This is a genomic window from Sphingomonas sp. NFR04, from assembly GCF_900114095.1.
GTDB lineage: Bacteria > Pseudomonadota > Alphaproteobacteria > Sphingomonadales > Sphingomonadaceae > Sphingomonas.
In genome coordinates this window covers 1-447,131 of sequence record NZ_FORV01000002.1, presented here as the reverse complement: position 1 = coordinate 447,131, position 447,131 = coordinate 1, and the positions used below count along the sequence as shown (strand labels likewise).

Here is a 447,131-nt window from a genome sequence, read left to right as displayed (position 1 = left end):
GCACAAATGCAGGAATGCCTCGTTCTCGAGCTGGGCGACGGCATGGCCGATCGCCTCGAAATCATTGACGATCGTCCAGGTATCGGCGCCGAGGCGATCGGGGATCAGCGGCGGGCGGATGATCCAGGGATTGTTGGTGAGCTTGATCAGGTCGCCGTTGATCGGCGAGGCGACGGCGATCGCGGCGGCCTTGGGCACCGGGCGACCGAGCTTCTCGCCGAAGGCGCGCCAGGCGAGCTGCAGGCTGGGATGTTCGGCCACCTTCTGGGTGATCGGCTCGCTGAGCGAGACGACGCGGCCTTCCGCGACCTCCGCCACCGCAAAGCGCGCGTGGGTCCCCCCGATGTCGACGGCGACGACTTCCATCCGATTCCGATCCTCTCTCTGGTGCCCCTGTCAACGTTGCCAGTAGGCGGCCGTCCTTCTTCCCGTCCGCCGCGCGGATGTAAAGTCCGCGTGGCGACCCGGGTATGATTTACATGTGTTACAGGTTTACAGGCCCGCTTCGTGCAGCATCGCCGACGCGCCCTTTTCGGCTTCGTCGCAGTAGTGCCGCATCATCGCGAACAGCTCGCGACCGGTGCCGATCGCCGGCGGGGGCGGGGCGGCCTGTTCGCGCGCGTCCCACTCGTCCGCCGGGACCAGCGCCTCCAGCGTGCCGTTCTCGGCATCGAGGCGCAGCATGTCACCATCTCGCACCTTGCCGATCGGGCCACCGCCCAAAGCTTCGGGCGAGAGATGGATGGCCGCCGGCACCTTGCCGCTGGCGCCCGACATGCGCCCGTCGGTGACCAGCGCCACCTTGAAGCCGCGGTTCTGGAGAACGCCCAGCTGCGGGGTGAGCTTGTGCAGCTCGGGCATGCCGTTGGCGCGCGGCCCCTGGAAGCGGACCACGACGATCACGTCGCGCTCCAGCTCGCCGGCCTGGAAGGCGGCAAGCACTTCCGACTGGTCGGAGAAGACGCGGGCAGGGGCCTCGATGACCCAGCGCTCGCGCTCGACCGCCGACACCTTGATGCAGGCGCGGCCGATATTGCCCTTGAGGATGCGGAAGCCGCCCTCGGGGGAGAAGGCGGTCTCGACCGTGCGGACGATATTCTCGTCGTTGCTCTTCTCGCCATGCTCCGTCCAGACCAGCGCGTCGCTCTCGATATCGGGCTTGCGGCCATAGGCGGCCATGCCGTCCTTGGCGATGGTCAGCGCGTCGCCGTGCATCAGCCCGGCGCGGAGCAGTTCCTTGATGACGAAGGACGGGCCGCCGGCATCCTCGAACTGGTTCACGTCGGCCGAGCCGTTCGGATAGACGCGGGTCATCAGCGGCACCGCGCGCGAGAGGCGATCGAAATCCTCCCAGTCGATGGTGATGCCGGCCGCGCGCGCAAAGGCGGGGACGTGGATCAGATGGTTGGTCGAGCCGCCGGTGGCGAGCAGCACGATTGCGGCGTTCACGATCGCGCGCTCGTCGACGACATGGCCGATCGGGCGATAATCGTCGCCGTTCCAGCCGATCTCGGCGAGGCGGTGGACGGCGTGGCGGGTCAGCTCCTGGCGCAGCTTGGTGCCAGGATTGGCGAAGGCCGAGCCGGGGACGTGGAGGCCCATCGCCTCCATCATCATCTGGTTGGAGTTGGCGGTGCCGTAGAAGGTGCAGGTACCCTTGCCGTGATAGGCGGCGATTTCGGAATCGAGCAGCTCCTCGCGCGTCGCCTTGCCCTCGGCATAGCGCTCGCGGACCGCGGCCTTTTCCTTGTTGGCCAGGCCCGAGCGCATCGGGCCGCCGGGGATCAGCACCATCGGCAGGTGGCCGAAGCGCAGCGCGCCCATCAGCAGGCCCGGCACGATCTTGTCGCAGATGCCGAGCAGCGCTGCGCCCTCGAACACGCGGTGGCTGAGCGACACGGCGGTGGCCATCGCGATGGTGTCGCGGCTGAACAGCGAGAGCTCCATGCCCTGATAGCCCTGGGTCACGCCGTCGCACATCGCGGGCACGCCGCCCGCCACCTGGGCGGTGGCGCCGGCTTCCAGCGCCCAGACCTTCATCTGCTCGGGATAGCGATAATAGGGCGCATGGGCCGACAGCATGTCGTTGTACGACGTGACGATGCCGATATTCATGCAGGCACCGGCCTTGAGCGTGTCGCGCTGCTCCTCGGTGCCGGCATAGGCGTGGGCGAGGTTGGCGCAGCCCAGCTTCGGCCGGTCATTGCCCGATTCGCGCTCGCGGCGGATCAGGTCGAGATAGGCGGCGCGGCCGGCCTTGGACCGTTCGAGGATGCGATCGGTGACCGCCGCGATTTCGGCGTGCAGCGTTGCCATTTACAGGCTCCAGTGGATGTCGACGGGCAGTTCGGTTTCGGCGAGGACGCGGCCGATCGGGAGAGTCGAGCCGGCGCCTTCGGAAATGGCGCGCTCCAGCACGTCCTTCTTCTCCTGGCCGGTGATCGCGATCATCAATGCGCGCGCCGAGACGATCGCGGCGAGCGACAGCGACACACGCGGGACGGGCGCCTCGGGCGGCAGCGGATCGGGCATCACGCCCAGCGCCCGGCGCTCCTTGGGGCCGGTCAGCGCCTCGGCGAGGTCGGGGCCGGGGAAGATCGAGGCGGTGTGGCCGTCGGCGCCCATGCCGAGCAGGCACAGGTCGAGCGGCCAGTGGAAGTCCTGCAGGCGCGCATCGGCGGCGCGGCCGGCGGCCTTGTAGTCGTCGGCCTTCTCGCTGACGACCGGGATCACGCGGGCCCCGAGCGGCAGGAACACCTTGGCGAGGCCGGTGACGTTCGACATCGGATCGCCCATCGGCACGATGCGATCGTCCGTCGGGATGATCGTCACGCGCTTCCAGTCGAGCTTGGCGTTGCTCAGCTTGGCGTAAATCGGGCCCGGCGTGCGGCCGCCGGCAAGCGCGATGACCGCGGCGCCGCGCGCGTCGATCGCGCTTTCGATGATGAACTGCACGTCTCCGGCGAGCGCGTCGCCCATCTCGGCGGTGTCGTCATAGTCCCACCATTCGATTTCGGTCGTCATAGAAGCTCCTTGGGTTTCGGTGGGACCTGGTCAGCAGCGTGATAGCCGCGCGGGTCCGATATAGGGTGGGCTCCCGCAGATGCTCCCCTCCCGCTTGCGGGAGGGGCTGGGGGAGGGGATGGCCGGTGTACTAGGCCAGCCGTTGGGGTGAGAGCCGCCACGTCAATCCCTCCCCCGACCCCTCCCGCAAGCGGGAGGGGAGCGCAAGAGGCGAGGGTGCTCGTCCCAATCATTCGTGCCAGTGCACCCCGTCGCGCTCGGTCAGCGCGATCGAGAGCGAGGGGCCCCAGCTGCCCGAGGCATAGGGCTTGGGCTTGAGATCGTTGGCGTCCCAGCCGGCGCGGATCGCGTCGATCCATTCCCACTGTGCCTCCACTTCGTCGCGGCGGACGAACAGCGTGGGATCGCCTTCGATCAGGTCGAGCAGCAGCCGCTCATAGGCGATGCGGCGCGTGGTGCCGGCGAACTCGGCGTCGAGGCTGAGGTTGAGCGGCACTTCGCGCAGGCGATAGCCTTCGCGGTCGAGGCCCGGTTGCTTCGCCATCACCAGCAGCTGGACATATTCCTCCGGCTGCAGGCGGATCACCAGCGCGTTGGGCTGGAGCATGCCGCCGCGCTCGGCGAAGATCGAGTGCGGCACCGGCTTGAACTGGATGACGATTTCCGAGCGGCGCTCGGCGAGGCGCTTGCCGGTGCGCAGATAGAAGGGCACGCCCTGCCAGCGCCAATTGTCGACATGCGCCTTTATCGCCACGAAGGTCTCGGTGCGCGAGTCCTTGCCGAGATCGGTAGCGTAATCGCGGACGATCTGCCCCTTCACCGCGCCGCCGCCATATTGGCCGACCACGGTGAGGTTGGGCGCTTCGGCGGGCGTGATCTTGCGCAGCGAGCGGAGGACCTTGACCTTCTCGTCGCGGATCGACGTGCCGTCGAAGCGGGCAGGGGGCTCCATCGCGATCAGCGCGACGAGCTGAAGCATATGGTTCTGCACCATGTCGCGCAGCGCGCCGGTATCCTCGTAGAAGCCGGCGCGGCCTTCGAGGCCGACGGTTTCGGAAACGGTGATCTGCACGCTGTCGATGCCGCGCGCGTTCCACACCGGCTCGAACAGCGAGTTGCCGAAGCGCAGCGCCAGGATGTTCTGCACCGTCTCCTTGCCGAGATAATGGTCGATGCGGAAGGTGCGCTCCTCGGGGAAGGCCTCCGCGACGATGTCGTTGATCTCGCGGCTGGAGGCGAGGTCGCGGCCGAGCGGCTTTTCCAGGCTGATGCGGACATTCTCGCCGGCGAGGCCAGCCGATTCGAGGCCCTTGATCGTCGGCCCGAACAGCCAGGGCGCGGTCGACAGGAAGATGGCGAGGCCGCCCGAGATGTCGCCCAGCTTCTCCTTCAGCGCGCCATAGCCTTCGGTCTGCGAGGCATCGAGCGTCTGATAGTGCACACGCTGGAGGAAGCCGGCGACAGCGCTGTCGTCCTTCCGATCGGCGGGAAGGAACTGGTCGAGCGCCTTGGCGGCGAAGGCGCGATAGCCCTCATCGTCATATTCGGAGCGCGCAGTGCCGGTGATGGTGAGGCCATCGGGGAGGAGGCCATCGGCGTGCAGCGCGTAGAGCGAGGGGAGCAGCATGCGCTGCGCCAGGTCACCGGTGGCACCGAACAGAAGCAATTTGCCGACGGGCTGCTGCATCATTTCCCTCTCGATTGGTTCGCCCCGCGAGACACCAATGCGGCCGAAAGATCAAGCCGAAGGGGAGGAATAGGTATGCGAACAGAGATAAAATCCTCCCCGTACGGCGAGGGGACTGCCCGGCGCAGCCGCGTGGTGGAGGGGCCGCGCCGCGAGGCGCGGGACTCGCGATTCGGGCGAAAAACCGCCGCGTGCCGCGGCTGCCCCTCCACCATTCGCTGCGCGAATGGCCCCCCTCCCCGTGCCGGGAGGATCTTGAATTACAGCACCAGCCCGGCGGTCGGATCGAGTCCGGCCATGATGTTGAGGTTCTGCACCGCGGCACCCGCGGCGCCCTTGCCGAGATTGTCCAGCGTGGCGATCAGCCGCGCCTGGCGGGTCTCGTCATTGCCGAACACGCGGACCGAGAGGCGGTCGGTGCCGGCATTTTCCTCGATGCTCACCGTCGCCACGTCGGCGGGCAGCACCTGCACCACCGGCGAGTCGCGATAGGCGTCGCGCAGCACATTCTCCAGCGCCTCGACCGAGGGCTTGCGGGTGAAGGCGAACAGCGGCAGCGGCACCTCGACGATCATGCCGCGATAGGTGCGCGCCACCGAAGGCAGGAAGATCGGCGGATGCTCGATCCGCGCATGCTTCTGCATCTCGGGCACATGCTTGTGCGCGAGCGAGAGGCCATAAGGGCGGAAGGCGGTGTCGGTCGCCTCGGGGCCGTCGCCCTCGAACTCGGCGATCATCGCACGGCCGCCGCCCGAATAGCCCGAGACCGCGTTGACGCTCAGCGGATAGTCGTGGGGGATCAGCCCGGCGCGGATCAGCGGTCGGACCAGCGCGAGGAAGCCGGTCGGGTAGCAGCCCGGGTTGCTCACCCGCGCCGCCTCGGCGATCGCCGCGGCCTGGCCGGGTTCGAGCTCGGCGAAGCCATAGGTCCAGTCGGGCGCGGTGCGATAGGCGGTTGAGGCGTCGATCACCCGCGTGCGGTCATTCTCGATCATCGCCACCGCTTCGCGCGCCGCATCGTCGGGCAGGCAGAGGATGACGAAATCGGCGGCGTTGAGCGCCTGGGCGCGCTTCTTCGGATCCTTGCGGTCCTGGTCGTCGAGGACCATCACCTCGATCTCGGCGCGGCCGGCGAGGCGCTCGCGAATCTCGAGGCCGGTCGTCCCGGCCGCACCGTCGATGAAGACATGCGCGATCATTCGGTCTCCCCCAAGGCCGATGCGTCGATATAGCCTACCAACGCCGGGCCCGGGGCGACACCCCAGGCGTGGCTGCCGGCGATTTCGAGAACCTCGAATACGTCGCCCTTCTGGAGCATGGTCAGCGCCGGCTCGTCGCCCTTGGCCGAGGCGCGCAGCGGCGTCTCGAAATGGATCACGCGCGGCATCGGCGAGGCGTAATGCGGCGCGAAGACGCGGCCGGCGAGGCGGATATCGGCGATGTCGGGGCGGACGGCGTCCACCCGGGGATCGATCGCGGCCGAACGGCCGTCCAGCGCCAGACGCTTACGCGTCGGCGCGCTCTGGGACTGGCTCGCTGATGTTGTTGCCAGCGAGGAAATGCCCGAACTCTGCAAGAAACTCTGCCCCTTCCGCGGTACGCGCTACGAAGATGTTGCGCTTGTCGGTGTCGTCGCGCTGGCGGCGCAGATAGCCGAGCGTGCCCAGGCGATTCAAGGCGCGCGTGACCACCGGCTTCGAGACGTTGAGCGCCCGCGCCAGACCGCGCACCGTATGGGGGCCGGGGTCCAGATATACAAGCATCAGCAGCGCCATCTGCCGATTGGTGAGGTCGGGCTCTCCCGACCGCACATAATCGATCAGCGTATTCTTCCATCCCCACAGGGTCTGTTCGGACATAGCGTTCACAAGCATCACTCGTTCGTTTCAGGCCCGGCACGGCATCGAACCGAAGAAACAAACGCGCATTTTACAACTAGGTTTCAGTGCGCGGGCGAAATGTTGTGCGAAAAGCGCGATGAAAATGCCGATCTGCCATGGGCTTGCGCCTGAGGATTGGAGTCGGGGGCGGAACAGGCGGTTGATTGCGCCGAGCGGCTCGCCTATGTCGCGCCCTTCGCTAACGGGCACCGGATTTCATGTTCACCTTCCTCCTCGTCGTACAGTTCATCATCGCCGCCATGCTGGTGGGGGTGATCCTCGTTCAGAAGTCGGAGGGTGGCGGTCTCACCTCGGGCGGCAGCCCGGCCGGTCTCATGTCGGCGCGCGGCGCGGCCGATTTCCTGACGCGCATGACCGCGATCCTCGCGACCGCGTTCATCCTGATGAGCATTGTGCTCGCCTTCCTGGCGGCCACCCGGCACTCGACCAAGATCGACGCGGGCCTGCAGAAGGCGCCCGCCGCGGTCGCCCCGCTGACGGTCCCGACCGCCCCGGCGCCCACCGGCAACGACACGGCACCCACCGGCAACAGCGCGGTTCCGTTCAGCCAGTAAGCTTCCGTAGTTCGCCGCGCTTGCGGCGGATGAATCGTAAAAATTGCGCAACCGGCGGATTCGAACGCTTGCCGGTCTGCGCCCTTTGACGTTAGGCGTTTTCTCCCATGGCGCGGTACATCTTCATCACCGGCGGCGTGGTCTCCTCGCTCGGCAAGGGTCTCATGGCAGCGAGCCTCGCGGCGTTGCTCCAGGCCCGTGGCTATCGAGTCCGCATCCGCAAGTTCGATCCCTATCTCAACGTCGATCCCGGCACGATGTCGCCGCACCAGCATGGTGAGGTGTACGTCACCGACGACGGCGCGGAGACCGATCTCGACCTGGGGCATTACGAGCGCTTCACCGGCGTGACCGCGCGCCAGGCCGACAACGTCACCTCGGGTCGGATCTACAAGACGATCATCGAGCGCGAGCGCCGCGGCGACTATCTGGGTGCCACCGTCCAGGTCGTCCCGCACGTCACGGACGCGATCAAGGCGTTCGCCCAGGCGGAGACCGAGGATCTCGACTTCGTGCTTTGCGAAATCGGCGGCACGGTGGGCGACATCGAATCGCTGCCGTTCATCGAGGCGATTCGCCAGCTCCGCAACGATCTCGGCCGCGGCCAGACCGTCAGCATCCACGTCACGCTCGTTCCGTACATTGCGGCAGCGGGCGAGCTGAAGACCAAGCCGACCCAGCATAGCGTGCGCGAGCTCGCAGCCCTTGGCGTGCAGCCCGACGTGCTGGTCTGCCGCTCGGAGCGTCCGCTGCCGGCCGGCGAGCGCGCCAAGATCGCGCAGTTCTGCAACGTGCCGACTTCGGCCGTCATCCCCGCACTCGACGCCAAGAGCATCTATGCGGTGCCGCTGCAGTATCACGGCGAGGGCTTGGACGGCGAAGTGCTCAAGGCCTTTGGCATCGAGCCCGGCCCGTCGCCCGACCTCGCCCGCTGGAGCGGCATCGTCGAGCGGCTGCAGAACCCCGAGGGCGAAGTCACCATCGGCGTGGTCGGCAAATATATGGGCGTGCCGGATGCCTATAAGTCGCTCACCGAAGCGCTGGTCCATGGCGGCATCGCCAACCGGGTGAAGGTCAATATCCGCTGGCTCGACGCCGAATTGTTCGAGCAGGAAGAGGCCGAAGTCGCCGCGATGCTCGAGCCGATGCACGGCATCCTCGTCCCTGGCGGGTTCGGCGAGCGCGGCAGCGAAGGCAAGATCGCCGGCGTGCGTTTCGCCCGCGAGCGCAACGTGCCGTTCTTCGGCATCTGCCTCGGCATGCAGATGGCGTGCATCGAGGGCGTCCGCGCCCAGGGCACCGCCGATGCCTCGACCACCGAGTTCGGCCCGACGCAGGAGCCGGTGGTCGGCATGATCACCGAATGGATGACCGCCGACGGGCTGCAGAAGCGCGAGGAAGGCGGCGATCTGGGCGGTACGATGCGGCTCGGCGCCTATCCGGCGAAGCTCGGCGGCAACAGCGTCGTCGCGTCGATCTACGGCACCGATTCGATCAGCGAGCGCCACCGCCACCGCTATGAGGTGAACACCGCCTACAAGCCGGTGCTCGAAGAAGGCGGTCTGGTGTTCTCGGGCATGTCGCCCGACGGCACGCTGCCCGAGATCGTCGAGCGGCCGGACCATCCCTGGTTCGTCGGCGTGCAGTTCCACCCCGAGCTCAAGTCCAAGCCCTTCGATCCCCACCCGTTGTTCGCGGGCTTCATCGAAGCCGCCGTCAAGCACTCGCGGCTCGTCTAAGGGCGTGCTGCGACGGGCCTTCGTCGCCGGGCTGGCGCTGCTGGCGGTGTCCGCAGCGCCGGCACCGCCGCAGCCGTCGCGGGCCGTGCCCGGGCAGGTGCGCGTGCGGCTGGTGACCAGCATGGGCGCGATCACGCTGGCGCTGGATGCGAAGCGCGCGCCCAAGACGGTCGCCAACTTCCTCGCCTATGTCGATGACGGGCGGCTGGAGGGCACCGCTTTCTACCGCACCGCGCGGCGCAAGACCGAACCGACCAAGGGCTTCATCCAGGGCGGCGTCGGCACCGATGCGCGCCGGATGCTGGACCCGCTGCCGCTGGAGCCGACCAGCAAGACCGGGCTCAAGCACCTGAGCGGCACCATCTCGATGGCGCACGGGCCGAACCCCAATTCGGCCAACGGCAATTTCTCGATCATGGTCGGCGACAATCCCGGCCTCGATGCGCGCGGCGCGAACCTCGGCTTCGCGGCCTTCGGCCAAGTGATCAGCGGCATGGACGTGGTCCAGCGCATCCTCGCGCTGCCGAGCGGCGGCGGGCGCGACGTGATGAAGGGCCAGATGATCCTCAAGCCGGTGACGATCGTCCGCGCCGAGCGGCTGGACGGGGTGGCCAAGCCCACCGGGCGGGTGCGGCCGTGGCTGCTGGGGTTGAAGCCGGCGGGGTGAAGAGCCGGGAGGTCGACGGAAGACCTCCACTTCTCGATCCAGGCACGAGCCTGCTGCTGCACACAGGCCCGACAGCCCGCGTGCAGCGTCTCTCGATCATGCAGGCACGAGCGCGGACGAGTCCATCGCAGCAAGATCGGTGAGCAGATCGGGTCCGTCCGGGTGCCACCCCAGCCGCTCCTGCGTCCAGGAACTCGAAGCGATCATGTCGAGGTCGGCAAAGGGCGCCATCCAGCCAAAATAATGTGGGACATCGTCCTTCTCGATCGATCGGACCGGCAGGCCGATGCGCTCGCCGAGCGTCTCCACAATAGCGCGAGCTTCTACTCCCTCCTCGACAGAGGCGTGATATCTCGCGCCGGGTTCGCCCCTATCGAGCGCGAGGACGTAGAGCTTGGCCACATCGCTGACGTGCGCCGCAGCCCAGCGTGTGCGTCCCTCGCCAAGATATGCCAGCGACCCGGCACGCCGCGCCTCCGCGATCAACGGGGTGATCAGTCCTGCCCTGGTGGTGTCGTGCACCTGCGGGAGACGGATCGTGCGGGCGTCGATGCCTCTCGCGATCAGGGCCGCGGTGGCAAGTTCGGTCGCGATGCGCGGATTGCCGTGGAACGGGTTCAGGATGTCCTCGGTCGCCAGTCCGCCGTTCCGCGGCGAGCCGCTGCCCACGCCCGAGGTGATCAGGATCGGCTTGGTCGTACCCGCCAGTGTTTCCCCCATCGCTGCGATGTTGCGGGCATCCTTGCGGGTGTTTTCAACGAAAGCGTCGAAGTTGTGATCGAACGCGCAGTGGATGACCGCGTCGGCTGCCGCGACGCCGCTGGCGAGCGTTTCAGGTCGTTCCAGGTCGCCATGATGAACGTCGGCGCCGGCCGACCGCAACTGATCTGCGCCCGTTTCCGAGCGCGCGAGGCCGAGTACCTGGTGACCATGCGCGAGTAGCTCGGGAATGACATGAGCGCCGATGAAGCCGGTTGCGCCGGTGAGGAATACACGCATGGGAAATCTCCTTCTTGCCCATCGCGGTATCCGGCCCTTGTTGAACCTGTTAAAGTGGTGACGTTATCCTAGTATAATTCAAAACAGGATGTGCCGTGGCCAGCGATCCGCTCAATCCGCTTGGTACCTATCTGCGCGATCGCCGCACGCGTCTCGACCCGGCGGCTTTCGGATTTTCCAAAGGTCGACGGCGCACGCCGGGCTTGCGCCGCGAAGAGGTCGCGATCCGGGCTAATATCAGCCCTACCTGGTACACGTGGCTGGAGCAGGGGCGCGGCGGGGCGCCGTCCCCCGATGTACTGGATCGTATCGCCAAGGGGCTGATGCTCACCGAGTCCGAGCGGGAGCACATCTACATGCTGGGCTTGGGCCGGCCCCCGGAAGCAAGATACCAGCTTGTGGACGGTATCTCGCCGAGATTGCAGCGCGTGCTGGACGGCATGGTGCTCAGCCCGGCGATCGTGAAGACCGCGATGTGGGATGTCGTCGGCTGGAACCGAGCCGCGGCGGTGCTGCTCACGGACTATGCCAAGCTTCCGCGTGAGGGACGCAACATCCTGCGGCTGATGTTCGGCAGCGATCGCGTCCGCACGCGGAATGCGGATTTCGACAAGATGGCACGCTTCGTGGTCGGCGCCTTCCGCGCAGATGTGGCGCGCGCTGGGGCCATCTCCAGTGCCGAAGTCACGGACTTGGTCGCAGAGCTATCCCGCCTCAGCCCTGCGTTCGAGGCGCTCTGGCACGACAACGACGTGATCTCGCATGGGGAGGGTACCAAGCGCATCTATCATCCCGATGCAGGGCTGCTGGCGATGGATTTCTCGTCCTTCGCTGTTGAGGGAAGGCCGGAACTCGGCATGATCGTCTACAATCCCGCGTCGGTGGACGACGCGGAGCGGCTTTGTGCATTGTTGGACGAAGGGGAAGGCTGACCGTTCACGTGGCATCGCCCACGGTCATGCGCCACGTAGTCCATTCCGTCGGCGCTCCCAAAAGAAAAGGCGCCCGGGCCGAAGCCCGGGCGCCCCGTCGCGGCGCCTAAGGGAGGGGACGCCGCGCGCTCTCAGGTGCACTTACGCTGCGTTGGCCGTGCGATGGTCGATCGCGGCCGGCTCGCTGCCGGTACCCACCTGGATCTTCTTGGGCTTCATCGCCTCGGGCACTTCGCGCAGCAGCTCGATCGTCAGCAGGCCATCGGCCAGGTTCGCATTCTCCACCCGCACGAAATCGGCGAGTTCGAAGCGACGCTCGAAGCTGCGGTTGGCGATGCCCAGGTGCAGATAATTGCCCTGGTTGTTCTCATTCTCCCCGGCCTTCTTGCCGGCGACCAGCAGCAGGTTCTGCTGCGCGGTGATGTCGATCTCCTCGGGCTTGAAGCCGGCCACCGCGATGGTGATGCGATAGCGGTCTTCAGCAAGACGCTCGAGGTTGAAGGGGGGATAGTTTTCCGAATTCGCCTGGCGGGCGCTGGCTTCGAGCATGTCGAACAGCCGGTCGAACCCGATTGCCGAGCGACGGAAGGGAGTAAAGTCGAGCTGACGCATCTTCATATTCTCCTGTGAGCAATTTGAACGTCATGTGATTCGATGTCCGGCCAACTGCCGCGACACCGGTGCGAGGCCCGTTCGGCGCCTCGCCACGCTGATCTGGTGTTGCGGTTCGCGGATTCAAGAGGTGCTGCAATCCGGGCTAGGCGGCGCTAAACATCTCCTTCCTCGCTAAACCCCATCGATGCAGTGGAGATTGCGGCAACGATCTAGGGGAACATGATGAGCCTGCCGCTGATTCCGCTGCTGTTGCTGTCCACCGCGATGCCTGCCGCGCACGATCCCGACGTGCCGCCGCCCGTCGCCGAGGAGCCCCAGCACCAGGACGGCGACATCGTCGTGACCGCCCGGCGCCGCGAGGAGCGGGTGCAGGACGTGCCGGTCGCGATCTCGGTGCTGAGCGGCGCGGCGCTGGCCGAGGCTGGGGCGTTCAACGTGTCCCGCATCCAGCAGTCGCAGCCGGCGCTGCAATTCTATTCGAGCAACCCGCGCAACACCGCGATCAACATCCGCGGGCTCGGCGCGCCGTTCGGCCTCACCAATGACGGGATCGAGCAGGGCGTGGGCTTCTATGTCGACGGCGTCTATATCGGCCGGGTCGGCGCCTCGACCTTCGATTTCGTCGATGTCGAGCGCGTCGAGGTGCTGCGCGGGCCGCAGGGTACGCTGTACGGCAAGAACACCACGGCGGGTGCGATCAACATCACCACGCGCAAGCCGAGCTTCACGCCGGAGGTGCGCTATGAGGTGAGCGCCGGCAACTACAACTTCCTGCAGGTCAAGGGCTCGGCCTCGGCGCCGATCGCCGACGACAAGCTGGCGGTGCGCCTCTCGACCTCGGTGACCAAGCGGCAGGGCACGATCTACGACACCAGGTCGGACACCAACCTCCACCGGCTCGACAATTACGGCGTGCGCGGCCAGCTGCTGTGGCGCGCGGCGCCGAACCTGGACCTGACGCTGTCGGGTGACTTCAACCTGCAGAACCCGCTGTGCTGCGTGCAATATTATGTCCGCACCGGCGCGACGCAGCGGCCGCTCAACCGGCAATATGCCGCGCTGGCGGCGGCGTTCGGCTACAAGCCGCCGAGCACCGATCCGTTCGACCGCCGCACCGATCTCGATGCCGACATCAATTCGCGACAGGAGATCGGCGGCGCCTCGCTGGTCGCGAACTGGGACCTGGGGCCGGCGACGGTCACCTCGGTGAGCGCCTGGCGCTACTGGGACTGGCAGCCGGCCAATGACCGCGATTTCGTCGGGCTGCCGATCACCACCGTGTCGCAGAACCCGTCGCAGCAGAAGCAGGTGACGCAGGAGCTGCGCATCGCCTCCAACGGCAGGAACAGGCTCGACTATACCGCGGGCGTGTTCGTCTTCCACCAGACGATCGACACGCAGGGCTCGCAGGTGCAGGGCCCCGCGGCGAGCCGCTGGCTGCTCAACCCGACCAGCGCGGCGGCCAACAATCCCGCGACGCTCAACGGGCTCACCTCGAAAAACACGATCGGGTTCGACAACACCAGCTTCGCGGTGTTCGGCAAGCTCAACTGGGAAGTGGTGCCGAAGCTGCGCTTCCAGCCCGGCCTGCGGCTGAACTATGACAAGAAGACCGGATCGTACCTCGCGGTGGTCACCAACGGCGCGGGCAGCACCACGCTCACCGCCGACCAGCGCGGGGTGCTGGCACCGCAGAATTACTCCGCGCGGTTCAGCGACTGGAACGTCTCGGGCGACGCGACGCTCTCCTATGACTTCGCCCGCGACGTGCACGGCTATGCAACCTATGCGCGCAGCTTCAAATCGGGCGGCATCAACTTGTCCGGCCTGCCGCTCGATGCGAACAACAACCCGATCCTCGGCGCCGCCTCGGTCAAGCCGGAGAAGGTCAACCATTTCGAGCTGGGCCTGAAGACGCAGTTCCTCGATCGCCGCGCGACCCTCAATCTCGCCGGCTTCTGGACCGAAGTGAAGGATTACCAGGCGACCGTGACCAACGGCCAGCTGGGCGTGATCCGCGGCTATCTCGCCAATGCCGACAAGGTGCGGGTGCGCGGCGTCGAGTTCGACTCCAACTTCCAGCCGACCGACCGCTTCAAGCTCTACGTCAACGGTGCCTATACCGACGCCAAGTACGTCCGCTTCCGCGACGCGCCGTGTCCGCCCGAGCTCTCGGGCGGCACCACCGGCGCGACACCGAGCGCGCCCGGCACCCCCGGCGGCGTCAGCCCAGCCAATTGCGACATTTCCGGCCAGGTGCTGCCGGGCATCTCGAAATGGGCGCTGGGCTTCGGCGGCGAAGTGAACGTGCCGGTGCAGGAAGGGCAGGTCTATCTCGGCTATGACGGCAGCTGGCGCTCGCGCTTCTCGTCCAACCCGTCGCCTTCCGCCTATACCTGGATCGACGGCTATGCGCTGTCCAGCTTCCGGCTCGGCTATCGCAAGGGCAAGGTCAACGCCTTCGCCTGGGTGCGGAATGCCTTCGACAAGCGCTATTTCGAGCTGCTCTCGGTGCAGTCGGGCAATACTGGGCTGATCGTCGGCCAGCCGGGCGACCCGCGCACCTGGGGTTTCACGATCAGCGGTTCCTTCTGATCGTGACACGCACTGGCCTCCCGCCATGGCCGGGGGAGGTTAGCGGGCGGGGCAGGGCGACCTGCTCCGCCCGATACCTTTGGGCCGCTGGTGTTGAAGTGTGTCCTCGCTCCCATGCCCACGTCATCCCCGCGAAGGCGGGGATCCATTGATGGAGCCGGCGCGGCACGTGCCGCACCGTCCTGGCAAATGGATCCCCGCTTCCGCGGGGATGACGGCGTGTGGGGAGGCGAGGACAGCGGTGGGCATGGTCGCGAAAGCCGCCAGCACGGCAGGCGCGCAACAAGTCCGCGCGAAGATTGTACCGAGATGAAACAGGCTGCAGAGGCCCTGGAAAAGCAAACGCCCGGGCCGTTGCCGACCCGGGCGCCTGCGTGACGACTGCTCGTCAGCCCCCTTAGTAGGTTCCCGCTTCAAACACTTGCGATTGCTCGCCTGTGGAGCTGGGAACCTTCCCCGAACCGTGGCCTTTTTGCGCCTGCGCTTCGACGGTTTCTTGGTAGAAGCCTGGAGCGCCTTTGTCACCGGTCGACAGCTTGGCGTCATCAGATTGCGGCAAGCCTGTGTCGAATCGGCAACAGAACGCTTCCCACGCCGCGCAACCGGCCCTAGAGGATCCCCATGCTACTCTCGCGCTACGAGCGAATGATCGCCCGCCGCTATCTGCTGCCCGGGCGCAGCGAAGCGTTTATTGCCGTCGTCGCCGGCTTCAGCCTGGTCGCCGTGATGCTCGGCGTCGCCGCGCTGATCGTGGTGATGAGCGTTATGAACGGGTTTCGCGCCGAACTGTTCGACAAGATCTCCGGGCTCAACGGCCATGCCGTCGTCCAGGGCTATAACGGCCAGCTGCGCGACTGGCGCCGCATCGCCGACGAGGCACGGGCGATCCCCGGCGTCACCGCCGCTACCCCGCTGATCGAGCAGCCGCTGTTCGCCAGCTACAACGGGCGCGTCGAGTTCGCGCTGGTCCGCGGGCTCCGGCTGGAGGACATCCTCAACAACCCGACGCTGAAGGGGAAGGAGATCCTCGGCTCGTTCAAGAACCTCAAGCCGGGCAGCGAGCAGATCGCGATCGGATCGCGGCTGGCGGAATCGCTGGGCGCGTCGATCGGCAGCCAGATCTCGATCATCAATCCGCAGGGCTCCGCAACGCCCTTCGGCACCATGCCGCGCATCGTTCAGTATCGCATCGCCGCGATCTTCGAGGTCGGCGTGTATGATTACGACAAGGCCTATATCCTCATGCCGATGCAGGACGCGCAGACGCTGCTGCTGCTCGGCGATTCGGTGCAGATGATCCGCGTCGACACCAACAAGCCCGAGAAGATCGAGGAAGTGACCCGGCCGCTCGCCGACAAGGTCGCCAATATCGGCCAGATCACCGACTGGCGCCAGATGAACCGCGAGCTGTTCGAGGCGATCTCGCTCGACCGGACGGTGACCTTCACCGTGGTTTCGATCATCCTGGTGGTCGCCGCGTTCAACATCATCTCGTCGCTGATCATGCTGGTGCAGGCGAAGCGCCGCGACATCGCGGTGCTGCGGACGATGGGGGCGAGCAAGAGCGGGCTGATGCGCATCTTCGTCACCGTCGGCACCACGATCGGCGCGCTGGGCGTGCTGGCCGGCATGATCCTGGGCTTCCTGATCGTGAACTATCGTGAAGGCGTGGCAACCTTCATCGGGCTGGTGACCGGCCAGAAGGTGTGGGACCCGCAGATGCGCTTCCTGACCGAGTTGCCCGCCAAGACCGATCCGCTGCAGACCATCGCGATCTGCGCGATGGCGCTGCTCTTCACCTTCCTCGCCACCCTCTACCCTGCGTGGAAGGCGGCGAGCACCGATCCCGTCCAGGTGCTGCGCTATGAATGACCCGGTTCTCCAGACGCGCGACCTGCGCCGCAGCTTCGAGCAGGGCGGGGTGCGGATCGACGTGCTGCGCGGGGTCGACCTGGCGGTGCAGCCCGGCGAGATCGTCGCGCTGCTCGGGCCTTCGGGGTCGGGCAAGTCGACGCTGCTCCAAGCTGTGGGGTTGCTCGAGGGCGGGTTCGAAGGATCGATCCGCATCGGCGGCGAGGAGGCGGCCCAGCTGCCTGCCGGCGGGCGGACCGAGATGCGGCGCGACAAGCTCGCCTTCATCTACCAGTTCCACCATCTGCTCCCCGATTTCGACGCGACCGAGAATGTCGTGCTGCCGCAGCTGATCCGCGGCGCGACCTGCGCGGCGGCGCAGGCACGGGCGACCGAGCTGCTCACCCAGCTCGGGCTCGGCCACCGGCTGACCCACCGGCCCAACCAGCTGTCTGGCGGCGAGCAGCAGCGCGTTGCGGTCGCCCGCGCGCTCGCCAACCGGCCGCCGCTGGTGCTGGCGGACGAGCCGACCGGCAATCTGGACGAGGCGACCTCGGACCGCGTGTTCGGCGAGTTCCTCAACCTCGTCCGCAACGAGGGCTCGGCGGCCCTGGTCGCGACGCACAACGAACGGCTGGCGGCGCGGATGGACCGCGTCGTGCGGCTCCACGAAGGGCGCCTGGAGGAAATGGCATGAGCGAGGCGATCACGGACATTCCGGTGACGCTGCCGGACGGCACCACCAGCGACTTGTCCAAATTCACCGGCCAGGTGCTGCTGATCGTCAACACCGCGTCGAAGTGCGGGTTCACGCCGCAGTACAAGGAGCTGGAGCAGGTCTGGCGCGCCTATCGTGATCGCGGATTCTCGGTGCTGGCCTTCCCGTGCAACCAGTTCGGCGGACAGGAGCCGGGCAATGCTGAGGAAATCGCCAGCTTCTGCTCGCTCACCTATGACGTGACCTTCCCGATCTTCGCCAAGGTGGACGTCAACGGCAGCGAGGCAGCGCCTTTGTTCCAGGCGCTCAAGGCGCAGGCGCCGGGGCTGATGGGCACCCAGGCGATCAAGTGGAACTTCACCAAGTTTCTGGTGAACCGCGCGGGCGAGGTGGTGGCACGCTATGCCCCGACGACGGCGCCGAGCACGATCGGCGCGGATATCGAGGCGCTGCTCTAAGCTGCTTGCAAGGGAAAAAGCACGACCGGAGCGGGAGGTGTGTGGATGCTCCGGCCGCGTGCTTCGTTTACCATAGCTTCATTGTTGTGCAGGTGTAGATCGATCCGTTTCGGCGATAACCCTCGGTCGGGCGCAAAAGCTGTGGAGAAGCGCCGCATCGGGTTGGCAATTCGGGCACTCCGCTCCTAGGTTCGGGCATGGCGCATTCCGGTTTCGTCCCGCTTCGGGTTTTCTCCTGCTACACCATGCTTGAAGGGGCGATCGACCCCAAGGCGATCGCCAAGCACGCCAAGAACCACGGCTTCCCCGCCATCGCCGTCGCCGATCGCAACGGCCTCTATGCCGCAATGAGCTTTTCGGACGCCGCCAAGAAGGCCGGCGTCCAGCCGATCGTCGGCACGCTGCTGGCGGTAAAGCGCTCGAACCTCGCCGAAGGGCTCAACGTGCCGATCGACTGGCTGGCGCTCTATGCGCAGGACCAGACCGGCTATGAAAATCTCTGCCACCTCGTCTCGCAAGCGCATCTCGATCGCCCGATCGAGGAAGACGCGCATGTGCCCTTCGCCGCGCTGACCGGCCACACGGACGGGCTGATCTGCCTCACCGCCGGCGCTGAGGGCGCGCTCGCCCGGCTCTATGCCGAAGGGCAGGACAAGACTGCCGAGGCCTATGTCGCGCAGCTCGAGGCGCTGTTCCCCGAGCGGCTCTATGTCGAGATCGCCCGCCGCAACAACGATGTCGAGACGCGAGCCGAGGCCAAGCTGATCGACCTCGCCTATGCGCGCAACCTGCCGCTGGTCGGCACCAACCCCGCATGCTTCGCCGAGGCCGATTTCTACAGCGCGCATGACGCGATGCTGTGCATCGCCAACTCGACCTATCTCGAAACCGACGATCGCCCGCGCTCCTCGCCCGACGACTGGCTGAAGCCGGCCGAGACGATGAAGACCAGTTTCGCCGACCTGCCCGAGGCGATCGAGAACACCCTCGTCGTCGCCCAGCGCTGCGCCTATGCCGCGCCCAAGCGCAAGCCGATCCTGCCCAGCCTCGCCGGCGATCGCGAGGGCGAGGCCAAGATGCTGCGCGACCTCAGCTGGGCGGGGCTGAAGGACCGGCTCGATTTCGCCGGCATCACCGATCCCGCCGAAGTGGAGGTATATAACCAGCGCCTCCAGTTCGAGCTCGACATCATCATCCAGATGGGGTTCCCGGGCTACTTCCTGATCGTGGCCGACTTCATCCAATGGGCGAAGTCGAACGACATTCCGGTGGGGCCGGGGCGTGGTTCGGGCGCGGGCTCGGCCGTCGCCTGGGCGCTGACCATCACCGATCTCGATCCGCTCAAGCTCGGTCTGCTGTTCGAACGCTTCCTCAACCCGGAACGCGTCTCGATGCCCGACTTCGACATCGACTTCTGCGAAACCCGGCGCGGCGAAGTGATCCGCTACGTCCAGGAGAAATACGGCCGCGATCACGTCGCGCAGATCATCACCTTCGGGACGATGAAGGCGCGCGCGGTGATCAAGGACGTCGGCCGCGTGCTGCAGATGAGCTATGGCCAGGTCGATCGCCTCGCCAAGCAGATCCCCAACCATCCGACCGACCCCTGGACCCTGGAGCGGACGCTGAACGGGGTCAGCGAATTCCTCGCCGAATATAACGGCAATGAGGATGTGAAGCGCCTCGTCGACCTCTCCATGCGGATGGAGGGCCTGCCGCGCCACAGCTCGACCCACGCCGCCGGCGTGGTGATCGGCGACCGCCCGCTTGCCCAGCTGGTGCCGCTGTATCGCGATCCGCGCTCCGACATGCCGGTGACCCAGTTCGACATGAAGAATGTCGAAGGCGCGGGGTTGGTGAAGTTCGACTTTCTCGGCCTCAAGACGCTGTCGGTGCTCAAGAAGGCGGTGGTGCTGCTCGCCAAGCGTGGCATCGACGTCAATCTCGACCGGCTCGATTGGGACGACGAGGAAGTCTACGCGCTCCTCCAGCGCGGCGACACGGTGGGCGTGTTCCAGCTGGAATCCGAAGGCATGCGCCGCACGCTGACCGCGGTGCGGCCGACCAATTTCGGCGACATCGTCGCGCTCGTCTCGCTCTACCGCCCGGGCCCGATGGACAACATCCCGATGTTCGGCGCGCGCAAGGCCGGTCGCGAGCCGATCGTCTATCCGCACGACCTGCTCGAGCCGATCCTGGGCGAGACCTACGGGATCTTCGTCTACCAGGAACAGGTGATGCAGGCCGCGCAGATCCTCGCCGGCTATACGCTGGGCGGCGCGGACATGCTGCGGCGCGCGATGGGCAAGAAGGTCAAGGCGGAGATGGATGCGCAGCGCAGCATCTTCGTGAAGGGCTGCAAGGAGGTCAACGACATCCCGGCGGCCAAGGCGAACGAGCTGTTCGACTTGATCGACAAGTTCGCCGGCTATGGCTTCAACAAGTCGCACGCCGCTGCCTACGCCTTGCTCGCCTACCAGACGGCGTGGCTGAAGGCGCACCATCCGCACGAATTCTTCGCGGCTTCGATGGCCTATGACATCCACCAGACCGACAAGCTGGCGGTGTTCGCCGACGATATGCGCCGGCTCGGCATCGAGGCGACCTCGCCCGACATCAACGCCAGCGAGGCCGACTTCACCGTGCAGGCGCATGGCGAGGGGCTCGCGGTGCGCTATGCGCTCGGCGCGCTCAAGGGCGTGGGCGAGCGGGCGATGGAGCTGCTGGTCGAAGAGCGCGAGAAGAACGGCCGCTTCGCCAGCCTCGACGATTTCGCCAAGCGGGTCGATCCGCGCGTGCTCAACAAACGCCAGCTTGAAACGCTGGCCTCGGCGGGGGCGTTCGACAGCATCGAGCCCAATCGCGCGGGCGTGCATGCGGCGGCGGAGACGATCCTCGCGGTCGCCCAGCGCGACCATGCCACGCGGATGAGCGGGCAGGGCGGGCTGTTCGGCGATGCCGAGCCGGCGGGCGGCGGGATCACCGTGCCCAAGGACGCGGTCTGGTCGATGTCCGACAAGATCAACGCCGAGAAGGATGCCTTCGGCTATTATTTCTCGGCGCATCCGCTCGACCGCTACGAGCATCTGTTCCGCGGGCAGGGCGTGCGCGACATCGCGAGCCTGCCCGACATGCAGATCCCCGAAGGCGCGCGGGTCACGGCCCAGATCGCCGCGCTGATCGAGGATTGCCGCTACCGCACCTCGGCGCGCGGCAACCGCTATCTGATGGCGACGATCTCGGACCGCAGCGCGCAGATCCAGACCTCGTGCTTCGAGGAGCTGATCGCCAAGGACATGGAGGCCTGCGCCAACGGCACCGGCTGCGCGATCCTGACACTGGAGCTCGACAAGCGCGCCGGCGAGGACACCCCACGCGCGGCGGTGAAGCGGGTGCAGCCCTTCGACACGCTGGCGGGCACCACCCAGCTGATCCTGGAGATCCGTATCGAGGATCCGACGGTGCCGGCACAACTGGCAGCCTTGGTCGGCGAGCTGCGCGGCGGGGGCAGGGGCGAGATCCTGCTCCACGCGCCGATCGAGGGCGGCGAGGCGACGGTGATGCTCGGCCGCGGTTTCCGGCTCGATACCGAGCTGGCGGCGCGGATCGAGACGATGCCGGGCGTGCAGGCCGCCTCGCTGATCCCGGCGAGCATGAAGCTGCAGGCGGCCGCCTGAGCGCGATCGTGCCCGTTTCTCAACGTTCCCGGCCAAACCCTCTATAAGACAAGAGGATCGGAACGGGCGCGCCGTCTGCGGGGCGGCGCGCCTCGGGGGAAGTGCGTGTGGCCTATCATCTCTGCCTGGTGCAGCCCGAGGGCTATGCCCATAGCGGCGCGCTGCTCGAACTCGCGGAACTGGTGTTCCATGGCCTGAGCGACCTCGGCCATCCGGTGACGATCGCGCTCAACGAGATCCGCGAGCCCGGGCGCAACATCCTGGTTGGCGCGCACCTGCTCGATCACGGGGTGATCGACCGGCTGCCCGAAGGGACGATCCTGCTCAACAGCGAACAGTTGCAGGCCGAGGGCAGCGGCTGGACCGGCGTGATGCTCCACGCGGCGCGGCGCTTCGAGATCTGGGATTATAGCCCGCGCAATGTCGAGCGGCTGGCGCAGGTGGCGGGGGCGCATAGCCGGCTGCTGCCGATCGGCTATCACGCCGCGCTGGACCGGATCGCGCCCGCGGCGGAGCAGGATATCGACGTGCTGTTCTATGGCTCGATCAACCCGCGTCGTCGGGCGGTGCTGGACGGGCTGGCGGCGGCGGGGCTGCGTGTCGAGCATCTGTTCGGGGTCTATGGGCCCGAACGCGATGCTGTGGTCGCGCGGTCGAAGCTGGTGCTGAACGTGCATTATTATCCGACGCATATCTTCGAGATCGTCCGCGTCTTCTACCTGATGGCCAACGGCAAGGCGGTGGTGAGCGAAGTCGCGGCCGATACGGCGGTGGACCGGGTGTATCTGCCCGGCATAGCGGCCTGTCCGTACGAGGGGCTGGTCGAGCGCTGCATGGCGCTGGTCGCCGACGAGGATGCCCGTCGGTCCCTGGAAGCGGCGGCGCGGGCGGCGATCCGCAAGGTGCCGCAGGCCGAGCGGATGGCGGCGATGCTGGCGCTGCCGCTGGATGTCCGCCGCGCGGGGTGAGGGATTGCCCCCTCCACCATTCGCTGGCGCGAATGGTCCCCCTCCCCCGGAGCAAGCTCCGGTGGAGGAAACACTTTCACTTTGAGCAAAGCGTCTCCTCCACCGCGCAGCGGGGGAGGGGGACCGCGCCGTGCCAGCGGCGTGGTGGAGGGGGCATGTCGACGACTGAGTATGCTCCATGCCACCAGCAACAGGATGTAACGCCCACCCCTCTCGACTCCCGCCCATGAAGGCGTATCCTGCGCCCAAAACAGCCACGCAATGGAGAGGCATATGCTGGGCGGCATGCAGGATTTCGAGCTTCGGGTATCCACGCTGATCGACCACGCGGCACGGGAACACGGGCCCCGCGAGATCGTCACCCGCTGGGCGGACGGCAGTGAGACGCGCACCAGCTGGGCGGGCATCGCCCACGACGCGCGCCGGATGGCGCAGGCGCTGGAGCGGCTCGGCATCCGCAAGGGCGACCGCGTGGCGACGCTGGCGATGAACCACAGCCGCCACCTCGTCGCCTGGTACGGCGCGACCGGCATGGGGGCGTTGATCCACACGATCAATCCGCGGCTGTTCGACGACCAGCTCGCCTTTATCGGCAACCATGCCGAGGACCGGGTGCTGCTCTACGACCGGATGTTCGCGACCGTGGTCGAGCGGTTGAAGCCGCACTGGACGACGATCGAGCAGTATATCTGCTTCGACGATCTCGGCCCGGCCGGCTTCGAGGCGTGGATCGGCGCCGAGGACGGAAATTATGCCTGGGTGCAGGGCGACGAGCGCGAGCCGATGATGCTCTGCTATACCAGCGGTACGACCGGCAACCCCAAGGGCGTGGTCTATACCCATCGCTCCACCGTGATCCATGCGCTGACAGAATTGCAGCCGGCGGAGTTCGACCTCTCGACCCAGTCGGTCGCGATGCCCATCGTGCCGATGTTCCATGCGGTCGGCTGGGGGCTGCCCTGGGCGGCGCCGGCGGTGGGGGCGAAGATGGTCTTCTCCGCAGTCAACGACCCCAAGATCCTGTGCGAGCTGATGAACCGCGAGAAGGTCACCCATTCGGCGGGCGTGCCGACCGTGTGGTTCGCAATGTTCCAGCACATCGACGCGACCGGCGATGTGCCCAAGCACCTCAAGATCGTCACCATCGGCGGGTCGGCCGCGCCGCGCGCGATGATCGAGCGGCTGATGCGGATGGGCATGCGGGTCAACCATGCCTGGGGCATGACTGAGACCAGCCCGATCGGCACCATGGGCGCGCCCTCGCCCGACTGGGATGAACTCGGCTTCGAGGCGCAGGTCGACCAGGTCAGCAAGCAGGGCAAGGTGCCGTACGGCGTCGAGCTGCGGACGGTGGACGACGAGGGCAGGGTACTGCCCCGGGACGGCAAGAGCTCGGGTCGGCTGCAGGTGCGCGGGCCCTGGGTGATCGGGCAATATTATCGCGAGGAGAAGCCCGCGGTCGATGCCGACAACTGGTTCGACACCGGCGACGTCGCCGTGCTCCATCCGGACGGGGTGATGCAGATCACCGACCGGGCGAAGGACGTGATCAAGTCCGGCGGCGAGTGGATCAGTTCGGTCGAGCTGGAGAATTGCGCGGTGGGCTGCGCGGGCGTCGCCGAGGCGGCAGCGATCGGCGTCCACCATCCGCGCTGGGAGGAGCGACCGATCCTGCTGGTGGTCCGCAAACCCGGCAGCACGGTGAACGAGGCGGAGATCCTCGCGCACCTCGGTGCCCACGTCGCCAAATGGTGGCTGCCGGACGAGATCCACTTCGTCGACAGCCTGCCGCACACCGCCACCGGCAAGCTGCTCAAGCGGGAGATCCGCCAGCGCTACAAGGATTATTCGCTCCAGGCGGCGTGAGGACGACGCGGGTGTCCCGAACCCGGCGCAGGGAAGGCGCTCCCCGGGTCAGGAAATCCCCAGATCGCCTGGCCCGAACGCGTGGGGCAGCAGCTCGGACAGGCGATAGCTCGCCACCGCATCGCCCTCGGCGCCGCCGCAATGCACGGGCAGGTCGCGCTTGCCGAGCTGCGCGGCCTCGTTGATCACCTGCCGGCAGCGGCCGCAGGGGCTGACCGGCGCGGTGCCGGTGGGCACCCCGTCCGCGCCGATCGGCCCACCGATCACCGCGATCTCGGCCACGTCGCGCAGGCGCCCCTGGGCCGAGACGGTCGCCAGCGCTACCGTCTCGGCGCAGAGCGACAGGCCGTAGCTGGCATTCTCGAAATTGGCGCCGGTCACCACCGTGCCGTCGGTCAGCAGCACCGCGGCACCCACGCCGAAGTTCGAATAGGGCGCATGGGCATGGCGCGCGGCGGTGCGGGCGGCTGCGATCAGCGCGCGTACGTCGGTGGTCATGAAACTCATCCCTTGATGTGGAGCACGCAGATCAGCGTGAACAGCCGCCGCGCGGTATCGAAATCGACTTCGATCTTGCCCTCCAGCGCGGTGCGGAGCAGCTCGGCGCTGTCGTTGTGGATGCCGCGCCGGGCCATGTCGACCGTCTCGATCTGCGCGGGCGTCGCCGCGCGGATCGCCTGGTAATAGCTGTCGCAGATCGCGAAATAGTCGCGGATCGGCCGGCGGAAGCGGGCGAGACCGAGCACGATCGTCTCCAGCGGGGTGTCGTCCGCCCGGCGAATCGCCAGCGCGAGCCGGCCTTCCTCGACGCTGAGGTGAAGCTTGTACGGCCCGGCATAGCCATCGGCATGCGCGCGCTGGGGCGCGAAATGATTGTCCTCGAGCAGATCGTAGATCGCGATCCGCCGTTCCTGTTCGATATCGGCCGAGCGCCACAGGATGGTGCGCTCGTCGAGGGTCACGTCGATGATCCGCGGATCGGCCATAGGGCGCAGCTTTGGAAGCATTCCCCGTTTTCCACAAGCCGGTGCGGTTGCCGCGGAGCGCGCATTGGCCGATGAGGGAGGGATGGCACAGCCGATCCCCTTTCCCGCACCCGAGCCCCAAGAGGGCCTGAGTCTCCCGCAGAATGTCGAGGCCGAAGCAGCGTTGCTCGGCGCGATGATGATCGACAACCGAGTCGCGGAGGACGTGCTCCAGAAGCTGCGACCCGAACATTTCTTCGAGCCGCTGCACGGCCGCATCTACGAGCAGATCACCCTGCTGGTCGGCGACAACCGCCTCGCCACGCCGGTGACGCTGCGCCCGCTGTTCGCGCATGACGCGGCGATGAAGGAGCTGGGCGGCCCGGCCTATCTCGCCCAGCTGACCGGCAACCCGGCCAGCCTGATCGGGGCGCGCTCCTTCGCCGACCAGATCTACGATCTCGCCCAGCTGCGCGCGCTGGTCGACGTGGGCCGCGGCATGGTGGAGGGGGCGCTCGACACCAGCCAGGACATCAACCCCTCCAAGCAGATCGAGCAGGCCGAGCTCAAGCTCTACCAGGTCGCCGAACAGGGCGACACCGATGCGGGCGTGAAATCCTTCACCCGCGCCGCGACGCTGGCGGTGAAGCAGGCCGAAAAGGCGATGAACTCGGGCGGCGGCATCTCGGGCATCACCACGGGCCTGAGCGACCTCAACGCCTCGACCGGCGGCTTCAACCGATCGGACCTGCTGATCCTCGCCGGCCGACCGGGCATGGGCAAGACCTCGCTCGCCACCAACATCGCGTTCAATGCGGCCAAGCGCTACATGGACGATCTGGATGCGGGCATTGCCGAGGACAAGTCGATCGGCGCGCCGGTGGCCTTCTTCAGCCTCGAAATGTCGGCCGACCAGCTGGCGATGCGTATCCTGTCCGAGCAGGCCGAGGTCGTCTCGGAAAAGCTGCGTACCGGCCAGCTGAGCAATGCCGAGTTCCAGAAATTCGCGCGCGCCGCGGGCGATCTGGAGCGGCTGCCCTTGTTCATCGACGATACGCCGGGCCTCACCATCGCCGCGCTGCGCACCCGCGCGCGGCGGCTGAAGCGCCAGCACAAGATCGGCATGGTGATCGTCGACTATCTCCAGCTGCTCACCGGATCGGCCAAGGCCTCGGGCGACGGTCGCGTGCAGGAAATCTCGGAGATTTCGCGCGGCCTCAAGACACTGGCCAAGGAACTCCACGTCCCGGTGCTCGCGCTCTCCCAGCTGAGCCGCGCGGTGGAAAGCCGCGAGGACAAGCGCCCGCAGCTCTCCGACCTTCGCGAATCCGGCTCGATCGAGCAGGACGCCGATATCGTGCTGTTCGTGTATCGCGACGAATATTATCACGATTTCAAGGCACCGACCAAGGTGCCCGACGGCACCGAAACTGCCGAGGAGCGCATGGCCTATGAGGAATGGCAGGCCAAGCAGCTGGAAGTGGCCAACAAGGCGACGGTGATCATCGCCAAGCAGCGCCATGGTGCTACGGGCTCGGTGCACATGCGCTTCGACCGGCAGTTCACCAAGTTCAGCGATCTGGCGCCGGAGGGGTATTGAGGGTAGTCAGCAGTTCGTCGGAGCTGTTCTTGAAAGGGGCGGGTGTGAACAATGTGGAGCTGGCCGAACATCGGCTGCTGGTCAGCATGTTCATCGATTCACATCGCCCAGAGCGTCGATTTATGTCGCGACAGGACTTCCAGGCGGACTACAATACCACCGTTGACACGCGCCTTTTCAATAGCATCGTTACAGACCTGCGACGGCAGGGGCTCGTTAAAACGAGCCCAAACGCTGGCTCATATTTCGTACGGCTTCACAGTGACGCTTACAAGAGCGCGCTAAGTAGGATCCTGCTCGCGCTAAAGGCTGATGCTTTTGAGGTTGATTGGGATACCAAACGGATATTCACGGACGCTGAAGAGCTGGATCAGGACAGGTTGATACCGTGCCCGAATTTTTGGGTTCTTATGACATCCGAAAAGCGTGCAACGGCTGCGTCCGATCCGATCGCCACCTTGTCGCAAGTGGCTAGTAGAGACATCAACCACTTCTATGGGCCAGTCGCGGGCCCCGGGGTTAGCAATCAACCAGTGGAAAGCAATGAAAGCTGGTGGACGCGCTGGGGCACAATCTTCGGAGGATTGGGTGCGTTGCTCGCGGCTGTTGCGATTTTGGCTACTTGGTACTTCTGGCGCTATCCGCACCCGTAAATTAAACCATGACGGGCAACGGTGCGTGTTTGATCTCATCAAACACTCGTCCCCACAACCCGCCCGATACCCGCGGTCAAGGCCATCGCGAGCGCGCCCCAGAACACCACCCGCACCACCGGCTTGAGCGGCCTCGCCCCGCCGGTGATCGCGCCCAGCGCGCCGAGCAGGGCAAGGAACAGGATCGATCCCGCTGCTTCGCCCGCCGCCATCCAGCGCATCGGCAGCAGCGCGGCGAGCAGCAGCGGCAGAGCCGCGCCCGCCGTGAAGGTCGCCGCCGAGGTGAACGCGGCGACCACCGGCCGCGCGGTGGTCATTTCGGTGATGTGGAGTTCGTCGCGGGCATGGGCCTCCAGCGCGTCACGCGCCATCATCTGCTCGGCCGCCGCCTTGGCGGTCGCGGGATCGACGCCGCGGCCGACATAGATGGCGGTCAGCTCGGCCAGCTCGGCCTCGGGCGTGGTGGCGAGTTCCAGCCGCTCGCGGACGAGGTCGGCGCGTTCGGTATCGGATTGCGAGCTGACTGAGACATATTCGCCCGCCGCCATCGACATCGCGCCCGCCACCAGCCCCGCCACGCCCGCGACGAGCAGCGCCGGCCGCCCGGCCCCTGAGGCGGCGACGCCCAGGATCAGGCTGGCGGTGGAGACGATGCCGTCATTCGCCCCCAGCACCGCGGCGCGCAGCCAGCCGATCCGGGCGACGAGATGCTGTTCGCGGTGCGGGCGCATGGGGGTTCCTCCGGCAATGGTGGCGGGAGGATGGGGCGGAGCGCGCCGCGCGGCAATGGGGGGAGTTCCCATGGGCGGATCGCCGCACGCCGGCTGCAGGCTTCGCCCGGCCGGCAGGTGCCGGGATCCATTCGCCCCGTCGGCGCTCCGGCGCATCCGGGTCGGAGGCGAAGAGGCGTGTCAGCGGTTGCGCCTGCCGGTCCAACCCCGCTAAGGTTCGCGCTCCGTTCCCCTTTCGTCGAGCCGCATGTCGCACGCCCTGCACCTCTATACGATCCCGCCGCACCGGGCCTTTGCCGATGCGCTGGCGATCGGGCTGATCCGCCGCTTCGGCGCGGACCCGCTGCGGCTCGCGCGCGGCGTGGTGCTGCTGCCCAACAACCGCGCCAAGCGAGCGATGCAGGATGCTTTCGTGCGCGAGAGCGGCGGCGGGCTGCTGCTCCCCCGGCTCGTCGCGATCGGCGACCCCGAACTCGACGAGGCGGTGTTCGAGACGGTCGACGATGCCGAGCCGGTGCCGCCCGCGGTCGACCCGCTCCAGCGGCGCATGATCCTCGCCCGGCTGCTCCAGGGGCATGACGCCCGTCTGGACGCGGCGGAAGCGGTGCGGCTGGCGGGCGATCTCGGCACGACGCTGGACCAGCTGCTGGTCGAGGAAGTCTCGCCCCGACGGCTTCGCGACCTGGAGCTTGGCCCCGAGCTGTCGGCGCATTGGGAGCGCTCGCTCGCGCTGTTCGAGATCGTGCTGACCCGCTGGCCCGAGGAACTGGGCGCACTGGGGCGCGTCGATCTGCCCGAGCGGCGACGGCGGTTGCTCGATCGCGTGTCGGCGCGGTGGAAGGCCGCGGGGCCGTCAGGCTTCGTCTGCGCGGCGGGCATCACTACGGCAGCGCCGGCGATCGCGCGGCTGCTGCGGGTGGTGGCGGGATTGCCCGAGGGGATGGTGGTGCTTCCCGCGCTCGCCACCGCGATGGGCGACGACGAATGGGAGTCGCTCGGGCCGCACAAGCCGGACCCGATTAGCGGGCGGCGGCGCCGTGCGCTCGAGACACACCCGCAATTCCACCTCAAGCTGCTGCTCGACCGGATGGGCGTGGCGCGCGGCGAGTTCCAGCAATGGCGTGTCGCCAGCGAGCTCGATGCGCCGCCCGCGCGCAGCAAGGCGATCGCCTCGGCGATGCAGCCGCCCGAGCTGACCCATCGCTGGACCGACCTGCCTGCCGGCGAACGGCGGCTGGACGGGGTGCGTGCGCTCGAACTCGCGACTCCGGCCGAGGAGGCGCAGGCGATCGCGCTGGCGCTGCGCGAGGCGCTGGAGACGCCGGCGCGCACCGCGGCGCTGGTCACCCCCGATCGCGCGCTTGCGCGGCGGGTGGCGGCGCATTGCGCGCGCTGGAGTATCGCGGTGGACGATTCCGCCGGCCAGCCGCTGTCGCTCACCCCGCCGGGCACGCTGCTGCTGGCACTTGCCGATGCGGCGGCGCAGGCCTTTGCGCCGATGCCATTGCTGACCTTGCTCAAGCATCCCTTGGTGCAGCCGAACGATCGCGCCGCCTGGTTGGACGGCGCGCGGGCGCTCGATCTTGCGCTGCGCGGCCCGCGTCCGGCTCCGGGTCTCGCAGGGATCGACGGCCACCTTGCGGACCAGGGCGGCCGGGAAGGCGCGCTCCGACGAAACGCCGCGCGCTGGTGGGAGACGTCGCGACCGCTGCTGGCGCCGCTGGAGGCGGTGTTTGCGGCACGCGCGCAGCCGCTCGCCGGGCTGGTCGCCGCGCTCCGTGAGGCAGCGCAGGCACTGGGCGGTGACATGCTGTGGAGCCGCGAGGACGGTCGCGCCGCCGCGCTGCTGCTCGACGATCTGGAGCGGGAAGCGGCGCACGGCCCCGCGCTGGCCGAGCCGGACAGCCTCGCGCCGATGCTCCGCACGCTGATGGACGAAGTCGCTGTGCGGCCGCCGCAGGGCGGGCATCCGCGGCTGGCGATCCTCGGCCTGATCGAGGCGCGGCTGCACAGCGCCGATCTGATGATCCTCGGCGGTCTCAACGAGGGAATCTGGCCCGGCCTGCCTGCGCCCGATCCCTGGCTGGCGCCGCGCATCCGTGCCGAGCTGGGGCTGCCGGGGCTGGAGCGGCGGATCGGCGTCTCGGCGCATGATCTCGCGATCGGGCTGGGGGCGAAGGCGGTGCTGCTTACCCGCGCCCGCCGCGACGCCAGCGCGCCGACGATCGCCTCGCGCTTCTGGCTGCGGCTCGAGGCGCTGTCGGGCGGTCTGGAGCGGGCAGGGGACCTCGCCGCATGGATGGCGGCGATCGACGCGCCGGGGGCGTTCGCGCCGGTCGCGCGGCCGGAGCCGTCTCCGCCCGCCAAGGATCGTCCGAAGGTCATCTCGGTGACCGAAGTCGATCGGCTCAAGGCCGACCCTTATGCCTTCTACGCGCGGCGGATGCTGCGGCTGATGCCGCTCGATCCGGTCGATGCCGACCCGAGTGCGGCGTGGCGCGGTACCGCGGTGCACGACGTGCTGCAGCGGTGGTTCGAGGAGGATGATTGCCGCCCGGACCTGCTCCGCGACCGCGCCGAAGCGATGCTGGCCGACACCCGCACCCACCCGCTGATCCGCGCGCTGTGGCAGCCGCGGCTGATCGAGGCGATCGACTGGATCGCCGGGGAACTGGTCGAACAGGGGCTGAAGGGCCGCAAGGTGCTGGCGGTGGAGCGGGACGGGTCGATCGACTTCGCCGGCGTCACGCTGCGCGGCAAGTTCGACCGGGTCGACCGGCTGGAGGGCGGCGCGCTGGCGATTGTGGATTACAAGACCGGCCAGCCGCCGAGTACGCGCGCGGTGAAGGCGGGGTTCAGCCTGCAGCTGGGATTGCTGGGCCTGATCGCCGAGCGGGGCGGGTTCGAAGGGATCGAGGGCGCCGCGCGGGCCTTCGAATATTGGTCGCTGGCGCGCAATCCGAGGAGCGGCGGGTTCGGCTATGTCGACTCGCCGGTCGATCCGAAGAAGCGCGAGCCGGTGCCGGCAGAGGATTTCGTCAGCATCGCCGCCGAGCATTTCGCCGCGGCGGCCGGCGAGTGGCTGACCGGCGACCGTCCGTTCACCGCCAAGCTGGTGCCTGAATACGCCCCCTATGCCGAATATGATCAGCTGATGCGCCGGGATGAATGGTATGGACGTGAGTAGGTGGCCTTCTTCATTCCTCCCCGGCACGGGGAGGGGGACCGCGCGGCGTAGCCGCGGGGTGGAGGGGCCGCGCCGCCAGGCGCGGTTCGGGCTCCACTCGGAGGAACACCGCCGCGTACGCGGCGGCCCCTCCACCATTTGCGCCGCAAATGGTCCCCCTCCCCGTGCCGGGGAGGATTTTGGGATGCGCCACATATGAGCCGCAGCCCCGCCAAGCTCCACCCGCTGAAGGGCAACCAGAAGCGCGCCAGCGATCCCACGCGGCATATCTGGCTGTCCGCCTCGGCCGGAACCGGCAAGACGCAGGTGCTCGCCGCGCGCGTGTGGCGGCTGCTGCTCGCGGGCACCGATCCCTCGGCGATCCTGTGCCTCACCTTCACCAAGGCCGGTGCGGCCGAGATGTCGGAGCGGATCACCGGCCGGCTGGCCTATTGGGTGCGCGCCAGGGACGAGGAGCTTGCCGCCGATCTCGCGGCGCTAGGCGAGAGCATCGGCCCAGAGAGCCGTGCCGCCGCCCGCACGCTGTTCGCCAAGGTGCTCGATGCGCCCGGGGGCGGCATCCGCATCCAGACGATCCACAGCTTCTGCCAGTCGCTGCTCGCCGCCTTCCCGATCGAGGCGGGGCTGGTGCCCGGCTTCCGCCCGCTGGAGGCGCGCGAGGAAGCGGTGCTGGCCCGCGAGACGCTGGCAGAGATGCTGGTCGAGGCGCGGCGCGAGGGCCGGGAAGCGGTAATCGACGCGATCGGCGCGCTCAGCCTGCGGCTCGGAGAGGGCGGGGCGGAAGGATTCCTGCAGGAATGCGCGCGGGCTGGCGAGGCACTGGAGGATCTCCCCAGCGGCATCCAGCCCTGGCTGCGCCGCGCGTTCGATCTTCCCGCAGGCGACATCGCCGAGTCGGTGGCAGCGAGCTGCTGCGACGACGGGTTCGATGTGCAAACGCTACGCACTATCGCGTCGGCGAACGCGGCATGGGGCACGGCCCGCGGCTTGGAGCGCGCCGACGTCATCGCTGCGTGGCTGGCGCGGTCGCCGGAGGCACGGGCGGAGACGCTGGCCGATCTCCACCTCGTCTGGGCCACCGCCAAGGGCGATCCGCGCAGCTTCGCCAAGGGGCAGGCGCCGCAGGATCCCGACTATGCCGAGGCGGCGATGCGGCTGCACGGGCGCTGCGGCGACCTGCTCGCGATGCGGGTGCGCGCCGCCTATGTCGACCTGCTCGCGCGCGGGCTGGAAGCCGGCCGCGAGTACGCCCGCGCTTATACCACCGCCAAGCGCCGTCTGGGCGCGGTCGACTTCGACGATCTGATCGGCCGCACTATCGCCTTGCTCCGTCAGGAGGGCATGGGCGAGTGGGTGCGCTTCAAGCTCGACCAGGTGACCGAGCATGTGCTGATCGACGAGGCGCAGGACACCAATCCGCGGCAATGGGCGATCGTCTCGGCGATGGCCGACGAGTTCTTCGCGGGCGAAGGCGCGCGCGGCGATCGGCTGCGCACGTTGTTCACCGTGGGCGACTACAAGCAGGCGATCTTCGGCTTCCAGGGCACTGATCCGATCTTCTTCCAGGCGGCGTTCGAGCGGTTCAAGCGGCTGGCGAACGTCCGCCCGGACTATGAAGTGGAGGCGCGGGAGCTGGAATCGCTCTCGCTGACCCACAGCTTCCGCTCGACCCGTCCGGTGCTGGAGTTCGTCGACGCTGCGCTGGGCCTGCTGCCCGAACCCGGCATGGGCCCGATGAGCGACAGCGAGCCGCACGCCAGCGAAGTGCCTGGTCCCGGCACGGTGACTTTGTGGCCGCCGGTGATCGAAGGCGGCAGCGAGGCCGACGAGGAAGAGTGGATCGGCGACGCCACCCGCGCGCTCGCAGCCCGGATCGCCCGGCAGATCAAGGCCTGGGTGGGCAGCCTGCCGCTGTCCTCCAAGGGCCGGACGCTGGCGCCCGGCGACGTGATGGTGCTGGTCAAGCGGCGCGGCGAGCTTGCCTCGCTGATCGTCGCGCGGCTCTATGCCGAGGGTGTGCCGGTGGCGGGGGTCGACCGGCTGCGGTTGAACGCGCCGCTGGCGGTGCAGGACCTGCTTGCCGCGATCCGCTTTGCGCTCCAGCCCGAGGACGATCTGTCGCTGGCATCGCTGCTGGTTTCGCCGCTGATCGGCTGGACGCAGGAGGAACTGATGGCGGCGGCGGTGCGCGAGCGCGGTGGCCTCTGGCGCCACCTGCGCGAACGTCAGCCCGCCGAGAAGCTGGCACCGCTCTACGACCTGCTGCGCCGCGCCGATCTCGCCACGCCCTATCGCTTCCTCGAGGAAATCCTGTCCGGCCCGCTGCAGGGGCGGCGCAAGCTGCTGCTGCGGCTGGGCGAGGAGGCGCGCGATCCGATCGAGGAACTGCTCAACGCTGCGCTGACCTTCGAGACGCGTGCGACGCCGTCGCTCCAGCGCTTCCTCGACTGGTTCGATCGCGGCGATGTTGAGATCGTCCGGGACGCCGCCCAGCCGCAGCCGGCGGTGCGGGTGATGACCGCGCATGGCTCAAAGGGCCTGCAGGCGCCGCTGGTGATCCTGGCCGACGCCACGGTGGATCCGACCCGCAGCCCGCGCAGCACGCTCAAATGGACGCCCGACCAGGACCAGGAGAAGTTCCCGATCTTCCGCCCTCGCAGCGCCGAGCGCGACGGCGCGCTGGCCGAGGCGCTGGCCGAGGCGGACGCGCGCGAGCTGCAGGAGCATTGGCGGCTGTTCTACGTCGCCGCCACCCGCGCCGAGGAGCGGCTGGTAATCGCCGGTGCGCTCGGTCCCCAGGCCAAGGGCGAGCCGCCCAAGGCGAGCTGGTATGCCGCCAGCGTCGCGGCGCTCGATGCGCTGGGCGTGCCTGTCGACGAGGCGGGCGCACGCGAGTTTCACGGCGTGGTGCCGCAGGCGCCGGTGCGGCCGGTTGCGGCCTCGCCAATGGTGGAAGTGGCGCCCACGCCCAAGCCGCCCGGCTGGCTCCACACGCGCGCGCCGGAGGAGGCTCGGCCGCCGCGGCCGCTGGCACCCTCGTCGCTGGGCGACGACCGGGTCGCCGATCCGCCGCCGGGGCCCGCGATGCGCGCCGCCGCCGAGCGCGGGCGGCTGCTCCACGCGCTGTTCGAGCGCCTGCCGGGCGTTGCCCCGGATGCGCGGCGGCCGGCGGCCGATCGCTGGCTGGCGGGCGCGGGGGGACTCACCGATGCTGCCGAGCGCGCGGCGCTGATCGACGCGGCACTGGCCGTCACCGAGGACCCGCGCTTCGCCGAGCTGTTCGGGCGCGACGCGCTGGGCGAGGCACCGATCGCGGCGGTGGTGGCGGACGGGGTGGTCGTCTCCGGAACGGTCGACCGGCTGGTGGTGACGCCTGAGCGGGTGCGGGTCGTGGACTTCAAGACCGGCCGCCGCGCGCCTGCCTCGCTTGCGGATGTGCCGCCCTATCATCTGCGCCAGATGGCAGCCTATGTCGCCGCGCTGCGGGTGATCTTCCCCGATCGCGCGGTGGAGGCCGCGCTGCTGTATTCCGCCGGTCCGGTGCTCTACGCATTGCCCGAGGCCCTTCTCGCGGAGCACAAGCCCGGCTACGCGGGGTAGGAGCAAAGCTTGGGCCCATGCGCTTGAGCAGCGGGCCCGGCGACCATAGATAGCCGACCAACACGAAGTTCAGGAGATACCGACATGGCCACTGTGGCGACCACCGACGCCAATTTCGAAACCGACGTGCTGCAGGCGGACAAGCCCGTCCTCGTCGATTTCTGGGCCGAATGGTGCGGCCCCTGCCGCATGATCGCCCCGGCGCTCGAGGAGCTCGCCGAGGAGCTGTCGGAGCAGGTGCAGATCGTGAAGATCAACATCGACGACAATCCCGATGCACCGACCAAGTATGGCGTGCGCGGCATCCCGACGATGATCCTGTTCAAGAACGGCCAGCAGGCCGCCACCCAGGTCGGCGCGCTGCCCAAGAGCGCGATCAAGCAGTGGATCGAACGCGAGATCTGATCGCATATCGGGCGACCCTTCCGCCCCTTGCAGGGCGTAGGCACCCGGCTTTCAGGTAGCGGCGCCTCCAAAACCTTCGTCATCCCCGCCTTCGCGGGGATGACGTGGTGGCGGCCGATGCGATCGTATTCACGTTGACGCGCGCCTCAGCCCAAAGGCAATGCCTCAGCCGAACAGCAATTCGGTAGCGCGTCGGCCCAGCTCGGGCGTCGAAGCCGCGATCAGTCCGGTTCCCTTGCCGTCGACGCGATAGGGGGTGCCGTCCCAATGCGCGACATAGCCGCCCGCCTCGCCGAGGAAGACGACGCCGGGGGCATGGTCCCAGATCAGCGTCCGCCGGAACACCGCGACGTCGTTCTGCCCCAGTGCAAGCCGCGGATAATTCTCGGCCGCACAGCGCGGCATCGCCCAAAGCTCGAAATCCTGCTCGAAGCGCCGCATCCGCTCGGCGTGCTCGGCCTCGGACTGGGCGACCTTCGACACCGACGCGTGGGGGCGGGGGCTGTCACTCTGCCGGGCATGGACCTGGCTGCCATTGACGAACGCACCGCCGCCCAGTGCCGCGTGACACATCCGCTCCGCAACGGGATCGTAGATCCAGCCGGCCTGGATGACGCCCGCCTCGATCAGCGCGATCATGATGCCGAAGGGCGGTTCGCCCGCGGCGAAATTGCCGGTGCCGTCGATCGGATCGATCACCCAGGCTCGCGCCGCCATCGCCTGGTCGGCGAGCGCCGGGTTCGCCGCACAGGCTTCCTCGCCGATGATCACGGCGTCGGGGGCGATCGCGGCCAGGCCCTCGGTCAGCCGTTCCTCGGCCTCGCGATCGGCGATGGTGACCAGCTCGCCGGGGGTCTTCTCCAGCACCTCGTGCGCGGCGAGGTTGCGGAAGCGCGGCAGGACGACGGTCTCGGCGACGCGGCGGATCAGCGCGGAGACCGCGTCATGATGAGGATGCAAGCGGCTCAGCTCCGGTAATCGGCGTTGATCGAGATATAGCCATGGGTGAGGTCGCAGGTCCAAACCGTCGCGCGGCCTTCGCCCAGGCCGAGATCGACGCCGATCTCGATTTCCTGGCCCTTGAGATGCGCGGCGACCGGTGCCTCGTCATAGCCTTCGACGGCAAGACCGTCGCGCGCCACCTGGGTGGTGCCGAAGCGGATGGCCAGCTGGTCGCGCTCGGCAGGTTCGCCGGCCTTGCCGACTGCCATCACCACGCGCCCCCAATTGGCGTCCTCGCCGGCGATCGCGGTCTTCACCAGCGGCGAATTGGCGATCGACATGGCGATGCGGTGGGCGCTGCGGTCGCTCTCGGCGCCCTCGACGGTGATTTCGATCAGCTTCTGCGCGCCTTCGCCGTCGCGCACCACGAGCAGCGCCAGCTGGCGGCAGAGATCGGCGAGCGCGGCGCGGAAGGCGTCGGCGCCCGCATCCTCGTCGCTGGTCAGCGGCGTGTTGCCCGCCTTGCCGGTGGCGAAGGCGAGGACGGTGTCGCTGGTCGAGGTGTCGCCGTCCACCGTGATGCACGAGAAGCTGGCACCGTTGGCGTCGCGCAATGCATGCTGGAGGAATACCGGGTCCACCGCCGCATCGGTGAAGATGAAGCCGAGCATCGTCGCCATGTCCGGCGCGATCATGCCCGATCCCTTGATGATGCCGGCAAGCGTCACCGTGCGGCCGTCCACGACAGCGGTGGTCACCGCACCTTTGGCAAAGGTGTCGGTGGTCATGATCGTCGCGGCGGCGTCTTCCCAGCTGCAGACTTCGGCCGTGTAGGCGGCGTCGAGCCCGGCCTCGGCCTTGTCGATCGGCAGCGGCACGCCGATTACGCCGGTGGAGGCGACGAAGACGTCGGACGGATCGCAGCCGAGATGCTGGGCGGTGCGGGCGGCGATCGCCTCCACGGCGGCGCGGCCGCGATTGCCGGTGAAGGCATTCGAATTACCGGCGTTGACCACCAGCGCGCGTGCCTTGCCGAGTACCAGCGCCTTGCGGCACCACTCCACCTCGGGCGAGGGGCATTTGCTGCTGGTCAGCACGCCCGCGACGCTGGTGCCTTCGTCGAGCGTGACGAAGGTGAGGTCGCAGCGATCCCAGTTCTTGTACCGCGCCCGGGCGACGCGCGGGGTGACGCCGGCAATGCCGGGCAAGGCGGGAAAGGGCAGCGCGAGCGGGGAGGTGCTGGTGGACATGAAACCGCCTGTGGTTAGGGTGCGGCGCGTGCTTCGTGCATGGGGGGACAAAGATCAATGTTTTTGGTGATGGCGCTGCTGGCGGCGCAGGTGCAGGATGGCGTGAATCCGACGACTCCCGTGAAGCCGATGTCGAATCCGGGAAGCTGGGTAACAGAAAACGACTATCCTGCACTGGCGCTGCGGGAGGAGCATGAAGGAACCGTCGGCTTTCTCCTCCAGATTGATGCAAGCGGCATTCCCATCAGTTGCAGCATCGCGCGAACGTCCGGGTCCGAGGAGCTCGACGAGCGCACCTGCGCGATCTTGGTGCAACGAGCACGCTTCTCGCCGGCGCGCGACGCGAAGGGGAAGCCGATGGCGGCCAGCTATTCCAATAGGTTGTCGTGGGTTATACCGCGCAGTAGCGCGCTCCCAACAAACGCAGGTCCCACGCCTGCGACAACTGGTCCGTGGATGACCGATGATGACTACCCCGCTTCGGAAATGCGGCGGGGACACGTTGGCAGCCTGTCCTTCATCCTCGACGTAGCTGCGTCGGGTCTGCCGACTGCTTGCAAGGTGGCCATATCGTCCGGCTATCCCGTACTGGATCAAGCAGCGTGCACCATCTTGATGAAACGCGCGCGTTTCGCGCCGGCGCGCGGGCCTCAAGGGGAAGCGACACACGGATATTATCCAGGGAGGTTCAATTGGGCGCTCCCGGATCAGCCACAGGACAAGGCGATGCGCAGTCACTCTGCGGCGCCGAACATGATCGACCTAGTGGTGCCTTCTGTTCCGGATACCTACAAGCAGCCCGCTGAAGCAAAGGTGACGTTTGACCCGACCGGCAGAATGGATGCGTGCGAGGTGACCCGCACTAGCGGAGCCCAGTCCCTCGACTCATTTGCGTGCCAGCAATTACAGCGATTGGCCGTGCCCGGTGCGGGAGCGTCTAGCGCACCAGACAAGAAAGATGGGCTTTATACCATCTCATTCCGCACCGATGCGCCCGCCAAGCCCTAGCTTTTGATTAGACGAACCGTGCGTCGATCCCTATGTGTCGTGCGTTGCCGCCCGTCGGTTGCGACATCACCACCGTGTATCACAGGGTTTCGCTTGGAACTGCTGCTGCTTCTCACTGCGCTTTTCGCGAGCCTGACCGGCGTGTCGGGCGAGCGTGGGCTGCGTCCGATTCAGGGCGTGGCCGTGGTGCGCGTGGCCGAAGCGGCGCAGGCGGCAGTCACCCCGTCGCGCCATATCGTCGCGGCTGCGGCGGCGCTCCCGGCGCTGGTGCGGGTCGTCACGATCCCGGTGTTCCATCTGGCCGCCCCACCGCAGCCCGCGCTTCGCCTCGCCTTCGAGCAGCGGCGCGAATAGCCTTTCCGGCCCGCGCGTTCGGGCCCTTCTTCCTTTCGTCGCCGCGCCTTTGCGCGGTGCGCCCGCGATGGCTCCGCTTCGTCCAGCAGCCGTCGCGCATCCCATCCAAACAGGTCAGGAATTCGCATGTTCGGCGGTATTGCCAAGTCGCTTTTCGGTTCGTCCAACGATCGCTACGTCAAGTCGCTCAACCCGATCGTCCAGAAGATCGCCAGCTTCGAGCCGACGCTCCAGGCGATGAGCGACGACACGCTGGCCCAGCAAACCATCAAGTTCCGCGAGCAGCTGGCCAACGGCGCCAAGCTCGACGACCTGCTGCCCGAGGCCTTCGCCACGGTGCGCGAGGCGGCACGCCGCGTGATCGGCCAGCGCCACTATGACGTGCAGATGATCGGCGGCATCGTGCTCCACCGCGGCGAGATCGCCGAGATGCGCACCGGCGAAGGCAAGACGCTGGTGGCGACGCTCGCCACCTATCTCAACGCGCTGCCGGGCGACGGCGTCCATGTCATCACCGTCAACGACTATCTCGCCCGCCGCGACGCCGAGTGGATGGCGCAGGTCTATGGCTTCCTCGGCCTCACCACCGGCGTGATCGTGCCCAACCTCTCCGACCAGCAGCGCCGCGACGCGTACGCCTCGGACATCACCTACGGCACGAACAACGAGTTCGGCTTCGACTATCTGCGCGACAACATGAAGTATGATCGCGCGAGCATGGTGCAGCGCCCGTTCGCCTATGCGATCGTCGACGAGGTCGACTCGATCCTGATCGACGAGGCCCGCACCCCGCTGATCATCTCCGGCCCGACCGACGACCGGTCCGAGCTGTACATGAAGGTCGACGCGGTGGTGAAGCAGCTCGATGCTTCGACCTATGAGAAGGACGAGAAGCAGCGCACCATCGTGCTGACCGAGGAAGGCACCGAGACGGTCGAGCGGCTGCTCGAGGATGCCGGCGTGCTGGTCGGCGCCAATCTCTACGATTTCGAGAACACCCAGGTCGTCCACCACCTCAACCAGGCGCTCCGCGCGAACGTGATGTTCAAGCGCGACACCGATTACATCGTCAAGGACGGCAAGATCGTCATCATCGACGAGTTCACCGGCCGCATGATGGACGGCCGCCGCTGGTCGGACGGCCTGCACCAGGCGGTGGAAGCAAAGGAAGGCGTCAACATCGAGCCCGAGAACCAGACGCTCGCCTCGATCACCTTCCAGAACTATTTCCGCATGTACCCCAAGCTGGGCGGCATGACCGGCACCGCCTCGACCGAAGCGGCCGAGTTCTACGACATCTACAAGATGAACGTCGTCACCATCCCGACCAACCTGCCGGTGCAGCGCGTCGACGAGGAAGACACGTTCTACAAGTCGACCGAGGACAAGTTCGCCGGCATCGCCAAGACGATCAAGGCGCATGCCGAGCGCGGCCAGCCGGTGCTCGTCGGCACCGTATCGATCGAGAAGTCCGAACTGCTCTCCGAATTCCTCCACCGCGAGGGCGTGAAGCACGAGGTGCTCAACGCGCGCTTCCACGAGAGCGAGGCGCATATCGTGGCGCAGGCCGGTCGCCTGGGCATGGTCACCGTTTCGACCAACATGGCGGGTCGCGGCACCGACATCCAGCTGGGAGGCAATGTCGAGTTCCGCGTCGCTGATGAACTGCGCGACATGCCCGAGGGCCCCGAGCGCGACGCCGCGATCGAGCGGATCAAGGCCGAGGTCGCCGCCGAGAAGGAACAGGTGAAGGCTGCCGGCGGCCTGTTCGTGCTCGGCACCGAGCGCCACGAGAGCCGCCGCATCGACAACCAGCTGCGCGGCCGCTCGGGCCGCCAGGGCGACCCGGGCCTCAGCCGCTTCTACCTCAGCCTCGACGACGATCTGCTGCGCATCTTCGGCTCGAACACTTTGTTCTCGCGGATGATGCGCTCCAGCCTGGAGGACGGCGAGGCGATGCCGCCGTCGCGCTGGCTGAGCAAGGCGATCGAAACCGCCCAGCGCAAGGTCGAGGCGCGCAACTATGACGTCCGCAAGCAGGTCGTCGAATATGACGACGTGATGAACGATCAGCGTAAGGTCATCTACGAGCAGCGCGCCGACATCATGGATGCCGACACGGTCGGCCATGTCGTCGAGGACATGCGCCACGAGACGGTCAACGCGATCGTCGGCGAGGCCTGCCCGCCGAACAGCTATCCGGAGCAGTGGAACATTGCCGGATTGAAAGAGCGTATCGCCGACACACTCGACCTCGACCTGCCGGTCGACGATTGGGTGAAGGACGAGGAAGCGATCGATCCGGAGATCCTGGAGGAGCGCATCCGCGCGGCCGCCGACGCCGCGATCGCCGAGAAGGCGGCGGACCTGGAGCCGGAGACCTGGACTTCGATCGAGAAGTCGATTCTGCTCCAGAACCTGGACCATCACTGGAAGGAGCATCTCGCGATGCTCGACGCGTTGCGCCAGGTCGTCCACCTGCGCGCCTATGCGCAGAAGACGCCGATCAACGAATACAAGCACGAGGCGTTTTCGATGTTCCAGCGGATGCTCGACACGATCCGCGAGGACGTGACGCGCACCATGGCCTTCGCCCAGTTCCGCATGGCACCGCCGCCGGAGCTGCCCGAGCTGCCGGCCTTCTTGACCACGCACATCGATCCGCTGACCGGCTTGGACAATACCAACGACTGGGACGGCGGCTCGGCCGGGCTGGTCACCACGCGCCTGCCACCGCTCGGCATCCCGCAGCCGGCGGGCGACGATCACGGCACCGATCCGTCGCAGTGGGAGGGCGTGGTCAGCCGCAACGCGCCGTGCCCGTGCGGTTCGGGGCTGAAGTATAAGCACTGCCACGGGCAGGTGGCGTAAGGGTTGCCTGTTAAACCCTCTCCCCACCGGGGAGAGGGAGGGAGAGGGGCATTGCGAGGCGCTGCCTCGTGCGGTTGCTGCGCAACCGCTCACCCTCTCCAAGCTTCGCTAGGCGCTGACGCGCCAAGCTACGCTATCCTCCCCCTCAAGGGTGAGGACAAAGGACACAAAGAAAAGGGCGGCGCCGGTAGTCCCGGCGCCGCCCTTTCTGTTTCTCCGTGGCCCGCGATCAGCGGGTCTGCGGCATCTGGATCTTCGGGCCGAGCCGTTCCTTCACCTCGCGCGCGTCGAAGGCGCGGATGTTGTCGGCGGGCTTGGGGCCCTTGCCCATCACGATCTCGGCCATCGCCTCGTAGCGGTCGACGGTGCGGATATCGACGTTGCGGTCGAAGAAGGGATCGCCCCAGAAGGGATCCCAGCTGCGCCAGCCCCAGCGCGGGCTGTAATAGCGCCAGTACGGGTTCCAATAGCCCCAGGGGCCGCCAAAGCCCGCACCGCCGACACCCGGCGTCGCATAGGTCTGGGTCTTCTTCTCCGTGTCGCGATTGGCGAGCAGGAAATAGTCATAGCCGCTCTGCAGCGTCAGCTCGGCCGCGCGATAGAGCAGGTAGCGCTCCACCGTCTCGCGCGAGGTCAGGCTGTTGCCCGAAAAGCTCACCCGAAACCGATTGTCCTCGATCTGCTCGTCCGAATAGCCGTTGCGCACCGATCCGCTCGCCGAGGCGGGCTGGTAGGGCGTGGCGGTCATGCACGATGCGAGCGAGAGGCTGCCCGCGACCATCAGGCCGAGTGCTGCCAGCCGCCGGCCCTTCTGTGATGAAATTGGCATTGTTCCTCCGACACTTCCAAACAGTAAACGTCGCCGCATGCCCCTCGAACGCGCGAGCCGGCGAAACTCTCCCACGCGTTCACGCGATGAGGCGTGGCACAGGCGCGATTGACGGTTGCTGAACGATCGCTGTCAAGACAGCCGGTCGGGTACCTCGCGCGCATCCGCATCGAGACTGGTCTGCGGCGCCATCGCTTCCCACGGGAAGACGAACCAGTCCTTCTGCACCGCCCGGTCGATGGTCTCGGCGCAATATTCCACCCGCTGCGACGAGCGGACATTGTCGAGCAGCACGGCAAAGCGGACCTGTTCCGCCACCGCCCCTTCCGCCGCCAGCGCGGCGCGCAGCTCGCCGATGGTCTTGCCGCTGTCGTTGATGTCCTCGATGAACAGCAGCCGCTCGCCCTCGCGGGTCCGCTGGGCGAGCACCGCGACCAGCTCCTCGGCGAACTGGGTGATGCGGGTCGAATAGTCGATCGAGACGAGCGGCAGCCCGATGCGGTGCGACAGATACACCGCCGGCGTCAGCCCGCCGCGACCCACGCCGACCAGCAGGGTAGGGGACCAGTCCACCACCGCGCCCGCAATCGCATGCACGCCCCCGACGAGCTGGTCATGGGTGAAGTGGGTGAAGACGATGTCGCCCATCACGCCGCCTCCGCCACCCAGGCGTCGATCGCCGCGAGGTGCGTCGCCACCGCCTCGTCGGGCAGGAAGGAGCCGAGAAAGCTGTTGCGAGCTAGGGTGGCGAGCTGCTGCTTGCTGAGCGCCCGACCATAGGCGACGGCGCGGTAATTCTCGCCGACATAGCCGCCGAAATAGGCAGGGTCGTCCGAGTTCACCGTCGCGCGCAGGCCGAGTTCGAGCATCCGGTCGATCGGGTGCGCGTCGATCGTCTCGACATTGCACAATTTGACGTTGGACAGCGGGCAGACGGTGAGCGTCATGCTCGACCGCGCCAGCCGGGCGACAAGCATGGGGTCGTCGAGGCTGCGATTGCCATGGTCGAGCCGGTCGACCTGCAGCAGGTCCAGCGCCTCATGGACATAGGCGGCCGGGCCTTCCTCGCCGGCATGGGCGACGCGCTTCAGGCCCTTTTCGGCGGCAGCGGCGAACACGCGGGCAAACTTCGACGGCGGATGGCCGAGCTCGGACGAATCGAGGCCGACGCCGGCGATGCGGTCGAGCCAGGGTTCGGCCTCGGCCAGTGTCTTGAACGCATCTTCCTCGTCGAGATGGCGCAGGAAGCAGAGGATCAGCTGCGAGGTGATGCCGAAGCGTGTTTCGGCTTCCGCCATGCCCGTCAGTAGCCCCTCGACGACCGTGCACATAGCAATGCCGCGCGCGGTGTGGGTCTGCGGATCAAAGAAGATCTCGGCATGGCGGACGCCGTCTGCGGCGGAGCGCTCGAAATAGGCAAGCGCCAGATCGCGGAAATCGGCGTCGGTGCGCAGCACGTCGGCGCCGGCATAATAGATGTCGAGAAAGTCCTGCAGGTTCGAGAACTGATAGGCTGCGCGCACCGCTTCGACGCTGTCATAGGGGATCGCCACGCCGTTGCGCCGGGCGAATTCGAACATCTGCTCGGGCTCGAGGCTGCCTTCGATGTGGAGATGGAGTTCGGCCTTGGGCAGGCCGGTGATGAAAGCGTCCAAATTTTCCATCGCCCCAACATCGCAGCGGCACCGGCGAGTCGCAAGCGCAACGCCTGCGGGGAGACTTGCGTTTGCTGCACATGCCCTCGCGAGTGATCCGGAACTGGCAATATGATCCCGGGCACGGGTGGCTCGACATTACCTTCGTCAGCGGCCGGCGCTATCGCTATTTCGACGTGCCCGTCTCCATCGAGCAGGACCTCGCAGGCGCAGCATCGAAAGGCGCGACGTTCAACCGCGCGATCCGGAATCGGTATCGTTGCGAGCGGCTCGATCGCCTGGAAACATGCAGGTCCCGACGTCGCCGGCTCGACGCGCGCGACGAAAGCAACGGTTCGCCGCAGCGCGGTATCGGGAGCCGCGACACTGCAACCTGATGTCCATATCGGTGAGGCCGGAAGGCGCCGGACTCGAACCGCGTCGACCTTCCTCGTCTCACCTCGGAGGAACCCTCATGCTCCTGCTCATTGCTGCCGCCATCACCGTTGCGACACCCGCCCAACTGCAGTCGGCGGTGAAGACCGCGCGGGGCGGAGACGTCATCCTGTTGCAGCCCGGACACTATGGCGTGGTCGCGCTGAACGGCGCGCGCTATGATTCCACGGTCACCATCCGAAGCATGAACCCCGACCACCGGGCATTCTTCACGCGCATAACGATCAACAACGCGCGAAACCTTACCCTGTCGGGACTCGAGATTTCCTACGCACCCGCCCCCGGCGAGGGGAACGCGCAATCGATGGTTCGCGTCGAAAACGGATTCAACGTCACCCTCAACGGCCTCTATGTGCACGGGGTGATCGACGGCAACGTCGCCAAGGACGTCAATGGCGTCGTGGCCTATGACGTGGAAGGATTTCGCGTCACCAATTCGCGGTTCCTGGAGATCAATGCGGGGATCAAGACGGATCGTGGCGGAAATGTTCTGATCGAGAACAACGATATCGGCTTCATCGGCTCGGACGCGATCGAGATTCCCGGCTCGAACGGGGTGACCATCACCGGAAATACACTTCACGATTTCCGGACCAATCCGACGATCCACCCCGACGGCGTGCAGTGCTGGACCACGCGCGAGACCTCAGGCTGCAAGAATGTCCGGATCCTCCGCAACCAGATCATCGGCAGCCCGGGCCATGAGCCGCAAGGCGTGTTCTTCGGGGACGAGGATCATGTCGGCGGCTATGAGAATATCGAGATCAGCAACAATCGCTTCTACATGACCATGTGGCACGCGATTGCGCTCTATAGCGCCCCGAAGAACGTCGTCATCCGGTACAACCAGGTCATCGCGGGGCCGAACTTCACGCCCTGGATCCGCGTCGAAGCGCCGGCCACCGTCCAGGGCAATGTCGCGCCAGCCTATTATATCAACACCAATGACAGCGTGCTTCCGTCCGGAAATTACATTGGCGGGCTATTCCAGAAGTGAACCGATGTTCCCTGCAGGAGTGCGAACGGCGCCGGCCTACCGGCCATCCGTTGGGGATGCATAGGCGGTGCTGGGTTCGTCGTGAGACGTTATCCCGAGACTGTCCGTCACCATGAACTTCAAGAGCAGCGCTATCCCGAAGGCGGCAACGAAATACCACCCGGTCAGCGGATCAGCACTGTTCGGTTTCCCCATGCCCTTCATGCTTCCCCCCCATGTGTTCGCCCGCTGATACTGGGTTGGTGGCGCGAGCATAGCGCAACCTGCAGGTGGCTCGATCGCCAATTGATCCATTTTGGAAATAACTCGCGGAATGTTTGCGATCAAATCGTTTATTTCAGGACAAAATGATGGTGATCCCGTTTTGGGAAATCCGGGCAGCCGATGAAGATCGGCTGACCTGCACAGGGGGCGACAATGACAAGTTTGGGGGAACGGTTCGCCGCTAGGGCGACGACCGGGTTCGATTATGCGCGGCTCGTGCTCGCGCTAGCGGTGGTGCTTTGGCACACCTTTCCGGTGACGATGTCGACCGAGGCGCTGCTGCCGCATGTCCATGAACCGATCATGGTGCTCGTTCGCGTCATCCTGCCGATGTTCTTCGCGCTGAGCGGTTTCCTGGTTTCCTCCAGCCTGGAGCGTGCGCCGAACCTAGGCGTTTTTCTCTGGCATCGCGTGCTGCGCATCTTCCCCGCGCTGACGGTCGAGGTGCTGTTGTCTGCGCTGATCCTGGGGCCGCTGCTGACCACCGTGTCGCTGGCGACCTATTTCACGCACCGCGAATTCTTCCAATATCTGGTCAACATCCTCGGCTGGATCCACTTCCGCCTGCCGGGCGTGTTCCTCGACAACCCCGTCTCGGGCATCGTGAACAGCTCGCTGTGGACGGTACCGTCGGAACTGGAATGCTACATCACGATCAGCGTGCTCTTCCTGATCGGGTTTACCAAGCGGCCGAAGCTGCTCGCTGCCACCTATGTTCTTGCCGCCGCTGTGTTGACGTGGCGACAGGTGGCGACCGGGGCGCCGCTCTGGTTCAACGTCGACAAGTTCAACCTGACGCTCAGCTTCGTCGCCGGCATGCTCGTGTATCAATATCGCCACGCGTTGCGGGGTGGTTCCGCGGTAGCCTTCGCCGCCTTTGCCGTCGCGTGCCTGCTGCTGTACTTCCCGAACGCGCAATATGTCGCCAGCTTCCCGGCGGCCTATGCGGTCGCGGCATTCGGCTGCAATCGGATGTGGCGCCCGAAGCTGCTGTTCGGCGGCGACTATTCCTACGGGCTGTACCTCTATGCCTATCCGATCCAGCAGACGGTGGTGCACCTGATCGGGCCGGGCAAATTCTTCGAGACGCTCGGCTTGTCGCTGCTGGCGATGGTGTGCTTCGCGGTCTTTTCCTGGCACGCGATCGAAAAGCGCATCCTGGTGTTCAAGGATGCATTTCCGGGGATCGTCCGCTGGGTGCGGCGCCCGACGCTCGCGCGGCGCGTCAGCCCGGTGTGAGAGCGACCGAACGACGCATCGGGAGGGGCGAATGCCCTCCCGATGCGCGGTGTTCAGTGGCGTAGGGTCAGAACTTGAAGTTCGCGCCGGCGCTGAAGCTGCGGCCGACGAGCCCGGCATAGTGCCAGGCGTTCAGGTAGTTCGGATTGCTCGTATAGGCGCCCGATGCGAGCGGCGCGCGCGCATTGGTGAAGTTCTGCACGTTGACGAAGAAGCGGAACTGGTCGTTCACCTGCACCGCGGCGTTGAGGTCCGCGTAGATGAACGGACGGATGTAGCACTGGTAGCTCTTGTCGCCGCCCTTCACGATCGGCGCCTTGTTGTTGGCGCAGGAAAGGTCGATCGCACCGTTGACCGGCGTGATGGTGTCGGCTGCAACCTGCTTGATACGACCGACATAATAGGTGGTCGCGGTGAGCGAGACCTTGCCGAATTCGAGCGCGTTCTGCCAGTTGCCGCGGATGCGCGGCGTGCCGCCGCCCGACGACAGGTTGTACGGCCCGAGCGTACCCGCATATTTCTGCATCACGCCTTCGGGGGTGACGAGATCGAGACGGAGGACGCGGGTGACGTCGACGCGGCTGATCAGGCGCATGCGGTCGGCTAGGTGGAGGTCGACGCTCGCCTGCATGTCGAGGCCCGAGCTCACCTGGTAGTTGGCGTTGACGTACGGCACGTCGAGCACCAGCAGACGGGGCAGGGCGGTCGGGTTCACCGGGTCGACGCCGTCGACGACATTGCACTTGTAGCCCTGCCCGACGGCCGCGACGGCGGCGCAACCGGCGGCTGCGGTCGTCTGGGCGTAATAGGCGTCGATCGCCTTCGCCTGCAGCGGTCCGCTGACAATGAGGTTCGACTTGCGGATATTGTAGTAATCCACGGTCATGTTGAACCAGCGCGTCGGCTTGAGCATCGTGCCGATCGTGACGCTGCGCGAAACTTCGGGCAGGATGTCCGGATTGCCCTTGGAGCCAGCGCCGATGCTGTAGCTGCCCGAATAGGCAGCGTTGCCCGGATGGGCGTCGACGAAGCTCTGCGGCGGCGCGAACGTCGTGAAGCCGGAATAGCTGCTGGCGGGGTTGTATTCCGCGAAGGTCGGTGCGCGGAAGCCCTGCGAGTAGGTCGCACGGAACGAGACCTGCTCGATCGGGCTGAACTTCGCGCCGACCTTGGGCGAGAAGTGGCTATAGCCCTGCGAATAATGGTCGTAGCGACCTGACACGTTGAGATCGAACGTCCGCGTGAACGGCGCGTCGATTTCGAAGAACCCGGCGGTTACCGTCTGGCGGCCCTGCGCCGAGGAAGTGGTCAGGCCGTAATAGGCGAGGTCCGAATTCTGGTTGCGGTTCATCAGTGTTTCGCGGCGGATCTGGAAGCCGCCACCCACGTTGAGATCGCCACCGGCCAGCGGCAGCAGCGACTTCAGCAGCGAGCCGCCGATCGTCGCGACCGTCGAATAGGACGGTGTGGTGCGGTCCGGCGAGACCTGGTTGCGCACTGCCGCCGTGTTCAGCTCGGGATTGACGAAATTGTAGGCGCCGGTGTTGACCGCGTTCAGCAGGCCCTGGACGTTGACGAAGCCGTGCTGGGTGACGCTGAAATTGTCACGCGCATACACGCCGTTCAGGCGGAACTTGAAGCCGTTGCCCAGGTCGCCCGAGATGCCGGCCGAGGTGCGGAACACGTCGACATAGCGGAAGCTGCCGGCAGGGATGTCGCCGAACAGATAGTAGATGCGCGCCGCGCCGTTGCTGGGATCGCCCGCATAGGCGGCGGCATAGGGGTTGTTCGGGTTCAGCTTGCGGTCGGCGGCGGAGGCGCAGTTCACGCCGGATGCGCAGACATAGACCGGCAGCACGATGCCCGGGTTGCTCGAAGCAATCGATGCGGAGCCGCCGAAGGGCTGGGTGGCGCGGATGTTCGAAGGCGCGCCGGTGATCGTGACTTCGGAATGCGAGTAGCTGCCGGTGGCGAACGCCTCCCAGTTATCGGCCAGGCGCACGCTGAGGCGGCCGGTGGTCGAGTAGCGCTGCTGCTTCGGCTGGATGATCGAATATTCGTCCGCCAGGTTGTGCGCGCAGCCGGTGCCGCTTGCTTCCTTGGTGTTCACCGTGAAGGTGCCGAAGGGGCAAGCAGTGGGGTTGAGCAGCTGGTACCGGGTCGTGGGATCCCCGACCTGGCCGGACAGCGGATTGTTGAGGTCGCTCTGCGAGACGCGGGTCACCACCGCCTGCGGGTTCGACGTCGTCAGCGAATCGTCGTTGCGGTTGCGGTCGGTCAAGCCGCTAGGGCGCAGGTCGTTGGTGTTGAACGGATAGCCGCGCGAGTGGTTGGTGATGAACCCGTCATAGGTGTATTCACCGTTGATGTAGAAGTTCCAGCCCTTCTCGCGATAGTCGCCCACGCCGGCGGTCAGCGTCGCACGATAGCGCGAGCCGTCGCCCTTCTCGGTCGTGCCGGCCTGCACCGAGCCTTCGAGGCCCTTGAACTGCTTCTTGCTGATCAGGTTGACCACGCCGCCGATCGCGTCGGCGCCATAGGTGGAGGACGCGCCGTCCTTCAGCACTTCGATGCGGTCGACGATGCTGAACGGGATCGAGTTCAGGTCGACATAGGAATTGTGGCCGTCGTCGTTGAGCGGGAAGTTGGCCGAGCGGAGGCCATCGATCAGCACCACGGTCGACGACACGCCGAGACCGCGGAGCGAGACAGCGGCGCCGCCGGCCGAGAAGCCGTTCTTGAAGCCGGTCGAGATCGAGCCGGCACTGTCGGCCGAGACCGAGCGGATCGCATCCTGCGCCGTCGTGATGTTCGCGCGCTGCAGCGTTGCCGCGCTCAGCACGGTCACCGGCGAGATCGAGCTTGCGTTCGAATCACGGAACAGCGTGCCGGTGACGACGATCGGCGCCTGGTCGGCCGGAGGGCCCTGGTCCTGCGCGTCGGGCGCGGCGGGATCCTGCGATGCTTCCACCGCGCCGGTGGCAGCGTCTGCCACCTGCACGGGAGCCGCGGTCTGGGCATATGCCGGAGCGGCGATCGCGGTCAGCAGCGCGGCGGTCGAAATGCCATACCGCAGGTTCAGAAAACGCGCGGAATCCATCAAAATCATGAAGCTGTTCCCTTTTAGCGCAGCGACGACTTTCCGTCGTTTCCGCCCGAGCCAAGACCCGGTGCTGCGGGGCGCCCGCTATCATCGTCGAAGTTAAGGAGGCTTTAAAAAGTGGCTTGTTTCGCAGTGGCTTGACGGCGATTTCGATTGCATTGATGCTTGCCAGTTCAAGGCACTTGCGGCGATGTTGTGGCAGTAAATACTTCGTGAACTGGCTGGATGCTGCTGCCGACTTCAAGAACATGTCGACGATTGCCTGTCAGGCGAGCCGATGTTGGCGCCGTTCATGGCAAGACCATGGGGAATGCTCTGCTGGGTTGCTACTGTCGTAGGGGGCGGAAGCCTGGATCAGCCCCGCAGCCGGGCTTTCCGCCGACCAACGCGATGCTTGTTCGGATCGATGCCCAACGCTTGGCGCAGCTTGCGCGTCAGCGGATGTTGACCGTTCGTGCCGATCACGACTTTGCGCCGCGTCCGCGAGGCGTTGACGGCGTTTCCGATCGTTCTCCTCCGATCCGAAATTTGTTACTGCTCGGCATCAATCGAGGTCGCATAGCCTGATCGGCCGCACGCAGTCGCAGCCTCATCTGCAACAGCTTGTCGACCAAGCACATCCTCCATCATCACTTCTGCGTCGTGGCTCCCGCTGTCACGCGGAGGGCTCTCCGCCCATGCGCGCACCCTGTTAGCTTCGGGGTAACGATATCTGCACATCGTCGATTAGGTCGTGCGGTCTAGCTTCCAGAAAACTAAAGGTCTTTGGGAGGCTTGGCGACGTGTCAGCGGACAGGCGCTCTTGCAGAGTGCCCGACTCGGATGGGAGGGAGGGCTTGCCATGGCGGCGCTGAAGACGGTGCCCGCAGCGGAGGTCCGGCTGGGGATGTTCATCCACGGCTTCGAAGGCTCGTGGTGGGAGCATCCCTTCTGGCGGACGCGCTTCCTGCTCACCGACCTCGAGGATCTCCAGAAGCTCCGCGCGTTTCAAGGGGGCGTGATCATCGATGTCGCGCGATCCCAGGTCGCGGCGCCGGGCATCGATACTCCAGCCGCCGCGGTCGGCGGGGGAGAGGAAGCGGGCGCGACCGCGGCGTTGCCCGCGGCAACCGCGAAGCGCGCCATTCCCGAATCGCCCGCCGCCCGCTTCTCCACCGAGCAGGCCCAGGCTGCCGCGCTGGTCGCGGGCGCGCTCGATACCGTGCGCGGCACCTTCGAGGATGTCCGGCTGGGGCGGGCGATCGCGCATGAGAAGGTCGCCGCGCTGGTCGACGACATCGCCGGGCAGCTCGATCGCAACGCATCGGCGCTGCTGCGCGTGCTCCAGCTCAAGAGCAAGCACCAATATACCTATCTCCATTCGGTTGCCGTCTGCACCCTGATGGTCAACCTGGCACGACACCTTGCGATGGACGACGAGGCGGTGCGCACGCTGGGGCTTGCCGGGCTGCTGCACGATGTCGGCAAGGTCGCGATCCCCGATGCGGTGCTCGACAAGCCGGGCCGCCTCTCGCCCGAGGAATTTGCGCTGGTGCGTACCCATCCGGAGGAGGGCGTGGCGCTGCTGCGCGAGGATGGCGCGATGCCGGCGCTCGCGGTGGAGGTGTGCCTCCATCATCACGAGCGCTGGGACGGCAATGGCTATCCGCACGGGCTGAAGGCCGACGACATCAGCCTGCCGGCGCGGATGGGGGCGATCTGCGACGTCTATGACGCGCTGACCTCCCACCGTGCCTACAAGCGCGCCTGGCTCCCCGCGCGGGCGCTGGGCGCGATGTGGAGTTGGGACGGGCATTTCGATCGCGACCTGCTGTTCCAGTTCATGCGCAGCATCAACCTGTATCCGCCCGGCATGCTGGTGCGGCTCGCCTCGGACCGGCTGGCCCTGGTGCTGGACAATGGCGGCCGGGCGACACGGACGCGGTTGCTGGTCTTCCACTCCCTCGCCGAGGACAGCGCGCTCACCCCACGGTCACTGGTGCTGACCGGCGGGGCGGAGGAGGACAGGGTGATCGGCTTTATCCCCGCCGAGGAGGCGCCGAGCGCGATTCCGTCGCTGGACTTGTATCCGCCAGTCGCTGTAACAAATTAGGCATAATACCGGAACGGCACGCGATTCCGGATCGTCTATAACGAAGAACAGGAAGAGGGTCGCTTGAACGGAGTCGCCGTATAATGCGTGCATTACATGAATTGCCGCCGGAGCAGGTCGAAGGCCGGGGTGTCGATCCCGCCGCATCGGGCAGCCTGCTGATCATGGCGATGGGCAGTGTGCTGTTCTGGGCGAGCGTCGCCGTGTGGATCCTTCGCTGACAGGCCGCAACTTCGCCTTGGTGCCGTGACAGCTTTTCCGTTCCGGCACGGCGTTGCAGATGTGTCCCGCGACGCCATGTTGCTTCCGACGATGCCCTGTCTCTAGAAGCGGCATCGAAGATTCGTCGGAAAGCAGACCATGACCGCCACCCATTCTACCCGCATGTTGATCCTGGGCTCGGGCCCCGCCGGCCTCTCGGCTGCCATTTATGGCGCGCGCGCGGGCCTCGCCCCGATCGTCGTCCAGGGCATCCAGCCCGGCGGCCAGCTGATGACAACCACCGATGTCGAGAATTATCCCGGCTTCCGCGAGGTGATCCAGGGCCCCTGGCTGATGCAGGAGATGCAGGCCCAGGCCGAACATGTCGGCGCGCAGATGATGTGGGACACGATCGTCGAGGTCGATGTCAGCCAGCGCCCGTTCCGCATGGTCGGCGATGGCGGCACCGTCTACACCGGCGACACGCTGGTGATCGCCACCGGCGCGCAGGCGCGCTGGTTGGGCCTCGATTCGGAAGAGCTGCTCAAGGGCAAGGGCGTCAGCGCCTGCGCGACCTGCGACGGCTTCTTCTTCCGCGGCAAGAAGGTGGCAGTGATCGGCGGCGGCAACACCGCGGTCGAGGAAGCCCTGTACCTCACCAACCACAGCCATGACGTGACGCTGATCCACCGCCGCGACAGCCTGCGTGCCGAGAAGATCCTGCAGCAACGCCTGTTCGCCAACGAGCGGATCAACACGCTCTGGAACAAGGAAGTCGTCCGCTTCATCGGCGGCGGCCAGCCCGAGGGGCTGATCGGCATCGAGCTGAAGGACACGGTGACCGGCGCGCTGTCGACGCTCGAGGTCGATGGCGGCTTCGTCGCGATCGGCCACCACCCGGCGACCGAGCTGTTCCGCGGCCATATCGCGCTCGACGACGATGGCTATATCCAGGTCGAGAAGGGCACGACCAACACCAGCGTGCCCGGCGTGTTCGCCTGCGGCGACGTGATGGACAAGCATTACCGCCAGGCGATCACCGCCGCCGGCACCGGCTGCATGGCCGCGCTCGACGCCGAGCGCTTTCTTGCCGCAGCCGATTTCGAGACGGTGGCGCAGGCGGCGGAATAACGACAGGTCAGGGCGCTCGCTGCTCGGCGAGCGCCTCGATCACCCGCTCGTAGAGCCAAGCCTTGTCGGCAGTGCCGGCGAAGACGTGGCTGGCAGTATCGAACTGCTTGCGGCGGACACGGGTACTCGCGGCAGCGTAGGCCGGCTTGTGCAGGAATTCGGCAAAGTCCGCGGCAATCTTGTCGCGGGTGGCGAGCAGCACCGTCATCGGCACCTCCGCCGCAGTGAACGCCGCCGCGAGTTCGCCGGCCAGGCTGCGATGCGTTTCCGGTCGCCGAATGCCGACCCGGCCGATCATCTGCCGCATCCAGCCGCGCGCCGCTTCTTCCTCCTCGGGTTCTTCGGGCGGGGGCAGGGGGGCTATGACCACGGGGTTTGCGAGCAGCAGCGCGTCGATCCGTGCCTGGGCATGGAATAGCGCGAGCGCCGTCGCGCCGTCGCCATTGCCGAATGCGACCACACGGCGCAGCTTGGCCTCGCGCCGGAAGACGCTGGCCGCCGCGACAATTTCCGGCGCGCTTTCCAGAAAGCCCTGGTTGCTGCCCGCCGAATCGCCGACGCCGCGGCGATCGAAGCGGAACACCGGATAACCGGCCGCCGCGATGCGGTGCGCCAGCTGCGACATGCTGCGATGCGGCCCGCTGCGAATCTCGTTCCCGCCCGATACGATCAGTAGCCCGGTAGCGCCCGAGGCGCCGTCCAGCGTGCCGACCAGCATGTCCCCCAGGCAGGGAAAGCCGATCAGGCTTCGCACATGCGTATCCAGGCGGCGAGATCGTCGGCGAGCAGCGTGGCGAGCGCGATGTCGTTGTCCGGGGTGGGTTCGCGCCAGAGCGCGCGGCCCGCCACCAGGCGATCGGCTGGGCGGGTATCGCCTTCGAGCCGGAGCGTCCGCGCCGGCTCGACATGGCAGTCCGGCAGCTCGTCAAGGAAAGTGTCGGGCAGGCGGTGCCCGCCATAGCCGGGCGCGTCGCCCGTTCGGTGAATGCGGCGCAGCGCCCGCAGCAGCGCATCGCCGGGCTGCGGCGCGAAGTGCCAGCGGCGACGGATCACCACGCTGCCGTCGAGCAGCGCGCCGCTGCGAAGGGCCATGGAGTAGGCGCGGCCGCCAGCGGTGCGCGCCGCAGCGGCAAAGCCCGCGCGCAGATCCGAAATGGCGATGCGCTCGCTCGGGATCAGGCTCTCACCCGTCCCGGGAAGCTCGGGCAGGACGCCCGCGATGCCATGGTTCTCGGCGAGCGATCGCAGAATCGTCGCAGCGAACCCGCGCATCCGGTTCGCCTCTTCGAACAGCGGCAATGCCGCGATGACGACGGGGCCGCTGCCGGGACCGAAGCGCACCATCGCTTCACGGCCGCCTGCCCAGTCATAGGGTTCGATCACCCCAATACCTTTTGCGCGGCGAAGCGGGTAAGCGTGCCGAAGCTCTCCAGCATCTCGCCGTCCACCTCGTCGTCCTCGATCAGGATGCCCAGCCGGTCCTCGATCTCGGTCAGCACGCCGGCGACGGCGAGCGAATCCAGCTCGGGCAGGGCGCCGAACAGCGGCGTGGTCTCGTCGAACGCGGCGACGCGTTCGTCGCTCAACCCGAGCACGTCGCGCAGCACGCCGCGGACGGTGGTTTCGATGTCGAGCATGGCTTCAGGCCGCAATGGGATTCCCCTGCAAGAAATTTGCGCTTCCGTAAGGCTTGGCGGCGGCGCTGCCAAGACTATGGGTGGTGCATGATCGCGCTCGATCCTGCCCCGCATCTTATAGACGCGCTGCCGCTGCGCGGCGCGCCGGACGCCGTTGCTTTGGAGGACAAGGCCGGCACGCTGACCTATGCCGAACTGGAGGCGGCGGTGGGCGGCATGGCGCATGCGCTCGCCGCGCACGGCCTGCCCGCCGGCGAGCGGGTGGCGAGCTGGCTGCCCAAGACGCGCGCCGCCTGCCTGCTGCCGCTCGCCGTGCCGCGCGCCGGGCTGGTGCATGTGCCGATCAACCCGGCGCTCAAGCGCGCGCAGGTCGCGCACATCCTGACGGACAGTGGGGCGCGGCTGCTGGTAACGCAGCAGGCGCGGCTCGCAGCGCTGGCGCCGGGCGACGTGCCCGCCGACTGCCGAATCGTCACCGAGGAGGCGCTGGTCGGCACCGATCGACTGCCGCCCGCGAGCGGCGACCCCGATGCGCTGGCGGCGATCCTCTACACCTCGGGCTCGACCGGGCGGCCCAAGGGGGTGATGCTCAGCCATGCCAATCTGTGGCTCGGGGCGATCAGCGTCGCGCATTACCTGAAGCTCGCACCCGCGGATCGCGTGCTGGGGGTGCTGCCGCTCAGCTTCGACTATGGCCAGAACCAGCTTTTCTCCACCTGGGCGGCGGGAGCCCGCGTGGTGCCGCTCGACTATCTCACCGCGCGCGACGTGGTGAAGGCGGTGGCGCGCTTCGGCATCACCACGCTCGCCGGCGTGCCGCCGCTGTGGGTGCAGCTGCTCGAGGCGGAGTGGCCGGCGGAAACCGCGGCGATGCTCAAGCGGCTGACCAACTCGGGCGGCGCGCTCACGCTGCCACTGGTGCAGGGGCTGCGCGGCCGCTTTCCCGGTGCGGACCTCTACCCGATGTACGGCCTCACCGAGGCGTTCCGCTCGACCTATCTCGACCCGACACTGGTCGACGCGCACCCGGAATCGATCGGCCGCGCCATTCCCTTCGCCGAGATCCTAGTCGTCGACGCCGAGGGTCAGCGCGCCGCGCAGGGCGAACTCGTCCATGCCGGGCCGCTGGTCGCGAAGGGCTATTGGCGCGACCCCGAGCGGACGGCACTGCGCTTCCGTCCGGCGCCTAGCTTCGCCGAACATCAGGGCATGGCGGTCTGGTCCGGCGATACGGTGACGGAGGATGCCGAGGGCCTGCTCCGCTTCGTCGGCCGCGATGACGAGATGATCAAATCCTCCGGCAACCGCATCAGTCCCACGGAGATCGAGGAGGCAGTGGTCGCCGGCGGCGAAACCAGTGAGGCGGTGGCGTTCGGGGTCCCCGACCCGCGCCTGGGCCAGGCGATTCTGGTGGTCGCGCGCGGCGACGGCAGCCGCGAGGACGAACTGCGCGCGCGGTTGCGGCGGGAGCTGCCGAGCTTCCAGCAGCCGGCGCGCTATGTCTGGCGGGAAAGCCTGCCGCGCAACGCCAATGGCAAGCTCGACCGGTCCGGGCTGAAGACGGAGATCCTATGAACGCCAAGCCCACCGGGCCCATTCCGGCCGACTATGCCGCGCAGCCGGTGCTGCAGGTCGCAGGCCGCAGCGCGACCGACTGGGCGGCGGCAGGTACGCCGCTCTATCTGTACGACGCTAGCGCAATGCAGGCACGGATCGCGCGATTCCGGGCGGCGATGCCGTCGCGGGTTGCGCTGCATTATGCGATCAAGGCCAATCCCTTCCCGCCGCTGCTCGCCGCGATTGCGCCGCAGGTGAACGGGATCGACGTCGCCTCGGCGGGGGAGATGGACAAGGCGCTCGCGGTGATGGACGCCTCGGCGATCAGCTTCGCCGGGCCCGGCAAGCGCGACGCGGAGCTGGAAGCGGCGATCCGGGCCGGTGTGACGCTCAACCTGGAGTCCGACGGCGAGGCCGAACGCGCGCTGGCGATCGGCGACCGGCTCGGCATTGCGCCTCGCCTGGCGGTGCGCGTGAACCCCGACTTCGAGCTGCGCGGCTCCGGCATGAAGATGGGCGGTCGCGCTTCGCCCTTCGGGATCGACGCCGCGCGGGTGCCTGCGCTCGTCCGGCGGCTGCTGGACGCCGGTGCCGACTGGCGCGGCTTCCATATCTATGCCGGCTCGCAGGCTCTTTCGGCCGAGGCGGTGATCGAGACCCAGGCCGCCACCATCGGCCTCGCCGCGCGGCTGGCGGACGAGGCGGGCGTGCTGCCGCCGCTGGTGAATCTCGGCGGCGGCTTCGGCATCCCCTATTTTCCCGGCGACCTGCCGCTCGACGTCGAAGCGGTCGGCGCGGCGCTGGCGGGCGAGCTGGACCGGCTCGACACCCACTATGCGATCGAGCTCGGCCGCTGGCTGGTCGGCGAGGCGGGCATCTATCTGGCCCGGGTGATCGATCGCAAGGAGAGCCAGGGCGAGACCTTCCTCGTCGTCGACGGTGGGCTCCACCATCATCTCGCCGCGACCGGCAATTTCGGCACCGTCGTGCGCCGAAACTATCCCGTCGCCGTCGCGCACCGGATGCAGGATGCGCCCGAGGAAGTGGTGACCGTGGTCGGCCCGCTCTGCACCCCACTCGACCGGCTGGCGGACCGCGTCGCGCTGCCCCGCGCGGAAGTGGGCGACCTGATCGCGATCTTCGCCTCCGGGGCGTACGGCGCCAGCGCCAGCCCGCAGGCCTTTCTCGGTCACCCCCCGGTCCGCGAGGTTCTGGCAGGAGTCTGACGCCTAACGCTAAATTTACGCGTCCTGCGCCATAGCTCGCCGTCCGGCACGGGCGCGCGACATGCCGCCTCGCTGCCGCTTGGAGGCACGGCAATGGCGGTTTCGATCGGGATGAAGGCGGCGGCGACGCTGGCGCTGATGGCGCAGCTATCGGCGTGCGGCGGCGGCGGACCGCGTCCCGAGCTGCCGGCGGCGGGCTTCGTCGGTGCCAAGGAAGCGCCGAGCGACGAATATGTCATCGGCCCGCTCGACCAGCTCAACATCTTCGTCTGGCGCAATCCCGAGATCTCGACCAAGGTCCAGGTGCGCCCCGACGGCCGGATCACCACGCCGCTGATCAACGACATGCCGGCGGTGGGCAAGACCCCCGCGATGCTCGCCGACGACCTGAAGCTGGCGCTCAGCGAATATATCAAGGACCCGATCGTCTCGGTGATCGTCGAGAATTTCTCGGGCACCTTCAGCCAGCAGATCCGCGTCGTTGGCGCGACCGAGAAGCCGGCCTCGCTGCCCTACCGCGCCAACATGTCGATCCTCGATGCGATGATCGCGGTGGGCGGGCTCAACGAATTCGCCGCGGGCAACCGGGCGCGGCTGGTGCGCTACGATCCGCAGAGCGGCAAGCAGCAGGAGTTCAAGCTGCGTCTCGCCGATCTCCTGAAGAACGGCGACACCTCGGCCAATGTCCGGCTGGAGCCGGGCGACGTGATCATCATCCCGCAGAGCATGTTCTGATGGGAAGCCTGTTCGACGAGGTCCGCAGCGCCATCCACGCGGTGTGGATGCGCCGTACGCTGGCGCTGGCCATCGCCTGGGCGGTCTGCGTGGTCGGATGGATCGCGGTGTCACGCATCCCGGACAGCTATGAGTCCAAGGCGCGCGTGCTCGTCGAGCTGCGCCAGGTGCTGCCGAACGATGGCGGCGTCGCGGCGGCGGGCCAGCAGCAGGATATCGATCGCATCCGCCAGACGCTGACCAGTTCGGTGAATCTGGAGAAGGTCGTCCGTGGCACCGATCTGGCGAAGACCATCACCAAGCCGGCCGATCTCGTCGCGCGTATCGCGGGGCTGCAAAAGGCGATCAAGCTCACCGCCCAGCAGGACAATCTGTTCGAGATCGCAGTGACCGGCGCCGATCCGGCGATCTGCCGCCAGGTCGTGGAAAAGCTGATCGCGCTGTTCCGCGACAACAAGCTCGCGGACAGCCGTGACGAGAGCAGCCAGTCGCTCGCCTTTCTCGACCAGCAGCTCGCCGAGCGCCAGCAGGCGTTGCAGGTGGCGGAGGCGAAGCGCGCCGAGTTCCAGACACGCTTCCTCGGCAGCCTGCCGGGCACCGGCTCGCTCGACGACCGGATCGGCGCGGCGCAGCAGCAGCTTCAGCAGATCGAGAGCGATCTGGCAGCGGCGCAGAGCAGCCTCAGCGCGGTCAACGCGCAGATGGCGGGTACGCCGGCCAGCGTGGCGGGGCAGGGCGGCGGTCCGGTGGGAACGGGACCGGCACGCGCCCGTCTCGCGGACTTGCAGGCGCAGCTTTCGGACGCCCGTGCGCGCGGCTTTACCGAGGCGCATCCCGACGTGGTCGCGCTCAAGCGCCAGATTGCCGGCGCGCAGGCGGCTGCGGCGCGCGAGCCGAGCGGCGGCGGCGGCGGGGGCAGCTTCGCCAACCCGCTCTATCTCAGCCTGCGCGCGATGCAGGCGGACAAGGCCGCGCAGGTCGCAGCCCTCAGCCAGCGCCGCGCGCAGATCCAGGGCGATCTCGCCGCGCTCAGCGCCAAGCTCACCCAGGCGCCGCAGGCGGCGTCCGAACAGGGCCAGATCGACCGCGACTATCAGGTGCTCAAGGACCAGTATGCCAAGCTGCTCGCCGACCGCGAACAACTGCGGATCAGCAGCCAGGCGCAGAGCCAGACCGATGCGGTGAAGTTCAGCGTGATCGACCCGCCGACCCAGCCGCGCGCGCCCAGCTCGCCCAACCGGCCGATGCTGCTCACCGCGGTGCTGGTTGCGGGGCTCGGCGCCGGCGTGGCGGCGGCGTTCCTGCTGTCCAAGCTGCGCACGACCTTCGACACTGCGATCCGGCTTGAACGCGCCAGCGGCATGCCGGTGATCGGCTCGATCGGCGAGGTGGTCACCCCCCGTCAGCGCGCGCGGCGCCGCAAGCAGCTTCAGCATTTCCTCGGCGGTGCTGCGGGCTTGGGCGTCGCCTATGCCGCGATCCTGCTGGTCGGCATGCTCCACCATGGCGCGGGGGTCTGAGCGATGAACGAACATAGCCCGAAGCGCTTCACCGGCTCGCTGATCCAGCGCGCGATCGCGATGATGCCCGGTCTTCCGACGGAGGAGGGACCGGCAAAGCCGCAGGCGACGCTGCCCGCGCAGGAACGCCCGGTCGTGCCGATCGACCGCGCCCGGCTTGCCGCCGCCGGCATGCTCGTGCCGGGCGGCCCGATCACCCCGCTTGCCGAGGAATTCCGCATGGTGAAGCGGCAGCTGCTGCTCACCGCGCGCGGCGTCGCCGGCGTCGATGCCGATCGCGCGCGGATGATCCTGGTCTGCTCGGCCCAGCCCGACGAGGGCAAGACCTTCTGCGCGATCAACCTCGCGCTCTCGATGGCGGCGGAGAAGGACGTCGAGATCCTGCTGGTCGATGCCGATTTCGCCAAGCCCGACGTGTCCAAGCGGCTCGGGATGGGCGAGGGGCCGGGGCTGCTCGACGCACTCGACGGCCGGATCGATGTCGAGGCCTGCATCGTCGATACCGATGTGCCGCAGCTCGCGATCCTGCCCGCCGGCACCCGCAGCGTCAGCGATACCGAGCTGCTGGCGAGCGACGGCGCGCGGGCGATGCTCGATCGGCTGGCGGCGGCCAATCCGCGCCGCATCGTGATCTTCGACTCGCCGCCGGCGCTTGCCGCGTCGCCTGCCTCGGTACTCGCGCTGCACGTCGGCCAGACGATGATGGTGGTCCGCGCCGACCGTACCAGCGAGGAAGACCTGCGCGCCGCCGTCGCTGCGCTCGATGGCTGCGAGCATATCCAGCTCGTCCTCAACGCGGTGTCGTTCCAGCCTTCGGGCCGGCGCTTCGGCAGCTACTACGCGCAGGCGGGCCGGTGATTCGTGGCGCGATCGTGCTGGCCGTCTGCGCCGCCGCGATCGTGCCCGCGGCCGCCCAGCGCCGTGCGACCGTCAGGCCCTATATCGAAGTGAGCCAGGTCGCCACCGCCGAGCTCAATGGCGGCGAGACGCTGACCTATTCGCAGCTCGGCGCCGGGCTGGACGGCAGCATCCGCACCCGCCGCGTACAGGTGCAGGTGAGCTACCAGTATCAGCACCGCGTGGTCGAGAAGGGCAGCCTGCAGTCTGGCGACAGCCATAACGGCCTCGCCCAGGCGCGAATCGCAGCGGGCCGGGCGGTCACGCTGGAAGCAGGTGCCGTCGCTACCCGCACCCGTACCGATGCACGTGGCGACGCGCTGACCGGCAATGCCGCCAATGCCCGAAACCTGAGCCAGCTTTATTCGGGCTATGTCGGGCCGAAGCTCGACACCCATGCCGGGCCGCTGTTCGTGCAGGGGGCCTATCGCTTCGGCTTCACCAAGGTCGACGACGGCACCGCGACCGGCGTGGCGGCGACGCTGCCCCAGGTCGATCGGTTCGATCATTCCACCTCGCATGCGGTGAACGCCAGCATCGGCGCCAAGCCCGGCGCGGTGCTGCCGATCGGGCTGAGTGTCACCGGCGGCCTGGTGCGCGAAAATGCCAGCCAGCTGGACCAGCGCTTTGCCAGCAGCTCCGGCCGCGGCGACGCGATCGCGCCAATCAGCGGCACGGTCGCGCTGGTCGGCGGGGCGGGGTATGAGCGGATCACCGTCCGCCAGCGCGATCCGCTGCTGGGCGCGGACGGTCAGCCAGTCGTCGACGGGGCGGGGCGCTATGTCACCGATCCGGCATCGCCCGTGCGGCTCGCCTACGACTTCGACGGGATGTTCTGGGACGGCGGCGTGCTCTGGCGGCCGAGCCGGCGGACCGCGCTGGAAGTACGGATCGGCCGGCGCTACGGCGCGATCCGCTACACCGGCAGCTTCACCTTCCAGCGGAGCAGCGGCAGCGGCATCCAGGTCGCGGTGTACGACACCGTCGAGACCTATGGCCAGCAGGTCGGCGGCAGCCTCGCGGCGCTGCCGGTGGGCTTCGTCACCACCGCCGACCCGTTCGGTGTCCAGACCGGCGGCTGCATCTACGGGACGAGCGGCGCGGCTGCGGGGGGCTGCATCGCGGGGGCCTTCTCCTCGGCGGCAACGGCGGCTTATCGCGGCCGCGGGATGACCGCCAACGCGGTGTGGAGCCGGGGCACGACACGACTGGGCGTCGGCGGTGGTTTCGCCCGGCGCGACTTCCTCACCCCCGTCTCCGCGACCGCAACCGGCGGCAGCTGGGACGAGAGCTTCTACGCGCAGGCCTTTGCCGCGTTGGCCGCCGGGCGCGACGGGACGATCGGGCTCAACCTGCTCGCCAGCTATTATGACGGCGACATTCCCGGCAGCACCGCCGTGTTCGGCTGGGGCGCCAACACCGCTTACACCCGCCGCCTCGGCCGCCTCAGCCTCACCGCGACGGCGGGCCTCTACGGCTCGATGCGCGACGGGCCCGACCAGGCATCGGCACAGGCGCTGATCGGAGCGCGCTATGGTTTTTGAGAGACTGCACGCATGATGGACGATCATTACGGGCTGCGCGGCCGGCCGTTCCAGCTGACCCCCGATCCGCGCTTCTGGTTCGATACCGCCACGCACGGCAAGGCGATGGCCTATCTCGGCTATGGCCTAAGCCAGGGGGAGGGCTTCGTCGTGATCACCGGCGATCCGGGGGCGGGCAAGACCACGCTGCTCGGCCATCTGCTCGCCGAGCTGGACGGCGAGCGGCTGAACGTGATCAAGATCGTCTCCACCCATCTGCGCGCCGATGACATGCTGCGGCTGGTGGCGCAGGGGCTCGGTCTGCCCGGGGATGATCTGTCCAAGGCCGCGCTGCTGCTCGCCATCGAGCGTGGCCTGCACGAGGTCGCCCGCGCCGGGCGTCGCACGCTGCTGGTGGTGGACGAGGCGCAGGCGCTCCCGGGCGAGAGCCTGGACGAGCTGCGCATGCTCTCCAACTTCCAGGCGGGCGGCTATCCGCTGCTCCAGATCTTCCTGCTCGGCCAGCCCGAATTCCGGCTGGTGCTCCAGCAGCCCGCCTTCGAGCAGTTGCGCCAACGGGTGATCGCGATGCACCACCTCGCGCCGATGGAGGTGGAGGAAGTCGAGGCCTATCTGATGCACCGGCTGACCTTGGTCGGCTGGAGCGGCCGCCCGCGCTTCACCACGGATGCGCTGGCGGCGATGCACCGCTGGTCCGGCGGTATCCCCCGCCGGCTCAACCAGCTGGCGAGCCGGGTGCTGCTCTACGGCGCGGTCGAGCAGATCGAGAATTTTGGTGCACCCGACATTTCCGCCGTCATCGAGGATATCGAGCAGGAGGATGTGATCGAATCGGCCCCCGAGCCGGTGCCTGAAGCCGCGCCGGTGCGCGCAGGTCGCATCGCCGAACTGCGCGCGGTGCCGGAGGGCTCGGCCGAGACGCGGGCGCTGGAGCGCCGCGTTGCCGAGCTGGAGGCGCAGGTCGCCTCGCAATCGGACGCGCTGCGTCGGGTGCTGTCGCTGCTGGTCGACTGGGTGGAGAAGGACGATGGCCGCAGCGGCATCGATCTCGACGCCCTGCGTGGCAGTGCGGCCTGAGCCATGGGTATGCGCAACGGCCTCTCGGTCGATATCGAGGACTGGTTCCAGGTCGGCGCCTTCGAGACGACGATCGCGCGAGGCGACTGGGACGGGCTGGAGCGGCGTGTCGAGGCGAACACCGATCGTGTGCTGGCGCTTTTCGAAGCGGCGGGGGTACAGGGCACCTTCTTCACGCTCGGCTGGGTGGCGGAGCGCCATCCCAGGCTGATCCGCCGCATCGCCGAGGCGGGGCATGAGGTTGCCAGCCATGGCTGGGACCATGCCCGCGTCTTTACGCTGACGCCGGACCAGTTTCGCGCAGATCTCGCCCGCGCTCGCGCTGTGCTGGAAGATGCTGCGGGTGTGGCGGTGAACGGCTACCGCGCGCCGAGCTTCTCGATCGATCGACGCACGCCCTGGGCACACGCGGTGCTCGCCGAGGCAGGCTATTGCTATTCGTCGAGCATCGCCCCGATCGCGCACGACCATTATGGCTGGCCCGACGCGCCGCGCACGCCCTTTCGTCCACTGCCCGATGCACGGCTGATCGAGCTTCCCATCACGATCGCACGGGTGCTGGGCCGCGAGGTGACCGCGGGGGGCGGTTTCTTCCGGCTGCTGCCGCAACGGGTGACCGATCGCGCCGTTCGCGCTGCCAACGGGAGCGGTGCGGCAGCGATGTTCTATTTCCACCCCTGGGAGATCGACCCCGGCCAGCCGCGGGTCCGCGCCGCGCCGCTGAAGTCGCGGCTGCGGCACTACGCCCGGCTGGGCGCGATGGAGGGCAAGCTGCGAACGCTGCTCGCGTCGCACGACTGGGGCCGGGTGGATGCGATCGCAGCGCAGGCGGCGGAGCGACTGGCGTGACCCTGTCGGTCCGCACGGCCGATCTGCACGATGCAAGCGATCGCGATCGCCTCTCCGCCTGGGTCGATGCGCAGGCGGATGCCACGCCCTTCCATCTACCCGAGTGGAGCATGGCGGTGGCAAAGGGATGCCGCCAGCGCAGTCACTATCTGGTGGCGGAGGGCGCTGGCGGACGGATCGCCGGGGTGCTGCCGCTGACGGCGATTACCTCGCCGCTGTTCGGCCGGGCGCTGGTCTCGACCGGCTTCGGCGTCGGCGGCGGTATTCTCGCTGAGCAGGGCTATGCCGTTGCAGCACTGGGACAGGCAGCCTGGAACCTCGCCACGCGCCTGCGGTGCCCTAGCCTCGACCTGCGCGGCGGGCCCTGTCCGGGGGAAGACTGGGCGCGCGACGACACGACCTATCTGGGATTCGTCCGCCGGCTCGCCGCTGACGACGAGGCCGAATTGCTCGCCGTGCCGCGCAAGCAGCGCGCCGAATTGCGCAAGGCGCTCGCCCAGGATCTGACGGTGGAGGTGGGCGCGGATCGCGCCGCACGGCGCGCGCATTACGCCGTCTATGCGGAGAGCGTCCGCAATCTCGGCACGCCCGTCTTCCCGGCGGCGTTGTTCGCGGCGGTGCTGGAGGCGTTCGGGGCGGAGGCGGACATCCTCATTGTCCGGCACCAGCGCCGCGCGGTGGCGAGCGTGCTCAGCCTCTACTGGCGCGGCACTGTCTATCCGTACTGGGGCGGTGGGACCGAAGCGGCGCGGGGGCTGCGCGCCAACGATCGGATGTATTTCGCGCTGATGGCCCATGCCCGTGCGCGCGGCTGTTCGCGCTTCGACTTCGGGCGCTCCAAGGCCGGCACCGGTGCCGCGGCGTTCAAGAAGAATTGGGGCTTCGTGCCCGAGCCGCTCGTCTATTTCTCGCGCCATGCCGAGGGCGCGGCACCGCGCAGCATCAATCCGCTCGATCCGAAGTACCGGCTGCAGATCGCCGCGTGGAAGCGGCTGCCGCTCTGGGCTGCGAACCGTATCGGGCCCTTGCTGTCGCGCGGGCTCGGCTGATGGGCGACGTCCTGTTCCTCGCCCACCGCATTCCCTATCCCCCGGATCGCGGCGACAAGATCCGCGCCTATCACCTGCTGCGCCATCTCGCGCGGAACCACCGCGTCCACCTCGTCGCCTTCGCCGACGATCCGGAGGACCTGCGGCACCAGGACGGCCTGGCTGCTTATACGGCGACGCGCACGATCGCTTGGCGCGGGCCACCGACCATCTGGACGGGCGCACGTGCGCTGCTGCAGCGCCGGCCGGTGTCGCTGGTGGCCTTTGCCGATCCCGCCGTGCGCCGCGCGGTGGATGCGTTGCTCGCGGCCGAGCCGATCGAGACGATCTTCCTCTTCTCCAGCCAGATGGCGCAATATCTGCCGCCGGACCCCCAGCAGCGCGTGATCATGGACTTTGTCGACATGGATTCGGCCAAGTTCGCCGCTTATGCCAAGGGCGCGCGCAGGCCGATGGCCTGGGTGCACAAGCGCGAGGCGTCGCTGCTGCTCGCCCATGAGCGCCGCGTCGCTGGCCTAGCCGATGCCAGCCTGTTCGTGAGCGACGCCGAGGCGGCGCTGTTCCGGGAGCGCACCAGCGCCCCCTGCGTCCATGCGCTCGAGAACGGCATCGATACGGTGTTTTACGACCCCGCTACCCGCTTCGAGCCGCTCGGCGGGGAGGGGCCATTGCTCGTCTTCACCGGCCAGATGGATTACCGGCCGAACATCGAGGCGGTCACCTGGTTCGCCGACCGGGTGTTCTCGCGGGTTCGCCAGGCGCATCCCGAGGCGCGTTTCGCGATCGTCGGCCGTGCGCCGACACCGGCCGTCCAGGCGCTGGCAGAGCGACCGGGCGTCCTCGTCACCGGCACGGTCCCCGACGTGCGCGACTGGCTCGCCGCCGCAGCGTTGGTGGTAGCGCCGCTCCAGCTGGCCCGCGGCATCCAGAACAAGGTGCTGGAGGGCATGGCGATGGCGCGGGCGGTGGTCGCCTCGCCCGCCGCTGCCGAGGGGATCGATCATGCCGGCACGCTACAGGTCGCCGACAGCCCAGATGCGTTCGGCGACGCCGTGCTGCGCCTGCTGGACGACCCGGACAGCGCCACGGCACTCGGAGCCTCCGCCCGCGCGCGGGTGATCGAGCGCTACAGCTGGGACGCGCGACTGGCACCGCTGGACGCGCTGCTCGATGCTCCCGCACGTCCGCGGCCCCGCCGGGGTGGCGCGCGCGCCGATCGCTTGGTACCGCACCGCCACGATGCGGATCATGAACGGGAACGATAGGGGAAGCATGGGCAGTCGAGAGGGCATGCGCTGATGTGCGGCATCGCCGGCCTCTTCTATCCCGGCCTCCCCAAGCCGATCGACCCCGCCCGCATCGTCGCAATGAGCGACGCCCAGGCGCATCGCGGCCCCGATGGCTCGGGGGTGTGGTGCGTGGCGGGGGTGGGGCTCGGCCATCGCCGGCTGGCGATCATCGATCTCGAAGGCGGCGTGCAGCCGATGGCGCTGCCCGACCAGAGCCTCGCCGTCACCTTCAACGGCGAGATCTACAATTTTCGCGAGGTCCGCGCCGAGCTGGAGGCGCTGGGCGCCCGCTTCCTGACCGACAGCGACACCGAAGTGCTGCTCCATGGCTGGCGGGCGTGGGGGCCGGACCTGCTCGCCCGGCTGAACGGCATGTTCGCCTTCGCCCTGTACGACGCGACCACGCAAAGCCTATTTCTCGCCCGCGATCGCTTCGGGGTGAAGCCGCTCCATTATGCCGAACTCGCCGACGGCGCGATCGCCTTCGCGTCGGAGCTGAAGGGCCTGCTCGCGCATCCGCTGCTCCGGCGCGCTGCGGATTTTCGCGCAGTGGAAGACTATCTGGCGCTGGGCTATGTTCCGGATGACGCCTGCATCGTTGCGGGCGTGCAGAAGCTGCCGGCCGGGCATTTCCTCCTCCTCCAGCGCGGCCGACCGGCGCCGCAGCCGGTGCGCTGGTGGGATATCGACTTCACCCGGCGCGCCACCGGGCGCGCGCGGGACCTCAAGGCCGAGCTGATCGAGCGGATGCGCACCGCCGTCCGCTCGCGGATGATCGCCGACGTGCCGCTGGGCGCCTTCCTCTCGGGCGGCGTCGACAGCTCGGCCGTGGTCGCGCTGATGGCGGAGCGCAGCAAGTCCGCCGTGAAGACCTGTACGATCGGCTTCGACGAGGCGGGTCTCGACGAGACCGCCCATGCCGCCAAGGTGGCGGCGCGCTTCGCCACCAGCCACCGCACCCGCAGCGTCGGCGCCGAGGATTACGGCCTGATCGACACCCTAGTCGCCGCGTTCGACGAGCCGTTCGCCGACGCCTCTGCGCTGCCGACCTACCGCGTCTGCCAGCTCGCCCGCGAAAGCGTCACCGTCGCGCTGTCCGGCGACGGGGCGGACGAAGCGCTGGCCGGCTACCGCCGCCACCGCTTCTTCGCCGCCGAGGAGCGGGTGCGCGGCCTGCTGCCGGCGAACCTGCGGGCGCGGGTGTTCGGCCAACTCGGCGCGCTCTATCCCAAGGCCGATTGGGCGCCGCGGCCGTTTCGCGCCAAGACGACGCTGCTCGCGCTCGCCGAGGATGGGGCGGCGGCCTATGCCAAAGCCGTGGGTGTCACCACGCCCGGGCTGCGCGATCAGCTCTACGGCGATACCGCCCGTGCTGCGCTCGACGGCTACCGCGCCGAGACGCGCTATGTCGAGACGATGCGCAACGCGCCTGCGCGCGACGCGATCGACCGCGCCCAATATGCCGATATTCGCCACTGGCTGCCCGGCGACATCCTCACCAAGGTCGATCGCACCAGCATGGCCGTGGGGCTGGAGGCACGCGAGCCGCTGCTCGATCACCGGCTGGTCGAGTTCGAGGCGAGCCTGCCGCCCTCGCTCCGCATCCGGGGCGGGCAGGGCAAGTGGCTGATGAAGAAGGCGCTCGAGCCCTGGCTGCCGCGCGAGATCCTCTATCGGCCCAAGATGGGCTTTGTCACCCCGATCAGCGCGTGGTTTCGCCAGGCGCTGGCCGAGGAGGCGGCGGCGCTCGCCCGCTCGCCGCTGCTGCTCCAGAGCGGCTGGTTCGAGCCGCGCACGATCACCCGCCTCGCCGAAGACCACCGCGCCGGCCGCGCCGAGCATGGCCGCACGCTGTGGCAGCTGGTGATGCTGGAACGCAGTCTGGCGCGGCTGTTCGGGTAGGACCACAATCCTCCCCCGCCAGGGGGAGGTGGGCCGCGCAGCGGCTCGGAGGGGGAGGATGCCAGAACCTCTCGGTCGGCGTGGTTCCTCCCCCTCCGTCGCCCCCGGCGCCACCTCCCCCTTTGCGGGGGAGGATAGGGATCACTCCACTTCCGCCAGCGCCGCTTCCACCGCGCCCACATAGCTGCTGCCGAACAGGCGCAGGTGCACGAGCAGCGGCCACAGCCGGTAGATCGGCTGCCGTTCCTGCCATCCCGGCGCCAGCGCGAGCGCGTCGAAGAAGCGGGCGGGCGGCGCGTCGAACAGGGTGAGCATCGCGGCATCGACTTCGCGGTCGCCATGATAGCAGGCGGGGTCGATCAGCGCGGTCACCCGGCCAGCGGAGGTCAGGACATTGCCGCCCCAGAGGTCGCCGTGGAGCAGCGCGGGCGCGGGATGCTGCGGCAGCAGGTCCGGCAGGCGATCGGCCAGCCGGTCCAGCCGGCGAGCGAGCGATGCAGGCACGTGCGGCAGATGCGTCCTCAGCCGTCGCTCGGCCCAGAAGCTCGGCCAGTCCTTTGTCGTGCCGTTCGGAATGGCGACACGGCCGAAGGCGTAATCCACCGGCCAGCCATAGCCGCGGCCCGGCACCGCGTGGAGCGTTTGCAGCGCCGTGGCGAGACTGTCCCAACTGGTGCCGAGATGCCCGTCGTTCGGCATTTCCTCGATCAGCAGCAGGTCCTCCCCGACCGCGAGTACCGGCGGTGCCGGCGCCCCGCGCGTGGCGATCGCCACCAGCATATCGGCCTCTTCGGAAACCAGCGGCCCCTGCTTGGCGATCGCGCTGCCGCCATCGGCCAGCCGCAACCGGTGGACCGCGGAAAGATCGCCGCCGGAAAGCGCTGCCGCGCCCAAGACGGGCACTCCGAGCAGCGCGGCGGCACGATCGGCGAGGCTGGTCTGCATGCGGGCTCCGATCAGGTGAGATAGCGGTGGACGATCGCGACGAGTTCCTCGGCCGCCTGCACCTTGGGATCGTCCGGGGCGGCATCGGGTTCCAGCATGTGCTCGCGGATATGATCCTCGATCACCTCGGCGATGAAGCCGTCCAGCGCCCCGCGGCATGCGGTCGCCTGCTGCAACACGCGCGCGCATTCGGTGTCGGCCTCGACCGCCCGCTCGATCGCCTCGACCTGCCCGCGCAGTCTTTTCAATCGGTTGAGCAGCTTCTGCTTTTCGCGCGCGACATGGCTCATTTTCTGCCGTTCCGTTCTGCTTGCCTGATACCCCCCTAGGGTATACGGGCGCCCCCGTCGAGTCGGCGATCTCCGCCAAAATTCGGGGTACACGTCCATGATCCACGCCTTCCCCAAGTCGGCTGCCGCTGCGGCCGCGCTGTTCTTCCTGCTGCCGGTCGGAGCGCAGGCGCAGGACACGCGCGACCCGCAGACCTTCGCGGTGCATGGCCAGGCGACGATGGTGGTGCAGGGCGTGGGCGGCTTCACCGATCCCTATCGCGGGCCCAACAGCCTCGCGCCCAAGCAGGTGCGCGAGACGATCGACGTGACGCTCTATGCCGGCGTGCGACCCTGGTCGGGCGGCGAGCTGTGGGTGAACCCGGAGATCGACCAGGGCTTCGGCCTGTCCAACACGCTGGGCGTGGCGGGCTTCCCCAGCGCCGAGGCGTACAAGGTCGGCAAGGACGAGCCCTATCTGCGGCTCCAGCGCCTGTTCTTCCGCCAGACGATCGGGCTGGGCGGCGAGACGAGCGCGGTGGCGCCGGCGATGAACGTGCTGGGCGGCAGCCAGACCGCCAACCGGCTGGTGCTGACGCTCGGCAAGTTCGGCGTCGGCGATGTGTTCGACACCAATCGCTATGCGCATGATCCGCGCGGCGACTTCCTCAACTGGTCGGCAGTGGATACCGGCAGCTTCGATTATGCCGCCGATGCCTGGGGCTACTCCACCGGCGCGGCGGCAGAATGGTATCAGGGGGCGTGGACGCTGCGGGCCGGGCTGTTCAACCTTTCGAAGGTGCCCAATGGCGAGACGCTGGAACGCGACTTCCGCCAGTACCAGGTCGATGTCGAGGTCGAGCATCGCCACCTGCTCGGCAGCCAGCCCGGGGCGATCCGCGTCACTGCGTTCCGCAATCGCGGCCGCTCCGGGCGGTTCGACGATGCGCTGGCGCTAGGGGCGGTGCAGGGAGAGTCGGCGGATACGGCGCTGGTCCGCCAGCGCACCACCCGCATGGGCGTCGGGGTGAATGCGGAGCAGGCGGTGACGTCCACGCTGGGCCTGTTCGCTCGCGCGGGCTTGGCCGACGGATCGATCGAGCCCTATGACTTTACCGATATCGATCGCACCGCCCAGCTCGGCGCGTCGCTGAACGGCGTGGGCTGGGGGCGTGCGAACGACCGCATCGGCTTGGTCGGCATCGTCAACGGCATTTCGCGCGAGCATCAGCGCTATCTCGATGCGGGCGGGCTGGGCGTGCTGGTCGGCGACGGCAAGCTGCCGCACCCGGGCAGCGAGGCGATTGCGGAGGCCTATTATGACTGGCAGCCGCGCAAGGGCTTCGACGTGACGCTCGATTATCAGTTCGTCGCCAATCCGGGCTACAATCGCGATCGCGGGCCGGCCAATGTGTTCGCCGTGCGGTTCCACGGCGGGTTCTGAGGCGGGGTCAGAACACCGGCTGGTTGGCGTCGTCGTCGCTGGTCGGCGTGTGGATGCCGCACTCGGTCTTGTCCCAGCCGCGCCAGCGCCCGGCGCGGGGGTCTTCGCCCGGCTTGACCCTGCTCGTGCACGGCGCGCAGCCGATCGAGGGATAACCTTGCGCGACCAGCGGGTGCAGCGGCAGGTCGTGCGCGGTGAAATAGGTGTCGAGATCGGCCTTGGTCCAATCCGCCAGCGGATTGATCTTGAGCCGATCGCCGTCGAGCTCGAAGCGCGGCAGGGCGGCGCGGGTGCTCGCCTGGAACGCCTTGCGGCCGGTGATCGTCGCGTCGAAGCCCGCCAGGCCTGCTTCCAGCGGCAGCACCTTGCGGATCTCGCAGCAGCCATCGGGATCATAGGACCAGCGCAGTTCGGTGCCGTCGCGCTTGGCCAGCAGCTCGGGGTCGGGGCGCAGGTTGCGGAAGTCGGTCAGGCCCAGCCGCTCCACCAGCAGATCGCGATACGCTAAGGTCTCGGGAAAATGCTTGCCCGTGTCGAGGAACAGCACCGGCACCGCGCGATCGACGCTGGCGACGAGGTGCAGCAGCGCCGCCGATTCCGCGCCGAACGAGGAGACGATCGCCGTCTCGCCGGTCAGCTTCTCGGCGAGCACGGTGCGCAGCATCTCCAGCGTGGGGACGCCGAGGAAGCGGGTGTTGAGCCGCACCGCATCCGCCTCGGTGAAGCGCGGCGTCACGTCGATCCGGTCGATCTTGCGCGCAGGTTCAGCCATGGCGCAGTTTCCACACCGGCACGATGGTGTCGGCTGCCGTCTGATATCGGAAGTCGTAGCGGTTCAGCGCAGCTTCCAGCGTCGCCGCATCGATCGGCGCATCGGGGGCGAAGCTGTCGAAGCCGCAGCGACGCATCAGCGGGATCTGGTCGACCAGCACGTCGCCCTGCGCGCGCAGCTCGCCCTTGTACCCCGCCTCGCGCAGGATACGCGCGGTGGAGTAGCCGCGGCCATCGCGGAAGCTGGGGAAGCTCACCTCGATCAGCGCGATGCGATTGAGGTGCGGGAGCAGCGCGCGCGCGTCCTCGCCGGACTCGATCCGCACGGCCGTGGCGTTGGACTGGCCGAAGAAGCTGTCGAGCGTGACCGCCGGCTCGTCATGCGCTTCGTCGTCGCGGTAGCGCAGGAACTCAACCATAAATGGCCTCCTTGAACGGTGCCATGCCGATGCGGCGATAGGTATCGACGAAGCGCTCGCCGGGCGTGCGTTCGCGGACATAGACGTCGGTCGCGCGCTCGATCGCGTCGACCACGCCGTCCTCGCTGAAGCCGGGGCCGGTGATGTCGGCCAGGCTGACATCCTCCGCGCCCGAGCCGCCGAGCAGCAGCTGGTAGTTCTCGGTGCCTTTCCGGTCGACGCCGAGAATGCCGATATGGCCGGCATGATGGTGGCCGCAGGCATTGATGCAGCCCGAGATCTTGAGCTTGAGCTCACCCAGGTCGCGCTGACGCGCCGGATCGGCGAAGCGTTCGCTGATCTTCTGCGCGAGCGGGATCGAGCGGGCATTGGCGAGGCTGCAATAGTCGAGGCCTGGGCAAGCGATGATGTCGCTGATCAGGTCGAGATTGGCCTCGGCCAGACCCGCCTCGCGGAGTGCCGTCCAGACCGCGTGGAGATCGGCCTTCCTGACGTGGGGCAGCACAATATTCTGGGCATGGGTCACCCGCAGCTCGTCGAAACTATAGCGCTCGGCGAGATCGGCCATCAGGTCGATCTGGTCCGCCGAGGCGTCGCCGGGAATGCCGCCGATCGGCTTCAGGCTGATCGTGACCACGGCATAGCCGGGGGCCTTGTGGGCATGGACGTTCTGGTCGAGCCACACGGCGAAGTCCGGGTCGGTACGGTCCACCGTATCGGGCGCGTCGACCTCGAGCGCCGGAGGCGCGAAATAGGCGGCGATACGGTCGAACTCGGCCTGAGGCGGATCGATGCCGAGCGCCTTCACCGCCTGGAACTCCTCCTCGACCTGGCGGGCATATTCCTCGGCGCCGAGGGCATGGATCAGGATCTTGATCCGCGCCTTGTAGATGTTGTCGCGCCGGCCATGGCGATTGTAGACGCGCAGGCACGCCTCCAGATAGCTGACGAAGTCGGCAAAGGGCACGAAGTCCTTGATCAGCGACGCGATCATCGGGGTGCGACCCATGCCGCCGCCCGCATAGATTCGCGCGCCGAGCTCGCCTTCGTCGTTGCGGACGATCTGGATGCCGATATCGTGCAGCCGCATCGCCGCGCGGTCCTCGTCGGCCGCGATTACCGCGATCTTGAACTTGCGCGGGAGATAGCTGAACTCGGGGTGGAAGCTGCTCCACTGGCGGAGCAGTTCGGCCCAGGGGCGCGGATCGGTGATCTCGTCGGCGGCGGCACCGGCGAACTGGTCCGAGCTGATGTTGCGGATGCAGTTGCCGCTGGTCTGGATGGCGTGCATTTCCACCGTCGCCAGCTCGGCGAGGATGTCGGGCGCATCCTCCAGCTTGATCCAGTTGTACTGGAGGTTCTGGCGCGTGGTGAAATGGCCATAGCCACGATCGTACTTGCGGGCGATGTGCGCCAGCATGTGCATCTGCCGGCTGTCGAGCGTGCCATAGGGGACCGCCACGCGGAGCATGTACGCGTGGAGCTGGAGATAGAGCCCATTCATCAGCCGCAGCGGCTTGAACTGGTCCTCGGTCAGGTGACCGGCAAGGCGGCGCTGGACCTGGTCGCGGAATTCCTCGACGCGCGCGGCGACGATGGATGCGTCATATTCGTCGTACTTGTACATGGGCGGTCTCAGTCGATGCGCGCGGGAAGAATTTTCAGATCCTCCCCTGGAAGGGGAGGTGTCGCGAAGCGACGGAGGGGTGTGGACGCTGCGGCCGCGGTCCTTCGGATCGGGTGGGGACACCCCTCCGTCAGGCCTGCGGCCTGCCACCTCCCCTTCCAGGGGAGGATCTTGGGAGCGACCGCCCTCATATCACCCAGCTCCCCGCGGCCGGGTCGGCGGGCTTGAGGGTCAGGTCCGCGCGGACCGTGGGGCCGAGCGCGCGGATGCGGTCCTTGATGTGCGCGGGGCGGGGGCCTTCGGGCGTCGCTTCGGCGTCGATGACATAGGGCACGTTCACCCGGCGTGCGGCTTCCTCGGTCGCGGCGAGCACGTCGCCCCGGTCGCCGACATCGACGGCTTCGGCGATGTGGCGGGACCAGCCCTGGCCGGCCCACCAGACCACGTCGCCCGTCGAAAGATCGTTGCCTGTCAACAGCTTCATGCCTGATCCTCGCCCAGCGTCTCAGCCGTGCGCGCCCAGCGGGCGAGCTTGTCCTCGGCATCGGCCAGCAGCGTGACTTCGCCGACGACGATGATCGCGGGGCTCTGCACCTCCTCGCGCTCGACCATCGGGCCGAGATCGGCGAGCAAGGTGCGGATCGCGCGGTGGCCCTCCAGCGTGGCACGCTCGAGCACCGCCACCGGCATGTCCGGCGCAACACCGTCGGCCATCAGCTTGTCGGCGATCGCCGAGGCGGTGGCGACGCCCATATAGATCACCAGCGTGCGGCCTTTGCCGGCGAGGCCGGACCAGTCCTGGTCGGTCAGGCCCTTGCACTGGCCGGCCACGAAGCTGACCGCGCTCGACCAATCGCGATGGGTGAGCGGCAGCATTGCCTCGGCAGCGGCGCCCAGCGCGGCGGAGACGCCGGGGATCACTTCCACGGGCAGACCGGCTTCGCGCACGGCCTCCACTTCCTCGCCGCCACGGCCGAAGATGAACGGATCGCCGCCCTTCAGGCGGACCACGACGGCGCCGGTCTTCACATGCGCGACGATCAGCGCGTTGATCGATTCCTGCGGGAGCGTGTGCTTCGAGCGGCGCTTGGCGACCGAGATGCGGTGCGCCTGGGGTGCGAGATCGAGCACGCGATCATCGACAAGCCCATCATGGACCAGCACGTCGCAGATCTTCAGCGCCTCGACGGCGCGAACGGTAAGGAGGCCGGGGTCACCAGGACCTGCGCCGACGAGGATCACGCGGCCGCGCGAAAGAGGGTCGAGAAGCGATGCCATGGTGCCGCACATGGCCCGGTGGCCGCTGCGGGGCAATGGAGGATCGGTTTGGGGCGGCTAAGGGATTCTTTGCCGCCCGGGCCTCAGCCTTGGGCGCGCCAGTCGCCGGACTTGCCGCCGGTCTTGGTGAGCAGGCGGATGTCGCTGAGCACCATGCCCTTATCGAGCGCCTTGGCCATGTCGTACAGCGTGAGCAGGGTCACCGACACCGCGGTGAGCGCTTCCATCTCCACCCCGGTCTTGCCTTCGGTCGCCGCGGTGGCGGTCGCGGTCACGCCGGTCGCGTCGAGGTCGAGGTCGATCGCGACGCGGGTGAGGGGCAGGGGGTGGCAGAGCGGGATCAGCTCGGACGTCTTCTTCGCTGCCATGATGCCGGCGATGCGTGCCGTGGCAAGCACGTCGCCTTTCTTCACGCTGCCGTCGCGGATCGCCGCCGCAGCCTCTGCCGACATGGTGATGCGGCCGCGCGCCACCGCCTCGCGCGCGGTGACCGCCTTGCCACCGACATCGACCATGTGCGCCGCGCCGGTCTCGTCGAGATGGGTGAGCCCGCTCATCCGACCAGCGCCCGCGTCGCCGCTTCGACATCGGCCTGCCGCATCAGCGATTCGCCGATCAGGAAGCAGCGGATGTCGTGCGCGGCCATCGCGTCAAGATCGCCGCGGCTGTTGAGGCCGGATTCCGCGACGAAGGTGCAGTCCTTCGGCGCATGGCGGACGAGCTCATACGTCTTTTGCACATCGACCTCGAAGGTCTTGAGATTACGATTGTTTACCCCGATCAGCCGCGACTTGAGCTTGAGCGCGCGTTCCAGTTCCTCGGCATCGTGGACCTCGACCAAGGCGTCCATGTCCTGTTCGATCGCCGCCGCCTCGATCTCCGCCATCTGGCGGTCGTCGAGTGCCGAGACGATGATCAGGATCGCATCGGCGCCCATCGCGCGCGACTCCTCGACCTGCCACGGGTCGATCAGGAAGTCCTTGCGGATCACCGGCAGGTCGCAGGCGGCGCGGGCGGCGACCAGATAGTCCTCGTGCCCATGGAAATACTCCTGGTCGGTCAGCACCGACAGGCAGGCGGCGCCGCCGGCGGCATAGGCGCGGGCATGGGCGGGCGGATCGAAATCGGCGCGGATCAGGCCCTTGGACGGGCTGGCCTTCTTGATCTCTGCGATCAGGCCATAGCCGCCGGCTGCGGCACGCGCGTCGAGCGCCGCCTTGAAGCCGCGCGGTGCGGAGGGCGCCGGCCAGGCGCGCGGGCTCGCCTTGCGGGCGGCGACTTCGGTGCGCTTGGTGGCGATGATCGTGTCGAGAATGGTGCTCATGCGAAGGCGATCCAGCAGTCGAGAAGGGCGTTGGCAAGCCCGTTGTCGAGCATCTCGGCGGCTTCCTCCACCCCGTCCCGAAGGTCATCGGCGCGCCCCGCGACCATCAGCGCGGCGGCCGCGTTGAGCAGCACCGCGTCGCGATAGGCGCCGTGCTCGCCCTGGAGCAGGCGGCGCAAGGCAAGCGCGTTGTACTCGGGATCGCCCCCGCGGATGGCGGAAAGCGGATGGCGGGGCAGGCCGGCATCTTCGGGGGTGATCCGCGTGGGCAGCTTTGCGCGGCCGACATTGACGACGACGCTCGCCGCCTCGGTGGAAAGCTCATCGAGCGCATCTTCGCCCGAGACGATCGCCGCGGCCTCGACTCCAAGCTGCTCCAGCGCCTCGGCATAGACCGGCGCGTAATCCGGTCGTGCAATGCCAATCAACTGGTGGCGGACATGCGCCGGATTGGCGAGCGGTCCCATCAGGTTGAAGATCGTCCGGCGCGCGATCCGCCGCCGGATCGGCGCGATGCGGCCCAGCGAAGGGTGGTGGTGCTGGGCGAAGAGGAAAGCGATGCCAATTTCATTGAGGCTCTCCTCGGCCCGCGCCGCGGCGCGATCGAGGTTGAGCCCCAGCGCTTCCAGCGTATCGGCCGCGCCCGCCTTGGAGGAGGCGGCACGGTTGCCATGCTTCGCCACCGGGACACCGGCTGCGGCCACGACAAGGCTGACTGCAGTTGAGACGTTGAGCGTATGGTGCCCGTCGCCGCCGGTGCCGCACACGTCGATCGCCCCCTCGGGGGCCGTCACCGGGATCAGCCGGTTGCGCAGCGCGCGGGCGGCCTCGGCGATTTCGATGCTGGTCTCGCCGCGCACGGAGAGGGCGATGAGGAACGCCTCGATCTCCGCCTCGGGCGCGGTGCCGTCGAGAATGTCGGCGAACGCCTGCGCGGCGGTTTCGCGGGCGAGCGGGGAGGACGGATCGGGAAGCAGGCTGAGGCTGGTCACGCCGCCTCTATTCCGGGGCGCGGCCAGCCTGTCGAGCAAATCCTGCTTGGGGGGCTTAGTTGCTCTTCTTCGGCTTGGTGTACGGCACGAACTCGCCGAGCGAGACGAAGCCGCGCGGGAAATAGGAGTTGCGGTCGATCAGCCGCACCGTGTCGATGCTGCACAGCTGCGATCCAAAGGTGTTGGTGACCAGGATCGAATTGTCGTCGAGCTGCTCGGCACCGCCGCGCGGCTGGTTGACGTACAGCGTGTTGCCGAGGGTGTAGACGATCGCCTTGCCGTCGATGATCTGGCTGGAGCCCGCACGGTCGAGGCTGATGCAGTCCACCGGCTTGCCCGCGACTCGGCCATCGAGCAGCTTGGCGAGCTGCTGCTCCGGCGTATCGCGGTGGCGGGCGTTGGCGACGGGGGCCGCGAGCAGCGCGGCACCGGCGAGCATGGTGGCGAGGATCGGTTTCATGGCGTTTCTCCTAGCAGGGCTGCGATGAACCGAGGCTGAAGCAGGTCAGGCGGCGGCGGTCGCCTCGATGCCCGCCAGGCGCAGGAAGTTGGCAAGCATGGCGTGGCCGTGCTCGGTCGCGATACTCTCCGGGTGGAACTGCACGCTGTGGATGGGCAGCGACGCATGGCGGAAGCCCATCACCGAACCGTCCTCGGCGGTGGCGTTGACCACCAGGCTTTCCGGAATGTCGGTGACGATCAGCGAATGGTAGCGGGTGGCGGTGAAGGGCGAGGGCAGATCGGCGAACAGCCCGGTACCGTCATGGCGGACCGGCGAGGTCTTGCCGTGCATCAGCCCGCCGCGCACCACGCTGCCGCCGAAATGCTGGCCGATCGCCTGGTGCCCCAGGCACACACCGAGCAGCGGCTTGCCGAGATCGGCGCAGGCGGCGACGAGGTCCAGGCTGATCCCGGCCTCGTTGGGCGTGCACGGACCGGGCGAGATCAGGAAGCCCTGCGCATTGCTGGCGATCGCTTCGTTCGCGGTCAGCGCGTCGTTGCGCACCACCTGCACCTCCACGCCCAGTTCCATCAGATAATGGACGAGGTTCCAGGTGAAGCTGTCGTAATTGTCGAGGACGAGGATCATGCGCGCAGACCTAGGCGCTCGGGCGTCGATGCACAATCCGGCCTTGCGGGTGCCACAGTGCCGCGGCACCGCTGACGGGGCAGGGACGTTGTGTCGCCTCCCAGGAGTATCCCCATGCTTGCCCGTTTGATGCTTGCCACCGCCCTGCTTGCCGCACCGGCATTCGCCCAGACCCAGGACCAGACGACGCAGGACGGCCCGCCCAAGCGGGTGCGCAGCATCCTGCTCTATGGCCAGGAGAGCTGCCCCAAGCCGGCGAACCCCGACGAGATCGTCGTCTGCTCGAATGCGGGCGATTCGCCCTATCGCATCCCCAAGCGCTTCCGCGACCAGCCCAAGCAAGACGCGCCCTCGACCAGCTGGTCGCGCCGCATGGAGGTGGTGGAGGACTTCAACCGCGCCGGTCTTCCCAACAGCTGCTCGGCAGTGGGCACCGGCGGCCAGACCGGCTGCACGCGGCAGATGCTGCAGCAATGGTATCAGGACAAGCTGGACAAGGAAGCAAAGGCCTCGCGCGTTCCCTGATCGGGCCCTTCCCCGCTCTTAGCTAGCCGTCATCCCCGCGAAGGCGGGGATCCATGGGCGCTGATGCCGCGGTTCCCTCCCCCGGCGCACAGGGCAATGGATTCCCGCTTTCGCGGGAATGACGTTGATTTTGGGCGATGCCGTTGTAGCGGCCGCATTCGGCGGCTGCGGCTTCCTTACTGCCCGAAGCCCGCCTCGCTGGCCCGCGCGATCGCCTCGCGCGCGGCGGCGAACAGTGCGCCGGACTTGGCCTCGCATTCGCGCTGCTCATACTCCGGATTGGAGTCGGCGACGATGCCGGCGCCTGCCTGCACGTGCATCACCCCATCCTTCACCAGTGCGGTGCGGAGCACGATGCACGAGTCCATCGATCCATCGGGCGAGAAATAGCCGACGCCGCCCGCATAGGGGCCGCGCGTCTCCGCCTCCAGCTCGGCGATGATTTCGCAGGCGCGCACCTTGGGGGCGCCGCTCACCGTGCCCGCCGGGAAGCCCGCGAACAGCGCGTCGATCGCGTCGGCATCCTTGCGCAGCTTGCCCACCACATTGGACACGATGTGCATCACATGGCTGTAGAACTCGACGGTGTAGCTGTCCGTGACCTTCACGCTGCCGGGCGCAGCAGCGCGGCCGACATCGTTGCGGCCGAGATCGAGCAGCATCAGATGTTCGGCGCGTTCCTTGGGATCGGCGAGCAGTGAGGTGCGGTTCGCCTCGTCCTCGGCGGCGGTGCGGCCGCGCGGGCGGGTACCGGCGATCGGGCGGATGGTGATCTCGCCGTCACGCGCGCGGACCAGGATCTCCGGGCTCGATCCGGTGAGCGCGAAGCCCGGCAGGTCGAGATGGTAGAGAAAGGGCGAAGGGTTGATCCGCCGCAGCGCGCGGTAGAGCTCGAACGGCGGCAGCGGGAAGGGCGCGGTGAAGCGCTGGGCGAGGACCACCTGAAAGATGTCGCCCGCCGCGATATATTCCTTCGCGGCCGCGACCATCTCGCCATAGCGGCCTTCCGGCAGCACCGGCGTCGGCTGGATCGTCAGCGGATCGGCGCGGACCGGCGCGGGAAGGGGTGCGCTGGCGAGCTGCGCGGCGACCGCGTCGATGCGGTCAGCCGCGACATCCGGGTCGGCGCCCGGCCAGACCGGGGCGACGAAGAACAGCGTGTCCGCCAGCCGGTCGAACACCAGCAGCACGGTCGGCCGCACGAAGATCATGTCCGGCACGCCGACCGGGCTCTGCGGCGGGCGCGGCAGCTTCTCGACCAGCCCGACGGTCTCGTAGCTGAAATAGCCGACGAGGCAGGCGAGCGCGCGCGGCAGCTCGGCCGGCACGTCCATCCGGCAATCGGCGACAAGCGAGCGCAGCGCCGCCAGCGGATCATCCGACAGCGGCTCGAACGCGGCGCGGTCGGTGAGCCACTGCCGGTTGATCTCGGCCTCCGTCCCGGTAGCGCGGAACACCAGGTCCGGCGCCAAGCCGATCAGGCTGTGCCGGCCGCGGACCGATCCGCCCTCGACCGATTCGAGCAGGAAGTCGCCCCGGCCCGGCTCGATCAGCTTGAGCGCGGCGGCGACCGGCGTCTCGGTATCGGCGACCTGCTGGCGCCAGACCAGGGCAGGCCGGCCGGCGGCAAGCGCGGCGCGGGCGGCGTCGAGGCCCTGGATCACTGGCCGCTGGCGCCCGTGCGCTGCAGGTCGGCGCGGAGGCGGGCGATCGCCGCTTCGTTGCGACGGACCTTGAGCGCGCTCACCAGCGAGGCGGCGAACTGGCGCTCATATTCCTGCGCACCCACCTGGCCAAGCGCCTGGGTGATCGACTGGAGCATCTGCGGGCCCTGCGGATCGCCGGCCAGGTTCCCCGGCTGGATGGTGTCGACATAGACGACATAATAGCCGGCGCGGTTCGGCGCCTCGACCAGGCGCGCGGTCTTGGCGGGCATGTCGAACGCCATCTGGATAAAGTTCTCCTTGCCGCGAAGCTCGCTGCGCTTGAAGTCGAACGGCTTGGGCGGGGCGCCCTTGGTCGCACCGGCCTCCGCAAGCGCCTGTGCCATCGGCACGCCCTTTTGCAGCTTGGGCAGCATCGCCGTGGCGGCGGTGCGTGCCTTGGCGAGCGCCTGGTCGAGCATGTAGTCGGCCTTTACCTTGTCGGTGATCTGGGCGAGCGGGCGGGGCGCGGCGGGCACGATCTTCTCGAGCGACACCAGCGCGAAGCTGCCGTCCTGACCCACGGGGATCACCTGCGGCTCGTCGCCGGCCTGCTCGAAGCCGAAGCCTGCCTTCATCACTGCGGTAACGGTGGCATCGGGCTGGTAGGCGGCATTGTCCGGATCGGTGCCGTTGGCGATCAGCGCGGGGCTGCGGACCGCGGTCAGCTTGGCCTTGGCGACGGCTTCGTCGAAGGTCGCGCCGTCGCCGACTGCATCCTCGATCGCCTGGCGCGAATCGGCGAGCAGCGCGGCCAGCTTGCGCTTGGTCACTTCCTCGGTGAGCTCGGCCCTAACCTGGTCCAGCGTGCGTGCGGCGATCTTCTCGACCTTGCTCACGCGGTAGACGAACCAGGCGCCGCCGAGTTGGACGGGGCCCCGCATGGCGGTCGCCGGGGCGGTGAAGGCGGCGTCGGCGAAGGGTGCCGAAACCTGCTTGGCGAGCGTTGCCTTGTCGCTAGCGTCGATGGTGCGGGCCTCCAGACCGGCGGCCTTGGCGGCGGCGGTCAGGTCACCGCCCTTGGCAGCAGCCGCGACCTTGGCGGCGACCGACTGGCTGATCGCCTGGACCAGCTCGACGCCGCGCTTCTCGCTGGCGGCGTATTTGGCGGCGTCCTTCTTGTAGGCGGCGGCGATCTCGGCCTCGGTCGGCGTGGCCTGCGCCTTCAGCGCATCGGGCTGGGCGAGCGCGTAGCGGACGATGCGGCGCTCGGGCACCTGATAACGACTGCGGTTCTGGGCGTAATAGCCGGCGAGCGTGTTGGCGTCCGGAGCGGGACCGGGGTCCATTGCCAGCGACTGGACGAAGCCGACGATGCCGGTGCGGCGCTCGAGCAGCGTCGCGACATAGGGGGTCACCACGCCGGCGGGGGCGGGAGCGCGGAGCGCGACCGGACCGACCAGCCAGGCAGCGTAGCGCTGCGTGGTCATGCCCTCGCGGAACACCGCCGGGGTGAGCTGATTCTGCGCGAGCAGCTGCTCGAAGGTCTGCTGGCTGAACTTGCCGTCCATGCCCGCGAACTGCGGGTTGTTGGCAATGTCGGTGTCGATCAGCTTCTTGCCGACCGCCATGCCGTTCTGGTTCGCGAATGCCTCGATCGCGGCGGTGTTGACGGCATCGTTCAGCGCGGCCTCGAACCCGCCCTGCGCCAGCAGCTGCGCCATCGTGATCTTCTGGCCCTGCGCCTGCGCATTGCGGACATAGCGCTCCAGCCGATCGCGAACCTGCTGCTCGGTCACCTTCTCGCCGGCCACCGTGGCAAGCGCACCGCTGCTGCCGGTGATGCTTTGGCGCATGCCGGTCACGTCACTAGCCGCAAAGGCGATCGCGAGCAGGCCCAGGAAGATGAAGACGATGATCAGGCCGTAGCGCGACTTGGTGAAGTTCCGGAAGGCGTTGAGCATGGAGAGCCGTTCGTTCGAGGAATTTGGGCCCGCTTTAGGGCGGGTGTCGCGCGCCTTCAAGCTTGTGCCGCGCGGCGCAATCGGTATCGACTGTGCCGAAACATTCGGGGAGTGATGGATGCGCCGCAAGCTGGTCGCTGGAAACTGGAAGATGCACGGCATGCGCTCGCATTTGCGCGAGATCGACGCGATCGCTGCCGCGGCGCGGGCGCACCCCCAGGTCGATGCGCTGCTCTGCGTGCCGTACACCCTGATCGCGGCGGCCGCGGACATCGCCCCGGACTTCACGATCGGCGCGCAGGACGTGCACGAAAGTGACCAGGGGGCCCATACGGGCGACATCTCGGCACCGATGCTGGTGGAGGCGGGCGCCAAGGTAGTGATCGTCGGCCATTCCGAGCGCCGCGCCGATCATGCCGAGACGAGCCACCATACCTGGGCCAAGGCCGCTGCCGCGCGGCGTCACGGCCTCAACGTGATCCTCTGCTGCGGCGAGACTGAGGCGGAGCACGACGCCGGTCGCGCCGAGCGCATCGTCCAGTCGCAAATCGAGAAGTCGCTGCCCGACGGCGCCGCACCCGACTGGCTGACCATCGCCTATGAGCCGCGCTGGGCGATCGGCACCGGCAAGACGCCGACGCTCGACGAAATCGCGACGATGCACGCGATCCTTCGCGCCAAGCTTCGCGGCATGATCGGGCCTTCGGCCAACGACATGCGGATCCTCTACGGGGGGTCGGTGAGCGGGGCCAATGCGGCGTCCATCCTCGCCGTGGACGATGTCGACGGCGCGCTGGTCGGCGGTGCGAGCCTCACCGCCGCCAAGTTCGTGCCGATCATCGAGGCGGCAGCGCAAATAGCGACGGCGGATTAACCTGTTGTCGGGGGTCTGGCGCTACAAGGCCTCCATGCTGCCGCGGATTCACCTCGTACGTTCGGGAAGGACCAAGCTCGACCGAGCGATCCTGACCGAACAATATCGGGTGCTGGGGCAGCAGATCCCGCTGATGTACACGCTCGTCTTCCTGGACGCCGTGTTCCTCGGCTTCGCCTCCTATGGCTCGGTATCGACTCGGCTCAGCATCGTCGCGCCGATCCTGCTGGGGATCGCCGCCGCAACGCGCAGCCTGTTGTGGATGGCCCGACGCGGCGACGCCATTCCCAGCCTCCGCAAGATTCGCCGCTATCTGATCGGTACCATCATCGCGGGGGCGCTGCTCAGCCTGGCTTTCGGAGGCTGGGCGCTGATCCTGTATATGGAGGCGGATCTGGCGCGGCGCACCTGCATCGCGCTCTATATCTTCATCGGCGCGATCACCTGCTGCTATTGTCTGCAGACCTTCCCGGTCGCGGCCTGGCTGGTGATGGGCTTCGGTGCCTCGCCGGTCATCCTGTGCCTGATCGCCTCGGGCGACCGGTTCCTGATCGGGCTGGGGATCAACATCATCCTCGTCTCGGCGGTGGTCCTGCGGATGTTCGGGACGACCCATGCCGGTTTCGTCGACGTGCTCGCCTCGCGCGCAGAGATGGCAGCGGGCCAGCGCCGTGCCCGGCTGGCCGAGCAGCGCGCCCACCAGCTCGCCTATCACGATCCGCTGACCGGCCTCCCCAATCGCCGCGCGCTCACCGAGTATCTCCGCGGCGCCGAGCCGCACCGCTTTGGGCTGATGCTGGTCGATCTCGATCGCTTCAAGTCGATCAACGACGTGCATGGGCATCCGATCGGCGACCAGCTGCTGCGTGCCGTTGCCGGGCGGCTGAGCTGGGTGGTGGGCGAGGGCGGCCGCAGCTACCGGCTGGGCGGCGACGAGTTCGCGATCACGCTGCCGTTCGACGGCAACGATCTCGATCGGGTGCGAAGCGTGGCGCATGCGATCGTCCGCGAGGTGGCGCGGCCGTTCCTGATCGACGAGCGTATGCACCATATCGGCGCCAGCGTCGGCATCGCGCTCTATCCCGAGGATGCATCCGACGCGGACACGCTGATGCGCCGGGCCGATGTCGCGCTCTACCAGGCCAAGGAGGCAGGTCGCGGCTGCTACTGCGCCTTCGCGAGCCAGATGGACGCCGAGATCCGCCGCCGCTCGACGATCGAGGCGGAGATGCGCGACGGGCTGACCCAGGGGCTGTTCTACCCGCGCTACCAGCCGATCATCGACCTGCGCACCGGCCATGTCACCGGCTTCGAGCTGCTCGCCCGCTGGCGGCGCGAGGATTCCGAGATCGGGCCCGACCAGTTCATCCCAATTGCCGAGGAGTGCGGGCTGCTCAACACGCTGATGCTCGACCTGCTCGACCGCGCCTGTTCGGAGACGCGCGACTGGCCGGTGCCGGCAAGCATCGCGATCAACATCTCGCCCGGCCAGCTGCGCGACGACTGGCTGAGTCACAAGATCCTGTCGGTTCTCGCCCGCACCGGCTTCCCGCCGCAGCGGCTGACCGTGGAAATCACCGAGAACGCGCTGATCGTCGATGCCGAGAAGGCGCACCACGCGATCGAATCGCTGAAGAACCAGGGCGTGCAGCTGGCACTCGACGATTTCGGCACCGGCTATGCCTCGATCCAGCATCTGCGCATGCTGCCGTTCGACAAGATCAAGATCGACCGCTCCTTCGTCGATGCGCTGAGCGAAAGCACCGAGAAGCTGCGGATCGTTCGCGCCATCCTCGGCCTGGCGAGCACGCTGGAGCTGCCGGTGGTGGCCGAGGGGATCGAAACGCTGGAGACGGCGGAGATGCTGCGGGCGCTGGGTTGCGCACAGGGGCAGGGCTATCTGTTCGGCCGCCCGATGGACAAGGAAGAAGTCGAGCGCTGGCTCGCCGACGGCGCGATGCCGCCGGCGGCCGAAGCGCTTATCCGCCGTAGCGGTCCTTGAGCACCTTCCAGGTGGCGCGCAGGCTCACTGCCTCGGCGCCCTTGGGCCGACCAGGCTTGGCGCTGCCGTTCCAGCAGAAGATGTCGAAATGGGCCCATTGGGCCTTGGCCGGCACGAATTCCTTGAGGAATAGCGCCGCGGTGATCGCGCCGCCGAACGGACCCTCGGCCGCATTGACCATGTCCGCCACGTCGGACTTCAGCAGCTCCTTGTACGGATCGTAGAGCGGCATCCGCCAGATCGGATCCGATTCTTCCTCGCCGGCCGCGACGATTTCCGCCGCCAGCGTGTCGTCGTTCGAGAACAACGCCTGGAGGTCGGCGCCCAGCGCGACCCGGGCGGCGCCGGTCAGCGTCGCAAAGTCGAACACCAGCTCGGGGTTCTTTTCCTCGGCCTTGGTCAGCGCGTCGCCCAGGATCAGACGGCCCTCGGCGTCGGTGTTGCTGTTCTCGACGGTGATGCCCTTGCGCGAGATCATGACGTCGCCCGGGCGCGTCGCCTCGCCCGAGATCGAGTTCTCGACCGCCGGCACCAGCATGTGGAGCCGCACCGGCAGCTTGTTCTGCATCACCAGTTCGGCGAGTGCGAGGGCGTGGGCGGCACCGCCCATGTCCTTCTTCATCAGCCGCATGCCGGCGGCCGGCTTGATGTCGAGGCCGCCGCTGTCGAAGCAGACGCCCTTGCCGATGATCGCGATGCGCGGATGCTCCGGGTTACCCCATTCGAGCTCGATCAGCCGCGGCTCGCGGCCCTTGCCCGCTGCCTGGCCAACGGCGTGGAGCATGCCATAGCCCTGCTCGAGCTCGTCGCCCTTCACCACCGAGAAGGTGGCGCCATAGGTCTTGGCGAGCTCGGCGCCGGCATCTTCCAGGTCGGCGGGGCTCATGTCGTTGGCGCCGGTGTTGATCCGGTCGCGCAGCTTGAAGGTGACGGCAGCCATGCGCATCGCCTCTTCCATCTTCACCGGATCGGCAGTGAGCAGCACGCGCGGGCCTTGCAGCTTGGGGTCTGCCTTCTTGTAGCGGTCGAACTTGTACTGGGCGACGAGCCAGCCATAGATCGCCTTGCCGGGCTCGACACCTTCGACGCGGTAGCTGCCTTCGGGCAGCGTCTCGGCCAGCTTGGCGAGGCACCAGGGGGTGAGCTTCTCGGCATTGCCGACGACCGAGACGACCGACCAGTCCTCCGGCGCATCGCCGGGCAGGATCGCGCTGGAGTAAGCCGAGCCGCTGAGCTTCTGCGCGGCGGCGGCGGCGCGGTGGCGCGGGGGCTGCGCGGCGAGCCAGGTATCGAAGCCCTTGGCGTCGATCAGGTGGATGGTGCGAGCGGCCTGGCCGCGGTCGGGCTGTACGAGCGTGTTGAGATCCGTCATGTGCCTGATCTAGGACGCCGCGCGCCCCGCGCCTAGCCCGGACCCCCCTGGTTTTTTGGCCAGGGGGCGCCGCATCATTTCGCCGCGGGCAGCAAGCTCTTCCACCGCGCGTCGAGCCTGGCCTGCGCATGATCGCGCTTCACCTTCGCCACCAGCGAGATGCCGCGCAGCGTGACGCTGTGCCCGCCGAGGAACTTGCCCGAGATGGTATAGCCGACGTCGTACAGCGCCACGTCCTCGTGCGGATCGCCGTCGGCGAGGAACTGGGTGACGATCACCACCGGCAGCCGCTCGTCACCGCGGCTGTTGTCGGGCAGCCCGGCGGCCTCACGCGCCTTGACCAGCGCGTGTTCGAACCAGCCGCCGTCAATGCGCGGTTCGCCGGTGGTCTCGGCCGGCGAGACGCCGAGGGCGGTCGGGAAGAGGACCGTCTGGCTCTGCACCGATTGCTCGGGCGCAGCGGGCTTGAGCGCCAGCGTCTGCTTGCCGGCATCGGCGGCGACCAGCACCAGCTTCGCCACCTTTGCGGAGGCGCGCTGCTCGGTGGCCGCCTTCTCGGCCTTGGTCTCGCGGCGATCGTTCCAGTTGTTCCACAGCGTCAGGCCGGAGATCAGCACGGCGGCTACGCCCAGCACTTCGCCCAGCGTGATCCAGCGCCGCCGCACCTTGGCGGCTTCGGCGCGGTCCTTGGCACGGCTTTCGGCTTCGTCGCTCATCGCGGCATCACCAGGAACTGCTCGAACTTACCGTCGGTGCCGGGCTCGGCATAGGTCACGGCGATCAGCTGGCGACCCTGATAGCGGATTCGGTAGTTACGGTTGACGAAGCCCCCGCGCAGCCGCGCCTTGCCGATCGGCTCGAATGCGAGCGGCTCGCCGAGTGGCGCGAGGCTGGCGCGATAGTCGCCGAGTGCGGTGGCATCGAAGAAATAGTTCGCATCCTCGGTCATCAGGCTGCGATCGGGTGTGCCGGCGCGGAGCTGGTCGAACAGCTTCCTGGCCAGCGCGTCGCGCTGCTGGTCGAGAGTGAGTGCGGCGGCGGGATTGGCGACCGGCAGCAGCAGCTCGGTGATTCCCTGCGCGATGATGTCGTGCGCACCGCCGAAATCGGCGCTGACCAGCGAGACCACGGCGAACTTTTCTTCGGGGATCACGACATTGCTCGACAGGAAGCCCACCGCTTCGCCGCCGTGCGATACTTCCTTCTTGCCGCCATGCTCGCCCAGCGACACGCCAAGGCCGTAATGGGTGGGGGAACCGTCGGCGAGCTTCACCTCGGTTTCCTGCGCCGCCCAGTCCTCGGGGGTAAGCACCTGGCGGTCGATGCGGGCGATGTCCCACTTGGCAAGATCAGCGGCGCTCATCGCCAGCTCGCCGGCCGCCCAGAGCCAGCCGTCCGCCGCCGGCTTGGCCGGGCGCACGGGGCCCAGCGCATAGCGGTGCGTGCCCTGCGGGAAGCCCTTGCCGATCGCCTTGTCCTGGTCGATCGCCTGCATCGCCAGCGGCTTGAAGATCTTGGCCTGGAGATAGTCGAGCAGCTTCCTGCCCGAGGCCTTCTCGATGATCATGCCGGCGACGACATAGCCGGTGTTGGAATATTGCCACGCGGTGCCAGGGGCGAAGTCGAGCGGCTTCTTGGCCCAGCGATCGACGATCTGCTGCGGCGTCACCGCCGTCTCCATCGCCTTGAAGCTATAGTCCTGCGGCCAATAATCCTGCAGGCCGGCGGTGTGGCTGAGCAGCTGACGGATGGTGATCTTGTCGGCATCGGTGACGTCCGGCACCCATTTCGAGACCTTGTCGTCGAGGCTCAGCTTGCCCTCGTCCTCCAGCAGCAGGAGTGCCGCTGCGGTGAACTGCTTGGAGATCGACGCGATCTGGTATTTGGCGTTCGCGTCCGGCCCCTTGGCGATGCCGGGGCCCTGGTCGCCATAGGCCTTGGTGAAGACGATCTTGCCGTCGCGCACGATCGCGATCGAGGCGGAGGGCACGCCGCTGCTCTTCAGCGCATCGGCGACGATCGAGTCGACCTTGGCGGTCTGCTCCGCGGTGAGCTGCTGGGCGGCGGCGGGGGTGGCGATCAACAGGGTGGCGGCAAGGGCGGAACGGAACATCGGGCCTCCGGGAAATATGGCTGTGGCTTAGCGCTGCTCGCGTCCCCTGCCAACGGATCGTTGCAGCCCGATCTGCAGCGGCATAGGATCTTCGGCCGGGGGTTACATATGCGATTTTTTGTTACGTTCGTTCTGATCGTGCTGTCTGCCTGCAGCTATCAGCAGCTCTTTGACAAGCTGAGCACGCCTGCGGAACAGGCACAGGCGCTACACGCGGTGCGGGCGGTGCAAAGTGCGGATCTGCAATGGCTTCAGAGCGCCTCAGACCCGCGGCTGCGTACTCAGCTGGATGCCACGCTCGTCGGCAAAATGCAGGCGCTGGCAAAGGGCGATCCCGTCCTGGGCAACATCAACGTCCAGTGGCAGATAGTCGAAGGCCGGAAAACTACGCTGAAAAGATTCACTTATGAGCTCGGCAACGACGCTAAATGGGCTGTGTTCGAGGTCGTTCTGGAGACGGCCGGGCCGAGGCCTGTGATCGAAAGCGTGTTTGTGCAGCCGGTCGGCCAATCGCTTATCAGCGCCAATCGCTTCACGTTCAGGGACAAGGGTCCGATCCAGCTGCTTTGGTTGGCGCTCATCGCCGCGGCCGTGGCGACCAGCCTCGTCGCCTTCGTGCTCGCCCTGCGCACCAGGGGCCTGCGGTTCAAGTGGCTCTGGTGCGTCGGAGTGCTGTTCTCCTTCGGCATGTTCCAGCTGGACTGGACTACCGGCGCCTGGCGGACCCTGCCGGTGAGCTTCCTGCTGCTCGGCGGATCCGGGTTCCAGCAGGGACCGTTCACGCCCTGGATATTTAGTTTTGCAGTGCCGGTGATCGCAATCCTTTTTCTCGTGCTGCGGGCAACCGGCAGGCTGCCGATCAAACCCGCAGCCGATCAGCCCATCGGTACACCGTAGAGATCGTGTTCGTCCGCGTCCTCGATGAGGACCTTCACGATGTCGCCCTGTTCCAGATGGCCGGAGTCGCGCAGGAACACTTCGCCGTCGATCTCCGGCGCGTCGGCCTGGCTGCGGCCGGTGGCGCCGCCGTCCTCGTCGACCGCGTCGATGATCACGTCGAGCTTGCGGCCGATCTTGGCCTGGAGCTTGGCGGCGCTGATCGCGGCGGTCTTTTCCATGATCCGGGCGTAGCGCTCTTCCTTGACCGCTTCCGGCACCGCGCCGGGCAGGTCATTGGCCGAGGCACCCTCGACCGGCTCGAAGCGGAACGCGCCGACGCGGTCGAGCTGGGCTTCGTCGAGCCAGTCGAGGAGGTACTGGAAATCCTCCTCGGTCTCGCCGGGGAAGCCGACGACGAAGGTCGAGCGGATCGCGATGTCCGGGGCGATTTCGCGCCAGCCGCGCAGCCGCTCGAGCACCTTGGCCTCGTTGGCCGGACGCTTCATCGCGCGCAGCACGTTGGGCGCCGCGTGCTGGAACGGGATATCGAGATAGGGCAGCACCAGCCCCTCTGCCATCAGCGGGATCACCTGGTCGACATGCGGGTAGGGATAGACATAGTGCAGTCGCACCCAGGGCGCGATCTGGCCGAGCTCGCGGGCAAGATCGGTCATGTGCGGCACCACCTCGCGGCCCTTCCAGGCGCGCGGCTCCTTGCGGATGTCGATGCCGTACGCCGAGGTGTCCTGGCTGATGACCAGCAGTTCCTTGGTGCCGGCGGCGACCAGCTTTTCCGCCTCGCGCAGGATCGCGTCGGGCCGGCGGCTGACCAGGTCCCCGCGCAGCGACGGGATGATGCAGAAGCTGCAACGGTGGTTGCAGCCTTCCGAGATCTTCAGATAGCTATAGTGGCGCGGGGTGAGCTTGAGCCCGCTGTCCGGCACCAGGTTGACGAAGGGCGAGGGCGGCATCGGCGCCGCAGTGTGCACCGCGCCGACCACGTCCTCATATTGGTGCGCGCCGGTGACCGCGAGCACGTTGGGAAAGCGGGCACGGATGACCTCGGCCTCCTTGCCCATGCAGCCGGTGACGATCACCCGGCCGTTCTCCGCGATCGCCTCGCCGATCGCCTCGAGCGATTCTTCCTTGGCGCTGTCGAGGAACCCGCAGGTATTCACCAGCACGACGTCCGCGCCGGCATAGTCCGGCGACAGCGCATAGCCGTCCGAACGGAGCTTTGTCAGGATACGCTCGGAGTCGACCAGATTCTTGGGACAGCCGAGCGACACCATGCCCACCTTGGGGGCTTCTGGGAGTCGCGTTGCCATGATCGGGTGGGCACATAGGGAAGGACGGGCCGAATTGCTAGCCGCGGCGCCGTTCCCTGCGTGGAAGCGGAACGCGCAGGGTGCTCGCCGCCTGCCGTCGAAACGGCGAAGGCGCATGGCAAACGTTTCACTTTGCAACGTTGAATCGTCTCGCCAGCACAGTCGTGCTTCCATATGTGCGCTATATTGAAGGCAGATCGAGCCCGGACACTCGAGGGAATGCAGCAGCTGGAAATGGTTTTGCATGCCGGAACGCTGATTGCCGTGAATGCGCTGATCTCGCTGTTGTCGAGCCTCGCTTTCCTCTTGGCCTTTTCGATCCGACCGCGGTTCGTGCCACCCTATAGTCTGCTTGCCTGGTGTATCGCCTATTTGGCGTTCGCCGCCGGCTTTGGCGTGCTGATGCTGCCTGCCTTTGCGATTTCCCTGCCGCGTTTGGGCCTTTCCGGCAATCTTCTGATCGATCTGGGGGCCGCTCTTAATTTTGTGGCCGTGCATCTCTATTTGAAGCGGCCGCGGATCGAGTTGTGGATCCTGGGCCCGGCAATACTGCTTGCGACGATCGAAATCGCCTATGTCCTGTCGCATTTCGAGAACATGCGCGTGATGGTGGCGATGGGCTGTGCCGTTCGCGGAATCCTCACCGTCGGCGCGGCGATGGCCCTGTGGCAGTGCCTCGATGTGTCGCGCCGGCCGGTCGCACGGCTGGCAGGGGCCATCCACATGCTCTGGGCGCTGGTTCTGCTGGCCCGAATGCTCTGGTGGGTTTTCAACCCCGATGCCGACGGGGACGGGGATCCGACGACGACCTTCGGCCTGACCTCGCGGCTGGTTCTCACCTGCGCGATCACCCCGTGCTTTTTGTGGATGCTTACCCGCCAGCTCGATGCGGAGTTGCTACACTATGCGTCGCGCGACCCGCTGACGGGGCTCGTCAATCGACGCGTCATCTGGGAGCAGGGGATGGCGCGGGCAGCGCAGGCGACCCGGCAGCACCGCGCAATTGCGGCGCTCATGATCGACGTCGATCACTTCAAGAAGGTGAATGACGGCTGGGGTCACGCCTCCGGCGATGCGGTCCTGCGCGCGGTCGCTCGTGCGCTTGCGGAAACGGCATCGCCGGGGGATGTGGTCGGTCGGGTGGGCGGCGAGGAATTCCTGGTGCTGCCCGCGCATTCCGGCACGGCGGCGGCGCTTGCGGAGCGGCTGCGCGCGGCGGTGGCGGATCTGCAGATCGCGGTAGAGGGCGGCGCGGTGCTTCAGTGCACCATCAGCGTCGGCCATGCCGAGGCGCGGAACGGGGGCGGCGCATGGCAGCGACTGGTAAACGAGGCCGATCACGCATTATATGCGGCCAAGCAGGGCGGGCGGAACCGGGTCGTTTCGGTAGTGGTGCCCGCCTTGCAGGAAGCAGATGCGGGTGGCGCCGTCGCGCTGGCGTGAAGCCTGCGGCCTTTACGGATAAGCGCGCGTCGCCAATAGGTTTACCGCGATACCAGCATTCCCCGGGAGATTTCGTCATGACCGCGACCACCGCCGAGCCTGTCCAGCTGCCGACCCGCTCCGGGCTCGTCATCGACGTACGCACCGTGCGTCCTGACGACGAGGCGCTGCTTCGGGACTTTTTCGATCACGTCTCGAACGAGGACCGCCGCTTTCGCTTCTTCACCGCGGCCCCGCAGCTCCAGCCGCACCAGGCCAAGGCGCTGATCGAGGTGGATCACCACAAGACCGAGAGCTATCTGGCGTTCACCGCCGAGGGCGAACTGGTCGGTTCGGGCATGCTTGCCTGCGACGACGCGATGGAGACAGCCGAAGTCGCCATCTCGATCCGCGCCGACCGCAAGGGGCAGGGGGTGGGCTGGAGCCTGCTCAACTACATCACCGCCGAGGCAAAGGCGCGGGGCGTCAAGCGGCTGCAGTCGATCGAGAGCCGCGAGAACCACCTGGCGATCGAGCTGGAACGAGAGATGGGCTTTGTCGCGCGCGAGGTCGAGGGCGACCCGAGCGTGGTGCTGCTCGAAACGGTGTTCTGATCGGTCTTACAACGGGCAACGATAAGCCCGAGGCAACCAGACCTCGTCATTCCCGCGAAGGCGGGAATCCATTCGCCTGGACGCTCGGGGAAAGAACCTCCGGTTCAGCGCCCATGGATCCCCGCCTCCGCGGGGATGGCGGAGGTTTGAGCAAATGCGATTGCCTCCCCCTCTAAGGGGGGGATAGGCAGGATCACCGGAACGGCGGCTCGTTAAACGCGCGCAGCTTACGACTGTGCAGCTTGGCACCTTCGCGGCGGAGTTCCTCGCATGCCTCGATGCCGATCTTGAGATGCTCGGCGATCGCGCGCTCGTAGAAGCGGTTGGCCTGGCCCGGCAGCTTGAGCTCGCCGTGGAGCGGCTTGTCAGAGACGCAGAGCAGCGTCCCATAGGGCACGCGGAAGCGATAGCCCTGGGCCGCCAGCGTCGCCGACTCCATGTCCACGCCCACCGCGCGGCTCAGCGAGAAACGCAGCGCTGACTGAGAATAGCGCAGCTCCCAGTTGCGATCGTCGGTGGTGACGATCGTGCCGGTGCGCAGGCGCTGCTTGAGCTCGTCGCCCGATTGGCCCGAGACCGTCTCCGCCGCCCGTGCCAGCGCCTGCTGGACTTCGGCGATGGCGGGGATGGGGATTTCCGGCGGCAGCACGTCGTCCATGATGTGGTCGTCGCGCAGATAGGCATGGGCGAGCACATAGTCGCCGATCCGCTGGCTCGGGCGCAGGCCACCGCAATGGCCGATCATCAGCCACGCCTCGGGGCGAATGACCGCGAGGTGATCGGTGATCGTCTTCGCATTGGACGGGCCGACGCCGATATTGACCAAGGTGATCCCGGTGCCGCCCTCGGCCATCAGGTGATAGGCGGGCATCTGGTGCCGCCGCCACGCGCCGTCGCTGACCAGCCGGTCGGCGTCCGCCGCATCCTCGATCACGATCCCGCCCGCGCCCGATACGCCGGTGAAGCGGCTCTCCGGCCCCAGCTGCGCGCAGGCCCAGCGGACGAACTCGTCGACATAGCGGTGGTAATTGGTGAACAGGATATATTGCTGGAAATGCTCGACCGGTGTGCCGGTATAGTGCTTGAGCCGCGCCAGCGAGAAATCGGTGCGCAGCGCATCGAACAGCGCCAGCGGCCGCGTCTCGTCCTGGCTGATCCAGATGCCGTCGGCGATCTCGTCGCCGATATGCGACAGCTCGGTCGCCGGGAAATGCCGACCGAGCTCGGTTGCCGAGACGTCGTCCAGGCTCAGGATCGTGTTGGGATCGAGCACATAGGGGAAGGGGATTTCCTGCCGCCCGGTGACGGCGTGCACCTCGACGTCATAATCCTCGATCAGGAAGGTGAGCTGCTCGGTGAGATATTCGGCGAACATTGCCGGGCGCGTCACCGAGATGCGGTAGTCCCCCGCTTCGACCAGCCGGCCGAACGAGCGGCGCGGAATCGGCTTGTTGACGCCGCCGCGATAGGTGACGCGGAGCTCCGGATAGGCGAAGCTGCCGTCAGTCCGCGTCTCGGGATCGGGCGTGGTGCCGTCGGTGATGTAGCGGTTGAGCGCCTGCTGCAGTCGTTCGACCGAGGCGCGATAGAGCCGATCCAGGTCGGCGACGATATCGGAGGCTTGAGTCATCTTCCATCGCTAAGCGCGGAAGATGACTCTGGCAAGTCGGGGACGCGCGGGCCGCCAGGCTTCCGCCAATTGAAAGCCTTCGCCGAAGCCAAGGCCCGGCCCATGCTGGTGCGGGGGGCTGCTCCCCCCGCACGATGCTCATTTCCCCGCCACGATCGCCGCGCTCACCTCGCCCGCCTTCGCGTCGCGGAAGCGGGCGCAGGTGCGGATCGTCTCGATCGCGCGGTCGAGATTGAGCGTGCTGCCCTTGGTGGTCGGCCGCAGCTTGGCGTCGACCGCATCGGCCTGCGCGTTCGAGCAGAGCGCGCCGAACATCTGCGCCGCCCGGCCCGAGAACACGCCGCCGCCGCCGCCATTCTTCACGAACTCATCGAAATGCGCGATCATGAAGTCGCTGGCGAGGTCGCGGGTATAGGGCGACTTGAGGAAGCCGGCGACGGTGAACAGCCGCTTGCGGGCATCGACGCGGGGATCCTGGAAGTCGTTGAGGAACCAGCGGGCGATGTCCGGATTGTTCGACCCGGTCACGCCCTGGCCGAGCGCCTCGAACAGCGCGGGTTTGCCGACGCTCTGGGTGAGCAGCGTCTGCGCGAAGGGTACGCCGCGCTCGTTGAGCGCGATGCCCGCCGCGACGCCGCGCCATGCCGGGTCGAGCGCCTTGTCGTCCCCAGCGACGAACGCATCGAACGCCGTCATCAGCTTGGTGCGAAGGGCCGGATCATGGCCGGTGACCGCAACCAGACCCACCAGATCCTTGCGTAGCTCGCGCTGATCGGCCTCTTCCTTGTCATAGGCGCCGGTCGCGGGATCGAAGCCGATCTTGGTCAGCATCGGGCCGTACAGCTCGACGAACAGCTTGCGATAGGCGGGCAGCGCGTTCGCGGTGATCAGCCCGCGCTTCTCCAGGTCGCGCAGATTATGGGCATTTTGGAAGACGATCTTGGTGGAGGCGTGCTTCGCGGTGGCGCGGGTGAGCGCGATGGTGCGGGTCACCGGGCTGCGACCGGCGTAGAAACTGGCCCACGCGCTGTCGTCGACGGCGAGCACCTCGGCGGCGGGCAGGCTGGGGGTGGCGACGATCAGCGCGTCCCAATCGGCGGGATCGAGCTCGAAGCGATAATAGCCCCAGCCGCCCGCATTGGGCACCAGCGCGCCGCTACCCTTGGCCGAGAGGGTCATGCTCGGCTTATCGAGCAGGCTGCAGGCCTTGGTCTCGCCCTGACGAACGCACAGCGGCACGATCCACTGCTCGGCGGGCAGGTTGGCGCCGAAGAAGCCGTAGCGCGACTGGGTGGCGGTGAGCGTGGTTCCTTCGCGGTGCAGCGTCACCAGCGGCACGCCCTGCTGATCGACGAAGCTCTTCAGCGACGCCAGCACGCGCGGATCATGCGCGGCATCGGCCAGCGAGGCGAAGAACTGGTCGGTGCTGGCATTGCCATAGGCGTGGCGCTTCATGTGTAGCCGCACGCCCTCGCGGAAGGCTTCGTCGCCCATATAGGCGGCGATCATCGCGACGACCTGGCCGCCCTTGCCATAGGTGATCTGGTCGAACGCCGCGTCGATGTCGCCGTCATTAGGGATAGGCTGGTGGATCGGGCGGCCGGCGGCGAGCGCATCGAGATCCATCGCGTCGAAGCCTTCCTCGATCGCGTTCAATTCGATCTGCAGGCCCGGGCGCCATTCGTTGCCGATGCGATAGCCCATCCAGTTGGCGAAGCTCTCGTTGAGCCAGATGTCGTCCCACCACGCCGGCGTGACGAGGTCGCCGAACCACTGGTGCGCCAGCTCATGCGCGACCACCATGCCGAACGCCTGCTTGCGTTCGCTGCTATCCTTCTCGTCGAGGAAGATGATGCCGTCGCCATAGATGTCGGCGCCGGCATTCTCCATCGCGCCTGGCATGATCGGCGAGCCGATCTGGTCGAGCTTGGGGAAGGGGAAGGGCTGGCCGAAATAATTTTCGAGCAGCGAGACGATCTTGCCCGATTCGTCGCGTGCAAAGGCGAGCTGGCCGGCATTGGGCTTGGTACCGACGACGCCCAGCGGCATCGGGGTGCTGCGCTGGGGCGTCGGCGGGATCATCGTCGCGGCGGTGGCGAAGGGGCCGGTGACCAGCGCGACGAGATAGGTCGGCAGCGGCTTCGTCGGCGCAAACTGATGGCGGACCAGCGTGCCCGCCTTGCGGCTGCTCGCCTCGGGCGCGTTGCTGACCGCGGTGAAGCCGGGCTTGGTGGTGATCGATACGGTGAACGGCGTCTTGTAGCCGGGCTGGTCGAAGGACGGGAAGGCGGCGCGCGCCTCGATCGATTCGAACTGGGTCCAGCTGTACCAGGCGTCCTCGACCTTCACATGGTAGAGCCCCTGGGTGCCGGTGCCGAACGCGGCGTCATAGTCGAATACCAACGTCACGCGACCGGCGGGCAGCGTCTTGCCGAAGTCGAGCTCGGCGAGCCCGGTTGCGCTCTTCTGGGTGAAGGTGGCGGTAACCGACTTGCCGCCGCTGCGCGCGACCGCCTTGGCGACGTGCAGGTCGCGGCCATGCATCCAGATCGTCCGCGCGGGCGCCTTCAGGTCGATGTCGATCTCGGTGTGGCCGTTGAAGCGATCCTTCGCGGGCAGGATGGTGAAATCGAGGCGGTAGGCGATCGGCGTGGCGGCATCGGGCAACTTGCCGGTGGGCACGGCAGGGGTCTGGGCGAGAGCGGCGACGGGTAGCAGCAGGGCAGAGGAGGCGAAGAGAAGCGCGCGCATCGAGGTTCCTTGGTCGTGGTTAGCGCAAGCTTAGGGCAGCCTACTGCTTTGTCGCAATGGTACACCTGTACGTCTAAGCGCTTGCCCTGTCCCGCCAGCCAACTATGGTACCGCTATCAAGCATTTATGGAGAGGGTGTATGGCGAAGATGCTGCGCTGGGTCGCGGTCGGGTTGCTCGCGGCGGCGACGGCGCAGGCCTCGCCGGGTGATCGCTGGACGACCGCCTGGTGGAGCTCGCAGCTGGCGCTCGACTCCCAGAATGCTCTGCCCGCCACCGATCTAACCGATGCCACGCTGCGCCAGATCGTCCGGCTGCAGGGGCCTGCGACGCGGCTGCGCGTGCGCTTCACCAACCGCTTCGGCAGCGCGCCGCTGATCATCGATGGCGCGACCATCGCCCGCGCGGTGGACGTCGCGAGCCCGAAGATCGACGCTGCCACGCTGCGTCCGCTGCGCTTCGGCGGCGCGACGGCAGTGACGATCCCGGCGGGGGCCGATTACTGGAGCGACCCGGTAGAGCTCAAGGGCGCGGGCGGCACCGACCTCGCCATCTCGCTCTACGTCGCCACTCCGCCGGCGCAGCAGACCGGGCATCCGGGCTCGCGTGCGACCTCCTATCTCGTCCATGGCAACCACAGCGCCGATCCGGACCTGACGGGCGCCAAGACCGTCGATCACTGGTTCCAGATCGCCGGCATCGAGGCGGTGGCGCCCAGGGCGCGCGCGATCGTCGCGTTCGGGGATTCGATCACCGACGGCTACGGCGTGAAGCCCAACACCAATGCCCGCTGGACCGATGCGCTCCAGCGCCGGCTGCGCGCCGCACCGGGGATGGGCGAGGTGGCGGTGCTCAACGCAGGGATCGGCGGCAACCGGCTGCTCAACGACGGGCTGGGCCCGAACGCGCTGGCGCGTTTCGACCATGACGTGATCGGCCAGCCGGGCGTCACCCATCTGATCGTGCTGGAGGGCGTCAACGATCTCGGCACGCTCACCCGTGAGGCGCCGGTGCCGGCAGCCGCGCACACGGCGCTGGTCGGGCGGATGATCGACGCGTATCGCCAGATCGTCGTCCGCGCGCACGCCCGCGGCATCAAGGCGATCGGCGCGACGATCATGCCCTATGCGGGCTCGGGCTATTACCATCCCGATGCGCAGAACGAAGCCGATCGCCAGGCGGTCAACCGCTGGATCCGCACGCCGGGCAATTTCGACGCGGTGATCGATTTCGACGCAGCGGTGCGCGATCCCGCGGACCCCAAGCGGCTGCGCAAGGACTATGACAGCGGCGACGGGCTGCACCCTTCGGTGGCGGGCTATGCGGCGATGGCGGGGGCGGTGCCGCTGGCGCTGCTGCGCTAGAACAACTCGCCCTGTGGGCCGGCCGGCGGGCGGAACAGATCGGTGCGGAGCCGCATCCGCTCGCCGTCGAGGCCGTAGCGCTTCACCGCGCGGGCGAAGCGGGTGTGGAGCAACTCCGCCCAAGGCCCTTGGCCGCGCATGCGGGTGAAGAAGCCGGGATCATTGTCCTTGCCGCCGCGGATCGACTGGATCGTTGCCATCACCTTGGCCGCACGATCGGGGAAATGCGCGTCGAGCCAGGCGCGGAACAGCGGCGCGACTTCCCAGGGCAGCCGCACCGGCAGGAAGAAAGCGCCGCGCGCGCCCGCTTCCGCTGCGCGTTCGAGGATATGCTCCATCTCGTGATCGGTGACGTGCGGGATCACCGGCGACATCGAGACGAACACCGGGACACCGGCATCGGTGAGCGTCCGGATCGCCGCCAGGCGGCGTTCGGGATGCGGCGCGCGGGGCTCCACCGTCATCGCGATCTTGGGGTCGAGCGAGGTGACCGACAGCATCACCGCCGCCAGCCCCTGCGCCGCCATGGGGGCGAGCAGGTCGAGGTCCTTGACTACCCGGTTCGACTTGGTGGTGATCGTCACCGGATGGTGGCATTCGGCGAGCAGCTCGAGGCAGCCACGGGTGATCCGCCAGGTCGATTCAATCGGCTGATAGGGATCGGTATTGGTGCCGAAGGCGATCGGCTTGCAGACATAGCCGCGCTTGGCGAGCTCGGCGCGGAGCAGCGCGGGTGCGGTCGGCTTGGCGAACAATTTGCTCTCGAAATCCACGCCGGGAGAAAGGTCGAGATAGGCATGGCTCGGCCGGGCGAAGCAGTAGATGCAGCCATGCTCGCAGCCACGATAGGGGTTCACCGATTGCTCGAAGCTGATGTCGGGCGACTGGTTGCGGCTGATGATCGTGCGCGGGGTCTCGACCGTCACCGTCGTGCGCAGCGGCGGCGGGGCGCCGTCGATCGCTTCCTGCGCGTCGAGCCAATCGCCGTCCGCCTCGCGGGCGGGGAGGTTGAAGCGCGCGCTCGCCTCGTTGAACGTGGCGCCGCGGACGGGGCGACTCTTTGCCATTGCGCGATGCTAGGGTGCATGTAAGAACGAAGCAAGAACATTGAGGGGAATGGATGATGGCGCGACTGAATTATCTCGAACTGCCGGCGGGCGACGTGGGGGCGCTGAAGGGTTTCTATGGCGCGGTGTTCGACTGGCAGTTTACCGATTTCGGGCCGAGCTATGCGGCGACGATGAGTGGCGACACCGATGTCGGGATCGACGGCAATCCGCAGGGGCGCACGCAATTGCTGCCGGTGATCGCAGTCGGCGATCTCGAGGCGACGCTGGCGGCGGTGGAAGCGGCCGGCGGTGTCGTGACGGTGCCGATCTTCGCCTTTCCCGGTGGGCGGCGATTCCACTTCCGGGATCCGCAGGGGCATGAGGTGGCGGCGTGGGTGATGGAGGAGTGACGCCGCTTCCTGCCAGATCGGCTTGGCCATAGCAGTGCCCCTGCGGAAGCAGGGGCCCAGGGTCACAAGCGATGCCTTCTCCTACCCTGGGCCCCTGCTTTCGCAGGGGCACGGCAAGGGCAGGGGCACGGAAGCGCAGGGACGCGGGAGCCGTAGTGGCACGGCGGGAGCCGGGAGCCCTTACCGCTCCTGCAGCCGCCCCATCAGCTCGACGAAGTTGCAGGGCTTGTGGCGGATGTCGAGCTGGGTGGCGAGGATGCCGTCCCAAGCGTCGGTGACCGCGCCGGTCGAGCCCGGCAGGGCGAAGATATAGGTGCCGCGGGCGACCCCGGCGGTGGCGCGCGACTGGATCGTCGAGGTGCCGATCTTGGCGTAGCTCAGCCAGCGGAACAGTTCGCCGAAACCGGGGATTTCCTTGTCCCAAACCCGCGCCAGCGCCTCGGGCGTCACGTCCCGGCCGGTCACCCCGGTGCCGCCGGTGGCGAGGATCACCTCGACGCCCGGTGCTGCGATCCAGGCTTCGAACTGTGCCGCGATCGCATCGACATCGTCGCGCAGGATCATGCGGTCGGTGAGGAGATGGCCCGCCTCGGTCAGCCGCTCTACCAGCCGATCGCCCGAACGGTCCTCGGCGAGCGTGCGGGTGTCAGAGACGGTAAGAACGGCGATTCGGACGGGGCGGAAGGCGATGCTCTCGTCAATTGCCACGCGCAACCTCGCTCGGCAGCTTGGCCGCGCTGATCGTCACGCTGGCGCCGGTGGCCGGCAGCTGGAACTGCTGCTGGATCGGCGAGGGTTCCACCGGCTGCGGCGCCGGGAAGGTGAGCGTCGGCGCGCGCAGGGTCTTGAGCTTTACCGCCTTGGCGCCCGCCATGCCGGGGAAGCGCGGCCACATGCCGCCCGCCAGCGCGACGCGGCTGGGCGAGGGCTTGCCGTCGTGCAACTCGTACATCCAGTAGTTGCGCAGCACCGTCACGACATAACCACGCGTCTCCCAGTACGGGATGCTCTCGATGTAAAGCAGCGGGTCGCCGCCGTCGCGCGAGGCCTGGTTCCAGGCATCGACCGGGCTCGGGCCGGCATTATAGGCCGCGATCACCTTGGGCAGCAGGCCCTGCGTCTGCGGCATGTCACGCAACTGCTCGAGATAGGACTGGCCGATCTCCATGTTGACCGACGGCTTGGTCAGATCGCTCGCGGCATAGGTCACGCCGCGACGGCGGCCCACGTCGATCGCAGCGCCGGTCTTCACCTGCATCAGCCCCATCGCCCCGGCGGCGCTGCGCACCTCGGTGCGGAAGCTCGATTCCTGCAGCGTGTGCGCGAAGACCAGCGAGCGGTCGACGCGCCAGCCACCATCGGGCGACCAGTTCGGCACCGGATAGCGCGCCTCGACGATCGGCTTGGCGCCGGCGGGCCCGTTATGCGCAAGCCACAGCTCGGTCTGCGGCAGGCTCAGCTCGGCGGCGAGGCGGGTGAGCGCGCCGTGATCGTCGGGCGTGCAGAACTTGGCCTGGTGGCGCAGCACCTGGTCGGCGAGCGAGGTCTCGCCGATCTCGGCCAGCGCGGCGGCGACGCGGACGTTCGGCCGGCGCTCGAGCGCGGCCCAGTCCTTGCTGACCATCCGGTCGCCTTCGAGCCGCTGTTCCTCGAGGCCGAGGCTGGAGCGCGCGAGCAGGCCGTAGAAGGTCTCGCCATATTGGCTGGCGGCGCGCAGCTTGGCGGCGACGCGATCGGGGCGGCCGCATGCCATTTCGGCGCGCGAGCCCCAGAACAGCCCGGCGGCGCGCAGCTCGGTATCGCTGGCGCGGGTGGCAACGCGCTCGAAGGCGGCGGTGGCGCCGGCGCAATCCTGCTGGCGCCAGGCGGCGAGGCCATCGGCCCAATCGGCCTGCGCGGTCCATTCGCCCAGACCCTGCTCGGCCTTGGCGGCCATGCGGCGGGCATTGGCGTCGTCACCGGCGACATAATAGATCCAGGCGACCTTCTGCTGCCATTCGGTCAGCGCCTCGGGCGTCAGATCATTGGCGAAGCGCGCGACGACCGCCTCGGCGGCGGGGCCGTTGTCCGCCTTTACATAGGGGGACATCAGGATGGCGACTTCGGTCGCGGCATTGTCGCTGCGGATCGAGCGGGCGCGCTTGCGGATCGGCGCGCCGTCGAACCAGATCAGCCGCTGCGCGACCGGAAGGGTCGGCAGGTCGCTCACGCCACGCGTTTTGGCGAGGCGGACGAGCTGTTCGGCCTGGGGCAGTTCCGGCGCCTCGGTGATCAGCGCGACCAGCTGGTCGGCCTCGACGCGGGGCGAGCCCTTGGCGGTGTAGAGCTGGGCGCGGGCGATCGCATGGAGCGGGCCTGGCTTCATCGAATCGAGCTTGATCTGCGCATCCGCCCAGCGGCCGTCGCGGATCGCATCGAAGACGAAGCGGTAATCGGCGCGCTGATCGGCATCGAGCTGGGGCGGGATGCCGTCGCCCTTGTGCTTGGCGGCGGGGGTAGGGGCGTCCTCGTCGATGACCGCGGGGCTGGTGTCGTCGGGCAACGCGGCCAGGGCCGGCGTGGCGATCGGCGCCGTCATCAGCGTGGCGGCAAGCAGGATGCGCAAGGTCAAAGGCTCGGTCCCCGGCTCAGCAGCAACAGATGTTTCCAGGTTTCGCTCTTGGCGGCCGGGCGCTCGATCAGCGAACGCGGATGGTAGGTCGCCACCACCTGGGTATTGGCGTCGTAGCGGTTAACGTCGTGCGAACGAAGCTCGGGGGGCCAGGCTTCCGGCCCGAGAACGGCACGGGTCGCCGCATGGCCGAGCAGGAGGAGCTTCTGCGGCTTCACGAACGACAGGAAGTGGGTGGCGAGCTCGACCAGCTTCGGCGCGGCATCGGCCGGCACCTGACCGGTCATCGGCCGGGCAAAGCAGAGCGGCACCAGCTGCACCGACTCGCGCGCAAGCCCCACGGCTGCCAGCATCCGGTCGAGCAGCGCACCGGCCGGGCCGCTCCAGAGCGTTTCGCTGTCCTCGGGCTCGGGCATGTCGACGAAAATCGTCCAGGCAGGATTTTCGACGATCGCCGGGGCGATCAGCGGGCTGTGCCACCCGGCCTCGGGGGCCGCTTCGCCCGCTCGCCAGGCGAGGAATTCGGACAGAGTCTGCGGGAGCATGGGCGCCGGCGCCGCTACGGCAGGCTCGGGCTGCGGCTCGGCGCGAAGCGGGGCGGGCTTGGCGAACCAGTCGCGCACCTCGTTCTCGACCAGCACGTCGACGCCGGCGGAATCCCACCATTCGAGCGCGCTTGCGAGCGACTTGTGCCAGCTATTGTCTGGTTCTGCCCCCATACCCATTCTTTGAATCCCAGTTGACGGCGAGGTCAATCTGGCTTCATCGCCGGATAGACGGAACGTTGCGCGGGCGCGACGACAGGTGGCCGCGAGGGCCGTGTTAGTACGAAGGACTTAGGGGAACAAGGATGAGCGAACGGGAGTCGATGCCCTATGACGTCGTGATCGTCGGCGCGGGGCCTGCCGGTCTTTCCGCGGCGATCCGGCTCAAGCAGCTGGCGAACGAGGCCGGTGCCGAGCTCTCGGTATGCGTGCTGGAGAAGGGCTCCGAGGTCGGCGCGCACATCCTCTCGGGCGCTGTGGTCGATCCGAAGTCGCTCGACGAGCTGCTGCCGAGCTGGCGCGACGATGGCTGCCCGCTGGCGCGCACGCCGGTGACCGAGAACCATCATTGGGTGCTCAGCGAGACGGGCAAGTCCGCCTATCCGGAGTTCCTCACGCCGCCCTATCTGCACAACAAGGGCACCTACACCGGCAGCCTCGGCAATCTCTGCCGCTGGATGGCGGAGAAGGCCGGCGAGCTGGGCGTGGAGATCTTCCCCGGCTTCGCCGCCGCCGAAGTGCTGTACAACGAAGACGGCAGCGTGAAGGGCGTCGCCACCGGCGACATGGGTGTCGCCAAGGATGGCGAGCACAAGCCCGATTACCAGCCTGGGCTGGAGATCCACGCGAAATACACCTTCCTGTCCGAAGGCTGCCGCGGCCATCTTTCCAAGCAGATGATCCGCCAGTTCGCCCTCGACGCCGACAGCCAGCCCCAGGTCTATGGCATCGGCATCAAGGAGCTGTGGGACGTGGATCCCGCCAAGCATGTGCCGGGCCGCGTGATCCACACCCAGGGCTGGCCGCTGACCGACGGCGCCAATGGCGGCGGGTTCATCTACCACCAGGCCGACGGCCAGGTCGCGATCGGCTTCGTCGTGTGGCTGGGCTACAAGAACCCCTGGCTCTCGCCCTTCCAGGAAATGCAGCGCTGGAAGCTGCACCCGGAAATCGCCGAGTTGCTCAAGGGCGGCAAGCGCGTTTCCTACGGCGCCCGCGCAATCTCCGATGGCGGCTGGCAGGCGGTGCCCAAGCTGGTGGCTCCGGGCCTGGCGCTGATCGGCGACTCTGCCGGCTTCCTCAACGTGCCGCGGATCAAGGGCACGCACACCGCAATGAAGAGCGGGATGATGGCGGCCGAGGCGGCCTTCGCGGCGGTGCAGGCCGGGCGGAGCAGCGACGAGCTGACCGCCTATCCGGAAGCCTATGAGGCGAGCTGGGTCTACAAGGAGTTGCGCGGCGTCCGCAACGTCGTGCCGCTGGTCAAGAAGTTCGGCGACACCTGGGGCACCTTGCTTTCCGGCGTGGCGATGTGGAGCGAGCATCTCGGCCTGCGCTGGCCGGTGACGATGAAGCTCAAGCCCGACCATGAAGGGCTGCTGCGCGCGGACCAGGCGCCCAAGATCGACTATCCCAAGCCTGACGGCGTGCTCACCTTCGACCGGCTCTCCTCGGTGTTCGTCTCGAACACCAACCATGAGGAGGACCAGCCGGTCCATCTGACGCTGAAGGACAAGGATATTCCGATCGGGTACAATCTCCCGATGTACGCCGAGCCTGCGCAGCGTTATTGTCCTGCCGGTGTGTATGAGGTCGTAGGGGAAGGCGATGATCTGCGGTTCCAGATCAACGCGCAGAATTGCGTGCACTGCAAGACCTGCGACATCAAGGATCCCACCCAAAACATTAACTGGGTGGTGCCAGAAGGTGGCGGTGGCCCCAATTATCCGAACATGTAGCCTTGGTCTTGCGCTGCTGCTGGCGGGCCCGGCGGCGGCGCAGACCGCGGACCTGACCGACTATGTCCGCGCCCGTGCCGCCGATGCGGCGGGCGCGGCGGGAGTCGCCGCGCAAGGCTATGGTCGCGCACTGGCGGCGACCCCGGACGATCCGGTGATCGCGCTGCGCGCCTATCGCCAGGCGCTGATGGTGGGCGACATGGCACTTGCCAACCGTGCAGCGGCGGTGATGGAGAAGGCCGGCGTCGCGCCGCCCGACACGGCGCTGGTCGACATGGCCGTGGCGCTCGCCGCGGGCAACCAGACGGGCGCCGCCGATGCCGTCAAGCGGCTTAAGGGCACCCCGTTCGACTTCCTGATGCCGATCTTCACCGCCTGGCTCGCCCAGGCGCGCGGGCTGGACGGCGTCGCGGTGATCGACAGCCTCGACATGGGCGCGCTCGCCCGACGTTATGCCGCCCCACAGCGCGCGCTGATGCTGATGGCGCAGGGCAAGGACGACTCCGCTGCGCTGGGCGCGATTGCGACGCTGGCCGGCGACGGCGATGCCGATGCCCGCATCGATCTCGCTACCGTGCGCGGACGTGAGGGCGCGCGTTTCCTGCTCGAAGGTGGCGGCCCTGAGCTGGAGGCGGTCGCGCGCACGCTCGGCGCCCCGCAGCCGGTAACGATCGCCTATGCCCTGTCGCGCATGTTCCGTGCGATGGCGAGCGACCTCGGCGGCGACCGGATGGCGACGCTGACCATCGTGCTCGCCCGCTGTGCGCTGATCCTCGACCCTGCCGAGACCCGCGCGCGAATCCTGCTGGCCGAGGCGATCAACGGTGCAGGGGCCCCCGATCTCGCGCTGCAGACACTGGCGGCGATCCCCAAGGACAGCCCTTTCGCCCGCCGCGCCGCGGGGATACGCGTCGCCGTGCTGCGCGATGCTGGACACGCCGATGCCGCGCTTGCCGATGCCAAGGCGCTCGCCGAGGACCGTAGCGCAACCCCGCTGGAGGTGGAGCGCTATGCCCAGATCCTCACCGACACGGGGCGCCACGATGCCGCGGCGCGGGTCTATGCCGAGGCGCTGCGGCGCGGCGGCGAAGGCAGCGCCGATCTCCACCTCGATTACGGACTGGCATTGGAACAGGCCGGGCGCTGGGACCAGGCGCTGCCCGAGCTGCGCAAGGCCGCCGAACTCGCGCCGAACCGCGCCGAGATGCTGCGGACGCTGGGTACCGCGCTGATCTCCCATGGCGGCGACGGTGCCGAGGCGCTGCGCCTGCTGGAGCGCGCGCGGAAGATCGCGCCCGAGGACGCCGAAGTCGCCGATGCGCTCGGCTGGGCCTATGTCCGCCAGGGCGAGCTCGCGCGCGGCGCGGCGCTGCTCGAAGCGGCGGCGCGCAGCGATCCGGCGGGGACCGCCGCCAACGAGCATCTGGGCGACGCCTATTGGCGGCTCGGCCGGCAGTTCGAGGCGCGCTATGCCTGGCGGGCTGCGGCGATCCATGCGGCGCCTGCCGATGCCGAGCGGATCGCGCGCAAGCTGCGAGAGGGGCTGACGGCCGCCTCCTGATCGCGCTAGGGGCGGTGGCGATGCAAGACCTTCGCACCGTCACCGAGCCCGCGCGCGCCAAGCTCAACCTCGCGCTCCACGTCCGCCATCGCCGCGCCGATGGCTATCACGAACTGGAGACGCTGTTCGCCTTTGTCGAGCATGGCGATATCGTGCGCGTCACCCCGGCGGAAACCGATAGCTTCACGTTGATCGGTCCGTTCGCGGCCGTGCTGGCGGGCGAGGGGGACAATCTCGTCATGCGGGCGGCGGCACGGTTCCGAGCGGCGTTCGGCGGCGGTGCACATGCGATCGAGCTGGAGAAGCATTTGCCGGTGGCGTCGGGGATCGGCGGCGGCTCGGCGGACGCGGCGGCGACGCTTCGCGCTCTGGCCGCGCTGCACGGCGTGGATCTCGCCGATCCGAAGCTGTTCGCGATCGCCGATGCGCTGGGATCGGACGTGCCCGCCTGCCTGCTCGGCCGCACGGCGCTGGGCAGGGGGCGCGGCGAGCAGTTGGAGCCTCTGGAGGGGCTGGCAGGTACGCCGACGCTGCTGGTGAACCCCGGCGTGGGTGTCTCGACGGCGGCGGTGTTCAAGGCCTGGGACGGCATCGATCACGGCCCGATCGGCGAGGGCGACCTGCTCGCCGTAGCTCGGGCCGGGCGCAACGACCTCGAGCCACCCGCGCGCGCCATCGCGCCTGCGATCGACGCGGTGCTGGCGGCGCTCGCCGCGCAGCCGGGCGTGCTGCTCGCGCGGATGTCGGGCTCGGGCGCGACCTGCTTCGCGCTGTTCGAGTCCGACGCCGCGCGGGATGCCGCGGCGGCGGCCTTGCAGCGGCCCGAATGGTGGCTCGCCACGACCCGGCTTTGCTGAGCCGGTAAGCGAATCTTTACGGTTTCACGACAAGGGTGTCGGCGGCGGATCTGACGCGTTCGCGAACGTCTGCCCTTGGCCCGCGGGTGCGCTTCCCACTGGGAAGTCCCCCCGCGCGCCATCGCGTGACTTGGGCACGCGGATCGGGCACAGCCGCTCCATGATCGAAGTTCGTTGGGATGGGCCGATCGCCACGATCGCGCTCGCACGCGGATCGGCGCGCAATGCGGTGCCGATCGCCGGCTGGGAACAGCTCGCCGCCGCCACCACCGGCCTGAAAGCTGCCCGGGCCGTGATCCTCCGCTCGGATATGCCCGGCATCTTCTCGGCCGGCGCGGATATCGGCGAGTTTCCGCAGCTGCAAAATGATCCTGCCGCCCGCACCCGCTTCCGCCTCGCGATGCGCGCCGGGATCGAGGCGCTGGCAGCGCTCCCGATGCCGGTGCTCGCTGCAGTGGATGGCGGCTGCTTCGGCGCGGCTGTGGCGCTGGTTCTCGCCGCGGACGTGCGGCTTGCCGGGGACGGTGCCCAGTTCGCGGTGACGCCCGCACGCCTCGGGCTCGGCTATCCCCGCGAGGACGTCGCCCGACTGGCAGCACAGGTCGGGCAGGGGCGGGCGAGCGAGCTGCTCTTCACCGGAGAAGCCATCGACGCCGATGCGGCCGCGCGGATCGGTCTGGTCGAGCGCCGCGCGCCCGATGCTGGCGCCGCAGCCGTCGCGCTGGCCCAGCGCATCGCCGAGAATGCCCCCGCCGTCGTTCGCCAGCTGAAGCGCGCGCTGCGCAATCCGGACGACGCTGCGCTCGATGCCGCCTTCGAAGCCGCGTTCGGCGGCGACGAACTGGCGGAGGGGCTTGCCGCCTTCCACGCCCGCCGGCGGCCGGTGTTCGCATGAGCGTCGCCGAGATCCTGTCTGGCAGCGCGCAGGACGTGCTGCTGCTGTGCGACCACGCCTCGAATGCGGTGCCCGCCGATATCGATCTCGGCATCGACCCGGCGCTGCTCGAGCTGCATATCGGCGTCGATATCGGTGCCGCGGCCGTGACCCGCGCGCTCGCCGCCCGGCTCGATGCCCCGGCGATCCTGGCCACCGTGTCGCGGCTGGTGATCGACCTCCACCGCGAGCCCGATCATATCGGCCTGATCCCCCATCGCAGCGACGGCCATGCGATCCCCGGCAACGAGACCGCCGACCGAACCGCGCGCATCGCCCGCTTCCACGCGCCCTATCACCGCCTGCTCCGTGATCAGGTCCGACGCCAGCGGCCATCGCTGATCCTGTCGATCCACAGCTTCACGCCCTGTCTCGAACATGGCGGCACGCCGCGGCCCTGGGAGATCGGCATCCTCTACAATCGGGACACGCGCGCTGCCCGTCCGGCGGTCGAGTGGCTCCGCGCGCAGGGCTGCCTCACCGGCGACAACGAGCCCTATTCGGGTCGCCTGCTCAATGCGACGCTGAACCGCCATGCCGAGGCCCAAGGCATCCCCTCGATCGCGATCGAGATCCGCAACGACCTGATCCGGGACACGGCAGGCGTCGAGCGATGGGTCGAGCGTCTCCAGCAACTTACGCTTTTTCTGCGCAACACTCTTGCGTCAAAGGGGGTTACCGCGACATAGGCTTGCGCGCCATGACCAACCGATTCGACAAATCCAAGCTCCCCAGCCGCCACGTTTCCGTGGGGCCCGAGCGTGCGCCTCACCGCAGCTATTACTATGCCATGGGGATTCCCGAGGAGGATATCGCCAAGCCGTTCGTCGCCGTGGCGAGCGCCGGCAATGACAGCGCGCCGTGCAACACCACCCTCGATTTCCAGGCCGATGCCGCCCGTCAAGGCGTGATCGCCAATGGCGGCATGCCGCGCCGGTTCAACACCATCACGGTGACCGACGGCATTGCCATGGGCCATCAGGGGATGAAGTCCTCGCTGGTCAGCCGCGAGGTGATCGCGGATTCGGTCGAGCTCAGCGTGCGCGGCCATTGCTATGACGCGCTGGTGGCGTTCGCCGGCTGCGACAAGTCGCTGCCGGGCATGATGATGGCGATGCTTCGCCTCAATATTCCCTCGATCTTCGTCTATGGCGGCTCGATCCTGCCGGGCCGGTTCGAGGACCGCGACGTCACCGTGGTCGACGTGTTCGAAGCGGTGGGCAAGTTCGCCGCCGGCAACTGCCCGCTCAAGGACCTCACCGCGCTCGAGAAGGTCGCCTGCCCGGGCCACGGCGCCTGCGGCGGCCAGTTCACTGCCAACACCATGGCGTGCGTCGGCGAGGCAATGGGATTGTCCTTGCCGAACAGCAATATGGTGCCTGCTCCGTACAAGAGCCGTGAAGAGATCGCGATCGCGGCGGGGCACCAGGTGATGAACCTGCTCGAGATGAATCTGCGCCCGCGCGACATCGCGACGCGCGCGGCCTTCATCAACGCCGCGCGCGTCGTGGCGGCAACCGGCGGCTCGACCAACGCGGCGCTGCACCTGCCGGCGATGGCCAATGAAGCAGGTATCGAGTTCGACCTGCACGATGTTGCCGAGGCTTTCAAATCAACGCCTTATATCGCCGACCTGAAGCCAGGTGGGAAGTATGTCGCCAAGGATATGCACGCGGCGGGCGGCGTCTACATGCTGATGAAGACGATGCTTACCAACGGCCTGCTCGACGGCAGTTGCATGACCGTGACGGGCAAGACGCTGGGCGAGAATATCGACCAGGTCACCTGGAACCCCGACCAGAAGGTGATCTACGACGTGAAGACGCCGATCACCCCGACGGGCGGCGTCGTCGGCCTGCGCGGCTCGCTGGCACCCGAAGGCGCGATCGTGAAAGTCGCGGGCATGCACCGGCTGCAGTTCACCGGCCCGGCGCGGGTGTTCGACTGCGAGGAGGATGCCTTCCAGGCGGTGGAGCATCGCCAGATCAACGAAGGCGAAGTCATCATCATCCGCTATGAAGGGCCGAAGGGCGGTCCGGGCATGCGCGAGATGCTGTCGACCACCGCGGCGCTCTACGGCCTCGGCATGGGCGAGAAGGTGGCGCTGATCACCGACGGCCGCTTCTCGGGCGGCACCCGCGGCTTCTGCATCGGCCATGTCGGCCCCGAGGCGGCCGAGGGCGGCCCGATCGCGCTGGTCGAGGATGGCGACACGATCCGCATCGATGCCGAGGCGGGTACGATCGACCTCGACGTGCCCGAGGACGTGCTGGCCGAGCGCCGCGCCCGCTGGCAGCCGCGGGTGAACGACTATCAGTCGGGCGCGCTCTACCGCTATTCGCAGAATGTCGGCCCGGCCTATCAGGGCGCGGTGACGCACCCCGGCGCCAAGGCCGAGCGCCATGTCTACGCGGACATCTAGTCTCCTCGCGTTGCTGCTTGTGGCGGGCTGCGGTGCCGATCCGGTGTCGCAGCCCGCTGCACAAGCGGGCGAGACGGTCGCGTGCGGTCCGGTCGGCGAGACGCTGCTGCCGGTCTGCACCGTGGAGCGCGACGGTGCGGTGCTGATCCTGCACCACCCGGATGGCGGTTTCCGGCGGCTGCAGGTTCAGGGCAATGTGATCACCGCGGCGGACGGTGCCGAGGTCGCGACCGTGACCCACGCCGCGAACGCAACCGAAGTAACGATCGGCGGGATGCGCTATCGCCTTGCGGGCAAGGGCGTTACAGCGGGACCATGATCCCGCCCGGCGCCCCCATCCTCACTGCCGACGCAATGCGAGCCGCCGAGGAGGCGGTCTTCGCGCGCGGCGTTTCCCAGGACGAACTGATGGAGCGCGCCGGTGCCGCGGTAGCCCGCGAGGCGGTGCGTTTTGCCATGGGGCGGCCGGCGCTGGTGCTCGCAGGCCCCGGCAATAATGGCGGCGATGCCTATGTAGTTGCTCGGCTTTTGCGCGAGGCCGACCTCGACGTGCTGGTCGCCGCTTCGGGCGCGCCCAAGCCCGGCGCGGCCGAGCGGATGCACGCGCGCTGGACCGGGCCGACCACCTCGCTCTACGGCGCGCCCGTGCGGCCGGTGGTGATCGACGGGCTGTTCGGGATCGGCGTTACCCGCCCACTGGAACGCAGCATTGCCGCCGTGCTGGGCGAACTGGTGCGCGGGGCGGACTTCACCCTCGCGATCGATCTGCCGTCTGGCATGGACACCGACAGCGGCGACGAGCTGGGCGCGCCGCGCGGCGTGAACGCCACCGTGGCGCTTGGCGCGCTCAAGCCGGTGCATGTGCTCGGCGACGGGCTGTCGCGCTGCGGCCATGTGCTGCTCGCCGATATCGGTATCCCGATCGATTCCGCCTGGCACACCGTTGGTCGCCCGCAGCTGGAGACGCCGGGACCGCAGAGCCACAAATATAGCCGCGGACTGGTTGCGGTGGTGGAAGGCGCGATGCCGGGCGCAGGTCGGCTGGCGGCTCGGGCGGCGATGGCAAGCGGCGCGGGTTACGTGATGCTCGCGGGGCCGGAGCCGGCGGGGCCTGCACCCGACGCGCTGGTCCGCCGGACCATCGACGACGCCGACGACCTCGCCGATTTCCTCGCCAGCGACCGCATCGATGCTATCGTGCTGGGCCCCGGCCTCGGTCGCGACCGTCGTGCCGAGGCATTCCTGCGGGCAGGGCTCGCCGCCGACAAGCCGCTGGTGCTGGATGGGGACGCGCTGAGCCTGCTTGGAACCGGAGCGGCGGCGACGCTGGCCGCGCGCGAGGCGCCGGTGTGGATCACGCCTCACGGGGGCGAGTTCGACCGGATGTTCAGCGGTGAGGGCAGCAAGATCGACCGCACGCTGCAGGCGGCGGCCGCGAGCGGCGCGACGGTGATCCACAAGGGCGGGGACACGGTAATCGCGGGTCCTGACGGCAGCGTTCGCGTGTTGGCCGGCGCCTCGCCCTGGCTCTCGACGGCAGGCACCGGCGACGTACTCGCGGGCGTGCTCGGGGCGCAGATCGGGCAGGGCGGCAGCGGGGTCGATCCGGCGGCGGCAGCCGTCTGGCTCCACGGCCGCGCGGCGCAGCTTGCAGGGCCGGCTTTTTTCGCCGATCAGCTCGTCGCTCAACTGGCAAAAGCGTGTTCGGAATGTCTGTGAGCGAAGTGGAAGTGGTGCGGGTCGCGGCGCGGGGCGATGGGGTGACCAGCGACGGCCGGCATTTCCCGCTCACCGCGCCCGGCGACTGGGTCGGCGAGGATGGTGCCATCCGCTTCGGCCCGCACCACCAGACACCGCCCTGCCGCCATTTCCCGAGCTGCGGCGGCTGCCAGCTCCAGCATCTCGACGATGCTGCGTGGAGCCACTTCCTCGCCGAGCGCGTGCGGACCGCGCTGGCAGCCCAGGGACTGGAAACGGAGATCCGCACGCCCTTGCTCTCGCCCCCGCGCACGCGCCGCCGGGCGACGCTCCATGCCGAACGACGCGGCAAGCAGGTGCGGATCGGCTTTACCGAGGCAGGCAGCCACAAGCTGATCGATTTGACCGAATGCCATGTGCTCGCGCCCGAGCTGTTCGCGCTGCTCGGGCCGCTGCGGCGGCTGTTCGCGACGCTGCTGCCCGATGCGCGGCGGGTGAACGTCCATCTGGCGCTGAGCGACCAAGGGCGGGACGTGCTCGTCGAGGGGATCGACCCGCAGGGGCTAGAGGCAGCCGAGGCGATCACCGCCTTTGCCGAAGCTGAAAAGCTTGCCCGCTTCGCCATCGACGAAGGCTTCGGGCCCGCCGCGCGCTGGGAGCCGCTGCCGGTGACGATCACGCTGGGCGGCGTCGCGGTGCCGCTGCCGAGCGGCAGCTTCCTCCAAGCCACGCCCGAGGGCGAAGCGGCGCTCGCGGCGGCAGTCCGCGAGATCGTGGGCGAGGCGGGAACCGTTGCGGACCTGTTCGCCGGGCTAGGCACCTTTACCTTCGCGCTGGAGCAGGCGCGGGTCTATGCCGGCGAGGCCGCACGCGACGCGATCCTGTCGCTGAAGGCGGCAGCGAGCGCGGCCGTCCGCCAGGTGTTCGGCGATCATCGCGACTTGTTCCGTCGGCCGCTCACTACCGCCGAGTTGGACCGGTTTGATGCGGTGGTGCTTGATCCGCCACGCGCGGGTGCGCGCGAGCAGGTGGGTGAACTCGCCGGTTCCAAGTCGCCGATTCTGGCCTATGTTTCCTGTAATCCGAGCACCTTCGCGCGCGATGCGGAGATCTTGTGCAAGGGTGGCTATCGGCTCGAATGGGTGCAGCCCGTGGGGCAGTTTCGCTGGTCCACCCATGTCGAGCTGGCGGCTAAGTTCACGCGCTAGGATATTCTGCCCTCAAGAAAAACAGGCCATCGGGCGGGGCGTTGAGTCCCAGCCTCGTCCGGTCGCACGCCTCCAGCGCCTCGCGCACATCCTCCGGCGCCCATTTGCATTGGCCGACCAGCGACAGGCAGCCGACCATCGAGCGCACTTGATGGTGCAGGAACGACCGTGCCGAAGCGAACACGCTGATCCGGTCGCCCGCCTGCACCACGTCCAGCCGATCGAGGGTGCGCACAGGGCTATCGGCCTGACAATGCGCCGAGCGGAAGGTGGTGAAGTCGTGGCGGCCTACCAGGAAGGCCGCCCCGGCCTGCATCGCGGGCACGTCCAGCGGTTCGGATAAGCGCCAGGCGAGGCCCTTTTCCCAGGTCAGCGGTGCCCGACGCGTTACAATCCGATATTCATAATGCCGGCTAAGGCACGAAAAACGCGCGTGCCAATCCTCGGCGACTTCCTCGCAGGCCAAAATTGCCACGGGGTGAGGCCGCATGCGGGCGTTGAGCGCTTCCATCAGCCGGAAGGGCGCTATCGGCTTGGCGATGTCGACATGCGCGCGCATCGCCAACCCGTGCACGCCAGCATCGGTGCGGCCGGCGGCATGAACCACTGCGTCCTCCCCGGTCACGGCATAGGCGGCGTCCTCGATCGTCTGCTGGACGCTGGGGCCGTGGTCCTGTCGCTGCCAGCCCATGAAGGGGCGGCCGTCGAACTCCACCGTCAGGGCAAAGCGCGTCAAAGCTGCGTTCCTGCGGGGATGGGGAAGCCGCGCAGCAGTTCGGCCACGGTCATCACGCCGCGGCCGGCGCGCTGGACGGATGTCGGGCGGATCGCGCCTTCGCCGCAATGGATCAGCAGGTCGTCGCTCACGGTGCCCGCGGGGCCGGTCGCGTCGACCAGTTCGGCGGCATGGACGCGGAAGCGCTCGCCGTTCAGTTCGAAGAAGGCGCCAGGCGCGGGGTTGAACGCGCGCACCGCCCGCTCGACCTCCACTGCGCTGCGGGTGAAATCGAGCCGCGCCTCGGCCTTTTCGATCTTGGACGCATAGGTGATGCCGTCTTCCGGTTGCGGCACCGCAGGGTGGCGCTCGAAGTCCGCCAGCACCTCCACCATCAGTCGCGCGCCCGTCGCGCTCAGCTCGGCGCGCAGCTCGCCGGCGGTTTTGCGGTCGATCGGGGTGCGGCCCTCCAGTCGCACCGGGCCAGTATCGAGTCCCGCCTCCATCTGCATGATGCCAACGCCGGTCTCCGCATCCCCCGCAAGGATCGCCCGCTCGATCGGCGCCGCGCCGCGCCAGCGGGGGAGCAGCGAGCCATGGACGTTGAGGCACCCCAGCCGCGGCGCCGCCAGCACTGCCTTGGGCAGGATCAGGCCATAGGCCGCGACCACCGCGACATCGGCCTCGAGCGCCGCCAGCGCCGCCTGCTCCTCCGCGCCCTTGAGGCTGAGCGGGGTGCGTACCTCGATCCCCAACGCATCGGCGCGGGCATGGACCGGGGAAGGGGTCAGCACCTTGCCGCGCCGGCCGCCGGGGCGGGGCGGCTGGCTGTAGGCGGCGGCGATGTCGTGCCCGGCTTCCACCAGGGCGTCGAGCACCGGTACGGCGAAATCGGGGGTTCCCATGAAGACGATGCGCATCATGCCCCCCTCAACCGCTTGGCAGGCGCGCATGCAAGCCCCTATGTGTCGCACATGGCCTCTCCCGAAATCGAAGCGCTGACCCAGGCCCTGTCGCGGCTGCCCGGTTTCGGGCCGCGATCGGCGCGGCGGGCGGTGCTCCATCTGCTGAAGAAGCGCGAGACGACGCTCGACCCGCTGCTCGCGGCGCTCAGCGCGGTCAGCCAGAAGCTCACCACCTGCCACATCTGCGGCAATGTCGACACGCACGACCCTTGCGCGATCTGCGCCGACCCGCGCCGGGACGATCGATCGCTCTGCGTGGTGGAGGAAGTCGCCGACCTCTGGGCGCTGGACCGCGCGCGGCTGTTCCCCGGGCGCTTCCATGTGCTGGGCGGCAAGCTCTCCGCGCTCGACGGGGTGCGGCCCGAGGATCTCCGCATCGACGCGCTGGTCCGCCGCGTGGGGGCGGGCGGCATCGACGAGGTCGTCCTCGCGATGAACGCTACGCTCGAGGGCCAGACCACCGCGCACTATGTCTCCGAGCGCCTGGAATCCTTCTCGATCCGGGTTACCCAGCTCGCCCATGGCCTGCCGGTGGGGGGCGAACTCGACTATCTCGACGAGGGCACGCTGGCCCAGGCGCTCCGCGCGCGGCGGCCGGTTGCTTGACGCTGGGGGGCGCCTCTCCTAAATTTAGGCGATGGCCATCCTCCCTATCGTCGAAGTACCCGATCCGCGTCTGCGTCTCGTTTCCACCCCTGTCGAGGCGGTCGATGACGACGTTCGCACGCTGATCGGCGACATGTTCGACACCATGTACGATGCGCCGGGCATCGGCCTCGCCGCTATCCAGGTGGGCGTGCCCAAGCGCCTGATCGTCATGGACCTGCAGGAGGAAGAGGACGAAGAGGGCAAGCCGATCCGGCACCCGCGCGTCTTCATCAACCCCGAGATCCACGAGCCGGCCGAGGAAGTTTCGGTCTATACCGAGGGCTGCCTGTCCGTCCCCGACCAGTTCGCCGATGTCGAGCGCCCCGCGCGTTGCCGCGTGACCTGGCTGGACGAGAAGGGCGAGGCGCATGACGAGCTCTTCGAGGGTCTGCTCGCCACCTGCATCCAGCACGAGATGGACCATCTGGAGGGCATCGTGTTCCTCGACCATCTCTCGCGGCTCAAGCGCGACATGCTGATGAAGAAGCTCAACAAGGCCCGCAAGGCGGCCTGAGGGCTGTCGGGCTTTTTTTGATTTCACGCGAAGGCGCGAAGACGCGAAGGTCGTCTCGCGCAGAGGCGCAGAGGCGCAGAGGCGCAGAGAGCGCAGAGGGGACGCGCTCGCTTCGCGCGTCGGCGTGACCAAAGGTATTATTGTGTCACGCGGAGGCGCGGAGGCGCGAAGACGGGTCGTGCTGCCGCGCAGCGGCTCGCCCTTGCCTGCGACCAACACTGACCGCCGTTTGAAAAGCGGCGCACGCCGCCGGCGATCCAAAGCCTCCGCGCCTTCGCGCCTTCGCGTGAAACAATTCTTCTCTTTCCCCCTGCGCTCTCTGCGCCTCCGCGCGAAACAAGAATCCCGCGCCGAACCGACCGCGCCCGCCCTTGCGGCCCCGTTCCCACACAGGTAAGTTCGCGTCCTGTTCCCGGGAGATTTGGTGTTGGATCCGTTCGTCGTTGCCTTTGTGATGGTTGCCCTGGTTGTGGGCGTGGTGGTCGGCTGGCTGATCGGCGCGCGCGGGACGAGCGAGGCGCGGGCGGAGAGCGCTCGGCGCGAGGCCGATTTCAAGGCCGCCATCACCGATCTCGCCATGGCCGAGGAACGCGTCGCCCAGCTCCCCCGCCTGCGCGAGGAAGCCGCGATGCTCCGCAACGAGCGCGATGCCGCCCGCATCGAGCTGGCCGAGCTCAAGGCCAAGGCCGGCGCCTTCGAGGAGCGGCTGACCGAATTCGTCAACGCGCGCGAGATGATGGCCGGCCAGTTCCGCGAATCCGCCGCCAAGATGCTCGACGAGACGCAGCGCGCCTTCCTCGAACGCGCCGAGGCGCGCTTCCACCAGGCGGGCGAGAAGAACGAGGAGCGGCTGCGCACGCTGCTCCAGCCGATCGACACCACGCTCAAGCGCTATGAGGAAGGGCTGCACCGCGTCGAGAAGGACCGCAACGACAGCTATGGCCAGCTGCGCGAGGCGATCAGCGCCGTACAGGCCGGGCTGGGCGAGACGCGCGCGGAAACCTCCAAGCTGGTCAACGCTCTGCGCGCCGCGCCCAAGACGCGCGGCCGCTGGGGCGAGCAGCAGTTCCGCAACCTGATCGAGATCGCCGGGCTTTCCGGCCATGTCGATTTCGCCGCCGAAGTCTCGGTCACCACCGAGGACGGCATGCTGCGGCCGGACTTCATCATCCGCCTGCCGGGCGACCAGCAGCTGATCGTCGACGTGAAGTGTGTGCTCGACGGCTATCTCCAGGCGGCCGAGGCGACCAGCGCCGAGGAGCGCACCGCCGCGCTGAAGGCGCACGCCAAGGCGATGAGCACCCATGCCGATGCGCTGTCGCGCAAGGCCTATTGGGCGCAGTTCGAAAAGGCGCCCGATTTCGTGATCATGTACATCCCCGGCGACAATTTCCTGTCGAGCGCGCTGGAAGTGGACATGGAGCTGTGGGAGCGCGCGGCGCGCAACCGGGTGATCATCGCCGGCCCCTCGGCCTTCTTGCCGCTCGCCCGCACCGTCGCGTCGATGTGGCGCCAGCAGAAGCTGACCGAGGACGCTCGCGAGGTCGGCAAGCTGGGCAAGGAGCTGTACGAGCGGCTGGCGACGGCGGCGGGCCACCTCAAGCGCGTCGGCGGCGGGCTGAACAGCGCGGTGGAGAATTACAACAAGTTCGTCGCGAGCTTCGAGGGCCGGGTGATGGTCTCCGCGCGGCGCTTCCAGGCACTCAACGTGGATACCGGCAACAGCGCGCTGGACGCGATCGACACGGTCGACGTGATCGCGCGGGCACCGACGGCGGAACTGCCGGCGCCGGATGGGGGCGAGGTGGAGGAAGCGGCTGCGGCGGAGTGAGGATACTCATCCGCCCGCCGTCGATCCAACGAGGCTTTCAACGTATTTGCGAAGCTCCAATATTTGATGCGGCGCGATTTCTGCAACAAATTTTAGAAGTTCTAAGGTGTCGCCTTTCTTTCGAAAATTTACGCGGTGATCAGATAGCGTGGTGCAGGCGGTCGCGATCAAGTTCGCTGCGTCCACTCTCGAAAGCCACGAACTATTCTCTAGATCGCCATCAAATTCTGGTACAATAAACCTTTCATTTTCTGACAAAGATTGCAGCATGCTTGCGACGCGAGTGCCATCAGTAACTTCTTCCCCGCACTTCTGATTTAGAAAACGCGCCAGCGCTTCCGGATTAAGTACGTAGCACTCAAGATGCCTTCTAGGAAGAAGATGTAGCCGACCACGTGACATCCTAATCATGTCCTCTTTATCAGAGGCCGACAAATCTTCGCTATCAAAACTGAAAGTAACATTTCTCACTAATGGCGACGCCGCCCCACTAAGCTTTTCATAAATTTGATATATTAGTTCCTTGTCTCGACGTTTTGAGATGAAGTCTCCCGTTGCTACCACTGAAGTGAAGATAGTTCCGCGGGGTAGGGCTTTTCCGCATAGGGATTCAAATAGATACGGGAAGCACAACTCTTCCGTGGGCCCTTCTACCCATATAATATTGTCGGCGGCGAATACATCTGTCATTGATACGCCAAGGTTGTCGGCAATCTCTTTTAATGATTCTACTTGTTCTACTTCTAATTGTTTAACCTTTGAATTATAATTCACTCTGCTAACAAGATTTATTGTTTTTGGGTCGCTGAAACTTATTACTTCGGGCGCGTGAGTGGATATTATATACTGGTGGCTGCTATATTGAGTTTTCAGTATTCTGATAAGTGACTTGACTGCTGCAGGGTGTAAAAAGCTATTGATTTCGTCAATCATTATTACGGCGTTTTCTACTGTCATGACCGCCGTGAGGATAGACAAAACCTGCGAAATACCAGTGCCGCTGTTAAGTAATGGGAAGCTGAGCTCTACATGCTCCATTGACTCCGTCGGCCAAACACGGATCTCGACTGCGCCGCCACCAACTGGCCTTATACTTAAATTGCCAATTGTAGAGAACACTTCGCGAGCATGGCCGACGAGTCGCTGGAATAGTGTTCCGCGATCTCCGTTCAATGTTAAGAGTACGCTAGGTAGGTTCCTTGCATTGTCGGCTAGTCGTTGAGCCGGTTCTGCTGATGATGTTCCAACATTCATTCGTTCTGCTGAGAAATAGAACATCTTCCTGGACCAAATCTCATTCAACACTGATGGTACAGTGTCATTCATCCCGTAAGACGGGGCGAAGTTTAAATTGCCTCCGCTAGCTCGAGAAATGGCGAAATATTTCGACTGATCGTTAGGTGTGAACAGTCCATGGCTGGGATAATCAGCACTAAAGTCTCTATTGGGTTCGCTCGTAACTTCGGTAGTGATATATTGAGTACTTAATATTTCTGTCACATGAGCTTGGCAGCTTTGTCCGTCGGGAATTGGAATGTAAACCTCGTTAACACCTCTTTGAAGTAGAGCTTCCTTCAGTTCCTCGCCAGAATACTGTAGTTTTAATCTAACTCTGGGAAGAGGAAGCAAAAAATCCTGCCACTTCTCCTTGCAGCGATGCCTATCGTCGGCGAGCGAAGGTTGCAGGGCCCTCAAAAAGGCACTTTTGCCCGAGTTGTTTTGGCCAACGAAGAGGTTGATTCCGTCTAAAAAGGTAATGTTTCCGGAGTCTTCAAAAGATTGAAACCCGATGACGCGTGCGTTCAATAGTTTCATCGCAAATTGGTCCTGAAGATCAGACACAAATTTATTCGGGTGTTCGCACCAACACCAGCGTCTTCGCATCCCGCCCGGTCAGCAGCAGCCGGCCGCGATGGCTTTGCTGGACCGCCAGGCGCTGGTCGAGCAGCGCCAGCAGCGCCGCTTCCTGCCGCATCAGCGCCGCCGAGCAGGCACGGCGGGTGGTGATCACGCCGCCAGTGGTGAGGTAGCCGCGCTCCACCCGGTAGTTGCCGCCCAGCGCGTTGCAGCCGGTATAGCCGCTGATCCGCAGCCCCTCCAGCTTCAGCCGCGCGTGGCTGCCGGGCACCGTCGGGTGGCCGGCGACACCGGTGATCCGCCAGTCGCCGAGGAGGCGTTGTTCCTCGGCGTCGAAGCGCGGGGTTTCGGGGCGCGGGGCTTCGCGGGGTGGGGGTTCGGTTTGCTGCGCGAGGGCGCGGAGGGGGGTGAGGAGGGTCAGGGCGAGGAGGGCGGCGGCGGTTTTTTTCCAGCCCGTGTCCCCCTCACCCTTCCCGCTGCCTCCGGCAGCGGGCCCCTTCCCTCTCCCACAAGGGGAGAGGGAGAGATGGCGTACTGCTCCCTCTCCCCTTGTGGGAGAGGGAGGGAGCGCCGAAGGCGCGGAAGGGTGAGGGGGACACGGGCGAAACGGCATCACCCCCACGTCCTCACCCCCGCCGGAACTGGTTGCGTACTTCATAGGCCATCACCGCCGTTGCCACTGCCGCATTGAGGCTGTCTGCCTTGCCGAGCATGGGGATCTTTACCAGCAGATCGCAGGCGGCTTCCATATGCGGCGGCATGCCCTGCGCCTCGTTGCCGGTGAGCAGGAAGGTCGGCGCGGCGTAGCGCGGGGCCTGATAATCGTGGTCGGTATCGAGGCTGAGGCCGACGAGCTGGCCGGGGCCGGCGCGCAGCCAGGGCTCGAACGCCTCCCAGCGGGCGCGGGCGACGGGGACGGTGAACAGCGCGCCCATGCTCGCGCGCACCGCCTCGACCGAGAAGGGATCGACGCAGTCGTCGAGCAGGATCAGCCCGCCGGCGCCCACCGCGTCGCCGGTGCGCAGGATGGTGCCGAGATTGCCGGGATCGCGCAGCCGCTCGGCGACCAGCCAGAGCGGCGCGGTGCTGCGGTCGATCGCGGCGAGGTCCAGCGCGAACTCCGGATAGACGCCGACGACCGCGCCCGGATTGTCCTTGCCGGAGAGCTTCGAGAGGATGTCGGCATTGGTCTCGATCGCCTCGCCGCCTTGGCGCTCGGTGGCGGTGACGAGCGCGGTGACCAGCGGGTGGCGGGCGCTCTCGGCGGTGTAGAAGAGGTATTCTGGGATCCGGCCGGCCTCGCGCGCTTCGGTGAGGATGCGCAGGCCCTCGGCGAGGAACAGCCCCTCTTCGCGGCGGTGGCGCTTGTCGCGCAGGTTGCGGATGCGCTTGATGAGGGGGTTCGAGTAGGCGGTGATTTCGCGTGGCATCGGGCCGCTATAGGGCGGGATGGGGGCGGGGGCTAGTTGGGGGTGGTGCTTAGCCCCTCCCCTTCAGGGGAGGGGTTGGGGTGGGGCTGTGTCTCGCAGAGACCAACTTCTGGTCTGGCATCCCTCCACCCCCAAACCCCTCCTCCCAGGAGGAGGGGCTTAAGAAGAGATCCTCACTCCTCGTTGAACCGCGCCTCGACCAGTTCCACCAGCGCCTGCACCGCGCCGTCCGCGCCGTCGCCTTCGGCCCAGATGGTGATCGTGTCGCCCTTCGCCGCGCCGAGCATCATCAGGTCGAGGATCGAGGTGCCGGCGGCGCTGTTGCCGTCCTTCTCGACGGTGAGCTCGCAGGGCTGGGTGCTGGCGAGCGTGACGAACGCCATGCTGGCGCGGGCGTGGAGGCCACGCTGGTTCTCGATGAGGACCTCGCGCGACACCCGGCTCATTGCGGCGGCCCCAGCATTTCCGACGCGACCGTCACATATTTGCGGCCGGCGTCGCGCGCGGCGAGCACCGCGTCGGTGACGGACATGGTCTTGCGGGCGCTGCCGAGGCGGATCAGCATCGGCAGGCTGATGCCGGCGATCACCTCGACCTTGCCGGCCTTCATCAGCGAGATGGCGAGATTGGAGGGGGTGCCGCCGAACAGGTCGCTCAGCACGATCACGCCTTCGCCCGAATCGACCGCGCCGATGGCGGCGGCGATATCGGCGCGGCGGCCCTCCATGTCATCCTCGGGGCCGATGCAGATCGCGGCGACCTGCTCCTGTTTCCCCACCACATGTTCCATCGCGACGACGAACTCCTCGGCGAGTCGTCCGTGCGTCACGAGCACCAACCCGATCATTCTATTCTCCGCCCCTAGCCATGGACACCGGCGCCCCCTCCAGGGAGTCCTGTGGCGCGGTCTGCAAATCTCTGTGCGTCACCGTGGGCGAAAATCCTTCGTCGCGCAACCGGCGGGCCATCCGTTCGGCGACATGGACCGAGCGATGTCGCCCGCCGGTGCAGCCGAACGCGATCGTCACATAGGCCTTCCCCTCCGCCTGGTAGCGGGGGAGGAGGAGCAGCAGCAGCGACTCGATCTGCGCCATGGCGGCATCATAGGCCGGGTCGGCCTGGATATAGGCGGAGACGTCGGCATCGAGTCCCGTGCCGGGACGAAGCACCGGGTCCCAGTGCGGATTGCGCAGGAAGCGCATGTCGAGGACGAGATCGGCATCGCGCGGCAGCCCGCGGGAAAAGCCGAAGGAGGTGACGCTGAAGGTGGTCTTGCCGCCATCCGCCGAGAAGATCCCGCGGATCGTCTGGGACAGCTGGTTCGCCTTCATGTCGCTGGTGTCGATCAGCCGGTTGGCCCAGCGGCGCAGGGGGCCGAGCAGCTCGCGCTCGCGGGCGATGCCGTCCTCGGCGGGGCGGTCCTGCGCCAGCGGGTGGCGGCGACGGGTCTCGGAGAAGCGGCGGATCAGCTCGGCGCCGCTGCATTCGAGGAACAGCGTGCCGACGTCGAGCCCCTGGTCCTCGCGCAGCTTCTTGATGCGCTGGACGATGCTCTCGGCGTCGAAGCCACGCGTCTGCGTGCCGAGGCCGAGGGCCAGCGGGCGCTCGTCGTCGCCGCCGTCCGCGCCGGGCGCGGTATCGAGCAGGCGGTTGAGGAGGAGGAGGGGGAGGTTGTCGACCACCTCCCAGCCGAGATCCTCGAGCGTGCGCAGCACGGTCGACTTGCCGGCACCCGACATGCCGGTGACGAGCAGAATGTGTTTGGGGCGACGCCGTTGCATGGTGCTCTCGTTATAGGCTGCCGGGAGCGCGGGCGGGTCGACGGGCGGGCTCATGCGCGGGCCGCCAAGGGCAGCCGCACCACGAAGCGTGCGCCCTGCGATCGATCCTCCCGCGATTCCACGATGATGCTTCCCTGATGGCCTTCGACGATGGTGCGGGCAATGGCAAGCCCGAGGCCGGAATGCTGGCCGAACGCCTCGGCCGAGGGGCGGACCGAGTGGAAGCGGCGGAAGATCGCCTCGCGCGCTTCCTCGGGCACGCCGGGGCCTTCATCCTCCACCCAGACGGCGAGCATCTCGTCTTCCTCCTGCGCCGAGATGGCGATCAGCCCGCCGGGGGGCGAGAAGGACAGGGCGTTCTCGATGAGGTTCTCGAACACGCGTTCCAGCCGGGTCGGATCCCCCATCACTTCCATCGATTGCCCGCGCGGGCGATCGAAGCGGAGGCGGATTTCCCCAGGCACGCCGCGCGTCTCGCGCTGACCGATCAGTGCGGCGATCAACGCGCCCAGATCGAACGGCTCGAAGGTGGTGCGGCTGAGCTGGGCGTCGATGCGCGAGGCCTCCGAAATGTCGGTGATCAGCCGGTCGAGCCGATGGACGTCGTCGCGGACGATATCGAGCAGCTGGTCGCGCAAGGCGGGATCCTTGACGTTCGACAGCCCCTCGACGGCGGAGCGGAGCGAGGCGAGGGGGTTCTTCAGCTCGTGGGTCACGTCGGCGGCGAAGGTTTCGGTCGCGTCGATGCGGGCGCGCAGTGCCCCGCTCATGTCCGAGAGCGCGCGGGCGAGCATGCCGATCTCGTCGCGCCGCTCTGGCAGGCGGGGCACCACCACTTCGCGGGCCCGGCCCAGCCGCACGCGGATCGCCGCCAGCGCCAGCCGCCGCAGCGGGCGCACGATGGTGCGGGCGAGGAACAGCGAGAGCAGCACCGAGACCAGCGAGACGATCGCGAGCACGACGCCGAGCCGGTAGCGCTCGATCCGCACCGTCTGGGTGATGTCGCGGGCGTTGGAGGCGGTCATCACCACGCCAAGCCCGGTGATTGGCGCCGCCGCGGTGATCACAGGAGTGCGATCGGGGGCGCGCCAGACCGACGCGGCGGCGGCGTGGGTTTCCAGCGCGGTCTTCACGTCCGGCCAGTCGAGCCCGGCATCGCGGGCGTGTTCCCGGTACAAGGGCGCGCGGTCGGCGCCGGCGACCTTGTCGATCACCGCATCGAGGAAGCGCGCGATGGTCTGGCCTACCGGATCCTTGTCCGGATCGCGCAGCACCAGGTTGCGCAGGCCGAGTTCGCGGCTGTCGCTGAGCAGCTTGCCCTGTGGATCGTAGAGGCGGATGCGCGTGCCCATGTCGCGGGCGAGGCTGAGCACCAGCAGGTCGCGGCGCTTGTCGGTGGCCGAGGCCAGCGCCTGCGCGATCAGCCGCACCTCGCGGCTGGTCTGCTCGACGCGGCTGTCGACGATGCGGCTGCGATAGCTGTCGAGGTAGAAGAAGCCGCCGCACAGCAGCGCCAGCGCGAAGATGTTAACCGCCAGGATCCGCGGCGTGAGGCTGACCCGGCCCGACCATCGCAGCGCCAGGTCGCGCTCGTCATTCATCCGAGAAGCGATAGCCCGCGCCATACAGCGTCTCGATCGCGTCGAACTCCGGGTCTACCTGCCGGAACTTGCGGCGGACGCGCTTGATGTGGCTGTCGATCGTGCGATCGTCGACATAGATGTCGTCCTGATAGGCCGCGTCCATCAGCTGGTTGCGCGTCTTGACGATGCCCGGGCGCTGGGCGAGCGTTTCCAGAATCAGGAATTCGGTGACCGTAAGGGTCACGTTGACGCCGCCCCAGGTGACCTTGTGGCGCGCCGGGTCCATGCTCAGGCGGCCGCGCTCGAGTGCCTCGGCGGGCTCGGCCGGGGCCGCGCCTTCGACGACGGGCACCGGCGTCTCCGTGCGGCGCAGTATCGCGCGGATGCGGGCGATCAGCAGCCGCTGCGAGAAGGGCTTGGCGATGTAATCGTCCGCGCCCATCGCCAGGCCCAGCGCCTCGTCCAGCTCGTCGTCCTTGCTGGTGAGGAAGATCACCGGGATCTGGCTTTTCTCGCGCAGGCGGCGGAGCAGCTCCAGCCCGTCCATCTTCGGCATCTTGATGTCGAGCACCGCCAGTTCGGGCGGGTTCTCGATCAACGCCTTGAGCGCGCTTTCGCCGTCCGAATAGACGCGGGTGAGGAAGCCCTCCGTCTGGAGCGCGATCGATACCGAGGTGAGGATGTTGCGGTCGTCATCGACCAGCGCGATCGTGGCGGTCATCCTGCTACCCGGGGCTGGCGCAAAATCAGCATCGACACCCGTTAGACCAAAGTTTCTTCCGCCTCAACCGACCGACAACGCTTACCCGGATTGACCCCCTCCGCGCCTGCATGTCAGGAGACGAGTCGAAATAAAGTTGCGCGGCAAGACAATGATCTGCTTTGTCATATAAATAGCGCGACAATGGTTGAGGAGGGTGGTTTGAACATGCGTCAGTCGCGCCATGGTCTTGGCGAGCAGGGTATTGCCACATCGGCAACGCTCCACTGGAACCTGATTACCGCGCCGCTGGTCGAGCACGCGATCCGTCGCGGCGAGGGCAACCTGGCCGCCGAAGGTCCGCTGGTGGTTGCTACGGGAAAGCATACCGGGCGCTCGGCGAAGGACAAGTTCATCGTCCGCGATGCCGAGACCGAGACCAGCGTCTGGTGGGGCAAGACCAACCAGGCAATGACGCCCGCGCATTTCGCCGCGCTCAAGGCCGATTTCCTCGCCGAATTGGGCAAGCGCGACGAACTGTTCGTGCAGGACCTTTATGGCGGCTCGCAGCCCGAACATCGCGTGCGGGTGCGGGTGATCAACGAGCTGGCCTGGCACAATCTGTTCATCCGCACGCTGCTGGTGCGCCCCGAAGCCGAGGCGCTGGCGGAGTTCGTGCCGGAATACACAATCATCGACCTGCCGAGCTTCCGTGCCGATCCTGCACGCCACGGCACCCGCGGCGAGACGGTGATCGCGGTGAATTTCACCGACAAGCTGATCCTGATCGGCGGCACCGCCTATGCCGGCGAGATGAAGAAGAGCGTGTTCGGGCTGCTCAACTATCTGCTGCCGGAGCAGGGGATCATGCCGATGCACTGCTCGGCCAATATCGGCCCCAAAGGCGACACCGCGATCTTCTTCGGCCTGTCGGGCACCGGTAAGACGACCCTGTCGGCCGATGCCAGCCGCACGCTGATCGGCGACGACGAGCATGGCTGGTCGGACACCGCAGTCTTCAACTTCGAGGGCGGTTGCTACGCCAAGATGATCCGCCTGTCGCCGGAGGCTGAGCCCGAGATCTTCGCCACCACCAAGCGCTTCGGCACGGTGCTGGAGAATGTGGTGATGGATCCCGAGACGCGCGCGCTCGATCTCGACGATGCAAGCCTCGCCGAGAACAGCCGCGGTTCCTACCCGATCGACTTCATCCCCAATGCCTCGGCCGACAATCTCGGACCGGTGCCGAAGAACATGATCTTCCTCACCGCCGATGCGTATGGCGTGCTCCCGCCGATCGCCCGGCTGACGCCCGAGCAGGCGATGTACCATTTCCTCTCGGGCTATACGGCGCGCGTGGCCGGCACCGAGATCGGCGTTACCGAGCCCGAGGCGACCTTCTCCACCTGCTTTGGCGCACCGTTCATGCCGCGGCACCCGTCGGTCTATGGCAATCTGCTCAAGAAGCGGATCGCCGAGGGCAATGTCGCCTGCTGGCTGGTCAACACCGGCTGGACCGGCGGCAAGTACGGCGTGGGCCACCGCATGCCGATCAAGGCGACGCGGGCATTGCTCAATGCGGCACTCGACGGGAGCCTCAACACGGCCGAGTTCCGCGTCGATCCCTATTTCGGCTTCGAGGTGCCGGTGGCGGTACCGGGCGTGGACACGGCGATTCTCGATCCCCGCGAGACCTGGCCGGACAAGGCGGACTATGACGCCACCGCCGAGCGGCTGGTCGACCAGTTCGTCGAGAATTTCGCGCAGTTCGAGAATCATGTCGAGGAGGGCGTCCGCGCCGCTGCACCCAGAGTGCGGGCGCTCGCCTGAGCGACACGGCCGACCTCCCGCCGCGGTGCTTCCCCAGCGCCGCGGCGATCGTCCGGATCGGGGAGGGGCTGCTCGCCTGCACCCTGTCGCGCGAGGACTGGACGCACGAGGCGCATCTCGCGGCATGCCTGTACCTGCTGACCGAGCGGCCGGACGTGGATGTGGATGCCGAGATCGGTGGCTTGATCCGCCGCTTCAACGAGAGCCTGGGCGGCGTCAACGACGATCATGGCGGCTATCACGACACGATCACGCGCGCCTATGTTGCGGGGGTGCGGCTGTTCCTGGCGGAAGCGGGGGAAGGGGATCTGCCCGCGCGGGTGAACGGCTTGCTGGCGTCGCCGATGGGCCGACGCGACTGGCCGCTGCGCTTCTACAGCCGTAAGCGGCTATTCTCGGTGGAAGCACGGCGCGGCTTCGTGGAGCCCGATCTGGCGCCGCTGCCCTAAAGGGCGGACTGCAATATCAGCAAAAACACCGTCATCCCCGCGAAGGCGGTGATCCATTCGCCTGTGCGTCGCAGCAAGAGCCGAGACATCGGCGCCAATGGATCCCCGCCTTCGCGGGGATGACGAGGATTGTTTGGGCGAGCGCGAACTCAAGCGAGTGCGCGTCGCGCCCCGGAGATCAGGCCTTGCCGGCCTCGACGTCCGGATCGAGCAGGCGGTGGAGGTGCACCACCACATAGCGCATCTCGGCATCGTCGACCGTGCGCTGTGCTGCGGCGCGCCACGCCTTTTCGGCGCTCGCATAATCGGGGAAGATGCCGACCACGTCGAGCTTCGAGGGATCGACGAAATCGAGGGTCGTCGGATCGGCAACGCGGCCGCCGAAGACCAGGTGAAGCTTGCTCATTGCGCCTCCTGGGGGTGGGGGGATGCCGCAGCCCTTACCGGCACTGCAGCATCGCACTCAACCCCCTTATAGGCGGCTCAACGCTTCGAGGTCGCGTCCTTGGCGGCGTCGATCACCGTGCCGAACAGCGCCGAGACGCGTTCCTTGGTGGCGTCGCTGTTCGGGATCAGCGATTCGATCTGCTCGCGGCCGCTGTCCTTGGCGGCCTGCACCGCGGCGGCGGCGCCGTCGGCCAGCTTGCGACCGATCGGCTCCAGCGCCGCCTTTTCGCGCTCGAAGCGCGGCAGCAGCATGCCGATCACCACGCCCACCGCGACGCCGCCGACGAGCAGCAGCGCGGGGTTTTCGGTGAGGCGCGATCCGGTTTCGGTTTCGGTGCTCATGGCGTCATCCTTCTGCATTGCTGTCTTTGTGGTCCGAACCCTTGGGCGGTTCGGCGGTTTCGTGTTTGCCCTTGCGGAAAATGTCGACGATCCAGCCGCGCGCCAGCACCAGGCCGATGCCGCTCGTCACCGCAGCGGCGAGCCATGGCCGTTCGCGCACCGCCTCGGTGCCCTCGCGGGCAATCGTGGTGACGCTCTGCTTGGCATTCTCCATCGCTTCCTGCGCGATGTTGCGCGGCTTGAGCCGTTCCTGGATCGTGCCGACCGTTCCCATCAGCTTGTCGCGGGCCGCGCGGGCACGCGCCCGGGCGGCGTCGGGATCGCGGGGTAAAGTCATGCCTGCGCTCCCATCGCCTTGCGGATGCCCCGCGCCGCCGCCCAGCCGAGCAGCGCCGCCACGACGAGACTGACGCCGACGACGATCAGCGTTGCCCAGCCGGGGCCGACCAGGGTCGCCAGCGTGAGGATCGCGCCGACGATCAGCCCGATCGCCGCCGCCAAAGCGAGCGCGAGGGCCAGGACGGCGGCAATCGCCGCGCCCTTGACTTCGGTCACCTTGGCTTGGGCAACGGCTTTGAAATAGTCGACCTCGGCGCGGGCATAGTCCTTGGCGTCTTCGGTGAGCTGGCCGATCAGCTCACCGATGCCGGCGTCTTCCGTTCGGGGGGCGTCCATGCCCTGTGCTGCCCGTCCTTAGCTCTGGGTGGTGCCGGGCGACGCCGACGAACCGCTGCCGAAGCCGGCCGGTTCGACCTTGAGGTCGTCGGTCGACGGCGTGTTGGCCTTGGGAGCCGCCGCGGTGGTGTCGGTGCCTGTCGTGGTCGTGCCCGAAGCCTCGATGCCCGACTTGATCACGCGCGCCAGCACGAAGCCGAGCGCCGCCGCGGTGCCGACCGCGATCGCCGGGCTCTTCTTCACGAACTCGGTCGCTTCGTCGAGCAGCTCGTTCACTTCCTTGCCGCGGAGCGAATCCGCGAAGCCGGCGATGCCGTCGGCTGCGGTGCGGGCGTATTGGCCGTACTGCGCGCCGAGCTTTGCATCGACGTCGCCCGCCGCGGTGCGCATCATCTCGGCGACTTCGTCGAGCGCGCTGGTCGCGCGGTCCTTGCCGGTGCCGGCGAAGCCGAGGATGTGCTCCTTGGCCTGGTCGGCGTATTTGGCCGCTTCCTCGCGAATCGTGTCCGAGGCATTGCGCGTGAAGCTGCTGCCCTCCGCACCCGTGCCGCCTTCGGTGCCGCCGCTTGCCGCGCCGGTTTCACCCATGTTGCCTGCGAGCGGATCGCCCGCAATGTTGGCCGTTTCGTCTGCCATGATCAAAAACCCTCCATGTCGCGCCGAAACAACAACGGCCCCGTTTGCGAGTTCCCTTGCGAACCGCTAGAGGCACCGCGCGCCCCATTCCTGACATGTTACGGAGACCATGACGTGACCGCAATCATCGACGTCCACGCCCGCCAGATTCTCGACAGCCGTGGCAACCCCACGGTGGAAGTGGATGTCCTGCTGGACGATGGCAGCTTCGGCCGGGCCGCCGTGCCTTCGGGCGCCTCCACCGGTGCCCATGAGGCGGTGGAAAAGCGCGACGGCGACAAGTCCCGCTGGCTCGGCAAGGGCGTCGAAGGCGCCGTCGATGCGGTGAACGGAGAGATTGCCGAGGCAGTTCTCGGCCTCGACGCCGAAGATCAGGCCGATCTCGACCGCACCATGATCGAGCTGGACGGCACCGCCAACAAAGGCCGCCTGGGCGCCAACGCCATCCTCGGCGTCAGCCTCGCCGCCGCCAAGGCCGCGGCCGATGCGCGCGGGCTGCCGCTCTATCGCTATGTCGGCGGCGTCAACGCGCACGTCCTGCCGGTGCCGATGATGAACATCATCAACGGCGGCGAGCATGCCGACAACCCGATCGATTTCCAGGAATTCATGATCGTGCCGGTCGGCGCCGAGAACATCGTCGAGGCGGTGCGCTGCGGTTCGGAAATCTTCCACACGCTGAAGAAGAAGCTGCACGAGAAGGGTCTGGCGACCGGCGTGGGCGACGAGGGCGGCTTCGCGCCGAACATCGCCTCGACCACCGAAGCGCTCGACTTCATCATGACCAGCATCGAGGCCGCCGGCTACAAGCCCGGTGACGACGTGATGCTCGCGCTCGACTGCGCCGCCACCGAGTACTTCAAGGACGGCGCCTACAAGATGGTGGGCGAGGGCAAGACGCTGTCCTCGATGGAAAATGCCGAGTTCCTGGCGAAGCTCGCCGCCGACTATCCGATCTTCTCGATCGAGGACGGCATGGCCGAGGACGATTGGGAAGGTTGGAAGGCGCTGACCGACCTGCTCGGCGGCAAGGTGCAGCTGGTCGGCGACGACCTGTTCGTCACCAACCCCGAGCGCCTGCTGCGCGGCATCGAGAGCGGCACCGCCAACTCGCTGCTGGTGAAGGTCAACCAGATCGGCACGCTGACCGAGACGCTGGAGGCCGTCAGCCTTGCCCAGCGCTCGTCCTACACGGCCGTCATGTCGCACCGTTCGGGCGAGACCGAGGACGCGACGATCGCCGATCTCGCGGTCGCCACCAACTGCGGCCAGATCAAGACCGGCAGCCTCGCGCGCTCGGACCGGCTCGCCAAGTACAACCAGCTGATCCGCATCGAGGAAGAGCTGGGCGACGCGGCGGTCTATGCCGGCCGTTCGGTGCTGCGCCGCGCCTGACCTAGGTAGGAACCGCAATCTTGCTAAGAGCCGATCGATCAGCGAAAAACACGGGCATGAAGCGCGCTTCGCCCATGTCCACGCTGCTGCGCCGCGCGGGGCTTCCCGCTGCGGCGCTGATCGCCATCGGCTTCTTCGCCTATAACGCGGTTCTGGGGCCCAACGGGATCGTCGCCGCCAAGGAAGTGCAGCACGAGCTTGCCGCCAAGCAGCGCGACTATGCGCTGCTCGACAAGAAGCGTGCCGAGCTCAAGAATCGAGTCGATCTGCTCGATCCGAAGCACGGCGCCGATCCCGACATGGTCGACGAGCTTGCCCGCAAGCAGCTTAACGTCGTCCGCCCCGACGAAGTGATCATCCCGCTCGACAAGAAGTGATCGCCGTAGCGGCACCTGTTGCCAGCCACGGCCGAGCACCTTAGGGCGGATGAACGTGGGCCTGGCCCGCGCGTCGGTTGCAAGCTTTGCGAAAACGCGCGTATAGGCACCCGCCTTTCCCCTCCCCGGATGAGGAATATCTGATCGTGGCCAAAGCACCGGCACGCAACGCACCGACCCCACCCGCCGTACCGAATCGCGAGCGGCCCAGCGAACCGGAACGGTTCAAGGCCTCGAAGGAACAGCTGCTCGAATTCTATCGGCAGATGCTGTTGATCCGCCGCTTCGAAGAGAAGGCGGGCCAGCTCTACGGCCTCGGCTTCATCGGCGGCTTCTGCCACCTCTACATCGGCCAGGAAGCCGTTGCGGTCGGCCTGCAGTCGGCGCTGGACGGCGAGAAGGACTCGGTGATCACCGGCTATCGCGACCATGGCCACATGCTCGCCTACGGTATCGATCCCAAGGTAATCATGGCCGAGCTGACCGGTCGCGGCGCGGGCATCTCGCGCGGCAAGGGCGGCTCGATGCACATGTTCTCGACCGAGAAGAAGTTCTACGGCGGCCACGGCATCGTCGGCGCGCAGGTCTCGCTCGGCACGGGCCTCGCCTTCGCGCACAAGTATAACGAGGATGGCGGCGTCGCCATGGCCTATTTCGGCGACGGCGCCGCGAACCAGGGCCAGGTGTACGAATCGTTCAACATGGCCGAGCTGTGGAAGCTCCCGATCATCTACGTGATCGAGAACAACCAGTATGCCATGGGCACCAGCGTCAACCGCTCCTCGGCCGAGGACCAGCTGTACAAGCGCGGCGAGAGCTTCCGCATCCCCGGCATCCAGGTGGACGGCATGGACGTTCTCGCCTGCCGCGGTGCCGCCGAAGAGGCGCTCGCCTGGGTGCGCGCCGGCAAGGGCCCGATCATCCTCGAGATGAAGACCTACCGGTACCGTGGCCACTCGATGTCCGATCCTGCCAAATATCGCAGCCGCGAGGAAGTCCAGTCGGTCCGCGACAAGTCGGACCCGATCGAGGCGGTGAAGCGCGAGCTCGAGACGATGGGCGTGACCGAAGAGCAGCTCAAGCCGCTCGAGGCCGAGATCCGCAAGATCGTGAACGAATCGGCGGACTTCGCCGAACAGACGCCGGAGCCCGATCCGGCCGAACTCTATACCGACGTGCTGGTGGAGACCTACTGAGATGGCGATCGAACTCAAGATGCCGGCGCTCTCGCCGACCATGGAAGAGGGCACGCTCGCCAAGTGGCTGGTCAAGGAAGGTGACGTCGTGAAATCCGGCGACATCCTCGCCGAGATCGAGACCGACAAGGCGACGATGGAATTCGAAGCCGTCGACGAAGGCACGATTGCCAAGATCCTGGTTGCCGAGGGCACGGACAACGTGAAGGTCGGCACCGTGATCGCGATGATCGCGGGCGAGGGCGAGGACGCCTCGACCGCCGCCGCCGCGCCGGCCCCGGCCAGCCAGCAGACCGAGCCGACCCCGGCGCCCGCCAAGGCACCGGAAACCGGCACCGCCCAGCTGACCGCCGCCGTCGAAAAGACGCGTCCAGCCGATCCCGCCGTGCCCGCCGGCACCGAGATGGTGAAGACCACGGTCCGCGAAGCGCTGCGCGACGCGATGGCCGAGGAAATGCGGAGCGATCCGCGCATCTTCGTGATGGGCGAGGAAGTCGCCGAGTATCAGGGCGCCTATAAGGTGACCCAGGGTCTGCTCGACGAATTCGGTCCCAAGCGCGTCATCGACACGCCGATCACCGAGTACGGCTTTGCCGGCGTCGGCACCGGCGCGGCGATGGGCGGCCTGAAGCCGATCATCGAGTTCATGACGTTCAACTTCGCCATGCAGGCGATCGACCACATCATCAACTCGGCGGCCAAGACCAACTATATGTCCGGGGGCCAGATGCGCTGCCCGATCGTGTTCCGCGGACCCAACGGCTCGGCGAGCCGCGTCGGCGCGCAGCATAGCCAGAACTATGCCCCCTGGTATGCCAGCGTCCCCGGCCTGATCGTGATCGCGCCCTATGACTCGGCCGATGCCAAGGGCCTGCTCAAGGCGGCGATCCGCAGCCAGGATCCGGTCGTGTTCCTCGAGAACGAGCTGATGTACGGCCGCAGCTTCGACGTGCCGAAGCTCGACGATTACGTCCTGCCGATCGGCAAGGCCCGCATCATGCGCGAGGGCAAGGACGTCACGCTGGTGAGCTACTCGATCGGCGTGGGCGTGGCCCTGGAAGCCGCCGAGAAGCTGGCAGCGGAAGGCGTCGACGCCGAGGTGATCGATCTGCGCACGCTTCGCCCGCTCGACAAGCAGACCGTGCTGGAGAGCCTGAAGAAGACCAACCGCATCGTGGTGGTCGAGGAAGGCTGGCCCACCTGCTCGATCGCGTCGGAAGTCGCCGCTTTCGTGATGGAAGAGGGCTTCGACGACCTCGACGCGCCGGTGCTGCGCGTGACCAACGAGGACGTGCCGCTTCCGTACGCGGCGAACCTCGAGAAGCTCGCGATGGTGACGGCGGACAAGGCCGTCGCGGTCGTGAAGAAGGTCACCTATCGCTGATCTTCTGCCAGCGAGCAGAAAACAGGCCCGTCCGACACCCCGTCGGGCGGGCCTTTTTCGTCAGGCGCCGTAGAGGTCGCAGGTCAGGCGGTTGGTCGTCGGCGTCGTCACTGGATTGTAGACCTGGCCGTAATCGCGATTATCGCGGACGACGAACGATGCGACGTAGCGCATCGTCTTGGTGCTGGTGAACCAACCTTTGCCAACCAGCGGCGTGTAGAGATAATTGATCTCGACGAACATGACCCCGGAATCCGCCGGCGCGCTCACCTGTGCGCCGTTCTCGCCCATGCCGTTCGGGGCTAGCGTGCCGGGGTGCTGGCTGCTGTTGTCGCCCGAGCTGGCCGTGTTCACGCCCGCGTCCGGATCATAGGTGACGCCGTCCGCCTTCACCGTCTTCCCATAGTGCGAGTCGTAGGTGGCGCCGCTCTTCGCCCCGATGCAGCGCTGCCAGTGGATGCGTTGGGTGCCGCCGCTATTCTCCAGGCTGGACAGAGTGATGCGCCCGTTGGCGGTGAGGTTGAGCGGAGCGCCTTGCTGCTTCGCGGCAAGCAGCACGTCGTTGAGGTCGACTTCGCGCAGCTGGGTGAAGCCGGTGCCCTTGAACTCGCCGACCCGGCTGGCATTGTCGGCTAGCGCCAATGCGATCTGGCTGAGCCGCTGGTTGGTGATCGCGTAGTTGGTCAGCTCGGCCGCCCATAGGCCCGCGGTCAGCACAATCGGCAGCCCGAGCGCGAATTCGAGCAGGGCGGCGCCGGAGCGTGCGGCGATCAGGCGCCGGAGCAGCGGGCGCATGATCATGAGCACGAGATCTTCTGCGGCATCGGGATGGACTGGGTGCCATAGGGCTGGTTCTTGAAGCGGGTCGCGGCGGTGAGCACCACCTGGTTGCTGAGCCCTATCAGCCGCGCGACGGGAAAGATTCGCGTATAGGTCGCTGTGACCTTGTAGATCGTCACGTCGCTGGCGCCGCCCTGGCCGGCGCGGCCGGGATCCATGTCCCATTGGCCGTTGCCGTTGATGTCGGTGAAGCACTCGCCGAAATCATATTTGTTGTTGCCGTTGCCGTCGACAAAGTCCTCGGGCTTGATCACCGAGAAGCTGGAATAGAACAGCCGGCTGGGGGTGACGGTCGCCTTGCCGGCAACCTGGCGGACCGCGGCGATCACCCGATTGTCGATGGTGGCGATATCAGCGGCCTCGATGGTGGAGTCGCGGGCTGCCTTCTGCACCGCGCCTTCGAGCACCGCCTGGACATAGGCCTGGTAGCACAGGTCCATCAGCCCCATCAGCAGCCCAAGCAGCACCGGCAGCAGAATCGCGAACTCGACCAGCGTGGCGCCGTGCTCGTCGGAGGCGAGGGGGCGCGTCATTTGCTGACCCGTAGCATCGCGACGCGCTTGGCAATCGTCTGGAAGGCGGCGTCTAGCGACGCATTGTTCGCCGCATAGAAAGCCTGCCCCGGCGTGGCGCATTGGGTGAGCTGCGACGTCAGCGTTTGCCCGAAGCCGACGACGAAGATCGAGATGTTGCGCGCCTTGGCTGCCGCGCAGGCGGCGAGGAAGCGGGCGTAATGGTTGTTGAGCTGGGTACTGCTCGAACAACTGGATTGGTAGCCGACATTGGCGACGCGCTTGTCGTAGTTCTCGATGCCGTACATGCCGTACAGGCACATGCTTGGCTGCATGTCACCGTCGGTCATGAACACGATGTAGCGCTTCGGCGGGTTGCGGCCCGGCCATGCGCCCGTATCATTCGAGAAGATGCCCGTTGGGGAGAGCAGCCGCGTGCCCCAGATCATGCCCGTGTCGTGATAGGTACCGCCCATGGGTACGAAATCGGCCGCATTGACGTAGTTGCTGACGTCGGTCCGCGTCATCGTCCGCAGCCGTTTGGCGGGTTTGCCGCAAGACACCTGGCCATTGGCAGCAACGGCCATGACGGGATAGTAATTGCCGGTGGTGTCGTCCCCCAAGGGGTTGCTGCTGTTGCCCGAATAGGTGACACTGCTGTTGTTGCCGCGATAATAGACCACGTCCGGCCACATCGGCCGCCATCGAGTAGCATCGCTCGACGGGACGAAGTCTGGGTTGAGGTCGTACGGCAGGTTCGCATAATCGAAGCTGCTGCTGGCCGTTGTGTCCCGTTCTTCTAGGCAGCCGAGCCATCGCGACGTAGCTCCCGTCACCTTCGTCGGATCGGCGACGGTGTTGCCGAGCTTGTACTGGCTGGTGTCATAGGTCACCTTTTCGTACGTCCATTTCGGCTTCAAGGGCTGTTCGGTGATCGTGCAGCTGTTGTTGCTGCTGTCCCAGGTGCCATAGGTCCGCGTCGCGCTGCCGGAGGTCGTGTACCCAGTCACCGGACTACGAACGGAATATGCGTTGCACTTGCTGGCGTTCTTGCTTGAATCCGTACTGGTCTTGGCTGTGCCCGTATTGGCGTCGCCTGCCAGACGGCGGCTGTTATAGGTCCAGCTGTTGACGATATAGTCCGGGGAAACAGCTGTTACCGCATAGCCGGCATTCACGGTCGACGTATAGGTCACGAAGCCGTACCGCAGGTGGGTTGCGGGATCGACTGCCGCTGCCAAGGTGTCGTAGAAGTTCAGCACCGCTTGGCGCAGGCCCGAAATCTTGGAGCCGGATTTCTCCGTCGAAGCGTAGCCGGTGCCGCCATAGTCTGGAGCATCGGGATCGGATGGCCGTGTATAGCTGTAAATGACCGGGTTGCAGCCGTTCGTATCGGACGCCAGGCACGCCATCGAACCCGTCGTATCCAGCACGAACATGATGTCTGTATCCGCGACATCATAGCGCGCCTCGCAATTCACCGTCAGCGCCTGGTCGCGGAAGCCCATCATGCCGGTGAGCGTCATCGGCACGGTCGCGGTGGCGGTGCCGGCGACCTGGTTCTCGCTGGTCTTGGAAGGCGTGAACGTCACCGACTTGGTGCCGAACAGCCCGAGCTTGAAATTGTTGGAGAAGAACGCGTTGGCCTGCGTCGTCGCATTGGCATCCAGCGTCGTCGAACTGCTCGACAACATGAACCGTCGCCCGGCAAGCGCACCCGCGTCGCAGGCCTGCTGCAGGCGGTTCTTGACCATGTAGAGCCGCGCGGTGTCGATGGCCGAGCCGGCGATGAACAGCAGCGGGATCAGCGCGATCGCCATCATCGCCAGCGTGTTGCCGGCGACATTGCCGCGCAGGCGCGCGAGCAGGCCGCCCTTCGGAGTCGTCCCGAAGAAGCACCGCTGAAACCGCTCGAGAACCGTTCTGCGCATGACGATCGATCGAAACCCCAGGGCACGCGAGCCTTCGCTCTTCCGTCGCCGATGCTCCCGCCATAGAGGGAAGGGGTGAACGCTTCCCTAAACATGCCCCCCGAAGACCCCGAACGGGCGCTGATCCTCTCCTATGCGCCTGCCGCCGGGCGCCCCGCGCTCGCTGCGCTGCTGGCGCTGGATGAGGCGCTGGCGCAGCTGCTGCGCACCACCAGCGCGCCTGCGGTCGGCCAGTTGCGGCTCGCCTGGTGGCGCGAGGCGCTGGCCAAGCTCGACACCGCGCCACCGCCGGCCGAGCCGGTGCTGCGCGGGCTCGCCGCCGAGGTGCTGCCGCGTGGCGTCACTGGCGCCTCGCTGGTGCCGATCGTCCATGGGTGGGAAGTGCTGGTCGAGGAAGAGGCGCTCGATGGCCTCGCGCTCGCCCGCTATGCGGCGGGGCGGGGGAGCCTGTTCGTCGCGGCCGGTACCGTGCTGGGTGCCCAGGGCGATCCGCTGGCGCTGGGCGGCGAGGGCTGGGCGCTCGCCGATCTCGCCCGCCACCTCGGCGATGGCGCGGAGGCCGATGCCGCCCGCAGCCTCGCCGCGCCGAAGCTGGCCGAGGCACTCGGCCGCCGTTGGAGCCGCAACGGCCGCGCGCTCGGTGCGATGGCGCACCGGGCGCGGATGGACCTGGACCTGCCGTTCGATGCGCCCCTGCCGATCGGCGCGCCGAAACGAGTCGCGCGGCTGCTTTGGCATCGGCTCAGCGGGCGTTAGGTCTTGGCTGCATCCCCTTGAAGGTGTAGGCTCTCCTCTCCTTCGGGGGAGGGGATGGGCATGTGGCGATATGCGGTGGGCGCCGGTGCGGCGTTGTTGCTGGCGTTCGGAGGATTTCTGCTGTTCCAGCATGGGCCGGCCCGCGGGCCGCTCGCGGCGGTGCTCCAGCCGGCCCCGGCCGCGGCGGGCACGACCACGCCGCTGCCCGAGGCCGCGCCCGAGGCCGATGCCAAGACCCGCGAGCAGAAGCGGTTCGACCGCTATGACAAGGACCGCAACGACGCGGTGAGTCGCGACGAATATTTCGCCGCCCGCCACAAGGCCTTCGCCAGGCTCGACACCAATGGCGACGGCAGGCTGAGCTTCGAGGAATGGGCGGCCAAGTCGATCGCCAAGTTCACCGGCGCCGATGCCGACAAGTCGGGCACGCTCACCCGCACCGAGTTCGCGACGACCGCGCCGACGCGAAAGCCGCCGGGGGCTCGCTGCGCCTGCGCCAAGCCCGCCCCGGCACCAAGCCCCGCCGCCAAGGACGGGGACGACGAAAACTAGGGCTTCAGCCGACCCGCTCGAAATGGCCGCGCTCGAACCCGCCGGCCATCAGCGCGACAATGCGTTCGGCGACCACCTCGGGCGCCTTCACGGTCGCCGGATCCTCGCCCGGGAAGGCGCGCGCGCGCATCTTGGTGCGGGTGGCGCCGGGATCGACGATGCCGACCCGGACCTGGCTGACATTCTCGAGCTCGTGCCCGTAGCTGAGCAGCAGATTCTCGAAAGCCGCCTTGGAGGCGCCATAGACGCCCCAGTACGCGCGCGGCGTGCGGCCGACGCTGGACGTGACGCCCAGCACCCGCGCGGCCGGGGCCTTGCGCAGCATCGGATCGAACGCCGCCAGCATCGCGGCCTGTGCGCTGACGTTGAGCGTCAGCACCTTGGCGAATTCGGCGAAGTCGATCGCGTTCACCGCGCTCAACGTGCCGAGCATGCCGGCGTTGAGCACCAGCATGTCGAGCGTCGGCCAGCGCTCGCCGATCGCGCCGGCCAGGCGGCCGATCGCGTCATGCTCTGCCAGGTCGAGCGGCGCGATCGTCGCGTTGCCGCCGGCCTGGAAGATGGCGTCCTCGACCTCCTCCAGCCCACCCGCGGTACGGGCAGTGAGGATGACATGGGCACCGGCGGCGCCCAGCGCGATCGCCGTCGCCGCGCCGATGCCGCGGCTGGCGCCGGTGACGAGGGCGGTCTGTCCCGCCAGCGGACCTTCGCTCACTGGTTCAGCCGACCTTCTCGGCGAGCAGCGCCAGCTGGTCCGGCGGCGGTGCCAGCTCGTCCTGGTCGGTCAGCGTCGTCGGATAGTCGCCGGTGAAGCAAGCGTCGCAATATTTGGGATGGATGTCGGCGCGGCGCGCCTCGCCCAGCGCCTTGTACAGCCCGTCGATCGAGACGAAGGCCAGGCTGTCGGCATGGATGAAGTCGGTCATCCCGCCCACATCCATCTTCGCGGCGAGCAGCTTGGCGCGCTCAGGCGTGTCGACGCCGTAGAAGCAGCTGTGGCGGGTCGGCGGCGAGGCGATGCGCATATGCACTTCCTTCGCGCCGGCGTCGTGCATCATCTGCACGATCTTGAGGCTGGTGGTGCCGCGCACGATCGAATCGTCGATCAGCACGATGCGCTTGCCGGCGATCAGGTCGCGATTGGCATTGTGCTTCAGCTTGACGCCGAGGTGCCGGACCTTGTCGCCCGGCTGGATGAAGGTGCGGCCGACATAATGCGAGCGGATGATGCCCAGCTCGAACGGAATGCCCGATTGCTGCGCATAGCCGATCGCCGCCGGCACGCCCGAATCGGGCACCGGCACGACGAGGTCGGCTTCGACCGGCGATTCGATCGCCAGCTGCGCGCCGATCGCCTTGCGGACCGAATAGACCGAGCGATCGTCGCTGATCGAATCGGGACGCGAGAAATAGACATATTCGAAGATGCACGGCCGCGGCGCCTGGGGCGCGAACGGCTTGTGGCTGGTCATCTCGCCATTGGCCTTGACGATCACCAGCTCGCCCGGCTCGACATCGCGGACATATTGCGCGTCGCATACGTCGAGCGCGACGGTTTCGGAGGCGAAGACCACCGACTCGCCCTGGCGGCCCATCACCAGCGGGCGGATGCCGAGCGGATCGCGGCAGGCGATCATGCCCTCGGGCGTCATCACGATGAGGGAGTAGGCGCCCTCGACCTGCTTGAGCGCATCGATGAACCGGTCGATCAGCGTGCGGTATTGCGAGGTGGCGACGAGGTGAATGATCACCTCGGTATCCGAGGTCGACTGGAAGATCGCGCCGCGGCGGACGAGATCGCGCCGCAGCCGCATCGCGTTGGAGATGTTGCCATTATGCGCGATGGCGAAGCCGCCGCTGGCCAGCTCGGCATAGAGCGGCTGGACGTTGCGGATCGCCGAGCCGCCGGTGGTGGCGTAGCGGACATGGCCGCAGGCGGTGGTGCCGGCGAGCGAGCGGATCACGTCGTCGCGATCGAAATTGCCGGCGACATGGCCCATCGCGCGGTGGGTGTGGAACTGATGCCCATCCCAACTAGTTATGCCCGCCGCCTCCTGGCCGCGGTGCTGGAGCGCGTGCAGCCCCAGCGCGACCATCGCGGCCGCGCCTTCGCTGTTGGAAACGCCGAATACGCCGCACTCTTCGCGCAGCTTGTCGTCATCGAACGGGTGTGTGGTAAGCATTGGCCCTCGGGGGGAACGGCAACGGTTGCCGGCCATATAGGCGCTTCATCCCGCTTTGTCTCCGGTCTGTCACAGGGAAAAGGACCGTTTACCCTTTTTGCAGGTTAACCCCCTGAGAAAGGAGAGCGATCATGGCCAAGGACCACGGCGCACAGATCAAGAACGACGACCTCTACGAGAAGCTTCGCGACGAGGGCGCCTCGAAGGAGAAGGCAGCGCGCATCGCCAATGCCAAGGCGAACGGCAGCCTCGATTCGGGCGGCGGCACGCTGGAGAAGCGCAGCAAGGCCGAGCTGTACGACGAGGCGAAGGAGATCGGCATCGAGGGGCGATCGAAAATGGACAAGGACGAGCTGGTGAAGGCGATCCGTAAGCATTGAGCGCCGCTAGCAGTGAACCCCCTTCGCTCAGATTGGAGCGCGGATTGCTGCCGGCCGGGTACTGATGCAGCTGATCACGACCTGATTCTGGATGTTGCCAAGGATCGTGTCGATACACTGCGGCCTCTTTCGCAGGATGATCCCGACCATCCATCGTTCGGGGTGAGGGTTGAATAGGGCGACGGAGCCGGGCGCGGCGTCGTCATAGGATTGGGGACGCCCCCACGCACGCCAGGATCGTGCGGCGGGCGATCCGGGCGGCGGCGTTATGCTCGCTGTCGAAACTGCATAGGCGACGAAGGTGCCGTTCCAAGGCAAGTCCGGAGAGACGTTGCCTCGAGCGCCCATTTCCGTTGCTTCCCAGTACCGCGCGACACGGTCCGAGTCCTTTATCTCGGAAACGCCGACCTCGTGCAGCGCTGCCGTCACGATGTCGCGCGGAAGATCTGCTGGCAATGTCTTGACGAGGTCCCAGTCCGCGGGCGCGGCGGCAAGGCGAACCAGTGCCATTAGCGGCGTTTTGGTGCCGTCGAGGCTCTCAATGGCTGCAACGGTGGTCCACTGGTCCTCCGCGGTATCGATCGGTATGATCGCATCGCGCGCGGGAACGGTGATGACCGTATCCAGGACCTGCTTGCTGCCTCGAAAATCGCGCTCCAACGACAGGTCGTAATTGCCCGGGGTTCCTCGTATCGCCGCCCGCACGGGTGTTATCGATCCAGTCGGTAGCGGTACCGCAGCACCTACCTTCGAAACCTTTATCGCCGACAGCGTGACGGGCGTCTTGAAGTGGAGCAAGAAGCCGGGCGGAGAAAGGGAATCGTCGGCATATTGGACGATCGATGGGATCACCCGCGAAGTGAAACTGTCGACCGTCCCGAAAAGCACCGCGGTGCCGACCGTAATCAGCGCGGCTTTCATGCCCTTTGCACGCCAAAGTCGCCAGATCTTCTCGGAGTCCATTGCCGAAACGCCTCCTCGCCACAGCGCCGGGTGTCGATTTGGGCATCTTCACGAGAATGCTGCAACAACAAATCGTCGGGTCGGCGAACAACGCTGCGGGTCGCGCGCTATTCACATTGATGCGCGTCGGTCATCAGCTGGGAGAGCGCGCCGCGGGCCATCGTCGCGGCAGCTGCCGGGGCGCGGTGCAGATAGGTAGCGTAATAGGCGGTAAGATCGCGTTCGACGCCGTCCAGATCCGCCTTGGTCACCCCCTCGCGCGCGGGCAGGAGCTTGGCCTTCCCGGGCTCGACCACGCCCAGCCGCGCCGCGTCGACGTCGCGGTTGAAGCTGCTGTACGCCATGTAGCGGATCGTGCCCTCGCATTCCGGCCAGCTGCGGAACAGCTTGGTCTGCAGCGCTGCCAGCGAGGGCAGCGGGGGCAGGGTGTCGCTGCAATCGTTGCGGAAGACGAAATTGTCCATCGTCGATCCGAACACCGGGCCGGTGGCGTCGAGCAGCTTCGGATGCCGGACGATCGCGGCGCAGGGCAGCGTGCGCGGCGCGCCCGAGAGCTTGGGTTCGTCGAGATAGGGGCCGAGCACGTTGAGGAACGCGGCGAAGTGGCGATCGGAGCGGAACAGGTCGTCGATCGTCTTCACGGTGATGCCGTCGGTGCCGGGTTCGCGCAGGATCGAATTGCCGAACGACTGGTCCGCATTGGTCTGGAGGCCGGTAAGATAGGGCTTGAGCAACGCGGCGATGCGGGTGCGGCTTTGCGCGCGTTCTGGCGCGGACCAGTCGGCGTCGGCCGGCGCTTCGGACCAGAGCTGCACCGCCTCCAGGATCGGTGCGAAGGCCGGGTCGCTCCGGCGCAGCACCGGCAGCGCGGTGGCGGGTGCCTTGGGAAGCGCCGCGATTGCCAGTTCCTGATTGCGGAGCGCGTAGCGTGTTTCGAGGCAGACGTTCAGCGGCGGCTTGCAGGCGCGCATGTCCTGCAGTGCGGCGCGCTGAGCGGCGAGCTGGTTGGACGGCCCGCTGCCGAACGCGCTTTCCTTGGCGATCCCGAACATCTGTGCCATTTCGCGGTCGAGCGCAGCAAGCTTCGGGTTGGCGCAGATCGCCTTTTCGATCGGCGTCGCGGCGGTGGAGCAGGCGAAGCTGGGGCCGGACTGCGCGGGCAGAGGCGCCGCCGCGAGGAGGAGCGGGGCCAAGGCAAACAGGATCAAAATCATCTCCTTTCGACGCAGGACGCGCCGGCCTCTAAACCGCGCCGAGGGGAGATGCGAGGGATGACGACCGCCCAGAACCCCGCTACAGCGCGCCGGTGACCGAAAACCGCGAAACGGGCGCCGCGCTCGACCCGAAATATGACGCCAACGGCCTGATCACCGCCGTCGCCACCCATGCCACCACCGGCGAGGTGCTGATGCTCGCGCACATGAACGCCGAGGCGCTGGCGGTGACGCTGGAGACCGGCAAGGCCACCTTCTGGTCGCGCAGCCGCGGTCGGCTCTGGACCAAGGGCGAGACCTCGGGCCACTTCCTCCACCTCGTCGAGGCGCGGATCGATTGCGACCAGGACGCGGTCTGGCTGCGCGTCGAGCCGCATGGCCCCGCCTGCCACACGGGTGCGGCGAGTTGCTTCTACCGGCGGATCGAGAACGGAGCGCTGGTGCGCGACGCATGAGGCGCGCGGGGCTGGCGCTGCTGCTGGGGCTCGCCGCGTGCGGCGGGCCTGCGCCTGGACCTTCCGCTACTGCCGCCGATCTGGAGAATGCCGCGATCCAGCGCGGGCTGGTGCGCGATCCTGGACAGGTGAGCATCGCCGGCGCCTATGCGCGCGGGCCCGACCGGCTCTGCATCGTGCCGGCCGGCGCCGCGCACCGTATCGGCATCGTCATCGACTATGGCGAAGGCAATGGCTGCCGCGCGACCGGATCGGTGCGGCGGGACGGGGAGGGGCTTGCCCTGACCCTCGGGGCCGATGGCGGCTGCCGTTTCACCGCGCGCTTCGACGGGGATCACCTCGCGTTGCCGGGTGCCTTGCCAAAGGCGTGCGCGCAGCTCTGCACCGGCCGAGCGGCGCTGGCGGGGGCGCAGTTCGCGCGGCTGGGCGAGTCGGTGCCCGAGGCGCAGGCGATGCGCGACGCCGACGGGCATGCACTCTGCGGGGAGTAGACGCCCCGCCCGCATGTGATACCCTCTCGCCCCGCTGCCGGGACCGATCGGCAGTCCTGTCAGGAGAGCGCCGATGCGTGTTCTGGTCCTTGCGAGTGTCGCCTTCCTGGTCGCTGCCTTCCCCGCCTCTGCTCAGATCTGGGGTGGCCCCGTACCCTCCAGCGCCGGCGGCAGCTTCGCCGGGCGCGGGATCCATGTACCCACGCAGCCGCGCACCGCGCGCAGCGAGATCCGCACCGGCGAGCGCAGCGGCCAGCTGACCCGCGGCGAAGCGCGGCAGCTGGGTCGCGCGGATACCGTCAACGGCAACATCGCCGAGCGGCTTTCGAGCGACGGGCTCAGCGAGAGCGAGGCCGCCGAGCTCCAGACCCGTTCCATCCTGCTCCACGAAGACATCGTCCGCGCCCGCTTCAACGGGAGCACCAAGCCGCCGAAGAACTAGCACACGCCACTTGACGTTCACGTAAGGGTAAACTACAAAAGCAGTATGAACGCTGCTGCCGCTCCGATCGAGGCCCTGGCGCCGATCGAACCGCGTCCCGACCGCGACGCCTTCTCCATTTCCGACTTGTGCGCCGAGTTCGGGGTCACTCCCCGTGCGCTTCGCTTCTACGAGGATGAGGGGCTGATCGCGCCCGAGCGGCGCGGCACCCAGCGCATCTACACGCACCGCGATCGCGCCCGGCTCGCCTGGATCCTGCGCGGCAAACGCGTCGGCTTCAGCCTGGCCGACATCAAGGAGATGATCGACCTCTACGATCTGGGCGATAACCGCCGGCTGCAACGGCAGGTGACGCTGGAGCGCTGCATGGACCGCATCGCGCATCTGGAAGCCCAGAAGCGCGACATCGATGCGCATATCGCCGAGCTCGCGCAGTTCGTCGACCTGATCAAAAGCAAAGACAACGAGCACTAAAGACAACGAACGCTGAGGAACCTGAAATGCCGCAGTTTACCCCGCCCGTGCGCGATACGCGCTTCGTCCTCGATCGGGTCATCGGGCTCGATCGCTACACCAACCTGCCGCACTTCCAGGCGGCGACGCCCGACGTGGTCGACGCCGTGCTGGAGGAAGGCGGCAAGTTCGTCGCCGAGGTGCTGTTCCCGATCAACCACAGCGGCGACCAGCAGGGCTGCACCCGCCATCCCGACGGCAGCGTGACCACGCCCGACGGCTTCAAGGAAGCCTACAAGCAGTTCGTCGAGAGCGGTTGGGGCACGCTGAGTGCGCCGGCCGAATATGGCGGCCAGGCGATGCCGCACGTCGTCGCGACCGCGTTCGAGGAATATATGATCGCCTCCAACATGGCCTTCGCCATGTATCCGGGCCTCACCCATGGCGCGATCGCCGCGCTGCTGGTCAAGGGCTCGGACGAGCAGAAGGCCAAATACGTGCCCAAGATGATCTCGGGCGAGTGGGGCGGCACGATGAACCTGACCGAGCCGCAGTGCGGCACCGATCTGGGCCTCATCAAGACCAAGGCCGAGCCGAACGCCGATGGCTCCTACAGCATCACCGGCACCAAGATCTTCATCTCGTCGGGCGAGCATGACCTGACCAGCAACATCATCCACCTGGTACTGGCCAAGACGCCAGGCGCGCCGGACAGCACCAAGGGCATCTCGCTGTTCGTGGTGCCCAAGTTCCTGGTGAACGATGACGGCTCGATCGGCGCGCGCAACGGCGTGAGCTGCGGCTCGATCGAGCACAAGATGGGCATCCACGCCAATTCGACCTGCGTGATGAACTATGACGGCGCCAAGGGCTGGCTGGTCGGCGAGGAGATGAAGGGTCTCGCCGCGATGTTTATCATGATGAACGCGGCGCGTCTGGGCGTCGGCCTGCAGGGCCTCGGCATTGCCGAAGTCGCGATGCAGAACGCGGTGCAGTACGCCGGCGACCGTCGCCAGGGCCGCGCCCTCACTGGCCCGAAGGAGCCGGCGGAGAAGGCGGACACGCTGTTCGTCCATCCCGACGTGCGCCGCATGCTGATGGAGGCCAAGGCGCAGATCGAGGGCCTGCGCGCGCTGTGCCTGTGGGGGGCGCTTCAGGTCGACATGGAACATGCCGCCGCGAGCGAGGAAGAGCGCCAGCTCGCCGGCGACCTGATCGGGCTGCTGACCCCGGTGATCAAGGGCGTCGGCACCGATATCGGCTACAAGGTCGCGACCGATTGCCAGCAGGTCTATGGCGGCCATGGCTACATCGCCGAATGGGGCATGGAGCAGTATGTCCGCGATGCCCGTATCGCGATGATCTACGAAGGCACCAACGGCGTGCAGGCGATGGACCTGGTCGGCCGCAAGCTGGCGCTGAACGGCGGCCGCGCGGTGCAGGCCTTCTTCCGCGTCGTCGGCGAGGAAGTCGCGGCGGCGAAGGGCAATGAAAAGCTCGCGGGCTTCGCCGAGGCGCTGGAAAAGGCGCTGGGCCATCTCCAGGGCGCGACGATGTGGCTGGCGCAGAACGGGTTCAAGAACCCGAACGAAGTCGGTGCGGGTGCCTATCCGTACATGCAACTGACCGGGCTGGTCGCGCTCGGCCTGATGTGGCTGCGCATGGCCAAGGCCGCTGCTGAGGGGCTGGCGCAGGGCGCCGAGGACGTCGCCTTCCTCGAGGCCAAGCTGGTCACCGCGCGCTTCTATGCCGAGCGGTTCCTTCCCGATGCGAGCGGCCTGCGCCGCAAGATCGAGGCGGGCAGCGAGGCGGTGATGGCGCTCGACCCGGTGATGTTCAAGGCAGCCTAATCGCTGTTGAAACTAGTCGAGGCCGGCGTTGCGGGAGCCGCAGCGCCGGCCTTGTTCTGTGCGGGCGGTGCCTTGCGGCGGATACCGTCGAGCGGCGTCGTGTCGCCGGGTGGCGAGACAGCCGCAGCGGTAGGGCTGGGCGCCGGCTGTGGCTTGAGCGGCAGCGGGCGCCGCATGCATTGCGTGCCGTCCCATTTGCGGAACTGGTCGCAGTTCCACAGCGCCTTCACATAGTGGACCTTCTCGTCGCGCAGATAGCTGAACGACATCGCGGCGGCCTGTTCCCCGGTCGGCGGCAGGCGCGGCGGCTTCTTGGTCGCATCCACCCACCCCATGAACTTGCAATAGGGCCGGTCACCGCAGGCACGGAGCGCCACGGCGGGAAACAGGTCCGGCAGCATGTCGTCGGGCAGGGTCACCAGAAACACGTTCGGATCCCCGGCAGTCGGCGCGGGGATCGAGCTGGCGGGCAGTCCTGCCGCTGCCTTGCGCGCATCGAACAACAGCCCGGTGGCGCCGGGATCGCCGATCGGGCTTGCGGGGTCGATCGCGTCCGGGGCGACGAACCCCTGGTGCGCGGGCGAGAGCCTGCCGAGCAGCGCCACCTTGGGCTCGTCCGCGACATAGCCGCGGTTGAACGCGGGTGGGGTGCCCCACCAGCCGGCCCATCGGAAGAACAGGTGCGTGTGGAGCTCGACGATCTTGTCGAGGCTCGCGCTCCAATAGGGCACCACCCAGTCGGTATGGTAATGCGTCGCGTGGCCGACGGGCCGGAACACCGTGCCGTGGAGGGCCATTTTCGCGATCTCGCGGGCGCGCGCCCAGGCGGGGGGCGTGGGCAACCAGCGCAGCATCGCGCCGTCGCAGCTGAAGGTGAACTGGCAGCCGGTGCTGCGCTCCGATCCCTGGAACACCACGCCGCACACCGTCTTGGGGAAGGCGGGGTGGCGAACGCGGTTGAGGATCACCTGCGCCACCGCCCGCTCGCCCAGCGCATCGTCGCCGGCTTCATAGACCTCGGCGGCGGCAAGGCAGTCGACCGCGCGCTCCTGGCTGTCGGGTGCGCCAACAAGGTGGAAGGGGCGGGCGGCCGGATTGGGATCGGTGGAGAAGGGGATCGCGGCATTGAACGCGCGCGCATCCTCGGGATCCAGATCGGCTATCGCGACCGGCTCGACCGGCGGCAGCTCTTCCTTGGGCACCACGCGGTTGGGCAGCGCGACCGGCGGCACGCGGCGCGCGTGATGCGGCATCCTGGGCGCGTTGATCACCAGCAGCGTCGGCACCACCAAGGCGGCGAGCGCGACGATGCCGAGGATAAGGCGGAGCCACAGGGGAGGGGAAGGGGTGGGAAGAGCAGGCGTCACAGGCGGCTATGAGGTTCCGAAATCAGGGTGGCCGCCTGTATCCCAAAGCGTCTGAACTGGGAACAACACAGTTCCGATCGCCAGCGAAACGGAACCGATGCGGCGGTGCAACCGTATTGAGAGCGGGGCGCGCAACGATTTTGCGCATGAAAGAAGGTATGTTCTCCGGATGCATCAACCCGCGCTCGTCATCGCGCTAATCGGCGCGCTCGGCATCGGTGCGCAGTGGATCGCCTGGCGCACCGGCTGGCCCGCCATCGCGCTGATGCTCGTCGCCGGCGTGCTCGCCGGTCCCGTCGCAGGGCTGATCGAACCGCATGCGGTGTTCGGCGAGCTGCTCGAGCCGATCGTGTCGATCGCCGTCGCGCTGATCCTGTTCGAGGGCGGCCTCAGCCTCAACTTCCGCGAGCTGCGGCGCACTGACGGCGCTGTGACGCGGCTGGTGCTGCTCGGCGTGCCGATCGGCTGGGGGCTGGGAACGCTGGCGCTCTATTATGCGGCCGGGCTGGTCTGGCCGGTGGCGACGCTGTTCGCCGGTATCCTGGTTGTCACCGGGCCTACCGTGGTGCTGCCTTTGCTCCGCCAGAGCAATGTCGCGCAGCGGCCGCGGGCGATCCTGAAGTGGGAAGCGATCGTCAACGATCCGATCGGAGCGCTGTGCGGCCTGGTCACCTATGAGTATCTGCGCCGCTCCGCTGATGGCGGCACGTTGATCAGCGTGCTGGGCTCGCTGCTCGCCGCGAGCCTGGTCGCCGGGCTGATCGGCTATGTCGTCGCCAAGGCGATCGGCTGGGCGTTCCAGCGCGGCCATGTGCCCGAATATCTCAAGGCGCCGGTGCTGCTGGTCGCGGTGATCGGCGTGTTCGTCGGATCCAACCTGATCCAGCAGGAGACCGGGCTGATCACCGTCACGGTGATGGGCGTCGCGCTCGCCAACATGAAGCTGGATTCGCTGCGCGACATCCATCCGTTCAAGGAGAATGTCACCGTCCTCCTGATCTCGGGCGTGTTCGTGCTGCTCTCCGCCTCGCTCGATTTCGAGGTGCTGCGGCATTTCGAGTGGCGCTTCCTCGCCTTCCTCGCGGCGCTGCTGTTCCTGGTGCGGCCGATCACCGTGCTGCTGAGCCTCGCCTTCACCAAGGTGCCGTGGAACGAGCGGCTGCTCGTCGCCTGGATCGCACCGCGCGGTATTGTGGCGGTGGCGATCTCCGGTCTCTTCGCGCTGCGGCTGGACAAGCTGGGGTACAGCGACGGCTCCATCCTGGTGACCCTGTCCTTCGCCGTGGTGGTGGCGACGATCGTCGCGCACGGCTTCTCGATCGGCCCCGTCGCCAAGCTGCTCAAGGTGACCGGTGCCACCGAGCGCGGGCTGCTGATCGTCGGCGGCACGCCGTGGAGCCTGGCGCTGGCCGACCAGCTCCGCCAGCTCGAGGTGCCGGTGACGATCTGCGACACCAGCTGGCAGCGGCTGCGCGCTGCGCGCTCGGCCGGCATCCCGACCTATCATGGCGAGATCCTCGCCGAGGCGACCGAGGATCGGCTCGACATGTCGCAGTTCCAGGTACTGGCTGCCACGAGCGACAACGAGGCGTACAACGCGCTGGTCTGCAACGAATTCGCCCATGAGATGGGGCGCGACAATGTCTACCAGCTCGGCAGCGGTGGCGATGACGAGGATGCGCGGGCGCTGCCGGAATCCCTTCGAGGACGCGCGCTGTTCACCAGCGGGCACGGCGTCGACGAGATCGTCGAGCGTGACCGCGACGGCTGGAGCTTCCGCAAGACGCGGCTGACCGAGCAGTTCGACTTCGACGCCGCCAAGGCCGACCTGCCCGACGCGGCGGACATGCTGCTGCTGGTGCGCAAAGGCGGGCTGCTGCGCTTCTTCTCGCACGCCAGCCGCCCGACGCCGCAGCCCGGCGACACGATCATTTCGTACGTGCCCCCCATGCCGGCGGCGCGACGACTGCAGGAGGAGGTTGCATGACCAGATGGGCGATGCTGGGGCTCGCGGTGGCGCTGGCGGGCTGCAATGCGCGGGAGCCCGCCCGCGACAATGCGGCGGCCGAGAACAAGAGCATCCTGGCCGAGGACGACGGCCTCGCCAACAACAGCGCCGCCGAGGCGCCCAAGTCGATCCTGCGGCCGGAGGTGGTGCCGGACGCGCCCGAAAAGCCCGATCTCAAGCCGCTGGATGTCGTGGTCCCCTTCGGCGGATCCGGGTTGAAGCTGGACGACGCGGGCCGCAAGCTGCTGGACGAGATGCTCGGCAATGCCACCTTGGCCGCGGGCGGACCGATCACGATCGGCGGTCATAGCGACACCCGCGGCAACGATCGCGACAATCTGGTCTCCTCGCGCAAGCGGGCCGAGGCGGTGCGGGACTATCTGCTGTCGAAGGGTGTGTCGACCGAGCGGATGACGGTGATCGCGTTCGGTGAGACCCGCGCGCTGGTGCCGAATGCCAAAGCAGACGGCAGCGACGATCCGGAAGCGCGGGCGAAGAACCGGCGGGTCGAGGTGCAGGTCGCGCTGCCTGCCGCTGCGGAGACACCAACCGCCCCAGCGGACAACGGAAGCGCCGAGGCTTCCGCGGTTGATCCAAAGACCCAGCAATAGGTTACAACATGCTGTCATCCCGGCGAAAGCCGGAATCCATTCATCACTCCGGTTCGGCAGGAGCCGCGCCGTTGAAGTCAATGGATCCCGGCTTTCGCCGGGATGACGGTGGAGGGGTAGCGCCCTCCACCTCCGATCAGCTCTCGGGCAGGAAGTCCGGCACGCTCAGATAGCGCTCGCCGGTGTCGTAGTTGAAGCCCAGCACGCGCACGCCGTCGGGCAGGTCCGGCAGCTTCTGGAGGATCGCCGCCAGCGTGCCGCCCGAGGAGATGCCGACCAGCATGCCCTCTTCGGCGGCCGAGCGCCGCGCCATGTCCTTGGCCACGGCGGCATCGACCTTGATCACCCCGTCGATCGCATCGGTGTGCAGGTTCTTCGGCACGAAGCCTGCGCCGATGCCCTGGATCGGGTGCGGACCAGGCTGGCCGCCCGAGATCACCGGCGAAAGCTCCGGCTCGACCGCGAACACCTTGAGGTTCGGCCATTCCTTCTTCAGCGTTTCGGCAACGCCGGTGATATGGCCGCCTGTGCCGACACCGGTGATGATCACGTCGATCGGGGTATCGCGGAAATCGTTCAGGATTTCCTGTGCGGTGGTACGCACATGGACGTCGACGTTCGCACTATTTTCGAACTGCTGCGGCATCCAGGCGCCGGGCGTGCTCTCGACGATCTCGAGCGCGCGCTCGATCGCGCCCTTCATGCCCTTTTCGCGCGGGGTGAGATCGAAGCTCGCGCCATAGGCGAGCATCAGCCGGCGGCGTTCGAGCGACATGCTCTCCGGCATCACCAGGATCAGCTTGTAGCCCTTCACCGCCGCGACCATCGCCAGGCCGACGCCGGTATTGCCGCTGGTCGGCTCGACGATCGTGCCGCCGGGCTGGAGGCTGCCATCCTTCTCGGCCGCCTCGACCATCGCGAGTGCGATGCGGTCCTTGATCGAGCCGCCCGGGTTCGAGCGCTCGGACTTGATCCACACCTCGGCGCCGGGGAACAGCTTGTTGATACGGACGTGCGGCGTGTTGCCGATCGTCTCGAGGATCGTATTGGCCTTCATGTCGTCATCTCCTTTGGAGGAACTTCGAGGGTGGCCGGAGGATCGAAGGTTCGAGCCCGCTTGAGCTCAGGGAATAGCTTCGACCACAGCAGTGTGACAAGGATCGCGCCGATGCCGCCGCCGATCACCGCGGCGACCGGGCCGATCAGCGCGGCGAGGAAGCCGCTTTCGGCTTCGCCCAGCTCGTTCGAGCCGGAAATGAACAAGGTGGAGACCGCGCCCACCCGCCCGCGCATCTCGTCCGGCGTATAGAGCTGGATCAGCGACTGGCGGACATACACCGAGACCATGTCGGCCGCGCCCAGCACGAACAGCGCGGCGAGCGACACCAGCACGGCGGGCGAGAGATCGGTGCCGACCGCCTTGGGGCCGAGCACCGGCACCAGCAGCGGGGCCGCCGCACCGAACACCACCGTCGCCACGCCGAACAGCGCGACCGCGACCAGCATCTTCACGCCCACATTGGTCCTGAGCGGGCGCCACGAGAAGAACAGGGCCGTCACCACCGCACCCAACGCCGGCGCGGCGCGAAGGTGCCCGAGCCCCTCCGATCCGACCTGGAGGATGTCCCGCGCATAGACCGGCAGCATCGCGGTCGCACCGCCGAGCAGCACCGCAAACAGGTCGAGCGAGATCGCGCCCAGCACCAGCCGGTTGCGGCGGACATAATGGAGCCCGTCGACCATCTGCGACCAGGGGCTGCCGGTGAACTTGCGGTTGGCGACCGGCACCGGGCCGATCAGGAACAGCATCAGCAGCGAGACGAGGAACAGCCCGCCCGACACGGCATAGGCGAGCCAGGAGGCGGCGGCATAGAGATAGCCGCCCATCGCCGGGCCGATCACCGTGCCGCTCTGCCACGCAAGCGAACTCAGCGCGATCGCGGTGGGCAGCACCGCCTTGGGCACGAGATTGGGGGCGAGCGCGCCGAGCGCGGGGCTGGCGAAGGCGCGGGCGACGCCGAGCAGTGCGGCGATGCTGAACAGGGCGGGCAGGGTGATCGTCTGCTGCCAGGTCAGCCAGGCGAGGCTCAGCGCGCAGAACGCCTCCAGCGCCACCGCGGCGCGCGCGATCCAGCGCCGGTCGATCCGGTCCGCCACCCAGCCCGCGAACAGCGACAGGCACAAGAGCGGCAGGAACTGCGCCACGCCGATCATGCCAAGCTGGAAGGCCGCTTCCTTGATGCTCATCGTCCGGCGGGCGATGTCGTAGACCTGCCAGCCGATCACGATCACCATCGCCATCTGCCCCAAGGTGGCGGCGAGGCGTGCGACGAAATAGGCGCGGAAATTGCCGATGGCGAAGGGATGCGGTGACATGGTCTCGCTCTTGGCGCGCAGCCGCTTGCCGCGCAATGCTTCGATGGTTTGGGGTGCTAAAGCTTTACCCCATTTGCGCAGGCTGGGCCTGGTCCGCCTCGACCTTGGCCGGGTTGCGCACCGACGGGCGCAGGCGGGCAAGGCTGCAGATACCCGCAATCAGCGCGAGGCCCGCCGCGACCAGCGCGGGGGTCATGCCGGCGCCGACGCCCATGGCGAGCAGCGCGGCGACCAGCGTCGCGCCGGTGGTCTGGCCGACCATCCGCGTCGTCGAGATCAGCCCGCCCGCCGCCGCCGCGCGCTCCACCGGCGCCGATCCGATGATCAGCCGGGCGTTGGGCGAGAGGAACATGCCGAAGCCCGCGCCGGTGAGCGACATCCGCCAGGCGATATCGAAATAGCTGGGGTCGTGCGGCAGGAAGGCGAGGGCGATCAGTCCCGCAATGGCGATGGCCATGCCGATGCCGCCGAGCGCACCGGCCGGGTAGCGATCGGACAGCGTACCGGCGAGCGGCGCGACGAACATCGTCGTCAGCGGCCAGGGGGCGATCACCGCACCCACTTCGGACGGCGCGAAGCCATAGCCGTGCTGAAGGCGGAACGGCAGCGAGAGGAGCAGCGTCATCGTCGCGATGAAGGCGGTGAAGGCGCCGATCGTCGACAGCGCCAGCACTGGCCGGGCGAGCAGGTCGACCGGCAGGATCGGCTCGGCCTCGCCCTGCTCGCGCCGGACGAAGATGATGCCGACAGCGATCCCGGCGATCACCACCGCAGCCGATACCACCGGGCTGTCGCCATGCACCCCGCTCTCCAGCCCGCCGATCACCAGCCCGAACATCGCCGCGCACAGCACCGCGCCGAGCACGTCGAACGGCGCCTTGGAGCGCGGGATGTCGGGCAGCGCGCGACCGAGCAACAGGCTGGTGATCGCAAAGGGCACGGCCGAGGCGAATACCCAGGGCCAGGGTCCGATCGCGAGGACGAGCCCGCCCAGCGTCGGCGCTATCGCCGCCGACACCGAGACCACGACCGAATTCACCCCCAGCCCGCGCCCGAGCTGCTTTGCCGGATAGATCTGCCGCACCAGCGCCGAGGAGACGCTGAGTGCCGCCGCCGCGCCCGCCGCCTGCGCCGCGCGGACGATCAGCAGGAAGGGCAGGCTCTTGGCGAAGAAGCAGAGGATCGTCGCGATCGTGAAAACGATCTGCCCCCATTGGTACAGCCGCTTGAGCCCGATGCGGTTGCCGAGTCCCGAAAAAGGCAGAAGCAGCATCACCAGCACCAGCTGGTACACCGTCACGACAGCGACCGCGGCCGAGGAGTCGACGCGCAGGTCATGCGCAATGGTGGGGAGCGCCACGGTGGCGATGGCGCCGTCGATCACCACCAGCGCCGTGCCGAAGGACACGGCGGCGATGGCGGTGAGGCGGCGGGGCATGGGGAGGCCGTCGGTTTGCATCGCGGGCTTAGTGCATCAGCGCGCGCTCGGTTCCCAGGGGGGAACTTGGCGGCCAACCCATGGTTTAGTCAGCTGCGAAACGAAACCGATGGGAGCATTATAATGGGTAAGGGTATCTTGTTGTGGCTGCTGGGGATTCCCCTGCCGATCATCATCCTGCTGCTGATCTTCTGGCATTGAGGATAAAGGGTCCGGCGATACCGCCGGACCCGTCCCGCCGCCGCTCAGCGGCGGCTCGGCACCAGCGCGAGCCGCGCCGCCGGCCCCGGCAGATGCAGGTGCAGCCGGTCCTTCACCGCCAGCTTGTGCTTCTTGAGCTGCGCCAGGCGAAACGCGTCGGGCAGGCGGCGGCGGAGTTCGCTGCGGATCTCGCGCTCGAGCATCCGGTGGGTTGCGATCAGGCGTTCAACAATCGTCATGGTAACGGCTCCAAATCGATGGATATGCATCGATCGAGCGGCCCGACGAGAAGGTGGTGCGAGGGAGTTGGAACACCGCCGATCCTGCACCGAGCACGCTCGATGCGGTCCGACATCACGGCGCTTCAGGTGAAGCCGCCGCCAGAGGGGCCCGGTCCCGCAGATTCAACATAGGTCTGGCGAGTCCAAGGACAAGGGGCTTCGCGACGAAGCGTGCGAAGCCCCGGCACATGCCTTAGCGGCAGCGCACGTCCTGGTTGTTCATCTGGTTGTTGCGATCGACCGAGTTGCCGATCGCGCCGCCGGCAATCGCGCCGAGCAGCGTGCCGACGGTGCTCGAACGGCGGCTGGAGATCACGTTGCCGAACAGGCCGCCCGCCGCCGCACCGACGATCAGGCCGGTCGTGCCATCCGGGCGCTTGCAGTAATAACGCCCGTCATCGCCGCGATAAACGCGGTCATTGCTGCTCAACACGCGCTCGCTGTCGCCCGGACGATAATAGCGCGAGGGCTCGTAATCGCCTTCGTCGCGCGCATCGATGCGCGGCGGCGGGGGCGGCGCATGGGCAAGCCAGTCGCTGTAATTGGCGTAGCGTTCGGAAGCCTGCTGGAACAGGCGATATTCACGATCGAACCGGTCGCGCGCAGCCTCGAACCGGGCGCGCTCCTGGTCGGGCGAGGCATATTGCTGCGCCGAGGCCGGCGCTGCGACCGAAAGGCCGGCGGTCGCGAGCGCGACCAGGGCCAGGACATGCTTCATGCGAGTCTCCTTCATTCACCCGGCCGGCGCTATGGCCGGGAACCGCGGTTCCATCCACCCTTGCGCGTGAAGCGCGGCTGAACGAAGCTATGCGCGAAACAAGGCTGGGAGGGGAGTGTCCCATGATATATGCGCTTTGCGCTTGCTGCCCTGCAGCATTGGTATCATATTTGTCTCATGAACGTTAGCGCTGCCGTGACCGAAGCTCCCGTCAACAACACGCCCTTCGTACTCGAAGGCATCGTTCGCCTGCGCTGCCTGCAGGTGACCTATAACCGCACGCGCATGATCGTGGCGCCGTACATCCTTTATACGCGCAACGAGTCGCTCTACGCCGATGCGCAGATCATCTCGCGCGAGGGCATGCTGCCGCGCGAGCCCAAGATCGCCACCTTCAAGGTCGACGGCCTCAAGGAAGTCTCGGTGCTCGACCGCGCGTTCGAGATCGGCGAGATGTTCGATCCCGAGCTCGACAAATATGTCGGCACGACGCTGATGAAGGTCGAGCCCGAGGCCTGACCTTCTCCGTCAGTCGGGCACGCTGACGAAGCTGTCCATCACCCGCTTGCGCCCGGCCTGCTCGAAATCGATCTCCAGCTTGTTGCCCTCGATCTCGGCGACAATGCCATAGCCGAACTTCTGGTGGAACACGCGCATGCCGAGCGACAGGTCGCCGCGCGGCTTGGCGCCGAAACTCACCGCCGAGGCACGGCTCTCCAGCACGCGTGGCTGGTCGCGGGTGAAGGTGCGGCTGGTGAAGCCGCCGCCCGGGTTCGTCGGGTCGACCCCCGCCGCGCGCTGCCAGCCCGGCCCGCGCCCGGCGCCGCGCGACACGTCCGCAAAGGGATCGCTCCGCTCGCTCCAGTTCGCCCGCCACAGGCTCTCGCCGCCGGTCATCGTGCTTTCCGACTCGACATGCTCGGGCGGCAGCTCGCCGACGAAGCGGCTCGGCAGGCTGGAGGTCCATTGCCCGTAGATGCGGCGATTGGCGGCGTGGAGGATGATCGCCCGCCGACGCGCCCGGGTGATCGCGACATAGGCGAGCCGGCGCTCCTCCTCCAGGCTGGCGAGCCCGCCCTCGTCGAGCGCGCGCTGCGAGGGGAACAGCCCTTCCTCCCAGCCGGCGAGGAACACGGTGTCGAACTCCAGTCCCTTGGCGGCGTGGATCGTCATGATTGTGACCTTGGCCTCTTCGGCCGAGGCCTCGTTGTCCATCACCAGGCTGACATGCTCGAGAAAGGCCGAAAGGCTCTCATATTCTTCCATCGCGCGGACGAGTTCGTTGAGATTCTCCAGCCGCCCCGCCGCCTCGGCGGTGCGGTCGGCCTGCCACATCGCGGTATAGCCGCTCTCGTCGAGGATGATGCGCGCGAGGTCGGGGTGCTGGAGATCGTCGCCCATGCTCCGCCAGCGTGCCATGTCGCCGATCAGGTTGCCCAGCGCGCGGCGCGCCTGCGGGGTCAGTTCGTCGGTATCGAGGATGCGCGCGGCGGCGGTGGCCAGCGGCAGGCCCTGCGCGCGGGCGAACTGGTGGACCTTGGCCAGCGCCTTGTCGCCGAGGCCGCGCTTGGGCACGTTGACGATCCGCTCGAAGGCAAGGTCGTCCGCCGGCTGCGCGACGACGCGGAGATAGGCGAGCGCATCGCGGATTTCCTGCCGCTCGTAGAAGCGGAAGCCGCCGATGATGCGATAGGGCAGGCCGATCGCGATGAACCGGTCTTCGAACTCGCGAGTCTGGTGCTGGGCGCGGACCAGGATCGCGGTGGCGTCGAGGCTGAGTCCACCGCGCTGCAGCCCCTCGATCTCCTCGCCGACGCGGCGGGCTTCCTCGGGCCCGTCCCACACGCCGAGCACCTTCACCTTCTCGCCGACGTCCATTTCGGTCCACAGCGTCTTGCCGAGCCGCCCGCCATTGTTGGCGATCACCCCCGAGGCAGCACCCAGAATGTGCGGGGTGGAGCGGTAATTCTGCTCCAACTTGATCACAACGGCGCCGGGGAAGTCCTTCTCGAACTTCAGGATATTTTCCACCTGTGCGCCGCGCCAGCTGTAGATCGACTGGTCGTCGTCGCCGACGCAGCAGATATTCTTGCGCTCCTGCGCGAGCAGCCGCAGCCAGAGATACTGGACCGAGTTGGTATCCTGATACTCGTCCACCATGATGTAGCGGAAGCGCTTCTGGTAGAGTTCCAGCACTTCACGATTGGTCTTAAGAATCGTGAGCATGTGGAGGAGAAGGTCGCCGAAATCGCAGGCGTTGAGCAGCCGCAGCCGCTCCTGATACTGGACGTAGAGCGACTGGCCGCGGCCATTGGCATAGCTTTCGGACTCGCCGGCATCGAGATCGGCGGGGATCATACCGCGGTTCTTCCAGCCGTCGATCAGCCCGGCGAGCTGGCGCGCGGGCCAGCGCTTCTCGTCGAGATCGTTGGCAAGGATCAGCTGCTTGAGCAGGCGCAGCTGGTCGTCGGTATCGAGGATGGTGAAGTTGCTCTGCAGCCCGACCAACTCGGCATGGCGGCGGAGCATCTTGGCGCCGATCGCATGGAAGGTGCCGAGCCAGGGCATGCCTTCCACCGCCTCGCCGACCAGCCGGCCGACCCGCTCGCGCATCTCGCGCGCGGCCTTGTTGGTGAAGGTGACGGCGAGGATTTCGGACGGATAGGCCCGCCGCGTCCACAGCAGGTGCGCCAGCCGCGCGGTGAGCGCCGCGGTCTTGCCCGTGCCCGCGCCGGCCAGCACCAGCACGGGGCCTTCGGTGGTGAGCACGGCCTCACGCTGGGGTTCGTTCAGCCCCTGGAGATAGGGGGCGTCCTGGGGGGAAGGGGCAAGCGACATCCGTGAACAACTAGGGAACGTCGGCGGCGGGGGCAAGCACCCGCAGGCTCCGGATCCTACGTAACGCTACGGAAGCGGCCCTTTTCGTAACTGCTCTACAATGAAATAGGCCCCTTCGGCCACGGAGACATCATGCATCGCCGGCCGCCCAAGAAGACTCGCCACCATGTCATCCGGCCGATCGAGGCCGTGGTGATGCTCGGCGCGGCGGCGTTGTTCGCGATGCTGTTCGATCAGACCGACATGTTCGAGCATTTGCTCGCCTTCATGGAAGCGCACGAGGCCTGGCAGCTCGACGAATATTTCTTCACCTTCGCGCTGTCGGGCATCGGCTTCGTCGTGCTGGCGGTGCGCCGTGCGAGCGATCTCGCCCGCGAGATCGACCAGCGCGAAGCCGCCGAGGCGCGTGCGAACCAGCTTGCCCGGCACGATCCGCTGACCGGCCTCGCCAATCGCCGCGTGCTGCAGGACGAGCTGCCCATGCTGATCGAGCGCGCGGCCGATGACGGCACGCAGTGCAGCCTGTTCTGCATCGATCTCGATCACTTCAAGCCGGTCAACGACGTCCATGGCCATGAGACCGGCGATGCGGTGCTGGCGCAGGTAGCCGAGCGGCTCGCCACGCTGGCGCGCGGCGGCTTGCTCGCGCGCGTCGGCGGCGACGAGTTCGTGCTGGCGCTGGTCCATGGCGACGGCAGCGATACCGCCAAACGGCTCGCGACGCGGATCATCCGCGGCCTCAGCGCACCCTATCAGGTCGGCGATCGCCGGATCGAGATCGGCGCGACGATCGGCATCGCGCGCAGCCCCAACGACGCGGTCCAGGCCGACGAGCTGCTCCGCGCCGCAGATGTTGCGATGTACGAGGCAAAGCGGGCGGGGCGGGGCACCTGCCGCTTCTTCCAGACGGAGATGGACGCGCGGCTGCGCGCCCGCGCCGCGCTGGAGGCCGATCTGCGCGGTGCGATTGAGCGGGGCGAGGTGCTGCCTTATTACCAGCCGGTGATGGCGCTCGCCGACGGGAGCGTGGTCGGCTACGAGGCGCTGGCGCGCTGGCTCCATCCGACGCGCGGGATGATCGCACCGGACGAGTTCATCCCGATCGCCGAGGATCTCGGCCTGATCGACATGCTCTCGGTGCGCATCCTCCGCCAGGCGTGCATCGCCGCGCGCGACTGGCCGCCCGACGCGACGCTGTCGATCAACATCTCGCCGATCCAGCTCAAGGATCCCTGGCTGTCGGCGCGCCTGCTGGCGGTGCTCAGCGAGACCGGCTTCGCGCCGGGGCGGCTGATCGTCGAGGTGACCGAGAATGCGATCATCGAGGATATCGACGCGGTGAGCGAGCTGTTCCGCTCGCTCCAGCGCACCGGCATCCGCGTCGCGCTCGACGATTTCGGCAAAGGCTATTCCAGCCTGTCGCACCTGCGCCAGCTGCGCTTCAACCACCTCAAGATCGACAGCTCCTTCGTCCGCACGATGGACTCGGCGGAAAGCCGCAAGATCGTGCGCGCAGTGGCGGGGCTCGGGCGCGCGCTGGGCATGCCGGTGACCGCCGAGGGCGTCGAGACCCCCGCCGCGGCCGAGGCGCTCCGACAGATGGGCTGCGAACAAGCGCAGGGCTTTTTCTACGGACGTCCCAAGCCGGTCGCCGATCCGGCTCCACGAGCCTGCGAGGATCGCAGCGACGGCGTGACCGAGGTTGATCGCGCATGATGCGGGCCTGGGGCACGGCGATCGCTGCGCTGGCCCTGCCGCTTGCCGCGCACGCCCAGAACGGGCCCGAGCAGATCGAGCAGCTCGAGCCCGAAGCCGGCGAATGGCAGCTGCAATATTCGGGTGCCTATGGCGGTGCCGACAGCCATGAGCTCGAGATCGGCCGCGGCGTCGGCCGCCATTTGGCGCTGGGCGTGGGCGCCGAGGTCGAGGCGGTGGGCGGCCATCTTCGACTGGATGGGTTCTCCGGGGTCGCGCTGGTGCGCCTGGTCGAGCCGAAGGATCGGCCGGTCGGGCTCGGGCTGATGGGCCAGGTCTCGGTGGACCGTGCGGGGCGCTATGCCGGTGCCGAGCTGCGCGGCATCGCCGAGTCCCGCAGCACGCGCTGGTGGCTCCAGGCCAATGTCATGCTCCGCCACCGACGCGAGGACGGCGAGGCGGGCACCAACCTCGCCTATGTCGCCTCGATCCAGCGCGGGCCTGCCCCGTTCTGGTACGGGATCGAGGTGTCCGGACGCGCCGCTCGGCTGGGCGGCGACGACGATGCGGCACCCGCCGGCCAGCATTATGTCGGCCCGAGCGTGACCTATCGCAGTGAGCGCTCCGGCCTGGAGCTCGGTCTGGCGTGGATGGCGCGCGTTGCCGGGGACGGCGCGCCCTCGGGTCCGCGGGTGTTCGCCCAGCTCGACTTCTGAACAGCGCTCGGCGACGCTTACCGTCGCAACCCGAAATCCGTAGCAGCGCGTCGCAGCGTGGATTGCCCTGACGCAATGCGGCGCTTATGGGCGGCGCCAGATTAACCCATGGCAAACTGGTTTTCCTCTCGCCGGACGAAGGTCCGGCTCGCGGCGGTGCTGACGCTCGCCGTCGTTGCCGCAGTGGTTGCGTGGCGCGCCCCGCAGAAGCGCGACCCCGGCTGCGTTTCCGGGCGCCAGGAGGAGCGGGATCAAAGCGGCAAGGTTGTGCGCATCCGGCACACCGAATGCCTGCGCTGAGCCCCGTGCCCTCCCAGCTTTGTCATCACCCCGTCACAAGCCATCCCCAAAGGCGCTAACATCATGGCGACGCTAGCAATGGACCAGGCTCCGTCGGCAGATTTGCCGCGAAGTCCCCGATTCTCCGATAAAACGCACCCCATCGCCAAGCTCGCGTTTGCCGCCATCCTGGTGGGTGGACTGGCGTTCGCAGGCTGGAGCATCTTCGTGGATACGCGGGAGGCGGGCGAGCAGCTCGCGCTCGGCGTCTTCGCCTTTCTCGGGCTCGCGCTGCTGATCGCGCTGGCCTTCGAATTCGTCAACGGCTTCCACGACACCGCCAATGCGGTGGCGACCGTGATCTACACCAACTCGATGCCCGCGCAGCTGGCGGTGGTGTGGTCCGGCTTCTTCAACTTCCTGGGCGTGATGACGTCGAGCGGCGCCGTCGCCTATGCGATCGTCACGCTGTTGCCGGTCGACCTGATCCTCAACGTCGGCTCCTCCGCCGGTTTCGCGATGATCTTCGCGCTGCTGACCGCCGCCGTCCTCTGGAACCTCGCGACCTGGTATGTCGGCCTGCCCAATTCCTCCAGCCATGCGCTGATCGGTTCGGTGCTGGGCGTCGGCTTCGCCAACCAGCTGATCCTCAGCGGCTCGCGCGGCGGCACCGCCGGCGTCGACTGGGGCCAGGCGACCAAGGTGTTCTCGGCGCTGTTCTGGAGCCCGCTGATGGGCTTCGCCTGCGCGCTGCTGCTCATCCTGGTGATGCGGGTCGTCTTCGCAAAGCGGAAGACGCTGTTCCAGGCACCGGCAGGCAATGCGCCGCCGCCGCGCGGCATCCGCGCCCTTCTGATCGGCACCTGCACCGCGGTCTCGTTCTTCCACGGCTCGAACGACGGCCAGAAGGGCATGGGGCTGATCATGCTGATCCTGATCGGCTGCGCCCCCACCGCCTATGCGCTCAATCGTACGTTGCCGGCGAGCGCGACCGCTGCCTTCGTCCAGACCTCGCAGGCCGCCAACGCCGTGTTCGACGCCCGCAGCGGCAGCGTGGTGCTGACCCCGGCCCAGGCGCGTGCCACGCTGACCGACGCGCTGCAGCACCGCAAGGCCGAGGGGGCGACGGTCTATGCCGCGCTCGAGGCGCTGTCGCAGTCGCTGACCGAGCAGGTCGCCGGCTATGGCTCGCTGAGCAAGGTGCCGGCGCGCGCCAGCTCGAACGTGCGCAACGACATGTACCTCGTGCTCGACACCAGCAAGCTCGCCACCAAGAAGCCGGACGGGTTCAAGCCCGAGGAGCTGAAGGCGCTGAAAGCCTATCAGGACGGGCTGGAGAGCGGCACGCGCTTCATTCCGCTGTGGGTGAAGATCGTCGTGGCGCTGGCGCTGGGCCTGGGCACGATGATCGGCTGGAAGCGGATCGTCGTCACGGTCGGCGAGAAGATCGGCAAGCAGCACATGACCTATGGCATGGGCGCCGCTGCCGAGATCGTCGCCGCCGCCACCATCATGGGCGCCGATCATCTCGGCGTGCCGGTGTCGACCACGCACATCCTGTCGTCGGGCGTCGCGGGTGCTTCGGTGGGGAGTGGCGCCGGTCTCCAGGCGCGGACGATCCGCAACATGGCGCTGGCCTGGCTGATGACGCTGCCGGCGGCGATGCTGCTCTCCGGCGGACTGTACTGGCTGATGTTGAGCGCAGTGCGCCTCTTCGGCCTCCACTGAGCGACACGGGGCGGGACCAGGGTCCCGCCCTTTTCGCATCAGCCGCGCAGCAGATCGTGGACGGCGAGGTGCAGGCTGGTCCGCACGCCGCTGGTATCGGCGCGGAGATCCGCCTTCACATGCTCGACGGGGTTATAGGCCGCGACCAGCACGCCCGCGAGCAGGCTGAAGAAGGTCGCATAGACCAGACGCTTGATGGGCGATTCGCGCATATCCGACTCCCTTTTTCCGGTGAAACGCGTGCAGGAGTTCGATACCGAGCCGAAACTGTCGCTGCGCTGAACGCGGCTTGACCCGCGCGACGACTGGCCCGAGGGAGGCGGCCGGAGGATCGCACATGGCCCATGCCGCCACGCCCGCTTCCCACCGCCGCATCCTGTTCGCGAGCCTGGTGGGAACGTCGGTCGAGTTCTACGATTTCTATATCTATGCGACGGCGACGGCGCTGGTGTTCGGCCCGCTGTTCTTTCCGGCGCAGGAGCCGTGGCTGCAACAGGTCGCGGCCTATGCCAGCTTCAGCGTCGCCTTCTTCGCGCGGCCGCTGGGCGGGCTGGTATTCGGCCATTTCGGCGACCGGCTCGGGCGCAAGTCCACCCTGGTCGCCTCGCTGATGCTGATGGGCGCCTCCACGGTGCTGATCGGCTGCCTGCCTGGCCATGCGATGATCGGCTGGGTGGCGCCGCTGCTGCTGTGCCTGCTCCGCTTCGGCCAAGGGCTGGGACTGGGCGGCGAATGGGGCGGGGCGAGCCTGCTGGCGGTGGAATATGCCCCCAAGGGTTGGGCGTACCGCTATGGCAGCTTCCCGCCGCTCGGCGCGCCGGTGGGGTTCATCGCCGCCAACGGCCTGTTCCTGCTGCTCGGCGCCTTTCTCGACGATGCGGCGTTCCGCGACTGGGGCTGGCGCCTGCCGTTCCTGGCGAGCGCGGCGCTGGTCGGCCTGGGCCTTTGGGTCCGCCTCCGCATCGCCGAGACGCCGGCCTTTGTCGAGGCGGCCGAGCATGCCCCGCCGCCGCAGGTGCCGCTGGGGGAGCTGCTCCGCAACCATCTGGGCGCGACGCTGGCGGGGACGCTGGGTACCGTCGCCTGCTTCGCGCTGTTCTACGTCGCGACGCTGTTCGCGATCGGCTTCGGCACCAAGACGCTCGGCTATCCGCGCGCAGCGTTCCTGGGCGCCGAACTGGCCGCGATCCTGTTCATGGCGCTGGGCATCGGTGTCGCCGGCTGGCTGGCCGACAAGCGCGGCGCGACGTTGGTGCTGGCGCTCGGCTGCATCGCGATGGTGCCGCTGGGGCTGGCGATGCCCGCGCTGCTGGTGCCGGGTTCGCTGGGTGCGGTGTTTGTCTGGCTTGCCGCCGGACTGTTCGTGATGGGCTTCGTCTACGGCCCGCTCGGCGGCTGGCTGCCCAGCCTGTTCCCGGCGCAGGTCCGCTATACCGGCGTGTCGGTGACCTTCAACCTGGGCGGCATCCTCGGCGGCGGGCTGACCCCGCTGATCGCGCAGACTCTGGTCGAGCGCGGCGGCATCGGCATGGTCGGCTGGTATCTGGCAGGGGCCGCCGGGCTCAGCCTGATCGGCCTGCTGCTCACCCGGCGGCGCTGATCCTTCAGGCGGGGCGGAGCAGGGTCAGCTTCGCCTTGCCGTAGACCCGATCGGCATCGACCACGAAGCCGGCAAGCTCGACATCCTCGGTCTTCCCCGTCTCGATGCTGATCCAGGTGCCGGGCCCGGTCCAGCCGAGCCGTGCCAGCTTGTCGAGCGCGACGATACCGGCGCCGGTGCCATAGGGCGGGTCCATCAGGATGAGGTCGAGCGGCGCGCGGGCAGGGCCCAGCGCCATCACCGAGCCCGGGCGGACATCGGTACGTTTGGCGCCAAGCTTGGCAATATTGGCCTTGAGCGCATCGAGCGCCGCACGATCCTGCTCGACGAACAGACACGAGGCTGCGCCCCGCGACAGCGCTTCCAGTCCCAGCGCGCCCGAGCCGGCGAAGAAGTCACCGACGGCCAGTTCCTCGAAGCTGCCGAGCCGGGAAGCCAGCATCGAGAACAGCGCCTCGCGGGTGCGATCGGCGGTGGGGCGGGTGGTGTCGCCCTTGGGCGCGGCCAGCGGACGCCCGCGCCAGTCTCCGGCGATGATCCGCATCAGCCGCGCCCCCGCGGCGGACGGCCGGGGCCGCCGGGGCGTTGCGGACGATCGCCACCACCGCTGCCGCCGGGTCGCGGCGTGCGCGGACGCTCGGACGTGGTGCTACCGCCGGGGCGCGGCGTGCGGGGGCCGCGGGGGCGCTCGCTCTCGTCCGCACCGAAGCGCGAGGGGCGTGGGGTGCGGTTGCGGTCGGTCGCGTCGCCGCGTGGCTGTGCTCCCCGCGGACCGCGCGGACGCTCGCCTTCGTCGCCGCCGAAGCGGGTGGGTCGAGGCGCGCGAGTCCGTTCGGTCGACTCGCCGCCCGGCCGGGCAGTGCGCGGACCGCGCGGACGATCGCCATCTGCACCGCCGAAGCGCGACGGGCCGGCACTGCGGCCGCGCTCTCCGGTTTCGCCGCCGCGCGACCAGGTGCGCTCGCCGTCGCGCGGCGTGCGGGGCCGCTCGGCACCCTGTTCACCGCGGGCGTCGCGGCGGCCGCGCGGGCGATCGACCAGATCGCCGGCGCGCGGCTCGCGGGTGTCGCGGAAGGATTTGGCGCGGGCGGCACGGGCCGGCTTGGCGACTCCGCCCTCGCTGCCTTCGCGCACGCCGAGCCGCCCGCCGGTACGCGGCCGTTCCTCGCCGTCCTTCGGCTTGGCCTTGGGCGTGGCGCGGGCGGTGAACACGGGCCCCTTTGCCACCGGCGCCGGCTTGGCGATCCGGCGACGCCCTTCGGGCTCGACCTTTGCGGGTTTCTCGACCGGCTCGATCACGCGCTGGCGCGTCGCGAACTGCAGGTTGGAGGCCGCCTTGCCGCCGCCGGCCTTGCCGAGCACCGTGCGGAAGGTGATCAGGTCGGCCTGGCGGATCTCGTCGACATCGCCCGCGGGCAAATCGTTGAGATAGAAGGGGCCGTAGCGGGTCCGGATCAGGCGGCTGACCTGCAGGCCCAGGAATTCGAGAACGTTGCGGACTTCGCGGTTCTTGCCTTCGGTCAGCGTCATCTCGATCCAGAGATTGGCGCCGGTCCGCCGCTCGATATTGGCGTTGATCGGGCCGTAGCGCACGCCTTCGATCTCGATGCCGAGCATCAGGTCCTCGAGCTGCTCCTGGCTCACCTGGCCATAGGCGCGGGCGCGATAGGTGCGCTCGACGCCGCTTGCCGGCAGCTCCATCTCGCGCTTGAGCTCGCCGTCCGTGGTGAGCAGCAGCAGGCCTTCGGTATTGAGGTCGAGTCGGCCGACGGGCATCACCCGCGGCAGGCCCTCGGGCATGCGGTCATAGATGGTCGGGCGGCCGGTAAAGTCGCGTTCGGCGGTGAGCAGGCCCGCCGCCTTGTGGTAGCGGAACAGCCGCGCCGGGGTCGCGGCGGCGACGGGATTGCCGTCGACGGTGACGCCGTGGAGCGAGGTGAGGATGGTCGCGGGGGTATCGAGCGTGGTGCCGTTGAGGGCGATGCGCCCCTCGGCGATCATGCGCTCGATCTCGCGCCGCGAGGCGATGCCGGCACGGGCGAGGAGCTTGGCGATACGCTGCGGCGTACCGGCGGTTTTGATAGGCTTGGAGTCAGACACCGCAGCGCTATAGCGATTTCGGCGGGGCTGGCAAAAATTTATACGGTGCCAGTTCGTGACTCGCGCGTTACGGGCTGTGTTAAGCGGTTGATTCGGGGGCCCAACGACGATGTTGTTCGGAAGGAAGAAGCGGCGGATCGAACATCTGCTCGTCGTCGAGGACGAGCCGCTGGTGGCGTTCGATACCGAGCATTTCCTCCGCGAGTCGGGCTTCACCATCGTGGCGACCGTCGACTCGGTGGCCGATGCCACGCGCATCGTCGATTCGCATGACGTGCTCGACCTGGTGCTGGCGGACATCAACCTCGCGGACGGCAGCGGGATCGAAGTGGCGCGCATCGCCTTTGCGCGCGGCGTGCCGGTGCTGTTCGTGACCGGGGCCTGCCCGGCGGATGCGCGGGCGCTGGCGGCGGGATGCCTCGCCAAGCCTTATGCGCAGCGCGACTTGCTGCTGGCGATCGATGCGATCGAGGCGGTGCTGGAAGGCGGCAAGATACCGCGCCGCCTGCCGAGCAGTTTCAACCTGTTCCTGGGCGGCTGACGCCGATCAGTGGACGAATAGCGTCACCACCACCCCGGCCCAGGCGAATACCGAGGCGAGCACCGCGAGGTTCGCGACCATTTCCTGCGGCGAGGCCTGCTTGGGTGCTGTGGCGGCGCGGGTGCGGGTACGGGACATGGCGAACTCCTTTGGTCGATCCCGGCGTTATAGCACCCCTTCCTGAACAGAAGCCTGACCGAAGGGGCGAGTCGCACCGATCACGGGCATGTTGTCGCACGAGACCCACGCATCGACCGCATCGTGGAAAACGCGGACCCCTTGCTCAAGATTTCCGAGCGTCACCCGCTCGACGGCGCCGGCGGCAAGACCCTCCTGCGCCAGCGCGCAGGCTCGGAAATCTTCCGAGGCAAACACGCCGCCGTCGAGCAGCTGCCAGCTGCGTTCCCAATGGTCGCGGGCCTTGTCGGTGGCGGGGGCTTCTGGGATCAGCATGAAGTCCTCGACCCAGACCTCGTCGACCGCGCGCGGCATCAGCACCATCAGGTTGATGTAATCGGGGCTGACCGCGAGCACCGCGCCGGGGAACATCTGGTAGGTGTAGGTGATCGCACCGCGCAGGACGGGCCAGTCCTCCGACTCGAGCGCGGCGATGCTGGCGGCGCGGCCGACGGCAGAACGCTGGTGCGGGCCGATGCGGTCGGCGGCGGAGACGCCGTCCTGGAAGAAGGGCGCGATGCTGCCGGCGTGGAGCCGCTGGATGTGGTAGCTCTCCAGAAAGGCGTCCATCACCAGCTTCCAGTTGGCCGGCACGCGGTGGGTGCGCCTGCGGAAGCAATGCTGGCCGGCGAGATCGAAGGCGGCGAAGTCCTGCGCCAGCGTGTCGGCATGGGCGAAGTCGGCGGCATCGTCGAAGGCGAACCAGATCAGGCCGCCGGCTTCGTGGGTGGGCAGGCGGCGGAGCCCGAAGTCGGCCTTGTCGAGGCCGGGGAACGCCTCGGCGCGGGGCACCCCGGCAAGGCGACCATCGAGCGTGTAGCTCCAGGCATGATAGGGGCAGACGAGGCGGGGCGCTTTAACAGCGTCGCACCCCTCCACCAGCCGCGTGCCGCGATGGCGGCAGACATTGAGGAAGACATGCGCCTGACCCTGCTTGTCGCGCGTGATCAGCAGCGGCTTGCCGAAGCCGTCATGCGGCACCGCCATGCCTGGCTCGGGCAGCAACGCGGAGGGCGCGAGGACGAGCGGCGCGCGATCGAAGATGCGGGAGCGCTCGGCGGCGAAGCGCTCGGGGCTGGTATAAACGCTGGCGTCGACATGGCTTATCGGCCCCGCACCGGCGTCGCCGCCCTGCGCCAGCATCGCCGCCAGCGCGCGCTGGCCCTGCGTCGGTGCGTTCATCCTTCCTCTCCGTCGCTTTTCCGCTAGTGTCGCGCGTCCTGAAGCGGGGAGCAAGGCATGGCGGGTACGGAACGGCTGGAAGGCGAACGGCGGCGCGGGTTCGTTGCGACAATGGGGCCGTATCTTCGGCCCCGTCCGATCGCGGCGTTGCTGCTGGGCATTTCGAGCGGCTTCCCGTTGGCGCTGCTGCTCGGCACCATGACCTTCTGGCTCGCCAAGGTCGGGATCGAGAAGAAGACGATCGGCTTCGCGATCGGGCTCACCACGCCGTACACCCTGAAGTTCCTCTGGGCACCGCTGATCGACCGGTTGAAGCTGCCGGTGCTCACACGCCTGTTTGGCCAGCGGCGCTCGTGGTTGTTTCTGATCCAGGTGTTGCTGTTTGCTTCCGTCTGGATGCTCGGCGCGAGCCAGCCTGAGCTTCATCTGGGGGTATTCGCCTTCTGGGCGATCGTTACCGCCTTCCTGGCAGCGACGCAGGACATCGTGATCGATGCATATCGCATCGAGATCCTGCCCGAGGCCGAGTTGCCGCACGGCACCGCTAACAACCAGTTCGGCTACCGCCTGGGCGCATTCATCGCCGGCGTCGGCACGATCGCGATGGCGTCGTCCGAGGGACTGGGCTTCGGATGGGCGATGGCATACGGCCTCACCGGCCTTTGCGTTCTGCCGGGGGCCCTGGCGGCAGTTTGGGCAGGACCCGGGCTTCATGACCGGGTGCTCGCGCAGGAACCCCGAAAGGGCGCAGGCAATTGGCTCGAAACCACGCTGATCGGGCCCTTTCGCGAGTTCCTGCAGCGCCGCGGTGCCGTGCTGATCCTGTTGTTCGTGCTGATCTACAAGCTGGGCGATGCGATGGGCCAATCGATGCTCAACCCGATGATCGTCGAACTCGGCTTCAGCGACACCGAGTTCCTGGCGATCAACAAGGTCGTCGGGTTCTGGGGGCTGATCGTCGGGACCGCGCTGTCGGCGCCGTTGCTGGCGTGGCTGGGCATGGGCCGTGCGCTGTTCGTCTCGGGCATGCTGATGATGCTGAGCAACCTGACCTTCGCGGTGCTCGCGACCCAGGGCCATTCGGACCTTTGGCTGACGATCGCCGTCGCAACTGAGCAGGTGACGAGCGGGCTCGGGCTGACGGTGTTTGTGACCTATCTTTCGGGCCTGTCGAGCCTCGCGTACACCGCGACGCAGTTCGCGCTGCTTTCTTCGCTGGCCGGCGTCGGACGAACGTGGCTGGCCGCCCCGGCCGGCATCTTCGCCGAGAAGCTCGGCTGGGCCGGCTTCTGGGTGATGACCTCGGTAGTGGCGATCCCCGGCATGGTGCTGCTGTGGCTGCTGTGGCAACGCGGCTTCGTCGTGCAGAGCGTGCGCGCCGCCAGGGCCGGTGCCGAAAAAGACGACTGAGGCTTACGGCTCCAGCGGCAGCGCGAGGTCGGCGAAGCTCTGCGCGAGCGCGTGCGCGGTCGGCAGTAGGCCCGTCGCGTCGCGGACGCCGATCAGGTCGGCGAGCAGCAGTGCGGCGGCCTGGGGGTTGGTGCGGACCTTGCCGAGCGCATTGACCAGCGCCGCCTCGGACGCGGTCATGCGCGGGCAGCACCAGGGCGCGATCTGCACAGGGCCGGTCGCCATCACCGACATCTCGTGCATCAGCGTGCGAAGCAGCATCAGCGGGCGGCGAAAACCCTTGCCGAACGCGACCAGGAAGGCGTGCGCGGTGCTCGCGTCGTGCAGTCCGTTGCCGCCGGTCTGGCGGACGCCGAACAGCAGCAGCCGCACGCCCGGATCCTCGGGCTGGAGCTGGGGCAGGGCGGTGACGAGGGTCTGGACGGACGGCTGCATGTGATTCTCCGATGGGCGTCGGAGCAATCATCGCATTCTGTTATTAATAGTCAATCGCAATAAGCCGGGCTGCGGCGTCAGTCGGGCAATTCGCCGTTCGCCTCCAGCACGACGCCCGCGAGGTAGAGCGAGCCGAGGATCAGCACGGCGCTAGGCTGGCTGCCCTCGATGTGTTCGGCGATGACGCGGAGGGCGCTCGCTACGTCAGCAGCGGTGTCGGCCAGCGGTACACCCAAGCCACGAACCAGCGCCGCAAGCTTGGCAGGCGCATGATGGGCATGGCCGGGGATCGGCACGGTCGTCACGCTGGCCAAGCGGCCGGCGAGCGGTGCGATCAGCCCCTCCGGGTCCTTGTTGGCGAGCATGCCGAGCACGAGGTGGCAGGGCCGGTCGGCCGCCACGTCCGCGACCGTGCCTGCAATTGCGGTGCCCGCGGCGGCGTTGTGGCCCCCGTCCAGCCACACCGGCGTATCGGCCGGGAGCAACGCGGTAAGCGGGCCTTCGCCGAGCCGCTGCATCCGCGCCGGCCAGCGGGCGCCGGTCGCCGCCGCGGCGAGCGCGGCATCGGGAGCGGCGAGCGCGTCCTGGTGTCGCAGCATTGCGATGGCGAGCGCGAAATTGCCTGGCTGGTGCGGGCCGGACAGCGTCGGCAGCGGGGTTTCCACCGTTCCCTTCACGTCGCGGTAGATCAGGCGGTCGCCCTCCACCGCATAGCCCCAGGCCGTGCCTTGCGCGAGCACCGGTACGCCTGCCGAGGCGACCACCGCCGCGATCTCGGGAGCATAGCGCATCGTCACCAGCGGCACGCCGCACTTGGCAATGCCGGCCTTCTCGCGGGCGATCTGCGGCAGGGTGTCGCCGAGGAAGGCCTGATGGTCGATGCCGAGCTGCGCGATGCCGGTGGCGATCGGCGCGGGCACGACATTGGTGGCGTCCAAGCGTCCGCCCAAGCCGACTTCGATCACGCACGCATCCGCAGGCGTGCGGGCGAAGGCGAGGAAGGCGGCGGTGGTGGTCACCTCGAAGAAGCTCGCGCCGATATCGCCGCCGGCGTCCAGCACCTCGGCCAGCAGCGGGGCGAGGGTGGCGTCGTCGATCAGCGTGCCGGCGAGGCGGATGCGCTCGTTGAAGCGGACGAGGTGGGGACTGGAGTAGACATGGACGCGCAGACCCGTCGCTTCGAGCGCGGCGCGGAGGAAGGCGCAGGTTGATCCCTTGCCGTTGGTGCCGGCGACGTGGAGCACCGGCGGCAGGCGGAGATGCGGGTTGCCGACGCGCTGCAGCAGTCGGGTGATGCGCTCCAGGCCGAGGATATCGGCGCCGGGGGAGAGCAGGGTCAGCCGGTCGAGCTGGCGCTGGACGGCGGGATCGGTGGAGCGAGCGAAGTCGGGCATGTCGCTTTTGAATTAAGCCCCTCCTCCTGGGAGGAGGGGTTGGGGGTGGAGGGATCCCAGAACGAACGTTGGTCTCGGTGAGACACTGCCCCACCCCAAATCCCTCCCCTGAAGGGGAGGGGCTTAGGTAGGTTCAAGCCGCCGCGCGCGCCTCGCAGAGCAGGCCGATCAGCTGGCCCAGCGTGTCGCGGAGCTCCTTGCGGTGGGTCACCATGTCGACCAGGCCGTGGTCGCGATAATATTCGCTGGTCTGGAAATCGTCGGGCAGCTTCTCGCGGATCGTGTTCTCGATCACGCGGCGGCCGGTGAAGGCGAGGGTGGCACCCGGCTCGGCGATCTGGACGTCGCCCAGCATCGCATAGGCCGCCATCACGCCGCCCGAGGTCGGATCGGTCAGCACGACGATATAGGGCAGCCCCGCATCGTGGAGCATCTCGATCGCCACGGTGGTGCGCGGCATCTGCATCAGGCTGAGAATGCCTTCCTGCATGCGGGCGCCGCCCGAGGCGGTGAAGACGATATAGGGCGAGCGCGACGCGATTGCGGTCTCGACGCCGGCGATGAACGCCTCGCCCACGGCCTGGCCCATCGATCCGCCCATGAAGGCGAAATCCTGCACGCCGATCACCGCCTTGTGGCCGAGGATCGTGCCGCTGGCGTTCTGGAACGCATCCTGTTCGCCGGTCGTCGCCCGCGCCGCCTTGATCCGCGCCGTATAGGGCTTGGAATCGCGGAACTTCAGCGGGTCCTCGGCAACCTTGGGGCTCGGCAGCAGCTTGAAAGCGCCGTCGTCGAACAGCTGCTCGAAGCGCTTGGTCGCGCCGATGCGATCGTGGAAATCGCAATGCGGGCAGACATTCTGGTTGTCCTCGAATTCCTTCATGAACACCATTTGTCCGCATCCCTTGCACTTGTGCCAGAGATTGTCGGGGCTCTCCTCGCCACGGGTGGTGACATAGGCGAGCGCGTTACGAACGCGCGAAATCCAGCTCATGCGACTTCCTTGCGTGCGGCGACCAGCGCCGTCTTCAACGACTCGATATAGGCGCGAACGGGCTCCGCCGCATCCCCGCCGTGACGGCCGACCAGCTCGACGATCGCGCTGCCCACGACCACGCCGTCGGCGACGCGGCCGATGGCAGCGGCCTGTTCGGGGGTGCGGACGCCGAAGCCAACCGCGATCGGCAGGTCGGTGGCGGCCTTGAGGCGGGCGACCGCGGCTTCGATCGAGGCCGTGGCCGCCTGCTGCAGCCCGGTGATCCCGGCGACCGAGACATAATAGAGAAAGCCCGAGGCGCCTTCCAGCACCGCCGGCAGGCGGGCGGCGTCGGTGGTGGGCGTCGCGAGGCGAACATTGCCCAGCCCGGCGGCGCGGAGCGCTTCGCCGAGGCTGTCGTCTTCCTCGGCGGGAATATCGACGCAGATCGCGCCGTCGACGCCCGCGTCGCGCGCGGCATTCGCGAACCAATCGGGTCCCCGGCGCGTCATCGGGTTGGCATAGCCCATCAGCACCAGCGGCACTTCCGGATGCCGTGCGCGGAACGCCGTGGCGATGGCGAGCACGTCCGCGGTGGTGGTGCCGGCAGCGAGGCTGCGCAGGTTCGCCGCCTGGATCGCCGGGCCGTCCGCCATTGGATCGGTAAACGGCATGCCGAGCTCGATCACGTCGGCACCGCCCGCGACCAGCGCGTCGAGGATCGCGGCAGTGGCGTTCGGCGCAGGATCGCCGGCGGTGACGAAGGTCACCAGCGCGGCGCGGCCCTGCTCGGCGGCGCGGGCAAAGGCATTGGCGAGCCGGGTCACATCTTCACTCCCAGCGCGTCGGCGACGGTGAAGATGTCCTTGTCGCCGCGACCGCAGAGGTTGGCGAGGATCACCTTGTCGCGCGGCATGGTGCGGGCGACCTTGGCCACCGCGGCGATCGCATGGCTCGGCTCCAGCGCCGGGATGATGCCCTCGGTGCGGCAGAGCAGCTGGAAGGCGTCGAGCGCCTCGGTGTCGGTGACCGAGGTATAGTCGACCCGGCCGATGTCGCGCAGCCAGGCGTGCTCGGGGCCGATGCCCGGATAGTCGAGGCCTGCCGAGATCGAATGCGCCTCGGTGATCTGGCCGTCCTCGTCCTGCAGCAGATAGGTGCGGTTGCCGTGGAGGATGCCGGGCGACCCGCCGGCGAGGCTGGCGGCATGGCGCTTCTCCAGCCCTTCGCCCGCCGCCTCGACGCCGAGCATCTGGACGTCGGCATCGTCGAGGAACGGGTGGAACAGGCCGATCGCGTTGGAGCCGCCGCCGATCGCCGCCACCAGCAGGTCGGGCAGCTTGCCGGTGCGCTTGAGCATCTGCTCGCGCGCCTCGCGGCCGATGACCGACTGGAAGTCGCGGACCAGCTCCGGATAGGGGTGCGGGCCGGCGGCGGTGCCGATGATGTAGAAGGTGTCGTGGACATTCGCGACCCAGTCGCGCAGGCCCTCGTTCATCGCGTCCTTGAGCGTCGCGGCGCCGCTGGTCACCGGCACGACTTCGGCGCCGAGCAGCTTCATGCGGAACACATTGGGCTGCTGCCGCGCGACGTCGGTCGCGCCCATGTAGATCACGCAGGGAAGGCCGAAGCGGGCGCAGACGGTGGCGGTGGCGACGCCGTGCTGGCCGGCGCCCGTCTCGGCGATGATCCGGGTCTTGCCCATGCGGCGGGCAAGCAGGATCTGGCCGATGCAATTGTTGATCTTGTGCGCGCCGGTATGGTTCAGTTCGTCGCGCTTGAACCAGACCTCTGCGCCCATGCCCTCCGGCGCGTTCTCGCGCAGGGCATCGGTCAGCCGCTCGGCGTAGTAGAGCGGGCTGGGACGGCCGACATAATGTTCGAGCAGGTCGTCGAACTCGGCCTGGAAGGCGGGATCGGCCTTGGCGGCGGTGTATTCGCGCTCCAGGTCGAGAACCAGCGGCATCAGCGTCTCGGCGACGAAGCGTCCGCCGAACTGGCCGAAATGCCCGCGGTCGTCGGGCTGGGCGCGGAAGGAGTTGGGTGCGTTCATGATCGGGCCACGGCTTTAAGGAAAGCGGCGATCTTGTCCACATCCTTGATGCCCGGCGCGGTCTCGATGCCCGAAGAGACATCCACCAGCGGCGCGCCGGTGACCCGGATCGCCTCGCCGACATTGCCGGCATCCAGCCCGCCGGAAAGGATCCAGGGCAAAGGGTGGGCGAAGCCGTCGAGCAGGTTCCAGTCGAAGCGCAGCCCGGTGCCGCCGGGGACCTTGGCCCCCTCGGGGGCCTTGGCGTCGTAGAGCAGCCGATCGGCGGCGCCGCGGAAGCCGGCGGCGGAGACGAGATCGGTGCGAGTCTTCACCGCCAGCGCCGCCCAGGTTTCTCGGCCGGTACGTGCCTTGACTGCAGCACTGCGCTCGGGCGTGACCTTGTGCAGCTGGATCACGTCCAGCCGACCGGCGGCGATCGCCGTGTCGAGCAGCGCGTCGTCGGGATCGACGAACACGCCGACGCGCGCGACATGGCCGGGCACGCGCGCGGCAAGTCCCTGCGCCTTGTCAAAGCTCAGGTGGCGCGGGCTGGGCGGGAAGAAGACGAAGCCGATATGGCTGGCGCCGCCGGTGGTGGCGGCGTCGAGCGTCTCGGGCGTGGACAGGCCACAGATTTTCGCGGTTGCGGGCATTGCTGCCCTCTAGGCGCTAGACCAGCGACTTGGCCAGCACCGTCATGAACAGCGGCGGGTCGAGCGGGATCGGGAAGTCGCGGCGCTCGCCGGTCTCCGCATAGCCGCGGCGAAGGTAATATTCGATCAGCTTGCGGCGTTCCTCGATCACCGTCATCTCCATGCGCGTGGAGCCGAAGGCGGTGCGGGCATGCGCCTCGGCGGCGGCGATCAGTTGGCGCCCGAGACCACCCGCCTGGCGCAGCGGATCGATGCAGAGCAGGCCGAGATAGGCGGTGCCGCCGCCGCGGTTCACGACATTGACGCAGCCGATCGCGGTGCCGTCTTCCCAGGCGGATAGCAGCACCTGGGCGGGATCCTCCACGATCGCCGTCAGCGTTTCGAGATTGGTCCGCGGGCCTTCGATCAGGTCGGCTTCGTGCGTCCAGCCCTGGCGCGCGGTCTCGCCGCGATAGGCGCGTTCGATGACGGGGTGGATCGCGGGCAGGTCGGCAGTGGTAGCGGGGCGGATGGTGAGGGGCATGCTGGTTCCTCAACGGTCACCCTCACCCTTCCGGCGCTTCGCGCCTCCCTCCCTCTCCCAAGGGGAGAGGGATTTTTCGCCCTCTTCCTTTGGGAGAGGGAGGGGACCCGCTGCCGGAGGCAGTGGGGAGGGTGAGGGTGCCTGATGGCCTGATTACAACGTCGCCGCGATCGCCCGCGCGGCCGCGTCGGGATCCTCGGCCTGGGTGATCGGGCGGCCGATCACCAGGATCGACGCGCCAGCATCCACCGCGCTGCGCGGCGTCACCACGCGCTTCTGGTCGCCGACATGCGCGTCTGCAGGCCGCACGCCGGGGACGACGAAGAAGCCGTCCTTCCACGCCGCATGCGCCGCCTTCACTTCCTCGCCCGAGCAGACGATGCCATCGACACCCGCCGAGCGGGCCAGCTCGGCCAGCCGCATCACCTGCTCGTACGGATCGGGCTTGAGGCCGATCGCGGTCATGTCGTTGCCGTCGAGGCTGGTCAGCATCGTCACCGCGACGACCTTGGTGCCCTCGGGCGCGGCCGCCTTGGCGTCCTCCAGCATCGCCCGGCCGCCGGCGGCGTGGACGGTGAGGATCGCCGGATTGAGCGGCCGCAATGCCTGGATCGCCTTGGCGACGGTGTTGGGGATGTCGTGGAACTTGAGGTCGAGGAAGATCGGCACGCCGATCTCCGCCATCTCGTGCACGCCGTGGCGGCCGTTCGCCATGAAGAATTCGAGACCCAGCTTGATCCCGCCAACATGGTGGCGGACCTTCTGGGCCAGCGCCTTGGCCTTTTCCAGCTCGGGCGTGTCGAGCGCGACATAGATGCGGCCGCTCATGCGCGCGGCTCCTCGAAAGCGGGCGTCTCGACCACCGGATCGACGCGCGGCGCAGGTGTGGCGGGGATCGAACGAAGGTCGGCGAGCGCGCGCTCCAGCCCGGCGAAGCGCTGTCGCATCCGCCAGCGCAGCGTCTGATAGGCGACCAGCATCGGCAGGAACCCGGCGAGGAACACGACGATCAGCAAGAGCGGCAGGCTGATATCGGCGACGAGACCGCCCCAGAGCTGGATGCTCACGCGCTGCTCGCCATTGTAGATCACGAACCCGGCGATCACGCCGCCGAGCAGGAGCCACAACAGCACCTTCAGAAACCGCATCCCGCTCCCTTCCTGGCAAATCCTGACCGGCCTTCTAGGCCCGAGCGGGCCCGCTTGCCAAGGCTCAGCCGATTTCGCCGCGCAACTCGGCGATCAGTCCGGGGATTGCGGTGAGGGCGGGCGCCTCCTCGTCCAGGATCGCGTGAAAGGCGCGGCGTTTGAGCGCGGCGATCTGGTCCGCGTCCGGCCGCGCTTCGGCGTCGAGCGTGGAGAGCACGATGTCGATCAGCCGGTCGGCGCCGTTGAGGCGACCCCAGAGATAGTCGTTCTCGCGGTAGGCGCGGCTGAAGAAGGCGCCGAAATTGTTGAATTGATTGCCCTTGAGCATCGCCGCGACCCCGCCGCCGCGGATCGCCTTTGCGTCCTCGGGCGAGATGCGGTCGACGCGGATCGGGTCGAACTCGTCCATGCCCTCGCCCTGGAGCAGCGGCAGCGTGGCGATGTCGAAAAAGGGGAAGCCGAGATAGGCGAGCAGCATCGGCCGCCGCAGTTCCTTCGACAGCGCGCTGAAACCGGCGGAGAGCACTTCGTCGGTCTGGCGATCAAGCGCGCGCAGCTGCATCCGTTCGGCCAGCGTATCGAGCACCGCGTCGGGATCGCCGGCGAGCCGGTCCTGGAGATCGGCGAAGGTGTCCGAGCGCTTGCGCTCCAGATAGGCGGCCAGCGCGCCATAGATCGCGTCGCGCATCGGCCGCATCGCGCCGCGCGGGGCGGAGTGTTCGAGCTCGGCCAGCCGCCGGGCGAGCAGCCGCAACCGGCGGATGCGGAAGCCAAGGTCGTGGCCGCGCAGGAAGTCCAGCGCCTCGGGCGAGGCACCGCCGGGCAGATTGGCGCCGAACCGGTCGGCGCCGCGCACCCGCACCGCTTCGCGCAGTCGCCGCCCGAGCGACCGCAGCTTCTGGCCGTCCTGCTGGCCGGCGAGTGCCTGGAGCAGCCGCGCGGTGCGATCGACGGCGGCGTCGACCTTGAGCAGCGCATAGGCGGTGTGGCCGTACCCAGCCTTGGCGGCGGCGGCGATCTGCGCGCGCTTGCGCCACGCGGCCAGCCGCTTGGGCGTCGGGTAATCGAGCCACAGCGTATAGCCGAAAAGCGACTCGACCTGCGCCTCCACCTCGGCGCGGATCTCGGACACGATCGCCAGCATCCGCTCGATCCGGTCCGAGCGGGCGGCGATGACGTCGAGATTGTCGCGGATCGGCTGTTTGCGCGGCAGTTCGGACAGTGCGCCGATCAGCGTCGAGAAGAAGCCGGGGCGTTCGCTGCGCGGGCCGTAGAAGTCGAACCGCATGTCCGGCGTCGGATCGAGGAAGACGAAGCGGCGGTCGACCTGGCGGCGGGCAGGGCGTTCGCGCAGCGCGTCAATGGCAGGGCCGAAGGGCGCGTTGGCGAGTACCGACCCGTCGATCAGCACGGCTTTTTCGGCGCGGCTCTCCGCCCATTGCTCGGGGAGCGCGCGCTGGAGGAAGGCGTCGCGCCCCGCCCAGGTCTCGCTGCGATCGGCGAGCACCTTGTCGAGCTCCTCCACCATCAGCGGCGGGAAGGCGCCGGGGAAGCTGGAGGTGGCGCGCGCTGCGAAGCCGAGCGCCGCGGGATGGGCGATGCCGGTGCCGCGGCCGTGATCGGTGAAGCTGAAGACGAGGCGATGCTCGGTCTCCACCACTTCCGGCGGCGTGTTGAGCCGCAGCGTCTCGGCATGGCCGCGGAAATCGGTGGCGGTGACGAACAGGTCGAGCGGCTGGCCCTCGGGCAGCAGCCGGCGCTCGGCCGGGCCCTTCGCCATCTTGTCGAAGGCATTGAGCAGCGTCTTGAGCAATTGCTCCCCGCCGAAGGGCGGTTCGAACCAGCGCGAACGCACGAAGCGCTCCAGCTTCTCGCGCACTTCCGCGCGTGCCCCGGCCTCCACCGTCTCTTCGACACCGTGCTCGCGGTTGGAGAGCATCCAGGCGATCGGCTTGGCCCAAATCTTGGCGAAGCGGTGCGACGGCCCCTGGCTGGGGGCGAGCAGCGCGTCGACATCGGCATGATCGAGCCACATCGCGGTCAGCGGATCGAGCGACTGGCCGGTGGCGATCGCCTGGGCCAGGAATACCGCGTTGATCCCGCCCGCGCTGGCGCCCGACAGAATGTCGACCAGCACGCGCAGATTGAGCCCGCTGCGGTCGCGAATGTCCTCGATCAGCTCGCGATAGACGCTCTGGAGCGGCGTGCCCTCGCGCTCGGCGCAGCTGGCGCGGGCGAGGTGCCACACCTCCTTGGTGATGCCGTGCATGTACACCGCAAGGCTGATCCCGCCATAGCAGACCAGCGCCAGCCGCAGTTCCTTCTCCTGGGCTTCCTGCATCAGCGGTGCCGCACCTCCGCCCAGACCGGGAGGTGATCGGAGGCGGTGCGCGCGGCCAGGCTGTGGTGCACCCCGGCCTCGCCGAAGGCGAGCTCAGGCGAGGCCATGATCCTGTCGAGTCGCGCCATCGGGCGGCGGGCGTGAAAGCTCTTGCCGGTGGCGGCGAAGGCGAAATGCTGGGCGAAATCGCGCAGGCAGCCGCGCTCGGCGCTCCACTCGTTGAGGTCGCCCATCATCACCGTCGGCATCGGCGGAAGGTCCGCAAGCTGGGTAAGGATCGCATGCGCCTGCCGCCTCCGCCACAGACCGGACAGGTCGAGATGCATGCCGACCACCCGAAGCGGCTGGCCGTTTACCTGCAGGTCGGCCATCACCGCGCCGCGCGGCTCCAGCGTGGGCAAATGGAGCGCCGAACAACCGAGGATCTCGGCGTCCTTGCGCACCAGCAGCGCATTGCCGTGCCAGCCCATCGATCGCGCGCGCATGCCGAACTGCACCGGCTTCCACGGGCTATGCTCGGCAAGCAGGCTTTGGGTGAGCACGGCTTCGCGCGCGCCGAAGCGGCGATCGGCCTCCTGCAAGGCGATCACATCGGCGTCGACCTCGAGCAGTACCTCGAGCGTCCTCTCCGGTCGGCGTCGTCGGTCCGTGCCGATCGACTTCCGCATGTTATAGCTGGCGACCTTGATCATCCGCGCCCCTTATCGGCGCGGGCAGCATAACAGCACAAGCCTCAATAACCCGTTTCGCCCCGCGCGCGCTGCCCATTGGCGACTTCCGCCGCGGCGAGCAGGCTGCGGCCGGTGGCCGCGGCGGCCTCGGGGGTCATCGCCACTGCGACGCCGTTGGGGCCGTCGAGCAGCACCAGCCCGAGTTCGGCAGTGGCGATCCCGCCTTCTTCTTCCGGCGTGAGCGCCGAGTCCTTGGCCATCTGCGTGACTTCCCAATGAGCGGTATTGACGGGGATGAACGCGGGATGACGGCCAAATATCCGCGGATTCTCAGTCGCGGAGCCAGTCGGCGAGCGTTTTGGCGTAGAGCTTGTGCTCCTCAGCCAGCACCCGCGCGGCGAGACTGTCCGTCGAATCATCGGACAGGATCGCCACGCGCGCCTGGCCCAGCACCTCGCCGCCATCCAATTCCTCGGTCACGATGTGGACGGAGGCACCGGCTTCGGCATCGCCCGCCGCGATGGCGCGGGCATGGGTGTCGAGGCCCTTGTACTTGGGCAGCAGCGAGGGATGGATGTTGACGATCCGCCCGCGCCAGCGCGCGACGAAGTCGTCGGACAGCAGCCGCATATAGCCCGCAAGCGCGATCGCCTCGACGCCCGCCTCGCGCAGCGCGGCGTCGATCTTCGCCTCATACTCGGCCTTGGGCATGCCCTTGGGGCTTTGCGCGAAGGTCGGCACGCCGCGCTCGGCGGCCCAGGCAAGCCCGGCCGCTTCCGGCTTGTCGCTAGCGACTAGGGCCACCGTGTAGGGGCAATCCGGCGCCGCGGCGGCCTCGACCAGCGACGCCATGTTCGATCCGCGGCCCGAGATCAGGATGCCGAGTCGCTTCTTCAAATTCCCCTCCCGCCTGCGGGAGGGGTTAGGGGAGGGGCTGACGTGGGGAGGGAAAGCTGGCGGTACCGCTCAGCCCCTCCCCCGACCCCTCCCGCAAGCGGGAGGGGAGCGCATCCTAGGAGCGCTCGGCAATCACCCATGGTGCGTGGCGCTCCACGGCGCACGCGCGCTCCAGGTCTCGTCGCCGCCGACCACGGTGCAGCCGCGCTCGCCGGCTTCGATCGAGCCGATGGTGAACACCGTCTCGCCCGCCGCGGTCAGCGCCGCCGACACTGCCTCCGCCTGGTCCGCGGCGACTACCGCGACCATGCCGATGCCGCAGTTGAAGGTACGCGCCATTTCTTCCGGCTCGATCTGGCCCTGCGCCTGCAGGAACGCCATCAGCCGCGGCAGCGGCCAGGCATCGGCGTCGATCCGGGCATGGGTGCCCTCGGGCAGCACGCGGGGGACATTCTCCAGCAGTCCGCCGCCGGTGATGTGGGCGAGACCGTGGATAGTGCCCTTGCGGAGTTCCGGCAGCAGGCTGGCGACATAGATTCGAGTCGGCGCCATCAGCGCGTCGATCAGCAGCCGTTCCTGGTCGAACAGCGCCGGGCGGTCGAGCTTCCAGCCCTTGTCCGCCGCGAGTCGCCGCACCAGCGAGAAGCCGTTCGAATGCACGCCGTTCGAGGCGAGGCCGAGCACCACGTCGCCGGGCGCGATCTTCTTGCCGTCGAGCAACCGGTCGCGCTCGACCGCGCCGACGCAAAATCCGGCGAGGTCATAGTCGCCGTCCGCATACATGCCCGGCATCTCGGCGGTCTCGCCGCCGATCAGCGCGCAGCCGGCCTGGCGGCAGCCCTCGGCGATGGATGCGATCACCCGCTCGGCGACCGCGTTGTCGAGCTTGCCGCTCGCATAATAATCGAGGAAAAACAGCGGCTCGGCGCCCTGGACGATCAGATCGTTGGCGCACATCGCGACGAGATCGATGCCGACGCCGTCATGGTGATTATGCTCGATCGCCAGCTTCAGCTTGGTGCCGACGCCGTCGTTCGCCGCGACTAGCAGCGGGTCGGTGAAGCCCGCCGCCTTCAGGTCGAAGATGCCGCCGAAGCCGCCCAGATCGGCGTCTGCGCCCGCGCGCCGGGTGGAACGGGCAAGCGGGCCGATTGCGCGCACCAGCGCATTGCCCGCCGCAATCGAAACGCCCGCCTGGGCATAGGTGTAAGGGCCGTTGCCCGCCTTGGTCTCGCTCATGGGAGAGCGCCCTAGCCACAACGCGCTTGGATTTCCACGCCCGGTTCGCCAAAAGGGCGCCCGCATGCAGTTTCGCCGTCCCAAAACCGTCCTTGGCGCCCTTTCGGTGCTCGCGCTCGCCGGTGCGGGCATCATGGCGGCACGCGGGCAGGGCGGGGCACCCGTCGCACCCGTGGGCGCCGCCGGTAGCTTCGAAGTGAGCGGCGTGAAGGTCGACGTCTCGGGCAAGAGCGCCGAGATCGCCCGCCAGGGCGGCTGGCGGATCGCGCAGCGCAAGGGCTGGTCGATGCTTTCGCAGCAGCTGACCGGCAAGCCGGGCTCGCTCTCCGATTCGGCGCTGGACGCGATCGTTACCGGCATCGTCGTCGAGCGCGAGCAGATCGGCCCCAATCGCTATATCGCCAGCCTCGGCGTCCAGTTCGATCGCGCCAAGGCCGGATCGATTCTCGGCGTATCGATCGCGGTCACCCATTCGCCGCCGATGCTGCTGGTGCCGCTGCAATATTCGGGCGGCGTCGGCCAGGTATTCGAGCGCGACACCGCCTGGGCGCGCGCTTGGAACCGGCTGCGTGCCGCGGGCAGCACGATCGACTATGTTCGCCTGCGCGGCACCGGCGCGGACAAGCTGCTGGTCAATACCGGCCAGACGCTGCGCCATGGCCGCAACTGGTGGCGGACGATCCTCGACCAATATGGCGCGGTCGACACGCTCGTCGCCGAGGTGCAACTGCGCCGCGACTATCCGGGCGGCCCGATCGTCGGCATCTTCTCGGCCAAGCATGGGCCCGACGGCGAGGCGATCACCAGCTTCGCGCTGCGGATCGACAATGGCGACGCGATCGACGCGCTGTTCGACACCGCCGTGGCGCGGATCGACAAGGCCTATCAGGCGGCGCTGACCGACGGCCGACTGCATACCGATGCGGTACTCGCCGCACGACCCCCGGTGGCCCAGCCTGCCGCGCCGGCGCCAGAGGAGGCCCCGCTGCCCACGCCGCTGCCCAGCGTCGAGACCACGCCGGGCGCAACGAGCACGACCACGTCGCTGTCGGTGCAGGTCGAAACGCCCAACGCCGCCGCCGTCAACGCCTCGGAGAGCGCCGTCCGTGGCGTGCCGGGTGTGCGGAATGCCAACACCACCAGCCTTGCGCTGGGCGGCATCTCGGTGATGCGCGTGTCGTTCGACGGCACCCAGGCCGCGCTCCGCGCCGCGCTCGAGTCGCGCGGCTGGAGCGTGCAGGAAGGGCCGGGCGTGCTCCGAATCCGTCGCGGGGCCGCACCGCAAGCATCGCCGACCCCCAAGGCGCAATGAGCCAGCTCCGCCTGCCGCTGGGCCTGCCCGAGGCGAGCGAGACGGACTTCCTGGTCAGCGACTCGAACGCCCGCGCCGTCCAACAGCTCGAACATTGGGCGACCTGGCCGGTGATGGCGGCGCTGCTGGTGGGCCCGCGCAAGTCCGGACGCAGCCTGCTCGCGCGGATCTTCGCTGCCAAGAACGGCGCGACGATCATCGACGATGCCGAGCGCGCCGACGAAGCCGACATCTTCCACGCCTGGAACGATGCGCAGGGCGCGCGCCGCCCGTTGCTGATCGTCGCCGATGCCGCGCCGCCGCGCTGGGAGGTGACGCTGCCCGATCTGCGCTCGCGCCTCGCCGCCTCGCCGCTGCTGGAGATCGGCCCGCCCGACGATGCGCTGCTCCCGCTGCTGCTGGAACGCGCCTTCACCCGGCACCTGCTGCATGCGACTCCGGCCGTGATCGCCTGGATCGCCAGGCGCATCGAGCGCAGCCATGTCGCCATCCTGCGCGTTGCCGATGTGCTGGAGATGGAGACCGACGGCCGTTTGTCGATCCCCGTGGTGAAGACTACACTCCAGGCTGCAAGCCTTTTGACGCATTCCGACGATAGCGAGAGCGAATGACCGAATCCGCCGCACCTGCGACCATCGCCCCCGCCGATCCCACCGAAGCCCGCTATTTCAACCGCGAGCTCTCCTGGCTGGCCTTCAACCGCCGCGTGATGGAAGAGGCGTGCAACCCCGCCCATCCGCTGCTGGAGCGGCTGCGCTTCCTCTCCATCTCGGGCAGCAATTTCGACGAATTCTTCATGGTCCGCGTGGCGGGTCTGATGGGCCAGCAGCTCCAGAACATCGACACGCGCTCGGCCGACGGCCTCACCCCCGCCCAGCAGCTGGAGGCGATCTCCGCCGAGGCCGCGACGCTTGCCGACGAGCAGCAGGCGGTGTGGGTGGACATCCGCGCCCAGCTCGCGGTGGCGAACATCTTCGTGCTCGAAGCCGATGCGATCGAGGGCGAGACCGAGCAGTGGCTCGCCAACCATTTCCGCGAGCAGATCTTCCCGATCCTGACGCCCCAGGCACTCGACCCCGCGCACCCGTTCCCGTTCATCCCCAACCAGGGATCGAGCGTGATCTTCAACCTGCTGCGCACCTCGGATCGCGAGCCGATCCAGGAGCTGGTGATGCTGCCGACGACGCTCAAGCGCTTCGTCCGCCTGCCGGGCAACCCGGCGCGCTATGTCGCGATCGAAACGCTGATCAAGCATTTCTGGCACCTGCTCTTCCCCGGCTACGAGTTCCTCGCCGCCGCCACCTTCCGGGTGCTGCGCGACAGCGACATCGAAATCGAGGAAGAGGCCGAGGATCTCGTCCTCACCTTCCGCTCGGCGATCAAGCGCCGCCGCCGCGGCCGGGTGATCCGCCTGGAAATGGAGGAGGGCATCGCCCCCGATCTCGAGGCGGTGCTCAAGGAGGAACTGGGCGGCAGCGATGCCCTGCTCACCGAAACCGGCGGTTTCCTCGGCGTCGGCGACCTGTCGATGCTGGTCGACGAGGATCGGCCCGACCTCAAGTTCACGCCCTTCTCGGCGCGCTTCCCCGAGCGGATCCGCGAATATGGCGGCGACTGCTTCGCGGCGATCCGTGCCAAGGACATCATCGTTCACCACCCCTACGAGACGTTCGACGTGGTGCTCAGCTTCCTCCAGCAGGCGGCGGCGGACCCGGACGTGGTGGCGATCAAGCAGACGCTCTACCGCGCCGGCAAGCAGTCGGCGGTGATCAACGCGCTGATCGCCGCTGCCGAAGCAGGCAAGTCGGTGACTGCGGTGGTCGAGCTCAAGGCCCGGTTCGACGAGGAGCAGAACCTTTATTGGGCAACCGCGCTGGAACGTGCCGGCGTGCAGGTCGTCTATGGCTTCATCGACTGGAAGACCCACGCCAAGGTGTCGATGGTCGTCCGCCGCGAGGGCGATCGCTACCGCACCTACTGCCATTTTGGCACCGGCAACTACCACCCGATCACCGCGCGCATCTATACCGACCTCAGCTTCTTCACCGCCGATCCGCGGATGGGGCGCGATGCGGCGCAGATCTTCAACTACGTCACCGGCTATGTCGAGCCCCGGCATCTGGAACTGCTCGGCATTTCGCCCCGCAACCTGCGCGACCGGCTGAGCGACCTCATCGAGGAAGAGATCGGCCATGCCCGCGCCGGCCGCCCCGGCACGATCTGGGCGAAGATGAACTCGGTGGTCGATCCGGCGATCATCGAAAAGCTGTACCAGGCGAGTGCCGCCGGCGTGCAGATCGAGCTGATCGTGCGCGGCATCTGCTGCCTGCGCCCCGGCGTGGACGGCATGAGCGAGAACATCCGCGTCAAATCGATCGTCGGGCGCTTCCTCGAGCACAGCCGCATCTGGGTATTCGGCAACGGCAAGGCGCTGCCGAACGACGGCGCCAAGGTCTATATCTCCTCGGCCGACTGGATGCAGCGCAACTTCGATCGCCGCGTCGAGTTCATGTTGCCGCTGCTCAACAAGACCGTGCACGACCAGGTGCTAGACCAGGTGATGGTCGCCAACCTGCTCGACAACGAACAGAGCTGGCTGCTCGCACCCGATGGTCATTACGACCGGATCGTGCCCGGCGAAGACGGGGAATTCAATCTGCACCGCTACTTCATGACCAATCCCTCGCTTTCCGGCCGCGGCGCCGCGATGGGGGGACGCAAGCCGGTACCCAAGCTGTCGCCGCGCAAGCAGCGGCTCGCCGCGAAGGGCGCCTGAACGCGTGGCGACCGTTTTGCGTCCTTCGCCGAGCGCCGTTTCCAAAAGCGCTCGGCCGCGAACCGCGATTGTCGATATCGGGTCCAACTCCATCCGCCTCGTCGTCTACGAAGGCCCGGCGCGGCTGCCGGCGACGCTGTTCAATGAAAAGGTGATGGCCGGGCTCGGCAAGGGCCTGGCGGAAACCGGCGCGATCCATGCCGGGGGCCTGGCCAGCGCGCGGGCGGCGCTCGGCCGGTTCGCGCTGCTCGCCCGCGAGATGCAGGTGAGCGAATTACGCACCGTCGCCACCGCCGCCGTCCGCGACGCTTCGAACGGCGGCGAGTTGATGGCGATGGCCGAGGCACTGGACCTGAAGGTCGAGCTGCTCTCGGGCGTCGAGGAGGCGACCGCCGCAGGTCTGGGCGTTCTCTCCGGCATTCCGGAAGCCGATGGCGTGGTCGGCGACCTCGGCGGCGGCAGCCTCGAACTGGTGCGCGTCGTTGCGGGCACGGTGACCGATCGCGTCTCGTTTCCCCTCGGCGTGCTCCGCCTGGGCGCGATCCGGGCGCGGGGCAGGGGCGTGCTGGAGCGCGAGGTTGGCCGCATGATCGAAGCGGCGGGCTGGAGGGGGCGAGGCAAGGGCCTGCCCTTCTACATGGTCGGCGGATCGTGGCGCTCGCTTGCCAAGCTCGACATGCACCTCACCAATTATCCGCTGCCGATCGTCCATCATTACCCGCTGGCGATCGACCGGGTGGAGGAACTCGGCCGCCGCGTCGAGGGCGCGACCAAGGCGGACCTCAAGACCGTCCCCGATTTGTCGAGCGCGCGCATTCCCTCGCTCGCCGATGCGGCCGCGCTGCTCGTCGCGGTGACGAAGAACCTCGGCAGCAGCGGCACGATCGTCTCGGCCTATGGGTTGCGCGAGGGGCTGTTGTTCCAGCGCCTCTCCGCCGAGGAGCGGCTGCAGGACCCGCTGATCGTCGCTGCGCGCGAGGAAGGGCAGCGCTCCGGCCGCTTCCCCGAGCATGGCGACCTGCTCGATGCCTGGCTGGCACCCTTGTTTCGCGACGGCCCGGAATGGTCGCGGCTACGCCATGCCGCCTGCCTGCTTGCCGATGTCGGCTGGCGGGCAAATCCGGAGTTCCGCGCCGAACGCGGCATGGAGATCGGGCTCCACGGCAATTGGGTGGGCATCGATGCCGCCGGTCGCGCGATGGTGGCGCAGGCGCTCTACACGTCGCTGGGCGGCGCGGTCGACAGTCCGGCACCGCTGGAACGGCTGGCTACGCCCGAGGCGCTGGCGGAAGCGAAGCGCTGGGGTCTTGCGATGCGGCTCGGCCAGCGCTTGAGCGGCGGGGTCGCGCGGCCGCTCAAGCGTTCGCGACTGCGGCTGGAGGGCAATGCGCTGGTGCTCAGCCTCGCCGACGGCGACGAGCCGCTCTATGGCGAAGCGGTGGAGAAGCGCCACCGCGCGCTGGCGATGGCGATGGCGAAGGAGCCGGTGCTGGAGACGTGAGGGGGAGGGGACACTCGGACTCACCCTCACCCTTCCGGCGCTTCGCGCCTCCCTCCCTCTCCCGCAGGCGGGAGAGGGAATTGATAGCCCTCTCCCGCCTGCGGGAGAGGGAGGGGCCCACTGCCGAAGGCAGTGGGAGGGTGAGGGTGACTGCTGGCCTTGCTCAGGCAGCCAGCCAGTCCTTCAACGCCGCCCGCGCACGATCGGTATACATGCGCTTGCGATCGGCCTTTTTGGTCCGGCCCTCGATCGGCGGGAACAGGCCGAAATTGACGTTCATCGGCTGGTAGGTCTCGATCTCCGCCTCGCCGGTGATGTGCGAGAGCAGCGCCCCCAGCGCCGTCTCGCGCGGCGGCGCGGGCAGGTCGGTGCCGGCAAGCTCGGCCGCAGCAAAGCGCCCGGCCAGCATACCGATTGCGGCACTCTCCACATAGCCTTCGCAGCCGGTGATCTGCCCGGCGAAGCGGATATTGGGCGCGCTCTTCAGCCGCAGCGTGCCGTCGAGCAGTTCGGGCGAGCGCAGGAAGGTGTTGCGGTGCAGACCACCCAGCCGCGCGAACTCGGCATTTTCCAGCCCCGGAATGGTGCGGAACAGCCGCACCTGCTCGGCATATTTGAGCTTGGTCTGGAAGCCGACCATGTTCCACAGCGTGCCGCTGGCATTGTCCTGCCGCAGCTGCACCACCGCATAAGGCCAGCGCCCGGTGCGCGGATCGTCGAGGCCGACGCCCTTCATCGGCCCATAGCGCAGCGTGTCGACGCCGCGCTCCGCCATCACCTCGATCGGCATGCAGCCTTCGAAATAGGGGACGTTCTCCCACTCGCGGAACTCGGTCTTCTCGCCGGCCATCAGGCCCGCGTGGAATTCGAGATACTGCTTCTTGGACAAGGGGCAGTTGATATAGTCCTTGCCCGATCCCTTGTTCCACCGGCTCTGGAACCAGGCGGTTTCCATGTCGATCGACTCGCGGTGGACGATCGGCGCGATCGCATCGAAAAAGGCGAGGCTGTCCTTGCCCGTTGCGCGGCCGATGCTCTCCGCCAGCATCGGCGCGGTGAGCGGCCCCGTCGCGACGATGGTGCGGCCCTCGGCGGGGAGCGTGTCGACGCGCTCGCGGACAATGGTGATGTTGGGATGCTGCTCCAATGCCGCCGTTACGCCCTCGGCAAAGCCGTCGCGATCCACCGCCAGCGCCGAGCCCGCGGGCACCTTGTGGATGTCGCCCTGGGTGAGAATCAGCGAACCGAGCGCGCGCATCTCCTGGTGGAGCAGGCCGACAGCGTTGCTGTCCGCATCGTCCGAGCGGAAGCTATTCGAGCAGACGAGCTCCGCCAGCCGGTCGCTCTGGTGCGCCGGGGTCATCTCGCCCGAGCCGCGCATTTCCGAGAGGCGCACCTTGTACCCGGCTTGGGCCAGCTGCCACGCGGCTTCCGATCCGGCGAGGCCGCCGCCGATGATATGGATGTCGTGGCCGGGCATGGGCGTACTCTAGCTGTTGGAACGGGGAAGCAGGCGGACATAGTCCCCCCGGCTCAGCGCGCAACCCCTGCGGACTCCGCCCGCTGCGCGATCACCGCCAGCACGTTGTTCGAGACGTCGCCGAGGAACAGCTCGCCCCACAGCCTTGCGTACCAGTTTACCGGCTACGCACCCGGTAGCGCGTGGTGAGCGTCAGCCGCGTGCGGCCGTCGGCCAGCGGCTCCAGCGTATAGCCGCCATCGGTGATCCGGTAATAGGCGCTGTCGGGCATCAGGTGGCGGTCCTGCAGCTTCCAGCCGTCCATCTCGTCCTTGTCGAAGCGGAAGCGCCACCACAGCCGCTTGCCCGGTTGCCAGTCGGCGATGACTTCCTTGAAGGACAGTCCCTGCTGCCAGCGGACATAGCGGATCGCGCCCGGCCCGGTGCCGATCAGCCGCGCGCTGACCGGGCGGGGCAGGCGGATCACGTCCTGCGAGAGGTTCCACGTTCCTTCGCTGGATGTGATCGTCCCCACGCCCTGGGCGAGCGGCCAGATCGTTGCGGGATCCGCGGCGACCACGATCGATCGGCTGAGACGACGTTCGCAACGGGCAGGGGGACATAGGGTTCGGCCTGCATCGCCAGCACCGGCGCCAGCAGCAGCGCGGTGGAGCGCAGCGTCTGGCCGCCCCCCTCGTCGCGCGGGCCGAACCAGCGCCAGGCAAGCACGCCGCCAAGGGTGCTGAGCCCGTACCAGATCGGCGCGAGCATGACGATGCAGAGGATCCCCTCGTAGAGGAACACGATAGAGGTCGACACCACCGCCACCAGCAGCGCCACCGGGATCTTGCGCGTGTAGAAGGCGCGCGAGCGCTCGCGAAACGGATCGGCGATCCCGAGGATGAAGGCGGTTACCGCGGCCGGCAGGATCACCAGAAAGGAGAAGCTGATCAGGCCACTGGGGTTGGCGGCGGTCAGCAGCAGATAGACGGCGAGGCAGAAGGCCAAGCCGGCCGCCAGCGCGCACGCCACTCGGATCGCCGCCTTGCGGCGACGGGGAGACAGTTCGGTCATGGAAACTCCTTTCGGCGCGGCGGAGGCTATCCGTCGCGTTTGCCGGGGAGGAAGGTTGCGATTTTGCGGCCCAGCTTCATCAGCGTGACCAGCGTGGGCCTGGGGAGCTGGCGCATCTGGTCGTACCAGTCGCCCAGCGTGGTGATGAACTGATGCATCCGCGTGATCCGCTCACGCAGTTGCTCGGGCGCGTCCTTGTCGGTTGCGAGCCGTTCGGAAAGTTCGGCAAGGAGCGCCAGCGTGGGATCGATCTCGCGGCGCTTGCGCTCGGCGGAGATACGCAGCAGCAGCTCCCACAGATCGGTCTCGGCGACGAAATGGTCGCGGCGATCGCCTCCGATATGCACGCGCCGGACGATGGCATAGGCCATCAGCTCCTTGAGCGCGGTGGAGATGTTGGAGCGGGCCAGGCCGAGCGCCTCGGCAATGTCCTCGGCAGGCAGCGGCGCGTCGGAGAGATAGAGCAGGGCGTGGATCTGCGCGACCGAGCGGTTGACTCCCCAATGCGTCCCCATTTCCCCCCAATGGAGGATGAAGGCCTTGGCATCGGGATGGTCGCTGATCACGTCGCTTCCTCAATTTCTGTAATTCCAGAAATAACGGGATTGGCGATCACGGTCAATGGCCGCATTGCGATTGCGGCGAAGTCCGAGGCCCGTGCATTCTGCTCCGCGAAGGAGCCCCGATGAAGATCTTCACCATTGGCTATGAAGCCACCACCATGGCCGAGTTCCTCGCGGCGCTGACCAAGGCCGGCGTGCAGCGGGTGATCGATGTGCGCGCGCTACCGCTGTCGCGCCGGCCGGGCTTCTCCAAATCGTCGCTGGCCGCGAGCCTGCGCGAAGCCGGCATCGACTATGTGCACCTCAAGCAGCTCGGCACGCCCAAGCGCGGGCGCGACGCGGCGAAGAAGGGCGACGTGGCGACCTTGCGTGAAGTCTATGACGTCCAGCTGGGGCTGCCCGAGGCGCAGGCGCAGGTCGCGCAGATGCATGCGCTGGCGGCGGAAAAGCCGAGCGCGCTGCTCTGCTACGAGCGCGATCCGTGCCATTGTCACCGGACGCTGCTGCTGGAAGCCGAAGGCGAGGGGGCGGAGGTGGTCGACCTCTACGCCTGATCCCGAAAAGGCCGGGGCAGTCCCGTGGGACTGCCCCGTTTAGTTCGGGGAGAGTCGACGCGAGGGGGAACGAAACGCGTCGACAAGAGAGCATTTGCCCGGCGCGTGTTGCAGCCGCGTGTCGCTTCGTTGCGGTGCAACCGGAAAATTGTCGCGGGCGCGGACAAAGTCTTCGTTAACCATGAACTCTTAAGATAATTTCCGCGGCGTTTACCGCCTCGCAACGCCTGCGCATGCAAAGCGGAGCCCAACGCACGCCAGTGGAGCGCTTATGGGTATCGCGGCACGACTGTATCAGGACGGACGCTGGGCCGAACGGCACAGCGTGGAGCTCGAAGCGACGCTGCGCGACTCGGACTGGGCGCCGGTCGACGTGACGATCGAGGACCTGTCGAACGGCGGGTTCCGGGTCGTCGCGGGCGCCGAGCTCAAGGTGGGCGACGCGATCGCGCTCGGCATCGCCGGCATCGGCACGCGCGAGGCGACGGTCGTATGGGGCACCGCGGGCATCTATGGCTGCGAGTTCGTGAACCCGCTGAGCGACGCGGACCTGCGCGCCGCCGTGTCCGGTCCCGCAGCGACACCGATCGCCTTCCCCAAGACGCCGCTGCCGACGCCCCAGCCCACCGCGCCGGTGGTCGAGGGATGGAGTGCGTCCGTGAAGGAAGAGAAATTCTCGGTCCGCACGCGGCTGGCGATCATCGTCGGCAGCGCGGTGCTCGCCTGGATGCTGGTGTTCGCGCTCGGCTATGGCCTGTGGGCGCTGGCGGGCGCGCTGCTCCGCTGAGCAACGCGCCGCCGTGCGTCAGGCTGCGGCCTTGCGGCGCTCGGCCATTTCGTCGTTGAGCATCTCGGCGAGCAGGAACGCCAGTTCCAGGCTCTGACCCGCGTTGAGCCGCGGGTCGCAATGCGTGTGGTAGCGATCCGCCAGGCCCTGCTCGGTGATCGCGATCGCGCCACCCGTGCATTCGGTCACATTCTGCCCGGTCATCTCGGCATGGATGCCGCCGGCGAAGGTACCCTCGGCGCGGTGGACGGCGAAGAAGCCGCGTACCTCGGCGAGGATCCGGTCGAACGGCCGCGTCTTGTAGCCGTTCGCCGCCTTGACGACGTTGCCGTGCATCGGATCGCAGCTCCACACCACCGGATGACCCTCGCGCTTCACCGCGCGGACCAGCTTGGGCAGCCCCGCCTCGATCTTGTCATGGCCATAGCGGGTGATCAGCGTCATCCGGCCGGCCACCCGGCCGGGGTTGAGCGTGTCGAGCAGCCGCAGCAGCGCGTCGGGCTCCAGGCTCGGCCCGCACTTCATCCCGATCGGGTTGCCGATGCCGCGGAGGAACTCGACGTGCGAGGATCCCTCGAAGCGGGTGCGGTCGCCGATCCACAGGAAGTGCGCCGAGGTATCGTACCAGTCTCCGGTCAGGCTGTCCTGCCGGGTCAGCGCCTGCTCGTAGGGGAGCAGCAGCGCCTCGTGGCTGGTGTAGAAATCGGTGCCCTTCAGCTGCGGCACGGTATCGGGGTTGATCCCGCACGCCTCCATGAAGTCGAGCGCCTCGCCGATCCGGTCCGCGACATCGGCGAACTTGGCCGACCAGGGGCTCTTGCCCATGAAGTCGAGCGTCCACTTGTGCACCTGATGCAAATTGGCATAGCCGCCATTTGCAAAAGCGCGCAGCAGGTTGAGCGTCGCCGCCGACTGGCTGTAGCCCTGCACCATCCGCTGCGGATCGGGGATCCGCGCCTCGGGGGTGAAGGCGATGTCGTTGACGTTGTCGCCGCGGTAGCTGGGCAGCTCGACGCCGTCGATCACCTCGGTATCGGCCGAGCGCGGCTTGGCGAACTGGCCCGCCATGCGGCCGAGCTTCACCGTCGGCAGCTTGGAGGCGAAGGTGAGCACCACCGCCATCTGCAGGATCACGCGGAAGGTGTCGCGGATGTTGTTCGGGTGGAACTCGGCGAAGCTCTCCGCGCAGTCGCCGCCCTGGAGCAGGAACGCTTCGCCGCGCGCGACCTTGCCCAGCTCGGTGGTGAGCTCGCGCGCCTCGCCGGCAAAGACCAGCGGGGGATAGCTGCTCAGCTGCCGGGTGGCGGCGTCGAGCGCGCCCTTGTCCGGATATTGCGGCATCTGGCGCGCTTCTGCGCGCGTCCAGCTATCGGGGGTCCAGCTTGCCATTGCACTCTCCACGTCGCGGACGGCGACGTGCCAATCCGCATGCTCGGCGATTCCCATCGCCGCAATCTGGTTCATCACCTTGGTGTTGGCGCGTTTGCCGTCCGTCTCCCAGCCCTGCACGGTGGAGCCTGGCGTATCGAACCAGGCGCCGAAGGCGGCGCGGGTGAGGGTACGTTCCTCGCGAAACTGGCGGATTTTGGAACCGGCTAACGTCGTCATTTGGGCGTCTTACCCGGCTGGGGTAAAAGGATGCAAGCAGATTCTTACCCTGCCGGGGTAAAGGTGAGTGGATCGATTGCACCCGCCTGCGACCGGGTGTAGCCGCGCCGCGATGCACGCATTCGAAGCACAGGCGCGCGACCTTGCCGATCTGGCGGCCCGCGGCCGTGGGCGCAGGCTGATCGCCCGCGAGGGCGCGGACTTCGCGTCCAACGATTATCTCGGCCTGTCCGACTCGCCGCAGTTGCGCGACGCGGTGGCTGCAGCATTGGCGCGCGGCGTGCCGATCGGCTCGGGCGGATCGCGCCTGCTCCGCGGCAATCATCCCGAGCATGAGGCGCTCGAATCTGAAGCAGCGGTCTTTTTCGGGCGCGAATCGGCGCTCTATTTCTCCAGCGGCTATGCGGCCAATGCGGCGCTGCTCGCGACCCTGCCCCAGCGCGGCGATCTCGTGCTGTTCGACGAACTCATCCATGCCAGTGCGCATGAGGGTATGCGGCTGGGTCGCGCCGAGGCCCGGCAGGCGGCGCATAACGACGTGGCAGCCTTTGCCGAAGCGATCGCCGCCTGGCGTCGCGAAGGCGGGGCAGGGCGCGTGTGGATCGCGGTCGAGAGCCTCTACAGCATGGACGGCGATGTCGCGCCGCTGGCGGAGCTCTCCGCGCTCGCCGAGGCGGAAGGCGCGATCCTGCTCGTCGACGAGGCGCATGCGACCGGGGTCTACGGCCCGCAGGGGCAGGGGCTGGCCCATGGCCTGCCGACCACCAACCTGATCACGTTGCACACCTGCGGCAAGGCGCTGGGCTGCGAAGGCGCGCTGGCCACCGGCCCGGCGATCGTCCGCGACTTCCTCGTCAACCGGGGCCGCGCCTTCATCTTCTCGACCGCGCCGTCGCCGCTGATGGCGGCTGCCGTGCGCGCGGCGCTGCGGATCGTCGCGGAAGGGGGCGACCTCCGATCCGCGCTAGCCGAGCGGATCGCCGCCGCCCGCAGCGCGCTCGGGCCGCTCGGCGTACCGGCGGGCGATACCCAGATCCTGCCGCTGATCCTCGGCGACGACGTCCGGACCATGGCGGTCGCCGGCGCGCTGCAAGAAAGCGGCTTCGACGTGCGCGGCATCCGCCCGCCGACCGTACCCGCAGGCACCGCGCGCCTGCGCATCTCGATCACCAACAATGTGTCGCCTGGCCAGATCGCCGCGCTCGCGGACCGGCTGGCGCGTTTGCTCGCAACCGACACGCCCTCACCCTTCCGCGGCTTCGCCGCTCCCTCCCTCTCCCAATGGGAGAGGGAAGGGGCCCATCGCGCCGGCGATGGGAAGGGTGAGGGTGAACGGAGTCCGCTTCCTCTATGACCCAGACCTTCATCGTTACCGGCACCGATACCGGCATCGGCAAGACCGTGTTCGCCGCCGCGCTCGCTGGCGCGCTGGGCGCCCGCTACTGGAAGCCCGTCCAGGCGGGCCTCGACGACGGCAGCGACAGCGAACGCACCGCGGCGCTCTCCGGCCTGCCGATCGCGCATATCCTCACGGAGGCCTATCGTCTGGTCACGCCCTGCTCCCCGCATCTGGCCGCCGAGATCGACGGCGTGACGATCGACCTTGATCGTCTCGCGCTGCCTCTGGTCGACGGACCACTGGTGGTGGAAGGCGCGGGCGGTGCGCTGGTGCCGGTGACGCGCGAAATCCTCTACGCCGATGTCTTCGCCCGCTGGGGCAAGCCGGTGGTGCTGGTCGCGCGCACCGTGCTGGGCACGATCAACCACAGCCTGCTTTCGATCGAGGCGCTGCGATCGCGCGGAGTGCCGATCCACGGCATCGCGTTCGTCGGCGATGCGGTCGAGGACAGCGAGGCGACCATCGCCGCGATCGGCAAGGTCAAGCGGCTGGGCCGTCTGCCGATGCTGCCGGAGCTCACGCCCGACGCGCTGGCGCAAGCGTTCGCCGACGCGTTCGACCTGGCGGACTTCGCCTGATGTCGTCGGTTTGGCACCCCTTCACCCAGCATGGGCTGGGCGAGCCGATCCCGATGGTCAGCCATGCCCGGGACGCGCTGATCCACACCGCCGACGGTCGCAGCTTCATCGACGCGATCTCGTCCTGGTGGGTGACGACGCATGGCCATTGCAACCCGCGCATCATGTCGGCGATCGCCGAACAGGCCGGCAAGCTCGACCAGATCATCTTCGCCGGCTGGACCCACGAACCCGCCGAGACGCTCGCTGCCGGGCTGCGGGAAATCCTGCCTGCCGCGCTGGAGCACGTGTTCTTCAGCGACAGCGGCTCCACTGCGGTGGAAGTCGCGCTCAAGATGGCGCTCGGCTTTTGGCACAATCGCGGCGAGGACCGCAGCCGCATCCTCGTGCTCGAGCACAGCTACCATGGCGACACGATCGGCGGCATGTCGGTCGGCGCGCGCGGGGTATTCAACCGGCCGTACCAGCCCCTGCTGTTCGACGTCGGCACCATCCCGTTCCCGAGCGCGGGTGCCGAGCAGGCGACGCTCGATGCGCTGGAGGCGGAGTGCCGCGCCGGGGCTGCCGCCTTCATCGTCGAGCCGCTGGTGCTGGGGGCAGGGGGCATGCTCTTCTACACCCCAGCGCTGCTCGCCGAGATGCGCGCCATCTGCACCCGCCACGACGTCCTGTTCATCGCCGATGAAGTGATGACCGGCTGGGGCCGCACCGGCACGCTGACGGCGTGCGAATTAGCCGAGGTGGTGCCGGACATTCTCTGCCTGTCCAAGGGCATCACCGGCGGCGCGATCCCGCTGGCGGTGACGCTGGCGACCGCGCCGATTTTCGAGGCGCACTGGTCCGAGGAGCGTGCGCGGATGTTCTTCCATTCGTCGAGCTACACGGCCAACCCGATCGCCTGCGCGGCGGCGGTGGCCAACCTCGCCATCTGGCGGGACGAGCCGGTGCTGGATCGCATTGCGCAGCTGGGCGCTTGGCAGCAGTCCGCGCTGGACGCGTTGGCCGGCATCCCCGGCCTGGTCGGCCACCGCCGGATGGGCACGATCGCCGCGCTGGAGATCGAGCAGCCGGAGAATGGCTATCTCTCGGCGATCGCCCCGCGCCTCATGGCCTTCGCCCGAGACCGCGGCGTGCTGCTGCGGCCGCTGGGCAACACCGTCTACGTGATGCCGCCCTACAGCATCACGCGCGAACAGCTGGAGCAGGTCTGGGCGCTGGTGCCAGAATTCCTCGCCGCCTGATCAGCGGCGCGGATAACGCTGCGCGAACTCGGCGTCGCTCATCAGCAAATAGCGGATCGCGTCGACGAACGCCCAGACGCCGGTGACCAGCGCCCCAACGATGGTGCAGGTGAGCAGCAGCATCACCACACCCGAGCCGGTGCGGCCGAGATAAAAGCGGTGGATGCCGAGCGTGCCGAGGAACAGCGCGAGGACCACCGCGAGGATCTTGTTGCGCGGCTCGCCCGCCGGCGCCGGCAGATCGCCGCCTTCGAGCAGGCGGAAGATGCGGCGGGCGCGCTTGCCATCGACGTCGAAATCGACCTTGGCGCCGACGGCGGGGTGGCGGCTGTCGCTCCAGTCGTCCTGGGTGAAGACATAGCGGCTGCCGTCCTCGCCCGAAATCTGGCCTTCGCCGCTCGACCGATCCACCCCCAACACTTGCCCGCGCATTGCTTCCCCCGAAAAATCGTCGCGTTTTGTGGGGGAGGTTACGGCGGTAACGCAAGAGGCGATTTTCGGCCTAGCCGTTTCCTCCCCGCCAGGGGGAGGTGGCCCGCGCCAGCGGGTCGGAGGGGGAGGATGCCAGAACCTTTTCGGCCGTCGTGCTTCCTCCCCCTCCGTCGCCTGCGGCGCCACCTCCCCCTGGCGGGGGAGGATACGGCCGTTCCTACAGCGCCGGCTTCCAGTCCCAGCCGAGCGGATCGCCGTCCATCACCTCGATCCCCGCCGCGACGAGATCGTCGCGAATGCGGTCGGAGCGCTGGAAGTCCTTCACTTCGCGGGCCTGCTTGCGCTCGACCAAGAGGTCGGCGATCGCCTCGGGCGTGATCGTCGCACCCTTGGGCTGCACGCGCAGTTCCTCACGGGTCAGTTCGGACAGGCGCAGGCCCAGCACCTTGTCGAACTCGGCCAGCGCGGCCAGCCGGTCCGCCGGCGAGGTGCGCTTGTCGGCCAGCATCTCGTCGAGCACCGGCAGCGCCTTGGGCGTGTTGAGATCGTCCGACACCGCCGCATCGAGCTTCTCCAGCCACGCGGCCGGCGTGGTGCCTTCGCCCTCGGCGCGGGCCCGAAGCGCGGTCACCGTCATCACCAGCCGCTTCAGCCGGGTGAGTGCCGCCGCAAGGTTCTCGGCCGAGAATTCCAGTTCGCTGCGATACTGCGCCTGGAGGCACAGCAGGCGATAGGCGAGGGGATGCACGCCCGCATCGATCAGCGACTGGAGCGTGGTGAACCCGCCCTTGGACTTGGACATCTTCCCCTGGCGGTCGACCAGGAAGTTGTTGTGCATCCAGAAATGCGCGCCGGTATCGCCGCAGCCGCAATAGGCCTGGTTCTGCGCGATCTCGTTGGGGTGATGGATTTCGCGATGGTCGATGCCGCCGGTATGGATGTCGAACGGCGCGCCCAGATACTGGATGCTCATCACCGAGCATTCGAGATGCCAGCCCGGCGCGCCCTTGCCCCAGGGCGAATCCCATTCCATCTGCCGCTGCTCGCCCGGCGGCGACTTGCGCCAGATCGCGAAGTCCTGCGGGTGGCGCTTGCCGTCGACCGGATCGATCCGGCTTTCCGCGGCATCGTCCGCTGCCCCGGCCAGGCGGCCATAATCGGGCACCGTCGTAACGTCGAAGTACAGGCCCGACTCGAGTTCGTAGCAATGCTCGGGCGCGATCTTCTCGGCGAAGGCGATCATCTGCTGGATGTGATCGGTCGCCACCGACCATTTGCTCGGCTCGGTGATGTTGAGGTCGGCGATGTTCTGCTTGAACGCGGCGGTATAGTGCGCGGCGATGTCCCAGATGCTCATCGCCTGGGCGCGCGCGGCCGCTTCCATCTTGTCGTCGCCGGCATCGGCGTCCGAGGTCAGGTGGCCGACATCGGTGATGTTGATGATGTGGGTGAGCGGATAGCCCTTCCAGCGCAGCACCCGGCTCAGCGTGTCGGTGAACACATAGGCGCGCAGATTGCCGAGATGGGCATAGTTGTAGACCGTCGGCCCGCACGAATAGACACGCACGCCCTTGGCGGGGTCGAGCGGCTGGAACGGCTCGAGCGAACGGGAAAGCGAATTGTAGAGCGTCAGCGGAGCGTCATGCATGGGGTGCGCATAGCGAACAAAATGCCGCGGACAAACCCGACATCATTGGCCCGGCGTCAGTCGGCCAGCGCGGAAGCCTCGGCGATCGCGGCGTTGACCATCGCGCTCCAGATGCGGGCGGGATCGTCGCCAGCGGCGCGGCCCGCCTCGATCATCGTCGCGGTCGGCTCGCGCAGGGTGCGGAGTACGGCCATCGCCCGATCGGTCTCGCGCGGCCAGATCGTGTCGACGATCTCGCTCACCGGCCGGCCGAGCTCGCCGGCACCCTCGGCATTGGGGCTCAGCATCTCGGCGGCAATGACGCGCGCGATTCGCTCGATCGGCGAGGTGTTCGAAACGCTGGTCATGGTTCAGGCCGCGAGCGGCGGATGGGCGGGGCGGGCGTGGAGCGCGCTGCCGCCGATCGCGCCGTGGTGGAGCGGCAAGGCGGTAGCGCAAAAGGCGCACTCGGCCGTGGTCCGCCCGACGATCCAGTGCGACTGGCCGCAGCCGGGGCAGGGATTGGTCTCGTGCGGGCGGTAGGCCATGCGGTAGCCGGTCAGCGCGCGGCGGATGCCGAAGTCGTACATGCGGAAGGTTCCCTCCAATAGGCCGAAAGAACGTTTCCCAGGTGTCATGGTTCCGCAACGATGCACGCGCGGGGGCGTCCCGATCCGGGCCAGTCGATTAGCTGAACATTGCCTAACGACCGCATTCAGGCTGCGAACAGTCGCTTTGTGCGAATCAGGCTTCAGACGGCGGCACAGGCTGCCGCCGCGAGGAGATACGAGATGAAGAAGTTTCTGATCGGCGCCACCATGGCTGCCACGCTGATGACCGGTTCGATCGCCGCGACGCCGGCGGCCGCTCAGGACTGGGGCAATCGCGACGGCTATAGCCGCTATGATCGCGACTACCGCGGCGATTACCGGGACTATCGCGATTATCGCGACGCGCGGGACTATCGCGACGACCGTCCGCGCTACGCCTATCGCGGCCGCAACTATCGCCAGCGCTGCAGCGACGGCACCGCGGGCACCATTCTCGGCGCCATCGCCGGTGGCCTGCTGGGCGGTGAGATCGGCCGCGGCAGCTCCTATCGCCGCAGCGGCACCGGCATGATCATCGGCGCGGGCGCCGGCGCCCTGGCCGGCCGCGCGGTCGACGGTGGCGACTGCCGCAACGGCCGCTGATCCCGGCTCATATAACCGCAAGGGCGTCCGCTGCACGGGGCAGCGGGCGCCCTTCGCGTATCTGGAAGATGGGGAAGGGCGCCTCACTGGCGCCGGTGGAGGCCCGAGCCGGAATCGAACCGGCATATACGGATTTGCAGTCCGCTGCGTCACCATTCCGCCATCGGGCCATCCGGAGGTGAGGCGCGGCAAATGCCCTTGGGGTGGGGGCAATGTCAACAGAGTTTCAAAATAACGTCGCACTCGCTTGGCGAGCCCCGTACTCCGCGATAGAAGCCCTGAGACAGCAACAAGTGTATTGCACAACTAATACGGTTGTGCGACAAGCGGAGTGATGATGGCCCTTATGGTCGACCCTGCGCCCCTCGAAGCGCCCCGTTTCGAAGCGATGCGCCACGCCATGGTGGCGAGCCAGCTGCGTACCAACGCAGTGAACGATCCTCGCGTGGTGACGGCGATGTCGCAAGTCCCGCGCGAAGTATTCCTGCCGCCGGAGCAGCGCGCGCTCGCCTATCGGGACACGCTGCTGCCGCTCGGCAATGGCCGCAGCCACGATTCGCCGCTGGCGACGGGCCGGCTGTTGACCGAGGCGGAGCTGCAGCCCAGCGACCATGTCCTGCTGGTCGGCGCGGCCGGCGGCTATGCCGCGGCGCTGCTCTCGCCGCTGGTCGCCTCGGTCGTAGCACTCGAGGAAGAGCCGGCGCTGGTCGCCATCGCGCGCGGCGGGCTCGCCGGTGCCGCCAATGTCGAGCTGGTCCAGGGCCCGCTCAACGCCGGCTGGGCTGCGCGCGGGCCGTACGACCTGATCGTGATCGACGGCGCCGTCGAGGAACTGCCGCAGGCGATCATCGATCAGGTCAAGGTCGGCGGCCGCATCGTCACCGGCGTGATCGACCGCGGCGTGACGCGACTGGCACTCGGCCGTCGTACCGAGGGGGGCTTCGGTCTGGCGGATTTCCTGGACATCGAAGTGGCGACGCTGCCGGGCTTTGAAAAACCGAGAAAATTTACCTTTTAACCTTAAAAGCGGGGCTCATGCGACTGAACATTTTGCTCATTGGTGTGAGCCTCGTTTCCCTCGGGGCACCCGCGTTCGCCCAGACCGCGCCCAGCGGCCGGCAGGACGTGCCCGCGCCCGGCGCCAAGACCGCCGCGCCGACCACGACGCTGCAGGACGCGCTGGCCCAGGCCTATGCGACCAACCCGGACATTCAGACCCAGCGCGCCAACCAGCGCGCCAATGACGAGAATGTTCCGATCGCCCGCTCGCAGGGTCTGCCCGGCCTCAACGCCACCGGCAGCGCCAATGACAGCCTGTACAATACCAACGCGACGGCGCTGACGCCATCGCGCCAGGCGCAGCTGGGCATCAACCTTTCGCAGCCCATCTACAGCGGCGGCAGCATCCGCAATTCGGTGCGCGCCGCCGAGGTTCGCGTGAATGCCGGCCGCGCCAATCTGCGCGGGGCCGAGGCGGACATCTTCACCCAGACGGTGACTGCCTATCTCAACGTCATCCGCGACGAATCGATCGTCCGCCTCAACCAGGAAAACGTCCACGTCCTCGAGGTGAACCTCCAGGCGACCCGCGACCGCTTCCAGGTGGGCGACCTCACCCGCACCGACGTCGCCCAGTCCGAGGCGCGGCTCGCGCTCGCCCAGTCGCAGTTGCGCAGCGCCGAGGCACAGCTGATCGGCAGCCGCGAAACCTATATCCAGGTCGTCGGCACCCCGCCGGGCGTGCTCGCGCCGCCGCCGGCGCTGCCCAATCTGCCCCAGGACGTGCAGACCGCCGAGCAGGTGGCGCTCGCCAACAATCCGTTTCTGGAGGCAGCGCAGCTCGCCCGCGATGCGTCGCGCTATGACACCCGCGTCGCGAAGGCGGGGCGCCTGCCGCAGGTGAGCGTCGGCGCCGGCGGCACCTATCTCAATTATCTCGGCTCGGTCGGCGACATCGGCCGCCGCGCCGGCCTCACCCCTACGGCGACCACTGCCACGGTGGGCGTGCAGGTTTCGCTGCCGCTGTTCCAGGGCGGCCGCCCCGCGGCGCAGGTCCGCCAGGCGCAGGCGCGCGAAGGTGCCGCGATCGAGACCGTGACGCTCACCGAACGCGGCGTGATCGCCCAGGCGCGCTCGGCCTATGCGAGCTACCAGGCGGCGCTGCGCGTGATCGAATCGTCGCGCACCGCGGTGCAGGCCAACCAGCTCAGCCTCGAAGGCGTACGCGCGGAGAACAGCGTCGGCACCCGCACCATCCTCGACATCCTGAACGCCGAGCAGGAACTGCTCAACTCGCAGGTCCAATATGTCACCGCCGAGCGCGACGCCTATGTCGCCGGGTTCAGCCTGCTTGCGTCGATGGGCCGCGCCCAAGCCAAGGACCTGAATTTCGACAGCCGCCTGCTCTACGATCCCAGCGTGAACTATGCGCGGGTGCGCAACCGCATCAACGACTGGCGCGACGACAAGGCGCCCCAGCCGGTGGCGACCAGCACCCGGTCGACGCCAGCGCAGAGTGCCGAGGTGATCGGCGCGCCGCTCGACCCGACGCTGCAGCGTCCGGTTGACAGCGACCGCCCCAATCCCTGATTGAGGGGGTTCGCACTCGAACGTCAGGATGGACGCGATGGGGACTGCCAGCAGCGAGCCGTCGATGGAGGAGATCCTCGCATCGATCAAACGGATCATCGCCGATGACGAACCCGGCGCGTTCGCCCGCGGCCGCTCGTTGCGCGCGGTGCCCGAGCCGGAGGTCGAGGACGCGCCCGAGCCAGCGGACGCCTTGGTGGAGCTGCCGCACGAGGACGTGCTGGAACTGCACGAGCCGATCGCGGAAGAACCTGCGCCGGTCGCGGCTCCGGTCGACCCGATCCTCTCCGATCGCGTCGCCGAGGCCAGCCGCGAGAAGCTCGAGGCGCTGTCGCGGCTGATCGTCAAGCCGCAGGTGGCGGGATCGGACACGCTGGAGGGACTGGTGCGCGAGATGCTCAAGCCGATGCTGCGCGACTGGCTCGACCAGAACCTGCCCCAGCTGGTCGAGCAGATCGTCGCGCGCGAGATCGCCCGGATCACCGGCAGCCGCTGAGCCGCACATCCGGCGATTGTATCCGGCGTTACCTTCCGGCTATCGTCGCCGCCATGAAGCAGTTCCTCGTCGCGAGCGTCGCGCTCGCCGCCATCGCTGCGCCCGCATCGGCGCGAGACCTCACCATCCAGGACGTTGTCGGCCTCTCCCGCGTGGGGGCGCCCGCCGTCTCGCCCGACGGCCATTGGCTCGTCTGGCAGCAGCGCGAGACCGATCTTGCCGCCAACAAGGGGCGCTATGACCTGTGGCGGCTGGATCTCACCGCCAAGGGCGCCAGGCCCGAGAAGCTGGTCGCCGAGCCGCTGGTCAACGAAACCGCGCCGCAATTCTCGGCCGACGGCAAGACCGTGTGGTTCCAGTCCGACAAGGGTGGCGAGGATGCGGTGTGGGGCGTGGCGATCACCGGCGGCACCCCGACCCAGCTGACCCATATCCAGGGCGGCTTCAGCGGCTTCAAGGTCTCGCCGGACGGCGCCAAGCTGCTCGTCTGGGCCGATCGCAAGCCGGGCGCACCGACGATCACGCCTGCGATGGAGAAGAAGGACGCGAATGCCGGTTCGGGCCGCGTCTACCAGCAGCTGTTCGTGCGCCACTGGGATACATGGGCGGACGGCACCCGCTCGCAGCTGTTCGTGCTGCCCTTCGGGTCGCAAGGCGCGACCGGTGACGGCGTCGCGATCGAGGGCGGGCTGATCGGCGACACGCCCTCCAGGCCCTATGGCGGCGGTGAGGAAGTCGCCTGGTCGGCCGACGGGAAGACCATCTATTTCGCGCTGCGTGAGGCGGGGCGGATCGAGTCGCTCTCCACCAATCTGGATATCTTCGCCGCACCCGCGGACGGTTCGGCCGCACCGGTGAACCTCACCAAGGGCAATGGCGGCATGGACAATCTGCCGACACCTTCGCCCGACGGGAAGTGGCTCGCCTGGTTCGCGATGGCGCGGCCCGGCTATGAGGCCGATCGCCAGGTACTGATGCTACGCAACCTCGCCACCGGCGACGTGCGTTCGCTGACAGCCAACTGGGATCGCTCGGTCGCCTCGATCGCCTGGGGCGCGGACTCGAAGACGATCTACGTCACCGCGCAGGACGTGCAGGAAGAGCCCGTCTTCGCAGTCTCGCTGGAAGGCAAGGTCGAGCGGCTGACCCAGAAGGGCAGCGTCTCAGCCGTAGTGCCGACCAGGGGCGGCCTCGTCTATGCAATGAACAGCCTTACCGCGCCGGACGATTTCTACTGGCTCAAGGGCAAGAAGAGCACCCGGCTGACGACGGTGAATTCGGGGAAGCTGGCTGGCATCGCGATGCCCCAGGTCACCCGCTACAGCTTCAACGGCGCCAATGGCGACACGGTCTGGGGCTATGTCGCCAAGCCGGCGGGGCTGGCGGCGGGTGCCAAGGCGCCGATCGCGTTCATCGTCCATGGCGGGCCGCAGGGCAGCATGGGCAATAGCTGGTCGTACCGCTGGAACCCGGCGGTGTTCGCAGGTGCTGGCTATGCGGTGGTCGCGGTCGATTTCCACGGCTCGACCGGCTATGGCCAGGCCTTCACCGATGCGATCCGCAACAATTGGGGCGGATCGCCGCTCGAGGACCTGAAGAAGGGCCTGCGTGCGGCGACCGATCGCTTCGCCTTCCTCGACGGCGACAAGGCCTGCGCGCTCGGTGCCTCCTATGGCGGCTATATGATGAACTGGATCGAGGGCCAGTGGCCCGATCGCTTCAAGTGCATCGTCCAGCATGACGGCGTGTTCGACGCCCGTGCCATGGCGTACGAAACCGAGGAGCTGTGGTTCGACGAGTGGGAACATGGCGGCAAGGCCTATTTCGAGGACCCCGGCGCATTCGAGCGCTGGAACCCGGTCAATTATGTCAGCGCCTGGAAGACCCCGCAGCTGGTGATCACCAGCGAGAAGGACTTCCGCATTCCCTATACCCAGGGCCTCGCCGCCTTCACTGCGCTCCAGCGCCGCGAGATCCCGTCCAAGCTGCTGGTGTTCCCGGACGAGAACCACTGGGTGCTCAAGCCCAAGAACTCGCTGCAATGGTATGGCGAGGTGCTCGGCTGGATGGACCAGTGGACGGGCAAGGCGGGGAAGTGACGGATGGGGGAGGGGCTTCGGCCCCTCCGCTTCAGGCGAGGATGCGCACCGGATCGCCGACGCGGATCAGCCCGGGTCGCGCCGGCGCCGAGTAGAGCCCGTAGCAGGCGCCGAAGCGTTGGGCGACGGTGCGCAGGATCGTCGGGTCTTTGGCGCCGGTGTCCGGATCGATCGTGATCAGCACGCAGCGCTGGATCGGATCGGCGCATTGCACGATCGCGCCGTCCTCGCTCGGGTCCCCGAAGGCGAGGCGCAAGCCCTGCCATTGCTCGGGCAGCAATTCGCTTTCGATCGTCACGTTGATGCGGAAGCGGCGCGGGTCGATCCGCCCGCCATGCGCGGCCTCCAGCGCGCGGTGGCCGGCGCTGGTCTGGAGCGAGACCGGCATCGAGTCATAGACGCCGCGCGCCACCTGGATCAGCGACACCGGCTCGCGCGCCGCCTCCGCCATATGGGCATGCAGGCCGGGGTCGTGCAGCGCGCGGATACCACCGTCGGGGGCCTCGACCGTGATCGCGCTGGTCTTGGGCGCGGCCGGGTCGGAGAAGCGCGCCCGGTGGAGTACCATGCCCGGCACCTCCCGCGCAGTAAGCCACGGAAAACGCGTGCCATTCTGCGCGCGAACAAAGGCGTACTGGCGGTCGCCCTCGACGCCCTGCCAGTCCAACTCCGCAAGCGAAAGGGCCTCTCCGGCCATGGATTTCACCGGGAAGCGGGCGAGCGCGGAGACATGGCCGACGATCATGGTCATCCCGTATCGCTAGCCAGCCCTGCGCACCGCTGCAAATTTTCTAGCGTGTTCCGCTCTTGTTCCAGTGGAACAAAGGTGATACATAATTTCCAACAGTGTTGAACGCGGCGTGCAAACCCTCTAGCGACGGGGCTTCCCAATGGCAGCATCTCTCAAGGTGATCGACGGCAATATGGCCAATCCCACGGACAAGCAGAAGGCGCTCGACGCCGCCCTCGCGCAGATCGACCGCGCCTTCGGCAAGGGCTCGGCCATGCGCCTGGGCTCTAAGGAGACGATGCAGGTCGAGGCGATCTCGACCGGTTCGCTCGGGCTCGACATCGCGCTCGGCGTCGGCGGCCTGCCGCGCGGCCGCGTGATCGAAGTCTATGGTCCGGAAAGCTCGGGAAAGACGACGCTGGCGCTGCACGTCATCGCCGAGGCGCAGAAGAATGGCGGCGTGGCCGCGTTCGTCGACGCCGAGCACGCGCTCGATCCGGTCTATGCCAAGAAACTGGGCGTCAACATCGACGAGCTGATCGTCTCGCAGCCCGATACCGGCGAGCAGGCGTTGGAGATCGTCGACACCCTGGTCCGCTCGAACGCGATCGACGTGCTGGTGGTCGATTCGGTCGCCGCGCTGGTGCCGCGCGCCGAAATCGAAGGCGAGATGGGCGACAGCCATGTCGGCCTCCAGGCCCGCCTGATGTCGCAGAGCCTGCGCAAGCTGACCGGCTCGATCAGCCGCTCGCGCTGCATGGTGATCTTCATCAACCAGCTGCGCATGAAGATCGGCGTGATGTACGGCAATCCGGAGACGACGACGGGCGGCAACGCGCTGAAGTTCTACGCCTCGGTCCGCCTCGACATCCGCCGCACCGGCCAGATCAAGGACCGCGACGAGATCATCGGCAACGCGACGCGCGTCAAGGTGGTGAAGAACAAGGTCGCGCCGCCGTTCAAGCAGGTCGAATTCGACATCATGTATGGCGAGGGCATCTCGAAGATCGGCGAGATCCTCGATCTCGGCGTCAAGGCCGGGCTGGTCGAGAAGTCGGGCGCCTGGTTCAGCTATGACAGCATCCGTATCGGCCAGGGTCGCGAGAACTCGAAGAACTTCCTGCGCGAGAACCCGGAGGTCTGCAACCGGCTGGAAGCCGCGATCCGCGGCCGTACCGAGCAGGTCGCCGAGGGTCTGATGGCCGGTCCGGAGCCCGACGACGATATCTGATCGGATGACCTCTGCGGTGGCGGGGATGGCCGGAGCGTGCATTGCCACGTCGTCGGCAGACCTCGCCATCCGATTAACCGCTGCCCGGGCCTTGCTGCAATCGGCATGGCCCGAGGCGGTGGAGCGGAATTTGGTCCGTGCGACCGGGCGGACGTTCGTCTATGCGTCCCCTGATAGGGGCGCGGTGGTGCTTCGTCTGGTCGTCGATCCGCCCAACCTGTTGCTCCACTTCGCTGCGGGCGCTGGATTGGCAGACCCGGCGGGATTGCTGCGGGGCGAGGGGCGGCGCGGCCGCTATGTCTGCCTTGGCGCAGTCGCTTCCGGCGACGAACCGGCGCTCCGGGCGCTGATCGCCGTTGCGGCGGCTGGCGCCTCCGCCACGACCGAAATCGACATAGATCACAAACCTGGCGCAACTGCCTGATCCACGGCTCGTTCAGTCTTCGCACGCTTGCGAGGATTTCCCATGACCGATCAGAACAGCCGCAACGCCCCCGCCGGGGGCGAAACCCACCAGGTGACCGATGCCGATCATCCGGTGCTCACCACCAACCACGGCACACCGATCAGCGACAACCAGAACCAGCTGAAGGCTGGGGCGCGCGGGCCCGTGCTGATCGAGGACGAGATCTTCCGCGAGAAGATGAACCACTTCGATCACGAGCGCATCCCGGAGCGCATCGTCCACGCCCGCGGCTCGGCCGCGCACGGCTATTTCGAATGCACCGACAGCCTGGCGGACATCACTGTCGCCGACCTGTTCCAGAAGAAGGGCCAGCGCACAGAGGTGTTCGTGCGCTTCTCGACGGTGGCAGGCGGTGCCGGCTCGGTCGATACCCCGCGCGACGTCCGCGGCTTCGCGGTGAAGTTCTACACCCGCGAGGGCAATTGGGATCTGGTCGGCAACAACATCCCGGTCTTCTTCATCCAGGACGCGATCAAGTTCCCCGACCTGATCCACGCGGCGAAGATGGAAGCCGATCGCGGCTATCCCCAGGCGGCGACCGCGCACGACACCTTCTGGGACTTCATCAGCCTGATGCCCGAGTCGACCCATATGGTGATGTGGGCGATGTCCGACCGCACGCTGCCGCGCAGCTTCGCGACGATGGAAGGCTTCGGCATCCACACCTTCCGCTTCATCAATGCGGAAGGGAAGAGCACCTTCGTCAAGTTCCATTGGAAACCCAAGGCGGGCCTCGCCTCGACGATCTGGGACGAGACGGTGAAGATCGCCGGTGCCGACCCCGATTTCCAGCGCCGCGACCTGTTCGAGCGGATCCAGCGCGGCGACTATCCGACCTGGGAACTGGGCGTGCAGCTGTTCGACGAGGACTTCGCCAACGCGCAGCCCTATGACGTGCTCGACGCGACCAAGCTGATCCCCGAGGAAGTGCTCCCCGTCCGGATCGTCGGCAAGATGGTGCTGGATCGCTATCCGGACAATTTCTTCGCCGAAACCGAGCAGGCGGCGTTCGTGCCCAGCCATGTCGTTCCCGGCATCGGCTTCAGCAACGATCCGCTGCTCCAGGGGCGGCTGTTCAGCTATACCGACACCCAGCTGTCGCGCCTGGGCTCGGTCAATTTCCACCAGCTGCCGATCAACGCCGCCAAGGGTCGCGCCGAAGCGGCGGGCTGCCCTTTCATGAACCAGCAGCGCGACGGCCACATGCAGATGGCGGTGCCCAAGGGCCGCGCCAATTACGAGCCCAACAGCCTCGCCAAGGCCGGCGAGGAGGGCGGCGCGCGCGAGGATCCGGAAAAGGGCTACAAGACCTTCCCGGCGGAAGAGCAGGGCCAGAAGCTGCGCATCCGCGCCGAAAGCTTCGCCGATCACTACAGCCAGGCGCGGCTGTTCTTCCGCTCGATGGACCCGGCCGAGCAGGCGCACATCGCCTCGGCGCTGGTGTTCGAGCTGTCCAAGGTCAGCCTCGAGCATATCCGCACCCAAATGATGGCCAATTTGCGCAATGTCGACGAAACGCTGGCCCAGCGCGTCACCGATGGCCTCGCCATGGACCTGCCCGAAGCTTCGCCCACCGCCGCGCCGGTGCTCGACATGGACCCGTCGCCGGCGCTGCGGATCATCCGCGGCCCGCGCGAGATCCACACGCTGGAGGGCCGCACCGTCGGCATCCTCATCGCCGACGGCACGGATGCGGGTGACCTGACGACGCTCAAGGACGCGATCAAGGCCGCCGGCGGCAATGCGATGACGATCGCGCCCAAGGTGGGCAAGGTCCCGCTCTCGGACGGGTCGAAGATCGCCGCCGATGCCCAGCTGTTCGGTCAGCCTTCGGTCACGGTGGATGCCTGCGCGGTGATCCTGTCGGAAGAGGCCGCGGCCAAGCTCGTCAAGGAAGGTGCGGCGGTGCAGTGGGTGATGGACGCATTCGGCCATCTCAAGGCGATCGGCGCCAATGCCGCCGCCCAGCCGCTGCTCGACAAGGCGGGCGTGGAGCCCGACGAGGGCGTCACCGATCTGGCCGGTTTCGTCGATGCCGCCAAGCAGCGCTATTGGGACCGCGAGCCGAAGGTGCGCACGCTCACCTGATCGCTACCGGCCCAGCTTGCGCGGCGGCCCGCCGTCGCGCAAGCTGCAGGCCTGTGCAGAAGGCGACGGCGCAACGCCGCGCCCATCGGAGGGGCCGACTTGACGATCATCGTCCATCATCTCGAAAATTCGCGTTCGCAGCGCGTGCTCTGGCTGCTCGAGGAGCTCGGGCTACCCTATGAGGTCAAGCGCTACGAGCGCAACAAGGCGACGATGCTCGCTCCGCCCGAGCTGAAGAAGGTCCATCCGCTCGGCAAATCGCCGGTGATCGAGGATAATGGCACGGTGGTCGCCGAGACCGGTGCGATCCTGCAATATCTGGTCGACAAGGCGGAGGGGAAGCTCGGCGCGCCGGCCAACCGCGAGGATGCGCTGCGCTACCGCCACTTCCTCCATTATGCCGAGGGCTCGCTGATGCCGCCGCTCCTGGTGATGCTGGTGCTCGGCCGCGTGCCGTTCTTCGGCAAGCTAGGCCTCAAGAAGTTCCGGCCGATGGCGGAGGTGCATTTCGACTATGTCGAAGCCGAACTGGCGCAGCGGCCCTGGTTCGCCGGCGACAGCTTCACCGCGGCCGATGTGATGATGAGCTTCCCCATGGAAGCGGCGGTCAAGCGCGCCGGCATTCTGGACGGCCGCCCGCACATCACCGCGTTCCTGGAGAAGATCCATGCCCGCCCGGCCTATCAGCGCGCGCTGAAGGCGGGCGGGCCCTATGCCTATGCGTGATGTGACCGGGAGCGCTCAACTACCGGCATAGTCCTCGAACTTGCTGGCGTCGTGCGGTCCTCCGGCGGGGAGCGGCCGTACTGCCGGTTCGGCTTCGTCGGGGTCGTCGAGCTTGCCTTCCCAGCGCGCCACCACCGCCGCGGCCACGGCATTGCCGACGACGTTGGTGGCGGTGCGGCCCATGTCGAGGAAATGGTCGACCGCCAGGATCAGCAGCACGCCCGCCTCGGGGATGTTGAAATGGGCCAGCGTGCCGGTGATCACCACCAGGCTGGCGCGCGGCACGCCGGCGATGCCCTTGCTGGTGACCATCAGGATCAGCAGCATCTGGATCATCGTCGCCCAGTCGAGGTGGATGCCGTATGCCTGGGCGATGAAGATCGACGCGAAGGTCATGTACATCATCGAGCCGTCGAGGTTGAACGAATAGCCGAGCGGCAGCACGAAGCTGGCGATGCGCGGCGGCACGCCGAACCGGTCGAGCGCGTCGAGCGTGCGCGGATAGGCCGCTTCCGACGATGCGGTCGAGAAGCCGAGCAGGATCGGATCGCGCAGGTAGCGGAACAGCAGGCCGGTGCGCGGCCCGATCACCAGGAAGCAGGCGCCGAGCAGCACCGCCCACAGCGCGGCAAGGCCGATATAGAAGCTGCCCATGAAGAAGGCGAGGTCGCCGACCACGCCCAGTCCCTTGGTCGCGAGCGTGCGCGCGACGGCGCAGAACACCGCGACCGGCGCGAACAGCATCACATAGCCGGTCACCGTCAGCATCACCGAGACCAAAGCCTCCAGCCCGCGCAGCAGCGGCTTGGCCTTGTCGCCCACCGCCGCCATGCCGACGCCGAAGAACAGCGAGAAGATCACCAGCTGGAGGATGTCGTTGCTCGCCATCGCCTCGATGGCGCTGGTCGGCACGATATGGGTGAAGAACTTCGCCGCGTCGAAGGCCGAGCGATCGACGCCGCTCGACGCATTGGCCGGCGGCAGCGGCAAATGCAGCCCGGTGCCGGGATGAAGCAGGTTCACCAGGATCAGGCCCAGGGTCAGCGACACGAGGCTGGCGCAGACGAACCAGAAGAACGCCTTGAGGCCAACGCGCCCGATCGCGCCGCCGCCGCCCATATGCGCGATGCCGACGACCAGCGTCGAGACCACCAACGGCGCGATGATCATCTTGATGAGATGCAGGAACATCTGGGTGGGGATGTCGAGGCCATAGGCGATCGATTCGAGCGTCGCCTTGCCCGCGTCCGTACCGCCATAGCCGAGGTTCAGCCCCCAGCCGATCAGCCCGCCCAGCAGCAGCGCTGCCAGGATGAACCAGGTTAGTCGTTTACCCACATATGCTCCCTGAAGAATCGTCGCGGGAGGGAAGGGGATTGTTGCGCCCGGGTCAAGCCCGCGGGATTAACCGAGCGTGACGGCTGTCCCATGCCAGTGCGCCAACGCGACCGCGCGGTCGCCCCTGGCAGCGCTCGCATTGCCGAGCTTCGCCTGGATCTGGCTGCGCGTGGCGAGTGCCACCGGGTCCAACGGGCGATGGCGCAGCGACGCCTCGATTTCGGCAAGCGCTTCCTTGCTCTTGCCCTGCGCCAGCAGCGCGGCGGCGAGGTCGCGACGCACCGGATACCACCAAAGCGGCGGATCGGTCCATTCGGCGAGCGGCTTGGCCTCCTCGAGCGCGGCGGCACGCGCAAAGGCCTTGGCTGCCTTGTCCGGGCGGTTGTCCAGCATCGCCATGCGACCTTCGAGCACCAGTCGCGCAACGGTGATCGCGGCGGTGGCGCTGCCCTCGAGCGGATCGGGCTTGATCTTCTTCGGCATCGCCCGCGCCTCGGCCTCCAGCCCGGTGCGATCGCCGGCCCGCGCATAGGCCTCGCCGCGCGCATAATGCCAGAGCGCCTGCCCGATGGCGGCGTCCTTGGCCGGCGCGGCGATCGCCAGCGTCTCGGCGAGCGGCGCGAAGCGGGCAATGGCGATATACCCCTGACCGAGGACGGCCTGCTTGTACGGATCGAGCTTCGGGGCGCGCGCGCCCATCGCCACCAGCGGCCGCGCGATCGCCAGCCCGCGCTCGGCATCGCCCGCCATCAGCGCACCGCCGATACCGAACTGGACGTTGTGGCCGTGATAGGCGAGCGTCCAGACGCCGTCCGGCTCCGCCAGCTTCAGCCGGCGCGCGTTGGCGAAGCCCAATTCCACCGCCTTCTGATTGGTCGCCGCCGCATCCTCGTAGCGGCCAACCCAGTAATAGGTATGCGAGGGCATGTGGACGAGGTGGCTGGCCGCGGGCGCAATGCCGGCCAGCCGATCGGCATAGGGCTCGGCGCGCTTGGGGAAGCCCGCAATCTCGGTCGCGTGGATGTAGAAATGGATGGCCGGGGCATAGTCCGGATTGCGCTGGAGCACCGTCTCCAGCAGCGCCACCGGCCGCGCCATCTGGTCGGGCTTGGCGTCGGAGGCGATCAGCAGCGCGTCCGAGGCGACCACCGCGATCGAATCATCGTCCGGATAGGCGCGGGCGAGCGCATCCATGGCCTCGGCAAAGCCCTTGTTGCCCTGCTTGGCGTCACCGGCATAGCGCAGCTTCATCGCCGCGATCAGGCGGCGTTCCTTTTCCGGGCCGTCGGCGGCGAGCCGCTCGGCATTGGCGGTCACTTCGGCCAGCCGCTTCCGCTCGGCATCGTCGATCGGATAGTTGATGGTGGGCCCGGCGGCATAGGCCTCGCCCCAGCTGCACATCGCGCAATCGGGGTCCAGCCGACGCGACTCCTGCATCGCGCTCACCGCAGCCTTGTGCGCGAAGGCATGTGCCAGCTGCATGCCGTTGCTGAAAAAAGCCTGTGCCTCGGGGTTGCCGGTGCGGACCGGGAAGCCGCCCTGGCCATAGCCGCGCAGGATCGTCGGCCGTTCGCCGGTCTGCACCGCGTCGCCGCACCAATGCGGGCTGAACGCGGCGGTCGTCACACCCGAGGCCGGTGGCAGTGCCGCACCGAGCAAGAGCAACGCCGGCGCAATGGCTAGAACACGCATGATCCAAGTCCCCTGTCGCGGCGGACACGTGCCCCTTGCCGTCTGCCCCTGCTTCATCCTACCCGATCCGAGCTGATGGTAAAAGACGAGGGGCGCATGACGATGGATCTGGGAACGACTCGCCGCAGCTTGTTGGGATCGATGGCGGCGCTGCCGTTGCTGGGCATGCCGGGCATCGTCCGCGCCGCCGAGCCGGACCTCGACCAGCTGCACGACATGACCGGCAATGCCCGCCCGATCGGCCCCGAGGAGCGCCGGGCGCGACTCGCCAGGGCGCAGGCACTGATGCAGGCGAACGGCATCGGCGCGGTGCTGATCGAGCCGGGGGCGAGCCTGGTCTATTTCACCGGTATTCGCTGGGGCCGCAGCGAGCGGCTGACCGCCGCGATCCTGCCGGCGGAAGGTGAGCCCTGCATCGTCACGCCCTTCTTCGAGGAGCCCCGTACCCGCGAGACGCTGGCGATCCCCGCCGAGGTGCGCGTGTGGCAGGAGGACGAGGATCCGCTGAAGATCGTCTCGGGCTTCCTCAAGGATCGCAAGCTCGCCGGGCGACCCGTCGGCATCGAAGAGACGGTGCGCTTCTTCGCGGTGGACGGGCTGCAGAAGAATGGGCTGCGGGTCACCTCGGCCAATCCCGTGGTGCGCGGCTGCCGGATGATCAAGAGCCCGGCCGAGATCGCGCTGATGCAGCTCGCAACCGACATTACAATCGCCGCCTATCGCTTTGTATATGCTCGAGTGGAGAAGGGGATGCGCCAGCGCGACGTCTCCGCGCTGATGGATGCGGCGACGCGCAAGCTGGGCGGCGACCCCGAGTTCAGCATGGTGCTGGTCGGCGAGGGTGCGGCCTATCCGCACGGCACCAAGACCCCCTCGCCGGTGAGCGACGGTGCCATCGTGCTGATGGACTGCGGCTGCAACGTGATGGGCTATCAGTCCGACGTGTCGCGCACCTTCGTCCATGGCACCGCAAGCGCAGAACAGCGCAAGGTGTGGGATGTGGTTGCGAAGGGCCAGCAGGCGGCCTTCGCCGCGGCCAAGCTCGGCGCGCCGGCGGGCAGCGTCGACGACGCGGTGCGCGGCTATTACGCATCGCTGGGCTATGGGCCGGACTACAAGCTACCCGGCCTGTCCCATCGCACCGGGCATGGCATCGGGCTGGACGGGCACGAGCCGGTCAACCTCGTGCGCGGCGAGAAGACGCCGCTGGCCCCCGGCATGTGCTTTTCCAACGAGCCGGGCATCTACATCCCCGGCAGCTTCGGCGTGCGGCTGGAGGATTGCTTCCACATGACGGAAAGCGGGCCCAAATGGTTCTCGACTCCGCCGGTCTCGATCGATCAGCCGATGGGCTGAACCGCTGGCCGCGCGGGCCTGGTAAATGCGAATGCGGAACGATCAGCGTGATCGACGTGTTTCGCTTGAGCGAAAGCCCGCGCGCCCCTAAGTCGGCCTCATGACGTCGACCAATGATATCCGCCGCTCGTTTCTCGACTATTTCGAGGGCCAGGGCCATGCCCGCGTCCCCAGCGCGCCGCTGGTGCCGCACAACGATCCCACGCTGATGTTCGTGAATGCGGGCATGGTGCCGTTCAAGAACGTGTTCACCGGCCTGGAATCGCGTCCCTACAGCACCGCGACGAGCAGCCAGAAGTGCGTGCGCGCGGGCGGCAAGCATAACGATCTCGACAATGTCGGCTATACCGCCCGGCACCACACCTTCTTCGAAATGCTCGGCAATTTCTCGTTCGGCGACTATTTCAAGGAGCAGGCGATCACCCATGCCTGGACGCTCCTCACCAAGGAATGGGGCATCCCGGCCGAGAAGCTGACCGTCACGGTGTACCACACCGACGACCAGGCGTTCGACCTGTGGAAGAAGATCGCCGGGCTGCCCGACCACAAGATCATCCGCATCCCGACCAAGGACAATTTCTGGGCGATGGGCTCGGACGGCCCGTGCGGCCCCTGCTCGGAAATCTTCTACGATCACGGCGAGCATATCTATGGCGGCCCCCCGGGTTCGCCCGAAGAAGATGGCGACCGCTTCGTCGAGATCTGGAACCTCGTCTTCATGCAGTTCGTGCAGGAGAATGACGAGATCATCGGCGACCTGCCGCGGCCGAGCATCGACACCGGCATGGGGCTGGAGCGCATCGCCGCGGTGCTCCAGGGCGTGCACAACAATTACGACATCGACACCTTCAAGGCGCTGATCGACCAGTCGGCGGCGCTGACCGGCACCTCGGCGACGGGCGATCAGGTCGCCAGCCACCGCGTGATCGCCGATCACCTGCGCTCCTCGGGTTTCCTCGTCGCGGACGGCGTGCTGCCGGCAAACGAGGGCCGCGGCTATGTGCTCCGCCGCATCATGCGCCGCGCGATGCGCCACGCCCATCTGCTCGGCGCCAAGGATCCGCTGATGCACCGGCTGGTGCCGTCGCTGGTCGCCGAGATGGGTGCCGCCTATCCCGAACTCGTCCGCGCGCAGCCGCTGATCGAGGCGACGCTGCTCCAGGAGGAAACCCGTTTCCGCCAGACGCTCGCCAACGGCCTGCGCCTGCTCGACGAGGCGACGCAGGGGCTCAAGGCCGGCGACACGCTGCCGGGTGCCACTGCGTTCAAGCTCTACGACACGTTCGGCTTTCCCTATGACCTGACTGAGGACGCGCTGCGCGCCAACGAGATCGCCGTCGACCGCGCCGGCTTCGATGCCGCCATGGCCGAGCAGAAGCGCGCCGCCCGCGCGGCCTGGAAGGGCTCGGGCGAGAAGGCGTCGGAAGAGCTGTGGTACGACCTCGCCGACGAGCTCGGCGGGACGGAGTTCATCGGCTATTCGGGCACGCAGGGCGAAGGCCAGGTGGTCGCACTGGTCAAGGACGGCGCGCGGGTGGAGAAGGCGGTTGCCGGTGACACGGTGACCATCCTCACCAACCAGACGCCTTTCTATGGTGAGAGCGGCGGCCAGATGGGCGATGTCGGCGTGATCTCGAGCGACAAGCTGCGCGCGCTGGTCGACGATACCTCCAAGCCGCTGGGTCGCCTGCACGCGCACCATGCCAAGATCGAGAGCGGCGAAGTCGCGGTCGGCGACGCGGTGCACCTCTCGGTCGATGTCGAGCATCGCGACCAGGTCCGCGCCAACCATTCGGCGACCCACCTGCTGCATGCGGCGCTGCGTAAGCGGCTCGGCACCCATGTCAGCCAGAAGGGCAGCCTGGTGGCGCCCGAGCGGCTGCGCTTCGACTTCTCGCACCCCTCGGCGCTGACGCCCGAGCAGATCGCGCTGGTCGAGGCCGATGTGAACGCGCAGATCCGCCACAACGGCACGGTCGAGACGCGGCTGATGACCCCGGACGACGCGATCGCGGCCGGTGCGATGGCGCTGTTCGGCGAGAAATATGGCGACGAGGTCCGCGTGCTGTCGATGGGGCTGGGCGAGGATGCGTCCTATTCGGTCGAGCTGTGCGGCGGCACGCACGTCAATGCGACGGGCGACATCGCGATCTTCAAGATCGTCTCGGAAAGCGCCGTCTCCTCGGGCGTCCGCCGCATCGAGGCGCTGACCGGTGAGGGCGCGCGCTTGTGGCTCAACGCCCGCGACGAGCGGCTGCGTGAGGCCGCGGCCGCACTCAAGACCGCACCCGACGACGTGCCCGCGCGCGTCGCCGCGCTGGTCGAGGAACGCCGCAAGCTCGAGCGCGAGCTGGCCGACGCCAAGAAGGCGCTGGCGCTCGGCGCCGGGGCGGGGGCTGCCCCGGCGGGACCGGAGCAGGTCAATGGCATCAACTTCGTCGGGCAGGTGCTCGACGGGCTGGAAGCCAAGGCGCTGCGCGGCGCGGTCGACGAGGCCAAGGCGCGGATCGGCAGCGGCGTGGTCGCGCTGGTCGCGGTGAACGAGGGCCGTGCATCGGTCGCCGTCGGCGTCAGCGACGGGATCGGCGTCAGCGCGGTGGACCTGGTCAAGGTCGCGGTGGCGGTGCTCGGCGGCCAGGGTGGCGGCGGCCGTCCGGACATGGCGCAGGGCGGCGGTCCGGACGGTGCCAAGGGCGCCGATGCGCTCGCGGCGGTGAAGGCGGCGCTGGCGGAAGCCCAGGTCGCCGCCTGACGGGGTCAGCGCCCGGGGGCGTAGCCGTCCTCGGGCAGCACCCAGATCGCCGTCTGGCTCATGTCCGGGCGCAGCAGGCCGTCGATGGTGACGTTGACGGTCAGTTCGCCCGCGCCGGCGTCGCGGTAGCAGCGCTCATGGCCGGCGAGCGGCTGGAGCGCTTCCATCAGCTTGAGGCGCGTGTTCGACTCCAGCGCCGGGCTGAGCGCCGTGCCGTTGCTGGTTAGCTTGCCGCTGTTGAAGTCGGCAGGCCGGATGCGGCTGCACACCATGCCGTCGCGGACCTGGCCGAAGGTCGCATATTCCAGCACGATCACCGGGTCGCGATTGACCACGCCGGTCACCAGCGCGTCGAAATTGCCGTCGCCGCGCAGCGTGTAGCGGACGATCGTGCCACAGGTGCGCGCGCTGCGATCGGGGTCGATGCAGCGGATGCGCCCGGCCTTGGCCGGGGCGAGCGGATCTGGAACGGCTTCCGCCTGAACAGGGGCGAGCAGGGCGAGGGCGAGGGGTAGGAGCATTATGGTTGGACCTTGTCGGGTTCGGCGGTGGCGTTCAGCCGCGACCGTGTCAGCCGCGGGTCGCGTTGCAGACCGGCGGCTTCCTTGATCGAGCGGCGCATCTCGTCGCGCTTTTCGTGGATCGATGCAATCACCGGTCCGACGCCCAGGCCCAAATCCACCAACAGCGCCTCGGACAGCTGGAGCGAGCTTTCCATCGCCTCCGGCACCGCGTCGGTGGCGCCGGCGCGGTAGAGCTCGGCAGCGTGGGTCGCGTCGCGCGCGCGCGCGATAATCGGCAAGTGTGGCACCCAGCCGCGCACCCGCTTGGTCAGCCGCACGGTCAGCACCGGATCGTCCATCGTCAGCACCAGCGCCTTGGCGCGCCCGAGCTGCAGCTGATCAACGAGTTCGCTTCGGGTGACATCACCGAACAGCACGTGGAAGCCGGCGCGTCGGCCGCGCACGACGCTGTCGATATCGGCATCGACGGCGACATAGGGCTTGTCATGCCGGCGCAGCATCTCGGCGACGGTGCGGCCGACGCGGCCGAAGCCGATCACCACGGTGCCTCCCTCGACCTGGGCGAGGTCTTCCTCGGCGAACTGCGCGCCGTTCTTGCCCTCGATCTTGCGCGCGGCGCCACGGCCCGCCTTGGCGAGCAGCGGGGTGGCGGTGAGGCCGATCGCAGTGACCGCGCTCCAGAACGCGGCGGTGCCCGGCGCGATCAGCCCGGCGGCCCCGGCGACGCCGAGCACGATCAGCGTGGTCTCGGACGGACTCGCCATCAGCACGCCGGTTTCCGCCGCCGTGCCCATGCGTGCGCCCGACCAGCGCAGCAGCACCGTCGTCACCGCGACCTTGACCACCATCACCAGCATACTCGCCCCGAACAGCGCGACCCAGTTCGCGGCGACGAAGCCGAGGTCGAGCTGCATGCCGACGGTGAGCAGGAACACGCCGAGCGCGAGGCCCTTGAACGGCGCGGTGATCGCTTCGACTTCGCCGTGATATTCGGTCTCGGCGATCAGCAGGCCCGCGATCAGCGCACCGACGATCGGGGAAAGTCCCGCGGCAGTGGTGGCGAGGCTGGCGACGATCACGACGAGCAGGCTGGCGGCGAGGAAGAGCTCGGGGCTCTTGGTCCGGGCTGCCTGGGCGAACATGCGCGGCAGCACGATGCGGCCGCCGACGAACAGCACTGCGACGGTCGCGGCGCCGATCCCCAGCGTCGTCAGCAATTTGGTGACGCCTGCGCCGTCCGGATTGGGCGCCATCGCGCCGAGGCCGAAGATGATCGGCACCAGTGCGAGGTCCTCGAACAGCAGCATCGCGAAGGCGGCGCGACCGACGGGGCTGGTCGTACCCGCGATCGGGATCACCAGCGCGGTGGAGGAAAGCGCGAGCGCGAGACCCAGCCCGATCGCGCCGCCCGTGCTCAGTCCTGTAAGATAGAGCAGCGCCGCAAGGATCAATCCCGATCCGAACAGCTCGGCCGCGCCGGTGCCGAACACCAGCGCGCGCATCGCCCAGAGCCGCTTGAACGAGAGCTCGAGCCCGATCGAGAACAGCAGCAGGATGATGCCGAACTCGGCGAACGGCTCGATCGAGTGCGCGTCGGAGATGGTCAGGTAATAGAGCCACGGCGCCTGGCCGACCAGGCTGCCGAGCCCGAACGGCCCGACCAGCAGGCCGGCGAGGATGAACCCGATCACCGGGCTGATGCGGAAGCGCGCAAAGGCGGGAATGACAAGGCCCGCGGCGCCGAGAATTACCAGCGTGTCGCTGAAGCCATGATTGGACAGGCTCAGCATGCGATGTCCCGGTGGCGAGGTGCGGCCGCGGGGCGGGGATGGGAGGAACAGAAGGGCCGATGGCCGGTGGCGGGTTTTGCTCGCTCGGTCATGCCCTCTAGAGACGATGCGAGGCCCGGCATTGCAAGTAGAAAAGCCCGCCAGAGGCGGGCTTTTCGTAGCTTTCCTGAGGGGAAGGCGGCTTACTGCCAGCTGCCCATCGCGGTTTCGAGGTTGACGCGGATCGCCTCGAAGAACTGCTCGGTGGTCATCCAGGCCTGGTCCGGGCCGATCAGCAGCGCGAGGTCCTTGGTCATCTTGCCGCTCTCGACGGTTTCGATGCACACGCGCTCCAGCGTCTCGGCGAAGCGGGTCACCTCGGGGGTGTTGTCGAACTTGCCGCGATACTTGAGGCCGCCGGTCCAGGCGAAGATCGACGCGATCGGGTTGGTCGAGGTCGCCTTGCCCTGCTGGTGCTGGCGATAGTGGCGGGTGACGGTGCCGTGCGCCGCTTCCGCCTCGATCGTCTTGCCGTCCGGGGTCATCAGCACCGAGGTCATCAGGCCCAGCGAGCCGAAGCCCTGCGCGACCTGGTCCGACTGGACGTCGCCGTCATAGTTCTTGCAGGCCCAGACGAACTCGCCATGCCACTTGAGCGCCGAGGCGACCATGTCGTCGATCAGGCGGTGCTCGTAGACGATGCCGGCGCTCTGGAACTGGTCCTTGAACTCGGTCTCGAACACCTCGGCGAAGATGTCCTTGAAGCGGCCGTCATAGGCCTTGAGGATCGTGTTCTTGGTCGACAGGTACAGCGGCCAGTTGCGGCCAAGCGCATAGTTCATCGAGGCGCGCGCGAAATCGCGGATCGACTCGTCGAGATTGTACATGCCCATGGCGACGCCGGCCTGCGGGAAGTCGAACACCTCGTGCTCGATCGTCTCGCCATTCTCGCCTTCCCACTTCATGGTCAGCTTGCCCTTGCCGGGCACCTTGAAGTCGGTCGCCTTGTACTGGTCGCCGAAGGCGTGACGGCCGACGACGATCGGCTTGGTCCAGCCCGGGATCAGGCGGGGGACGTTCGAGATCACGATCGGCTCGCGGAAGATCACGCCGCCCAGGATGTTGCGGATGGTGCCGTTGGGCGACTTCCACATCTTCTTGAGGCTGAATTCCTCGACGCGCTGCTCGTCCGGGGTGATCGTCGCGCACTTCACGCCGACGCCGTACTGCTTGATCGCATTGGCCGAATCGATGGTGATCTGGTCGTTGGTCTCGTCGCGCTTCTGCACCGAGAGGTCATAGTACTTCAGATCGATGTCGAGGTACGGACGGATCAGGCGCTCGCGGATCCATTCCCAGATGATCCGCGTCATTTCGTCGCCGTCGATCTCCACGACGGGCGTTGCTACCTTGATCTTCGCCATAAGCTCGCTTTCCTGAGACAGGTTGGTTCCCGGCAGCGTCTAGGGGCAAGGGCAGGGGGGATCAAGCGCCTCGAACAGCGCCCGATCCCCCGGGTCGTGATGCCAGCGGGTTCCTCAGCCCCCGCTGGTCGCGATCACATTGTCGTCGGAGTTGCGATCGATCCGCACATTGTACGGATCCGCACCCGCGAACGCCGGCTTCGCCTTGGTATCCAGCGTGATGGTCTGCACGCCGGTGCGGATCGGCAGGCGCTGCAGCACCAGCACGTCCTTGGCGGCAAAGCTGCCGCGTCCGGGCATCGCGGCGAAGGCGCCGAACTCGGCCCGCTCGACCATCGGCGCCTCGGTCTCCTTGCCCTTGCCGTCGGCATAGAGCTTGTGCGCCTCGATCGTCAGCGTGGTCCGCCAGCGGCCGTCGGGCAGCTTCTTCACCACCGCCGAGCGGGTCTTGATGTCGTACAGCGTGATGCGCTCGAACAGATCGGTGATCAGCGCATTCTCGGCCGGCGTGGCGCCGACGCGGAACTCGGCGATCAGGTCGAGGCTGCGCGGGTAGGGGGGACCCTGGAAGCGCCACCGGGCGTCATAGCGCTTGAGCGCCGCGTTCACCCGCGCCTCGCCCAGCTCATCCTTGAGCCGGTACATGGCGAGGCTGCCCTTGCGATAATGGATATAGGGCTGGTTCTCGACCCGGGCGAGCGGCAGTTCCTCGATCACCTCGCCGCCGCGGCTGCGCAGGTAGCGATCGAGCTCATATTTGAGGAAGCGCCGGATCTGGTCGCGTCCGTACAGGTGCTCCATCACCATCAGCGACGAATATTGGGCGAGCGTCTCCACCCCCATGGTCGCGCCCTGGTTGTCGGAGGGGACGACCTGGTGCGCCCACCATTGGTGCCCCAGCTCGTGCGCCGCGACATAGGTGACATAGTCGATCTTCTCGGGGTCGGAGAGGTCGGCGATGAAGCCGATGCCTTCCGAATAGGGCATGGTGCCGGCGAACGCCTGGGCGAACTGGGCGTAATCCGGGAACTCGATGATCCGCGCCTGGCGGAACTGATAGGGCCCGAATGCCGGCTGGTAATAGTCCAGCCCGTGGCGGAAGGCGGCGAGCATCCGGTCGACATTGGCGCCATGCTGGGCGTCGTAATAGACCGCCAGGTCGATGCCGTTGTGGTGGACGTGCTTCTCCTGATAGCGGGCCGACTGCACCGAGTAGAAGTTCAGGATCGGCACCGAGGTGACGAACCGCGCGGTACGGCGGCCGCCTTGGGTGCGATCGCCAACCTTGTCGCCCGGTGCGATCGGCGTCTGGTCGGCATCGGTCGCAACGGTGATGTCGGTCTTGATCCAGTCGGTGTGGAAGGCGCTGAAGCGGGTGCCGGCCAGATCCTCCAGCTTCGGCGGGCGAAGTTCGGAGGGCAGGCCGTACTTCCGGCGTTTGGCGCGATCCTGCAGCATGCCGGACCGCTCGATGCCCAGCACCGGCACGAATTCACCATTGTTGACGAAGGTGCCGTTGCTGACGACGCGGGTGTCGTTGCCGCCATTGGCGAAGCCGCGCTGGCGTCGTTCAGTGCGGAAGTCGAGCGTGGTCGTTGCCCCCGGCGCCAGCGGCGTGGCGAGGTGGTAGATGCGGTACTGGAAGCGTGGATAGTCCTTGGCGACGCTGGCGCCCGGGATCGTCACCGACACCAGCCTGGTCAGCCGATCGCCCATGCGGACATGGATGGCATCGAGCGGCTTGCCCGTGCGGTTGACCAGTGTCATGCGGCCCGCGGCTGTCAGGCCGGGTTGCTGCGGGCGGATGTCCACCGCGACGCGCACCGCCGCGACCGACGGCTGCGGCACCTTCTCGAACGGCAGCAGCGTCTTTTCATAGTCGGCGAGTTCGCGCTCGTCGCTGATCGGCGTGCGATAGACGTTCCAGACATGGGTGTTGATATAGACCCACACGCCCGTCGCCACGAACACCGCCAGCGCCGCACCGCCGATCAGGCCGGCGCCGCCGCCAAGCTTGCGGGGCAGGCGCTTCAGGCGCGGCAGCAGCCGCGTCTCGGTGCCGCGCCGCCACAGGCCATGGGCGAGCACCAGCAGCAGCACCGCGAAGGCCGACCAGTAGAGCCGCAGCCACCAGGCGCCGATCCAGAAATTGCCCTGGCCGTTCATGTCGGACAGCGGCACGCGCGGGCCTTGGGCATAATTGTACAGCACGTCGCCGAAGCCGAGATTGCCCAGCGTCACGCGCCCGATGATGTAGACCACCATCAGCCCCCAGCCGACGAACTTGTGCGGGCTCAGCGCCTGGAGGAACACCGCCAGCACCGCGAGCAGGGCATAGTCGACCGTCTCCGGCAGCACGTACCAGAGCAGATATTTGCCCAGCTCGAAATGGCTATAGCCATGCACCAGTTGCATGATCATGCCACCCAGCACGCTGACGACCAGCGTCGAGAACAGCACCAGCGTCACCGCCAGCGCCTTGGGCAACACGAAGGCCCAGTCGGGGATCGCGCTGGCGTCGACGATCTCGTGCATCTTGCGATCGCGCTCGCGCCAGACGAGTTCGCCGGCATAATAGATGGCGATGATCAGCGGGATCAGCCCGAAGGCGCCCTTGAGCAGATCGATCACCACCCGCGTTGCCGGCAGCACCGGCGTGCCGACGACCTCGCCCAGGTCCGTGAGCGACGCCATGGCGTTGAACAGGCCGAGCGCGAGCAGCACGAAATAGGCCGGGCTCTTGAACACCTGCGCCATTTCCAGCCGCGTGCGCACGACGAGCTGGGTCCAGGCGGCGGCGCGGTCGTAGCGCGGCGTCGGCAGCGGGCCGGCGGGGCGGGGGGCCTCGACCGTCTCGGGCACTGCGGCCGCGGCCTTGGCGGCCTTGCGCGCCTGCTTGGACGGGCGGGTCGAGAAGCCGAATCGGGCATAGGCCAGGGCAAGCGCGGCGGCTGCGACGCCGAGCACGATCAGCCGGTTCCACAGCACCAGCCCGGCGAGCGGGATGGTGAGCGTATTGCGATCGGCCGCGGTCCAATATTTGGTCAGGTAGCTGGTCGCGCCGAGGCCGAACGGCTCGGCATAGGCGCCGGCCAGCTCATAGGCAGGGTTGCGATCAAGCACGAGAGTCGCGACGAAGAACAGGATCAGGAAGGCGACCACGCCGACATAGGTGGCCATCATCGAGCGGGTGATCGTCGCCAGCGCGAAGAACATCGCCGAGGTCAGCAGGATGTTCGGCAGCGCCAGCACCACATAAGCGGAGAGATAATAGCCGAGCTGGTTGGGCCCGAGCGTCTCCGGGTCCACCCAGGGCATGTGGCTGCCGATCCACACCGCAAACGGCACCGCGAGGAAGCCGAGGGCCGCCGCCAGGAATGCGCCGGCGAAGCGGCCGAACAGATAGGCGCTCTTGGTGACCCGGGTGGCGCGTATGATCGGGCCGAAGCCGGTCTCGTCGTCGCGCACCACCACATTGGCGACGAAGGCCGTCGCCACGAACATGTAGAACAGCGTCAGGATCTGCATCATTTGTGCGATCGCGAAGGGCGCGTTCTTGTGGACGTTGCCGCCCGAGCCGATCTGGATCTGGTCCACCGTGGTCGCGCCGAAGGCGAGCAGGAAGAAGATCACGATCGCGATCCAGAAGACGGGGTTGCGGCGCTGGTAGCGCCACTCGAAGCCGAGGATGCCAGCGAACATGGGCATCTCCCTCAGGCCGCGCGACGCGAGGCGTCGAGCGTCGAGAAATACACGTCTTCGAGGCCGCCCTGGACCGGCGTGAAGCCCTCGCCCGGCGCGCCGTCGGCGACGACATGGATGATGGTGCGCCCGGCGAACAGCCGGGTGGAGATCACCCGATAGCGCTCGCGGTGCGCCTCCAGTTCGTCGCGCGCGATCGTCTTCTGCCACACCCGGCCGCGCGTTTCCTCGATCAGCGCGAGCGGGGCGCCTTCGAGCAGCACCCGGCCGCCGGCCAGCACCGCCATGCGCGGGCACAGGTCCGCCACGTCCTCGACGATATGGGTGGAGAGGATCACCACGACATTGTCGCCGATCTCGGCGAGCAGGTTGAGGAAGCGGTTGCGCTCCTCGGGATCGAGGCCGGCGGTCGGCTCGTCGACGATGATCAGCTGGGGATTGCCGATCAGCGCCTGGGCGATGCCGAAGCGCTGGCGCATGCCGCCGGAGAAGCCGGCCAGCGCCTTCTTGCGGACCGCCCAGAGATTGACCTGGTGGAGCAGCGCCTCGACCGTCTCCTTGCGCTCGGCGCGCCCTGCAATGCCCTTCAGCACCGCCATATGGTCGAGCATGTCATAGGCCGAGACGCGCGGGTAGACGCCGAAATCCTGGGGGAGATAGCCGAGCGTCCGGCGGAGCAGCTCGGGCGTGGCGATCACGTCGAGGTCGCCGAAGTGGATGCTGCCGGAGGTCGGGGTCTGCAGCGTGGCGATGGTGCGCATCAGCGTCGACTTGCCGGCGCCGTTCGGGCCGAGCAGCCCGAACATGCCGGGCGGGATCGCCAGCGTCACGCCGTCCAGCGCCCGGGTGCCGTTGCCGTACACATGCGTGAGCTTTTCGATCTGCAGCATCCGATACTCCCCCATCGCAGTAATCCTCGCGAAGCTAGCAGCTGTATTGTCGATGTAAAGCAGCCCTGTGGAGCCCGCTCTTTCGTGTTCGGCCGCGCGGAGCCTTCGCCCCACCGCCTCGTTGAGAGCGACGCGCCGGCCGGGACACCCCCGCCGTCGGCGGCGGAAACCTGGAGCGAAGGACGATCGATGGCAGACATCGCCGGTTGGCTGGCCCTCGCCGCCACGTGCATTGCCGCCCTGATGACCGCATCCAATCTCGGGGCGCGCGTCACCGGCTGGGGGTTCGTCGTGTTCACGATCGGCGCAGGAGCCTGGATCGTCGTCGGCCTCGCCACCAACCAGACGCAATTGCTGTGGAGCAACATCTTCCTTGGCATGGTCGACCTGTTCGGCATCTGGCGCTGGCTCGGACGCCGCGCTCGCTTCAGCGACGCCGCCGATGTCGAGCAGGAAATCAGCCGGCAAAGCCCGGGTGAAAACCTGTTCGCCGCCTCCGGCCTCGACGGCATGCCGGTGAAGGGCCGCGACGGCCAGGTGCTTGCCTATGCGGTGGATGCCATGCTGGCGTGCGCCGGCGGCGGCCTGTCCCACCTCGTCATTCGCGAGGGGGGCGTGGGCGGCGTCGGCGAGACCCTGCGGCGATTGCCCTGGGCCGATGTGCGGGTGAGGGACAATGCGCTGCTGACCCCGCTCGACGGCGCCGCGCTGGCGCGGCTGCCCGTGGTCGAACCCGCCTGAGGCCATGGGCGCGCGCTGGCCGCGCAAACCGTGGGTGGCGGAGAGAGTGGGATTCGAACCCACGGTGAGCTTGCACCCACGGCGGTTTTCAAGACCGCTGCCTTAAACCACTCGGCCATCTCTCCGGGTGGGCCAGCGCCTAGTCCGAGTTGGTCTTCGGATCAATCCACCTCGGCGCAACATGGCGTTCACGGACCTGTCACATTCGAGTCGCGGACCGCCAAGCGATAAAGATCGTAAACGCACGCCGTTTCGCTGTTCCGGACCGGGACGCGGTCCCCGTTCGGGACCAACGCATTGTTGAAGCCGGCACGCCAATGGCTAGTTCGGAAGGGGCTTACAGCAATCGTTTCGACTCCAGCGAAAACAGAGGGTTCATGATCAACAAGCTTCTCCCGGCACTCGGCGCGATCGCCGCCGTCGTCTCCTTCTCGGGCTCGGCGCAGGCCGCCACGGTCGTCACCACTCACTATACCGGCGCGAACATGAGCATCGCTCCGGGCGTCGACGGCACCTACTCGGCCAACTTCGGCAAGTCGGGCATCGTCAAGGGCGAGTTCGAGCACATCTACACCTTCACCCTGCCGGCCTATCTGACGGGCAGCGCCTCGATCACCACCAGCGCGGTGAAGCTCAAGGCAGCCAACGACCTCGACCTGTTCTCGGTCACCTTCAACGGCATCGCGCTGACCGGCACCTATGGCGGCCTGAACGAGGCAGTGTTCGCCAACGACGTGCCGATCGTCGCCGGCAAGGAAAACACCATCGTGATCAAGGGCCTGTCGCGCGGCAACGGCTCCTACGGCGCCCAGGCGACCTTCGCCCCGGTTCCCGAGCCCGCCAGCTGGGCGATGATGATCGGCGGCTTCGCGTTCGTCGGCGGTGCGGTGCGTCGCCGCAACACCGCACGCGTCGCGTTCGCCTGAACCACGCCTGCCGCACCCCTCCCGGGTGCGCTGGATCGAAGGACACCGGTCGCGCCCCCGCGGCCGGTGTTTTTCTTTTGGTCGCCGCCGGGCGCCGTTTTCGTCGTATCGAAGGGACGCGCGGGGTTTCTGTGCGCGCGCGGCTGTGCAACAGCCGGGCCATGTCGCGTATTCGCTCGTATCTCGCCGGAATTGCCGGCCTTGCCCTCGCCCTTGCCGTGCCGATCCGCCCCGCGCTGGCGCAGGATGAGGCAGGCTTTCAAAGCTACCTCCAGACCCTCGCCGCGCAGGCCGCTGCCGCCGGCGTGAGCCGCCGGGCGATCGATGCAGTGATCCCGACGCTCACCTACAATGCCCGCGTCGTGGAGCTCGATCGCCAGCAGCCGGAGAGCAGCCCAAACGCGCCGGTGCCCGCCTTCGCGCCCTACCGCGCCCGCCACGTCGATGCCGATCGCATCAGCCGCGGCCGCGCTGCCTATCTGCGCGCACGCGGGCGGCTCTCGGCGATCGAGCGCGAGACCGGGGTGCCCGAATCGATCATGGTCGCGATCTGGGGGCACGAGACCAGCTACGGCCAGGTGATGGGCGGGTTCGACCTGCCGCGCGCGCTCGCCAGCCTCGCCTATGAAGGACGTCGCCGCGCGTTGTTTGCCGACGAGTTCATCGCGACGCTCAAGATGATCGACCGCGGCGTACCCCGCGACAAGCTGGTCGGCAGCTGGGCGGGTGCGTTCGGCGGGCCGCAATTCCTCCCCAGCGTCTATCTGCGCCTCGCCCGGGACGGCGACGGCGACGGGGTGGCGGACATCTGGAACAGCGATGCCGATACGCTTGCCTCGATCGGCAATTACTTCGTCAATGCCGGCTGGCGGGCAGGGGTGCCCTGGGGATTCGCGGTGTCGGTGCCCGCATCGCTCGACCGTCGCCTGATCGCCAACCGCACCACCAGCCCGCGCTGCCCGCGCGTCCATGGCCGGCAGAGCCAGTGGAAGACGATGGCCGAGTGGCGGGCGCTGGGCGTGGTGCCGCAGGCGCGCGCCTGGCCGGGCGATGACGTGCTGGCGACGCTGCTCGAGCCCGACGGGCAGGGCGCCACCGCCTATCTGCTCACCGGCAATTACCGCGTGATCCTGGATTACAATTGCTCGAATTTTTACGCTTTGTCGGTAGGCCTGCTTGCCGATGCAGTGGAACGCTAGACCGATCACGCTTGCCCTTGCGCTGCTTGCCGCCGCGAGCGCGCACGCCCAGGACCTTGACCCGACCGAGACTGCGCGCGGGCCGCACGGCACGTCCCAGCTCCAGCCGGGCGACGGGCGCTACGACGCGGTGGGCTATGCCGCGGTGCAGCCGCTCGGCGCCGCCGCCCTGGCGGTGAGCCCGAACCAGCCGGCCGAAAGCTATGCCGAGGTGACCGCACTCGACAGCGGTCGCACAATCCTTGTCCGCATCGCCGAGACGTTGGAGGTTCCGGGCGCGATCGCTGCGATTTCCGAAGGGGCCGCCCGCCAGCTCGGCATTCCCGTCGATCGGCTGGTGGCGGTGCGCATCCGTGCGGTCCGTCCGTCGGCGGAGGACCAGGCTGCGCTCCGCAGTGCCGGTGCCGCGCAGCCCCGCATCGATTCGCCGCCCGCATTGCTGCGCGCCCTGAGGCTGCAGCTTCCGCCGCAGGCCGACACTGGCGAGCCACCGCCGCCTCCGCCACAGCCGGATCCGATCGCCGACATGATCCCGCATCCTGTCGAGCGCGCGGCACCACCGGCGAAACCGCGGCCGACCCCCAAGGACCCCGCCGCGAAGCCGGCCCAGGGCCGCTATCTGGTGCAGGTGGCCGCACTTTCTTCGCCCGAACGCGCGCAGGCGCTTGCCCAAAAGCTACGGGGCTTCGTAAAGGCAGGGGGCGGGCTCTATCGTGTCCAGCTCGGCCCCTTCGCGACGGAGGCGGCGGCGGAGCGGGCGCGGGCAGAGGCCGTTCGGGCCGGTTTCGGAGATGCGCGCCGCACCTCGGTCCGATAGGGGTAACCTTTACGCGTTCTGGACCGATCATCATGAAGAAGCTCGCCGCCGCCTCGTTCCTGGCGCTCGCCATCGCCGCTCCGCTGCAGGCCGCCGGCCCGGATTTCCCGACGCCCGCACCGATCGCGTACATGGAGGACATGTCCTCGGGCGCGATCCTGTTCGCCAAGGATGCCGATCGCCGCATGCCGCCGGCCTCGATGGCGAAGATGATGACGGTCTATGTCGCGTTCGACCTGATCAAGAAGGGCGAGCTCAAGCTCGACCAGAAGATCGAGGTCCGTCCCGAGACCTGGAAGAAGTGGCACTCGCAGGGCTCGACCATGTTCCTCGGCGTCGGCGAGCAGCCGACCGTGGCGGACCTGCTCAAGGGCATCGTGACGCTCTCGGGCAACGACGCCTGCGTCGTGCTGGCAGAGGGCATTGCCGGCACCGAGGAGGGCTTCGTCAACCTGATGAACGATCGGGCCAAGAAGATCGGCCTCAGCAACAGCCATTTCGGCACGTCGAACGGCTGGCCCGACGAAGGCCGCACCTATGTGACCGCGCGCGACCTGGCGCATCTCGCCGCCGCGACGATCCGCGACTTCCCAGACCTCTACAAGTCCTTCTACTCGCTGCCGAGCTTCACCTGGGGCAAGACCCTGGGCGCCGGCGCCGCGATCGAGCAGGGCAATCGCGATCCGCTGCTCGGCAAGGTGCCGGGCGCCGACGGTCTCAAGACCGGCCATACCGAGGAAGCCGGCTATGGCTTCACCGGTTCCGCGGAGCAGAATGGCCGCCGACTGGTGATGGTGCTGGCGGGGCTCGACACCTATAGCGGCCGCGCCGACGAGTCCGTGCGCTTCATGCGCTGGGGCTTCGCAGCCTGGAGCACCAAGCCGGTGGTCAAGAAGGACCGCACCGTCGGCACCGTCGACGTGCAGGGCGGCACCGCCAACAAGGTTTCGGTCGTGGCACCGCGCGACCTCAACATCACGCTGCCCTCGGGTCTCAGCCCCAAGCTGGCCGGCAAGATCGTCTATCAGGGGCCGGTGAAGGCGGGCTTCAAGAAGGGCGACCATATCGCCGACCTGATCATCGAAGGCGAAGGCATGCCGCAGCAGGTGTTGCCGCTGGTCGCTGCCGAGGATGTCGGCCAGGCAGGCTTTTTCGGCCGCGCCTGGGCGGGGCTGATGTCGCTGCTCCACCTGGCCTGATCGCCTTGGCCGACGCCCTGATCGGCAACAGCCAAGCCCGCGACGCGCTCGCCGCCGCCATGGCGAGCGGCGCGTTGCACCATGCCTGGCTGCTCGCCGGGCCGGAGGGCGTAGGGAAGGGGGGCTTTGCCCGCATCGCCGCCGCGCGCATGCTGGCAGAGGCCGCCGAGCCCGACCGGCTGATGCCGGGCTGGGATGTGCCGGAAAGCACCCGCACCGCGAGCCTGATCGCCGCGGGCAGCCACCCGGATCTGAAGATCCTCGCCCGGCTACCCAAGGATGCGGACAAGCCCGACGAGGCGCTCGCGCGCTCCATCACCATCGCGCAGGTGCGCAGCCTCCAGCCGCTGTTCGCGACCAAGCCGTCGCTGAGCCCGCGCCGGGTGGTGATCATCGACGCGATCGACGATCTCGAGCGCGGCGGCGCCAACGCGCTGCTCAAGAATCTTGAGGAGCCGCCGGCGGGGACGATCTTCCTGCTGGTGAGCCATGCGCCCGGCCGCTTGCTGCCGACGATCCGCTCGCGCTGCCGGCTGCTCCGCTTCGAGCCGCTGAGCGACGCCGAGACGACCACGGTGCTCCGCCGCCAGATCCCCGAGGCGAGTGAGCTCGAGATCGCTGCGCTGGTCGAGGCGGCCGAGGGCTCCCCGGGCCGGGCGATGCGCTTTGCAGGGCTGGATCTGTCGGCGCTGGAGGCAGACATGGCGCAGCTCGCGGACTATGGCGATCCGGACAATGCGCTGCGCACCCGCCTCGGCCGCCAGCTCGGCGCAAAGGCCGCGCAACCGCGCTACGAGGCGTTCCTGGAACGCACGCCGAGCTTCATCGCCGCCCGTGCCAAGCGGCTGGAGGGCGAGGCGCTGCGGACGGCGCTCGACGCCTATGCCGCCGCACGCGAGCTCGCGGGCGCGGCGCTGGGTCTGTCGCTCGACGCCACCGCCACCGTGTTCGAGATGAGCGGCATCCTCGCGCGGCTTTCCCGCCGCTAAGGGTACAGGTTGCCCGTTGCTGCGCCGCATCCTAAAGCGGCGGGCATGGCTGACCCCTTCTACATCACCACCGCGATCCACTACCCCAACGGCAAGCCGCATATCGGCCATGCCTATGAGATGATCGCCGCCGACGCGATCGCGCGCTTCCAGCGCCAGCAGGGTCGCGACGTGTTCTTCCAGACCGGCACCGACGAGCATGGCCTCAAGATGGTGCAGACCGCCCGCGCCCGCGACATGACCGCACGCGAGCTTGCCGACGAAATGTCGAGCTATTTCCGCGTTATGGCGGATAAACTCGATATTTCGTGCGATCGTTTCATCCGCACCTCGGAAGCCGATCACTATCGCGCCAGCCAGGCGATCTGGGAGAAGATGGGGGCCAAGGGCGACCTGTATCTCGATCGCTACGAAGGCTGGTATTCGGTTCGCGACGAGGCCTTTTACGAGGAGAAGGAACTGGTCGACGGGGAAGGGGGCCAGAAGCTCTCGCCCCAGGGCACGCCGGTGGAGTGGACCAAGGAGGAAACCTGGTTCTTCCGCCTGTCCAAATACCAGCAGCCCTTGCTCGACTTCTACGCCGCCAACCCCGACTTCATCCGTCCGGAATCGCGCCGCAACGAAGTGCTGCGCTTCGTCGAGGGCGGGCTGGTCGACCTCTCGGTCAGCCGCACCAGCTTCGACTGGGGCGTGCCGGTGCCGGGCTCGCCGGGCCATGTGATGTACGTCTGGGTCGACGCGCTGACCAACTATCTGACCGGCGCCGGGTATCCCGACGATGCCGCGCGGCTGGCGCGCTACTGGCCGGCCGATCTGCACCTTATCGGCAAGGACATCGTCCGCTTCCACACGGTGTACTGGCCGGCCTTCCTGATGTCGGCGGACATCGCGCTACCCAAGCAGGTGTTCGGCCACGGCTTCCTGCTCAACCGCGGCGAGAAGATGTCGAAGTCGGTCGGCAATGTCGTCGATCCGATGGAGCTGGCGGAGACCTATGGCGTCGACGCGCTGCGCTATTTCCTGATGCGCGACGTCAGCTTCGGCCAGGACGGCACGTTCAGCGACGAGGCGATCGTCACCCGCGCCAACGCCGATCTGTCGAACAGCTTCGGCAATCTGGCCCAGCGCACGCTGAGCTTCATCGCCAAGAATTGCGAGGGCGCTGTCCAGGCCGGTCGCGCCGACGACGCCGACGCAGTGCTGCTGACCGAGGTCGACACCGCCTGCGCCGCCTTCACCCGCGCCTTCCAGGATCTGGCGCTCAGCCAGGGCGTCGAGGCCTGGATGACCGGCGTGTTCGCCTGCAACCAGTATATCGACGCGCAGGCGCCTTGGACGCTCCGCAAGACCGATCCCGAGCGCATGCACGCAGTGCTTGGCACGCTGCTCAAGGCGATCCGTCGCCTCGGCGTGACGATCGAGCCGGTGGTGCCGACCTCAGCGGCGAAGCTGCTCGCGCAGCTCGGGCCCGAAGGCGATGCGGACTTCAAGATCGCACCGCCAACCCCTATCTTTCCGCGACTTGAACTGAAGACTTCCGAGGACGCATGAAGCTCGCCGACAGTCATTGCCACCTGATCTACAAGGGCCTGGGCGAACAGCAGCCCGAGGTTCTGGCGCGCGCCCGCGACGCCGGCGTGGTGGCGATGCTCAACATCTCGACGCGCGAGAATGAGTGGGACCAGGTGATCGCCGTCGCCGAGCGCGAGGCAGACGTGTGGGCGAGCGTGGGCATCCACCCGCACGAGGCGGACACCCACCCCCATGTCGACACCGCCAAGCTGGTCGAACGCGCGCAGCACCCGCGCGTGGTCGGCATCGGCGAGAGCGGGCTCGACTATTATTACGACCACAGCGACCGCGACCGCCAGCGGGCAAGCTTCCGCGCCCACCTCGCGGCCTCGCGCGAAACCCAGCTGCCGATCATCGTCCATACCCGCGATGCCGAGGCGGACACCGCCGAAATCCTCCGCGAGGAAATTGGGAAGGGGGGCTTCCCCGGCGTGATCCATTGCTTCACCGCCAGCCGCGCCTTTGGGGAGATCGCGTTGGAACTCGGCTTCTACATATCCATTTCCGGTATCGTGACGTTCAAGAACGCCAAGGACCTGCAGGAAACCGCCGCCGCGCTGCCGCTGGAGCGACTGCTCATCGAAACCGACGCGCCCTTCCTCGCGCCGGTACCGCATCGGGGCAAGACCGGCGAGCCCGCCTTCGTGGCGGACACGTGCAAGTTCCTCGCGCAGCTCCGCGGCGAGGATCCCGAGATGCTGGCGGACGCGACCCGCGCCAATTTCCACACGCTCTTCGCCAAGACGCTGGCGTGATCGGGCAGGGGACCTGCCCTTGGCGCTGAGCATCCGCATCCTCGGCTCGGGTACGTCCTCGGGCGTGCCCCGCATCGGTCCCGATTGGGGAGCCTGCGATCCGAACGAGCCGCGCAACCGCCGCACGCGCTCCTCGGTCCTCGTCCGCAGCGCCGCCACGACGCTGCTGATCGACACCAGCCCGGACATGCGCGAGCAGCTGATCGCGGCCGGGGTTTCTGACATCGACGCGGTGCTGTGGACCCATGACCATGCCGATCATTGCCACGGCATCGACGACCTGCGCCAGGTCATGCACGCGCGCAGCGGCACGCCGGTACGCGGCCTCGCGCGGCCCTTCACCTTCGAACAATTACATAGCAAGTTCCACTATGTATTTGAGGGTAGGGGAAAGTTCTACCCGCCGGTCGTCGAGCTGGAGACGATGCCGGACAGCTTCACGATCGGCGACATCACGGTCCGCGTCTTCGACCAGCCGCATGGCGGGATCACCTCGGCCGGGCTGCGCTTCGAAAGCGGTGGCAAGGCCATTGGCCATGCTACTGATTTCCATGAGATGACTGCGGAGATGCGGCAGCTCTATACCGGCCTGGACGTGTGGGTAGTCGACGCGCTCCGCCGCGCGCCGCACCCGACGCATCCGCATCTGGACGAAGTGCTGGGCTGGATCGAGGAACTGCGTCCAACGCGTTCAGCGCTGGTCCACATGGACCACAGCATGGACTATGCCACGCTCGCCGCCGAACTGCCCGCCGGTGTCGAGCCGGGCTATGACGGGCTGGAGCTGCATGCGTGAACGGATTCGACGGCGTGAACATGGTCTGGCTGATCGGCGCGCTGGTGCTGGTGGTCAGCGCGCTATCGGTGCGGCGGATCGGCTTCGGGCTGTTCCTGCGGACGCTGCTCGGCTGGGCGGCGATCGTGCTGCTGGTCCTGTTCGCCGTCGGCCATCGCTACGAACTGGCGGCGGCGTGGTCGTCGCTCAGCGCCAAGCTCGGCCTTGAGGACCAGCGCGTCGAGGGCGATACCGTGCGGATCCGGATGAGCCCCGACGGCCATTTCTGGGCGCGGGTGACGCTCAACGGCGCCGAGCGCCGCATGCTGATCGACAGCGGCGCCACAATCACGGCGATTTCCGAGCGGACCGCGCGCGAAGCCGAAGTCCAGACGTCCGACGGACTGCCGGCGATCATCGAGACCGCCAACGGCAGCGTGGCGGCGCGCCGGGCGCGGATCGCAGAGGTGTCGCTCGGGCCGCTCAAGATGCACGACCTGGGCGTCGTCGTGTCGCAGAGTTTCGGTGAACTCGACGTGCTCGGCATGAACTTCCTGTCACGGCTGCACAGCTGGCGCGTCGAAGGGAATGTGCTGGTACTGGAGCCCAAGGCGCCAAAGGGGAAAGTGTAACTCGCGGCGCGAACGACTCTCGGGATACAGCCATGGCTTTACATAATATAGATTATCATTCTTGTGTTTGTAGAGGACCCCTCCAGCTTTTCGACGAGCACCACGGTCAGCGCTGCGGGACGCCATCTACCGCACCCTTGCGCACGTGAAGCTTCGAATTTCGACCGCAATCATCGCCAGCCCCCTGCCCTTGTCGCCGAACCGGTGGCAGCGCAGATCGGGAGACCCGCAGGATCGACGCGCTCCTGAAGATCATCCTTCCTCCGGTCGAGGATCGTGTCCAGCCTCGATGCCGGCGGAAATCGTGAAGAACGCCGAAAGCCTCTCTGCAAAGTCGCGCATCTGTTGCGATTCCGGTGGAGCGATCGCGGAAAGCCAAGTAGTTCGAAGGGATACGGCCCCGCGCTGCGCCACGCGCGCGGGCCGCAAGGAGCAACAGGTTGGGAAGGCCAAGATGATTCGGCCAACGCTGGTATTGTTGTGCGGACTTTTGTGCGACGAACGCATGTGGGCGCCCGTTCGCCTGGCATTGTCGCCCGAGCTCGACGCACGCATCATCGCCTTTGCCGGCTTTCGGACGATAGAGGCGATGGCCGCGGCGGTCCTTGCGCAGGTGCCCGGCCCGCTGGTGGTAATCGGTCACTCGATGGGCGGCCGTGTCGCGCTCGAGCTCGTGCGGCAGAGCGGTCCTCGCGTCGTCGGGCTGGGCCTTGCCAACACCGGCATCCATCCGCCCGCGCCGGAGGAGGCGGCACGGCGCCAGGAGCTGGTCGATCGTGCGCGAAGCGATGGCATGGAAGCCTTGGCCGATGCTTGGCTGCCGCCGATGATGGGCGCACCGGGTAATCGTGTGGCGCAGCTGATGCCCGGCCTGCGCGCGATGGTCGCCGCCAACGCACGCGAAAGCTATGAGGGGCAGATCGCCGCCCTCCTGGCCCGCCCCGATGCGGAGGCGCCGCTCCGTGGCTACAAGGCGCCGCTGCTGCTGCTCGCCGCCGAACAGGATCGCTGGTCGCCCCCGGCGCAACACGAGGCCATGCGAGACATCGCGCCGCAGGGCGAACTGCACGTGCTTGCCGATGCCGGGCACATGCTGCCGGTGGAGCGGCCGGAGGCGGTTGCGCAGGTGATCGGCGACTGGCTCCGCCGCCACTGGCCGGAGATTTAGCCGGCCGTCAGCCGCACGCGCTGCTCGATCCGGCCGAAATAGGCGCCGTCCTCCCCCACCTGCATCGCGACCTGGTCCCCTTCCTGAAGGAAGCCCGTGCGGAACGCGCCGTGCGCGATCTTCTCGATGGCGCGACGCTCGGAGATGCAGGTCGAACCGACCCTGGCATGATCGGCGTTGGAGACGGTTCCAGAGCCGATGATCGTGCCCGCGGGCAGGCTCCGGGTGCGGGCGGCATGCGCGATCAGTTCGTGAAAACCATAGGCCATGGCGCTGCCATCGGGATTGCCGAACCAGGTGCCGTTCACCGTCACCGTCAGCGGCAGGCAGACGCGGCCGTCCCGCCAGGCGTCGCCCAGTTCGTCCGGCGTGACCGCGAACGGCGCGAGGCTGCACGCGGGCTTGGCCTGCACCCAGCCGAAGCCGGTCTTCATCTCGAACGGCGCGATGGTGCGCAGCGACCAGTCGTTGATCAGCACGACCAGCAGGACATGCGCCAGCGCGTTCTCGGCCGGACAACCCATCGGCACTGCGCCGGTGACCACGCCGAATTCGCCTTCGAAATCGATGCCGTCGGCAGCGGAGGGGAACGGGGCATCCTCGCCGGGGCCGAGGAACTGGTGGCTCATTCCCTGGTACATCAGCGGCTTGTCGGTCTCGATCGGCGGCAGGTTGAAGGCCTGCTGCATCAGTTCGCCATGGGTCGGGAAGGCCGAGCCGTCCAGCCACTGCCAGGTTCGCGGCAGCGGCGCGCGGAGCGTGGCGTGATCGAGCGGCTCCCCCTCACCCTCCGCCAGGCGTGTCGCCACCGCGTCCAGCGCGGGGCGTACAGCCTTCCACTGCTCCAACGCCGACAGCAGGTTCGAGGCTTCGGATCCGGCAGGCACGCAGCGCGTGCCGTCGGCGGCGACGAGAATGAGTTCGCCGTCGGGGGTACCATTGTCGCGGGTGGCTAGGCGCATGAGGCAAATCCTTGTGTCCGGTTCCGGGAAAGATCCGCGAGCACCGCGTCGATCAGCGCGTCGACATCGGGCTCGGCGGTGAAGCCGAGCGCCGCAGCGCGCGGCGTGACGAGGGGCGGATAGCTGGCAAAGGCGTGGCGCAGCACCGGATCCTCGGCGTGGGTGAGCGCCGCGCACGGCAGCCGGGTTCCGAGCGCGTTGACGAGATCGCCCATCCGCACGCGCAGCGCCGGCAGCGTCACCGGTGTCTGTTCTGCGCCGCCGCCCAGGATGGCATGGGCGAGGTTTGCCGCGCAGGCGCCGGCAGAGCAGAGCCAGCTCGTCGCCTCGGGCGCAACCGGGACGGCATAGGCCTTCCCCGCCACTGCCGCATGGAACACCTCGCTCAGGAAAGCGGAGCCGAAGCCCTTCGCGGCCGGAGGTCGTGCGACGATGCCCGGCAAGCGCAGGACCGCGCCGGCGATCGCGCCCCGCCGAACGGCGTCGGCAAAGGCGAGTTCGACCATGTGCTTGTGGGTGCCGTAGACGCTGTCCGGCGCCGGCACCGTGCTGTCGTCCACCGGCCCCGCGGGGGCAGCGCCGAACACCGCGATGGAGCCGGCAAGCACCAGGCGACGCCCGGCCATCGCCTCGATCAGACGCAGCGGCACGTCGAGGTTGACCCGACGGGAGGCGGCCGGATCGCACTCGGCAGCACCGCCGGGCAGCGCCGCCAGGTGCAGCAAGCCGTCGCAGTCGCGCGTCGCTGCCGCAAGGATGGCAGGCTCGGTGAGATCGCCGGTCAGCCGCCGCTCCCGGCCTGGTTCGGCGAACGCGCGGTCGACCAGCAGCAACTCGGCGCCCCTGCCCGCCTCGCGCAGCCGCCGGAGTACCGCCCGGCCGACGAAACCGTCGGCGCCGGTGATCGTCAGCCGCATGCTCAGCGCTTCAGGTGCTCGTCGAACCTGCCGTCGATCAGGATGAAGGCGATGCGGCAGTTTCTGTCCGAGCGGTTCGCCCAGCCATGGTTGGTGCCGCGCTGGATCACGATGTCCCCCGCACGCACGGTGGTCTCGCCCTCGTCCATGATCAGCACCAGCTCGCCTTCGAGGACGATGCCATAGTCGATCGTCTCGGTGCGGTGCATCAGTGCGTGGCGCGAACCCTCCCCGTGTGCCGAGGCATCGCCGGCGCCGACTTCGGCGAAATGCGCGCGCGCTTCTTCCGGCGTCATGTTGCGGATGCCGTCGCCCTCGGGCGGTATGTCGAGCACGCGAATGCGGGTGCCGTTCTTCGGCGGCGCCAGGACGATGCCCTGTTCCGGGGGCTCGCCCGAAGCGGCGTCGATCGGAGCCGGGGTCGCCTGGGTGTTCCACACTTCGTGGAACATCGGGCCGATGTCGCCGCCGACGCGCTGGACGCGCGGCACGACACCGTCTTCCTGGATGATCGCGCGGCCCTGGGCATCATGGCCGGTGACGACGCGGCGAACGGACTTTTCCATGGGGTGTTCCTTCAGGCAGGGAGGGGGCCGGGCGCGCGGCTGCCGGCGAACAGGGCGGCGATCGCCCCGGCCAGCGCGAGCCCGGTATAGAGAAGCAGGGTCTGGGAAAGGCCGCCGGTGACGGGGATCAGCAGCGTGGTGATCAGGGGCGCGGCGAACTGGCCGAGGAAGAAGGCCCCCGTCCAGGCGCCGGTACCCGAACCGCGCGCGGCGGCGGGCAGGCGGCGCATCACCCAGGCGAGCATGTTGGGCAGCAGGATGCCGCTGCCGACACAGGCGAGCACGGCACAGGCGGTGATCGGCCCGAAGCCGGGCACCAGCGCGGCACCGGCATAGCCGATCGCCACCAGCGCCAGCCCGGTAGCGAGCAGCCGCGGCCCGGCATGCGCCTTGAACCGGCCGAACAGGATGCTGCCGATCGCGACGCCCAGATTGGTGCCGGCCGCCGCCAGCCCGATCAGCGCCGGCGAGGTGACGCCGCTGCGCTCGATGATCGGCCCGACCTGGACGATGATGGTGTAGAACAGCACGCCCACCGCAATGGTGATCAGCAGCACCGGCAGGATGGTACCGAGCGGCAGCCGCACCTTGCGCGCCGCGTGGCTGGCGCGCTGGACCGGCTCGAACAGCATCGCGGCTACTGCGATCGCGATCGGCAGGGCGACGACATAGAGCAGGAACGGCCCGCGCGACCCCAGCGCCTCGCCCAGCGCCCCGCCGATCGCCACCAGCAGGATGGCGCTGAGGCTTACCGAGGCCATCTGGGCGGAGATCCAGCGCTCGCGCCGGGGGCCTTCGAAATAGTCGCCGAGCATCGCGGTGGAGACGGTCATGATCGCCGCTTCCGCCAGCCCCAGCACCGCCCGCGCGGCGATGATCGCCGGCAGGTCCTTGAGCAAAAAGGGCAGCGCCCCGACCACGCCGTAGATCAGCAGCGCGAGCAGTAGCACCGGCTTGCGCCCGAAGCGGTCGGACATCGCCCCCGCCACCGGCGAGAACAGGGCGATGCACAACGCCGGGATGGTGAGCGCCACCGGCACCAGCACCGCCGATCGCGGCACCGCGGCGAATTCGCGGAGCAGCATCGGCAACACCGGCACCAGCACGACGATGCCCATGGTGGGCATGATCGCGGTGAGGATCAGCAGGATCGCGTGCCGGCTGGACGCGACCTGCGTTCCCGCTGCCGCGCTCATGCGGTGTGTCCGCCCAGCGTTTCGCCGAACCAGTCGGCGATATAGTCGCGGCCGAACGACATGTTGTCGGCGCCGACATGCTCGACCCCGCCCTCGCGCGCGGTGAAGATCTTCAGCTCGCGCTTCGGGCTGTTGACCAGCTGGTCGTAGCAGTCATGCGCGTACTGGACGCTGATCTGGCGGTCCTGCGCGCCATGGGTGACGAGGAACGGCACCTTCACGCCGCCCATATGGCCGTTGAGGTTCATGTCGGCGGCACGCGCGAAGAAATCGTCCATGTCGCTGGCGCCGAACGCCCACATCACATGCGCCCAGTAATGCGGCACCGGGTTCTCGCCCTCGCGGTTGAGCCGCTTCTGCTGCACCTCGGCCCAATTATGGTTGGCGCCCCAGCAGGCGCCCGACGCGAAGCGCGGCTCATAGGCGACCGCCCGCGGGGCGAAATGGCCGCCCAGCGAGATGCCGGTCATGCCGATCCGCTTCGGATCGACCTCCGGCTGGCGCTCCAGCCAGTCGACGGCCTTGGATGCCCAGTTCTCCGCATGCGGATCGACCGGCAGGTTCTGCAGCCGCAGCGCCTCGCCCGATCCTGGCTGGTCGACGCAGAGCGTGGAGATGCCGCGCCGGGCCAGCGCCTCGGGCAGGCGCGACCAGTAGAGCAGCTCCTTGCAGCTATCGAGGCCGTTGCAATAGACCACCACCGGCTTCGGGCCGTCGCCGGGCGCGCGGGTGTAGAGCGCCGGCATGGTGCCGGTCTCCAGCGGGATTTCCACGCGCTCGCGGTTGATCTGGCCAAGTGCCGTGGAGCGATCGAAGGTCGCCCGCGCCTTGGCATAGGTTTCCTTGCGGCCAGGATGGCCATGGCCCTGCATCCGCTCGCCGGTGAACAGATAGAGCGCGGCGCGCTCCAGCTTGTTCGAGGCGGAGAAGGCGCGGCCCCTCGCCTCGTCCTCGTCGGCGAGGCCGATCAGCTTGTCGGCCATCGCGACCCACTGTGCCATGAACTGCGGCGTGCCGGCATCGGCACCGGCGGCGGCCGCGTCCTTGATCGGCTGGCACATGTCGACCAGCTCGCCGATCTGGCCGCCGCTCTCCATCACGATCGCGACCGACAGGTTCCAGATATAGTTGGGGAAATATTCGAACAGCGCCACGGCTCAGGCCTCCACCGCCATGAACAGCCCCGGATTGGGGGCGGGATGCGGCAGCGTCTGCGGGCCGCCGGTGCCGATCCCCCACTGGTCCATGATCAGCGGCGCGGGGGTGTAGACCTGATGCTGGTGCGCGTCGAAATCCACTTCCTCCAGCTCCGAGGTGTATTCGGTTACGAAGCCGCTGGGCGTCACGAAATAGCTGAAGGTGTTATTGCCGGCGGTATGCCGGCCGGGGCCCCAGCCGATGTTGATGCCGTTGAGCTTCAGCCGGTGCGCGCCGCGCATCATGCCGTCGATCCCCTCCATGTCATAGGCGACATGGTTGAGGCAGGCAGGTCCGGGCAGCAGCGCGATGCGGTGGTGCGCCGAGTTGCAGCGCAGGAAGCACATGAAGTCGCCGAGCCAGTCGCTCACCTTGAAGCCCAGCACCTCGGTGAAGAATTTCACCGCCGCCTGGTGGTCCGGCGAGTGCAGCACGATGTGGCTGATCTTCACCGGCACGCCGTCCCAGCGGGCAATGTCGCGGCGCTGGCCGCGCGCGACGTCGCTCGAGACTTCGAACAGCAGCCCGTCGGGCGAGAAGAAGCGAAAGCCATAGCCGCCGCCGGGCGTCGCCAGTTCGGCAGGCTCGCGGAAGATCTTGCAGCCGGCGCCCTCGGCACGGGCGCGGATCGCGTCGACATCGGCGCGGCTGTCGGCGGCGAGCGCGATCACGTCGATGCGGTTTTCCTCGGCCGGGCGGAGGCGGACGACATGGTGTTCGTCATGCCCCTGGGCCTTGAACCACGCCATGCCGTCGTTGCTCGGCACGGGCTCGAGGCCCCAGACCTCCTGATAGAATTGCTTCTCGGCGTCGAAGTCGGTGACGGCATAGCCGACATAGCGGATTTCGGTGACTCGGGTCATGATACGCTTTCCTGGGGATCAGATCGGTTGTGCGGTGACGGCGAACATCTCGGCGGTCGCCTTGGCGTTATCGACCGGCGGGCCCTTGCCGAGCTGGCCGTGGCAGATCGCCAGGCTTTGACGGACGATGTAAGCGCAGCGATCGAAGCGGCGGGCGCGATAGGCGGTGAAGGCGTCCTCCGCCGTGTCGGCGCGGGCGAGCTCCTCCGCTAGGACGAGGCTGTCCTCAATCGCCATGCCGGCGCCCTGGCCCAGATGCGGGGTGGTGGCGTGGACGGCGTCGCCGAGCAGCACGACCCGGCCGCGATGCCATGGCCCCTCCATCAACATGCCTTCCAGCGGGCGATAAACCACGGCGTCGTCGTCGGTGATCTGCTCGGTGAGCGCCTGGATCGCCGGCGCGCAGGTGGCGAGCTTGCCGCGCATCGTCGCCGCCAGTCCCTCGCGTGGGTAGCGCGGATTGTCCGGTTCGGGCGTGGTGACGTACATGTACATCAGGTCTTCGCTGATCGGCACAAAGCCGACGCCGGTCGGGCCGTTATACACCTGCAGCGCATCGAGATCGGCGAAGCGCGGGAAATTGTAGCGCCACACCGCCTGGCCGGTGAATGCGGGCCGCTCCGCATCCGGGAACAGCGTCTCGCGGGTGTGCGAATAGACGCCGTCGGCACCGATCACGACGTCGTAGATGCCGCTGCTGCCGTCGGAGAAGGTGACCGCGACCTGCTCGCCGTCGTCGACGATGGTCTCCGCGGTGATGCCCAGCCGCACCTCGGCGCCCTCGGCGATCGTGCGGTCGCCGAGCACCTTGTGCAGCGCGCGGCGGCCGATGCCGACATTGGCGGGATAGCCGTCGAGCAGCCTTGGCGCGGGCACGCGGGCGACCTTCACGCCGTCGGGGCGGAAGATCTCGACGGCGTCGAAGCCGACGCCGGCGCCCAGATAATCGTCGAGCAGGCCCAGCGCCTTCATCGCGCGCAGCACATTGGCCTGCTGGATGATGCCGACACCGTAGACCGACCAGCTAGGATCGCGTTCGATCACCTCGACGGCGAAGCCCTTGTGCCGGAGCGCGATGGCGGCGGTGAGCCCGCCGATGCCGCCGCCGATGACGAGGATCTTGAGAGACTGCATGGCTTAGAATCGTTCCAGATCTTGGGCGGCGGTCACCGGCCCGGGGAAGGATTGGTGGATGGTGGCGATGGACCCGTCGATCGCCGCCTGGTCCGCGCGGGCGATCACGAGGTGGGTCAGCACCACCTGCTTCACCCCCATCGCCTTGGCCATTTCGCCGACCTGCTGGGGGGTGAGGTGATGGCGGGTCAGATGCTCGGCCATCGCATTGCGCTGCGCCGCCGGCATGTTCGGCTGGATCCGCGCGATCGCCGCCATGGTGGCCGGCACGTCGATCATCTCGCTGACCAGTAGGTCCGCGCCGCGGCCGAGCGCGTCGACTGCCGGGCTGGGCCCGGTGTCGCCGGTATAGACGATCGATCTGCCCGGCAGGTCGAACCGCAGCGCCAGCGACTGATAGTGGCGGTCCTCGGCCGATCCCGGCGCGAAGCTGTAATGGCTGTTCTTGGCGGCGCGCACGGTGAAGCCGCCAAGCCTCTCCGTCGTGCCGTCCGCCATCTCGGTGACGACCACCGTCGTCGTCGGATCGATCACCGGCGCGCCGGGCAGGCCATAGCCCGCCGCCGCGGCCGGCTGCATCGAGGCGACCAGCCCGTCGACCAGCGCCTTGGTGCCCGGCGGGCCGTAGACGTGGAGCGGGCCGGGCGCGTTGGTCTGGTAGCGCAGGCCGATCAGCGCGGCGAGGCCGCCGGTATGATCGAAATGCAGGTGGCTGAGGAAGACCGCCTTCACGTGCAGCGCCTGAAGGTTGACCTTGGCGAGTTGCTCCACCGCCCCGTCGCCGACATCGACCAGATAGACGTCGCGGCCGAGGACCAGCGCATTGGCCGGCTGCGACCGGCCCGGCTCCGGCACCGGGCCGCCCATCGTGCCCAGCGTGATCCAACTCGATGCGGGAGCCGGCGTCTGCGCGCCCGCCGCACCTGCCGCCGAGAGCAGCAGGCCGGTGACGAGCAGGCGCGGAAGAAGGTGCATGGCGCGCACCCTCAGAACTTCGACGTCGCGCGCACGCCATAGGTGCGCGGCGGCGAATAAACGGCGAGTGCAGCCGAGCCGGCGCTGTAGATCTGCGCGCTGGCCTGGTAGCGTTCGTCCTCGATGTTGCGGACGAAGGCGGCGATCGACCAGCGATCATCGGCCGAGCCGAAGGCGATCTGGGCATTGCTCACCCAGGTCGCGCCGACGATCTGATTCGGCATATATTCGAACCCGACCACGCGGCTGGTGCGATACTGCGTGTCGCCCGAGAGCAGGATCTTGTAGTCGCCCAGCGGCACGGTCTGCTGCGCGCCGAGGTTCATCGTCCAATTTGGCGACTGATAGGCGGTGCGGCCCGAGCAATCGATGTCGTACAGTCCGGCCGTGGCGCTGGCGCGGTACGGGCAGCCGGTGATCGGCGGGGTCGCGCCGATCGGCTCGCGATAGACGAAGTCGTCATATTTCGCGTCGAGATACTGGACATTGACGCTCAGCAGTGTGTTGCGCGTGGCGAGGAATTGCGCATCAACCTCGACACCCTTGTTGGTCGACTTGCCGACATTCTCGGTGAACTGGCCCTGGTTGCCGTTCCGATCGATGCCGGTGTGGTTGACCTGCTGGTTGCGGTATTTCCACAGGAACGCCTCGAGGTTCAGCTGCAGCCGGTTGTCGAAGAACCGGTTCTTCATGCCGATCGTGTAGGCGTCGATATATTCGGGCTGGAACGTCTCGTACCCGGCGGAAAGCGCGAAGCCGCCCGAGCGATAGCCGGTCTCGTAATTGGCATAGAGCAGCGAGCGGGGGCCGACGTCGAACTCGGCGCCGAGATGGTAGGTGAAGCGATCGTTCGACAGCGGCGTGTTGACCGGGGTGACGGCGTGGATCAGCAGCGCGCCGGTGGTGCCGATCGGGCGTGCCTGGTTGTCCGGCACGCTGGGATAACCGAGCGAGGTCAGGTCCTGGTAGCGGCCGGTCGACGGCAGCAGCGGCGCGTTCGGGCAGCTCGGCCGGCCCTGCACCACGGCGGTGCAGCGGACGAGGAACACGTCGGCGCGGCCGTTGAAGTCCTTGTCGTCCTTGGTGTAGCGCAGGCCGCCGATCAGCCGCAGCCGATCGGTGAAATTGGCGGTGACCCGGCCAAACCCGGCATAGGATTTGGTGGCCGAGGTGAACTGCTGGTACGCGTTCAGCGCCTGCTGGGCGTAGAGATAGGTCGCCGCGACCGACTCGTCGAAATAATAGGCGCCGAGGATATAATCGAAGATGCCGACGCGGTTGCCCGCGAAGCGGATTTCCAGGCTCTTCTGCTCGTCGGTCTCCGCGACGTCGCCGTAGAAGGCGGGCACGGCGAAGCGGTTGTCGAGCTTCGAATATCGCCAGGCCGGGATCACGGTCAGCGTGCCGGCGCCGGTGCGCAGGCTGATCTCGGCATTGGCGCCGTAATAGTTGTTGTCCAGATAGGGCTGCACGTCGAGCGGCGTCAGCGTGCGGCCGGCGAGGCCGCTGAACAGCGTCTGGCGATAGGCCTGCGCCTCGGGCGAGAACAGCCCGCTATCCTCGCTAAGGCCCGCGGGCACGAACTGGTTGGCGGTGCCGTTGAACACGATCCGCCCCGCATAGGTCGAGCCCGGCCCCTTGCCGCCGCTATGCGCATAGTCGCCGCCGATGCGCACGGTGAGGTCGGGTGTCAGTTCGGTCAGGAACTGGACGCGCAGCGCCTGGGTCTTCTCGTCGCTGGTGCCGTCCTTCTGGTAGCCGTCGCGACTGACGACATTGCCGGCGATGCGCATCGCGCCATGCTCGCCCATCGCGATATTCACCGCGCCCTGGACGTTGAATGCGTTGTAATTGCCGTAGCTGGCGGTGACGAAGCCGCTATTCTCGCCGATCTTCGGTCGCGTCGGCAGCACGTTGATCGCGCCCGCCGTGGCGTTGCGGCCATAGAGCGTGCCCTGCGGCCCCTTCAGCACCTCCACCCGCTCGAGATCGTAGAAGATGCCCGAGGTGGAGGTGGCGCGGCCGAGATAGACGCCGTCATAATTGAAGGCGACCGCCGGGTCGCTATAGCCGTTGACGGTGAAGTTGCCGACGCCGCGCAGGAAGAACACGGTGTTGGCGCCGCCCTGGGGCTGGGCGCTCAGCGACGGTACCGAATTGCCGAGTTCGTTGGCGCTGGTCAGGCCCTTGCTGACCAGCTGCTCGCCGGTGACCACCGCGACCGGGATGCCGGCGCGCTGCAGGTTCTCCGCCTTGCGCTGGGCGGTAACGATGATTTCCTGAAGCCCCGATTCACTCGCTGCGGCCGTTGCTTGACCAGAATCAGGGGCTGTCGGCGGGGTATCCGTCTGCGCCTGCGCGACAGTTCCTGTAGCGGCAAGCCACACAGCCGAACTGGCAAGCATCAAAGCCCGTCTCACATCCAATCTCCTCGACGCGGCTCTTTGTCGTCCGCTGGATGTACAAGTGCACCCATTCTGATATTAATCAAAATCGCAAAGATTTATGGATCTTCATTCACGGGAGTTATGCGGTGCGGCTCGATCGGTTCGATCTCAATCTGCTGGTCGCATTCCACGCCCTGATGGAGGCGCGTAGCGTCACCCGCGCAGCAGAGCGCCTGCATCTGACCCAGCCGGCCATGAGCGCAGCGCTGCGGCGGCTACGGGAGTCGTTCAACGACCCGTTGCTCGTGGCGACAGGCAAGCAGATGATCCCGACGCCGCACGCGCTGGAACTCGCCCCCCGAGTGGCGGAAATCGTCGCGACGACACAGGCGCTGATGGCGGGTTCGACCTTGTTCGACCCGGAGACGTCCCGTCGCAGTTTCCGGATCGCCGCTTCTGATTATGTCACGTCCATCGCCGTACAGCCGCTGCTGACCGAGATGGCCACCCGCTCTCCGGGCATCCGCTGTTCGGTCATTGCGCCGCATGCGGGTGTGACTGGGGAGATGGAGCGCGGCGATCTCGACTGCATCATTTCGCCCGAACAGTTCCAGGCGCAGGGACATCCGGCGGAACTGCTGTTCGAGGAGGATCATGTACTTCTCGGCTGGTCGGAAAATCCGTTGTTCGCCAGGCCCATCACGGAAGCGGACTACCAAATGGCCGGCCACGTTGTCGTCGAGCTTTCCAATCAGCCTGCGTTTGTCGAACAACATGTTCGCGCCCGCGGGTACACGCGCCGTATCGAGGTCACGGTCACGTCCTTCACATTGGTGCCTTGGCTGCTGCCGGGCACGCAGCGGATCGCGTTGGTGCACGCCCGACTCGCCCGTCTCTTCATGGACAAACTGCCGCTTGCGATGGCGCCCCCGCCGTTCCCGCTGCCCAAGATGCGCGAGATGATCCAGTTCAACCGCACGCGCGCATTGGACGCCGGCCTGATCTGGTTCCGTGACGGCCTGCGGCGCCACGCCGAAAACTGAGCCACCCGTGGAAGTTCATCCACGGCCGGCGATAGACCTCAGCTTTCGACCACCAGACCCGCCGGCGGCACGCGGACGATGAAGTGGCCCTTCACGCCCTGCGGCCACTGCGCGAACGGCACCTTGCCGTGTTCGCTGGCGGCATATGCGACGGCGTATTCGAGAATTGCCTGCGCGGCATCCGCATCGGGCGCAAATCGGCCCAGCACGTAGCCCACCTTGTCGGGCGCGCGCAGGTGCACCGTGCAATGCTCGCTGCAAGCGAACAGGCACGGCATCTGCTGGATCGCAATGTCCGCATAGCGCGGATCGGCCGCGCGCGCTTCGGTCAGCGCCTCGGCGAGCACGGCACCGCCGCGGCGGCCTTGATCGTCCTCTCGCGCGTCGGCACTGAAACGGCAGGTGTTGCACACGACGATCGCCGGGCCATCTTCAACGGGGGTAAGCATCGAAAACTCCTGATTTGTCAGCGTTCGAACAGCCGGTCGGCAAGCAGCTCGCGCGCCTGCCAGCCGCGGCGTTCGAGTTCGGGGATGTCGGAAGGCACCTCGGGATAGCCGAGACAGAGCAAGGCGATCAGCGTCCAGTCGGGCGGCACGTCGAGCAGCGCGGTCACGGCATCGGGATCGAGGATCGACACCCACCCGAGGCCGATGCCGCGCGCGCGGGCGGCGAGCCACAGCGTGTGGATCGCCGTGACGCAGGAATAGCGCAGCATCTCCTTCATGGTAGCGATGCCGAGGCCGTCTCCGGCCGCCGGGCGCTCGTCGCAGAACACCGCGAGCAGTTCGGGTGCTTCGCGCAGTCCGTGGAGCTTGAGCGCGCGATAGGCGTCGCGCCTCCCCTCCTCCGCATAGCCGGCGGCAGCGCGGGCATTCTCGGCGTCGACATGGGCCGCCAGCTTCTCGCGCAGCGCCGGCGTGCGGAGCCGCACGAAGCGCCAGGGTTGCGCATTGCCCACCGAGGGCGCGAGCGCGGCCGTCTCCAGCAGCGCCGTCATTTCCTCCGCCGGGAGCGCGCGCGTGTCGAAATGGCGCACGTCGCGGCGCCAGCGCAGCAGCGTGTCAAACTGGCGGAGGAATGCCGCGTCGAAGGTGGGCGCGGTGCTCAGAACTCGATCCCCTTCTGCGCCTTAACACCCGATCGGAACGGGTGCTTCACCTGCGTCATTTCGGTGACCAGATCGGCGGCTTCGATCAACGCTTCGGGGGCGTTGCGGCCGGTGACGATGACGTGCTTCATCGGCGGCCGCGCTTCGAGCACCGCCAGCACCTCGTCGAACGGCAGATAGTCGTAGCGCAGCGCGATGTTGAGCTCGTCCGCCAGCACCATGTCGTAGGAGGGATCCGCGATCATCCGCTTCACCTCTTCCCAAGCCATCCGGGTGACGGCGATGTCGCGGGCGCGGTCCTGCGTGTCCCAGGTGAAGCCCTCCCCCATCGGCTTGAACTCGACCTGATCGGGGAAGGCATCGAACACCGCCTTCTCGCCGGTCGTCATCGCGCCCTTGATAAACTGGACGACGCCCACCTTCATGCCGTGGCCGATCGCACGGACGACCATCCCCATCGCCGCGCTGCTCTTGCCCTTGCCCTTGCCGGTATGGACGATGAGCAGCCCCTTCTCCTCGGTCTTGGTCTCCATCATCGTGGCGCGGGCGGCCTGGATCTTGCGCATCTTCTCGGCATGCGCGGTGTCGTCGCGGGTCATTGGGGGGCCTTTCGCAGGAGGTACACGTCCATGATCCAGCCATGGCGGGCGCGGAGTTCGGCGCGGGTGGCGGCGATGCGCGGCCCGGCTTGGCCAAGCGGCCCATAATCCAGCGCCTGTTGGGGCATGCCGAGATAGGCACCCCACCAGATGATGAGGCCCGCCGGATCGAGCGTCTGGAACGCGCAGCCGCCGTCGAGCATCACGACCAGCGTGTCGGCTTCGGGCGGCCAGCCATGGCTCCGCAACAGGCGGCCGGTGGTGATCGTCACGGCGCCGGCGAGCGGGTTGAGCGGGATGGCGTGCGCGGCGGTGAGCGCCTGGATGCTGGTGATGCCGGGCACCACGCGAACGGTGACGTCCGGCAGCCGCGCGGCGATCCGCAGCGTGCTGTCGTAGAGCGACGGGTCGCCCCACACCAGCAGCGCGACCTTGCCTGCACCCGGCAGATGTGCAGCGATGGCCACGCGCCAGGCGTCGGCGATGGCGTCGTGCCAGGCATGGACCGCCTGGACATAGTCCTGCCCTGCCCGCACCGGCATGTCGAACGCGACGATCGGCACGGGTCGGGTGAGAACTGCGGCGCAGATCGCCGCGCGCAGATCGGCCAGATCGGGAGCATTATCCTTCCGGGGCACGAGGATCAGGTCGGCGCCGTTGAGCGCGGCGATCGCCTCGCCAGTCAGGTGCGCCGGGTTGCCGGTGCCGATGCCGATCAGCTGGAGCGCGATCATGCAGCCGCCGCGATCAGGTGGAAGAAGCTGCCCGTGGCGTTGCCCCGCACCGACCCGGTCTCTGGGACGGCGTTCCCCTCGGCATCGGCGACATCGGCGAGCGGTGCGTCGGTCTGCGAGACGATCGTCGAATAGTGGAACTCATGGCCAGTCAGTCGCGCACCCGCGGGCAAGCCTGCAACCGGCGCAAGGAGCGTCGCCTGCCGATAGCCGAGATGCATCCGCCGCTGGGCGTGGCTGGTGACGAGGCCCAGCAGCCCCGCCATGCGGTGGGTCTCCCCGCCCTTGTCGACCAACGCCTCGCCCAGCACCATATAGCCGCCGCACTCGCCGTGCACCGGGCGCTGCTCGGCATGCGCGCGCAGGCCGGAAAGGAAGGTCTCAGCCGCCGAAATCGTGGCGGCGTGGAGCTCGGGATAGCCGCCGGGGAGCCAGACGAGGTCCGCAGCGGCATGGGGCGCCTGATCGGCCAGCGGGGAGAAAGGCAGGATCTCGGCCCCGGCCCGGCGCCAGCCTTCGAGCAGGTGCGGGTAGAGGAAGGAGAAGGCCGCATCCTGCGCGATGGCGATGCGCTGGGCGGGCGGCGCTGGCAGTTTCGCACTCGCGTCTGCGCGGTGCAGTGCCGTCGCTGCCGCGGCCGCGCGCAGGGCGTCGAGATCGACGTGGTCTCGGAGGAACGCCGCATAGTCGGCAATGGTGCGGTCGAGGTGCGGATGCTCGACGGCCTGTACCAGCCCCAGATGCCGCTCCGGCAGCGCCAGATCGGCACGGCGCGGGAGTGCGCCAAGCACCGGAATGCCTGCAGTCTCCATCCCTGCCCGCACCAGTCGCTCGTGGCGCGGGCTGGCGACGCGGTTGAGGATCACCCCGCCGAAGGGAACGCTCGGATCGAGCCGGGCAAAGCCCAGCGCGGTCGCCGCCGCCGACTGCGCCTGTCCCGAGACGTCGACCACCAGCACTACCGGCCAGCCATAGCGCCGTGCCAGATCGGCGGTGGCGCCCGTGCCGCTGGCACCTGCCCGCGCCACCCCGTCGAACAACCCCATCGAGCCTTCGGCAAGCACCAGGTCGCTCTGGCCGGTTTCGCCGGCGAGCCCGTCGAGCAGGCCGGCGTCCATCGACCAGCTGTCGAGATTGTACGACGCGCGGCCGCTCGCCACGCGGTGGAAGGCCGGGTCGATATAGTCCGGCCCGTTCTTGAATGGCGTGACGGCGACGCCCGCCTCGCGCAGCGCGCGGAGCAGGCCCAGCATCACGGTCGTCTTGCCGGTGCCCGAAGCGGGCGCCGCGATGATCAGGCCGGGCACGCTCATTCGCCGCTGCCTGCGAACGGCGACGACGCGTCCTGCGGCCGGAAGCGGCGGTCATAGCCGGCGGCGTAGAGGCTGCTCTCGGCGAAGTTCTCCGCAGCCAGCACCGTGCCGACCAGGATCAGCGCGGTACGCTCCATGGTTCCGGCCACCGCCGTTTCTATCGTCGCCAGCGTCGCCCGCACGATCCGCTCGTCGGGCCAACTCGCCCGCCACACCACTGCGACCGGGCAGTCCGCGCCATAGGCGGGCAGCAGGTCGGCGACGAGCGTCGCGAGATTGTGGATCGACAGATGGATCGCCAGCGTCGCGCCCGTAGCGGCGAAGTTGGTCAGGCTCTCGCGCGGCGGCATGCGGCTGGCGCGGCCGGGCGTGCGCGTGAGGACCAGCGACTGGCCGAGCTCGGGCAAGGTCAGCTCCGCCTCCAGCGCGGCGGCGGCGGCGGCGAAGGCCGGCACACCGGGAGTAACCGTGAACGGAATGCCAAGCGCGCGCAGCCGGCGCAGCTGCTCGCCCATCGCCGACCATACCGACAGGTCGCCCGAATGCAGCCGAGCGATATCTTGGCCGACGGCATGGGCGGCGACGATCTCCGCCAGGATCGCATCGAGGTCCATCGGCGCGGTGTTCACGATCCGCGCGCCCGGCGGGCAATGTGCGAGGATCGCCTCCGGGATCAGTGATCCGGCATAGAGGCATACCGGGCTCGCCGCGATCAGGTCGCGGCCGCGCAGGGTGAGCAGGTCGGGTGCGCCGGGGCCGGCGCCGATGAAATGGACGGTCATGCGGGGGCTCCTTCGGCGATGGCGCAGGTCGCCATGCGGTCGGGGGAAATCTGGCGGGAGACGAGCAGGCGGGCGCCCGGTCCGGCGGCGGCGAGCGCAGCGGCCTCGGCGACGCTGCCGGTGCCGTGGGCGGCGAGACTGGCCGCGGAGCGGGTCGGCGTGGCGATGCCAGCCACCGCCTCGACGGCGATGGCAGGCAGGCCGAGTGCCGCCAGCAGCGGCAGCTTCTCGGTCAACGTCGCGACGTGGGTGACGGGCGGCGCACCGGCCTGCGCCAGCGCGAGCGCAGCGCGCAACGATGCCGCGGTGGCGCCGCTGCGATAGCCGAAGCCAGCGACGATCATCGCGTGACGCTCCACTGCACCACCGGATAGCGTGCGCGCCAGCCATGGCGGCTGCCGAGCGGCACCGCATCGGCCAGCTCGATCCGGAGCAGGCTCCCGCCCTCGGCGCCGTGCCACCGGGCGAGCAGCGCCTCGGACTCAAGCGTCACCGCATTCGCGACCAGGCGGGTGCCGGCGGGCACGCGTGCCCAGAGCGCTTCCAGCAACGCCTGCGAAAGGCCGCCGCCGATGAACACTGCATCGGGAACGCCCTCCGGCAGTACGGCCGGCGCGCGGCCCAGCAACACGGCCAGGCGATCCACCCCGAGCCGTGCGGCGTTGACCCGTGCGCGCTCGGCACGCACCGGATCGGCTTCGATCGCGATCGCCCGATTGGCGGGATGCGCGAGCAGCCACTCGATCCCGATCGATCCCGAGCCCGCGCCGATATCCCACAGCAGATCCCCCGCGCGCGGCGCAAGCGCGGACAGGGTCAGCGCCCGCACCGGCTGCTTGGTGAGCTGACCGTCGGATTCGAACCAGCCATCGGGCCGTCCGCTTGCGAGCGGCAGCACCGCCCCCTCGCCCGCCGGTTCCATACCGACCATCACGGGGTGCGCGATATCCTCCCAGGCGAGCGCATCTACGCGTACCGAGCGGACCCGCTCCCGCGCGCCGCCAAGCGCCTCGAGCACATGCAGCATCGAGGCGCCGAACCCCTCCCCGGTCAGATAGGCCGCCAGCCCCGCCGCCGCCGCGCCGTCCCGAACCGTCGCCACCAGGTGCCGACCGGGCGCGAGATGCGGTCGAAGCTGGCTGAACGGCGCAGCGTGCAGCCCGAGGCACGTGGTATCCTGCAGCGCCCATCCCAGCCGCGATGCCGCCAGCGCAAAGCTGGACGGCGCCGGGTGCGCGGTCCATTCCTCGCGGGCGAGATGCCGGGTGACGCTGGTCCCCGCGCCGAACCAGAAGGGGTCGCCCGAGGCGAGCAGCACCACCCGGCGACCGCGCTCGGCGAGGAGCAGGGGCACGCCGTCGGCAAAGGGCACTGGCCACGCGCGCGCTTCGCACCTAAGCCGCGGCAGCAACGAGAGGTGGCGGGCGGCGCCCAGGACCAGCTCGGCGGTTTCCAGCGCCGCGCGGGCGGCGGCGGAAAGACCGTCCGCACCATCCTCCCCAAGTCCGATGATGGTGAGCCAGGGAAGATCAGCCATGCCGAACATCCTGCTGCTGGGCGGTACCACCGAAGCGAGTGCGCTCGCGCGGTTGCTGGCGCAACGCGGCGTGACGGCAGCGCTGAGCTATGCTGGGCGCACCGAGGCGCCGCGTGCGCAGCCGATCCCGGTGCGAGTGGGCGGTTTCGGCGGCGTGGACGGATTGGCCGCGTATCTGCGCGAGGCGCGCGTGACGCATCTGGTCGACGCCACCCATCCCTTCGCGGCGACGATGAGCGCCAACGCGGTCGCGGCGGCGCAGTTGGCGGGCGTCCCGCTGCTCGCCCTCACCCGCCCCGCCTGGATGCCGGTTCCGGGCGACCGATGGACGCGGGTCGCCGATATCGAAGGCGCCGTGGCTGCGCTCGCCGGTGCGCCGCGCCGCATCCTGCTGGCGCTCGGCCGGATGCATGTCGCCGACTTCGCGGCGATGCCGCAGCACCATTATGTCCTGCGCTTCGTCGATGCGCCGATGGCACCGCCCCCGCTCCCCGATCATGCGCTGATCGTCGATCGCGGCCCCTTCACCCCCGAAGGCGACCGTGCGTTGATGGAAGCGCACCGCATCGATCTGGTCGTCTGCAAGAATGCCGGCGGCCGTGGCGCCGAGGCGAAGCTGGTCGCGGCCCGTGCGCTCGGCATCCCGGTGCTGATGATCGACCGCCCCGCGCTGCCGCCTCGCGCCGAGGTCACCGATCCGGCGGCCGTGCTGGAATGGCTGGATCATGCGCCCGCTCCCACCGAGCGCGGGGTGTAGAGGATCGGCCGCGCGGCCCCCTCGATCCAGCGCGTCTGGCTCGATCCCAGGATCACCATGGTGCGCATGTCGGCCATATCGGGGGTCGCCTCGCCGAGTGACACGATCCGCAGGTCTTCCTCCGGGGTCGAGACAGCCCGCGCGAACAGGATCGGGCGATCCGGCCCGCAGACGTCCAGCAGCAGCGCCAGCACCCGCGCAAAGCCGTGCGGCCGGGCCTTGGACCGCGGATTGTAGAAGGCCATCGCAAAATCGGCCTCGGCGGCGAGCCGCAGCCGCTTCTCGATTAGCGCCCAGGGCTTGAGGTTGTCCGAGAGGTTGATCGCGCAGAAGTCGTGCCCGAGCGGCGCCCCCGCCCGCGCGCTCGCCGCGAGCATCGCGGTGATCCCCGGCAGCACGCGGATGTCCAGCGCGCGCCATGCCTGCGGCCCGGCTTCGAGCGCCTCGAACACTGCCGCCGCCATCGCGAACACGCCGGGATCGCCCGACGACACGACCACCACGCGTCGCCCCTGCGCCGCAAGATCGAGCGCGAGCGCCGCACGGTCGAGCTCTACCCGGTTGTCCGAAGCGTGCAGCGTCAGCCCCGCGCGCGGCACCACCCGCGCGACATAGGGGATATAGCCGATGACGTCGGTCGCCTCGGCCAGCGCGGCCGTGACCTCGGGCGTCACCAGCGCTTCGTCCCCCGGCCCCAGCCCGGCGATGGCCAGCCAGCCGCTCATGGGCGGCGCCCCCGGCCATGGATCAGCAGGATCGAGAAATAGGGCGTGACGCTGGTCGCCTCGGCGAGCGGGGTCACCCGCTGCTCGGGCATCGCGGCGTGCTCGACGAGCCACGCCTCCGCCTCGCGACCTGCGGCGGCGACGGCGCTGCGCAGCTTGGCCAGATTACGCCCGATCTTCATCACCACCAGCGCATCGGTGTCGCGGATGCGGCGGACGAGTTCCTCCTCGGGCAGCGTCGCCATCGCGATGGTCAGCACATCGTCGCCCCAGGTGATCGGCTGGCCGGTCGCGTTCCATGCCCCCGCCATGCCGGTGATGCCCGGCACCACCGCCACCGGCACATGTCCCGACAGCCGCGAATGGAGGTGCATGAACGAGCCGTAGAAAAAGGGGTCACCCTCGCACAGCACCACCACGTCCTCGCCGGCACGGGAGAGCGCCAGCAGCCGCTCGGTGCATTCGGTGTAAAAGGCGGACAGGCAGGCATTGTAGCGCGGGTCGCTGACCGGGATCTCGGTCGTCACCGGATATTCCATCGGCAGCTCGATCGCGTCGGCCCGAAGCATGCCCTCCGCGATCCGTCGCGCCTGGCCCGGCCGACCTGCCTTGCGGAAGTAGGCGACATGCCGCGCACCGCGCACCAGCCGGTCAGCGCGGACGCTCAGCAGGTCGGGCGCGCCGGGACCAAGGCCCACGCCGTGAATGGTGCCGAGGCTCATTCGGCGCGGCTCGCCACTGCGTTGACCGCGGCGACGGTGATCGCGCTGCCGCCCAGCCGCCCCTCGACGATGCAGCAGGGCACCGGCGCGGCGGCCCACAGCGCCGCCTTCGACTCCACCGCGCCGACGAACCCCACCGGGCAGCCGATGATCGCGGCCGGGCGCGGACATGCCGGGTCCTCGAGCATGTTGAGCAGATGGAACAGCGCCGTCGGCGCATTGCCGATCGCCACCACCGCCCCGGCCAGATGCGGCCGCCAGAGCTCCAGCGCCGCCGCCGAGCGCGTGTTCGCCATGTCCCTGGCGAGCGCCGGCACCTGCGGGTCATGCAGCGTGCAGAGGACGTGATTGTCCGCAGGCAGCCGCGCGCGCGTGATCCCCTCGGACACCATCCGTGCATCGCACAGGATCGGCGCGCCCTCGGCCAGTGCCGTCCGGGCCGCCTGTCCGAAGCCCGGCGAGAAGCGGATATGGGGCGCCAGCTCGACCATTCCGGCCGCGTGGATCATGCGCACCGCGACGGGCTCCTCCTCGGGCGAGAAGCGGGCGAGATCGGCCTCGGCGCGGATCGTCGCGAAGGACCGTCGGTAGATGGCGGCGCCATCGGTTTCGTAGCGGTACGGCATCAATCGGTTCCGAAAAGAGCAAGCAGCGCGTCGGGCGTGAGCCCGGTTCGGGTCGGCGGGGCGCCGGCACGAGCGTCGAAGGCCAGATCGAACCGGCCCTCCCGCCCCGTCACGACCACGTCGGCGGCGACGGCCCGCGCACAGCCCTTCGCGCAGCCCGAGATGTGGAGGCGCCCAGAGACCAGCGGCGCGAGCTGGCGCGCCAGTGTTCGCGTCTCGACGCTGGCCTGCGGACAGGCAGGCGCGCCGACACAGGCGTCGGCGCGCAGCAGCGGATCGGCCGGATCGACGATCAGGCCGGCCGCGTCGAGCCAGGCACCTTCGGCAAGGATCGTGCGCCACGGCGTGATCCGGACCCCCGCGACATCCTCGACAATCGCGTCCGCCAGTGCTGCGGCGTCGAGTTGCCCGAACGGGACTGCCAGGGCGGTGCCGAGCGGGTGCGGGCCCGGCGCGATCGGCCCGGCGGGCGCAGCGGGAGCGACACGCCCGGCTGCCCAGTCCGGCAGCGGCGCGGCGTGGCGCGCCATGCGACCGGCGCTGGCGCCGCCGGTCTCGACGAACCAATGCGCCAGCCGGACGAGCGCGGCGGCCTCGTCCCCGGTGGCCATGGGTGCTCCGTTCGCGCGGCCGTCGGCGCGGAGGATCAGCTGCCCCCCGGCGTCTCGCTCGATCCTGAAATCGCCCGGTGCATTGGCCAGCAGCGGCTGGGGCCCGGCGTCGATCACGAAGCCCATCTTGCCTGGCAGGCTCGGCAGCGCGTCGATCATCGCGAGCAGATCGCCTGCGATGCGTTGGGTGTCGTCGCCTGGCTGCCAATCGGGTGCGACCAGCAGGTTGCGGCGCTTCTCCGCTTCCGCATCGGGATCGACGAGCTCCAGCGCGATCAGTCGATCGACCAGCTTCCGCCAACCAGCTTCGCCAACGCCGCGGACCTGCAGATTGCTGCGGCTGGTCAGGTCGATCAGGCCGTTGCCCTGCGCCAGCGCGGCATCGCAAAGGCCGAGCAGTTGCGCGCGCGTCAGCCGGGCAAGCCGCGGCTTCACACGTACCAGCAGGCCGTCTCCCGACGCCATCGGCCGCCATGCGTCCGGGCACCAGCCGCGCACCTGGAAGTCGCTCATGCCGCACCTCCGAGGCCGGCCAGGATCGAGTTACGGCGCGTCTGCCAGAGCCCTGCCGCATGCAGCGCCGCGAAGCGCGCCTCCATGGCGGCCAAGGCCGCCGGGTTCTCGCGGGCCAGGAAGTCGCGCACCTCGGCGTCGCCCAGCGTCGCGTCGTGGTACAGATCGAAGAGCTGCGGCGGCACCGCGTTCGCCAGATGCGCGAAGGTGCCGAGATGATCGAGTGTCGCCGCAATCTCGGCCGCGCCGCGGAAGCCGTGGCGGCGCATGCCGGCGATCCACCCCGGATTAGCCGCGCGTGATCGGACGACGCGGGCGATCTCTTCGGTCAGCGGCCGGGCGACCGGGCGCGCGGCATCGCGGGCGTCCAAGTGATAGAGTGCCGTCGACCCGCCGCTGAGGGCCTTGGCGGCGGCGAAGCCGGCTTCGTGCGCGGCGTAATCGGCGGCGAGCAGCAGGTCCGTCTCGGGCAGATCCTGCAGATGGACGAACGCATCCGCACCGGCCAACCTCGCGCGCAATCCCTCGGGATCGGCCACCGCCTCGCGGCCGTCGAAGGCATGATCCGATGCGGCGAGCCATGCCTCGCCCGCCGCGTGCCGCGCCTCCTCGGTATAAGTTTCCGCCGCATCGCCCAAGCCGAGCCCGTAGCTGCCAGGGCGGGGACCATAGACGCGCGCGCCAGCATCCTTGCCGGCGAACGGATTCCACTCCGGTGCTTCGTCACGCGCCGCCAGCGCCCGGACCGCTTGGCCGAACAGCTGCGGCAGGGTCGGAAAGGCATCGCGGAACAGGCCGGAGACGCGCAGGGTGACGTCGATCCGCGGACGGTCGAGCATCGCGAGCGGCAGGATCTCGACCCCGGTCACCCGTTCCGAGGCCGTGTCCCACACCGGCGCGGCGCCGAGCAGATGGAGCGCCATCGCAAATTCCTCGCCCGCGGTGCGCATCGTCGCCGAGCCCCACAGGTCGACGACCAGCCCCTTGGGATAGTCGCCTTGATCCTGCAGGTGGCGGCGGATCAGCTCGTCGGCGAGGACGATGCCCTGCCCGTGCGCGGCCCGGCTGGGCACCGCGCGCGGGTCAATCGTATAGAGATTGCGGCCGGTGGGCAGCACGTCGGTACGGCCGCGGAAGGGCGAGCCCGAGGGCCCCGCCGCGATCCGCTTGCCCGCCAGGCCCGCGAGAAGGCCGGCGCGTTCCTCGTCCCCGCACGCGCCGCGCCCGAAGACATGGAGCCCGTCGCCGAACTGGCCTTCCTTCACGTCGCACACGAACCGGTCGATGCGGGTGATCGCCTCGGCGCTGCTGGCGGCGCCGTCGAGCCCCAGCTCGGCGTCGAGCCCGACCGCGCGGGCTTCGTCGCGGATCGCGGCCTGGAGGCGGTCGCGCCGCGCGGGATCGAGGCCGACGGCGTTGGAGAATTCGTCGAGCAGCGCCTCGATCCGGCCCAGGCCGGCGCCGGACCCCGCCGCCTTCAGTGCAGGCGGCAGATGGCCGATGGTGACCGCGCCGGTGCGGCGCTTGGCCTGCGCGGCCTCGCCGGGATCGTTGACGATGAAGGGGTAGAGGATCGGCAGGCCGCCGGTCAGCGCCTCGGGCCAGCAGGCATCGGAGAGTGCGACCGCCTTGCCGGGCAGCCATTCGAGCGTCCCGTGCGCGCCGACATGGACGAGCGCGTCGATGCCCTGCGCCCGCAGCCACAGGTAGAATGCGACATAGCCGTGGCGCGGGACCCGGCCGACATCGTGGTAGCTGTCCTCGCGCGTCGCCGGATCGCCGCGTTCGGGCTGGAGCGCGATCAGCAGCGTGCCGCTTCGGATCGCATGGAAGTGGACATGGCCGTCGCGGCACGCGGGATCGGCGTCGGGCTCTCCCCAAGCCGTGTCGAGGGCCTCGCGCAGGGGCTGGGGCAGTGTCGCGAGCGCTTCGCGATAGGCGGCCAGCGGCCAGCGCAGCGTGTCGCGCTGCAGCCGTTCGGCCAGACTGTTCACCGGCTGTCCCAGGTCCGCAGCGATGGCTTCGGCGGAGGCGAGCGCGTCCAGGCCGACGGCGTGCGCGAGTTGCCAGGCCTTGCCGGGATAGGTGGAGAGAACAAGCGCCATGCGCTGCTCCGCCACGGGCTTCGTCGCAAGCGCGACCCAGCCTGCGACGCGTGCGACGATCGCCTCGATCCGCTGCGGCTCGGCGCGGTGGATCGTGCGGGCAAAGCCCAGGGCCTCGTCGCGCGCCTCGGCCGCCTTGAAGCTGGCGACGCCGACGAACACACGCCCGTCGAGTTCGGGCAGGACTACATGCATCGCGAGATCGGCAGGCGAAAGCCCGCGTTCGGCACTGGCCCAGGCGTCCCGCGGCGCGGTGGCGAGCGCGACCTGAAACACCGGCACACCGGCAGCGTCGAGCGGCGACCGGCCCTGTTCGTCGCGTGCCGAAAAGGCGGTGGCGTTGACGATCGCGGCGGGGGCGAGGTCGCGCACCCATTGCTCTACCTGCGCGCGGGCGTCCGGCGCCTTGAGCGAGGGTACGAAGATCGACAGCGTGTCGAAGCCGGCGCGCTCGAAGGCGGCGTGAAGCGCCTCGAACGGATCGACGTCGCAGGCGGCAAGATAGGAGCGGTAGAAGACGATCAGGACCAGCGGCCTGCCGGTGCGGGTCCAGCTTGGTCGTTCCACCGCCTCACACCCATCGTCATCCCCGCGTAGGCGGGGATCCATTGGTGGGAAGCTTTCGGCTCCTGTCACCGGCGTCCTGGCAAATGGATCCCCGCCTTCGCGGGGATGACGGTTAGGGAGGAAAACGACGCCATACGCAGGATGCCAGAGGCCGAACGCCGGCAACGGCGTGTACGCCTCGGCCTCCCCCGAGCCGATATTCGCCGCCTTCGCCAGCACACCCAGCGCTACCCGTGCCGCGTCAGCACCACCGGCGTCGCAAAGTGCGGAAAGCTCCCGCAGCACGGCCACCGGCACGGTCGACGCCGCATCAAGCCGCTCGTCCGGCCGCCCGTCCGCCGGGAGCACCGCGAGCGCGATCCCCCGTTCGCGCGCCAGTGCCTCCACCTGCTGGAGGCCGTAGCTCCAATAGGGCATGCCGCCGATCAGCCGGATCAGGATCGCTTTCGCCCCCGACAGGGTCCGCTCGACATAGGTGTCGACCGACAGCGGGTGCATCAGCGCCGCGAGGTTCGCCAGCCGCAGCGAGGGCAGCGCCCCCTGCCCGCCACGCCACGCCGCCGCGAACGCACCGAGATCGCTGTCGGAAAAGGACAGCACCACCAGGTCCGCAGGCGCCTGCCCGAGGTCCTGGGGCGAGGCATTCTCCTCCAGCCCGTGCGTTTCGCGGAACAGGACGTGCATCGTCCCTGTGCCTCAGCCGGCCAGCACCGCGCGGAACGCTGCGGGATCGACATGGTCGTGCTCGGCGATCGCCACCAGCGCAGTGCCCCGCGGCTCGCCCGGACGCCAGGGGCGATCATATTGGTGCCGCACCCGCGCGCCGACCGCCTGTACCAGCAGCCGCATCGGCTTGCCGGTCACGGCCGCATAGCCCTTCACCCGCAGCACCTTGTGCTCGCGCGCCAGCCGCTCGATGCGGGCGACGAGCTCGGCGGGATCGGCGATCTCGCCGAAGGTGACGACGGTGCTGTCGAAATCCTCATGTTCGTGGTCGTCGGCGCCGTCATGGTGTGAGGGGCGCGCGGCAAGGTCGTCCTCGGCAGCAGCGCCGAGCCCCAGGATCACGCGCGGGTCGATCGCGCCCTCTCGGATCTCGACCACCGGCACCGGCCGCGGCGCCTCGGCTGCGATCACCGCGCGAGCGGCAGCGACGCCCTCCGGTCCCGCCAGATCCACCTTGGTGAGCAGCACCATGTCGGCGCAGGCCAACTGATCCTCGAACACTTCGGCCAGCGGCGTCTCATGGTTGATGCCGGGGTCGGCAGCACGCTGCGCCTCCAGCGCCACCAGGTCGGGCGCGAACCGGCCCTCGGCGACCGCCTCGGCATCGGCCAGCGCCAGCACGCCGTCCACTGTGATGCGGCTGCGGATCGCCGGCCAGTCGAACGCCTTGAGCAACGGCTTGGGCAGCGCGAGGCCCGAGGTCTCGATCAGGATATGGTCGGGGCGCGGCTCCAGCGCCAGCAGCCGCTCGACCGTTGGGATGAGATCGTCGGCGACGGTGCAGCAGATGCAGCCATTGGCCAGCTCGACGATGTTCTCGGCCGGGCAATCGGGAATCGCGCAGGATTTGAGGATTTCGCCGTCGACGCCGAGCGTGCCGAATTCGTTGACGACCACCGCGAGGCGGCGCCCTGCGGCATTCTCGATCAGGTGGCGGATCAGCGTCGTCTTGCCCGCGCCGAGAAAGCCGGTGACGATGGTAACGGGGACCTTGGCCAGGTCGGTCATGCATGTCTTCCCCCGCGCCCGAGCGAACACACGGGGGGGCTTGCCGGAACGAGTGTCCAGCCGGCGCGCGACGACGGGCGGGCGCGACAATCGCCCGGCACCACGCGACCGTGCAGCCCCAGCCGCACAGCTTCGTCGCTCGAACGGAAGCAAGACCGTGCCGCGGCCATCCCCTGGACCAAGGCAAGAGCGACCGTTGCGCCGGCAGGTCTCCTGGCTTGCGGGTCACGGCACGCTGCACGCCTTCCCAGGCCGGATCGGCCCAGTGGCTGCCCCTCGGTGGAGGCCAGTGCATCGCGCTATCCGCTCACAGTTGCAGGGACAGCCGCGGATTTGGGGAGAAGCCTCCCCGCACCGCATTCCCGATTAAGCCCCATGTCCGGGGCACCGGCGCGATCTTTGCGAAGGCCGCAAGGCCTTCGCGTACGGCTCTAGACCCGCACCTCGATCTCGTCCAGCCTCTGCCAGCGATAGATGGCGAAGCTGATGGGCCAGCAGGCGACGAACAGGCCGATGATCGCGAAGCCGAGACCGTTGAAATGCGCGCCGAGGTCGGCGGCGAGGCCGAAGGCGCCGCCAGTCCAGCCCATCTTGTCGCCGATCAGCGCCAGCGTCTCGATGCCCCCGATCACGATTGCGACCAGCGCCGAGATCAGCGTGATGGTGACGTTGTAATAGAGCTTGCGGATCGGCTTGACGAACGCCCACTGGTAGGCGCCGAGCATCACCACCCCGTCCAGCGTGTCGACCAGCGCCATTCCCGCGGCGAACAGCGCCGGCAGCACCAGCAGCGTGCCGAGCGAGACGCCATGCGCCGCCTGCCCTGCCGACATGCCGAGAATCGCCACTTCCGTCGCGGTGTCGAAGCCGAGGCCGAACAGGAAGCCGAGCGGCGCCATGTGCCAGCTCTTGCTGACCAGCCGGAACATCGGCCCGAACAGCTTCGACAGCGGCCCGCGCGCGGCGAGCAGCAGGTTGAGATCGTCCTCCACATAGGCGCCGCCCGCGCGCACGTGCTGGAAGGTCTTCCATACCGCGCGCAGGATGATCAGGTTCATGCCCGCGATAGCGAACAGGAACAGCGCCGAGACCGCCGTGGCGATCACCCCGCCCAGTTCCTTGAAAGCCCCCATCCCCGCCAGCGCGCCGGTGGCGAGCGCGATCCCGGCCGAGGCGATGGCGATGATCCCTGAATGGCCGATCGCGAACCACAGGCCGGTCGCGATCGGCCGCTGGCCGTCGTTCATCAGCTTGCGGGTGACGTTGTCGATCGCGGCGATATGGTCGGCGTCGACGGCGTGGCGCAGCCCCAGCCCCCAGGCGAGCAAAGCGGTGCCGAGCATCAGCGGCTGGGCATGGAACAGGGCGAAGGCCCAGCCCCAGGCGGCGAGATTGGCGGCGATCAGGCCCGCGAACAGCAGGAGGATGCGCGCGCGCAACGGCAGAACGGACACTATAGGCACTCCGGCGGCGTCGTGCGACCAAGCCGGGGGCCACCGCGAGCGGCCGATCGCGCACCCCGGCCGGACGCCTCCGGCGACCGAGCCACGCAACCGCAAACGGCCCCAGCCGCTCATGCGTCGCTCAGACGGAGTAAACCGTGCCGCGGCCATCCCCTGGGCCAGGGCAAGAGCGACCGGACGCCGGCAGGTCTCCTGGCTCGCGGGTCCCGGCACGCTGCACGCCTTCCCAGGCCGGATCGGCCCAGTGGCTGCCCCTCGATCGGGGGCCAGTGCATCGCGCTATCCGCTCACAGTTGCAGGGACAGCCGCGGATTTGGGAGCAAGCCCCCGCACCGCATTCCCGATTAAGCCCCTTGTCAGGGCACCGGCGCGATCAGGCGCCGGTGGTAGGGGAAGCCGGGCGGTGGATCAACCGCCGGTCGGTGCCCGCACGCAGGAAATGCAAGGCCGACAGCAAGGTCAGCCCGCCCACCGCGAGTGCGGACGCGTAACAGCAGGTGATGAAGAAGGGCAGCCAGCGCACTTCCGGCGTGCCGAGCGCATGGACGAGCAGCAGTGCCACGCTGCCGACATAGCCCGAGGCATCCGCGATATAGATCAGGAACCCGGCATTGGCGGCGGTGCCGATCGCGGCGATCATGCGATCGAACAGCATCGCGTTGAACGGGGTATAGGCCAGGTAAAGCCCCGCCCCCGCCACCGTCATCCACGGTAGCGGCGCGAGCAGCCCCGCCTGGAAGGCGAGCGTCGACCCGCCCAGGCACAGCGCACCGAGCAGGATCAGCCCGTGCATCGCCAGCAGCGCGCGCAGATTGTCGCGGATCAGCATCAGCAGCGCCAGCGCGGCAAGCGTGAGCAGCGCGATCGGCAATTCGCTCGCGGAGAACACCGCCGCCTCGCCGCCATAGCCGAGCGCGGTCCACAGCTCGCGCGCGAAATTGTCGCGCACGTCGCGCAGCGCGGTGAGCAGCACATAGCCGATCGCCAGCATGACCAGCGTCGCGCCATGCGCGCGCAGAAAGGCGGCGCGATCGGCAGCCTGCATCGGCACCCGGGCGGTGCGCTCGGCTTCGTCGCAGGCGTCCGGCGGGGGCAAGCGCTCGAGTTGCCACAGCGCGACCAGCAGCATCGGCAAGAACACCAGCCCTGTCGCCGCCGGCATCCACTGCTCCGCGACGCCAGCGCCCATCAGCAGCACCGCCACCGACTTGACCACGCCCGAAGACAGGATGAAGCTCGCGCACAGCATCGCGCCGAGCAGTTCGGAGACGCGGCGCCCCTCGACGTAACTGAACACCAGCCCCCAGATCAGCCCCAGCGGCAGGCCGTTGAAGAACAGGCAGGCGACGTTCCACGGCGCCGGGATCAGTGCGAACAGCACCAGTGCGATCCACGAGGCGCCGATCAGCCCGAGGATCATGCGGGCCCGTCCCTGCCGTCCGGCTTCGGAGATGACGCGGACGCCGATCAGCTTGGAGAGCGCATAGCCGATCACCTGCGCGATCAGCAGCGCCGTCTTGTAGTCGATGGCGAAGTGCCAGCCGACGACGCCGGCATAGGTCGCCACCGCAAAGGGCTTGCGGAAGGCGTACATCGCGAAATAGGCGCTGAACGCCGCGAGCCCGCCCAGGAACAGCGTAAACCCCGAAGCACTTCGCGCGGCTCCGCTCGCGCCATCACCGAGCATTGCGATTCCCCATGAAGCGCCGCGCTTGTGGCGAGCCTGCGCGACAGCTTCATGACAGCGAAGTTACGCCCCCGTCACCAGGGGCGGACGCGCAGCGCCTCGGCTTCCGCGGCACAGCTTTGGGCATCGGGGTGCGGTGCCGTGGATCGTAGCCGCGCCACTTCCTGCCGGGCGGCCACCAGATCGCGCTGATAGGCGGGCGAGGTCTGGAGCACGACGAACACCGAGGCGCCGGCCATATAGCCGGCTTCCACCGCGCTCTTGCTGTGCGACCCGCAGATCGCCCGGCTTTCGCCGTACGCCCGGCCCCGGGCTAGGATCGCGCTGGCCTTGTCCGGCATCGCCTCGGCGAGGATCTGTGCTTCGAGCCAGCCATTGGCGGTGTGGCCCGAGGGATAGTCGCCATTGCTCGCCAGATGCGCGGTCTTGGCCTCGCAAATCGGCCCGTCCTCGCGCAGATAGGGGCGCGGCACCTGATAGGCGGCCTTGACCTTGCCGACGACCGGGCCGGTGCCCGCCCGCGCGAGCAGCCGCGCCAGCGCCGGCGCGCGCGTGGCATCGAGCACCATCCCCATCGCGCAAGCGTTGCGGTGCAGCGGATCGTTGGTGACGTCGTCGGTGGCGATCCGCCAGCGCAGGCTTCCCTCGAGCTTCCGGGTCGCGCGGAACACTGCCATGTCCAGCGCCGCGCCGGGGCTGTCCAGCGCGGGCGGCGGCGGCAGGATCGCCATGCCGTCGGGATATTGGCCCGCCGCCAAATACGGCGCGATATCGCTCGCCTGGGGCGCCGCGATCAGCAGCGATAGCGCCGCGAAAAAGCCGGCGCGGATCATGCGGGAAGGCCCGGTCGGGCGCCGAAGCCCGAGGTGGAGGCGTGGAGCTGGGTGCGCATGCCGCGCCCCCTACTCTGCCGCGCGCCATTCTTCTACGTAGTTTTACAGGCGCCTGCATTATGCTGCAGGCAAGGCGGCGCGCGCAAGATGCCGGAACCTGCACATGGGGGCGACGTGGACATCTCGCTTCAGAATAACATCTTGGAGCTTGTCGCCAAAGGCGCCGACCTGGCCTCGGTCACCGATCGGCTGTGCCGGGAGGTGCAGGTGCGCCTGCCCGATGTCCGCCCCATGGTGCTGCGCGTCGATCTTGCCGGACGGCTCCATCCGGTAGCCGGTCCGGCCCTTCCCGAAAGCTATCTGGAGGCGGTGGACGGCATGATGATCGGCCCCAAGGTGGGCTCTTGCGGGGCCGCCGCCTATCTCGGCGAGCCGGTCGCCAGCACCGATATCGAAACCGATCCCAACTGGGCCAAATATCTCGACCTTACACGTCCGCTGGAGCTGCGCGCCTGCTGGTCGAACCCGATCAAGAACGCTCGCGGCGAGGTCACCGGCGTCGTCGCCTTCTATTACCGCGTGCCGCGCGGCCCCACGCCGATGGAGCGCCGGATCGTCCGCGTATGCCTGCACCTCTGCGCGATCGCGATCGAGCAGGACATCTGGCGCGCCAAGCAGGTCCGCCGTGCGCAGCTCGACGGCCTGACCGGCCTGCCCAATCGCTCGGCCTTCACCACCTCGCTCAGCGACCTCGATTGCAGCGAACCCGGCGCCTGGGGACTGATCCTGGTCGATCTCGACAATCTCAAGATCGTCAACGACACGTTCGGCCATGTCGCCGGGGATGCACTGATCATCCACGCCGCGCGTCGCCTGTCCGAAGCGGCCGCGCCCGATCGCGCCTATCGTCTGGGCGGCGACGAGTTCGCGGTACTGGTGCAGAGCCCGGCCGCGCTCGCCGACCCCGCCGAAGCCGCGCGCATGCTGCTCGATGCGCTTGCCCAGCCGATCGAGGACGGGGAGCGCAACGTCGTCCCCCGCGCGACCGCCGGTGGTGCGCTGATCGGCGAAGGCGAGACGGCCGAGCAGGTGCGGCTCAACGCCGATCTCGCGCTCTATCACGCCAAGGAGACCGCGCGCGGCAGCTTCGTCCGCTACGTGCCGGGCATTGCCACCCGCATGGCGCGGCGGCTCGATGCGATCCACGCGGTGGAGCGCGCGCTCGCCGAGGACCGGCTGCTGCCGCACTATCAGCCGCTGTTCGACCTGAAGACCGGCGAGATCCTCGGCTTCGAGGCGCTGTGCCGGATGCGTACCGACGACCGCATCGTCTCCGCCGCCGAATTCTTCGAGGCGACGACCGACGGCAAGGTCGCCGGCGCGATCACCGCGCGGATGCTCGATCGCGTCGCCGCCGACCTGCGCCATTGGTGCGATCTGGGCATCGCCCCGCCGCATGTCGGCATGAACTTCTCGTCGAGCGACTTCCATGGCGCAAGGCTGCGCGAGATGATCCCCGAAACGCTGGCGCGGCATGGCGTGCCGCTCCACCATCTGGTGCTGGAGATCACCGAGACCGTGTATCTAGGCCAGGGCGACACCGTCGTCGCGGACACGCTGCGCTGGTTCCGCGCGCAGGGGCTGCTGGTGGCGCTCGACGATTTCGGTACCGGCTATGCGTCGCTCACCCATCTGCTGACGATGCCGGTCGATTTCATCAAGATCGACAAGAGCTTCACCGACCAGCTGCTCCAGAACAGCGCCAGCCGCGCGATCGTCGAGGGCGTGCTGCACATCGCGCAGGAGCTCGACATGCGGGTGATCGCCGAAGGGGTCGAGACCGAGCTGCAGGCGGATCGCCTGCGCAGCATCGGCTGTGCCTATGGCCAGGGGCATCTGTTCTCGCCCGCGGTCGGCGTCGAGCGTGCGACCGAGTTCCTGCGGGCGGCGAAGATCCTGCCGCTCTCGCCCACGCGCGGTGCCGCCGGCACGGCCTCCGACGCCGCACTGCTTCACTGAAGCTGCACCGCGTCGAACATGCAGCTTCAGGCTGCCTTGGCCGAATTCGACGCCTGCTCGCCCAGCAGCTGGTTGAACCGCTCGACATAGGGCTTGAACCACTCTGCCTCTTTCAGGTCGTCGGCGGTGTTGATGCCGTGCAACTCGCTGGTGATCTGCGGGTCGGTCTCCTTCGCCTTGGTCATGGCTTCAACCAGCAGGCTCAGCATCTTGTCATCCGGATTGGTGCTCGTCGAGATGTCGCCGAACACCGCCTTGCTCTGTTCCTCGCCCAGCGTGACCCGTGCGGAAGCCCGGCCTAGCTGGCTGCGCACGCTCGTATCCTTCGCCGCCTCGCCGTCATACACGCGCATGACCTCTGCGCGATCCTGCGGCCGAACGGACGAAAGTCCCATCCCGATAAAGGTGTTGTGCAGTTCGGCCGATCCGACATAGCCGCCGGCGCGGAGGTGATCCTGCCACTGCGTTGCCATCACCGCCATCTGCTTCTCCGTATCGGAGAAGGTGCCGCTGGTGTCGGCGGCGACCAGCGCCATGGAGCGCGTATCGAGGTCGCCGACCATCGAGTAGACATATTCCATGGAGTTCTTGTTGACATCGGCCGCCATGCGCGCCGTCTTGTCGTCGAACCGCGCCCGCACATCCTTCAACACATCGGCATCGCTCAACCCTGCCGAACTGCTCACCCGCTCGGGGTCGCTGATCCCCATGGCGAATTCATGCGAGGAAAAGCCCTCCAGGGGCGGCACGAACATCTCGTAGACGGACGGCGCCTCGTCTTTGGACTTGGCGGTCTCGGCCTTGTCGGATTGCGCTGCGAGCAGCGCATTCGCCGTGTCGGACGCGAGCTGCACGCCGCGCGGGTCGGCGGCTGCCGCCGACGGCTCCACTGCCGCCGGCATGGCGTCAGCAGCTTTGGTGTCATTACCAACCTGCGCAACGGTGGCGATGCCGGCAAGATCGGCGGCTTGCGACGACGGACGGATCGAAGACATCAACTTTCCCCTCGAAGATGCTGTATTCCAACACCTATCCTTATATGCGGCAATTCGGCGCCGACGTGCGCTCTCGCAAAAGAATTTCGATCGCTGCGAGTAAAGCCATGGTTCTCCCGTGTGCGGCGCAAAAATAGGGCCGGAGGATCGCTCCTCCGGCCCAGTGCTTTCCTCCCCAGGAAAGTCAGAAGCGCGTGCGCAGCGTGATGCCGTAGGTGCGCGGCTCGGCGAGATATGCCGAGAAGAGCTGGCGGCCGCCCGGATATTTGGGATCGGTGAACGGTGCGGTGGCGGCGCCCTCCTGGAAGGGCGAATTGAACACCACCTGGGTGTAGTTCTGGTTGAAGATATTCTGTCCCCAGAACTCGATGGCCCAGCGCTCGTCCTTGCCGCGGATGCCGATACGCCCGTTGACCAGCGTGTAGCCGTCCTGGATCTTCTGCGGGAACAGGTCCGAGCCGGTGTTGTAGTCGCCGGTCATGCGCGCGTCGAAATAGATCAGGCCGCTGAGGCCCGAACTGCCGAGCGGCGGCGTCCAGGCGACCGAGGCGGTGCTGACGATCTCGGGCGCGTTGGACAGCTGCTGCCCCGGCAGCCGCCGCAGCGCCTGGTCGAGCGGCCCGCCGGCATCGTTGCCGACCAGCTGGTCGCGATAATGGGTGTCGGCATAGGTGAGGCCCAGCCCGACCCGGAAATCGCGCACCGGCACGACCGAGGCTTCGAGCTCGACGCCCTGCGACACCACGCCGTAGCTGACGTTGGAGGACGAGCAGGCGCCCGTGGTCGAGGCCGCGGCGTTGAAGTTGGTCGCGGTGCTGAACTTGCTCTGGTCGCGGTCGCCGCCGCCCAGGCTGGCGGTGCAGCCATTGATGTTCTGCACCAGGAAGACGGTGCCGTTGAAGGTGTTGAGCTGGAAATTCTTGAACTGCTGGCGGAAGGCCGAGAGGTTCAGGCTGAACTTGCGGGTCGAGTATTTCAGGCCGATCTCGAAGGCGTTGTTGGTCTCCGGTGCGAACTGGAGGTTGCTCACCAGCGCCTGCGCACCGCCGACCGCGGCGAAGGGCAGGATCGGCACCTTGAGCGCCGACTTGTCGAGGTTGAAGCCGCCCGCCTTGTAGCCGCGCGAATAGCTGCCGTAGAGCAGCAGGTCGTCGGTCGGCTTGTACGATAGGATCGCCGTGCCGGTGAACTGGTCCTCCTTGCGGGTATCGCTGATCGCGGCGCCGTTGAGCTCGGCGGTGGAGTTGCCCTGGCAGGACAGGCCGAGGATGCCGTCGATCGTCGCGGTGAGCGAGGCGACCGAGCGAAGCGGCAGCAGCGCCGTCTGGTTGGCGACGCAGGCGGTGTTGTCGTTGCCGAAGGTGGCGTTCAGCCGCTTGCGCTCATTGGTGTAGCGCAGCCCCAGCGTCAGGTCCAAGCCCTTGGTGACGTGGAAGATATTGTGGGTGAACAGCGCCCAGTTGCGGCTGTTCTGCCTGAAATAGTCGCGCGTCGTGCCGCGATCGTTGATCCCGTCGAGCCGATCGAACGCCGCGTAGATCAGCGGGCTCGCGGCACCGAACAGCGCCGGCCGCGCGGCAAGGCAGCCCGCCGCCGCCGGGTTGTAGAGCGCAGCGAGCGCGCTGCCCGAGACGATGCGGCAGGTGGCGAAGCGGCCGTACTGGCTGCCGAAGCGGAGATTGTCGACGAGCGTCAGGTCCTCATTGGCGAAATAGCCGCCGACGAGCCAGTCGAGCTTCTCGTTGAAGGCGGTGCCGTTGAGGCGGAGTTCCTGGCTGAACGTCTCGAACGCGCGCGACGAGTCCGCATTCGGCGCGCGATATAGCAGGTCGACCGCGCTGTAATCAGTATCGGCGCCCTGGCTCGAGAAATAGTTGCGATAGCCGGTGATCGAGGTGAGCTTCACCTTGCCCAGGTTCCAGTCGAGCTGGACCGAGCCGCCCCAATCCTCGGTGATCCCGCCATAGCTGCGCCCCCGCGAGACATAGAGGTTGCGGCTATAGGGGCTGCTGAACGCCCCCAAGGGCTGACCGAGGTCGCGCAGCACGCGGACGATATTGTTCGCCGTCGGGCTGTTCAGGCTGCCGATATAGGGATTGATCGAGGAGTCGACATAGACCGCGCCGCAGCATTCCTCGTTGCGATGGGTATAGTCGCCGATCACGCGGATCTGGATGTCGCTGCTCGGCTCGAACAGCAGCTGGCCGCGCAGGAAGTAGCGGTCGCGATTGTTGACGTCGCGATTGTTGGTGACATCGTGGTAGAAGCCGTCGCGCTTCATGTAGACGCCGTCGAGCCGGCCCGCGACCGTGCTGCTGAGCGGCACGTTGACGAAGCCCTGCACTCGAATCGCGTTGTAGTTGCCATAGGTCGCCTCGGCGCCTGCCGAGAAGGTCGATTCCGGCTTCTTCGAGACGATGTTGATGATGCCCGCCGAGGCGTTGCGGCCGAACAGCGTGCCCTGCGGGCCGCGCAGCACCTCGATCCGCTCGAGATCGCCGAGTTCGCTGAGACCGATGCCCGAGCGCGAGCGATAGACGCCGTCGATGAATACCGCGACCGAGCTTTCCAGGCCAGGATTGTCGCCGACCGTACCGATCCCTCGAATGCGCGCAGAGCCATTGGCCTCGCTGCCCGTCGACGAGACCAGCAGCGACGGCGCCACCTGGTTGAGCGCGCGGATATCGTTGGCGCCGGTCTGCTGCAGCGTTTCCGCACTCACTGCGGAGACTGCCAGCGGCACGTCGGCAAGCGCCTGGGCGCGGCCCTGCGCGGTGACGATGATCTCGTTATCGGCCTGGACGGACCGTCCAGCCGCATCCTGCTGATCCTGGGATGTTTCCTGCGCGAGCGCGGGCGCTGCGAGCGCCATCACGAGTGCCGGCACTGCACAGGCCGACATAAGGCGTAGCCGCATATCTTTCCTCTCCACCGAGGTTGGAGCTGTGTTTCCGCTCCATACCCGAAGCTCGAATACACGCCTTGCCGTCAGCGACGTCAAGCAAAACTAAAGTTGCAAAATGCCACTTGAATACAATCGTTGCAGAGAGAGCACAGTGTTGCCCAACCGAATTGGCGCGCTGCACCACGCGGCCGCGGTTCGGACGGGATAAGGCTTTGACCGGCTTCGGTCTTATCGCAGGCGACGGCAGAACTTGGCCGGTGCACCGCATTTGGGATACAGTGGCGGGCCTCTGGGGAGGGGGCCACATGCAGTTTCACCATCGTGCCGTACCGATCGTTCTGGCCGCCGTTCTGATCGACTCGATCGGGTTCGGCGTGATCCTTCCGGTGCTGCCGAAGCTGATCGTGACGCTGTCGCACACCAGTCTCGACGATGCCGCCCGGATCGGCGGCTGGATGCTGGTCGCGTTCGCCGTGGCCCAGTTCGTCGCCGGCCCGATCCTGGGCTCGCTCGGCGACAGTGTCGGCCGGCGCCCGGTGCTGCTCGCCTCGATGGCGGCGTTCGCCACCGATTATCTGCTGATGGCGGCCGCGCCGACCATCACCTGGCTGTTCGTCGGCCGCGTCGTGGCCGGGATCGCGGGCGCGGTGTACGGCCCGGCCAATGCCGTGCTGGCGGACGTCACCCCGCCCGAGAAGCGCGGCGCGACCTTCGGGATGATGGGGGCGGCGTTCGGGATCGGCTTCATCCTCGGCCCGGCGATCGGCGGCCTGCTCGCCAGCCTGGGCCCGCGTGCGCCGTTCATCGCCGCGGCGGCGCTGGCCGGGCTCAACGCGCTGTGGATCCTGTTCCTGCTGCCCGAGACGATGGCGCCCGAGCGCCGCCGCCCCTTCCGGCTGCGCGACGCCCACGTCTTCGCCGCCTTCCGCCCGCTGTTCGAGGCGGGCAACGCCAAGCCGCTGCTGCTCGCCGCTTTCCTCTGGCAGCTCGCGCACATGGTGTATCCGGCGACCTGGGCGTTCTTCGGCGAGATCGCGCTCGGCTGGAACGAGCAGATGATCGGCGCCTCGCTTGCGGCGTCCGGCATCTGCATGGCGCTGGTCCAGAGCTTCGTCACCGGCCGCGCGATCGCCGCCTGGGGCGAGGAGCGGACGGTGGTGCTCGGCATGCTTGCCGGCGGCCTTGCCTTCCTCTGCTATTGCTTCGCGCGGGAGACCTGGATGGTGTTCGCGATCATCCCCTTCGCCGCGTTCCAAGGCCTCGCCTTTCCGTCGATCAACGCGCTGCTCTCGCGGATGACCGACCCGTCGCGCCAGGGCGCGCTCCAGGGCGGCATGGCGGCGCTCGGCAGCGTCGCGCTGATCCTCGGCCCGCTGCTGCTCAGCCAGGCGCTGGCGTTCGGATCCGAGCGCGGCTTCCGGGGCGGCAATTTCGCGGTGGCGGCGGTGCTGGCGCTGAGCGCGCTGCTGCTGATCGAGTGGAAGGTCGTGCCGCGCGTGCAGCAGGCGCCCGCAGAATAGCGAACGACAATTTGCGACACTTTGTCGCGACGATGACAAACCCATGCGACAGGCATGGGCGAGATGAAGGGCGTGCCGGGGGTCCGCCCCCGCCCCCGGCATCCCATTCCTTCTCAGGAGTTTCGGATGCTGAAACATGTCACTCTCGCCGCGCTCGGGGCCTCGCTGCTCGCAGGCTCGGCGCTTGCCGCCCAAGTCGAGCCGCAGGACGGCCCGCGGGGCCCCCGCCACGATCCGCTCGCCATGGCCGACCAGAACAAGGACGGCATCGTCACCCGCGACGAGATGCTCGCCAGCATCGCCACCCGCTTCAATGCGATGGACGCGAACCACGACGGCAAGGTCACGCCGGAAGAGCGCGAGGCCTATATGGCGCAGCAGCGCGCGCGGATGGGCGGCCGGATGGCGCCCAAGAACGACATCACCCTCGCCGACGAGCAGGCCCGCGCCACTCGGATGTTCGACCGCGTCGACACCAATCATGACGGCAAGATCGATGCCGCCGAGCGCCAGGCAGCTGCGCAGAAGATGATGCAGATGCGCCGCGGTGGCGGCTGGCGTGGTCGCCAGGGTGCGCCGGGCGGCGACATGCCCCCCCCTCCTCCGGCCGACGGCAACTGACGCCAGCCGGAGCAGCCGGGCGGGAGGCCGCGGGCATCGCCGATCCTGTCCCCGTCGGGATCGAACGCGCCTCCCCTGACGCTTCACCGCGGTGCCTTGTGGATCTCCTCCCTCCCGCCCGGCTCTTTTCCCCGACGACAAAGGCGCTACGTTGGTGACCATGTCCGAAGTCCCGCACCTGCTGCTCGTCGACGACGAGCGCTCGATCCGCGAGCCGCTCGCGCAATATCTCACCAAGCAGGGCTTTCGCGTCACCCAGGCGGGCGATGCGGAGAGCGCGCGGGCGCGGCTCAACGCCTATGCGATCGACCTGGTGGTGCTCGACATCATGATGCCGGGCGAGGACGGGCTGAGCCTGTGCCGCCATATCCGCGAGACCAGCGAGACGCCGGTGATACTGCTCACCGCGCGCAGCGAGGAGACCGACCGGATCGTCGGGCTGGAAATGGGCGCTGACGATTATGTCGTGAAGCCGTTCAGTCCGCGCGAGCTCTCGGCCCGGATCAAGGTGGTGCTGCGCCGCTGGTCGGCGGGCGGCGCCAAGCAGCATGCGCCCGAAACCGGCTCGTTCGCCTTTGCCGGCTGGGTGCTGCGCACCGGCGAGCGGACCCTGGTCGATCGCGAGGGCGTCTCGGTGCCGCTGTCGACCGGCGAGTACAACCTGCTCCACGCGCTGGTCACCCGGCCGCGCCAGGTGCTCACCCGCGACCAGCTGCTCGACCTGACGCAGGGGCGCGAGGCGGCGGCGTTCGATCGGGCGATCGACAATCAGGTCAGCCGCTTGCGCAAGAAGATCGAGCCGGATGCCAAGAACCCCTCGATCATCAAGACCGTGTGGGGCGGCGGCTATACATTGGCGGCCGAGGTCACCCGGCTTTGAGGCGGTTCCTGCCCACGAGCCTGATCGCGCGCATTGCCCTGCTCGTCGCCGCTGCGCTGTTCGTCGCGCAGGCGATCAACTTCGGGCTGCTGCTCCATGAGCGGCAAAAGGCGCGGTTCGCGCTGGTGATCGCGCCCGCGACCACGCGGCTGGCCGACGCGGCCGAGCGGCTGCTCGTCCTCCAGCGCGAGGCCCCGCTTCAGCCGGGTGCTGCGAAGAAGCGCTTCCTCTCCGATCCGCGCACCCATGTACGGCTGCACGCCGAGAACCCGTTCGCGGGCGAGGTCGCTCGGCGCCGCCCCGATGTCGAGCGCGATCTTCGCCGTGGGCTCGAGGATGCGGGACTGCGTGCCGGTACGATCATGGCGGCGCTGCGTCCGGTCCGGCCGGAGCGCCTGCTCGATCCCAAGCTCGATCCGCTCCGCGCCGAGCGGCTGCGGCGGATGGGTGCGGAGATGCTGGTCGCGGTCGAGTTGCCCGGCAAGGGCTGGCTCACCCTCGCGACACCCTGGCCGCGCACCGAGTTCGACCTGATCTGGCAGCTCGCCGCGCAGACGCTGATCCTCTACGTCGTAGTGCTGGTGCCGGTGCTGCTGGTCGGCGGACGGATCGCGCGGCCGTTGCGTACCCTGACCGACGCCGCACGGACCTTCCGCCCCGGCGACGACACCGCCCCGATCCGCGAGCGCGGCCCCAGCGACGTGCGCGCGCTCATTGCTGCGTACAATGCGCTCGGTCGGCGCGTCACCTCGATGCTCGACGAGAAGGACCGGATGCTCGGCGCGATCGGGCACGACCTGCGCACGCCGCTCCAGGCGCTGCGGGTCCGGATCGAGTCGGTGGAGGACGAGGACGATCGCGCGCGGATGGCCGACACGGTCGACGAGATGAGCCGGACGCTGGACGACATCCTGTCGCTGGCCCGGCTGGGGCGGCCGAGCGAGCCCAACACCGATGTCGATCTCGGCGCGCTGGTCGATGCGGTGGTCGAGGATTTCCGCGACCTCGATCACGACGTGACCTTCGAGGAGCCCGAACGGCTGAAGATGCGGTTGCGGCCGACGCTGATGCGCCGTGCGGTGCGCAACCTGATCGAGAATGCGGTGAAATATGGCGGCGGCGCGGAGGTGCGGCTGATCCCGGAGGCCGAGCGGGTGACGATCGAGGTGTGCGACCGCGGGCCCGGCATTCCCGCGGACAAGCTGGAAGCGGTGTTCAATCCGTTCACCCGGCTGGAACAGTCGCGCAATCGCGATACCGGGGGGATCGGGCTCGGGCTGGCGCTGGCGCGGGCGATCGTCAACGATGCAGGGGGAACGATCGCGCTGGGTAACCGCGACGGTGGCGGGCTGACGGCGACGATCACGCTGCCGCGGTGAGTCCCACTATTTAGCCCCTCCCCTTTAGGGGAGGGGTTGGGGTGAGGGATTCCAGAACCGATGTTGGTCTCTGCGAGACACTGCCCCACCCCAAACCCCTCCCCTGAAGGGGAGGGGCTTAGAAAAGAAGAAACAAAAAAGCCGCGCTCCCCATCGGAAGCGCGGCCCTTTTTCTACCGAAAACCCCGGCCTATCAGCCGACGATTTCTTCCGGCTTGAAGAAGAAGGCGATCTCGATCGCGGCGTTCTCTTCCGAGTCCGAACCATGGACCGAGTTCGCTTCGATCGACTCGGCCAGTTCCTTGCGGATCGTGCCCGGCTCGGCGTTCGCCGGGTTGGTCGCGCCCATGATGTCGCGGTTGCGCTGCACGGCGTTCTCGCCCTCGAGCACCTGCACGACGACCGGGCCCGAGATCATGAACGAGACGAGGTCGTTGAAGAAGGGACGCTCCTTGTGGACGCCATAGAAGCCCTCGGCCTGCTCGCGGGTCATCTGGATGCGCTTGGAGGCGACGACGCGCAGGCCTGCCTCTTCCAGCATCTTGGTGACGGCGCCGGTGATGTTGCGGCGGGTGGCATCGGGCTTGATGATCGAAAAGGTCCGGGTCGCGGCCATGGCCGTGCGGCTCCTGTAATTGGTGATGGAAGGAAGTGGCGGCTCCCTAGTCCTGCGGCGTCTTCAATGCAAGCTCAGGCGACTTGCGCCCAGCGGCCATTTTCGTCCTGACGCCAGTAGCGCCGCTCGACGCCCTCGCGCTCGCCGAGCGTGCGCCAGGCCACGCGCGCCGCGCCGATGCTGTCCTCGTCGAACAGATGGAAGGCGCGCTCGAACGCCAGCGCTTCGTCGCGCCACAGGCCGCCGACCAGCGCCACGTTGCGGGCGCCGTTGGCGGGTACGACTGTCTCCGCGATCAACGCCGGCTGCTCGCTGTCCCAGTCGCCGCCCGCCTGCCCATGCGGCAGGAAACTCGCCGGCTGGTAGCTCCACAGCAGCTGGTCGATGCGGGTACGCAGCGCCGGATCCTCGGCGACGATCAGCAGCCGCCCGCCGCTGCCCAGCACCTTTTCGGCAATCGACGGCAGCACGCGATCGAGCGGCGCCATGGTAAGGTGATAGAAATCGACCTGCATGCGGGGCCCCTTAGCCCGGATGTGCGTTGGGGCCAACGCGCCTCCCGTTGCGGAGCCGCAATCGCTGCGATAGGGCACGTGGATGCCCGTTGCCGGGGAGTGACGATAAAGGTGGGAGTTTTCGTGAAGCGCAAGGCCATGTTCTTTCCGGCCGCGCTCGGTCTGTGCCTGTCGGCGCAGGCTCGCGCCCAGCAGGCGCCCGATTCGCGTCCCCTGCCCGCGGACCAGGCTGCCGGCGCCACGGTGCCCGCCGCCGATCTGCAGGACCGGCCGGCCGAGCCCGCCCCGCCGCCGGCCAATGGCCTGCCCGACGATCCCAAGCAGGTCCAGTTCACCGCCGACCAGCTCGACTATGACATGAACAGCGACGTCGTCACCGCCAGCGGCGACGTGCGCATGTATCGCGAGAGCAACCGCCTCCGCGCCGACAAGGTCACCTGGGACCGCCGCACCGGCAAGGTGATGGCGACCGGCAACATCGTCGTCGCCAATCCCGAGGGCGATGCCGCCTATGGCGACAGCATCGAGCTGACCGACACGCTGAAGGACGGCGTGGTCGACAATATGCTCGTCGTGCTGGAAGCCGGCGGCCGCATTGCCGCGGCGCGCGGCTCGCGCAACGACGGCGGCGTCATCACGGTCGAGAATGCCGCCTATACGCCCTGCTCGGTCTCCGACAGTTCGGGCTGCCCGAAGGAGCCCTCGTGGAAGATCACCGCCGACCGCGTCGTCTATGATCCGGCCAAGCATCGGCTGCGCTACAAGGGCGCGCGCATCTCGGTATTCGGCTTCGCGACGATCCCGCTGCCGGCCTTTTCGCACCCCGCCGGCGGCCAGAGCGATTCGGGGTTCCTGACGCCCGACGCGCGCTACAGCCGCACCAACGGCCTGCAGCTCGCTCTGCCCTATTTCATCAGCATCGCGCCCAACCGCGACCTGACCGTCACGCCGCGCGTCTTCTCCGACACGCTGCCGATGCTGCAGGCCGATTATCGCGAGCTCAACAGCCTCGGCTCCTTCCGCCTCCAGGCCTATGGCACCTACAGCCGCCGCGCCGACGACCTCACCGTCACGCCGACCCCGGCGACGCTGCGCAACGACTTTCGCGGCTATCTCGACTTGGTCGGCCGCTACCAGCTCGACACCAATTGGGACGTAAGTGCGTCGTTCCGCGTCGCGAGCGACCGCACCTTCCTGCGCCGCTACGACATTTCGCGCGACGACCGGTTGCGCAACAACCTCGCCATCGAGCGGATCGATGCCGACAGCTATTTCGCGATCAATGCCTGGGCGGTGCAGACGCTGCGGGTCGGCGATCGCCAGGGGCTGCAGCCGGTGGCGCTGCCCGAGCTCGACTATCGCCGCCGCCTCGACGACGGGCTGCTCGGCGGCAAGTTCGACTTCGAGGTCAACACCCTCGCGCTCACCCGCACCGGCGGGCAGGACACGCAGCGCGCCTTCACCAGTGCGCAGTGGAGCATCCGTCGCCTCACCAACTGGGGCCAGGAAGTCAGCCTGACCGCCTATACCCGGGGCGACATCTACAACACGTCGGACACGATCGCGACGACGGTGGCGAGCTATCGCGGCGAGGACGGCTTCCGCTTCCGCGGCATCGCCGCCGGCGCGCTCGATGTGAAATGGCCGTTCGTCGGCGACTTCCTCGGCGGCTCGCAGCGGATCACCCCGCGCGTGCAGATGGTCGTCGCGCCGCACCTGGAGAACATGGACGTCCCCAACGAGGACGCCCGCGCGGTCGACCTCGAGGACTCGAACCTGTTCGCGCTCAACCGCTTCGCCGGCTATGATCGCTTCGAGGATTCGACCCGCTTCACCTACGGGCTCGACTATGCGCTGTACCTGCCGGGCATCAGCGTCGAGGCCAATGTCGGCCAGAGCTACCGCCTGACGACGCGGTCGACGCTGTTCCCGAACGGCACCGGCCTCACCGATCGCATGTCCGACATCGTCGGGCGCACCGTGATCCGCTTCCACGATTTCATCAGCCTCACCCACCGCTACCGGCTCGACAAGGACGGGCTGGCGGTGCGCCGCAACGAAATCGACATGTCGGTGGGCTCGCGCGCCACCTATGTCACGGTCGGCTATCTGCGGCTCAACCGCAATGTCGATCCGACGCTGGAGGATCTGCAGGATCGCGAGGAACTCCGCCTCGGCGCCCGCGTGCAGTTCGCGCGCTTCTGGTCGCTGTCGGGCTCGACGCTGATTGACCTCACCGACAAGCAGGAGGACCCGCTGTCGCTGGCCAACGGCTTCCAGCCGATCCGCCACCGCATCGGGCTGTTCTACGAGGACGACTGCCTGCGCATCGGCACCACCTGGCGGCGCGACTATGCCACCACCGGCGACGCGCAGCGCGGCAACTCTTATCTGCTCACCCTCGCCTTCAAGAACCTCGGCCGCTAGAAGACCCGGTCTGGGGGGATTCGGCGCTAAGCCTTGGTTCAGGCACAATTGCGCTATAAGCGCTGCTTCCCGTTTGAGGATAAGGGTCGTTCTGAAGTGATGATGGGTGTGGGCAGGATTGCGGGAACGGGTGCGAAGTGGCTGGCCGGCGCGGGGCTTGCTGCCCTGGCGACGATGGCGATCGCCCAGACCTCCGCGGGGCAGGACGGCGTGAACAACGGGCTCGATCTGCCGAGCACGCTGGAATTCTTCGGCAAGGCCGATCCGAACATCCGCAAGCCCACCGCGATCGTCAACGATTACGTGATCACCGGCACCGAGGTCGACCAGCGCGTCGCGCTCGTCACCGGCATGCAGAAGCTGACCCTGAAGCCCGAAGAGCGCGAGCAGCTCAAGCTCGCCATGCTCCGCCAGCTGATCGACGAGACGCTCGAGATCCAGGAGGCCAAAGCCAACGAGATCAAGGTCGATCCGCGCGAAATCGAGAGCAGCTTCAGCCGCGTCGGCACCCGCTTCCAGAAGACGCCCGACCAGATGCGCGCCTGGCTGCGCGAGATCGGCTCGTCCGAGCGCTCGATCAAGCGCCAGATCGAGGCGGAGCTCGCCTGGAGCCGGCTGCTGCGCAAGCGCGTCAACGTGAATGTCGGCGAGACCGAAGTGAAGGCGATGATCGATCGCCTAACCGCCCAGAAGGGCACCGACGAGTTCCACGTCTACGAAATCTACCAGAACGCCACGCCCGATCGCGCCGAGGAAGTGTCCGGCGGCATGAAGAAGATGATCGAGCAGATGCGCTCGGGCACGCCGTTCGACTATCTTGCCCGCACCTATTCGCAGAGCTCGACCCGCGCGCGCGGCGGCGATCTTGGCTGGATCCAGCCGGCGATGCTGCCTGAGCAGCTCGCCCAGGCGGTGCAGGAGATGCAGCCGGGCCAGGTTGCCGGGCCGATCCCGCTCTCCGCGGGCTTCTCGATCGTCTACCTGGCGGACAAGCACAAGGTCGGCATCTCCGATCCGCGTGACGCCCGCCTGAGCCTCCGCCAGCTGTCGCTCGCCTTCGCCAAGGGCACCACCGAGGCCCAGGCCAGCACCCGCGCCGCCTCCTTCGCCAAGGCGACCCAGGCGATCCGCGGCTGCGGCGACGTGAGCAAGGTGGCCGCGGCCGAGGGTGCCGAAGTGGTCGACCGCGACAATATCGTCATCAAGGACCTGCCGCCGGCGCTGCAGAACCTGATCCTGCCGCTCCAGGTCGGCCAGGCGACCCAGCCCTTCGGCTCGATCGACGATGGCGTGCGCGTGCTGGTGATCTGCGGCCGCGACGATCCGCCCGCTGCCAACACCCCCTCGGTGGAGCAGGTGCAGGAGCAGCTCGAGGACCAGCGCGTCAACCTCCGCGCCGAGCGCATGCTGCGCGACCTGCGCCGCGACGCGCTGATCGAATATCGCTGACGTGACGGTGGGAGGCGCCCCGCTGCCTCCGCTCGCCGTCGCCATGGGCGACTCGGCGGGGATCGGGCCGGAAATCACTGCCAAGGCGTGGGAAGCGCGCGGGGCCGAGCGCCTCGCGCCGTTTTTCGCGGTGGGTGATCCCGCGGCGGTGCGCGCCGCGTGGGGCGGCCCGATCGCGCCGATCAGCGATCCGCGCGAAGCGCTCGCGGTATTCGGCGACGCGCTCCCGGTGCTGCCGATCGGCGATACCGGTCCCGTGGTGGCCGGCGCGCCTTCGCTCGGTACGGCGCATATCGCGCTCCAGTCGCTGGAGGTGGCGACGGGCCTCGCCAGCGCGGGTGCCGCAGGCGCGCTGGTGACGGGCCCCGTCTCCAAGTCCCAGCTCTATGCGATCGGCTTCTCGCACCCCGGCCAGACCGAGTTCGTCGCCGAGCGCTGCGGCATCACCGCGGACAACGCCGTGATGATGCTCGCCGGGCCGACGCTGCGGGTGGTGCCGATTACCGTCCATGTCCCGCTGGCGCGGGTGCCCTCGCTGATCAGCGTCGAGTTGATCGTCGCCAAGGGCCGCGTCACCGCGCGCGGGCTCCAGCGCAATTTCGGCATCGCCAACCCGCGGCTCGCCTTTGCCGGGCTCAACCCGCATGCGGGCGAGAACGGCGCCATCGGGCGCGAGGAGATCGACGTGCTGGCACCGGCGATCGAGCAGCTCCGCGCCGAGGGGATCGACGCGCGCGGGCCCTACGCCGCCGACACGCTGTTCCATGCCCGCGCCCGCCAGGGCTATGATGCGGCGCTGTGCCTCTATCACGACCAGGCGCTGATCCCGATCAAGACGCTCCATTTCGACGACGGCGTCAACCTGACGCTGGGCCTGCCGATCGTCCGCACCTCGCCCGATCACGGCACTGCCTTCGGCATCGCCGGGCAGGATGTTGCGCATCCCGGCGCGATGATTGCCGCCATCCGTATGGCCGCCGAGGCGGCACAGCGCCGGGCAGAAGCCGCCGCGTGACTGCCCTCCCCCCGCTCCGCGACGTCATCACCAGGTACGGGCTGAGCGCCAGCAAGGCGCTGGGGCAGAATTTCCTGTTCGACGGCCAGCTGCTCGGCCGCATCGCTAAGGTGCCGGGCGACCTCGCCGGTGCCGAGGTGTTCGAGGTCGGCCCGGGCCCCGGCGGCCTTACCCGCGCGCTGCTCCAGGCCGGGGCCAGCGTCACGGCGGTCGAGCGCGATCGCCGCTGCATCCCTGCGCTGGAGGAACTGGGCGGCTATTTCCCCGACAAGCTCCGCGTGATCGAGGGCGATGCGCTGGAGGTCGACGCGCCGGCCCTGTTCGCCGGCAAGCCGCACGTCGTCGCCAACCTGCCCTATAATGTCGGCACCGCGCTGCTGGTCGGCTGGCTCTCGGCCGAATGGCAGCCCTGGTGGGCGAGCCTGACGCTGATGTTCCAGAAGGAAGTCGCCGAGCGCATCGTCGCCCAGGCCGGCACCGAACATTATGGCCGGCTCGCGGTACTCGCCCAATGGCGGAGCACGCCGCGAATCGCGATGAACGTCCATCGCTCGGCCTTCACCCCGCCGCCCAAGGTGATGTCGGCGGTGGTCCACATCGTCCCCGGCGAAGCGCCCGAGGGCGTCCAGCTGCGCATCCTGGAGGCGGTGACGGCCGCGGCCTTCGGCCAGCGCCGCAAGATGCTGCGCCAGAGCCTCAAGTCGGTCCCCGGCGCGCTGGCGGCACTGGAGACGCTCGGCATCGACGCGAGCCGCCGCGCCGAAACCGTCAGCGTCGCCGAGTTCGTCGCGATCGCGCGCGAGCTCGGGCGCGGCTAGGTAGTACACTCTTAAGTCAGGAATGCTCGAAACCGCCCAATTGACGACATTAGCCGCTTTAGCGAAGCTGGCGTATGAGGATCACTTTGCTCTTTGCGGCCTTGCCGCTCGTAGGTAGCCCTGTCGCTGCTTTCTCTCCGACGAACATAGTGGCGCCACCTAAGGTACGGACCGTATGCGAGTTAAAAAACATGGCTGCGCGTCACCAAGATGGCACTGAAGCCGTTAGTGTAACAGCTCTCGCCTACTACGATTTTGAACATCGCTACTTTCTCCAGGATATCGGGTGCTCTGATCCAATTGACGGAACGGGCTTAATTCAAATCGAATTGCCTAATGGCTATCGGATAGAAGAATTTCCAGAACTATTGAAGCTCTCGTCTCAGTCTTGGTTGGCCAGCATGGCCGGCAAGAAGCCTCGATGCACCTGCGTGGGCGCCGCCTCCTTTGAGCACGGCCAGGTCACCTTCATCCTTGAAGAAGCCGAAGCAGTTTGGGCTTCCGACTAACGCGCATGATGGACGTCCGCTTCCCACCAAATTCGGACACCCGGGCCGGCTACCGACAGCAGTCGTTTATGAGTTCACGACCTAGTCTCCGGCGGAGCGGAACAGCCGCAGCACCGGTACCAGCGAGGCGTGATCGTCGGTCCAGCCGGTGAAGCCCGGCTGGCCAACCAGCGGCCGCCATTCGCCATCGCGCGCCTTCAACGCTGCCAGCACCCGCGGCGAGCGGCTGAGCGCGATCCAGTCGGACACGGCGCCTTCGTCCTGCCGCTCGAGCGCGCTCGGCACATGGACCAGCCGCAGGCCCTGCCAGCCGCCCGCCTTGGCAGCACCCGCCACCACCGGCCCGAGCGCGAGGAAGCGGTTGGAGATATGGACGAGCAGCAGCCCCTCCGGCGCCAGCACCCGCCCATAGGTGGCGAAGGCCTCGGCGGTCATCAGGTGCATCGGCACCGCGTCCGAGGAGAAGGCGTCGAGCGCGAGCAGGTCGAGGCTGGTCGGTGGCAGCTCGCTCAGCCGAAGCCGCGCATCGCCGATCAGGATCTGCGCCTGCGGGGCGCAGAGGCGCAGGAAGCTGAACTTGCCGCTGTCGCGGGCGAGATGCACGACCGCCGGGTCGATCTCGAAGAAGCGCCACGACTGGCCGGGCTTGGCATAGCAGGCGAGCGTGCCGGTGCCGAGCCCGACAACCCCGATGCGGGCATTCGCCCCGTACAGCGCGGGTGCGGCGAGCATCGCCTGCCCCACACCCGATCCTGCCTGGTAATAGGTGGTCGGCCGCGTCGCCCGCGCGCCCTTGAGCTGCACGCCGTGTACCGTGGTGCCGTGTGCGAGCCGGCGCTGGTCGGGCTGGTCGCTCACCGTGTAGACGCCGAAATAGCTGCGGGTACGCGCGCCGCTGAGCGACGTCTCGATCGCGGTATAGCCGCCGAACAGGAACAGCCCGCCCGCCAGCGCCATCGCGAACGGCCAGCGCGCGCCGATCGCCACCAGCCCGATCACCGCCACCGCGACGAATCCGAGCTGGATCTGGATCGGGCCCAGCAGCTGCGCGTGCAGCGCGACGACCACGATCGCCACCACCGCGGCGCTCAGCGCCAGCCCGGCGGGCAGCCGATAGCGGCTCGCCCAGAGCCGCGCGAACTCGCCGGTCAGCGCACGCTGCGGGATCAGCAGCCCCGCCGCGAGGATCAGCAGCGGATACTCATAGGTCCAGTCGAACAGCACCGGTGCCAGCAGCCCCGAAAACACGCCGCCCAGCGCCCCGCCCACCGCCATGGCGAGGTAGAAGCCGGTCAGCCGCTCGGGCGGCGGCCGCAGCGCATAGAGCCGCGCATGGCAGGCCACCGCCACCGCGAACAGCAGGACCAGGCCGATCAGCGCGTTGAAATAGGCCAGCCGCGAGTCCCCGGCGACCAGCGCCGCGCCGAACAGCAGCAGGACCAGCGGCACGCAGCGTTCGAGCAGGTCGTCGAGCAGCGCCGAGCTACGGAAGGCAACGGGGAAGCTCAGCAGGTACAGCCCCAGCGGCAGCACCCAGAGCAGCGGCACGGCGACGATGTCCGTCGTCAGGAAGGTCGTCGTCGCCAGCATCAGCCCCGAGGGAACCAGCGCGAGCAGGATCCAGCGCCCCCAGTCGCGCGCCACGGTAGCGGGGCAATCGGTACGCGGCGCGGGCAGCGCCTCGCTTTTGGGCAGCCGGCTTGCGCAGGCGAGCACCAGCAGCGTCACCAGCGCATAGCCGATCGTCCAAAGCCAGCTCTGGCTGCGCAGCCGCAGCAGCGGCTCGACCAGCAGCGGATAGGCGAGCAGGCCGCCGAAGCTGCCGATGTTGGAAGCGGCATAGAGCGCATAGGGGTCGCGCCCATGGCTCGCCACCGCGTACCAGCGCTGGAGCAACGGCGCCTGCGCCGAGATGGCGAGGAACAGCGGTCCGATCGCCGCGACGAGCAGCCACGGCACCCAAAGCGCGGGCTCGGCCCCCGCGGGCACCTGCATCGATCCCAGCCCGATCGGCAGCCATAGCGCCGCAACGGCCAGGACGCCGAGATGCACGCCCGCCTGGGTGCGCACGCGGAACCGTCCCAGCCAATGCGCATAGCCATAGCCGACGAGCAGCAGCGCCTGATAGACGAGCATCGCCGAGTTCCACACCGCCGGCGCGCCGCCGAGCCGGGGCAGCGCCATCCGCGCGACCATCGGCTGGATCAGGAACAGCAGGAAGGAACCGCCGAGAATGGCCGCAACGAACCATGCGCGGCGCGCGCCGCCGGCCGGCGCTTGCGGGTCCGTCACGACCGCGCGACGCGATGGATGTGGTGGCACCGCGAGTCGGGAATGACCGTCGAACGGTCGATGTGGTTGTCCGCGGCGCGCTGCATGCCGATGCCCACATCGCTCTCGGCGCGGTCGGCATCGGTCCAGCCGCGCAGCAGGAGTCGCTCGGTCTCGATCATGGGTGGGGGATGGCGAAGGCGACGCTGGGACGCAAGCGATGGCCTTGCGGATGCACCGGATGCTCGAAATCGGCGAACCAAGTCATGCCGAGCCGCTCCATCAGTCCGCGGCTGGCCTGATTGCACGCCGAGGTGATCGCCACGACGCGGGGTTCCGCACGGTGTTTCCACGCCCAATTCAGAGTCGCCGCCGCCGCCTCGCAGGCATAGCCCTTGCCCCAATGGGCACGCGCGAACATCCAGCCGATCTCGAGCTCGCCGGCGATCGGCGTATCGGGCGCGCCTGGCTTCAGCCCGCAAAAGCCGAGCACCGCGCCGTCCTCCCGCCGCTCGACGACCTGGAAACCCAGGCCATGGCTGGGGCCATAGCCAAGATGCCGGGCGATCGTCGCTCGGCTATGCGCCGGGGTCTTCACCGGCCCGAGGTCGCGCATGACGTCCGGATCGCTCCACATCGCGTGGAGCGCGTCGAAGTCGCGCGGCTCGGGCGGCCGCAACAGCAGCCGCGCCGTCTCGATCACGCGCCGAGCAGCCGTGCCGCCAGCGGCGCGTGATAGGTGAGCACGCCCGAACATCCCGCCCGCTTGAACGCCATCAACGTCTCCAGCACCAATGCCTCGCGATCGCCTGCGCCGACCGCGGCAGCGGCCTCGATCATGGCATATTCGCCGGAGACCTGATAGGCGAATACAGGCACTTCGAACGCGCTCTTCACGCGGGTAACGATGTCGAGATAGGGCAGGCCCGGCTTGACCATCACGCTGTCCGCGCCTTCCGCCAGGTCGAGCGCGACTTCCCGCAGCGCTTCCTCGGCATTGGCCGGGTCCATCTGGTAGGTCTTCTTGTCGCCCTTCAGCAGCCCGCGGCTGCCGACCGCATCGCGGAAGGGCCCGTAAAAGGCGCTCGCATATTTGGCGGCATAGGCCATGATCTGGACGTTGACCTGCCCGTCGCCTTCCAGCGCCGCGCGGATCTGGCCGACGCGGCCGTCCATCATGTCGCTGGGCGCGACGATGTCCGCACCCGCCTGCGCCTGGACCAGCGCCTGCTCGACCAGCACCGCCGAGGTTTCGTCGTTGAGCACATAGCCCGCCGCGTCGACGATGCCGTCATGGCCGTGGCTGGTATAGGGGTCGAGCGCGACATCGGTCAGCACCCCCACTTCGGGCACCGCATCCTTGATCGCGCGGATCGCCCGGCACATCAGATTGTCCGGATTGACCGCCTCGCGACCGTCCTCGGTGCGCAAGCCGTGCGGCGTATTGGGGAACAGCGCCAGGCAGGGAATGCCGAGGTCGCGCGCCTCACGGGCGCGGTCGACGATGCCGGCGAGGCTCCAGCGCGAGACGCCGGGGAGCGCGGCGATCGGCTCCTCTTCCGTACCTTCGGTCACGAACACCGGCCAGATCAGGTCTGCCGGAGTGAGCACCGTTTCGGCATGGAGGCGACGGCTCCAGGCCGAAGCCCGGGAGCGGCGGAGGCGAAGCGCGGGATAGTGGCTCATGCGGCGTCAGATGCGCCTTGATTGCGTGCGTTGCAAGCGTCGCCAAGCGCCGCCGCGCCGAGGGTGAGGATCGAAGTGGCATGCCGCCGCGCGACCTCCAGCGCATCGCTGCCATAACCACCGCCGAGCGTGCTGGCGAACGGAATGCCGCGCCGCCGCAGTGTCTCCGCCACCCAGCGATCGCGCGCGACCAGCCCTTCCCCGCTTAGTCCCAGCCGCCCCAGCCGGTCGTCGGCGAACGGATCGACGCCGGCCTGGTACAGCACCAGGTCGGGATCGAACTGGGCGAGCAGCGGCAGCAGCGTCGCTTCCAGCGTCTCGAGATAGGCGTCGTCCCCCGTTCCATCGGCCAGGCCGACATCGAGGGTCGAGCGGGCCTTGCGGACCGGAAAGTTCTTTTCGGCGTGGATCGAATAGGTGGCGATATCCGATCTCCCGGCGGTCAGCGCTGCGGTGCCGTCGCCCTGGTGCACGTCGCAGTCGACGATCAGCACGCGGGCGGCATGCCCCTCCTCGGTCAGGCGGACCGCCGCGATGGCGAGGTCGTTGAACACGCAATAGCCCGCGCCGGTATCGGCCAGCGCGTGGTGGCTGCCGCCCGCGCTGTTCGCCGCATAGCCTTCGGTCTGCGCGATCCGTGCGGCGAGAAAGGTGCCGCCCGGCACCCGCTCTGATCGGCGCGCGACTGCGGGGGTGACCGGGAAGCCGATCCGCCGCGTCTTGTGCGGCGGCACGCGCGCCTCCAGCACTTCGGCGACATAGTCGGGATCGTGGACCGCCTCTAGCCAGCGCGGCGGCATCGCTTCGGGCGCGTGCCAAGCGATGTGGGTGCCCTCGGCCCGGAGCAGGTCGCGGACGAGGCCGTTCTTGTTCCAGAGATAGGCGCTGCCCGCCGGTGCCGGGGCGACATAATCGGGGTGGTGGACGACGGGTATCACGCGCGCAATTTAGGAACCGGCGTTGGCATGCGAAAGACGACCCTTCCGTCAGGTCCCGCGCCGCTCTAGGGAAGCCACATGACCGATCCCGCTTCGCTTCCCTATCGCCCCTGCGCCGGCGTGATGCTGCTCAACCGCGAGGGCCGCGTGTTCGTCGGCCAGCGGCTCGATTCGACGCTGGAGGCCTGGCAGATGCCCCAGGGCGGGATCGATCCGGGCGAAGACGCGGTGGAAGCCGCCTTCCGCGAGCTTTGGGAAGAGACCGGCGTTGCCCGCCACCATGCCGAGCTGATCGCGGAGGCGCCCGAAGAGCTGCAATATGACCTGCCCGACGACCTGATCGGCAAGGTGTGGAAGGGCAAGTGGCGCGGCCAGCGCCAGCGCTGGTTCCTGCTGCGCTTCCTCGGCGAGGATGGCGACATCGACATCGCCACGGCGCATCCCGAATTCCGGGCATGGCGCTGGGCCGAGCCCGCCGACCTTCCCGAACTGATCGTGCCGTTCAAGCGCGCGCTGTACACGCGGCTGTTGGAGCTGTTCGCCCCGCACCTCGGCTGAGCGCGATCAGGCCGCCCGCCGCGCCGGCATCACCGCAAACGACAGCCCGGTGATCGTTCCCAGCACGACGCCGGAAACGATACCGCCCACCAGTCCGCGGATGGCGATCTCCAGGCTGTTCGGCTCGGCGCTGCCGACCGAAGCCGCAACATAGATACAGGGGAGCGCAGCGCCCCAGCCGATCGCGTTCACCGCGACCCACCAATGCACCTGACCGGCGGCGCGGTGCAGCACGATCGCCTGTGCCGCGCCGAACAGCAACCCAAGCCCCAGTCCGAAGCCGGCAGCAGCGACGGCGGTCTGGAACAGCGTCTCCACCGGCGGCAGCAGCGGGTCGCCGTCGAGCGGCGGAAACACGGCGTACCAGGCGCCGATCGACCAGACGAGGATGCCGACCAGCGTCGTCGCTCCCACCCAGGCGCGCAGATCGAGTGCCGGGAACTGCCGCCGCAGCGCCCAGCCCTGCAGCAGCCCGAGCGTAAGACCCTGGATCAGTCCGCTCAACGCCTTGCCGAAAAAGACGAGCCATTCCGCGGTGGCGCCTACCGGCACCGGATCGTAGCGATCGACGGTAACCCACCACAGGGCCGCCGCGCCGATGCCCAGCAGTTCGCCCGCCGCGCACGCCTCGATCCAGCGGGTGAAGCCATCCTCTTCCTGCACGTTGCCATCCTCTGGGAGCCCGCGATCTTCGGGGGGTGAACCGCCGAGCGCCCCTTTTGTATCGCGATTGAGACACGAGTTTCCCGGTCGCCACAAGCCCGGAAACGGCATCAGGGCAATGCGAAAATGGATACGCACCCGTATCGATGTGAGACGTATTGCCTCTACGTTACTCGAATTCCAGGATGGCAGCATCGACCGCGAGGCTATCACCCGCGCCGAAATGGGCGTGCTTGACGGTGCCCGACCGCTCGGCGCGGAGGATGTTCTCCATCTTCATCGCCTCGATCACCGCCAGCGCCTGGCCGGCCTCGACCTTGTCGCCCGGCTGGACATGGAGGCGCGTGAGCAGCCCCGGCATCGGCGCGAGCAGGAAGCGGCTCATGTCGGGCGGCACCTTCTCGATCATGTGCGCGCGGTACTGCGCGACATGTGGCGGCAGCACCTCGACCAGATGCACGGCCCCGTGCGCGGTGAGCTTCCAGCCGGTGCGGGTGCGATCGACCGCCGTGGCGAATTCCACCCCGTCGATGCGCGCGACGAACTGCGGATCGCCCGCGCGCCAATGGCCGGAGACTTCCAGCGGCGCCTCGTCGCTCGACAGATTGACCAGCAGCCCGGTGTCGCAGCCGTCGACGCTCACGTCGAAGCGATGTTCGCCGATCCGCACCGAACGCTCGGTGGAAAGGGCTACCTCGCCCAGCTGGCCGGAGATTTCCGCCGCCCGCGCGGTGCGGGCGAGGTCCAGCACGACGGCGACCGCGGCGAGGCGGCGCACGAGCGCTTCATCGGCCGGTGCGCCGTGGAAGCCCTCGGGATATTCCTCGGCGATGAAGCCGGTGGTGAGCTCGCCCGAGCGGAAGCGCGGGTGCTGCATGATCGCCGAGAGGAAATCGATATTGTGGCCGATGCCGTCGATCCGGAAGCGGTCGAGCGCGCGGACCTGCAGGTCTGCCGCCTCGTCCCGGGTCGGCGCCCAGGTGATCAGCTTGGCGATCATCGGATCGTAGAACATGCTGATCTCGGAGCCTTCAGTCACCCCGTCATCGACGCGGACGTAGCCCTGCCTCTCAAGCCCCTCCCCTTCAGGGGAGGGGTTGGGGTGGAGGGATTCCAGACCGTCTGTCGGTCTCGGTGCGACACTGCCCCACCCCAACCCCTCCCCTGAAGGGGAAGGGCTACGATACCGCACCAACCTACCCGTGCTCGGCAGGAAGCCGCGATAGGGATCCTCGGCATAGACGCGGTTCTCGATCGCCCAGCCGTCGAGCTTCACCTCGCCCTGTCCGAACGCCAGCTTCTCGCCGACGGCGACGCGGATCATCTGCTCGACCAGGTCGAGCCCGGTGATCGCCTCGGTCACCGGATGCTCCACCTGGAGCCGGGTGTTCATCTCGAGGAAGTAGAAGCCCTGCCCCGTCTTGTCGGCGCCCGAGACGATCAGCTCGACCGTGCCGGCGCTGTAATAGCCGACCGCCCGGGCGAGCGCGACCGCCTGCTCGCCCATCGCCTTGCGCATTGCGGGCGTGACGAAGGGCGACGGCGCCTCCTCGACCACCTTCTGGTGGCGGCGCTGGATCGAGCATTCGCGCTCGTTGAGGTAGACGATGTTGCCATGCTGGTCGCCCAGCAGCTGGATCTCGATGTGGCGCGGGCTCTCGATGAACTTCTCGATGAACACGCGGTCGTCGCCGAAGCTGGCAAGGCCTTCGCGCTTGGTCGCCTCGAAGCCCTCGCGGACGTCCTGCTCGCTCCAGGCGAGCCGCATGCCCTTGCCGCCGCCGCCGGCCGAGGCCTTCATCATCACCGGATAGCCGATCTCCGTCGCGATCCGCACCGCATGCTCGGTATCGGCGATCTCCCCCAGGAAGCCGGGCACGACATTGACCCCGGCTTCCTTGGCGAGCTTCTTCGATTCGATCTTGTCGCCCATCGCCGCGATCGCCCCCGGCGGCGGACCGACGAACGCGATCCCCGCCTCGGCGCAGGCCTTGGCGAAGCTCTCGCGCTCGGAGAGGAAGCCATAGCCCGGGTGGATCGCATCGGCGCCGGTTTCCTTGGCGGCGAGCAGGATCAGGTCCGCCTTGAGATAGCTTTCCGCCGCCGGTGCGGGCCCGAGCCGCACCGCCTCGTCCGCCATCCGCACATGCGGCGCGCGGGCGTCCGCATCCGAATAGACCGCGACCGTGGCAATGCCCATCTTCTTCGCGGTACGCATCACCCTGCACGCGATTTCGCCACGGTTGGCGACGAGGATTTTCTTGAACATCAGAGCTTTATAACCCCTACACACCAAAGGCTGACAATCGCCAAGGCGGCGATCAGAAGAAATAGCGGCGGCCAGACGATGGCGCGGTAGAGCCATGGCCGCCGCAGTTCGAGCCGGAGCATGGAGGGGCTGTTCGCCCAATCGGCGAAGGGGAAGGCAATCGCCCGCCACAGCCAATCGAGCTCGTGCGGCACGGTTACTCCGCCGCCTCCAACTCCACCTTGCACTCCGCCGCCATTGGCACGATGCCGAGGCGGGCGAACAGCGCGGCGTCCTTGTCGTCGCCGGCATTGCCCGCGGTCAGCAGCTTGTCGCCGGTGAAGATCGAATTGGCGCCCGCCAGGAAGCACAAGGCCTGGGTCGCATCGCTCATGCTCTCGCGGCCCGCCGACAGCCGGACCATCGCGCGCGGCATGGTGATGCGCGCCACCGCCACCGTGCGGACAAACTCGATATCGTCGATCTTGGCGAGCGGCGTGTCGGCCAGCATGTCGCCGAGCACGGTGCCCTTCACCGGCACCAGCGCGTTGACCGGCACGCTGCCCGGATGCACCGGCAGCGTGGCGAGCGCATGGATGAAGCCCACGCGGTCGCCGCGCGTCTCCCCCATGCCGACGATGCCACCGCAGCACACATTGATGCCCGCTTCGCGGACATGCTCCAGCGTCTCCAGCCGCTCCTCAAAGCTGCGGGTGGTGATCACCTCGCCATAGCGCTCGGGCGAAGTGTCGATATTGTGGTTGTAGTAATCGAGCCCCGCATCGGCGAGCGTCTTGGCCTGGTCGTCCGTGAGCATGCCCAGCGTCATGCAGGTTTCCATGCCCATCGCGCGGACGCCCTTCACCATCTCGACAATGGCGCCCATGTCGCGGTCCTTGGGGTTGCGCCAGGCGGCGCCCATGCAGAAGCGGGTCGAGCCATGGTCCTTGGCCTGCGCCGCCGCCTGCAGCACCGCGCGCGGATCCATCAGCTTGGTCGCCTTGAGGCCGGTATCGGCATGGACCGACTGGCTGCAATAGCCGCAATCCTCGGGACAGCCGCCGGTCTTGATCGACAATAGCGTCGAGCGCTGGACCTGGTTCGCCGGATGGTTGGCGCGGTGCACTTCGGCCGCGCGGAACACGAGTTCGGTGAACGGCAGGTCGAACAGCGCGGCAATCTCGTCGCGGGTCCAGTCGGTGCGGACGGGGGAGGATTCGAGGGTCAAGCAAGCAACTCCGGTGAACGGTTACGCCGCTCGGCATAGCGGGTGAGAGCCTCGGCGTAAAAGGGCGCGGCGCGACGTTCGTGCTCGCCGCTGCTGATGCCCGCGACGGACTGGGCGACGCGCGCGACGGCGGCGGTGCTCAGGCGGTCGAGCGGCTCGACATGGATGCCGATGGTGAACAGCACTGCCACGCTTTGGGGCAGGCGGCGCAGCGTCTGGCGCTCGCAGCGGACGAACAGCGTCGCGCCGGCATTCTCCGCTGTCACATGGGCGAAGCGGGTTTCGGGGGCGTCCTGCGGCAGGTAACGCCAGGCATCGCTCGCCACGACGAACCAGTTGGTGCGCCCGAAGATCGAATCCGGCTGGAGGGTCGCGAAGAAATGGTCGACACCCGACGCGAGCTGTTCCGCATAGCCGTGGATCGGCGCGTGGATCGGGGTGAGCGCGTGGCCGAGCTTTTCCGCGAGATGCCAGTCGGTCGGGAACGCCAGCGCGGCGGCGGTGAGGCGGTATTGGCCGGTTGCGTCGGGTGTAAGGATGCAAAGGTCTTCCCACACGCCGCTTGCCGCGGAGCGCATGGCGTCGACAGCACCATCGATCCTCCCCTGTAAGGGGAGGTGGCGAGCCGAAGGCTCGACGGATGGGTGTCCCCGGTCGAGCGATCGTCCGCCAACTTCAGCGTCTTCACCCCTCCGTCGCTGCGCGACACCTCCCCTTGCAGGGGAGGATGGAAGGAGCGCGGCAACCTCATCTACCGCAGCTTCCGCCTCCGGCAGCACCTGCACGCACTCCGGCTCAGCCGCAAACACCGCCGCGCGCGCCGCCATATCCGCCCCCGGCGTCAGCCATTCGTCCTCCGCCACCCGCACCAGCCCCATGCGCAGCGCTCCTCCGCCGCGAGCGCGCGGGATCAGCGCCTCGACGGAAAAGCCCAGGCTCATTCGGCGGCAGCCTCGAGCGGCGGCATATTGTGGCCAAGCAGGCGCAGCACATCCGCCGCGCACTCCACGACGTTGGAGCCCGGACCATAGATGCCCTGCACCCCCGCCGCGCGCAGCATCTCGTAGTCCTGCGGCGGGATGACGCCGCCGGCGATGACCTTGATGTCGCCCCGCCCCGCTTCCCGCAGGCCGCGGATCAGCTCCGGGATGAGCGTCTTGTGCCCCGCCGCGAGGCTGGAGGCGCCAACCACGTCGACGCCGCTGTCGAGCGCCAGCACCACGGTTTCCTCGGGCGTCTGGAACAGCGGGCCGCTGACCACCTCGAAACCCATGTCCGAAAAGGCCGAGGCGATCACGTTGGCGCCGCGATCATGCCCGTCCTGCCCCATCTTGGCGACGAGCAGCCGGGGCTTGCGGCCGAGGCGACGTTCTACGGCCTCGACGCCGCGCACGACCTCGGCCCAGCGGCTGTCCTCGGCATAGGGCGCGCCGTAGACGCCCTTTACCGGGGTCGGCTGGGTGGCATAGCGGCCAAACACGTCTTCCATCGCCGCGCTGATCTCGCCGAGCGTCGCGCGTGCCCGGGCGGCTTCGACAGCGAGCGCGAGGAGGTTGTTTTCCAATCCTCCCCTGGAAGGGGAGGTGGCAGCCGCGTCAGCGGCTGACGGAGGGGTGTCCTCCGGTTGAGAGGGTGACATCCCTCCACCACTCGCCTGCGGCGAGCGGTCCCCCTCCCCTTGTAGGGGAGGATTTTTTGCCGCTTCCCGCAGCGCGTCAAGCGCCGCCTGGCACGCAGCTTCGTCGCGCGCGGCCTTCACCCGCTGGATGCGGGCAATCTGGCCCTCGCGCACGGCGGCGTTGTCCACCTCGAGCGTCTCGAGCAGATCCTCGCTCGCCAGCCGGTATTTGTTGACCCCGACGATCACGTCCTCGCCGCGATCGACCCGCGCCTGGCGGGCGGCGGCGGCTTCCTCGATCATCGCCTTGGGCCAGCCGGCGGCGACCGCCTTGGCCATGCCGCCCTCGGCCTCGACCCGCTCGATGATCTCCCAGGCCTTGTCGACGAGGCTCTGGGTGAGGCTCTCGACATAATAGCTGCCGCCGAGCGGATCGACGACCTTCGTCATCCCCGTCTCTTCCTGCAGCACGATCTGGGTGTTGCGGGCGATGCGGGCGGAGAAATCGGTGGGCAGCGCAATCGCTTCGTCGAGCGCATTGGTGTGGAGGCTCTGGGTGCCGCCGAGCATCGCGGCCATCGCCTCGATCGTGGTGCGGATGACGTTGTTGTACGGGTCCTGCTCGGTGAGGGACACACCCGAGGTTTGGCAATGCGTGCGCAGCATCTTGGAGCGCTCGTCCTGCGCGCCGAGCTGCGTCATCACCCTATGCCACAGCACCCGTGCGGCCCGCAGCTTCGCCACTTCCATGAAGAAGTTCATACCGATTGCGAAGAAGAAGCTCAGACGGCCTGCGAACTTGTCGATATCGAGGCCCGAGGCGACGCCGTACTTCACATATTCCATGCCGTCGGCGATGGTGAAAGCGAGTTCCTGCACCTGGGTCGCGCCGGCTTCCTGCATGTGGTAGCCGGAAATGGAAATACTGTTGAATTTCGGCATCTTCGCGCTGGTATAGGCGAAAATGTCTGAAATGATCCGCATGCTCGGTTCGGGCGGGTAGATATAGGTGTTCCGGACCATGAACTCCTTGAGGATGTCGTTCTGGATCGTGCCTTCCAGCTTTTCCTGCGGCACCCCCTGCTCCTCGCCCGCGACGATGAAGAAGGCCAGCACTGGGATCACCGCGCCGTTCATCGTCATCGAGACCGACATCTCGTCGAGCGGGATGCCGTCGAACAGGATCTTCATGTCCTCGATCGTGTCGATCGCCACGCCCGCCTTGCCGACATCGCCGACGACGCGCGGGTGATCACTGTCATAGCCACGATGGGTGGCGAGATCGAAGGCGACCGACAGCCCCTTCTGCCCGGCGGCGAGGTTCCGGCGGTAGAAGGCATTCGACTCCTCGGCGGTGGAGAAACCCGCATATTGGCGGATGGTCCAGGGGCGTCCGGCGTACATCGAGGCACGCACGCCGCGCGTGAATGGTGCGAAGCCCGGCAGACCGGGATCCAGGTCCGCCACATCCGCTCGCGTATACAAAGGCTTGACGGGGATACCTTCGGGCGTTTCCCAAGTGAGATCCTTGCCCTTAACCTCTTTCGAAGCGGCGGCGGACCATTGGTCGAGCGGGGGTTTCTCGGTCATTCTCCGCGCTCCTGCGAAGGCAGGAGCCCAGGGTTGCAAGCGTATCGCCCGGGGCTGTGGGCTCCTGCTTTCGCAGGAGCACGGGTAGGATCAATGCCCGTCACGCGGCGTCTCCATGATCTCGGTAAGGATGCCGCCCATGTCCTTGGGGTGGACGAAGAAGATCGGCGTACCATGCGCCCCCATACGCGGTTCGCCGAGGACCTTGCAGCTCTTGCCCTCGAACCAGGCCTTGGCTTCGTGAATATCGGGCACCTCGTAGCAGAGGTGGTGCTGTCCACCCGCCGGGTTCTTGGCGAGGAAACCATGGATCGGCGACGCCTCGCCCAGCGGCTCGATCAGCTCGATCTGGCTGTTGGGCGTATCGACGAAGCACACCCTCACCCCCTGCGCCGGCAGGTCGAAGGGTTCGCGGATCACCTCCGCGCCCATCAGGTCGCGATAGAAGGCGATCGAGGCTTCGATCGACGGCGTCGCAACGCCGACATGGTTGAGACGGCCGAGTTTCATCGCAGTCCTCGATCAGTGCCGCATCACAGCGGAATGTTGTCGTGCTTCTTCCACGGATTTTCGAGCTGCTTGTTGCGCAGCTTGCGCAGGCCCAGCGCGATCCGGCGGCGCGTGGAGTGCGGCATGATCACTTCGTCGACGAACCCCTTGCTCGCCGCCACGAACGGGTTGGCGAAGCGCGCCTCGTACTCGGCGGTGCGCTCGGCGATCTCCTCGGGCGTCCTGCCCCGGAAGATGATCTCCACCGCGCCCTTGGCGCCCATCACCGCGATCTCGGCGGTCGGCCAGGCATAGTTGAGGTCACCGCGCAGATGCTTCGACGCCATGACGTCATAGGCGCCGCCATAGGCCTTGCGGGTGATCACCGTGATCTTGGGCACCGTCGCCTCCGCGTAGGCGAAGAGCAGCTTGGCGCCGTGCTTGATGATCCCCGAATGCTCCTGGCCGACGCCCGGAAGGAAGCCCGGCACATCGACGAAGGTAACGATCGGGATTTCGAACGCGTCGCAGAATCGCACGAACCGCGCCGCCTTCTTGGAGGCATTGATGTCGAGGCAGCCCGCCAGCACCATCGGCTGGTTCGCCACCACGCCCACCGTGCGCCCCTCGATCCGGCCGAAGCCGATCAGGATGTTGCCGGCATGGGCAGGCTGCAGCTCGAAGAACTCGCCCTCGTCGAGCGTCTTCCGGACCAGCTCGTGCATGTCATAGGGCTGATTGGCATTGGGCGGGATGATCGTGTCGAGGCTCTCGTCGATCCGGTCCCAGGGATCGTCGCACGGCCGCTCGGGCGGCGCCTCGCGGTTCGAGGCCGGAAGGAAGTCCACGAAGTCGCGGGCCGCGAGCAGCGCCTCGATATCATTCTCGAAGGCCACGTCAGCGACCCCCGACTTCGTGGTATGCGTCACCGCTCCACCCAGTTCCTCCTGCGTGACGATCTCGTTGGTAACGGTCTTCACTACATCCGGGCCGGTGACGAACATGTAGGACGAATCCTTCACCATGAAGATGAAGTCCGTCATTGCGGGGCTGTACACCGCGCCGCCGGCGCAGGGCCCCATGATCAGGCTGAGCTGGGGCACGACGCCTGAGGCGAGCACGTTGCGCTGGAACACCTCGGCATAGCCGCCGAGCGAGGCGACCCCCTCCTGAATCCGCGCGCCGCCGCTGTCGTTGAGGCCGATCACGGGCGCGCCGACCTTCATCGCCATGTCCATGATCTTGCAGATCTTCTGCGCGTGTCGCTCCGACAGCGAGCCGCCGAACACGGTGAAATCCTGGCTGAACACGAAGACCAGCCGGCCGTTGATCGTGCCCGAACCGGTGACCACGCCGTCGCCGGGGATCACCTGGTCCTGCATGCCGAAATCGGTGCAGTTATGCTCGACATACATGTCGAGCTCCTCGAAGCTGCCCTGGTCGAGCAGCACTTCCAGGCGCTCGCGGGCGGTCAGCTTTCCCTTGGCATGCTGTGCGTCGATCCGCTTCTGGCCGCCGCCCAGACGGGCAGCGGCACGACGGCGTTCCAATTCTTCGATCGTCGACGACATCGGCATTCTCTCCGTGGACGCGGCTTGTGCACCGGGCCATGCCGGCTTCGCAAATGCAATGTTGCAAAGTTGCGGGGCGTAGGTTTGCGGACTATGCGAACCCATGCCCAGCCAGCTCCCGCCCCTGCCCCGCCGCCGCCTGTTCGAAGGCTTTCGCCTGCGCGAGCTGCGGCGCCGCCTGAGCATTCCCCAGGCCGGCATGGCGCAGCGGCTGGGCATCTCCGTGTCCTATCTCTCGCAGATCGAGAATAACGACCGGCCGATCACCGACGGGGTGCTGCTGGCGCTGGCCCGCGAGTTCCCGGTCGAGGCAGCCGAGATCAACGGCGAGGGCGGCACCGCCGCGCTGCTCCGCGCGATCGACGCTGCGACCGACAGCAGCGTGCCCGCCGACCGGATCGACGAAGCCGATATCCGCCGCGGCATCGAGCAGCAGCCGCTGCTCGCCCGGCGGATGGTGGCGCTGCACGACGCCTATCGCCGCAGCCAGGAGCAATTGCGCGTGCTCGACGATCGGTTCGATACCGGCTCGGGCGATGCCGCGCCGCTCCCTTGGGAGGAAGTGCGCGACTGGTTCCAGGCCGAGGGCAATTACATTGACGCGATCGATCGCTCGGCGGAGTTGCTGGCAGACGCGCTCGCCCTCGATGACGACAATGTCATGCGCGCCTTCGAGGACCGGTTGCGGCTGTGGCACGGCGTCCGCGTGATCGGCGCGCAGGGCGACGGCAGCGAGCTCAGCCGCTTCGACGAGGGCGCACGGACGCTGGCGCTCAACCACGCCCTGCCCCCGGAAAGCCGTGCTTTCCTGCTCGCGCACCGGCTCGTCCGCTACGAATTCGCCAACGAGATGCGGCTGGTGATCGACCGCGCCGGGCTCGCGTCGGCGGCCGCGCGCGAGCTGCTGAGCGTCGGCCTCGCCAACTATGCCGCGGGCGCGTTGCTGATGCCCTATGGGCGGTTCCGTGCCGCCGCCTATGAGGTGCGCCACGACATCGACCGGCTCCGCCAACGCTTCGGGGTGAGCTTCGAGCAGGCCTGCCATCGGCTCTCGACACTGCAGCGACCCGGCGCGCAGGGCTTGCCGGTGTTCTTCTGTCGCGTCGACATGGCGGGCAATATCACCAAGCGCCACTCGGCTACCCGGCTGCAATTCGCCGCGCTGGGCGGCGCCTGCCCCTTGTGGATCGTCCATGAGGCAGTGGCGATCCCGGACCGGATCCTGGTCCAGCTCGCCGAGATGCCCGACGGCACCCGCTACGTCTCGATGGCCAAGGGGCTGGTGAAGCCCTCGGGCAGCTTCACCCGACCGCCCCGCCGCTATGCGGTGGCGCTGGGCTGCGAGGAAGCGCATGCCGCCGACTTCGTCTATGCCGATGCGCTGCGCACCGGTGGCGCGGCGACCCCGATCGGCGCCTCGTGCCGCATCTGTCCCCGTCTCGACTGCGACCAGCGCGCCTTCCCGCCCGCCGGATCGGTGATCGAGATCGATCCCGACCGCCGCCGCGCGGTGCCTTACGGCTTCCGCTGACGCTTGCCGCGCCCTCCCGCTTCATGGCATACCCAAAGCTCAAAAAAGAAATTTGGAGAGGTGCCATGGCAACCGCGATCGCCCCCGCTGCACAGGTGAGCGACGCCGAGTGGGAGGCGCGCCAACAGCTCGCCGCCTGCTACCGCGTGTTCGACATGCTCGGCTGGTCCGAGATGATCTACAATCATATCACGGTGAAGCTGCCGGACCAGGACGGCGCCTTCCTGATCAACCCGTTCGGGCTGCACTTCAGCGAGGTGAAGGCCTCCAACCTCGTCAAGATCGATATCGACGGCAACAAGCTCGACGACTCGCCCTATCCGGTGAACCGCGCCGGCTTCGTCCAGCATTCCCTCTTCCACCGCCATCTGCCCGATGCGCATTGCATCATGCATAGCCACACCACCGCCGGCATGGCGGTCGCGTCGCTGGAAGGCGGGCTGCGACCGACCAATTTCTACGCGTGCAACTTCATCGGCCAGATCGCCTACCATGATTTCGAAGGCGTCACCGTCCGCGACGAGGAAGGCGAGCGGCTGCTCGCCCATCTCGGCGACAAGCGCGTGATGCTGCTGCGCAACCACGGCATCCTCGCCATGGGCCGGACGCTGCCCGAGGCGTTCGTCAAGCACTGGGCGCTGCAGCGCGCGTGCGAGATCCAGGTCGCGACGATGAGCATGGGCCAGCCGATCGAGATCGCGCCCGAGGTCGTGGCCGTCCACCAGCGCGACGTCCATATGGCGCAGGTGCCCGGCGGCCCCGGTGCGGCGGACTTCGCGGCGATGGTGCGGCTGGTGGACCGCGTCGATCGCAGCTGGCGCGACTAGCCGAAGCGGAAGCCGCTTACCGCCCAGCCGAGCACATTGTCGCGATAGTCGCAGACGGCGGGCCCCTCAGCTCCCGCGCCGAGCGCGACCATCAGCGGCAGCAGATGCTCTTCGCGCGGGTGGGCGAATTCGGCATAGGGCAGCGCGCGCCACGCGATGATCCGCGCCTGGCGGCGAGCCGGGTCGGCATCGGTGGCGGCCGCTACCAGTGCGTCGTCCCAGGCATCGGCATAGGGGGTGACTTGCGGCCCCCGCGCCCGAAGGTTGTGGAAGCTCATTCCCGAACCTACGATCAACACGCCCTCGTCGCGCAACGGCGCCAGCGCCCTGCCGATCGCGACATGCGCGGCGGGATCGAGGTCTGCGCGCAGCGACAGCTGGACGAGCGGGATGTCGGCATCGGGCACCGCGACCTTCATCGGGATGAACACGCCGTGGTCCCAGCCGCGCTCGCGCTCTACGCCGGTCGGGAAGCCGGCCGCATCGAGCAGCGCCTTGGCCCGCAGCGCCACGTCCGGCGCACCAGGCGCGTCCCAGCGCAGCCTGTAGGTGTGCTCGGGGAAGCCGTAATAATCGAACAGCAGGGGCTGGCCGTCCCCGGCATGCACGGTGAGGTCGCGCTCCTCCCAATGCCCGGAGACGAGCAGGATCGCGCGCGGGCGCTCGGGCAGGCTGTCGATCAGCCCGGCGAGATAGGTCTGCATCGGCCGCCACATCGGATCGGGCGGACCGCCGGCCGGATCCATGAAGAAACAGGGGCCGCCGCCATGGGGCACGAAAAGCGCGGGTAGGGTCATGCACCGAATGTCACCCGCAGCGCGGCCTTCGACAATGCCGGTTTCGGAAACCCGTCGTTTCCCGCTAGGGTCGCGGCCATGACTCGGTTCACCGTCAACAACCAGCCGGTCCAGTACGACATGGATCCGCAGACGCCCCTGCTCTGGGCCTTGCGCGACGCCTCCAACCTCACGGGTACCAAATATGGCTGCGGCACCGGCGACTGCGGCGCCTGCACGGTCGACATCGACGGCGCCGCCCGGCTCGCCTGCCGCGAGACTATCGGTGCGATCGAGGGCACCTTCGTAACCACCATCGAGGGCCTGTCGCCCGATCGCAGCCATCCGGTGCAGCAGGCCTTCCTTGCCGCCAACCTCGTGCAATGCGGCTATTGCATCCCCGGCATGGTCATGGCCGCCTCGGTGCTGATCCGCACCAATCGCAACCCGTCGGAGGAAGACATCCGCCAGGGCATCCCCAATATCTGCCGCTGCGGCATCTATCCGCGGCTGGTCGCGGCGATCCAGGATGCGGCGCGCATTGCCCGCGGCGACCCGGCCGACGACGCCTGAATGCTTTCAATCTGCTGTCAGCACAGTTCAGAACCCGCTCAGCGTCGGGCGCGTATTCAGGCAGCATCGGCACGGCGACTTCGCCGCTGCCACCGGAGAATGGTTCGATGAAGAGGATGCTGTTGGCGGCGATCGCAGCCGCGACTGCACTGGTTCCCGCCGCCGCCATCGCGCAGGAGCGCAGCGAGCATCGCGGCAATGGCGGCTGGATGCGCCCCGACAACTTCCGTCCGCAGGGCGGCCAGGGTGGCCAGGGATGGCAGCGCCCGCAGGGGCAGCCCCAGGCGCAGCCGCAGGATCGTGGCAATTGGCAACGCCCTCAGGGCCAGCCCCAGAATGGCGGCAACTGGCAGCGTCCCCAGGGCAACCCCGGCTGGCAGCGTCCCCAGGGTGCACCGCAGGCAATGGACCGCGGCGAATGGCGCCGCCCGGAGGGCCAGCCTCGCCCGGCCTTCCAGCAGCCGCAGGGCACGCAAAGCCCCGTCCAGCCGCAGCGCGACTGGCGTGGCGGGCAGCGCCCCGACTGGCAGAACCGCGGCGATGTCCGCAGCCCGCAGTCCTTCCAGGATCGCCGCTGGGACGATCGCGGCCGCACGCAGTGGAACGGTACCCGCGACTGGGGTCGCCGCGACGGCAATCGCGGCTGGAACGATCGACGCGACTGGGATCGCGGCGACCGCTGGCGGGGCAACGGCGGTATCTGGAACAATGGCTGGCGCAACGACCATCGCTATGACTGGCGCGCCTATCGCGACTACAACCGCAGCCTCTATCGCCTGCCGCGCTATTATCCGCCGGCGCGGTGGAGCTATGGCTATCGCCGCTTCTCGGTAGGCTACCGTCTCGACAGCTTCCTGTTCGCGCAGCAATATTGGATCAGCGACCCCTATTCCTATCGACTGCCGGACGTCTGGGGTCCCTATCGCTGGGTCCGCTATTATGACGATGCGCTGCTGGTGGATGTCGACACCGGCGAGGTGGTCGACGTGATCTACGGCATCTTCCTGTAAGGCAGACGGGGGTCGGCAGCGATGCCGGCCCCTTCCGCTTGCAATCGCCGCGGCGGGCAGCAAAGAGTTCGCCCGTGAGCAAGAGCAACCCCAACAGCAAGGGATCGCCCTCCCCCGAACGGGCAAGGATCGGCCGCGAGGTCGCAGCGCGGCTGGACGCGAACCCGAACGTCCGACGCGCCAAGGTCGAGCTGGCGCAGGTCTACACCTATCCCGAATTCTTCAGCGACGCCGAGTGCGACATGCTGATGGCGCTGATCGACAGCAACGCCCGTCCCTCGACGCTGCTCGCCGCCACCGATGATCCCGACTATCGCACCAGCCACAGTTCGGACCTGTATCGCTGGTCGCCCGATGTGCTGGCGATCGACAACCGCATCGCCGATCTGCTCGGCATCCCGGTCGAGCATGCCGAGACGATGCAGGGCCAGCGCTATGCCCCGAACCAGCAGTTCCGCGCGCATTGCGACTATTTCCACGAAGACAGCGGCTATTGGGACAAGATGGTCGAGACCGGCGGCCAGCGTACCTGGACCGCGATGGCCTATCTCAACACCGTCGAGGAAGGCGGCGCCACCTGGTTCCCCCGCGCCGGCATCCGCTTCAAGCCCAAGCGCGGGCTGCTGCTGATCTGGAACAACATGCTCGCCGACGGCAGCCCCAATTACGACACGCTGCACGAGGGCATGCGCGTGGTCGAAGGCACCAAGTACATCATCACCAAGTGGTTCCGCGAGCAGGCCTGGATCAAGGCGCCGATCCAGACCTATCGCTCGGGCGTGGTCGACGCCGACTGAGCCTCAGGCGGCGCGCGGCGGCCAGAGCTGGCCCGCGCGCCCGCGCAGCACGTCCGCCAGCGTGTAGCGTCGCAGCACGTCCATGAACGCGCGCCGCGCCTCGGCGAGCACGCCCGGCAGGTTGCAGCCGCGTGCCAGGCGGCAGCCCGTGCAGTCGACCATCGCGCAGCGCGGTTCGGTGAGATCGACCACCACGCCGATGTTGATCTCCGCCGGATCGCGCGCCAGCCGGATCCCGCCGCCGCGCCCGCGCACCGCCTCGATATAGCCGGCATGGGCGAGACCATTGGCGATCTTCATCAGATGCGTGGCGGAAATATCCTGCTCCTCCGCCACCGAGGCGATCGAGACGCGCCCTTCCCCGCTGCTGCCAAGGTGGATCAGCAGACGCAGCGCGTAATCACTGTGGCGGGTCAATTGCATGCAGAATCTTCTTAGTTGGCAAGTTCTGCAGATGCATGCGGAAGACTACGTATATTTGACAAGCGTCAAAGTGACGGCGCCGGGCGCCCAATAACTGGAATCCTGTATTCAGCTTTATTGGAGACCGGCGATGTACTGCGTCCAGTGCGAACAATCGAACAAGGGTGGCTGTGCCGCCAGGATGGGCTCCTGCGGCAAGACCGCGCAGGTGGCGGAGTTGCAGGACGTGCTGCTGCGGCTGTTGCAGGGCATTTCGGTCTATGCCGATGGCGCCGCGGCCATGGGCGCCCGCGATGCCGAGGTGGATGCGTTCACGCCGCATGCCTGGTTCACCACGCTGACCAACGTCAATTTCGACGACACCCGTTTCGTGCCGCTGATCGCGCGCGCCTTGTCCATGCGCGGTCGCGCCCGCCGGCTGGCGGAGAATGCCGGCGCCGATCTGACCGCCCTGCCCGAGCCCGCGCTGTGGAGCCCCGGCACCACGCCGTCCGAGCTCGCCGCCGCGGCACCCTTCGCCGCGATCCAGCGCTTCCTGGACCGCGACGGCCCGAGCATCGTCGGCCTGCGCGACCTGATCCTCTACGGCCTGAAGGGCACCGCCGCCTATGGCGAGCATGCCCGCGTGCTCGGCTTCGAGGAGGACGCGATCAGCGCCGAGTTCCACCGCATCGCCGCCTTCCTCGCCACCGATCCCACCGATGTCGACGCGCTGCTCGGCAACGCGCTCGCCATCGGCGCGCTCAACCTCAAGGTGATGGAGCTGCTCGACGCCGCCAATACCGGCCGCTTCGGCCATCCCGAGCCCACGGTCGTGCGCATGACGCCCAAGACGGGCAAATGCCTGCTCGTCTCCGGCCATGACATGAGCGACCTGGAGGCAATCCTCCAGCAGACCCAGGGCACCGGCATCCAGGTTTACACCCATGGCGAGCTTCTGCCCGCAAATGCTTATCCTGGCTTGAAGAAATATCCGCACCTCGTCGGTAATTACGGCGGCGCCTGGCAGGACCAGCAGAAGGATTTCGACTGCTTTCCCGGGGCGATCGTGATGACCTCCAACTGCCTGATCAACCCGAACCTCAAGGGCTATGGGGACCGCATCTTCACCGCAGGCCCGGTGGGCTGGAACGGCCTCCCGCACCTCGTCGACCACGACTTCACGCCCGCTATCGCCTGCGCGCTCGCCCAACCCGGCTTCGCGGAGAACGCGCCCGAGCAGACGATCACGATCGGCTTCGGCCGGAATACGGTGATGGGGGTCGCCGACACGCTGCTCGGCATGATCGGCAAGGGCGAGGTGAAGAACCTGTTCCTGATCGGCGGCTGCGACGGCGCGCGGCCGGGGCGCAACTATTTCCACGACCTCGCCATGGCGACGCCCAAGGACAGCCTGGTCCTGACCCTCGGCTGCGGCAAGTTCCGCTTCAACCGCGAGGAGCTTGGCACCATCAACGGCATTCCGCGGGTACTCGACATCGGCCAGTGCAACGACGCCTATTCGGCGATCCGCATCGCCACGGCCGTTGCCGAGGCGCTGAACGTCGGCGTCAACGACCTGCCGCTCCATTATGCGATCAGCTGGTTCGAGCAGAAGGCGACCGCGGTGCTGCTGACCATGCTCCACCTCGGCCTGCGCCGGATCCATCTGGGTCCCACGCTGCCCCAGTTCCTCACCCCCGAGGTGCTCGGCATCCTGATCGACAAGTTCGACATCCGCCCGACCGGCGATGCCCAGGCCGATCTGGCGCAGATGCTCCAGGCCGCCTGAGAAGTCCGGCCCCCGCCCGCTTGGCAGGGCGGGGGTTCGGCGCATCCCCCTCGACATTCGGGCACCCCCCGGCCACATCGGGGGCATGTCCCCTGCCCTCAACGTTCACCATTCGATCCTCGGCCAGCCCTGGCGCTGGCGCGGCCTCGCCGCCGATGCGCGCGACCCCAATTTCGCCCCCGATGACCTCGTCACCCAGCTACTGCTCACCCGCGGCGTTGACCGCGCCGATCTCGAGCGCCATCGCACCCCCAGCATCCGCGCCTTCATGCCGGACCCCTCGATCTTCCGCGACATGGACCGCGCCGCCCAACGCCTCGCCGACGCCGTGGAAGCGCGCGAGCAGGTGGCGATCTTCGGGGATTACGACGTCGACGGCGCCACCTCGGCCGCGCTGCTGATCCTGCTGCTGCGTGAGCTCGGCCTGGAGGCCACCCCCTATATTCCGGACCGGCTGATGGAGGGCTATGGCCCCTCGGGTGAGGCGCTGGTGCGCTTGAAGCAGCAGGGGCACGGACTGATCGTCACCGTCGATTGCGGTGCCCAGGCGTTCGAGGCGCTGGCGATGGCGCGCGACGCCAATGCCGACGTGATCGTCGTCGACCACCACAAATGCGCGACCGAACTGCCCGTCGCGCACGCGCTGGTGAACCCGAACCGGCTCGACGAAACCGAGGGCGCCGAGCACGGCCATCTCGCCGCGGTCGGCGTCGCCTTCCTGCTCGGCGCCGCGCTGGTGCGGACGCTGCGCGCACGCGGCTATTTCGCCAGCCGGCCGGAGCCGCGGTTGCTCGAGCTGCTCGATATCGTCGCGCTGGGCACGGTGGCGGATGTGGCCCAGCTCAAGGGGCTCAACCGCGCCTTCGTGGCGCAAGGCCTCAAGGTGATGGCGCAGCGGCGCAACATCGGCCTTGCCGCGCTGGTCGAGGCCTCGCGGCTCACCCGCGCGCCGACCTGCACCGATCTCGGCTTCGCGCTCGGGCCGCGGATCAATGCCGGTGGCCGCGTCGGCAAGTCGGACCTCGGGGTGCGCCTGCTCACCACGCGCGATCCCGCCGAGGCGCGCGCGATCGCCGCCGAGCTCGACCTGCTCAACGAGGAGCGCCGGGCGATCGAAGCCGAGGTGCAGGTTGCGGCCGAATCGCTGTGCCTGGTCGGCGGCGACCGGATGGTTGCGCTGGTTTCCGGCGAAGGCTGGCATCCCGGCGTGATCGGCATCGTCGCGGGGCGGCTGAAGGAGAAGTTCGGCAGGCCCGCGCTGGTGATCGCGATCGGCGAGGACGGGATCGGCAAGGGCTCCGGCCGCTCGATCCCCGGCGTGGACCTGGGCGCGGCGGTGCTGGCCGCCAAGGATGCCGGGCTGCTGATCGCCGGCGGCGGTCACGCGATGGCGTGCGGCGTGACGGTGGCTGCGGACGGCGTGGAAGTCCTCGGCGCCTTTCTCGAAGAGCGCCTCGCCGAGCGAATCGCCGCCGCGCGCGGCGAGCGCGCCTTGCTGCTAGACGCGGTGCTGAGCCCCGCCGGCGTGAACCCCATGCTGGTGGAGGCGATGGAAGCCGGCGGCCCGTACGGAATGGGCTGGCCCGCGCCGCGAATCGCTGCGGGGCCGGTCCGCGTGATCAAGGCCGATGTGGTCGGCACCGGGGGCCATGTGCGCGCGATCGTCGCCGGCGCGGACGGCCAGAGCCTCAAGGCCGTCGCCTTCCGCCAAGCGGACACCGAACTGGGCCAGGCGCTGCTTTCCGCACCCGGCCATCGCCGCCTGTGGCTGGCTGGCCGGGCGAAGATCGACACTTGGGGAAGCCGCCCCGCAGCGGAATTGCACATAGAAGATGCGGCATGGGCAGATTGAGTGCTTGACGGCTGCGAAATCGCCCCCTATTCGGCCGCTCCACGCCAAGCAGTTGGCCCCTTCGTCTAGCGGTTAGGACGCGGCCCTTTCACGGCTGAAACACGGGTTCGATTCCCGTAGGGGTCACCACCTTGAAAAACCTAGGTTTTTCTCGGTTCAGTTGGGCGGTTAGGTAAAATCAAACGAGCCGGTTAGGTAAACGAATAAGGGGCGATCTTTCGACCGCCCCTCGCTGATCCTGTGATCTACCTAACCGCTGTCAAGCGACCAAGCGCAGATCCGGGCGCTCCTGCCCCGGTTTGATCGTGTTCATGCGGTCGCTGAACCCGCGCGACAGCTTACGCTTCGCGACGCCGCGTGTGTAATGGATCACAGTCTGAATATCCATGCCGCAGATGGCGCTCACCTCGTGCGGCGTCGCGCCGGCCTCCACCAGGTGGCACGCCGCGAGCTTGCGCAGCCCGTGGAATTTGAAGCGCGTGTCGCGCTTCTCCTCGCCCGCGCGCTCGACCTCGTCGAAATACCCCAGATCGAGCATCAGCTTCTTCAGCCGATCCTGGATCTGATCCGGCTTTGGAAACGGGCGGCCCAGACGGTTGTAGAGTACCGTCGGCGCGTCAGGGCTCGCCGGGAACGCCTCGACGATCGCAGCCAGCTCTGGGTGGATCGGGATGAACACCTCAACGCCCGTCTTTTTCTGAACGAGCGACATAGGCTCACCCGCGGCCGCGCAAGCCAGGAGCTCCTGGCGCTCGATGCGAATGCAGTCGGAGATCCGCTGGCCCGTGTAGACACCCAGCTGGATCGCGAGCCGGATCATGTCGCTGGCCCGGTCAATCGCTCGCTCATAGACGTCGTCGGGCCATGGGAGCCGCTCGCCGGTCTCCGGCCGCTCGGCGTCGCGCGCGGGGTTGTATTTGTCTTTGCGGTAGCCGCGGCGAATGCCCAGGTCGATGAGATCGGCCAGGTACTTCAGATAGTTCAGCGTCTTGCCCGGGTAGCTCGCCATGTCCGGCTCATCGATGCGCCGATCGACATCGGCGGGCTCGAGCTCCGCGACCAGCTTGTCGCCCCAGTCGGCGATGATGGTGCGGTAATAGCGATCCACGTTCTCGCGGGTGCTCTGCGCCATGTCCCGATACGCTCGCGACTTCTCGGCCTCGTGAACGAGTGCTTTGAACGAGCCGGTGATGTAATAGCGCTGCGATCCGCTCGCGGTGTCGACCTTCTCCTTCTTCGCTTTCTTGCGCGCCTCGTGCGCGTTCTTCAGCGGCTCATAGCAGCTGGCGAAATCCGGGTGGCTGGGGTGCGGAAGCGCGGTGTAGGAAGTCCGCCCGTCCTTGCCCTTGATCCCGAAATACAGCGTGCCCTTCTGCCACTGACAGTATTTGACCTTCGGTCGTTCCATGTCGCTCTCCACCGCCGGCAGCCTCATGCGAGGCCCGACCGGGCATCCAGATATCGATCCAGGACGTGTCGATCCCAGACCGTGTTGCCACCATCCCGAGTAGGAGCGGGATAGGTGTGTTGTTCAACACGGGTCAGAAACTTGCGTCGGGAGACGCCCATGTAAAGAGCAGCCAGGTCCGCATCGAGCATCCTGGGGGTGAATGGGAGGGGTCCCTCCCACCGGGATTTTTCAGCTTGTTGCGTCATGGTGTGTGTTGGTTAGCACATACTCCGCCGCCGTCAACGGGAATTTGCGGCGGCCTTCGATTCTCTTGCCGCCCGCCGGGCGCGCAGGAACACGCGGATCCGCTTCGCCAGCGGATGGTGGCTGTAGATGCGCCAGCGGCGGAAGCACTTCTTCGCGCCAAGCACTATCGCCACCCACAGACCCAAGCCAGCCATCAGAACGGGCACCTTGAGCAGCGCCCAGCCGATCGCGCCGGCGAGATCGCCGACATACCGAATGTTCTCGATCACTTGCAGAGCTCCGCCGCCGCGTGGAATGTCAGCTGTTCGCGGACGCACGCATAGAAGTCGCGGAGGCCGTTATAGCGGATCGCGAGCTCCCCATAGGCCTGCGCGTCGACCGAGCCCGTGATAGTCAGCGTGCCCATGGCACCGTCCGCAAGCGCGCCGAGCGGCTTGGGGTCAACGTCCAACTGGCTTGGGATTGCTGGCAGCGACGGCGGCGTCGACGGCGGCACGCTGAGCGTTGATGTTCGCGAGCATGCCGTCAGTGACAACGCACTCACGATAGCGAGGGTCAGCGGCAACTTCATTCTTCATCCTCTCCTGCGCGGGCGCCAGGTTAACCCGAAGCTCCTGCGTTCGGTTTTGCGTGAGAGCGCCGAGCACCAGAGCCATTCGGTCCATCTGGTTGGTGTCATGCTCGGCGACCTTGTTCGCGGCCTCGACCTGAGCCTTGTAGAGCTCCTCGGCGCGCGCAAAGCCGCGGGCATCGGCGCTCTCGACCAGGTTCTCGCGCCACGACGAGAACCCCCACCACGCCGCGGCGACAACTGCGATCGCTGCGACAGGCGTGGCCAGGGGTTTCAGGGGCGCCAGGAGCGTCCAAGGGATCAATTCAGCACCCGGTCGAGCGTGACCAGCTCGGGCAGCGGGGCACCCTCCAGGCGGGCTTGCAGCGTCAGCACGGCGTGCTTGAGCATCTGGATGTCGGCCGGCGCCGCGTCGTCGTTCGCACGGAATAGCGGAATGCCGCCGGAGCCACGGATCGCCAACACGTCCATGAACGCGCGCGCCGCAGTCTCGGTTTGCGCGAGTTCCTCGAGCGCGGCCGTCACGGCTGCGAGTGACTCGCTTAACGCCGTGTTGGTTTCTTGCAGACCGGTAGCCTCAAGCTGAGCGACACCTAGCCGAACCGAGACGTCGGCAGCATCCGCGCGCGCCGTGATCAATTGGCCCCGTTGCGAGCGCAGGCACCCCTGGAGCACGTCGATCGTGGAGCGCGCGTCCCGCAATTGTCCGCGAAGCTCTTCAAGTTCCGCAACCGAACCAGGGACGGTCTCGTCAGGCAGAGCCGCATCGAGAGACTCTGGAAGCGAGTGCTGCCGCTCATAGCGCAGGGTCTCGCCGGGCAGCATCCGCCGGAACGGTATCAGCGACCACAGATCAGCCATGGGTCACAAGCTCCGGCTCTTGAACTGTCGCCGCGTCGATCTGCTTGGCTGCCTTCATGAGGTGTCCAGCGATCATCAGCAGCAGGGCCTTGCCGAGCGTCGGGTCGATCGCCTTTGCAAGAGTCTCGGTGCGCGCCGCGTGCTCGGCGGCCATAATCGACATCGTGTCGTCGGAGACGTTGTGCTTGTTCAGCAGTTCGATGTCGGTGTGAAGGATCGCCTCGCGTGCGAGGTCGGCGAATAGATCTCGTGTCATTGGGTGCCCCTGGGCTGCTCGCCGTGCAGGTATGGAGCTGCCGCCTGCAGGACGCGGCGCTCGAAGAGAGCGAGGTCGCCGTCGTTCTGGACCCAGCAGTCCACACCCGCGGGGTCGAACTGGTCAAAATCGTGAGTGGAAAGCGGCAGGCGGGGATTGACCACTGCAATCGTGAGCCCGCCTGCCGCGCGGATTGCATGAGCCTGGCCCATGCGCACACTGCCGAAGCTGATCGGAGAGCTGTAGCGCTTCGCTTTGGCGATCGCGCGCTCCATCCAATAGTTCGGCCCGTGTTTGGTCTCGTATTCCTTGCCCAGATCGCCGATCGCCTGCCGCACCGCCACCGTGTCGCCATAGTCGGGACGGCGGATGTAGCGGGCCTTGCCTTCCTGGGTCGTGACATCGTCCCAAGAAAGGCCGTAGCGGATCATCGCCAGTCGACGCAGCGTGCGGCTGTCGTCGACTGGCGTGACGCCCTGGTGCTGAAGGAAGAGCTGCGCGGCGCTCTTGCCGTGCTTCGGATGACCACAGATCCCAATGATTTTCACGGTGGCGCTCATGCCGCAGCTCTTCCTGGTAGCGTTCGGTTAGGCGGTGAGATCTGCGATCTTGTCGCGGGTGCGACCCGCACGCGCGGCTTCCTGCTCGGCGGCGAACGCTTCGGCGCGCAGACGATTGACCTCATCGCGCAGCAGACGGGCGCGGTCGTTGTGAAGACGCTCGGCAGCGTCGAGCTTCGCGGCCAGCTTCGTGAGGCTCTTCACCAGCACGTCAACCGACTGGGTCGGAAGAATGCGGGCGATGACCTCCGCGACAAAATCACCAAACTTCATGAACCTGAACTCCATTTGCATTGTTGCTGACGTGTGTGTAGCAACACACACGCGACCGAGCAAGAGCAATCTTCACTCAGGATCAGAAAGAGCTTCGATGATCGCACGGCGCTGATCGGCGTTCAGCTTGTCAGCATCGCGCAGCAGCCCCCTCACCGCCTTGGGCATGCTCTCAAGCGCCCGCGCCTGCTCTGCCAGCTTTTGTTCGATGAGCTCCTCGTCCATGAAGAGCAGGCAGATCGACACGATGTCGGATTTCCGCGCGCCGAGCCTGGCGGCGAGCTCGCCCACCCTACCCCACGCGTCCGGCGCCACCTTGGTGCTGACGGTTTTCGTCGTCAGCGGTATCGGCAGATTGGTCATGCCGCCATCGCCTGCGGGAGAGGACGGGTGAAGCCCAGGCCGCGGAAGTCGAAGTCCTTGCCCTTCGCGAGCACGCCTTCCTTGAAGCCGTCGGTCTGCTCGACGATCGCCCGGCGGGCTTTTGCGTGCTTGATGAGGTGCTTGTTGTTGCCGTCGTCGAACTCGACGATGAACGCGAAATTCGGGGTCTTGCGCTTTTTGCGTAGCGCGCGCCCGATCCGCTGTCGCACAGCGACTTCTGCTTTGCCGCCGCCGGCCATGATGAGGATCTGCAGCGCCGGGACGTCGACGCCGACGTCGATGATGGTTGAGCCGATCACATAGTCGTATTCGCCCGAGGCGAGCTTATCGAGCGCGGCCTTGCGCTTGGCGTTGCCGCTCTCACCGAAGATAAACTCGCCCTTCATGCCGACCTGCTTCAGCATCTCGTGCAAGATCTTGCCGTGCTTCTGGCGCTTCACCAGAATGCCCACAGGCAGCCCCCAGCGCGAACCGCGAATGGTCTCGGCGCAGACATGCTTGTTGCGCGTGGGGTTGTTGACGATGCCGAGCTCCTCGGCCTTCTGCCAGGCTGTCGCCCGCCGCAGCGTCGGGGGCTGTTCCTTCGCGCCGATCGGGATGAACTTGAAGAACGGCTTCGCGAGGATGCCGCAGTTGATCAGGAACGCCTCGGTGACGCGCAGGCGGATGGGACCAAAGCGCGCGATCAGCCGCATATCGCTCTCACCGTCGCGCATCATCGGGGTCGCGGTGAGCGCCAAACGGTAGTGCGCGTTCCGGCAGAGGCCGAGCACCTCGTAATATGCCCCGCCGCCGGCCTCATGCGCCTCTTCGCCAATAACGAACTCGATGCTGTCGAGGAACGCGATCGCTTCGTCATAGCGCTGCTTCCAACGCTCCGCGGCGAGCTTCTGCTCGACCTGGGACGTGCCTATCTTGACCTCGTGGGGCGCCACGCGCTGGCCGAGTGTTTGCACCATCGCGCACACGACGTCGCCCGAGGTGTCCCACTGACTGTCGCCGACGTAACTGACGGTGAACGTCTTCAGTCGGGTCGCCATCTCGACGCTCATGGCGGCGAGAAGCTCGTCATCGGAGAGCTGGGCTAGGATATGCTTGCCTGCCTCGTCGAGCGCTTCACCCATCTGGTAGAGGAGCGCCGAGCGCGTGGTGATGAACATCGTCTTGCGGCCGATGCGTGTGATGCACATCGCGGCGATGCGCGACTTGCCGCCGCCGGTCGCGACCTGGGCGATGTAGCTTCCCTGCTTCTCGAGGATCCGCACCGCCTTGAACTGGTAGTCGCGGTTCGGGTCGGGCGCGTAGCTGTCGACGATGGGGAACCCTTGCGTCGGCATCGGCCCGAGCGGCGCCGGCAGAGGCTTGCGCACGATCTGAACCTCGTACCCGGCCTCCTGCAGCGTAGCGATCGCCGTGGTGACGAAGCCCGCCGGAAATTTGCTGGTGCTCCAGTCGAACAAGGTAGAGCGCCCGTCCCAGCCTCCATTGCCCATATGCTCGTGGCCTTCAACCACGAAGCTCATAGCGTTCGAGAGAGCCAGTTTCGTGGGATCGTCGTTCAGTTCGACCTTCGCCACGACGGGGTTCGCCAGGATGCGCGCAATCTTCTTCATCGAGCGCATCTTACCGGTTTCACCTTACCGGGTCTAGTGCTTACCGACACACACGTACTGTAACCACCTTACCAGAAGTGTCTAAGATTTGGCTTCCTCACGTCGGCGAAACAGTGTAGGATGACACACATGCAAAAGAGGCTTTTGACCCGATGAAATATGAGATGCGAGACCCTCGCACGATCACCGCCAGCCCGTGGAATGCGAACGTCGTCTCGCACGAGAACGAAGAGAAGCTGCGCGCCTCGATCGAGCGCAACGGCTTCTTCAAGCCGATCCTGATCCGTCTGCTGGACGGCGGCGGCGGCCCGATCGCCCATGAGTGCATCGGCGGCTGGCATCGCAACGAGCAGGCAATCGAGCTCGGCATGGACGAGGTGCCCTGCATCAACCTGGGCGTGATCAGCGACGAGAAGGCCAAGGAGATCAGCCTGGCCGACAACGCGCGCTATGGCATCGACGACACGCTGAAGCTTTCGGAGCTGCTGAGCGAGCTGAACGCCGGCGACCTGGAGGCCGTGTTGCCCTGGAGCCAACGCGACATCAGCGCGATCACGGCAAGTCTGTCGGTCGACATCGACGATCTCGACATCGACCAGCCCACGCTCGACGAGGATGAAGACGACGGCGAGGACGAGACGCCCGCGCCCAAGCTCGCGAAGACCCACCAGACCATGCGCTTCCGCAACGGGCTGAACGACGCCGCTCGCATCTCCGACCTCATCAAGAAGACGATGAGCGAGCAGGGCTTCACCAAGGAAGACGATCTGACCAACGCCGGCGACGCGCTCGCCTTTCTGCTGCTGAAGGACGACAACGATGCCGCTGTGTGACGATTTCCACGACGAGCCCGAGACCCTGCCCCACTGGCAGTTCGATGACTGCGCCGGGTGCGTGAACCGCGACAAGCCGCGGACGTGCCGCATGTGCACGAGCGGCGATCTCTTCGAGGAAGTTGAGCCGCAGGGAATCGACGATCTTTTTCGTGAAGGAGGCATGTGTTGAGCAACACACACGATCCCTATGACCTGGTCCGTCTGCCCACGGAGATGTGGACGATCGACAAGGTCAAACCTTACGCCAAAAACACCAAGGTGCACTCGCCGCAGCATATCGCGAAGCTGAAGGCGAGCATCTCGGCTGACGGTCTGTTCGACGCCCTGATCGTCGATCTCGAAGGCGTGCTGATCGCTGGCCACGGTCGGTATGAAGCCCTGGTCGCGCTCGGCCACACGACGGTGCCGGTGAAGCACGCCGCCCACCTTTCGAAGAACCAGGCAGACGCCGCGCGCATCGCGCACAACAAGACCGCGTCGACGGAATACGACAGCGGCTTCATGGCGGAGGAGCTGAAGCGCCTGATGGACGCCGATGACGTCGACATCGCGGCGCTCGGCTTTGAGGAGCACGAGCTCGACTTCCTGATCGAGGACCTGGGCACCGTCGACATCGCCGCGATCTCGACTGACCTGGACGCCGACATCGATCGGCAGGATGCCGAGACCGAGGAGAAGGTCGCCAAGACCGATGCGTCGGAAGAGAAGCTGACCAAGGCCTTGGGCTTCAACGCCATCCCCATTGCCGCGGTGCGCGACGTGCGCCGCTTCATCGCACAGATCGAGGCCGACACCGGGAAGACCGGCGCCGAAGCCTTCGTGGAATTTTGCCGTGGACGGTGACCAGCTATGCCTATTCTGCCGACGCATTGGGTGTTCTTTGTGCGGAACCCCAGGATCTACCTCGCCGCGCTCCGCGGCTGGCTCGCCTGCTTCCCCTCGCCCGGCCAGCTCTTCGACGACATCGTCGACGCGGCGCAGGGTCTCGAAGACGGGGGTGCCGCTTGTGAGGGCGGCGCTGGCGAAGAGCTCGACGTACCCGATGACGAATGGGAAGATCTGGACGACGAGCTTTGTTTCGACCCCGAGCCCGCCGGCTATGCCTGGGACGTGTACGGAGACGCCCGATGAAGGTTGAGCTTCACGCCGCATTCCAGAGCCGCACAGCGCGCTCGGAGCGGGTCATCAAGGTCGCCGAAGCTTTCGGGCTCGGCCTGGAAGACCGCGAGTTCACCGTTCTCGACAAGGTCGAGCTGGAGGTGAAGCCGGGCGACGTCGTCTACATCTGCGGCCAGTCAGGCGCCGGCAAGTCGGTCCTGCTGCGCGCGCTCGCCGAGAAGCTTGCAGAGGCGGGCCAATCTGTCGCCAACATAGACGCCGTCGATCTGGACTTGCACAAAGCGCTCATCGACCAGCTGGGCGGTGAGGGACTGGCTGAAGCAATTCGCCTCCTGTCGGTGGCGGGCTTGTCCGACGCCTACCTGTACATCCGCAAGCCCGGTGAGCTTTCCGATGGCCAGCGCTATCGCTTCCGCCTGGCGAAGCTGGTCGAGGGCGGCGCTGACGTCTGGGTAGCAGACGAGTTCGGCGCCGTGCTCGATCGCGTCACCGCGAAGATCGTCGCCTGGAATCTCGCCAAGGTCGCTCGCGCCCACGGCAAAACGCTGATCGTCGCAACCACCCACACTGATCTCCTTGAGGAACTTGCCCCGTCCCTCATGGTCACCAAGCGCTTTCACGACCGGATCAAGATCGAGACGAACGATGTTGACTGACACACACCTAGAGACGCGCACGCTCGACGTCAACCCGAAATTTCCCTGGGAGGCTGAACGCGTTGCGTCGCCGCGCCCGAAGCTATCGCTGATCGACGAGATGACCGTACAGCGCGGCACGATCGACGACTGGCGCACGCTGGAGGCGCTCCACTACAAGCAATCGGGCAGCCTTCCGGCCGGCAGCCACCACTTCACGCTGAAGCTGGGCGACGAGCTGATCGGGGTGCTGGTGATGGCGAGCCCGAAGCTGCTGCTGAAGGAGCGCCACGTCGTGCTACCGAAGCTGAAGCCGACCGGCCAGGACAACAAGATGACGAACCAGTTCCGCATGAAGTGGATCAATGCGAACATGTCCGTCGTCGCCCGGGTCGTAGTCGACACGATGTACCGCGGCGCCGGCCTCGCCTACCGGTTCACGAACATCGCAAGTCGAATGGAGGGCAAGCGCTTCATCGAGATCCAGAGCTCGATGTCGAAATACAACATGTTCGCCCACAAGGCCGGGTTCCAGTTCGTGAAGCCGATGCGGTCCAACATGTACGATGTGGGGATCAAGTTCTTCCGCGCCACCTTCGCCAGCGATCCCGCCGACCTGGAAGCGATCCTGGACGAGTGGCTCGAAAAGGAATCGATCGAGCGCGCCGCGGTCGAGGCAGCGACGAAAGATTTCTACTACCGCCACTCGGCGCTGGAGAAGACCGGCAAGAGCCTGGGCGGGGTCGGTGAGCGCCGGGTCGCCAACATGTCCATGCGGGACTGCGTGCACGCGCTGCAGCAGATGGTTCTCGCCTCGCCGCTCTACGGGATATTCACAAACCCCGACGTGGGCACGAAGCTTCCCGACGTGCTGCCAATCACCGCTTTCGACCGCCAGCACGCGACCGAAAGGCTGGTCGTCTGATGGCGCTCAAACCCTACGCCGAGAAGCGCCGGGGTCTGATGATGACCTCCAAGCAGCACGCGGTGCTCAAGGCCCTGGTCAAGGGTAACCCCGATGGCTCGTTGCTCGATGTTCACCAGCTGATCGAGGCCACCGCGCCCGGCACGACGCGGGGCGCGATGATCTGCACCCTCCGCCACCTGGTGGCGCACGGCTTGGTAAGGGAGGACGGGCTCGTCCTGCGCCGATCCCGCAAGGTCAGGACCCTCGCCGCGACTGATGCTGGGCGTGATCTCGTAAGGCCCACTGCCCTGCCCTCCGCGAGTTCGGGGAATATCGGAACCCCCTAGCGCGCACGCGTATATACGCACGCGCATCACGCACGCGGTATTAGTTATATTTATATATATATTAGTTTATATATATGATTCATAGATTCGTTATTCTTCTCACTTCGTTCGAAGAATAGAACGCGCCTTTCGGCACGTTCTTTTTTGTCAAAGGTCAGCATGACTGACCAATTTTGCTGCCAAGAGAACCCGCGGAGTGCAGCGAAGCCAAGAGGGGTTGCTCAAAACCTCGGTTGTGTGTATTCTAACACACATGCAGCCCGTTCGTGCCCTCTCTGTTGCCCCCGGAGTTCGCTGAACGTGGCTGCCCCGTCTCGCCTGTCGCCCTCGGACTGGGCCACGATCGTGACGCTCTACGAGCGCGGCGAGAAGAACCTTCGTGATCTCGCTGAGCAGTTCGGCGTGTCGAAGCAAGCGATCCAGCAGGGTCTGCATGCTCGTGGGATCACGAAGGGCTCCCGCCTGGCCGAAGTTACGACCGAGGTCGAGGACGTGGCCCGCGCCGAGCGCGAGCGCCAGGTTCAGCAGGCGACGGAGACCCGCGACAATTATGCCAAATGGACCGACGCCATCGCCAAGATGGTGATGTCCAAGGTGATCAACGCCGGGAAGAACAACGGCTCGGTAGCGACTGCCAATGCCGACGTGCTGACGCTGAAGAATGCGATGGCGGTTATCCAGAAAGCTCGCGTCGAGAGCTGGGACATCCTGCAGATCGAGGATCTCCTCGGCGAAGGCGCGTCGCTGCCGGATCTGAATGTCGGCGAGTACAGCGAGAGCGAGCTGGACGCGATCCGCGAAGGCAACGAGGCCAGCTACCTGGAAGGCCTCGAGGACGAAGACGAAGAGGGCAGCGACGACAGTCTCGACGACTGATCGTGACCTATTTTCCCCTCCCGAAGATCGACCTTAAGCTGCACCACGGCCAAGCCGCGGTGTTTCGGCATGCCGCGCGTTTCCGCATCCTGGTCGCCGGCCGCCGGTTTGGGAAGACCCACCTCTCTCGCATCGAGCTGATCCGCGCCGCGAAGGGTGCCGGCCGCCGCACCATCTGGTATGTGGCGCCGACCTTCTCGATGGCCCGCGAGATCATGTGGGATGAGCTGATCGAGGCTCTTCCGCAGTCCTGGATCGCCAAGAAGCACGAGACCCGCCTTGAGGTCCGGCTGATCAACGGCACCGTCATCCAGCTCAAGGGGGCGGACCGCCCCGACACGCTCCGCGGCCGCGCGCTGCACTTCTGCATCTGCGACGAGATGCAGGACTTCCGCCCTGACGTCTGGGAGAAGGTGCTCTATCCGACGCTGACGACCACCAAGGGTCGTGCGCTCATCATCGGCACTCCGAAGAGCTACAACCACTTCTACGAGCTCTATGCCAAGGGTCAGATCCGCAAGAACCAGCGGAGCGGCCAGTGGATTTCGTGGCAGTTCCCGACGATCATGTCGCCGTTCTTCCCGCCGAGCGAAATCCGGCACGCGCGAGAGAACCTGGATCCGAAAACGTTCCGCCAGGAGTTCGAGGCCAGCTTCGAGAGCATGTCCGGCCGCGTCTATTACGCGTTCGATCAGAAGAAGCATGTCGGCCGCTACCCCTTCAACCCCGCGCTGCCGATCATCCTGGGGCAGGACTTCAACGTCGATCCAATGTCGACCGTGATCATGCAGCGGCAGCCCAGCGGCCAGGTCTGGGTCGTCGATGAAATTAAGCTGCCCAGCTCCAACGTGCCGGAGGTATGCGACGAGCTGGAGCGTCGATATTTCCGCCACAAGGCGCAGATGACGCTCTATCCCGACCCGGCCGGCGCCAACCGAAACTCTTCGCGAGGCGAGTCCGACCTGGACGTCTTCCGATCGCGCGGCTTCAGGAAAATCATCTACAAGAAGAAGCACCCGCTGGTCTCGGATCGTGTCGCGACCGTCAATGGCATGTTCTCAAATGCCGAGGGCGAAGGTCGACTGTTCATCGACGAGAAGTGCCGGCACCTGATCGAGAGCCTCAACCAGACGATCTACAAGGCTGGCACGCCCCAGGTGGATAAGAGCCAGGGTGTCGAGCACATGTGCGACGCGCTTGGCTACCCGATCCACTACCTGTTCGGGAACCGCTTCTCCAAGCTCGTGGGCTGGTCCTATTGACCGTAGCGTGTGGGTGACAACACACACAGTTTCAGATATACTGGCGCGATGTCTGTCGATCTCTCCGCGCTGAAAGCAGCATCGTCCGAGCAGCTCTTGAAGCTGATCGATCGCCGGCACCCCGAGTTCAAGGAAAACCTCGACCACTGGCGTTTCCTGGAAGCGTGCTACCGCGGCGGCCGCTCGTGGATCGAGAAGAACCTCTTCACCTACCCAAAGGAGGGCCGCAAGGAGTTCGCGGAGCGCAAGAAGCGCGCATATCGCTTCCCGCACTCCAAGGAGGTCGTCGGCCTCGTCAACAAGTACGTCTTCAAGGGCGCGATCGCGCGGAGCGAAGAGCTGCCGCCGGCGGTCAAGGAGTTCTGGGGCGCAGCCACGCTGCTGAAGCGCCCCATCTGCGACCTGATGGAATCGATCGCGAAGTGGTCGAGCACCTTCGGTCGGCTCTGGGTCGTGGTCGACAATTCGATCCCCGCAGATGTCGTCACCGAAGCTGACCGCAAGGCCGCCAAGGGGCGCATCTACGCATACTTCATCAAGCCGATGCAGGCCTACGACTACGCCTTCGATGAAGACGGCGAGCTCGAATGGTTCATGAACGGCGAGTTCGCGCGCGACGACGCGAACCCCCTCACCTCCTCCGGCGATGTGACCGAGCAGTTCCGGCTTTGGACCAAGGATTTCACCGCGGTCATCAAGGTCGCGAAGAAGGGGCGTGAGCGCACCGCAGAGCTCGATCTGGCGTCCGTGCGTGAGCACGGCCTGGGCATCGTCCCGATCTTCCCCGCCGACCACATCACCTCGGACGAGCTCTACAAGGTCGACGGGCTGGTCGAAGACGTTGCCTATATGGACCGGACGGTCGCGAATTACCTGTCCTGTCTCGACGTGATCGTCACGGATCAGACCTTCTCGCAGCTGGCAATCCCGTTTCAGGGCATGCTGCCCACCGAGGGCGGCGCCGGTGACGACAGCGATATCGACCAGGATCAGATGTCGAACATGCAGGTCATGGGGACCAAGCGCGTGTTCGGCTACAACGCCGAGGGTGGCGCCGCCCCCACGTACATCTCGCCTGACGTCAGCCAGCCCGAGCTGATCCTCAAGGCCGTCACCAAGATCGTCGGCGAGATCTATCACTCGATCGGCATGGCCGGCGAACGGACGAAGGAAGACAACGCCACCGGCATCGACAATTCCAGCGGCGTCGCCAAGGCCTACGATTTCGAGAAGATCAACGCGATGCTCGCCGCGAAGGCGCGGTCGCTTCAGAACGTCGAGCACAACCTGGTGCGCCTGGTGAACGCCTGGTCCGGCGATGTCGAGGAGCTCCAGGATACCGAGGAGCTCGTCAGCTACCCGCAGACATTCGACGTGCGCAACCTCGCCGACGAAATGGACAATGCGCAGCGTCTCTCCGTGATGAACGCTCCGAAGAAGCTCCGCCGCAAGCAGATGGCGCGGCTGTCCGAGAAGATGTTCCCGCAAGCTTCGGAAGCAGATCTCAAGGAGATCCAAGACGACATCGAGAACGACTGGCTCGAAGAGCCCGTGATCGATGCCGCGTCTGCACTCTCTGCCCAGCCAACCCTCGGAAAGGGCCGCGTCCCCGGCAAGCGAAACAGCCAGGGCGAAAACAATCAAGGGTCCGTGAAGGCGCCCGACAAGGAGAAGGAATTGAATAAGTGAGCTTTATCGCGCCCTTGGTGCCGCTCGTGCTCAGCGCCGCCACCATCGCCGAAGGGGCGGCCCCCGATACGCCCATCGGCACCATCCAGAACGTCAGCGCCGGCGGGAAGCTGAGGCTGATCGATAGCGCTGGCAGTCGAGTGAAGCTCGTCGGTACCGAGCTCAAGGTCAACCGCCTCGAGGTTCTGCCGGACCAGGTGAAGAAGTTCTCGATCATTGTCGAGGAATGGAACCCTGATGCGCAGACGCCGCGGCAGCAGACGGAACTGAAGATCACCATCACGGCGGCTTCGCTTCCGGTCGCCTCGTCGAAGCCCACGCTAACCGCTCCCTCGAGCCCCCGCGTCGGCGATCTCGTTTCGGCTATCGACGCGAATATCACCGGCGGCGTTCGTGCCGGCGGCCGGTGGGTGCGGGCGGGTACCGACGGCTATACCGTCATCAGCTATCCCGACGTCACCGATTACCGCTTCTCGCGCGAAGATCGTGGCTATCGGATCGGCTATCAAACGATCGGCCGCAACAAGAAGGGCGAGCTGCTTGCGAGCAGCGACCTGACCGGCGTCGTGCTCGGCTCGCTCGAGGTCGTTCCGCCGATCCCGGCAAATCCGACGCTTTCGATTTCGGATCCGATCGAGCTGCCCGAAGGCAACAGCGGCACGACATCGTTCGTCTACACCGTCACGCTCAAGCGCGATGGCTTTGTTGGCCCTGCACCCTTCACCTGGGCAGTGACGCCCGGCGCCACCAACCCGATCAGCGCCGATGATGTCGTGCAGGTGACCGGCGCCGATCTTTTCGCTGCCAACGAGAGCGTCAAGACTGTCACCGTGAAGGTGATCGGCGACATGAAGGTCGAGCCGAACGAAAACTTCATCATCACCGTCTTCGTGCCTGGTATCGGCACCGTCACCAGCGCTGGCACGATCCTCAATGACGACGATGCGACCCTCACGGTTCCGCTGGGCGCGAATACCCGCCGCGGGATGGGTGCTTTCGACCTGGGGTATTCCGGCTCGGGCACGCCGGCGATCGTCGGGGGTGACGCGGGCGGCCTCTTCACCATCGTCAACAATAAGCTCGTGCTCGCAGGCACCGCAGGCGCTGCTCCCCCGGCGCTCGCGGCCTCGTACAGCCTGCGCGTATCGGATGGCGCCGGCTGGGCCGTGACGGCCAGCGTGGTCACGGTCAGCAACGCTCGCCACGTAGCAACTGCGGCAGAGCTTGCGGCGCATGGTGCGGCCTATGGCGAGACGGTCATCCTTCGCAATGGCAACTACGCTTCGCAGGGGACGACCGGACCCAGGATCGCTGCGCCCACCGGCACGTTCTCCGGGAGCAACCATGCCGTGCTCACGGCTGACAACGTCTACAAGGCGACGATCAGCAACTTCTTCATCGCGGGAGGCTTCGCGCTCCGCGGCCTGCGCTGGACGAGCCTGCTCTCAGGACCCGGCGTCGAGTGCGTCCGTTTCACCGGCGACAACTACATCGTCGAGAATAACCGCTTCGAGGTGGATGACTCGTCCACCTACAGCTACGGTATCCTCAAGAACGGTGCCGTTCAGAATGTGACGATCCGCAATAACACGTTCAAGAACCTCGCGACGAACATTGCCATGGGCGTGAACGGCACGCAGTCGAACAACATTCTCGTCGACGCGAACACCTTCATCAACATGGGTGAGGATGGGATGCAGTTCACGAACGCGGGCAGCGTCACCGTCACGAACAACCTTGTGATCGACAAGCTGACGCCGGCCGGCAGCCAGGCGCACCCCGATTTCGTGCAGATCAACACCCTCTCGACCACCACGACGACGGGGCCGGTGCTCGGCGATCTGATCGTGCGTGGCAACATGATCATCCGCGGCAATGGTGGAGACGGCGGCTATGCCGGCCTGCACGGCGTGTTCGCTGGGCCGTGGAACGCTACCGGACCGACCTACCAGAACATCTACATCGAGAATAACTGCTTCCAGACGTCGAACGCCAACAGCATCGCGATGGTGGTGAAGGACTCGAGCGGCAATGTCGCAGGCGCGGTCGGCGTGAACATCTACGTTCGCAACAACACGGCCATCAACGATCCGAGCGCGCTCGACCTGATCGACCCGACTCTTGCGGGCTCGATCCCGGCGATCAATGTCACTGGGGTGTATGGCGATCTCGTCGTGACGGGGAACGTCTGCGCGGGGCCGATCACGGCCACCATCACAGGGGCCGCGAAGCTCACCAACCAGGGCAACCTGGCCAACATGAAAGCCTTCACCGATCACCAGGCGATCTTCGCGAACCCGTATCCCACTGGGTCGGGCAATAGCGGCCTGACAGACATCGCGGCACGGAAGGCAGACTATATCGCGCGGTATGCCACCAAGGGCGCGGCTGCCAGCATTGGTGCGTTCGTTCCCACCACGCCGGTCGCGACCATGACGCCGTACACGCTGCTCGACGGCTTCGATACGCTCGGCTCCCGCACCGTGAGCAGCGGCGCATCGATGCAGGTCGTTGGGCCTGTCGTGCAGGGCACCGGCGCGGTGCAGGTCAACATGCTGGGCGTCAACCTTCCGTCGCTCACGACCCCGAGCATCGGCGCGAACGATGATCCCGCCAGCTGGGACCTGATCGGCGTTTGCATCGATGTCGGCATGGATGTGTACAACACCTCCCTGTATGCTGCCGTCTTGCGCCTCACGACCAACGGGCAGACCTACATCCCGTCGTTCGACCCCGCCTCTGGCCTCGCGCCCAATACCGACTTTTACCCGTACAATCGTGGCAAGCGATGGCTGACCTTCAAAGCTTCGCGCTTGCGCGCTGGCGGCTCATGGACTGGCGCAAAGCTGACGGACGCAGGGGCTGGCACGAAGCAGCTTGCGCTTCAGCTGCAGAACCTTGGCAACAAAAACGCTTCGGTGAAGGTGGATGCGCTGATCCGCCCGCAGCGGATCAAGCCTGCGATCGTCCTGACTTTCGATGACGGCAACGTCGGCCAGATCACTAAGGCGGCGCCGGCTATGAAGGCCGCGGGCATCGCAGCTGGAATGCCCTACCCGTTCGTGGGCACCGGCTTCCTCTGCCAGGACGTGTTGAGCACCAACGGCGCCACGAATCTAACCGCCGCCCAGGCTCTGTCGCTCAGGAACGACTATGGGTGGACGTGGAGTCTCGACAGCGGCCCCGCTGACGAGTCCTTCACGATGTTCACCTCGCCAGCTGCGGCCGTCGAGCAACTGAACGCCCTGCGCGACCGCGCAATCGCGGGTGGTTTCTCGAACGCTGACGACGCAAAGCTGTTCTGTTGGTCGTTCGGCGCGGGGACGTATTGGGGCGGCGGCGGCGCGCCCAATCACGCGATCGCGTTGACGCCGAACGGGACGAGCACGATCACGTTGGCGAACACCATTGTAAACCAAGGTATCGCCGCCGGCATGGTTGTGAAGAACACGGGCGCCTCGGGCAACCCTGTTCTGCTTCAGATGAAGCGCAACGGGCGGTCGCAGGTCGACCTGGTTTTCGACCGGGCAATCCCGGCCGGGGCTTCGCGAACGTGCTACTTCTCAGCCTCGCGCAGGGGGGTGACCTACACCGCCAGTGGCACGGCGCAGCTCACGAACGTGGACACGACCTACCTCGTGCCTGGCATGACGATGTTCGCTTTGGGCGTGCCGGATGGACTTACCATTCTGTCGGTCGACGTCGAAGGCGCCACCGGAACCGTTACCATGTCGGGCAATGTGCCGGCGATCACCGGCGGCCTTGCCAACTTCCACCTCAAGGACGCTGCCTTCCAAATCGGCAAGATGGAGGACGCGCTTCTTGGCGCGGGCTATAAGTTCGGGCGCATGGGCTCGGCCGGCAGCGGCAATGGCGTTTACACTGGCTACGGCCTTGACCCCTACTTCGCCATTCGCTGCCCGGCCGCATCGTTCGACGACACCACGGCAGCAGGCGGTAGCACCAATCTTGTCGACAAGGCCTACGCCGAGGTCCTGGACGCAATCGACGGTGGTAAAGACCTGGTGTGCTATATGCATTACGGACCCGCCCAGAACGACGACAACTTCAACCAGCTCGTGCAGCGGCTCGCCGCGGGGTGCGCGGCCGGCCTCTTCGACATCCTGAGCCTTCGGGACTGGTGGGCGCGGGTGGAATCCCGCCTGCCGCTCGTCTGATAGCGTAACACATCCGTTTCGACTGAGGCTCGCGATGTTTGGGTAGCTCCAGGCATCGCGAGCCTTCTTTTTGGAGCGCGCGCGGACGAGCCATGTCAGCGCACAGCCTTCCAACAAAACGGCATGTGTGTTATGGTACACACTTCACAGAGCAAATAGAGAGTATTCATGGACGAAGAAGAACAGCGCCTGGCCGCAGAAGCGGCTGCTCGGGAGGCCGCCGAAGCTGCTGCTGCCGAAGCAGCCCGCCGCCCCGCCGGTGGGAATGCAGGCGATGAAGCCGCCGCCGAGCTGGAGCGTGTTCGCGCCGAGCTCGCAGAGGCGCGCACCGCCGCCGCTCGCTTCGAGGGCATCGATCCCGAGGCTGCCCGGGCCAACGCGACCCGGGTCGCCGAGCTCGACCGTGCGGCACGAGACGCCGAGGCAGAGCGCGCCCGCGCGGAAGGCAACTTCGAGCGCCTGCGTGAACTGCAGAACGAAGAGCATCAGGCTCAACTGACTGCGGCGCAGGCCGAGCGCGACAACCTCCGTACGGAGCATGCTCAGGCGATCGCAGACGCCGCTCTCGCGCGGCGCCAGGTTGCGTTTGCGACCAGCAAGTTCTTCGCCGCCGAGACCATCCTCACGCCCGCCAAGGCGGAGCGCCTGTACGGTGACTATGTCGAGATCGAGAACCGCGTGCCGGTGGTCTACGACAAGCCCAAGGGTGCCGCCGGTCGCGCGATGGTGATGGACGCCAAGGGCAAGCCGCTTTCGTTCGATGATGCGATGAAGAAGGTGGTCGACGGCGAGCCGGACAAGGACACGTTCCTGAAGAGCAAGATCACGCCCGGTGCGGGATCGCGCACGATGGAAGGCAAGAGCGGCGACAAGCCGGTCGATCGCCACACGAAGCTTTCGATGGGCCTGAAGGCGCTCCGCGAAGCTCGATAACCACGCCTGCCGACTGTGTGTGCTTGCACACACAGTCGGCATTTGGTATGATGGGCACCGAAAAGAATTTCGAAGTTTTAGGAGAGATCAATGCCGTTGCTTCGTGTCGAAGCTGAGAAGCTCTCGAACAACGTCCTGGAGCAGGGCGTGATCGAAGAGATCATCGACAATGACGCCATGTTCGCGATGCTGCCGTTCAAGCGCGTCGTGGGCAAGGCCTACATGTATAATCGCGAGAAGACGCTGAGCGAGGGCGAGTTCCTCGACCCGTACGACACCGTCCCCGAGGGCGGCGCCGAGTTCGACGAGGTCGTGGCGAAGCTGCGCATCCTGATCGGCGACGTCGACATCGACAACTTCCTCGACGAGACCATGTCGGACACCAACGACCAGACCGCGACCCAGATCGCGGCGAAGGCGAAGGGCATGGCGCGCAAGTTCCAGCGCACCCTGGCGACCGGCAATTCGGGCACCGACCCCAAGTCGTTCGACGGCATCTCCGAGCTCTGCGCCGACAACCAGGTGCTGCCGACCTCGGGCGACGGCGAAGCACTGACGTTCGAGCGTCTCGACCAGCTGCTCCGCATGGTTCCGCTGGGCGCCGACGCGCTGGTGATGCGCGGCGGTACGCACGACGCGATCCTCGCCATGCTGCGCAACCTGGGCGGCACCACGCCGAACGACGTCACGCTCCCCGGCACGGGCATCAGCGTTCCCGCCTATCGCCGGACGCCGATCATCATCAACGACTTCCTCCCCGGCGACGAGCTGCACGGCACCAAGAGCAAGAGCTGCTCGATCTATGCGGTGCGCTTCAACGAGGCGGATGGCATGCACGGCATCTTCGGCGGGCCGACCGCGGGCTTCCGGGTCCAGTCGATCGGCACGGTGCAGAACAAGGACGTCGAGCGGTACCGCATGAAGTGGTATTGCGGCACCGCACTCAAGTCGACCCGCTCGCTGGCCCGTCTGAAGGGCATCACCAACATTTGATTCTTGTGTGTGCGATGTGGCACACACATATTCTGTTGCCCTGGGAGAGGGTCGGGCATGTCCCGGCCCTCTTTTGTTTGGAGAGTTCCATGAAGGTACGTATCACCAGCGCCGGCTGGGAAAATTTCACCGGCAACTTCGGTTTCAAGGCGCAGTTCCAGAACGGCGTGTCGGTCGAGGATCTCGACGCTCGTCAGATCAACCGTATCGCCTCCAGCGTGAAGGTGGTCGACGCCGAGACCGGCGAACAGATCGGCCCTGCCATGCTCGCGCTGCGTATGCATCATTCCCCCATCACCGTCGTCGAGCAGGCGAAGACCCTGGACATCGTGAAGCGCACCGACGAGATCGACCGCGCGGCGCTGATCGAGGCCGAGGCCGCGCGCAAGGCCGAGGAGAAGGTGGCCCTGGAAGCCGCTCAGGCCAAGGCGACCGAGCTGGACGCTGATTTCGTGATCTACACTCGCGCCGAGCTGGAGGCGATCGGCGGCAATGACGGCATCAAGGGGCTGCGGGAGATCGGCAAGCCGCTCGGCGTCAATGGCCGCGGCATCCGCGAGTTGGTCGAGGAGATCCTCAAGGCTCAGGCCGCGCAGGCGGTCCTCTGATGCAGAGCAGCTGCACCAGCGGCCGTGCCGCGACCTTCGCCATCCCTGCGCTCGACGATGCCGGGCAGGCGATCGCGGCAACCGCTGCCGAGTGGGCACTCTATGACGATCGAGGCCTGCCCATCGCGGCGGGTCCAGTTTCGTCGTTCGTGGCCGGCGCTGATGCAGCTGCGTTCCGCATCGAAGCTGAACACCTGACGCTCGCCGCGGACATCCCCAGCGCCGGGCGGGAGATTGTCGTGTCCTTCAAGACGGCCGATGGCCCCGTCGAGGCGCGCGACTTCTTCGTGCTGGTCGCCTCCCGCCCGCTCGTCGTCATGGTCAACAGCTTCATGAGCTACGCAGAGGCGCTGTCGGTCCGCAGCAGCTTCGGCCCCACGCTGGACGGATGGGACGTAACCTCCAGCCTCACGATGCGCCAGGGGGCGCTTGCGGAGGCATTCGAGAGGATCGCGCGCATGATCTTCAAGATCAGCCACATCGACCCGATGACCCACGCGTCGAGCTATGCCGCCTATGGCACCGGGGCCGACGAACCATTCGACACCACCCGGCGGCTCCGTTTGCGATCGCTCACGGTCGAGCAGTTCGACGCGCTGCCCGACCAGTTCCGCCGGGCGGTGAAGCGCGCGCAGCTGATGGAGGCCAACGTCCTGCTTGGCGGCGATGCGGTCGGCAAAAAGCGCCAGGACGGCGTCATCTCGGAAACGATCGGCGAGAGTTCGATCTTCTTCAGCTCGAAGCCCTACTTGAACCTGCCGGTCAGCCGGCAGGCGTTCGAGGAACTGAAGCGCTATGTCGTTCTGCAGTTCGGGGTGCTGCGGGCGTGATCTACGCGATCAGCGAAATGGCAGAGCGCGCGGTGCAGCGGTACCAAGGCTTCACCGCCCAGCTCGTCGGCCAGGCCGAAGTGGTGTTCCGGCGCGGGGCAACCGACGAGAGCTTGCGCAGCGATGCGTTTCATACCGCGCTAGACGCTGCGCGAGCGTTTGTGAGCGCAGAGCAAGCGCAGCTGAACGATGACACGCAAACGATCGCTATCGCTGCGCACGAGCGCGCTATGACCGATCTCGAAGCGAAGCAGCGCACGATCCCCGATCGCTTCGCAGACTTCATCTTCAGCGCGGCGCTCTACACCGCGCGCATCATCGCCGCGCAGGTCGACCGCGACGTGATGGCGATGGCTCAGCACAACCAGACGAATGCCCTGCGAGTGGATCTGTACGTGCGCTCGGGCCGCCATACGCCGTCATCCGCCACGGCAGCTGTGATGATCGAAGACAGTCAGGCGCCAGCGTTCCGCTTCGTCGATCGCGCTGGCCGCAGCTTCAAGTCGACCAAGCACATGCGCGACGTTTATCGGCAGCATCTCCTGAATATCTACAACGAGGTCTACATGGACAGCGTTGCCGAGTTCGGATGGGATGCGGTCACGATCACGCACCCGGACGCAAGCTACCGATGGTTCGGCGAGCAGGTGCGGATTGTCTCCGCCGACGATGACCGCCCGCTCTACTACGACATCAAGGCCGAGGTTTTTCACCCCTCGAGCCAGGCAACCCTCACCATCAAGCCATAGGACCCGACAATGTTCGTTCCCAACGCACGGGCGGAATGGCTGAAGAAAGCCGCCAAGCGCTCCATCACCGGCAAGGAAAGCTTCTTCGCGCCGCAGCCGATCGCCATATCGGTCGTGGACCTGAAGGACACCAGCGCACACACTAGCGTCCGCGCGGACAGCTCCGCGTCCCGCGGCGCAGCTGAGCAGCACGAGGCGACCGCCAAAATCCTTGCGGGCAAGCAGTTCGATGTGAAGTGCGGGGATCTGCTGCGGGTCTACGGCTATACGCTGGAGGTGTCGATCGTCCAACCGCGTGCGGACGTCATGGGGCGCCTGGATCACCTCGAGCTCGATTGCCACATCAGGGCAGACCTCTGATGCTCTACTTCAAGGGCACCGGCGCAACGGAGCTCGGCGCACACTTCGCGCGGGAGGGAGCAACCACCAGCAAACGCGGGCTGCGGCATATGCGCCAGGTGACCAAGGTTGTGATGGAGCAGTCGATCGCCAACTCACCCGTGGACTGGAAGGGCTCGCGCCGCGGCGAGGCGCCTGGTCACGAGTTGGAGAAGTCGCACCGCATTCGCGAGCAGTACGGCGCCGGCGGCCGCATCGAGACGACGATCGAGATCGGCGGGATGGTAGGCGGGGTGAATGTCGACCTCTACGCTGTGTGGCTGCACGAGAGCTTCGACTGGAAACTGGGGCCGGCATCGCGCGCCAAGATGATGATGAGCCCCAAGAACAAGGTCGGGCCGCTCTTCCTGGAGCGAGCGCTGGCCGAGCATGATCATGAGTTCGACGAGATCCTCGACGAACTGGTAGAAGGATTGATGAATCTGTGAAGCACCTGATCTATCTCGCAACGTTCATCGAGGCAGCTGGCATCGCGCAGTCTGGCGTGGACCTGTTCGTCGGCACGCTGCCCGCAGACGTCCCGCGCGGCGTCATGCTGATTGATCCGCTATCCGGCCACGAAATCGATGAGGGGCTTGGTGGCTTCTTCTCGTCGCAGATTCAGGCGGTCGTTCGTAACCCCGATCCGCTTGAGGGATTTGCCGTTGCGGAGAGGGTCGCCAAGGCGCTGACGCTCGAACGCGTTGAGGGCGACGGTGTCAAAGTGGTCTGGTGTCGACCGATGACCAGGCCGATCAGCTACCCGCGCGGCGAAGCCGACGACATCGAGACGAGCGTCCGCTTTCGATTGGGCTTCGCTCTCGTATAATCCAAGCGTGTGGCAAGTGACACACACTTATGGTATGATGCTTCACGATATTCATTTTGGAGCATGCAATGGCAAGCGATTTCGACAATCTGGAAATGGGTCCCTGCACGGGCACCTATAAGGGCACCGACCTCGGCCTGACCAAGGGCGGCGTCGAAGTGGAGTTCGGCACCGAGGTGACGCCGATCACCGTCGATCAGTACGGCGACACGGTCGTGGACAACGTCATCAAGGGCCGCTCCGTCAAGGTGAAGTTCCCGATGGCCGAGAGCGACCTCACCAAGCTCGCCGCCTGCGTTCCCGGATCGACCCTGATCGGCACCGGCGCCTCCAAGAAGCTCGTGATCAAGTCGGCGGTCGGCACCTCGCTGCGCGCCCAGGCCGGCGAGCTCGTCCTGCACCCGTTCGCCCGCGCGGCCAACGACAAGAGCAAGGACGTCACGATCAGCCTGGCCTCGGTGAAGGGCGATTTCTCGTTCGCCTTCAAGCACGACGACCAGAAGGTCTTCGCCGTCGAGTTCGAGGGCTTCGTCGATCTGACCACCGGTGAGCTCTTCACCATGGGCGACCCGGCGGCCGCCTGACCAGCCTGGGGAGGGGCAGTGCCCCTCCCCTCACCCTCCACACAGCAGCAAGAGTTACCATGGGCAACGAACCGAAAATCCTGAACCTGGACGACCTCGAGCACGACGTCTCCGACATCGCAGTGAAGCACAAGGGCACGTCTCATTACATGAAGGTGCTCGACGTCGACGGCTTCATCGAGCAGCAGAAGCGAGCGATGAAGCAGCAGCAGATGGTGGCCGACGCCGAAGCGATCGGCGACCAGGACATGGTCGAAGTCGTCTCGATGATCCGAGACAGCATCCAGGAGTTCTTTCCGACGCTGCCGGTCGGCGAGCTCCCCACCCCCTCGCTCTTCACGATCTTCGGCTGGCTCAACGATATGAGCTCCAAGATCAACGAAGTGTCCTCGCCCGACGCCGGTGAAGGCGTCACGGTGGGAAACGAGGTGGCGGAGCAGAGCTAAAGCAGATCGACTTCCCGTTCTTCGTAGCTCGTGTCTCCGCTGAATACGGCATGAGCTACCGGGAAGTCTTGAAGCTCCCGCTTCGCACCTTCTGGTCGTACAATCGCCAGATCGATCGCATCCGTGCCGAGCGCGACCAGCGAACCTTTCGACTCCTGATCACCGCCGCGGCGCAGAGCAAAGAGCCCGTCACGGCACTGGTGGAGTCGCTCCGACTGGAGCTCGATAGCCCGGTGGTGGTCGAGAAGAAGTTCGATGAGGCCAAGTTCGACGAGCTGCGGGATCGCTTTGCCTCCGGCAAGTCCTAACCAACACACACACGAGAGGATGAGGAAGTGGCAACGCGCCGGCTTAGTCTAGTTCTGGATCTTGATACCGGTCGGTATTCAGGTCGCCTGGCTCAGGCCGGCGCGCAGATGCGCACCTTCGGCGGCAACGTCGACAAGTCGTCATCCTCCGTCCGCAAATTCACCGACACCTTTGACCGCGCGGGCAGCGCGATGTCGACGCCGCTGCAGAAGCTGCGCGACTACGTTCTGATCCTCGGCAACATGCGCCTCGCGCTCCTCAATGTGCGCGACCTCGCCGTGGGCTGGGTCGGCGCATTGCTGCAGCAGTCGGCCAAAGTCGAACGCCTGACCGTGCTGATGAAGGGCCTGTCGAACCAGACGACGGCGCTGGGGAAGGCCACCGAGGCCAAGGAGAACCTCTCCGAGCTGTTCGACATGGCCCGAAAGACCGGCTTCGCGGTCGACGATCTGACCGACGCGTTCGTGAAGTTCCGCTCAGCGAAGCTCGATCCGCGGGACGGCTCGCTCCAGGCTCTCGCTGACGCGGTGGCTTCGTTCGGCGGCACCTCCGATACCATGCACCGCGCCTCGATCGCCATCCAACAGATGGCGGGCAAGGGTGTCGTGTCGATGGAAGAGCTCCGGCAGCAGCTGGGTGAGGCCGTCCCGAACGCTATGAGCCTGATGGCTCGCTCGATGGGCAAGACGGTCGCACAGCTGTCCAAGGAGGTTGCGACCGGCACCGTGCGCGCCGGCCCCGCTCTGGCGCTGATGTTCGCGGAAATGCAGCGCGTCTATACGGGCGCTGGCGGCAAGCTCGCGGCGACGATGACCGGCCAGCTGGCCGAGCTCCGCACCAACATCATGTCCCTTTCGACGGCTTTCACCGGGCTGGACGAAAAGGGCGGCCTGTTTGCGACCAGCGTCAAGGGCCTGAAGGATCTGAACGACCTGCTCAAAGGGTCCGAGGGGCGTCAGCTCGCTGCAGGTCTCGGCGGCGCCGTCAATTCGATCGCCTCCTCGATCGCGGGCGCGATCCGGGTCGCCGTAGAGTTCCGCAATGAGATCGGCGCCGGCATCAAGGCCATCGCGATCGGTATCGCCGCGCTGACCGCGAAGCGCTTTGGTGCCTGGATCTTGACCGGCGCACAGGAAGCCGTCGCGTCCCTCCGCGCCCTCAGTGTTTCCATTGCCGCAGCCCGCACCGAGGCCGCCGCCTATGGTCAGGTGCTCCGCGGCAACGTCACCACCCAGAACCTGTGGGTCCTGGAGCGCAACCGCATGGGGATGGAGGTGGCTCGCAACCGCGCGGTCGCCGAGCAAGAACGAACGATGATCAACGCGATCCGCACCACCACCGCGGAGCGTGAACGTCAGATCGGGAAGATCCGCGCCGAGATCGCCGCACTGTCCGAGCTGAAGGCCGCAAATCAGGCGGTGGCTACGGCTGCAGACCGTGCCGCCGCTTCTTCGGCAGCCAAGGCCGTCAGCGATGCACGGAACCGCGTTACCGCGCTTCAGGTGCAGCTGGACGCTGCTACGGAGAAGGCCAACGCCGCAGCCTTGAAGAACATCGGCAATAACCCGGCGATCCAGCAGGCCCGCGCGCAAGCGCAGCTCGCCGCCGCGGAAGAGATCGCGGCGATCGAGCGCGTCAATGTTGCGCGCGCACAGGCGGACGCGGTTGCGAACAACAGCTCCCTCACTCGAGCTGACCGCTCGCGCCAACTGGGCACGCTCGTTCGCCAGCAGGCAGTCGTCGAGGCGGAGCTTACCCAGGCGGTGAGGGCGCGCACGCTCGCTGAGCAGGCGCTGATGCAGGTTGAGGCTGAGGTGGCGACCCAAGCGTCCCAGCGTCGCGCCCAGACGGCGCAGGAGATCTCGCTCAAGCAGCGCCTGGTCGCGGTCGAAGCCGAGCTGGCCGCGGCTATCGAGCGCGAGGGCTTCGCTACCGCGGGCACCAATGCTGCATCGCAGACTGCCCAGCGCAGCGGCTTCGCCATTCTCGTGCAGAAGGAAAAGCAGATCCAGCTGGAGCTTCAGCTGGCCGCAGCCATGGCTGCCGAGACGGCTGCAACCGAGCGCCTGACGCTTGCCGAGACCGCAAACACCCTCGGCAAGCGTGCCATGGCCACGGCAGCCACGCTCGCCAGCGGTGCTACCCGCGCGCTGCAGGGCGCCATGACTCTCGCCCTCCACCCGGCGGTGATGATTGGCGTCGCCCTCTATCAGGCCGCCCAGGCGGCCGGCGTCTTTGAGACGCAGGCAGATCGTGCCGCTGCCGCCGCTGAGCGACTGCGCCAGGGTTTGGGCAATCTATCCGACATGCAGACCCTGGTTGCCCGGCGTGAGCGCATCGCGCGCGAGATGAAGGAGAACGAGGCCCAGAACCCCCTCCTCGGGATCTCCGTCGAGAAGGGCGAGCACTGGTGGGATACGGGCCTCAACGTGCGCGGGAACGACGCGCGCGCCAAGCGCCGCGCTGAGCTTCAGGCTGAAGACGCGAAGCTTGCGGGTCAGATCAAGCAGTCGCAGCCGCAGCTGGCGATGGACGAGTCCAACAAGCGGTGGGACGGCCTGATCTCGAACCGCACCAACGTCCTGAATCGCATGGGCGAGCAGTACGGCCAAGACATGGACAAGCTGCAGGCCGATCTGGAAAAGGGCGACAAGGGCGCCCTCGCCAAGATGCAGGCGCGAACCGCCGCGTTTGACCGAGCGAAGCTCGCGATGGACCAGCAGACGCTGGCCAAGGCCCGAACCGACCTGGCGCGAGCGCGCTCGTCGGGTAAGGCGCAGTGGGAGCTGGACCCGCTGATCGCGACCGTCAACAAGGCTCGTGAGCTGGTCCAAGAGGGCCAGGCGAAGGTCGCTCAGGGCGCCCAGGCCTTGGGTCAGTTGGCCGGCAACGGCGCCAAGGGTCTTTCGAAGTGGGAGCGCGCCGCTGTTTCCGCTGACGGTGCAGCTGCGGCCGCGGCCGCGCGCATGAACGGCAGCGGTCCGGCCCTGGCCAAGTTCAACGCAGAGCTGGCCGGCGGCAAGTACGCCGGTGCCACCGAAGAGCAGATCAGCCGCATCCGCCGCGCTGCCACGGCGACGGACGCGCTCGCTCATGCGCGCAAGGCGAATGCCCAGGAGGACGCCTTCGAAAGCCGCATCGTTTCCATGGCCGGCCGCCTGGCGCAGCTCAACGACCGTCTCACGGACGGCAAGGGCGAGCTTGCAAAGTTCAATGCGCAGCTGGCAGCGAGCCCAGACCATCTCGGCCTCACCCCGCAGCAGATCCAGCAGCTGCGCGACATGGCCTCGGCGATCGACGATACGGCCAAGCAACAGGACGTGAAGAAGGTCATGGACGGCCTCGCTGGCGATCTCGCGCAGGCTACCACCGAGGGCAACGAGTTCTGGACCTCGTTCAACCGCGGGACGATGGAGGCCGACCAACGGCTGGCGCAGATCCGCTCGCGTTTCGCTGACAAGCTGATCGGGCTCTCGGGCCAAGAACTCGAGAACGCCAAGCAGAAGATCGACGAGATCGTGGCGGCAATCGAGCGCGCTGATGCCGCGCACACCGTCAAGGGCTGGGAGGATACCGCCGAAGAGATTCGCATCAGCCTCATGAACGAGGACCAGCAGCGCGAGGCGAACTTCAGCCGTGAGATGACGCGTCAGCAGGTCCTGCTTGAGGCGGTGCGCAACAACGCCCAAATGAGCGCGGCGGAGAAGCAGCGCGCCGAGCAGGCTTTTCTGTCGTGGAAGGCCGCAGCTGAAGCGCGCAACGAGCGCGCGGCCGAAGGTGCGCTCATCCAGCAGGCGCGCCAGTGGGCGAGCCTCGGCCAGGGCATCCAGCAGTCCATGGCCCAGGCGCTCGGTTCAATCGTCCAGGGCATGACGGAGGCGAACACCAACTTCGGCGACCTGGTTGGCGACATCCTGAAGAAGATCCTGCAGGTGATCCTCCAGGCGATGATCGCATACTCGATCCTGTCGGCAATCGGCATGGCGAACAATGCTGCCGGCGAGAAGGTGTCGATGGGCACGTTCCTGAAGGGGCAGCTCGGCGGCGGCTTCTCTACGACCGGCAAGGTCAACTCGGGCGCACAGATCGGCTACGGTTCGGGCGGGAGCAACATCATGCCTGGCGACCAGCCCACGTTCGATATGGGTCCGGGCATCGGCAACGGCATCCCGCTCGGCGGCCCCCTGAAGGGCGTTCTGGGTGGCATCGGCAGCGTTCTGGTGGGCACCGCACACACTGGCGGCGTCATCGGCGCCGCGTCGGCAAGCGCACACGTCCCTGCTGACGTGTTCGCCAACGCCAAGAAGTATCACGGCGGCGGCTGGATCGGCGGCCGTCAGCTGAAGTCGGGTGAGGTTCCGATGATCGGCCTGGACGACGAGGTGGTGCTGACCCGCGAGCAGCAGCGGCTCCTCGGCAAGACGGGCTACGGCGGCGGCCACCCGGCGAAGGTCGAGGTCAACGTCATCAACAACAGCGGCCATGAAGTCGACGCTGAACAGGGTGACACCCGGTTCAACGGCCGGGACATGATCGTCGATGTGGTCCTGGAGGCCATGGGCAAAGATGGGCGGCTGCGCAACGCGGTCGCGGCAGTGAGGCAGTAATGGCGCAGTTCCCTACCCAACCGGTCCTTTCGCGCGGCGAGAGCCCGTCGCTCTTCGATCGTGTCCTGGAGGATAACACCGTCAAGAGCGACACCGAAGGCGGTTACGAGTTCCGTCGTCCGCGGTTCACCCGCGCGCGGCGGATCACGTTCACGACCGGATTTATCGCATTGCCTCACGCCGATTATCAGACCATAATGGCGTTCGAAGCCGCACACACACGAAGCCTTCCGTTCACCTACTTCGACTATCTGCATGGAACCTTTCACCAGGTTCGGTTCGACGAGGTGAAGACGAAGTATGTGGGTGTCGGCCGCAATCGCATGTGGGACATCACCATCAAGATGACTGAGGTATAGTTTTGGGCCGCCAGCTTTCCGTCGCGAGCGTGATCGACAAGAACAAGGTTTCGTCTGACACGGCCTGGGTCATTCTCCTCGAGGTCAACATCGTCAATCCGAACACGCGGCAGACGGTCGACACCATCCGCATCGCCCGCAACCCTGAGAACATCGTGTTCGGGGTGGATGGCGACGGAAAGCCGCGCGTGTTCCTGGCGGGCAATTTCAGCCTCAATGTCGACCAGAAACAGAATGAGGCTCCCTCGGTCTCCATCGAGGCGCAGGATCAGACCGGCTTCATTCAGCGTCGCATGGAAGAGATGGCCGGCGGCATCTTCTCCGAGGCGGTCATGATCGTGCTCAACACAGCGCGGCTGGATCGCCCTGTCGAGTTCGAGGAGAGGTTCCAGATCGTCACCTCCAGCGTGAAGGATTACGCGGTCAGCTTCACCCTCGGCGCCGAGAACCTTCTCAACATCGCCTTTCCCAAGCATCGGCAGTCGAAGACGAGCTGCGCATGGCGCTTCCGGGGCTACGGCTGCGGATACACCGGCGCCGAGACAGTTTGCGACTATACCCGCGACGGGCCTAGGGGGTGCGCGGTCAAGGGCAACCTGCTCAACTTTCGGGCGCTCACAGGCCTGGTTCGCATGAACTTGTAATGTGGTGACTGGAACACACATATGCTACAATCTGGGAATGATCGCTGAAGTCGTTCCCCACTATTTCGACCTCCTCGGGCTCCCCTTCGAGCGCGGCGCACGCGGGCCGGGCACTTTCGATTGCTACGGCCTGGCCAAGGAGATGTTCCGTCGTAACGGCGTCGAGCTCCCCGACTTCGTGTCGCCCGGCAGTCTCGAGGAGGTCGAGAGCCTGATCGATCGCGAAAAGGGACGCTGGAGGCGCGTGCCGCTCGGTACCGTCAACTCGCTCGTCACGCTACGCGTCGAGGGGCTCGGTGCCCATGTCGGCTACACGATCGCGCGCGATCGCTACCTCCACACCACCGGCGCGACTGGCGTGACTACCGACCGGCTCAGCGACCCCCTCATCAAGCCGCTGGGAGCCTATGTCTATGGTTAAGCCGCCGCGCCAGAAGAACGTCGTGCACCTCAGCGTGCTCTACAACGCCTTCGAGCCCGAGACCGTCGAGAAGCACGAGCTTGCCTGGCGCAAGTCTGCGACGCTTTCCGACTATCTCGAAGGCCTGCCCGAAGAGTGCGAGTGGATGGTCTTCCTCAATGGGGAGGAGATCCAGCCGGCCGACAAACTCGGCCACAAGCTCTCACGCGGCGACCAGTTGGGTCTCGTGCTCGTCCCCCAGGGCGGCGACGGGTTCAAGTCGGTGCTGCGCGTGCTGATGCAGGTCGCGATGATCGCCGTCCAGTTCATCCCCGGTATCGGCCAGATCGCATCGATCGGCATCGCGATCGGCCTCGGCCTGGCCAGCGCGTTCCTACTGGCGCCCAAGGCTCCGAAAAAGGCGGATAACGACGACAGCCGATCCTACGGCATCGACGGCGCGAAGAACTCCGCAACGGAGAACATCCCCTACCCTGTCATCTACGGCGAGTTCCGCACGGCGGGCAACCTGGCCGACTGCTTCACTAAGAATGTGGGGGACGATCAGTACCTCTACATGCGCGTCGTGCTCAACGACGGGGAAGTGGAGAGCGTGGAAGGCATCGAGCTCAATGAGCAGCCGATCAGCTCGTTCACGGACGTCGAATACTATGTGAGCAAGGGCACGCTGAATGAGGCGGCGCACCCCTGGTTTGACGGCTCGACGGTCCAGAGCAACAAGTCCCAGAAGATCGATACGGGTTGGGTCGAGCACTATACCACCTCCGCGGTCGACAAGATCCGATGGGATGTGGCCTTCTCGCAGGGCCTGGTGAACATCGACAGCAAGAAGGGCGATTATAGCAATCGCTCTGTCACCTTCCAGATGGAGGCGCGGCAGGTCGATCCGGTTACTCGCGAGCCGCTGGGCAACTACCAGCCGGTCGAGTGGCAGAACGGCTCCTACGACTATATCGACATCGACCGCGATGGCGTGCAGCTGAAGGACATCCTGCGCTTCATCGCCCACTCGCAAACCAAGACCTCGGAGGTTTCGCAGAGCACCGGCGCCGTCCAGTATCGCAAGGCCGGGACCGACGAGTGGGTCACCGTGCCCTTGAACGCCGTCGCTTCGCCCGGGTACATCTTCGACGCCAGTGGGGACGGCAGCATTGCCGGCGACACCGACATCACGCCCTACGTCTCCGGCCAGTATGACGTCGCGCTGCCGCGTGGCGACTACGAGGTGCGAGCGGCGCCGGGCGCACAGATCACGCGGCTTGTGGCATACCCCAGCGTAGCCACGTTCTCACAAACGGTCACCGACAGCCGCACTCGCCAGATCCGCCGCTCCTTCGAGTCCGCGCAGCTGGCGCATGGCTTCTATCAGACCCGCATCCGGCGAACGAACGCCACCTCCACCGATCAGTACAAGCTGGACGAGGTTTATCTGACCGACGTCGCGGAGATCACGGTGGATCCAGTGGCGATGCGCGGCACCGCATACCTGGCCTTGAAGATCAAGCTCAACGAGCAGCTGAGCGCCATCCCGACCGTCACCGCGCGCGTGAAGGGCAGTCGCGTTCAGCTCTATGACATCGAGGGCAATCCGACCGAGAAGGCGTGGACGAACAACCCCGCGTGGTGCGGTGTCGACATCCTGGCCGGCATCGAGCGAGGCGCCGGCGTTCCGACCAGGCGCATCGACTGGCCGCGGATCATTGAGTTCGCTGAATACTGCGCGGCGAACAATATCACCTTCAACGGCGTGTTCGACACCAACTCAAATCTCAGCGATGCGCTGCGCGCGGTCTGGCGGATCGGCCACGCAGCACCCATCCCATTCGGCACCAAGATCAGCGTCGCAGTCGATAAGCCACGCGAGCCGGTCGCCAGCTTTACTCAGGCGAACATCCTCAAGGGTTCGCTCGAGCTGAGCTACATGTCCATGGCCGACCGGTCGAACGAATACGAGATCACCTATTACGACCGCAACGACCGCAACAAGCAGAAGACGATCCGGTACGTCGACCCCAAGGCGGTGACCTTCAACGAGATCTCGCGCGTGGCGCAGGTGTCGTTCCCCGGCATCGACAACGTGACCCAGGCCACGAAGGAGCTGTGGCGCGCCATCTACCAGAACCGGCTGCTGATCCGCACGCTGACGTTCGACACGGCCATGGACTCCATCAACGTGCTGCTGGGCGACGTCGCGCTGATCCAGCACGACATGATGGCCTGGGCGAACAGCGGCCGTCTGTTCGCGGGCAGCACAACGCGGAAGCTCGTGCTCGACCAGAACGTGCAGATCGAGGCAGGTGCCCGCTACTCGACCATCGTCCACTTCGACGCCATCCACACCGGCCAGAACGCGATCTACAGCATCGTAGGGCAGAAGCTTCTGGTGACCGGCGATAGTGTCGAGGCGACCAAGGCCAAGCGTCTCATCATGGACGGCCAGGACTACGAGATCGTGCAGCTTCGGGACGGAAATCCCTATCACACGATCACGTTGGCCGTGAAGCCGCCGCTGATGTTCCCAGGCACGCAGGTGAACCTGTGGGCGACGGACGTCGTCCTGCAGTATGACGTCACCACGAGCGGCCCGGCTGAGACCAATGTGGTCGAGCTCGTCGCCGATCTCCCACAAGCGCCCGCCGAGGGGGCGAACTTCATCTTTGGCAAGATCGAGCAGGTTCGGAAGCCATACACCCTCACCGGGATCAGCGGGTCGGGCATCGAGAAGCGCCGACTGACCTTCGTCGAATATCACGAAGGCGTCTATGGGCCGGCTGAAGTCGAGATCCCGATCCCGGTGACGGTGGTCACCGACCGTCAGGTCCCGCATGTCTCAATGCTCCTGTTCGACTACGAGCGCCTGGTCGCAGCCAATCGCAAAACCATCACGGCGCGCGTGCACTGGAACCCGATCAACATTCGCAATTATGCGGGCGCCGACGTCTACGTCAGCATTAACGGCTCAGCCTTCCGCTCGGCCGGTTCTGCGGTGAACTCGAACGAGTTGATGGTCGCGGTGAATGAGGGCGATGTGCCCGAGTTCAAGGTGGTGGCCTATAACACCCGCGGCGATCGCGCTCCATTCGCGTCCGCGCCCTCTGTGAAGGGGACGGTGGCAGTTCTCTATGCCGCGCTGGACGGTCCTCGAAACGTCGCGGTGACGCCGACGAACTTTGCTGTCGTTGGCGTCGCTGAGATGGCGTGGGATGAGCCAGCCGATATGACCGGGGTCCAAGCCTACGAGGCGCGTTATCGGCGCGCGACCGCGCAGACCTGGACCAGTCTTGGCGAGCACGTCGAGCGGTCGCTCACGATCTCGGGCCTCGACACGGGGAATTATGTGGCTCAGGTCCGTTCCACCAGTGATTCGAGCCTTTCCGAGTGGGTGGAGAAGAAGTTCTCTATCGCCGTGAGTCCGTACGCGCCGACCGATCCGACCAAAGGCAACAACCGGGACGGGAGCGCAATCATGGCGCCGATTACGTCCGCCGGCGATGTCGAGCATGTCATCAACAGCGATGGCTCCGCCGACATCAGCTTCGAGTGGGAGTGGAAGGGCAAGGACGCTTCGATCGATGGCTTCGAGGTGGCTTGGAGCGCAGAAACCGCCTAACAGTGTGTTGTCGCGCACGCCTTTATTGCGTGTGTGACGACACACGTATATACTCCCCGCATGACGACGCTCCCCGAGACTTCTGTTTTCGTACCCTCGAGCAAGCGCTCGATCATCCTGCCTGGGGTGGCCGCCGACAAGTTCTACAGCTTCAAGGTCCGCGGCTACCGCAAGGTAGATGACGATGTCGCGCCGGGCGGCTTCATCTTCTCTGACTGGATGGCTGCGCAAACGCTGCGCTACCGCCCGGTCGACAAGATCTCGTTCAATGGCGACATCACAGGCACCATCCACGGCGTAGACGCCAGCCAGGTCATTCTCGACCTACTGGGCGTCACGAGCGACCGGGTACTGTCGCGCGCAGAGAAGCCGCAGGTGCTGCTGCTCTACAACCAGCTGACCGCTTCATTAAACGCCTCGCGCGCAAAGGCGCTCCAGCTCGGCGGCGTGGACACCTACATCGACGCGGCCAACGGCGCGAACGTCGCGCTGCGCGCGTACCTCGCTGGGCTCGAGCCCAAGTGGAACGACTTCACGCAAGACACCCCCGTGGAGCCCGCGGAATTTCAGGCCGCGTTCGCCACCATGAATGCGGCGCAGGCGGATCTCGACGCCGCAATCATCGATCGAGCCTCCAAGCTCGCTGACTGGGACGGTGTGAACGGACCAGGCAAGCCCGCCAACAATGCGACGGTCGGCGCCCCGCCGGGAACGAGCGTCGGCGGCGTGCCGGCAGAAGACATCGCCGACGCCGTCAAGGACGCGACGGGTAACGTCGTTGCCGCGCGCGATCAGTTCCTGAAGGTGAAGGCAGAGATCGACCAGGCTGTCGACGCCGCGCGCGCCGAGGCGGAGAAGGTGCGGAGCGACCTGACCGCGGAGGTCGAACGGGCCAAGGGTGCCGAGGGTACGCTCACGACCTCCATCGTCAGCGCCAAGACCATCGCAGACCGGGCCGAAGCTGCGGTGACCGACGAGGCGCTTGTCCGCGCGCGCGACAACGTGGCGCTGAGCGATCGGCTTTCGACCACTGAAGCTCAGCTCAAGGGCGATCAGGACAGCGCGCTGAAGGCACGCATCATCATTGAAGAGACCGCGCGCGCGACGGCCGACGATGCCTTGGCAAATCGGGTAAGCGTGGTGGAGTCGTCTAATGGCGCGGCTACTGGCGCGCTGAACGCCAACGCATTCTTCGAGATCTGGCCTGATGGCCAGGAAATTCCGACAGGGTGGCAGTTCTGGGGCGACGTGCATACGATCTCCCGGGTAACCGAAGATCGCGTATCGCAGACCTGGGCTTTGCGACAGACGTCCTCCGGCAACATCAATTCCGGCGTGTATCAGTCCCTCGCGACCCTCAAGGGTGCGGGCTGGTATGTCATCGAAGCGGATGTTGATCTGAACAGCGGCAGCTGGCGGGGCGCCGGCGTGTCTATCTCCGGCCGTTGGAACCTGACCTTCGACACGGCACCCGACAACGCGGATGTCGCCAGCGCCACTCAACTCGGCAACCGCCGTTGGAGCCTGCTGGTTCACAAGGATGCCGACGCTGACGGCAACTTCCACCTGATGACCAACTATACTGGGTTCGGGTCTGACGATAAGGACCTAACCTGGCACCGCTGCTCCATCCGTGTCGCGAGCGATGCGGAAGTGAAGGCAGGGCGCGCGTTGGAGGTCTCCAGCCAGGCGATTGCTCGCATCGTGACCGAAGAGACGACCAGGGCCGCGCAGGACAGCGCGTTGGGCGACCGGATCACCAAAACGGAGGCGCAGCTCGACGGCTCGCAGGGCAGCCAGCTGCTGGCGAGGATCCAGTCCGAAGAAACGGCGCGCGTCAGCGACACCGGCGCCTTGGCGTCGCGAACCGCCGTCATTGAAGCGTCGTCTGATATCGCAATGAACAAAAACGCGCGGTTCACTGCACCTTTCACCGGCTCTGCTCCAACAGGCTGGAACCCGTGGGGAGGAGGTAACGGGTCGACCGTTACTCCGTCGACCACAAACCCCGGGCGCAATGGTACGGTGCCAGTCTACATGCACCGCGTCGGTAACAGTAACATCGGCCTGAAGCAGGATCTCGAAAATATCCCCGCGGGCTGGTATGTCATCGAGGCAGAGGTTGAGCAGTTCGAGGGCAATTGGCAGGGGTCGGGAATTTACATCGACTTCTGGTACCGCGAGAATTATAAAATTGGCTTTGGTAATACACCCGACATCAACGATTTTACGTATTCAGGTCCTGGGTATAATCGTCGAACCTGGAGTGTTCTGGTCTACAATTCCGCGCAGACCAATTTGTCGCTTCATGCAATGGGCGGCTGGGAGGCCTTCGGGTTTGATGGGTCTTCGAGCGACACCTACTGGCACCGGTGCGTCGTTCGACCGGCTACGGACGGCGAAATAAAGGGTAAGAAGGCGCTCGACAGCACCGGCAACCTGACCGCGCGCGTCACCACTACGGAGAGCGCGGTTTCGAACCTGAACGGTCGCACCGCTGCCTTCTGGGAAGTCGTTGCGGTTGCGGGGAATAACCGCGCTCAGCTGATGATCCGCGCGGATGCGAACGGTCGCGCTGGCGTCGACATCGTCGGTGACGTGTTGATCAGCGGGGACTTGTTCGTCACCGGGTCCGTCAATACGCGAGCGATGGCCAATAGCTCGATCTCGAACGCTGTGAGCACAGTGCAACTCGGGTTCCGCGCCACGGCGAGCGGCCCCCAGTTCACGGTGACGAGAACTAACTCGGAAGCCATCACCTTCGGGTACACTGGCGGCCGCATGCGGGTCGATGCCCAGTTCGAGGCAATCCTTTCCCAGGATACGCAGGGGACCGGCGGCTGCAACGCCAGGCTCATGCTCAGGCAGTCCAATGGCGAGGTGTTCCCCATCAGCAGGACCATCCCTGTCGATCCCTACAAGCGCACCCCATACACGTTCTGGGCACTCACCGCACCGCTGCCGGGCACAACGACGATGTGGCTCGAGTTTGAGGTGACGAAAACAAACTCGACCTCGGCCGCGGCGTTTTTCGACGTCAGCTATGTCCAGCTCATGGCAGAAGAAGTGAAGAGGTAGGAATGCCCTGGTATGCAGTAAAAGAGAACGGCGTGGAAGTGAAGCGGGTCTACGCGGAGTCCCCGGAGGACTTGCTCATGAACGCGCAGGAGGGGCACTCCTTCGAGATGGTGCCCTCACCGTTCCCTTCGTCGGAAGAAACGAACGATCAAAGCTAAGGAGAAGACATGGTTATGGAACAAGACACGCTGACGGCGGAGGAGCTCGCTACACTTCAGGCGCTGCAGGAGAAGCAAGCCCGCGCTGCCCAGCAGGAGAAGGAAGCTGCGCGGATTGCCAAGCTCAAGTCTTTCGGCACGCTCGCCGACATCCTCACGCCCGCGATGATCAACTCTGTCGTACAGTCGATCAGCGCCTCGATGCCTACGATCGACCGGGACACCTACACCCGGCTGGAGCGGGTCAGCACCATCCTGCGCTACGACGCGCTCCCGATCGCACAGCAGATCGAGGAGCTGTCCAAGACGCTGGTGGAGCAGCCCGCCACCTAAGCCTTCATTGCCGCTTCTTCGCGTTCATGTTAGTATGTGCCAACTGACACGCACACGCGAGGAAGCGCATGAATTGGATGAGCATTGGCTTGCTCGCGCTGGGGGTTGCCGTCTGGCTTTTCCTTCGCGCCCGCCGCCGGAAGATGGCAATCGCCATCGAATATGAGAGCGATCAGCCCGTCGATGTGCAGGCTGAACACAAACCGACAAGCCCGGTAGGCTTTCACAGCCCCAGCGAGCGCGCCGCATGATTGTGGGCTTCACGCTCGTCATGTCGATCCTCGCGATCATCTCGGGTATCGTGGCGGTCGGCTCCGGGAAGCACTGGCGCTTCAAAGTGCCCGACTACTTCCGAGGCAAGCGCAATGCGGTGCTCTACGCCTGGGTCACCGCCAGTACCTGCCTATCGCTGTACCTGACCGGCGTCCTGGTCGAGTTCGGCATTCGCAACGACTGGAGCATCGCTACCCCCTACGGGCAGCGCTTCTTCTTCATTCACGCAGTCGCCGGCATCCTGTTCACACTCGCGCACATCTTCGTCGCGGTCACGCTGAGCAAGGAGGTCGGTCCCGTCGACAAGTATCTGTGGGGCGAAGGGAACCGAAGTGCCGATTGAGAACGAGAAGGCAACGCTCATCCAGCACATCTGGCTGTTCACGGGCGGAGCGATCCTGATCCTGCTGCAGTCCATGGTCAGCGACGTGAAGCGCCGCTGGACCTCGCTGCTGGCCGGCTGCGTCTATGGTGGCGCAGGCGCCGTTGTAGGCTGGGGGTTTCTGCAGGATCTGCACTGGAACTTCTACGCGACCCTGTTCCTGGCTGGCGTGGCTGCGGTCGTTTGCGAGAACGTCCTTGCCGGCGTGCTCAAGACCAGCCGGCAGTTCGCGGATAGCCCGATCAAGGTCGCCAGCTACTTCGCGCGCATGTTCCTGCCCACCTTCGGCAAGAGCGTGGGCGACGCCGACGCCGACAAGGACGGCTTGAAGTGAGGGGGTTTGCCGCGCTCGCGCTCTGGCTGAGCCGCCCCTCGCAAACCGTCCCAACCAAACCCGCGACCGCGGCCTATGCGGTACGAAACACACAGTAGGAGAGAGCAATGGCAATCCGTCTGGGCAGTGAATCCCTTGCCCATCTGAAGGGTGTTCATCCCGATATCGTGCGCGTGGTGACGCGCGCTGCTCTGATGGCAACCGCCGACCTGGACTTCAAGGTAATCGAGGGCGTGCGCACCGATCAGCAGTGCTATATCAACTACGGCAAGGGTCGTACTGCGGCCCAGTGCGCCGCCAAGGGCGTCCCGGCGGTGCATGCGGCGCCGGGACTGCCGAAGGTCACCTGGCTCAGCGATCCGCTGAACAGCAAGCACCGCAAACAGAAGGACGGCTTCGGGCACGCGGTGGATCTGATCCCCTACCCCGTCGACTGGAACAACCTGAAGCGGTTCGACGCCCTGGCCAAGCTGGTGCTTGAGGCAGCCAAGCTCGAGAGGGTCTCGCTCCGCTGGGGCGCCGACTGGAACCAGAACGGCCGGCCGCGGGAAAAGGGCGAGACCGACAGCCCGCATTTCGAGCTGGCATAACGCGCGGCGATTAAGCCGCGACGAAACTTCTTGCGTCGTGTAGAATGTGTGTGCAAGAACGCACACGTCAACGCACAGCGTTAGGAGTGACTAATGACCAAGCAGGCCCGTAACACCGGGAAGCAAGCGCGCCGCAACAGCAAACAGCAGCGTGCGCCGCGCAACGAGCTTCCCGGTGACAGCCTCCAAGTTCCCCGTGCCCCCTTCAAGCGCAAGGCCTGGGCACCACTGACCGACGCTCAAGCCTCGCTTGCCAACGCCGTCAACGTCTACCCGATCACCTTCGTTGAGGGCGAGTTCGGCACCGGCAAGACGTTCGTTCCCACTGCGACCGCGGCCGACCGTCTGATCGAGGACAACGAGCATCGTTTCGTCCTGACCCGCCCCGCAGTCGGCGCCGGCGAAGAGCTCGGCTTCTTCCCGGGCGAGCTCGAAGACAAGGTCCTCCCCTGGGCGCAGCCAGTCATCGACATTCTGAACGAGCGCCTGGGAACCAGCTTCGTCGAGTACCTCCTCAAGACGGGCCGGATCGAGATCGCCCCGCTGGGCATGCTGCGCGGTCGAACCTTCTCGAACTGCACGGTGCTGCTGGACGAGGCGCAGAACACCACGCCCAAGCAGATGAAGATGTTCCTGTCCCGCATCGGTGAAGGCACGTCGATGATCGTCGACGGCGACCTGAAGCAGACGGACATCACCGGCCCTTCCGGCCTCGCTGACGCGGTCAAGCGCTTCAAGAGCCACCCGCAGTTCGGCTATGTGCGCTTCGGGATCGATGACATCGTGCGCTCGGGCATCGCGAAGGAAGTGTGCCTCGGCTACGCCGATGAGCCGCGCGAGCGCGACGCTCCGGTCACCAACCCCGTGCCTGACTTCTTCAACTACTCCGCCCAGCCGCTCGGCAACGCATGACCCTCGGCGTCTTCTCAGCACAGGATCACGCTGACGACGCCGTCCTTATGGCGGCCGTGCAGGGCGCGTTCTTCGGAACGAACCTGCCGGCCGCCAGGATCGAGGGCCTGATCGCGGCGCATGTGCCCAAGCGGCACATCAAGGACGTCGCGGCGGTCTACGGGACGAAGTGGTGGGACTATCGCCGGCTATCGCCGGGCCACAGCTTCCTGCTCTTCGCGCACCACTATTATCGGTCCTTCAAGATCGCAGCGCGTCGCTTCACTCGCGAGCGCGCCCGGCAGTCCGCCTCACAGGGGAAGCGCCTGGGGTCCGCGCTGATCGGCGTGGCTCCGGTCCAGTACACGGTGGAGGAGATCTGGGACCGCGATGCCAAGCACATCACCGGCATGTGGAACGCGATGCTCACCTGTGACGCGCTCGGCATGCCCTATGACCAGTTCGTCCGGCTGGCGAACCAAGTGGCGATCGACACGATGTGGACCCGCTTGCCCCAGCCCGCGCAGCTCTATTCCCCCAAGCTCGGCGCCCTGGTGGTCGAAGAATGGGAGAAGCTGAGCGAGAGCCGGCTTTTCACCGCGCAGCACCCTATGTTCAAGGTGGAAAACTACGCCGGGCTGCCCGCCCAGGACGCCTATCGCGCCTGGCTGATAGAACAGATCCAGCAGCGCGCAGATAAGGCGACCGGTCTCGCCAACGTCGTCTACCGCACGCCCCAGCTGCCCGTGGATGACGCCCTCGCCTTTTTCGGCAAGCATCAAGTCGAGCGCGCCCGCCTCATCGCTAATTGATCCGCGGCTGCAAACCGCATTGACGCATCGCACCCTGCAGCGTATGCGAAGTGACACACACCAGAGGGTTCATGTCTCAGTTCGATCAAGCCTTTCAGGAGCAGCTTGCTGCCCACTATCTGCGCGACAACGTGTTCGTGCAATCGGTCGGCGGCCTGGTGCTGCCCGAGTATTTCGAGAACGAGTCCCTCGCCGCGATCGTCGCGATCCAGAAGATCTACCTGGAGAAATACGGCCACTGCCCCACCCTGCAGACCTATGTGCAGGTGATGAAGCGCCTCGTCGCTGCGAAGAAGGTGAAGATCGCCGACTTCGATGAGGTGAAGCGGCTTCTCGGCGTGCTGCACCGCGATCCGCTGGCCGACCGACAGTTCGTGATCGACACCATCGCCGATTTCGCCCGCCACGCCGCGCTCGAGAACGCCACAATGGGCCTCGCTGACGCGCTGGATAGCCAAGATCAGACCAAGATCTTCAAGGGGCTCGCCGCAATTGAGGAGGCGAAGCAGGTCGGCGCGACGGACGCGCAGGTGGCGCGCACCTTCACGTCGGGGCGCGCGAACCGTCAGCAGCGGCGCGCGCAGGCAGCAGCAGGCGGCTACACGAACGGCGGCATCACCACCGGCTTCCCCGAGCTCGACAACCAGCTGACGCCGCACCGCGGCTGGGGTCGCAAGGAGCTGAATATCCTCATGGGGCCGCCGAAGTCGGGCAAGACCGCCTCGATGATCACCTTCGCGCTCAAGGCGGCCGAGGCGGGCTTCCGCGTCTTCTATGCCAGCTGCGAAGTCTCTGAGGACATCATCGAGGATCGCAGCGACGCGAACGTCTCTGGTGTGGCCTTCAAGGAGCTGGTCCAGCGCCAGGCCGAAGTCGATGCCGCGCTCGAGGCATGGGAGAAGAAGCCCGGCCTCGGCGTCTTCGACGTCCAGGCGTTCCCGATCCGCACGCTCAAGGTCTCTGAGCTCGTCCGCATCCTGAAGAAGAAGCAGGCGAACGGCCAGGACTATGACCTGATCGTCGTCGACTACCTGGGCATCATGAGGCCGGAGCAGCAGTACCAGGACAAGCGGTTCGGCTTGGCCGAAGTCGGTCAGGACTTGCGCGCGATGGGGACCACCTTCAACGCCGCGGTCATCACCGGCTACCAGACCAACCGCACCGGCACTCAGAAGGCGCAGCGAAACGTCTCGGACGGCACTGACGCGGCCGACGATTACGAAGTGGTCCGCACGGCCGACGTGCTGATCACCATCAACCAGTCGGTCGACGAGCGCGCGAACGGTGAGGTGGTTCTCTACTTCTCCGAAATGCGAAACGCCGAGAGCGGTGTGCGGATGCGGTTCAAGCAGGACCTGAAGTGCATGCGGTTCCTCACCGAGTTCATGGGCTTCGACTGATGAACGGCGATAGCGGCTACCAGAACGTCACGCCGGAAGACTTCCTTGAATATGAGGGGATCGAATATCGCCAGACATCTGGCAGCCGCGGGCGCCAGTTCAACATTCGCGAGTGCCCCAAGTGCGGCGGGTCCAGCTGGAAGGTCTACCTGGGAGTAGACTCGGGCTACGGCAACTGCTTCCACGGCTCTTGCGACACGAAATTCAACCTGTGGACTTTCGCCGCCGCTCACCTGGCGACAGAGGACAACAAGGCGATTGGCGCGAAGTTTGACGAGATCGCAAAGGGCGGCGGCTGGCGGCCCAAGCAGCGCGTGCGGAAGCAGGTAACCCCCGCATTGTCGGGCGCACTCAAGCTCCCGATGAGTGTGGCCGCCGGCGCCGCGGGCATTCCCTACCTGAACGACCGCGGCTTCTCGGCCGCCATCCAGACGGCGTTCGAGCTAAGGATGTGTCACGATGGAGCGTTCTTCTATAAGGACGAGGACGGCAATGACCGGCGCAAGGTGTTTTCCGGCCGTGTGATCATCCCCATCCGGGATCTCGGCGGGCAACTGGTCACATTCCAGGGCCGCGATGTCACGGGAAAAGCGGATCCAAAGTATCTCTTCCCCGCTCGCCTGAGCTCCACGGCAAGGTACCTCTATAACGGCCATCGCGCGAAGGTGGAGGGCTGGGCGCACGCCGTGATGGGGGAAGGCGCGCCCGACGTTTGGGCAATCCAGGCTGCAATAGACGGCGATCGCAACTGGCGCGGGATCGGGGCCATCGGCTCATTCGGCAAGAATCTCACCTTGGACGCTGAGCCTGGCATGCCGACGCAGCTGCAGGCGCTGATGGAGCTAAAGGCGGCAGGGCTCAAGATCATCACCATCCTTTGGGACGGCGAGCGCGCGGCGCTGACTGGCGCCGTCAAAGCCGCTGAAAAACTGGTGCGCTACGGCTTCGCAGTCCGCATCGGCTTCTTGCCGCGGGGGAAGGATCCGGCCGAGGTTGCGGGTGAGATCGTAAGGAAAGCTATTGATCGAGCATTGCCGTATTCGAAGGCACTGGGGATCAAGATCAAATTGCGGAACCCTTACGCGTAGTGCCGTCCGAAACATACCCGAAATGGTAGGCGTTAACATGCCGTTCATGTTGGTGTGCATGTCGACACATATTTCGTGGCTTCGAAGCTTTCCAAGCGAATGGAGGTGACTGAGCCAGTATGTTCTGTTTTCGTTCTGACGAAATGCCCTGTTAGCGAGAGTAACACTGTTGACAACGTGTGCAGTGTCGCTAACCAAGTGTGTGTTAACACCAGCGTCAGGCAGCGAGCGACGCAGCAACGAGGAGGCAAATAAGATGGCAGTAACGACGGCAATCAATCTGAACGCAGCGGAGGGTGATTACCCCTTTCAGCACACCCGTGCTACCAAAATGCTCGCGGACGGCCTTAATCAGGTCGAGCGTGAGAAGCAGTGGAACCAGCGCGCCGTCGCAAAGCTGTTGAACTACAAGACGGCCGTGGTGCTGTCGCACATGGCCGCCGGCCGCGTGCCCATTCCCATCGATCGTGCCCCGGACATTGCTCGCGTTCTCAAGCTCAACGCTGGCGATTTCATCATGGCTGTGCTCGAGCAGCGGCACCCCGAAATCGACTGGGCGCGCATGCTCTCTGGCGCCCGGGCCGCCCCCAAGGCGAAGGGTAGCGACAGCTTCGTAGCGACCGACCTGGAGGCGCTGGCCGGCGCCGAGCTCGACAGCCTGCCGCAGAATGTCGTGAATGTGCTGCGTGACGTTGTGACCGATCGTAATCCGTCGCGTCGCTGGATGAGCCTGGGCGAAGTGCCGATCGTCGAGGCGATCCGCAACCACCACCCGGCGGGTCTTACGCCGGTACAGCGGAAGGCGCTCGACGAGTTCCTGGCGAAGCTCTGACACCGATCGCAAGCGGTGTCGCTGAAGAGCTCGCTGCCAAAGCATGACACAAAAGAAGAGCGCGAAGCCACTAGACTGCTTCGCGCTCTTTCTTTATCGCGATCGTATGCAGAGCAACACACACATGGAGGAGCAACGATGAGCGCACCGGGAGCGTTGAAGGCAGTGTCGCATCGCGACTCGCTGGCGAAGACCGTTCGGCTCCTCACGCGGGACGGCATCGCGGTACAATTCCGCGGCCACCAGCCCTATGTCGCTACCAAGGGCAACAAGGCGCTCAAGCTGGTGCTGCCCGAGTTGAACGACAACGCGTCGGACGAGCTGCTCGCGGCGATCCACGGTTACCTCGACCATGAGGTCGGCCACATCTTCTATACCCCGTTCGCTCGCGCGACGAAGGCCGGCCGGACGGCAAAGGCCGCAGCGCTCATCAATATCGTGGAGGACATCCGGCTTGAGAAGCTTCTCCCGCGCGATCTGCCGGGCACCAAAGAGAATCTCGAGCGGATGTACGAGCAGTTCATCCCGACCATGATCCATCCCGCGATCGAGAAGGCGCTTGCCTCTGGCGATGCCGGCCAGGCGCTCGGCGGGGTCATGGTGGCCGCAATGCGCGCGCTGGCCGGTCAGAAGGCTTTTCAGGAGCATATGGACGCTCACAAGCTTTGGCCGCACTTCATGCCGCTGCTAAGCCGCCTGCCCGATCTCTCCCGGCGCCTCAAGGCGATGGAGACCTTCGACGACGTCGAAGAGATCGTCGAGGCGATGCTGGAGGCGATGAAGCCGCCCAAGCGCGAGCCCAAGCCCGAGCCCGAGCCCGAGAAGGGCGAAGAGAAGGCGCCGCCTCCGCCGGCACCGTCGTCGCCCGATCCCGCAGACGAAGACGCCGACGACACCTCGGACGACACCTCGGATGAAGACGCCGACGACACCCCGGATGCAGAAGATGCCTCCGACGACCAGGGGCAGAACGAAAGCGCCGAGGACGAAGGCGACGCAGAGGGTCACGGAGACGGCGAAGGTCAGAGCGACGGTGAAGATGGCGATGACGCCGATAGCTGCGCGGGCACCGGCGGGGACGATGAAGGCGACGGTTCGTCGGACGACCATGGCGAGGGCGAAAGCGGGGAAGACGACCGCGATGCCGCCGATGACGACTCGGAAGTTAGCGCCGGAGAAGCAGATGATGGGGACGCCGATGACCAAGATGAAGGCGATCGCCCGGGCAGCGGGAAAAGCGGTCTCTCGATCACGGACGCGCTGAAGCAACTAGATCCCACTGAACGCAAAGCTCTATTTCTGTATAAGCAACGCAAGATGTCGGTGAGTGAAATCTCGAAGGAGATGAGCAAGTCGGAAAGTGAAGTTTCGGGCATGCTGCGCAATGCACGCCGCCGCCTGGGGCAGCTGATGAAGGGATCGCGGAATTGATTATGAAGCTCTCCGTCAACGAAGCGATGGACCTCATCGACGAGTGTGGTCCCGACGAAACCTTCTGGCCGCCCGAACACGTCGCGGCGATGAACCGCTACGTCGCCGGCGATCCTGAGTTCCGCAGCTATGTTGAAGACGCCAAGTGGCTCGAGAGCATGCTCGAGAACTGGGACTACCAGGACGATGGCGCCGAAATCGACTTCGACACCGACCTCGATAACGACGAGGACGGCCCGCGCCGCCGCCCCAGCGACACCGACGAGGAAGACGCCGAGGACGAGCAGGACGAAGACCTCGAGGATTTCCCGTTCGGCAGCATCCCGGTCGACGCAGGCTCGCGCAGGCCGGACGTCAGCAACACGAACCACGGCGGCGACTTTGAAAGCGAGCGCGAGGAGGAAGACGACAAGATCATCGAGGTTGACGCCTCTCAGATCAAGGACATGGACGCCTTGATGCAGGAGTTCATCCGCAAGCAGATCGAGGATGCCGCTGGCGAAGAGTTCCGCGTCTTCACGCGAGACTTTGACGCCATGGTCGACATCGCCATTCCCGATCAGGTGAGCCTCGAAGGTATCGATCAGAAGGTCGCATCGGCGACGGGGCCGCTGCAGAAGGATCTCCGCCGGCTGATCGCCGCCCGTAGCCAGGTCAAGCGCGTGCCGGGCATGCGTTCCGGCCGGCTGCATGGGCCGAACCTGCACCGCATCATGGCGAATGACGACCGTGTATTCACGCGCCGGCAGGAGGCGGAGAGCCTCGACACCGCCTTGTCGCTGTTGATCGACTGCTCCGGGTCAATGAACGGCGCCCGCACCGTGCTTGCCACGGAGGCCTCATACGCGCTTGGTTCGGTCCTCGCGAAACTCGGCATCGCGTTCGAGTGCCTGGGCTTTACCGACAAAACGGAGGATCCGCGCGTCCGCGAACATGGCTACCTGCAGGAGGTGCGCGCCGCGGACGAGGTTGCGAAGATTCACCGCATGTTCCCGATCGTGATGCCGAAGTTCAAGGCGTTCGAGGAGCGTTGGACGATCCCGGTGATGCGGCGTTTCGGGCATGTTCACAACTCACGCGGCCAAACCGGCGCATGCGGGTACAACATGGGTTACACGCCGGAAGGTTGTGGCCTTGAGTTCGCAGCCCGTCGCCTTCTGCAGCGTAAGGAGCGCCGCAAGATCCTCATCTGCATGACCGACGGCGAGCCGGGCAGCCTGGTCTTTGAAGCCCGCAGCGCGGAAGACTATGGCGCCTATGCCCGGCAGTCCCGCCAGGTGGTGAAGGCGATCGAGGCCTCGGGCATCGACCTGGTAGGCGTGGGCATTCAGCATGCAGGCCCCACCGCCTATTACAGCAACGCCATCGTCATCAACGATGTCAACGAGATGCCCCGGCAGCTGCTGGCGCTGCTAAAGCGCTTCATTGTCGGCTGATCCAATGCGAACTGCCACACACATTCCCGCTTGAATTGGTTTGTGCGTGTGGTAACTGACACACATCGAAAGCGCAAAAGCGCACTGAGGAGTGAGAAATGAGCACCGCGACCGCACTCAAGCAGCCTGAAGGCTATTACGACGCAGCCGGCGATAAGGTCCTCTGCCAGATCTGCGGATCGGCCGAGCACTTCATCCCCAAGCATCTCGCGAACGCCCATCCTGGCGTCACGGAGCAGAAGTACAAGGCGGACTACCCCGAAGCGCCGACCAAAAGCAAAACGTTCGAAGAGGCCGCCGCCCGGCGGGCCGCTGAGCGTCGCGCCCAGGACGAGGCCAGCCAGAAGATGGCGGCCAAGGTTCTCCCGTTCACCCAGCCGGGCACGACCGTCAAGAAGCCCATGTTCGAGGTGTTCGACATGCCGCTGACCGACGAGCTTCGCTCGCCGCCCAAGCGCGGCGCGTCGCAGGGTGACCCCATCCAGATCGACGTGATGCAAAACCTGGACGTCTCCGATGCCGAGGCGGTGCCGGCGATCGACGACAGCTACGTCTTCCGCGCCGAAGAGCTCAAGGATGCCGTGATGGCCGTGCAGCTCAACTTCCCGCTGCTCGCCTGGGGGATGCACGGCACCGGCAAGACGTCGCTGGTCGAGCAGATTTGCGCCCGCCTCCATCGTCCCTGGGTCCGTGTCCAGCACACCGACACCACCGAAGAGGCGCACATCATCGGGCAGATGGTCGTCCGCAACGGGGGCACCGAGTTCGATTACGGCCCCCTCGCCGAGGCCATGATGCGCGGCTGGGTATATGTCGCCGACGAATACGACTTCGCGCACCCCGCCGTGATCGCGGTCTATCAGCCGATCCTCGAGGGCAAGCCGCTCTACATCAAGGAGGCCCCTCCCCATCAGCGTCTGGTCAAGCCGCACCCGAATTTCCGCTTCATCGCGACGGGCAACACCAACGGCTCGGGCGACGATACCGGTCTCTACAGCGGCACCAAGATCGGCAACGCCGCCGCCTACTCACGCTTTGGCGTGACCATCCAGGTCCACTATCCCGAGACGAAGACGGAAATCGAAATCCTGAAGCAGCGCGTCGGCGTCAGCCAGGACGTCGCGGAGAAGATGGTCGATTTCGCCAGCCGCATCCGCCAGATGTACGGCAATGGCGAACTGTCGCTCCCGATCTCACCGCGTGAATCGATCCGCGCGACCATGATCGGCATGATCAAGGGCGGCGCGTTCCGCAAGGGCATCGAGCTCGCCTACGCAAATCGCCTGGACTCCACGCAGGCCGAGGCCGTGCGTCAGACCGCGCAACGCATCTTCGGATAAGCAACTCCCGTCGAAGGCGCTCACCTTCGGCTCCTCACCTCGGGCGACAGGAATGTCGCCCACCTTTTTGATCTGGATCCGTGCAAGGTGACACACATGCCCGCCCCTGGTTGCTTCGGCTCCTCGCTCGCGTTCGACGCGGGCTCGCCGAACTGCACCGCGTGCGCGGCGCACGCCGACTGTGCCACTATGGTAGACAAGCGTCGGCCGCAGATGATGCGCCTGCTTGATCGCTTCAGCGACGGCACGGGTAAGAAAATGAGTGAGGCTTGGAAGACGCGCGCCGAGAAGGCAGCTGCTCGCAAGAAGCCCGAGCCAACCCCGCCCGCCCCGATGCCGGACGAAGAAGGCGTGATGGCGCTCAAGACGCACCTGGATCTGCGAGCGCATTCCACAATCGACAAAATGGTTCGTAATCGCATCGACCCGCGGCACGCGCATATCGAAGTCGTGGCCGGCGTGAACCGCATCATGGCGGCCGTCATCAGCGCGCTGCGAGAGCGACCGCACACGATGCGCGAATTGACCGCGTGCATCGCGCAAAGCTTCTCGCTCAGCGCTCAGAACGCGCAGCGCAGCACCTACGCGACCGTTTCTATTCTCACCGTGTGCAAGCGCGTGCAGCGCAACGGTGCAACCTTGGAGCTGAAATGATCCACCCCCTGCTCGGTGTGCGCACCGACTTCTCCCTTGGCGAGTCCATCCTGGGCATCGACGATCTGCCGGCCGTGGCCGAGAAGGCGGGCGCTGACGTCGTTGGCATCTGCGACACTATGACGATCTCCTCCGTGGTGGAGGCGACGAAGAAGCTGGGCAAGCTCGACAAGCGGCTCCTCGCCGGCGTGCGCGTCCGCGTGATCATGGAGGAGGACGCTGGCCGCGACAAAAGCGAGCGCGAGACAGCATGCTTCCTCAAGCTCTACCCCACCAACGACGAGGGCATGCGGTCGCTCTACCGCCTGCTTACCCGCGGGTTCGACGCTGACCGCTTCTACTTCGTCCCGCGGGTCACCTGGGACGATCTCGCGTCGACGCTAGACGATGACTGTCTCGTCATAAGCACCGGTGACCTTGAGAGCGTCGCACAGCGCGACGACATGCTCAAAGCGATGTCTGACCTCGCGCAGCGCGTTCGCTTCGTAGCGCGCTTCTACGAGCTTGTGCCGAGCGACACGCCCTACTTCTCGCGACAGAACCACCGCGTGATCGACTGGGCGAAGTTGAACGGCTGTTTCAGCGCCATGCCCGAGTGGGAGCCGCTGGTGGTGCAGCCGGCGTTCTGGCTCGATCACGACGACGACGCTTATAGCTGCAACGCGGGCATCGCCGATCGTCGCCCCTACAGCGACTACCTCCAGCCGGTCCCGCGGTACCAGCCGCACACGGTAAAGGAGCTGGCCGCCGCCACAGTGCGCGCCAGCAACGCGGTCGCCGACCGCTATGGCCGCAACTGGGGCGCCGAGTTCAAGCGCGGGCTGATGAACACCGAGCGTCTGGTGGAGCTGGCCGAGTACAAATGGGCGAAGCTCGACCCATCGCTGCCGTCACTCGCCAACGATCCTGACGAAGAGCTCAAGCGCCTATGCAAGGAAGGCTGGAGCGATCGCTTCACCGCGCCCATCTTCGCGCACCAGCCGAGCCCGGCGGAGCTCAAGGCGGAATACCTGCCGCGCCTCCAGTTCGAGCTCGACACGCTTCGGCGCCTCGGCTTTGCGCCGTACTTCCTGCTGGTGTCCGATCTCGTTCGCTGGTCGAAGAGCAAGGGCATTTATGTCGGCCCGGGCCGCGGCTCCGTGGGCGGCAGCCTGGTCGCCTATCTCGTCGGCATCACCGACGTGGACCCGATCCGGTTCAAGCTGCTGTTCGAGCGCTTCATCAACCCCGATCGTCTCGATCTCCCCGACGCCGACCTCGACTTCATGTCCACGCGCCGCGAAGAGGTGATCGCCTACCTGGCAGACCGGTATGGTGCGGAGAACGTCGCGGGCATCGTGAACTACAACACCATGGGCGCCCGCGGTGCGATCCGTGACGTCGCGCGCATCTATGGCCTCCCGCAGGACCAGCTGGGCGCCACGAAGTTCATCGGCGACACCCACGGCGTTTCGGCCGGGCTGAAGGACGCGTTCGAAACCACGCATGAGATCCAGGTGTTTGCGGAGCAGTTCCCGCACATCTGGGATCGGGCGCTGAAGCTCGAGGGCAAGATGCGAGCCTATGGCACGCACGCCGGCGGCGTCGTTGTCGCGGGCGAGCCGCTCACCAAGCGCGCGGTGGTAGAGAAGCGCGGCGACGCGCGCGTGATCAACTGGGACAAGCGCGTCAGCGAAGAGCAGGGGCTCATCAAGCTCGACGTGCTCGGCCTGTCCACGCTCGACATGTTCGACCAGGCGCTCAAGCTCATCTTCCAGCGCCGGAACGTCCGCGTCGACATCAACAAGCTGCCGCTGGACGACGAGGCAACGCTCGCGATTTTCTCGGGCGCGAAGACCGCCGGCGTGTTCCAGTTCGAGGGCGGGTCCGTGCGGCGCCTGCTGAAGGAGATGGCGAAAACTGCTTCGCTCAGCTTCGAGGATCTCGTCGCGCTTAACGCCCTGAACCGTCCCGGCCCGCTCGATGCGGGCATCACCGAGGCATACATCCGGCGCCGCGCCGGGACCGAGGCCGTGAGCTACCCGTGGCCGAGCCTCAAGCCCATCCTCGAGGACACCTATGGTGTGATCGCCTACCAGGAGCAGGTGATGCAGATCGCCCGTGTCCTCTGCGGCTTCACGCCTGGCGAAGCCGACGTGCTCCGCAAGGCGATGGGCAAAAAGGACCCGGTGATGATGGCCCAGCAGCGCGACAAGTTCGTGCAGGGCGCCGTCGACACCTCGGGCATGCCGGACACGGACGCCGATCGCCTTTTCACGGACATCGAAGGTTTCGCCGGCTACGCGTTCAATCGCAGCCACGCCGTGGAATACACGCTGATCGCGTATCAGGCCGCCTACCTGAAGGCTCACTACCTGGTCGAGTTCTATACCGCCAGCATGGGCATCGCGGACAGTGACAAGCTCGCCAGCATCGTGAAGCAGGCGGCCAAGGACGAAATCCGGGTCATCCCGCCCGACGTCAACATTTCCACGGGCCAGTTCGAGCCGCTGAACGACTGCATCATCATCGCGCCCCTGTCCGCGGTGAAGAACGTGTCCGAGAAGGGCGCCAGTGCAATCATGGCCGCGCGCTCGGACCCGAACCCCGTCGTCGTCGAGAGCAGCACCGGGCGCCGCAAGAACAAGGTGACCACAACCGAGACCTTCGGCCCTGGCCGGTTTGTGAGCATGGAGGACTTCAAGGCTCGCGTGCCGAGCCGCGCGGTGAACAGCAAGGCCATCGACCATCTCGATCGCGTCGGCGCGTTCGCGCGCATCGTGCCCGGTCAAGCCAAGTCGACTGACCCGTCCCGTCAGCGTGACCAGATCGAGCTGATGCCGGCAATTAGCGACCAGGGCGTCGTCGCGACCCGCGACATCCCGGTCGACGATCTCGTCGCCGACACGGTGGTGCAGGTGGTCGAAGATATGATGGCGAACCTGGGCGAGGCTGCGGTGCCATGCGAGCTCGGCCGCGCGCCGAAATTCATGGTCATCCTGGACGCGCCGTTCAACGACTACGAGGAGCTCAAGCACCAGTTCTCCTATGTGAACTATGTGGCGCCGAGCCTCCACGATGCCGGTATGCGGCTTGACGACGCCGTGTGGACCTGGGTGCTTCGCCGGCCGCTGAAGAAGGGCGAGCGGGATCTGCCGGCCAAGGAAGTGGCGGACTCCCTGCCCTACCTCTACCGCGAAATCGCGGCGATGAAGCCGCCAGTCATCGTGCTCCTCGGGCCGCAGGCAATCAAGACATTCTACCCCGACCTGAAGGGCCTTGCCGATCATGTCGGCCGCAAGACCTACTCGGCCGAGCTCGATGCCACGGTTATCGTTGGGTTCAAGCCAACGCAGATCTATCACGATGCGAGCAAGCGGGAAGCGCTGACGAAAGTTTTCTCCGAAGTGCGCGCTCTGGTCGACAATTCTTGTTGACCTTCTGAGCGCGTGCGTTACAACACACATCACACCCAGCGAAAGAACAGCATGACGCTTGAAGATTTCATCGACGTGGATGAGTTCGTCAAGGAGATCGACGCCGAGATCGGCGACATCTCCGAGGCGATGCGAACCCAGACCGCTCGCGCCGCCTGGTACGGTATCCAGCACTCCCGAGCCAAGAAGCAGGCGGCTAAGGTAGCGCTCACCCTGAAGGCGATCGAGGCCAAGCTCACGACGACCCACCGCGCCAAGCTGCGCGAGGCCGCCGAGGAGGAGGCCTCCCAGACCAACACCAAGCCCGAGCGGGTGACCGCAGACATGGTGGCCGCCGCCGTCGCGCTCGATAAGTCCTCACGCGAGTGGCAGATCAAGAAGATGGACGCCGACGAGATCGAAGCCATCTGCAAGGTCGCCTATTACGCGTTCAAGACGCGCGAGGAGATGCTGAAGTCCCTGGGCATCCTGACCCAGGCGCAGCTGAAATCCAATCTCGTAATCCAGAACGCACGCGAAGCAGCCTCCAGCTACGACCAGCGCCGTTCTCAACGCAACAACCGGGCGCGGCCCATGCGACAGGAGGCTGACGCAACCGAATAACCCACCACGAAGCCGCGCGACAGGTGTGTCTCGCGCGAGTTATGAACGACACACACTCTATTCGAAGTGAACACAGGAGCATTAGGAATTATGGGCGCACTCACCGCACGCGAGCGGATCCAGCAGAAGCGGCAGGCGATCGCAGCCAACCGCAGCAAGGGTCTCCGCCCCTACAAGTTCAAGAACGGCGAGACCAAGTTCCGCATTCTGCCGGCGCCGGACACCTCGGGCACGCCGACCGTCTCGGGCGACTTCTCGCGCAAGTATGGCAAGACCTACCTCAAGTCGTTCGACGGCCAGAGCTTCTTCGGCATCGGTGACCGCGACATCACCTATGGCGAGCGTGACCCGATCAAGGAGATGCTCTTCGACGCCATGCGCCAGGCGCCGGACGCGGAAACGAAGGAGCACTACCGCAAGATGCTCGCCAGCCCGCGCGAGATCTTCTGCGCCCTCATCCTCGACGACAAGGATCAGGCGCCGAACGAGCCGGTGCTGATCGAGGTCAGCGAAGGTGCGTTCGACGGCATTCTGTCGCAGTTCGAGGCGTGGACCGACGAAGACCCTGACTACGACATCGCCAGCCTCGACAACGGCCACGTCTTCAAGTGCGAGAAATCGGGCTCGGGCATGGACACCAAGTACCAGTTCACGGTGACCCCGAAGAAGGCGAAGCTCACGCCGAAGATCCTCGAGAAGGCGATCGACCTCGACGCCTGGATCGCCTCGCAGTTCGAAAATCTCGAAGGCAAGGCGCTCGAGTTCCTCGGCAAGATCAATGGCGCGGCGGGCATCACCGTTGCCGCAGCGATCACGAGCGCGTCGTCGACGTCGCAGGCTCGCCTGACCAACGCGGGCGGCACCGCTGCCGCGAGCAAGACCAACGCCGCGGCGGTGACCGAAGTGCTCGACGAGGACGAGGAAGAAGCGCCGGCAGTCGAGGACGCCGACTTCGAAGATGCCGATCTCGACGCCGCGATCGCGTCGGTCGTCGACGAAGAGCCCGAAGCCGAGCCGGAACCGGCGAAGCCCGCCGCCAAGCCGGCCTCGAAGCCCGCCGCCAAGCCGGCACCGGCCGCCGCGGACTCGGACGACATCGACGACATCCTCGCCGGCCTCGAATGACGGAAGGTGCCTGGGGCTTCGGCTCCAGGCGGGCGGCCCAGGCCGCCGATTGAAGGCGGGGGAGCGCGCGTTGCCCTCCCCCGCACCCTCTACCCGACAGGAATACCATGATCCGCCGGACCTACATTGACGGAAACTCGGTCGGTCACGCCGCGCAGCACGGCAACGGCAAGCAGGGCAAGCTCTACGCAGGCGAACGCGAGACGACCGCCATCTTCGGGATGTTGCGCTCGATCCAGAAGATCCTCCGCACCCGCCTGGCCGCTACGCCGATCATCCTCTGGGATGGCCGCTCATGGCGCTACAGCGAGTTCCCCGACTACAAGGGCACTCGTACCGACACCGCCGAGAAGATGGCCGAGCGCGAGCGCTACAAGGCCCAGCGTCGCGACATGTTTCGCGGCCTTCACCTCCTCGGCATTTCACAGCTCGTCGCCGGCAACATGGAAGCCGACGACATGGCGGCGATCCTGACGCGCAAGGCGTTGGCCCGCGGCGATCAGGTGACGCTAATCACCGGCGACCAGGACTGGATCCAGCTCGTCGAGCGCGGCGTCGCCTGGATCGATCACAAGATCGACCGCAAGGTCACGGTGACCAACTTCCACGAGTTCACCGAGTTCGCCTCACAAAAAGCGTTCATTCACGCCAAGGCGCTGCAGGGCGACACCGGCGACAACGTCAAGCCTCGCACCGGCATCGGTCACGCGGGCGCGGTGGAGCTCCTCTCGGTGTTCGACTGCGTGCACAGCTTTATGCGGCTCAGCCAAGAAGATGCCGTCGCTAAGTGGCTGGCAGCAGGCAAGACTGTGCCGAAGGCAAAGAAAGGCGACCCGCAGCTGCTCCCGGCCAAGTTCCAGAAGCTGCGCGATGACACCGAGCTTCAGGCCCGGTTCGAGTTCGCGCTGAAGATGATGGATCTGGGTCACCCGGATATCCCCGCCCCGACCAACATTCGCGGCACCAAAGCCAAGGTCGACCGCGCAGCCTTCGAGAAGTTCTGCGCCGAGTTCGGCTTCACGTCCATGCTCTCGAAGATGGACGAGTTCATTTCCCCGTTTATTCAGCTTGAACAGGAGTTCGGAAAGTAATGAGTATCGCAGCAAAGTTGGCTGGAGCTCTCGACAAGGGCGGCGTGACGTCGGATGAAGTTTCCGACCACGACCTGTTCCTCTCCACCGGCGTCCCCAACCTCGATCGCGCATTATCTGGCAAGTATCGCGGCGGCGGCATCAAGACCGGTCGCATCGTCGAGATCGCAGGGCCGCCGAGCGCCGGTAAGACGCAGCTGGCGACCGCGGTGATGGCGCAGGCTCAAAAGGCTGGTGGCGCCGCAGGGTTCAAAGATCACGAAGGTTCGTTCATGCTCAACCTCGCCAAGGGGCTTGGGCTCGACGACACGCCGGGGATCTGGAACTACAAGCGCCCCCGCTCCTTCGAGGCTTCGCTCGACCAGTCGATCGATTGGATGGAGACGATCCGCAAGGCCGACATCATCCCGTTCGAAGCGCCGCTCGTGATGGTGTTCGACTCTTTCGCAAGCATGGTGCCGGCCGCCAAGCTCGCACGCGACAAGAAGGAGGGCGATGGGCAGAACATGAAGGACAATCTGGCGCTCGCGATGGCGGCCAGTCAGGAGCTCCCGGCGTTCAACCAGTTCGTGACCGAGAACAACGTCCTCGCGATCTTCCTCAATCAGCTGCGCATGAAGCCGGGCGTCGCTTATGGCGATCCGCGGTACACGGTGGGCGGCGAGGCCCTGCCCTACTACGCATCGCTGCGTCTGTTCCTCGGCCGGGAGATGGAGCGCGACAAGAAGACCAAGGAGGTCATCGCGCAAAAGATCAAGGCCGAGTCCATCAAGAACAAGACTTACCAGCCGTTCCAGAAGACCAGCTGGGAGTTCAAGTGGCGCAAGGATGGCACCGGCTACATCGACGTCATGGACTCCATGATCGACCACATCGGCGCCGAACACCTGACGGAGCTCGGTATTCAGGGCGGCGCCTGGTTCACCTGGCAGAGCAAGCGGATCCAGGGCAAGGCGGCCTTCATCGAGCATCTGAACGAGGACCCGGCCAACCTTGATATCCTGATCGACATCGCCGAAGCGCAGGACGCGGCAGCATGAAGGTCTGGGGCTGCAAGATCGGGGAAGTTGATGCGTCGAAGCTTCCGCCGGGCTCGGACGCTCCTATGCGTGCCGCGGTCGCGAAGGCATTTCGTGAAATCACCGGCGACGACCCGCAGTTCATTTTCTCCGGGTGGGGAGCGTCGCTGGCCCCGGAGGAGCGCAACGTAGTGAACGGCTGGAACGCAGCAGCGTAAGCCACCACAAGCCAAGTAGAAGCGAGCGCTCGCAAGGTCTAACCACTTTGCGAGCGCTCTTTTATGGAGATGATACTTGATCGACACGGACACACGACAGCTGAAGCGTCGCCCCGACGATACCTATACGTCCGGCGCCGGCAAGCTCCCGTGCGACCACTGCGCGGTCAACGACGTGTGCCAACTGCAGCGCCGCACGGCTTGCGCGATATTCGTGCCCGCCATCCCCTTCCAGGACGAGACCGGCCTCAATCGGTTCGCCAACACCGTGCGCGTGGGCGTCGCGTGGACCCAGCGCCTGCGCATTGACCAGGTCATCGCCCTCTACGACGCCAAAAAGCAAACGGTGTTCGGCTACAGCCGCGTCAAGGCTCTCTTCGCCGGCCCGATCGCCGAGATCCTCGCCGTGCACGCATCCATGAACCACCTCATGCAGGAGAAGCCCAGCTACGAAGCGGCGCGCGCGCTCCTGCAATGGCAGAGACAGAACTATGGCCCCCGCATCATCAACGAAAAAACCCGCATTACCGCCATTTACCTTCAACGCCTCTCTGTCGAAGATGCTGAGACCTATCTCGCAGGGCATGAAGCGGATCGGGCTGCTGAAAGTGGCGCCCAGGGTGCAGGGCAAGATCATGGAGACGCCCAGCGGGACGCGCTTCCTGATCGTGGAGCAGAAGGGGCGTGACATCTGGCGCGGCCGGTCGAAGTCAATCGCCGAAGCGATCGAGAGAGGCGAAGCAGGCATCGGCGTTGATCGAGAGCTGCTCCGCCGCGCGCCACAGCACAACGTCTCCGTTGTGATGGTCGTCGTCGAGGAGCAGCGCCGGATCTTTCTGACGCCGATCGATGACTTCGATGACGCCGAGCTTTACCGCACGAAGGCCGACTATCGCGGCCGCGCGCACCGGGTGCTTCCGTATACGCGCTACACGAATAAATTTCTTGGTCCCAGCTTGCGCAAGCGCAAACGCACCGCTAACAAGGTCGAGTGTTAAACAACACACACCGACGAAAGGTCAGCAATGAATATCGACGTTCTGAGTGTGCGCCAGTGGATTACGGTCGCGGCGCTCTTCAATCTGGGGATCTGGGGGCTGATCGCGCTCACGATCGCCAAGACCGTGGAGGCCTGCCGCTGATGGCTCGCCTCCCGCACAACGCCACCAAAGCCGAGCGCCTCGAGGCGCACAAGGCGAAGCTCGCCGGCAAGAAGCTCAACGAGCAGTTCGCGGCACCCACGCGCCTGCAAAAGTCGCTCGCACGCGTCCCCGCCGGTGCCTTCGGTCGCATGTCGCGTGCCAACCGACACACACTCGACCCGCATAGCGACGCGCGGGAGATCGCCCGTCGCGAACGCCAGTCGGCCGCCCAGCAGTAAGGATTGCCCATGAACTACCATTCGAGCTTCGCCCGCGCCGAACGCGCGTGCCGCGCCATCCACGATGAAGCGAAGACCGCCGCGACGCCGGCCGACCAGGCGAACGAGTTCGTTCGGACTAGCGGCCATCCGATGGCCGCCGCTCTCGCCGTTGCGATCAAGGAACGGCAGGCTCAGCAGGAACGTGAAGAGGCTGTGGCAAAGGAAGCCGCCTGGGCCGCCGAGCAGAATGAGGCAGCCGCCGCCGAGCTCGAGGGCTTGATCGACGAAACCGAGGAAAGCGTCGAGGCCATGTTCGATTTCGCGCAGGAAATGGACGCCCGCGCTGCGGCCCTGAACGGAGAGGCAGATGGCTTTGCCATGCGCGGCAATACCTCGGTCACCGACTGCCTCCGCGCGGCAGCGGAGCAGCTGAAGCACGCCTCCTACATCGCGCGTAACGACGCCACCGATGCGCTGGCCGCTGTGGAAGGCGCCGAAGCCGCACTCGACACTCTCGCGAATTAAGGATCGGATCCTATGCCCTACGGCCTCAGCAGCGACCAGCACGCGCACGAATGGTCCGCTTTCGCTACCACCAACGCGGACGGCGTGAACACCCGCCTGGCAATCATCCTGGGCGAACTCGAGCGTAGCGCTGACGCGGTGCTGGCGGCCGGAGGCAAGGATCTGTTCCTCGGCGGCGATCTTTACCACGTCCGCGGCAAGATCGACCCCGAGGTCCAGAACCCCGTCATCGCCTGCTTCAAGCGGATCATCGCTAAGGGCGTGTCCGTTTGGGCGCTCGCGGGCAACCACGATCTCAAGGGGAAGCACGCCTCGGCGCTCGGCAACGCCATGCAGGCGCTCGACGAGCTCGACGGCTTCACCGCGGTCACCAACTCCACCCTGATCGACACCGCCGACGATGAGCAGGTGATGATGGTCCCCTGGATCGAGGACCTGAACGAGCTCCGGGAGGTCTGCAAGGCCAGTGCCGACCCGGAGCGCGATCTCATCATTCACGCGCCGCTGAACGGCGTCATCAAAGGCCTGCCCGACCACGGGCTCGACCCGGCCGAGGTGAAGGCGTGGGGCTATCGCCGCGTATTCATCGGGCACTACCACCACCACCAGCAGCCGGCTCCCGGCGTCTATTCGATCGGTGCAACGACGCATCAGACCTGGAGCGATCCCGGCACCCTCGCCGGCTTCCTCATCGTCGACCCGACCAGCGTCGAGTTTCACGAAAGCCTGGCGCCGAAGTTCGTCAATATCGACGATGTCGCCGAGATCGATGTCGACGCGGTCAACGGCAACTATGTGCGCCTTCGTCTCAAGGATGCTGACGCTGACACCCTCACCAGCGCTCGCGAAGCGCTGAAGCAGGCTGGAGCGCTCGCCTGGGTGGATCACAGCTCCAAGAAGCGCGAAGTCACGCGTGGACAGTCGACTGGCACGAAGAATGTCACACTCGAGGTGTCCGTCGCCTCCTACGTCGCAAAGCACCTGGACGCCGGCAAGCTGTCCAAGAAGCGGATCGCCGTCGATGCGCTGGATGTGCTGCGCGAAGCCCGCATGGTCGGAGCTGAGTGATGGAGGTTCCGCCCTGCCCGTGCTGCGGCGGCAGCCACCATCACACCTGGGAGCCGGAGTTCTGCCCGGTCATCAATCCCAGCCCACGCAGGAACCGCAGGGCGCTCCTCCAAAGCCTGAAGGGCAAACCAGGCATCACGAAGCGGGTAGCCTCCCTTATCGAGAAGGAAACGCGATGAAATTCACCGACGTTCAGATCGAGAACGTGCTCGCGATCGGCGAGGCTAAGCTGAGCCTCGACACGCTCGGCCTGGCGCACATCTCGGGCATCAACAACGACGAGACCAGCGCCGACAGCAACGGATCTGGCAAGAGCTCCATCGGCGATGCGATCAGCTGGTGCCTGTGGGGCTCGACGGCGCGCGGCGTCTCGGGCGACGACATCGTCAATACCATCGTCGGCAAGGGCGCCCTCGTGTCGATCACCATCGATGACGACGGCGATTTCTGGCGGGTCACCCGCTACCGGAAGCACCCGAAGGGCAAGAATAGCCTCAACCTCGCGCACCATGACGCCGCGACCGGCGAATGGATTGACGCGACGAAGGGGACCACTGCCCTCACCCAGAAGGCGATCGAGCGCTTGCTCGGCTGCTCCGAGGAAGTGTTCAACGCCGCTGTCTACTCGGGGCAGGAAATGATGCCCGACATCCCCCGCATGACGGACCGTCAGCTGAAGCTCCTCGTGGAGCAGGCCGCCGGCGTTGACGTGCTCGCCGGGGCGTATGAGATCGCGCGCGAACGCATGCGCAAGGTCGCTGAGACGCGCGCACAAGCGCAAATCGCATTCGACCGAGCAACCGAGCGTCACCGCGACGCGCTCGCGTCTGTAGAGCGTCTGAACGACCAGAAGACACAATGGGACACCGATCAGGTCACGAAGATCGCTGGGCTCAAGACGCAGACCGGCGCCGCTGTGAAGGCGTTCCAGACGGCGAAGGCCGAGCTCGACGATGATGGCCTGAAGAAGGTCCGCGAAGACATCGTCGATGCGCAGGAGAAGATCGAAGCCGTGCAGTCCGAAGTCGCGCGCGAGCGTGACCTCGCGGCCGACCTTACGCAGGCGCAGTCGGCGCTTGCGCAAATCCAGCGCCGGTTGGCGTCCGAAGAAACGACTGCCGCGGCAGCTGATCGATCCGTTTCCGCGGCGGAAGCGGCGCTGGAGCGGACCAAGAACGGCGTGGGGCAGCCGTGCGATGATTGCGGTCGTCCGCTGGAGGAGGAGCATCTCGCCGACGCGATCGCCAACGCCGAGACCAAGCTCAAGGCGCAGAGGGCCGACCGAGACAAGTGCATCGCTCACCGTGACGCCGCCAAGTCGAAGGTCGCTGCATTCGAGCGTGCGGTCACCGCCGCCCAGAAGGATCTGGACGATCATCGCGCCAGCATGACCGACGTGTCAGCCGAGGGCGCTCGCCTGAAGAATCTGCAGCGCGAGCTTCAGATCGCCCAGGCGGCGCGAACCGAAGTCGAGCGCCTGCGCGTCGCTGCCCAAACCATCGGCAAGCGTTGGAAGGATGAGGCTGCGGCCGAGAACCCATTCAACAAGATGCTGAAGGATGCCGACGACACGGTCGTCGCGCGCGCCGCCGAGCTCGAAAAGTCCAAGGGGTCTTTGCTGAAGGCGGCCGAAGAGCTTGGTTACGCCGAGGCTGTTGCTGGCGTCTTCGCGCCTGCCGGCGTCCGTGCCCATCGCTTGGACGAGGCAACGCCCTTCCTCAACGAGCGGACCGCACACTATCTCGGCAGCCTGTCGGACGGCGCGATCGATGCATTCTGGACCACGCTTTCCGAGACGAAGAAGGGCCAGCTGGTCGAGAAGTTCTCGGTGACGGTGGAGAAGCCGGGCAGCGCGCCGAGCTTCAACAACCTGTCGGGCGGCGAGAAGCGCAAGGCGCGGCTCGCATGCGCGCTCGCGCTCCAGGATCTCGTCGCAACCCGGGCGACCAAGAGCCTTGAGCTTTGGTTGGGCGACGAGATCGACGACGCACTCGACGCAGCCGGCCTCGAACGCCTCATGGGCGTGCTCGAAGAGAAGGCCCGCGACCGCGGCACTGTCCTGGTCATCAGCCACAACGACATCGCGGCCTACGCGCGCAAGACGATCCAGGTGGAGAAGTCGGGCGGCCGGGCAAGCGTCAGCATCATCTGAACGAGGCACAATGAGCAAGAAAGCACCGGCGGTCCAGGTGACCGCCGACATGATCTCCAAGGCCGCAAATACCTCGACGGTGAAGGATTTGGTCAAGCTGGCCGCGGCCTTCGCCCGGGCGAGTGTCCACGGCCCCTACCCTGTCGAGCTCCCGATCCTCTGCGCGTGCGCTGTGAAGGAGAAGGGGTACCGCCGGCATAGCGTGCCGACCGGTACGCGCGTCAACGCGAAGGAGATCCGGCTCGGCAAACGCGACGGGCTCATCTTCGTCATGCCGGTCGACGGCGAATGGGTCTGCGACAAGGGTCCGGTCGAATGGATCGAGCTGGCCTGGGATGACATCATCAACTGCTTCGGCGACCTGGCTGAGCGGGTCGAGAGTTACCTGGACGGCGCCAAGGTCGCCGACATCCAGGCAGCCGTGGTCGATGCGATCAAGAAGAACGCGGCGATGCACAAGATCCTCTCAGAGGGCTTTGTGGTCGCCCAGCAGGATAAGAAAGAGCAGGTGACGAACAGCATCGATCAATCCAACCCCCTATGGGGCCAGTTCTGATGAGCTGCGCCCCTTGCGGCGCACCCGCACGCATCGTCGAGGCCGCCAAGACGCACCACGCAGCCGGCGGGACGAAGACGCCGCTTAACTGCCGCCTGTATTCCGGCGGCTGCCCTCACCTCGCGCTCAAGAGGAAGCAGTGACAATCATTCGAATGCTGGGCATCGATCCCAGCCTCACGCACACCGGCTATGCGGTGTGCGAGGTGTGCACGGAGACCCGGAAGATCATCCGCGTCCTCGAGATGAGCACCATCAAGACCGAGAAGACCAAGAACAAGCAGGTTCGCAGTTCGAGCGACAAGATGCACCGCGCACGCGCTCACGCGGTCAAGCTGCGCGAGGTGATCGCACAGCACCAGATCAGGGTTGGTGCTGCTGAGGTACCGTCTGGCGGTCAGAGCGCGAACGCAGCGAGCGCGTTCGGTATCGCGATCGGCATTCTCGCATCGCTCACCATTCCGCTGATCGAGGTCAGCCCGGCTGAGGTGAAGATGGCTTCGGTAGGCTCGAAGACTGCCGACAAGGAGGACATCATGCGCTGGGCGCTGGCCCTCACCGAACGCACGGACAGTCCGGTCGAGTGGGGAGTCGGTCCCCGGAAGAACGAGTTCGAGATCGAGCACCGCGGCGGCTACATCCTCAAGGACATGGAGCACCAGGCCGACGCCATCTCCGGCGTGCAGGCGGCGATCGCCAGCGAACAATTCCGTCAGCTCGCGGGGATGATGGCGGCTCTTATTTCTTAATGCAATGTGTCGACCGACACACACACGTCTGATACAATCCCCTCGACGTTCAACCCTAGGAGTAACCCCTTCATGACGGATGCTGCGGACACGCAAGCGCCGGGCGCGACCACTCGCGTCTACCATTACCCGACCGAGGCCAGCGCCCTCGTGTCGATCACCATCGACGACAGCCGCGACGCACTGCTGACCGAGTTCGGCAAGGCGACCCTGCGCGACCGCTACCTCCTGCCGGGCGAGAGCTACCAGGATCTGTTCGCCCGCGTCGCCTGCGCCAACTCCGATGAAGTCGTGCGCGGCGAGAAGACCGGCCACGCCCAGGTCATGTATGACGCCATCTCGCGCCTCTACTTCATGCCGGCAACGCCGATCCTTTCGAACAGCGGCACCAAGCGCGGCCTGACGATCAGCTGCTTCCTCAACCGCATCGGCGACAGCATGACGTCGATCGCCCAGGGCGTGCACGAGAACATCTGGCTCGCGGCGATGGGCGGCGGCATCGGCACGTTCTGGGGCGACGTGCGCTCGATCGACGAGCCCATTGGCGGCTCGATCACCGGCACCACCAGCGGCATCGTTCCGTTCGTCCGCTGGCAGGACGCTCAGACCGAGGCGATCAGCCAGGGCTCGCTGCGCCGCGGCTCGGCGGCCGTCTACCTCGACCTCGCCCACCCGGAGATCGAAGAGTTCATCGACATCCGCCGGCACCAGGGCGGCGATCAGCGGCGCAAGGCGCACAACATCCACCACGGCGTGATGGTGCCCGACGCCTTCATGGACAAGGTATGGCTCGAAACGCAGGAAGAGCGTGTCTGGGAGCTGAAGAGCCCCAAGACCGGCGCCGTCATCAAGACGGTCGATGCCCGTGCGCTGTTCATCAAGCTGGTGACCGCGCGCCTTGAGCTGGGCGAGCCGTACATCGTCTTCTCGGACCGTGTGAACAGCATGCTCCCCGAGATCCAAAAGGTGCTCGGCCTGAAGGTCGTGCAGTCCAACCTGTGCTCCGAGATCACGCTGCCCACCGGCGAGGATCACCTCGGCAACTGGCGCACCGCGGTGTGCTGCCTCTCGTCCATGAACATGGAAACCTGGGATCAGTGGCGCGGCGAGAAGAAGCTCGTGCTGAACGTCCTGCGCTTCCTCGACAACGTGCTCACCGAGTTCATCGCGCAGACCGCCGGCATGGTGGGCTTCGAGCGAGCCCGCTACTCGGCGATGCGCGAGCGCTCGGTCGGCCTGGGCATGATGGGCTTCCACAGCTACCTCCAGTCGAAGGAGATCCCCTTCGAGAGCGTCGCGGCCGAGAAGGAGAACATGAGCTTCTGGGAGTTCATGAAGGCCGAGGCCGACGAAGCCGATGAGCAGCTCGTCCGCGAGCGCGGCGAGAACCCTGACTCCGCGGACGCCCGCCAGCTCGACCCGTCCGTCAAGCCGCGGCGCCTGACGAACCGCTTCTCGATCGCCCCCACGGCTTCGATCTCGATCATCTGCGGCGGCGCCAGCGCCTGCGGCGAGCCGATCCCGGCGAACAGCTACACCCAGAAGACGCTTTCCGGCTCGTTCAATGTGCGGAACAAGTACCTCGATGCCCAGCTGCGTCGGCGCTACCACCAGCTGCGTGACAGCCTGGCAGCCGCCAACAAGACGGTCGCGGTGCTGCTGCGCGAGCAGCCCATGTTCCGCGGCGTCGAAGAGCAAAGCGAGCAAGAGTGGGTAGAGGCGCAGTGGGCATCGATCACCGTCAATGACGGCTCGGTGCAGCACCTCGCCTACTTCTGCCGTCTCGAGAAGGCGAACTACAAGACCGCCTTCGAGATCGACCAGCGTTGGGTGGTGAAGCATCACGCGATGCGGACGCCGTTCATCTGCCAGTCGCAGTCGCTGAACATCTATCTGCCGTCGACGGTGCACAAGAAGGACCTCGTGGAGATCCATCGCTATGCCTACGAGCAGGGCGTGAAGAGCCTCTACTACCTCCGGTCGAAGTCCGCCTCGAAGGCGATGGCGATCGGCAATCAGGCCGGCGAGATGCCGCAGGCCCACATCGAGGCAGCGCCAGCCGGCCCCGTCTACATCGACGAGCCGGTCTGCGAGTCCTGCCAGTAAACGCTTGATCTGTGCGCGTGTGTGTCTTAACGCACACGCGCACCAACAGAGAGAGAATCATATGACTGATCTGCCCGCAACTCTCATCGAGGGGTTGGGACACGTCGAGCTGCCGGGCACTGGCCCCTGGTCGATCCGTGACCACAATCATCACAGCTTCGATATCGTCGATGCGGCCGGCGCGGTGAGCAATCCCCACATCACGCCGCAACCGACTGCGCGCTCGCGCGGCGTCAAACGCAGCATGCACGTTGCGCTCTCGAACCGCACCGACGCCCTCAAGATCGTCGACCGCTTCAACGCCGATCTGGCGGCGCAGAGCTGATGCTGAGCGAGGCAGCGCACCGGGACGGCGCTATGCTGGGCCAGGTGGTCTACGAGCGACGCGAGGGGGACTTTTACCCCACGCCGCCGGAGAACGTCGACTGCCTCGCTCACTTCGTCGACCTGTCGAAGCGCGTCATATGGGAGCCGGCTTGCGGCGAGGGCCACATCAGCAAGCGGCTCCTCAAGGTGACCACCGCCAGCGTCTACAGCACCGATCTGCATGATCGCGGCTATGGGCGCGGCGGCATCGACTTCCTGCGTGCGGACGTGACGCCCCGCGGGGTCAATATGATCATCACCAATCCGCCGTTCGCTGATCTAGCGGAGGCGTTCGTGCGGAAGGCGCTGGAGCTGATGCGGCCCCGCGGCGGATCGGTGGCCATGTTCCTGCGCAACGAGTGGGATATGAGCTCCGAGGACCGGCCCGATCTGTTCGAAGGCCACCCGGCATACGCAATGAAGGTGTGCGTCACCAAGCGCCCGCGCTTCATAGAAGGTTCGAAGGGCTCGCCGCGGCACAGCTACGCCTGGTTCGTCTGGGACTGGGCGAAGCCCGCCGGCACCCTCGCCCCCATCCGATACATCCACCCCAACAATGCGCGGCCGATCAGGGCCGCCATCAACTAACAGGAGCAACAGTGCCCAAATCCTTCAAGTTCGGCATGGCCGCGGCGTTCGTCGCATGCGGGATTGCCGGCGTCCTGACGCTCGGCACGTTCGTCTATGTCGGCGTTTCGCTCGCCCAGTACCTGGGGAGCCACTGACATGTCCCTAATCCTCCCGAGCAAGGCATACCGACCGTTCCAGTACCCGCAGGCCTATGAGTTCTGGAAGCGACAGCAGCAGGTGCATTGGCTCGCGGCCGAGGTGCCGATGGGTCAGGACGTCCGTGACTGGGCCAAGCTGGATCCGAAACTGCGCGACACGCTGACGTGGATCTTCCGCATGTTCGTCCAGGCCGACATTGACGTCCACAAGTGCTACCACAAGCTCTACCAGACCATCTTCCTGCCCACCGAGGTGCAGATGATGCTGAGCGCCTTCTCCAACATGGAGACGGTGCACATCGACGCTTACAGCCACCTCATGACCACGCTCGGCCTGCCCGAGAGCGAGTATCATGCCTTCCTCGACTACACCGAGATGAAGGCGAAGCATGACTGGATGCACAGCTTCAACCCGAACAATCCCGAAGAGGTGGCCGCGTCGCTCGCAGGCGTGTCCGGCTTCGGCGAGGGTCTGATGCTCTTCGCCAGCTTCGCGATGCTGCTCAACCTGCCGCGACACAACCTGATGAAGGGCATGGGTCAGATCGTCAGCTGGTCGGTCCGGGACGAGAGCCTGCATTGCGAAGGCATCATGTGGCTCTATCACACCTACCTGCGCGAGAAGGCTGGTGAGATCGACCGCGAGCGGCTGTCCCGCAAGAACATCGAGACGTGCCGTGAATCGGTGCGGATGGAGGACGCCTTCATCGACTTGGTGCACCAGCACGGCGATATGCCGGGCGTCGCCAAGGACGAGTTCAAGGCCCATATCCGTAACGTCGCGAACATCCGCCTCCGGCAGCTCGGCGAGCTCCCCATCTACGACGACGCCAAGTATCTGCCGTGGTTCGACACCCAGGCTTCGGGCGTCGAGCACGCCAATTTCTTCGAGCAGCAGGGCACGGCTTACAGCCGCGCAGCAACCGAAGGCGAGTGGGGCGAAGCGTTCTAGACCGTATCATTTGCGTCCTGCATGTGTCGGGCAACACTGGTGAAAACCGTGTTGCCCGACACATTTTTGTTTGCGTTACCTGTCGAAGCTTCTTACAGAGGTTGTGCGCAGTGACACACACGAGTCGCAAGTAGAGAGCATAGGGGTCAAACAAGCTCATGCCCATTTCGATGGATAAAATCGTATTCAATCCGGCCGTTTCCAAGTTCGCCGGAACCGTTTTCAGTCTTTCTGGCCTGGAAGACGCCGTCAGCCAGCTCGACGTCGAAGATGCCGCCGCAAATGCCGCGTCGCCCATCGGCGGAATCATGGGCCGCACCTTCGCAGTGCCCGACGCCGAGTTTGGCGGCAACGGTGATGACATCGCCGAGTTTGCTGGCCGCCAGTGCTACAATTCATTCGAGAAGGGTCGCGACTCGACCGCCTATCATTTGAATATCAAGGAGCAGCGGCACGGCTCGATCTACGAGCATGTCAGCCTTTGCTTCCTGATCTCCGGCGTCTCGCGATCCCTGACCCACGAACTTTTGCGTCACCGCGTCGGAGTCGCCTACAGCCAAGAGAGCCAGCGCTATGTCGATGCGAAGAACATTCGCTTCGTCTTGCCGCCGCTCCTCGCCTACCACCTGGAGGGCATGACGCCCGAGGAACTCGAGGCCGATCCCGAACTCACGATCTTCCGCCGTTCGTGCAACAACTCCCTGCGTGAATATGTCGCGCTGCAGGAGCAGTTCGTCGCCCGCCTGCGCGCAATGCAGGCCGCCGGCGCGAAGGAGAATGCCATCGTGTCGCTGAAGAAGCGCGCGAACGAGGCAGCCCGGTCGCTTCTTCCCAATGCCGCCGAGACGCGACTGATCTTCACCGCCAACCTTCGCTCGCTCCGCCACATTCTTTCGATCCGCGGCGCTGAGCCTGCCGACCTCGAAATCCGTCGCCTGGCGCCGGTGATCCTCGAGTCCGCCCGCTCCCATGCGCCGCAGTTCTTCTCGGACTTCGTTGCGATGGTCGGCGAAGACGGCATCAGCAGCATCATGGCCGAGAAGGGGAACTTCTGATGTCCAAGATCGCGCATATTATCGCGATCCGTGCAGCTTCGCTTGGTGATCTGGGCTTCGGTATCAGTCACCAACCGGACGACGTGGGCCATATCTTCGCAGAAGGCGAGGTGTGGATCGGGCCGCGGCCGAAGCTGGAAGTGGATTTCGACTTCGTTCAGCCGATCCCCTACATCGTGATCCGTGATGGCAAGAACGTGCTGGTCTATCAGCGCGGCGCCAGCGGAGGCGACGCTCGGCTGCATGCGAAAGCGTCGATCGGGTTCGGGGGCCATGTCGACGGAAGCGACGCGGTCTATGACGCAGATGGCGTCATCGATCTTCGCGCTACGATGCAGACCGCCTGCATCCGCGAGCTCGAGGAAGAGCTCGGCATCAGCTTGCTGCGCCTTTCCGACGAACAGCGCGCGGGCTTGTGCAACTGGGCGGCGGTGATCAGCTCGGCGGCGTCCGATGTTGACAAGGTGCACGTCGGCCTTGTGGCCGTTATCGACGTCCAGGCTTTGCCGGGCATTGATCCTGCCAAGTTCGAGGACGTGATCGAGAACGCGCGATGGGCGGCGCCGCAGGCCCTCGTTCTCGGCGCGGCGGCCGGCGACATCACGCTGGAAACCTGGACGGACCTCGTCCTCCGGCACCCATTTTAACTGGAGCGTATGGTGAACAACACACACCTCAACGGAACGCGCATCGGCTTCGCTGGCGCTCACCGCGTGGGCAAGACCACCCTCGCCCGCGCCATCGCCAAGCTCTTCGACGTCCCCTTCTTGTCCAGCTCGGCGGGCGTTGTTGCCGAAATTCACGGCTTCGACATGGAGCGACACAATCGCCTGAACACGGGCACTGTGATGCAGGGGCGCATCATGGACGCCATGGTGGGCCAGATCGAGGCGTCCGCGGCGCTCAGCAAGGCGCACGGCGGCCCGGTGAGCTACGTGTGCGACCGAACGCCGATCGATGCAGCCGCCTATTACCTCGCCGATGCCTCGGCGGCGGCCGGCTCGCCTCGCGTTCGCGACGACTGCGTTCAGTATGTCGAGAGCGCCATCAGCCTCACCGCTCAGCATTTCGATCTCGTGATCCTGGTCCCGCCGGCCATCACCTTCGAGCCGATGGATGGCAAACCGCCGATGAATGCCGCCTACCAGGAGCATATCCATTTCCTGGTGCGCGGCATGCTCTTCGATGAGAGCTTGGCGGACATGGCGCCGCGGATCGGCACCATCTTGCGCGAGAACACCGACCGCGCCGACCGTATCGCGACCGCGGCGGACTTCGTGGCAGCCACCTTCGGCCTCGCCAATCGGGCAGCGGCATGATCGCGCGCCTCCGCAAAATGCGCGTCAAGGCGCGAACGGCGGTCAACCTCACCGGCTATGCGATCGTCGGCTACCTTGCGTTCGCGGCGGGATACTGCGCCGCGGCGGCGGTGCTGCGGTGATGGCGAAGACCCACAAGCTCACCCTGTCACGCGACGCCCTCATGAAGGCAATCGCGCAGGTGGTGAAGGACACCTCCGTCGGCTTGGCTGATCTGGACTGCGTGGCGATCCACGCCGTCCTGGTCGATCACGGCAAGGGCGCCCAGCGCGAGACGTTCCCCCTCGACACCATCGAGGTGGAACTAGCTCGCCCGGTCAGCACTCCTGTGCGCAAGGTGGGCAAGATCTCGCTTGCTACGGTCGACGGGGCGCGCGTCTGATGCGCCGCCTGGTCAACGTCTGCGACACCGAGGGCACCGGCCTCAATGAGCCCGAGCACCGCCTGATCGAAATCTGCTGCCGGCTCTACGACCTCGACACCGAAGAGCTCGTGAAGGGCTTCGTGTGGCGCTGCAACCCGCTGCGAAAGATCGACGCCTCTGCCCAGAAGGTTCACGGCATTCGGCTCGACGATCTCGCCAACGAACCGACGTTCGATGTGATCGCGCCGCAGGTCCGCGGCGTCATCGAGCACCCCGAGGTGGTGTTGGTGGTCGCTCACAACGGCGACGGGTACGACTTCCCGTTCCTAAAGCGGGAGCTGGAGCGCGTTGGGCAGCGCACGACCTGGCCCGCGACCTATGACACGATGATGAAGGGACGCTGGGCAACTGCCAACGGCAAGCTGCCCCGGCTCCAAGAACTCGCGACGTGCTGCGACGTCCCATACGACCGGGCGAAAGCCCACGCAGCCGAATACGACGTGGATGTGCTCGCTCAGTGCCTCTTCGTCGGCCGCCGCCTCAACTGGTTCAATCTGCCCACCGGCCCCCAGTCCAAATAGAGAAGGATCACGCAATGAAGTTCAAGCATTCCGCGGGCGAACTCTCGCTCACCGCGGTCGCCCTCCTCGGCGACCAGAACATCGTCAAGCGCGAAGGCGCGCTGTTGGCCTGGGACCTGGGCGAAGGGTCGGAAGAGGACAAGGTCGAACGCCTCGCCGAACTCGACGACAAGGTCGTGGCGGAGATCGTCGGCCGCGAGGATGTCAACGAGCTCGCGGGCCTCAAGATGCTCCGCACCGACATCGCTTCGGCCCGCTACGAGCTCGCGCGGGCTTCGGCTGCCGTCGAGCCGGTCGCAGGAAGCCAGCCGACCGGCACCGACGATGCGGTTATCTCGGTTGCAACGACGCAATCGAGCGTCGAGCACGAGGAGATCGACGATGAGCCGCAAGCGCAACCGCAACAGCAGCCCCAAGCCCGCCGCCGACGCGGCTGACAACACCCAGGCGACCACGGCACTCGTGGTCGCCACCGACCTCGAAGATCCTGTCGATGCGGCGCTCGCCGCGATCCAGGCCGAGATGGACGAAACGAACGAGATCATGAGCCTCGCGGACGTCGAGGAGGTCACGATCGACGTCACCCCCTCCAGCGTCGTGATCGACGTCGCCACCGGTAACGAAGAGATCGAGGACATGCTCGCCGCGGCGGAAGAAGCCGAAGAGGACGAGTTCGGCTTCCAAGCTCCCGCAGATGGTGAGAGCGCGACCGCCCAGGTTGCCAGCGGTGATGTGAGCGAGGTCATCGCCAACGACGCTGACGCCCTGCTCGCCGAGATCGAAGCGGCCGAGAGCGTCACCAAGCCCGCCAAGCAGAAGAGCGCACGCAAGCCGAAGATCGCCGCGAATACCACGCCGGCAGCGGCCCCCGCCCCCGCCCGCGACTTCCACTCGATCGCCGCGATCGACCCCGCCACGCTCAAGGCTAACCTCGACGCCTGTGCCGCGAAGAAGGTGCAGGAGAAGGCGCAGAACCTCATCCAGTCGATCGCCGCCGGCAAGCGCCTCTCGCGGTACACCTCGGTCGCGGTCCGTCGCCTGGTTGCCGATGGCATGATCAGCGGCAAGTCGCTCGTGGCCGCCTACGAGGGCGAAAACCTCTCCACCGGCACCGCCCGCGCCCAAGCGCAGCAGATGACGGCGCTGTTCAAGATCACCGGACTCGTCCAGCCGTCGCCCACCGCGCCCCGCGATCTGGTGATCGCCGACCAAGCCCTCGCCGCCGAGCTGGTGAAGCTCGCCGCCTAATGCATTGTGTGTGTCGCTTGCCACTTGCTCTCGCTGCGACCTGTGGTAAGTGACACACATCGCAAACGAACAACGACTCGCGAGGAGCGAAATGAGCGAACCGATCATCATCCAGGAGCCCGGCGAAACGGATTTCGTCACCACGATCAGCGTCGAGCAGCAGGCGAATCTGCGTCGTCTGGCGGACCATCTCCTGCAGCTGCCCGCCACATATCCCGATTTCAGCATGCGGCTGTTCGTCGACAACGAACTTCACGGCAGGGGGCACCACCCGGCCTTCCGCGCCGAATGTGGCACCGCTGCATGCGCGGTCGGTCACGGCCCCGTCGCGGGCATCGACTTCGTCGCGGGCGAGAACTGGATCAGCTATTCATATCGCGCTTTCGTCCCGTCCCCGGTCGACGAGGACGGTCAGGAATATCGCTACGAAGGTGCCGTGTGGGAGTGGTGCTTCGGCAGCGGTTGGTCTGACACCGACAACACCGCGCACGGCGCCGCCCACCGCATCAACTGGCTGCTGACGCACGGCGCGATCCCCGATGACGCTCAGGAACAGCGCGAGGGCGAGGCCGAGATCTCCTACTGGCCCGAGGGGGTGCGGGGCTGATGGTCGCGATCAACAACGACATCCGCGCCGACATCACGAACGCGGTGCTCAAGCACGGCTTCCGTGACAAGCTGCTGGCCTTCTTCCAACTCGAGGCACCGCTGATGCGGCGCGTATTCGAGCGCATCTATTCCGCCGAGGTTCGGGCGGCCCTGAAGCTCATGAGCGAGACGCACAAAGGTTCGACATACTTCCGCAACACGCTGCCGCTGAACATCGCCGGCGCGCGCGTAACGCTGGGGCGAAACTCGAACGCCTCCGGCAACGCTATTAATCGCCTAAAGCCGGCCGAGGTGAAGCTGCCTGGCTTCTACGTGCCCTATAGCGACACCGGCGACAACCCTCTTGCGAGCTTCGAGGCTGACGATGCGTTTGGCGCCGAGGTCATGGAGTTCGTCCTCTACCAAGAGGGGATCGCCGACGAAATCAACACTCGTCGCGCAGAGGTGACGGGCATCCTGTCTGAGATCCGCTCCGATCGTCAGTTGCGCGAGCGATGGCCCGAGGTGATGCCCATCGCAGAGCAGTTCATCAAGGCGGTCGCCAAGGTGCAGCTGCCGGCAGTGCCCCTCGTGAACCTCAACCAGTCGCTCGGCCTACCGCCGCTGAAGGAAGCGGCATGACCGAAGCGTTCTACTGGATCGGGGTCGGGGCGACCGCAGCGATCGCCACGCTCCTCGTACTTGCGGCATTGATCTGGCTGTATGCGGTGCTGCTGCACGGTCGCTTCAACCTCATCTTCTTCCGCAAGGGCGATCGACGCCTGTCCATCGCATCCTGGCACAACTCCCAGATGTTCAATCAGGACGCATATTGGGCCGACGATTTCCCGATCGGCCCCCGCCCCTTCTATCTCTCCTACCGTGTCGGTGGCGAGCGTCGCGCCTTCATCATGCTGGGCATGATTGATGCGTGCCGTCACGCACCGATCCACGGCAAGCACCCGGAGCACAACTGATGCGCGGCACCCGCCTCCCCAAAATCGTCCCCTTTCACCCCGGCGCCAAGTTCTACAGCGCTGCCCAGCGTACCGATATGATGGAGCTTGCGCTCGATCTGCGCGCGCTCCGCGGTAACGTGGCCGCGACGGTCGCGGCAACGCTGATCGAACGGCGCGTCATGTGGCCGGGCCTCGCTCATCGCTTCTTCGCGTGGGTTGCCGGCAAGCGCGGGAAGACCGAACGCCTCTTCTACATGCTCGTCTACAACAACCGCCGGACCGGCGATAAGCTGACGCGTAGCCTTCTCGAAAACGCCGCGCGCTGGGCCGTCGACGGCGTGGATCGTGAGGAGCGCACCAGCGTCGGCGGCTTCTCGCAGCGCGAGGTGAACTTCATCGCGGGCCTGATTCACGTCTCGCAGAATGCCAATGCTCGCGTCGACCTGGCGGTGGCGGCATGACGGACAAGCCCGTGCGCAAGAAGAATGCCGCCAATCGCAAGCGCAACCAGCGTCTGCTCCAGGCGATCCGCACCTACGTCAACGAGGTGGGTGTCGATCCTAGGGAGATGATCCGGGGGCTGTTCAAGGAGGTTGTCGAGACCCGCGTGAACAAGGGCTTCGTGGGTGGTGCCTTCATCGAGAGCATCATCCGCGACGAGGTCGGCCGCAAGCTGACGCAATGGCGTGTGCCGCAAGGCTCGGGCGTGACCAAGCTGAACGAGCTGATCGAGAAGGTCATTCGCGAGGAAGCTCAGAAGCTCCTCAAAGATCACCTAACGATCAAGATCGATGTGACCGCCGCCGTCGAACACGAGGGCCGCGGCATTGATGAGCGGCGCATGCGCGAGGGGGCGACGTTCTGATGAGCAAGCACTTCGCGCTAGGTCATGGCAGCACCGTGACGGTGTGGGCGTCCGAGACCAAAGTGGACGAACGGGGTCGGCACTTCGACTGCCTCAATGGCGCGTGGTCGGGCGTATTCAAGGACGGGCTGGTATACGTCGAAGGAGCGTCGAAGGGGCTGCCGGGCACCATCGTCTGGGAAGGCTGCGTCCCTCCCGGCATCGGCGACTACAATGCCGTCATACCATGGATCGCTGCACAGATCCTGGGCCGTGAGAGCAAGCTTTATGGCGAGCCGCACCCCGACGCGCAGACGTGGTTCTGGCGCGAGATCGACGGCGGTAGCGCGGGAGCGATCCGCGGCTCTACCGAGATGGAGGCGCTGGATCGACTTCGTGAGGCGTTCCCCGAAGCTGGTGCAATTGAGTGGCAACGCCGCTTGCCGGCTGCCGGCATCGTCATCGATCCAGTCATCGAGGACGAGGTGGCTTTCTGATGCTGCCCGCGCACATCAAGGATCTTGTCGAGCGCGGCGGGCTGTTCGTCATCAACGACAGCGGCGGGAAGGACAGCCAGGCGATGAAGGTGATGCTGAAGCGGCTGATCCCTCATCGCCAGTTGCTGATCGTTCACGCGGTTCTGCCCGAGGTCGAGTGGGACGCATCGGTCGAGCACATCGAGCGGTACAGCGCGGGTATCCCGATCATCGAGGCGCACGCCTGCAAGACGTTCTGGCAGATGGTCGATCACCGCGGCATGTTCCCCTCGCCCTCAAACCGCCAGTGCACGTCCGACCTGAAGACCGGCCCGATCACACGCGAGATCCGTCGCTTCCTCGCCGCGCACCCGGAGTTCGGCGGGCTGGTCGTGAACTGCATGGGCATGCGCGCGGCGGAAAGCCCGAAGCGTGGCAAGCTGGTCGACTTCAAGCGGAACGAGCGCAACTCCGTCGCCGGCCGCGAATGGTACGACTGGCTGCCGATCCACGGCTTCTCAACCGAGCATGTGTTTCAGCTGATCAAGGCAGCGGGCGAAGAGCCGTTCTGGACCTACGGTGCCGGGATGAGCCGCAAGAGCTGTATCATCTGCATCATGTCCTCCAAGGACGATCTGACGCGCGCAGCCGAGCTCCAGCCGAAGGTCTACGCCCGATACTGCCACAAGGAGATCGAGCTGGGCTTTACAGTCAGCATGACCGGCAAGCGGCTGCCCGAGATCACCGGCATCGAGCCAATGGATCTTGCCGCTTAGATCCACTGGTGGAACGGCGGTGATACGGCTACACGACCGCTATGGCTACCGATCACTGGCACTACGTTTTGACATGCAGCTGCGGCGCGACCGGCACCGCTCACGGGACCGACAACGACAACGGCCCGAATTTCGCTATTCAGGAGTTGTCCAAGGGCTTCGTGGAGTCTGGTTCGACCCCCAACCCCACTGCCGTACGCTTCTCTCACGTCGGCTGCCCAGGTCACACAACCTGGGGATTACGATAACGACGATCGGCCGGGCGATTTTAAGCGCGTCTGAGCGCATCGCTTGCGCAAGGTTGGTCAGACTACCTCAAGCGCTCAAATCGCGCTGAGATCGCACCGCAGCGCAATCTAGCGCACCTTGCACACCTCGAAGAAACTTCACCGGCGCGAACACGCACCGAAAGAACCCACTTGCGCGACGCTGAGACTGTGCTAGGTGACACACACAACGCGAGCAGCGGTGCTCGCACAAGGAGATTCTCATGGACCTGCAGTCCGTAACCGACTTCGTTGCACAGCGCGGCGAGCCCGCGGTGGTCTCGCTGGCCAACGACATCCACATCTTCCACTTCGATGCCGATGACCGCTGGCAGGATTGCCCGATCGTGTTCGTCAATCGCAACGGGCACCACTTCCGCCTGATCAAGCAGAGCAAGGGCGACTGGCTGTTCGCGAAGACCTGGAACGGTCTGCTGCCGAAGAACGATTGGGAGACCGGCGCGAACCTTCGCCGCCCTGATCCCGAGAAGCTCATCTCCCTGTGTGGCATCGGCCCGCAGGGTACCCGTGGCGCGCAGTTCGAGACCCTTTGCCTGCTGCCGCAAGACGTCACCACAGGTCGGCGCCGCGCTGTTTGGCGCGACAAGACCGTCCAGGTGTTCTTCGACCGCGGCACGAGCAGCACCACGCTGCATCTGCCCACCGGGCGCGTCGTCGTGCCCGGCAAGCTCTGGGAGAGCAAGGATGCTGCCGACGCGTGCGCGAAAGCCTTCGCCGGCTCGCCGCCTGCTGTCGGCAAGAACGAGCCGCTGACCGAGAAGCAGACTGCCGTGCTGGAGAGCAGCCCGCTTTGGGGGATGTTCTGATGGAAACGATCGTCGCGGCGGCAATTAGGGTTCGTGTACCCGATCATTGGGCCAAGCGCGAACATGATTGCGCGAAGCCCTATCCCGACTTCCTGACCATAAGCGCACCGCCACCGGCGCGGCACCACACCTTGCTGCACCCCAGCTTCGACATTCTCGGGCACGGCACAGGCGGCGATGATCAAGGCTTCACGACTTCGATCGGCCGCTATGTCGGACGCGCGGAGGCGCTGGAGATCGCGGTTGCCGCCGGCCAGGTGGATCCGGCCAACCGGAAGTCGGGATCCAGTTTCCCCGGGCTTTTCTCCGAGGATTTGTGGTGATGGACGCGAAGGAGCGCCGTCGTCGACTGGGAGCGGTGACCCGCTTCGAGCGCGCGGCACGCGATCACGCCTTCAAGGGCGCTGCGCACCCCGACGACTGGGCTGAGATAGATAGGATTTTCCTTCTCGCGAAAGCGCACCTTTTGCGGGTCATGGGCTTGGAGGTCCGCAGCTGATGCCTACGATTACAACGGCATGTGACGGCAGCGGCCTCACGTTCGAGCGTATTAACGCCATTCTCGACAGCCTGCCTCAGCCGGGCGACACATTGGTGATCACCAATCCGACACTGCTCAAGCTGTGGCGCGGTGAGCTGCGGTCGAGCCGCATGTGGGTGCGCATGATGCGCACCGGCAACTACGACCGCCGCAAGCTGAAGCGAATGTTTCGCCTTCTGGAGCAGGGCAACTGATGGCCACCAACACCTGCGCCCGTTGTGGCTGGAGCTGGTGGAAGCACCAGAGAAAGAACAAGTGCCCATTCAGCCCGCCAAACCCAGACGGCAGCAAGCCGCGCTTCAAGCGCCGCCAGGCATAGTCCGTCCTGCCCTGCATTTCGTAGGATTCCGAGGCGACGAGCACACGACGGCGGTTCGCATCTGGGGCGCACCCGACTTCTACCACCCGCGCTGGGACGTCCGAGCGAGTCTCGAGATTCACGAGACCGACACCGTCGTGTTCGCCAAGGGCAGCGAGCGTGACGAGCCCAGCAAGTTCAATGCCCAAGACATCATCGAGGACGAACCGTGAAGACCGCCAGCACCTACAAGATCCAGCGCGCGCAAGCAGCAATCGCCGCCGGCGAGAAGCCGGCGATCGCGATCCGCGGCATCGCCGATCTGCAGCGCGTATCCGCGATCCTCAACAAGGGCTTCGCCCTCGAGCTCACCCTTGAACGGAACGCCGGCTTCCTGATCGTCGACCCCGACGACATCCTCGCCGTGCATGTCCGCTCGCGCCCTACCCGCGACGACAGTTAACCCACCCGACAATCTGACGAACAGGATCTACGAATGATGCAACAGCAACTGGAGGCTCCCCTGACCAACCGACGCCCGATGGCCGCATCGTTCCGGCCCCTCGCCAATCCCGATCGCCGCCGAGATCGCCGCGTCGCCCGCCGTTTGCGCGAGTTCGATGCGCTCGACGATGGCTGACGTGCCCTTTCCTTCCGCGCGGCGCCGCGTCTATGTGGGGCTCTTCACTGAGGAGCTTACGATGGATCGGCGCAACGACCGCGGACTGCTGCACCGGCTGATGTTCGGCCGCGGCGGCCCCGCACCCGAGCGGAAGGAAATGACGCGCGGGCAACAGACGGCCTGGCTGCTGGCGGCGATCGCAATCGTCGCCTTCCTCGCCTTCAACTATATGGAATCTCGGCGCGATCCGTGCGCCTCGATCTTCAGCGGCGGCGAGAGCAAGTGCCGCGCGGACGAGGTGATGAAGCGGCTCGGAGCTCAGTAAACTGCGGTCGAGGTGGTCAATCGCCACCCGACTTGCGTGCTGCGTCGGTGTATACCAACATGCACAACAAGGAGGCGATATGCTCTACTACCTCTGGGGCTTGATCTTCGGCGAAATCGTTCGTGACTATGGGCGCGGCTTTAAGGTCAGAACGTTCGTCGGCGAGTCCGGTCTGCGCTGCCTCACTCCGACCGGCGTAGTGCCGGTGGCGAGCAACGACAATTTGGCGGGTGCCGCGTGAGCGACCTACCGAAGATCGGCGGACATATCGACTGGCTCGATCTCCGCGACGGCCAGCAAGCCGTTCTCAGTGGACGGCTTGAGCTGGCCAGCCTGACCGGGCTCGTAATCACCGGCGCCGACTGGAGCCAGCTATCTGTGAACGCGGACGACGCGCGAACGCTGACGCACTTCAAGGGTCGGCAGGTTCGGCTCGTGGTTACCCGCACCGAAGACGGGTTGTTCGCCACGGCCGACGCCATCGCCAGCATCATCGTAGAGCCGCAACGGAAAGGGAGTGCCAGATAATGGCCCGTTTCCAGATCGATTTTGAACGCGAGGTCATCCAGGTCGACCGCGTAACGAGGGTGATCGAAGCTTCCAGTCCACAGCACGCCAGAGAGATTGCGGCGCTGATGGCATGCGAGTTCGACTCGTCTTGCCCCGACGACGTGACGATGTCCGAAGAGGGCTCTGGCGAATGTCAGGAGTGGATGGTCCACGCCATCGAGGTGACCACCGGGCCCTTGACCGAGGAGGACGAGGGTGAAGAAGGCTTCGCTTGATCGCGTCCATGCTGTCGAGCGCGCCCACTCTCTGCTGAAGGAAGCCCGCGACCTCCTCAAGCTCGCCGACGCGCGCCAAGCAACCGACAAGGTCCGCGCGGCGATCATCTCCACCCAGGGCGCTGAGAAGAACGTGAGGTTCCTGCATCAGCGCACCGAAGCCGCCCGCATGCCTTCCGCATGTTGTGAATAACACACTCAGCAATGAGGAGCAGACTATGAGCGAATTGAAAGCGCCGAACGGCACCGAGATCCGGGGGACACAGGAGCTTGTCCCCGGCGCGGCAGGTGTCGTCTTCACCCCCGATGAAGCATGTGGCTTCGAGCATGACGGCTCGGGCACCGAGATGTTCTGGGACGCGATCGAGACCGTCGAGATCGCCGGCGCGACGATGTTCACCGACCACGATGGTATCGACTGGATGCAGCATCACCTGATCCCGGCCGACGCCGAGCCGCTGACCCCGGCGACGCTCGACGCCTTCCAGAAGGAAGAGCGCGTCGGGATGCTGCTGGACTGCTTGCGCCGCGCACAGTCGCTCGGAGCAGAGGCGGGGCTCTCGCTGCTGCTGACCCGCCACGCCGTCGAAGACACGGAGAAGACCTACGAGCAGCTGAAGGCGCGCTCGCTGGACCTCAAGGCACGCGACCTGGCGCGGGTGTCGGCATGAGCGATATTCCGCAGCTCGCAGCCGAGCTCCGCAACGCGAGCACGGGCGACATCTACACGGATGCGGATGAATGTCAGGCCTCCGTCGATGATGCCATAGCAGCGACCTGCGTAGCCGCCGATCGCCTTGAGCGGATCGCCGCCTATCATGCTGAGCTGGAACGGCTCGAGCTTACCGCCAACGTGTTTGACTATGCCGCCATCATCGAGATCCTCGAAGGTGGCGACGCTCAACTGCCCACTGAGAAGGATCGCTGATGCCCCGCTACAATGTGGACGTGAAGGCGTTTATCAGCGTGGCTGTGGAGGCTCCTGACGAAGCCTCTGCCCGCGCTGCCGCCGACCTATTCGTCGAGAACCTGTCGCCCACTGGGAGTTACATCCGGGGCTATTCGGACCAGCTGAAGGAGTTCGGCGAGGCTGCGCTCGTCCTGGACAGCACCGGCACCTTCGACGTCGATGGCGAGAGCGAAGTCGAGGAGGAGAAATGATGGGCTTGACCACCGGACCCACCAACGCCGATCGCGCTGAGTGGGCACGAACCGCGCAGGAGGCATTCGACGCTCAAGTCTACCTCGGCAACGCGGATGACGTGGAAGACCTGGAGACCCGAATCGGCGATCTGATTTGCAACCTTCTCCACCTCGCGCGGCGCGATGCGGGCGTGACGGATCTCGATCAGCTCCTGCAGCGCGCGAAGGGCAACCACGACGACGAGAAGGAGGGGGACCGGGAGGAATGAAGCTCTATCTCTCCCTCTCCCGCATCTGGAGCGGCACGCAAGCCGACGCAAAGGCTGCCCAGGGCGGCGCGGGCTTCGAGACGATCGAGGTTCCGACCAACAAGCCCGAGCTGATCCAGTGGCTCAATGATCGGTGGTCTTCCTTTGCCGTCGGCCCGACGACGGAAGAAAGCGCGCCACCTTCGCCAGCGATCGAGGAAGCGCCGCGCACGACAGAGCCGGACCCCTCCAAAATGCGCGCGGCCCAGCTGGAGCGCTTCGAGTCCGTTGCGCGCAAGCTGGGGTGGACGCCACCCGGCGAGCAACCCACGGCACCCAAGCGAGACCTGGGCGCCGAGATCCTCGAGCTCGACGTCGCGGCGCTGCCAGCCATTCTCTCGGCCGCGATCGGTCGCCTTGGCGAGATCGCTGGTACGAATGGATGGGGCGCGTTCGCGAAGCACGTCTACTCGTGGACTCCCGGGTCGCGATCTGTCGAGCAGGGCCTGGGCATGCTGATGCTCGCGGCCATGGAACAGATGACCGCAAAGACAGCGGAGTCGGACCAGTCCACCGATTGACGAACCAGTCAGAGCGCTCGTAGCCATGGGACCATGGGCAACGACGCATCAAAAACCCTCGAGCAGCGCGCAATTTTGCGCGCTGCTATTTCGTGCTTGGCCGATCCGCTACAGGGCGCCAGCCGCGAAGCTTTCATCGCGAACGCTGAACGCGAGGTGAACCGAGCAGCGCCCGCGCCGTCGCGAGCCCAGATGCGTAGCTATCTGAAGACCTCCCTGTAAAGCATTGGTGTTAAGTCGATCCAGCTTGCGCATCGATTGCAGGTGCGTGATAGCACACATGCAAGCGCGCGATGCGCACAGGGAGGGCAAATGACCAATGAGCGGCGCTTCGGCGCCTACGATCACTATCGAATCGACGGCTTGACGACAGGCTCTCCGCGGTGTGCGAGTGGCCGCGTATGAATGGCACGTTTCTAGGCATGGCGCTGCATCATGTTACAACGCAGCTGGACCAGGCTCCCGAATCGGAGCAAATCGACGACTTGGGGGCACACTTGCGGCGACTTTTTGTGGTCTGGAACCGATCCTACAAGCGGCTCTGCATCGTCGCAGAAGACGTGTCCGAGGCATTGCTGATCGCCGAGAGCGTGAAGCACCTTCGGCGCGCGCAGCAGTATCGCCGCTTCGCTGACGTTACGGAAAAGGCGCTCGCTGGGGAGACGTTCGAGGTGATCGGCGACTTCGGCCCCACGCATGAGCTGGCGCATGTTCTGAATGCCGGGCACTCCGGCGTCCTCTCGCACTCGCCCGAGGGCTATGCCATTGCGGGACACCTCGTAAAGAAGCCACACAAACCCATTTCATGACTGCAATATTTTGTTGCAGTTAACGTAAGCATCATCTAGTCGATGCTACGTTAAGGGCTTGTTTTGCGAGATTTGATCGCCGCTATTTCCTCATTCGCACTCGTGCTGGCGACCGCCGGCATGATGATCCACTCTGCTTGGCTTGTGTTGCACGGCGGTCCCGTTTGGCCGTTAGGTATCTATGCTGCCTGCATGTTGGTCGCGTCCGTCCCCATGGCTTTAGTAAATGCCGAGACGCCGTTCAGTGAATGATCGCAATTAGCCGATTGCTAGTCATGCTAACAAGGTCGATAACGACTGTAGAATTTCACAGTTCAACAGGGGGACACATGCTCGCACTTTCTATTTCTTTCGTTCTCGGTGTTGTCGCAACGTTGTTTTGCATCTTCGTCGCCTTCCCGATTCTCACGGTGGTCTTGGCCGACATCATGAACAACGAGACGCGCAACTGAGCGCGATCGGCCTGTTATCCATCGGGGAACTCATAAGCCATGCAGTATTTCCATCTCGGCGGGTTCCTCGCCGGCGTGCTGGCGGCGGTTGTCGTTTACGGGGCTACGGCGGCCTTCGTCGGACGAAAGAAGCCGCGGCTCAACTTCGTGAAGGACCACGAGTCCCAGAAGTGAACGCCTTCAGCGTTGAAGTCAGTGGCCGGGAGCGATCCCGGCCTTTCTTTTTGCCCGAAGCACAGCCCTCTTGCGCGAATCGCAACGTGTGGTTAGCAACACACATGCGGTCAGCGGTGACCGCGAAGCGAGGCAGCACCAATGACCGACAACACGGCGCCCGTTATGCTCGGGCAGCGCATTCGATTGATCCAGATGGGCAAGGACCCCAACCCCATTGACCCCGGGACCGAAGGCGAAGTGACGATGGTCACGGACTGCACGAGGTTCGATGGCACCTGGCACATCGGCGTAAACTGGGAAAATGGCCGCACGCTTTCGCTGATCGCGCCGGCCGACAAGTTCGAGGTCCTCGGCCCCTTTCCCTCAACGGCGATCGTCGCCTGATGCTCGAGATCCTCGTCTTCTACGACGTGCCATTCGCGTGCCCTAAATGTGGCGCTCGCCTGGAGACTGGCGAACCGGTCGATATCGATGACGACGGACCCATCTTCAAAGGCCGTTGCGCCAGCCACGGAGAGTTCCTGGTCCAAGCCGCTGAGCAAGACACCGTGGATGGCGAAGCACCGTAACAGAAGCCATTCGCACGCCTGCTAGATATGGTGAATAACACACATGCGGTCAGCGGTGACCGTAGACGAGAAGGATGTTCGATGTTCAAAGATTTCAACAAGACCGGCCACCGCGCGCTTTCGGCTGACGTGGTCGCCGAGCTCGCGGAGCTCGGGCAGCGGCATGGGCTGAAGTTCGAGGTCAAGGGCGGTCAGTTAGGCGCGCACAGCCTCACCCTCTCGCTGGTCGCGTCCTCGGCCGACACGACTGCGGCAGATGACGCCGCGCGCCGCTTGATCGACGTCAACGGTCGGTCCCTCGGCCTGGCGGGCAGCGACTATGGGCTCGTGTTTACGAGCCTGGGCAAACGCTACCGGTTCACCGGCGTGTCTCCGAGCAGGCCGAAGTATCCGATTGACGGCGTGTGCGAGAGCACCGGACGCCAATTCAAGTTCGCTCGGACTGCTGCCATCGCCATTCAGATGTCGCGACCCAAGCAGCTCACGCCGGCCCAGGCGGCAATCGCAGCGCCCACCAATCGCGCGCCCGAAGCGCTCGATCCGCGCTACTCCCAAATGGCGCAGTTCTGATGGCGGAGTTCACCGTCACCTATGCGTTCAACTGCCGCCGCTACATCACGGCGACGATCGAAGCCGACACGCCTGCACAGGCGGAGAATCTCGCGCGCGCTGGCGCCAAGGAAGCGATCGAAGCGGAATGTCTGCGGCTTGAGAGCATGGAGGGCTTCGGCTCCCAGGCGGTGCTCGATGCTGCGCTGTTCCTCGATGCGCGCGAACCGGAGCTCGGCACGATCCTCGACGGCGCTGAGCTCCCCGAGCTGGACGAATAACGATGATCGACTTCTCGCTTCCGATCCGAACCGTGCGCACGCGTCGCCGGCTGTATGTCACCGGCGGCCAGCGCCTCGACACGCGCCCTGACGCGATCGGGACCGGCTTTGTCTACGGCGCTCTCGGGAGCCCGGTGGATGAAGGCTGCCCCTGGGGCAAGATCGAGACCTTCGATCCGACCGAGGATCTCTTCGTGGAAGAGGAAGAGGTCGAGACGCCGTGGGCTCGACGAGCGCGCGAGGAGACCGAGCGCGCCAACGCCAGCAGCCCGCTTTGGGGGATGTTCTGATGGGATGGAAGCGGATCGCCCTCACCGGCAAGGGCATGAAGAACAATGTCCAGGTGCACCGGCCTGACTGGATCAAGATGATCGAGGATGCGGGCTACGTCTACACGGACACCGCCGACAACTGCGACATCCTGGTCGCGTCGCGCACGAATACCGTCAAGGCGAAGACGGCAGCCGCCCGCGGCGCCCAGGTCATCACCTACGAGGCGCTCGCGATCATGCTTGACGCGGGCGTTCAGGCAGCTGTCGGCGCCCCTGCCCCGCCGCCTGCGCCAATCGACACAACTGAAATGGAAGGAAGCGCCCTGTGGGGACTGTTCTGAACTGGCGGATGCCGATCGAGTGGGACGACGGCACCGCGTGCGAGCTTGACCCGACCGAGTGGCGCCGGGTGTGCGACGGCGAGGAGCTCACCGCCTACATGGTCGTCGGGATCGACACGCCCCGCGGCTGGAACGCCGCGACCATGCCGAAGCTCAGCACTACCAAGCCTGTCATGGTCAATCCCGATGGCACGCTCGACGCAGCGCGCGGGCCAGGCGCTCCGAGGATCGTCAACACGCAGATGCCGCTGCTGCGCTTCCCTGACGCCACGAACCCGATCGCCGGCCGGATCTTCGATCGCGGGACCAAGCTCAGACTCGTCACGGCATCTGGGCAGCGGTATCTCTACGTGTGGCCGCGTCTGACGCCGATCAACGGAGCGCCCAAGCTCGTCGAGATCACCGTCGCCCAGCTGGAGGCGGAGGAAGCTGCCGCAGCAGAGCAGGCCGCCATGCTCGACAACCCGATGTTCGGAATGTTCTGATGGAGCCTACTATCATCGCCCCGCACGTGCCGGTCGACGGTATTCATCGAGCCATCGCAATTGTCGGCGCGCGCCAGCAGGGCAAGTCGTTCATGCTCCTCAATCACGCATTGCGTGCAGCCGCCGAGCAAGCGGGTCACGCTGCCAGGGCCGCACGCAAGATGATCGTGATCCATGACGAGTGGTTCAACGCGCACCCTTTCATCGATCGAGCGGCACCTCCCCGCGACCGCAGCCACTTCGAGCGCGGCGGGCGCTACCGCAAGCCTCCCGAGGGCAAGCGTGAACTCGCGCCCGAGCCTGGCATGGTCCAGGTTCGCAACCGCCGCGGTGAGCTTGAGTGGAAGAAGCTCGGCGCAGGCATGCGGAGCGCCGGCCAATGATCGACTGGGAAGCCCCGCTCAGGATGGTGCCGCGGCAGGACTCAGACGGTGGCTACTATGGCCCTTCTGTCCATCTCGTCGCGATGCTCGATGACGACGGCAAGGTCGTCCCGCTGTCGCCTACCCGTATCGGTCGAGATATCACCGACCACTTCCGGCAGCAGTTCGGCCAGGGTGTACGCTTCATGGTCAAGGCCGATGGTCAGGGCGGGAACCCGATCTACTACAAGGCAGACGGCACGCCATGGCTCTCGCATCACGCGAACCTCATGAACGAGGATGGGCCGCGAACGCCACTTGGGGAGATGGAAAGCAAGGCGGTCGAGGCGCTCCGCAAGATTGAGGAGGCTCGGCGCCAAGCGCACCAGGCCTTGAGGGAACGCCGCGAGAAGGCTGCCCAGGCGGCCATCGACGCCAAGCTCGCAGATGAGCGCGCGCAGGATGAGATCGAGGCGAACCCCCTGTGGGGCACCTTCTGACCTAAGCCAGCCGCATCCACCAATCACATGATGCACAAGAACGATGCAGCGCAGCGGTGCGCATCGAAAGGGAACGAAATGCGAAAGATCAGCGAGATCGACGACGGCACCTATGAGCGCCCGTTTGGCGGCTTCATCGACATGCGCCGGCAGCAGGTTAGGGTCCTGCGCGCCCATGACCGCCGCGTCGACGAGGACATGTTCGTCGTCACGTCCATGTCGGACAACCGCGAGATGCTGGTGCCCGGCGATGCCCTCAATCCGCATCCCACGGACCCCGAGACCAATGTCGAGTTCGTGGCGCGGATGATGGAAGGCTCGCGCACCGGCGTTCTGATGCAGGCGTTCGTCCTGGAGGCCGTCGCCAAGTATTCCGAGCTGGTGAAGCAGATGCCGCAGGACCAGCGCGATCGCATGAACGCCGGCATGATTGCCTACGCGCCTTGGGAACGTTGCGCCGACGAAGCGCTGCAGCTGTTCGCGGATCGCAAAGCGGAGCGCGGCTGATGGCCTACGGCGACTACAACGGCCCTGACAAGCCCAACAAGGGCAAGGAAGGCGGCGCCTGCAACCGCTCGCGCTGCCAAGCAGAGCCCGCGCTCCATTACAATCACGGATCCTATTCCTGGTACTGCGCCGACTGCGCGCGGGACATCGGTGAAGATGCTGTCAATCGACGAGGGTGGGCGCAAGACTTCTTCCCACGCCTAGGCCACCCGCAGTTCGAGACCCGTGCAGAGATCGACGCTCGCGAGGCCGCGAAGCCGCCGGAGCTGCCCAATATCGACGACAAGATCCAAGAGCTCGTGGCGCCCTACTTCTACCAGTCGCCCGGGCGACAGAAGCCGCAGAGCATGAGCCTGGAACGCATGCTGAAGCGAGCGAGGCGACGCGCATGAGCCTCATCTGCTTCGGCTGCGCTGGTACCGGCACGATCCACGGCGATCAGGGCTCCGAGATCTGCCGCGTGTGCACGCCGGCCGTCCCGCCATCGATGCCGAAGCCGAGCAATGTCCGATCGATCTGGGATAACGGCGGCAGCACCCAGGACCGCTATACTGTCGTGCTCGACTTGCCGGTGGGCTCGCTGTTCGAGTGCCTTGGCCTTGACGACCAGCCCACACGCCCCCTGGGGTTCTCGCAATTCTCGATCTGCGAAGAGGGGCCGTGTCTCGGCGAACGCATCAATTGGCTCGCGCTGCCCGAACACCTGCAGAAGCACATCGCCGCTCGCGTCAGCGAGTAAGCCACCCGCACGCCTTCAGCGCGTGTGCAATAACACTCACACGGTCAGCGGTGACCGGTGATGAAGGAACAGACAATGCCCCTCCGCACGATTGCACAGATCCTCGACGAGCGCCTCAAGGACGAGAGCGACACACACGGCGGCGCCAACTTCACGCTCAAGGTGATCTGGAACGGCGATGACCACGAGGTCGAAATGAAGCTGCACGAGGTGCTCGCCGATGGCCTCAGACTCACGCCGGCCGCCGAGAAGCAGCCTGGAGAGCCGTGGCCCATCTCGATGTCGCCTTTCACCGCATTCGACATGATCCGCATCGTGGAACAGGGGCAGCACTGATGACCGGCACTGCCCTTGTGACCCGCGCCGAGATCAGCGAGATCGTCGGCTATCGCAACCTTGCCATCGAGAAGTTCGCGACAGCCTTCCAGGCGATCGACGAGGCGTTCGCGACTGCAGCTAAGGCCGCCGGCGGTCTGCAGTTCTATGTAGACCAGTCCAACGCCTCGCGCGCATTCAGCCGCGGCCCTGACGAGCGGGCCAGGTTCCTCACCTACCTGCGCCAGCAAGCCGACCGCACGATCTGGGGCCACCTCATCCAAGGCTATGGCTTTGACAAGCTCATGGATCGCCAGGCGCACCAGGAGTTCCGCGACCAGCTGGAGAAGGACCCGCCCGAGGTTTCGATCGAGACGGCCTATTCCACGCTCGCGAACCTCGCCGGCAACGCCAAGATGATCTTCCAGCGCGGCATCGCCAACGCTTTCGCGAAGCTCGACCGCCGCTTCCGCAGCCATGACGGCTTCAAGATCGGCGAGCGGGTGGTGCTGACCTACGTCTTCGATGCGTACGGCATGTGGAACACGCATGCGCGCCACGAGGATACGATCCGCGACATCGAGCGCGCCTTCTGGGAGCTCGACCACGAGAACGATCCCGACCCCGAGAAGCGATCGGTGCCCGAGCGCTATGCTGGTATCATCGGCCAGATCAACGACGCGCGGCCGCGCGGTCTGGTCCGCGGCGCATTCACCGTCGAGAACGAATACTTCCGCGTCCGGGTATTCAAGAACGGTAACGCTCACCTGTGGTTCAAGCGGGACGATCTCCTGAAGCGGGTGAACAAGGAGCTCGCCGACTACTACGGTGAGGCGCTGGGCGCTGGCAGCGATGCGGTCGAGGACGATCCCTTGGCGCGGCAGTCGACGGCTGTCGCGAAGAACATGGGCTGGTTCCCAACGCCGGACGCGGTAGCGGATCGCGTCGTCGGCGAAGCAGAGATGAACGTGTCCCGCTGGTATGCCGAACAGAACAACCTGCATTTCCGCGTCCTCGAGCCCTCGGCAGGCGAAGGTGCGATCGTGAAGGCTCTGTGCCGCGGCATGCGGGAAAGCGGCGCCACGTTCTCGGTGGACATGATCGAGCTCCACCCTGGCCGCGCGGACACCCTGCGCGAGACATGCCAGGTCGGCGACGTGATCGATGGCGACTTCCTCAAGCGCTCGCCGCAGCCGATCTACGACCGGATCCTGATGAACCCGCCATTCGATCGCGGCCTGGATATCGACCACGTCGCCCATGCCGTGAAGTTCCTTGCTCCCGGCGGGAAGATCGTCGCGGTGATGAGCGCCAGTATCGAGTTCCGCACCGATCGAAAGACCGAGGCGTTCCGCAAGCTGGTGGAGACCATGAATGGCAACATCAAGGATCTGCCGCCCGGCTCGTTCGCGGAGAGCGGGACAAACGTAAACACCTGCCTCGTCACGCTGAACCGGAAGCGGGCATGAGGTCAGTCCGCATCGTCAGCCACGAAGACGACAACGGCAATCTTGGGCTCGTGATCAAGGGCACCGAAATCACGCCTGGTATTCTGGTCGACTGGAACGGTGGCCTATTGCCGCACGATCTGCTGGAGCATCAGAACGGCATCGCGTCGATTGGGTGCCCAGCGGACGAGCTGGAGGCGCTGGGTGGACTCTGGCAGGTACGCGGACGCTGGGGCACCTTCGGCGATCGGCACGGCGATTTTCACAAGCCAACCACCCGCCTGGGCCACAACATAGCCCAGGTCGCCGATGACCTATGCGACCAGGAGGCAAATGGTGCCGTGGGTTGGTGGCCCGGCACGCGCACCTACTGTACGCGCCGGCATGAAGCGGACATGGACTTCGCAGATGCGCTTGATGTAGCGCGGCACGAGATCTCGTCGCGTATGGAGGACCGCTGCGCGAACTTGCCCGAAGATTTCCCCGTCGACCAGTTCATCGCCGACGCTCGGCATCTTCTGCGGCGGGGCTACCGCAAGGCACACCGTCGCTTCGGCGATGGTTGGGACGGCTATGAGCTTTTCATGGCGGTGAAGGAGGCGTTACGTCCCATTGCTGCCGCCGTGAGCGAGCCGGGCTTGGAGTTTGTCCTACGGTACGGTCGGTGCCAGGCGATCGTGACACCTGCGAGCGTCCAGTGAACGATCGCGCTCGCAGGGTTCTGCACTAGCGAGCGCGATATGCTCTAAATCGCTCTCTCGCGCTCGCTCAGCGCGTTTAGAGCGCTCTAGGTAGTGCGACCGCGCGTCGCGTTAGACGCGCTCAGAAGCGCTTAAAATCGCTCATACCCCCAACACTTCTTCCCAGGGCATCACCCGGTGCACCGCTCGAAACTGGCGCGGTTCCAGGCGGAACGTCGCCGGCGGGTTGAACTGCTGGAGTTCGATGAAGCTGGCCGAGCGCTTGACGAGGCGCTTGATGAGGACGCCCGCCGCATACTCATCGTCCTGGTCCCGCAGATAGACCACCACGTAGTTGCCGATCGCCGGCGGTCGCTTCGGATCCACGGGGATCGGGCTGCCTTCCTCGAACGCTGGCGCCATGGACGATCCGGCCGTGTAGAGCATGTAGACGTCGCGGCGATCACGTAGGGCTGGCGGCCGGCGGAAGTAATCGATGACCTCGCCTGTGTTCAGGTCCGTTTGCTCGACTGCCACCTCGCCGTTGTGCTCGGACCAAAAGCTGACCTCCGCGCCGAGGGCAGTGCCGTAGACCGGAATGTCCTTCTCCATCTCCTCTGGGCGGGGCATCTGGGGAGCACCGTCACTCACTGGCTCGGCGCGCGACGGGTTGTCCGTCAGCCCTTCCAGAAAATCGACCGTCGTGGCCAACGCCCGCGCCAGCGCAGGAAGCTCCGCACGCTTCTTGCCGCGGCGAATGTCGCGGATCAGGTCGGGTTTGCCGATCGCGTTGAGGGACGCTTTGCGATCTGACAGGTTGAGCACCTGCAAGCGGGCATCAATCCGATCAATGAGAATGGCGTTGGGGTCAGTCATGCCCCGCGTGTATCGTTCCCGCCGCGGTCTATCAACCGCAAAATGCGGGACACCCGTTGACAAATGCGGTCTGTGGACCGCACATATTGGCTTCATCAAAGCGGAGTCGAGTCGAGTGAGCGTCGCAATCATCCCCTTCCCCCAACGCCGGCCCACCTGCTTCGCAGCGCGCGACGCTCTTTGGCGTGCCTACGATGAGGCGGCCACAGTTGAGGACTTGGACACCATGCTGGAGATCGCCGCCCAGCTGGGGCGCCTGACAGCTCAGCACAGCGCATCACTCGCCGCATAATAACCGCGAAAGCCAGCCGCATCCGCGCGCATCGGAGCGCACAACCAAATCACCGAGCAGCGGTGCTCGGCAACGATGAGGTTTTCAGATGGCACGCATGTCTCTCGCTACCGCCGAAGCGGTGGCGCTGTTCGCAAGCAAGGGCGGTACGGTCGACAAGATCCCCACCGGTGCGAACTCGGGCATCCGCAATCGCGACTGGAAGAAGATGGTGCGCGGCGAGCAGCCCGATCGCCTGGTCGAGCGCACCGAGCGTATCCACGGCACGCTGCGCCTGCGCATCGGCTTCGGCGACAAGTGAGCATGGCGAAGATCACCGACGACCACGTCCAGATCGCCACCAATCTGATCGTGCAGGATCTTGGCCTGCGCCGTACGTGGCCAGCCAAGGTCACTGAAGGGTCGGAAGCCTATCGATCGCTACACGACAGCGGGGCCTATCGCGCCCTGCAGCACCACAGCTACACGGATGCGCACTGGCGCACCGCTCTCAAGCGGATCTTCCCGAATGTGGTGTTCAGGTGAGCGGCCACAACATAGACGTTTGTTTTCAATAACTTACTCCGCCCTAGGTTGACGGTTCTTGGTCGGTTGTTGACGGCAGCGAGGCGTTTTCTGTCAACCATCATCGGGCTGATGAGCACCAAAACGCCACTTGTGCGACACAAAAGCTGTGCTAGACAACACACACCAACGCAGTGAAGCAAACAACGCGCTGACGAAAGGAACGATGATGAAGCGATAGAGATCGGGCTGGCATCCCCGAAAACTGCCCGCTCCCCGAGCTGACCGGCGACATTGGGTCCAGCGCCGCACGACGCGCGCCAGGGTTTGAAAAGAGGCAATTCTCACATCGCGGTAGGCGACGAAGGAGCGCGAATGCATCACGATAGCGACGCCGACACGTAGATCGGCCGGCTGAGCCAACCGCACAAGGCCAGCGGTGCACAACGAAACGCACACGCCTCGCAAGAGGAAATAAAGCCCAACGGGCACCAAGGGCCGAGGATGAGCGCGCGAGCACTCGGTCAGCTGGGGAGCAAGTAGGCACGAAAGGACTGGAGCAGGGCCAAGAGTGGCGCCTGGTCTGTCGCGAGTAGGCGAACGCTCCCCCTTCCCTTCATTCGTATCCCTCTAGGCCAAAGGAGCCGCCCATGCTTTTCCTCGCCCTTCTGCTCGCCCCGGCCCTGCCGGTCCCGCTCGACGCGGCCCCGCGCCCCGTCCAGACCATCATCATCGATCCGCCGGGCGTGTGCAGCACCGGTCGCATCGGCGTCATGCAGGAAAACGAAGCCCGCCGGCAGGCCGGCGTCCTCGCGATCAAGTACCGGCGCGCGGGCTACAAGGTCCGCATCATCGAAAATACGCCGGGCATCCTTCATCGCCCGACCGGCGATACCCGGGTCCGCATCGCAACCTGCTGACATGGCAAGCGCAGCCCGTCCCGTCCCCGGCTTCGACGATCGCCAGGCTGCGCGACAGTTCGCGGCCGAGCCCGAGCGCCGGCTGATCGCCAGCATCCGGTCGGGTGAGACCCGGTGCAACGACCCCAAGGCCTGGATCAGGGAGCTGGAGTCGACCGTAGCCCAGATCCTCGCCGGGGAGCTCGATGGCAATTTCACCATCTGGCAGCGAATGCACCTCTTCAGGACTGGCGAGTGCGTGCCCTTGCTCGCCGCATGACTGCCCACCCGCATCCGCACGCTTGCTCGGTCATATAGGTTTTACCGCAGCGGTGCGGTGACAGAGAAGGAAACGAACATGGCGAGCTTCATGCTCAACGATCGGCAGCTGCAGCTGCTGGCAGGCTGTATCACCATCGGTCTCGAGGGCGCGAGCGACAACCACGTCGACGTTGGCGGCAAGAACACCGACGCGGATCTGGAGGCAATCGCGACGCTCTTGGAAGAGCTCGACGCGATCGCTGCCACGGATCGCGGCGCGGAGATCACCGTGATGGGTGAGGCCGCCTGAGCCATGACCTTGTTCGACCAGATCACCCAATCATGCCAGGTCGATAACCTGGACAAGGCAGTTGCCCCCATCCAGCTGCTGCTCGGCCAGACGGACGGTGGTGTCGCCAGCATCTTCTTCGACGACCTGAAGGTGAAGGCTTGGCCGGACGCCAGCCTGGAATGGCGCGAGTACATGCTGCGAGCGTACAACCGCTTCGAGCTCGACCAGGCGGTGTGCATCTGATGGGCGCCCGAACCTACCCTCCGCTCAACAACCCGCGGATGATCCAGATCCTGCGACATGCCGGCGTGCAGCTGGTTTCCATGGCTCCCGATCGCGTCGTCATCCGCTCCGTCACCGACGATGGCGTCGACCCGCTGACCAAGCTGATCCTGCACCTGGAGCCCAGCGCGTCCCGCGGGAACGAACACATGCCTAGCCTTGCGGAGATGCGGGCAGCTGGGCTTATCAAGGACTGACCATGCCTATCCCCGATGGCGGCTTCCGTCTGCACTGGGACGCTTCGCTCGAAGAGGTCGGCGGCGACACCGTCCACGTCTACGAGGATTTCGAATGCCTAGATGACGCCTTGGAACGCGCTGCGAAAGTCTACGGCATGTCCGAGGGCACGCTGACGCGCCTGGAGAACTGGTTCGGCGAGGACGCGTGCCCGGCCGACCAGCTGCTGCCCATCGCCAAGCTGCGATCCGACGCCGCGTGTGACCGGCACGCGCGCCAGGCCGAGCTCGCTGCCATGGAGGGCAACCCCCTCTACGGGACCTTCTGAGGCTCATCGAGCCCACCCGCATCCACCGGCAGCGCATGCGAAAAGAGAATCACCGCAGCGGTGCGGTGACGAAAGGACACATCACATGGACAAGTCGGGTTTCAGCCAGTCGATCGATCGCATCAAGAGCGGCAGCGACTACGACCCCACCGACGCGGGCTACAAGCGCCTCATCAAGCGCATCGAGACCGAGGGCAAGATTGCTCGCAAGGCGGCCCAGGCGCTTCTGGACGCCGGCTACTCGGTGAGCGTCTATGATGGCGAGGAGACCACTGTCACCCGGTCCACCTCGATCGGCGAGATCATGGCGGCTATGAACACCACGGATGATGATCGCCTGATCGCCTTCGACGCCGAGGGCAAGCGCGTCGGCTTCGTCTGGTTCGTCTATGGCAATGGTGGCGACGACGTGATCAGCGACTATGCCTGCAGCCTCGAGGCTGCGTTGGCGCCGGTCAACGCCTATGCCGACAGCCTGGCGGCCTGACCGATGCTGGTCACCAGACATACCGATGGGGGCCTCTCGGCCTTCATCCCCGCCGCCGACATCATGGCGTTCGCGATCCACTGGCCCTGCTTCGGCTTCGTCGCGAGCTCCGACGTCATCACGGCATCCTGGGCACCCAACGGCGACCTGCAAGATATCTCCGGCGACTTCGGCTTCGAGGAGCGCGGGGTGGCGGCGCTCATCAAGGACGCAGAACAGTATGGGTTCGGGTGCGTCATCCAGGCGCAGTGCCGTCACGAGCACGACGTCACCATGGCGCGCGTGCAGCAATATCTGGACGATTGCGATGCGCTCGGCGTTGAGCGCGTGCCCTTGATCACTTTCAATTCAGGTGTGATGGGTGACACAGTTGCATAGGGGATAAACGTGGGGATAACTCTCAAGACTAGGCGCGCACGGCTCGCGATCGCGCTTTCCGGCGCCTATCTCATACTGGCGATAGGCGCCATGTATTGGCTCGCTGGCTATCTGGCGACGAGCCAGCATGACCAATTCATAAGCACGGTGTGCGAGACCCAGCTTACTTCTCCCCAGCCCGGCGATAGTTACGTCGACTGCCTCGCTGGCGCAGATGAGAGAATGAAATGGCTGAATGATCGCGCCTGGTACTTTGCAATCACGCGCGCCGCCGGCACGCTGATAGCGATCTGGCTAATCGTCACGCCCGTGCTGCTCGTAGCACGGTGGGTGCGGAAAGGTGAACGATGAAGATTGCCGAACTGATGGAGGCGGCACGAAAGCTACGCCTTCGCAAAGGCCAGCTCAGGTTTCGGCCTAAGCTGATCTACCTCGTCGACACGGTGGGCGGCTACACACACCCTTCCCGCGAAGGCTATACCAGCGGGCAGACGGCGTGGGCAGACCGCACGCTTTGGTTCCAGTGTCATGGTGACGCGAAGGAGCACGCTGACAAGCAGCCGCCCTGGCACAAGCCGAAGGTCGTGAAGCTGAATATCTGCGCCTTCGAGGAGCCGATCAAGCAAGCGCCTATCTCCGAGGCGGACGAGGAGCCCACGGAATGAATACGCCCTCGCCGCGCCCGAACTTCACCGATTGGTTGCGCGATCTGGAGCCGCCCGAGACGGGATGGCGCCCCTCCGCACTGGTAGGTGCCGTCTGCATGATTGGGACCGGCGAGCTGATGGATTGGGTGGGCCAGGGTTATGGCGGCGTCAACACTACGGCTCTATTGGACGCAGTGGAGCTGTCGTGCAGCGAACGCAACTACGATCCCGCGACCGTTTACATCATTGCGCACAAGCGCGATCGCGCGCCGCATCCTTTCGAGGTGCGGAATAATCATGCTTGGGCATTCTCGGCCCACGAAGACACGATCACCATCTACTTCCCGCCGGTCAGGGAGGGTATCTGATTGATGAGCCTCGACAACATCAAAGCGGGATGGGAAGCCGCCATGGGGCAGTGACATGACCTTCCGCACCCTGACGGAGCAGATCGACGACGGGCTGCAGTTGGCCCGTGAAAAGGGCTGCCCGGTGTGGCGCATTGTAATGCGTGACGACGCCCGCATGGCGCTGGCGAACGAGAACTTGCTCGGCAGCCTCGGTATAGTCAGCTTCCGCGGCATTCAGATCGAAACCACCCATCGATCGAACGCGCGAGAGTGGGAGCTGACGCTGGAGTGCGGATGGACAGATCGCCACGGCAATGAACGCAGCCGCATCGGCGTGAGCGACCTGGAAGAGTTGCAGCCCGAGCCTATCGACCACAGCTCCATGGAAGCGCACCCCCTTTGGGCAAGCTTCTGACGATCACTGCCCACCCGCATCCATCACCGGCAGCGCGCATACCGAAATCACCGAGCAGCGGTGCTCGATGAAAAGGAAGCGACGATGGCCAAGACCTACCTCTACTTCAACCAAATGACCGGTGCGTTTCTCGGCGAGTTCGCGCCCGGCTCGGCCGAAGCCAACACCCTGCCCGACGACCAGTGCCCAGTCCCCGCCAAGCGGCGCGGTAACCAGATCATCTTCGACATCCATCCGATGATGAGCCCGCTGCCCGACCTGGTGATCGAGAACGCCAGCGAGATCGAGCCGGCGGAGGTCTGGAAGCGGATCACGGCGTGGTGGGCCGAGAAGTACGAGTTCTGACCATGGGCAAGATCATCATCAAGGTGTGGCGCCAGCATGAGGCGATCCCCGGCATGGAAGCATATGCCTCCCCAGCGTTCGCCGCGGAGTTCAGCCTGGACGGCAACCCCGACGACGCCAGGCTTGTCGCGAGCCACATGGTCGAATATCTCGCCGCCGCCTATGCCGGTGACCCGATCAGCCTCTATGTAGAGGTTCCGCGTCGAGCCCACGTCGAGCAGTTCTGCTTCGCGGGCAAGGCAGACGGCAAAAATCAGCATGAAGAGGGCGATGGCAGCTTCACCTGGGAAGAGACCATCGTAAGGATCGCGCGGGCGATTTGAGAACACAGGGGGACGACGGGAATGTTGAAGACCAAGCGGGCTCGCCTCGCGGCCACGCTATCCGCTGCCTATTTCACCATAGCGTTCGCGGGATCGTGGATGGCGGGCGAACACGTCGCGAGGGGAGTAGCCAACGATCTTGAACGGATCGGCTGCAACCCGCGCCTCGAGTCGACGTGGACCGCCGACTTGCCCACCTACGAAGACTGCATCAAGGAGTACGAGGCCGGGCTTTCGCAGGATCGGGCGACCATCCCGTGGAAAGCACTCGCGGTCGCCAGCGCTTCCTTGTGGCTGATATGGCTGATCATCGGCGCTACCACCCTGGCCCGCAGATGGATCGCGAAGGGAGAGTGACCATGCGCAGCGCCCTAGAACGCATCAAGGCTATGCGAGCCGCGGAGCTCGAACGCCACGACAGGCTGCCGCTCCTGCGGTCCGCAGGTTATGGAAGCGAGCCGGTGCCCGTCACCATCACGGCGGTGCATGACGCAAGCTTCGGCGAGCTGATCGCGGATGCCAATGGCAAGAAGGTTCAGATCCGCGGAACGCTGTTGCGCCTGATCCACAATGAGGCGGCGCGTCGCGGCTGCGATGACCCGCAGCAGCTCGTCGGCATGCGTCTGATCCCCGAGAAGCACCCACGCCTGGGCTGGCGCTACATCCCCGAGAGAAAGGCATAACCATGATCGACCCACGCTCCCTCTCCAGCTTTGCGGTGAGCGACCAGGCGCCCAAGCCAGAGCCCCGCCCGAACTTCGCGAGCTGGCTGGCAACACCGAACGCCAAGGCGATCGCCCTCGAAGGTCAGGCTGACCTGTTGGAGTGGATCGCGGAAACCTGGGACGACGATCTGGTCGAGCCGCTCATCGCAGCAATCGACGCTCGTAATGCCAAGGCGAACCATGCCTTCTTCTGCACCAAGTCGGACGATGAGGAGCCGTGGCAGCTCGGCCGCACCGAAGCCCTCACCAGAGAGCGCGTCATCACGCACATCAGGTTCGCGACGACAGCAGCATATCTCGGAGAGGACTGATCCGTGACCCACATCAAACTCGGAGACGGCGTGACCGTCACCACACCCGAGGCGATCGACACCACCCAGGACGTCATTCGCATCGCAGAAGCCGTCATCTCGATCGGATGCAACGACTATGTCGCCAAGGACGTCGAGATCACCATGAGCAAAGGCCGGATCAAAGCACCCACGGGCAAACACCAAACGCTGATCGTCCACATCGACAAAGGCGAGGTGTCGATCCACGAGGAGATCGCCACCAATCTCGATGGTTACGACCTAGGCCAACCCGATACACAGGCTTCCTAGGCATTCCCCAGGCGTTCAAAGGCACCAGGCATATAGGCGTCCACCCATAAGGAAGGGTCACGCACTAGGGACACATCGGAGCGTATGGATCATAGGGGCGATGGGTACTCATGGGGTAAGGGAAGCATGGATCTCACCGGGCATATGGAGTGCTTGGAGCATATGGAGCTCGTGGTTGACGCTGGACGAGGAAATTCGCGCGCTCACTTTCAACCGAACGCCCTTTGTCATTTCTGCCCTACACGGCCGGGCACCGAAATCTCGGAGCGCCCATCCAGCCCCACGCCCACCTAAATCCACGCGCTCCATGGGTCACCCGAGCCCATAGCCTCCCGCCCCTCGCCAAGCTTGATGCCGTCAACAAGCCGCTTTAGTCCGCCGGAACGATCGCTATACCGAGATCAACGAGACAACGCGCATCAAGGAGCACGCGCAAATGGACGATGCAGAGTTCAAGCGGCGGATCGAACGCATCGAGGAGATAGTCTCCGACGCGAGGAGTGAGGCGGATGATCTGCTGTGCACGGACGACCTCACCACGGATCAGGAAAACGAGCTAAACAAGCTCCGGCGCGACCACTCAATCTAACCCGGCCGTCGCTCATTCTGACCCAATAGCCCTTGCCCGCGGTCACAAGGGCGATCATAAAAACCAGACCGCAACGACGCCAGCCGGTTCCTTTTCCCGCTGGCCGAGGGGTGAATGCCGCGAGAGCATGGGGTTCTCGCGGCATTTGCTTGTGCCCTGAGATCCATGGGCATCCATGGCACCCGCCCCTCACGCTCCCAAATTCCATGTACGGCAGCGATCCCATATGCCCATGAGGACAATGCCTCCCCGCGCCCATGGAGCCCGGCGAGCTTTTCGATCGTATCTGAGCCAATAAGAGCACACCGTTCCCATGGGCATCCATGGATCCGCTATGCCCACCGCGCCCATGATGCTCGGCGAGGACAAGAGATCCCGTCGACCAGGCTCGCATACCCACCCGCATCCACCGGACAGGACGATCATATCAGCTTCAGCAAGCGAGCAGCGGTGCTCGCAGAATGAAGAGGTGACCATGTCCAACTATCGCGAAGAAAGCATCGCATTCGCCCTCGCCACCGGTATCGCGCCGGGCATCAATTCCTCCGATCGCGACGCTCGCCGCGCCCGCTGGGCGCGACGCAAGAGCCGCCTCGGTGGCAAGACCCGCTGATGTTCTGGGCTCTCGTCATGACGATCACGGTGGGCGGGCAGCCCACGGAATATGTGATAGATCGCGCGCCGACTGCGGGCAGCTGCCTGGGCATGCTTCGCCGCACCAACAATCAGCCGCTCTACCGGGTCCCCGCCCACATCAAGCCCGCCGGCGATATTGCCATGGTATCGTTCGCCTGTGAGCGCACCAAGGTGATGGCCAAATGACCTGGCCCATCTTTCTCGGCGCATCGGCCATCATCGGCTTCATTACCGCATGGGAGGACATTCGTGGCTAATGCCCTCAAGACGCACCTGGCATGCGTTACCATCACCTCCATCGGCATGATCGCCGGCCTTGTCAGCCTCGTGGTGGCCAACACCCCAGCCACCTGATCCCACACACCCGTCGAGCCCGCGGCGTTGCTGACCCCTAGCGCCGCGGGTTTCGTGCAGCCAGGCGTGCCCATGGGCTTCAGGCGTTCCCAGGCTCCCTAGGCGTGCGGCGTCTCCAGGCGTCCATGGGCACCAGGCTTTCCTGATGCTTGGGCTCATCGAGGCTCGCGCGGCCGGTGCATAAAGCCGCCCGCATCCATGCACGCATGCGCTCATATCGGTTTCAGCGAGCAGCGGTGCTCGCGAGTAATCGAAGAGGCCAGATCCCATGAACGTCACGCTCGCCACCTATGGCATGCCCATCCTCCCCGAGGTGGATCACACGGAAATCGTGAAGATCGATCACGCCGTCGCGTCCATGGTGCGTGCGCGGATGGGCGAACCTTGGCGGATCGAAGCCGGCGCCTCGCGGTTCTCGGGCATCATGGTCCTGCATCCCACCATGCGCGGCGCCCCCATCGTGCCCATGCCCTTCGAGATGGTCGTTTGCCCTCGGGGTGCATCCATCCGCTGTCACTGGAGCGATATGGGCGCGCTCATGGAAATAATTCAGCAGCTTGCGCCCGCTATCGAGATCATCGCCATCGCGGCATGATCCACGAAATTCACTGATTGCCTGGGCTCGCTTCCCCATTTCGGCGAGCCCGGTGCAAGCGCTCCCGAGGGTCTCATCCCCCATGCGTCCTCGGGAGCGCACCACCCCATGGATCTCGCGTATCTCGGCATGCCCATGGATGCCCATGGACCAATGGTGCTCGCCGGGCGCGGTGGTGCCATGGATCTTCGGGGCTCATGGTGCCCAGGTGCTCCCATGGGCTTATGGAGCTCTATGGGCTCGGATGATGAATGGCTCAAAATCCGTATGGCTCGGTGGGCATATTGGGCTCGGGTCCTTGGGCGATTTCGGGGATGGGCGATTTTGCGAACTCGCGTGCGCGTGGGCGTAGGGGTGCCATGGCGCGCGGCGCCTATGCGTGTGCGCGCGTGACGTGCGAGCGCGCGGTTTCGTCTTAATCGGGGCCGCGGTGACCGCGACTGCGAATCGCATGATCGGTGCGCGGTGCGAATCGTGTGAAACGACACAGCGATTCGCGGTGATTCGCGCTCAAAAACCTCGCACACTGGTACGACCACGCTTGTAGTCGACGTGCAAAAAGCGCGCTTTCCTGCGGTTTTTCAGAAAAAGCGGAAAAGCGCTTGCGTGTATGTCGGAACACACTAGAACTGATTTCACCGAAGCGGTTCGGTGCTGCGAAGCGGTTCGCAGCTTCTCACGAAAAGGTTCTTTATCATGATCGATTTCAATCTCGTCGACGTCGCTGGTTCGGTTTCGGTTCACGCGTTCAAGAGCGAAGCAGCCGCAAAGCGCTATGCGAAAAAGAACGGTCTGACGCTCGCTGCCAGCGCTGGTGCGCTCGCTATCATCGGTGACGCTGACACCTCGGTCGCGACCATCGACGACACGCTCGACGCTGACGACGTTGCCGACGTGCTCGCATCGCTCGAAAACACCGACGCAAGCGAAGTCGTCACGCTGCGCGACGTTGCGCTGTCTTTCGATACCGTCACCGTGCAAGATGCGGTGCAGTCGGTGCGCGAAAGCTTCGAGCGTCGCGACGCTTTCGAAGCGAGCAACGGTCTTTCGCTGAGCGAAGACAATTCTTACACTCGCGAACGCAAGCGCATGCTTGCAAATGAACAAGCGATTGCGCGTCTGTTTCTCGCGCTCGGTATCAACGCAAGCGACGTCATCGAACGCAAGGTTTCGTCGAACGCGATGTTTAACGCGAAAGCGCTCAAGAAGATTACCGAAATCGCTAAGTACGTCGCTGGTTTCGGTTCGCGTCTCGAAAAGGTAACGCGCGCTTTCATCGCTTGCGCACTGGTTGCTACCGATCGCGGTTGCACCGATATCACTAACGACATGAATCGTCGCTTTCTTTGCTCGCAAGGTTTTACGAACCTGTTCAGCGATCAAGAGCTGATCGACTACCTCACCGAACAAGCGCACACTGCAATGACTAGCGGTGCTGAGACGCAGTCGTCGCAAGCGCGCAACGTTCTAGACGTTCTCGGTCTCGGTGCGATCAAGAGCGTACAGAAGAACCGCGACGCTATCGCGCTTGATGGTTCGCACGCTTTCTTCGCGATGTTCCGCGCTGACTTCATGAAGTGAAGCTAACAAGGTGCGCACTTCGGTGCGCACCTACCTGCTACGCACCGCACCAACGCTATTACTGAGGTTTGATTATGTCTCGCACTGACAAGCGCAAGGTTCGCACCGCACTTCGCAAGTGCGCTAACGCTCGCGCTATCATCGCACGCGATTGCTCTAGCGATAACCGCGCGGTTCGCACCGCTGCGCGCAAGCTTCGCAATGCGGTTAGCAGCATACGCTAGAATGCGCTACGACGCGCGCTAGAGCACGATCAAAGAGCTAGAGCGGTCGCACTAGCTCTTTTTCGTTTATGCGCTCTAGCGTAGCTTAAAACGCTCTAGAGACAGTGTCGCGTTTGCTTGACAGAAGCGCGACTCGCATCGACCGCGACTCGCAACCATCGGAGTGCTGTCAAGGAGGAGGTCCTAGAAAACGCGTCAAGTGCTAGACCCGGATGCCGCCTATCAGCCGGTGGTCCGATCACTCTGCCATCCACAGGCGCCGATGAGCCCGCTTGTGCCATCCACCGCCGAGCTCCCTGCCCCACTTGCCTCGCTGGACCAGCTGGACCATGCTGCCAGGATGACGACGGACCCTTGGACAAAGGACCAGCTGGACCAGTGGACCCGCGAGCTCGCCGGGAAAACGGACCAGGAACTCGTGGACCAGTGGCAGCGCACGGCCGCCGCGTGTGGCGATGCCACAACGCCGGCGGTCGAGGCGCTCGCCTCGGAGATGGAGCGCCGCGACATCGATTTCTGATCTGGCTGGCCGTGAGTGTTCCGTCTATGTTCCACCGATGCGGACCATTGAGGCCATAGACCAGGCGGGACAGGACATCAGGGTGTGGTGCTTCCGCTGCGCTCGAGGCGAGCGGATCGACGCGATCATCTGGCTGCAATTCCGCCAGCGCGGCTGGCCCCTGGAACTGCCGGCCGCCAGCCGGCACTTCAGGTGCTCATCCTGCCGCCGATCGGATCAGGTGCTCGTGGTTCCCGCCCGGCGGCCGGATCCTGGCCCTGTGGATGGCACTCGGGTGGTGACCGCCTACTTCCACGCGCTGCGGTCGGCCAAGAAGAAGCACCGTTAGGCTGGCTCGTCGCCCGGCGGCCGCTTTTTTGCCTTGGACCAGAAGCGCGCTTGGGCGGCTTGCCGTCTTGCCTCATGTTGAACGGCGTCAACGGACTGCCGCAGCACAGATACAGTGATGGTTTTCATTCCCTTGGGCGTGAGGTTGATCTCACCACCGCCGTCGAACTTGCTCCCAGCGGTGAAGTGGATCGAGAACGACTGCGCTGGCATTCCGGCGATCAGGTCGCCGAGATCCATGCCGCTATACCCCTCCCCTAGCTCCTCGATCCACGGATCGAAGCGGTCGGCAAGGCCATCAACATCGAGGCGATGCTCGACCACGTCATAGATGAGCTGGGAGACCTCGCGCACGTCGGGCGCGTTGAAGCTGTAGCCGTTGTTCTGCAGGAACACCTGCATTCCGATCAGCGCCGTGCGCTTGTTGCCCTGCATGAACGGGTGGTTCTGGGCGATCGCAACGCACGTCATCGCGGCCAGGTAGGCAATGTCATCTTGCCCGTAGCCATATGCGTTGCGAGGCCGGTCAGCCGCGCTCTCAAGCGCCGGCCAATCCTTTACAAACGAGGGCTCTTCCGTCCTCGCAACGATGCGTGCATTGATCTCGATTATCTCGCTCGTAGTGAGCCAGAGCGGCTCACTCATTCAGCGAGGTGCGCCATAACGGTCGGGTAGCGATCGTGCATGTCGCTCACCACCTTGCCGATATCGACGCGCTTGCCGGTCGGGCGCGCGACGCGCTTGCGGCGGGTCGTGGTGGCGTCGCCAGCAATGAACTTGGTAGCCATTTCGCCCTCCTAGCGCTGTGACCGTAACGGTATTGACCGTTACGTCAATATCGGTGGTACAACGCAGAAGTCAACGAACGGTTGAGTGCGGGCGCAGGGAAAACGCGACGATCGGCACATGGCTCGGCCCGATTCGTTGCTGTCTGACCCCGCCGACACAGATAGGGCCGGCGGGGTCTGGCCATCAAGGAAGATTGCGCACCGCTGCGGCCAGCTCGACCAGGTCGGGCATCTTCTCCCCGGTCTTGTCGTCCCACATCTCGTATCGGCCCAAGCCTTCCTTGGGAGACCCGGCGAGACGCGCCGCCTCACCAAACATGAACTTCAGGTTGGCGTCGATCTTCTCCAGCATGTCCGCGATCTGCTGCTTATCCATCGCTCTCTCCTCATTTTGGGAGACCTGGAGGTAGCAGCGAGCGAACATGACACAAAGAGGGCATTGCTCTCGACGCCTCAGCTGGCGCCGGTGGTCAGCTCGTAGATGGCCACGCGCTCGTCGGCGGTGAAGCACTGCAGGAACATGGTCGCGAAGTGGCGCTCTGCCTCTGTGAGCGCCGGGTCTTCCAGCGCGGCACAAAGGTGCTCGTCGTCGACGTTCCCGTCCTCGATCACCGCGTGCAGCGGCCCGGCCGAGTTCAGTCGAAGCATGTGTCGTGCGGTTACGATCCAGGCCGCAGCCTTCTCCTCCATCGTGATCATGTCAGGATCCTCGCGTTGCGGAAGCTGCCCACCAGCACACGGAAGGCGGCCGCGTCGTCGCGGTTGACCTCTACCACGATCGTCTCGACGCCCCAGCGCCACCCCTCCCCGCGTTCGATGCAACGCTGCCGTGCGGCTTCCATCACGCAGTGATGGCAGTGGCGGTTGATCGCTTCGGTCGACAGGGTGTGTCGGCCCGTGTCACAGATGAGGTTTGAGGCCATCAGAACATCCCCCACATCGGATTGGCTTCATCGAGCTGCCGAGCAGCTGCTTCACGGTGAGCTTGCGCTTCGTCCAGCGCGCGTCGGCGAGCTTCCTCGGCCTTCTCCCGCTGCGCGCGCTCTCGGGCGACGATCCGATCGACGACCGGGTCCGGCGGAAGAGAGACGTCTCGCCCCAAGGCGAGCTCCTCGCCGCGCTTCACTTTTGGCCGCAGGCGCTGCAGTCCCTCGACGAGCGCGCCTTCCTCGTCCTGGCCAACATCCGTGATTTTCTCGATATGGATCAGGGGCTGTGGCTTTCCGGCGATGAACGTCTCCGCACGGATCAGCCACTGACGGGACGCCATGAGCCGCTGCAGGCGGTATTTCGTGTTGCCCTCGTTGTGCGTCATAGACCTATCAATTCCCGCAGCTGGTCGCGGATCTGGTTCTTCTGGTGAGTGACGCCCTGGGCGAACGCGTGCTGGAAGGCGTCGAGGAGATACTGGAGATCGCTATCCCATTGCTTCGGGTCGCGTTCGCTGCGCCCGAAACGCCAGTCGGTCCAGCGAACGCCGCTCAGCTCGACGATGCACTCGTCAGCCTCTTCCTCCTCGCAGTAGACCCGGCAGGCGCGGCCGTTCTCCATCTCGCCGGGCTTGGTGAAGCTCAGTCGATAGCGGACGCCGCCGGGTGGGCTCTCGGGCCGCAGCGTCTTCATACGCTCTGGATGCTCACGATCGACCTAGGGTGACGCACCACCGGCGCGAAGCTCCAGTCCATGCGATACCTGAAGCTGTCGCTCTCACGCTCCGAGCTGATGTCCATCTTCATCGGCTCGAAAAACCGCGGCATCATGCTAGGCATGATCATCTCCGCCCACGCGCGTTTCTGCTCATCCGGTAGCGCCATGAACTGGCGGTAGAGATCGCTTGCCCTCGCCTTTTGCTCCGTGGCCGCGAGCTCTTTCAGGAGCTCGTCGACCTCGGCGTCAAGCAGGTCTTCGGCCCCGCCGCTCAAGCCGTCACCCATACCGTCTGACCTCGCCCCGCGGCGCCAGGTCGCTTCCCGGCGCGCTTGATGAGCCCCTTGTTTTCGAGCGGCCGGAAGCGAGGGGAAGCAGTCACCTTATCCAGCTGCGTGACCAGAACAACGTCGTCCAGAGTTGCCCCGCGGGCGCCGGACCGCTTGATCTCACGGTAGACGACAGCCTCAAGCTCGGTTGGGCTACCGCTCACGGTAGCACCGGTGTCCAGCCGGCGGGCACCGCGGTCATGTGGTCGATGACGCAGTCGGCGCTGGTTTCGATCAGGCGACCGGTCGTGCGCGAGTTGAAGTAGATGCCGTCACTCTCGCTCTCGCTGAGCACCTTGCCGGTCGAGAAGTCGTCGAGGATGACGCGTCCGCCTGAGTAGCAGGTGACCCGCGCCGGCGTGCCGAGCGCCTGGAATTTTGCGATGCGCGCGTCCGAGCACCCGGCGAGCGGCGATGCGGCCAGGAGAACCGCGGCGGCGAACATGGAAGCCTTGAAGATCTTTCGCATTTGAACCTCGTGAATGTTGGTGTGTGTTAAAACGCACACGCTGTCAGCGCAACAGCGAATTGCGGTGGCGGATCAATGCCCGGGGCGCCACAGATCCCAGGCTAGAGCGGTCTCGCTCGTGTCGGTGAAGCGTCCCACCATCGTGGGAACGCGAGCTTCGCGCAGCCGGTACCGCATGTCACGGGTGCCATCCCCGCCAGGAAATGCGATCGCAAGGTCGGGCTTGAACGCGCGCAGCATCGATGCATTGCGCATGATCCCTGCCCGGCCGCCGAACGTCTTCCAGTTCGCCTCATAGCTGGCGACGGGTATCCCGTGAGCAAGCGCCCAAAGGCGGCATAGCTCGTCGGCCCCCGTCGCCCAGCCCTCTCCGAGCTCTTCGATGCCGTGCTTCTGGTGGACGCGGCTGAGCACCCGATGAACCTCGTCGACCAGGTTGAAGTACCGGCCGCCGGTGACCAGGACGCGCATCAGCTTGGCTCGCCTTGCACCGACCACTCGGCGCGCTGAATGTTGCCGGAAGGCACGACGATGTAGGCGTCACCCCGCTCCGGCCGGAAGTCCTGCAGCACCGGACAGGGCGCCGAAATCTTGCGGTAGCCGGAGCGCAGAGGATTGCGGATATCATCAGTCTGGCGCTCCAACTGAACGAACCAGTAGACGTCGGCCGCATCCGCCCGCAGCTGCCGCTCCATCAGCACGGCCCGCTGTTCTTGGGTGAAGCGTTCATGAGGCTCGAGCTCGCCGAGCCAGGTCTTGTCGCGCGGGCGGCCGAACTCCTGCTCGTAGGACTCCCGAAGCATCTCTCGCTCCGACTTCCACGCCGGGTTTACCAACTGGGTCTCGATGCTCGGCAGATCGTACCAGTGGGTCGCGTTCTGCGGGCCGTCAGGGCAAACGTCGGCGAGCATCGGCTCGACGAACATCAACCCCTCCCACGCGACGGTACCATCCTCGTTGGGCGCGCTCGACCAGCGGCAGGAGACGTGCTCCGGCGTCTCGCCGGGGCAGAACACCCCGACAGTGCGCCCGTCGCGCGGCACGCTGCCTATCGGCTTCAGCATCAGAATGCCGCGATCGGTCATCAACCAGCCCCGAGCTTCGCGAGAAACGCGTCCGGGTCCTCGTCGTATTCCCTGAGCCGCTCGCGCACCTCCGTTTCGTTCAGGACGTCGTCGACCTCTACGCGGCACTTCGGACAGAACCCGATATCGTCCGGCATGGGGCGGGTGGCGTGCTGCTTCAGGTCGGCCACCTTTCCGATTTCGCCGCACTGGCCGCAGTCGAAGTAGACCCTCGGCTCGCTATCAGCAGCCGGCTGTGCGTTCGTAACAGCCGGCGGCAGGGCTGCTTGTTCGAGCTGCGCCAGCGTCTTGTCGACGCCGAGCTCGTCCAGCGTTCGCTTCAGCTGGGCTTCGTCCAGGGTGTGAAAGCCCTGGGCGATCACCTCATCGTCGGCGCCGTCGACCGCGAGCGAAATGCGCAGCTGATTGTCTTCGCGAACGCACCACAGCTGCACGATGATCTTCAGCGACCCGGTCTCGTCGCGCGTCAGAAACACGAGAGCTTGTCGATCAGCATATCGCATCAGCTTCGCGAATGAGTGAGACCGCAAAATTGCGTGTGTGTTGCTCGACACAGTCATCAGACAAACCGATACAGCGAACGCGCGCGATCTTCGACGCGATAGTCGACGAAGCCCTGGCGCTTTAACATGCGGAGGATACGGCCCGGGCTATCCGGCGCCGCTACCACCTTGGCCAGCACCGCGGCCGTCAGATCGCGCATATAGAACGGCGGATTTCCGTTGTTCTTGGTCTCTCGCTCGAAGTCCAAGACGTGGTCCTGGATCGCCTGCGCGACCGATGGCGGCACGCTGGCCATCAGCCGGCGAGGCCTTCGTTCGCCATGCGGCGGATCTTGCGCAGCGTGCCGTTGGGCGTGGTGATGCTCTCGATCGAGCCGGTGATCTCCACCAGGACGTCCTGGTAGCCCCTGGCCTTCTTCTCCCAGGTGCTGCGACGTGCGCACATTTCGAGGTAGTCGTCGCGCCACTCGTCGCGATTGGCCTCGAGCGCCTTGTATTGCGGCGTCTTGCGCGCCAGCCAGTTGATGAACCGCTTCAGCATTATCTTCTCTCGGGTTGTGGCCCGGCCGCGAGGCCGGGCTGGTTGATCACAGCGTCCGCGCGGCGCCGTGGAACTTGGTCGCCACGCCGAAGCGCGGCTTGGGGATCTCGCTGGGGGTCCAGCCGAAGAAGCGCACCGTCACGACCTTGTGCTGGTCACGCTCGGCGAAGAGCTTGGCGTTCGCCGGATACTTGCCGCGAAGACCGGCCTCGAAGGTGTTTGCCTTCCGCGCCTTGTCGTCGCTGAGGTCGATCGAACGGTCGGCGTTCGGCAGCCAGCAGATCACGCGCTTTGCGGCCCCTGCCCAGTTCCCCTCACCTTCCTCGATGCCGCCCGGGATGATGTCGAACTCGGCGTCGTCGAAGTCCTTGCGCTTCTGCAGGTTCTTCGAGCGCTTGCCCTGCTCGTAGAGACCGTCGCGCTTGCGGAACATCGATCCCTCGAAGCCGGCGCCGCACCAGTGGACGTGCAGCTCGTCGAACTGCTCCGGCGTGTTGACCGGGAGCGCCTCGACATAGACGATCGAGGGGTGGTTGATCGCCTTGATCAACGCACGGAGCTTGTCGCGCCGCGCTTCCCAGGGCACGCCTACCATCGAGGGGATGTCGTAGACGTGGTACTGGATCGTCGCTTCGATCTCCGCGGCGCGCTCGGCCGGCGGCGAACCCTTCTTGATGAGGCTCATCAGCTCATTGAAGTTCTCGCGCAGCTCGTGATTGTAGAGCTCGCCATCGAGCATCAGGTTCGGCGCCTTCTCGAATATCGCATCGAGCGCTGCTCGGATGTGCGCGGCGCCCGGCAGCGCCTCGCCTTCGCGAGAGAAGCCGCCGGCGGCCTTCATGATGCAGCGCGCGCCGTCGAGCTTGGGCTGAGCGTCGCCGGGCTCGAACGACTTGTAGGTCTCCGCGAGCATCGGCTCGGTGTAGCGGCAGCCCAGGTGGATGTCGGCGACGTTGTCGTAATAGGCGCCCTTCAGCTGCTTCACGTAGGCGGCGTCGATCTCGAATGAGGCCTGGGCGATCGGGGTGCGCTCGTTGCTGCGACCGACATTCGTCGCCTTCGCGGTGCGCCAGCTCGACGCCTTGACGGTGCCGCCCAGGATGCCGTCGTGGGTGCGATATTTCGCCCCATCCTGCTCCATGAACCAGACGCGGGTCTTACCCTTGCTGTCCAGTTTATAGAGCTGTTCGAACTTCTTCTGCATGGGGTTCCTTCGCTTTGCGGGCTTGCCGTCCTACCGGCTCCTCCGCGGTGACCGCGCTTTCGACTCCTACCTCGATCGCGCTTCTTGTGTGTGTCGTTGCACATACGCTTTTCGGGCGCAATATTTATTTTCGCCTGCAGCTCGAAAGGTGCTAGATCCCACCGGGCAGCGGTGTCCCCAAGCTCGACCCGGTGCTTCGCGGTTAGGTGATTCTAGCGTGCATAGCATTGCACAGCATTGCACTCAGTTAGGTAAACCCGCGATCCCTACCCCGCGAAAATATGTGTGTTGGGCAATGCACGGCTGAAACACGGGTTCGATTCCCGTAGGGGTCACCAAATTGCCTTCTCAAGGCATTCCAGAACATGCCATAACTGGCTGTTTTCTGCGGTTTTTTGGTGGTATAAGTCTCTCATTCAAGCTGGCAAAATGCCACTACATACCAACAAGCTGATGGTATTTCTGATGGCATGTGCCGGTCGCTTCGACGGGAGATACCATCATGGCGCTGTCGGTGGTTGCCATCAAAGCCGCAGAGATTCGCGGCAAGGCTTACAAGCTAAGCGATAGAGACGGGCTCTACCTGCTCGTGACGCCATCCGGCGGACGCTATTGGCGGATGAACTTTCGGCATTATGGGAAGCAAAAGACCCTCGCTTTCGGGGTTTGGCCCGACACCGGCTTGGCAGAGGCACGCGCAGAATGTGATGCCGCGCGGAAAGTGCTGGCCCGCGGCGAAGATCCCGCCGAGCGGATCAAGCTCAATCGGGTAGCGGCGACCGTCGCTGCCTCCAACAGCTTCGAAGCGGTTGCGGACGAATGGCTGTCCAAGGTCGAAAAGGAAGGCCGCTCACCGGTCACGATGAAGAAGCTCCGCTGGCTTCTCGGTTTCATCAACGCGTCGATCGGCAAGCGCCCGATCGCCGTGATATCCGCGCAGGAACTGCTTCTGATGCTGCGGAAGATGGAAGGCAACGCGCGTTACGAGACGGCAAAGCGGCTCCGCAGCACCTGTTCGCAGGTATTTCGCTACGCGATTGCCACCGCCCGCGCCGAGCGTGACGTTGCCGCCGACCTCCGCGGCGCACTGATCGCGCCCAAGCCAGCACATCGCGCAGCTGTTACCACGCCAAAGGCCGCAGGAGAGCTCCTAAGGGCCATAGAGGGCTTCCAGGGGCAGCCGAACACCCTCGCGGCGCTGCGGCTCCTGCCACACGTCTTCGTCCGCCCTGGCGAGCTACGTTTCGCAGAATGGCAGGACTTCGATCTGGAACGGGCGATCTGGACCATTCCGCCGCACAAGACGAAGATGCGGCGAGCTCATGCGATCCCCCTCTCCCGCCCGGCGCTCGCGATCCTTGCCTCGATCGAGCACGACGCAGACTATAGCAGCTATCTCTTCCCATCCCTCCGATCCGTCCGAAAGCCGATGTCGGAGAACACGATTAATGCAGCACTCCGCCGGATGGGATATGCGCAGGACGAAATGACCGGCCATGGCTTCCGCGCAATGGCAGCCACGCTGCTCAACGAAATGGGTCTATGGCACCCCGACGCCGTCGAACGACAGCTCGCGCACTGCGACAACAATGCCGTGCGCCGCGCCTACACCCGAGGCGAGTATTGGGACGAACGCGTGCGGATGATGCAGCATTGGTCCGATCATCTCGATTTCCTGCGCGACGGTGCGAAGGTGTTGAACGGGAACTTCGGACAGGCGGCTGAAAATCGAAGTTAGTTGGATGAGAAACGCTGCCACTGCCGATCAGCAGCACGCGGAGGTCGCGGTCGACCAGAATACGTCGTTTGCGGATTATGCTCTGAACGGCAGATAATGCCGGAAGCTGCCGATGGGCCTCGCGAAAACGGAATGTCCGCGGGCTAATCTCAGGCATCTGGCCTGGCTTTCTCGCGAGTTGGACCGACCCGCGAAACCGGTGCGGTTCAAAGCGCGTGGCTGGGGGGAGCAATCGTGTGCCGATAAACTGTGCGGTCTCGCCACGGCGAGGCTCTTAGGGGCCATCCGGAGCAACAACGGACCCGGATTGCTGGCGGTTGGGAACGGCAGGTGCTAGACAGGAATTGGAGCCGTTTCGTTGTACCGCGTTCTGATTTGTAGATCGCCTACGGTCCGTGCCGACATCCGAGCCGGTAAGTCGCGCAGGTGGCGGCACTGCACCGGCGATAGAACAACTCACCTCATTATTGATCACCTGTGTTGCTGCCCCGCCCTTCGACAGGTTTTCAGGCGGTTTCGGAGTGTACGTGCGCCACAGATAGGCCATAAGTATTAGCATTAGAACGATACATATTACAACCGTGTATTTGGATACTACGTAGGTGCGCTCTCCACGTTTTACCCTATTCCACTCATCCTTCAATAGCTCCTTGGATGCCTCAACGTATTTCTCTTCTGCGGCCTTAATGTTGGTTGGTGTCAGGTTCGCGTTAATCGCTGCCAAACTCTCGAAGGCTTCCATGCTTTTAAGAAGCGCCTTCGCGGGCTCCTCGGTCGGATTGATCCGCAGTATAATCCCGTGGCTCGCCTCGTTAAGAGCCTTGTAGCTATCTATTATCGCTGTCGTGTTTGGAGCATCGGGTTGGGCTCGCGCACGAATGGCATCAGCAATGGCGTTAATCTGAACGAGATAAGCGATCATGCCCTTTCGCAGATCATCGATCCACGCCTGCCTGAACTCAGAAATCTTCTGCTCTTTGCCGATTATAAGGCCAAGTATCGACACAAAGCCCGCGATAATCGCGGCTCCTACCGCCCCGATACTAATATCGTTCATTGATCCCGTTCTGTTCTCTCTTGCGTAAGCCGCATAGAGAATGCGAGGTTTGCCGCCACAAGGCAAGAAGGCCAGCGGCCTTTCAGAGCGGGGGCGCAAAGTGGCCGAACGAATAACCTTCCATTTCGAAGGCGCGCGAGCGGACGATCACCGCATGAATTTTTATGAAGCGGCGCGCTTTCAGTATGCTGCAGCGCGGCTTTTAGTAAAGCTCGCACAATTTCGAGCTACCGGAAAGTTCGTCACCAACATCAGCGATAAAAGCAACCATGACGTCGAGTTGGTAGCCCAAAAGAGCGGATCCTTCAACTACAACGTCGAAGAGACTAAGCCCGCCGCAGATGCATTTCTGAATATAGCACTGTCTGACTTGGTTGCCTATGTAGCCGAACGAGTCATCGAGAAGCTTGACGAGGCTACGATGGCGAAAGTCGTATTACCCGCTTTGGACTATGACGAGGACGAGGACGAGGACGAGGATGAAGTCGAGGACAATGATTTAGAGGTAGCTGAGATCGATGACATGGCGGAGGCCGTGTTAGCAGGCGACAAACTGACGGCTTCCCTTTCACCTGAAACATCGAAGATTATCAAGCGTCGTGTCGCTGAGGTTTATCGCGAGCGACGATTAGCCGCCGCTGCCAAACCCATTGCGAACATTACGGAGGACCAGAGTCAAAAGCTGTTGGCGATGGCTGCGCCCCTGATCGTTGAAATGGGAACCGCACTGCGAAAGAGCGCGAACACGCTCGAAATCACAACGCAGAAAAGAGGGCCTGTTGAGTCCGTTCTCTTCCTCGACAGAAAAATGGCTCGGGATATCGAAACGGCGGCGGTGGATCGTGTTATCACTCCGATCCTTGGCGATATCACTCAATTCAATAAAGAGAATGGATGGGGTAAGCTGCGCATCGAGAATGGCGCGAAGATGATAAGTTTTAGCATTCCATCGGACGTTCTGCCTATCATCCGGCAAACCCTCATCGACAACATGAAAAAGGATTTGGTTTACTTCAAGACCTACTTCGTTCGAGATCGCGCAAAGAAGGTAAAGCGTCTTATTATTGTCGGCATCCTGCCAACACCTGCTTCCTAGACGCGCAACTAGGTTCAGCGCGCGGTTCTTTGGCTTACGCGGCCAGACCGCCATGTGCAGGGCCTGCAAAACCACATCGGTGCCGCAGCGTGCAGTCGGGTCGCGCGCCTCCCCTGCCATCAGGTGAATTGTACTGGTGGCGCGACAATGCTGAATGTCGGCCCATGACAAAACATGCCGTTCGGCATGATAGTCGGGAACGGCAGGAATGTCCCACGTCCAGTCGAACGTTGACACGCCGCTCCGAGGACAGAGGACACAGGTTCGAATCCTGCCGGGTGCACTTTCTTTTCACTGACTTAACGAAGCATCCCGACGGGCGTACGGAAAATGTACGGAAAACATCGTCGGACGAAATGCGCTCAAATGAACTCTCGGCGAGAAGATTCGGGCGACGCTTCTGTGCACGCCTCGCTAATCGCACAGCCTCCTGCACCGATCGGGTGCGGGTTAGCGGGAGGAAGCCTGAGGCTGATCTTAAAGCATTGAATCAGCAGTTAATGTGCGAATCCTCGCAACGCGGCCCCACATTTTGCCTCACACTTGTTGTGACATCGCCAGATACGATCTGGCACGATCCGCAGCCCCTCCGCGCCCAATTCCAGCAATTCCAAATACTAAGCGACCTTCCCAAAAGCGGACGCGAACAGATAGCGCTCGAACGTTGCTGCGCAAGCGGAGTTGGAATATGCGGCAGGCGCAGGAGGAAGCGTAAGCCGACCCCACGCCTGGGCAGCTGCAGAAAGATCGGCTCGCACGTACGCATTCGCCTGAAGGCGCTGGTCGACGAGCTAGTTTCCTCGGGGAGGGACAGCATCACGAGCCTGCCGATTTCGCCGATCTGCCAGTCGTCAAATCCCGCATCGCAGAGACGCTCGCGCTCCGCTATGCATAGCGCCGACCCGTGCAGGCGGAGGAGGACCGCATATCGTCGCAGAGCCTCGAGCCGCGGGTTTGCCAGTCGCAAGTTGGGCCGTTGTCCGAGCATCAAGCGACAGAGAGCGTTCTGTCGCGTCAGGCTGGAAGCTCGGTCGCCGCGCGACAGGGCGATCACCGTCATTTCGATGGTTGTTAAAGTGGTGGACGATACCACGGCATTCTCCTCCGCTCGCTGAGACGCCGAGGGCGCGCGCGGGCCTCATCAAGAATCTTTTCGGAGATGTGCTGGGCGTAGTCTGGTGCTCAGAGCCCAGGCCTGCGGGAGACCGGCAGGTTGCGCGCCGGGGCTACGACGACTCAGGTGCGGGTCCTCGACAGTGGCGGCCGTTGCTCCGCGCAGCCTGTCGAGGATTGGAGCAAGCGGTTAATCCGGAGCGCCGTGCCGGCCGCGCCAGCGCGGCTGCTCGCCCTTGAGCAGAGCAGGGCGACCGGTGCACCCAAGCTCAGCGGGCTAATCCAGAAAGGCCATACTGCCGTGGGTAAACATCGTGATGCGGCGCAGGGCCCGAGCGCCTCAGAAGCGGGCGTCGATTCCAATCCTTATCGTTCTCGGCCGCAAGGGGGTCCGCTGATGCCCTTCGGCTACCGTGAAGGGATTGCCATACGAAAAGCGGTTCGCTCGACTGTCCAGCAGGTTGTCTACGTCCAGTGAGACGCCCCAGCGCTTGAATTCTGCGCGTGCTCCGACCGCCGTGTCGAGATAGTCACCCTGCGAAAGATCGAACGGCGCGCGTACACCCAGGTACGAGGTGCCGATATAGCCGATGGAGCCGTCCAGCGTGATCTTGGCATCGGCGATCCGGCGCTCGAAGCGCGTGGAAAGCCGCCCACCGCTCTCCGCGACATTGGGCAGGTTGCCTTCTGCTTCAGATTGGAACTCGGCGGCCGGCCGGTCGAGTCTACTGGTCGTGTTGAACGCCGACAACTGGAAGCGCAGGTCGGGATTGGCGTGCCAGCCTAGATTGGCCGACACATAGTGCACCTGCGCCGAACCGAGATTGGCGACATAGGGGAAGCCGCTGCTCGTCACGAGATCGGCTTGCACCCTGCTCCATCTCGAATAGGCGTAGGACAATCCACCCGAGAGCCGCGAACCGGCATCAGTGCCGAAGCGAAAGCCGATCTCCGACGCGCGGACCTCGTCCGGCTGGAAGCTTGTCACTTCGGCTTGGTCGCCGCTTCCGGTCAATTGCTGCGCCCCAGGCCTGAACCCTTCCTGATAGCGTACGTAGCCAATCGTTCCTTTCCAGGGCTTCCAGGACAGGGCTGCGGTCGGCAAGAATCGCGTGAGCGGACGGTTGGGTTCGGCCGAAGCCTTGCCGGAGTCGGTCGCGAAGTTGTCGAATCGCAAGAAGAGCAACAGCCTCCCCCCGCCGGTGAACGAGACATCGCGCCAAATCGGCACCGTTGCCTCGCCGAACAGGGCGGCGTCCAAGGTTTCCGAGCGCACATTGGAGATCGGCGCGAGCGCATCTGCAGGGCCGAGCGACCGATCGATGCGATTGACGTTATGCGCGATCGCGAAGCCGGAGACCCAGTTCGAGATCCACGTCATCGAGCCGGAGATCCGCGTCTCGTGGGTCAGTAGCCTGACCTCCATGTCCTCGTCGAATAAGGTCGGTACCTGCGTGACCGGCGAGGTAGCGTCGAATACCGTATTGATCGAGTGATAGGTATAGGAGGTGTTCGACAACAGCTTTGCGAAGCCCAGATTGGCGCGAAGCGTCGCAAAAGTGAGGCGATAGTCATTGTAGAACGGCTGCGCGAAGAAGGATCTGCGTGTCAGCGCGGAGGAGCCCGGTGCATCGGTATACTGGCCGTCCCTGCTGCTCGTGTCTTGCGATACGATTCCGAGATCCACACTCAGCCCCGGGTTGAACTCCATCCCGAAGGTTGCGCGGAGCCCCGTGACGCTCGTGCGATTGACGTCGGACAGGCCGCGCCGGAGATCGTCGACATAGCCTGGCCGTACGACGCGATATCCGACGATCCGCATCGCGGCACGCCCGCCGATCGGAACGTTCGCAACGACGGCGCCGTCGCTGCCTGCCCTGCCGCCGGTGCCTGCAAGGGCGGCGGTTCCACTGGCCTCGAACTTGCCGGGCGCCGGGCGGCGGGGCACGATATGGATCACGCCGCCCAGCGAGCCTGCGCCATACAGGGTCCCTTGCGGTCCCTCGAGCACTTCGACCTTCTCGACGTCGTACAGTGCCAGGTCGGGGTCGGGTGCGCTGTAGGTGAGCCTGCTTTCTCCAAAATATTGGCTGGTCGTCGATTGCAATTGGCCGTTGAAGCTGCTGTCGGCGATTCCACGCACGAAGATCTTGTTTCGACCCGAGCCGAGATTGGTCGAGGTGAGGCTTGGGAGCTCCCGAAGCAAGACGTCGCTTCCCTTGCTGCCTAAGTGCAGGCTCTGCGCCTGATCGAACGAAACCGCTTGGAAGGCACCAGGATAGTCGGCCACGGTGACATGCTGCTTGCTCGCCGTGACGATGATGTCCTCCAGGGGCGCCGGATCGACTGCCGGCCGGCGCGAGGGAGTTGTCGCGGATACGCGGTCGGGCACCGCCTGCCGGGCTCTAGGGACGGGGTCGCGAACCACTCTCACCACGCCCCCTCGCGAGATCCGAAAATCATATCCACTGCCCTGCAGCAGTCGGCGCAGCCCTTCGCGGAGAGTGTAGCGTCCCCGAACGCCAGGAACCCGCACCCACTTCAGGTTCGGATCGCTGGTGTCGATGGAAACACCTGCCTGGGTGGCGAACGATATCAGCGCGAGGTTCAATGGACCGGGGGGAACATCCAGCGAAATCTCGTCGGCGGCACGCGCCTGCAACATCGTCGTGGCGCAGGCGATCGGCACGCTCACCAACAGGACTGCCCTCATCACCGAAGTTCGACGGACCAGTGCGTTCCGTGCGCGACAATCTTCTCGCCGATCAGTTCCTCCAACCTCGCGCGCAGCCCTTCGCGATCGCCATAGGTTTGGATTACGCCCGAGAAGCGCCTGGAGCGCAATGCCTGGGGTAGTTCGAGCGATATGCCGACCGATCGACCTAGGTCGCCGGCGACCTGTTCCAGCGGCGCCTGTTCATAGACGAGCTTTCCGTTTGCCCAGCTTCCGATCGATGCGACCGGCCGCTGCGTAACTTCGATCGTCTCGCGATCGTCCGCTGCAAGGCTGTCGCCCGCACGTAGGACGATGTTTCGGGACGTGCCTTCGAAGCGCACCGCACCTTCTGCCACCCCCACGCGAAGCTGCTGGTTGGTGCGGACGACGTTGAACACGGTACCGATGTCGACCAGGCGCTTGCCGCCCGCTACGACGGTGAACGAGTGGGCATCGTCATGCTTCACGGAAAAGCGCGCTTCGCCCCGAGCGAGTTCCACCGACCTGGTGTCATTCTTGTCGAGAATAATCTTGGTGCTGCCGTTGAGCAGGATCTCGCTCCCGTCCGCTAGCGGAACGGTCTTGGTCTCGCCGCTAGAGGTTTCGATCGAGTAGCGCGCATCGTGGGTGGGCAGCATCTGCGTCCCGAAGAAGCCAGCCACCGCTACCGACGCTGCCAGCGCGCCCCAGCGCCATCGGGGCAGGCGCGCGCGTTCGGTACCGTCGGCATCGACATGGTCATCGTCGTTGCTGGATTGCGGCGCCCGGTCGCGGTCTTCGCCGGACGGGAAGGTTGCTCGTCCGAGCAACGGCAACATCTGCAGGTCGCCATCCACGACAGCTTCGTAGATGCCATTCCGCGCTGGATCGGCACTTAGCCATTCGGCGAACTCGATCCATGCCCCTTCGTCGGCATCGTTAAGCCGCAGGTGCCAGGCGATCGCCTGCTCGATAGTCGTCGGATCAGGAGAAGCGGACATCGTCGGCTTCCTTGTGCGAGAATTGCGAAACGCCATCCAGCTCTTCACGCAACAGATGGAGTTTCCGATATGCGCGCTGCAAGTGTTTCTCCACCGCGCTCAAGCTGAGGTCCAGGCTCTGGGCGATAGCCTTCTGCGACATCCCCTCGAGCCGATACAGTTTCAAGATCAGCGCCGTCCTTTCCGGCATCGACGCCAGCGCGCGATTGACACGCGCAAGCTCGTCGCGGGCGATGGCACTTGCCTCCGGCGAGGGCGTGGCAGCCACCTCAAGATCGGATCCCGCCCGATCACGCGCCCAATGGTCATCTCGGGCCTGCTGGCGCCGACGGCCCCTGCGATGGTCATGCAGGAGATTGTTCGCCATTTGGTAGAGATATGCCCGTGGGTACGCGATCGGCCCGGTGCCGATGCTCGTCAGCTTCACGTAAAGGTCCTGCAACAGATCGTCGACTTCGGCAGGATCACACTGGCGGGTCAGCATGAAGCGCGACAATTCGGGCCGCATCTCCCCCAGCAGTTGCGCAAGGCCCGTCTCGCCGACGCCCGAATCTTCGAACCCTGGTGACATGGGACTCCCATAAGAGGGGCGCGGCCGCCGGGGCAATGCAATGGGTGACCGTGCGCACTGTGGAACCGCGTCCGGCATCAGGGACGGCCCTCCCGGGAACGCGACATCCTCGGGGCTTCGAGCTTGGCCGCAATCGGCGGGGTTTCCAGCCGCTTTCCGACGTGCTGGACCGATCCGTCGACCACCGACGAACACCCAGATCTGCCGCCGTCGGTGCCATGCATGCTTCGTTCCTTCGCAGTCGATGCCGGTATCCGCGCTCAGACGCCGGGAAGCGTGCGAAACCGCACGTGGGTGAGCGACGAATTTCCTCTATTTAGAATCACGACGCGGCAACCCTTACGCCGCCGCGAGCAGCATGCCCCCACGCAGGTTCTGGTAGAGCGCGAACAGCGCGGCGAAATGGTCGTCCATCGCGCGCACATGGCGACCGGTCCGGCGTTCGGCGTAGCGGTCCGGCAGCGTGAGAATGGTGCGGACCAAATCCGCACGATCCGCAGCACGATAGGCGAGCCCCATCGGGCCCTTGGCGAAGTCGGCTGCGCCGCCGCGGTCGGGCACGATCAGTGGTATGCCACTGGCGCTCGCCTCGGCTGCGGTCATGCAAAAGGTTTCGGCCTCGCAGCCATGCAGGAACGCATCTGCGCTCGCCAGGATGCTGGCAAATCTCTCCTGATGCCGTTCGGGGCGGAACAGCCGGACATGAGGATTCCCGCCGATCGATCGCAGGATTTTCGAATGATCCCGCCCCTCACCGAAGATCGCCAGGGCCAGTGGGCGATGCCGCCCCGCGATGGTCACTGCTTCGACCAGCATCGGCAAACGCTTTTCCGGCGCCAGCCTGCCGGCCGCCACGAGCAATGTCGCGTCGGTGCCGAGGCCGCATTGCGCGAGGAGGCTGGCGCGGAGCGCCTCACTGCGATTGCCGGCCGAAAAGCGCTGCGCCTCGACCCCCATCGGGACGGTCACGACATTGCCCACGCCTCCGGCCTTCATCCGCGAAGCCAGGTCCTCGCTGGCACAGACGACGGCGTCGTACAGCCGGCCGAGCTGGCGCAAGTGGTCCCAATACCGGCCGAAACGTCGGTCGATCGTTTCGCGGCTAACCAGCGGCTCGAGCCAGCGATAGGCATAGGCCGACAGGGGATCGGCGTGCAGGATGAGCGCCTTGGGTTTCTCGGGCCGCCAGTTTGCCACCATCAGGGGGCTCCGCCACGGGGAGGACGCTTCTACGAAGTCCGGCGCCAAGCTGTCGAGCGCAGCATGAAGCGCCATCTCATCCTTGAAGTACCAGTACTTCCGGTCGAGCGGGAAACGTGGAGAGGCAATCGTCTGGATCCGAGCGCGAGGGCAAAGCTCGATCACTGCGTCGTCGTCGGCCGGTGCCAGGATGGTGATATCCTGTTCCATGCGCTCGGCCATCGCCAGCTTCTGGCCAACATAGGTCTTCACGCCCCCACCCCTGGGAGAATAGAAGGCGCAGACATCGACGATCCTCATCGGCAGTCTCCAGTCATCGTATCGGGCGCATGCCGAGGCCGCGGCGATAGTTCATCACGATCTCGATCCGCGTCGGGCCCGAGAGCGCCACGGCGCTGGCAGCGAGAGCGGCAGGTTTGCTCCACCCAAGCCTGGGGTTGCCCGCAAACCCTATTCCGTCGATCCGCCAGCCGAACTTCCGGTTGCCGTCACGATCGTGCAGCAGGCTCACCGAATACCTGCCTGCCGAGGGGAGCCGCACACAGAGCTGGACCGATCCCGACGCGGGAAGGGCCTGTTCGACCCTGCGGAAGACCTTGCCGGCCGAGATCAGGATATCGTCGTCCGCCAGGAAGTCCGGGTCGCTGGCCGGGTAGACTTCCAGCTTGAGCATGCCTGTCCGGTCCTTGAGCCCCTCGACATTGACGACGAACGAGGGGCCAGGCTCATCGGCACGGCACCTGCCTTCGGCCATTCCCAGGTCCGGCTTGGACTGCAGGGTGGCGGCGATCAATAGGGGACTGGCCGCGAGGCTAAAGAGCAGGCGACGCATCGCTGGACCTCTTCGCAATAAGGTCGGCAACCGCCAGGCTGATCCCGATGGTCACATGAATCGTCAGGACCAGTCCCGCCATGAGCGCCATCAATGCTGCGGTCTCGACGGCATTGCCGAGTGTGAGGACTGCCATCGCGGCGAACAGGACATCCTTGTTCGGCACGAAGGGTAGGCGGGAAATAAGAAGCCGGGCGATCGCTAGGACGAGCCACCAGGCCAAAGGCACCTCCGGCAACACAAGGTGCCACAGCGCCGCGGAGACGAGCGTCGTCGCCACGATGCGGAGGAGATGGACAATGAAGACCATCGTGAGTTCGTTTTTTTCGAGGGAGAATAGCGACCTTGGCAGCATTATCATGCCGAGCGACGTTCCGATCACGAAGGCGATCGACCAGCCGGCCGCGGTCGCGAGACCAGTACGTGGCAGCAACTCGGCAAAGCGAAGTGCCGCAATCAAAAAGGCAAGCATCGTCACGTTGCCCGCAATGGCCGAGAGCACGGCAACGTCCTTGATGGCGCCAAACGGGGTGGTGACGAATTTCAGGTTCTGGCGTGCCCAACCGTAGAAATAGGCCTCGCCGAGATAGCCGACCAGCAACTCGTTGTAGATGAGCTTGCGGACCAGGGGACCGAGGGCAGCGGGGCCAACGCCCCATAGTCGGTGAAAAATGAGCCAGTCGCTGGCCGGTCCGATCAGGTAGCTGATTGCGAGCAGGCCCCAGAAGGCTGGCGAAGGAGGTACCGACGCGAGGATCTTCGCGAAATCGAGATTGCGGGCCTGGTAGAGGGCTGCGCCGAGGACGATCAGGGACAGGATCGTGCCGAGAATATCCGCCGGGGCCGGCATCGACCCGCGATCCTGCGGCTCGAACGCGAATGTGCCCGTCGGCGGGAGTGCCATGGAAGGATCGGGCATTCGACGCCTCGCTCGGTGCTAGAGCCCGCTAGACTCCGCACGCCCGCCATAGCCGCACATGGCTGTACCCGTTATTTTTCAACGCGCACCAGCCTTGGGCCGAGGCGAGATCGCCCACATAGGTATCGATGCCCGCCAAGGCGCATTTAGGAGGATGACGCCTAGGGCCGGCCATCAAGTAGTCGCCAGGTTAAGTATGATCTCATAGCAGGCGCGGATGGCCAGATGCGTCAGCGCGGATCTGATGACGGATCGCTGTGAGTGCCCCGGAGGCTATCGATCTCCGCTTGCCGCTGCTTGAGATATCTCGATCGGGTAGCCGCATAGGGGTCCGCATTCTCGGTCCTGGTTTGTTGGATGGCGTCATCGGCTTCGGCGCGTTCGTCGACCAAGCGTATGGCGGTCGCGGAACCGGCGACGAGCGGGTTGCGGAAAGGGGCCCCAACGGCGAACGGCAGCAGCGACACGTCCCCCAATCGCCCTGCGAGGTCGCGAACGGTGGTCGGGCCGATCAGGGGAAGGTAGAGATAGGATCCGGGTTTCACGCCGTAATAGCCCAGGGTATAGGCGAAGCCGTTCGCTCGGTGCGGCAGATGGAATGGGCGTCGCTTCGCCACGTCGAGCAGCCCGGCAACCCCTAGCGTCGAGTTGACGGCCAGGCGGCCGATCGTTTCCAGGCTCTTCCCCGGCTTGAGCTGCAAGAGGTAGTTGACGGCCACCACCGGCTCGCCGAGATTACGAAGCGCATTGCGCAGGCCGCTGCGGACGGGCGCGGGAACCGCTTGCTTGTACCCGCGCGCCACTGGACCGGTAACGGCCCTGTCGGCCGCCTGCACCACGTCGAAGGAAGCCTTGTTCAGGCCTTGCATCGGGTCGCTTCGCGGCGGCGCCGGCTTAGCGCTCACCACGATCTCGCCTTGCAAGGGCACCCCGTCGGCCGGAGCCGCTTCCTCGGGCGCACCGGCGCGTTGCCCGCCTTCGATCGTTGCGGCGGGCGGCCCGGGCTGCGGAGCGGGCTGCTGCGCGGCGGCCTCTGGGACCATTTGACCCGTTGCCTCCCGAGGGGATGCAGCGGGAAGCGCGTTCAAGCCGGCCGATTGGGCGACAACGCATAAGGTCGCGAGGATCATAAGGCTTCGTGTCCGTTTCGGAGTTGAGGGGGGGCGTGGCGCCAGAACCGGCGCGCACGCTGCTCAAGGTCGTCGACGCGTTCGAAGATGACCGGCACCACCAGCAGGCTCAGCAATGTCGACGTGACCAGGCCGCCGATGACCGCGATTGCCATTGGCTGGCGGAAGCTAGCGTCAGCCCCGATGCCCAGGGCCAGCGGCGTCATGCCGCCGATCATCGCCATGCTCGTCATGACGATCGGGCGCGCCCGCATCCGGCAGGCCTCTACGAGAGCATCCGTACGCGTCAGCCCGCGGCTTCTGATGCCCAGGACCGCATACTCGACGAGCAGGATGGAGTTCTTGGCGACGATGCCCATCAGCATGACGAGCCCGATCATGGCGGTGAGCACCAGCGTGCTGCCGCTCAAGTACAGGGCGAGGAAGGCACCGCCGATCGAAAGCGGCAGCGCGGCAAGGATGGTGATCGGCTGGAAGAAGTCCCGGAAGAGCAGGACCAGTACGCAATAGATGCACACAACGCCCGCGGCGAGCGCGGTCAGGAAGCCTGCGGACACGTCCTCGCCGATCTGCGCGCTGCCGTCGGACAGGAGCGATACGGTCGACGGCATGGTGCGAATGGCGGGGAGCGCCTCGGCCTGCGCCAGCGTGTCCCCTTGCGCCATCCCGTTTAGGTCGGCGCTCACGGCGACGAAGCGCTTGCGATCGTAGCGCTCGATTCGCGACAGATCGCTTGTCACCGAGATGTCGGCGATGCTCCCCAAGGTAACGGTCCCACCGCGGCCGGCGACACGGAGATTGGCGAGCGTGGTCAGGTCCCGGCGTGCCTGGTCGGCCATGCGGGTCCGGATGAAGACCTGTCGGTTGTCGAGGTTGAGGCGGCCGACCTGCGCATCGAAATCGCCGCTGGTCGCAATCCGCACCACGTCGCCGATCGCCTCGGTGGAGACACCGCGTTCGGCGGCGCGTTGCAGGTCGGGCCTAATGACGATTTCCTGCCTCTCGGCACTCGCCGTCGAGTTGACGTTCGACAGGGTCCCTACCCCGCGCAACGCGCGGACCAGCCGCTGCGCGGTCTGGCCCAGCGCTCGTGCATCCTCGCTGGCAAGGATGAGCTCGAGCCTCTCGCTACCGCCGTCGCCGACCGAGAAGCGAGCGCCGGGGACATCGGCCACGCCCGCGCGCACGACCGCCTCGATCGCCGTCTTCGACGGGCGCTCTCCCCGAGGGGCGAGTACCAGGGTCACGAAGGCATCGCGCACCTCGCCCGCGCTCGATTCATTGGCCTGACCGATAGTTGCGTAGACATGTCGGATACCCTTCAAGCGCGATATCGCCCGGCGTACCTGCTCGCTTGCCTCGACCGTCGTCTCGAGGGCCGTTCCGGGGGGCAGCTCGATGGACATTTCGGTCAGGCTGCGATCGTCGGCGGGAAGAAAGCCGATCGGAATCAGCGGGAGGAGCGCGAGCGAGGCAATCAGGAACGCCAAGGTCGCCGCGATCGTGGCACCGGGATGGGCGAGGCACCATCGGACCGCTGGGATGTAGAGCCGGTCCCTGGCCGCATGCGCTTTCTCGGCTTCGCTCCGTCCTGACCCAGCCAGGAAATAGGCTGCCATCATCGGCGTGAGCAGGCGCGCCACCAGCAGCGAGGCGAGCACGGCGGTGACGGCGGTCCAGCCGAACGGCGTGAAGAACAATCCCGCATAGCCGGTCATCACCGCGGTAGGCAGGAAGACGGCCACCAGACTCATGGTGGTCGCGATCACGGCCTTGGCGATCTCGTCGACCGCCTCCACGGTTGCCTGCAGCGCCGGCTTGCCCGTGCGGCGGTGCCGTTCGATATTCTCCACCTCGACGATGGCATCGTCGACGAGGATGCCGATGACTACCGCCAGCGCGAGCAGGGTAAGGGTGTTGAGCGTGTAGCCGAACCAATAGATCGCGGCGAACGTCGGCAGGATCGACAGCGGAAGCGCGGTGGCCGCGATCAATGTCGCCCGCCAGTCGCGCAGGAACAGCCAGACCACGAAGATGGCGAGCAACGCGCCTTCGTAGAGCATCGCCATCGATGCCTCATATTGCTCGATCGTATAGTCGATCGAACCGCCGACCTGGGTGAACGCGAGTCCCGGCGTTCGGCGCTCCAGATCTTCGAGCGCGGCCCTGATACCTTTTGCGACGGCGACCTCGCCCGCTCCCCTCGCGCGGTAGATCGTCAGGCCGACGACCGGATTGCCGTCGAGCATCGCGAAGTGCGTGCGATCCGCGCTGCCGTCGCGGACCGTCGCGACCTGGTCCAGCCGGATCTTCCGTCCGTCCGGCAACAGTACCGGCAGCATCGCCAGCTCGGATGCTTGCCCGGCCAGCGCGACCGTGCGGATCGACTGCTCTTCCCCGCCGAGCTGCCCGCGCCCGCCCGAGGATTGCTGCTGCATCTGGCGCAGCGCACGCGAGACGTCACTCGGCGTTGCGCCGACACTCGAAAGGCGAACGGGATCGACCACGACCTGGGCTTCGCGTTCGATGCCGCCGACCCGCTCGACCTTGCCGACGCCCGGCACCGCGCGGACGGCGCGGACGACGGCGTCGTCGACGAACCAGCTCAACTCCGCCTCGTCCATGCGCGGCGACCTGACGGCCAGCATCAATATGGGATCGACGGTGAAATTGCTGGTCGCCACCGTGGGCGGCAGAAGGTTCGACGGCAGGTCCGAACGAACGGAATCGATGGCATCCTTGGTGCGGATCTGCGCGTCGGCCAGCACGGTCTCGAGGCTGAACTCGACGTCGATCCGCACCGAGCCTTCGGTGATCGTCGTCTTGACATGGCGGACCCCCTCCAAGGCGGCGATGGCATCCTCCATCGGCCGCGCCACCTCGGTTTCCAGCTGGGTTGGCGTCGCCCCGGGGAGGACCCCGGAGACGGCCACCGACGGCAGGTCGATGTCGGGGAGGTCCTGCACGGGCAGTCGTGCGAAGCCGACCGCCCCCGCGATTGCCAGCAGGACGAAGAGCAGGACCGCCGGGATCGGATTGCGGATCGACCAGGTCGCCAGGTTCACGGCCGATCCTTTGCCGCTTGCGCGATGTCGACGACATCGCCGTCGTCCAGGAACGCCGCCCCCCGTCGCACCAGATGCTCGGTGCCGGCGAGGCCCTGGGTGATCTCGACTTGGTCGCCCTGCCGGCGGCCCGTCGCGACCGCGCGCAACGCAACGTCCGACCGTCTCGCCGGCGTCGACAGAAGCAGGACATAGCTGCGGCCGTCGCGGATCACGACGCACTCGGCCGGTACGACCAACGCCGCGGCCTCGCCGACGAGGATGGTGCCATTGGCGTACATGCCTGCGCGCGCGGGGCTGCCCGGCAGGATATCCGCATAGACCGTGCCTAGACGCGATGCGGCTTCCAGCGCCGGAGCGAAGGCGCGGATCTTCGCCCGCGCCTCGCCTCCCCCGGGAAGCGCCAGCCGAATGGCCTGGCCGCGCCGCGCGACCCGCATGTCCGCGGGACCCAGTTCGCCGCGCCATTCTAGGCGATCCTTGCGGATGATGCGGAACAGTTCCTGTCCCGCTGGCACCACCGCACCGGTCGTCGCGCTACGCGCGGTGACCACGCCGTCGTCCGGGGCACGTATGTCGGTATAGCGCAGCTGGAGCCGCTTGGCGGCCAGGAGCGCCGATGCGGTCTTCGCCTCGGTCGTGTACTGGAGCGCTTCCTGGTCGCTGATCCCGCCGACGCCTCGAAGCCCCCGGGCACGGCGATCGTTGGCGGTTGCCTGCGCGTTCCTGGCGAGCAGTTGCGCCTCCTCCGCGCGCAGGAGTGCGGCGTCGAGCCGGGCGAGGACCTGTCCGCGCCGCACCCGATCGCCGACGTTCGCGCGGACCTCTACCAGCTGATAGCTGCCGATCTGCGTGCCGATGCTCGCTTCCTCCCACGGCGCAATGGCGCCTTGCGCGACCACGACCACGGGCCATGTCGTCCGCCGCGGCGTCGCTGTCGTGACCGTGAGCGCGGCACGCGATTGCCCGGCCGCCACCGGTCCGTCGCCCGGCCGCAGCGTGAAGACGTAGAGCGCCGCCCCCGCTGCCAGCAGGAATGCGAGCGCCACCCATATTGCCCGCACACGGTCTCGCAGGGGCGAGCGCGTGCCGCCGTTCCTCGCTGGCGACGCGGCATTGGGGGATACGGGGACGGAGCCGTTCATCGCGATGTGCTTTCGATTTCCGGGGTCGGCATGGGGCCGGGGTCTGCCGCGGGGCCGGTGCGGCGCACTAGTGCGACCCAGGCGCGCGCCCGGTCGGCGTTCGCATCGATGGCGCCCTGCTCCGCGCGGTTGAACGTTCGCCGGCTGTCCTCGAACTCGAGCTGCGAGATCGCGCCAGCGCGCCAGCGCGCCGCGTTCGCCTCCAATGCGAAGCGCGCGCTCTCCAGCATCTCCCGCGAGGTCTCGACGCGAAGCGCTGCCGACTGCCGAGCCGCCAAGGCATCCTCGACCTCCCGTACGACGGTGCGAATGGCCGTGGCGCGTTGCGCGACCGCCTCGCCATAGGCGGCTTGTGCCCTGCGGACATTGCCGGCGCCAGCGCCACCATCGAGTAGCGGGGCCGTGACCGTGGCGCCGAGGGAATTGCTGACAAAGGTGGTGTCCGATCCGAACGCCCGGATCCACTGCCCGGTGAGCACCGCGGCAAGGTCGATCCGCGGCAGCCGCTCGGCGCGGGCGATCGCGACTTCGGACCAGCGGGCCGCCACTTCGTTTTCCGCCGATACCACGCTCGGGTTCCGCAACAATACGATCGCCGGAAGCGCAAGGCGATGGGGCGGCGGCACGGGCAGCCACGGATCGGCCGTGGCCTCCCCGGCGCCGGCGAGGGCGGCGCGAGGCAACGACACCGCGACGAGGCTGCGAATGGTCGTTGCTTCCACGCCTGTTAGTGCCACCAGAGCATCGACCAGCCGCAGGCAGGTTTCTTCCTGCGCAGCCCGTTCGGTGCGGGCGGAGGCGAGATTGCTTCGTGCCGCGGCCAGCACGACCGGTGCGATATTGCCCAAGGCGAACCGCGCGCGACTGATCGTCAGTTCGACCTCCCGGGAGGCGATGTCGCGGTCGCGCACGCCGCGGACCAGGACACATGCACGCAGCGCGATGACCGTGTCCGCGACGTCCGCGACGATCGACAGGCGCACCCCATATGCATCCGCGGTCCGTGCGGCGACGCGACGACGCGCGGCTATCGTGCCTTCGCGCACCCGCCGCCATAGGTCGAGCTCCCAGGAGAGCCGGGGGCCGAGCGCGGCCGATGTCTGATAGCTTGGCCCCCCCGATGGGTCGAAGCGATCCCGTGCACGCGTGGCGCTGCCATCAATGCCGATGGCCGGCACTCGTCCGGCATCGCGTACGGCGACCAGGGCGCGTGCCTGGTCGATCCGCGCTGCGGCCTCGCTCAGTGTCGGGTTGTCGCGCAGCGCCGCCGCCACCAGGTGATCGACGGCCGGATCGTGCAGTTGCGACCACCAGCGCGGCGTAACCGGCGTTGCCGTCCCCAGCGTTTCGGCCGACCCGCCGCGGTCGTTGGTCCACGCGCCCGGCACGTCCAGCGCGGGCGGGCGATAGTCGGGCTGCAAGGCGCAGGCGCCGAGCAAGAGGGTAGACAGCGCCGAGCGGGCGCGTGGAAGGTTCGCCATTGCAATATCGGGTCCACTGCCAGCACGGGTCATTCGGGGCATGTGTCGGATCAGGATCGGTCGCGCGGCTCCGGACGCCGGAGGACAGGTGCTGCCTCCGGCGTCCTTCGCGACACGACGGGTGCTTCCGCTCGGTTGATGTCGATCCTCATGCCCAGGCCAATCAGAAGGTATAGGTCAGGAACCCCATGCCGAACGGGGCGGTCTTCTTCCTGACGATCGGGCTGTCCTTGACGTTGCCCAGCAGCGTGGTGACGCCTGCCGCCGCACCGAGCCCGATATGGTCCGTCAGCCGGTATTGCAGCCCGAGTTCCGCCTTCGCGTCGAACAGGCCGGCGCCGGGGCGGAACTGCCGGAGACCGGATTCCTGGGACTGGCGCGCACTGACGCCGTAGAAGCGATCGTTGTGCTTCGCGTTGGCCCACCGCGTTCCGATCGAGGGCATGAGGAACAGCCGGTCGCTCACGACGATAGGACGCGACAGGCTGAAGTCGGCGATCAAGCCCTTCGTGCCGCCCGCGAAGATTTGGGTCACGCCGGCCGAGGCCTCGAGGCCGAACTGCCGCACGGTGACGAAGCCGCGGGCGCCGGCGCCCATGTCGATCTTGTTGAACCGGTTCGGCACGTCCGACCGCTCGTAGTTCTCGAAGGTCATGACGACACCGGCGCCGATAGTGAAGGTCCCGTCGTCCACGGGGGCGACGCCGATCCCGTTCTGGAAATTGACGAAGAAGGGCCCGCGCTTGATGTCGATCGCGGGGATCGGCTGGAACTGATATTTCCGCGCGCCCATATAGGCCGGCTGGTACAGACCGCCGGCCCCGATCGTGACGTGATCCTCGTCCGGGCCGCCGTCCTGGCCCACGGGCTCGCCCGGATAGCCGGAAGTCTGCCCGAGCACCGCGGCGAGCGGCGGCTCGATCTTCGTCAGCGTCTGGGCGGCCGCGGAGCCCGCGCAGGCCAGCGCCCCGGCCGAGACGATGGCGCGTGTAGCCAAGCCAAGTGTTTGACGCATGTCGTTCCCCGATAGTTGGTTGGTGCAATGTCCGCCGGAGGCGGCATTCGGCGCGCAGACTGGATAGGAGTCCGTTTCTTTCAGCTGGACCGAGAAGTTGTCGGTCCAGGCCGTTAAGTTAGATTGCCACGTGATGCCATGGGTGCGCACTTGACGGTACCTGGCAGGAAGTATTCTCCAGACAGGATATCGCGTGTATGCAGCCCAATTGCATGTCCGGTACAGGCAGGTTTCGCCACGATGGGGCACAAAACCTCCCACATCGTGATGCTAGATGTCAGCTATGCTGCGAGAACTGATATTGCATGTCGGTGTCTCCGTTTCGCCGTAAGACGCCGGCCGGATTGCGGACCCGCATCGGGCACCACGAAAAATTTGCCGGCGGCGGGCGCACCGCTTTCCGAGACGCGGCAGGGACGCGGCCCCGGTCTCCAGCCCTGGTCGGGACCCTACGATTTTTTTCGCTCGCCGCCCCGTGGGTTCGCGAGGCGCCGCGTCAACCCCTCTGCCTCACCGCCGGATCGCTCAATCCGAGCGAGGCGGTGACGGTATCATTGTGACATCAATTCGGGCGACACTCCCGCGCAGCGGGTTTGTGTTCCGGCCCAGAATCGGCCCCAACCGCATTAATCGACGTTTGCTTGATGGATCTCGATGGAGCACTTCACTGGTGCACTGAGCTGTTCTGCACGTTTGCGGCATCCTGTAAGCACATCCGCATTGTCTTTCACGATCCGGGCGGCGTCGGCCAGCGCCCGAGCTTGTTGCGGGTCGGCAACCTGCATTAGCCGCACGCCCGCGTCCCATGGTGTGTGCCGGAGCAATGCTGCAGCCCGTTCCTCTGGCCAATGCCAGCTCTCGGGCGCGAGTTGAGCGAGTAGCGATGGAACGACAGTTCCCGAAGCGAAGCCTACCAGTAGTGCCAAAGCGGCTGCCCCCGCGATCCACAGTCGCTGGTTCTCCGCGGAATGGGCCGATGCGACCATCCCCTTCAGCTCCTGCACCGTTCCGGCAAGGGCATGGCTGGCGCCGCTCCACGCCCGATGATCGTCCGCACGCCCCTGCATGCCAGCCGCTTCAATTTGCTTCGCGACATCCTGCGGCGTCAACGTCATCGCCGGGCGCTTGGCCAGGATGTTGATAGCACCGCACACCTTGTCGTAGCCGTCGCGGATCTTTTCCAGGTCCGGTCCATAGTCGCGCGCATGCAATTCCTGCTGACGCGCGGCGAAGCCGTCAACGGCAGCAGTCAGCCCCGCCAGCTTGCGCGACATGTCGTTGAACGCCTGGACAGTCTGGTCTGCTTCTACGGGAGGTTCGTGGATACCCATGGCTACATTCCAATCCTAAGGCCTCGGTCGCGATCGATCGAGAAGGTGAGCTGCCGGATGACCGATCGCGTGCGAGCATCGTCGCCAAGCGCGCGGCTGACACCGCCATCCCGGCTGCCCGGCGCCCATTCAGGCGACCACTGCCGCCCGAACAGCTGACTGCCTCTGTGGCTGAGCGCAGCGCCTAGCGCCGGGTCCTTCTCCAGGCCCTTCGCCATCGATCGCATGGCATTCTCGACGCCTGCGCGCTTCTCTTCATTCTCCCACCCGCTCAGCTTGCCCCGTCGAGCCTGAAGCTGCTGCCAGGCCTGGACGAACCGGTCTGCGCGCAGCTCGGGGTTGGTGCGCACTTCGGCCTCCAGCTGCATCTGGCGAATGGCATTGGCGGTCCGACCATTGGCGGCTTCGCTGATCAGCCCCGGCGTCCGCTCGAACGCCATGTCGAGATCGTGGGCGGCGTGGGGATGCAGCGCGTTGACCGCGTCGGCGGTGCGCGCAAGCGCCGCCTTCTGCACTTCGAGCGGCGCACGTCCCTGCCCGGTCATGCGGCCTGCATCCTGCACGGCACGCGCATAACCCTCGACCGCCCGCTCCAACTTCTGGGTTGCGGATGCCTCGGGCGCAGCCGCTGGTACCGACAGCTTGAGTCCATCGAAGCGCAGCTTGGTCGGTTCGCGTTCGGGCTCGGGGATGGACAGCCGCAACCCTTCGAACATGCCCCGTCGCCGGGCGGTCGCAGGCGCGCTGCGCTCGGGTTCGACGAGCGGCTCTTTGGCAAGCGTATCGAGAATTCGCGACCGTTCGACGTCGCGCCGTACGGCGAAGCGCTCGGCGGCGCCATCATAGTCGAGGGCATTGTCCTTTGGCCGGTCGCGCGACAGGGTGCGGGCAAGCTTGCCCTGGTCGGCGAAGTCGTCACGGCCATAATGGAGCTGGACCGCATCACGGTGCCGCGACAGCGCGACATAGGCAGCGTGCCGATCAAGGCCCGGCGTGGCCAGTACATGGACACGGTCGACGGTGACGCCCTGCGCCTTGTGAATCGTGGCGGCATAGCCATGGGTGATGTCGCCGTAGTTCTTGTGGTCGAAGGCGACCTGACGCCCATCGTCGAGCCGCACCGCCATGCGGGCGTGATCGACCTGTTCGATGGTGCCGAGACTGCCATTCTTCACACCCAGGCTGCGTTCGTTGCGCAGGAACATGACCCTGTCGCTAGCCCCGAACAAGCGTTCTCCACGCGTGGTTTCGACAGCAATATCAGTATCTAAAGCCCCACTGCGTTTCATCGCATCGCGGGCCAGCGCATTCAGTTCATCGCATTCCTGGTTGGTGTGGGTGAGAATCATGCGCGATGCTGCCGGATCGGCGATCCGCTCGCGGCCCCAGCGCTCGATTAGCGCCGTTCGAGCCTCGACTCGCGTTTCCGAGTCGACGACCATGCAGGCCTCGGCATAGGCCTCCAGCGCCTCGGCAGTGCGCCCGGTTGCAAGCTGCCGTGTCGCCAGCCGCTGCCAGTCCTCGCGCTGCCGGCGAATGTCGGTGATCTCGATGGCACCATGCCGCTCGGCGACCGATCGGAACGCGGCGCCCGCTTCGATCGCCTGCAACTGCTCGGGGTCGCCGACCAGCACCACCTTGGCGTGGCGCTTCTTCGCTTCGGCGATCACCCGCTCCATCTGGCGCGTGCCGATCATGCCGGCCTCATCAATGACGAGGATCGACCGGTCGGTCAGCAATTCCCGCCCCTGCCCCCATTGATGCTCAATGCTGGCGATGGTGCGCGATGCGATGCCGGAGCCGCTTTCCAGATTCTCCGCAGCGATCCCGGACAACGCCAGTCCTTGCACCTGATAGCCGGCGCTCTCCCATGCTTCCCGCGCAACACCGAGCATCGCTGATTTGCCGGTACCGGCATAGCCGACGACCACACCCAGATCCCTGCCGCTGGTGACATGATCGAAGGCGCTACGCTGCTCGCTCGACAGCACCAGTCTGCGCATCTCTGCGCGCGCCAAGGCGAGCTTGCGATGCTGCTCGTCCACGCCATGCCCGCGACTGGCATCGAGCTTCACCGTCGCGCGCTCCAGCCGCGCTTCAGTCTCGATCATGTCGCGACTGGTGAAGCGATCTTCGCCGCGCCCATCCTTGCCCAGCTTCACCAGTTCAGGTGCCGCGCGCACCGCCGCCATCACTTGGTCGAACTGCTCCTTCCCTTCGCTATGACGGTGCACGAACATCGCCAGATCGCGGGTGGTGAAGGTTGCCTGGGTGCGGGTGATGGCATCCAGCGCCAGCGCTGGATTGGCCAGCAGCTTCTCGCCATTGGCGCGGGCGATGTCGTGATGCTCTTCAAGCCGCAGCGACGACCGCCCCTGTTCGGCCATCCGGGCTGCGGCCGGGCCGATCTTGTGCTGCGGCTCGAGATCGATGCCCTGCGCTTCCAGCGAGCGATGATCGACACGTGCATCGATATCCAGTTCGGCCAGCCGCGCATTGACGTGCTCTGCCCACCGCTCGCGCCATTTCTCCAGCAGGTCGGTACGGTTCCAGTCGCGGTTCTTCTTGCCGAACCCATCGGCATCCATTTCCCGCAACGCCAGCATGACATGCGCGTGGGGCTTAGGTTCGCCATCGGCGCCGATGTCCCAATGGACATTGAGGTCAGCGACCATGCCGCGCGCGACAAACTCGCGTTCAACGAACTCGCGCGCGAGCCGAATGCCCTCGACCTGGTTCAGCTCGCGCGGGATCGCGAATTCGATCTCACGGGCAAGCTGCGCGTCCTTACGCAGCTCCACGGCTTCGATGGAATTCCACAGCTTCTCCCGATCGGCGAAATGCTCGGGCGCGCCGTCCGGCAGCAGCACTTCGGAATGGACGACGCCCGCTTTGTTCGAGAAGTCGTGATGCCGATCGAGCCGCTGATCGTGGAGCCGCGACGCGGAGCGATAGGCGGCAGCGGCAAGTGCCGACGATCCGCTGGCGCGGCTGATGATCTTGGCCGAGAAGTGGTAGATCGCCATAGTGGCAATCCATTTACACCAAACAAGCGACGTCGGCACGACGTATAAGCGCGCCCTCAAAAGATTTCATCTTTTTCGCGACGTGATCATCCCAAGATGTTTCACGACATTTGCGCTGATCAACGTAGTTCTTAAATCATCGATTATCCCCCATCAACTGCGGAGGATTCGATGCGAAAACCTCGCGACTTTGATTCGGAGCTGAAGGCGCTCGACAGCAAGGCACGACAGCTCAAACAGGCCAAGCTCCAGCAGCTCGGCGAGCTGGTGGTCGCGACCGGTGCCGATGTGCTGCCAGTCGACCAGCTGGCGGGCGCGCTACTCGCCATTGTCAGCGCGTCCGACATCATCATACGGGAGGACTGGCGCCAGCGTGGCGCGGCCTTCTTTCAACGGGAGAGAAAAGCTCGCGGCGGCGCTAGTTCGGGTGCGGTATCGGCTGCGGCAGCTGACGGCGGCACGGCACCGCCTCGAAGCGCAACGGGCGCGGAATGATACGCGGGAATGGGCGGTGAAGCGCCGCGAACGAACGCGCCAGCTGATCGAGCTGGGAGGTCTGGTCGCGAAGGCCGGATTGGTCGAACTCACCGACGATGATCGCGCCGTGTTGTTCGGTGTGATGATCGACGCCGCCGCCACGCTAAAAAGCGAACAACGGGATCAGGCGCTGACATTATGGCGAAGACGTGGGCGTCGCGCATTCGAGCAGCTGCAGAATGAGTAATCTCACCGGATCTTCCAACATATTTTAGCAGACGGATTACATACACTCCTATAATCCAGTTGTCGGCATTATGCCGAAAAACAAGGAGCAGGGACGCAGAATGTCTGAGCAGAGCAATACCGATCCCGTTGAACTCGCAAGTGACCTCACCATTGCCTGGCTATCCAACGCGAACAATCGCGCGACGATGGACGATGTGTCCACGTTCCTGCGGAAGATGCATGCAGATGTGATTGAGCTTTCAGGTGGTATCGCGAGCGCAGAAGTTGCGAGCGAAGAACCTGCATCGGAAGAATTCACGCCCGCCGTCTCGGTCCGCAAATCGCTGGCCTCGAAAGACCACATCATCTCGCTGATCGACGGCAAGCCCTATCGCACCCTGCGCCGGCATCTGAGCACGCATGGTCTGACGCCCGAGGAATATCGTGCGCGCTACAATCTGAAGGCCGATTATCCGATGGTGGCGCCGACCTATTCGGAGCAGCGCCGCGCGATGGCGCACAAGATCGGCCTCGGTGCCAAGGGCCGCGCAGCGCGCAACGCGCCCGCTGAAGCGCCCGCCCCTAAGCCCGCGCGCAAGCCGCGCGCGAAGACGACACCTACTACCTGAATTCAATCCCGCGCCGAGGCTGCATGCCTCGGCGCGGGACGAGCATGCGCGGGCGACTGCCCAGCGCATCCTTCACTTTGCGATTGTCGGGCCGGTAATCGCAAACCGCCACAACCAGCACCACCGCATCGCCGACGCGCAGCGAAGGAGTCTTGGCGATCTGCCCCGGCAGCACATTGAGCGTGGCGGCAGCGTCGAGCACCGTTGCGGTGCTCGAAGCCTGTTCGATGATCGAAATGTCGGGTGCCAGCGCCTCCAGAAAGGCGCGGACGGCCTCGATCCCCATCAGCCGTTGAGCTTGTCCTTCACGGCCTTGGCGGGCGTGAAGGCGAGCTTCTTCGACGCTGCAATCTGGATCGCTTCGCCGGTCGAAGGATTACGGCCCTCGCGCGCGGCGCTTTCCTTAACCTTGAACTTGCCGAAACCGTTCAGCGACACTTCCTCGCCGGCTGCTGCCGCCCCGGTGATGGCAGCAAAAATGCCATCGACCAGCTTGCGCGCGTCGGCCTTGGTGAGGCCGTGCGCTTCGGAAACGCGGTCGGCGAGATCGGCATTGTTCATGGGCGTGTTCTCCGTGTGAAAAAGGGGCGTGCGCTCTAGGTGCGGCGCACCAACCTGTCCAGCGACTGGCACGATCAAGCGCCTGAGGTTTCAGAGGCGGTGCGACAACGACCCTCCGCGCGTTTGAGGGATTGAGGGAGGCTTTCCGGAGGAGAGGCTTGGCTTCACGCTATCAGCAAGAATCTCAATCGAGTCCTTTCCCCATTCTCGAAGTCCAAGCCTACCCTTCCCGCAGGGAACTAAATTTAGCTAGGACGCGGCAGGCCGAAATCCCGCACCTGATCTCCACATTGATATCATCACGATCGAGAGCTTCCTGGCAACGGCTACCGTTGCACGTCGCCGCCCTATCCGCTCGGCGAGCGACAGCCCCCATCTACGCAGAGCTCTCGTGACGTGCTCCCCTTTTCTCCTCCACTCATAAGTAGAGTCCGGGGTTGCCAGGATGCCCTGGCGGGTGGGGTTGCGCAACGCGCCTTGCAGCATCGGCGGGCGTCAGCCCGCCTATACCGCTATGCGGCCGCACATGGTTGTAGTCGTCTCGCCAGTTGCTCAGCACCGAGCGGGCATGGCTCAGCGAAGCGAACAGCGTCTCGTTCAGGCACTCGTCGCGCAAGCGACCATTAAAGCTCTCGACATAGCCATTCTGCTGCGGCTTGCCCGGCGCGATGTAATGCCACTCGATCTGCCGGTCCTGCGCCCAGCGCAGGATCGCCAGGCTGGTCAGTTCGGTC

The 447,131-nt window shown here is 66.5% G+C and carries 471 protein-coding genes, 3 tRNA genes and 2 riboswitches (1 of these 476 running past the window's edge); of the genes, 274 read left to right on the top strand and 200 right to left on the bottom strand.

Going from position 1 to position 447,131, the window contains the following annotated elements:
• The 7 genes from BM009_RS08235 to BM009_RS08205 all read right to left on the bottom strand — a co-directional run.
• A protein-coding gene (locus BM009_RS08235) for a glucokinase (protein WP_093295320.1) crosses the window boundary here: on the bottom strand, positions 1–366 show its 5' end (the start). The gene continues 603 nt to the left of window position 1, outside the view; 366 of the gene's 969 nt are visible here — the first part of the coding sequence; its start codon is at positions 364–366; its stop codon lies off the left edge, out of view.
• Positions 367–492: 126 nt separating this feature from the next.
• Positions 493–2,316 (bottom strand): phosphogluconate dehydratase, encoded by a 1,824-nt coding sequence (edd, locus tag BM009_RS08230; protein ID WP_093295318.1) that lies wholly within the window; start codon positions 2,314–2,316, stop codon positions 493–495.
• Positions 2,317–3,024, bottom strand: coding sequence for a 6-phosphogluconolactonase (pgl, locus tag BM009_RS08225; RefSeq protein ID WP_093295317.1), 708 nt, complete (start codon positions 3,022–3,024; stop codon positions 2,317–2,319).
• A 229-nt stretch (positions 3,025–3,253) separates the two neighbouring features.
• Complete coding sequence (gene zwf / locus BM009_RS08220; protein WP_093295315.1) at positions 3,254–4,714, bottom strand: glucose-6-phosphate dehydrogenase; 1,461 nt, start codon at positions 4,712–4,714, stop codon at positions 3,254–3,256.
• A 257-nt stretch (positions 4,715–4,971) separates the two neighbouring features.
• Complete coding sequence (argC, locus tag BM009_RS08215) at positions 4,972–5,910, bottom strand: N-acetyl-gamma-glutamyl-phosphate reductase (protein WP_093295314.1); 939 nt, start codon at positions 5,908–5,910, stop codon at positions 4,972–4,974.
• Positions 5,907–6,173 (bottom strand): SH3 domain-containing protein, encoded by a 267-nt coding sequence (locus tag BM009_RS08210; protein WP_254772199.1) that lies wholly within the window; start codon positions 6,171–6,173, stop codon positions 5,907–5,909. Before BM009_RS08210 ends, argC begins: the two co-directional genes overlap by 4 nt.
• 43 nt (positions 6,174–6,216) lie before the next feature.
• Entirely contained in the window at positions 6,217–6,585 is a 369-nt protein-coding gene (locus BM009_RS08205; protein ID WP_254772198.1) for a MarR family transcriptional regulator, read from the bottom strand.
• A gap of 224 nt (positions 6,586–6,809) precedes the next feature.
• Here BM009_RS08205 and secG point away from each other — a divergent pair, with 224 nt between their 5' ends.
• The 3 genes from secG (at position 6,810) to BM009_RS08190 (ending at position 9,572) form a co-directional block, all read left to right on the top strand.
• On the top strand, positions 6,810–7,166 hold the full coding sequence (gene secG, locus BM009_RS08200; protein ID WP_093295312.1) for a preprotein translocase subunit SecG: 357 nt from the start codon (positions 6,810–6,812) through the stop codon (positions 7,164–7,166).
• 107 nt (positions 7,167–7,273) lie between these two features.
• Positions 7,274–8,905 (top strand): CTP synthase, encoded by a 1,632-nt coding sequence (locus BM009_RS08195; protein WP_093295311.1) that lies wholly within the window; start codon positions 7,274–7,276, stop codon positions 8,903–8,905.
• A gap of 4 nt (positions 8,906–8,909) precedes the next feature.
• Entirely contained in the window at positions 8,910–9,572 is a 663-nt protein-coding gene (locus tag BM009_RS08190; RefSeq protein WP_093295309.1) for a peptidylprolyl isomerase, read from the top strand.
• A 96-nt stretch (positions 9,573–9,668) separates the two neighbouring features.
• Here BM009_RS08190 and BM009_RS08185 read toward each other — a convergent pair whose 3' ends face one another.
• On the bottom strand, positions 9,669–10,571 hold the full coding sequence (locus tag BM009_RS08185) for an SDR family oxidoreductase (protein ID WP_093295308.1): 903 nt from the start codon (positions 10,569–10,571) through the stop codon (positions 9,669–9,671).
• 95 nt (positions 10,572–10,666) lie between these two features.
• Between BM009_RS08185 and BM009_RS08180 the strand changes: the two genes are divergently transcribed.
• A complete protein-coding gene (locus BM009_RS08180) occupies positions 10,667–11,503 on the top strand; it encodes a helix-turn-helix transcriptional regulator (protein WP_093295307.1) in 837 nt (278 codons plus the stop codon).
• 141 nt (positions 11,504–11,644) lie between these two features.
• Here the strand turns inward: BM009_RS08180 and BM009_RS08175 are convergent, their stop codons facing one another.
• Positions 11,645–12,121, bottom strand: a complete 477-nt coding sequence (locus BM009_RS08175) for an Hsp20 family protein (protein ID WP_093295306.1) — start codon at positions 12,119–12,121, stop codon at positions 11,645–11,647.
• Positions 12,122–12,340: 219 nt separating this feature from the next.
• Here BM009_RS08175 and BM009_RS08170 point away from each other — a divergent pair, with 219 nt between their 5' ends.
• From BM009_RS08170 to BM009_RS08140, 7 genes are all read left to right on the top strand, one after another.
• Positions 12,341–14,713 carry a TonB-dependent receptor gene (locus BM009_RS08170; RefSeq protein ID WP_093295820.1) on the top strand — a complete coding sequence of 791 codons (2,373 nt, stop codon included), beginning with the start codon at positions 12,341–12,343 and terminating at the stop codon, positions 14,711–14,713.
• Positions 14,714–15,334: 621 nt separating this feature from the next.
• Entirely contained in the window at positions 15,335–16,585 is a 1,251-nt protein-coding gene (locus BM009_RS08165; RefSeq protein WP_093295304.1) for a lipoprotein-releasing ABC transporter permease subunit, read from the top strand.
• Complete coding sequence (locus BM009_RS08160; RefSeq protein ID WP_093295303.1) at positions 16,578–17,261, top strand: ABC transporter ATP-binding protein; 684 nt, start codon at positions 16,578–16,580, stop codon at positions 17,259–17,261. Before BM009_RS08165 ends, BM009_RS08160 begins: the two co-directional genes overlap by 8 nt.
• Entirely contained in the window at positions 17,258–17,740 is a 483-nt protein-coding gene (locus BM009_RS08155) for a glutathione peroxidase (protein ID WP_093295301.1), read from the top strand. The genes BM009_RS08160 and BM009_RS08155 overlap by 4 nt, the downstream gene beginning before the upstream one ends.
• Positions 17,741–17,937: 197 nt before the next feature.
• The gene (gene dnaE / locus BM009_RS08150) at positions 17,938–21,417 is read left to right on the top strand and encodes a DNA polymerase III subunit alpha (protein WP_093295300.1); all 3,480 of its coding nucleotides are present in this window, start codon (positions 17,938–17,940) and stop codon (positions 21,415–21,417) included.
• Between the two features lie 107 nt (positions 21,418–21,524).
• On the top strand, positions 21,525–22,385 hold the full coding sequence (locus tag BM009_RS08145) for a glycosyltransferase family protein (RefSeq protein ID WP_093295298.1): 861 nt from the start codon (positions 21,525–21,527) through the stop codon (positions 22,383–22,385).
• Between the two features lie 273 nt (positions 22,386–22,658).
• Positions 22,659–24,251, top strand: coding sequence for a long-chain fatty acid--CoA ligase (locus tag BM009_RS08140; protein WP_175487948.1), 1,593 nt, complete (start codon positions 22,659–22,661; stop codon positions 24,249–24,251).
• A 48-nt stretch (positions 24,252–24,299) separates the two neighbouring features.
• Here BM009_RS08140 and BM009_RS08135 read toward each other — a convergent pair whose 3' ends face one another.
• Entirely contained in the window at positions 24,300–24,749 is a 450-nt protein-coding gene (locus tag BM009_RS08135; protein ID WP_093295295.1) for a cytidine deaminase, read from the bottom strand.
• Between the two features lie 5 nt (positions 24,750–24,754).
• Positions 24,755–25,237, bottom strand: coding sequence for a UPF0262 family protein (locus tag BM009_RS08130; RefSeq protein WP_093295294.1), 483 nt, complete (start codon positions 25,235–25,237; stop codon positions 24,755–24,757).
• An 82-nt stretch (positions 25,238–25,319) separates the two neighbouring features.
• On the opposite strand from BM009_RS08130, the gene BM009_RS08125 reads away from it, so the two are divergent.
• Together BM009_RS08125 and BM009_RS08120 are read left to right on the top strand one after the other, a co-directional pair.
• On the top strand, positions 25,320–26,816 hold the full coding sequence (locus BM009_RS08125) for a replicative DNA helicase (protein ID WP_093295292.1): 1,497 nt from the start codon (positions 25,320–25,322) through the stop codon (positions 26,814–26,816).
• A gap of 44 nt (positions 26,817–26,860) precedes the next feature.
• Complete coding sequence (locus BM009_RS08120) at positions 26,861–27,469, top strand: hypothetical protein (protein WP_175487947.1); 609 nt, start codon at positions 26,861–26,863, stop codon at positions 27,467–27,469.
• Between the two features lie 38 nt (positions 27,470–27,507).
• Here BM009_RS08120 and BM009_RS08115 read toward each other — a convergent pair whose 3' ends face one another.
• On the bottom strand, positions 27,508–28,200 hold the full coding sequence (locus BM009_RS08115; protein ID WP_093295289.1) for a VIT1/CCC1 transporter family protein: 693 nt from the start codon (positions 28,198–28,200) through the stop codon (positions 27,508–27,510).
• A gap of 247 nt (positions 28,201–28,447) precedes the next feature.
• Here BM009_RS08115 and addB point away from each other — a divergent pair, with 247 nt between their 5' ends.
• The 3 genes from addB to trxA all read left to right on the top strand — a co-directional run bounded on the left by addB (position 28,448) and on the right by trxA (position 35,392).
• Positions 28,448–31,387, top strand: a complete 2,940-nt coding sequence (addB, locus tag BM009_RS08110) for a double-strand break repair protein AddB (protein ID WP_093295288.1) — start codon at positions 28,448–28,450, stop codon at positions 31,385–31,387.
• Positions 31,388–31,582: 195 nt separating this feature from the next.
• The gene (addA, locus tag BM009_RS08105; protein WP_093295286.1) at positions 31,583–34,987 is read left to right on the top strand and encodes a double-strand break repair helicase AddA; all 3,405 of its coding nucleotides are present in this window, start codon (positions 31,583–31,585) and stop codon (positions 34,985–34,987) included.
• Positions 34,988–35,071: 84 nt separating this feature from the next.
• On the top strand, positions 35,072–35,392 hold the full coding sequence (gene trxA / locus BM009_RS08100; RefSeq protein ID WP_093295284.1) for a thioredoxin: 321 nt from the start codon (positions 35,072–35,074) through the stop codon (positions 35,390–35,392).
• A 165-nt stretch (positions 35,393–35,557) separates the two neighbouring features.
• Here the strand turns inward: trxA and BM009_RS08095 are convergent, their stop codons facing one another.
• Positions 35,558–36,352 carry an inositol monophosphatase family protein gene (locus BM009_RS08095; protein WP_093295283.1) on the bottom strand — a complete coding sequence of 265 codons (795 nt, stop codon included), beginning with the start codon at positions 36,350–36,352 and terminating at the stop codon, positions 35,558–35,560.
• A gap of 5 nt (positions 36,353–36,357) precedes the next feature.
• Positions 36,358–37,584 carry a bifunctional glutamate N-acetyltransferase/amino-acid acetyltransferase ArgJ gene (gene argJ, locus BM009_RS08090; RefSeq protein ID WP_093295281.1) on the bottom strand — a complete coding sequence of 409 codons (1,227 nt, stop codon included), beginning with the start codon at positions 37,582–37,584 and terminating at the stop codon, positions 36,358–36,360.
• A gap of 69 nt (positions 37,585–37,653) precedes the next feature.
• On the opposite strand from argJ, the gene BM009_RS08085 reads away from it, so the two are divergent.
• The 3 genes from BM009_RS08085 (at position 37,654) to secA (ending at position 41,817) form a co-directional block, all read left to right on the top strand.
• On the top strand, positions 37,654–38,592 hold the full coding sequence (locus tag BM009_RS08085) for an energy transducer TonB (protein WP_254772233.1): 939 nt from the start codon (positions 37,654–37,656) through the stop codon (positions 38,590–38,592).
• Positions 38,593–38,685: 93 nt separating this feature from the next.
• Positions 38,686–38,946, top strand: a complete 261-nt coding sequence (locus BM009_RS08080; protein ID WP_093295278.1) for a hypothetical protein — start codon at positions 38,686–38,688, stop codon at positions 38,944–38,946.
• 126 nt (positions 38,947–39,072) lie between these two features.
• Positions 39,073–41,817 (top strand): preprotein translocase subunit SecA, encoded by a 2,745-nt coding sequence (gene secA / locus BM009_RS08075; protein WP_093295276.1) that lies wholly within the window; start codon positions 39,073–39,075, stop codon positions 41,815–41,817.
• A 229-nt stretch (positions 41,818–42,046) separates the two neighbouring features.
• Here secA and BM009_RS08070 read toward each other — a convergent pair whose 3' ends face one another.
• The 3 genes from BM009_RS08070 to BM009_RS08060 all read right to left on the bottom strand — a co-directional run bounded on the left by BM009_RS08070 (position 42,047) and on the right by BM009_RS08060 (position 44,310).
• Positions 42,047–42,646 (bottom strand): CC0125/CC1285 family lipoprotein, encoded by a 600-nt coding sequence (locus BM009_RS08070; protein WP_093295274.1) that lies wholly within the window; start codon positions 42,644–42,646, stop codon positions 42,047–42,049.
• 132 nt (positions 42,647–42,778) lie between these two features.
• Positions 42,779–43,294 (bottom strand): phosphoribosyltransferase, encoded by a 516-nt coding sequence (locus BM009_RS08065; protein ID WP_093295273.1) that lies wholly within the window; start codon positions 43,292–43,294, stop codon positions 42,779–42,781.
• Positions 43,294–44,310: an adenosine deaminase gene (locus BM009_RS08060; RefSeq protein ID WP_093295271.1), complete on the bottom strand. Its 1,017-nt coding sequence runs from the start codon at positions 44,308–44,310 to the stop codon at positions 43,294–43,296. The genes BM009_RS08065 and BM009_RS08060 overlap by 1 nt, the downstream gene beginning before the upstream one ends.
• Before the next feature lie 71 nt (positions 44,311–44,381).
• Here BM009_RS08060 and BM009_RS08055 point away from each other — a divergent pair, with 71 nt between their 5' ends.
• The 3 genes from BM009_RS08055 (at position 44,382) to BM009_RS08040 (ending at position 47,236) form a co-directional block, all read left to right on the top strand.
• Positions 44,382–44,678, top strand: coding sequence for a KTSC domain-containing protein (locus BM009_RS08055; protein WP_093295270.1), 297 nt, complete (start codon positions 44,382–44,384; stop codon positions 44,676–44,678).
• A gap of 77 nt (positions 44,679–44,755) precedes the next feature.
• Complete coding sequence (locus BM009_RS08050; RefSeq protein WP_175487945.1) at positions 44,756–45,733, top strand: right-handed parallel beta-helix repeat-containing protein; 978 nt, start codon at positions 44,756–44,758, stop codon at positions 45,731–45,733.
• 417 nt (positions 45,734–46,150) lie between these two features.
• The gene (locus BM009_RS08040) at positions 46,151–47,236 is read left to right on the top strand and encodes an acyltransferase family protein (RefSeq protein ID WP_093295265.1); all 1,086 of its coding nucleotides are present in this window, start codon (positions 46,151–46,153) and stop codon (positions 47,234–47,236) included.
• 67 nt (positions 47,237–47,303) lie between these two features.
• On the opposite strand, the gene BM009_RS08035 is transcribed toward BM009_RS08040, so the two are convergent.
• On the bottom strand, positions 47,304–50,336 hold the full coding sequence (locus BM009_RS08035; protein WP_093295264.1) for a TonB-dependent receptor domain-containing protein: 3,033 nt from the start codon (positions 50,334–50,336) through the stop codon (positions 47,304–47,306).
• Between the two features lie 844 nt (positions 50,337–51,180).
• On the opposite strand from BM009_RS08035, the gene BM009_RS08030 reads away from it, so the two are divergent.
• From BM009_RS08030 to trxB, 3 genes are all read left to right on the top strand, one after another.
• A complete protein-coding gene (locus BM009_RS08030) occupies positions 51,181–52,431 on the top strand; it encodes an HD-GYP domain-containing protein (protein WP_093295262.1) in 1,251 nt (416 codons plus the stop codon).
• Between the two features lie 83 nt (positions 52,432–52,514).
• Entirely contained in the window at positions 52,515–52,652 is a 138-nt protein-coding gene (locus tag BM009_RS22565) for a hypothetical protein (protein ID WP_164521722.1), read from the top strand.
• 139 nt (positions 52,653–52,791) lie between these two features.
• Complete coding sequence (trxB, locus tag BM009_RS08025) at positions 52,792–53,763, top strand: thioredoxin-disulfide reductase (RefSeq protein ID WP_093295261.1); 972 nt, start codon at positions 52,792–52,794, stop codon at positions 53,761–53,763.
• 7 nt (positions 53,764–53,770) lie between these two features.
• On the opposite strand, the gene BM009_RS08020 is transcribed toward trxB, so the two are convergent.
• From BM009_RS08020 to BM009_RS08010, 3 genes are read right to left on the bottom strand one after another with little or no spacing between them, the layout of a single operon-like run.
• Complete coding sequence (locus tag BM009_RS08020; protein ID WP_093295259.1) at positions 53,771–54,517, bottom strand: alpha/beta fold hydrolase; 747 nt, start codon at positions 54,515–54,517, stop codon at positions 53,771–53,773.
• On the bottom strand, positions 54,505–55,146 hold the full coding sequence (locus BM009_RS08015; protein WP_093295258.1) for a hypothetical protein: 642 nt from the start codon (positions 55,144–55,146) through the stop codon (positions 54,505–54,507). The genes BM009_RS08020 and BM009_RS08015 overlap by 13 nt, the downstream gene beginning before the upstream one ends.
• Complete coding sequence (locus BM009_RS08010) at positions 55,143–55,400, bottom strand: acyl carrier protein (protein ID WP_093295256.1); 258 nt, start codon at positions 55,398–55,400, stop codon at positions 55,143–55,145. The genes BM009_RS08015 and BM009_RS08010 overlap by 4 nt, the downstream gene beginning before the upstream one ends.
• Before the next feature lie 87 nt (positions 55,401–55,487).
• Here BM009_RS08010 and BM009_RS08005 point away from each other — a divergent pair, with 87 nt between their 5' ends.
• The 11 genes from BM009_RS08005 to BM009_RS07955 all read left to right on the top strand — a co-directional run bounded on the left by BM009_RS08005 (position 55,488) and on the right by BM009_RS07955 (position 69,045).
• On the top strand, positions 55,488–56,975 hold the full coding sequence (locus tag BM009_RS08005) for an acyl-CoA ligase (AMP-forming), exosortase A system-associated (protein WP_175487944.1): 1,488 nt from the start codon (positions 55,488–55,490) through the stop codon (positions 56,973–56,975).
• The gene (locus BM009_RS08000; RefSeq protein ID WP_093295255.1) at positions 56,972–58,183 is read left to right on the top strand and encodes a pyridoxal-dependent decarboxylase, exosortase A system-associated; all 1,212 of its coding nucleotides are present in this window, start codon (positions 56,972–56,974) and stop codon (positions 58,181–58,183) included. Before BM009_RS08005 ends, BM009_RS08000 begins: the two co-directional genes overlap by 4 nt.
• Before the next feature lie 138 nt (positions 58,184–58,321).
• Positions 58,322–58,918 carry an XrtA/PEP-CTERM system exopolysaccharide export protein gene (locus tag BM009_RS07995; RefSeq protein WP_093295817.1) on the top strand — a complete coding sequence of 199 codons (597 nt, stop codon included), beginning with the start codon at positions 58,322–58,324 and terminating at the stop codon, positions 58,916–58,918.
• Positions 58,918–60,438, top strand: a complete 1,521-nt coding sequence (locus BM009_RS07990; protein ID WP_093295253.1) for an XrtA system polysaccharide chain length determinant — start codon at positions 58,918–58,920, stop codon at positions 60,436–60,438. The genes BM009_RS07995 and BM009_RS07990 overlap by 1 nt, the downstream gene beginning before the upstream one ends.
• 3 nt (positions 60,439–60,441) lie before the next feature.
• Complete coding sequence (locus BM009_RS07985; RefSeq protein ID WP_093295251.1) at positions 60,442–61,296, top strand: AAA family ATPase; 855 nt, start codon at positions 60,442–60,444, stop codon at positions 61,294–61,296.
• Positions 61,293–62,879: a hypothetical protein gene (locus BM009_RS07980; RefSeq protein WP_093295249.1), complete on the top strand. Its 1,587-nt coding sequence runs from the start codon at positions 61,293–61,295 to the stop codon at positions 62,877–62,879. The genes BM009_RS07985 and BM009_RS07980 overlap by 4 nt, the downstream gene beginning before the upstream one ends.
• 12 nt (positions 62,880–62,891) lie before the next feature.
• Positions 62,892–63,956: an AAA family ATPase gene (locus BM009_RS07975; protein WP_093295247.1), complete on the top strand. Its 1,065-nt coding sequence runs from the start codon at positions 62,892–62,894 to the stop codon at positions 63,954–63,956.
• A gap of 9 nt (positions 63,957–63,965) precedes the next feature.
• Positions 63,966–64,805: an XrtA system polysaccharide deacetylase gene (locus BM009_RS07970; protein WP_175487975.1), complete on the top strand. Its 840-nt coding sequence runs from the start codon at positions 63,966–63,968 to the stop codon at positions 64,803–64,805.
• Entirely contained in the window at positions 64,802–65,854 is a 1,053-nt protein-coding gene (locus tag BM009_RS07965) for a FemAB family XrtA/PEP-CTERM system-associated protein (protein ID WP_093295244.1), read from the top strand. Before BM009_RS07970 ends, BM009_RS07965 begins: the two co-directional genes overlap by 4 nt.
• Positions 65,854–67,119, top strand: a complete 1,266-nt coding sequence (locus BM009_RS07960) for a TIGR03087 family PEP-CTERM/XrtA system glycosyltransferase (protein WP_093295243.1) — start codon at positions 65,854–65,856, stop codon at positions 67,117–67,119. The genes BM009_RS07965 and BM009_RS07960 overlap by 1 nt, the downstream gene beginning before the upstream one ends.
• Positions 67,120–67,152: 33 nt before the next feature.
• The gene (locus BM009_RS07955) at positions 67,153–69,045 is read left to right on the top strand and encodes an XrtA/PEP-CTERM system amidotransferase (protein ID WP_093295242.1); all 1,893 of its coding nucleotides are present in this window, start codon (positions 67,153–67,155) and stop codon (positions 69,043–69,045) included.
• A 141-nt stretch (positions 69,046–69,186) separates the two neighbouring features.
• Here BM009_RS07955 and BM009_RS07950 read toward each other — a convergent pair whose 3' ends face one another.
• Both BM009_RS07950 and BM009_RS07945 read right to left on the bottom strand, forming a co-directional pair.
• Entirely contained in the window at positions 69,187–69,990 is an 804-nt protein-coding gene (locus BM009_RS07950) for a fructosamine kinase family protein (RefSeq protein WP_093295240.1), read from the bottom strand.
• 11 nt (positions 69,991–70,001) lie between these two features.
• Entirely contained in the window at positions 70,002–70,280 is a 279-nt protein-coding gene (locus tag BM009_RS07945; RefSeq protein ID WP_093295239.1) for a metal/formaldehyde-sensitive transcriptional repressor, read from the bottom strand.
• A 97-nt stretch (positions 70,281–70,377) separates the two neighbouring features.
• On the opposite strand from BM009_RS07945, the gene BM009_RS07940 reads away from it, so the two are divergent.
• Positions 70,378–71,703, top strand: coding sequence for a carbohydrate porin (locus BM009_RS07940; protein ID WP_093295237.1), 1,326 nt, complete (start codon positions 70,378–70,380; stop codon positions 71,701–71,703).
• A 7-nt stretch (positions 71,704–71,710) separates the two neighbouring features.
• On the opposite strand, the gene BM009_RS07935 is transcribed toward BM009_RS07940, so the two are convergent.
• The 10 genes from BM009_RS07935 to BM009_RS07890 form a co-directional block, all read right to left on the bottom strand.
• On the bottom strand, positions 71,711–72,475 hold the full coding sequence (locus BM009_RS07935) for a phosphoadenylyl-sulfate reductase (protein ID WP_093295236.1): 765 nt from the start codon (positions 72,473–72,475) through the stop codon (positions 71,711–71,713).
• Complete coding sequence (locus tag BM009_RS07930; RefSeq protein ID WP_093295234.1) at positions 72,468–72,893, bottom strand: DUF934 domain-containing protein; 426 nt, start codon at positions 72,891–72,893, stop codon at positions 72,468–72,470. The genes BM009_RS07935 and BM009_RS07930 overlap by 8 nt, the downstream gene beginning before the upstream one ends.
• A complete protein-coding gene (locus tag BM009_RS07925) occupies positions 72,886–74,520 on the bottom strand; it encodes a nitrite/sulfite reductase (RefSeq protein WP_093295233.1) in 1,635 nt (544 codons plus the stop codon). Before BM009_RS07925 ends, BM009_RS07930 begins: the two co-directional genes overlap by 8 nt.
• 187 nt (positions 74,521–74,707) lie before the next feature.
• Positions 74,708–75,004, bottom strand: coding sequence for a DUF2849 domain-containing protein (locus BM009_RS07920; RefSeq protein ID WP_093295231.1), 297 nt, complete (start codon positions 75,002–75,004; stop codon positions 74,708–74,710).
• On the bottom strand, positions 75,001–75,798 hold the full coding sequence (gene cobA, locus BM009_RS07915; RefSeq protein WP_093295815.1) for a uroporphyrinogen-III C-methyltransferase: 798 nt from the start codon (positions 75,796–75,798) through the stop codon (positions 75,001–75,003). The genes BM009_RS07920 and cobA overlap by 4 nt, the downstream gene beginning before the upstream one ends.
• An 83-nt stretch (positions 75,799–75,881) precedes the next feature.
• Entirely contained in the window at positions 75,882–76,355 is a 474-nt protein-coding gene (gene moaC / locus BM009_RS07910; RefSeq protein ID WP_093295230.1) for a cyclic pyranopterin monophosphate synthase MoaC, read from the bottom strand.
• Positions 76,352–77,122: an indole-3-glycerol phosphate synthase TrpC gene (trpC, locus tag BM009_RS07905; RefSeq protein WP_093295228.1), complete on the bottom strand. Its 771-nt coding sequence runs from the start codon at positions 77,120–77,122 to the stop codon at positions 76,352–76,354. Before trpC ends, moaC begins: the two co-directional genes overlap by 4 nt.
• Positions 77,119–78,114 carry an anthranilate phosphoribosyltransferase gene (trpD, locus tag BM009_RS07900; RefSeq protein ID WP_093295227.1) on the bottom strand — a complete coding sequence of 332 codons (996 nt, stop codon included), beginning with the start codon at positions 78,112–78,114 and terminating at the stop codon, positions 77,119–77,121. Before trpD ends, trpC begins: the two co-directional genes overlap by 4 nt.
• A 55-nt stretch (positions 78,115–78,169) precedes the next feature.
• A complete protein-coding gene (locus tag BM009_RS07895) occupies positions 78,170–78,574 on the bottom strand; it encodes a hypothetical protein (RefSeq protein ID WP_093295225.1) in 405 nt (134 codons plus the stop codon).
• A 45-nt stretch (positions 78,575–78,619) separates the two neighbouring features.
• Entirely contained in the window at positions 78,620–79,204 is a 585-nt protein-coding gene (locus tag BM009_RS07890) for an anthranilate synthase component II (protein WP_093295224.1), read from the bottom strand.
• 114 nt (positions 79,205–79,318) lie between these two features.
• Here BM009_RS07890 and BM009_RS07885 point away from each other — a divergent pair, with 114 nt between their 5' ends.
• Positions 79,319–79,729, top strand: coding sequence for a hypothetical protein (locus BM009_RS07885; RefSeq protein ID WP_254772197.1), 411 nt, complete (start codon positions 79,319–79,321; stop codon positions 79,727–79,729).
• Between the two features lie 176 nt (positions 79,730–79,905).
• On the opposite strand, the gene BM009_RS07880 is transcribed toward BM009_RS07885, so the two are convergent.
• Together BM009_RS07880 and BM009_RS07875 are read right to left on the bottom strand one after the other, a co-directional pair.
• Positions 79,906–81,393: an anthranilate synthase component I family protein gene (locus tag BM009_RS07880; RefSeq protein WP_093295221.1), complete on the bottom strand. Its 1,488-nt coding sequence runs from the start codon at positions 81,391–81,393 to the stop codon at positions 79,906–79,908.
• Positions 81,390–83,336: a peptidylprolyl isomerase gene (locus BM009_RS07875; protein ID WP_093295220.1), complete on the bottom strand. Its 1,947-nt coding sequence runs from the start codon at positions 83,334–83,336 to the stop codon at positions 81,390–81,392. The genes BM009_RS07880 and BM009_RS07875 overlap by 4 nt, the downstream gene beginning before the upstream one ends.
• A 118-nt stretch (positions 83,337–83,454) precedes the next feature.
• Between BM009_RS07875 and tpiA the strand changes: the two genes are divergently transcribed.
• Positions 83,455–84,210 (top strand): triose-phosphate isomerase, encoded by a 756-nt coding sequence (gene tpiA / locus BM009_RS07870; RefSeq protein ID WP_093295219.1) that lies wholly within the window; start codon positions 83,455–83,457, stop codon positions 84,208–84,210.
• Between the two features lie 34 nt (positions 84,211–84,244).
• Positions 84,245–86,212, top strand: coding sequence for a putative bifunctional diguanylate cyclase/phosphodiesterase (locus tag BM009_RS07865; RefSeq protein ID WP_093295814.1), 1,968 nt, complete (start codon positions 84,245–84,247; stop codon positions 86,210–86,212).
• On the opposite strand, the gene BM009_RS07860 is transcribed toward BM009_RS07865, so the two are convergent.
• From BM009_RS07860 to BM009_RS07850, 3 genes are all read right to left on the bottom strand, one after another.
• Positions 86,190–87,584 carry a leucyl aminopeptidase family protein gene (locus BM009_RS07860; RefSeq protein WP_093295218.1) on the bottom strand — a complete coding sequence of 465 codons (1,395 nt, stop codon included), beginning with the start codon at positions 87,582–87,584 and terminating at the stop codon, positions 86,190–86,192. The two genes, BM009_RS07865 and BM009_RS07860, sit on opposite strands and share 23 nt — an antisense overlap.
• A gap of 74 nt (positions 87,585–87,658) precedes the next feature.
• The gene (locus tag BM009_RS07855) at positions 87,659–88,300 is read right to left on the bottom strand and encodes a hypothetical protein (protein WP_093295216.1); all 642 of its coding nucleotides are present in this window, start codon (positions 88,298–88,300) and stop codon (positions 87,659–87,661) included.
• Complete coding sequence (locus BM009_RS07850) at positions 88,297–89,697, bottom strand: serine hydrolase domain-containing protein (RefSeq protein WP_093295215.1); 1,401 nt, start codon at positions 89,695–89,697, stop codon at positions 88,297–88,299. Before BM009_RS07850 ends, BM009_RS07855 begins: the two co-directional genes overlap by 4 nt.
• Before the next feature lie 108 nt (positions 89,698–89,805).
• Here BM009_RS07850 and BM009_RS07845 point away from each other — a divergent pair, with 108 nt between their 5' ends.
• Positions 89,806–90,594 (top strand): hypothetical protein, encoded by a 789-nt coding sequence (locus tag BM009_RS07845; protein ID WP_093295213.1) that lies wholly within the window; start codon positions 89,806–89,808, stop codon positions 90,592–90,594.
• Here BM009_RS07845 and rimO read toward each other — a convergent pair.
• A complete protein-coding gene (gene rimO / locus BM009_RS07840) occupies positions 90,573–91,904 on the bottom strand; it encodes a 30S ribosomal protein S12 methylthiotransferase RimO (RefSeq protein WP_093295212.1) in 1,332 nt (443 codons plus the stop codon). The two genes, BM009_RS07845 and rimO, sit on opposite strands and share 22 nt — an antisense overlap.
• 219 nt (positions 91,905–92,123) lie before the next feature.
• On the opposite strand from rimO, the gene BM009_RS07835 reads away from it, so the two are divergent.
• Both BM009_RS07835 and BM009_RS07830 read left to right on the top strand, forming a co-directional pair.
• Positions 92,124–93,347 (top strand): GGDEF domain-containing protein, encoded by a 1,224-nt coding sequence (locus tag BM009_RS07835; protein WP_175487943.1) that lies wholly within the window; start codon positions 92,124–92,126, stop codon positions 93,345–93,347.
• Between the two features lie 77 nt (positions 93,348–93,424).
• Positions 93,425–93,940, top strand: a complete 516-nt coding sequence (locus BM009_RS07830) for a GNAT family N-acetyltransferase (protein WP_093295209.1) — start codon at positions 93,425–93,427, stop codon at positions 93,938–93,940.
• 193 nt (positions 93,941–94,133) lie between these two features.
• Here BM009_RS07830 and BM009_RS07825 read toward each other — a convergent pair whose 3' ends face one another.
• Both BM009_RS07825 and BM009_RS07820 read right to left on the bottom strand, forming a co-directional pair.
• Positions 94,134–95,570 (bottom strand): AMP nucleosidase, encoded by a 1,437-nt coding sequence (locus BM009_RS07825; protein WP_093295207.1) that lies wholly within the window; start codon positions 95,568–95,570, stop codon positions 94,134–94,136.
• A 138-nt stretch (positions 95,571–95,708) separates the two neighbouring features.
• Entirely contained in the window at positions 95,709–98,321 is a 2,613-nt protein-coding gene (locus tag BM009_RS07820) for a M1 family metallopeptidase (RefSeq protein WP_093295206.1), read from the bottom strand.
• 139 nt (positions 98,322–98,460) lie between these two features.
• On the opposite strand from BM009_RS07820, the gene BM009_RS07815 reads away from it, so the two are divergent.
• Positions 98,461–99,684, top strand: coding sequence for an SGNH/GDSL hydrolase family protein (locus BM009_RS07815; protein ID WP_093295204.1), 1,224 nt, complete (start codon positions 98,461–98,463; stop codon positions 99,682–99,684).
• On the opposite strand, the gene BM009_RS07810 is transcribed toward BM009_RS07815, so the two are convergent.
• The gene (locus tag BM009_RS07810; RefSeq protein WP_093295203.1) at positions 99,681–100,751 is read right to left on the bottom strand and encodes a PA0069 family radical SAM protein; all 1,071 of its coding nucleotides are present in this window, start codon (positions 100,749–100,751) and stop codon (positions 99,681–99,683) included. The genes BM009_RS07815 and BM009_RS07810 overlap by 4 nt on opposite strands.
• A gap of 56 nt (positions 100,752–100,807) precedes the next feature.
• Here BM009_RS07810 and BM009_RS07805 point away from each other — a divergent pair, with 56 nt between their 5' ends.
• On the top strand, positions 100,808–101,143 hold the full coding sequence (locus BM009_RS07805) for a VOC family protein (RefSeq protein WP_093295813.1): 336 nt from the start codon (positions 100,808–100,810) through the stop codon (positions 101,141–101,143).
• A 180-nt stretch (positions 101,144–101,323) separates the two neighbouring features.
• Here BM009_RS07805 and moaB read toward each other — a convergent pair whose 3' ends face one another.
• From moaB to BM009_RS07790, 3 genes are read right to left on the bottom strand one after another with little or no spacing between them, the layout of a single operon-like run.
• Positions 101,324–101,851, bottom strand: a complete 528-nt coding sequence (gene moaB / locus BM009_RS07800) for a molybdenum cofactor biosynthesis protein B (RefSeq protein ID WP_093295811.1) — start codon at positions 101,849–101,851, stop codon at positions 101,324–101,326.
• Positions 101,841–103,754 carry a lytic transglycosylase domain-containing protein gene (locus BM009_RS07795; RefSeq protein ID WP_093295201.1) on the bottom strand — a complete coding sequence of 638 codons (1,914 nt, stop codon included), beginning with the start codon at positions 103,752–103,754 and terminating at the stop codon, positions 101,841–101,843. The genes moaB and BM009_RS07795 overlap by 11 nt, the downstream gene beginning before the upstream one ends.
• A complete protein-coding gene (locus BM009_RS07790; protein WP_093295200.1) occupies positions 103,751–104,473 on the bottom strand; it encodes a uracil-DNA glycosylase family protein in 723 nt (240 codons plus the stop codon). Before BM009_RS07790 ends, BM009_RS07795 begins: the two co-directional genes overlap by 4 nt.
• A 131-nt stretch (positions 104,474–104,604) precedes the next feature.
• Between BM009_RS07790 and BM009_RS07785 the strand changes: the two genes are divergently transcribed.
• The 9 genes from BM009_RS07785 (at position 104,605) to BM009_RS07745 (ending at position 114,937) form a co-directional block, all read left to right on the top strand.
• Complete coding sequence (locus tag BM009_RS07785; protein WP_093295198.1) at positions 104,605–106,257, top strand: electron transfer flavoprotein-ubiquinone oxidoreductase; 1,653 nt, start codon at positions 104,605–104,607, stop codon at positions 106,255–106,257.
• Positions 106,232–107,818 carry a tetratricopeptide repeat protein gene (locus tag BM009_RS07780; RefSeq protein WP_254772196.1) on the top strand — a complete coding sequence of 529 codons (1,587 nt, stop codon included), beginning with the start codon at positions 106,232–106,234 and terminating at the stop codon, positions 107,816–107,818. Before BM009_RS07785 ends, BM009_RS07780 begins: the two co-directional genes overlap by 26 nt.
• A 20-nt stretch (positions 107,819–107,838) precedes the next feature.
• Complete coding sequence (locus BM009_RS07775) at positions 107,839–108,675, top strand: 4-(cytidine 5'-diphospho)-2-C-methyl-D-erythritol kinase (protein WP_093295197.1); 837 nt, start codon at positions 107,839–107,841, stop codon at positions 108,673–108,675.
• Positions 108,676–108,835: 160 nt separating this feature from the next.
• The gene (locus BM009_RS07770) at positions 108,836–109,570 is read left to right on the top strand and encodes an enoyl-CoA hydratase/isomerase family protein (RefSeq protein ID WP_093295195.1); all 735 of its coding nucleotides are present in this window, start codon (positions 108,836–108,838) and stop codon (positions 109,568–109,570) included.
• Positions 109,567–110,298, top strand: coding sequence for an N-formylglutamate amidohydrolase (locus BM009_RS07765; protein ID WP_093295194.1), 732 nt, complete (start codon positions 109,567–109,569; stop codon positions 110,296–110,298). Before BM009_RS07770 ends, BM009_RS07765 begins: the two co-directional genes overlap by 4 nt.
• An 11-nt stretch (positions 110,299–110,309) precedes the next feature.
• On the top strand, positions 110,310–112,031 hold the full coding sequence (gene ilvD / locus BM009_RS07760; RefSeq protein ID WP_093295192.1) for a dihydroxy-acid dehydratase: 1,722 nt from the start codon (positions 110,310–110,312) through the stop codon (positions 112,029–112,031).
• Complete coding sequence (locus BM009_RS07755) at positions 112,012–112,350, top strand: hypothetical protein (RefSeq protein WP_254772195.1); 339 nt, start codon at positions 112,012–112,014, stop codon at positions 112,348–112,350. Before ilvD ends, BM009_RS07755 begins: the two co-directional genes overlap by 20 nt.
• Entirely contained in the window at positions 112,347–113,750 is a 1,404-nt protein-coding gene (locus BM009_RS07750) for an NAD(P)H-hydrate dehydratase (protein WP_093295191.1), read from the top strand. Before BM009_RS07755 ends, BM009_RS07750 begins: the two co-directional genes overlap by 4 nt.
• Positions 113,747–114,937: a class I SAM-dependent RNA methyltransferase gene (locus BM009_RS07745; protein ID WP_175487974.1), complete on the top strand. Its 1,191-nt coding sequence runs from the start codon at positions 113,747–113,749 to the stop codon at positions 114,935–114,937. The genes BM009_RS07750 and BM009_RS07745 overlap by 4 nt, the downstream gene beginning before the upstream one ends.
• On the opposite strand, the gene truA is transcribed toward BM009_RS07745, so the two are convergent.
• Both truA and fmt read right to left on the bottom strand, forming a co-directional pair.
• Positions 114,927–115,673 (bottom strand): tRNA pseudouridine(38-40) synthase TruA, encoded by a 747-nt coding sequence (gene truA, locus BM009_RS07740; RefSeq protein ID WP_093295188.1) that lies wholly within the window; start codon positions 115,671–115,673, stop codon positions 114,927–114,929. The genes BM009_RS07745 and truA overlap by 11 nt on opposite strands.
• Complete coding sequence (gene fmt / locus BM009_RS07735; RefSeq protein WP_093295807.1) at positions 115,670–116,572, bottom strand: methionyl-tRNA formyltransferase; 903 nt, start codon at positions 116,570–116,572, stop codon at positions 115,670–115,672. The genes truA and fmt overlap by 4 nt, the downstream gene beginning before the upstream one ends.
• A 54-nt stretch (positions 116,573–116,626) precedes the next feature.
• On the opposite strand from fmt, the gene recR reads away from it, so the two are divergent.
• The 3 genes from recR to BM009_RS07720 all read left to right on the top strand — a co-directional run bounded on the left by recR (position 116,627) and on the right by BM009_RS07720 (position 119,610).
• Positions 116,627–117,223 carry a recombination mediator RecR gene (gene recR / locus BM009_RS07730; protein ID WP_093295805.1) on the top strand — a complete coding sequence of 199 codons (597 nt, stop codon included), beginning with the start codon at positions 116,627–116,629 and terminating at the stop codon, positions 117,221–117,223.
• A gap of 31 nt (positions 117,224–117,254) precedes the next feature.
• Positions 117,255–117,779, top strand: a complete 525-nt coding sequence (def, locus tag BM009_RS07725) for a peptide deformylase (protein ID WP_093295186.1) — start codon at positions 117,255–117,257, stop codon at positions 117,777–117,779.
• A gap of 427 nt (positions 117,780–118,206) precedes the next feature.
• Positions 118,207–119,610, top strand: a complete 1,404-nt coding sequence (locus tag BM009_RS07720) for a DNA recombination protein RmuC (RefSeq protein ID WP_175487973.1) — start codon at positions 118,207–118,209, stop codon at positions 119,608–119,610.
• A gap of 6 nt (positions 119,611–119,616) precedes the next feature.
• Here BM009_RS07720 and BM009_RS07715 read toward each other — a convergent pair whose 3' ends face one another.
• The 8 genes from BM009_RS07715 to BM009_RS07680 all read right to left on the bottom strand — a co-directional run bounded on the left by BM009_RS07715 (position 119,617) and on the right by BM009_RS07680 (position 126,982).
• Positions 119,617–121,425, bottom strand: coding sequence for an ATP-dependent nuclease (locus BM009_RS07715; protein ID WP_175487942.1), 1,809 nt, complete (start codon positions 121,423–121,425; stop codon positions 119,617–119,619).
• Between the two features lie 31 nt (positions 121,426–121,456).
• A complete protein-coding gene (locus BM009_RS23135) occupies positions 121,457–122,080 on the bottom strand; it encodes an META domain-containing protein (RefSeq protein WP_302847362.1) in 624 nt (207 codons plus the stop codon).
• A gap of 13 nt (positions 122,081–122,093) precedes the next feature.
• A complete protein-coding gene (locus BM009_RS07705; protein ID WP_093295183.1) occupies positions 122,094–122,897 on the bottom strand; it encodes a TrmH family RNA methyltransferase in 804 nt (267 codons plus the stop codon).
• 173 nt (positions 122,898–123,070) lie between these two features.
• On the bottom strand, positions 123,071–123,343 hold the full coding sequence (locus tag BM009_RS07700; RefSeq protein WP_093295182.1) for an HPr family phosphocarrier protein: 273 nt from the start codon (positions 123,341–123,343) through the stop codon (positions 123,071–123,073).
• Positions 123,340–123,744 (bottom strand): PTS sugar transporter subunit IIA, encoded by a 405-nt coding sequence (locus BM009_RS07695; RefSeq protein WP_010544989.1) that lies wholly within the window; start codon positions 123,742–123,744, stop codon positions 123,340–123,342. Before BM009_RS07695 ends, BM009_RS07700 begins: the two co-directional genes overlap by 4 nt.
• Before the next feature lies 1 nt (position 123,745).
• A complete protein-coding gene (rapZ, locus tag BM009_RS07690; protein ID WP_093295802.1) occupies positions 123,746–124,678 on the bottom strand; it encodes an RNase adapter RapZ in 933 nt (310 codons plus the stop codon).
• Positions 124,679–124,728: 50 nt separating this feature from the next.
• Positions 124,729–126,279, bottom strand: coding sequence for a sensor histidine kinase (locus BM009_RS07685; protein WP_254772193.1), 1,551 nt, complete (start codon positions 126,277–126,279; stop codon positions 124,729–124,731).
• Positions 126,272–126,982: a response regulator transcription factor gene (locus BM009_RS07680; RefSeq protein WP_093295179.1), complete on the bottom strand. Its 711-nt coding sequence runs from the start codon at positions 126,980–126,982 to the stop codon at positions 126,272–126,274. The genes BM009_RS07685 and BM009_RS07680 overlap by 8 nt, the downstream gene beginning before the upstream one ends.
• Positions 126,983–127,189: 207 nt before the next feature.
• Here BM009_RS07680 and BM009_RS07675 point away from each other — a divergent pair, with 207 nt between their 5' ends.
• A complete protein-coding gene (locus BM009_RS07675; RefSeq protein WP_093295177.1) occupies positions 127,190–128,791 on the top strand; it encodes a phosphoenolpyruvate carboxykinase in 1,602 nt (533 codons plus the stop codon).
• A 155-nt stretch (positions 128,792–128,946) separates the two neighbouring features.
• Entirely contained in the window at positions 128,947–129,240 is a 294-nt protein-coding gene (locus BM009_RS22930; protein ID WP_254772192.1) for a hypothetical protein, read from the top strand.
• A gap of 178 nt (positions 129,241–129,418) precedes the next feature.
• On the opposite strand, the gene BM009_RS07665 is transcribed toward BM009_RS22930, so the two are convergent.
• From BM009_RS07665 to BM009_RS07645, 5 genes are all read right to left on the bottom strand, one after another.
• Complete coding sequence (locus BM009_RS07665; RefSeq protein WP_093295174.1) at positions 129,419–129,646, bottom strand: DUF4170 domain-containing protein; 228 nt, start codon at positions 129,644–129,646, stop codon at positions 129,419–129,421.
• A gap of 77 nt (positions 129,647–129,723) precedes the next feature.
• The gene (locus BM009_RS07660; protein WP_093295801.1) at positions 129,724–130,029 is read right to left on the bottom strand and encodes a hypothetical protein; all 306 of its coding nucleotides are present in this window, start codon (positions 130,027–130,029) and stop codon (positions 129,724–129,726) included.
• A 4-nt stretch (positions 130,030–130,033) separates the two neighbouring features.
• Positions 130,034–130,366 (bottom strand): DUF3618 domain-containing protein, encoded by a 333-nt coding sequence (locus tag BM009_RS07655; RefSeq protein ID WP_093295173.1) that lies wholly within the window; start codon positions 130,364–130,366, stop codon positions 130,034–130,036.
• Positions 130,363–130,704: a phage holin family protein gene (locus BM009_RS07650; protein WP_093295171.1), complete on the bottom strand. Its 342-nt coding sequence runs from the start codon at positions 130,702–130,704 to the stop codon at positions 130,363–130,365. Before BM009_RS07650 ends, BM009_RS07655 begins: the two co-directional genes overlap by 4 nt.
• Positions 130,705–130,722: 18 nt before the next feature.
• A complete protein-coding gene (locus BM009_RS07645) occupies positions 130,723–131,340 on the bottom strand; it encodes a hypothetical protein (protein ID WP_093295169.1) in 618 nt (205 codons plus the stop codon).
• A gap of 114 nt (positions 131,341–131,454) precedes the next feature.
• Between BM009_RS07645 and eno the strand changes: the two genes are divergently transcribed.
• From eno to BM009_RS07625, 4 genes are all read left to right on the top strand, one after another.
• Positions 131,455–132,735 carry a phosphopyruvate hydratase gene (gene eno / locus BM009_RS07640; protein ID WP_093295168.1) on the top strand — a complete coding sequence of 427 codons (1,281 nt, stop codon included), beginning with the start codon at positions 131,455–131,457 and terminating at the stop codon, positions 132,733–132,735.
• 74 nt (positions 132,736–132,809) lie between these two features.
• Complete coding sequence (locus BM009_RS07635) at positions 132,810–133,112, top strand: FtsB family cell division protein (RefSeq protein WP_175487941.1); 303 nt, start codon at positions 132,810–132,812, stop codon at positions 133,110–133,112.
• Between the two features lie 146 nt (positions 133,113–133,258).
• On the top strand, positions 133,259–134,308 hold the full coding sequence (gene pdhA / locus BM009_RS07630) for a pyruvate dehydrogenase (acetyl-transferring) E1 component subunit alpha (protein ID WP_019367919.1): 1,050 nt from the start codon (positions 133,259–133,261) through the stop codon (positions 134,306–134,308).
• Between the two features lies 1 nt (position 134,309).
• Positions 134,310–135,692 carry a pyruvate dehydrogenase complex E1 component subunit beta gene (locus tag BM009_RS07625; protein ID WP_093295165.1) on the top strand — a complete coding sequence of 461 codons (1,383 nt, stop codon included), beginning with the start codon at positions 134,310–134,312 and terminating at the stop codon, positions 135,690–135,692.
• 60 nt (positions 135,693–135,752) lie between these two features.
• Here the strand turns inward: BM009_RS07625 and BM009_RS07620 are convergent, their stop codons facing one another.
• From BM009_RS07620 to BM009_RS07610, 3 genes are read right to left on the bottom strand one after another with little or no spacing between them, the layout of a single operon-like run.
• Positions 135,753–136,493 (bottom strand): TadE/TadG family type IV pilus assembly protein, encoded by a 741-nt coding sequence (locus BM009_RS07620; protein ID WP_093295163.1) that lies wholly within the window; start codon positions 136,491–136,493, stop codon positions 135,753–135,755.
• Complete coding sequence (locus tag BM009_RS07615) at positions 136,490–137,065, bottom strand: TadE/TadG family type IV pilus assembly protein (protein WP_093295161.1); 576 nt, start codon at positions 137,063–137,065, stop codon at positions 136,490–136,492. Before BM009_RS07615 ends, BM009_RS07620 begins: the two co-directional genes overlap by 4 nt.
• The gene (locus BM009_RS07610) at positions 137,062–138,975 is read right to left on the bottom strand and encodes a TadE/TadG family type IV pilus assembly protein (protein WP_254772191.1); all 1,914 of its coding nucleotides are present in this window, start codon (positions 138,973–138,975) and stop codon (positions 137,062–137,064) included. The genes BM009_RS07615 and BM009_RS07610 overlap by 4 nt, the downstream gene beginning before the upstream one ends.
• 75 nt (positions 138,976–139,050) lie before the next feature.
• Here BM009_RS07610 and BM009_RS07605 point away from each other — a divergent pair, with 75 nt between their 5' ends.
• The gene (locus BM009_RS07605) at positions 139,051–139,731 is read left to right on the top strand and encodes a squalene/phytoene synthase family protein (protein WP_254772190.1); all 681 of its coding nucleotides are present in this window, start codon (positions 139,051–139,053) and stop codon (positions 139,729–139,731) included.
• A gap of 60 nt (positions 139,732–139,791) precedes the next feature.
• Positions 139,792–140,283, top strand: coding sequence for an EF-hand domain-containing protein (locus BM009_RS07600; protein WP_093295798.1), 492 nt, complete (start codon positions 139,792–139,794; stop codon positions 140,281–140,283).
• A gap of 4 nt (positions 140,284–140,287) precedes the next feature.
• On the opposite strand, the gene BM009_RS07595 is transcribed toward BM009_RS07600, so the two are convergent.
• Together BM009_RS07595 and purF are read right to left on the bottom strand one after the other, a co-directional pair.
• Entirely contained in the window at positions 140,288–140,998 is a 711-nt protein-coding gene (locus tag BM009_RS07595; RefSeq protein WP_093295158.1) for an SDR family NAD(P)-dependent oxidoreductase, read from the bottom strand.
• A 4-nt stretch (positions 140,999–141,002) separates the two neighbouring features.
• Positions 141,003–142,466 (bottom strand): amidophosphoribosyltransferase, encoded by a 1,464-nt coding sequence (gene purF, locus BM009_RS07590; protein WP_093295157.1) that lies wholly within the window; start codon positions 142,464–142,466, stop codon positions 141,003–141,005.
• A 131-nt stretch (positions 142,467–142,597) separates the two neighbouring features.
• On the opposite strand from purF, the gene BM009_RS07585 reads away from it, so the two are divergent.
• On the top strand, positions 142,598–142,846 hold the full coding sequence (locus BM009_RS07585; RefSeq protein ID WP_093295155.1) for a DUF7218 family protein: 249 nt from the start codon (positions 142,598–142,600) through the stop codon (positions 142,844–142,846).
• A 27-nt stretch (positions 142,847–142,873) separates the two neighbouring features.
• Here BM009_RS07585 and BM009_RS07580 read toward each other — a convergent pair whose 3' ends face one another.
• Positions 142,874–143,809: a C40 family peptidase gene (locus BM009_RS07580; protein ID WP_093295154.1), complete on the bottom strand. Its 936-nt coding sequence runs from the start codon at positions 143,807–143,809 to the stop codon at positions 142,874–142,876.
• A 107-nt stretch (positions 143,810–143,916) separates the two neighbouring features.
• Positions 143,917–145,017, bottom strand: coding sequence for a lysozyme inhibitor LprI family protein (locus tag BM009_RS07575; RefSeq protein WP_139216574.1), 1,101 nt, complete (start codon positions 145,015–145,017; stop codon positions 143,917–143,919).
• Between the two features lie 98 nt (positions 145,018–145,115).
• Between BM009_RS07575 and hisI the strand changes: the two genes are divergently transcribed.
• The 5 genes from hisI to BM009_RS07550 all read left to right on the top strand — a co-directional run bounded on the left by hisI (position 145,116) and on the right by BM009_RS07550 (position 148,714).
• Positions 145,116–145,478 (top strand): phosphoribosyl-AMP cyclohydrolase, encoded by a 363-nt coding sequence (hisI, locus tag BM009_RS07570; RefSeq protein WP_093295151.1) that lies wholly within the window; start codon positions 145,116–145,118, stop codon positions 145,476–145,478.
• Entirely contained in the window at positions 145,475–145,969 is a 495-nt protein-coding gene (locus BM009_RS07565; protein WP_093295149.1) for a hypothetical protein, read from the top strand. The genes hisI and BM009_RS07565 overlap by 4 nt, the downstream gene beginning before the upstream one ends.
• A gap of 73 nt (positions 145,970–146,042) precedes the next feature.
• Positions 146,043–146,411 (top strand): hypothetical protein, encoded by a 369-nt coding sequence (locus tag BM009_RS07560; RefSeq protein WP_093295148.1) that lies wholly within the window; start codon positions 146,043–146,045, stop codon positions 146,409–146,411.
• A gap of 45 nt (positions 146,412–146,456) precedes the next feature.
• Positions 146,457–146,885, top strand: coding sequence for a MerR family transcriptional regulator (locus BM009_RS07555; RefSeq protein ID WP_093295146.1), 429 nt, complete (start codon positions 146,457–146,459; stop codon positions 146,883–146,885).
• Positions 146,886–146,911: 26 nt separating this feature from the next.
• A complete protein-coding gene (locus BM009_RS07550) occupies positions 146,912–148,714 on the top strand; it encodes an acyl-CoA dehydrogenase C-terminal domain-containing protein (protein ID WP_093295145.1) in 1,803 nt (600 codons plus the stop codon).
• Here the strand turns inward: BM009_RS07550 and BM009_RS07545 are convergent.
• Complete coding sequence (locus BM009_RS07545; RefSeq protein WP_175487940.1) at positions 148,711–150,081, bottom strand: cell wall hydrolase; 1,371 nt, start codon at positions 150,079–150,081, stop codon at positions 148,711–148,713. The two genes, BM009_RS07550 and BM009_RS07545, sit on opposite strands and share 4 nt — an antisense overlap.
• A 169-nt stretch (positions 150,082–150,250) precedes the next feature.
• On the opposite strand from BM009_RS07545, the gene BM009_RS07540 reads away from it, so the two are divergent.
• On the top strand, positions 150,251–152,068 hold the full coding sequence (locus BM009_RS07540; RefSeq protein ID WP_093295144.1) for a cation:proton antiporter: 1,818 nt from the start codon (positions 150,251–150,253) through the stop codon (positions 152,066–152,068).
• Positions 152,065–152,700: an OmpA family protein gene (locus tag BM009_RS07535; RefSeq protein WP_093295142.1), complete on the top strand. Its 636-nt coding sequence runs from the start codon at positions 152,065–152,067 to the stop codon at positions 152,698–152,700. Before BM009_RS07540 ends, BM009_RS07535 begins: the two co-directional genes overlap by 4 nt.
• 136 nt (positions 152,701–152,836) lie before the next feature.
• Here BM009_RS07535 and cysK read toward each other — a convergent pair whose 3' ends face one another.
• The 5 genes from cysK to BM009_RS07510 form a co-directional block, all read right to left on the bottom strand.
• The gene (cysK, locus tag BM009_RS07530) at positions 152,837–153,757 is read right to left on the bottom strand and encodes a cysteine synthase A (RefSeq protein ID WP_093295141.1); all 921 of its coding nucleotides are present in this window, start codon (positions 153,755–153,757) and stop codon (positions 152,837–152,839) included.
• Positions 153,754–155,076 (bottom strand): MFS transporter, encoded by a 1,323-nt coding sequence (locus BM009_RS07525; protein ID WP_093295795.1) that lies wholly within the window; start codon positions 155,074–155,076, stop codon positions 153,754–153,756. The genes cysK and BM009_RS07525 overlap by 4 nt, the downstream gene beginning before the upstream one ends.
• Before the next feature lie 64 nt (positions 155,077–155,140).
• On the bottom strand, positions 155,141–156,535 hold the full coding sequence (locus BM009_RS07520; protein ID WP_093295140.1) for an MFS transporter: 1,395 nt from the start codon (positions 156,533–156,535) through the stop codon (positions 155,141–155,143).
• A 224-nt stretch (positions 156,536–156,759) separates the two neighbouring features.
• A complete protein-coding gene (locus BM009_RS07515) occupies positions 156,760–156,954 on the bottom strand; it encodes an HP1242/YdcH family protein (RefSeq protein WP_093295138.1) in 195 nt (64 codons plus the stop codon).
• Between the two features lie 235 nt (positions 156,955–157,189).
• Entirely contained in the window at positions 157,190–157,714 is a 525-nt protein-coding gene (locus tag BM009_RS07510; RefSeq protein WP_093295137.1) for a glycine zipper 2TM domain-containing protein, read from the bottom strand.
• Between the two features lie 195 nt (positions 157,715–157,909).
• On the opposite strand from BM009_RS07510, the gene BM009_RS07505 reads away from it, so the two are divergent.
• Complete coding sequence (locus tag BM009_RS07505; protein WP_254772189.1) at positions 157,910–158,233, top strand: WYL domain-containing protein; 324 nt, start codon at positions 157,910–157,912, stop codon at positions 158,231–158,233.
• 9 nt (positions 158,234–158,242) lie between these two features.
• Here BM009_RS07505 and BM009_RS07500 read toward each other — a convergent pair whose 3' ends face one another.
• Positions 158,243–160,552 (bottom strand): ATP-dependent helicase, encoded by a 2,310-nt coding sequence (locus BM009_RS07500; RefSeq protein WP_093295134.1) that lies wholly within the window; start codon positions 160,550–160,552, stop codon positions 158,243–158,245.
• A 132-nt stretch (positions 160,553–160,684) separates the two neighbouring features.
• On the opposite strand from BM009_RS07500, the gene BM009_RS07495 reads away from it, so the two are divergent.
• The 4 genes from BM009_RS07495 to BM009_RS07480 all read left to right on the top strand — a co-directional run bounded on the left by BM009_RS07495 (position 160,685) and on the right by BM009_RS07480 (position 164,970).
• The gene (locus BM009_RS07495) at positions 160,685–162,268 is read left to right on the top strand and encodes a putative bifunctional diguanylate cyclase/phosphodiesterase (RefSeq protein WP_093295133.1); all 1,584 of its coding nucleotides are present in this window, start codon (positions 160,685–160,687) and stop codon (positions 162,266–162,268) included.
• Positions 162,265–162,963, top strand: coding sequence for a hypothetical protein (locus tag BM009_RS07490; RefSeq protein ID WP_093295131.1), 699 nt, complete (start codon positions 162,265–162,267; stop codon positions 162,961–162,963). The genes BM009_RS07495 and BM009_RS07490 overlap by 4 nt, the downstream gene beginning before the upstream one ends.
• Positions 162,964–163,071: 108 nt before the next feature.
• Entirely contained in the window at positions 163,072–163,263 is a 192-nt protein-coding gene (locus BM009_RS07485) for a hypothetical protein (RefSeq protein ID WP_093295130.1), read from the top strand.
• Between the two features lie 63 nt (positions 163,264–163,326).
• Positions 163,327–164,970, top strand: coding sequence for an inorganic phosphate transporter (locus BM009_RS07480; protein WP_175487939.1), 1,644 nt, complete (start codon positions 163,327–163,329; stop codon positions 164,968–164,970).
• 38 nt (positions 164,971–165,008) lie between these two features.
• Here the strand turns inward: BM009_RS07480 and BM009_RS22560 are convergent, their stop codons facing one another.
• Positions 165,009–165,182 carry a hypothetical protein gene (locus BM009_RS22560; protein ID WP_175487938.1) on the bottom strand — a complete coding sequence of 58 codons (174 nt, stop codon included), beginning with the start codon at positions 165,180–165,182 and terminating at the stop codon, positions 165,009–165,011.
• A 125-nt stretch (positions 165,183–165,307) separates the two neighbouring features.
• Between BM009_RS22560 and BM009_RS07475 the strand changes: the two genes are divergently transcribed.
• A complete protein-coding gene (locus BM009_RS07475) occupies positions 165,308–166,570 on the top strand; it encodes an MFS transporter (RefSeq protein ID WP_093295126.1) in 1,263 nt (420 codons plus the stop codon).
• A gap of 4 nt (positions 166,571–166,574) precedes the next feature.
• On the opposite strand, the gene rsmD is transcribed toward BM009_RS07475, so the two are convergent.
• Entirely contained in the window at positions 166,575–167,114 is a 540-nt protein-coding gene (rsmD, locus tag BM009_RS07470; protein WP_093295125.1) for a 16S rRNA (guanine(966)-N(2))-methyltransferase RsmD, read from the bottom strand.
• Entirely contained in the window at positions 167,114–168,670 is a 1,557-nt protein-coding gene (locus BM009_RS07465) for a pseudouridine synthase (protein WP_093295123.1), read from the bottom strand. The genes rsmD and BM009_RS07465 overlap by 1 nt, the downstream gene beginning before the upstream one ends.
• A gap of 109 nt (positions 168,671–168,779) precedes the next feature.
• Between BM009_RS07465 and BM009_RS07460 the strand changes: the two genes are divergently transcribed.
• The gene (locus tag BM009_RS07460) at positions 168,780–169,211 is read left to right on the top strand and encodes a response regulator (RefSeq protein ID WP_093295121.1); all 432 of its coding nucleotides are present in this window, start codon (positions 168,780–168,782) and stop codon (positions 169,209–169,211) included.
• Positions 169,212–169,217: 6 nt separating this feature from the next.
• On the opposite strand, the gene BM009_RS23130 is transcribed toward BM009_RS07460, so the two are convergent.
• A complete protein-coding gene (locus tag BM009_RS23130) occupies positions 169,218–169,349 on the bottom strand; it encodes a hypothetical protein (protein WP_302847359.1) in 132 nt (43 codons plus the stop codon).
• 27 nt (positions 169,350–169,376) lie between these two features.
• Positions 169,377–170,570 carry an aromatic ring-hydroxylating oxygenase subunit alpha gene (locus BM009_RS07455; protein ID WP_093295120.1) on the bottom strand — a complete coding sequence of 398 codons (1,194 nt, stop codon included), beginning with the start codon at positions 170,568–170,570 and terminating at the stop codon, positions 169,377–169,379.
• A 57-nt stretch (positions 170,571–170,627) separates the two neighbouring features.
• On the opposite strand from BM009_RS07455, the gene BM009_RS07450 reads away from it, so the two are divergent.
• A complete protein-coding gene (locus tag BM009_RS07450) occupies positions 170,628–171,980 on the top strand; it encodes an AmpG family muropeptide MFS transporter (protein ID WP_093295118.1) in 1,353 nt (450 codons plus the stop codon).
• 3 nt (positions 171,981–171,983) lie between these two features.
• On the opposite strand, the gene BM009_RS07445 is transcribed toward BM009_RS07450, so the two are convergent.
• The 14 genes from BM009_RS07445 to purM form a co-directional block, all read right to left on the bottom strand.
• Positions 171,984–172,415, bottom strand: a complete 432-nt coding sequence (locus tag BM009_RS07445; RefSeq protein WP_093295117.1) for a DUF6628 family protein — start codon at positions 172,413–172,415, stop codon at positions 171,984–171,986.
• A gap of 77 nt (positions 172,416–172,492) precedes the next feature.
• Entirely contained in the window at positions 172,493–173,809 is a 1,317-nt protein-coding gene (locus BM009_RS07440; RefSeq protein ID WP_093295115.1) for a bifunctional folylpolyglutamate synthase/dihydrofolate synthase, read from the bottom strand.
• Between the two features lie 133 nt (positions 173,810–173,942).
• Positions 173,943–174,803, bottom strand: a complete 861-nt coding sequence (accD, locus tag BM009_RS07435) for an acetyl-CoA carboxylase, carboxyltransferase subunit beta (protein ID WP_093295114.1) — start codon at positions 174,801–174,803, stop codon at positions 173,943–173,945.
• Positions 174,800–175,612 carry a tryptophan synthase subunit alpha gene (trpA, locus tag BM009_RS07430; protein ID WP_093295112.1) on the bottom strand — a complete coding sequence of 271 codons (813 nt, stop codon included), beginning with the start codon at positions 175,610–175,612 and terminating at the stop codon, positions 174,800–174,802. The genes accD and trpA overlap by 4 nt, the downstream gene beginning before the upstream one ends.
• Positions 175,609–176,838 (bottom strand): tryptophan synthase subunit beta, encoded by a 1,230-nt coding sequence (gene trpB, locus BM009_RS07425; RefSeq protein ID WP_093295110.1) that lies wholly within the window; start codon positions 176,836–176,838, stop codon positions 175,609–175,611. Before trpB ends, trpA begins: the two co-directional genes overlap by 4 nt.
• Positions 176,835–177,473, bottom strand: coding sequence for a phosphoribosylanthranilate isomerase (locus tag BM009_RS07420; protein WP_093295109.1), 639 nt, complete (start codon positions 177,471–177,473; stop codon positions 176,835–176,837). Before BM009_RS07420 ends, trpB begins: the two co-directional genes overlap by 4 nt.
• 16 nt (positions 177,474–177,489) lie before the next feature.
• On the bottom strand, positions 177,490–177,996 hold the full coding sequence (locus tag BM009_RS07415) for a GNAT family N-acetyltransferase (RefSeq protein WP_093295107.1): 507 nt from the start codon (positions 177,994–177,996) through the stop codon (positions 177,490–177,492).
• Between the two features lie 153 nt (positions 177,997–178,149).
• Complete coding sequence (pyrF, locus tag BM009_RS07410) at positions 178,150–178,824, bottom strand: orotidine-5'-phosphate decarboxylase (RefSeq protein WP_093295106.1); 675 nt, start codon at positions 178,822–178,824, stop codon at positions 178,150–178,152.
• Complete coding sequence (locus BM009_RS07405) at positions 178,821–179,144, bottom strand: LapA family protein (protein WP_093295104.1); 324 nt, start codon at positions 179,142–179,144, stop codon at positions 178,821–178,823. Before BM009_RS07405 ends, pyrF begins: the two co-directional genes overlap by 4 nt.
• Positions 179,145–179,208: 64 nt before the next feature.
• Positions 179,209–181,485, bottom strand: coding sequence for a patatin-like protein (locus tag BM009_RS07400; RefSeq protein ID WP_093295102.1), 2,277 nt, complete (start codon positions 181,483–181,485; stop codon positions 179,209–179,211).
• On the bottom strand, positions 181,485–182,177 hold the full coding sequence (locus tag BM009_RS07395) for an endonuclease/exonuclease/phosphatase family protein (RefSeq protein WP_093295101.1): 693 nt from the start codon (positions 182,175–182,177) through the stop codon (positions 181,485–181,487). Before BM009_RS07395 ends, BM009_RS07400 begins: the two co-directional genes overlap by 1 nt.
• Before the next feature lie 41 nt (positions 182,178–182,218).
• Complete coding sequence (locus BM009_RS07390; RefSeq protein ID WP_093295099.1) at positions 182,219–182,416, bottom strand: hypothetical protein; 198 nt, start codon at positions 182,414–182,416, stop codon at positions 182,219–182,221.
• Positions 182,417–182,486: 70 nt separating this feature from the next.
• Positions 182,487–183,008 carry a phosphoribosylglycinamide formyltransferase gene (gene purN, locus BM009_RS07385; protein WP_254772232.1) on the bottom strand — a complete coding sequence of 174 codons (522 nt, stop codon included), beginning with the start codon at positions 183,006–183,008 and terminating at the stop codon, positions 182,487–182,489.
• A gap of 177 nt (positions 183,009–183,185) precedes the next feature.
• Positions 183,186–184,292 (bottom strand): phosphoribosylformylglycinamidine cyclo-ligase, encoded by a 1,107-nt coding sequence (gene purM / locus BM009_RS07380; RefSeq protein ID WP_093295096.1) that lies wholly within the window; start codon positions 184,290–184,292, stop codon positions 183,186–183,188.
• A gap of 64 nt (positions 184,293–184,356) precedes the next feature.
• Between purM and BM009_RS07375 the strand changes: the two genes are divergently transcribed.
• From BM009_RS07375 to BM009_RS07360, 4 genes are read left to right on the top strand one after another with little or no spacing between them, the layout of a single operon-like run.
• Positions 184,357–185,604: a hypothetical protein gene (locus BM009_RS07375; RefSeq protein WP_093295095.1), complete on the top strand. Its 1,248-nt coding sequence runs from the start codon at positions 184,357–184,359 to the stop codon at positions 185,602–185,604.
• Complete coding sequence (locus BM009_RS07370) at positions 185,601–186,215, top strand: P-loop NTPase family protein (RefSeq protein WP_093295093.1); 615 nt, start codon at positions 185,601–185,603, stop codon at positions 186,213–186,215. Before BM009_RS07375 ends, BM009_RS07370 begins: the two co-directional genes overlap by 4 nt.
• Entirely contained in the window at positions 186,212–188,380 is a 2,169-nt protein-coding gene (locus BM009_RS07365) for an RNA degradosome polyphosphate kinase (protein WP_093295092.1), read from the top strand. Before BM009_RS07370 ends, BM009_RS07365 begins: the two co-directional genes overlap by 4 nt.
• Before the next feature lie 4 nt (positions 188,381–188,384).
• Positions 188,385–189,881 (top strand): Ppx/GppA phosphatase family protein, encoded by a 1,497-nt coding sequence (locus BM009_RS07360; RefSeq protein WP_093295090.1) that lies wholly within the window; start codon positions 188,385–188,387, stop codon positions 189,879–189,881.
• Between the two features lie 163 nt (positions 189,882–190,044).
• On the opposite strand, the gene trmFO is transcribed toward BM009_RS07360, so the two are convergent.
• The 4 genes from trmFO to BM009_RS07345 form a co-directional block, all read right to left on the bottom strand.
• A complete protein-coding gene (gene trmFO / locus BM009_RS07355) occupies positions 190,045–191,361 on the bottom strand; it encodes a methylenetetrahydrofolate--tRNA-(uracil(54)-C(5))-methyltransferase (FADH(2)-oxidizing) TrmFO (protein WP_093295089.1) in 1,317 nt (438 codons plus the stop codon).
• Positions 191,362–191,518: 157 nt separating this feature from the next.
• Positions 191,519–191,827 (bottom strand): hypothetical protein, encoded by a 309-nt coding sequence (locus BM009_RS22780; protein WP_217644181.1) that lies wholly within the window; start codon positions 191,825–191,827, stop codon positions 191,519–191,521.
• Positions 191,824–192,414, bottom strand: coding sequence for a hypothetical protein (locus tag BM009_RS22775; RefSeq protein WP_217644180.1), 591 nt, complete (start codon positions 192,412–192,414; stop codon positions 191,824–191,826). The genes BM009_RS22780 and BM009_RS22775 overlap by 4 nt, the downstream gene beginning before the upstream one ends.
• A gap of 26 nt (positions 192,415–192,440) precedes the next feature.
• Complete coding sequence (locus BM009_RS07345; protein ID WP_093295793.1) at positions 192,441–192,929, bottom strand: GbsR/MarR family transcriptional regulator; 489 nt, start codon at positions 192,927–192,929, stop codon at positions 192,441–192,443.
• A gap of 170 nt (positions 192,930–193,099) precedes the next feature.
• Here BM009_RS07345 and BM009_RS07340 point away from each other — a divergent pair, with 170 nt between their 5' ends.
• Positions 193,100–193,531, top strand: coding sequence for a DUF488 domain-containing protein (locus BM009_RS07340; RefSeq protein ID WP_093295087.1), 432 nt, complete (start codon positions 193,100–193,102; stop codon positions 193,529–193,531).
• Between the two features lie 271 nt (positions 193,532–193,802).
• Entirely contained in the window at positions 193,803–194,318 is a 516-nt protein-coding gene (locus BM009_RS07335) for a PilZ domain-containing protein (protein WP_093295085.1), read from the top strand.
• Between the two features lie 18 nt (positions 194,319–194,336).
• Here BM009_RS07335 and BM009_RS07330 read toward each other — a convergent pair whose 3' ends face one another.
• Positions 194,337–195,707: a class II 3-deoxy-7-phosphoheptulonate synthase gene (locus BM009_RS07330; RefSeq protein WP_175487972.1), complete on the bottom strand. Its 1,371-nt coding sequence runs from the start codon at positions 195,705–195,707 to the stop codon at positions 194,337–194,339.
• 331 nt (positions 195,708–196,038) lie between these two features.
• Here BM009_RS07330 and BM009_RS07325 point away from each other — a divergent pair, with 331 nt between their 5' ends.
• From BM009_RS07325 to BM009_RS07315, 3 genes are read left to right on the top strand one after another with little or no spacing between them, the layout of a single operon-like run.
• Positions 196,039–197,280, top strand: a complete 1,242-nt coding sequence (locus tag BM009_RS07325) for an 8-amino-7-oxononanoate synthase (RefSeq protein ID WP_254772188.1) — start codon at positions 196,039–196,041, stop codon at positions 197,278–197,280.
• Positions 197,277–197,903 (top strand): dethiobiotin synthase, encoded by a 627-nt coding sequence (gene bioD, locus BM009_RS07320; protein WP_093295082.1) that lies wholly within the window; start codon positions 197,277–197,279, stop codon positions 197,901–197,903. Before BM009_RS07325 ends, bioD begins: the two co-directional genes overlap by 4 nt.
• On the top strand, positions 197,903–199,144 hold the full coding sequence (locus tag BM009_RS07315; protein ID WP_093295081.1) for an adenosylmethionine--8-amino-7-oxononanoate transaminase: 1,242 nt from the start codon (positions 197,903–197,905) through the stop codon (positions 199,142–199,144). The genes bioD and BM009_RS07315 overlap by 1 nt, the downstream gene beginning before the upstream one ends.
• Here the strand turns inward: BM009_RS07315 and BM009_RS07310 are convergent, their stop codons facing one another.
• From BM009_RS07310 to BM009_RS07295, 4 genes are all read right to left on the bottom strand, one after another.
• A complete protein-coding gene (locus BM009_RS07310) occupies positions 199,145–199,576 on the bottom strand; it encodes a TM2 domain-containing protein (RefSeq protein WP_093295079.1) in 432 nt (143 codons plus the stop codon).
• 217 nt (positions 199,577–199,793) lie between these two features.
• Positions 199,794–201,224 carry a cysteine--tRNA ligase gene (gene cysS, locus BM009_RS07305; protein WP_093295078.1) on the bottom strand — a complete coding sequence of 477 codons (1,431 nt, stop codon included), beginning with the start codon at positions 201,222–201,224 and terminating at the stop codon, positions 199,794–199,796.
• 56 nt (positions 201,225–201,280) lie between these two features.
• Positions 201,281–201,571, bottom strand: coding sequence for a hypothetical protein (locus tag BM009_RS07300; protein ID WP_093295076.1), 291 nt, complete (start codon positions 201,569–201,571; stop codon positions 201,281–201,283).
• A 3-nt stretch (positions 201,572–201,574) separates the two neighbouring features.
• Positions 201,575–201,793, bottom strand: coding sequence for a hypothetical protein (locus tag BM009_RS07295; protein WP_093295075.1), 219 nt, complete (start codon positions 201,791–201,793; stop codon positions 201,575–201,577).
• Positions 201,794–201,994: 201 nt separating this feature from the next.
• On the opposite strand from BM009_RS07295, the gene BM009_RS07290 reads away from it, so the two are divergent.
• Positions 201,995–202,396 carry a glycine zipper 2TM domain-containing protein gene (locus BM009_RS07290; RefSeq protein WP_093295073.1) on the top strand — a complete coding sequence of 134 codons (402 nt, stop codon included), beginning with the start codon at positions 201,995–201,997 and terminating at the stop codon, positions 202,394–202,396.
• 96 nt (positions 202,397–202,492) lie between these two features.
• On the opposite strand, the gene BM009_RS07285 is transcribed toward BM009_RS07290, so the two are convergent.
• A tRNA-Cys gene (locus BM009_RS07285) sits at positions 202,493–202,566 on the bottom strand.
• A gap of 164 nt (positions 202,567–202,730) precedes the next feature.
• Between BM009_RS07285 and BM009_RS07280 the strand changes: the two genes are divergently transcribed.
• The 4 genes from BM009_RS07280 to BM009_RS07265 are packed head-to-tail and all read left to right on the top strand — an operon-like array spanning position 202,731 to position 207,580.
• Positions 202,731–203,414, top strand: a complete 684-nt coding sequence (locus tag BM009_RS07280) for a protein-L-isoaspartate O-methyltransferase family protein (RefSeq protein WP_254772187.1) — start codon at positions 202,731–202,733, stop codon at positions 203,412–203,414.
• Between the two features lie 17 nt (positions 203,415–203,431).
• Complete coding sequence (locus BM009_RS07275) at positions 203,432–204,985, top strand: TolC family outer membrane protein (protein WP_093295070.1); 1,554 nt, start codon at positions 203,432–203,434, stop codon at positions 204,983–204,985.
• Between the two features lie 37 nt (positions 204,986–205,022).
• Complete coding sequence (locus BM009_RS07270; protein ID WP_175487937.1) at positions 205,023–205,481, top strand: DUF2497 domain-containing protein; 459 nt, start codon at positions 205,023–205,025, stop codon at positions 205,479–205,481.
• Positions 205,482–205,534: 53 nt separating this feature from the next.
• The gene (locus tag BM009_RS07265) at positions 205,535–207,580 is read left to right on the top strand and encodes an alpha/beta hydrolase family protein (protein WP_093295068.1); all 2,046 of its coding nucleotides are present in this window, start codon (positions 205,535–205,537) and stop codon (positions 207,578–207,580) included.
• Between the two features lie 31 nt (positions 207,581–207,611).
• Here the strand turns inward: BM009_RS07265 and BM009_RS07260 are convergent, their stop codons facing one another.
• Positions 207,612–208,331 carry an MOSC domain-containing protein gene (locus BM009_RS07260; protein ID WP_093295067.1) on the bottom strand — a complete coding sequence of 240 codons (720 nt, stop codon included), beginning with the start codon at positions 208,329–208,331 and terminating at the stop codon, positions 207,612–207,614.
• Between the two features lie 139 nt (positions 208,332–208,470).
• Between BM009_RS07260 and recA the strand changes: the two genes are divergently transcribed.
• The 4 genes from recA to BM009_RS07240 all read left to right on the top strand — a co-directional run bounded on the left by recA (position 208,471) and on the right by BM009_RS07240 (position 212,821).
• Positions 208,471–209,541, top strand: coding sequence for a recombinase RecA (gene recA, locus BM009_RS07255; protein ID WP_093295065.1), 1,071 nt, complete (start codon positions 208,471–208,473; stop codon positions 209,539–209,541).
• Positions 209,542–209,545: 4 nt separating this feature from the next.
• Entirely contained in the window at positions 209,546–209,965 is a 420-nt protein-coding gene (locus BM009_RS07250; RefSeq protein WP_254772186.1) for a hypothetical protein, read from the top strand.
• A 42-nt stretch (positions 209,966–210,007) separates the two neighbouring features.
• A complete protein-coding gene (locus BM009_RS07245; RefSeq protein ID WP_093295064.1) occupies positions 210,008–212,095 on the top strand; it encodes a catalase in 2,088 nt (695 codons plus the stop codon).
• Between the two features lie 99 nt (positions 212,096–212,194).
• A complete protein-coding gene (locus tag BM009_RS07240) occupies positions 212,195–212,821 on the top strand; it encodes a glutathione S-transferase family protein (protein ID WP_093295062.1) in 627 nt (208 codons plus the stop codon).
• A gap of 15 nt (positions 212,822–212,836) precedes the next feature.
• Here the strand turns inward: BM009_RS07240 and BM009_RS07235 are convergent, their stop codons facing one another.
• Positions 212,837–214,159: a dicarboxylate/amino acid:cation symporter gene (locus tag BM009_RS07235; RefSeq protein WP_093295061.1), complete on the bottom strand. Its 1,323-nt coding sequence runs from the start codon at positions 214,157–214,159 to the stop codon at positions 212,837–212,839.
• Between the two features lie 66 nt (positions 214,160–214,225).
• Positions 214,226–215,851, bottom strand: coding sequence for a tetratricopeptide repeat protein (locus tag BM009_RS07230; protein ID WP_093295059.1), 1,626 nt, complete (start codon positions 215,849–215,851; stop codon positions 214,226–214,228).
• Between the two features lie 96 nt (positions 215,852–215,947).
• Between BM009_RS07230 and BM009_RS07225 the strand changes: the two genes are divergently transcribed.
• Both BM009_RS07225 and alaS read left to right on the top strand, forming a co-directional pair.
• Positions 215,948–217,207 carry a M24 family metallopeptidase gene (locus BM009_RS07225; protein ID WP_254772185.1) on the top strand — a complete coding sequence of 420 codons (1,260 nt, stop codon included), beginning with the start codon at positions 215,948–215,950 and terminating at the stop codon, positions 217,205–217,207.
• 100 nt (positions 217,208–217,307) lie between these two features.
• On the top strand, positions 217,308–219,959 hold the full coding sequence (gene alaS / locus BM009_RS07220) for an alanine--tRNA ligase (protein ID WP_093295058.1): 2,652 nt from the start codon (positions 217,308–217,310) through the stop codon (positions 219,957–219,959).
• 5 nt (positions 219,960–219,964) lie between these two features.
• Here the strand turns inward: alaS and BM009_RS07215 are convergent, their stop codons facing one another.
• From BM009_RS07215 to BM009_RS07195, 5 genes are all read right to left on the bottom strand, one after another.
• Positions 219,965–220,480 (bottom strand): hypothetical protein, encoded by a 516-nt coding sequence (locus tag BM009_RS07215; RefSeq protein WP_093295056.1) that lies wholly within the window; start codon positions 220,478–220,480, stop codon positions 219,965–219,967.
• A complete protein-coding gene (locus tag BM009_RS07210) occupies positions 220,480–222,273 on the bottom strand; it encodes a cation:proton antiporter domain-containing protein (RefSeq protein ID WP_093295055.1) in 1,794 nt (597 codons plus the stop codon). Before BM009_RS07210 ends, BM009_RS07215 begins: the two co-directional genes overlap by 1 nt.
• 182 nt (positions 222,274–222,455) lie before the next feature.
• Positions 222,456–223,676, bottom strand: coding sequence for an NADP-dependent isocitrate dehydrogenase (locus BM009_RS07205; protein WP_093295053.1), 1,221 nt, complete (start codon positions 223,674–223,676; stop codon positions 222,456–222,458).
• Positions 223,677–223,790: 114 nt separating this feature from the next.
• Positions 223,791–227,378: an ABC transporter permease/M1 family aminopeptidase gene (locus BM009_RS07200; protein WP_093295052.1), complete on the bottom strand. Its 3,588-nt coding sequence runs from the start codon at positions 227,376–227,378 to the stop codon at positions 223,791–223,793.
• Positions 227,379–227,389: 11 nt separating this feature from the next.
• Positions 227,390–228,268 carry an ABC transporter ATP-binding protein gene (locus BM009_RS07195; RefSeq protein ID WP_093295051.1) on the bottom strand — a complete coding sequence of 293 codons (879 nt, stop codon included), beginning with the start codon at positions 228,266–228,268 and terminating at the stop codon, positions 227,390–227,392.
• A gap of 189 nt (positions 228,269–228,457) precedes the next feature.
• On the opposite strand from BM009_RS07195, the gene BM009_RS07190 reads away from it, so the two are divergent.
• Entirely contained in the window at positions 228,458–229,009 is a 552-nt protein-coding gene (locus tag BM009_RS07190) for a PRC-barrel domain-containing protein (protein ID WP_093295050.1), read from the top strand.
• Between the two features lie 35 nt (positions 229,010–229,044).
• Here the strand turns inward: BM009_RS07190 and BM009_RS07185 are convergent.
• Positions 229,045–229,134, bottom strand: a tRNA-Ser gene (locus tag BM009_RS07185).
• Positions 229,135–229,386: 252 nt separating this feature from the next.
• Here BM009_RS07185 and BM009_RS07180 point away from each other — a divergent pair.
• The 10 genes from BM009_RS07180 (at position 229,387) to BM009_RS07135 (ending at position 239,041) form a co-directional block, all read left to right on the top strand.
• Positions 229,387–229,935 carry an FxDxF family PEP-CTERM protein gene (locus BM009_RS07180; protein ID WP_093295048.1) on the top strand — a complete coding sequence of 183 codons (549 nt, stop codon included), beginning with the start codon at positions 229,387–229,389 and terminating at the stop codon, positions 229,933–229,935.
• A gap of 161 nt (positions 229,936–230,096) precedes the next feature.
• On the top strand, positions 230,097–231,134 hold the full coding sequence (locus BM009_RS07175) for a lytic murein transglycosylase (RefSeq protein WP_093295047.1): 1,038 nt from the start codon (positions 230,097–230,099) through the stop codon (positions 231,132–231,134).
• Complete coding sequence (locus BM009_RS23125) at positions 231,118–231,951, top strand: SPOR domain-containing protein (protein ID WP_093295045.1); 834 nt, start codon at positions 231,118–231,120, stop codon at positions 231,949–231,951. The genes BM009_RS07175 and BM009_RS23125 overlap by 17 nt, the downstream gene beginning before the upstream one ends.
• Positions 231,952–231,983: 32 nt before the next feature.
• On the top strand, positions 231,984–233,150 hold the full coding sequence (locus BM009_RS07165; RefSeq protein WP_093295044.1) for a D-alanyl-D-alanine carboxypeptidase family protein: 1,167 nt from the start codon (positions 231,984–231,986) through the stop codon (positions 233,148–233,150).
• Between the two features lie 5 nt (positions 233,151–233,155).
• Positions 233,156–234,139, top strand: a complete 984-nt coding sequence (locus BM009_RS07160; RefSeq protein ID WP_093295042.1) for an AAA family ATPase — start codon at positions 233,156–233,158, stop codon at positions 234,137–234,139.
• A gap of 45 nt (positions 234,140–234,184) precedes the next feature.
• Positions 234,185–235,690: a methionine--tRNA ligase gene (metG, locus tag BM009_RS07155; protein WP_093295041.1), complete on the top strand. Its 1,506-nt coding sequence runs from the start codon at positions 234,185–234,187 to the stop codon at positions 235,688–235,690.
• Positions 235,687–236,466: a TatD family hydrolase gene (locus tag BM009_RS07150; protein ID WP_093295039.1), complete on the top strand. Its 780-nt coding sequence runs from the start codon at positions 235,687–235,689 to the stop codon at positions 236,464–236,466. The genes metG and BM009_RS07150 overlap by 4 nt, the downstream gene beginning before the upstream one ends.
• Positions 236,467–236,491: 25 nt before the next feature.
• Entirely contained in the window at positions 236,492–237,262 is a 771-nt protein-coding gene (locus tag BM009_RS07145; protein ID WP_093295787.1) for an MBL fold metallo-hydrolase, read from the top strand.
• Positions 237,259–237,873: a retropepsin-like aspartic protease family protein gene (locus BM009_RS07140; protein ID WP_093295038.1), complete on the top strand. Its 615-nt coding sequence runs from the start codon at positions 237,259–237,261 to the stop codon at positions 237,871–237,873. The genes BM009_RS07145 and BM009_RS07140 overlap by 4 nt, the downstream gene beginning before the upstream one ends.
• Positions 237,874–238,327: 454 nt before the next feature.
• Complete coding sequence (locus BM009_RS07135; protein ID WP_093295036.1) at positions 238,328–239,041, top strand: alpha/beta fold hydrolase; 714 nt, start codon at positions 238,328–238,330, stop codon at positions 239,039–239,041.
• On the opposite strand, the gene BM009_RS07130 is transcribed toward BM009_RS07135, so the two are convergent.
• Genes BM009_RS07130 through BM009_RS07090 form a run of 9 tightly spaced genes read right to left on the bottom strand, consistent with a single transcriptional unit; the run spans position 239,038 to position 249,271 of the window.
• Positions 239,038–240,003 carry a fumarylacetoacetate hydrolase family protein gene (locus BM009_RS07130; RefSeq protein ID WP_093295035.1) on the bottom strand — a complete coding sequence of 322 codons (966 nt, stop codon included), beginning with the start codon at positions 240,001–240,003 and terminating at the stop codon, positions 239,038–239,040. The genes BM009_RS07135 and BM009_RS07130 overlap by 4 nt on opposite strands.
• Positions 239,994–240,920 carry an NAD-dependent epimerase/dehydratase family protein gene (locus tag BM009_RS07125; protein WP_093295033.1) on the bottom strand — a complete coding sequence of 309 codons (927 nt, stop codon included), beginning with the start codon at positions 240,918–240,920 and terminating at the stop codon, positions 239,994–239,996. Before BM009_RS07125 ends, BM009_RS07130 begins: the two co-directional genes overlap by 10 nt.
• Before the next feature lie 2 nt (positions 240,921–240,922).
• On the bottom strand, positions 240,923–241,486 hold the full coding sequence (locus BM009_RS07120; RefSeq protein WP_093295032.1) for a cupin domain-containing protein: 564 nt from the start codon (positions 241,484–241,486) through the stop codon (positions 240,923–240,925).
• Between the two features lie 11 nt (positions 241,487–241,497).
• A complete protein-coding gene (locus BM009_RS07115; protein ID WP_093295030.1) occupies positions 241,498–242,682 on the bottom strand; it encodes an MFS transporter in 1,185 nt (394 codons plus the stop codon).
• Positions 242,679–243,836: an alpha/beta hydrolase family protein gene (locus BM009_RS07110; protein WP_093295029.1), complete on the bottom strand. Its 1,158-nt coding sequence runs from the start codon at positions 243,834–243,836 to the stop codon at positions 242,679–242,681. The genes BM009_RS07115 and BM009_RS07110 overlap by 4 nt, the downstream gene beginning before the upstream one ends.
• A 3-nt stretch (positions 243,837–243,839) precedes the next feature.
• Positions 243,840–244,742 (bottom strand): VOC family protein, encoded by a 903-nt coding sequence (locus BM009_RS07105; protein WP_093295027.1) that lies wholly within the window; start codon positions 244,740–244,742, stop codon positions 243,840–243,842.
• An 18-nt stretch (positions 244,743–244,760) separates the two neighbouring features.
• A complete protein-coding gene (locus tag BM009_RS07100) occupies positions 244,761–245,876 on the bottom strand; it encodes an FAD-dependent oxidoreductase (protein WP_093295026.1) in 1,116 nt (371 codons plus the stop codon).
• A gap of 3 nt (positions 245,877–245,879) precedes the next feature.
• Positions 245,880–246,851 carry an MBL fold metallo-hydrolase gene (locus BM009_RS07095; RefSeq protein WP_093295024.1) on the bottom strand — a complete coding sequence of 324 codons (972 nt, stop codon included), beginning with the start codon at positions 246,849–246,851 and terminating at the stop codon, positions 245,880–245,882.
• 11 nt (positions 246,852–246,862) lie between these two features.
• Positions 246,863–249,271, bottom strand: coding sequence for a TonB-dependent receptor (locus BM009_RS07090; protein WP_254772184.1), 2,409 nt, complete (start codon positions 249,269–249,271; stop codon positions 246,863–246,865).
• 113 nt (positions 249,272–249,384) lie between these two features.
• Here BM009_RS07090 and BM009_RS07085 point away from each other — a divergent pair, with 113 nt between their 5' ends.
• Positions 249,385–250,281, top strand: coding sequence for a LysR family transcriptional regulator (locus BM009_RS07085; protein WP_093295021.1), 897 nt, complete (start codon positions 249,385–249,387; stop codon positions 250,279–250,281).
• A gap of 38 nt (positions 250,282–250,319) precedes the next feature.
• Here the strand turns inward: BM009_RS07085 and BM009_RS07080 are convergent, their stop codons facing one another.
• The 8 genes from BM009_RS07080 to cbiE are packed head-to-tail and all read right to left on the bottom strand — an operon-like array spanning position 250,320 to position 256,357.
• Positions 250,320–250,730 (bottom strand): DUF1636 domain-containing protein, encoded by a 411-nt coding sequence (locus tag BM009_RS07080; RefSeq protein WP_093295020.1) that lies wholly within the window; start codon positions 250,728–250,730, stop codon positions 250,320–250,322.
• Between the two features lie 17 nt (positions 250,731–250,747).
• Positions 250,748–251,392: a 5,6-dimethylbenzimidazole synthase gene (gene bluB, locus BM009_RS07075; RefSeq protein WP_093295018.1), complete on the bottom strand. Its 645-nt coding sequence runs from the start codon at positions 251,390–251,392 to the stop codon at positions 250,748–250,750.
• A complete protein-coding gene (cobO, locus tag BM009_RS07070; protein ID WP_093295017.1) occupies positions 251,389–251,991 on the bottom strand; it encodes a cob(I)yrinic acid a,c-diamide adenosyltransferase in 603 nt (200 codons plus the stop codon). Before cobO ends, bluB begins: the two co-directional genes overlap by 4 nt.
• Positions 251,988–252,725: a precorrin-6A synthase (deacetylating) gene (cobF, locus tag BM009_RS07065; protein WP_093295015.1), complete on the bottom strand. Its 738-nt coding sequence runs from the start codon at positions 252,723–252,725 to the stop codon at positions 251,988–251,990. The genes cobO and cobF overlap by 4 nt, the downstream gene beginning before the upstream one ends.
• Complete coding sequence (locus tag BM009_RS07060) at positions 252,722–254,038, bottom strand: cobyrinic acid a,c-diamide synthase CobB (RefSeq protein WP_093295014.1); 1,317 nt, start codon at positions 254,036–254,038, stop codon at positions 252,722–252,724. Before BM009_RS07060 ends, cobF begins: the two co-directional genes overlap by 4 nt.
• Complete coding sequence (gene cobM / locus BM009_RS07055; RefSeq protein ID WP_093295012.1) at positions 254,035–254,820, bottom strand: precorrin-4 C(11)-methyltransferase; 786 nt, start codon at positions 254,818–254,820, stop codon at positions 254,035–254,037. Before cobM ends, BM009_RS07060 begins: the two co-directional genes overlap by 4 nt.
• Positions 254,817–255,164, bottom strand: a complete 348-nt coding sequence (locus tag BM009_RS07050; protein WP_093295011.1) for a cobalamin biosynthesis protein — start codon at positions 255,162–255,164, stop codon at positions 254,817–254,819. Before BM009_RS07050 ends, cobM begins: the two co-directional genes overlap by 4 nt.
• Positions 255,161–256,357, bottom strand: coding sequence for a precorrin-6y C5,15-methyltransferase (decarboxylating) subunit CbiE (cbiE, locus tag BM009_RS07045; RefSeq protein ID WP_093295009.1), 1,197 nt, complete (start codon positions 256,355–256,357; stop codon positions 255,161–255,163). Before cbiE ends, BM009_RS07050 begins: the two co-directional genes overlap by 4 nt.
• Between cbiE and BM009_RS07040 the strand changes: the two genes are divergently transcribed.
• Complete coding sequence (locus tag BM009_RS07040; RefSeq protein ID WP_093295008.1) at positions 256,356–257,114, top strand: cobalt-precorrin-6A reductase; 759 nt, start codon at positions 256,356–256,358, stop codon at positions 257,112–257,114. The genes cbiE and BM009_RS07040 overlap by 2 nt on opposite strands.
• On the opposite strand, the gene cobJ is transcribed toward BM009_RS07040, so the two are convergent.
• The 9 genes from cobJ to BM009_RS06995 all read right to left on the bottom strand — a co-directional run bounded on the left by cobJ (position 257,081) and on the right by BM009_RS06995 (position 268,700).
• On the bottom strand, positions 257,081–257,839 hold the full coding sequence (gene cobJ / locus BM009_RS07035; RefSeq protein WP_093295006.1) for a precorrin-3B C(17)-methyltransferase: 759 nt from the start codon (positions 257,837–257,839) through the stop codon (positions 257,081–257,083). The two genes, BM009_RS07040 and cobJ, sit on opposite strands and share 34 nt — an antisense overlap.
• The gene (gene cobI / locus BM009_RS07030) at positions 257,836–258,561 is read right to left on the bottom strand and encodes a precorrin-2 C(20)-methyltransferase (RefSeq protein ID WP_093295005.1); all 726 of its coding nucleotides are present in this window, start codon (positions 258,559–258,561) and stop codon (positions 257,836–257,838) included. The genes cobJ and cobI overlap by 4 nt, the downstream gene beginning before the upstream one ends.
• Positions 258,558–259,187 (bottom strand): precorrin-8X methylmutase, encoded by a 630-nt coding sequence (locus tag BM009_RS07025; RefSeq protein ID WP_093295003.1) that lies wholly within the window; start codon positions 259,185–259,187, stop codon positions 258,558–258,560. The genes cobI and BM009_RS07025 overlap by 4 nt, the downstream gene beginning before the upstream one ends.
• On the bottom strand, positions 259,187–260,311 hold the full coding sequence (locus BM009_RS07020; protein WP_093295002.1) for a cobalamin biosynthesis protein CobG: 1,125 nt from the start codon (positions 260,309–260,311) through the stop codon (positions 259,187–259,189). The genes BM009_RS07025 and BM009_RS07020 overlap by 1 nt, the downstream gene beginning before the upstream one ends.
• The gene (gene cobN, locus BM009_RS07015) at positions 260,308–263,667 is read right to left on the bottom strand and encodes a cobaltochelatase subunit CobN (protein ID WP_093295000.1); all 3,360 of its coding nucleotides are present in this window, start codon (positions 263,665–263,667) and stop codon (positions 260,308–260,310) included. The genes BM009_RS07020 and cobN overlap by 4 nt, the downstream gene beginning before the upstream one ends.
• 12 nt (positions 263,668–263,679) lie before the next feature.
• Positions 263,680–264,717 (bottom strand): cobalamin biosynthesis protein CobW, encoded by a 1,038-nt coding sequence (cobW, locus tag BM009_RS07010; protein ID WP_093294999.1) that lies wholly within the window; start codon positions 264,715–264,717, stop codon positions 263,680–263,682.
• A gap of 185 nt (positions 264,718–264,902) precedes the next feature.
• A riboswitch (cobalamin riboswitch) is annotated at positions 264,903–265,124 on the bottom strand.
• A gap of 24 nt (positions 265,125–265,148) precedes the next feature.
• Positions 265,149–266,171: a HoxN/HupN/NixA family nickel/cobalt transporter gene (locus BM009_RS07005; RefSeq protein ID WP_254772183.1), complete on the bottom strand. Its 1,023-nt coding sequence runs from the start codon at positions 266,169–266,171 to the stop codon at positions 265,149–265,151.
• Between the two features lie 173 nt (positions 266,172–266,344).
• Positions 266,345–266,564: riboswitch (cobalamin riboswitch) on the bottom strand.
• The gene (locus BM009_RS07000; protein WP_093294996.1) at positions 266,554–267,867 is read right to left on the bottom strand and encodes a DUF5690 family protein; all 1,314 of its coding nucleotides are present in this window, start codon (positions 267,865–267,867) and stop codon (positions 266,554–266,556) included. Its footprint overlaps the riboswitch before it by 11 nt.
• A 74-nt stretch (positions 267,868–267,941) precedes the next feature.
• On the bottom strand, positions 267,942–268,700 hold the full coding sequence (locus BM009_RS06995; protein ID WP_093294994.1) for an acid phosphatase: 759 nt from the start codon (positions 268,698–268,700) through the stop codon (positions 267,942–267,944).
• Positions 268,701–268,874: 174 nt separating this feature from the next.
• Between BM009_RS06995 and BM009_RS06990 the strand changes: the two genes are divergently transcribed.
• Positions 268,875–270,719: a putative bifunctional diguanylate cyclase/phosphodiesterase gene (locus tag BM009_RS06990; protein WP_093295785.1), complete on the top strand. Its 1,845-nt coding sequence runs from the start codon at positions 268,875–268,877 to the stop codon at positions 270,717–270,719.
• Between the two features lie 26 nt (positions 270,720–270,745).
• Here the strand turns inward: BM009_RS06990 and BM009_RS06985 are convergent, their stop codons facing one another.
• Together BM009_RS06985 and BM009_RS06980 are read right to left on the bottom strand one after the other, a co-directional pair.
• The gene (locus tag BM009_RS06985) at positions 270,746–271,714 is read right to left on the bottom strand and encodes a hypothetical protein (protein ID WP_093294993.1); all 969 of its coding nucleotides are present in this window, start codon (positions 271,712–271,714) and stop codon (positions 270,746–270,748) included.
• A gap of 184 nt (positions 271,715–271,898) precedes the next feature.
• Positions 271,899–274,631 carry a TonB-dependent receptor gene (locus tag BM009_RS06980; protein WP_093294991.1) on the bottom strand — a complete coding sequence of 911 codons (2,733 nt, stop codon included), beginning with the start codon at positions 274,629–274,631 and terminating at the stop codon, positions 271,899–271,901.
• Between the two features lie 293 nt (positions 274,632–274,924).
• Here BM009_RS06980 and BM009_RS06975 point away from each other — a divergent pair, with 293 nt between their 5' ends.
• The 4 genes from BM009_RS06975 to BM009_RS06960 all read left to right on the top strand — a co-directional run bounded on the left by BM009_RS06975 (position 274,925) and on the right by BM009_RS06960 (position 279,019).
• Positions 274,925–276,139 (top strand): MFS transporter, encoded by a 1,215-nt coding sequence (locus BM009_RS06975; protein WP_093294990.1) that lies wholly within the window; start codon positions 274,925–274,927, stop codon positions 276,137–276,139.
• A 126-nt stretch (positions 276,140–276,265) separates the two neighbouring features.
• Entirely contained in the window at positions 276,266–276,760 is a 495-nt protein-coding gene (locus BM009_RS06970) for an EF-hand domain-containing protein (RefSeq protein WP_093294988.1), read from the top strand.
• 160 nt (positions 276,761–276,920) lie between these two features.
• A complete protein-coding gene (locus BM009_RS06965) occupies positions 276,921–277,640 on the top strand; it encodes a response regulator (RefSeq protein ID WP_093294987.1) in 720 nt (239 codons plus the stop codon).
• Entirely contained in the window at positions 277,637–279,019 is a 1,383-nt protein-coding gene (locus BM009_RS06960; protein WP_093294985.1) for a sensor histidine kinase, read from the top strand. The genes BM009_RS06965 and BM009_RS06960 overlap by 4 nt, the downstream gene beginning before the upstream one ends.
• Positions 279,020–279,212: 193 nt before the next feature.
• On the opposite strand, the gene ndk is transcribed toward BM009_RS06960, so the two are convergent.
• Both ndk and BM009_RS06950 read right to left on the bottom strand, forming a co-directional pair.
• Positions 279,213–279,635, bottom strand: a complete 423-nt coding sequence (gene ndk, locus BM009_RS06955) for a nucleoside-diphosphate kinase (protein WP_093294983.1) — start codon at positions 279,633–279,635, stop codon at positions 279,213–279,215.
• A 74-nt stretch (positions 279,636–279,709) separates the two neighbouring features.
• On the bottom strand, positions 279,710–280,150 hold the full coding sequence (locus BM009_RS06950) for a DNA polymerase III subunit chi (RefSeq protein WP_093294982.1): 441 nt from the start codon (positions 280,148–280,150) through the stop codon (positions 279,710–279,712).
• A gap of 138 nt (positions 280,151–280,288) precedes the next feature.
• Between BM009_RS06950 and lptD the strand changes: the two genes are divergently transcribed.
• The 5 genes from lptD (at position 280,289) to BM009_RS22175 (ending at position 286,368) form a co-directional block, all read left to right on the top strand.
• On the top strand, positions 280,289–282,577 hold the full coding sequence (lptD, locus tag BM009_RS06945; RefSeq protein WP_254772228.1) for an LPS-assembly protein LptD: 2,289 nt from the start codon (positions 280,289–280,291) through the stop codon (positions 282,575–282,577).
• Between the two features lie 99 nt (positions 282,578–282,676).
• Complete coding sequence (locus BM009_RS06940; protein WP_254772227.1) at positions 282,677–284,026, top strand: peptidylprolyl isomerase; 1,350 nt, start codon at positions 282,677–282,679, stop codon at positions 284,024–284,026.
• Between the two features lies 1 nt (position 284,027).
• Entirely contained in the window at positions 284,028–285,041 is a 1,014-nt protein-coding gene (pdxA, locus tag BM009_RS06935) for a 4-hydroxythreonine-4-phosphate dehydrogenase PdxA (RefSeq protein WP_302847358.1), read from the top strand.
• Entirely contained in the window at positions 285,038–285,859 is an 822-nt protein-coding gene (gene rsmA / locus BM009_RS06930) for a 16S rRNA (adenine(1518)-N(6)/adenine(1519)-N(6))-dimethyltransferase RsmA (protein WP_093294979.1), read from the top strand. The genes pdxA and rsmA overlap by 4 nt, the downstream gene beginning before the upstream one ends.
• A 191-nt stretch (positions 285,860–286,050) precedes the next feature.
• The gene (locus BM009_RS22175) at positions 286,051–286,368 is read left to right on the top strand and encodes a hypothetical protein (protein ID WP_139216573.1); all 318 of its coding nucleotides are present in this window, start codon (positions 286,051–286,053) and stop codon (positions 286,366–286,368) included.
• A gap of 81 nt (positions 286,369–286,449) precedes the next feature.
• Here BM009_RS22175 and BM009_RS06925 read toward each other — a convergent pair whose 3' ends face one another.
• The 5 genes from BM009_RS06925 to BM009_RS06910 are packed head-to-tail and all read right to left on the bottom strand — an operon-like array spanning position 286,450 to position 291,263.
• Positions 286,450–288,660, bottom strand: a complete 2,211-nt coding sequence (locus tag BM009_RS06925; protein ID WP_175487935.1) for a spermidine synthase — start codon at positions 288,658–288,660, stop codon at positions 286,450–286,452.
• Positions 288,657–288,821, bottom strand: coding sequence for a hypothetical protein (locus BM009_RS22550; RefSeq protein ID WP_175487934.1), 165 nt, complete (start codon positions 288,819–288,821; stop codon positions 288,657–288,659). The genes BM009_RS06925 and BM009_RS22550 overlap by 4 nt, the downstream gene beginning before the upstream one ends.
• Complete coding sequence (locus tag BM009_RS06920) at positions 288,818–289,342, bottom strand: GNAT family N-acetyltransferase (protein WP_254772182.1); 525 nt, start codon at positions 289,340–289,342, stop codon at positions 288,818–288,820. Before BM009_RS06920 ends, BM009_RS22550 begins: the two co-directional genes overlap by 4 nt.
• The gene (hemB, locus tag BM009_RS06915) at positions 289,339–290,325 is read right to left on the bottom strand and encodes a porphobilinogen synthase (RefSeq protein WP_093294976.1); all 987 of its coding nucleotides are present in this window, start codon (positions 290,323–290,325) and stop codon (positions 289,339–289,341) included. The genes BM009_RS06920 and hemB overlap by 4 nt, the downstream gene beginning before the upstream one ends.
• On the bottom strand, positions 290,322–291,263 hold the full coding sequence (locus BM009_RS06910) for a histone deacetylase family protein (RefSeq protein WP_093294974.1): 942 nt from the start codon (positions 291,261–291,263) through the stop codon (positions 290,322–290,324). Before BM009_RS06910 ends, hemB begins: the two co-directional genes overlap by 4 nt.
• Before the next feature lie 78 nt (positions 291,264–291,341).
• Between BM009_RS06910 and BM009_RS06905 the strand changes: the two genes are divergently transcribed.
• Positions 291,342–291,821, top strand: coding sequence for an RNA pyrophosphohydrolase (locus tag BM009_RS06905; protein WP_093294973.1), 480 nt, complete (start codon positions 291,342–291,344; stop codon positions 291,819–291,821).
• Positions 291,822–291,827: 6 nt separating this feature from the next.
• On the opposite strand, the gene BM009_RS06900 is transcribed toward BM009_RS06905, so the two are convergent.
• The 8 genes from BM009_RS06900 to BM009_RS06865 form a co-directional block, all read right to left on the bottom strand.
• Complete coding sequence (locus tag BM009_RS06900) at positions 291,828–292,484, bottom strand: hypothetical protein (protein ID WP_093294972.1); 657 nt, start codon at positions 292,482–292,484, stop codon at positions 291,828–291,830.
• A 169-nt stretch (positions 292,485–292,653) separates the two neighbouring features.
• Positions 292,654–294,753: an acetyl-CoA carboxylase biotin carboxylase subunit gene (locus BM009_RS06895; protein ID WP_093294971.1), complete on the bottom strand. Its 2,100-nt coding sequence runs from the start codon at positions 294,751–294,753 to the stop codon at positions 292,654–292,656.
• The gene (locus tag BM009_RS06890; protein WP_093294969.1) at positions 294,753–294,947 is read right to left on the bottom strand and encodes a hypothetical protein; all 195 of its coding nucleotides are present in this window, start codon (positions 294,945–294,947) and stop codon (positions 294,753–294,755) included. The genes BM009_RS06895 and BM009_RS06890 overlap by 1 nt, the downstream gene beginning before the upstream one ends.
• A gap of 2 nt (positions 294,948–294,949) precedes the next feature.
• Positions 294,950–295,960 (bottom strand): biotin synthase BioB, encoded by a 1,011-nt coding sequence (gene bioB, locus BM009_RS06885; RefSeq protein WP_093294968.1) that lies wholly within the window; start codon positions 295,958–295,960, stop codon positions 294,950–294,952.
• The gene (locus tag BM009_RS06880; protein WP_093294967.1) at positions 295,957–296,901 is read right to left on the bottom strand and encodes a heme-dependent oxidative N-demethylase family protein; all 945 of its coding nucleotides are present in this window, start codon (positions 296,899–296,901) and stop codon (positions 295,957–295,959) included. Before BM009_RS06880 ends, bioB begins: the two co-directional genes overlap by 4 nt.
• Entirely contained in the window at positions 296,898–299,168 is a 2,271-nt protein-coding gene (scpA, locus tag BM009_RS06875) for a methylmalonyl-CoA mutase (protein ID WP_093294966.1), read from the bottom strand. Before scpA ends, BM009_RS06880 begins: the two co-directional genes overlap by 4 nt.
• 90 nt (positions 299,169–299,258) lie before the next feature.
• Positions 299,259–299,678, bottom strand: a complete 420-nt coding sequence (mce, locus tag BM009_RS06870) for a methylmalonyl-CoA epimerase (protein ID WP_093294965.1) — start codon at positions 299,676–299,678, stop codon at positions 299,259–299,261.
• 23 nt (positions 299,679–299,701) lie between these two features.
• Positions 299,702–301,228, bottom strand: coding sequence for an acyl-CoA carboxylase subunit beta (locus BM009_RS06865; protein ID WP_093294964.1), 1,527 nt, complete (start codon positions 301,226–301,228; stop codon positions 299,702–299,704).
• A 103-nt stretch (positions 301,229–301,331) separates the two neighbouring features.
• Here BM009_RS06865 and BM009_RS06860 point away from each other — a divergent pair, with 103 nt between their 5' ends.
• Both BM009_RS06860 and BM009_RS06855 read left to right on the top strand, forming a co-directional pair.
• On the top strand, positions 301,332–302,759 hold the full coding sequence (locus BM009_RS06860; RefSeq protein WP_093294962.1) for a helix-turn-helix domain-containing protein: 1,428 nt from the start codon (positions 301,332–301,334) through the stop codon (positions 302,757–302,759).
• A 65-nt stretch (positions 302,760–302,824) separates the two neighbouring features.
• The gene (locus BM009_RS06855) at positions 302,825–303,586 is read left to right on the top strand and encodes a class II aldolase/adducin family protein (protein WP_093294961.1); all 762 of its coding nucleotides are present in this window, start codon (positions 302,825–302,827) and stop codon (positions 303,584–303,586) included.
• Here the strand turns inward: BM009_RS06855 and BM009_RS06850 are convergent.
• Positions 303,583–304,383 carry a DODA-type extradiol aromatic ring-opening family dioxygenase gene (locus tag BM009_RS06850; RefSeq protein WP_093294959.1) on the bottom strand — a complete coding sequence of 267 codons (801 nt, stop codon included), beginning with the start codon at positions 304,381–304,383 and terminating at the stop codon, positions 303,583–303,585. The two genes, BM009_RS06855 and BM009_RS06850, sit on opposite strands and share 4 nt — an antisense overlap.
• A 78-nt stretch (positions 304,384–304,461) precedes the next feature.
• On the opposite strand from BM009_RS06850, the gene BM009_RS06845 reads away from it, so the two are divergent.
• From BM009_RS06845 to BM009_RS06835, 3 genes are all read left to right on the top strand, one after another.
• Entirely contained in the window at positions 304,462–304,935 is a 474-nt protein-coding gene (locus BM009_RS06845; RefSeq protein WP_093294958.1) for a (2Fe-2S)-binding protein, read from the top strand.
• Between the two features lie 107 nt (positions 304,936–305,042).
• Positions 305,043–305,945 carry an RcnB family protein gene (locus BM009_RS06840; protein ID WP_093294956.1) on the top strand — a complete coding sequence of 301 codons (903 nt, stop codon included), beginning with the start codon at positions 305,043–305,045 and terminating at the stop codon, positions 305,943–305,945.
• Positions 305,946–306,019: 74 nt separating this feature from the next.
• Entirely contained in the window at positions 306,020–306,742 is a 723-nt protein-coding gene (locus BM009_RS06835; protein WP_093294955.1) for a prolyl hydroxylase family protein, read from the top strand.
• A gap of 3 nt (positions 306,743–306,745) precedes the next feature.
• Here BM009_RS06835 and BM009_RS06830 read toward each other — a convergent pair whose 3' ends face one another.
• On the bottom strand, positions 306,746–307,165 hold the full coding sequence (locus BM009_RS06830) for an RrF2 family transcriptional regulator (protein ID WP_093294953.1): 420 nt from the start codon (positions 307,163–307,165) through the stop codon (positions 306,746–306,748).
• Positions 307,166–307,295: 130 nt separating this feature from the next.
• Between BM009_RS06830 and hcp the strand changes: the two genes are divergently transcribed.
• From hcp to BM009_RS06815, 3 genes are all read left to right on the top strand, one after another.
• A complete protein-coding gene (gene hcp / locus BM009_RS06825) occupies positions 307,296–308,936 on the top strand; it encodes a hydroxylamine reductase (protein ID WP_093294952.1) in 1,641 nt (546 codons plus the stop codon).
• Between the two features lie 85 nt (positions 308,937–309,021).
• Complete coding sequence (recJ, locus tag BM009_RS06820; protein ID WP_093294950.1) at positions 309,022–310,788, top strand: single-stranded-DNA-specific exonuclease RecJ; 1,767 nt, start codon at positions 309,022–309,024, stop codon at positions 310,786–310,788.
• 54 nt (positions 310,789–310,842) lie between these two features.
• Positions 310,843–310,917 (top strand) — tRNA-Glu (locus BM009_RS06815).
• A gap of 130 nt (positions 310,918–311,047) precedes the next feature.
• Here BM009_RS06815 and BM009_RS06810 read toward each other — a convergent pair.
• The 10 genes from BM009_RS06810 to BM009_RS06765 all read right to left on the bottom strand — a co-directional run bounded on the left by BM009_RS06810 (position 311,048) and on the right by BM009_RS06765 (position 316,963).
• Positions 311,048–312,196 (bottom strand): site-specific integrase, encoded by a 1,149-nt coding sequence (locus BM009_RS06810; protein ID WP_175487933.1) that lies wholly within the window; start codon positions 312,194–312,196, stop codon positions 311,048–311,050.
• Between the two features lie 281 nt (positions 312,197–312,477).
• On the bottom strand, positions 312,478–312,714 hold the full coding sequence (locus tag BM009_RS06805; protein WP_093294948.1) for a hypothetical protein: 237 nt from the start codon (positions 312,712–312,714) through the stop codon (positions 312,478–312,480).
• Positions 312,711–312,851, bottom strand: a complete 141-nt coding sequence (locus tag BM009_RS06800) for a hypothetical protein (RefSeq protein ID WP_175487932.1) — start codon at positions 312,849–312,851, stop codon at positions 312,711–312,713. Before BM009_RS06800 ends, BM009_RS06805 begins: the two co-directional genes overlap by 4 nt.
• Positions 312,852–312,885: 34 nt before the next feature.
• The gene (locus BM009_RS06795; RefSeq protein WP_093294945.1) at positions 312,886–313,320 is read right to left on the bottom strand and encodes a hypothetical protein; all 435 of its coding nucleotides are present in this window, start codon (positions 313,318–313,320) and stop codon (positions 312,886–312,888) included.
• Positions 313,317–313,877 carry a hypothetical protein gene (locus BM009_RS06790; RefSeq protein ID WP_093294944.1) on the bottom strand — a complete coding sequence of 187 codons (561 nt, stop codon included), beginning with the start codon at positions 313,875–313,877 and terminating at the stop codon, positions 313,317–313,319. Before BM009_RS06790 ends, BM009_RS06795 begins: the two co-directional genes overlap by 4 nt.
• Complete coding sequence (locus tag BM009_RS06785) at positions 313,870–314,133, bottom strand: hypothetical protein (RefSeq protein ID WP_093294943.1); 264 nt, start codon at positions 314,131–314,133, stop codon at positions 313,870–313,872. Before BM009_RS06785 ends, BM009_RS06790 begins: the two co-directional genes overlap by 8 nt.
• On the bottom strand, positions 314,130–314,693 hold the full coding sequence (locus tag BM009_RS06780; protein ID WP_093294942.1) for a hypothetical protein: 564 nt from the start codon (positions 314,691–314,693) through the stop codon (positions 314,130–314,132). The genes BM009_RS06785 and BM009_RS06780 overlap by 4 nt, the downstream gene beginning before the upstream one ends.
• Positions 314,694–314,720: 27 nt before the next feature.
• Positions 314,721–314,966: a hypothetical protein gene (locus tag BM009_RS06775; protein WP_139216572.1), complete on the bottom strand. Its 246-nt coding sequence runs from the start codon at positions 314,964–314,966 to the stop codon at positions 314,721–314,723.
• Positions 314,967–315,038: 72 nt separating this feature from the next.
• Complete coding sequence (locus tag BM009_RS06770) at positions 315,039–315,329, bottom strand: hypothetical protein (RefSeq protein ID WP_093294940.1); 291 nt, start codon at positions 315,327–315,329, stop codon at positions 315,039–315,041.
• Positions 315,326–316,963, bottom strand: a complete 1,638-nt coding sequence (locus BM009_RS06765) for a DEAD/DEAH box helicase (protein ID WP_217644179.1) — start codon at positions 316,961–316,963, stop codon at positions 315,326–315,328. Before BM009_RS06765 ends, BM009_RS06770 begins: the two co-directional genes overlap by 4 nt.
• Positions 316,964–317,127: 164 nt before the next feature.
• Between BM009_RS06765 and BM009_RS06760 the strand changes: the two genes are divergently transcribed.
• The 110 genes from BM009_RS06760 to BM009_RS06260 all read left to right on the top strand — a co-directional run bounded on the left by BM009_RS06760 (position 317,128) and on the right by BM009_RS06260 (position 400,533).
• Positions 317,128–317,796 (top strand): ParB N-terminal domain-containing protein, encoded by a 669-nt coding sequence (locus BM009_RS06760; protein ID WP_217644178.1) that lies wholly within the window; start codon positions 317,128–317,130, stop codon positions 317,794–317,796.
• On the top strand, positions 317,783–317,968 hold the full coding sequence (locus tag BM009_RS06755; RefSeq protein WP_093294935.1) for a hypothetical protein: 186 nt from the start codon (positions 317,783–317,785) through the stop codon (positions 317,966–317,968). The genes BM009_RS06760 and BM009_RS06755 overlap by 14 nt, the downstream gene beginning before the upstream one ends.
• 44 nt (positions 317,969–318,012) lie before the next feature.
• Positions 318,013–318,642 (top strand): ParB/Srx family N-terminal domain-containing protein, encoded by a 630-nt coding sequence (locus tag BM009_RS06750; RefSeq protein WP_139216571.1) that lies wholly within the window; start codon positions 318,013–318,015, stop codon positions 318,640–318,642.
• Between the two features lie 39 nt (positions 318,643–318,681).
• Positions 318,682–318,930, top strand: coding sequence for a hypothetical protein (locus BM009_RS06745; RefSeq protein WP_175487931.1), 249 nt, complete (start codon positions 318,682–318,684; stop codon positions 318,928–318,930).
• On the top strand, positions 318,927–319,574 hold the full coding sequence (locus BM009_RS06740; RefSeq protein WP_093294930.1) for an ATP-binding cassette domain-containing protein: 648 nt from the start codon (positions 318,927–318,929) through the stop codon (positions 319,572–319,574). Before BM009_RS06745 ends, BM009_RS06740 begins: the two co-directional genes overlap by 4 nt.
• Positions 319,564–320,478 carry a hypothetical protein gene (locus BM009_RS06735; protein WP_093294929.1) on the top strand — a complete coding sequence of 305 codons (915 nt, stop codon included), beginning with the start codon at positions 319,564–319,566 and terminating at the stop codon, positions 320,476–320,478. The genes BM009_RS06740 and BM009_RS06735 overlap by 11 nt, the downstream gene beginning before the upstream one ends.
• A complete protein-coding gene (locus tag BM009_RS06730) occupies positions 320,478–320,807 on the top strand; it encodes a hypothetical protein (RefSeq protein WP_093294927.1) in 330 nt (109 codons plus the stop codon). Before BM009_RS06735 ends, BM009_RS06730 begins: the two co-directional genes overlap by 1 nt.
• A 300-nt stretch (positions 320,808–321,107) precedes the next feature.
• Positions 321,108–321,683 carry a MarR family transcriptional regulator gene (locus BM009_RS22770; RefSeq protein ID WP_217644177.1) on the top strand — a complete coding sequence of 192 codons (576 nt, stop codon included), beginning with the start codon at positions 321,108–321,110 and terminating at the stop codon, positions 321,681–321,683.
• Positions 321,684–321,685: 2 nt separating this feature from the next.
• On the top strand, positions 321,686–322,945 hold the full coding sequence (locus BM009_RS06725) for a terminase large subunit domain-containing protein (protein WP_217644176.1): 1,260 nt from the start codon (positions 321,686–321,688) through the stop codon (positions 322,943–322,945).
• 48 nt (positions 322,946–322,993) lie between these two features.
• The gene (locus tag BM009_RS06720) at positions 322,994–324,634 is read left to right on the top strand and encodes a hypothetical protein (RefSeq protein WP_093294924.1); all 1,641 of its coding nucleotides are present in this window, start codon (positions 322,994–322,996) and stop codon (positions 324,632–324,634) included.
• On the top strand, positions 324,631–328,812 hold the full coding sequence (locus BM009_RS06715) for a right-handed parallel beta-helix repeat-containing protein (protein WP_093294923.1): 4,182 nt from the start codon (positions 324,631–324,633) through the stop codon (positions 328,810–328,812). Before BM009_RS06720 ends, BM009_RS06715 begins: the two co-directional genes overlap by 4 nt.
• A 168-nt stretch (positions 328,813–328,980) precedes the next feature.
• On the top strand, positions 328,981–329,745 hold the full coding sequence (locus BM009_RS06710) for a hypothetical protein (protein WP_093294921.1): 765 nt from the start codon (positions 328,981–328,983) through the stop codon (positions 329,743–329,745).
• Between the two features lie 90 nt (positions 329,746–329,835).
• Positions 329,836–330,738 (top strand): major capsid protein, encoded by a 903-nt coding sequence (locus BM009_RS06705; RefSeq protein WP_093294920.1) that lies wholly within the window; start codon positions 329,836–329,838, stop codon positions 330,736–330,738.
• Positions 330,739–330,827: 89 nt separating this feature from the next.
• Entirely contained in the window at positions 330,828–331,346 is a 519-nt protein-coding gene (locus BM009_RS06700; RefSeq protein WP_093294918.1) for a hypothetical protein, read from the top strand.
• On the top strand, positions 331,346–332,176 hold the full coding sequence (locus tag BM009_RS06695) for a hypothetical protein (RefSeq protein ID WP_093294917.1): 831 nt from the start codon (positions 331,346–331,348) through the stop codon (positions 332,174–332,176). Before BM009_RS06700 ends, BM009_RS06695 begins: the two co-directional genes overlap by 1 nt.
• Complete coding sequence (locus tag BM009_RS06690; RefSeq protein WP_093294915.1) at positions 332,173–332,925, top strand: hypothetical protein; 753 nt, start codon at positions 332,173–332,175, stop codon at positions 332,923–332,925. Before BM009_RS06695 ends, BM009_RS06690 begins: the two co-directional genes overlap by 4 nt.
• Positions 332,926–332,934: 9 nt before the next feature.
• Complete coding sequence (locus tag BM009_RS06685) at positions 332,935–333,285, top strand: hypothetical protein (protein WP_093294914.1); 351 nt, start codon at positions 332,935–332,937, stop codon at positions 333,283–333,285.
• Positions 333,285–333,752: a hypothetical protein gene (locus tag BM009_RS06680; RefSeq protein ID WP_093294912.1), complete on the top strand. Its 468-nt coding sequence runs from the start codon at positions 333,285–333,287 to the stop codon at positions 333,750–333,752. Before BM009_RS06685 ends, BM009_RS06680 begins: the two co-directional genes overlap by 1 nt.
• On the top strand, positions 333,749–334,132 hold the full coding sequence (locus BM009_RS06675) for a phage tail terminator protein (protein ID WP_093294911.1): 384 nt from the start codon (positions 333,749–333,751) through the stop codon (positions 334,130–334,132). Before BM009_RS06680 ends, BM009_RS06675 begins: the two co-directional genes overlap by 4 nt.
• Positions 334,133–334,200: 68 nt before the next feature.
• Entirely contained in the window at positions 334,201–334,716 is a 516-nt protein-coding gene (locus tag BM009_RS06670) for a hypothetical protein (RefSeq protein WP_093294909.1), read from the top strand.
• Positions 334,717–334,775: 59 nt separating this feature from the next.
• Entirely contained in the window at positions 334,776–335,162 is a 387-nt protein-coding gene (locus BM009_RS06665; RefSeq protein ID WP_093294908.1) for a hypothetical protein, read from the top strand.
• A gap of 68 nt (positions 335,163–335,230) precedes the next feature.
• Entirely contained in the window at positions 335,231–335,470 is a 240-nt protein-coding gene (locus BM009_RS06660) for a hypothetical protein (RefSeq protein WP_139216570.1), read from the top strand.
• Between the two features lie 108 nt (positions 335,471–335,578).
• On the top strand, positions 335,579–340,078 hold the full coding sequence (locus BM009_RS06655; RefSeq protein ID WP_093294905.1) for a tape measure protein: 4,500 nt from the start codon (positions 335,579–335,581) through the stop codon (positions 340,076–340,078).
• Positions 340,078–340,437: a hypothetical protein gene (locus tag BM009_RS06650; RefSeq protein WP_093294903.1), complete on the top strand. Its 360-nt coding sequence runs from the start codon at positions 340,078–340,080 to the stop codon at positions 340,435–340,437. Before BM009_RS06655 ends, BM009_RS06650 begins: the two co-directional genes overlap by 1 nt.
• A 2-nt stretch (positions 340,438–340,439) precedes the next feature.
• A complete protein-coding gene (locus BM009_RS06645; RefSeq protein ID WP_093294902.1) occupies positions 340,440–341,081 on the top strand; it encodes a hypothetical protein in 642 nt (213 codons plus the stop codon).
• Between the two features lie 37 nt (positions 341,082–341,118).
• A complete protein-coding gene (locus BM009_RS06640) occupies positions 341,119–341,502 on the top strand; it encodes an NlpC/P60 family protein (protein WP_093294900.1) in 384 nt (127 codons plus the stop codon).
• Entirely contained in the window at positions 341,495–345,112 is a 3,618-nt protein-coding gene (locus BM009_RS06635; RefSeq protein ID WP_175487930.1) for a DUF7359 domain-containing protein, read from the top strand. The genes BM009_RS06640 and BM009_RS06635 overlap by 8 nt, the downstream gene beginning before the upstream one ends.
• A gap of 60 nt (positions 345,113–345,172) precedes the next feature.
• On the top strand, positions 345,173–348,190 hold the full coding sequence (locus BM009_RS06630; RefSeq protein WP_093294897.1) for a DUF7359 domain-containing protein: 3,018 nt from the start codon (positions 345,173–345,175) through the stop codon (positions 348,188–348,190).
• Between the two features lie 167 nt (positions 348,191–348,357).
• Complete coding sequence (locus BM009_RS06625; protein WP_093294895.1) at positions 348,358–348,681, top strand: hypothetical protein; 324 nt, start codon at positions 348,358–348,360, stop codon at positions 348,679–348,681.
• 68 nt (positions 348,682–348,749) lie between these two features.
• Positions 348,750–348,932: a hypothetical protein gene (locus BM009_RS22170; protein ID WP_139216568.1), complete on the top strand. Its 183-nt coding sequence runs from the start codon at positions 348,750–348,752 to the stop codon at positions 348,930–348,932.
• On the top strand, positions 348,929–349,297 hold the full coding sequence (locus BM009_RS06620) for a hypothetical protein (protein WP_093294894.1): 369 nt from the start codon (positions 348,929–348,931) through the stop codon (positions 349,295–349,297). Before BM009_RS22170 ends, BM009_RS06620 begins: the two co-directional genes overlap by 4 nt.
• On the top strand, positions 349,287–349,670 hold the full coding sequence (locus tag BM009_RS06615) for a hypothetical protein (protein ID WP_093294892.1): 384 nt from the start codon (positions 349,287–349,289) through the stop codon (positions 349,668–349,670). Before BM009_RS06620 ends, BM009_RS06615 begins: the two co-directional genes overlap by 11 nt.
• A 107-nt stretch (positions 349,671–349,777) precedes the next feature.
• Entirely contained in the window at positions 349,778–350,260 is a 483-nt protein-coding gene (locus BM009_RS06610; RefSeq protein ID WP_093294890.1) for a M15 family metallopeptidase, read from the top strand.
• Positions 350,261–350,353: 93 nt separating this feature from the next.
• On the top strand, positions 350,354–351,172 hold the full coding sequence (locus BM009_RS06605) for a PhoH family protein (protein WP_093294889.1): 819 nt from the start codon (positions 350,354–350,356) through the stop codon (positions 351,170–351,172).
• A complete protein-coding gene (locus BM009_RS06600; protein WP_139216567.1) occupies positions 351,169–351,963 on the top strand; it encodes a hypothetical protein in 795 nt (264 codons plus the stop codon). The genes BM009_RS06605 and BM009_RS06600 overlap by 4 nt, the downstream gene beginning before the upstream one ends.
• 71 nt (positions 351,964–352,034) lie before the next feature.
• Entirely contained in the window at positions 352,035–353,363 is a 1,329-nt protein-coding gene (locus BM009_RS06595; protein WP_093294886.1) for a DnaB-like helicase C-terminal domain-containing protein, read from the top strand.
• Positions 353,363–354,451, top strand: a complete 1,089-nt coding sequence (locus BM009_RS06590) for a hypothetical protein (RefSeq protein WP_093294884.1) — start codon at positions 353,363–353,365, stop codon at positions 354,449–354,451. Before BM009_RS06595 ends, BM009_RS06590 begins: the two co-directional genes overlap by 1 nt.
• A 256-nt stretch (positions 354,452–354,707) precedes the next feature.
• The gene (locus tag BM009_RS06585; RefSeq protein WP_139216566.1) at positions 354,708–355,283 is read left to right on the top strand and encodes a hypothetical protein; all 576 of its coding nucleotides are present in this window, start codon (positions 354,708–354,710) and stop codon (positions 355,281–355,283) included.
• Between the two features lie 138 nt (positions 355,284–355,421).
• Positions 355,422–356,714 (top strand): sigma factor-like helix-turn-helix DNA-binding protein, encoded by a 1,293-nt coding sequence (locus BM009_RS06580; RefSeq protein ID WP_093294881.1) that lies wholly within the window; start codon positions 355,422–355,424, stop codon positions 356,712–356,714.
• Between the two features lie 2 nt (positions 356,715–356,716).
• Positions 356,717–358,150, top strand: a complete 1,434-nt coding sequence (locus BM009_RS06575; protein ID WP_093294880.1) for a cobaltochelatase CobT-related protein — start codon at positions 356,717–356,719, stop codon at positions 358,148–358,150.
• A gap of 98 nt (positions 358,151–358,248) precedes the next feature.
• The gene (locus tag BM009_RS06570; RefSeq protein ID WP_093294878.1) at positions 358,249–359,490 is read left to right on the top strand and encodes an AAA family ATPase; all 1,242 of its coding nucleotides are present in this window, start codon (positions 358,249–358,251) and stop codon (positions 359,488–359,490) included.
• Between the two features lie 96 nt (positions 359,491–359,586).
• Positions 359,587–360,144, top strand: coding sequence for a hypothetical protein (locus BM009_RS06565; RefSeq protein WP_093294877.1), 558 nt, complete (start codon positions 359,587–359,589; stop codon positions 360,142–360,144).
• On the top strand, positions 360,141–363,560 hold the full coding sequence (gene dnaE / locus BM009_RS06560) for a DNA polymerase III subunit alpha (RefSeq protein WP_093294875.1): 3,420 nt from the start codon (positions 360,141–360,143) through the stop codon (positions 363,558–363,560). Before BM009_RS06565 ends, dnaE (BM009_RS06560) begins: the two co-directional genes overlap by 4 nt.
• Positions 363,561–363,611: 51 nt before the next feature.
• Positions 363,612–364,163, top strand: coding sequence for a hypothetical protein (locus tag BM009_RS06555; protein ID WP_093294874.1), 552 nt, complete (start codon positions 363,612–363,614; stop codon positions 364,161–364,163).
• A gap of 90 nt (positions 364,164–364,253) precedes the next feature.
• The gene (locus BM009_RS06550; RefSeq protein ID WP_093294872.1) at positions 364,254–365,288 is read left to right on the top strand and encodes a hypothetical protein; all 1,035 of its coding nucleotides are present in this window, start codon (positions 364,254–364,256) and stop codon (positions 365,286–365,288) included.
• Positions 365,289–365,395: 107 nt separating this feature from the next.
• Positions 365,396–366,379 carry a hypothetical protein gene (locus BM009_RS06545; protein ID WP_093294871.1) on the top strand — a complete coding sequence of 328 codons (984 nt, stop codon included), beginning with the start codon at positions 365,396–365,398 and terminating at the stop codon, positions 366,377–366,379.
• Positions 366,379–367,419 (top strand): RecA family protein, encoded by a 1,041-nt coding sequence (locus tag BM009_RS06540; protein ID WP_093294869.1) that lies wholly within the window; start codon positions 366,379–366,381, stop codon positions 367,417–367,419. The genes BM009_RS06545 and BM009_RS06540 overlap by 1 nt, the downstream gene beginning before the upstream one ends.
• Entirely contained in the window at positions 367,416–367,616 is a 201-nt protein-coding gene (locus BM009_RS06535; protein ID WP_093294868.1) for a hypothetical protein, read from the top strand. Before BM009_RS06540 ends, BM009_RS06535 begins: the two co-directional genes overlap by 4 nt.
• A 76-nt stretch (positions 367,617–367,692) precedes the next feature.
• Positions 367,693–368,304: a hypothetical protein gene (locus tag BM009_RS06530; RefSeq protein WP_093294866.1), complete on the top strand. Its 612-nt coding sequence runs from the start codon at positions 367,693–367,695 to the stop codon at positions 368,302–368,304.
• The gene (locus BM009_RS22165; protein WP_175487929.1) at positions 368,252–368,614 is read left to right on the top strand and encodes a hypothetical protein; all 363 of its coding nucleotides are present in this window, start codon (positions 368,252–368,254) and stop codon (positions 368,612–368,614) included. Before BM009_RS06530 ends, BM009_RS22165 begins: the two co-directional genes overlap by 53 nt.
• A 143-nt stretch (positions 368,615–368,757) precedes the next feature.
• Positions 368,758–368,997, top strand: coding sequence for a hypothetical protein (locus BM009_RS06520; protein ID WP_093294863.1), 240 nt, complete (start codon positions 368,758–368,760; stop codon positions 368,995–368,997).
• A gap of 9 nt (positions 368,998–369,006) precedes the next feature.
• Positions 369,007–369,504 carry a hypothetical protein gene (locus BM009_RS06515; RefSeq protein WP_093294862.1) on the top strand — a complete coding sequence of 166 codons (498 nt, stop codon included), beginning with the start codon at positions 369,007–369,009 and terminating at the stop codon, positions 369,502–369,504.
• Between the two features lie 12 nt (positions 369,505–369,516).
• The gene (locus BM009_RS22160; protein ID WP_139216564.1) at positions 369,517–370,572 is read left to right on the top strand and encodes a metallophosphoesterase; all 1,056 of its coding nucleotides are present in this window, start codon (positions 369,517–369,519) and stop codon (positions 370,570–370,572) included.
• A 175-nt stretch (positions 370,573–370,747) separates the two neighbouring features.
• On the top strand, positions 370,748–372,724 hold the full coding sequence (locus BM009_RS06510) for an AAA family ATPase (RefSeq protein ID WP_175487928.1): 1,977 nt from the start codon (positions 370,748–370,750) through the stop codon (positions 372,722–372,724).
• Between the two features lie 10 nt (positions 372,725–372,734).
• Positions 372,735–373,280 (top strand): hypothetical protein, encoded by a 546-nt coding sequence (locus BM009_RS06505; RefSeq protein ID WP_093294858.1) that lies wholly within the window; start codon positions 372,735–372,737, stop codon positions 373,278–373,280.
• 139 nt (positions 373,281–373,419) lie between these two features.
• The gene (locus BM009_RS06500; RefSeq protein WP_175487927.1) at positions 373,420–374,028 is read left to right on the top strand and encodes a crossover junction endodeoxyribonuclease RuvC; all 609 of its coding nucleotides are present in this window, start codon (positions 373,420–373,422) and stop codon (positions 374,026–374,028) included.
• A gap of 72 nt (positions 374,029–374,100) precedes the next feature.
• Positions 374,101–376,134: a ribonucleoside-diphosphate reductase subunit alpha gene (locus BM009_RS06495; protein ID WP_093294855.1), complete on the top strand. Its 2,034-nt coding sequence runs from the start codon at positions 374,101–374,103 to the stop codon at positions 376,132–376,134.
• A gap of 61 nt (positions 376,135–376,195) precedes the next feature.
• On the top strand, positions 376,196–376,459 hold the full coding sequence (locus BM009_RS06490; RefSeq protein ID WP_093294854.1) for a hypothetical protein: 264 nt from the start codon (positions 376,196–376,198) through the stop codon (positions 376,457–376,459).
• A 32-nt stretch (positions 376,460–376,491) separates the two neighbouring features.
• A complete protein-coding gene (locus BM009_RS06485; protein ID WP_139216563.1) occupies positions 376,492–377,088 on the top strand; it encodes a class I SAM-dependent methyltransferase in 597 nt (198 codons plus the stop codon).
• Positions 377,089–377,099: 11 nt separating this feature from the next.
• Positions 377,100–377,225, top strand: coding sequence for a hypothetical protein (locus BM009_RS23120; RefSeq protein ID WP_302847357.1), 126 nt, complete (start codon positions 377,100–377,102; stop codon positions 377,223–377,225).
• A gap of 1 nt (position 377,226) precedes the next feature.
• On the top strand, positions 377,227–378,180 hold the full coding sequence (locus BM009_RS06480; protein WP_175487926.1) for a ribonucleotide-diphosphate reductase subunit beta: 954 nt from the start codon (positions 377,227–377,229) through the stop codon (positions 378,178–378,180).
• A 158-nt stretch (positions 378,181–378,338) separates the two neighbouring features.
• A complete protein-coding gene (thyX, locus tag BM009_RS06475; RefSeq protein WP_093294849.1) occupies positions 378,339–379,235 on the top strand; it encodes an FAD-dependent thymidylate synthase in 897 nt (298 codons plus the stop codon).
• Entirely contained in the window at positions 379,235–379,882 is a 648-nt protein-coding gene (locus BM009_RS06470; protein WP_093294848.1) for an NUDIX domain-containing protein, read from the top strand. Before thyX ends, BM009_RS06470 begins: the two co-directional genes overlap by 1 nt.
• Positions 379,883–379,894: 12 nt before the next feature.
• Positions 379,895–380,554: an AAA family ATPase gene (locus BM009_RS06465; protein WP_217644175.1), complete on the top strand. Its 660-nt coding sequence runs from the start codon at positions 379,895–379,897 to the stop codon at positions 380,552–380,554.
• The gene (locus BM009_RS23115) at positions 380,551–380,676 is read left to right on the top strand and encodes a hypothetical protein (RefSeq protein WP_302847356.1); all 126 of its coding nucleotides are present in this window, start codon (positions 380,551–380,553) and stop codon (positions 380,674–380,676) included. Before BM009_RS06465 ends, BM009_RS23115 begins: the two co-directional genes overlap by 4 nt.
• Positions 380,676–380,936, top strand: a complete 261-nt coding sequence (locus BM009_RS06460) for a hypothetical protein (RefSeq protein ID WP_093294846.1) — start codon at positions 380,676–380,678, stop codon at positions 380,934–380,936. The genes BM009_RS23115 and BM009_RS06460 overlap by 1 nt, the downstream gene beginning before the upstream one ends.
• Positions 380,936–381,499: a 3'-5' exonuclease gene (locus BM009_RS06455; RefSeq protein ID WP_093294845.1), complete on the top strand. Its 564-nt coding sequence runs from the start codon at positions 380,936–380,938 to the stop codon at positions 381,497–381,499. Before BM009_RS06460 ends, BM009_RS06455 begins: the two co-directional genes overlap by 1 nt.
• A 14-nt stretch (positions 381,500–381,513) precedes the next feature.
• Positions 381,514–381,936 carry a hypothetical protein gene (locus BM009_RS06450; RefSeq protein ID WP_093294843.1) on the top strand — a complete coding sequence of 141 codons (423 nt, stop codon included), beginning with the start codon at positions 381,514–381,516 and terminating at the stop codon, positions 381,934–381,936.
• Positions 381,881–382,747, top strand: a complete 867-nt coding sequence (locus BM009_RS06445; RefSeq protein ID WP_093294842.1) for a hypothetical protein — start codon at positions 381,881–381,883, stop codon at positions 382,745–382,747. Before BM009_RS06450 ends, BM009_RS06445 begins: the two co-directional genes overlap by 56 nt.
• Positions 382,748–382,838: 91 nt before the next feature.
• Positions 382,839–383,354, top strand: a complete 516-nt coding sequence (locus BM009_RS06440; RefSeq protein ID WP_093294840.1) for a hypothetical protein — start codon at positions 382,839–382,841, stop codon at positions 383,352–383,354.
• On the top strand, positions 383,354–383,977 hold the full coding sequence (locus tag BM009_RS06435; RefSeq protein ID WP_093294839.1) for an Nmad5 family putative nucleotide modification protein: 624 nt from the start codon (positions 383,354–383,356) through the stop codon (positions 383,975–383,977). The genes BM009_RS06440 and BM009_RS06435 overlap by 1 nt, the downstream gene beginning before the upstream one ends.
• Complete coding sequence (locus BM009_RS06430) at positions 383,974–384,312, top strand: hypothetical protein (RefSeq protein ID WP_093294837.1); 339 nt, start codon at positions 383,974–383,976, stop codon at positions 384,310–384,312. The genes BM009_RS06435 and BM009_RS06430 overlap by 4 nt, the downstream gene beginning before the upstream one ends.
• Positions 384,312–384,755: a hypothetical protein gene (locus BM009_RS06425; protein WP_093294836.1), complete on the top strand. Its 444-nt coding sequence runs from the start codon at positions 384,312–384,314 to the stop codon at positions 384,753–384,755. The genes BM009_RS06430 and BM009_RS06425 overlap by 1 nt, the downstream gene beginning before the upstream one ends.
• 11 nt (positions 384,756–384,766) lie before the next feature.
• Positions 384,767–385,159, top strand: coding sequence for a hypothetical protein (locus tag BM009_RS06420; protein WP_139216562.1), 393 nt, complete (start codon positions 384,767–384,769; stop codon positions 385,157–385,159).
• Positions 385,159–385,635, top strand: a complete 477-nt coding sequence (locus BM009_RS06415; protein WP_093294833.1) for a hypothetical protein — start codon at positions 385,159–385,161, stop codon at positions 385,633–385,635. Before BM009_RS06420 ends, BM009_RS06415 begins: the two co-directional genes overlap by 1 nt.
• The gene (locus BM009_RS06410; RefSeq protein ID WP_093294831.1) at positions 385,635–386,390 is read left to right on the top strand and encodes a phosphoadenosine phosphosulfate reductase domain-containing protein; all 756 of its coding nucleotides are present in this window, start codon (positions 385,635–385,637) and stop codon (positions 386,388–386,390) included. Before BM009_RS06415 ends, BM009_RS06410 begins: the two co-directional genes overlap by 1 nt.
• Before the next feature lie 490 nt (positions 386,391–386,880).
• Positions 386,881–387,483, top strand: a complete 603-nt coding sequence (locus BM009_RS06405) for a hypothetical protein (RefSeq protein WP_093294829.1) — start codon at positions 386,881–386,883, stop codon at positions 387,481–387,483.
• Positions 387,483–387,806 (top strand): Y16D family protein, encoded by a 324-nt coding sequence (locus tag BM009_RS06400; protein WP_093294828.1) that lies wholly within the window; start codon positions 387,483–387,485, stop codon positions 387,804–387,806. The genes BM009_RS06405 and BM009_RS06400 overlap by 1 nt, the downstream gene beginning before the upstream one ends.
• Complete coding sequence (locus BM009_RS22545; protein ID WP_175487924.1) at positions 387,806–387,982, top strand: hypothetical protein; 177 nt, start codon at positions 387,806–387,808, stop codon at positions 387,980–387,982. The genes BM009_RS06400 and BM009_RS22545 overlap by 1 nt, the downstream gene beginning before the upstream one ends.
• Positions 387,982–388,218, top strand: a complete 237-nt coding sequence (locus tag BM009_RS22155) for a hypothetical protein (protein WP_139216561.1) — start codon at positions 387,982–387,984, stop codon at positions 388,216–388,218. The genes BM009_RS22545 and BM009_RS22155 overlap by 1 nt, the downstream gene beginning before the upstream one ends.
• 22 nt (positions 388,219–388,240) lie before the next feature.
• On the top strand, positions 388,241–388,555 hold the full coding sequence (locus BM009_RS06395) for a hypothetical protein (RefSeq protein ID WP_254772181.1): 315 nt from the start codon (positions 388,241–388,243) through the stop codon (positions 388,553–388,555).
• A complete protein-coding gene (locus BM009_RS06390) occupies positions 388,552–388,785 on the top strand; it encodes a hypothetical protein (protein WP_093294826.1) in 234 nt (77 codons plus the stop codon). The genes BM009_RS06395 and BM009_RS06390 overlap by 4 nt, the downstream gene beginning before the upstream one ends.
• Before the next feature lie 33 nt (positions 388,786–388,818).
• A complete protein-coding gene (locus tag BM009_RS22540) occupies positions 388,819–388,962 on the top strand; it encodes a hypothetical protein (protein WP_175487923.1) in 144 nt (47 codons plus the stop codon).
• A 61-nt stretch (positions 388,963–389,023) separates the two neighbouring features.
• Positions 389,024–389,269, top strand: coding sequence for a hypothetical protein (locus tag BM009_RS06385; RefSeq protein WP_139216560.1), 246 nt, complete (start codon positions 389,024–389,026; stop codon positions 389,267–389,269).
• A gap of 79 nt (positions 389,270–389,348) precedes the next feature.
• Positions 389,349–389,510: a hypothetical protein gene (locus tag BM009_RS22535; protein ID WP_175487922.1), complete on the top strand. Its 162-nt coding sequence runs from the start codon at positions 389,349–389,351 to the stop codon at positions 389,508–389,510.
• Entirely contained in the window at positions 389,507–389,797 is a 291-nt protein-coding gene (locus tag BM009_RS06380) for a hypothetical protein (protein WP_093294823.1), read from the top strand. The genes BM009_RS22535 and BM009_RS06380 overlap by 4 nt, the downstream gene beginning before the upstream one ends.
• Entirely contained in the window at positions 389,797–390,054 is a 258-nt protein-coding gene (locus BM009_RS06375; RefSeq protein WP_093294822.1) for a hypothetical protein, read from the top strand. Before BM009_RS06380 ends, BM009_RS06375 begins: the two co-directional genes overlap by 1 nt.
• On the top strand, positions 390,035–390,247 hold the full coding sequence (locus BM009_RS06370; protein ID WP_093294820.1) for a hypothetical protein: 213 nt from the start codon (positions 390,035–390,037) through the stop codon (positions 390,245–390,247). The genes BM009_RS06375 and BM009_RS06370 overlap by 20 nt, the downstream gene beginning before the upstream one ends.
• A 25-nt stretch (positions 390,248–390,272) precedes the next feature.
• Positions 390,273–390,725, top strand: coding sequence for a hypothetical protein (locus BM009_RS06365; RefSeq protein WP_093294819.1), 453 nt, complete (start codon positions 390,273–390,275; stop codon positions 390,723–390,725).
• Positions 390,722–390,982 (top strand): hypothetical protein, encoded by a 261-nt coding sequence (locus BM009_RS06360; RefSeq protein ID WP_093294817.1) that lies wholly within the window; start codon positions 390,722–390,724, stop codon positions 390,980–390,982. Before BM009_RS06365 ends, BM009_RS06360 begins: the two co-directional genes overlap by 4 nt.
• Complete coding sequence (locus tag BM009_RS06355) at positions 390,982–391,215, top strand: hypothetical protein (protein WP_093294816.1); 234 nt, start codon at positions 390,982–390,984, stop codon at positions 391,213–391,215. Before BM009_RS06360 ends, BM009_RS06355 begins: the two co-directional genes overlap by 1 nt.
• On the top strand, positions 391,212–391,466 hold the full coding sequence (locus BM009_RS06350; protein ID WP_139216559.1) for a hypothetical protein: 255 nt from the start codon (positions 391,212–391,214) through the stop codon (positions 391,464–391,466). The genes BM009_RS06355 and BM009_RS06350 overlap by 4 nt, the downstream gene beginning before the upstream one ends.
• Positions 391,463–392,026, top strand: coding sequence for a hypothetical protein (locus tag BM009_RS06345; RefSeq protein ID WP_093294813.1), 564 nt, complete (start codon positions 391,463–391,465; stop codon positions 392,024–392,026). Before BM009_RS06350 ends, BM009_RS06345 begins: the two co-directional genes overlap by 4 nt.
• A 422-nt stretch (positions 392,027–392,448) precedes the next feature.
• Positions 392,449–392,835 (top strand): hypothetical protein, encoded by a 387-nt coding sequence (locus BM009_RS06340; RefSeq protein ID WP_093294811.1) that lies wholly within the window; start codon positions 392,449–392,451, stop codon positions 392,833–392,835.
• 329 nt (positions 392,836–393,164) lie between these two features.
• The gene (locus BM009_RS23110; RefSeq protein WP_302847355.1) at positions 393,165–393,287 is read left to right on the top strand and encodes a hypothetical protein; all 123 of its coding nucleotides are present in this window, start codon (positions 393,165–393,167) and stop codon (positions 393,285–393,287) included.
• A 39-nt stretch (positions 393,288–393,326) separates the two neighbouring features.
• Positions 393,327–393,461: a hypothetical protein gene (locus tag BM009_RS23105; protein WP_302847354.1), complete on the top strand. Its 135-nt coding sequence runs from the start codon at positions 393,327–393,329 to the stop codon at positions 393,459–393,461.
• Between the two features lie 141 nt (positions 393,462–393,602).
• Entirely contained in the window at positions 393,603–393,848 is a 246-nt protein-coding gene (locus BM009_RS06330) for a DUF4314 domain-containing protein (protein ID WP_093294808.1), read from the top strand.
• Positions 393,849–394,114: 266 nt separating this feature from the next.
• Positions 394,115–394,603: a hypothetical protein gene (locus BM009_RS06320; protein ID WP_093294804.1), complete on the top strand. Its 489-nt coding sequence runs from the start codon at positions 394,115–394,117 to the stop codon at positions 394,601–394,603.
• Positions 394,603–394,863, top strand: coding sequence for a hypothetical protein (locus BM009_RS06315; protein WP_093294803.1), 261 nt, complete (start codon positions 394,603–394,605; stop codon positions 394,861–394,863). Before BM009_RS06320 ends, BM009_RS06315 begins: the two co-directional genes overlap by 1 nt.
• Positions 394,864–394,865: 2 nt before the next feature.
• A complete protein-coding gene (locus BM009_RS06310; protein ID WP_093294801.1) occupies positions 394,866–395,153 on the top strand; it encodes a hypothetical protein in 288 nt (95 codons plus the stop codon).
• Positions 395,153–395,476, top strand: coding sequence for a hypothetical protein (locus BM009_RS06305; protein ID WP_093294799.1), 324 nt, complete (start codon positions 395,153–395,155; stop codon positions 395,474–395,476). Before BM009_RS06310 ends, BM009_RS06305 begins: the two co-directional genes overlap by 1 nt.
• Positions 395,461–395,961, top strand: a complete 501-nt coding sequence (locus BM009_RS06300; protein WP_139216557.1) for a hypothetical protein — start codon at positions 395,461–395,463, stop codon at positions 395,959–395,961. The genes BM009_RS06305 and BM009_RS06300 overlap by 16 nt, the downstream gene beginning before the upstream one ends.
• Positions 395,961–396,344 carry a hypothetical protein gene (locus BM009_RS06295; protein ID WP_093294795.1) on the top strand — a complete coding sequence of 128 codons (384 nt, stop codon included), beginning with the start codon at positions 395,961–395,963 and terminating at the stop codon, positions 396,342–396,344. The genes BM009_RS06300 and BM009_RS06295 overlap by 1 nt, the downstream gene beginning before the upstream one ends.
• Complete coding sequence (locus tag BM009_RS06290) at positions 396,341–396,823, top strand: ATP synthase subunit B family protein (protein WP_093294793.1); 483 nt, start codon at positions 396,341–396,343, stop codon at positions 396,821–396,823. The genes BM009_RS06295 and BM009_RS06290 overlap by 4 nt, the downstream gene beginning before the upstream one ends.
• 30 nt (positions 396,824–396,853) lie before the next feature.
• Positions 396,854–397,330 carry a hypothetical protein gene (locus BM009_RS06285; RefSeq protein WP_217644174.1) on the top strand — a complete coding sequence of 159 codons (477 nt, stop codon included), beginning with the start codon at positions 396,854–396,856 and terminating at the stop codon, positions 397,328–397,330.
• Positions 397,330–397,722 carry a hypothetical protein gene (locus BM009_RS06280; protein ID WP_093294788.1) on the top strand — a complete coding sequence of 131 codons (393 nt, stop codon included), beginning with the start codon at positions 397,330–397,332 and terminating at the stop codon, positions 397,720–397,722. Before BM009_RS06285 ends, BM009_RS06280 begins: the two co-directional genes overlap by 1 nt.
• A complete protein-coding gene (locus tag BM009_RS06275; protein ID WP_093294786.1) occupies positions 397,719–398,069 on the top strand; it encodes a hypothetical protein in 351 nt (116 codons plus the stop codon). Before BM009_RS06280 ends, BM009_RS06275 begins: the two co-directional genes overlap by 4 nt.
• Positions 398,070–398,144: 75 nt before the next feature.
• On the top strand, positions 398,145–398,405 hold the full coding sequence (locus BM009_RS06270; protein ID WP_139216556.1) for a hypothetical protein: 261 nt from the start codon (positions 398,145–398,147) through the stop codon (positions 398,403–398,405).
• The gene (locus tag BM009_RS06265; RefSeq protein WP_093294782.1) at positions 398,405–399,853 is read left to right on the top strand and encodes a DUF4942 domain-containing protein; all 1,449 of its coding nucleotides are present in this window, start codon (positions 398,405–398,407) and stop codon (positions 399,851–399,853) included. Before BM009_RS06270 ends, BM009_RS06265 begins: the two co-directional genes overlap by 1 nt.
• Positions 399,850–400,533, top strand: a complete 684-nt coding sequence (locus tag BM009_RS06260; protein ID WP_093294780.1) for a hypothetical protein — start codon at positions 399,850–399,852, stop codon at positions 400,531–400,533. The genes BM009_RS06265 and BM009_RS06260 overlap by 4 nt, the downstream gene beginning before the upstream one ends.
• A 141-nt stretch (positions 400,534–400,674) precedes the next feature.
• Here BM009_RS06260 and BM009_RS06255 read toward each other — a convergent pair whose 3' ends face one another.
• The gene (locus BM009_RS06255) at positions 400,675–401,388 is read right to left on the bottom strand and encodes a S24 family peptidase (RefSeq protein ID WP_175487921.1); all 714 of its coding nucleotides are present in this window, start codon (positions 401,386–401,388) and stop codon (positions 400,675–400,677) included.
• A gap of 380 nt (positions 401,389–401,768) precedes the next feature.
• Between BM009_RS06255 and BM009_RS06250 the strand changes: the two genes are divergently transcribed.
• From BM009_RS06250 to BM009_RS06135, 26 genes are all read left to right on the top strand, one after another.
• Complete coding sequence (locus BM009_RS06250; protein WP_093294776.1) at positions 401,769–401,981, top strand: hypothetical protein; 213 nt, start codon at positions 401,769–401,771, stop codon at positions 401,979–401,981.
• Positions 401,982–401,983: 2 nt separating this feature from the next.
• The gene (locus BM009_RS06245; protein WP_093294774.1) at positions 401,984–402,205 is read left to right on the top strand and encodes a hypothetical protein; all 222 of its coding nucleotides are present in this window, start codon (positions 401,984–401,986) and stop codon (positions 402,203–402,205) included.
• Between the two features lie 629 nt (positions 402,206–402,834).
• Positions 402,835–403,104: a hypothetical protein gene (locus BM009_RS06240; RefSeq protein WP_093294772.1), complete on the top strand. Its 270-nt coding sequence runs from the start codon at positions 402,835–402,837 to the stop codon at positions 403,102–403,104.
• A 1-nt stretch (position 403,105) separates the two neighbouring features.
• The gene (locus tag BM009_RS06235; protein ID WP_093294770.1) at positions 403,106–403,363 is read left to right on the top strand and encodes a hypothetical protein; all 258 of its coding nucleotides are present in this window, start codon (positions 403,106–403,108) and stop codon (positions 403,361–403,363) included.
• A 78-nt stretch (positions 403,364–403,441) separates the two neighbouring features.
• Positions 403,442–403,654, top strand: coding sequence for a hypothetical protein (locus BM009_RS06230; protein ID WP_139216554.1), 213 nt, complete (start codon positions 403,442–403,444; stop codon positions 403,652–403,654).
• Between the two features lie 3 nt (positions 403,655–403,657).
• Positions 403,658–403,879, top strand: a complete 222-nt coding sequence (locus BM009_RS06225) for a hypothetical protein (protein WP_093294766.1) — start codon at positions 403,658–403,660, stop codon at positions 403,877–403,879.
• 38 nt (positions 403,880–403,917) lie between these two features.
• On the top strand, positions 403,918–404,115 hold the full coding sequence (locus tag BM009_RS06220) for a hypothetical protein (protein WP_139216553.1): 198 nt from the start codon (positions 403,918–403,920) through the stop codon (positions 404,113–404,115).
• Positions 404,116–404,117: 2 nt separating this feature from the next.
• On the top strand, positions 404,118–404,423 hold the full coding sequence (locus BM009_RS06215; RefSeq protein WP_093294762.1) for a hypothetical protein: 306 nt from the start codon (positions 404,118–404,120) through the stop codon (positions 404,421–404,423).
• A gap of 85 nt (positions 404,424–404,508) precedes the next feature.
• On the top strand, positions 404,509–404,910 hold the full coding sequence (locus BM009_RS06210; RefSeq protein WP_254772180.1) for a hypothetical protein: 402 nt from the start codon (positions 404,509–404,511) through the stop codon (positions 404,908–404,910).
• Between the two features lie 3 nt (positions 404,911–404,913).
• Positions 404,914–405,288: a hypothetical protein gene (locus BM009_RS06205; protein ID WP_093294760.1), complete on the top strand. Its 375-nt coding sequence runs from the start codon at positions 404,914–404,916 to the stop codon at positions 405,286–405,288.
• 9 nt (positions 405,289–405,297) lie between these two features.
• On the top strand, positions 405,298–405,639 hold the full coding sequence (locus tag BM009_RS06200; RefSeq protein ID WP_093294758.1) for a hypothetical protein: 342 nt from the start codon (positions 405,298–405,300) through the stop codon (positions 405,637–405,639).
• Positions 405,636–405,953, top strand: coding sequence for a hypothetical protein (locus BM009_RS06195; protein WP_093294756.1), 318 nt, complete (start codon positions 405,636–405,638; stop codon positions 405,951–405,953). The genes BM009_RS06200 and BM009_RS06195 overlap by 4 nt, the downstream gene beginning before the upstream one ends.
• Positions 405,950–406,303, top strand: coding sequence for a hypothetical protein (locus BM009_RS06190; RefSeq protein WP_093294754.1), 354 nt, complete (start codon positions 405,950–405,952; stop codon positions 406,301–406,303). Before BM009_RS06195 ends, BM009_RS06190 begins: the two co-directional genes overlap by 4 nt.
• A 55-nt stretch (positions 406,304–406,358) precedes the next feature.
• Complete coding sequence (locus BM009_RS06185) at positions 406,359–406,700, top strand: hypothetical protein (protein WP_093294752.1); 342 nt, start codon at positions 406,359–406,361, stop codon at positions 406,698–406,700.
• Between the two features lie 84 nt (positions 406,701–406,784).
• Positions 406,785–407,045 (top strand): hypothetical protein, encoded by a 261-nt coding sequence (locus BM009_RS06180; protein ID WP_139216552.1) that lies wholly within the window; start codon positions 406,785–406,787, stop codon positions 407,043–407,045.
• A 2-nt stretch (positions 407,046–407,047) separates the two neighbouring features.
• Entirely contained in the window at positions 407,048–407,368 is a 321-nt protein-coding gene (locus tag BM009_RS06175) for a hypothetical protein (protein WP_093294749.1), read from the top strand.
• A gap of 21 nt (positions 407,369–407,389) precedes the next feature.
• Entirely contained in the window at positions 407,390–407,725 is a 336-nt protein-coding gene (locus BM009_RS06170; protein WP_093294748.1) for a hypothetical protein, read from the top strand.
• A 2-nt stretch (positions 407,726–407,727) separates the two neighbouring features.
• Complete coding sequence (locus BM009_RS06165) at positions 407,728–408,051, top strand: hypothetical protein (protein ID WP_093294747.1); 324 nt, start codon at positions 407,728–407,730, stop codon at positions 408,049–408,051.
• Positions 408,052–408,053: 2 nt separating this feature from the next.
• Positions 408,054–408,404, top strand: coding sequence for a hypothetical protein (locus tag BM009_RS06160; RefSeq protein WP_093294745.1), 351 nt, complete (start codon positions 408,054–408,056; stop codon positions 408,402–408,404).
• A gap of 3 nt (positions 408,405–408,407) precedes the next feature.
• A complete protein-coding gene (locus tag BM009_RS06155) occupies positions 408,408–408,695 on the top strand; it encodes a hypothetical protein (RefSeq protein ID WP_139216551.1) in 288 nt (95 codons plus the stop codon).
• Between the two features lie 436 nt (positions 408,696–409,131).
• Positions 409,132–409,284: a hypothetical protein gene (locus BM009_RS22530; protein WP_175487920.1), complete on the top strand. Its 153-nt coding sequence runs from the start codon at positions 409,132–409,134 to the stop codon at positions 409,282–409,284.
• A gap of 334 nt (positions 409,285–409,618) precedes the next feature.
• Positions 409,619–409,897, top strand: coding sequence for a hypothetical protein (locus BM009_RS22140; protein ID WP_139216550.1), 279 nt, complete (start codon positions 409,619–409,621; stop codon positions 409,895–409,897).
• A gap of 17 nt (positions 409,898–409,914) precedes the next feature.
• Positions 409,915–410,106, top strand: coding sequence for a hypothetical protein (locus BM009_RS06150; protein WP_139216549.1), 192 nt, complete (start codon positions 409,915–409,917; stop codon positions 410,104–410,106).
• A gap of 436 nt (positions 410,107–410,542) precedes the next feature.
• The gene (locus BM009_RS06145; protein ID WP_093294741.1) at positions 410,543–410,869 is read left to right on the top strand and encodes a hypothetical protein; all 327 of its coding nucleotides are present in this window, start codon (positions 410,543–410,545) and stop codon (positions 410,867–410,869) included.
• A gap of 696 nt (positions 410,870–411,565) precedes the next feature.
• Entirely contained in the window at positions 411,566–412,450 is an 885-nt protein-coding gene (locus BM009_RS06140; RefSeq protein ID WP_093294739.1) for a hypothetical protein, read from the top strand.
• Between the two features lie 564 nt (positions 412,451–413,014).
• Complete coding sequence (locus BM009_RS06135; protein WP_139216548.1) at positions 413,015–413,194, top strand: hypothetical protein; 180 nt, start codon at positions 413,015–413,017, stop codon at positions 413,192–413,194.
• A gap of 324 nt (positions 413,195–413,518) precedes the next feature.
• Here BM009_RS06135 and BM009_RS06125 read toward each other — a convergent pair whose 3' ends face one another.
• The 15 genes from BM009_RS06125 to BM009_RS06060 all read right to left on the bottom strand — a co-directional run bounded on the left by BM009_RS06125 (position 413,519) and on the right by BM009_RS06060 (position 420,087).
• Complete coding sequence (locus BM009_RS06125) at positions 413,519–414,166, bottom strand: type II toxin-antitoxin system death-on-curing family toxin (protein WP_093294735.1); 648 nt, start codon at positions 414,164–414,166, stop codon at positions 413,519–413,521.
• Entirely contained in the window at positions 414,163–414,309 is a 147-nt protein-coding gene (locus tag BM009_RS22525) for a hypothetical protein (protein ID WP_175487919.1), read from the bottom strand. The genes BM009_RS06125 and BM009_RS22525 overlap by 4 nt, the downstream gene beginning before the upstream one ends.
• Positions 414,310–414,493: 184 nt before the next feature.
• The gene (locus tag BM009_RS06120) at positions 414,494–414,685 is read right to left on the bottom strand and encodes a hypothetical protein (RefSeq protein ID WP_139216547.1); all 192 of its coding nucleotides are present in this window, start codon (positions 414,683–414,685) and stop codon (positions 414,494–414,496) included.
• Positions 414,686–414,762: 77 nt separating this feature from the next.
• A complete protein-coding gene (locus BM009_RS06115; RefSeq protein ID WP_093294732.1) occupies positions 414,763–415,008 on the bottom strand; it encodes a hypothetical protein in 246 nt (81 codons plus the stop codon).
• Positions 415,005–415,232: a hypothetical protein gene (locus BM009_RS06110; protein ID WP_093294730.1), complete on the bottom strand. Its 228-nt coding sequence runs from the start codon at positions 415,230–415,232 to the stop codon at positions 415,005–415,007. The genes BM009_RS06115 and BM009_RS06110 overlap by 4 nt, the downstream gene beginning before the upstream one ends.
• Entirely contained in the window at positions 415,232–415,624 is a 393-nt protein-coding gene (locus BM009_RS06105) for a hypothetical protein (RefSeq protein ID WP_093294728.1), read from the bottom strand. Before BM009_RS06105 ends, BM009_RS06110 begins: the two co-directional genes overlap by 1 nt.
• Positions 415,621–415,932, bottom strand: a complete 312-nt coding sequence (locus BM009_RS06100) for a hypothetical protein (protein ID WP_093294727.1) — start codon at positions 415,930–415,932, stop codon at positions 415,621–415,623. Before BM009_RS06100 ends, BM009_RS06105 begins: the two co-directional genes overlap by 4 nt.
• Positions 415,929–416,231, bottom strand: coding sequence for a hypothetical protein (locus BM009_RS06095; protein WP_175487918.1), 303 nt, complete (start codon positions 416,229–416,231; stop codon positions 415,929–415,931). The genes BM009_RS06100 and BM009_RS06095 overlap by 4 nt, the downstream gene beginning before the upstream one ends.
• 214 nt (positions 416,232–416,445) lie before the next feature.
• The gene (locus BM009_RS06090; protein ID WP_093294723.1) at positions 416,446–416,754 is read right to left on the bottom strand and encodes a hypothetical protein; all 309 of its coding nucleotides are present in this window, start codon (positions 416,752–416,754) and stop codon (positions 416,446–416,448) included.
• A gap of 72 nt (positions 416,755–416,826) precedes the next feature.
• Positions 416,827–417,225 carry a DUF2493 domain-containing protein gene (locus BM009_RS06085; protein WP_093294722.1) on the bottom strand — a complete coding sequence of 133 codons (399 nt, stop codon included), beginning with the start codon at positions 417,223–417,225 and terminating at the stop codon, positions 416,827–416,829.
• The gene (locus BM009_RS06080; protein WP_093294720.1) at positions 417,225–417,839 is read right to left on the bottom strand and encodes a hypothetical protein; all 615 of its coding nucleotides are present in this window, start codon (positions 417,837–417,839) and stop codon (positions 417,225–417,227) included. Before BM009_RS06080 ends, BM009_RS06085 begins: the two co-directional genes overlap by 1 nt.
• Complete coding sequence (locus tag BM009_RS06075) at positions 417,839–418,315, bottom strand: hypothetical protein (RefSeq protein WP_175487917.1); 477 nt, start codon at positions 418,313–418,315, stop codon at positions 417,839–417,841. The genes BM009_RS06080 and BM009_RS06075 overlap by 1 nt, the downstream gene beginning before the upstream one ends.
• An 83-nt stretch (positions 418,316–418,398) precedes the next feature.
• Positions 418,399–418,638 (bottom strand): hypothetical protein, encoded by a 240-nt coding sequence (locus BM009_RS06070; RefSeq protein WP_093294717.1) that lies wholly within the window; start codon positions 418,636–418,638, stop codon positions 418,399–418,401.
• Positions 418,638–418,883: a hypothetical protein gene (locus BM009_RS06065; protein WP_093294715.1), complete on the bottom strand. Its 246-nt coding sequence runs from the start codon at positions 418,881–418,883 to the stop codon at positions 418,638–418,640. The genes BM009_RS06070 and BM009_RS06065 overlap by 1 nt, the downstream gene beginning before the upstream one ends.
• 46 nt (positions 418,884–418,929) lie before the next feature.
• Positions 418,930–420,087, bottom strand: coding sequence for an ATP-dependent DNA ligase (locus BM009_RS06060; protein WP_093294713.1), 1,158 nt, complete (start codon positions 420,085–420,087; stop codon positions 418,930–418,932).
• 502 nt (positions 420,088–420,589) lie between these two features.
• Between BM009_RS06060 and BM009_RS06055 the strand changes: the two genes are divergently transcribed.
• Positions 420,590–421,825, top strand: coding sequence for a tyrosine-type recombinase/integrase (locus tag BM009_RS06055; RefSeq protein WP_093294711.1), 1,236 nt, complete (start codon positions 420,590–420,592; stop codon positions 421,823–421,825).
• A gap of 274 nt (positions 421,826–422,099) precedes the next feature.
• On the opposite strand, the gene BM009_RS22135 is transcribed toward BM009_RS06055, so the two are convergent.
• The gene (locus BM009_RS22135) at positions 422,100–422,882 is read right to left on the bottom strand and encodes a hypothetical protein (protein WP_139216546.1); all 783 of its coding nucleotides are present in this window, start codon (positions 422,880–422,882) and stop codon (positions 422,100–422,102) included.
• A 40-nt stretch (positions 422,883–422,922) separates the two neighbouring features.
• Between BM009_RS22135 and BM009_RS06050 the strand changes: the two genes are divergently transcribed.
• Positions 422,923–423,978 carry a hypothetical protein gene (locus BM009_RS06050; protein WP_093294709.1) on the top strand — a complete coding sequence of 352 codons (1,056 nt, stop codon included), beginning with the start codon at positions 422,923–422,925 and terminating at the stop codon, positions 423,976–423,978.
• Between the two features lie 1,453 nt (positions 423,979–425,431).
• On the opposite strand, the gene BM009_RS23100 is transcribed toward BM009_RS06050, so the two are convergent.
• From BM009_RS23100 to traA, 13 genes are all read right to left on the bottom strand, one after another.
• Positions 425,432–427,786 (bottom strand): TonB-dependent receptor, encoded by a 2,355-nt coding sequence (locus BM009_RS23100; RefSeq protein ID WP_302847353.1) that lies wholly within the window; start codon positions 427,784–427,786, stop codon positions 425,432–425,434.
• Positions 427,787–427,803: 17 nt separating this feature from the next.
• Positions 427,804–428,787 (bottom strand): FecR family protein, encoded by a 984-nt coding sequence (locus tag BM009_RS06040; RefSeq protein WP_175487916.1) that lies wholly within the window; start codon positions 428,785–428,787, stop codon positions 427,804–427,806.
• Positions 428,771–429,358 carry an RNA polymerase sigma factor gene (locus tag BM009_RS06035; RefSeq protein WP_175487915.1) on the bottom strand — a complete coding sequence of 196 codons (588 nt, stop codon included), beginning with the start codon at positions 429,356–429,358 and terminating at the stop codon, positions 428,771–428,773. Before BM009_RS06035 ends, BM009_RS06040 begins: the two co-directional genes overlap by 17 nt.
• 339 nt (positions 429,359–429,697) lie before the next feature.
• A complete protein-coding gene (locus BM009_RS06030) occupies positions 429,698–430,858 on the bottom strand; it encodes a glycosyltransferase (RefSeq protein WP_093294703.1) in 1,161 nt (386 codons plus the stop codon).
• A 13-nt stretch (positions 430,859–430,871) separates the two neighbouring features.
• Positions 430,872–431,390 carry a DUF2141 domain-containing protein gene (locus BM009_RS06025; RefSeq protein ID WP_093294701.1) on the bottom strand — a complete coding sequence of 173 codons (519 nt, stop codon included), beginning with the start codon at positions 431,388–431,390 and terminating at the stop codon, positions 430,872–430,874.
• Positions 431,371–432,309, bottom strand: coding sequence for a hypothetical protein (locus tag BM009_RS06020; RefSeq protein WP_139216545.1), 939 nt, complete (start codon positions 432,307–432,309; stop codon positions 431,371–431,373). Before BM009_RS06020 ends, BM009_RS06025 begins: the two co-directional genes overlap by 20 nt.
• Positions 432,310–432,539: 230 nt before the next feature.
• Positions 432,540–433,352, bottom strand: a complete 813-nt coding sequence (locus BM009_RS06015; protein ID WP_175487914.1) for an MlaA family lipoprotein — start codon at positions 433,350–433,352, stop codon at positions 432,540–432,542.
• A gap of 83 nt (positions 433,353–433,435) precedes the next feature.
• On the bottom strand, positions 433,436–436,504 hold the full coding sequence (locus tag BM009_RS06010) for an efflux RND transporter permease subunit (RefSeq protein ID WP_093294696.1): 3,069 nt from the start codon (positions 436,502–436,504) through the stop codon (positions 433,436–433,438).
• Complete coding sequence (locus tag BM009_RS06005; RefSeq protein WP_217644173.1) at positions 436,501–437,553, bottom strand: efflux RND transporter periplasmic adaptor subunit; 1,053 nt, start codon at positions 437,551–437,553, stop codon at positions 436,501–436,503. Before BM009_RS06005 ends, BM009_RS06010 begins: the two co-directional genes overlap by 4 nt.
• 92 nt (positions 437,554–437,645) lie before the next feature.
• Complete coding sequence (locus BM009_RS06000) at positions 437,646–439,130, bottom strand: efflux transporter outer membrane subunit (protein ID WP_093294692.1); 1,485 nt, start codon at positions 439,128–439,130, stop codon at positions 437,646–437,648.
• A 163-nt stretch (positions 439,131–439,293) separates the two neighbouring features.
• Positions 439,294–440,145 carry a MipA/OmpV family protein gene (locus BM009_RS05995; RefSeq protein ID WP_093294691.1) on the bottom strand — a complete coding sequence of 284 codons (852 nt, stop codon included), beginning with the start codon at positions 440,143–440,145 and terminating at the stop codon, positions 439,294–439,296.
• Between the two features lie 626 nt (positions 440,146–440,771).
• A complete protein-coding gene (locus BM009_RS05990; RefSeq protein ID WP_093294689.1) occupies positions 440,772–441,476 on the bottom strand; it encodes a DUF6118 family protein in 705 nt (234 codons plus the stop codon).
• A gap of 2 nt (positions 441,477–441,478) precedes the next feature.
• A complete protein-coding gene (gene traA, locus BM009_RS05985; protein ID WP_093294688.1) occupies positions 441,479–444,502 on the bottom strand; it encodes a Ti-type conjugative transfer relaxase TraA in 3,024 nt (1,007 codons plus the stop codon).
• 171 nt (positions 444,503–444,673) lie between these two features.
• On the opposite strand from traA, the gene BM009_RS05980 reads away from it, so the two are divergent.
• The 3 genes from BM009_RS05980 (at position 444,674) to BM009_RS05970 (ending at position 445,836) form a co-directional block, all read left to right on the top strand.
• Positions 444,674–444,997 (top strand): conjugal transfer protein TraD, encoded by a 324-nt coding sequence (locus BM009_RS05980; protein ID WP_093294687.1) that lies wholly within the window; start codon positions 444,674–444,676, stop codon positions 444,995–444,997.
• Between the two features lie 16 nt (positions 444,998–445,013).
• Positions 445,014–445,226, top strand: a complete 213-nt coding sequence (locus BM009_RS05975; protein ID WP_125977013.1) for a conjugal transfer protein TraD — start codon at positions 445,014–445,016, stop codon at positions 445,224–445,226.
• Between the two features lie 100 nt (positions 445,227–445,326).
• Complete coding sequence (locus tag BM009_RS05970) at positions 445,327–445,836, top strand: Ros/MucR family transcriptional regulator (RefSeq protein WP_093294686.1); 510 nt, start codon at positions 445,327–445,329, stop codon at positions 445,834–445,836.
• Here BM009_RS05970 and BM009_RS05965 read toward each other — a convergent pair.
• The 3 genes from BM009_RS05965 to BM009_RS05955 all read right to left on the bottom strand — a co-directional run.
• Positions 445,829–446,122, bottom strand: coding sequence for a YbaK/EbsC family protein (locus BM009_RS05965; RefSeq protein WP_139216544.1), 294 nt, complete (start codon positions 446,120–446,122; stop codon positions 445,829–445,831). The two genes, BM009_RS05970 and BM009_RS05965, sit on opposite strands and share 8 nt — an antisense overlap.
• Positions 446,122–446,397 (bottom strand): HU family DNA-binding protein, encoded by a 276-nt coding sequence (locus BM009_RS05960; RefSeq protein WP_093294684.1) that lies wholly within the window; start codon positions 446,395–446,397, stop codon positions 446,122–446,124. The genes BM009_RS05965 and BM009_RS05960 overlap by 1 nt, the downstream gene beginning before the upstream one ends.
• 418 nt (positions 446,398–446,815) lie before the next feature.
• Positions 446,816–447,131: integrase core domain-containing protein (locus tag BM009_RS05955; protein ID WP_139216543.1), on the bottom strand; the 316-nt coding region annotated here is incomplete at its 5' end.

Excerpts from the sequence above, each read along its gene's own strand:
- BM009_RS07985 (WP_093295251.1), top strand. The coding sequence starts at position 60,442 with ATGAACGAACATAGCCCGAAGCGCTTCACCGGCTCGCTGATCCAGCGC.
- BM009_RS06785 (WP_093294943.1), bottom strand. The coding sequence starts at position 314,133 with ATGACACGAGATCTATTCGCCGACCTCGCACGCGAGGCGATCCTTCAC.
- hemB (WP_093294976.1), bottom strand. The coding sequence starts at position 290,325 with ATGAGCCACTATCCCGCGCTTCGCCTCCGCCGCTCCCGGGCTTCGGCC.
- BM009_RS06260 (WP_093294780.1), top strand. The coding sequence starts at position 399,850 with ATGAGGTCAGTCCGCATCGTCAGCCACGAAGACGACAACGGCAATCTT.
- BM009_RS07890 (WP_093295224.1), bottom strand. The coding sequence starts at position 79,204 with ATGATCCTCGTCCTCGACAATTACGACAGCTTCACCTGGAACCTCGTC.
- BM009_RS08135 (WP_093295295.1), bottom strand. The coding sequence starts at position 24,749 with ATGACCACCGACGTACGCGCGCTGATCGCAGCCGCCCGCACCGCCGCG.
- BM009_RS06650 (WP_093294903.1), top strand. The coding sequence starts at position 340,078 with ATGGCGCAGTTCCCTACCCAACCGGTCCTTTCGCGCGGCGAGAGCCCG.
- BM009_RS08050 (WP_175487945.1), top strand. The coding sequence starts at position 44,756 with ATGCTCCTGCTCATTGCTGCCGCCATCACCGTTGCGACACCCGCCCAA.
- traA (WP_093294688.1), bottom strand. The coding sequence starts at position 444,502 with ATGGCGATCTACCACTTCTCGGCCAAGATCATCAGCCGCGCCAGCGGA.
- BM009_RS06060 (WP_093294713.1), bottom strand. The coding sequence starts at position 420,087 with ATGCAGAAGAAGTTCGAACAGCTCTATAAACTGGACAGCAAGGGTAAG.
- BM009_RS22135 (WP_139216546.1), bottom strand. The coding sequence starts at position 422,882 with ATGAACGATATTAGTATCGGGGCGGTAGGAGCCGCGATTATCGCGGGC.
- BM009_RS08030 (WP_093295262.1), top strand. The coding sequence starts at position 51,181 with ATGGCGGCGCTGAAGACGGTGCCCGCAGCGGAGGTCCGGCTGGGGATG.
- BM009_RS06985 (WP_093294993.1), bottom strand. The coding sequence starts at position 271,714 with ATGTCTTCGATCCGTCCGTCGTCGCAAGCCGCCGATCTTGCCGGCATC.
- BM009_RS07420 (WP_093295109.1), bottom strand. The coding sequence starts at position 177,473 with ATGCCCGCAACCGCGAAAATCTGTGGCCTGTCCACGCCCGAGACGCTC.
- BM009_RS23115 (WP_302847356.1), top strand. The coding sequence starts at position 380,551 with ATGATCGCGCGCCTCCGCAAAATGCGCGTCAAGGCGCGAACGGCGGTC.
- BM009_RS07260 (WP_093295067.1), bottom strand. The coding sequence starts at position 208,331 with ATGACCATGATCGTCGGCCATGTCTCCGCGCTCGCCCGCTTCCCGGTG.
- BM009_RS07080 (WP_093295020.1), bottom strand. The coding sequence starts at position 250,730 with ATGCTTACCCCCGTTGAAGATGGCCCGGCGATCGTCGTGTGCAACACC.
- BM009_RS06735 (WP_093294929.1), top strand. The coding sequence starts at position 319,564 with ATGTTGACTGACACACACCTAGAGACGCGCACGCTCGACGTCAACCCG.
- BM009_RS08065 (WP_093295273.1), bottom strand. The coding sequence starts at position 43,294 with ATGGGCGACATCGTCTTCACCCACTTCACCCATGACCAGCTCGTCGGG.
- BM009_RS07120 (WP_093295032.1), bottom strand. The coding sequence starts at position 241,486 with ATGGAAAAGTCCGTTCGCCGCGTCGTCACCGGCCATGATGCCCAGGGC.
- BM009_RS06085 (WP_093294722.1), bottom strand. The coding sequence starts at position 417,225 with ATGCGCGTCCTGGTCACCGGCGGCCGGTACTTCAACCTGGTCGACGAG.
- BM009_RS08040 (WP_093295265.1), top strand. The coding sequence starts at position 46,151 with ATGACAAGTTTGGGGGAACGGTTCGCCGCTAGGGCGACGACCGGGTTC.
- BM009_RS23130 (WP_302847359.1), bottom strand. The coding sequence starts at position 169,349 with ATGTCCCGTACCCGCACCCGCGCCGCCACAGCACCCAAGCAGGCCTCG.
- BM009_RS06290 (WP_093294793.1), top strand. The coding sequence starts at position 396,341 with ATGATCGACTGGGAAGCCCCGCTCAGGATGGTGCCGCGGCAGGACTCA.
- lptD (WP_254772228.1), top strand. The coding sequence starts at position 280,289 with ATGTTCTTTCCGGCCGCGCTCGGTCTGTGCCTGTCGGCGCAGGCTCGC.
- BM009_RS07955 (WP_093295242.1), top strand. The coding sequence starts at position 67,153 with ATGTGCGGCATCGCCGGCCTCTTCTATCCCGGCCTCCCCAAGCCGATC.
- BM009_RS07405 (WP_093295104.1), bottom strand. The coding sequence starts at position 179,144 with ATGCGGTTTCTGAAGGTGCTGTTGTGGCTCCTGCTCGGCGGCGTGATC.
- BM009_RS07815 (WP_093295204.1), top strand. The coding sequence starts at position 98,461 with ATGGCGAAGATGCTGCGCTGGGTCGCGGTCGGGTTGCTCGCGGCGGCG.
- BM009_RS06855 (WP_093294961.1), top strand. The coding sequence starts at position 302,825 with ATGGCAACCGCGATCGCCCCCGCTGCACAGGTGAGCGACGCCGAGTGG.
- BM009_RS07855 (WP_093295216.1), bottom strand. The coding sequence starts at position 88,300 with ATGAGCGACGAAGCCGAAAGCCGTGCCAAGGACCGCGCCGAAGCCGCC.
- BM009_RS06610 (WP_093294890.1), top strand. The coding sequence starts at position 349,778 with ATGGCAATCCGTCTGGGCAGTGAATCCCTTGCCCATCTGAAGGGTGTT.
- BM009_RS06105 (WP_093294728.1), bottom strand. The coding sequence starts at position 415,624 with ATGACGCACAACGAGGGCAACACGAAATACCGCCTGCAGCGGCTCATG.
- BM009_RS08130 (WP_093295294.1), bottom strand. The coding sequence starts at position 25,237 with ATGGCCGATCCGCGGATCATCGACGTGACCCTCGACGAGCGCACCATC.
- BM009_RS06470 (WP_093294848.1), top strand. The coding sequence starts at position 379,235 with ATGTCCAAGATCGCGCATATTATCGCGATCCGTGCAGCTTCGCTTGGT.
- fmt (WP_093295807.1), bottom strand. The coding sequence starts at position 116,572 with ATGCGCATCGTCTTCATGGGAACCCCCGATTTCGCCGTACCGGTGCTC.
- BM009_RS07805 (WP_093295813.1), top strand. The coding sequence starts at position 100,808 with ATGGCGCGACTGAATTATCTCGAACTGCCGGCGGGCGACGTGGGGGCG.
- BM009_RS06810 (WP_175487933.1), bottom strand. The coding sequence starts at position 312,196 with ATGGAACGACCGAAGGTCAAATACTGTCAGTGGCAGAAGGGCACGCTG.
- BM009_RS06285 (WP_217644174.1), top strand. The coding sequence starts at position 396,854 with ATGCACAAGAACGATGCAGCGCAGCGGTGCGCATCGAAAGGGAACGAA.
- BM009_RS07325 (WP_254772188.1), top strand. The coding sequence starts at position 196,039 with ATGCACGCATTCGAAGCACAGGCGCGCGACCTTGCCGATCTGGCGGCC.
- BM009_RS06740 (WP_093294930.1), top strand. The coding sequence starts at position 318,927 with ATGAAGGTTGAGCTTCACGCCGCATTCCAGAGCCGCACAGCGCGCTCG.
- BM009_RS07940 (WP_093295237.1), top strand. The coding sequence starts at position 70,378 with ATGATCCACGCCTTCCCCAAGTCGGCTGCCGCTGCGGCCGCGCTGTTC.
- BM009_RS06965 (WP_093294987.1), top strand. The coding sequence starts at position 276,921 with ATGTCCGAAGTCCCGCACCTGCTGCTCGTCGACGACGAGCGCTCGATC.
- recJ (WP_093294950.1), top strand. The coding sequence starts at position 309,022 with ATGTCCCCTGCCCTCAACGTTCACCATTCGATCCTCGGCCAGCCCTGG.
- BM009_RS06445 (WP_093294842.1), top strand. The coding sequence starts at position 381,881 with ATGAGCCGCAAGCGCAACCGCAACAGCAGCCCCAAGCCCGCCGCCGAC.
- BM009_RS06430 (WP_093294837.1), top strand. The coding sequence starts at position 383,974 with ATGACCGAAGCGTTCTACTGGATCGGGGTCGGGGCGACCGCAGCGATC.
- purF (WP_093295157.1), bottom strand. The coding sequence starts at position 142,466 with ATGCTTACCACACACCCGTTCGATGACGACAAGCTGCGCGAAGAGTGC.
- trxB (WP_093295261.1), top strand. The coding sequence starts at position 52,792 with ATGACCGCCACCCATTCTACCCGCATGTTGATCCTGGGCTCGGGCCCC.
- BM009_RS07680 (WP_093295179.1), bottom strand. The coding sequence starts at position 126,982 with ATGACCGCCACGATCGCGCTGGTCGATGACGACCGCAACATCCTCACC.
- BM009_RS07180 (WP_093295048.1), top strand. The coding sequence starts at position 229,387 with ATGATCAACAAGCTTCTCCCGGCACTCGGCGCGATCGCCGCCGTCGTC.
- BM009_RS06710 (WP_093294921.1), top strand. The coding sequence starts at position 328,981 with ATGGACGAAGAAGAACAGCGCCTGGCCGCAGAAGCGGCTGCTCGGGAG.
- dnaE (WP_093294875.1), top strand. The coding sequence starts at position 360,141 with ATGATCCACCCCCTGCTCGGTGTGCGCACCGACTTCTCCCTTGGCGAG.
- BM009_RS06000 (WP_093294692.1), bottom strand. The coding sequence starts at position 439,130 with ATGGCGAACCTTCCACGCGCCCGCTCGGCGCTGTCTACCCTCTTGCTC.
- mce (WP_093294965.1), bottom strand. The coding sequence starts at position 299,678 with ATGAAACTCGGCCGTCTCAACCATGTCGGCGTTGCGACGCCGTCGATC.
- BM009_RS07585 (WP_093295155.1), top strand. The coding sequence starts at position 142,598 with ATGGCCAAGGACCACGGCGCACAGATCAAGAACGACGACCTCTACGAG.
- BM009_RS06670 (WP_093294909.1), top strand. The coding sequence starts at position 334,201 with ATGGCAAGCGATTTCGACAATCTGGAAATGGGTCCCTGCACGGGCACC.
- BM009_RS05970 (WP_093294686.1), top strand. The coding sequence starts at position 445,327 with ATGTCTGAGCAGAGCAATACCGATCCCGTTGAACTCGCAAGTGACCTC.
- BM009_RS07635 (WP_175487941.1), top strand. The coding sequence starts at position 132,810 with ATGTCCACGCTGCTGCGCCGCGCGGGGCTTCCCGCTGCGGCGCTGATC.
- bioD (WP_093295082.1), top strand. The coding sequence starts at position 197,277 with ATGACCCAGACCTTCATCGTTACCGGCACCGATACCGGCATCGGCAAG.
- BM009_RS07550 (WP_093295145.1), top strand. The coding sequence starts at position 146,912 with ATGCCGCAGTTTACCCCGCCCGTGCGCGATACGCGCTTCGTCCTCGAT.
- BM009_RS07050 (WP_093295011.1), bottom strand. The coding sequence starts at position 255,164 with ATGATCGTCGCTGGCTTCGGCTATCGCAGCGGCGCCACCGCGGCATCG.
- BM009_RS22550 (WP_175487934.1), bottom strand. The coding sequence starts at position 288,821 with ATGATCGAGACCGAGCGACTCCTGCTGCGCGGCTGGACCGATGCCGAC.
- BM009_RS07270 (WP_175487937.1), top strand. The coding sequence starts at position 205,023 with ATGGGGACTGCCAGCAGCGAGCCGTCGATGGAGGAGATCCTCGCATCG.
- trmFO (WP_093295089.1), bottom strand. The coding sequence starts at position 191,361 with ATGCCCGGCCACGACATCCATATCATCGGCGGCGGCCTCGCCGGATCG.
- BM009_RS06640 (WP_093294900.1), top strand. The coding sequence starts at position 341,119 with ATGATCGCTGAAGTCGTTCCCCACTATTTCGACCTCCTCGGGCTCCCC.
- BM009_RS22565 (WP_164521722.1), top strand. The coding sequence starts at position 52,515 with ATGCGTGCATTACATGAATTGCCGCCGGAGCAGGTCGAAGGCCGGGGT.
- BM009_RS07175 (WP_093295047.1), top strand. The coding sequence starts at position 230,097 with ATGTCGCGTATTCGCTCGTATCTCGCCGGAATTGCCGGCCTTGCCCTC.
- zwf (WP_093295315.1), bottom strand. The coding sequence starts at position 4,714 with ATGATGCAGCAGCCCGTCGGCAAATTGCTTCTGTTCGGTGCCACCGGT.
- BM009_RS06195 (WP_093294756.1), top strand. The coding sequence starts at position 405,636 with ATGAAGATTGCCGAACTGATGGAGGCGGCACGAAAGCTACGCCTTCGC.
- moaC (WP_093295230.1), bottom strand. The coding sequence starts at position 76,355 with ATGAGCGGGCTCACCCATCTCGACGAGACCGGCGCGGCGCACATGGTC.
- secA (WP_093295276.1), top strand. The coding sequence starts at position 39,073 with ATGTTCGGCGGTATTGCCAAGTCGCTTTTCGGTTCGTCCAACGATCGC.
- BM009_RS06975 (WP_093294990.1), top strand. The coding sequence starts at position 274,925 with ATGCAGTTTCACCATCGTGCCGTACCGATCGTTCTGGCCGCCGTTCTG.
- BM009_RS07370 (WP_093295093.1), top strand. The coding sequence starts at position 185,601 with ATGAGCCAGCTCCGCCTGCCGCTGGGCCTGCCCGAGGCGAGCGAGACG.
- BM009_RS07885 (WP_254772197.1), top strand. The coding sequence starts at position 79,319 with ATGCTTGCCCGTTTGATGCTTGCCACCGCCCTGCTTGCCGCACCGGCA.
- cobI (WP_093295005.1), bottom strand. The coding sequence starts at position 258,561 with ATGAGCCTCGGCACCATTCACGGCGTGGGCCTTGGTCCCGGCGCGCCC.
- BM009_RS06450 (WP_093294843.1), top strand. The coding sequence starts at position 381,514 with ATGAAGTTCAAGCATTCCGCGGGCGAACTCTCGCTCACCGCGGTCGCC.
- BM009_RS08175 (WP_093295306.1), bottom strand. The coding sequence starts at position 12,121 with ATGAAGATGCGTCAGCTCGACTTTACTCCCTTCCGTCGCTCGGCAATC.
- BM009_RS08000 (WP_093295255.1), top strand. The coding sequence starts at position 56,972 with ATGAACGCCAAGCCCACCGGGCCCATTCCGGCCGACTATGCCGCGCAG.
- BM009_RS06950 (WP_093294982.1), bottom strand. The coding sequence starts at position 280,150 with ATGCAGGTCGATTTCTATCACCTTACCATGGCGCCGCTCGATCGCGTG.
- BM009_RS05995 (WP_093294691.1), bottom strand. The coding sequence starts at position 440,145 with ATGCGTCAAACACTTGGCTTGGCTACACGCGCCATCGTCTCGGCCGGG.
- BM009_RS07125 (WP_093295033.1), bottom strand. The coding sequence starts at position 240,920 with ATGCGGCTGACGATCACCGGCGCCGACGGTTTCGTCGGCCGGGCGGTA.
- BM009_RS06680 (WP_093294912.1), top strand. The coding sequence starts at position 333,285 with ATGCTCTACTTCAAGGGCACCGGCGCAACGGAGCTCGGCGCACACTTC.
- BM009_RS06165 (WP_093294747.1), top strand. The coding sequence starts at position 407,728 with ATGCGCAGCGCCCTAGAACGCATCAAGGCTATGCGAGCCGCGGAGCTC.
- BM009_RS07310 (WP_093295079.1), bottom strand. The coding sequence starts at position 199,576 with ATGCGCGGGCAAGTGTTGGGGGTGGATCGGTCGAGCGGCGAAGGCCAG.
- BM009_RS08155 (WP_093295301.1), top strand. The coding sequence starts at position 17,258 with ATGAGCGAGGCGATCACGGACATTCCGGTGACGCTGCCGGACGGCACC.
- BM009_RS07700 (WP_093295182.1), bottom strand. The coding sequence starts at position 123,343 with ATGAGCCGGGTGTCGCGCGAGGTCCTCATCGAGAACCAGCGTGGCCTC.
- BM009_RS06515 (WP_093294862.1), top strand. The coding sequence starts at position 369,007 with ATGAACTACCATTCGAGCTTCGCCCGCGCCGAACGCGCGTGCCGCGCC.
- BM009_RS06035 (WP_175487915.1), bottom strand. The coding sequence starts at position 429,358 with ATGTCACCAGGGTTCGAAGATTCGGGCGTCGGCGAGACGGGCCTTGCG.
- BM009_RS07490 (WP_093295131.1), top strand. The coding sequence starts at position 162,265 with ATGATGCGGGCCTGGGGCACGGCGATCGCTGCGCTGGCCCTGCCGCTT.
- BM009_RS07415 (WP_093295107.1), bottom strand. The coding sequence starts at position 177,996 with ATGCCCCTCACCATCCGCCCCGCTACCACTGCCGACCTGCCCGCGATC.
- cobA (WP_093295815.1), bottom strand. The coding sequence starts at position 75,798 with ATGGCATCGCTTCTCGACCCTCTTTCGCGCGGCCGCGTGATCCTCGTC.
- BM009_RS06100 (WP_093294727.1), bottom strand. The coding sequence starts at position 415,932 with ATGAAGACGCTGCGGCCCGAGAGCCCACCCGGCGGCGTCCGCTATCGA.
- BM009_RS06295 (WP_093294795.1), top strand. The coding sequence starts at position 395,961 with ATGGAGCCTACTATCATCGCCCCGCACGTGCCGGTCGACGGTATTCAT.
- BM009_RS06970 (WP_093294988.1), top strand. The coding sequence starts at position 276,266 with ATGCTGAAACATGTCACTCTCGCCGCGCTCGGGGCCTCGCTGCTCGCA.
- BM009_RS07540 (WP_093295144.1), top strand. The coding sequence starts at position 150,251 with ATGCATCAACCCGCGCTCGTCATCGCGCTAATCGGCGCGCTCGGCATC.
- addB (WP_093295288.1), top strand. The coding sequence starts at position 28,448 with ATGTCGCACGCCCTGCACCTCTATACGATCCCGCCGCACCGGGCCTTT.
- BM009_RS06215 (WP_093294762.1), top strand. The coding sequence starts at position 404,118 with ATGCCTATCCCCGATGGCGGCTTCCGTCTGCACTGGGACGCTTCGCTC.
- tpiA (WP_093295219.1), top strand. The coding sequence starts at position 83,455 with ATGCGCCGCAAGCTGGTCGCTGGAAACTGGAAGATGCACGGCATGCGC.
- trxA (WP_093295284.1), top strand. The coding sequence starts at position 35,072 with ATGGCCACTGTGGCGACCACCGACGCCAATTTCGAAACCGACGTGCTG.
- BM009_RS07275 (WP_093295070.1), top strand. The coding sequence starts at position 203,432 with ATGCGACTGAACATTTTGCTCATTGGTGTGAGCCTCGTTTCCCTCGGG.
- trpC (WP_093295228.1), bottom strand. The coding sequence starts at position 77,122 with ATGAGCACCATTCTCGACACGATCATCGCCACCAAGCGCACCGAAGTC.
- BM009_RS07500 (WP_093295134.1), bottom strand. The coding sequence starts at position 160,552 with ATGTCGCTTGCCCCTTCCCCCCAGGACGCCCCCTATCTCCAGGGGCTG.
- BM009_RS07340 (WP_093295087.1), top strand. The coding sequence starts at position 193,100 with ATGAAGATCTTCACCATTGGCTATGAAGCCACCACCATGGCCGAGTTC.
- BM009_RS08195 (WP_093295311.1), top strand. The coding sequence starts at position 7,274 with ATGGCGCGGTACATCTTCATCACCGGCGGCGTGGTCTCCTCGCTCGGC.
- BM009_RS07115 (WP_093295030.1), bottom strand. The coding sequence starts at position 242,682 with ATGAGCGCGGCAGCGGGAACGCAGGTCGCGTCCAGCCGGCACGCGATC.
- BM009_RS06940 (WP_254772227.1), top strand. The coding sequence starts at position 282,677 with ATGATGGGTGTGGGCAGGATTGCGGGAACGGGTGCGAAGTGGCTGGCC.
- BM009_RS06415 (WP_093294833.1), top strand. The coding sequence starts at position 385,159 with ATGAGCAAGCACTTCGCGCTAGGTCATGGCAGCACCGTGACGGTGTGG.
- BM009_RS05960 (WP_093294684.1), bottom strand. The coding sequence starts at position 446,397 with ATGAACAATGCCGATCTCGCCGACCGCGTTTCCGAAGCGCACGGCCTC.
- BM009_RS07770 (WP_093295195.1), top strand. The coding sequence starts at position 108,836 with ATGATCGAAGTTCGTTGGGATGGGCCGATCGCCACGATCGCGCTCGCA.
- BM009_RS07330 (WP_175487972.1), bottom strand. The coding sequence starts at position 195,707 with ATGGCAAGCTGGACCCCCGATAGCTGGACGCGCGCAGAAGCGCGCCAG.
- BM009_RS06185 (WP_093294752.1), top strand. The coding sequence starts at position 406,359 with ATGACCTTCCGCACCCTGACGGAGCAGATCGACGACGGGCTGCAGTTG.
- BM009_RS06055 (WP_093294711.1), top strand. The coding sequence starts at position 420,590 with ATGGCGCTGTCGGTGGTTGCCATCAAAGCCGCAGAGATTCGCGGCAAG.
- BM009_RS06315 (WP_093294803.1), top strand. The coding sequence starts at position 394,603 with ATGGCGGAGTTCACCGTCACCTATGCGTTCAACTGCCGCCGCTACATC.
- hcp (WP_093294952.1), top strand. The coding sequence starts at position 307,296 with ATGTACTGCGTCCAGTGCGAACAATCGAACAAGGGTGGCTGTGCCGCC.
- BM009_RS07165 (WP_093295044.1), top strand. The coding sequence starts at position 231,984 with ATGAAGAAGCTCGCCGCCGCCTCGTTCCTGGCGCTCGCCATCGCCGCT.
- BM009_RS06180 (WP_139216552.1), top strand. The coding sequence starts at position 406,785 with ATGGCCAAGACCTACCTCTACTTCAACCAAATGACCGGTGCGTTTCTC.
- BM009_RS06140 (WP_093294739.1), top strand. The coding sequence starts at position 411,566 with ATGATCGATTTCAATCTCGTCGACGTCGCTGGTTCGGTTTCGGTTCAC.
- cobO (WP_093295017.1), bottom strand. The coding sequence starts at position 251,991 with ATGACCCGCGACGACACCGCGCATGCCGAGAAGATGCGCAAGATCCAG.
- BM009_RS06175 (WP_093294749.1), top strand. The coding sequence starts at position 407,048 with ATGGGCAAGATCATCATCAAGGTGTGGCGCCAGCATGAGGCGATCCCC.
- BM009_RS05980 (WP_093294687.1), top strand. The coding sequence starts at position 444,674 with ATGCGAAAACCTCGCGACTTTGATTCGGAGCTGAAGGCGCTCGACAGC.
- BM009_RS06400 (WP_093294828.1), top strand. The coding sequence starts at position 387,483 with ATGGAAACGATCGTCGCGGCGGCAATTAGGGTTCGTGTACCCGATCAT.
- BM009_RS07705 (WP_093295183.1), bottom strand. The coding sequence starts at position 122,897 with ATGCCACGCGAAATCACCGCCTACTCGAACCCCCTCATCAAGCGCATC.
- BM009_RS06125 (WP_093294735.1), bottom strand. The coding sequence starts at position 414,166 with ATGAGTGAGCCGCTCTGGCTCACTACGAGCGAGATAATCGAGATCAAT.
- BM009_RS06775 (WP_139216572.1), bottom strand. The coding sequence starts at position 314,966 with ATGAAGTTTGGTGATTTTGTCGCGGAGGTCATCGCCCGCATTCTTCCG.
- BM009_RS06495 (WP_093294855.1), top strand. The coding sequence starts at position 374,101 with ATGACGGATGCTGCGGACACGCAAGCGCCGGGCGCGACCACTCGCGTC.
- BM009_RS07495 (WP_093295133.1), top strand. The coding sequence starts at position 160,685 with ATGCATCGCCGGCCGCCCAAGAAGACTCGCCACCATGTCATCCGGCCG.
- BM009_RS06585 (WP_139216566.1), top strand. The coding sequence starts at position 354,708 with ATGGCAGTAACGACGGCAATCAATCTGAACGCAGCGGAGGGTGATTAC.
- cobM (WP_093295012.1), bottom strand. The coding sequence starts at position 254,820 with ATGACCGTCCATTTCATCGGCGCCGGCCCCGGCGCACCCGACCTGCTC.
- BM009_RS06170 (WP_093294748.1), top strand. The coding sequence starts at position 407,390 with ATGTTGAAGACCAAGCGGGCTCGCCTCGCGGCCACGCTATCCGCTGCC.
- BM009_RS06550 (WP_093294872.1), top strand. The coding sequence starts at position 364,254 with ATGGGCGCACTCACCGCACGCGAGCGGATCCAGCAGAAGCGGCAGGCG.
- BM009_RS07960 (WP_093295243.1), top strand. The coding sequence starts at position 65,854 with ATGGGCGACGTCCTGTTCCTCGCCCACCGCATTCCCTATCCCCCGGAT.
- BM009_RS07925 (WP_093295233.1), bottom strand. The coding sequence starts at position 74,520 with ATGTACAAGTACGACGAATATGACGCATCCATCGTCGCCGCGCGCGTC.
- BM009_RS07775 (WP_093295197.1), top strand. The coding sequence starts at position 107,839 with ATGCAAGACCTTCGCACCGTCACCGAGCCCGCGCGCGCCAAGCTCAAC.
- BM009_RS06625 (WP_093294895.1), top strand. The coding sequence starts at position 348,358 with ATGGTTATGGAACAAGACACGCTGACGGCGGAGGAGCTCGCTACACTT.
- BM009_RS07225 (WP_254772185.1), top strand. The coding sequence starts at position 215,948 with ATGACGATGGATCTGGGAACGACTCGCCGCAGCTTGTTGGGATCGATG.
- BM009_RS07515 (WP_093295138.1), bottom strand. The coding sequence starts at position 156,954 with ATGACGATTGTTGAACGCCTGATCGCAACCCACCGGATGCTCGAGCGC.
- BM009_RS07250 (WP_254772186.1), top strand. The coding sequence starts at position 209,546 with ATGACCTCTGCGGTGGCGGGGATGGCCGGAGCGTGCATTGCCACGTCG.
- BM009_RS07445 (WP_093295117.1), bottom strand. The coding sequence starts at position 172,415 with ATGCAGCCGTCCGTCCAGACCCTCGTCACCGCCCTGCCCCAGCTCCAG.
- BM009_RS07205 (WP_093295053.1), bottom strand. The coding sequence starts at position 223,676 with ATGGCGAAGATCAAGGTAGCAACGCCCGTCGTGGAGATCGACGGCGAC.
- BM009_RS07600 (WP_093295798.1), top strand. The coding sequence starts at position 139,792 with ATGTGGCGATATGCGGTGGGCGCCGGTGCGGCGTTGTTGCTGGCGTTC.
- BM009_RS06030 (WP_093294703.1), bottom strand. The coding sequence starts at position 430,858 with ATGAGGATCGTCGATGTCTGCGCCTTCTATTCTCCCAGGGGTGGGGGC.
- BM009_RS07135 (WP_093295036.1), top strand. The coding sequence starts at position 238,328 with ATGATTCGGCCAACGCTGGTATTGTTGTGCGGACTTTTGTGCGACGAA.
- BM009_RS07480 (WP_175487939.1), top strand. The coding sequence starts at position 163,327 with ATGGCGACGCTAGCAATGGACCAGGCTCCGTCGGCAGATTTGCCGCGA.
- BM009_RS06750 (WP_139216571.1), top strand. The coding sequence starts at position 318,013 with ATGTGGACGATCGACAAGGTCAAACCTTACGCCAAAAACACCAAGGTG.
- BM009_RS06220 (WP_139216553.1), top strand. The coding sequence starts at position 403,918 with ATGATCCAGATCCTGCGACATGCCGGCGTGCAGCTGGTTTCCATGGCT.
- BM009_RS06385 (WP_139216560.1), top strand. The coding sequence starts at position 389,024 with ATGGATCGGCGCAACGACCGCGGACTGCTGCACCGGCTGATGTTCGGC.
- BM009_RS07560 (WP_093295148.1), top strand. The coding sequence starts at position 146,043 with ATGCGTGTTCTGGTCCTTGCGAGTGTCGCCTTCCTGGTCGCTGCCTTC.
- BM009_RS06565 (WP_093294877.1), top strand. The coding sequence starts at position 359,587 with ATGCCCGCCCCTGGTTGCTTCGGCTCCTCGCTCGCGTTCGACGCGGGC.
- BM009_RS08115 (WP_093295289.1), bottom strand. The coding sequence starts at position 28,200 with ATGCGCCCGCACCGCGAACAGCATCTCGTCGCCCGGATCGGCTGGCTG.
- argC (WP_093295314.1), bottom strand. The coding sequence starts at position 5,910 with ATGATCGCGCATGTCTTCATCGACGGTGCGGCCGGGACGACCGGCCTC.
- edd (WP_093295318.1), bottom strand. The coding sequence starts at position 2,316 with ATGGCAACGCTGCACGCCGAAATCGCGGCGGTCACCGATCGCATCCTC.
- BM009_RS06555 (WP_093294874.1), top strand. The coding sequence starts at position 363,612 with ATGACGCTTGAAGATTTCATCGACGTGGATGAGTTCGTCAAGGAGATC.
- BM009_RS06600 (WP_139216567.1), top strand. The coding sequence starts at position 351,169 with ATGACCCTCGGCGTCTTCTCAGCACAGGATCACGCTGACGACGCCGTC.
- BM009_RS07455 (WP_093295120.1), bottom strand. The coding sequence starts at position 170,570 with ATGAACGCACCGACGCAGGGCCAGCGCGCGCTGGCGGCGATGCTGGCG.
- BM009_RS06830 (WP_093294953.1), bottom strand. The coding sequence starts at position 307,165 with ATGCAATTGACCCGCCACAGTGATTACGCGCTGCGTCTGCTGATCCAC.
- BM009_RS07300 (WP_093295076.1), bottom strand. The coding sequence starts at position 201,571 with ATGACCAGCGTTTCGAACACCTCGCCGATCGAGCGAATCGCGCGCGTC.
- BM009_RS22170 (WP_139216568.1), top strand. The coding sequence starts at position 348,750 with ATGAATTGGATGAGCATTGGCTTGCTCGCGCTGGGGGTTGCCGTCTGG.
- BM009_RS06895 (WP_093294971.1), bottom strand. The coding sequence starts at position 294,753 with ATGTTCAAGAAAATCCTCGTCGCCAACCGTGGCGAAATCGCGTGCAGG.
- BM009_RS07150 (WP_093295039.1), top strand. The coding sequence starts at position 235,687 with ATGAAGCTCGCCGACAGTCATTGCCACCTGATCTACAAGGGCCTGGGC.
- BM009_RS23110 (WP_302847355.1), top strand. The coding sequence starts at position 393,165 with ATGCTCGCACTTTCTATTTCTTTCGTTCTCGGTGTTGTCGCAACGTTG.
- BM009_RS06210 (WP_254772180.1), top strand. The coding sequence starts at position 404,509 with ATGGACAAGTCGGGTTTCAGCCAGTCGATCGATCGCATCAAGAGCGGC.
- addA (WP_093295286.1), top strand. The coding sequence starts at position 31,583 with ATGAGCCGCAGCCCCGCCAAGCTCCACCCGCTGAAGGGCAACCAGAAG.
- BM009_RS07695 (WP_010544989.1), bottom strand. The coding sequence starts at position 123,744 with ATGATCGGGTTGGTGCTCGTGACGCACGGACGACTCGCCGAGGAGTTC.
- BM009_RS06860 (WP_093294962.1), top strand. The coding sequence starts at position 301,332 with ATGCCCAGCCAGCTCCCGCCCCTGCCCCGCCGCCGCCTGTTCGAAGGC.
- BM009_RS06665 (WP_093294908.1), top strand. The coding sequence starts at position 334,776 with ATGGGCAACGAACCGAAAATCCTGAACCTGGACGACCTCGAGCACGAC.
- BM009_RS07565 (WP_093295149.1), top strand. The coding sequence starts at position 145,475 with ATGAGGCGCGCGGGGCTGGCGCTGCTGCTGGGGCTCGCCGCGTGCGGC.
- BM009_RS07620 (WP_093295163.1), bottom strand. The coding sequence starts at position 136,493 with ATGATCATGCGCCCGCTGCTCCGGCGCCTGATCGCCGCACGCTCCGGC.
- BM009_RS08185 (WP_093295308.1), bottom strand. The coding sequence starts at position 10,571 with ATGCGTGTATTCCTCACCGGCGCAACCGGCTTCATCGGCGCTCATGTC.
- BM009_RS07440 (WP_093295115.1), bottom strand. The coding sequence starts at position 173,809 with ATGCCCGACTTCGCTCGCTCCACCGATCCCGCCGTCCAGCGCCAGCTC.
- BM009_RS07520 (WP_093295140.1), bottom strand. The coding sequence starts at position 156,535 with ATGCAAACCGACGGCCTCCCCATGCCCCGCCGCCTCACCGCCATCGCC.
- BM009_RS07615 (WP_093295161.1), bottom strand. The coding sequence starts at position 137,065 with ATGACGCGCCCCCTCGCCTCCGACGAGCACGGCGCCACGCTGGTCGAG.
- BM009_RS22545 (WP_175487924.1), top strand. The coding sequence starts at position 387,806 with ATGGACGCGAAGGAGCGCCGTCGTCGACTGGGAGCGGTGACCCGCTTC.
- BM009_RS08010 (WP_093295256.1), bottom strand. The coding sequence starts at position 55,400 with ATGCTCGACATCGAAACCACCGTCCGCGGCGTGCTGCGCGACGTGCTC.
- BM009_RS07655 (WP_093295173.1), bottom strand. The coding sequence starts at position 130,366 with ATGACTTTACCCCGCGATCCCGACGCCGCCCGGGCGCGTGCCCGCGCG.
- BM009_RS07100 (WP_093295026.1), bottom strand. The coding sequence starts at position 245,876 with ATGCAGTCTCTCAAGATCCTCGTCATCGGCGGCGGCATCGGCGGGCTC.
- BM009_RS08205 (WP_254772198.1), bottom strand. The coding sequence starts at position 6,585 with ATGCTTGTGAACGCTATGTCCGAACAGACCCTGTGGGGATGGAAGAAT.
- BM009_RS06695 (WP_093294917.1), top strand. The coding sequence starts at position 331,346 with ATGCAGAGCAGCTGCACCAGCGGCCGTGCCGCGACCTTCGCCATCCCT.
- BM009_RS07945 (WP_093295239.1), bottom strand. The coding sequence starts at position 70,280 with ATGAGCCATGTCGCGCGCGAAAAGCAGAAGCTGCTCAACCGATTGAAA.
- BM009_RS22535 (WP_175487922.1), top strand. The coding sequence starts at position 389,349 with ATGCTCTACTACCTCTGGGGCTTGATCTTCGGCGAAATCGTTCGTGAC.
- BM009_RS07025 (WP_093295003.1), bottom strand. The coding sequence starts at position 259,187 with ATGCCGTACCGCTACGAAACCGATGGCGCCGCCATCTACCGACGGTCC.
- BM009_RS07295 (WP_093295075.1), bottom strand. The coding sequence starts at position 201,793 with ATGTACGACTTCGGCATCCGCCGCGCGCTGACCGGCTACCGCATGGCC.
- BM009_RS07475 (WP_093295126.1), top strand. The coding sequence starts at position 165,308 with ATGGCCCATGCCGCCACGCCCGCTTCCCACCGCCGCATCCTGTTCGCG.
- cysK (WP_093295141.1), bottom strand. The coding sequence starts at position 153,757 with ATGAAGGCCAATACGATCCTCGAGACGATCGGCAACACGCCGCACGTC.
- BM009_RS22155 (WP_139216561.1), top strand. The coding sequence starts at position 387,982 with ATGCCTACGATTACAACGGCATGTGACGGCAGCGGCCTCACGTTCGAG.
- BM009_RS07390 (WP_093295099.1), bottom strand. The coding sequence starts at position 182,416 with ATGGCCAAGGACTCGGCGCTCACGCCGGAAGAAGAAGGCGGGATCGCC.
- BM009_RS07875 (WP_093295220.1), bottom strand. The coding sequence starts at position 83,336 with ATGCTCAACGCCTTCCGGAACTTCACCAAGTCGCGCTACGGCCTGATC.
- BM009_RS06865 (WP_093294964.1), bottom strand. The coding sequence starts at position 301,228 with ATGTCGTCGACGATCGAAGAATTGGAACGCCGTCGTGCCGCTGCCCGT.
- BM009_RS07195 (WP_093295051.1), bottom strand. The coding sequence starts at position 228,268 with ATGCTGCAGATCGAAAAGCTCACGCATGTGTACGGCAACGGCACCCGG.
- BM009_RS08125 (WP_093295292.1), top strand. The coding sequence starts at position 25,320 with ATGGCACAGCCGATCCCCTTTCCCGCACCCGAGCCCCAAGAGGGCCTG.
- BM009_RS06230 (WP_139216554.1), top strand. The coding sequence starts at position 403,442 with ATGGCGAGCTTCATGCTCAACGATCGGCAGCTGCAGCTGCTGGCAGGC.
- BM009_RS07000 (WP_093294996.1), bottom strand. The coding sequence starts at position 267,867 with ATGCTCGGTGATGGCGCGAGCGGAGCCGCGCGAAGTGCTTCGGGGTTT.
- BM009_RS06160 (WP_093294745.1), top strand. The coding sequence starts at position 408,054 with ATGATCGACCCACGCTCCCTCTCCAGCTTTGCGGTGAGCGACCAGGCG.
- BM009_RS06905 (WP_093294973.1), top strand. The coding sequence starts at position 291,342 with ATGACCGATCCCGCTTCGCTTCCCTATCGCCCCTGCGCCGGCGTGATG.
- secG (WP_093295312.1), top strand. The coding sequence starts at position 6,810 with ATGTTCACCTTCCTCCTCGTCGTACAGTTCATCATCGCCGCCATGCTG.
- BM009_RS07265 (WP_093295068.1), top strand. The coding sequence starts at position 205,535 with ATGAAGCAGTTCCTCGTCGCGAGCGTCGCGCTCGCCGCCATCGCTGCG.
- BM009_RS06485 (WP_139216563.1), top strand. The coding sequence starts at position 376,492 with ATGCTGGGCCAGGTGGTCTACGAGCGACGCGAGGGGGACTTTTACCCC.
- BM009_RS07935 (WP_093295236.1), bottom strand. The coding sequence starts at position 72,475 with ATGGCTGAACCTGCGCGCAAGATCGACCGGATCGACGTGACGCCGCGC.
- BM009_RS22175 (WP_139216573.1), top strand. The coding sequence starts at position 286,051 with ATGGCTGCGCGTCACCAAGATGGCACTGAAGCCGTTAGTGTAACAGCT.
- BM009_RS22775 (WP_217644180.1), bottom strand. The coding sequence starts at position 192,414 with ATGACCGAACTGTCTCCCCGTCGCCGCAAGGCGGCGATCCGAGTGGCG.
- BM009_RS07950 (WP_093295240.1), bottom strand. The coding sequence starts at position 69,990 with ATGCAGACCAGCCTCGCCGATCGTGCCGCCGCGCTGCTCGGAGTGCCC.
- BM009_RS06065 (WP_093294715.1), bottom strand. The coding sequence starts at position 418,883 with ATGCTGAAGCGGTTCATCAACTGGCTGGCGCGCAAGACGCCGCAATAC.
- BM009_RS06255 (WP_175487921.1), bottom strand. The coding sequence starts at position 401,388 with ATGACTGACCCCAACGCCATTCTCATTGATCGGATTGATGCCCGCTTG.
- BM009_RS06070 (WP_093294717.1), bottom strand. The coding sequence starts at position 418,638 with ATGGCCAGCGTGCCGCCATCGGTCGCGCAGGCGATCCAGGACCACGTC.
- BM009_RS05965 (WP_139216544.1), bottom strand. The coding sequence starts at position 446,122 with ATGGGGATCGAGGCCGTCCGCGCCTTTCTGGAGGCGCTGGCACCCGAC.
- BM009_RS22560 (WP_175487938.1), bottom strand. The coding sequence starts at position 165,182 with ATGCGCGAATCGCCCATCAAGCGTCTGGTCTATGCGACCTTCTTCAGC.
- BM009_RS06845 (WP_093294958.1), top strand. The coding sequence starts at position 304,462 with ATGACTCGGTTCACCGTCAACAACCAGCCGGTCCAGTACGACATGGAT.
- cysS (WP_093295078.1), bottom strand. The coding sequence starts at position 201,224 with ATGCATGACGCTCCGCTGACGCTCTACAATTCGCTTTCCCGTTCGCTC.
- BM009_RS07970 (WP_175487975.1), top strand. The coding sequence starts at position 63,966 with ATGCGCAACGGCCTCTCGGTCGATATCGAGGACTGGTTCCAGGTCGGC.
- BM009_RS06375 (WP_093294822.1), top strand. The coding sequence starts at position 389,797 with ATGGCCCGTTTCCAGATCGATTTTGAACGCGAGGTCATCCAGGTCGAC.
- BM009_RS06240 (WP_093294772.1), top strand. The coding sequence starts at position 402,835 with ATGCTTTTCCTCGCCCTTCTGCTCGCCCCGGCCCTGCCGGTCCCGCTC.
- BM009_RS06730 (WP_093294927.1), top strand. The coding sequence starts at position 320,478 with ATGGCGCTCAAACCCTACGCCGAGAAGCGCCGGGGTCTGATGATGACC.
- BM009_RS07865 (WP_093295814.1), top strand. The coding sequence starts at position 84,245 with ATGCTGCCGCGGATTCACCTCGTACGTTCGGGAAGGACCAAGCTCGAC.
- BM009_RS06280 (WP_093294788.1), top strand. The coding sequence starts at position 397,330 with ATGGCCTACGGCGACTACAACGGCCCTGACAAGCCCAACAAGGGCAAG.
- BM009_RS06995 (WP_093294994.1), bottom strand. The coding sequence starts at position 268,700 with ATGATCCGCGCCGGCTTTTTCGCGGCGCTATCGCTGCTGATCGCGGCG.
- BM009_RS06355 (WP_093294816.1), top strand. The coding sequence starts at position 390,982 with ATGCCCCGCTACAATGTGGACGTGAAGGCGTTTATCAGCGTGGCTGTG.
- BM009_RS06630 (WP_093294897.1), top strand. The coding sequence starts at position 345,173 with ATGACGACGCTCCCCGAGACTTCTGTTTTCGTACCCTCGAGCAAGCGC.
- BM009_RS23105 (WP_302847354.1), top strand. The coding sequence starts at position 393,327 with ATGCAGTATTTCCATCTCGGCGGGTTCCTCGCCGGCGTGCTGGCGGCG.
- BM009_RS06705 (WP_093294920.1), top strand. The coding sequence starts at position 329,836 with ATGCCGTTGCTTCGTGTCGAAGCTGAGAAGCTCTCGAACAACGTCCTG.
- cbiE (WP_093295009.1), bottom strand. The coding sequence starts at position 256,357 with ATGGCTGATCTTCCCTGGCTCACCATCATCGGACTTGGGGAGGATGGT.
- BM009_RS06800 (WP_175487932.1), bottom strand. The coding sequence starts at position 312,851 with ATGGGCACGCTGACTATCACGGGCTCGGTCGACGCGCAGGCCTATGGG.
- pgl (WP_093295317.1), bottom strand. The coding sequence starts at position 3,024 with ATGACGACCGAAATCGAATGGTGGGACTATGACGACACCGCCGAGATG.
- BM009_RS06505 (WP_093294858.1), top strand. The coding sequence starts at position 372,735 with ATGAGCAAGAAAGCACCGGCGGTCCAGGTGACCGCCGACATGATCTCC.
- BM009_RS06360 (WP_093294817.1), top strand. The coding sequence starts at position 390,722 with ATGAGCGATATTCCGCAGCTCGCAGCCGAGCTCCGCAACGCGAGCACG.
- BM009_RS07580 (WP_093295154.1), bottom strand. The coding sequence starts at position 143,809 with ATGGACTCCGAGAAGATCTGGCGACTTTGGCGTGCAAAGGGCATGAAA.
- BM009_RS06310 (WP_093294801.1), top strand. The coding sequence starts at position 394,866 with ATGATCGACTTCTCGCTTCCGATCCGAACCGTGCGCACGCGTCGCCGG.
- BM009_RS08085 (WP_254772233.1), top strand. The coding sequence starts at position 37,654 with ATGGCGCTGCTGGCGGCGCAGGTGCAGGATGGCGTGAATCCGACGACT.
- BM009_RS07785 (WP_093295198.1), top strand. The coding sequence starts at position 104,605 with ATGAGCGAACGGGAGTCGATGCCCTATGACGTCGTGATCGTCGGCGCG.
- BM009_RS08140 (WP_175487948.1), top strand. The coding sequence starts at position 22,659 with ATGCTGGGCGGCATGCAGGATTTCGAGCTTCGGGTATCCACGCTGATC.
- BM009_RS06435 (WP_093294839.1), top strand. The coding sequence starts at position 383,354 with ATGGTCGCGATCAACAACGACATCCGCGCCGACATCACGAACGCGGTG.
- BM009_RS06440 (WP_093294840.1), top strand. The coding sequence starts at position 382,839 with ATGAGCGAACCGATCATCATCCAGGAGCCCGGCGAAACGGATTTCGTC.
- BM009_RS07395 (WP_093295101.1), bottom strand. The coding sequence starts at position 182,177 with ATGATCAAGGTCGCCAGCTATAACATGCGGAAGTCGATCGGCACGGAC.
- BM009_RS07040 (WP_093295008.1), top strand. The coding sequence starts at position 256,356 with ATGCCGAACATCCTGCTGCTGGGCGGTACCACCGAAGCGAGTGCGCTC.
- BM009_RS22540 (WP_175487923.1), top strand. The coding sequence starts at position 388,819 with ATGATGCAACAGCAACTGGAGGCTCCCCTGACCAACCGACGCCCGATG.
- BM009_RS22165 (WP_175487929.1), top strand. The coding sequence starts at position 368,252 with ATGGAGACGCCCAGCGGGACGCGCTTCCTGATCGTGGAGCAGAAGGGG.
- BM009_RS07450 (WP_093295118.1), top strand. The coding sequence starts at position 170,628 with ATGGCGGGTACGGAACGGCTGGAAGGCGAACGGCGGCGCGGGTTCGTT.
- BM009_RS07645 (WP_093295169.1), bottom strand. The coding sequence starts at position 131,340 with ATGGCAGACGAAACGGCCAACATTGCGGGCGATCCGCTCGCAGGCAAC.
- BM009_RS06455 (WP_093294845.1), top strand. The coding sequence starts at position 380,936 with ATGCGCCGCCTGGTCAACGTCTGCGACACCGAGGGCACCGGCCTCAAT.
- BM009_RS06425 (WP_093294836.1), top strand. The coding sequence starts at position 384,312 with ATGCGCGGCACCCGCCTCCCCAAAATCGTCCCCTTTCACCCCGGCGCC.
- BM009_RS07200 (WP_093295052.1), bottom strand. The coding sequence starts at position 227,378 with ATGTTCGCTGGCATCCTCGGCTTCGAGTGGCGCTACCAGCGCCGCAAC.
- BM009_RS22525 (WP_175487919.1), bottom strand. The coding sequence starts at position 414,309 with ATGGCTACCAAGTTCATTGCTGGCGACGCCACCACGACCCGCCGCAAG.
- BM009_RS07460 (WP_093295121.1), top strand. The coding sequence starts at position 168,780 with ATGTTGTTCGGAAGGAAGAAGCGGCGGATCGAACATCTGCTCGTCGTC.
- BM009_RS06595 (WP_093294886.1), top strand. The coding sequence starts at position 352,035 with ATGTCTCAGTTCGATCAAGCCTTTCAGGAGCAGCTTGCTGCCCACTAT.
- BM009_RS06980 (WP_093294991.1), bottom strand. The coding sequence starts at position 274,631 with ATGCGGCTACGCCTTATGTCGGCCTGTGCAGTGCCGGCACTCGTGATG.
- BM009_RS06345 (WP_093294813.1), top strand. The coding sequence starts at position 391,463 with ATGAAGCTCTATCTCTCCCTCTCCCGCATCTGGAGCGGCACGCAAGCC.
- BM009_RS06135 (WP_139216548.1), top strand. The coding sequence starts at position 413,015 with ATGACGACGGACCCTTGGACAAAGGACCAGCTGGACCAGTGGACCCGC.
- BM009_RS07510 (WP_093295137.1), bottom strand. The coding sequence starts at position 157,714 with ATGAAGCATGTCCTGGCCCTGGTCGCGCTCGCGACCGCCGGCCTTTCG.
- BM009_RS07790 (WP_093295200.1), bottom strand. The coding sequence starts at position 104,473 with ATGGGGGCAGAACCAGACAATAGCTGGCACAAGTCGCTCGCAAGCGCG.
- BM009_RS06490 (WP_093294854.1), top strand. The coding sequence starts at position 376,196 with ATGACTGATCTGCCCGCAACTCTCATCGAGGGGTTGGGACACGTCGAG.
- BM009_RS07895 (WP_093295225.1), bottom strand. The coding sequence starts at position 78,574 with ATGAAACCGATCCTCGCCACCATGCTCGCCGGTGCCGCGCTGCTCGCG.
- BM009_RS07375 (WP_093295095.1), top strand. The coding sequence starts at position 184,357 with ATGCAGTTTCGCCGTCCCAAAACCGTCCTTGGCGCCCTTTCGGTGCTC.
- BM009_RS06270 (WP_139216556.1), top strand. The coding sequence starts at position 398,145 with ATGCCCCTCCGCACGATTGCACAGATCCTCGACGAGCGCCTCAAGGAC.
- BM009_RS07280 (WP_254772187.1), top strand. The coding sequence starts at position 202,731 with ATGATGGCCCTTATGGTCGACCCTGCGCCCCTCGAAGCGCCCCGTTTC.
- BM009_RS06340 (WP_093294811.1), top strand. The coding sequence starts at position 392,449 with ATGGCGCTGCATCATGTTACAACGCAGCTGGACCAGGCTCCCGAATCG.
- BM009_RS06755 (WP_093294935.1), top strand. The coding sequence starts at position 317,783 with ATGCCGCTGTGTGACGATTTCCACGACGAGCCCGAGACCCTGCCCCAC.
- BM009_RS06720 (WP_093294924.1), top strand. The coding sequence starts at position 322,994 with ATGTCTGTCGATCTCTCCGCGCTGAAAGCAGCATCGTCCGAGCAGCTC.
- BM009_RS08055 (WP_093295270.1), top strand. The coding sequence starts at position 44,382 with ATGCCCTCGCGAGTGATCCGGAACTGGCAATATGATCCCGGGCACGGG.
- BM009_RS23125 (WP_093295045.1), top strand. The coding sequence starts at position 231,118 with ATGCAGTGGAACGCTAGACCGATCACGCTTGCCCTTGCGCTGCTTGCC.
- BM009_RS06120 (WP_139216547.1), bottom strand. The coding sequence starts at position 414,685 with ATGGATAAGCAGCAGATCGCGGACATGCTGGAGAAGATCGACGCCAAC.
- BM009_RS06365 (WP_093294819.1), top strand. The coding sequence starts at position 390,273 with ATGAGCGAATTGAAAGCGCCGAACGGCACCGAGATCCGGGGGACACAG.
- metG (WP_093295041.1), top strand. The coding sequence starts at position 234,185 with ATGGCTGACCCCTTCTACATCACCACCGCGATCCACTACCCCAACGGC.
- BM009_RS07290 (WP_093295073.1), top strand. The coding sequence starts at position 201,995 with ATGAAGAAGTTTCTGATCGGCGCCACCATGGCTGCCACGCTGATGACC.
- BM009_RS08060 (WP_093295271.1), bottom strand. The coding sequence starts at position 44,310 with ATGGAAAATTTGGACGCTTTCATCACCGGCCTGCCCAAGGCCGAACTC.
- BM009_RS06535 (WP_093294868.1), top strand. The coding sequence starts at position 367,416 with ATGAAGGTCTGGGGCTGCAAGATCGGGGAAGTTGATGCGTCGAAGCTT.
- recR (WP_093295805.1), top strand. The coding sequence starts at position 116,627 with ATGGCCTCTCCCGAAATCGAAGCGCTGACCCAGGCCCTGTCGCGGCTG.
- BM009_RS06765 (WP_217644179.1), bottom strand. The coding sequence starts at position 316,963 with ATGAAGAAGATTGCGCGCATCCTGGCGAACCCCGTCGTGGCGAAGGTC.
- BM009_RS07930 (WP_093295234.1), bottom strand. The coding sequence starts at position 72,893 with ATGGTTGAGTTCCTGCGCTACCGCGACGACGAAGCGCATGACGAGCCG.
- BM009_RS07095 (WP_093295024.1), bottom strand. The coding sequence starts at position 246,851 with ATGCACCTTCTTCCGCGCCTGCTCGTCACCGGCCTGCTGCTCTCGGCG.
- BM009_RS22140 (WP_139216550.1), top strand. The coding sequence starts at position 409,619 with ATGCCCACCGCGCCCATGATGCTCGGCGAGGACAAGAGATCCCGTCGA.
- BM009_RS06850 (WP_093294959.1), bottom strand. The coding sequence starts at position 304,383 with ATGACCCTACCCGCGCTTTTCGTGCCCCATGGCGGCGGCCCCTGTTTC.
- BM009_RS06115 (WP_093294732.1), bottom strand. The coding sequence starts at position 415,008 with ATGATCACGATGGAGGAGAAGGCTGCGGCCTGGATCGTAACCGCACGA.
- BM009_RS08035 (WP_093295264.1), bottom strand. The coding sequence starts at position 50,336 with ATGGATTCCGCGCGTTTTCTGAACCTGCGGTATGGCATTTCGACCGCC.
- BM009_RS06305 (WP_093294799.1), top strand. The coding sequence starts at position 395,153 with ATGGGATGGAAGCGGATCGCCCTCACCGGCAAGGGCATGAAGAACAAT.
- trpB (WP_093295110.1), bottom strand. The coding sequence starts at position 176,838 with ATGAACGCACCCAACTCCTTCCGCGCCCAGCCCGACGACCGCGGGCAT.
- BM009_RS06090 (WP_093294723.1), bottom strand. The coding sequence starts at position 416,754 with ATGCGAAAGATCTTCAAGGCTTCCATGTTCGCCGCCGCGGTTCTCCTG.
- BM009_RS07975 (WP_093295247.1), top strand. The coding sequence starts at position 62,892 with ATGATGGACGATCATTACGGGCTGCGCGGCCGGCCGTTCCAGCTGACC.
- BM009_RS06020 (WP_139216545.1), bottom strand. The coding sequence starts at position 432,309 with ATGCCCGATCCTTCCATGGCACTCCCGCCGACGGGCACATTCGCGTTC.
- BM009_RS06620 (WP_093294894.1), top strand. The coding sequence starts at position 348,929 with ATGATTGTGGGCTTCACGCTCGTCATGTCGATCCTCGCGATCATCTCG.
- BM009_RS06110 (WP_093294730.1), bottom strand. The coding sequence starts at position 415,232 with ATGGCCTCAAACCTCATCTGTGACACGGGCCGACACACCCTGTCGACC.
- BM009_RS06040 (WP_175487916.1), bottom strand. The coding sequence starts at position 428,787 with ATGTCCGCTTCTCCTGATCCGACGACTATCGAGCAGGCGATCGCCTGG.
- BM009_RS06330 (WP_093294808.1), top strand. The coding sequence starts at position 393,603 with ATGACCGACAACACGGCGCCCGTTATGCTCGGGCAGCGCATTCGATTG.
- BM009_RS07365 (WP_093295092.1), top strand. The coding sequence starts at position 186,212 with ATGACCGAATCCGCCGCACCTGCGACCATCGCCCCCGCCGATCCCACC.
- BM009_RS07020 (WP_093295002.1), bottom strand. The coding sequence starts at position 260,311 with ATGAGCGACTTCCAGGTGCGCGGCTGGTGCCCGGACGCATGGCGGCCG.
- BM009_RS07660 (WP_093295801.1), bottom strand. The coding sequence starts at position 130,029 with ATGAGCACCGAAACCGAAACCGGATCGCGCCTCACCGAAAACCCCGCG.
- BM009_RS07190 (WP_093295050.1), top strand. The coding sequence starts at position 228,458 with ATGGCAGACATCGCCGGTTGGCTGGCCCTCGCCGCCACGTGCATTGCC.
- BM009_RS06150 (WP_139216549.1), top strand. The coding sequence starts at position 409,915 with ATGACGATCACGGTGGGCGGGCAGCCCACGGAATATGTGATAGATCGC.
- BM009_RS23135 (WP_302847362.1), bottom strand. The coding sequence starts at position 122,080 with ATGCCGTTTCGCCCGTGTCCCCCTCACCCTTCCGCGCCTTCGGCGCTC.
- BM009_RS06245 (WP_093294774.1), top strand. The coding sequence starts at position 401,984 with ATGGCGAAGATCACCGACGACCACGTCCAGATCGCCACCAATCTGATC.
- BM009_RS06510 (WP_175487928.1), top strand. The coding sequence starts at position 370,748 with ATGAAATTCACCGACGTTCAGATCGAGAACGTGCTCGCGATCGGCGAG.
- BM009_RS08005 (WP_175487944.1), top strand. The coding sequence starts at position 55,488 with ATGATCGCGCTCGATCCTGCCCCGCATCTTATAGACGCGCTGCCGCTG.
- BM009_RS06570 (WP_093294878.1), top strand. The coding sequence starts at position 358,249 with ATGAGCACCGCGACCGCACTCAAGCAGCCTGAAGGCTATTACGACGCA.
- BM009_RS06590 (WP_093294884.1), top strand. The coding sequence starts at position 353,363 with ATGAACGGCGATAGCGGCTACCAGAACGTCACGCCGGAAGACTTCCTT.
- BM009_RS06635 (WP_175487930.1), top strand. The coding sequence starts at position 341,495 with ATGGTTAAGCCGCCGCGCCAGAAGAACGTCGTGCACCTCAGCGTGCTC.
- BM009_RS07245 (WP_093295064.1), top strand. The coding sequence starts at position 210,008 with ATGACCGATCAGAACAGCCGCAACGCCCCCGCCGGGGGCGAAACCCAC.
- BM009_RS06225 (WP_093294766.1), top strand. The coding sequence starts at position 403,658 with ATGACCTTGTTCGACCAGATCACCCAATCATGCCAGGTCGATAACCTG.
- BM009_RS06460 (WP_093294846.1), top strand. The coding sequence starts at position 380,676 with ATGGCGAAGACCCACAAGCTCACCCTGTCACGCGACGCCCTCATGAAG.
- BM009_RS07130 (WP_093295035.1), bottom strand. The coding sequence starts at position 240,003 with ATGCGCCTAGCCACCCGCGACAATGGTACCCCCGACGGCGAACTCATT.
- BM009_RS07825 (WP_093295207.1), bottom strand. The coding sequence starts at position 95,570 with ATGACTCAAGCCTCCGATATCGTCGCCGACCTGGATCGGCTCTATCGC.
- BM009_RS07830 (WP_093295209.1), top strand. The coding sequence starts at position 93,425 with ATGACCGCGACCACCGCCGAGCCTGTCCAGCTGCCGACCCGCTCCGGG.
- BM009_RS07650 (WP_093295171.1), bottom strand. The coding sequence starts at position 130,704 with ATGGACGCCCCCCGAACGGAAGACGCCGGCATCGGTGAGCTGATCGGC.
- accD (WP_093295114.1), bottom strand. The coding sequence starts at position 174,803 with ATGAGCTGGATTTCGCGCGTTCGTAACGCGCTCGCCTATGTCACCACC.
- BM009_RS06235 (WP_093294770.1), top strand. The coding sequence starts at position 403,106 with ATGGCAAGCGCAGCCCGTCCCGTCCCCGGCTTCGACGATCGCCAGGCT.
- thyX (WP_093294849.1), top strand. The coding sequence starts at position 378,339 with ATGCCCATTTCGATGGATAAAATCGTATTCAATCCGGCCGTTTCCAAG.
- BM009_RS07555 (WP_093295146.1), top strand. The coding sequence starts at position 146,457 with ATGAACGCTGCTGCCGCTCCGATCGAGGCCCTGGCGCCGATCGAACCG.
- BM009_RS07920 (WP_093295231.1), bottom strand. The coding sequence starts at position 75,004 with ATGAAGCTGTTGACAGGCAACGATCTTTCGACGGGCGACGTGGTCTGG.
- BM009_RS07335 (WP_093295085.1), top strand. The coding sequence starts at position 193,803 with ATGGGTATCGCGGCACGACTGTATCAGGACGGACGCTGGGCCGAACGG.
- dnaE (WP_093295300.1), top strand. The coding sequence starts at position 17,938 with ATGGCGCATTCCGGTTTCGTCCCGCTTCGGGTTTTCTCCTGCTACACC.
- BM009_RS06655 (WP_093294905.1), top strand. The coding sequence starts at position 335,579 with ATGCGCACCTTCGGCGGCAACGTCGACAAGTCGTCATCCTCCGTCCGC.
- BM009_RS06050 (WP_093294709.1), top strand. The coding sequence starts at position 422,923 with ATGCGAGGTTTGCCGCCACAAGGCAAGAAGGCCAGCGGCCTTTCAGAG.
- BM009_RS08160 (WP_093295303.1), top strand. The coding sequence starts at position 16,578 with ATGAATGACCCGGTTCTCCAGACGCGCGACCTGCGCCGCAGCTTCGAG.
- BM009_RS07810 (WP_093295203.1), bottom strand. The coding sequence starts at position 100,751 with ATGGCAAAGAGTCGCCCCGTCCGCGGCGCCACGTTCAACGAGGCGAGC.
- BM009_RS06700 (WP_093294918.1), top strand. The coding sequence starts at position 330,828 with ATGAAGGTACGTATCACCAGCGCCGGCTGGGAAAATTTCACCGGCAAC.
- BM009_RS07230 (WP_093295059.1), bottom strand. The coding sequence starts at position 215,851 with ATGCGTGTTCTAGCCATTGCGCCGGCGTTGCTCTTGCTCGGTGCGGCA.
- BM009_RS06350 (WP_139216559.1), top strand. The coding sequence starts at position 391,212 with ATGATGGGCTTGACCACCGGACCCACCAACGCCGATCGCGCTGAGTGG.
- BM009_RS06410 (WP_093294831.1), top strand. The coding sequence starts at position 385,635 with ATGCTGCCCGCGCACATCAAGGATCTTGTCGAGCGCGGCGGGCTGTTC.
- argJ (WP_093295281.1), bottom strand. The coding sequence starts at position 37,584 with ATGTCCACCAGCACCTCCCCGCTCGCGCTGCCCTTTCCCGCCTTGCCC.
- BM009_RS07845 (WP_093295213.1), top strand. The coding sequence starts at position 89,806 with ATGCGATTTTTTGTTACGTTCGTTCTGATCGTGCTGTCTGCCTGCAGC.
- BM009_RS06205 (WP_093294760.1), top strand. The coding sequence starts at position 404,914 with ATGCTGGTCACCAGACATACCGATGGGGGCCTCTCGGCCTTCATCCCC.
- scpA (WP_093294966.1), bottom strand. The coding sequence starts at position 299,168 with ATGACCGAGAAACCCCCGCTCGACCAATGGTCCGCCGCCGCTTCGAAA.
- BM009_RS06275 (WP_093294786.1), top strand. The coding sequence starts at position 397,719 with ATGAGCCTCATCTGCTTCGGCTGCGCTGGTACCGGCACGATCCACGGC.
- BM009_RS06580 (WP_093294881.1), top strand. The coding sequence starts at position 355,422 with ATGAGCGCACCGGGAGCGTTGAAGGCAGTGTCGCATCGCGACTCGCTG.
- BM009_RS07315 (WP_093295081.1), top strand. The coding sequence starts at position 197,903 with ATGTCGTCGGTTTGGCACCCCTTCACCCAGCATGGGCTGGGCGAGCCG.
- BM009_RS06250 (WP_093294776.1), top strand. The coding sequence starts at position 401,769 with ATGGCACGCATGTCTCTCGCTACCGCCGAAGCGGTGGCGCTGTTCGCA.
- BM009_RS06840 (WP_093294956.1), top strand. The coding sequence starts at position 305,043 with ATGAAGAGGATGCTGTTGGCGGCGATCGCAGCCGCGACTGCACTGGTT.
- BM009_RS07715 (WP_175487942.1), bottom strand. The coding sequence starts at position 121,425 with ATGAAACTATTGAACGCACGCGTCATCGGGTTTCAATCTTTTGAAGAC.
- BM009_RS22160 (WP_139216564.1), top strand. The coding sequence starts at position 369,517 with ATGCCCTACGGCCTCAGCAGCGACCAGCACGCGCACGAATGGTCCGCT.
- BM009_RS07625 (WP_093295165.1), top strand. The coding sequence starts at position 134,310 with ATGGCGATCGAACTCAAGATGCCGGCGCTCTCGCCGACCATGGAAGAG.
- BM009_RS07860 (WP_093295218.1), bottom strand. The coding sequence starts at position 87,584 with ATGACGGATCTCAACACGCTCGTACAGCCCGACCGCGGCCAGGCCGCT.
- BM009_RS07850 (WP_093295215.1), bottom strand. The coding sequence starts at position 89,697 with ATGTTCCGTTCCGCCCTTGCCGCCACCCTGTTGATCGCCACCCCCGCC.
- BM009_RS07485 (WP_093295130.1), top strand. The coding sequence starts at position 163,072 with ATGGCAAACTGGTTTTCCTCTCGCCGGACGAAGGTCCGGCTCGCGGCG.
- recA (WP_093295065.1), top strand. The coding sequence starts at position 208,471 with ATGGCAGCATCTCTCAAGGTGATCGACGGCAATATGGCCAATCCCACG.
- BM009_RS06025 (WP_093294701.1), bottom strand. The coding sequence starts at position 431,390 with ATGCGTCGCCTGCTCTTTAGCCTCGCGGCCAGTCCCCTATTGATCGCC.
- BM009_RS06605 (WP_093294889.1), top strand. The coding sequence starts at position 350,354 with ATGACCAAGCAGGCCCGTAACACCGGGAAGCAAGCGCGCCGCAACAGC.
- rsmD (WP_093295125.1), bottom strand. The coding sequence starts at position 167,114 with ATGCGGATCATCGCCGGAGACTGGCGCGGGCGTCCGCTGGCCGCGCCC.
- BM009_RS08070 (WP_093295274.1), bottom strand. The coding sequence starts at position 42,646 with ATGCCAATTTCATCACAGAAGGGCCGGCGGCTGGCAGCACTCGGCCTG.
- BM009_RS06790 (WP_093294944.1), bottom strand. The coding sequence starts at position 313,877 with ATGGCTGATCTGTGGTCGCTGATACCGTTCCGGCGGATGCTGCCCGGC.
- BM009_RS07755 (WP_254772195.1), top strand. The coding sequence starts at position 112,012 with ATGTCTACGCGGACATCTAGTCTCCTCGCGTTGCTGCTTGTGGCGGGC.
- alaS (WP_093295058.1), top strand. The coding sequence starts at position 217,308 with ATGACGTCGACCAATGATATCCGCCGCTCGTTTCTCGACTATTTCGAG.
- BM009_RS06145 (WP_093294741.1), top strand. The coding sequence starts at position 410,543 with ATGAACGTCACGCTCGCCACCTATGGCATGCCCATCCTCCCCGAGGTG.
- purN (WP_254772232.1), bottom strand. The coding sequence starts at position 183,008 with ATGGCGTCGCTGGTCGAGGCCGCCGCGGCGCCGGATTGCCCCTACACG.
- BM009_RS06265 (WP_093294782.1), top strand. The coding sequence starts at position 398,405 with ATGACCGGCACTGCCCTTGTGACCCGCGCCGAGATCAGCGAGATCGTC.
- BM009_RS07675 (WP_093295177.1), top strand. The coding sequence starts at position 127,190 with ATGCGTCAGTCGCGCCATGGTCTTGGCGAGCAGGGTATTGCCACATCG.
- BM009_RS07535 (WP_093295142.1), top strand. The coding sequence starts at position 152,065 with ATGACCAGATGGGCGATGCTGGGGCTCGCGGTGGCGCTGGCGGGCTGC.
- BM009_RS06190 (WP_093294754.1), top strand. The coding sequence starts at position 405,950 with ATGAATACGCCCTCGCCGCGCCCGAACTTCACCGATTGGTTGCGCGAT.
- BM009_RS06770 (WP_093294940.1), bottom strand. The coding sequence starts at position 315,329 with ATGACCAATCTGCCGATACCGCTGACGACGAAAACCGTCAGCACCAAG.
- BM009_RS06760 (WP_217644178.1), top strand. The coding sequence starts at position 317,128 with ATGCGAGACCCTCGCACGATCACCGCCAGCCCGTGGAATGCGAACGTC.
- BM009_RS07400 (WP_093295102.1), bottom strand. The coding sequence starts at position 181,485 with ATGCAGGAAGCCCAGGAGAAGGAACTGCGGCTGGCGCTGGTCTGCTAT.
- BM009_RS07995 (WP_093295817.1), top strand. The coding sequence starts at position 58,322 with ATGGCGCAGCTATCGGCGTGCGGCGGCGGCGGACCGCGTCCCGAGCTG.
- BM009_RS07215 (WP_093295056.1), bottom strand. The coding sequence starts at position 220,480 with ATGCTCCTACCCCTCGCCCTCGCCCTGCTCGCCCCTGTTCAGGCGGAA.
- BM009_RS07990 (WP_093295253.1), top strand. The coding sequence starts at position 58,918 with ATGGGAAGCCTGTTCGACGAGGTCCGCAGCGCCATCCACGCGGTGTGG.
- cobW (WP_093294999.1), bottom strand. The coding sequence starts at position 264,717 with ATGACCGACCTGGCCAAGGTCCCCGTTACCATCGTCACCGGCTTTCTC.
- rimO (WP_093295212.1), bottom strand. The coding sequence starts at position 91,904 with ATGGCAACGCGACTCCCAGAAGCCCCCAAGGTGGGCATGGTGTCGCTC.
- BM009_RS05990 (WP_093294689.1), bottom strand. The coding sequence starts at position 441,476 with ATGGGTATCCACGAACCTCCCGTAGAAGCAGACCAGACTGTCCAGGCG.
- BM009_RS07685 (WP_254772193.1), bottom strand. The coding sequence starts at position 126,279 with ATGAATGACGAGCGCGACCTGGCGCTGCGATGGTCGGGCCGGGTCAGC.
- BM009_RS08170 (WP_093295820.1), top strand. The coding sequence starts at position 12,341 with ATGAGCCTGCCGCTGATTCCGCTGCTGTTGCTGTCCACCGCGATGCCT.
- BM009_RS07820 (WP_093295206.1), bottom strand. The coding sequence starts at position 98,321 with ATGCGCGCGCTTCTCTTCGCCTCCTCTGCCCTGCTGCTACCCGTCGCC.
- def (WP_093295186.1), top strand. The coding sequence starts at position 117,255 with ATGGCCATCCTCCCTATCGTCGAAGTACCCGATCCGCGTCTGCGTCTC.
- BM009_RS06545 (WP_093294871.1), top strand. The coding sequence starts at position 365,396 with ATGATCCGCCGGACCTACATTGACGGAAACTCGGTCGGTCACGCCGCG.
- BM009_RS06540 (WP_093294869.1), top strand. The coding sequence starts at position 366,379 with ATGAGTATCGCAGCAAAGTTGGCTGGAGCTCTCGACAAGGGCGGCGTG.
- BM009_RS06080 (WP_093294720.1), bottom strand. The coding sequence starts at position 417,839 with ATGACCGATCGCGGCATTCTGATGCTGAAGCCGATAGGCAGCGTGCCG.
- BM009_RS06480 (WP_175487926.1), top strand. The coding sequence starts at position 377,227 with ATGTCCCTAATCCTCCCGAGCAAGGCATACCGACCGTTCCAGTACCCG.
- ilvD (WP_093295192.1), top strand. The coding sequence starts at position 110,310 with ATGACCAACCGATTCGACAAATCCAAGCTCCCCAGCCGCCACGTTTCC.
- BM009_RS06520 (WP_093294863.1), top strand. The coding sequence starts at position 368,758 with ATGGCTCGCCTCCCGCACAACGCCACCAAAGCCGAGCGCCTCGAGGCG.
- BM009_RS06575 (WP_093294880.1), top strand. The coding sequence starts at position 356,717 with ATGAAGCTCTCCGTCAACGAAGCGATGGACCTCATCGACGAGTGTGGT.
- BM009_RS07105 (WP_093295027.1), bottom strand. The coding sequence starts at position 244,742 with ATGACCCGAGTCACCGAAATCCGCTATGTCGGCTATGCCGTCACCGAC.
- BM009_RS06780 (WP_093294942.1), bottom strand. The coding sequence starts at position 314,693 with ATGAGCGCCACCGTGAAAATCATTGGGATCTGTGGTCATCCGAAGCAC.
- BM009_RS07345 (WP_093295793.1), bottom strand. The coding sequence starts at position 192,929 with ATGGGGACGCATTGGGGAGTCAACCGCTCGGTCGCGCAGATCCACGCC.
- BM009_RS08165 (WP_093295304.1), top strand. The coding sequence starts at position 15,335 with ATGCTACTCTCGCGCTACGAGCGAATGATCGCCCGCCGCTATCTGCTG.
- BM009_RS06015 (WP_175487914.1), bottom strand. The coding sequence starts at position 433,352 with ATGGTCCCAGAGGCCGCCGCGCAGCAGCCCGCTCCGCAGCCCGGGCCG.
- BM009_RS06685 (WP_093294914.1), top strand. The coding sequence starts at position 332,935 with ATGTTCGTTCCCAACGCACGGGCGGAATGGCTGAAGAAAGCCGCCAAG.
- BM009_RS07060 (WP_093295014.1), bottom strand. The coding sequence starts at position 254,038 with ATGAGCGTGCCCGGCCTGATCATCGCGGCGCCCGCTTCGGGCACCGGC.
- cobF (WP_093295015.1), bottom strand. The coding sequence starts at position 252,725 with ATGATCGCGCTCCAGCTGATCGGCATCGGCACCGGCAACCCGGCGCAC.
- BM009_RS06880 (WP_093294967.1), bottom strand. The coding sequence starts at position 296,901 with ATGAGCCTGGGCTTTTCCGTCGAGGCGCTGATCCCGCGCGCTCGCGGC.
- cobJ (WP_093295006.1), bottom strand. The coding sequence starts at position 257,839 with ATGAGCGGCTGGCTGGCCATCGCCGGGCTGGGGCCGGGGGACGAAGCG.
- BM009_RS22530 (WP_175487920.1), top strand. The coding sequence starts at position 409,132 with ATGGACGATGCAGAGTTCAAGCGGCGGATCGAACGCATCGAGGAGATA.
- BM009_RS07525 (WP_093295795.1), bottom strand. The coding sequence starts at position 155,076 with ATGTCACCGCATCCCTTCGCCATCGGCAATTTCCGCGCCTATTTCGTC.
- BM009_RS07665 (WP_093295174.1), bottom strand. The coding sequence starts at position 129,646 with ATGAGCAAGCTTCACCTGGTCTTCGGCGGCCGCGTTGCCGATCCGACG.
- BM009_RS07610 (WP_254772191.1), bottom strand. The coding sequence starts at position 138,975 with ATGCGCAGAACGGTTCTCGAGCGGTTTCAGCGGTGCTTCTTCGGGACG.
- pyrF (WP_093295106.1), bottom strand. The coding sequence starts at position 178,824 with ATGAGCGGCCGCATCTATGTCGCGCTCGACACGCCCGAGCTGGAAAAG.
- BM009_RS07765 (WP_093295194.1), top strand. The coding sequence starts at position 109,567 with ATGAGCGTCGCCGAGATCCTGTCTGGCAGCGCGCAGGACGTGCTGCTG.
- ndk (WP_093294983.1), bottom strand. The coding sequence starts at position 279,635 with ATGGCCGCGACCCGGACCTTTTCGATCATCAAGCCCGATGCCACCCGC.
- BM009_RS06405 (WP_093294829.1), top strand. The coding sequence starts at position 386,881 with ATGGACCTGCAGTCCGTAACCGACTTCGTTGCACAGCGCGGCGAGCCC.
- rapZ (WP_093295802.1), bottom strand. The coding sequence starts at position 124,678 with ATGCAACGGCGTCGCCCCAAACACATTCTGCTCGTCACCGGCATGTCG.
- BM009_RS07835 (WP_175487943.1), top strand. The coding sequence starts at position 92,124 with ATGCAGCAGCTGGAAATGGTTTTGCATGCCGGAACGCTGATTGCCGTG.
- BM009_RS07750 (WP_093295191.1), top strand. The coding sequence starts at position 112,347 with ATGATCCCGCCCGGCGCCCCCATCCTCACTGCCGACGCAATGCGAGCC.
- BM009_RS06320 (WP_093294804.1), top strand. The coding sequence starts at position 394,115 with ATGTTCAAAGATTTCAACAAGACCGGCCACCGCGCGCTTTCGGCTGAC.
- BM009_RS07210 (WP_093295055.1), bottom strand. The coding sequence starts at position 222,273 with ATGCTGAGCCTGTCCAATCATGGCTTCAGCGACACGCTGGTAATTCTC.
- cobN (WP_093295000.1), bottom strand. The coding sequence starts at position 263,667 with ATGCACGTCCTGTTCCGCGAAACGCACGGGCTGGAGGAGAATGCCTCG.
- purM (WP_093295096.1), bottom strand. The coding sequence starts at position 184,292 with ATGAGCGAGACCAAGGCGGGCAACGGCCCTTACACCTATGCCCAGGCG.